421 protein-coding genes, 2 tRNA genes, 2 other RNA genes, 3 pseudogenes and 2 riboswitches (1 of these 430 only partly in view) are annotated in these 454,810 nt (G+C 63.3%); of the genes and pseudogenes, 259 read left to right on the plus strand and 169 right to left on the minus strand.

Annotation, left to right across the window (positions count from 1 at the left end):
- Nucleotides 1-120: 120 nt before the first annotated feature.
- From NLY42_RS16230 to NLY42_RS16245, 4 genes are all read left to right on the plus strand, one after another.
- The gene (locus NLY42_RS16230) at nt 121-531 is read left to right on the plus strand and encodes a DUF427 domain-containing protein (RefSeq protein WP_023725490.1); all 411 of its coding nucleotides are present in this window, start codon (nt 121-123) and stop codon (nt 529-531) included.
- 40 nt (nt 532-571) lie between these two features.
- Entirely contained in the window at nt 572-991 is a 420-nt protein-coding gene (locus NLY42_RS16235) for an HD domain-containing protein (RefSeq protein ID WP_023681173.1), read from the plus strand.
- Between the two features lie 330 nt (nt 992-1,321).
- Nucleotides 1,322-1,828, plus strand: coding sequence for a YciE/YciF ferroxidase family protein (locus tag NLY42_RS16240; protein WP_023668075.1), 507 nt, complete (start codon nt 1,322-1,324; stop codon nt 1,826-1,828).
- A 128-nt stretch (nt 1,829-1,956) separates the two neighbouring features.
- Complete coding sequence (locus tag NLY42_RS16245; RefSeq protein WP_050591101.1) at nt 1,957-3,000, plus strand: ATP-dependent DNA ligase; 1,044 nt, start codon at nt 1,957-1,959, stop codon at nt 2,998-3,000.
- A gap of 655 nt (nt 3,001-3,655) precedes the next feature.
- Here the strand turns inward: NLY42_RS16245 and ku are convergent.
- A complete protein-coding gene (ku, locus tag NLY42_RS31815) occupies nt 3,656-4,948 on the minus strand; it encodes a non-homologous end joining protein Ku (RefSeq protein WP_306413758.1) in 1,293 nt (430 codons plus the stop codon).
- Between the two features lie 167 nt (nt 4,949-5,115).
- On the opposite strand from ku, the gene NLY42_RS16255 reads away from it, so the two are divergent.
- The 6 genes from NLY42_RS16255 (at nt 5,116) to NLY42_RS16280 (ending at nt 15,538) form a co-directional block, all read left to right on the plus strand.
- Nucleotides 5,116-5,724 (plus strand): LysE family translocator, encoded by a 609-nt coding sequence (locus NLY42_RS16255; RefSeq protein WP_245260607.1) that lies wholly within the window; start codon nt 5,116-5,118, stop codon nt 5,722-5,724.
- 99 nt (nt 5,725-5,823) lie between these two features.
- On the plus strand, nt 5,824-6,309 hold the full coding sequence (locus NLY42_RS16260; protein WP_156933725.1) for a DUF6894 family protein: 486 nt from the start codon (nt 5,824-5,826) through the stop codon (nt 6,307-6,309).
- 23 nt (nt 6,310-6,332) lie between these two features.
- A complete protein-coding gene (locus NLY42_RS16265; protein WP_023754443.1) occupies nt 6,333-6,953 on the plus strand; it encodes a cysteine hydrolase family protein in 621 nt (206 codons plus the stop codon).
- Nucleotides 6,954-7,249: 296 nt separating this feature from the next.
- Nucleotides 7,250-7,576 carry a hypothetical protein gene (locus NLY42_RS16270; protein WP_023754442.1) on the plus strand — a complete coding sequence of 109 codons (327 nt, stop codon included), beginning with the start codon at nt 7,250-7,252 and terminating at the stop codon, nt 7,574-7,576.
- A 164-nt stretch (nt 7,577-7,740) separates the two neighbouring features.
- Complete coding sequence (locus tag NLY42_RS16275) at nt 7,741-13,452, plus strand: HAMP domain-containing protein (protein WP_027048647.1); 5,712 nt, start codon at nt 7,741-7,743, stop codon at nt 13,450-13,452.
- A 49-nt stretch (nt 13,453-13,501) separates the two neighbouring features.
- Nucleotides 13,502-15,538, plus strand: coding sequence for a PAS domain-containing hybrid sensor histidine kinase/response regulator (locus NLY42_RS16280; RefSeq protein WP_245263530.1), 2,037 nt, complete (start codon nt 13,502-13,504; stop codon nt 15,536-15,538).
- A 118-nt stretch (nt 15,539-15,656) separates the two neighbouring features.
- Here the strand turns inward: NLY42_RS16280 and NLY42_RS16285 are convergent, their stop codons facing one another.
- The 6 genes from NLY42_RS16285 to NLY42_RS16310 form a co-directional block, all read right to left on the minus strand.
- Complete coding sequence (locus NLY42_RS16285; RefSeq protein WP_084779684.1) at nt 15,657-16,085, minus strand: GFA family protein; 429 nt, start codon at nt 16,083-16,085, stop codon at nt 15,657-15,659.
- A gap of 142 nt (nt 16,086-16,227) precedes the next feature.
- Nucleotides 16,228-16,545: a hypothetical protein gene (locus tag NLY42_RS16290; protein WP_023687854.1), complete on the minus strand. Its 318-nt coding sequence runs from the start codon at nt 16,543-16,545 to the stop codon at nt 16,228-16,230.
- Between the two features lie 269 nt (nt 16,546-16,814).
- Nucleotides 16,815-17,786 carry an SDR family oxidoreductase gene (locus NLY42_RS16295; RefSeq protein WP_023754440.1) on the minus strand — a complete coding sequence of 324 codons (972 nt, stop codon included), beginning with the start codon at nt 17,784-17,786 and terminating at the stop codon, nt 16,815-16,817.
- Nucleotides 17,787-17,969: 183 nt separating this feature from the next.
- Nucleotides 17,970-18,611: a hypothetical protein gene (locus NLY42_RS16300; protein WP_023702102.1), complete on the minus strand. Its 642-nt coding sequence runs from the start codon at nt 18,609-18,611 to the stop codon at nt 17,970-17,972.
- Nucleotides 18,612-19,064: 453 nt separating this feature from the next.
- Complete coding sequence (gene ftsZ / locus NLY42_RS16305; protein ID WP_023702103.1) at nt 19,065-20,045, minus strand: cell division protein FtsZ; 981 nt, start codon at nt 20,043-20,045, stop codon at nt 19,065-19,067.
- A gap of 322 nt (nt 20,046-20,367) precedes the next feature.
- Entirely contained in the window at nt 20,368-21,237 is an 870-nt protein-coding gene (locus NLY42_RS16310; protein ID WP_023668092.1) for a LysR family transcriptional regulator, read from the minus strand.
- 235 nt (nt 21,238-21,472) lie between these two features.
- Here NLY42_RS16310 and NLY42_RS31820 point away from each other — a divergent pair, with 235 nt between their 5' ends.
- Together NLY42_RS31820 and NLY42_RS16315 are read left to right on the plus strand one after the other, a co-directional pair.
- Complete coding sequence (locus tag NLY42_RS31820; protein ID WP_023754439.1) at nt 21,473-21,628, plus strand: YjiS-like domain-containing protein; 156 nt, start codon at nt 21,473-21,475, stop codon at nt 21,626-21,628.
- Nucleotides 21,629-21,769: 141 nt separating this feature from the next.
- Nucleotides 21,770-22,867: a DUF930 domain-containing protein gene (locus NLY42_RS16315; RefSeq protein ID WP_023754438.1), complete on the plus strand. Its 1,098-nt coding sequence runs from the start codon at nt 21,770-21,772 to the stop codon at nt 22,865-22,867.
- Nucleotides 22,868-22,940: 73 nt separating this feature from the next.
- Here NLY42_RS16315 and NLY42_RS16320 read toward each other — a convergent pair whose 3' ends face one another.
- The 6 genes from NLY42_RS16320 to NLY42_RS16345 form a co-directional block, all read right to left on the minus strand.
- Complete coding sequence (locus NLY42_RS16320) at nt 22,941-23,684, minus strand: ribonuclease activity regulator RraA (protein ID WP_023696299.1); 744 nt, start codon at nt 23,682-23,684, stop codon at nt 22,941-22,943.
- 23 nt (nt 23,685-23,707) lie between these two features.
- A complete protein-coding gene (locus tag NLY42_RS16325; RefSeq protein ID WP_023754437.1) occupies nt 23,708-24,871 on the minus strand; it encodes a mandelate racemase/muconate lactonizing enzyme family protein in 1,164 nt (387 codons plus the stop codon).
- Between the two features lie 32 nt (nt 24,872-24,903).
- Nucleotides 24,904-26,001, minus strand: a complete 1,098-nt coding sequence (locus NLY42_RS16330; RefSeq protein ID WP_023681188.1) for an ABC transporter ATP-binding protein — start codon at nt 25,999-26,001, stop codon at nt 24,904-24,906.
- Nucleotides 26,002-26,125: 124 nt separating this feature from the next.
- On the minus strand, nt 26,126-27,016 hold the full coding sequence (locus tag NLY42_RS16335) for a carbohydrate ABC transporter permease (RefSeq protein ID WP_023714612.1): 891 nt from the start codon (nt 27,014-27,016) through the stop codon (nt 26,126-26,128).
- Complete coding sequence (locus tag NLY42_RS16340; RefSeq protein WP_023733177.1) at nt 27,013-27,972, minus strand: carbohydrate ABC transporter permease; 960 nt, start codon at nt 27,970-27,972, stop codon at nt 27,013-27,015. Before NLY42_RS16340 ends, NLY42_RS16335 begins: the two co-directional genes overlap by 4 nt.
- Before the next feature lie 81 nt (nt 27,973-28,053).
- Nucleotides 28,054-29,532: an ABC transporter substrate-binding protein gene (locus NLY42_RS16345; protein ID WP_023696294.1), complete on the minus strand. Its 1,479-nt coding sequence runs from the start codon at nt 29,530-29,532 to the stop codon at nt 28,054-28,056.
- Nucleotides 29,533-29,737: 205 nt separating this feature from the next.
- Here NLY42_RS16345 and NLY42_RS16350 point away from each other — a divergent pair, with 205 nt between their 5' ends.
- From NLY42_RS16350 to NLY42_RS16370, 5 genes are read left to right on the plus strand one after another with little or no spacing between them, the layout of a single operon-like run.
- Entirely contained in the window at nt 29,738-30,448 is a 711-nt protein-coding gene (locus NLY42_RS16350) for a GntR family transcriptional regulator (RefSeq protein WP_023681193.1), read from the plus strand.
- A gap of 54 nt (nt 30,449-30,502) precedes the next feature.
- A complete protein-coding gene (locus tag NLY42_RS16355; RefSeq protein WP_023681194.1) occupies nt 30,503-31,669 on the plus strand; it encodes a mandelate racemase/muconate lactonizing enzyme family protein in 1,167 nt (388 codons plus the stop codon).
- A gap of 56 nt (nt 31,670-31,725) precedes the next feature.
- On the plus strand, nt 31,726-33,084 hold the full coding sequence (locus tag NLY42_RS16360; RefSeq protein WP_023754435.1) for a mandelate racemase/muconate lactonizing enzyme family protein: 1,359 nt from the start codon (nt 31,726-31,728) through the stop codon (nt 33,082-33,084).
- A 47-nt stretch (nt 33,085-33,131) separates the two neighbouring features.
- Nucleotides 33,132-33,458, plus strand: a complete 327-nt coding sequence (locus NLY42_RS16365) for an NIPSNAP family protein (RefSeq protein WP_023704650.1) — start codon at nt 33,132-33,134, stop codon at nt 33,456-33,458.
- Between the two features lie 8 nt (nt 33,459-33,466).
- Nucleotides 33,467-34,669, plus strand: a complete 1,203-nt coding sequence (locus tag NLY42_RS16370) for a mandelate racemase/muconate lactonizing enzyme family protein (protein ID WP_023754434.1) — start codon at nt 33,467-33,469, stop codon at nt 34,667-34,669.
- Nucleotides 34,670-34,743: 74 nt separating this feature from the next.
- Here the strand turns inward: NLY42_RS16370 and NLY42_RS16375 are convergent, their stop codons facing one another.
- Nucleotides 34,744-35,382: a MarR family winged helix-turn-helix transcriptional regulator gene (locus NLY42_RS16375; protein ID WP_023754433.1), complete on the minus strand. Its 639-nt coding sequence runs from the start codon at nt 35,380-35,382 to the stop codon at nt 34,744-34,746.
- A gap of 116 nt (nt 35,383-35,498) precedes the next feature.
- Between NLY42_RS16375 and NLY42_RS16380 the strand changes: the two genes are divergently transcribed.
- Together NLY42_RS16380 and NLY42_RS16385 are read left to right on the plus strand one after the other, a co-directional pair.
- Nucleotides 35,499-37,028 (plus strand): MDR family MFS transporter, encoded by a 1,530-nt coding sequence (locus NLY42_RS16380; protein ID WP_023829169.1) that lies wholly within the window; start codon nt 35,499-35,501, stop codon nt 37,026-37,028.
- Nucleotides 37,029-37,095: 67 nt separating this feature from the next.
- The gene (locus NLY42_RS16385; protein ID WP_023754431.1) at nt 37,096-37,932 is read left to right on the plus strand and encodes an amidohydrolase family protein; all 837 of its coding nucleotides are present in this window, start codon (nt 37,096-37,098) and stop codon (nt 37,930-37,932) included.
- A gap of 49 nt (nt 37,933-37,981) precedes the next feature.
- Here the strand turns inward: NLY42_RS16385 and NLY42_RS16390 are convergent, their stop codons facing one another.
- On the minus strand, nt 37,982-38,767 hold the full coding sequence (locus NLY42_RS16390) for an SDR family NAD(P)-dependent oxidoreductase (protein ID WP_023691366.1): 786 nt from the start codon (nt 38,765-38,767) through the stop codon (nt 37,982-37,984).
- 82 nt (nt 38,768-38,849) lie between these two features.
- Between NLY42_RS16390 and uxuA the strand changes: the two genes are divergently transcribed.
- From uxuA to NLY42_RS16415, 5 genes are all read left to right on the plus strand, one after another.
- Entirely contained in the window at nt 38,850-40,034 is a 1,185-nt protein-coding gene (gene uxuA, locus NLY42_RS16395; protein ID WP_023687892.1) for a mannonate dehydratase, read from the plus strand.
- An 880-nt stretch (nt 40,035-40,914) separates the two neighbouring features.
- Nucleotides 40,915-42,204 (plus strand): D-arabinono-1,4-lactone oxidase, encoded by a 1,290-nt coding sequence (locus NLY42_RS16400; RefSeq protein WP_023754429.1) that lies wholly within the window; start codon nt 40,915-40,917, stop codon nt 42,202-42,204.
- Entirely contained in the window at nt 42,201-43,373 is a 1,173-nt protein-coding gene (locus NLY42_RS16405; RefSeq protein WP_031244399.1) for an alanine racemase, read from the plus strand. Before NLY42_RS16400 ends, NLY42_RS16405 begins: the two co-directional genes overlap by 4 nt.
- A gap of 79 nt (nt 43,374-43,452) precedes the next feature.
- Nucleotides 43,453-45,165: an aldehyde dehydrogenase family protein gene (locus NLY42_RS16410; protein ID WP_286489222.1), complete on the plus strand. Its 1,713-nt coding sequence runs from the start codon at nt 43,453-43,455 to the stop codon at nt 45,163-45,165.
- A gap of 49 nt (nt 45,166-45,214) precedes the next feature.
- Entirely contained in the window at nt 45,215-46,867 is a 1,653-nt protein-coding gene (locus NLY42_RS16415; RefSeq protein WP_023754426.1) for an FAD-binding dehydrogenase, read from the plus strand.
- 239 nt (nt 46,868-47,106) lie between these two features.
- Here the strand turns inward: NLY42_RS16415 and dgoD are convergent, their stop codons facing one another.
- Together dgoD and NLY42_RS16425 are read right to left on the minus strand one after the other, a co-directional pair.
- The gene (gene dgoD / locus NLY42_RS16420) at nt 47,107-48,255 is read right to left on the minus strand and encodes a galactonate dehydratase (protein WP_023754425.1); all 1,149 of its coding nucleotides are present in this window, start codon (nt 48,253-48,255) and stop codon (nt 47,107-47,109) included.
- 8 nt (nt 48,256-48,263) lie between these two features.
- A complete protein-coding gene (locus tag NLY42_RS16425) occupies nt 48,264-49,004 on the minus strand; it encodes a FadR/GntR family transcriptional regulator (RefSeq protein WP_023687899.1) in 741 nt (246 codons plus the stop codon).
- Nucleotides 49,005-49,198: 194 nt separating this feature from the next.
- Between NLY42_RS16425 and NLY42_RS16430 the strand changes: the two genes are divergently transcribed.
- From NLY42_RS16430 to NLY42_RS16445, 4 genes are all read left to right on the plus strand, one after another.
- The gene (locus tag NLY42_RS16430; protein ID WP_023668118.1) at nt 49,199-50,188 is read left to right on the plus strand and encodes an arabinose ABC transporter substrate-binding protein; all 990 of its coding nucleotides are present in this window, start codon (nt 49,199-49,201) and stop codon (nt 50,186-50,188) included.
- A gap of 70 nt (nt 50,189-50,258) precedes the next feature.
- Nucleotides 50,259-51,770 carry an L-arabinose ABC transporter ATP-binding protein AraG gene (gene araG, locus NLY42_RS16435; RefSeq protein ID WP_023754424.1) on the plus strand — a complete coding sequence of 504 codons (1,512 nt, stop codon included), beginning with the start codon at nt 50,259-50,261 and terminating at the stop codon, nt 51,768-51,770.
- 11 nt (nt 51,771-51,781) lie between these two features.
- Nucleotides 51,782-52,732 (plus strand): L-arabinose ABC transporter permease AraH, encoded by a 951-nt coding sequence (gene araH, locus NLY42_RS16440; protein WP_023754423.1) that lies wholly within the window; start codon nt 51,782-51,784, stop codon nt 52,730-52,732.
- A gap of 24 nt (nt 52,733-52,756) precedes the next feature.
- Entirely contained in the window at nt 52,757-53,536 is a 780-nt protein-coding gene (locus NLY42_RS16445; RefSeq protein ID WP_023704660.1) for an SDR family oxidoreductase, read from the plus strand.
- A 62-nt stretch (nt 53,537-53,598) separates the two neighbouring features.
- Here the strand turns inward: NLY42_RS16445 and NLY42_RS16450 are convergent, their stop codons facing one another.
- A complete protein-coding gene (locus NLY42_RS16450; RefSeq protein ID WP_023685300.1) occupies nt 53,599-54,546 on the minus strand; it encodes a GlxA family transcriptional regulator in 948 nt (315 codons plus the stop codon).
- Between the two features lie 86 nt (nt 54,547-54,632).
- On the opposite strand from NLY42_RS16450, the gene NLY42_RS16455 reads away from it, so the two are divergent.
- The 7 genes from NLY42_RS16455 (at nt 54,633) to NLY42_RS16485 (ending at nt 61,767) form a co-directional block, all read left to right on the plus strand.
- Nucleotides 54,633-55,340: a DJ-1/PfpI family protein gene (locus tag NLY42_RS16455; RefSeq protein ID WP_023754422.1), complete on the plus strand. Its 708-nt coding sequence runs from the start codon at nt 54,633-54,635 to the stop codon at nt 55,338-55,340.
- A 121-nt stretch (nt 55,341-55,461) separates the two neighbouring features.
- Nucleotides 55,462-56,196 carry a FadR/GntR family transcriptional regulator gene (locus tag NLY42_RS16460; protein ID WP_023668124.1) on the plus strand — a complete coding sequence of 245 codons (735 nt, stop codon included), beginning with the start codon at nt 55,462-55,464 and terminating at the stop codon, nt 56,194-56,196.
- The gene (locus NLY42_RS16465) at nt 56,193-57,389 is read left to right on the plus strand and encodes a PLP-dependent transferase (RefSeq protein ID WP_023712132.1); all 1,197 of its coding nucleotides are present in this window, start codon (nt 56,193-56,195) and stop codon (nt 57,387-57,389) included. The genes NLY42_RS16460 and NLY42_RS16465 overlap by 4 nt, the downstream gene beginning before the upstream one ends.
- Before the next feature lie 26 nt (nt 57,390-57,415).
- Nucleotides 57,416-58,693, plus strand: coding sequence for an ABC transporter substrate-binding protein (locus tag NLY42_RS16470; RefSeq protein ID WP_023685297.1), 1,278 nt, complete (start codon nt 57,416-57,418; stop codon nt 58,691-58,693).
- A gap of 231 nt (nt 58,694-58,924) precedes the next feature.
- Nucleotides 58,925-59,848: a carbohydrate ABC transporter permease gene (locus tag NLY42_RS16475; protein ID WP_023685296.1), complete on the plus strand. Its 924-nt coding sequence runs from the start codon at nt 58,925-58,927 to the stop codon at nt 59,846-59,848.
- Nucleotides 59,848-60,696 (plus strand): carbohydrate ABC transporter permease, encoded by an 849-nt coding sequence (locus tag NLY42_RS16480; protein ID WP_023754421.1) that lies wholly within the window; start codon nt 59,848-59,850, stop codon nt 60,694-60,696. The genes NLY42_RS16475 and NLY42_RS16480 overlap by 1 nt, the downstream gene beginning before the upstream one ends.
- A 3-nt stretch (nt 60,697-60,699) precedes the next feature.
- A complete protein-coding gene (locus NLY42_RS16485) occupies nt 60,700-61,767 on the plus strand; it encodes an ABC transporter ATP-binding protein (protein ID WP_023736032.1) in 1,068 nt (355 codons plus the stop codon).
- Between the two features lie 2 nt (nt 61,768-61,769).
- On the opposite strand, the gene NLY42_RS16490 is transcribed toward NLY42_RS16485, so the two are convergent.
- Nucleotides 61,770-62,612 (minus strand): AraC family ligand binding domain-containing protein, encoded by an 843-nt coding sequence (locus tag NLY42_RS16490; RefSeq protein WP_081725414.1) that lies wholly within the window; start codon nt 62,610-62,612, stop codon nt 61,770-61,772.
- Nucleotides 62,613-62,859: 247 nt separating this feature from the next.
- On the opposite strand from NLY42_RS16490, the gene NLY42_RS16495 reads away from it, so the two are divergent.
- From NLY42_RS16495 to NLY42_RS16520, 6 genes are all read left to right on the plus strand, one after another.
- The gene (locus NLY42_RS16495; protein ID WP_023754420.1) at nt 62,860-64,326 is read left to right on the plus strand and encodes an alpha-glucosidase/alpha-galactosidase; all 1,467 of its coding nucleotides are present in this window, start codon (nt 62,860-62,862) and stop codon (nt 64,324-64,326) included.
- Nucleotides 64,327-64,423: 97 nt separating this feature from the next.
- Entirely contained in the window at nt 64,424-66,559 is a 2,136-nt protein-coding gene (locus tag NLY42_RS16500; RefSeq protein ID WP_050591100.1) for an ABC transporter substrate-binding protein, read from the plus strand.
- Between the two features lie 97 nt (nt 66,560-66,656).
- Nucleotides 66,657-67,664, plus strand: a complete 1,008-nt coding sequence (locus NLY42_RS16505) for an ABC transporter permease (protein WP_023696253.1) — start codon at nt 66,657-66,659, stop codon at nt 67,662-67,664.
- Nucleotides 67,665-68,801 (plus strand): ABC transporter permease, encoded by a 1,137-nt coding sequence (locus NLY42_RS16510; RefSeq protein ID WP_023754418.1) that lies wholly within the window; start codon nt 67,665-67,667, stop codon nt 68,799-68,801.
- A 10-nt stretch (nt 68,802-68,811) separates the two neighbouring features.
- Nucleotides 68,812-70,479: an ABC transporter ATP-binding protein gene (locus NLY42_RS16515; protein ID WP_023754417.1), complete on the plus strand. Its 1,668-nt coding sequence runs from the start codon at nt 68,812-68,814 to the stop codon at nt 70,477-70,479.
- A gap of 21 nt (nt 70,480-70,500) precedes the next feature.
- Entirely contained in the window at nt 70,501-71,871 is a 1,371-nt protein-coding gene (locus NLY42_RS16520) for an alpha-glucosidase/alpha-galactosidase (protein WP_023756329.1), read from the plus strand.
- A gap of 29 nt (nt 71,872-71,900) precedes the next feature.
- On the opposite strand, the gene NLY42_RS16525 is transcribed toward NLY42_RS16520, so the two are convergent.
- Nucleotides 71,901-73,547, minus strand: a complete 1,647-nt coding sequence (locus NLY42_RS16525) for an acetolactate synthase large subunit (protein ID WP_023714588.1) — start codon at nt 73,545-73,547, stop codon at nt 71,901-71,903.
- Between the two features lie 107 nt (nt 73,548-73,654).
- Nucleotides 73,655-74,542, minus strand: a complete 888-nt coding sequence (locus NLY42_RS16530) for an AraC family transcriptional regulator (RefSeq protein ID WP_023739495.1) — start codon at nt 74,540-74,542, stop codon at nt 73,655-73,657.
- Nucleotides 74,543-74,689: 147 nt separating this feature from the next.
- Between NLY42_RS16530 and NLY42_RS16535 the strand changes: the two genes are divergently transcribed.
- Both NLY42_RS16535 and msuE read left to right on the plus strand, forming a co-directional pair.
- Nucleotides 74,690-75,346 (plus strand): glutathione S-transferase family protein, encoded by a 657-nt coding sequence (locus NLY42_RS16535; protein WP_023739494.1) that lies wholly within the window; start codon nt 74,690-74,692, stop codon nt 75,344-75,346.
- 125 nt (nt 75,347-75,471) lie between these two features.
- On the plus strand, nt 75,472-76,032 hold the full coding sequence (gene msuE / locus NLY42_RS16540) for an FMN reductase (RefSeq protein ID WP_023739493.1): 561 nt from the start codon (nt 75,472-75,474) through the stop codon (nt 76,030-76,032).
- A 164-nt stretch (nt 76,033-76,196) separates the two neighbouring features.
- Here the strand turns inward: msuE and NLY42_RS16545 are convergent, their stop codons facing one another.
- From NLY42_RS16545 to pcaQ, 9 genes are all read right to left on the minus strand, one after another.
- Nucleotides 76,197-77,228: a hydroxyacid dehydrogenase gene (locus tag NLY42_RS16545; RefSeq protein ID WP_023754416.1), complete on the minus strand. Its 1,032-nt coding sequence runs from the start codon at nt 77,226-77,228 to the stop codon at nt 76,197-76,199.
- A gap of 253 nt (nt 77,229-77,481) precedes the next feature.
- On the minus strand, nt 77,482-78,927 hold the full coding sequence (locus tag NLY42_RS16550) for an aldehyde dehydrogenase (protein ID WP_023754415.1): 1,446 nt from the start codon (nt 78,925-78,927) through the stop codon (nt 77,482-77,484).
- Nucleotides 78,928-79,021: 94 nt separating this feature from the next.
- Nucleotides 79,022-79,807 carry a coniferyl-alcohol dehydrogenase gene (locus tag NLY42_RS16555; RefSeq protein WP_023754414.1) on the minus strand — a complete coding sequence of 262 codons (786 nt, stop codon included), beginning with the start codon at nt 79,805-79,807 and terminating at the stop codon, nt 79,022-79,024.
- Nucleotides 79,808-79,809: 2 nt separating this feature from the next.
- Nucleotides 79,810-80,874, minus strand: a complete 1,065-nt coding sequence (locus NLY42_RS16560) for a branched-chain amino acid ABC transporter permease (protein ID WP_023739489.1) — start codon at nt 80,872-80,874, stop codon at nt 79,810-79,812.
- Nucleotides 80,871-81,767 carry a branched-chain amino acid ABC transporter permease gene (locus tag NLY42_RS16565; protein WP_023696245.1) on the minus strand — a complete coding sequence of 299 codons (897 nt, stop codon included), beginning with the start codon at nt 81,765-81,767 and terminating at the stop codon, nt 80,871-80,873. The genes NLY42_RS16560 and NLY42_RS16565 overlap by 4 nt, the downstream gene beginning before the upstream one ends.
- Nucleotides 81,764-82,492, minus strand: coding sequence for an ABC transporter ATP-binding protein (locus NLY42_RS16570; protein ID WP_023736026.1), 729 nt, complete (start codon nt 82,490-82,492; stop codon nt 81,764-81,766). Before NLY42_RS16570 ends, NLY42_RS16565 begins: the two co-directional genes overlap by 4 nt.
- Nucleotides 82,489-83,136, minus strand: coding sequence for an ABC transporter ATP-binding protein (locus NLY42_RS16575; protein ID WP_245263553.1), 648 nt, complete (start codon nt 83,134-83,136; stop codon nt 82,489-82,491). The genes NLY42_RS16570 and NLY42_RS16575 overlap by 4 nt, the downstream gene beginning before the upstream one ends.
- Nucleotides 83,137-83,252: 116 nt before the next feature.
- On the minus strand, nt 83,253-84,551 hold the full coding sequence (locus NLY42_RS16580; protein WP_023704674.1) for an ABC transporter substrate-binding protein: 1,299 nt from the start codon (nt 84,549-84,551) through the stop codon (nt 83,253-83,255).
- 276 nt (nt 84,552-84,827) lie between these two features.
- Nucleotides 84,828-85,745, minus strand: a complete 918-nt coding sequence (pcaQ, locus tag NLY42_RS16585; protein ID WP_023685275.1) for a pca operon transcription factor PcaQ — start codon at nt 85,743-85,745, stop codon at nt 84,828-84,830.
- A gap of 92 nt (nt 85,746-85,837) precedes the next feature.
- Here pcaQ and pcaD point away from each other — a divergent pair, with 92 nt between their 5' ends.
- Genes pcaD through pobA form a run of 6 tightly spaced genes read left to right on the plus strand, consistent with a single transcriptional unit; the run spans nt 85,838 to nt 90,653 of the window.
- Nucleotides 85,838-86,647, plus strand: coding sequence for a 3-oxoadipate enol-lactonase (gene pcaD / locus NLY42_RS16590; protein WP_023754412.1), 810 nt, complete (start codon nt 85,838-85,840; stop codon nt 86,645-86,647).
- Nucleotides 86,640-87,053 carry a 4-carboxymuconolactone decarboxylase gene (gene pcaC, locus NLY42_RS16595; protein WP_023685273.1) on the plus strand — a complete coding sequence of 138 codons (414 nt, stop codon included), beginning with the start codon at nt 86,640-86,642 and terminating at the stop codon, nt 87,051-87,053. Before pcaD ends, pcaC begins: the two co-directional genes overlap by 8 nt.
- Nucleotides 87,043-87,798, plus strand: a complete 756-nt coding sequence (gene pcaH / locus NLY42_RS16600) for a protocatechuate 3,4-dioxygenase subunit beta (protein WP_023754411.1) — start codon at nt 87,043-87,045, stop codon at nt 87,796-87,798. The genes pcaC and pcaH overlap by 11 nt, the downstream gene beginning before the upstream one ends.
- Nucleotides 87,798-88,412, plus strand: coding sequence for a protocatechuate 3,4-dioxygenase subunit alpha (pcaG, locus tag NLY42_RS16605; RefSeq protein ID WP_023668155.1), 615 nt, complete (start codon nt 87,798-87,800; stop codon nt 88,410-88,412). Before pcaH ends, pcaG begins: the two co-directional genes overlap by 1 nt.
- A gap of 16 nt (nt 88,413-88,428) precedes the next feature.
- Nucleotides 88,429-89,481 carry a 3-carboxy-cis,cis-muconate cycloisomerase gene (locus NLY42_RS16610; protein ID WP_023754410.1) on the plus strand — a complete coding sequence of 351 codons (1,053 nt, stop codon included), beginning with the start codon at nt 88,429-88,431 and terminating at the stop codon, nt 89,479-89,481.
- Complete coding sequence (gene pobA, locus NLY42_RS16615; protein ID WP_023712110.1) at nt 89,481-90,653, plus strand: 4-hydroxybenzoate 3-monooxygenase; 1,173 nt, start codon at nt 89,481-89,483, stop codon at nt 90,651-90,653. Before NLY42_RS16610 ends, pobA begins: the two co-directional genes overlap by 1 nt.
- A 13-nt stretch (nt 90,654-90,666) precedes the next feature.
- Here the strand turns inward: pobA and pcaF are convergent, their stop codons facing one another.
- Genes pcaF through NLY42_RS16630 form a run of 3 tightly spaced genes read right to left on the minus strand, consistent with a single transcriptional unit; the run spans nt 90,667 to nt 93,516 of the window.
- Nucleotides 90,667-91,872 (minus strand): 3-oxoadipyl-CoA thiolase, encoded by a 1,206-nt coding sequence (gene pcaF / locus NLY42_RS16620; RefSeq protein ID WP_023754409.1) that lies wholly within the window; start codon nt 91,870-91,872, stop codon nt 90,667-90,669.
- A gap of 1 nt (nt 91,873) precedes the next feature.
- Nucleotides 91,874-92,662 (minus strand): CoA-transferase subunit beta, encoded by a 789-nt coding sequence (locus tag NLY42_RS16625; RefSeq protein WP_023754408.1) that lies wholly within the window; start codon nt 92,660-92,662, stop codon nt 91,874-91,876.
- Entirely contained in the window at nt 92,659-93,516 is an 858-nt protein-coding gene (locus NLY42_RS16630; RefSeq protein WP_023754407.1) for a CoA transferase subunit A, read from the minus strand. The genes NLY42_RS16625 and NLY42_RS16630 overlap by 4 nt, the downstream gene beginning before the upstream one ends.
- A 116-nt stretch (nt 93,517-93,632) precedes the next feature.
- Here NLY42_RS16630 and NLY42_RS16635 point away from each other — a divergent pair, with 116 nt between their 5' ends.
- The 12 genes from NLY42_RS16635 to NLY42_RS16690 all read left to right on the plus strand — a co-directional run bounded on the left by NLY42_RS16635 (nt 93,633) and on the right by NLY42_RS16690 (nt 105,382).
- Nucleotides 93,633-94,403 carry an IclR family transcriptional regulator domain-containing protein gene (locus NLY42_RS16635; protein ID WP_023754406.1) on the plus strand — a complete coding sequence of 257 codons (771 nt, stop codon included), beginning with the start codon at nt 93,633-93,635 and terminating at the stop codon, nt 94,401-94,403.
- A 206-nt stretch (nt 94,404-94,609) separates the two neighbouring features.
- Nucleotides 94,610-95,335 carry a GntR family transcriptional regulator gene (locus NLY42_RS16640; RefSeq protein ID WP_023687928.1) on the plus strand — a complete coding sequence of 242 codons (726 nt, stop codon included), beginning with the start codon at nt 94,610-94,612 and terminating at the stop codon, nt 95,333-95,335.
- 3 nt (nt 95,336-95,338) lie between these two features.
- Nucleotides 95,339-96,367 carry an ADP-ribosylglycohydrolase family protein gene (locus NLY42_RS16645; RefSeq protein ID WP_023754405.1) on the plus strand — a complete coding sequence of 343 codons (1,029 nt, stop codon included), beginning with the start codon at nt 95,339-95,341 and terminating at the stop codon, nt 96,365-96,367.
- The gene (locus NLY42_RS16650) at nt 96,364-97,338 is read left to right on the plus strand and encodes a PfkB family carbohydrate kinase (RefSeq protein WP_023754404.1); all 975 of its coding nucleotides are present in this window, start codon (nt 96,364-96,366) and stop codon (nt 97,336-97,338) included. The genes NLY42_RS16645 and NLY42_RS16650 overlap by 4 nt, the downstream gene beginning before the upstream one ends.
- 33 nt (nt 97,339-97,371) lie before the next feature.
- Nucleotides 97,372-98,433, plus strand: coding sequence for an ABC transporter substrate-binding protein (locus NLY42_RS16655; protein ID WP_023754403.1), 1,062 nt, complete (start codon nt 97,372-97,374; stop codon nt 98,431-98,433).
- A gap of 66 nt (nt 98,434-98,499) precedes the next feature.
- Entirely contained in the window at nt 98,500-99,369 is an 870-nt protein-coding gene (locus NLY42_RS16660; protein ID WP_023754402.1) for an ABC transporter permease, read from the plus strand.
- Complete coding sequence (locus NLY42_RS16665; protein WP_031194901.1) at nt 99,369-100,157, plus strand: ABC transporter permease; 789 nt, start codon at nt 99,369-99,371, stop codon at nt 100,155-100,157. The genes NLY42_RS16660 and NLY42_RS16665 overlap by 1 nt, the downstream gene beginning before the upstream one ends.
- On the plus strand, nt 100,157-101,221 hold the full coding sequence (locus NLY42_RS16670) for an ABC transporter ATP-binding protein (protein ID WP_023707705.1): 1,065 nt from the start codon (nt 100,157-100,159) through the stop codon (nt 101,219-101,221). The genes NLY42_RS16665 and NLY42_RS16670 overlap by 1 nt, the downstream gene beginning before the upstream one ends.
- Before the next feature lie 103 nt (nt 101,222-101,324).
- The gene (locus tag NLY42_RS16675; RefSeq protein ID WP_286489226.1) at nt 101,325-102,413 is read left to right on the plus strand and encodes a Gfo/Idh/MocA family protein; all 1,089 of its coding nucleotides are present in this window, start codon (nt 101,325-101,327) and stop codon (nt 102,411-102,413) included.
- A 54-nt stretch (nt 102,414-102,467) separates the two neighbouring features.
- Entirely contained in the window at nt 102,468-103,382 is a 915-nt protein-coding gene (locus NLY42_RS16680; protein WP_023705643.1) for a sugar phosphate isomerase/epimerase family protein, read from the plus strand.
- 16 nt (nt 103,383-103,398) lie between these two features.
- On the plus strand, nt 103,399-104,493 hold the full coding sequence (locus NLY42_RS16685) for a fatty acid desaturase family protein (RefSeq protein WP_023753589.1): 1,095 nt from the start codon (nt 103,399-103,401) through the stop codon (nt 104,491-104,493).
- Nucleotides 104,494-104,578: 85 nt separating this feature from the next.
- Nucleotides 104,579-105,382, plus strand: a complete 804-nt coding sequence (locus tag NLY42_RS16690; RefSeq protein WP_023682254.1) for a 3-methyl-2-oxobutanoate hydroxymethyltransferase — start codon at nt 104,579-104,581, stop codon at nt 105,380-105,382.
- Here the strand turns inward: NLY42_RS16690 and NLY42_RS16695 are convergent, their stop codons facing one another.
- Nucleotides 105,383-106,891: an HAL/PAL/TAL family ammonia-lyase gene (locus NLY42_RS16695; RefSeq protein ID WP_023753588.1), complete on the minus strand. Its 1,509-nt coding sequence runs from the start codon at nt 106,889-106,891 to the stop codon at nt 105,383-105,385.
- Nucleotides 106,888-107,889 carry an ornithine cyclodeaminase family protein gene (locus NLY42_RS16700; RefSeq protein ID WP_023753587.1) on the minus strand — a complete coding sequence of 334 codons (1,002 nt, stop codon included), beginning with the start codon at nt 107,887-107,889 and terminating at the stop codon, nt 106,888-106,890. Before NLY42_RS16700 ends, NLY42_RS16695 begins: the two co-directional genes overlap by 4 nt.
- Nucleotides 107,890-107,998: 109 nt before the next feature.
- Between NLY42_RS16700 and NLY42_RS16705 the strand changes: the two genes are divergently transcribed.
- The 7 genes from NLY42_RS16705 to NLY42_RS16735 all read left to right on the plus strand — a co-directional run bounded on the left by NLY42_RS16705 (nt 107,999) and on the right by NLY42_RS16735 (nt 117,178).
- Nucleotides 107,999-109,432, plus strand: coding sequence for a DHA2 family efflux MFS transporter permease subunit (locus NLY42_RS16705; protein WP_023753586.1), 1,434 nt, complete (start codon nt 107,999-108,001; stop codon nt 109,430-109,432).
- Nucleotides 109,433-109,704: 272 nt separating this feature from the next.
- A complete protein-coding gene (locus tag NLY42_RS16710) occupies nt 109,705-110,691 on the plus strand; it encodes an ABC transporter permease (protein WP_023753585.1) in 987 nt (328 codons plus the stop codon).
- A gap of 60 nt (nt 110,692-110,751) precedes the next feature.
- On the plus strand, nt 110,752-111,777 hold the full coding sequence (locus NLY42_RS16715; RefSeq protein ID WP_023753584.1) for a sugar ABC transporter substrate-binding protein: 1,026 nt from the start codon (nt 110,752-110,754) through the stop codon (nt 111,775-111,777).
- A 79-nt stretch (nt 111,778-111,856) separates the two neighbouring features.
- The gene (locus NLY42_RS16720; RefSeq protein ID WP_023753583.1) at nt 111,857-113,980 is read left to right on the plus strand and encodes an ABC transporter permease; all 2,124 of its coding nucleotides are present in this window, start codon (nt 111,857-111,859) and stop codon (nt 113,978-113,980) included.
- Nucleotides 113,977-115,026: an NHL repeat-containing protein gene (locus NLY42_RS16725; RefSeq protein WP_023753582.1), complete on the plus strand. Its 1,050-nt coding sequence runs from the start codon at nt 113,977-113,979 to the stop codon at nt 115,024-115,026. Before NLY42_RS16720 ends, NLY42_RS16725 begins: the two co-directional genes overlap by 4 nt.
- The gene (locus tag NLY42_RS16730; RefSeq protein WP_023687942.1) at nt 115,026-116,522 is read left to right on the plus strand and encodes a sugar ABC transporter ATP-binding protein; all 1,497 of its coding nucleotides are present in this window, start codon (nt 115,026-115,028) and stop codon (nt 116,520-116,522) included. Before NLY42_RS16725 ends, NLY42_RS16730 begins: the two co-directional genes overlap by 1 nt.
- Nucleotides 116,523-116,770: 248 nt before the next feature.
- Nucleotides 116,771-117,178 carry a carboxymuconolactone decarboxylase family protein gene (locus NLY42_RS16735; RefSeq protein WP_023729419.1) on the plus strand — a complete coding sequence of 136 codons (408 nt, stop codon included), beginning with the start codon at nt 116,771-116,773 and terminating at the stop codon, nt 117,176-117,178.
- Nucleotides 117,179-117,223: 45 nt separating this feature from the next.
- Here NLY42_RS16735 and NLY42_RS16740 read toward each other — a convergent pair whose 3' ends face one another.
- The 12 genes from NLY42_RS16740 to NLY42_RS16795 all read right to left on the minus strand — a co-directional run bounded on the left by NLY42_RS16740 (nt 117,224) and on the right by NLY42_RS16795 (nt 128,230).
- Complete coding sequence (locus NLY42_RS16740) at nt 117,224-118,111, minus strand: amidohydrolase family protein (protein WP_023753581.1); 888 nt, start codon at nt 118,109-118,111, stop codon at nt 117,224-117,226.
- Nucleotides 118,111-119,247: a vWA domain-containing protein gene (locus tag NLY42_RS16745; protein WP_023753580.1), complete on the minus strand. Its 1,137-nt coding sequence runs from the start codon at nt 119,245-119,247 to the stop codon at nt 118,111-118,113. The genes NLY42_RS16740 and NLY42_RS16745 overlap by 1 nt, the downstream gene beginning before the upstream one ends.
- Before the next feature lie 235 nt (nt 119,248-119,482).
- On the minus strand, nt 119,483-120,367 hold the full coding sequence (locus NLY42_RS16750; protein WP_023729417.1) for an AAA family ATPase: 885 nt from the start codon (nt 120,365-120,367) through the stop codon (nt 119,483-119,485).
- On the minus strand, nt 120,367-121,371 hold the full coding sequence (locus NLY42_RS16755) for a xanthine dehydrogenase family protein molybdopterin-binding subunit (RefSeq protein ID WP_023696212.1): 1,005 nt from the start codon (nt 121,369-121,371) through the stop codon (nt 120,367-120,369). The genes NLY42_RS16750 and NLY42_RS16755 overlap by 1 nt, the downstream gene beginning before the upstream one ends.
- Nucleotide 121,372: 1 nt before the next feature.
- Nucleotides 121,373-122,740 (minus strand): xanthine dehydrogenase family protein molybdopterin-binding subunit, encoded by a 1,368-nt coding sequence (locus NLY42_RS16760; RefSeq protein WP_023753579.1) that lies wholly within the window; start codon nt 122,738-122,740, stop codon nt 121,373-121,375.
- 11 nt (nt 122,741-122,751) lie between these two features.
- The gene (locus NLY42_RS16765) at nt 122,752-123,234 is read right to left on the minus strand and encodes a (2Fe-2S)-binding protein (protein WP_023746979.1); all 483 of its coding nucleotides are present in this window, start codon (nt 123,232-123,234) and stop codon (nt 122,752-122,754) included.
- A gap of 60 nt (nt 123,235-123,294) precedes the next feature.
- Complete coding sequence (locus NLY42_RS16770) at nt 123,295-124,089, minus strand: FAD binding domain-containing protein (protein WP_023753578.1); 795 nt, start codon at nt 124,087-124,089, stop codon at nt 123,295-123,297.
- Nucleotides 124,090-124,105: 16 nt separating this feature from the next.
- Nucleotides 124,106-124,549, minus strand: a complete 444-nt coding sequence (locus tag NLY42_RS16775) for an SRPBCC family protein (RefSeq protein WP_023753577.1) — start codon at nt 124,547-124,549, stop codon at nt 124,106-124,108.
- 113 nt (nt 124,550-124,662) lie between these two features.
- Nucleotides 124,663-125,490, minus strand: a complete 828-nt coding sequence (locus tag NLY42_RS16780) for an AraC family transcriptional regulator (protein WP_023696208.1) — start codon at nt 125,488-125,490, stop codon at nt 124,663-124,665.
- A gap of 149 nt (nt 125,491-125,639) precedes the next feature.
- On the minus strand, nt 125,640-126,410 hold the full coding sequence (locus NLY42_RS16785) for an SDR family oxidoreductase (protein WP_031252847.1): 771 nt from the start codon (nt 126,408-126,410) through the stop codon (nt 125,640-125,642).
- Between the two features lie 39 nt (nt 126,411-126,449).
- Complete coding sequence (locus tag NLY42_RS16790) at nt 126,450-127,448, minus strand: ABC transporter permease (protein ID WP_023673048.1); 999 nt, start codon at nt 127,446-127,448, stop codon at nt 126,450-126,452.
- A 41-nt stretch (nt 127,449-127,489) separates the two neighbouring features.
- Entirely contained in the window at nt 127,490-128,230 is a 741-nt protein-coding gene (locus NLY42_RS16795; RefSeq protein ID WP_023673049.1) for an ATP-binding cassette domain-containing protein, read from the minus strand.
- Between the two features lie 466 nt (nt 128,231-128,696).
- Between NLY42_RS16795 and NLY42_RS16800 the strand changes: the two genes are divergently transcribed.
- Together NLY42_RS16800 and NLY42_RS16805 are read left to right on the plus strand one after the other, a co-directional pair.
- Complete coding sequence (locus NLY42_RS16800) at nt 128,697-129,686, plus strand: sugar-binding protein (protein ID WP_023673050.1); 990 nt, start codon at nt 128,697-128,699, stop codon at nt 129,684-129,686.
- Nucleotides 129,687-129,865: 179 nt separating this feature from the next.
- Nucleotides 129,866-130,648, plus strand: coding sequence for a FadR/GntR family transcriptional regulator (locus NLY42_RS16805; RefSeq protein ID WP_023673051.1), 783 nt, complete (start codon nt 129,866-129,868; stop codon nt 130,646-130,648).
- 19 nt (nt 130,649-130,667) lie between these two features.
- Here NLY42_RS16805 and NLY42_RS16810 read toward each other — a convergent pair whose 3' ends face one another.
- On the minus strand, nt 130,668-131,606 hold the full coding sequence (locus NLY42_RS16810) for an NAD(P)-dependent oxidoreductase (protein ID WP_023756378.1): 939 nt from the start codon (nt 131,604-131,606) through the stop codon (nt 130,668-130,670).
- Between the two features lie 117 nt (nt 131,607-131,723).
- On the opposite strand from NLY42_RS16810, the gene NLY42_RS16815 reads away from it, so the two are divergent.
- Both NLY42_RS16815 and NLY42_RS16820 read left to right on the plus strand, forming a co-directional pair.
- Entirely contained in the window at nt 131,724-132,614 is an 891-nt protein-coding gene (locus tag NLY42_RS16815; RefSeq protein ID WP_023699664.1) for an NAD-dependent epimerase/dehydratase family protein, read from the plus strand.
- 107 nt (nt 132,615-132,721) lie between these two features.
- Nucleotides 132,722-133,498, plus strand: a complete 777-nt coding sequence (locus tag NLY42_RS16820; RefSeq protein ID WP_023687956.1) for a FadR/GntR family transcriptional regulator — start codon at nt 132,722-132,724, stop codon at nt 133,496-133,498.
- Between the two features lie 148 nt (nt 133,499-133,646).
- Here the strand turns inward: NLY42_RS16820 and NLY42_RS16825 are convergent, their stop codons facing one another.
- The 6 genes from NLY42_RS16825 to NLY42_RS16850 all read right to left on the minus strand — a co-directional run bounded on the left by NLY42_RS16825 (nt 133,647) and on the right by NLY42_RS16850 (nt 139,096).
- Nucleotides 133,647-134,753, minus strand: coding sequence for a Gfo/Idh/MocA family protein (locus NLY42_RS16825; RefSeq protein WP_023687957.1), 1,107 nt, complete (start codon nt 134,751-134,753; stop codon nt 133,647-133,649).
- A gap of 32 nt (nt 134,754-134,785) precedes the next feature.
- On the minus strand, nt 134,786-135,622 hold the full coding sequence (locus NLY42_RS16830; protein WP_023712088.1) for an ATP-binding cassette domain-containing protein: 837 nt from the start codon (nt 135,620-135,622) through the stop codon (nt 134,786-134,788).
- On the minus strand, nt 135,619-136,734 hold the full coding sequence (locus NLY42_RS16835) for an ABC transporter permease (RefSeq protein ID WP_023687958.1): 1,116 nt from the start codon (nt 136,732-136,734) through the stop codon (nt 135,619-135,621). The genes NLY42_RS16830 and NLY42_RS16835 overlap by 4 nt, the downstream gene beginning before the upstream one ends.
- A gap of 157 nt (nt 136,735-136,891) precedes the next feature.
- Complete coding sequence (locus tag NLY42_RS16840) at nt 136,892-137,860, minus strand: rhizopine catabolism ABC transporter substrate-binding protein (protein WP_023687959.1); 969 nt, start codon at nt 137,858-137,860, stop codon at nt 136,892-136,894.
- A 62-nt stretch (nt 137,861-137,922) separates the two neighbouring features.
- A complete protein-coding gene (locus NLY42_RS16845; protein WP_023753573.1) occupies nt 137,923-138,834 on the minus strand; it encodes a polysaccharide deacetylase family protein in 912 nt (303 codons plus the stop codon).
- Nucleotides 138,809-139,096, minus strand: coding sequence for a hypothetical protein (locus NLY42_RS16850; RefSeq protein WP_031252846.1), 288 nt, complete (start codon nt 139,094-139,096; stop codon nt 138,809-138,811). Before NLY42_RS16850 ends, NLY42_RS16845 begins: the two co-directional genes overlap by 26 nt.
- A 112-nt stretch (nt 139,097-139,208) precedes the next feature.
- Between NLY42_RS16850 and NLY42_RS16855 the strand changes: the two genes are divergently transcribed.
- Nucleotides 139,209-140,453, plus strand: a complete 1,245-nt coding sequence (locus NLY42_RS16855; protein WP_023753572.1) for a DegT/DnrJ/EryC1/StrS family aminotransferase — start codon at nt 139,209-139,211, stop codon at nt 140,451-140,453.
- 19 nt (nt 140,454-140,472) lie between these two features.
- On the opposite strand, the gene mocR is transcribed toward NLY42_RS16855, so the two are convergent.
- The 4 genes from mocR to NLY42_RS16875 form a co-directional block, all read right to left on the minus strand.
- Nucleotides 140,473-141,939: a rhizopine catabolism transcriptional regulator MocR gene (gene mocR / locus NLY42_RS16860; RefSeq protein ID WP_023673062.1), complete on the minus strand. Its 1,467-nt coding sequence runs from the start codon at nt 141,937-141,939 to the stop codon at nt 140,473-140,475.
- A 1-nt stretch (nt 141,940) separates the two neighbouring features.
- A complete protein-coding gene (locus NLY42_RS16865) occupies nt 141,941-142,147 on the minus strand; it encodes a LacI family DNA-binding transcriptional regulator (protein ID WP_023673063.1) in 207 nt (68 codons plus the stop codon).
- Between the two features lie 214 nt (nt 142,148-142,361).
- The gene (gene iolE, locus NLY42_RS16870; RefSeq protein WP_023753571.1) at nt 142,362-143,273 is read right to left on the minus strand and encodes a myo-inosose-2 dehydratase; all 912 of its coding nucleotides are present in this window, start codon (nt 143,271-143,273) and stop codon (nt 142,362-142,364) included.
- 208 nt (nt 143,274-143,481) lie between these two features.
- A complete protein-coding gene (locus NLY42_RS16875) occupies nt 143,482-143,769 on the minus strand; it encodes a DUF3175 domain-containing protein (RefSeq protein WP_023673065.1) in 288 nt (95 codons plus the stop codon).
- A 231-nt stretch (nt 143,770-144,000) separates the two neighbouring features.
- On the opposite strand from NLY42_RS16875, the gene NLY42_RS16880 reads away from it, so the two are divergent.
- The 7 genes from NLY42_RS16880 (at nt 144,001) to NLY42_RS16910 (ending at nt 151,983) form a co-directional block, all read left to right on the plus strand.
- Nucleotides 144,001-145,173: an MFS transporter gene (locus NLY42_RS16880; RefSeq protein WP_050587434.1), complete on the plus strand. Its 1,173-nt coding sequence runs from the start codon at nt 144,001-144,003 to the stop codon at nt 145,171-145,173.
- A gap of 159 nt (nt 145,174-145,332) precedes the next feature.
- A complete protein-coding gene (gntR, locus tag NLY42_RS16885; RefSeq protein ID WP_023712085.1) occupies nt 145,333-146,361 on the plus strand; it encodes an HTH-type transcriptional regulator GntR in 1,029 nt (342 codons plus the stop codon).
- 321 nt (nt 146,362-146,682) lie between these two features.
- Nucleotides 146,683-147,807, plus strand: coding sequence for a sugar ABC transporter substrate-binding protein (locus tag NLY42_RS16890; RefSeq protein WP_023682221.1), 1,125 nt, complete (start codon nt 146,683-146,685; stop codon nt 147,805-147,807).
- 93 nt (nt 147,808-147,900) lie between these two features.
- Nucleotides 147,901-149,466, plus strand: a complete 1,566-nt coding sequence (locus NLY42_RS16895) for a sugar ABC transporter ATP-binding protein (protein WP_023753570.1) — start codon at nt 147,901-147,903, stop codon at nt 149,464-149,466.
- Nucleotides 149,463-150,443 carry an ABC transporter permease gene (locus NLY42_RS16900; protein WP_023712083.1) on the plus strand — a complete coding sequence of 327 codons (981 nt, stop codon included), beginning with the start codon at nt 149,463-149,465 and terminating at the stop codon, nt 150,441-150,443. The genes NLY42_RS16895 and NLY42_RS16900 overlap by 4 nt, the downstream gene beginning before the upstream one ends.
- On the plus strand, nt 150,440-151,426 hold the full coding sequence (locus NLY42_RS16905; protein WP_023673071.1) for an ABC transporter permease: 987 nt from the start codon (nt 150,440-150,442) through the stop codon (nt 151,424-151,426). The genes NLY42_RS16900 and NLY42_RS16905 overlap by 4 nt, the downstream gene beginning before the upstream one ends.
- A 2-nt stretch (nt 151,427-151,428) precedes the next feature.
- On the plus strand, nt 151,429-151,983 hold the full coding sequence (locus NLY42_RS16910; protein ID WP_023673072.1) for a gluconokinase: 555 nt from the start codon (nt 151,429-151,431) through the stop codon (nt 151,981-151,983).
- Here NLY42_RS16910 and NLY42_RS16915 read toward each other — a convergent pair.
- Nucleotides 151,978-153,126, minus strand: coding sequence for a hypothetical protein (locus tag NLY42_RS16915; protein WP_023753569.1), 1,149 nt, complete (start codon nt 153,124-153,126; stop codon nt 151,978-151,980). The two genes, NLY42_RS16910 and NLY42_RS16915, sit on opposite strands and share 6 nt — an antisense overlap.
- A 113-nt stretch (nt 153,127-153,239) precedes the next feature.
- Between NLY42_RS16915 and NLY42_RS16920 the strand changes: the two genes are divergently transcribed.
- Complete coding sequence (locus tag NLY42_RS16920; protein WP_050485897.1) at nt 153,240-154,781, plus strand: acyl--CoA ligase; 1,542 nt, start codon at nt 153,240-153,242, stop codon at nt 154,779-154,781.
- Nucleotides 154,782-154,846: 65 nt separating this feature from the next.
- Here the strand turns inward: NLY42_RS16920 and NLY42_RS16925 are convergent, their stop codons facing one another.
- Nucleotides 154,847-155,296 carry an RrF2 family transcriptional regulator gene (locus NLY42_RS16925; protein WP_023673075.1) on the minus strand — a complete coding sequence of 150 codons (450 nt, stop codon included), beginning with the start codon at nt 155,294-155,296 and terminating at the stop codon, nt 154,847-154,849.
- Nucleotides 155,297-155,556: 260 nt separating this feature from the next.
- Entirely contained in the window at nt 155,557-156,543 is a 987-nt protein-coding gene (locus tag NLY42_RS16930) for a sulfate ABC transporter substrate-binding protein (protein WP_023744562.1), read from the minus strand.
- Between the two features lie 240 nt (nt 156,544-156,783).
- Here NLY42_RS16930 and NLY42_RS16935 point away from each other — a divergent pair, with 240 nt between their 5' ends.
- Nucleotides 156,784-157,056 carry an AbrB/MazE/SpoVT family DNA-binding domain-containing protein gene (locus NLY42_RS16935; RefSeq protein WP_023687970.1) on the plus strand — a complete coding sequence of 91 codons (273 nt, stop codon included), beginning with the start codon at nt 156,784-156,786 and terminating at the stop codon, nt 157,054-157,056.
- A complete protein-coding gene (locus NLY42_RS16940; protein ID WP_023753568.1) occupies nt 157,056-157,454 on the plus strand; it encodes a type II toxin-antitoxin system VapC family toxin in 399 nt (132 codons plus the stop codon). The genes NLY42_RS16935 and NLY42_RS16940 overlap by 1 nt, the downstream gene beginning before the upstream one ends.
- A gap of 14 nt (nt 157,455-157,468) precedes the next feature.
- Here NLY42_RS16940 and NLY42_RS16945 read toward each other — a convergent pair whose 3' ends face one another.
- The 7 genes from NLY42_RS16945 to NLY42_RS16975 form a co-directional block, all read right to left on the minus strand.
- Nucleotides 157,469-158,509: a sulfate/molybdate ABC transporter ATP-binding protein gene (locus NLY42_RS16945; RefSeq protein ID WP_023673079.1), complete on the minus strand. Its 1,041-nt coding sequence runs from the start codon at nt 158,507-158,509 to the stop codon at nt 157,469-157,471.
- A gap of 73 nt (nt 158,510-158,582) precedes the next feature.
- Nucleotides 158,583-159,467, minus strand: a complete 885-nt coding sequence (gene cysW, locus NLY42_RS16950) for a sulfate ABC transporter permease subunit CysW (protein ID WP_023673080.1) — start codon at nt 159,465-159,467, stop codon at nt 158,583-158,585.
- Nucleotides 159,460-160,311 (minus strand): sulfate ABC transporter permease subunit CysT, encoded by an 852-nt coding sequence (gene cysT / locus NLY42_RS16955; RefSeq protein WP_023687973.1) that lies wholly within the window; start codon nt 160,309-160,311, stop codon nt 159,460-159,462. The genes cysW and cysT overlap by 8 nt, the downstream gene beginning before the upstream one ends.
- Before the next feature lie 18 nt (nt 160,312-160,329).
- Nucleotides 160,330-161,358: a sulfate ABC transporter substrate-binding protein gene (locus tag NLY42_RS16960; RefSeq protein WP_023673082.1), complete on the minus strand. Its 1,029-nt coding sequence runs from the start codon at nt 161,356-161,358 to the stop codon at nt 160,330-160,332.
- Between the two features lie 230 nt (nt 161,359-161,588).
- On the minus strand, nt 161,589-162,272 hold the full coding sequence (locus NLY42_RS16965; protein ID WP_023753567.1) for a M15 family metallopeptidase: 684 nt from the start codon (nt 162,270-162,272) through the stop codon (nt 161,589-161,591).
- 145 nt (nt 162,273-162,417) lie between these two features.
- Nucleotides 162,418-164,523: a penicillin-binding protein 1C gene (pbpC, locus tag NLY42_RS16970; protein WP_286489236.1), complete on the minus strand. Its 2,106-nt coding sequence runs from the start codon at nt 164,521-164,523 to the stop codon at nt 162,418-162,420.
- Between the two features lie 83 nt (nt 164,524-164,606).
- Nucleotides 164,607-170,093, minus strand: coding sequence for an alpha-2-macroglobulin family protein (locus NLY42_RS16975; protein WP_286489237.1), 5,487 nt, complete (start codon nt 170,091-170,093; stop codon nt 164,607-164,609).
- Nucleotides 170,094-170,370: 277 nt separating this feature from the next.
- Here NLY42_RS16975 and NLY42_RS16980 point away from each other — a divergent pair, with 277 nt between their 5' ends.
- The 8 genes from NLY42_RS16980 to NLY42_RS17015 all read left to right on the plus strand — a co-directional run bounded on the left by NLY42_RS16980 (nt 170,371) and on the right by NLY42_RS17015 (nt 185,743).
- Entirely contained in the window at nt 170,371-172,299 is a 1,929-nt protein-coding gene (locus tag NLY42_RS16980; protein WP_023753565.1) for an autotransporter assembly complex protein TamA, read from the plus strand.
- A 2-nt stretch (nt 172,300-172,301) separates the two neighbouring features.
- Entirely contained in the window at nt 172,302-178,349 is a 6,048-nt protein-coding gene (locus tag NLY42_RS16985) for a translocation/assembly module TamB domain-containing protein (protein WP_023753564.1), read from the plus strand.
- Nucleotides 178,350-178,603: 254 nt separating this feature from the next.
- Nucleotides 178,604-180,256, plus strand: a complete 1,653-nt coding sequence (locus NLY42_RS16990; RefSeq protein WP_023668187.1) for an ABC transporter substrate-binding protein — start codon at nt 178,604-178,606, stop codon at nt 180,254-180,256.
- Between the two features lie 223 nt (nt 180,257-180,479).
- A complete protein-coding gene (locus NLY42_RS16995; RefSeq protein WP_023668188.1) occupies nt 180,480-181,514 on the plus strand; it encodes an ABC transporter permease in 1,035 nt (344 codons plus the stop codon).
- 13 nt (nt 181,515-181,527) lie between these two features.
- Nucleotides 181,528-182,685, plus strand: coding sequence for an ABC transporter permease (locus NLY42_RS17000; RefSeq protein WP_023668189.1), 1,158 nt, complete (start codon nt 181,528-181,530; stop codon nt 182,683-182,685).
- 47 nt (nt 182,686-182,732) lie between these two features.
- Nucleotides 182,733-184,937 carry a dipeptide ABC transporter ATP-binding protein gene (locus NLY42_RS17005; RefSeq protein WP_023753563.1) on the plus strand — a complete coding sequence of 735 codons (2,205 nt, stop codon included), beginning with the start codon at nt 182,733-182,735 and terminating at the stop codon, nt 184,935-184,937.
- A gap of 144 nt (nt 184,938-185,081) precedes the next feature.
- Complete coding sequence (locus tag NLY42_RS17010; protein WP_023668191.1) at nt 185,082-185,309, plus strand: hypothetical protein; 228 nt, start codon at nt 185,082-185,084, stop codon at nt 185,307-185,309.
- A complete protein-coding gene (locus tag NLY42_RS17015; RefSeq protein ID WP_023682204.1) occupies nt 185,306-185,743 on the plus strand; it encodes a TA system VapC family ribonuclease toxin in 438 nt (145 codons plus the stop codon). The genes NLY42_RS17010 and NLY42_RS17015 overlap by 4 nt, the downstream gene beginning before the upstream one ends.
- A gap of 56 nt (nt 185,744-185,799) precedes the next feature.
- On the opposite strand, the gene NLY42_RS17020 is transcribed toward NLY42_RS17015, so the two are convergent.
- Nucleotides 185,800-186,390, minus strand: a complete 591-nt coding sequence (locus NLY42_RS17020; RefSeq protein WP_023707714.1) for a transglycosylase SLT domain-containing protein — start codon at nt 186,388-186,390, stop codon at nt 185,800-185,802.
- Between the two features lie 217 nt (nt 186,391-186,607).
- Between NLY42_RS17020 and NLY42_RS17025 the strand changes: the two genes are divergently transcribed.
- Together NLY42_RS17025 and NLY42_RS17030 are read left to right on the plus strand one after the other, a co-directional pair.
- The gene (locus NLY42_RS17025; RefSeq protein WP_023707716.1) at nt 186,608-188,146 is read left to right on the plus strand and encodes a trimethylamine methyltransferase family protein; all 1,539 of its coding nucleotides are present in this window, start codon (nt 186,608-186,610) and stop codon (nt 188,144-188,146) included.
- A 78-nt stretch (nt 188,147-188,224) separates the two neighbouring features.
- Nucleotides 188,225-190,666: a GcvT family protein gene (locus NLY42_RS17030; protein WP_023753562.1), complete on the plus strand. Its 2,442-nt coding sequence runs from the start codon at nt 188,225-188,227 to the stop codon at nt 190,664-190,666.
- A gap of 92 nt (nt 190,667-190,758) precedes the next feature.
- On the opposite strand, the gene NLY42_RS17035 is transcribed toward NLY42_RS17030, so the two are convergent.
- Nucleotides 190,759-191,151, minus strand: a complete 393-nt coding sequence (locus tag NLY42_RS17035) for a DoxX family protein (RefSeq protein WP_023753561.1) — start codon at nt 191,149-191,151, stop codon at nt 190,759-190,761.
- 21 nt (nt 191,152-191,172) lie between these two features.
- Here NLY42_RS17035 and NLY42_RS17040 point away from each other — a divergent pair, with 21 nt between their 5' ends.
- A complete protein-coding gene (locus NLY42_RS17040) occupies nt 191,173-191,847 on the plus strand; it encodes a hypothetical protein (RefSeq protein ID WP_348528068.1) in 675 nt (224 codons plus the stop codon).
- Nucleotides 191,848-191,922: 75 nt separating this feature from the next.
- On the opposite strand, the gene NLY42_RS17045 is transcribed toward NLY42_RS17040, so the two are convergent.
- The gene (locus NLY42_RS17045) at nt 191,923-192,699 is read right to left on the minus strand and encodes a VOC family protein (RefSeq protein ID WP_023735989.1); all 777 of its coding nucleotides are present in this window, start codon (nt 192,697-192,699) and stop codon (nt 191,923-191,925) included.
- Between the two features lie 326 nt (nt 192,700-193,025).
- Here NLY42_RS17045 and NLY42_RS17050 point away from each other — a divergent pair, with 326 nt between their 5' ends.
- On the plus strand, nt 193,026-193,883 hold the full coding sequence (locus NLY42_RS17050; RefSeq protein ID WP_084779723.1) for a DUF3800 domain-containing protein: 858 nt from the start codon (nt 193,026-193,028) through the stop codon (nt 193,881-193,883).
- A 281-nt stretch (nt 193,884-194,164) separates the two neighbouring features.
- Entirely contained in the window at nt 194,165-194,884 is a 720-nt protein-coding gene (locus NLY42_RS17055) for a gamma-glutamylcyclotransferase (RefSeq protein WP_023687984.1), read from the plus strand.
- A gap of 68 nt (nt 194,885-194,952) precedes the next feature.
- On the opposite strand, the gene NLY42_RS17060 is transcribed toward NLY42_RS17055, so the two are convergent.
- Nucleotides 194,953-195,396, minus strand: a complete 444-nt coding sequence (locus NLY42_RS17060) for a hypothetical protein (protein WP_156933742.1) — start codon at nt 195,394-195,396, stop codon at nt 194,953-194,955.
- A gap of 212 nt (nt 195,397-195,608) precedes the next feature.
- On the opposite strand from NLY42_RS17060, the gene NLY42_RS17065 reads away from it, so the two are divergent.
- The 7 genes from NLY42_RS17065 to NLY42_RS17090 all read left to right on the plus strand — a co-directional run bounded on the left by NLY42_RS17065 (nt 195,609) and on the right by NLY42_RS17090 (nt 200,699).
- Nucleotides 195,609-196,976, plus strand: coding sequence for an NAD(P)-dependent oxidoreductase (locus NLY42_RS17065; RefSeq protein ID WP_023753558.1), 1,368 nt, complete (start codon nt 195,609-195,611; stop codon nt 196,974-196,976).
- Between the two features lie 127 nt (nt 196,977-197,103).
- Nucleotides 197,104-197,292 (plus strand): hypothetical protein, encoded by a 189-nt coding sequence (locus NLY42_RS32015; RefSeq protein ID WP_502882209.1) that lies wholly within the window; start codon nt 197,104-197,106, stop codon nt 197,290-197,292.
- 109 nt (nt 197,293-197,401) lie between these two features.
- Entirely contained in the window at nt 197,402-197,755 is a 354-nt protein-coding gene (locus tag NLY42_RS17070) for a hypothetical protein (RefSeq protein WP_023753556.1), read from the plus strand.
- A gap of 57 nt (nt 197,756-197,812) precedes the next feature.
- Nucleotides 197,813-199,126, plus strand: a complete 1,314-nt coding sequence (gene preA, locus NLY42_RS17075; protein WP_023699020.1) for an NAD-dependent dihydropyrimidine dehydrogenase subunit PreA — start codon at nt 197,813-197,815, stop codon at nt 199,124-199,126.
- Nucleotides 199,127-199,235: 109 nt separating this feature from the next.
- Nucleotides 199,236-199,754, plus strand: coding sequence for an RrF2 family transcriptional regulator (locus NLY42_RS17080; RefSeq protein WP_023697058.1), 519 nt, complete (start codon nt 199,236-199,238; stop codon nt 199,752-199,754).
- 32 nt (nt 199,755-199,786) lie between these two features.
- Nucleotides 199,787-200,245 carry a carboxymuconolactone decarboxylase family protein gene (locus NLY42_RS17085; protein WP_023668206.1) on the plus strand — a complete coding sequence of 153 codons (459 nt, stop codon included), beginning with the start codon at nt 199,787-199,789 and terminating at the stop codon, nt 200,243-200,245.
- A 76-nt stretch (nt 200,246-200,321) separates the two neighbouring features.
- A complete protein-coding gene (locus NLY42_RS17090) occupies nt 200,322-200,699 on the plus strand; it encodes a DoxX family protein (RefSeq protein WP_023753555.1) in 378 nt (125 codons plus the stop codon).
- 1 nt (nt 200,700) lies between these two features.
- On the opposite strand, the gene NLY42_RS17095 is transcribed toward NLY42_RS17090, so the two are convergent.
- Nucleotides 200,701-201,423 (minus strand): SDR family oxidoreductase, encoded by a 723-nt coding sequence (locus tag NLY42_RS17095; protein WP_023753554.1) that lies wholly within the window; start codon nt 201,421-201,423, stop codon nt 200,701-200,703.
- The gene (locus NLY42_RS17100) at nt 201,420-202,259 is read right to left on the minus strand and encodes an SDR family oxidoreductase (protein ID WP_023753553.1); all 840 of its coding nucleotides are present in this window, start codon (nt 202,257-202,259) and stop codon (nt 201,420-201,422) included. The genes NLY42_RS17095 and NLY42_RS17100 overlap by 4 nt, the downstream gene beginning before the upstream one ends.
- A 99-nt stretch (nt 202,260-202,358) precedes the next feature.
- On the opposite strand from NLY42_RS17100, the gene NLY42_RS17105 reads away from it, so the two are divergent.
- Nucleotides 202,359-203,231 (plus strand): helix-turn-helix transcriptional regulator, encoded by an 873-nt coding sequence (locus NLY42_RS17105; protein WP_023697054.1) that lies wholly within the window; start codon nt 202,359-202,361, stop codon nt 203,229-203,231.
- 9 nt (nt 203,232-203,240) lie between these two features.
- Here NLY42_RS17105 and NLY42_RS17110 read toward each other — a convergent pair whose 3' ends face one another.
- Nucleotides 203,241-203,870 carry a TetR family transcriptional regulator C-terminal domain-containing protein gene (locus NLY42_RS17110; RefSeq protein ID WP_023668211.1) on the minus strand — a complete coding sequence of 210 codons (630 nt, stop codon included), beginning with the start codon at nt 203,868-203,870 and terminating at the stop codon, nt 203,241-203,243.
- A 255-nt stretch (nt 203,871-204,125) separates the two neighbouring features.
- Between NLY42_RS17110 and aptA the strand changes: the two genes are divergently transcribed.
- From aptA to NLY42_RS17140, 6 genes are all read left to right on the plus strand, one after another.
- Entirely contained in the window at nt 204,126-205,454 is a 1,329-nt protein-coding gene (gene aptA / locus NLY42_RS17115; RefSeq protein ID WP_023668212.1) for an omega-aminotransferase AptA, read from the plus strand.
- A 139-nt stretch (nt 205,455-205,593) separates the two neighbouring features.
- Nucleotides 205,594-206,013 carry an endonuclease domain-containing protein gene (locus tag NLY42_RS17120; protein WP_245260016.1) on the plus strand — a complete coding sequence of 140 codons (420 nt, stop codon included), beginning with the start codon at nt 205,594-205,596 and terminating at the stop codon, nt 206,011-206,013.
- 3 nt (nt 206,014-206,016) lie between these two features.
- On the plus strand, nt 206,017-207,267 hold the full coding sequence (locus NLY42_RS17125) for a Zn-dependent hydrolase (protein ID WP_023756377.1): 1,251 nt from the start codon (nt 206,017-206,019) through the stop codon (nt 207,265-207,267).
- A gap of 62 nt (nt 207,268-207,329) precedes the next feature.
- Entirely contained in the window at nt 207,330-208,781 is a 1,452-nt protein-coding gene (gene hydA / locus NLY42_RS17130) for a dihydropyrimidinase (protein WP_023668215.1), read from the plus strand.
- Complete coding sequence (locus tag NLY42_RS17135; RefSeq protein ID WP_023668216.1) at nt 208,778-209,155, plus strand: hypothetical protein; 378 nt, start codon at nt 208,778-208,780, stop codon at nt 209,153-209,155. Before hydA ends, NLY42_RS17135 begins: the two co-directional genes overlap by 4 nt.
- A 16-nt stretch (nt 209,156-209,171) precedes the next feature.
- Nucleotides 209,172-209,555: a hypothetical protein gene (locus NLY42_RS17140; protein ID WP_023729378.1), complete on the plus strand. Its 384-nt coding sequence runs from the start codon at nt 209,172-209,174 to the stop codon at nt 209,553-209,555.
- 17 nt (nt 209,556-209,572) lie between these two features.
- Here NLY42_RS17140 and NLY42_RS17145 read toward each other — a convergent pair whose 3' ends face one another.
- A complete protein-coding gene (locus tag NLY42_RS17145) occupies nt 209,573-209,977 on the minus strand; it encodes a cupin domain-containing protein (RefSeq protein ID WP_031193071.1) in 405 nt (134 codons plus the stop codon).
- Between the two features lie 110 nt (nt 209,978-210,087).
- Between NLY42_RS17145 and NLY42_RS17150 the strand changes: the two genes are divergently transcribed.
- The 4 genes from NLY42_RS17150 (at nt 210,088) to NLY42_RS17165 (ending at nt 214,259) form a co-directional block, all read left to right on the plus strand.
- Entirely contained in the window at nt 210,088-210,879 is a 792-nt protein-coding gene (locus NLY42_RS17150; protein ID WP_023668219.1) for an ABC transporter ATP-binding protein, read from the plus strand.
- Nucleotides 210,880-211,219: 340 nt separating this feature from the next.
- Nucleotides 211,220-212,098 carry an ABC transporter permease gene (locus NLY42_RS17155; RefSeq protein WP_023668221.1) on the plus strand — a complete coding sequence of 293 codons (879 nt, stop codon included), beginning with the start codon at nt 211,220-211,222 and terminating at the stop codon, nt 212,096-212,098.
- Nucleotides 212,095-213,249, plus strand: a complete 1,155-nt coding sequence (locus NLY42_RS17160) for an ABC transporter permease (protein ID WP_023753550.1) — start codon at nt 212,095-212,097, stop codon at nt 213,247-213,249. Before NLY42_RS17155 ends, NLY42_RS17160 begins: the two co-directional genes overlap by 4 nt.
- A 38-nt stretch (nt 213,250-213,287) precedes the next feature.
- A complete protein-coding gene (locus NLY42_RS17165; protein ID WP_023682178.1) occupies nt 213,288-214,259 on the plus strand; it encodes an ABC transporter substrate-binding protein in 972 nt (323 codons plus the stop codon).
- Between the two features lie 48 nt (nt 214,260-214,307).
- On the opposite strand, the gene NLY42_RS17170 is transcribed toward NLY42_RS17165, so the two are convergent.
- Entirely contained in the window at nt 214,308-214,766 is a 459-nt protein-coding gene (locus tag NLY42_RS17170) for an Lrp/AsnC family transcriptional regulator (protein WP_023682177.1), read from the minus strand.
- Between the two features lie 123 nt (nt 214,767-214,889).
- Between NLY42_RS17170 and NLY42_RS17175 the strand changes: the two genes are divergently transcribed.
- On the plus strand, nt 214,890-216,173 hold the full coding sequence (locus NLY42_RS17175; RefSeq protein ID WP_023668225.1) for a cystathionine gamma-synthase family protein: 1,284 nt from the start codon (nt 214,890-214,892) through the stop codon (nt 216,171-216,173).
- Between the two features lie 245 nt (nt 216,174-216,418).
- Here the strand turns inward: NLY42_RS17175 and NLY42_RS17180 are convergent, their stop codons facing one another.
- The 3 genes from NLY42_RS17180 to NLY42_RS17190 all read right to left on the minus strand — a co-directional run bounded on the left by NLY42_RS17180 (nt 216,419) and on the right by NLY42_RS17190 (nt 220,255).
- Nucleotides 216,419-218,068: a thiamine pyrophosphate-binding protein gene (locus tag NLY42_RS17180; protein WP_023735984.1), complete on the minus strand. Its 1,650-nt coding sequence runs from the start codon at nt 218,066-218,068 to the stop codon at nt 216,419-216,421.
- Entirely contained in the window at nt 218,065-219,240 is a 1,176-nt protein-coding gene (locus NLY42_RS17185; RefSeq protein WP_023668227.1) for a CaiB/BaiF CoA transferase family protein, read from the minus strand. The genes NLY42_RS17180 and NLY42_RS17185 overlap by 4 nt, the downstream gene beginning before the upstream one ends.
- Nucleotides 219,241-219,322: 82 nt before the next feature.
- A complete protein-coding gene (locus NLY42_RS17190) occupies nt 219,323-220,255 on the minus strand; it encodes an alpha/beta fold hydrolase (RefSeq protein WP_023753549.1) in 933 nt (310 codons plus the stop codon).
- Between the two features lie 133 nt (nt 220,256-220,388).
- Here NLY42_RS17190 and NLY42_RS17195 point away from each other — a divergent pair, with 133 nt between their 5' ends.
- The 4 genes from NLY42_RS17195 (at nt 220,389) to NLY42_RS17210 (ending at nt 223,507) form a co-directional block, all read left to right on the plus strand.
- Entirely contained in the window at nt 220,389-221,270 is an 882-nt protein-coding gene (locus NLY42_RS17195; protein ID WP_023753548.1) for an alpha/beta fold hydrolase, read from the plus strand.
- Entirely contained in the window at nt 221,267-221,716 is a 450-nt protein-coding gene (locus NLY42_RS17200) for a MarR family winged helix-turn-helix transcriptional regulator (RefSeq protein WP_023741716.1), read from the plus strand. Before NLY42_RS17195 ends, NLY42_RS17200 begins: the two co-directional genes overlap by 4 nt.
- Before the next feature lie 98 nt (nt 221,717-221,814).
- Nucleotides 221,815-222,822: a ribonuclease T2 family protein gene (locus NLY42_RS17205; protein WP_023741715.1), complete on the plus strand. Its 1,008-nt coding sequence runs from the start codon at nt 221,815-221,817 to the stop codon at nt 222,820-222,822.
- A 70-nt stretch (nt 222,823-222,892) separates the two neighbouring features.
- A complete protein-coding gene (locus NLY42_RS17210; RefSeq protein ID WP_156933741.1) occupies nt 222,893-223,507 on the plus strand; it encodes a hypothetical protein in 615 nt (204 codons plus the stop codon).
- 5 nt (nt 223,508-223,512) lie between these two features.
- On the opposite strand, the gene NLY42_RS17215 is transcribed toward NLY42_RS17210, so the two are convergent.
- Complete coding sequence (locus NLY42_RS17215; protein WP_023753546.1) at nt 223,513-224,799, minus strand: GGDEF domain-containing protein; 1,287 nt, start codon at nt 224,797-224,799, stop codon at nt 223,513-223,515.
- 235 nt (nt 224,800-225,034) lie between these two features.
- Between NLY42_RS17215 and ettA the strand changes: the two genes are divergently transcribed.
- From ettA to NLY42_RS17230, 3 genes are all read left to right on the plus strand, one after another.
- Nucleotides 225,035-226,684, plus strand: a complete 1,650-nt coding sequence (gene ettA, locus NLY42_RS17220; protein ID WP_023688009.1) for an energy-dependent translational throttle protein EttA — start codon at nt 225,035-225,037, stop codon at nt 226,682-226,684.
- A 49-nt stretch (nt 226,685-226,733) separates the two neighbouring features.
- Entirely contained in the window at nt 226,734-227,504 is a 771-nt protein-coding gene (gene tam, locus NLY42_RS17225) for a trans-aconitate 2-methyltransferase (protein WP_023753545.1), read from the plus strand.
- Between the two features lie 131 nt (nt 227,505-227,635).
- Nucleotides 227,636-228,757, plus strand: coding sequence for a beta-ketoacyl-ACP synthase III (locus NLY42_RS17230; protein ID WP_023753544.1), 1,122 nt, complete (start codon nt 227,636-227,638; stop codon nt 228,755-228,757).
- Here the strand turns inward: NLY42_RS17230 and NLY42_RS17235 are convergent, their stop codons facing one another.
- Nucleotides 228,758-229,324 carry a methyltransferase family protein gene (locus tag NLY42_RS17235; RefSeq protein WP_023668240.1) on the minus strand — a complete coding sequence of 189 codons (567 nt, stop codon included), beginning with the start codon at nt 229,322-229,324 and terminating at the stop codon, nt 228,758-228,760.
- Nucleotides 229,325-229,520: 196 nt separating this feature from the next.
- Here NLY42_RS17235 and NLY42_RS17240 point away from each other — a divergent pair, with 196 nt between their 5' ends.
- Nucleotides 229,521-230,132 carry an MOSC domain-containing protein gene (locus tag NLY42_RS17240; protein WP_023753543.1) on the plus strand — a complete coding sequence of 204 codons (612 nt, stop codon included), beginning with the start codon at nt 229,521-229,523 and terminating at the stop codon, nt 230,130-230,132.
- Between the two features lie 59 nt (nt 230,133-230,191).
- Here NLY42_RS17240 and NLY42_RS17245 read toward each other — a convergent pair whose 3' ends face one another.
- Together NLY42_RS17245 and NLY42_RS17250 are read right to left on the minus strand one after the other, a co-directional pair.
- On the minus strand, nt 230,192-231,034 hold the full coding sequence (locus tag NLY42_RS17245; protein ID WP_023729364.1) for an SDR family oxidoreductase: 843 nt from the start codon (nt 231,032-231,034) through the stop codon (nt 230,192-230,194).
- 145 nt (nt 231,035-231,179) lie between these two features.
- Complete coding sequence (locus tag NLY42_RS17250; protein WP_023668243.1) at nt 231,180-232,142, minus strand: D-amino acid aminotransferase; 963 nt, start codon at nt 232,140-232,142, stop codon at nt 231,180-231,182.
- A gap of 152 nt (nt 232,143-232,294) precedes the next feature.
- Between NLY42_RS17250 and NLY42_RS17255 the strand changes: the two genes are divergently transcribed.
- The gene (locus tag NLY42_RS17255) at nt 232,295-232,801 is read left to right on the plus strand and encodes a hypothetical protein (protein WP_023735978.1); all 507 of its coding nucleotides are present in this window, start codon (nt 232,295-232,297) and stop codon (nt 232,799-232,801) included.
- Nucleotides 232,802-232,807: 6 nt separating this feature from the next.
- Here the strand turns inward: NLY42_RS17255 and NLY42_RS17260 are convergent, their stop codons facing one another.
- Together NLY42_RS17260 and tsaA are read right to left on the minus strand one after the other, a co-directional pair.
- A complete protein-coding gene (locus tag NLY42_RS17260; RefSeq protein WP_023668245.1) occupies nt 232,808-233,122 on the minus strand; it encodes a DUF2293 domain-containing protein in 315 nt (104 codons plus the stop codon).
- On the minus strand, nt 233,119-233,625 hold the full coding sequence (gene tsaA / locus NLY42_RS17265) for a tRNA (N6-threonylcarbamoyladenosine(37)-N6)-methyltransferase TrmO (protein WP_023712421.1): 507 nt from the start codon (nt 233,623-233,625) through the stop codon (nt 233,119-233,121). The genes NLY42_RS17260 and tsaA overlap by 4 nt, the downstream gene beginning before the upstream one ends.
- A gap of 166 nt (nt 233,626-233,791) precedes the next feature.
- Here tsaA and NLY42_RS17270 point away from each other — a divergent pair, with 166 nt between their 5' ends.
- Both NLY42_RS17270 and metF read left to right on the plus strand, forming a co-directional pair.
- Nucleotides 233,792-234,814: an ArsR/SmtB family transcription factor gene (locus NLY42_RS17270; protein WP_023688015.1), complete on the plus strand. Its 1,023-nt coding sequence runs from the start codon at nt 233,792-233,794 to the stop codon at nt 234,812-234,814.
- The gene (metF, locus tag NLY42_RS17275) at nt 234,814-235,731 is read left to right on the plus strand and encodes a methylenetetrahydrofolate reductase [NAD(P)H] (RefSeq protein WP_023688016.1); all 918 of its coding nucleotides are present in this window, start codon (nt 234,814-234,816) and stop codon (nt 235,729-235,731) included. Before NLY42_RS17270 ends, metF begins: the two co-directional genes overlap by 1 nt.
- Before the next feature lie 449 nt (nt 235,732-236,180).
- Here metF and NLY42_RS17280 read toward each other — a convergent pair whose 3' ends face one another.
- Nucleotides 236,181-237,098, minus strand: a complete 918-nt coding sequence (locus NLY42_RS17280) for a DMT family transporter (protein ID WP_023682155.1) — start codon at nt 237,096-237,098, stop codon at nt 236,181-236,183.
- A 211-nt stretch (nt 237,099-237,309) separates the two neighbouring features.
- On the opposite strand from NLY42_RS17280, the gene NLY42_RS17285 reads away from it, so the two are divergent.
- Complete coding sequence (locus tag NLY42_RS17285; protein ID WP_023668250.1) at nt 237,310-238,530, plus strand: alanine racemase; 1,221 nt, start codon at nt 237,310-237,312, stop codon at nt 238,528-238,530.
- Here NLY42_RS17285 and NLY42_RS17290 read toward each other — a convergent pair.
- A complete protein-coding gene (locus NLY42_RS17290; RefSeq protein WP_023690857.1) occupies nt 238,527-239,258 on the minus strand; it encodes an SDR family oxidoreductase in 732 nt (243 codons plus the stop codon). The two genes, NLY42_RS17285 and NLY42_RS17290, sit on opposite strands and share 4 nt — an antisense overlap.
- A 129-nt stretch (nt 239,259-239,387) precedes the next feature.
- Here NLY42_RS17290 and NLY42_RS17295 point away from each other — a divergent pair, with 129 nt between their 5' ends.
- Nucleotides 239,388-240,287: a LysR family transcriptional regulator gene (locus NLY42_RS17295; protein WP_023753542.1), complete on the plus strand. Its 900-nt coding sequence runs from the start codon at nt 239,388-239,390 to the stop codon at nt 240,285-240,287.
- Nucleotides 240,288-240,312: 25 nt separating this feature from the next.
- On the opposite strand, the gene NLY42_RS17300 is transcribed toward NLY42_RS17295, so the two are convergent.
- Nucleotides 240,313-241,542 (minus strand): lytic murein transglycosylase, encoded by a 1,230-nt coding sequence (locus tag NLY42_RS17300; protein ID WP_023753541.1) that lies wholly within the window; start codon nt 241,540-241,542, stop codon nt 240,313-240,315.
- A gap of 32 nt (nt 241,543-241,574) precedes the next feature.
- The gene (locus tag NLY42_RS17305) at nt 241,575-242,372 is read right to left on the minus strand and encodes a glycoside hydrolase family 25 protein (protein WP_023753540.1); all 798 of its coding nucleotides are present in this window, start codon (nt 242,370-242,372) and stop codon (nt 241,575-241,577) included.
- A gap of 283 nt (nt 242,373-242,655) precedes the next feature.
- Between NLY42_RS17305 and NLY42_RS17310 the strand changes: the two genes are divergently transcribed.
- Nucleotides 242,656-244,035: a serine hydrolase domain-containing protein gene (locus tag NLY42_RS17310; protein ID WP_023753539.1), complete on the plus strand. Its 1,380-nt coding sequence runs from the start codon at nt 242,656-242,658 to the stop codon at nt 244,033-244,035.
- A 123-nt stretch (nt 244,036-244,158) separates the two neighbouring features.
- On the opposite strand, the pseudogene NLY42_RS17315 reads toward NLY42_RS17310, so the two are convergent.
- From NLY42_RS17315 to NLY42_RS17325, 3 genes and pseudogenes are all read right to left on the minus strand, one after another.
- Nucleotides 244,159-244,815: pseudogene (locus NLY42_RS17315) on the minus strand (class I SAM-dependent methyltransferase); the annotation flags it as partial.
- On the minus strand, nt 244,812-246,110 hold the full coding sequence (locus NLY42_RS17320) for a BtaA family protein (RefSeq protein ID WP_031244534.1): 1,299 nt from the start codon (nt 246,108-246,110) through the stop codon (nt 244,812-244,814). The pseudogene NLY42_RS17315 and the gene NLY42_RS17320, both read right to left, overlap by 4 nt.
- 31 nt (nt 246,111-246,141) lie before the next feature.
- On the minus strand, nt 246,142-250,092 hold the full coding sequence (locus tag NLY42_RS17325; RefSeq protein ID WP_023753536.1) for a hydantoinase B/oxoprolinase family protein: 3,951 nt from the start codon (nt 250,090-250,092) through the stop codon (nt 246,142-246,144).
- 177 nt (nt 250,093-250,269) lie between these two features.
- On the opposite strand from NLY42_RS17325, the gene NLY42_RS17330 reads away from it, so the two are divergent.
- The 7 genes from NLY42_RS17330 to NLY42_RS17360 all read left to right on the plus strand — a co-directional run bounded on the left by NLY42_RS17330 (nt 250,270) and on the right by NLY42_RS17360 (nt 254,252).
- Nucleotides 250,270-250,467 (plus strand): hypothetical protein, encoded by a 198-nt coding sequence (locus NLY42_RS17330; protein WP_023668260.1) that lies wholly within the window; start codon nt 250,270-250,272, stop codon nt 250,465-250,467.
- A 209-nt stretch (nt 250,468-250,676) separates the two neighbouring features.
- The gene (locus NLY42_RS17335) at nt 250,677-251,396 is read left to right on the plus strand and encodes a J domain-containing protein (RefSeq protein WP_023699613.1); all 720 of its coding nucleotides are present in this window, start codon (nt 250,677-250,679) and stop codon (nt 251,394-251,396) included.
- Nucleotides 251,393-252,160 carry an N-acetylmuramoyl-L-alanine amidase gene (locus NLY42_RS17340; RefSeq protein ID WP_023753535.1) on the plus strand — a complete coding sequence of 256 codons (768 nt, stop codon included), beginning with the start codon at nt 251,393-251,395 and terminating at the stop codon, nt 252,158-252,160. The genes NLY42_RS17335 and NLY42_RS17340 overlap by 4 nt, the downstream gene beginning before the upstream one ends.
- Nucleotides 252,161-252,344: 184 nt before the next feature.
- Nucleotides 252,345-253,049 carry a lytic transglycosylase domain-containing protein gene (locus NLY42_RS17345; RefSeq protein WP_023744596.1) on the plus strand — a complete coding sequence of 235 codons (705 nt, stop codon included), beginning with the start codon at nt 252,345-252,347 and terminating at the stop codon, nt 253,047-253,049.
- Between the two features lie 51 nt (nt 253,050-253,100).
- An RNA gene (gene rnpB / locus NLY42_RS17350) (RNase P RNA component class A) lies at nt 253,101-253,498 on the plus strand.
- 179 nt (nt 253,499-253,677) lie between these two features.
- Entirely contained in the window at nt 253,678-253,962 is a 285-nt protein-coding gene (locus NLY42_RS17355) for a type II toxin-antitoxin system ParD family antitoxin (protein WP_023668264.1), read from the plus strand.
- A gap of 125 nt (nt 253,963-254,087) precedes the next feature.
- Nucleotides 254,088-254,252 (plus strand): type II toxin-antitoxin system RelE/ParE family toxin, encoded by a 165-nt coding sequence (locus tag NLY42_RS17360; protein WP_245259999.1) that lies wholly within the window; start codon nt 254,088-254,090, stop codon nt 254,250-254,252.
- Nucleotides 254,253-254,261: 9 nt separating this feature from the next.
- Here NLY42_RS17360 and NLY42_RS17365 read toward each other — a convergent pair whose 3' ends face one another.
- Nucleotides 254,262-255,377: a cystathionine gamma-lyase gene (locus tag NLY42_RS17365; RefSeq protein WP_023753534.1), complete on the minus strand. Its 1,116-nt coding sequence runs from the start codon at nt 255,375-255,377 to the stop codon at nt 254,262-254,264.
- Between the two features lie 402 nt (nt 255,378-255,779).
- On the opposite strand from NLY42_RS17365, the gene mraZ reads away from it, so the two are divergent.
- From mraZ to NLY42_RS17470, 21 genes are all read left to right on the plus strand, one after another.
- Nucleotides 255,780-256,253, plus strand: a complete 474-nt coding sequence (mraZ, locus tag NLY42_RS17370) for a division/cell wall cluster transcriptional repressor MraZ (protein ID WP_023682144.1) — start codon at nt 255,780-255,782, stop codon at nt 256,251-256,253.
- Nucleotides 256,250-257,266: a 16S rRNA (cytosine(1402)-N(4))-methyltransferase RsmH gene (gene rsmH / locus NLY42_RS17375; RefSeq protein ID WP_023697024.1), complete on the plus strand. Its 1,017-nt coding sequence runs from the start codon at nt 256,250-256,252 to the stop codon at nt 257,264-257,266. Before mraZ ends, rsmH begins: the two co-directional genes overlap by 4 nt.
- Nucleotides 257,267-257,270: 4 nt before the next feature.
- The gene (gene ftsL / locus NLY42_RS17380; protein ID WP_023682142.1) at nt 257,271-257,663 is read left to right on the plus strand and encodes a cell division protein FtsL; all 393 of its coding nucleotides are present in this window, start codon (nt 257,271-257,273) and stop codon (nt 257,661-257,663) included.
- Nucleotides 257,664-257,677: 14 nt separating this feature from the next.
- Nucleotides 257,678-259,402 (plus strand): peptidoglycan D,D-transpeptidase FtsI family protein, encoded by a 1,725-nt coding sequence (locus NLY42_RS17385; protein WP_023682141.1) that lies wholly within the window; start codon nt 257,678-257,680, stop codon nt 259,400-259,402.
- Nucleotides 259,403-259,456: 54 nt separating this feature from the next.
- On the plus strand, nt 259,457-260,911 hold the full coding sequence (locus NLY42_RS17390) for a UDP-N-acetylmuramoyl-L-alanyl-D-glutamate--2,6-diaminopimelate ligase (protein WP_023753533.1): 1,455 nt from the start codon (nt 259,457-259,459) through the stop codon (nt 260,909-260,911).
- Nucleotides 260,908-262,341, plus strand: coding sequence for a UDP-N-acetylmuramoylalanyl-D-glutamyl-2,6-diaminopimelate--D-alanyl-D-alanine ligase (locus NLY42_RS17395; RefSeq protein WP_023741697.1), 1,434 nt, complete (start codon nt 260,908-260,910; stop codon nt 262,339-262,341). The genes NLY42_RS17390 and NLY42_RS17395 overlap by 4 nt, the downstream gene beginning before the upstream one ends.
- A gap of 18 nt (nt 262,342-262,359) precedes the next feature.
- Nucleotides 262,360-263,442 (plus strand): phospho-N-acetylmuramoyl-pentapeptide-transferase, encoded by a 1,083-nt coding sequence (gene mraY / locus NLY42_RS17400; protein WP_023668273.1) that lies wholly within the window; start codon nt 262,360-262,362, stop codon nt 263,440-263,442.
- A gap of 8 nt (nt 263,443-263,450) precedes the next feature.
- A complete protein-coding gene (murD, locus tag NLY42_RS17405; protein ID WP_023753532.1) occupies nt 263,451-264,851 on the plus strand; it encodes a UDP-N-acetylmuramoyl-L-alanine--D-glutamate ligase in 1,401 nt (466 codons plus the stop codon).
- Nucleotides 264,851-266,002: a putative lipid II flippase FtsW gene (gene ftsW, locus NLY42_RS17410; RefSeq protein ID WP_023668275.1), complete on the plus strand. Its 1,152-nt coding sequence runs from the start codon at nt 264,851-264,853 to the stop codon at nt 266,000-266,002. The genes murD and ftsW overlap by 1 nt, the downstream gene beginning before the upstream one ends.
- Before the next feature lies 1 nt (nt 266,003).
- Nucleotides 266,004-267,128 (plus strand): undecaprenyldiphospho-muramoylpentapeptide beta-N-acetylglucosaminyltransferase, encoded by a 1,125-nt coding sequence (gene murG, locus NLY42_RS17415; protein ID WP_023668276.1) that lies wholly within the window; start codon nt 266,004-266,006, stop codon nt 267,126-267,128.
- Entirely contained in the window at nt 267,128-268,534 is a 1,407-nt protein-coding gene (gene murC, locus NLY42_RS17420; RefSeq protein ID WP_023668277.1) for a UDP-N-acetylmuramate--L-alanine ligase, read from the plus strand. The genes murG and murC overlap by 1 nt, the downstream gene beginning before the upstream one ends.
- Nucleotides 268,531-269,496, plus strand: coding sequence for a UDP-N-acetylmuramate dehydrogenase (gene murB, locus NLY42_RS17425; RefSeq protein ID WP_027050618.1), 966 nt, complete (start codon nt 268,531-268,533; stop codon nt 269,494-269,496). Before murC ends, murB begins: the two co-directional genes overlap by 4 nt.
- A gap of 302 nt (nt 269,497-269,798) precedes the next feature.
- Complete coding sequence (locus NLY42_RS17430; RefSeq protein ID WP_023668279.1) at nt 269,799-270,725, plus strand: D-alanine--D-alanine ligase; 927 nt, start codon at nt 269,799-269,801, stop codon at nt 270,723-270,725.
- Complete coding sequence (locus NLY42_RS17435; protein ID WP_023688033.1) at nt 270,713-271,654, plus strand: cell division protein FtsQ/DivIB; 942 nt, start codon at nt 270,713-270,715, stop codon at nt 271,652-271,654. Before NLY42_RS17430 ends, NLY42_RS17435 begins: the two co-directional genes overlap by 13 nt.
- Complete coding sequence (gene ftsA, locus NLY42_RS17440; RefSeq protein ID WP_023688034.1) at nt 271,651-272,958, plus strand: cell division protein FtsA; 1,308 nt, start codon at nt 271,651-271,653, stop codon at nt 272,956-272,958. Before NLY42_RS17435 ends, ftsA begins: the two co-directional genes overlap by 4 nt.
- A 66-nt stretch (nt 272,959-273,024) precedes the next feature.
- Complete coding sequence (gene ftsZ, locus NLY42_RS17445) at nt 273,025-274,683, plus strand: cell division protein FtsZ (RefSeq protein ID WP_023756376.1); 1,659 nt, start codon at nt 273,025-273,027, stop codon at nt 274,681-274,683.
- Between the two features lie 271 nt (nt 274,684-274,954).
- Entirely contained in the window at nt 274,955-275,902 is a 948-nt protein-coding gene (gene lpxC, locus NLY42_RS17450; protein WP_023668283.1) for a UDP-3-O-acyl-N-acetylglucosamine deacetylase, read from the plus strand.
- Nucleotides 275,903-276,165: 263 nt separating this feature from the next.
- A complete protein-coding gene (locus NLY42_RS17455; protein ID WP_023668284.1) occupies nt 276,166-277,035 on the plus strand; it encodes an outer membrane protein assembly factor BamD in 870 nt (289 codons plus the stop codon).
- A 217-nt stretch (nt 277,036-277,252) separates the two neighbouring features.
- Entirely contained in the window at nt 277,253-278,926 is a 1,674-nt protein-coding gene (gene recN, locus NLY42_RS17460) for a DNA repair protein RecN (protein WP_023753531.1), read from the plus strand.
- A gap of 111 nt (nt 278,927-279,037) precedes the next feature.
- Nucleotides 279,038-281,242, plus strand: coding sequence for an NAD-dependent DNA ligase LigA (gene ligA, locus NLY42_RS17465; protein ID WP_023753530.1), 2,205 nt, complete (start codon nt 279,038-279,040; stop codon nt 281,240-281,242).
- Nucleotides 281,242-281,934 (plus strand): DUF2461 domain-containing protein, encoded by a 693-nt coding sequence (locus NLY42_RS17470; protein WP_023753529.1) that lies wholly within the window; start codon nt 281,242-281,244, stop codon nt 281,932-281,934. The genes ligA and NLY42_RS17470 overlap by 1 nt, the downstream gene beginning before the upstream one ends.
- 22 nt (nt 281,935-281,956) lie before the next feature.
- Here NLY42_RS17470 and NLY42_RS17475 read toward each other — a convergent pair whose 3' ends face one another.
- Nucleotides 281,957-282,715 carry an SDR family NAD(P)-dependent oxidoreductase gene (locus NLY42_RS17475; RefSeq protein ID WP_023753528.1) on the minus strand — a complete coding sequence of 253 codons (759 nt, stop codon included), beginning with the start codon at nt 282,713-282,715 and terminating at the stop codon, nt 281,957-281,959.
- Nucleotides 282,716-282,832: 117 nt separating this feature from the next.
- On the opposite strand from NLY42_RS17475, the gene NLY42_RS17480 reads away from it, so the two are divergent.
- Nucleotides 282,833-283,561, plus strand: a complete 729-nt coding sequence (locus NLY42_RS17480) for an AzlC family ABC transporter permease (protein WP_023668289.1) — start codon at nt 282,833-282,835, stop codon at nt 283,559-283,561.
- Nucleotides 283,558-283,854 carry an AzlD family protein gene (locus tag NLY42_RS17485; RefSeq protein WP_023741691.1) on the plus strand — a complete coding sequence of 99 codons (297 nt, stop codon included), beginning with the start codon at nt 283,558-283,560 and terminating at the stop codon, nt 283,852-283,854. Before NLY42_RS17480 ends, NLY42_RS17485 begins: the two co-directional genes overlap by 4 nt.
- Before the next feature lie 155 nt (nt 283,855-284,009).
- On the opposite strand, the gene NLY42_RS17490 is transcribed toward NLY42_RS17485, so the two are convergent.
- The 3 genes from NLY42_RS17490 to NLY42_RS17500 form a co-directional block, all read right to left on the minus strand.
- Nucleotides 284,010-285,854: an aminopeptidase P family protein gene (locus NLY42_RS17490; protein ID WP_023753103.1), complete on the minus strand. Its 1,845-nt coding sequence runs from the start codon at nt 285,852-285,854 to the stop codon at nt 284,010-284,012.
- A 105-nt stretch (nt 285,855-285,959) separates the two neighbouring features.
- Nucleotides 285,960-286,832, minus strand: a complete 873-nt coding sequence (locus NLY42_RS17495) for a 50S ribosomal protein L11 methyltransferase (RefSeq protein ID WP_023733063.1) — start codon at nt 286,830-286,832, stop codon at nt 285,960-285,962.
- A gap of 82 nt (nt 286,833-286,914) precedes the next feature.
- Complete coding sequence (locus tag NLY42_RS17500; protein WP_023697009.1) at nt 286,915-287,490, minus strand: SCO family protein; 576 nt, start codon at nt 287,488-287,490, stop codon at nt 286,915-286,917.
- 182 nt (nt 287,491-287,672) lie between these two features.
- Between NLY42_RS17500 and NLY42_RS17505 the strand changes: the two genes are divergently transcribed.
- The 3 genes from NLY42_RS17505 to NLY42_RS17515 all read left to right on the plus strand — a co-directional run bounded on the left by NLY42_RS17505 (nt 287,673) and on the right by NLY42_RS17515 (nt 289,708).
- Nucleotides 287,673-288,191, plus strand: a complete 519-nt coding sequence (locus tag NLY42_RS17505; protein ID WP_023753104.1) for a CreA family protein — start codon at nt 287,673-287,675, stop codon at nt 288,189-288,191.
- Between the two features lie 60 nt (nt 288,192-288,251).
- Entirely contained in the window at nt 288,252-288,893 is a 642-nt protein-coding gene (locus tag NLY42_RS17510; protein WP_023733062.1) for an LbetaH domain-containing protein, read from the plus strand.
- A 383-nt stretch (nt 288,894-289,276) separates the two neighbouring features.
- Nucleotides 289,277-289,708, plus strand: a complete 432-nt coding sequence (locus NLY42_RS17515; protein ID WP_023750938.1) for a low affinity iron permease family protein — start codon at nt 289,277-289,279, stop codon at nt 289,706-289,708.
- 26 nt (nt 289,709-289,734) lie between these two features.
- On the opposite strand, the gene NLY42_RS17520 is transcribed toward NLY42_RS17515, so the two are convergent.
- Nucleotides 289,735-290,601, minus strand: a complete 867-nt coding sequence (locus tag NLY42_RS17520) for an SDR family NAD(P)-dependent oxidoreductase (RefSeq protein WP_023753527.1) — start codon at nt 290,599-290,601, stop codon at nt 289,735-289,737.
- A gap of 130 nt (nt 290,602-290,731) precedes the next feature.
- Between NLY42_RS17520 and NLY42_RS17525 the strand changes: the two genes are divergently transcribed.
- On the plus strand, nt 290,732-291,013 hold the full coding sequence (locus NLY42_RS17525) for a hypothetical protein (RefSeq protein ID WP_023668298.1): 282 nt from the start codon (nt 290,732-290,734) through the stop codon (nt 291,011-291,013).
- 12 nt (nt 291,014-291,025) lie between these two features.
- Here NLY42_RS17525 and NLY42_RS17530 read toward each other — a convergent pair whose 3' ends face one another.
- On the minus strand, nt 291,026-291,601 hold the full coding sequence (locus tag NLY42_RS17530; protein ID WP_023682120.1) for a TMEM175 family protein: 576 nt from the start codon (nt 291,599-291,601) through the stop codon (nt 291,026-291,028).
- A gap of 71 nt (nt 291,602-291,672) precedes the next feature.
- Here NLY42_RS17530 and NLY42_RS17535 point away from each other — a divergent pair, with 71 nt between their 5' ends.
- Nucleotides 291,673-292,962, plus strand: a complete 1,290-nt coding sequence (locus NLY42_RS17535; RefSeq protein ID WP_245263477.1) for an MFS transporter — start codon at nt 291,673-291,675, stop codon at nt 292,960-292,962.
- A 3-nt stretch (nt 292,963-292,965) separates the two neighbouring features.
- Here the strand turns inward: NLY42_RS17535 and NLY42_RS17540 are convergent, their stop codons facing one another.
- Nucleotides 292,966-294,438: an MATE family efflux transporter gene (locus NLY42_RS17540; RefSeq protein ID WP_023712449.1), complete on the minus strand. Its 1,473-nt coding sequence runs from the start codon at nt 294,436-294,438 to the stop codon at nt 292,966-292,968.
- Between the two features lie 176 nt (nt 294,439-294,614).
- Between NLY42_RS17540 and NLY42_RS17545 the strand changes: the two genes are divergently transcribed.
- Nucleotides 294,615-295,409, plus strand: coding sequence for a L,D-transpeptidase (locus NLY42_RS17545; protein ID WP_023705536.1), 795 nt, complete (start codon nt 294,615-294,617; stop codon nt 295,407-295,409).
- A 78-nt stretch (nt 295,410-295,487) separates the two neighbouring features.
- Here NLY42_RS17545 and NLY42_RS17550 read toward each other — a convergent pair whose 3' ends face one another.
- Nucleotides 295,488-296,963 (minus strand): esterase-like activity of phytase family protein, encoded by a 1,476-nt coding sequence (locus NLY42_RS17550; RefSeq protein ID WP_023753526.1) that lies wholly within the window; start codon nt 296,961-296,963, stop codon nt 295,488-295,490.
- 161 nt (nt 296,964-297,124) lie between these two features.
- Nucleotides 297,125-298,150, minus strand: coding sequence for a LacI family DNA-binding transcriptional regulator (locus tag NLY42_RS17555; protein WP_023697001.1), 1,026 nt, complete (start codon nt 298,148-298,150; stop codon nt 297,125-297,127).
- Between the two features lie 194 nt (nt 298,151-298,344).
- Between NLY42_RS17555 and NLY42_RS17560 the strand changes: the two genes are divergently transcribed.
- The 5 genes from NLY42_RS17560 to NLY42_RS17580 all read left to right on the plus strand — a co-directional run bounded on the left by NLY42_RS17560 (nt 298,345) and on the right by NLY42_RS17580 (nt 303,331).
- Nucleotides 298,345-299,376: a Gfo/Idh/MocA family protein gene (locus NLY42_RS17560; protein ID WP_023697000.1), complete on the plus strand. Its 1,032-nt coding sequence runs from the start codon at nt 298,345-298,347 to the stop codon at nt 299,374-299,376.
- A complete protein-coding gene (locus NLY42_RS17565) occupies nt 299,373-300,281 on the plus strand; it encodes a sugar phosphate isomerase/epimerase family protein (protein WP_032895460.1) in 909 nt (302 codons plus the stop codon). The genes NLY42_RS17560 and NLY42_RS17565 overlap by 4 nt, the downstream gene beginning before the upstream one ends.
- Nucleotides 300,282-300,396: 115 nt before the next feature.
- Nucleotides 300,397-301,410 carry a substrate-binding domain-containing protein gene (locus NLY42_RS17570; protein ID WP_023682113.1) on the plus strand — a complete coding sequence of 338 codons (1,014 nt, stop codon included), beginning with the start codon at nt 300,397-300,399 and terminating at the stop codon, nt 301,408-301,410.
- A gap of 86 nt (nt 301,411-301,496) precedes the next feature.
- On the plus strand, nt 301,497-302,294 hold the full coding sequence (locus NLY42_RS17575; RefSeq protein WP_023668308.1) for an ATP-binding cassette domain-containing protein: 798 nt from the start codon (nt 301,497-301,499) through the stop codon (nt 302,292-302,294).
- Nucleotides 302,291-303,331 carry an ABC transporter permease gene (locus tag NLY42_RS17580; protein ID WP_023753524.1) on the plus strand — a complete coding sequence of 347 codons (1,041 nt, stop codon included), beginning with the start codon at nt 302,291-302,293 and terminating at the stop codon, nt 303,329-303,331. Before NLY42_RS17575 ends, NLY42_RS17580 begins: the two co-directional genes overlap by 4 nt.
- Before the next feature lie 318 nt (nt 303,332-303,649).
- Here the strand turns inward: NLY42_RS17580 and NLY42_RS17585 are convergent, their stop codons facing one another.
- Together NLY42_RS17585 and NLY42_RS17590 are read right to left on the minus strand one after the other, a co-directional pair.
- On the minus strand, nt 303,650-306,382 hold the full coding sequence (locus tag NLY42_RS17585) for an ATP-dependent helicase (protein ID WP_023756374.1): 2,733 nt from the start codon (nt 306,380-306,382) through the stop codon (nt 303,650-303,652).
- Between the two features lie 80 nt (nt 306,383-306,462).
- Nucleotides 306,463-307,296, minus strand: coding sequence for a DUF2059 domain-containing protein (locus NLY42_RS17590; protein ID WP_023712457.1), 834 nt, complete (start codon nt 307,294-307,296; stop codon nt 306,463-306,465).
- A 243-nt stretch (nt 307,297-307,539) separates the two neighbouring features.
- Between NLY42_RS17590 and NLY42_RS17595 the strand changes: the two genes are divergently transcribed.
- Nucleotides 307,540-309,879 carry a glucose/quinate/shikimate family membrane-bound PQQ-dependent dehydrogenase gene (locus NLY42_RS17595; RefSeq protein WP_196814830.1) on the plus strand — a complete coding sequence of 780 codons (2,340 nt, stop codon included), beginning with the start codon at nt 307,540-307,542 and terminating at the stop codon, nt 309,877-309,879.
- A gap of 12 nt (nt 309,880-309,891) precedes the next feature.
- Here the strand turns inward: NLY42_RS17595 and NLY42_RS17600 are convergent, their stop codons facing one another.
- Nucleotides 309,892-310,392, minus strand: coding sequence for a hypothetical protein (locus NLY42_RS17600; protein WP_155923825.1), 501 nt, complete (start codon nt 310,390-310,392; stop codon nt 309,892-309,894).
- Nucleotides 310,393-310,527: 135 nt separating this feature from the next.
- Between NLY42_RS17600 and NLY42_RS17605 the strand changes: the two genes are divergently transcribed.
- Nucleotides 310,528-311,433 (plus strand): dienelactone hydrolase family protein, encoded by a 906-nt coding sequence (locus NLY42_RS17605; RefSeq protein WP_023682108.1) that lies wholly within the window; start codon nt 310,528-310,530, stop codon nt 311,431-311,433.
- Between the two features lie 3 nt (nt 311,434-311,436).
- Here NLY42_RS17605 and NLY42_RS17610 read toward each other — a convergent pair whose 3' ends face one another.
- The 5 genes from NLY42_RS17610 to NLY42_RS17630 all read right to left on the minus strand — a co-directional run bounded on the left by NLY42_RS17610 (nt 311,437) and on the right by NLY42_RS17630 (nt 314,121).
- On the minus strand, nt 311,437-311,886 hold the full coding sequence (locus NLY42_RS17610; protein ID WP_023753523.1) for a response regulator: 450 nt from the start codon (nt 311,884-311,886) through the stop codon (nt 311,437-311,439).
- Nucleotides 311,883-313,031 carry a histidine kinase dimerization/phosphoacceptor domain -containing protein gene (locus tag NLY42_RS17615; RefSeq protein WP_023753522.1) on the minus strand — a complete coding sequence of 383 codons (1,149 nt, stop codon included), beginning with the start codon at nt 313,029-313,031 and terminating at the stop codon, nt 311,883-311,885. Before NLY42_RS17615 ends, NLY42_RS17610 begins: the two co-directional genes overlap by 4 nt.
- A gap of 55 nt (nt 313,032-313,086) precedes the next feature.
- Nucleotides 313,087-313,305, minus strand: a complete 219-nt coding sequence (locus tag NLY42_RS17620) for a hypothetical protein (RefSeq protein ID WP_155929625.1) — start codon at nt 313,303-313,305, stop codon at nt 313,087-313,089.
- On the minus strand, nt 313,292-313,489 hold the full coding sequence (locus NLY42_RS17625; protein WP_013531006.1) for a hypothetical protein: 198 nt from the start codon (nt 313,487-313,489) through the stop codon (nt 313,292-313,294). Before NLY42_RS17625 ends, NLY42_RS17620 begins: the two co-directional genes overlap by 14 nt.
- A gap of 146 nt (nt 313,490-313,635) precedes the next feature.
- Nucleotides 313,636-314,121 (minus strand): thioesterase family protein, encoded by a 486-nt coding sequence (locus NLY42_RS17630; protein ID WP_023699589.1) that lies wholly within the window; start codon nt 314,119-314,121, stop codon nt 313,636-313,638.
- 102 nt (nt 314,122-314,223) lie between these two features.
- Between NLY42_RS17630 and NLY42_RS17635 the strand changes: the two genes are divergently transcribed.
- The 3 genes from NLY42_RS17635 (at nt 314,224) to NLY42_RS17645 (ending at nt 320,225) form a co-directional block, all read left to right on the plus strand.
- On the plus strand, nt 314,224-315,633 hold the full coding sequence (locus NLY42_RS17635; protein WP_023753521.1) for an FAD-binding oxidoreductase: 1,410 nt from the start codon (nt 314,224-314,226) through the stop codon (nt 315,631-315,633).
- Nucleotides 315,634-315,698: 65 nt separating this feature from the next.
- Nucleotides 315,699-316,133, plus strand: coding sequence for a hypothetical protein (locus NLY42_RS17640; protein WP_156933740.1), 435 nt, complete (start codon nt 315,699-315,701; stop codon nt 316,131-316,133).
- 156 nt (nt 316,134-316,289) lie between these two features.
- A complete protein-coding gene (locus tag NLY42_RS17645) occupies nt 316,290-320,225 on the plus strand; it encodes an AsmA family protein (protein ID WP_023753519.1) in 3,936 nt (1,311 codons plus the stop codon).
- Between the two features lie 7 nt (nt 320,226-320,232).
- On the opposite strand, the gene NLY42_RS17650 is transcribed toward NLY42_RS17645, so the two are convergent.
- The 4 genes from NLY42_RS17650 to NLY42_RS17665 form a co-directional block, all read right to left on the minus strand.
- Nucleotides 320,233-320,454 (minus strand): ribbon-helix-helix domain-containing protein, encoded by a 222-nt coding sequence (locus NLY42_RS17650; RefSeq protein ID WP_023668319.1) that lies wholly within the window; start codon nt 320,452-320,454, stop codon nt 320,233-320,235.
- 13 nt (nt 320,455-320,467) lie between these two features.
- On the minus strand, nt 320,468-320,662 hold the full coding sequence (locus NLY42_RS17655; protein ID WP_023667420.1) for a DUF4169 family protein: 195 nt from the start codon (nt 320,660-320,662) through the stop codon (nt 320,468-320,470).
- A gap of 18 nt (nt 320,663-320,680) precedes the next feature.
- Complete coding sequence (locus NLY42_RS17660) at nt 320,681-321,226, minus strand: SspB family protein (protein ID WP_023667419.1); 546 nt, start codon at nt 321,224-321,226, stop codon at nt 320,681-320,683.
- A 130-nt stretch (nt 321,227-321,356) separates the two neighbouring features.
- Nucleotides 321,357-322,040: a TetR/AcrR family transcriptional regulator gene (locus NLY42_RS17665; protein ID WP_023753518.1), complete on the minus strand. Its 684-nt coding sequence runs from the start codon at nt 322,038-322,040 to the stop codon at nt 321,357-321,359.
- 188 nt (nt 322,041-322,228) lie between these two features.
- Here NLY42_RS17665 and NLY42_RS17670 point away from each other — a divergent pair, with 188 nt between their 5' ends.
- Nucleotides 322,229-323,434 (plus strand): multidrug effflux MFS transporter, encoded by a 1,206-nt coding sequence (locus NLY42_RS17670; protein ID WP_023682099.1) that lies wholly within the window; start codon nt 322,229-322,231, stop codon nt 323,432-323,434.
- A 206-nt stretch (nt 323,435-323,640) separates the two neighbouring features.
- On the opposite strand, the gene ssrA is transcribed toward NLY42_RS17670, so the two are convergent.
- Nucleotides 323,641-323,999: a transfer-messenger RNA gene (gene ssrA / locus NLY42_RS17675) on the minus strand.
- Between the two features lie 168 nt (nt 324,000-324,167).
- Between ssrA and NLY42_RS17680 the strand changes: the two genes are divergently transcribed.
- Nucleotides 324,168-324,479, plus strand: coding sequence for a DUF2853 family protein (locus tag NLY42_RS17680; protein WP_023668323.1), 312 nt, complete (start codon nt 324,168-324,170; stop codon nt 324,477-324,479).
- Between the two features lie 363 nt (nt 324,480-324,842).
- A complete protein-coding gene (locus NLY42_RS17685; RefSeq protein ID WP_023688064.1) occupies nt 324,843-325,637 on the plus strand; it encodes a thymidylate synthase in 795 nt (264 codons plus the stop codon).
- A 28-nt stretch (nt 325,638-325,665) separates the two neighbouring features.
- Here the strand turns inward: NLY42_RS17685 and NLY42_RS17690 are convergent.
- Nucleotides 325,666-325,863, minus strand: a pseudogene (locus NLY42_RS17690) (TOBE domain-containing protein).
- Nucleotides 325,864-326,022: 159 nt separating this feature from the next.
- Here NLY42_RS17690 and modA point away from each other — a divergent pair.
- From modA to NLY42_RS17710, 4 genes are all read left to right on the plus strand, one after another.
- The gene (gene modA, locus NLY42_RS17695) at nt 326,023-326,817 is read left to right on the plus strand and encodes a molybdate ABC transporter substrate-binding protein (RefSeq protein ID WP_155929650.1); all 795 of its coding nucleotides are present in this window, start codon (nt 326,023-326,025) and stop codon (nt 326,815-326,817) included.
- A 15-nt stretch (nt 326,818-326,832) separates the two neighbouring features.
- Complete coding sequence (gene modB / locus NLY42_RS17700) at nt 326,833-327,537, plus strand: molybdate ABC transporter permease subunit (protein WP_023753516.1); 705 nt, start codon at nt 326,833-326,835, stop codon at nt 327,535-327,537.
- Complete coding sequence (gene modC, locus NLY42_RS17705) at nt 327,534-328,646, plus strand: molybdenum ABC transporter ATP-binding protein (RefSeq protein WP_023753515.1); 1,113 nt, start codon at nt 327,534-327,536, stop codon at nt 328,644-328,646. Before modB ends, modC begins: the two co-directional genes overlap by 4 nt.
- 69 nt (nt 328,647-328,715) lie before the next feature.
- Entirely contained in the window at nt 328,716-329,057 is a 342-nt protein-coding gene (locus NLY42_RS17710; RefSeq protein WP_023667411.1) for a winged helix-turn-helix domain-containing protein, read from the plus strand.
- Nucleotides 329,058-329,259: 202 nt separating this feature from the next.
- Here NLY42_RS17710 and cobF read toward each other — a convergent pair whose 3' ends face one another.
- Nucleotides 329,260-330,033, minus strand: coding sequence for a precorrin-6A synthase (deacetylating) (cobF, locus tag NLY42_RS17715; RefSeq protein ID WP_023753514.1), 774 nt, complete (start codon nt 330,031-330,033; stop codon nt 329,260-329,262).
- Nucleotides 330,034-330,180: 147 nt separating this feature from the next.
- Here cobF and NLY42_RS17720 point away from each other — a divergent pair, with 147 nt between their 5' ends.
- From NLY42_RS17720 to NLY42_RS17745, 6 genes are all read left to right on the plus strand, one after another.
- Complete coding sequence (locus NLY42_RS17720) at nt 330,181-331,197, plus strand: DUF4424 domain-containing protein (protein WP_023753513.1); 1,017 nt, start codon at nt 330,181-330,183, stop codon at nt 331,195-331,197.
- On the plus strand, nt 331,197-331,715 hold the full coding sequence (locus NLY42_RS17725; RefSeq protein WP_023753512.1) for a dihydrofolate reductase: 519 nt from the start codon (nt 331,197-331,199) through the stop codon (nt 331,713-331,715). Before NLY42_RS17720 ends, NLY42_RS17725 begins: the two co-directional genes overlap by 1 nt.
- A gap of 145 nt (nt 331,716-331,860) precedes the next feature.
- Nucleotides 331,861-332,970, plus strand: a complete 1,110-nt coding sequence (hflK, locus tag NLY42_RS17730) for an FtsH protease activity modulator HflK (RefSeq protein ID WP_023682090.1) — start codon at nt 331,861-331,863, stop codon at nt 332,968-332,970.
- Nucleotides 332,970-333,947, plus strand: coding sequence for a protease modulator HflC (hflC, locus tag NLY42_RS17735; RefSeq protein WP_023682089.1), 978 nt, complete (start codon nt 332,970-332,972; stop codon nt 333,945-333,947). The genes hflK and hflC overlap by 1 nt, the downstream gene beginning before the upstream one ends.
- Before the next feature lie 4 nt (nt 333,948-333,951).
- Nucleotides 333,952-334,137, plus strand: a complete 186-nt coding sequence (locus NLY42_RS17740; RefSeq protein ID WP_023668333.1) for a DUF2065 domain-containing protein — start codon at nt 333,952-333,954, stop codon at nt 334,135-334,137.
- Between the two features lie 239 nt (nt 334,138-334,376).
- The gene (locus NLY42_RS17745) at nt 334,377-335,894 is read left to right on the plus strand and encodes a DegQ family serine endoprotease (protein ID WP_023753511.1); all 1,518 of its coding nucleotides are present in this window, start codon (nt 334,377-334,379) and stop codon (nt 335,892-335,894) included.
- Between the two features lie 43 nt (nt 335,895-335,937).
- Here the strand turns inward: NLY42_RS17745 and NLY42_RS17750 are convergent, their stop codons facing one another.
- Entirely contained in the window at nt 335,938-336,510 is a 573-nt protein-coding gene (locus NLY42_RS17750) for a GNAT family N-acetyltransferase (protein WP_286489243.1), read from the minus strand.
- The gene (gene serB / locus NLY42_RS17755) at nt 336,507-337,394 is read right to left on the minus strand and encodes a phosphoserine phosphatase SerB (RefSeq protein WP_023753510.1); all 888 of its coding nucleotides are present in this window, start codon (nt 337,392-337,394) and stop codon (nt 336,507-336,509) included. The genes NLY42_RS17750 and serB overlap by 4 nt, the downstream gene beginning before the upstream one ends.
- On the opposite strand from serB, the gene miaA reads away from it, so the two are divergent.
- Together miaA and NLY42_RS17765 are read left to right on the plus strand one after the other, a co-directional pair.
- Nucleotides 337,384-338,367 carry a tRNA (adenosine(37)-N6)-dimethylallyltransferase MiaA gene (miaA, locus tag NLY42_RS17760; RefSeq protein ID WP_023753509.1) on the plus strand — a complete coding sequence of 328 codons (984 nt, stop codon included), beginning with the start codon at nt 337,384-337,386 and terminating at the stop codon, nt 338,365-338,367. The genes serB and miaA overlap by 11 nt on opposite strands.
- A 131-nt stretch (nt 338,368-338,498) precedes the next feature.
- Entirely contained in the window at nt 338,499-339,290 is a 792-nt protein-coding gene (locus NLY42_RS17765; RefSeq protein ID WP_023668337.1) for a GGDEF domain-containing protein, read from the plus strand.
- A gap of 222 nt (nt 339,291-339,512) precedes the next feature.
- On the opposite strand, the gene NLY42_RS17770 is transcribed toward NLY42_RS17765, so the two are convergent.
- Entirely contained in the window at nt 339,513-341,345 is a 1,833-nt protein-coding gene (locus tag NLY42_RS17770) for an ATP-binding protein (protein ID WP_023753508.1), read from the minus strand.
- A gap of 152 nt (nt 341,346-341,497) precedes the next feature.
- On the opposite strand from NLY42_RS17770, the gene NLY42_RS17775 reads away from it, so the two are divergent.
- Genes NLY42_RS17775 through NLY42_RS17785 form a run of 3 tightly spaced genes read left to right on the plus strand, consistent with a single transcriptional unit; the run spans nt 341,498 to nt 342,914 of the window.
- Nucleotides 341,498-342,064 (plus strand): helix-turn-helix domain-containing protein, encoded by a 567-nt coding sequence (locus NLY42_RS17775; RefSeq protein WP_023668339.1) that lies wholly within the window; start codon nt 341,498-341,500, stop codon nt 342,062-342,064.
- 4 nt (nt 342,065-342,068) lie between these two features.
- Nucleotides 342,069-342,377, plus strand: coding sequence for a hypothetical protein (locus NLY42_RS17780; protein ID WP_023682084.1), 309 nt, complete (start codon nt 342,069-342,071; stop codon nt 342,375-342,377).
- A 15-nt stretch (nt 342,378-342,392) separates the two neighbouring features.
- Nucleotides 342,393-342,914 (plus strand): GNAT family N-acetyltransferase, encoded by a 522-nt coding sequence (locus NLY42_RS17785; RefSeq protein WP_023712474.1) that lies wholly within the window; start codon nt 342,393-342,395, stop codon nt 342,912-342,914.
- On the opposite strand, the gene NLY42_RS17790 is transcribed toward NLY42_RS17785, so the two are convergent.
- Nucleotides 342,911-344,713 carry an NAD(P)/FAD-dependent oxidoreductase gene (locus NLY42_RS17790; RefSeq protein ID WP_023753507.1) on the minus strand — a complete coding sequence of 601 codons (1,803 nt, stop codon included), beginning with the start codon at nt 344,711-344,713 and terminating at the stop codon, nt 342,911-342,913. The genes NLY42_RS17785 and NLY42_RS17790 overlap by 4 nt on opposite strands.
- Before the next feature lie 138 nt (nt 344,714-344,851).
- A complete protein-coding gene (locus NLY42_RS17795; protein WP_023682083.1) occupies nt 344,852-345,742 on the minus strand; it encodes a LysR family transcriptional regulator in 891 nt (296 codons plus the stop codon).
- 121 nt (nt 345,743-345,863) lie between these two features.
- On the opposite strand from NLY42_RS17795, the gene tmpA reads away from it, so the two are divergent.
- The 3 genes from tmpA (at nt 345,864) to NLY42_RS17810 (ending at nt 348,417) form a co-directional block, all read left to right on the plus strand.
- Nucleotides 345,864-347,015, plus strand: coding sequence for a 2-trimethylaminoethylphosphonate dioxygenase (gene tmpA, locus NLY42_RS17800; protein ID WP_023753506.1), 1,152 nt, complete (start codon nt 345,864-345,866; stop codon nt 347,013-347,015).
- Nucleotides 347,012-347,596 carry a (R)-1-hydroxy-2-trimethylaminoethylphosphonate oxygenase gene (gene tmpB, locus NLY42_RS17805; protein ID WP_023753505.1) on the plus strand — a complete coding sequence of 195 codons (585 nt, stop codon included), beginning with the start codon at nt 347,012-347,014 and terminating at the stop codon, nt 347,594-347,596. The genes tmpA and tmpB overlap by 4 nt, the downstream gene beginning before the upstream one ends.
- Before the next feature lie 392 nt (nt 347,597-347,988).
- Nucleotides 347,989-348,417, plus strand: a complete 429-nt coding sequence (locus NLY42_RS17810) for a hypothetical protein (protein WP_023699032.1) — start codon at nt 347,989-347,991, stop codon at nt 348,415-348,417.
- A 48-nt stretch (nt 348,418-348,465) separates the two neighbouring features.
- Here the strand turns inward: NLY42_RS17810 and NLY42_RS17815 are convergent, their stop codons facing one another.
- The 3 genes from NLY42_RS17815 to NLY42_RS17825 all read right to left on the minus strand — a co-directional run bounded on the left by NLY42_RS17815 (nt 348,466) and on the right by NLY42_RS17825 (nt 350,967).
- Entirely contained in the window at nt 348,466-349,113 is a 648-nt protein-coding gene (locus tag NLY42_RS17815) for a LuxR C-terminal-related transcriptional regulator (protein WP_023668347.1), read from the minus strand.
- Nucleotides 349,110-350,501 carry a sensor histidine kinase gene (locus NLY42_RS17820; RefSeq protein WP_023690914.1) on the minus strand — a complete coding sequence of 464 codons (1,392 nt, stop codon included), beginning with the start codon at nt 350,499-350,501 and terminating at the stop codon, nt 349,110-349,112. Before NLY42_RS17820 ends, NLY42_RS17815 begins: the two co-directional genes overlap by 4 nt.
- A 163-nt stretch (nt 350,502-350,664) precedes the next feature.
- The gene (locus tag NLY42_RS17825) at nt 350,665-350,967 is read right to left on the minus strand and encodes a DUF1236 domain-containing protein (protein ID WP_023731684.1); all 303 of its coding nucleotides are present in this window, start codon (nt 350,965-350,967) and stop codon (nt 350,665-350,667) included.
- 579 nt (nt 350,968-351,546) lie between these two features.
- Between NLY42_RS17825 and NLY42_RS17830 the strand changes: the two genes are divergently transcribed.
- From NLY42_RS17830 to ilvN, 3 genes are all read left to right on the plus strand, one after another.
- Entirely contained in the window at nt 351,547-352,509 is a 963-nt protein-coding gene (locus NLY42_RS17830) for a DUF1236 domain-containing protein (RefSeq protein ID WP_023753504.1), read from the plus strand.
- A gap of 330 nt (nt 352,510-352,839) precedes the next feature.
- A complete protein-coding gene (locus tag NLY42_RS17835) occupies nt 352,840-354,636 on the plus strand; it encodes an acetolactate synthase 3 large subunit (RefSeq protein ID WP_023751653.1) in 1,797 nt (598 codons plus the stop codon).
- 80 nt (nt 354,637-354,716) lie between these two features.
- Nucleotides 354,717-355,289, plus strand: coding sequence for an acetolactate synthase small subunit (gene ilvN, locus NLY42_RS17840; protein WP_023668352.1), 573 nt, complete (start codon nt 354,717-354,719; stop codon nt 355,287-355,289).
- Between the two features lie 11 nt (nt 355,290-355,300).
- Here ilvN and NLY42_RS17845 read toward each other — a convergent pair whose 3' ends face one another.
- Nucleotides 355,301-355,681 (minus strand): metalloregulator ArsR/SmtB family transcription factor, encoded by a 381-nt coding sequence (locus NLY42_RS17845; protein ID WP_023702997.1) that lies wholly within the window; start codon nt 355,679-355,681, stop codon nt 355,301-355,303.
- A gap of 154 nt (nt 355,682-355,835) precedes the next feature.
- Between NLY42_RS17845 and NLY42_RS17850 the strand changes: the two genes are divergently transcribed.
- The 7 genes from NLY42_RS17850 (at nt 355,836) to NLY42_RS17880 (ending at nt 363,873) form a co-directional block, all read left to right on the plus strand.
- Nucleotides 355,836-356,792 (plus strand): acyl-CoA desaturase, encoded by a 957-nt coding sequence (locus NLY42_RS17850; protein ID WP_023682077.1) that lies wholly within the window; start codon nt 355,836-355,838, stop codon nt 356,790-356,792.
- A gap of 123 nt (nt 356,793-356,915) precedes the next feature.
- Nucleotides 356,916-357,512 (plus strand): LysE family translocator, encoded by a 597-nt coding sequence (locus NLY42_RS17855; RefSeq protein ID WP_023688075.1) that lies wholly within the window; start codon nt 356,916-356,918, stop codon nt 357,510-357,512.
- A gap of 225 nt (nt 357,513-357,737) precedes the next feature.
- Entirely contained in the window at nt 357,738-359,027 is a 1,290-nt protein-coding gene (locus NLY42_RS17860) for an efflux RND transporter periplasmic adaptor subunit (RefSeq protein WP_023702995.1), read from the plus strand.
- Nucleotides 359,024-362,185 carry an efflux RND transporter permease subunit gene (locus NLY42_RS17865; protein WP_023753503.1) on the plus strand — a complete coding sequence of 1,054 codons (3,162 nt, stop codon included), beginning with the start codon at nt 359,024-359,026 and terminating at the stop codon, nt 362,183-362,185. The genes NLY42_RS17860 and NLY42_RS17865 overlap by 4 nt, the downstream gene beginning before the upstream one ends.
- Nucleotides 362,186-362,250: 65 nt before the next feature.
- Nucleotides 362,251-362,856 carry a nitrile hydratase subunit alpha gene (gene nthA, locus NLY42_RS17870; RefSeq protein ID WP_023753502.1) on the plus strand — a complete coding sequence of 202 codons (606 nt, stop codon included), beginning with the start codon at nt 362,251-362,253 and terminating at the stop codon, nt 362,854-362,856.
- Entirely contained in the window at nt 362,853-363,512 is a 660-nt protein-coding gene (gene nthB / locus NLY42_RS17875; protein WP_023751648.1) for a nitrile hydratase subunit beta, read from the plus strand. Before nthA ends, nthB begins: the two co-directional genes overlap by 4 nt.
- Complete coding sequence (locus NLY42_RS17880) at nt 363,499-363,873, plus strand: nitrile hydratase accessory protein (RefSeq protein WP_023725319.1); 375 nt, start codon at nt 363,499-363,501, stop codon at nt 363,871-363,873. Before nthB ends, NLY42_RS17880 begins: the two co-directional genes overlap by 14 nt.
- A 41-nt stretch (nt 363,874-363,914) precedes the next feature.
- Here the strand turns inward: NLY42_RS17880 and NLY42_RS17885 are convergent, their stop codons facing one another.
- Nucleotides 363,915-364,217 carry a hypothetical protein gene (locus tag NLY42_RS17885; RefSeq protein ID WP_023753501.1) on the minus strand — a complete coding sequence of 101 codons (303 nt, stop codon included), beginning with the start codon at nt 364,215-364,217 and terminating at the stop codon, nt 363,915-363,917.
- Between the two features lie 241 nt (nt 364,218-364,458).
- Here NLY42_RS17885 and NLY42_RS17890 point away from each other — a divergent pair, with 241 nt between their 5' ends.
- Nucleotides 364,459-365,586: an ATP-dependent DNA helicase gene (locus NLY42_RS17890; RefSeq protein WP_023682070.1), complete on the plus strand. Its 1,128-nt coding sequence runs from the start codon at nt 364,459-364,461 to the stop codon at nt 365,584-365,586.
- 34 nt (nt 365,587-365,620) lie between these two features.
- Here the strand turns inward: NLY42_RS17890 and NLY42_RS17895 are convergent, their stop codons facing one another.
- Nucleotides 365,621-366,040, minus strand: coding sequence for a SpoIIAA family protein (locus tag NLY42_RS17895; RefSeq protein ID WP_023753500.1), 420 nt, complete (start codon nt 366,038-366,040; stop codon nt 365,621-365,623).
- 112 nt (nt 366,041-366,152) lie between these two features.
- Between NLY42_RS17895 and NLY42_RS17900 the strand changes: the two genes are divergently transcribed.
- The 4 genes from NLY42_RS17900 to NLY42_RS17915 all read left to right on the plus strand — a co-directional run bounded on the left by NLY42_RS17900 (nt 366,153) and on the right by NLY42_RS17915 (nt 372,022).
- Entirely contained in the window at nt 366,153-366,893 is a 741-nt protein-coding gene (locus NLY42_RS17900) for a pyridoxine 5'-phosphate synthase (protein ID WP_023753499.1), read from the plus strand.
- A 77-nt stretch (nt 366,894-366,970) separates the two neighbouring features.
- Nucleotides 366,971-368,884: a potassium transporter Kup gene (locus NLY42_RS17905; RefSeq protein ID WP_023823130.1), complete on the plus strand. Its 1,914-nt coding sequence runs from the start codon at nt 366,971-366,973 to the stop codon at nt 368,882-368,884.
- Nucleotides 368,885-369,025: 141 nt separating this feature from the next.
- Entirely contained in the window at nt 369,026-370,945 is a 1,920-nt protein-coding gene (locus NLY42_RS17910) for a potassium transporter Kup (protein WP_286459217.1), read from the plus strand.
- A 36-nt stretch (nt 370,946-370,981) separates the two neighbouring features.
- Nucleotides 370,982-372,022: an SDR family oxidoreductase gene (locus NLY42_RS17915; protein ID WP_023753498.1), complete on the plus strand. Its 1,041-nt coding sequence runs from the start codon at nt 370,982-370,984 to the stop codon at nt 372,020-372,022.
- Nucleotides 372,023-372,072: 50 nt separating this feature from the next.
- Here the strand turns inward: NLY42_RS17915 and NLY42_RS17920 are convergent, their stop codons facing one another.
- Nucleotides 372,073-372,963 carry an SDR family oxidoreductase gene (locus tag NLY42_RS17920; protein ID WP_023741658.1) on the minus strand — a complete coding sequence of 297 codons (891 nt, stop codon included), beginning with the start codon at nt 372,961-372,963 and terminating at the stop codon, nt 372,073-372,075.
- 138 nt (nt 372,964-373,101) lie between these two features.
- On the opposite strand from NLY42_RS17920, the gene NLY42_RS17925 reads away from it, so the two are divergent.
- Together NLY42_RS17925 and NLY42_RS17930 are read left to right on the plus strand one after the other, a co-directional pair.
- Complete coding sequence (locus NLY42_RS17925) at nt 373,102-373,509, plus strand: winged helix-turn-helix transcriptional regulator (protein ID WP_023690335.1); 408 nt, start codon at nt 373,102-373,104, stop codon at nt 373,507-373,509.
- Between the two features lie 75 nt (nt 373,510-373,584).
- Nucleotides 373,585-374,820: pseudogene (locus tag NLY42_RS17930) on the plus strand (FAD-dependent oxidoreductase); the annotation flags it as partial.
- On the opposite strand, the gene NLY42_RS17935 reads toward NLY42_RS17930, so the two are convergent.
- A complete protein-coding gene (locus NLY42_RS17935; protein WP_023756373.1) occupies nt 374,783-375,541 on the minus strand; it encodes a glutathione S-transferase family protein in 759 nt (252 codons plus the stop codon). The pseudogene NLY42_RS17930 and the gene NLY42_RS17935 overlap by 38 nt on opposite strands.
- A gap of 1 nt (nt 375,542) precedes the next feature.
- On the minus strand, nt 375,543-375,848 hold the full coding sequence (locus NLY42_RS17940; RefSeq protein ID WP_023690332.1) for a Rieske (2Fe-2S) protein: 306 nt from the start codon (nt 375,846-375,848) through the stop codon (nt 375,543-375,545).
- 95 nt (nt 375,849-375,943) lie between these two features.
- On the opposite strand from NLY42_RS17940, the gene NLY42_RS17945 reads away from it, so the two are divergent.
- The 3 genes from NLY42_RS17945 (at nt 375,944) to ilvC (ending at nt 378,254) form a co-directional block, all read left to right on the plus strand.
- Nucleotides 375,944-376,402, plus strand: a complete 459-nt coding sequence (locus NLY42_RS17945; protein ID WP_023753495.1) for a MarR family winged helix-turn-helix transcriptional regulator — start codon at nt 375,944-375,946, stop codon at nt 376,400-376,402.
- A 143-nt stretch (nt 376,403-376,545) separates the two neighbouring features.
- Nucleotides 376,546-377,211, plus strand: a complete 666-nt coding sequence (locus tag NLY42_RS17950) for a TetR/AcrR family transcriptional regulator (protein ID WP_245263475.1) — start codon at nt 376,546-376,548, stop codon at nt 377,209-377,211.
- Between the two features lie 23 nt (nt 377,212-377,234).
- A complete protein-coding gene (gene ilvC, locus NLY42_RS17955; protein ID WP_013531065.1) occupies nt 377,235-378,254 on the plus strand; it encodes a ketol-acid reductoisomerase in 1,020 nt (339 codons plus the stop codon).
- 63 nt (nt 378,255-378,317) lie between these two features.
- Here the strand turns inward: ilvC and NLY42_RS17960 are convergent, their stop codons facing one another.
- Together NLY42_RS17960 and NLY42_RS17965 are read right to left on the minus strand one after the other, a co-directional pair.
- Nucleotides 378,318-378,602 carry a PilZ domain-containing protein gene (locus NLY42_RS17960; protein ID WP_023685169.1) on the minus strand — a complete coding sequence of 95 codons (285 nt, stop codon included), beginning with the start codon at nt 378,600-378,602 and terminating at the stop codon, nt 378,318-378,320.
- 170 nt (nt 378,603-378,772) lie between these two features.
- Complete coding sequence (locus NLY42_RS17965; RefSeq protein WP_023739158.1) at nt 378,773-379,366, minus strand: BA14K family protein; 594 nt, start codon at nt 379,364-379,366, stop codon at nt 378,773-378,775.
- A gap of 157 nt (nt 379,367-379,523) precedes the next feature.
- Here NLY42_RS17965 and NLY42_RS17970 point away from each other — a divergent pair, with 157 nt between their 5' ends.
- Both NLY42_RS17970 and NLY42_RS17975 read left to right on the plus strand, forming a co-directional pair.
- Nucleotides 379,524-380,636, plus strand: a complete 1,113-nt coding sequence (locus NLY42_RS17970) for an endonuclease/exonuclease/phosphatase family protein (RefSeq protein ID WP_023753493.1) — start codon at nt 379,524-379,526, stop codon at nt 380,634-380,636.
- A 5-nt stretch (nt 380,637-380,641) separates the two neighbouring features.
- The gene (locus NLY42_RS17975; protein WP_023753492.1) at nt 380,642-381,361 is read left to right on the plus strand and encodes an NUDIX hydrolase; all 720 of its coding nucleotides are present in this window, start codon (nt 380,642-380,644) and stop codon (nt 381,359-381,361) included.
- On the opposite strand, the gene NLY42_RS17980 is transcribed toward NLY42_RS17975, so the two are convergent.
- From NLY42_RS17980 to NLY42_RS17995, 4 genes are all read right to left on the minus strand, one after another.
- On the minus strand, nt 381,358-381,600 hold the full coding sequence (locus tag NLY42_RS17980; protein WP_023753491.1) for a hypothetical protein: 243 nt from the start codon (nt 381,598-381,600) through the stop codon (nt 381,358-381,360). The genes NLY42_RS17975 and NLY42_RS17980 overlap by 4 nt on opposite strands.
- Before the next feature lie 129 nt (nt 381,601-381,729).
- On the minus strand, nt 381,730-382,947 hold the full coding sequence (locus tag NLY42_RS17985; protein WP_023685173.1) for an ABC transporter permease: 1,218 nt from the start codon (nt 382,945-382,947) through the stop codon (nt 381,730-381,732).
- The gene (locus tag NLY42_RS17990) at nt 382,944-383,648 is read right to left on the minus strand and encodes an ABC transporter ATP-binding protein (RefSeq protein ID WP_023685174.1); all 705 of its coding nucleotides are present in this window, start codon (nt 383,646-383,648) and stop codon (nt 382,944-382,946) included. The genes NLY42_RS17985 and NLY42_RS17990 overlap by 4 nt, the downstream gene beginning before the upstream one ends.
- A 4-nt stretch (nt 383,649-383,652) precedes the next feature.
- The gene (locus tag NLY42_RS17995; RefSeq protein WP_023753490.1) at nt 383,653-384,939 is read right to left on the minus strand and encodes an efflux RND transporter periplasmic adaptor subunit; all 1,287 of its coding nucleotides are present in this window, start codon (nt 384,937-384,939) and stop codon (nt 383,653-383,655) included.
- 113 nt (nt 384,940-385,052) lie between these two features.
- Here NLY42_RS17995 and NLY42_RS18000 point away from each other — a divergent pair, with 113 nt between their 5' ends.
- A complete protein-coding gene (locus NLY42_RS18000) occupies nt 385,053-385,961 on the plus strand; it encodes a PhzF family phenazine biosynthesis protein (RefSeq protein ID WP_023753489.1) in 909 nt (302 codons plus the stop codon).
- 346 nt (nt 385,962-386,307) lie between these two features.
- Nucleotides 386,308-386,383: transfer RNA gene (locus tag NLY42_RS18005), tRNA-Lys, on the plus strand.
- Between the two features lie 177 nt (nt 386,384-386,560).
- Here the strand turns inward: NLY42_RS18005 and NLY42_RS18010 are convergent.
- The 8 genes from NLY42_RS18010 to NLY42_RS18045 all read right to left on the minus strand — a co-directional run bounded on the left by NLY42_RS18010 (nt 386,561) and on the right by NLY42_RS18045 (nt 393,365).
- Entirely contained in the window at nt 386,561-386,833 is a 273-nt protein-coding gene (locus NLY42_RS18010; RefSeq protein WP_155922523.1) for a hypothetical protein, read from the minus strand.
- 250 nt (nt 386,834-387,083) lie between these two features.
- Nucleotides 387,084-388,094: a nicotinate-nucleotide--dimethylbenzimidazole phosphoribosyltransferase gene (gene cobT / locus NLY42_RS18015; RefSeq protein WP_023753487.1), complete on the minus strand. Its 1,011-nt coding sequence runs from the start codon at nt 388,092-388,094 to the stop codon at nt 387,084-387,086.
- Nucleotides 388,095-388,118: 24 nt separating this feature from the next.
- On the minus strand, nt 388,119-388,886 hold the full coding sequence (gene cobS / locus NLY42_RS18020; RefSeq protein WP_031197669.1) for an adenosylcobinamide-GDP ribazoletransferase: 768 nt from the start codon (nt 388,884-388,886) through the stop codon (nt 388,119-388,121).
- Nucleotides 388,883-390,196 (minus strand): cobyrinic acid a,c-diamide synthase CobB, encoded by a 1,314-nt coding sequence (locus NLY42_RS18025; protein ID WP_023670839.1) that lies wholly within the window; start codon nt 390,194-390,196, stop codon nt 388,883-388,885. The genes cobS and NLY42_RS18025 overlap by 4 nt, the downstream gene beginning before the upstream one ends.
- Complete coding sequence (gene cobA / locus NLY42_RS18030; RefSeq protein WP_023746870.1) at nt 390,193-390,999, minus strand: uroporphyrinogen-III C-methyltransferase; 807 nt, start codon at nt 390,997-390,999, stop codon at nt 390,193-390,195. Before cobA ends, NLY42_RS18025 begins: the two co-directional genes overlap by 4 nt.
- Nucleotides 390,989-391,759 (minus strand): precorrin-4 C(11)-methyltransferase, encoded by a 771-nt coding sequence (cobM, locus tag NLY42_RS18035; RefSeq protein WP_023753486.1) that lies wholly within the window; start codon nt 391,757-391,759, stop codon nt 390,989-390,991. The genes cobA and cobM overlap by 11 nt, the downstream gene beginning before the upstream one ends.
- Entirely contained in the window at nt 391,756-392,142 is a 387-nt protein-coding gene (locus NLY42_RS18040; RefSeq protein ID WP_023753485.1) for a cobalamin biosynthesis protein, read from the minus strand. Before NLY42_RS18040 ends, cobM begins: the two co-directional genes overlap by 4 nt.
- On the minus strand, nt 392,139-393,365 hold the full coding sequence (locus NLY42_RS18045) for a bifunctional cobalt-precorrin-7 (C(5))-methyltransferase/cobalt-precorrin-6B (C(15))-methyltransferase (RefSeq protein ID WP_023753484.1): 1,227 nt from the start codon (nt 393,363-393,365) through the stop codon (nt 392,139-392,141). Before NLY42_RS18045 ends, NLY42_RS18040 begins: the two co-directional genes overlap by 4 nt.
- Nucleotides 393,366-393,573: 208 nt before the next feature.
- Between NLY42_RS18045 and NLY42_RS18050 the strand changes: the two genes are divergently transcribed.
- Nucleotides 393,574-394,332 carry a cobalt-precorrin-6A reductase gene (locus NLY42_RS18050; RefSeq protein WP_032895512.1) on the plus strand — a complete coding sequence of 253 codons (759 nt, stop codon included), beginning with the start codon at nt 393,574-393,576 and terminating at the stop codon, nt 394,330-394,332.
- Here the strand turns inward: NLY42_RS18050 and NLY42_RS18055 are convergent.
- The 9 genes from NLY42_RS18055 to NLY42_RS18095 all read right to left on the minus strand — a co-directional run bounded on the left by NLY42_RS18055 (nt 394,296) and on the right by NLY42_RS18095 (nt 405,440).
- Nucleotides 394,296-395,060, minus strand: a complete 765-nt coding sequence (locus tag NLY42_RS18055; RefSeq protein ID WP_023753482.1) for a precorrin-3B C(17)-methyltransferase — start codon at nt 395,058-395,060, stop codon at nt 394,296-394,298. The two genes, NLY42_RS18050 and NLY42_RS18055, sit on opposite strands and share 37 nt — an antisense overlap.
- A complete protein-coding gene (locus tag NLY42_RS18060) occupies nt 395,057-395,830 on the minus strand; it encodes a precorrin-2 C(20)-methyltransferase (RefSeq protein ID WP_031197672.1) in 774 nt (257 codons plus the stop codon). The genes NLY42_RS18055 and NLY42_RS18060 overlap by 4 nt, the downstream gene beginning before the upstream one ends.
- Nucleotides 395,827-396,459, minus strand: a complete 633-nt coding sequence (locus tag NLY42_RS18065; RefSeq protein WP_023698340.1) for a precorrin-8X methylmutase — start codon at nt 396,457-396,459, stop codon at nt 395,827-395,829. Before NLY42_RS18065 ends, NLY42_RS18060 begins: the two co-directional genes overlap by 4 nt.
- Nucleotides 396,460-396,461: 2 nt before the next feature.
- Nucleotides 396,462-397,922 (minus strand): precorrin-3B synthase, encoded by a 1,461-nt coding sequence (gene cobG, locus NLY42_RS18070; protein WP_023753481.1) that lies wholly within the window; start codon nt 397,920-397,922, stop codon nt 396,462-396,464.
- Entirely contained in the window at nt 397,919-401,599 is a 3,681-nt protein-coding gene (cobN, locus tag NLY42_RS18075; RefSeq protein ID WP_286489248.1) for a cobaltochelatase subunit CobN, read from the minus strand. The genes cobG and cobN overlap by 4 nt, the downstream gene beginning before the upstream one ends.
- Before the next feature lie 122 nt (nt 401,600-401,721).
- A complete protein-coding gene (gene cobW, locus NLY42_RS18080; RefSeq protein ID WP_023753479.1) occupies nt 401,722-402,759 on the minus strand; it encodes a cobalamin biosynthesis protein CobW in 1,038 nt (345 codons plus the stop codon).
- A 2-nt stretch (nt 402,760-402,761) separates the two neighbouring features.
- Nucleotides 402,762-403,190, minus strand: a complete 429-nt coding sequence (locus tag NLY42_RS18085; RefSeq protein WP_023753478.1) for a DUF1636 family protein — start codon at nt 403,188-403,190, stop codon at nt 402,762-402,764.
- 39 nt (nt 403,191-403,229) lie between these two features.
- A riboswitch (cobalamin riboswitch) is annotated at nt 403,230-403,436 on the minus strand.
- 58 nt (nt 403,437-403,494) lie between these two features.
- Nucleotides 403,495-404,187, minus strand: a complete 693-nt coding sequence (locus NLY42_RS18090; RefSeq protein ID WP_023690307.1) for a DUF6348 family protein — start codon at nt 404,185-404,187, stop codon at nt 403,495-403,497.
- A gap of 29 nt (nt 404,188-404,216) precedes the next feature.
- Nucleotides 404,217-405,440: a winged helix-turn-helix domain-containing protein gene (locus NLY42_RS18095; protein ID WP_286489249.1), complete on the minus strand. Its 1,224-nt coding sequence runs from the start codon at nt 405,438-405,440 to the stop codon at nt 404,217-404,219.
- Between the two features lie 327 nt (nt 405,441-405,767).
- On the opposite strand from NLY42_RS18095, the gene NLY42_RS18100 reads away from it, so the two are divergent.
- From NLY42_RS18100 to NLY42_RS18220, 25 genes are all read left to right on the plus strand, one after another.
- Nucleotides 405,768-406,133 carry an NADH-quinone oxidoreductase subunit A gene (locus NLY42_RS18100; RefSeq protein WP_023670825.1) on the plus strand — a complete coding sequence of 122 codons (366 nt, stop codon included), beginning with the start codon at nt 405,768-405,770 and terminating at the stop codon, nt 406,131-406,133.
- Nucleotides 406,124-406,705 (plus strand): NuoB/complex I 20 kDa subunit family protein, encoded by a 582-nt coding sequence (locus NLY42_RS18105; protein WP_023670824.1) that lies wholly within the window; start codon nt 406,124-406,126, stop codon nt 406,703-406,705. Before NLY42_RS18100 ends, NLY42_RS18105 begins: the two co-directional genes overlap by 10 nt.
- 4 nt (nt 406,706-406,709) lie before the next feature.
- The gene (locus NLY42_RS18110) at nt 406,710-407,315 is read left to right on the plus strand and encodes an NADH-quinone oxidoreductase subunit C (RefSeq protein ID WP_023731236.1); all 606 of its coding nucleotides are present in this window, start codon (nt 406,710-406,712) and stop codon (nt 407,313-407,315) included.
- 9 nt (nt 407,316-407,324) lie between these two features.
- The gene (locus tag NLY42_RS18115) at nt 407,325-408,515 is read left to right on the plus strand and encodes an NADH-quinone oxidoreductase subunit D (protein WP_023670822.1); all 1,191 of its coding nucleotides are present in this window, start codon (nt 407,325-407,327) and stop codon (nt 408,513-408,515) included.
- On the plus strand, nt 408,516-409,847 hold the full coding sequence (locus NLY42_RS18120) for an NADH-quinone oxidoreductase subunit E (RefSeq protein WP_023753477.1): 1,332 nt from the start codon (nt 408,516-408,518) through the stop codon (nt 409,845-409,847).
- Nucleotides 409,847-410,050, plus strand: coding sequence for a hypothetical protein (locus NLY42_RS18125; protein ID WP_023753476.1), 204 nt, complete (start codon nt 409,847-409,849; stop codon nt 410,048-410,050). The genes NLY42_RS18120 and NLY42_RS18125 overlap by 1 nt, the downstream gene beginning before the upstream one ends.
- A 3-nt stretch (nt 410,051-410,053) precedes the next feature.
- Nucleotides 410,054-411,358 carry an NADH-quinone oxidoreductase subunit NuoF gene (gene nuoF, locus NLY42_RS18130; RefSeq protein WP_023670819.1) on the plus strand — a complete coding sequence of 435 codons (1,305 nt, stop codon included), beginning with the start codon at nt 410,054-410,056 and terminating at the stop codon, nt 411,356-411,358.
- Nucleotides 411,359-411,432: 74 nt separating this feature from the next.
- A complete protein-coding gene (locus NLY42_RS18135) occupies nt 411,433-412,125 on the plus strand; it encodes a helix-hairpin-helix domain-containing protein (protein WP_023753475.1) in 693 nt (230 codons plus the stop codon).
- Nucleotides 412,126-412,136: 11 nt separating this feature from the next.
- A complete protein-coding gene (locus NLY42_RS18140) occupies nt 412,137-412,418 on the plus strand; it encodes a pentapeptide repeat-containing protein (RefSeq protein WP_023685200.1) in 282 nt (93 codons plus the stop codon).
- Nucleotides 412,418-414,499: an NADH-quinone oxidoreductase subunit NuoG gene (gene nuoG / locus NLY42_RS18145; RefSeq protein WP_023753474.1), complete on the plus strand. Its 2,082-nt coding sequence runs from the start codon at nt 412,418-412,420 to the stop codon at nt 414,497-414,499. The genes NLY42_RS18140 and nuoG overlap by 1 nt, the downstream gene beginning before the upstream one ends.
- 2 nt (nt 414,500-414,501) lie before the next feature.
- Nucleotides 414,502-415,545: an NADH-quinone oxidoreductase subunit NuoH gene (gene nuoH / locus NLY42_RS18150; RefSeq protein WP_023685202.1), complete on the plus strand. Its 1,044-nt coding sequence runs from the start codon at nt 414,502-414,504 to the stop codon at nt 415,543-415,545.
- On the plus strand, nt 415,545-416,036 hold the full coding sequence (gene nuoI, locus NLY42_RS18155; protein ID WP_023685203.1) for an NADH-quinone oxidoreductase subunit NuoI: 492 nt from the start codon (nt 415,545-415,547) through the stop codon (nt 416,034-416,036). The genes nuoH and nuoI overlap by 1 nt, the downstream gene beginning before the upstream one ends.
- A gap of 123 nt (nt 416,037-416,159) precedes the next feature.
- A complete protein-coding gene (locus NLY42_RS18160; protein WP_023690957.1) occupies nt 416,160-416,780 on the plus strand; it encodes an NADH-quinone oxidoreductase subunit J in 621 nt (206 codons plus the stop codon).
- A 1-nt stretch (nt 416,781) separates the two neighbouring features.
- Entirely contained in the window at nt 416,782-417,090 is a 309-nt protein-coding gene (gene nuoK / locus NLY42_RS18165; protein ID WP_023670810.1) for an NADH-quinone oxidoreductase subunit NuoK, read from the plus strand.
- A 10-nt stretch (nt 417,091-417,100) separates the two neighbouring features.
- Complete coding sequence (nuoL, locus tag NLY42_RS18170; RefSeq protein WP_023753473.1) at nt 417,101-419,074, plus strand: NADH-quinone oxidoreductase subunit L; 1,974 nt, start codon at nt 417,101-417,103, stop codon at nt 419,072-419,074.
- Nucleotides 419,074-420,579 (plus strand): NADH-quinone oxidoreductase subunit M, encoded by a 1,506-nt coding sequence (locus NLY42_RS18175; protein WP_023670808.1) that lies wholly within the window; start codon nt 419,074-419,076, stop codon nt 420,577-420,579. The genes nuoL and NLY42_RS18175 overlap by 1 nt, the downstream gene beginning before the upstream one ends.
- An 18-nt stretch (nt 420,580-420,597) precedes the next feature.
- Nucleotides 420,598-422,034 (plus strand): NADH-quinone oxidoreductase subunit NuoN, encoded by a 1,437-nt coding sequence (nuoN, locus tag NLY42_RS18180; protein ID WP_023753472.1) that lies wholly within the window; start codon nt 420,598-420,600, stop codon nt 422,032-422,034.
- A gap of 4 nt (nt 422,035-422,038) precedes the next feature.
- Complete coding sequence (locus tag NLY42_RS18185) at nt 422,039-422,860, plus strand: biotin--[acetyl-CoA-carboxylase] ligase (RefSeq protein ID WP_023670806.1); 822 nt, start codon at nt 422,039-422,041, stop codon at nt 422,858-422,860.
- 32 nt (nt 422,861-422,892) lie between these two features.
- Nucleotides 422,893-424,566: a ribonuclease J gene (locus NLY42_RS18190; RefSeq protein WP_023753471.1), complete on the plus strand. Its 1,674-nt coding sequence runs from the start codon at nt 422,893-422,895 to the stop codon at nt 424,564-424,566.
- A gap of 97 nt (nt 424,567-424,663) precedes the next feature.
- Nucleotides 424,664-425,068 carry a methylmalonyl-CoA epimerase gene (gene mce / locus NLY42_RS18195; RefSeq protein ID WP_023690961.1) on the plus strand — a complete coding sequence of 135 codons (405 nt, stop codon included), beginning with the start codon at nt 424,664-424,666 and terminating at the stop codon, nt 425,066-425,068.
- Nucleotides 425,065-425,349, plus strand: a complete 285-nt coding sequence (locus NLY42_RS18200) for a DUF1467 family protein (RefSeq protein WP_023670803.1) — start codon at nt 425,065-425,067, stop codon at nt 425,347-425,349. Before mce ends, NLY42_RS18200 begins: the two co-directional genes overlap by 4 nt.
- Nucleotides 425,350-426,081: 732 nt before the next feature.
- Nucleotides 426,082-427,410 (plus strand): proline--tRNA ligase, encoded by a 1,329-nt coding sequence (gene proS, locus NLY42_RS18205; protein WP_023735912.1) that lies wholly within the window; start codon nt 426,082-426,084, stop codon nt 427,408-427,410.
- Nucleotides 427,411-427,514: 104 nt separating this feature from the next.
- Entirely contained in the window at nt 427,515-428,753 is a 1,239-nt protein-coding gene (locus tag NLY42_RS18210; protein WP_027050260.1) for a lipoprotein-releasing ABC transporter permease subunit, read from the plus strand.
- Nucleotides 428,750-429,454: an ABC transporter ATP-binding protein gene (locus NLY42_RS18215; RefSeq protein ID WP_023753470.1), complete on the plus strand. Its 705-nt coding sequence runs from the start codon at nt 428,750-428,752 to the stop codon at nt 429,452-429,454. The genes NLY42_RS18210 and NLY42_RS18215 overlap by 4 nt, the downstream gene beginning before the upstream one ends.
- A gap of 441 nt (nt 429,455-429,895) precedes the next feature.
- Complete coding sequence (locus NLY42_RS18220; RefSeq protein WP_023753469.1) at nt 429,896-431,146, plus strand: peptidase M50; 1,251 nt, start codon at nt 429,896-429,898, stop codon at nt 431,144-431,146.
- Between the two features lie 19 nt (nt 431,147-431,165).
- Here the strand turns inward: NLY42_RS18220 and lipB are convergent, their stop codons facing one another.
- Nucleotides 431,166-431,909 (minus strand): lipoyl(octanoyl) transferase LipB, encoded by a 744-nt coding sequence (gene lipB, locus NLY42_RS18225; RefSeq protein ID WP_023753468.1) that lies wholly within the window; start codon nt 431,907-431,909, stop codon nt 431,166-431,168.
- Nucleotides 431,910-432,247: 338 nt separating this feature from the next.
- On the opposite strand from lipB, the gene NLY42_RS18230 reads away from it, so the two are divergent.
- A tRNA-Leu gene (locus NLY42_RS18230) sits at nt 432,248-432,332 on the plus strand.
- 200 nt (nt 432,333-432,532) lie between these two features.
- On the opposite strand, the gene NLY42_RS31825 is transcribed toward NLY42_RS18230, so the two are convergent.
- Nucleotides 432,533-432,766 carry a GcrA family cell cycle regulator gene (locus NLY42_RS31825; RefSeq protein WP_081726058.1) on the minus strand — a complete coding sequence of 78 codons (234 nt, stop codon included), beginning with the start codon at nt 432,764-432,766 and terminating at the stop codon, nt 432,533-432,535.
- A 235-nt stretch (nt 432,767-433,001) separates the two neighbouring features.
- Nucleotides 433,002-434,081 carry a sensor histidine kinase gene (locus NLY42_RS18235; RefSeq protein ID WP_023753467.1) on the minus strand — a complete coding sequence of 360 codons (1,080 nt, stop codon included), beginning with the start codon at nt 434,079-434,081 and terminating at the stop codon, nt 433,002-433,004.
- A 399-nt stretch (nt 434,082-434,480) separates the two neighbouring features.
- Here NLY42_RS18235 and NLY42_RS18240 point away from each other — a divergent pair, with 399 nt between their 5' ends.
- On the plus strand, nt 434,481-435,413 hold the full coding sequence (locus NLY42_RS18240; RefSeq protein ID WP_023685215.1) for a TauD/TfdA dioxygenase family protein: 933 nt from the start codon (nt 434,481-434,483) through the stop codon (nt 435,411-435,413).
- A 27-nt stretch (nt 435,414-435,440) separates the two neighbouring features.
- Here the strand turns inward: NLY42_RS18240 and sucD are convergent, their stop codons facing one another.
- The 5 genes from sucD to NLY42_RS18265 all read right to left on the minus strand — a co-directional run bounded on the left by sucD (nt 435,441) and on the right by NLY42_RS18265 (nt 440,503).
- Nucleotides 435,441-436,340 carry a succinate--CoA ligase subunit alpha gene (sucD, locus tag NLY42_RS18245; RefSeq protein ID WP_023753466.1) on the minus strand — a complete coding sequence of 300 codons (900 nt, stop codon included), beginning with the start codon at nt 436,338-436,340 and terminating at the stop codon, nt 435,441-435,443.
- 16 nt (nt 436,341-436,356) lie between these two features.
- Nucleotides 436,357-437,541 carry a malate--CoA ligase subunit beta gene (locus tag NLY42_RS18250; RefSeq protein WP_023753465.1) on the minus strand — a complete coding sequence of 395 codons (1,185 nt, stop codon included), beginning with the start codon at nt 437,539-437,541 and terminating at the stop codon, nt 436,357-436,359.
- Between the two features lie 18 nt (nt 437,542-437,559).
- The gene (locus NLY42_RS18255) at nt 437,560-438,534 is read right to left on the minus strand and encodes an HpcH/HpaI aldolase/citrate lyase family protein (RefSeq protein ID WP_023753464.1); all 975 of its coding nucleotides are present in this window, start codon (nt 438,532-438,534) and stop codon (nt 437,560-437,562) included.
- Nucleotides 438,535-438,546: 12 nt separating this feature from the next.
- A complete protein-coding gene (locus NLY42_RS18260) occupies nt 438,547-439,737 on the minus strand; it encodes an aminotransferase class V-fold PLP-dependent enzyme (protein WP_023753463.1) in 1,191 nt (396 codons plus the stop codon).
- Between the two features lie 145 nt (nt 439,738-439,882).
- Nucleotides 439,883-440,503, minus strand: a complete 621-nt coding sequence (locus tag NLY42_RS18265; protein ID WP_032895510.1) for a response regulator transcription factor — start codon at nt 440,501-440,503, stop codon at nt 439,883-439,885.
- Nucleotides 440,504-440,814: 311 nt separating this feature from the next.
- On the opposite strand from NLY42_RS18265, the gene mgtE reads away from it, so the two are divergent.
- Together mgtE and NLY42_RS18275 are read left to right on the plus strand one after the other, a co-directional pair.
- Nucleotides 440,815-442,233, plus strand: coding sequence for a magnesium transporter (gene mgtE, locus NLY42_RS18270; RefSeq protein WP_023753461.1), 1,419 nt, complete (start codon nt 440,815-440,817; stop codon nt 442,231-442,233).
- A 157-nt stretch (nt 442,234-442,390) separates the two neighbouring features.
- Entirely contained in the window at nt 442,391-442,777 is a 387-nt protein-coding gene (locus NLY42_RS18275) for a MerR family transcriptional regulator (RefSeq protein WP_006203215.1), read from the plus strand.
- Nucleotides 442,778-443,077: 300 nt separating this feature from the next.
- Here the strand turns inward: NLY42_RS18275 and NLY42_RS18280 are convergent, their stop codons facing one another.
- Together NLY42_RS18280 and NLY42_RS18285 are read right to left on the minus strand one after the other, a co-directional pair.
- On the minus strand, nt 443,078-443,584 hold the full coding sequence (locus NLY42_RS18280) for a methyltransferase family protein (protein WP_031199065.1): 507 nt from the start codon (nt 443,582-443,584) through the stop codon (nt 443,078-443,080).
- Nucleotides 443,581-444,591, minus strand: coding sequence for a heparan-alpha-glucosaminide N-acetyltransferase (locus tag NLY42_RS18285; protein WP_023753459.1), 1,011 nt, complete (start codon nt 444,589-444,591; stop codon nt 443,581-443,583). Before NLY42_RS18285 ends, NLY42_RS18280 begins: the two co-directional genes overlap by 4 nt.
- A gap of 232 nt (nt 444,592-444,823) precedes the next feature.
- Between NLY42_RS18285 and NLY42_RS18290 the strand changes: the two genes are divergently transcribed.
- On the plus strand, nt 444,824-446,023 hold the full coding sequence (locus tag NLY42_RS18290) for an MFS transporter (RefSeq protein ID WP_023733795.1): 1,200 nt from the start codon (nt 444,824-444,826) through the stop codon (nt 446,021-446,023).
- Between the two features lie 7 nt (nt 446,024-446,030).
- Here the strand turns inward: NLY42_RS18290 and NLY42_RS18295 are convergent, their stop codons facing one another.
- Nucleotides 446,031-447,206 carry an aromatic ring-hydroxylating oxygenase subunit alpha gene (locus tag NLY42_RS18295; RefSeq protein WP_023753458.1) on the minus strand — a complete coding sequence of 392 codons (1,176 nt, stop codon included), beginning with the start codon at nt 447,204-447,206 and terminating at the stop codon, nt 446,031-446,033.
- A 136-nt stretch (nt 447,207-447,342) separates the two neighbouring features.
- Here NLY42_RS18295 and NLY42_RS18300 point away from each other — a divergent pair, with 136 nt between their 5' ends.
- The 5 genes from NLY42_RS18300 (at nt 447,343) to cobO (ending at nt 450,452) form a co-directional block, all read left to right on the plus strand.
- Nucleotides 447,343-448,035, plus strand: a complete 693-nt coding sequence (locus NLY42_RS18300) for a gamma-glutamylcyclotransferase (protein ID WP_031203234.1) — start codon at nt 447,343-447,345, stop codon at nt 448,033-448,035.
- Nucleotides 448,036-448,102: 67 nt separating this feature from the next.
- A riboswitch (cobalamin riboswitch) is annotated at nt 448,103-448,298 on the plus strand.
- A 36-nt stretch (nt 448,299-448,334) separates the two neighbouring features.
- Nucleotides 448,335-448,514, plus strand: a complete 180-nt coding sequence (locus NLY42_RS18305) for a CbtB domain-containing protein (RefSeq protein WP_023670784.1) — start codon at nt 448,335-448,337, stop codon at nt 448,512-448,514.
- 15 nt (nt 448,515-448,529) lie between these two features.
- Nucleotides 448,530-449,333, plus strand: a complete 804-nt coding sequence (locus tag NLY42_RS18310) for a CbtA family protein (protein WP_023753457.1) — start codon at nt 448,530-448,532, stop codon at nt 449,331-449,333.
- A complete protein-coding gene (gene cobU, locus NLY42_RS18315; protein ID WP_023690284.1) occupies nt 449,326-449,838 on the plus strand; it encodes a bifunctional adenosylcobinamide kinase/adenosylcobinamide-phosphate guanylyltransferase in 513 nt (170 codons plus the stop codon). The genes NLY42_RS18310 and cobU overlap by 8 nt, the downstream gene beginning before the upstream one ends.
- On the plus strand, nt 449,838-450,452 hold the full coding sequence (gene cobO, locus NLY42_RS18320) for a cob(I)yrinic acid a,c-diamide adenosyltransferase (RefSeq protein WP_023685228.1): 615 nt from the start codon (nt 449,838-449,840) through the stop codon (nt 450,450-450,452). The genes cobU and cobO overlap by 1 nt, the downstream gene beginning before the upstream one ends.
- 149 nt (nt 450,453-450,601) lie before the next feature.
- Here the strand turns inward: cobO and cbiB are convergent, their stop codons facing one another.
- Nucleotides 450,602-451,579: an adenosylcobinamide-phosphate synthase CbiB gene (gene cbiB, locus NLY42_RS18325; RefSeq protein WP_023753456.1), complete on the minus strand. Its 978-nt coding sequence runs from the start codon at nt 451,577-451,579 to the stop codon at nt 450,602-450,604.
- Between cbiB and cobD the strand changes: the two genes are divergently transcribed.
- The gene (gene cobD, locus NLY42_RS18330) at nt 451,578-452,633 is read left to right on the plus strand and encodes a threonine-phosphate decarboxylase CobD (protein WP_023753455.1); all 1,056 of its coding nucleotides are present in this window, start codon (nt 451,578-451,580) and stop codon (nt 452,631-452,633) included. The genes cbiB and cobD overlap by 2 nt on opposite strands.
- Nucleotides 452,630-453,139: a tyrosine phosphatase family protein gene (locus tag NLY42_RS18335; protein ID WP_023753454.1), complete on the plus strand. Its 510-nt coding sequence runs from the start codon at nt 452,630-452,632 to the stop codon at nt 453,137-453,139. Before cobD ends, NLY42_RS18335 begins: the two co-directional genes overlap by 4 nt.
- 9 nt (nt 453,140-453,148) lie before the next feature.
- Here NLY42_RS18335 and NLY42_RS18340 read toward each other — a convergent pair whose 3' ends face one another.
- Both NLY42_RS18340 and NLY42_RS18345 read right to left on the minus strand, forming a co-directional pair.
- A complete protein-coding gene (locus NLY42_RS18340; protein WP_023670776.1) occupies nt 453,149-453,952 on the minus strand; it encodes a creatininase family protein in 804 nt (267 codons plus the stop codon).
- 53 nt (nt 453,953-454,005) lie between these two features.
- Nucleotides 454,006-454,389 (minus strand): RidA family protein, encoded by a 384-nt coding sequence (locus NLY42_RS18345; protein ID WP_023670775.1) that lies wholly within the window; start codon nt 454,387-454,389, stop codon nt 454,006-454,008.
- Nucleotides 454,390-454,644: 255 nt separating this feature from the next.
- Here NLY42_RS18345 and NLY42_RS18350 point away from each other — a divergent pair, with 255 nt between their 5' ends.
- Nucleotides 454,645-454,810, plus strand: partial view of an ABC transporter substrate-binding protein gene (locus NLY42_RS18350; protein WP_023670774.1) — the beginning only. 839 nt of this gene lie beyond the right edge of the window; 166 of the gene's 1,005 nt are visible here — the first part of the coding sequence; it begins with the start codon at nt 454,645-454,647; its stop codon lies beyond the right edge, outside the window.

Here is a 454,810-nt window from a genome sequence, read left to right on the forward strand (position 1 = left end):
AAGCGGTAGGCGCTTTAAGTCCGGCCCGCCATTCAGCTTCATCGGACATGCCGGAACCTGAAGCGCCGCCGCGCATTTCGTCTCCAGGCATCTTGCGGTAATCGCCAGGGAGAAATTCAGATGCAAACTTCAGGCGCAACTTCACAACACCACCTTGGCCGATTGGCCATAGAACCGTTTTCCGGCACGGTGACGGTGCGGTTTTCCGACGCCATCGTCGCAGCTACGGAGCGGGCGAAGGTCCTGCGTGAAGACGGGCACGAGCCCGTTTTCTATATCCCCTTCGAGGACATCTATTTCGATCTTTTCGAAAAGACCGACACCACCACCCGGTGCCCGCTTAAAGGCACCGCAAGCTACTGGCGTGTCCACGCCGTCGGCAGTTCTTCCGACGATTTCATGTGGGCCTACGAAACGCCCGATGCGGCTGCTCTGGCTATTGCAGGTCACGGCGCTTTCGATCCGGAAAAGGCCCGTATCGATGTCGACCCTGCCGAGGACAAGCGACACACGCCACATATCGTCGAATAGGTTTCATCAGGCAGAGACAATCACGGTAACGACAGGCGCGATGAGCATTTTCTACCAGGCGGCAAAGATTGCGGAGGAGGTTCACGCGTCGCAGCGCGATAAGACCGGGCGGCCCTACATCGAGCATTGCCGCCGTGTCGTCGACGCCGTCGAGACAATCGATCAGAAGACTGTTGCCTACCTTCATGACGTTCTTGAGAAAGGCGAAGGCTGGACCCGCGCCAAGCTCGAAGAAGCAGGCTTCGGACCTACAATTACCGCGGCGGTCGATGCCATGTCGCGCAGGCCGGATGAGGAGTATTTCGCCTTTGTCCGGCGGGCTGCGTCGAACCCAGTGGCGCTCCCCGTAAAACGCGCCGATCTGGAGGACAACATCTGGCAGTCGAGGCAGGTCGGAGCGTCGGCGGCCAAATATGAAGAGGGCCTTCGCATACTTGACCAAGAGTTCTCCCGACAATAGTGCGCGCCCGACGCTGGCATTGCATCTGCCGAAGCAGCCATCGCCTGCGAGAGCTTGCGGCGCACAGCACGTTTCGGCTCTCCTGGCCGTCAGTTTTTCCGCGCCGGCGTGCGCCTGAGGGTCCTCGCTGGACCATCGAACGTGTGATCGGGTCAAAGCTCCTCCGGAGATGGACCGCAGCGTCTCGAAAAGGAGTAACGGCCGGCTCGGAATCAGGAACTCCTCCAGCACCGGTGCGTTGACCAGCAAGCCGGGACGAGTTCCCGGCCTCCGCGGGTGGCGGGCAAGCCGCCGCCGAACCCGAACTTCTGCACAATGAAAGGTAAGGCCATGGGCTTCTTTTCGAAGGACATCAAGACACTCGACGATCTCTTCGTGCACACGCTGCGCGACATCTATTACGCCGAAAAGCAGATCGAGAAAGCGCTGCCGAAGATGATCGGCAAGGCAACCGATCCGCAATTGAAGGCCGGATTCGAAAAACACCTCGAGCAGACCAAAGGCCATATCGAGCGCGTCGAACAGGTGTTCGAATTGCATGGCGTCAAGGCCAAGGAGGTCAACTGCCCGGCGATAGACGGCATTCTGGAGGAAGCCGACGATGTGAGCGGCGACGTCGACGACAAGGAGGTTCTAGACGCGGCGCTGATAGCGTCGGCGCAGGCGGTCGAACACTATGAGATGACCAGATATGGCACGCTCATCGCCTGGGCCAAGCAGCTTGGCCGCAGTGACTGCGCCAACGTATTGGCCAAGAATCTGAAAGAAGAGCAGGCGACCGATCGCAAGCTCACCGAAATGGCGGAAAGCAAGATCAACATGCAGGCTGCCGAGTAGACCGTCCCAGGTCATGATGAGATTGGTTGAAATCTCATCATGACCTAACCCTGTTGGAGCATGATTTTTTCCAAAGCCGGCACCAGTGCTGCGTTGAGTCGATCTCCATCGTTGTCCACGGAACTTTCATGACGGGCGAATCTGCCATCTCTCGCGATCTGCCGACGAGTGTAAAATCGTCTTTCGGCGTGGCGTTGAGCACGGCGCCGATGGAAGCAAAGGCTGCCGACACGTTGCCGGCCGATGCTGGCCGATGGCAATACGAACCCAAATGGGACGGGTTTCGCTGCCTGGCCTTTAAAGCCGGCGCGGCCGTGGAGTTGCGTGCAAAATCCGGCAAGCCGTTAGGGCGGTATTTCCCGGAAGTCGTCGCGATGTTGCATGAACTGAAAACAAAAGAGTTCGTGGTCGATGGTGAGATCGTCATCGAAATTGCAGGCTCTCTTTCTTTCGACGCCTTGCAGATGCGGCTGCATCCGGCGGAAAGCAGGATCCGGAAACTGTCGGTCGCGACGCCGGCAAAGCTGATCCTCTTTGACATGTTGGCGACCTCCGAGGGCGCCTTGATGCAGCAGCCGCTCTCGGTTCGGCGCGCTGCACTCGAACTGTTCGTAAAGTCGGCCGCGCGAAAGGATCTCGAACTGTCTCGGGCGACGCGTGATTTGGCGGCGGCAGGCAGATGGCTTGGCCAATCCGGACAAGGTTCGACCGACGGGGTCGTTGCCAAGCTTCTCGATGACGAATATCGACCCGGCGAGCGCGCCATGGTCAAAGTCAAGCGCCTGCGCACGGCCGATTGTGTCGTCGGAGGGTTCCGCTACCTGGCGAATTCGCGTGAAGTCGGCTCCCTGTTGCTTGGCCTGTACGACCAGGGGCAACTCGACCATGTCGGGTTCACTTCGACGATCGCCCGGGAGGACAGGGCCAAGCTTACGCGACAACTTGAAGCTTTGCGATCGGCTCCTGGCTTCACGGGAAAAGCGCCGGGCGGTCCCAGTCGGTGGAGCACGGAAAGAAGCGGACAATGGGAGCCATTGCGGCCCGAACTGGTGGCGGAGGTGCGGTTCGATCATGTCACCGGCGATCGTTTCCGTCATGGCACCAAATTTCTGCGATGGCGTCCTGACAAAAGCCCGAAGCAATGCACGTTCGAACAGATACTTGGAAAATGAGGATTGGCGAGGCGTCGACAGGTCCACACCATCGAGACCAAATCCGTCAAGCATTCGGCGCAGCCAAATCCAGTCGCATTTCACTGGCGATCTTGAACCCGGCGGCGAGATAAACGCCTTTGCAGGAGGATGCCGGACCAAACTCGTTGTTCAGTCTGTCACCACGCCTCGCTTTGGCGGATCACGGTTCTCGTCCGGATTAGGAACTGGCACTTCGTCGGGAAGAAGATCCGGCTCAGGCTCGCGTATGTCCGGCGTCCAAGTCGGCGCATCCACTGGCGGCTCTTCGGTTGGCTCTGGTTTGGGGGGCACATCTATTCTCCGGGTTTCGCTTGGGCGTGGGGTTCGGCCCGCCACCGGTCGCGCGTCGCCGCGTCTGGAGGCGAAAGGGTCTTTTCACACCCCATGTATTTTTACCGATGGCCAGCGGTCCTGGGGCTTGTCGGCGCCCGATCAGAGTCCTGCGTTCCGGCTCCTTTGAGCGCAATGTTGGCATCGGCTGCCTCTGGCTCTTTGAGGACTGCCCTGTCGACGTTCTTGATCTCGGCCATAAAGGCATCGTCCTTGGTGGCCAACGGGCAACCGCGAGAATTGTTCCGAGCGATTAAGGGCGGCTGGAGCTGCTGTGCGGACCTTCTGGCTGGGCAGTTATCAACTATGCTGTCTTGCGTTTCGGTGAGGCTCTCTTTGTGGATCTCGCCAGCCCTTCCTGTTTGAGGCTCTTCTTCAGCACCTCAGCGAGGTTGATGACATTCTCCTGTGGCCTTGGTGCGGGCTTCGGCAGCTTCTTGCCTTTGCGCTTTGCATCGATCATGGCGATCAGCGCGTCTTCATAGGTGTCTTCAAATTTCGAGGGATCGAAGGTCGTCACTTTTTTGTCAATAAGCATGCCGGCGATTTCGAGCAGATCGGGGTCGTATTTCTGCTTGGCCAATCCATCGAACACAGTGCTTTCCGAAACCATTTCATTGTGGTTGCGAAGCTCGGTCATCACCATCCCCTTGCCATAGGGCTGAATCAGCACTTCGCGGCCGCGCTGGTAGAGCACCACGCAGGATCGAGCGGCCACGCCCTTGTTCTTCATGGCATCGCGGATCACTCCGTATGCTTCGATTGCGGCGCCGTCGGCCGGGATCAGATAGTAGGGCTTCTCGAGATAGCGCGTATCGATATCGTCAATCGATACGAATTCGCCGACTTCGAGCGTGTGCTTCGACGTCAGCTTCAACGCCTTTATGTCGTCAGGTTCGATCTGGAGAAATTCGTCCTTTTCGATCTCGAAACCCTTCACCTGATCCGCTGCATCCACCAGCTTTCCGGTCTCCTCGTCGGCGTAGACGCTCCTGACCGGCAGACCGTCCTTGCGGTTCAAAATCTTGAAATGGATCTTGGATGCTTCGCTGGTTGCGCCGACAATCTTCACGCCGCAGGTAACCGAACCAACCTTCAAGAAGCCCTTCCAGGCAGCACGTGGCGCGGCCATTTTGCGCTTATCCCGTTTCCAGCTAGGGCAACGCGTTTCCGTTCGAATTGTTCCTGCGGCGGGGGCTCGGTGCACCGTGAATGTCCGGTGGGGGGAAATCCTGTCGGTCTCGACAGCGATTTTCATCGGCACGGTGCATCTTTTGGCAACCTGTCGGCGTTGGAAGTGAGCCCATTTGCCGAGGTGAGTTCCATGAAAGTGTCGACGAGGGACGATTTGAAAACCGAGGCGCAGCTCTCGGAAGACGCTGACCTCATCGTAAATCGTACAGTCCATTTCGTCGGAGTATGGATTGAGGAGCATGTGATCGAAAAGCCTGCTCTCATGCGGAAGGGCGTCGATGCCGCAGAGGAACTCGCAAGCCAATGCATCGCGGATGCAGACGAGGAAGGCATCGCCCCCGAGGACATTCAGGACGAAGTCGGGGACCTCAAGGAGTACATTGCCGAGATGATCGTGGAGCAAGGCGGTCGCGGCTCTGCAGTTAATTCTGAACCAGACATGAGCTACTTCTGCGCAACGGCCTCGGCGCCGCAGCTTCGCGTTGACCGGCTATATCGCCGCTCCAAGTCCAACAAGAGCATCATTGTTGAGAGGAACAAGTCATCGATCCCGCCCACTGGATAGCATTCGTGGGAACGGTCGTCCTGCTGCAGATGCCGCCCGGGCCGGATAGCATGCTGGTGACGGCGCGCGGCATAGGGCAGGGACGCAGGGTTGCGCTGTTCACGGTATTGGGGATGACGGCCGGCGCCGGCATGGTTCAGCTTCCTCTCATAGCGTTCGGTGTTTCGTCTCTCGTGCGAACCTCCCCACTAGCTTTTGGAGCACTGCAATGGCTTGGGGCGGCGTATCTCGTATGGCTCGGGCTAGGGCTGGTCTTCACGAAGCCGGAAACACAGGCCCGGCCGGATACGGCCCCGATCAAGGCCGTCGCCGCGGCACGGGAAGGCATGATTGCCAATCTGTTCAATCCGTGGCCCATCACGTTTATGGTAGCGTTCCTGCCTCAGTTCGTTGATCCGCATGGGAGTTCCGTGACGCTTCAACTGTTGCTGCTGGGAGCAACTCAGAAAATGACGGGCGTGTTGGTGTTGGGGACCTATGCCGTGGCCTCCGGCAGCATAGGCGCCTGGATCCTGAAGCGCCCTCGTGTGCGGCTTTGGCAGCAGCGGATCGCCGGCCTCTTCATTGTTGGCCTTGGGTTCGGAATGGCCTTTGGCGGCGGCGCAAGCCGTTAAGTTGCCGGGCCGGCGCCTGCATCCGCAGGAACCGAAAGCGCACCATGAACATTGTCAGACAGGCAGGAGAGTGTCATGCAAGTCGTTCGGACCGAAGTGGTGAATGCCAGGGCGCCAGACGGGCAGTCGGTTCGCCGGGTGATATTTTGCGGCGAGGGCGGCGACTGCGTTACGGTGGACATGGCAAACGTCGGGATACAAGCTGAAGATGACGTGCTTGCCCGCGCAAAGGCAATCCTGGTCCAGACAGCGACCTTTGATCTCGCAGCCAATGAATATGACGCGAGCAGCAACGGCAATTTCGACCAGGTCGAGATAACCTCTGCAAGCGACGGCGCCGGCGACGTATATGTCTTTGAGTATCGCGATGGCGAAACCAGCCGACGCATACCGCCGTCGAGGATGGCGAGCCTTGAGGCGGCCCGGTCCGAAGCTATCCGCTGCGCAATCGATCTTCTCGCCGACCTGCAGCCTGGCACGGACGCTCTGTCCGGCTGGCTTGTGAGGGTATCCAACGAAAACGGTGAATTGCTTTATACTGTTGATGTGGCTGAGGCCGATGCAGCGCGGCAGGCAGGCCAGTAACCCAAACCCGACGGAATCCACCAGTGGCCGCCCAAGGATTGATTCACGGACCAATAGGCGACGATGGCCTGCATCTGTGCGTCGACATGCAGCGCCTGTTTGCGCCGGGTGGACCTTGGCCCGTGCGGTGGGCTGAAAAGGTGGTCCCGGCGATCGAAGAACTGGTCGCCAGACATGCCAGCCGTACCCTGTTCACGCGCTTCATTCCTGCCGCCCGCCCGGGCGAGGCGCCGGGAATGTGGGCAAACTACTATCGTCGGTGGGCGGAGGTAACCCTTTCCAACATCGATCCGCGCCTGATCGAGCTGATGCCTCAACTTGCACGATTTGTACCGCCGGCGACGGTGGTCGACAAACACGTCTATTCGCCCTGGACCGAGGGGCGGCTCGACGCGCTGCTGAGTGGCTCCGGCGTGCGTGCGCTCGTGATCACCGGTGGCGAAACCGACGTTTGCGTTCTCGCGACCGTGCTTGGCGCCATCGATCGTGGCTTCCGCGTCATTCTCGTCACCGATGCCATCTGCAGCTCTGCCGACCAGACCCATGACGCACTGATGGAAGTCTACCATTCCCGCTTCAGTGAGCAGATTGAGGCGGCCAGCATGGCGGAGGTGTTGGAGTGTTGGCCACAACTCACTCGCTGACCTGGGGGGCTTAAAGTGAATGGGCCGACAATCGTCATTCTGGTCGGGTGGACTGTTTCAGTTGGCGGACGGCACTACAGTGAACCGGAAAACGTATATGAACGGCACGATTGCCTGATCTGGTCGCTCGCGTGAATCAGTGTCTGGAAGCGTACAAAGCCTTGCAGAGCTATCGACAGCGCGGCCAACCGTCATAGAATGAACAGGATACAGCGCCGAAGACTCGATGCCGGCATCTAGCAATCTTTGCGAGACATCCGGCGCCTCTGCCGTCGGCCTTCCGCAGGGAGGATGATGTGCTGAAAACAGAAGTCATTGACCTTGAAACCTATAGCGCAGTCTACGCGGTGATCTCTGGCTATCGCGCTGACGACATTATCTCGACGGCGTTTGCGGTCGATGAAATCCGCGCAAGGTTTCCTGAGTGTCGCTGCGACGACGAGGAATTGGTCGGGCTTATGGTCCATGCCATGTCCGGCAAGAAAATTGCCGTGAGCTTCGACCACCGGGTGGCTGCCTCGCCTTCCGAGTTGCGCAACGCAATTCCGCCTCTCTGGCAATGGCAAACGGCTATGACGTGTCGTGGTCGGCTGAAGCACGATAAATCCACAACCGCATCATGAAAATCCGGCGTTCAAACCAAGGCGCAACCGTCGGCCTGGAATTCACGGCACGATGGAACAAAATTGAAGATGCCGCGTTTGGGGTCTTGCGGCGCGATCCACCATTGGCCGCGGGGGCAACTTTATCCGTATAAATCCATAGGGCTGGGAGTGGCGCTGTGACCGTGCAGGCATCCAAGAAGCAATTGGACCGTCGAAGCATCCTGAATTCTCTGAAAGCCTTCCGGCGCGGCGATTTCTCCGTCCGCATCGACAATGTTTATGAAGGCCTCGATTCCGAGATAGCTGAGACTTTCAATGAGATCGCTGACCTCAACGACCAAGTGACGCGCGAGTTCGAGCGCTTGAGCCGGGTCGTCGGCAAGGAAGGGCGGATAGGCGAGCGCGGCCGGGTTCGCAATGCCACCGGCAGTTGGGAATCCAGTGTCCGTTCAGTCAATGATCTCATCGAAGACATGGTTCAGCCAACGGCTGAGGTTGCGCGCGTTATCGGCGCCGTCGCCAAGGGTGACCTGTCGCAGACCATGATGGTCGAAATTGACGGCCGACCGCTGCGCGGCGAATTCCTGCGCATCGGCAAGATCGTCAACACCATGGTCGGCCAGTTGGCCTCTTTCGCCTCCGAGGTGACGCGCGTGGCGCGCGAGGTCGGTACGGAAGGCAAGCTCGGCGGCCAGGCCCGGGTCAAGGGCGTCGCCGGCACGTGGAAAGATCTGACCGACAACGTCAACGCGATGGCCACGAACCTGACCGGGCAAGTGCGCAACATCGCGGAGGTTACGACCGCAGTCGCGTCGGGCGACCTGTCGAAGAAGATCACAGTCGATGTCAAGGGCGAAATCCTAGAACTGAAGAACACCATCAACACGATGGTGGACCAGCTTAATTCCTTCGCTTCGGAAGTGACGCGCGTGGCGCGCGAGGTCGGCACTGAAGGCAAGCTTGGCGGCCAGGCGCGCGTTGAGGGTGTTGGTGGTACGTGGAAGGATCTGACCGACAATGTGAATTCCATGGCCGAGAACCTGACTGGCCAGGTGCGCAACATCGCCGAAGTGACGACCGCGGTGGCTTTGGGCGACCTGTCGAAGAAGATTACGGTGGACGTGAAGGGCGAGATTCTCGAGCTGAAATCCACGATAAACACGATGGTGGACCAGCTGAATTCATTCGCAGGCGAGGTCACGCGCGTGGCACGCGAGGTTGGCACCGAAGGCAAGCTTGGCGGCCAGGCGCAGGTGCGCGGCGTCGCCGGCACCTGGAAGGACCTCACCGACAACGTCAACTCGATGGCCGAGAACCTGACCGGTCAGGTGCGCAATATCGCCGAGGTGACCACGGCGGTCGCGTCGGGCGATCTGTCCAAGAAGATCACGGTCGCCGTGCAAGGCGAAATCCTGGAACTCAAGGACACCATCAACACGATGGTCGACCAACTGAACTCCTTTGCCTCGGAAGTGACGCGCGTGGCACGCGAGGTCGGCACCGAAGGCAAGCTGGGCGGCCAGGCAGAGGTGAGGGGCGTCGGCGGCACATGGAAGGATTTGACCGACAACGTCAATCTCATGGCCGCCAACCTGACTGGCCAGGTTCGAAACATCGCAGAAGTCACCACCGCCGTGGCGCGCGGCGACCTGTCGAAGAAGATCACCGTCGACGTCAAAGGCGAGATCCTGGAGCTCAAGGACACCGTCAACACGATGGTCGACCAACTGAACTCCTTCGCCTCTGAGGTCACGCGTGTGGCCCGCGAAGTGGGATCGGAAGGCAAGCTTGGTGGCCAGGCGCATGTCGAAGGCGTCGGTGGCACCTGGAAGGATCTGACCGACAACGTCAACGCCATGGCCGGCAATTTGACGGTGCAGTTGCGTGACGTGTCGAAGGTGGCAACGGCCATTGCGACCGGCGACTTGACCCAGAAGATCACCGTCGACGCGCTGGGCGAGATCTTGCAGATCAAGGACGTCATCAACACGATGGTCGACCAGCTCAATTCCTTCGCTTCGGAAGTGACACGTGTGGCGCGCGAGGTCGGCTCCGATGGCAAGCTCGGCGGCCAGGCCCAGGTGCGCGGCATCGGCGGCACGTGGAAGGATCTCACAGAAAACGTCAACGCCATGGCGGCCAACCTGACCGGCCAGGTGCGCAACATCGCCGAGGTAACCACCGCCGTGGCGCTCGGGGACCTTTCGAAGAAGATCACCGTCGATGTCCGCGGCGAGATCCTGGAGCTGAAGGACACCATCAACACAATGGTGGACCAGCTTAATTCCTTCGCTTCGGAAGTCACGCGCGTGGCACGCGAGGTCGGCACGGAAGGCAAGTTGGGAGGCCAGGCGCAGGTGCGCGGCGTTGCCGGCACGTGGAAGGATCTCACAGACAATGTGAACTCGATGGCCGAGAATCTGACCGGCCAGGTGCGCAACATCGCCGAAGTCACGACCGCCGTGGCGCGCGGCGACCTGTCGAAGAAGATCACCGTCGATGTGAAGGGCGAAATCCTGGAGCTCAAGTCGACCATCAACACCATGGTGGACCAGTTGAACTCCTTCGCCGGCGAGGTCACCCGAGTCGCGCGTGAGGTTGGCACCGAGGGCAAGCTTGGTGGCCAGGCGCGCGTCGAAGGTGTTGCCGGTACCTGGAAGGACCTGACCGACAACGTCAACCTGATGGCGACGAACTTGACCAATCAGGTGCGCGGCATCGCCGATGTCGTGACGGCGGTCGCGCAAGGCAATCTCAGGCGCAAACTGACGGTCGACGCGAAGGGAGAGATCGCCCTGCTGGCCGACACCATCAACGGCATGATCGAGACGCTTGCCACCTTTGCCGACCAGGTGACCAACGTCGCCCGTGAGGTGGGCATCGAGGGTAAGCTCGGTGGTCAGGCGCGTGTGCCAGGTGCCGCCGGCCTCTGGCGCGACCTGACCGACAATGTCAATCAACTCGCTGCCAATCTGACCACCCAGGTGCGTGCCATCGCCGAGGTTTCGACGGCGGTGACCAAGGGCGATCTTACCCGTTCGATCAGCGTCGAAGCCTCCGGCGAGGTCGCCGCGCTGAAAGACAACATCAACGAAATGATCCGCAATCTGAAGGATCAGACGCTGAAGAATGCCGAGCAGGACTGGTTGAAGACCAATCTCGCCCGGTTTTCGCGCATGCTGCAAGGCGAGCGCGACCTTGCCACCGTCTCGCGGCTCATCATGTCCGAACTCGCTCCTCTGGTGAACGCCCAGTATGGGGTGTTCTACGTCACCAATCGCGACGAGGAGGAATCCTATCTTGAGCTGGCGGCTTCCTATGGCGCCGAGAGCAAGGCTGCCATCAAGCAGCGGCTTGATCTGCGAGAGGGCCTGGTTGGGCAAAGTGCCGCCGACAAGCGCGCCATCATGCTGGACAATGTGCCGCCAGAATTCCTTCGGGTCACATCTGGTCTTGGCAGCGCCTCGCCAGCCAATGTCATCATCCTGCCTGCCCTGTTCGAGGATGAAGTCAAAGCCGTCATCGAGCTCGCCTCGTTCGGCGAGTTTCGTGACACACACCAGTCGTTCCTCAACCAGCTCATGGAATCCGTCGGCATCGTTCTCAACACCATCGCTGCGACGATGCGCACGGAGGGCCTGCTCAAGCAGTCGCAACTGCTGACGTCGGAATTGCAAGCGCGTCAAACCGAGCTGACAAAAAAGCAGGAAGAGCTGCATGCGACAAACGAGGAGCTGCAGGAAAAGGCGCAGCTGCTCGAGAACGAAAAGAAGCAGGTCGAAAACAAGAATCTCGAAATCGAGATGGCGCGACGCGCGCTGGAGGAAAAAGCCGAGCAACTGGCGCTCACGTCGAAATACAAATCCGAATTCCTGGCCAATATGAGCCACGAACTGCGCACGCCGCTCAATTCGCTGCTCATTTTGTCAAACCTGCTGGCGACCAACCAGCACGGCAACCTCAACGAAAAACAGGTAGAGTTCGCCCGCACCATCAATTCGGCAGGAACCGATCTTCTCAGCCTCATCAACGATATCCTCGATCTGTCGAAGATCGAGTCGGGCACTGTTTCCATCGACATCAACGATATGCCGGTGACGCATCTTCGCCAGCATATGGAACGAACTTTTCGTCAGCTGGCAGCCGACAAGGGACTTGGCTTCACCATCAAGGTCGATCCGGCGCTTCCCGACACGGTCCGCACAGATGAGAAACGCTTGCAGCAGATTGTCCTCAACCTGCTTTCCAACGCATTCAAATTCACCTCGGAAGGCGAGGTCAGCCTGAACTTCCGGGTTGAAAAGGCCGGCCGCCGCAATGGCGCGACGCAGCCGGTGAAGGCTCTCGCGATCGCCGTCACCGACACCGGCATTGGCATTCCAGAAGACAAACAGAAGCTGATTTTCGAGGCCTTCCAGCAGGCCGACGGCACCACCAGCCGCAAGTATGGCGGCACCGGCCTTGGGCTCTCGATCAGCCGCGAGATCGCTCGCTTGCTTGGCGGCGAATTGCGGGTCGAAAGCACGCCGGGCAAGGGGTCGACATTTACCCTCATCATCCCGTTCGACGGCCCCCGCGTGACGACAGTACAGTCGACCTTGGCTCCGGCGGCGGAGGCGGTTGCTGCGACAGCTCTGCTCAGCAGTCCGCCCTCGGCAGAGCTGATCGACGACCGCGATTCAATCCTACCCACCGATCGGATCGTGTTGATCGTCGAAGACGATCCGACCTTTGGCGGGTTGCTGCTTGGCCTCGCCCGGTCGGCCGGGCTGAAAGGCGTTCTGTCGACTGCAGGTTCCGGCACGCTGGCATTGGCCCGCAAGCTCGTTCCCGACGCAATCACACTTGATCTCGGACTTTCGGATATCGATGGCTGGGTGCTTTTCGATCTGCTGCGGCATGACCAGAAGACGAGGGGAATTCCTATCCATGTCATCTCGGGTGCCGAAGACATCGACAGTCTCGCACGCAAGGGGGCGTCCAGCATTTCCACCAAGCCCGTTTCCTCGGACGAGCTGATGAAGGTGTTTCAGGATATCCACTCGAAGAAGCTCCGCGTTCAGCGCCGCGTTCTGGTCGTGGACCCTGACCCGGAGCGGCGTCTGGCTCTGGTCGAGGCAATCCGCGACGGCGTAACGTCGGTCACCGCGATCGGTCGTGTTGCGGCAAATGCAGAAGACGTTGGCCTCGCCTTCTATGATGCCGTCGTGCTCGGCTTTGGACGCTCCGCCAAGGACAACGCAAAGGCGCTGGACGAGATCACCGGCCAATTCGGCGAAGCCTTGCCGCAGCTGCTGTTCTTTACACCTCACCCGGACGCGCTTGAACAGGTACTGGCATTGAACCCGGCCTTGGCAGAAGCACCGCGGGCGGAGAACTTCGCTCAATTGGCGCTGCATATTTCGGCAACGCTGCCGGGAGAAGGTCGCCAAGAGGCCTGGGCAGGAACTGAACACAACGGCAAGTCCGATCTCGCCGGGGCGAAAGTTCTCATCGTCGACGACGACATTCGTAACATCTATTCGCTCACGAGTGTTCTGGAGACCTATGACATACAGGTTCTGCATGCCGAGCGGGGCCGTGATGGCATCGCGCTTCTTGAACAGACGCCCGATGTCGACGTGGCATTGATCGATATCATGATGCCGGAGATGGACGGCTACGAGACGATGCGGCGGATTCGCGGCACACCGGCGATTGCTCATATCCCGCTGATTTCCGTCACCGCAAAGGCGATGAAGGGGGATCGGCAAAAATGTCTGGATGCCGGGGCTTCCGACTACATCGCCAAACCCGTCGACCTGGATCTCCTGCTGGCGCTGCTTCGTGTCTGGATCGGGCGTGCCCGATCCCGTGTCGAGAGCCCGGAAAAAATTCTCCTGGCAGCGAACTGACGGCCGTTCGATGCAAAAGCTGGCAAGAAACAGGGTAAGGAAACTTGAGGTGGCAGCTCTTGCCGAAGGGCCGGCAAGAGCCCGCATCCTGGCGGTGGACGACGATGAGCGCAATCTGCTGGCGATCAGCGAAGTGCTCGCGACTATCGGAGAGGTCATCTGCGCCCAATCGGGCGAAGAGGCTCTGCGCTTTCTGCTGAAAGAGGAGTTCGCCGTCATTCTCCTGGATGTCCTCATGCCAGGGTTGGACGGGTATGAAACGGCCGCACTTATCCGCCAGCGCGAGCAATCCAAGCGCACCCCAATCATCTTCTTGACCGCCATCAACAAGGAGGATGCGCATATGCTGCGCGGCTACGACGCCGGCGCAGTCGACTATGTGTTCAAGCCATTCGATCCGATCATGCTGCGTTCGAAAGTCGCGGTTTTCGTCGAACTCCACGAGAAGACGCTCGAGATCCAGCGCAAGGCGGAGGTCGAGCAGGGACTATTGGCGCAGGCGTTGCAGGCGCACAAGGACAAGCTTCAGGCCGAACGCGCGCTGCGCAGCGCCGAGCAACGGCAGGACGCCATCCTGAATTCGTTGCCGGTCTGCTTTCATGCTCGGGCAGCCGAGCCGCCCTTTGCGGCGCGCTTTGTTACGGAGGGCGTCGAGCGCTTGACCGGCTTTGCGCCTGAATACCTGACATCGGATCCAGAGTTCGGTCTCAGCCGCGTTCATCCGGACGACCTGCCGCGATTGAGGGAAGCGCTGCTGGCGGCAAAAACCACCGGCTCCTATACGTGCGAGTTCCGCTGGCAATGCGCCAATGGCGAGTATCGCATTTTTCTCGACCAGGGGGTGATGTCGGACGGCTTAGATGGCCGTGAACCGGAAATCATCGGCACATTGCTTGACATCACCGAGCGGCGCGGTCTTGAGGATCAGCTGCTTCAATCCCAGCGCATCGACGCTATCGGCAAGCTAACCGGCGGCCTGGCGCATGATTTCAACAACCTGCTCGCCGCAATTCTCAGTGGGTTAGGGCTGCTTGAACGCCGGGCTACGTTGGATGATCAGGCGCAACAGGTACTCGACCTGACGCGGCGTTCTGCAAGACAAGGCGCTGACCTTGTCGCGCGAATGCTGGCATTCTCGCGGCGCCAGACCCTGAAGCCGGAAGCGGTGCGCCTTGCTGCGCTGGGCGACACGATGAACGGATTGGTGGCGCCCGTGCTGGGGGGGTTGATCCGTTTCGACTGGCAGATCGATGACACGATCTGGCCGGTGCATGTCGATGCAGGCCAACTTGAATTGGCCTTGATGAATCTGGTTTTCAACGCGCGTGACGCCATGCCCTCTGGCGGGCCAATAACCGTGCATGCGCAGAATCGATCGATCGGGACGCCAACAGAGGATATTCCGCCGGGCGACTATGTCATGATCGCCGTCAAGGACACCGGATCCGGCATACCACCCGATCTTGTCGCCAAGGTCGTCGAACCGTTCTTCACCACCAAGCCGGTCGGTAAGGGAACGGGCCTCGGTCTCAGCACGGTCTACGGCTTCATGAAGCAGTCAGGTGGGACACTTCGCATAGAAAGCGTCGTCAACCGCGGAACTACCATGCAACTCTGGCTGCCACGTTCGACCGAACAGCCGGTGGATCCTGCGGTGGAACCCGACATTGAACGAGCGTTCGCCGATGCCGGAATGGAGCACCCATCAATCCTCCTGATCGACGACAGCCATGTTTTGCGGCAATTGACCGCCGAGTCCCTTCGCCAGCGCGGTTTCGAGGTGACCTGCGCGGGAGGAGGGGCGGAGGCGCTGGCCATGATGGAGCGCACTCCCGACAAGTTCGACGTCATTATCACCGACTTCGCCATGCCACTCGTATCCGGCGTCGACGTAATCCGCTTCGCGCGCAATTTGCGCTCGGACTGGCCAGCGGTCATGATCACGGGCTATGCCGATGCCCGGGAGATTGCCGATCGGCCAGCCGACGTGCCCTTGCTCGGCAAGCCCTTCCGCGACGAGGATCTGTTCGAAGCGATTTTCTTCGCGATAGAGAATGCGGCCCCCCAAAGGATCAAAACCGGCTAGCGCTTAGGGATTGTCGACGGTCTGGCGACGTCGGCAGGCCGGGCAGATCGAGACCGCACTTTCGGGGCACGGCGACAAGGGCCGCATTCCTGATCGGCAATCTGGGTCGTTCGCGGCGCTACCAGCGCTCCTCGGTGTCGCGGTCCGGTAGGTCTATTCCGCAGCACACCCAACCAAGGCGCTGCGCTGAACCGTAGTTGTACCGAGGCACCAGGTGAGCCGGATCATCGAAGGTACCGACGTTCAGCGCGATCTCGGTTGGCGACGCGTCGTAGCAAAGGCTGAGCGGCGACCCGCATTCTGGGCAGAAGCCTCTTTGCGCGATCGGCGAAGACCTTCGATATGTTGGCGTTCCGGAATTCCAGCTCAGGCTTTGGCAGGGCATCCAGGCAAGAACTGCAAACGCGCTGCCGGTCGCTCGTCTGCACATATCGCAGTGGCAGTAGTGAACCCTCGGTTCGATCCCGGCGCTGAATCGGATCCTGCCACAGAGACATCCGCCCTTGATGGCCAAGGAGCCGGGTAGGCGCTTGCCAACCTCACGCATCAAGATCGATCAAGGCGGCGCCGAACGCTCCGATCGCAGTCAAAGAGGCACTGCCGATGTTCTTGTCGGCGATGCTCTTGTCGGTTGCGAAGGCGGTCAGCGAGCTTGGGTTTCATGGCGTTCCGAACCTGTTGCGGGGCAGTTAATGGGCATGGTGCTCGGCATTCCGCTTGCGTGTTGCCGCTGCCTTCTTTGCCGATTCCGATCGGCTTGCGGCTGACCGTGAAGCCGATGCCTTGCCGCCGCTTTTCCCACCCTTGTGGGCCGCGGGGTGTCCGGTGTGTTTACCACGACCCGAGCCGCCTTCTTTCTTGCCGCCGCCATCGTCCTTGTTGACGGTCGCCCATGCCCGGCGCTCGGATTCCTTCTCGGAAACACCGCGCTTCTCATAGCCTGCGGCAATGTGGTCGGCTTTGCGTTCCTGTTTGTCACTGTATTTCGATTTGTCGCCTCGTGGCATGGTCGTTCTCCTGGCTCAATGATGTTTGAACGGGATGCCGGCGGGAGAGTTCCAAGCGGAAATTCAGAAAACTGAAAACGCGGGCGAGGATTTCGACCAACGCGGAGCGCTATTGCTCCGGAGCCGTGGCGGGTGCCGTGCAGCGGCGGCCCACGGCACCGATCACGCGTTTCTTGAAGCGACCGAGCACGGCAAGCGTCTCCCTGGAGACGACGTCGTCGCGTGCCGTCTACTCGGTAGCCCAATGCAATGAAATACGTTCCGCGACCTCAGTAGCCACCGACCACCGGCAGGATCTCTCCCGTGATGTAACTCGAGCAATGCGACGAGGCGAGGAACACGTAAGCCGGGGCAAGTTCTTCCGGTTGCGCTGGCCGTTTCATCGGCGTATCCGCGCCGAATTTCGAGACGTCGTCGGCTTCCTTGTCCGAAGGGTTGAGCGGCGTCCACACCGGACCTGGCGCGACCGCGTTTACCCGGATGCCCTTGCCGATCAGATTGCCCGAAAGCGCTCGCGTGAAGGCATGAATGCCGCCCTTGGTCATCGAATAGTCAACCAGTTGCTTGGAACCGTCGATGCCGGTCACCGAACCGGTATTGATGATCGCGGAGCCCGGCTCCATGTGCGGCACGCTCTCCTGCGCCATATGAAAATAGCCGTAAAGATTGGTCTTCAGCGTCGTGTCGAAATGTTCCTCGGTCAGGTCGTTGAAGTCACTGGAATGGATTTGGAAAGCGGCGTTGTTGACCAGCACGTCGATCCTGCCGAATTTTTCGACCGTCAGCGCCACGGCGTTGCGGCAATGCTCGCATTCACTGACATCGGCTTTTATCAGTATGCAACGCCGGCCTTCCTTTTCGACGGCGTTTTTGGTCGCTTCGGCGTCCCTGTCTTCACTCAAGTATACGATCGCAATGTCGGCGCCCTCGCGGGCGAACAAGACTGCCACCGAACGGCCGATGCCGGAATCACCACCCGTGATAAGCGCTACCTTGTCATCGAGTTTTTTCGATCCGAGGTAGTAAGGCGCATCGTAGAGCGGAGCGGGCTCGATCGCCCATTCATGCCCCGGTTTGGGTTGATGCTGCTCGGGAAAAGGTGGCTCGGGATATTTGCGAGCGCCGGCTTGCATCGCGTGTTGCATTTTGCCATTGCTCTTCGTCTCGTCTTTGGCGTCGATACCACGCTGGATATGGCGTTGCTTGGCGGCTTCGGCTGAAGTCTGCGACTTAGTCTGCATGGCTTTCTCCTGTGCTCGGAGAACGAACAACGCATGCCGGGCAAAAAAGTTTGCGCAAATATCTCGATCCCGAAAGGGCTCGCCATTGCGAACAGCCTGCGAGGGGCGTGGAGCATTGGTCGTCAATGAGATCGGAATTGCCATGCCGGCGGCGTTCAGACAAACACCACATTCATTACCCGCTCAAAGCACGCTTTTTTCAGAACCATAGGGTTTGGCAATGCGGACCATGCCTTTCGTCCGAAGGCGCTGGTATAAATAGAAAATCGTCATCAAGCCGATTGCTGTTCCAGCACCAAGACACAGCGCGAGCAATAGTTCTGCACCGACACGAAACGCAAGCAGAGTAACGCCCGCCGCAGCGACGATGGCATTTATGAATGCGATCATAGTCGCTGCGGTGGTCAGGTACGCCAGGAGAGGCCCAGTACGAAGAGAAGGTTCGGCGTCATTTTCGGGCCAGCGACCGAATTCCTTGGAAAACTGGAAGGCAGCCTCGTCGCCCAAAGTTCGATAGTAGGCTCTGATCCGGGCAATGCCGATATGGGCCTGCATGTTCTCAGCGGCGATGTCGACCAACCTCAAGACGGTAAAGGCACCCAGTAAAAAGACCGATGGCAGCACAACCGCGACAAACGGCAGGAAGAACTCGGAGGACTGCGTAACAAAGCCCGTTGCCACCAGAGCGCTCGACAGAGACATAATGTAGATGGTCGTTCGCGACGCCATTTCACTTATGGACGTGCTGATCGCTGTCTGCTGCACGAAATGCTCTGTCGTCAGGGCCGCGAGAAACGAAGCATCGGGTGTCGGCGTGTCAGCCATGGAGTATGCTCCTGTCGGGTCGACCTGAGTTTTTCTTCGATATAGTGCTTGCGAGGCTGGCCGCCACTGGATGCTCCCGACGCCTGACCCATGCCGGTTTTATTGTGCCATATCCAGCGAGCCCGCATCAGCGATCAGAAAGGGCCGATCATGTGGTCAGCAGATACTGGCCATATCGCAGGCGAAATGTCTGCCGTGGTCAATCCGTATGGCCTCCTGTTGGGGATCCGGGTCGAAGCGCATTCGCGGCGGTTGCAGTTGGGGGCGGTTCCGCGGCGGCGCTGATGCGAGTTCGCGCATTCGTGGCAGCGGCCTCGAAACGAATTCGGTCCCTAGGCCGGCAACGCAAATTCACCGGCAAGTTCAATGGTGCGGGCTTGCGGGCCGACTTTTCGGTGGCGAAGCCCATGACCACGGTCCACCAGACTCATAAATCAGCAGCCCGGATCCTGCCTACTGCGGTATCTCCAGGCCCTGCCGCAATCCTGTCGCGACGACTGAGACCCTGAATTTTCCGGCGAGTGCCCGGTCGAATATGGCGCCGACGATGATGTCGGCGTCGGCGTCGACCTCCTCGCGGATGCGGGTGGCGGCCTCATCGACTTCGAACAGCGTCATGTCCATGCCGCCCGAGATCGAGACCAGGACGCCCTTGGCGCCGATCATCGAGGCTTCGTCGAGAAGTGGGTTTGCTATCGCCGCTTCGGCGGCCTTCCTGGCGCGGTCCTCGCCCGTGGCTTCCCCGGTACCCATCATTGCGCGGCCCATGTCGCGCATCACCGACTTCACGTCGGCGAAGTCGAGATTGATCAGCCCCTCCTTGACGATGAGATCGGTTATGCAGCCGACGCCGGAATAAAGGACGCGATCAGCCATGGCGAAGGCGTCCGCGAAAGTCGTCTTTGCGTCGGCGATCCTGAAGAGGTTCTGGTTCGGAATAACGATCACGGTATCGGCGCATTCGCGAAGCTGCTCGATGCCCTCTTCGGCGGCTTGCATGCGGCGCTTCCCTTCGAAGGTGAACGGCTTGGTGACGACCGCCACCGTCAGGATGCCGGCTGCCCGTGCAGCGTTCGCTATGACGGGCGCGGCACCGGTTCCAGTTCCGCCTCCCATGCCGGCGGTCACGAAGCACATATGGGTTCCCGCTAGGTGGTCCCTGATCTCGTCGATCGATTCCTCGGCTGCCGCGCGGCCGACCGCCGGCAGCGACCCGGCGCCCAGGCCTTCCGTGACATGGGCACCCAGCTGGATCAGCCGCGATGCTTTCGACATGGTCAGTGCCTGGGCATCGGTGTTGGCGACGATGAACTCCGCACCCTGCAGATTTTCGGCAATCATGTTGTTGACCGCGTTGCCGCCGCCACCGCCGACACCAATAACGGTTATCTTCGGCCGCATTTCCGAGATGACGGGCCTTGCCGCGGTGCTCATCGTCTTGTCTCCTTGGAATTGATCGACAAAAAAGTTCCCGGAACGCGCCGCTTGAACACGCCAGGTGCAAGAATCACGTTCTATCGCCTTGGCACAGGGAATCAGAGGGTGAACTTTGCGGCAAGACAAGATGTGGGACTTGTACCATATGCGCCTGAATGAGCCGACCTTTTGAACGGGTCTCCAGTTCAATCTTCCGGAATCGGCTCGGATTCTGGCCAGCGAAAATCCACAATCTCCGGGATCCAACCCCTCCAAGCTTCACGCGCCCGCCTCACGCGCCAGAACCTTGAGAATCTGGCGGCCGATCGACGCCTGACGCTTAGCGGATCGGCATCTTGCCGCGAAACAGCGGCTGATGGGCCCGCATCAGAGCGGCAATCCGGTCGGCAATCTTTCGTACCGGCGGGGAGTGGCGTTCCTCATGGTGGGTGACGATCCACTGGTCGGTTTCGAGTTCTGGGATAGGATGAGCGACGCGAACCAGCCGCGGATCGCTGTCACCGACGAAGCACGGAAAGATCGAAAGGCCGGCGCCTGCGGCCACCAATTCGCGCACTGAATGGGTGTTGTTGCCGCGCACGGCGATGCGATCGCCGTGATGGGCTTGCAGCCAGCGCGCCGAGGCAATGTTTGCCCCTTCGCCGGTGACGCCGACGAACAACCCGGCGGCGATGCCGTTGATCAGGTGGCGTCCGGAATAGATGGCATACGCGACCTTGCCGCTCTGACGGCCGGCCAGCCACTGTTCGGTCGGGCGCTCGCTGCGGATGCCGATATCGGCGGCGCGGCGACCGATGTCGACCCGGTCGGTGGTGGTGACGAGTTCCACCCTGATGCCGTCATCGACGGTCCAGATTTCGCCGATATGGGTGGAAACGAAGGCCGAGGTCCATGGCCCGGCCGAGACGCGGACAATGCGGTCGGGCAGGTTTCCCTCGCGCCAGCGGGTTAGCGACTGCATTGCTGCTTCGACGTCTTCGGCGCGCCGCAGCAGTTCTTCACCGACCGGGGTTAGCCGGTAGCCGGTCTGCTGACGTACGAACAGCGCTTCGCCGATCTGCTTTTCGAGCGCGGTGACGCGTCGTCCGAGTGTGGCTGCGCTGAGGCGCGTGGTTGCCGTCGCCGCGCTCAGGCCACCCAGCCGCGCAACGTCGAGAAACAACCTCAGATCGTCCCAGCCAATATCCATTTTGCAGAAATGAAAAACTCCTTGCGACCGTGGCTGTAGCGCGAAGCGGCCATCACGCGCAAGTATGCAGCCGTTGGAGGCGCTGGAAATTCCTGCCCTGGTGGGACAATGACAGGCACCTCGGTTGGCCAGGCAGTCAGCGCAATCCGTTCGATCGTGCATACGCTTTGCACGATTGCTTTGCGTTTTCGACCAATCCAAGAACGTGGGTATCCCGCTCGCCAAGGAGACGATCATGTTGCATGAACTTCGACACCGTTTCGCCCGCTGGCTTGCCTATCGCCAGACGCTTGCGAGCTTGAGGCGGCTTCCAGACAGCATATTGGCGGATGCGGGCCTTTGTCGCGAAGAGCTCCGCGAGCGTGCCCGCGACGCCAGCCTGCGACGCTGAGATTGGAGGCGGGCATGCAGAGAATGGAGCCGGCGGCGAGAAGCAATCAGGCGTCGTTTCCTCACTGTTGAGCTGCGGCTGAATGCGCCAATACGGTTGCCACGCTTGATGCCGCCGCAGTTTCGCTCCACATCGTGAGGGATGAAGACCGAGAAATCCGAGCGGCGTCGGACTTTGCTGTGGGCCTTGCCCGCATCGCTGGTCCTGCATGCGCTCATCACCGCATTCCTGGTCTATGGCCTGCCCGTTCCTGCCCAGCAGCCGCAGGAGGAGCAAGCGGTGAACGTCGCGCTCGTGCCGCCGCCCGAACAGCCAAAACCGAAACCCGCTCCCGCGCCGCCGCCACCGCCACCCGGAAATCCTTCGGAGCAGAAGGTTGAAAAGCAGGCACCGGAAAAGCTGCCGCCAATCGAGGTCCTGAGGCCTGTTTTTCAGTTCGGCGACAAAGACACTGGCCCCAAAAAGTCCTTGGATGGAGGCAGCGCTCAAGACAATGCGCCATCGCCGCCCAAGGATAACGAGCCACAGTCGGCTGTCGCGCCAAAGAATGCGGAGAGTAAACCCGCCTCAGCGCCAGACGCCGGAGAGCCGGCAGAGTCAGCCAAGATTAATGAGAAGCCGGAAGCGGACAAACAGGAGGCTGCGACCCCACCCGCTGTCAAAGAGGCATCCGCGGCCGCAATGCCTTTGGCTGCCCATGGGGACGACGGTGAGATCGAGCTTCCCGCGTCGGCTCAGGCGCCTCGGACCAGACCCGAAAACGTGCCGAAACGCCGCCCCGCAAAGGCTACGAAGTCAGGACGCGGAATCACCGAAGAGCCAAACTCCATCGACGTGGCCTCGGCTACACCGCGGCCATATTCGGGCCTTCCGGGCGTTCGCAAACTCTTTTCGCAAGGCGCTACCGGTGATGTGTTCGCAACGAACTCGATGGCCGACGTGCCTCGCGATCAACGGGCCGCCAGACTTTGCGCCAGCGTTCTTGAGCAAGAGTTGAACGACGCCTCTTATTCTCCCCAACTGATCCCAAGCATTCCGCTCAAGGCCGGCAATGTTCTTGACGCCCCAGACACCGCTTTCCGCACGGCAACGACATGGTACCATCTGAGCTTTCGGTGCGGTATCGACATCAATGCGACGCGGGTCACGTCGTTCGCCTTCCGTGTCGGAGCCGCCGCCTCGCCAGACGAAAGCGCCTTTCTTGATCGGGACGTTCGTCGGCGGCGCGGTCCCGGCTGAGACGGCTCCCCAGTAGTCTGCCGGGGGGCACATCGAATTTCACCGCACATATGGATCGTCTTGAATGCCTGCGTCAATCCGCCGGACGACTGGCTTTGCGCCACTCCTCATATTCGCCGCGGGCATCGTCATGCAGCGGATAGTAGCGCTGCAGCGGTGCGCCCTGCATGAGCTTCTCTCGCGAGAACTCTTCCCAATCGTGATGCTTCTGGGATTCCTCGATCACCTTTGCGGCCATTGCGACGGGAAGCACAACCGCCCCGTCGTCGTCCGCCACTATGATGTCGCCCGGGATCACCGTGACACCGCCGCAGGCGATCGGAACGTTGACGGCGTTCGGATAGATGCTGGTTTGCACATGGTAGTTGGGCGTCCAGCCGCGCAGCCATAGGGGCAGATCGAGCTTCTCGACATTGGGCCGGTCGCGCATGCAGCCGTCGATGACGATGCCCGCGCCGCCTCTGCCCTTGAAATAGGTCGACATCATATCGCCGAAGACGCCCGAGCTCATGTCACCGCGCGCGTCGACGACGACCACATCGCCTTCCTGCGCGTGATAGAGCACGTGCCGGTGCAGTTGCGTTTCCGGGTCGGCGTATTCTCCCTCGCTGAAGAGGTCCGGCCGCTGCGGCAGGAACTGCAGCGTCAGCGCCGGCCCGACGATCGACTTCCCATGGTTCTGCGCCACCGGACCGACCATGTGAGGATTGCGGAAACCCATATGGCCAAGCGTGCCGGCGACCGTCGCGGCGCCGATTTCCCTCAGGGCGTCAATGAGGTCTTTGGGCGGTCGCGTGATGTCAGGGATATGCGTCATCGTGGACTCCGGTTGAGATGGAACTACCAGTTCGTAACAGACCCGTCCCGGCGCCTGAGGTGAGGCGCTTCCCAGAAACGAAAAGCCTCCGCCTGGACCGCCGCTTCGTTGACCTCGACGCCGAGGCCCGGCAGGTCGCTGACCGGATAGTCGGGACCGTCGAGCCGTGGCTGCACGGGGAAGAAGTCGGAATTGTCGAAGCCCAGCTTCGTCTCGGGTTCCCTGGTCTCGAGCCACGCGAAGTTGGGTACCGCGGCGGCGAGATGTAGGGTCGCGGCCGTGCACACCGGACCAAGCGGATTGTGCGGCATCAGGTCGACATAGTGCGCCTCGCTCCAGCCGGCGACTTTCATCGCCTCGGTGAGCCCGCCGACATTGCAGACATCGAGACGGTTGAACTGATGGATGCCGCGCTCGATGTAGGGCAGGAACTGCCACTTGCTGGCAAATTCCTCGCCGATGGCAAAGGGAATGTCGGTCATCCTGCGCAGGGATTCGTAGGCTTCAGGTGTCTCGTCGCGGATCGGCTCCTCGAGAAAATCAAGCACGCCGCGGCCGAGCTTGTTGCAGAAGCTCGCCGCCTCTGCCACCGACAGCCGATGATGATAGTCGATGCCGAGAACGACGTCGTCGCCAAGCGCCTCGCGCGCCTTGTTCAGCATGCTCGCGGTAGCGCCGATCGACTCGCGGGGTTCGAAGATGTCCCTGCTGCTTTGCCCTGCGGGGAAGAAGCGGATCGCCTGCCACCCCCGTGCGCGCAGCTCCCGGGCTCGTTCGATGGCGAGGTCGCCCTCGGCCTCGTCTCCGGTCGAGGCGAAGGTGGGGATGCGGTCGCGCTGCTTGCCGCCCAGCAGTTCGTAGACAGGCACCCCCAGCGCCTTGCCCTTGATGTCGTGAAGGGCGATGTCGATGGCGGAGATAGCCGCCTGCAGAACGCGCCCGCCTTCGAAGTACTGGCTGCGATAGGCCTCCTGCCAGATTCGCCCGATCTGCATCGGGTCACGGCCGATGAGAAACTCGCGAAAATGCTCGACCGCGCCGGCAACGGCCTTTTCGCGCCCGCTCAAGCCGCTCTCGCCCCAGCCGAAGACGCCCTGGTCGGTCTCGATCTTGACGAGCATCTGATTACGCGTTCCAACCCATACAGGATAGGGTTTGATCGCGGTGATCTTAAGCTTTTCAGTCATCCCCAACGTTCCCAATGAACCCCCGTCTTGTCTCAGCCGGCCTTGAGGGCCAGTTCAGTTTCGCCATCGAACAGATGCAGCCGCTCCTGGTCGAACTCGAGCCAGATCTGCTCGTCAGGTGCGACGGCGATGTTGGGGGACACGCTGATGTTGACGATGGCGCCTGACAGCAACGCCTGCACGAAGGTGACGTCTCCGGTCGGCTCCACTGTATAGGCCCTGGCCGGGACGCTGCCTGGCACCGCGCTCTTGTGGAGCCTGATGGTCGAGTGACGTGCGCCGAGCACGACTTTCCTCGACGTTGCCCCCGCAACCTTCCGGGCGTTGAGCGGCGAGAGCTCAAGGCTCCAGCCCTCCGCGCCGGTCAACGCAGTGTTGCCGTTTGCTGTCGATGCCTCCAGTGGAACAAGGCTCATCGCCGGGCTGCCGATGAAGCTGGCGACGAACATGTTCACCGGATGGGCAAAGACCTGCGCCGGAGAATCGTATTGCAACAGGTAGCCGCCGTTCATCACCGCCATCTTGTCGGCCATGGTCACGGCTTCGAGCTGGTCGTGCGTGACATAGATGATGGTCGCCTTGAGATCCTGGTGGAAGCGCTTGATCTCCGAGCGCATCTGGACGCGCAGTTTGGCGTCGAGGTTGGAGAGCGGCTCGTCCATAAGGAAAACGGCAGGGTCGCGGACGAGGGCGCGCCCCAAGGCGACACGTTGCTGCTGCCCGCCTGAAAGTTCGCGCGGCTTGCGCTCGAGCAGGTGCGTCATGTCGAGCACGCGCGCCGCTTCCTTGACCTTCCTGTCGATCTCGTCCCTGGGCAGCTTGCGCATCTGCAGCGGGAACGCCAGGTTCTTGTAGACCGATTTCTGCGGGTAGAGCGCGTAGTTCTGGAACACCATCGCGATGTCCCGGTCCTTGGGGTCGAGGTCGTTGACCACGCGGTCGCCGATGACGATGTCGCCCGATGTGACCGGGATCAATCCCGCGACAAGATTGAGCGTGGTTGTCTTGCCGCAGCCCGAAGGGCCGACGAGCGCAACGAACTCGCCGTCATTGACCGTCAGCGAAACGTCGTTGACAGCTTTGAAGCCGCCATAGGTCTTGACGAGATCTCTCAGGTCCACGTGGGCCATCGGCAACTCCCTACGGCATGATGCCGAAAAGTGTGAAGCGGTTTTCGGACGACATCATGCTCTATCTCTTTGATTTAGAGGCGGATTCAGATTTGAGGTCGAACAGACCTGAAATCATCCGGCTCTAGTGTTTGACCGCGCCTTCTGTAAGGGCGCGTACGAAGTATCGTTGCAGGAGGAGGAACAGCACCACGACGGGCACGCTCATCATGAAGCTGGCCGCCATCAGGCCCGGAAAGTCCGTCGTATTCTCCGAGAAGAAACGCTGTATGCCGACCGGCAGGGTCAACTGCTCGTTCTTGGAAAGGAAGGTGTAGGCATAGATGTACTCGTTCCAGGCGCCAATGAAGGAATAGATAGCTGTGGCGATGATTCCGGGCGTCGAGAGAGGCATCACGATCAGGATGAAGGCCTGGAACCGGGTCGCCCCATCGATCCGCGCCGCCTGCTCGAGCTGCACCGGAATGTTGTCGTAAAAGCCCTTGAGCAGCCAGATCGCCAGCGGCAGGCCGAAGGTGAGATAGGTGAGAATGAGCGAGCCATGCGTGTTCACCAGCCCGATCGCGCGCATCAGGATGAAGAGCGGCACGAGAAAGATCACCGCCGGGAACATGTTGCGCAAAAGCACGGTGAAGAACAGGAAGTTTCGACCGGGGAAACGAAAGCGCGAAAAGGCGTAGGCCGCAGGAACGGCCACGATCACCGAAAGGATTGTGGTGACGGTCGACACGTAGAGGCTGTTCCAGAAAAAACGCAGGAAGTCCTGGCCGACGCTGTTTTGCGGATCGAGCAGCTTTTGGTAGCTGGCCAGGGTAGGCTCTTCCGGCCACCATTGCGGTGGGAACTGCATCGCCGCGAAGCCGGACTTGATCGAGGTGATCAGCATCCAGATCATCGGCAACGCGGTGTAAAGCAGCATGAACACGAGGAAGATGCGCCCGGCCCAACGCCATCCGTCGATGCGCATGCGGCGCCGGGCCGGACGTCGAGGGACTGTCTCGACGATCGTGCTCATGCGCTCCCCTCGTTGCGCTCGTTGCCGGCCAGCGCACGGACGTAGAAGTAGCCCAGCACCATCAGCATGAGGAACAGGAGTACCGAATAGGCCGATGCGACGCCCCATCGCTGCCGGCCGAAGGCGAGCTCATAAATGTGGGTGATCCAGATGTGCGAAGCGTTCGACGGCCCGCCACCGGTCATGATCCACGGGATGATGAAGGAATTGAAATTGGCCACTGCGAGCAGCAGGATCGTCACCGTCGAGACGTTGCGCAGATGCGGGAAGGTGACGTGCCAGAAACGCTGCCATGCATTGGCCCCGTCGACTTCCGCGGCGCGCAACAACTGGTCGGGGACCGTCTGCAAACCGGCCATCATCATGATCATGGCAAACGGAAACTCGCGCCAGATATTGACGACAATCAAGGAGGGCAGCACCGTGCTGACGTTGTCGATGAAGTTCGGCGGCCGGTCAGCCAATCCGAGGCCGACCAGCACCGCGCCGATGATGCCGAAGTCCGAATGGTAAATCCACTTCCAGATATAGGAGGCGGCAACCGCGCTGATGACCCAGGGAATGATCAGGATAGCGCGCAGGACACCCCGGCCGATAAACTCGCGGTGGAGGGCCAGCGCGGCGGCAAATCCCAAGGCAAAGGCAACGAAGGTAGATGCGATCGTCCAGATCAGGGTGTTCAAGGTGACTTTCCAGAACACCTGACTGGTGAGGATGGCCGTGTAGTTGTCCAATCCGATGAAGGTCTTGTCGCGGAGCTGCAGGCCAGGCGGCGTCTTAAAGAACGACAGCTCGACCGTGTAGTAGATCGGATAGGCGATGACGATGAGCATCACGGCGATCGCTGGAAGCACGTATGCGTAGTCGGCGCGATGCTCCCAGATATTCCGCAGCATGCCGGAGCTACCGGGTTGCAATCTTCGGCGAGCCTCGGCCTTGCCGGTCACGATCGTCACGATGGCGTGCCCTTGTTGTTAGGAGCAAACCGGCTGCACGCACTGTCGGCACAGCCGGTCGGATCGCAGGTCAGGCCCGGACTAGAGTCCGTCCATCAGGTTCTTCACCTTCTCGGCCGCGTCGTCCGCTGCCTGGTCGACGGTCATCGCTCCGGTCAGGGCGTTCTGCAGCATGTCCGGGACGATGATATTCATGATCTCGGGGGATTGCGGCAGCGCCGGGAACGGAATGCCGTATGGCAACATCGAGGTCGTGACATCGAGGAACTTGATGTTGTCCAGACGTTCCTTCATCCATTTGGTCTTGAAGCCGTTGAGGTTGCCCGGGTTCGAGCCGGCATACGCCATCTTCAACGACCATTCAGGGCTCGTCCACATACAGATGATGGCCTTTGCAGCCGGCTCGTCCACCTTGCCGCCCTCGACATATTCGGGCTTCAGGATGTGAATGTTCGAGCCGCCAAACACGACGGCGCGCTTGCCGTCGGGGCCGGTCGGAATCAGGCCATAGCGCATGTTGTCGATGACGGTCTGCGCCTTGTCCTTGTCGGCGCCCGTTGCCTTCTTCTGCAGGTCGAGCATGACGTTATAGTCGGACGGGTGCGAGACCATCATGCCGAGTTGGCCGGCGACGAACAGGGGCTGGTTATCGGCCTGCTGGTTGGTGAGGGCCGAGACCGGAACCGACTTGTCGCGAACATACATGTCGTAGGAGGCTTGCAACGCCGCCTTGCTCTGCGGGCTATTGAGCTCGACCTCCTTATAGGTCGGGTTCGCGGAGGCTTCGTCGAAGACACCGCCGCCATAGGCCCATAGTTGCGGCATGAAGCGGTACGGCGTGTTGCCGGCGTTCTTGCGCGCCACGAGGCCGTAGCCGGCTATGCCGAGCTTGTCATGGATCTGCTTGGAATATTTGACGACGTCGTCCCAGGTCGCCGGAGCCTTGTCCGGATCGAGGCCCGCACGCTTGAAGATGTCGGCGTTCCAGATGAACGCCATCGTCTCATTGTTGGTGGGAATGCCGTAGGTCACGCCATCCCAGGTTACCGCCTTCATGGCGCCGGGCCAGAAATCCTCTGTGGGATAGCCCACATCTTCCGGCTTGAGCGGCTGCAGATAACCCTTCGAGGCGAACTCGGTTCCGCCCAGGATTTGCAGGCGGACCGCCATCGGCGCGGCATTGCCCAGCAGCGCCGTGCGGAACTTGTCGAGAAGGTCGTTGTAGGTGAGGGCCTGATCCTCGAGCTGGATGTTCGGATAGGTCTTGCGGAAGGTCTCGAAGAAATCCTTGTAGTACTGACGCAGCAGGTCGGGGTCGCCCTCGAACACGCCCTGATACCAGAACGTCAGTCGCCCTTTGTAGTCGAGCGGGGTGACCTTGCCGCAATCGGCGGCCGTGTCGAAATCCTGTGTGCCGGCGATGGAGCGCACATACTCCGGCGACCACTTGCTCAAATCGACCGGCGGCGCACCCAGCGCCGATCCCGACATGAGCGACGCCATCAAAGCAGTGGCGACAGTGCCGCGCAGGACGGCACCGCCGAGTGTAATCCTCGTCATAGTATCCTCCCAGATTCTCCCATGCCGCTGTGCGCCAAGGGGCTCGTCCGACCGTGCGGGATGCGTCCTTCTGCTCAATGTATCCCTTCGATCATCTGGTACGTTTTCAGATCGTGGATTGCCTGTCAACGCACCCGATCGTACATTGTTTGCAAAACGCGTGTATGATATCGAGCATGCGATGTACTAATCGGGGGAGCCGGCTTTGGCCGAAACAAGTGATTTCAAAGCAGAGCCACCCGTGGGGATTGATCCCATCGGGGCGTCCAGCGAGGGCGCCTCGCTTTATGAGCTGATCCGGGAAGACATCATCGAGGGACGGCTCGCCGCCAACGAACGGCTTGTGGTCACCGATCTCGCCCGGCGTCACGGCACCTCGACCAACCCCGTACGCGAGGCGCTGCAGCTGTTGCGAGGGGAGGGCTTCGTCACCTTTGTCGCCAACCGTGGCGCGCGCGTCCGGCCCATAGACCAGGATTTTGTCCGGGATATCTACGAGATCGGAGTCCTGATCGAGCCGGCCCTGACGCGATGGTTCGTGAACATGGCGACCGGCGAGGACATCGCCGAACTCGAACGCATCCAGGCTCTGATCGAAGAGAACAACTTCACCGACACATTGCGGCACAGTGAACTGGATACCGCCTTCCACACCGTAATGTACCAGCGCCACTACAACCGCCATGCCGCCGAGCTTTGGTGGAAGCATCGCGAAGTGCTGCGAGCCGTGAGCCGGCGTTTCAATTTCACGCTCGCGCGGCGGGCCGCCATCATGCGTGAACACCGCGAGCTCATCGCGCATATCAAAGCCGGAAATGCCGACGAGGCGGCCGAGCTCATTGCCCGCCATGTCGAGGGTTCCGGCCGGCACGTTCTCGAACAGATGCGTGCGCGCAACGCCGCTCGGGCCGGATAGAATTTCCAGCCCAGAAAATCATTGGTCCGGCCATCAGACAGAGGTAGTTGAGAGATGAAAATCACGAGCGTTCGGCCGTGGCTGATCAAGTCCGATGCTTCCTATTGGGGAGAGTTCCTGTTCGTCGAGGTGACGACCGACGAAGGGGTGAGCGGCTGGGGGGAAATCACCACCACCACAAGGCTCGCCAACCGCGCGCTGTGCACGATCCTGCGGCAGATCGGTGTTGCCGTCACAGGCGAGGATCCGGCGCGCATCGAGCATCTCTGGCACAAGATTTTCCGCAGCTTCACCTATATGGGCAGCCGCGGCGCCGCAGTCGAATGCGTGAGCGCTATCGACATAGCGCTCTGGGACATTCGCGGCAAAGTTCTAGGCAAGCCGATCTACGAGCTGCTGGGCGGTCCGGTACGCGATGAAATCGCGCTCTATACCCACCCCAACCAGGCCAAGTTTACCAGCAAGGAGGCGGTGGTCCGCGAAATTCGAGACATCGTCGAATCCGGACACACCGGGCTGAAGTTCGATCCTTTCCCCCACCAGGGCCGCATCGCCGATGGCTTGGCGCGCGAACAGCGGGACGGCTACCTCGATGGCAGCATGACCCGCAAGGACGAGCGCGAGGCTGCCGAACTAACGGCTTTGATCCGTGAAACGGCGGGGCCCGATGTCGACATTCTCATCGACGCGCATGGCCGCTTCGACGTCCCCACCGCCATTCGCCTCTGCCGAAGCCTCGAGGAAGCCGGCCAGATCGACTGGTTCGAGGAGCCATGCCCGCCAGAAAGCCTCAATGCTCTCAAGCAAGTGCGTGAGAAGGTCAGTGCCGCCATCTCGTGGGGCGAGCGCGGCCACACCAAATGGGATTTCGTGCCGGTGCTCGAGAACAGGCTTGCGGACTACATCATGCCGGACGTTACCTGGACCGGAGGCATTACCGAACTGAAGAAGATTTCCGCCCTGTGCGAAGCCTACTACATCCCGGTCTCGCCCCATGACGCCGCGGGACCGATCAATGTGGTTGCGGGAGCGCAGGTGATGATGACGGTTCCCAACTTCTACAAGCTCGAAACGTCGGAGTGGAATCTCGATAAATACAACCACCTCATCGACGAGCCACTCGATGTTTCGAACGGCAGCCTCAAGCTGGCGTCGAAGCCGGGTCTCGGTGTCGAGATGAACCGAGACTACCTGCAGGCCCACGAGATAGAGCTTGGCTAGCAACGCTTATGCAGGCCGGGGGTGCGGGGCGCCACCAATCAGAACGAGGATAAGCCATGGCAAAGACGGGTAGCGCCGGCGAGGCGCTCAATCGGGTAAATACGAACTCCAGGCCGAGCGACCTGCGCATCACCGACCTGCGCGTTGCCGAGATCGTCGGCGCGCCGTTCACCTCCGCGCTGGTCAAGATCTACACCAACCAGGGCATTGTCGGCCTGGGCGAAGTGCGCGACGGCGCCAGCGCGACCTATGCGCTGATGCTGAAGAGCCGGTTGCTGGGCGAGAACCCTTGCGACGTCGACCGGCTGTTCCGCCGCATCAAGCAATTTGGCGGCCATGGGCGGCAAGGTGGCGGTGTCTCGGCAATCGAGATCGCGCTTTGGGACCTCGCCGGCAAGGCGTATGGCGTGCCGATCTACCAGATGCTGGGAGGACGGTTTCGCGACAAGGTGCGTGTCTATTGCGACACCGACGCGGACAAGCCCAGCGGCACCGAGACCGGAAAGCGGCTCAAGGCGCGGATGGATCTCGGTTTCACCTTCCTCAAGATGGATCTCGGTCTGGCGCAGATTTCGCACATATCGGGCGCAGTGGTGGCGCCGGCCGGCGTGCTCGACGGTTTCCGCAGCCATGCCGCGCGCGGTCCGGCACGCACGCTGGACGAGCGCCGGGCGCGTAATGCCGCCTATGATGCGCAGAACGTGCCGCATCCCTTCACCAGCCTCCATTTCACCGAAAAGGGCCTCGACCTGCTCGATCAATATATTCACGAGGTCCGCGAGGTGATCGGCTACGAGGTCCCGCTCGCCATCGACCATGTCGGCCACATCTCGCTGCAGGACGGCATCCGTCTGGCCCGGCGGATCGAGAAGTATGCACCGGCCTGGCTCGAGGACGTGATCCCCTGGCAGTACACCGAGCAGTATCGGCAGTTGCAGCAGGCGACCTCGGTGCCGATCTGCACGGGTGAGGACATCTACCTCAAGGAAGGCTTCGAGCCGCTGCTCAACGCCGGCATCTCGGTCATCCATCCGGATCTGCTGACCACCGGCGGCATTCTCGAGACCAAGAAGATCGGCGACGCGGCGCAGGAGCATGGCGTCGCCATGGCCATTCACATGGCGGAAAGCCCGATCGCGGCAATGGCCGCCGCGCATGTCGCGGTGGCGACGGAAAACTTCATGGCGCTCGAATATCACAGCGTCGAAGTCGACTGGTGGGACGATATCGTCACCGGCCTGCCCAAGCCGCTGGTCAAGGACGGCTTCATCACCGTGCCCGACAAGCCTGGTCTGGGCATCGACGACATCGTCGACGAAGTGATCAGCCAGCACCTGCAGCCCGGCGTCACCGGCATCTGGCAACCGACCGATCACTGGGACGACGAATACTCCTGGGACCGCACCTGGAGCTGACTCTACACTTCTCTCCTCGGAGGGAGAGGTGAACAGAAGGATGGACCATGATCTACGAACTTCGCATTTACGACTGCGTGCCGGGCCGGCTGCCGGCGCTGCTCAAGCGTTTCAACGACCATACCTTGGCGCTGTGGGATAGACACGGCATCCGCCAGGCCGGGTTCTTCACCACGGTGGTCGGCGAAAACAGCAATCGACTGATCTATTTCGTCGCCTGGGAATCCCTTGCCGAGCGCGAAGTGAGATGGAAGGCCTTCACCACCGATCCGGCATGGCTCAAGGCCCGCGACGAGTCCGAGCGCGATGGCCCGATCCTAGCCAATATTTCCAGCCAGTTTCTCGCGCCAACCGCCTTCTCGTCGGTGAAATAGAGGACATCATGAAGATCACCGATCTCAGGTGCGCCGTCATCGGCAGGCACCCCATCGTGCGCATCGTCACCGACGAAGGCCTCCATGGCCTCGGCGAGGTCGAGTACACCAAGCCTTATCTGAAACCCTGGGTGCTGCATTTCCGCGACGCGCTGATCGGCGAGGACCCGACCGATGTCGAACGCGTGATGTTGAAAATCCGCCAGCGCGGCTCGTTCAAGCCCTACGGCGCCGCCGTCAGCGCTATCGAGCATGCTCTGTGGGACATCGCCGGCAAGGCGGCAGGCGTTCCGGTCTACAAGCTGCTCGGCGGCAAGGTGCGCGACAAGGTGCGGGTCTATAACGGTTCCATCCGCAAGAAGCGCACCGGCGACAGGCCGGAGGATTACGCGGCCGACGTCAAATGGATGATGGAGCGGCCGGAAGGTTTCTTCATGGTCAAGCAAGGCATCAGCTTTCATTCCAACATGAAGACCAGCGTCCCCGACTTCCACTACGGCGTGCGTCAGCCGCCGACCTATCACGGCGCGATGGACCAGGGGCAGATCAGCGAGCGCGGCATGGCGCATATGATCGAATGCGTCATCGCCATGAAGGATGTGCTCGGCGACACGGTCTCGCTGGCGTTGGATTGCGGCCCCGGGTGGTTCCTGCCGGACGCCATCCGCTTCGCTCAGGCGGTGGAAAAATACAATCTGATGTGGCTGGAGGACATGCTGACCGGCGACTACGTGCCATGGGTCAATCCGCAGGCCTACCGCGAACTCACGACATCGACGTCCACCCCCATCCACACCGGCGAGCAGATCTACCTGCGCCATAACTTCAAGGAACTGATCGAGACGCAGGCGGTTCGCGTCATCGGTCCGGATCCCGCCGACATCGGCGGCATCGCCGAGCTCAAATGGGTGGCCGAGCACGCATACATGCACTCGATCATGATGGCGCCGCACGGCACGGCGAACGGTCTGCTGGGCCTCGGTGCGCTGATCAATGTCTGCGCCACGCTGCCGGCCAACTACATCGCCTTCGAATATCCCAGCGCCTCCGACCCGTGGTGGGAGGACATCGTCATCGGCCTGCCCAAGGGGCAGATCGTCAGGGAAAGTATGGTGGACCTGCTCGAAGCTCCGGGACTCGGCCTCGACATCGACGCCAAGGCAGCGAAGAAATACCTGGCGGAAGAGGACGCCGGTTTCTTCGACCGATAACGATCCGACGCGACCTGAGCGTCAAGGGCTATCGAACGGCTCGCACACATGGGTGAGCGTCCACGCCGTGCCGCCTATTTCGTTTCGGGCAGCATCTCGTCCATCAACTGCTTGACGGCCTTGGCGGATCTTTTCATCCCGGCTTCGTCCATGGCCCAACCGGCGAAGCGTTCCAGCAAGGTGGCGAACCTTACTAGGTCCTGCTCATCCCACTGTGCCAGCGATCCGGCGAAAATCCGCCATTTGGTCTGGCGCACCGCCGCCACGAGGCGCTCACCCTTGGCGGTGAGTTTGAGGCAGATGCGGCGGGCATCGCGTTGCGATGCGACACGGCAGGCATAGCCGCGTTCGACGAGGTCGGCCGCGATGCGGCTGGCGCGCGACGGATCGATCTCGAGGCGCTCGGCGATGACGCCAACCGTCACCTCATCCTGCTGGGTAGCGCTGAAAAACGGATTGTTCGCGATGGCGCTGATCGCATCGAGATGGCTCACTTCCAGCGAAGGGTCTACGCGCGCCAGGATCATGCGGCCGACGTCGCGGCGCTTGATCGAGCGGCGCACCTTGCTCATTACCGCATCGATGGCGGCCACGGCCTCGGCCGCCGGTTCGGACAGGCCGCTGCCGCGCGCCAGATCGGCGAGATCCCGGTCGCCGCTTGTCTGGAACAGGGCTGGAAATCGGTCCGGACTGCCGGATGCGTTGCTGCTCATCCATAGCGCGTTAGCAAGAATATATGCTGATGTCAATTATATGCTACGCGCACATATCTGATTGACACCTCTTGGTTGTGGGGACATAAATCGCGCCCCAAGCTACGGAGACACCGATGACTGTCGAGCAGACGCTGCCGGACACAGCGCCCGTGGAGGCCCAAGTCAGGCCCGACCTTACGACCTTGATCGTCTATTTCGGCGCGCTGATCGCCATGTTCATGGCAACCATCGACATGCAGATCGTCGTCACCGCCTTGCCCACCATTGCCGGCGAACTCGGCAATCTGCATTTGTTCGGCTGGGTCGGTGCCGCCTACCTGCTCTCGACCGCCGCGGTCTCGCCATTCTACGGCAAGCTTGGCGACATGTATGGCCGCAAGAATGTCGTGCTGACGGCGATCGGCCTGTTCCTGCTGGGCTCGCTGGTCTGCGGCATGGCATGGTCGATGGAGAGCTTGATCGCCGCGCGCGTGCTGCAGGGTATCGGCGGGGGTGGGTTGATGGTTTCGGCCTTCGCCATGATCGGCGAACTGTTTTCGCCGCGCGACCGCGCCAAATATCAGGGCTACAGTTCGGCGGTGTTCGCGCTGTCGTCGGTGCTCGGCCCGCTGGCCGGCGGCTACATCACCAGCGTGTTCGGCTGGCGTTGGGTGTTCCTGGTCAATTTGCCGATAGGGATCATCGTGCTGGCGGTGCTGGCCTTCGCCATGCGCAGCCGGTTCAACGAAAAGCGGCACCGCATCGACTATCTCGGCGGCGTGCTGCTCGCCACCGGCACGACGGCGATCGTTTATTGGGGCTACCACGTGCTCGACCCCAGCGGACCGGACCTCATCACCTTCGCGCTGCCGCTGCTGGCACTAGTCGCCATCACCTTGTTCGTCATGGTCGAGCGCCGGGCCGAAGAGCCGATCGTACCTCTGCGGCTGTTCGGCAATTCGACGGTCAGCATCGTCTCGGGCGTGTCGCTGGTCGCCGGAACGGTGACGCTGGGCATGTTCTTCTATTTCGCCCTCTACATGCAGACGCTGACGGGTCTCAGCCCGGCCGAAGTCGGCTTCCTGTTCCTGCCGGCGTCACTGACATCGATGGTCATCTCGATCGTCGCCGGGCGGGTAATTGCCGCAACCGGACGCTACAAATGGATGCCGGTTGTGGCGATGGGCATTGGCGGGCTCCTGATGCTGGGCTTCGTCCTCACCAGCCAGCACACGCCGATCTGGGTGCTGGCGACGATGATGGCTGTGTTCGGGATCAGCATGGGTCTTCAGTTCCAGGTGCTGATTGTGGCGATCCAGGCGGCGGCACCCCTGCAGGATATCGGCGCGGTGACATCGCTGATCACCCAGGCGCGGACGCTCGGAGCATCGCTCGGACTGGCGCTGAACGGCGCGGTGATGATCTGGGCGCTGAACCGGCAGACAGCCGAGCTTCCCACTGAGGCCGCCGTATTGTTGCCACAGGGCCTGAATGGATTGACCCCGCACCTCGCATCGAGCCTGCCGGACGCGATCCGTGAGGTGGTGCTCGACCACTACTCCAGTGGCTTCAACGTGATGTTCATCTGGGTGGCGGCGCTCTATTTCGTCGCCATGGGGCTGACGCTGCTGCTCGAGGACAAAGAGATCCCGAAGCGGGCCTGAGCCAGAGTATGTCATGCGCTGGGTTTAGGCATTTGGCGATGATCTGAAATCACCGAGGAGGACAGCCATGATCATCGACACTCATCTGCACCTGATCGACCTGTCGGCGCTGCGCTATCCCTGGCTCAGCCGCGAGCCGGCGCTCAACCGCGATTTCCCGCACGCAGAATATGCGATCCAGGCCCGCCGGGCCGGCATCGAGGCCGCGCTGCATATGGAGGTCGACGTCGATGAAGCCGACATCCAGGCCGAGACCAGCCATGTGAAGGCGCAGTCGCTGGAGAAGGGCAGTCTGTTGCGCGGGGCGATCGCCTCCTGCCGCCCGGAGGAGGCCGGTTTCGCCGCCTATCTCGAGCGCCAGCAGGCCGATCCCTTCGTCAAGGGGTTCCGTCGCGTGCTGCATGTCATGCCGGACGAGCTTTCGGACAGCGCGCTGTTTCGCGAAAACATCAAGCGGCTTGCCGGCACCGGCCTGACCTTCGACCTCGTCGTCCTGCCGCATCAGATTCCAAGGGCGGTTGCGCTCGCCGATCTGGCGCCGGATGTGCAGTTCGTGCTCGACCATTGCGGCGTGCCCGACATCAAGGCCAGTGCGGAACATCCGTGGCGCGAGCATATGACCGAGATCGCGCGGCGTCCCAATGTTATCGGCAAGATCTCCGGTGTCGTCGCCTATGCCGATGCCGGCTCATGGACCGTCGAGACCTTGCGCCCCTATGTCGAGCACACGATCGGCATTTTCGGCTGGGACCGCGTCGTGTGGGGCAGCGACTGGCCGGTGTGCACGCTTGGCGGTGGCCTTGCGACCTGGGTGGCGGCGACGCATGCGTTGATTGCGGGAGCCAGCCCTGAGGAGAGGACGAAATTGCTGTCGGGCAATGCCAAGCGGATGTGGAAGCTGTAGCGCGGTCGGACACCGATTGCCTGCAAGCGCGCAGAACGCCATCATAGCGCTACTTCACGCCAATACCTGCCGTCAGGCCGCCATCGATCCTGTAGTCCGCGCCGGTGCAGAAGCCGGCCTTCGACGAGCAAAGGAAGGCGATGAGTTCCGCCACTTCCTCCGGTTCGCCGATGCGGCCGAGCGGATGCGCCGCGCCGAAGCGCTTGTAGGCCTCTTCGACATCGGCATCGCTGCCGCCGTCACCGCGCGCAGCCTTCTCCAGGATCGGCGTGCGGATCGAGCCCGGGCTGACCGAATTGACGCGGATGCCTGATGCCGCGTAGTCGAGCGCCAGCGAGCGCGTCAGCGTGTGGATGGCGCCCTTGGTCGTGGCATAGGCGGCGACGTTCTGCTGGCAGGCAAAGCCCTGCACCGAGGCGACGTTGACGATGGCGCCGCCTCCGCGCTTGATCATTTCCGGAATGCCGAAATGCGCGGTCAGGTAGATCGAGCCGACATTGACCGTCATCGTTCGGTTCCAGGTTTCCCAGTCGGTGGTCGTCGCCGTGCCATAGGGATGGACGGCGGCCGAGTTGACGATGACATCCAGGCCGCCGAACTTCGCGACGCCAGCCGCGACCGCGTCGCGCACCTGATCGGAGACGGACACATCGGTGTCGATGACCAGCACCGCGGCACCAGCACTTTCCAGTTGCGCTTTCATCGCCGCGTTGGCGGCGCGGTCGATGCCGCAGGCGATGATTGCGGCGCCACCGGCCGCAAGGCGTGTGGCGGTTGCCAGGCCGATTCCGGTCGTCCCGGTCACCAGGGCGACCTTGCCGTCGAAATCCGTCATTTCTAAAAACTCCTCCATTTTCTATCGACTCCCATCGGGGTCCAACAATAAGTTGCCAACCTGTCGCAGAAGGAAAGCCGAAATGGAACAATGCTGGCGCTGGTATGGGCCCGATGATCCGGTGACGCTCGATCATGTCAAGCAGGCGGGCGCCACCGGCGTGGTCTCGGCGCTCCACCATATCTATGACGGCCGGGCGTGGCCTGAGGCCGAAGTGCTGGAGCGCAAGCGCATTATCCAGGAAGCAGGACTGACCTGGTCGGTCGTCGAGAGCATTCCGGTCCACAATTCCTTCAAGATCGGCGCGCAGGAACGCGAGCGCTATGCCGGCTATTACCGCGATTCGATCCGCGCGCTGGCCAGGGCCGGCATCGCCACGATCTGCTACAATTTCATGCCGGTGGTGGACTGGACCCGCACCGATCTAGCCTACCGTCTGCCGACGACAGGCTACGCCCTGCGTTTTGATGCCGTTGATTTCGCCGCCTACGATCTGTTCGTGCTGAAGCGCAAGAACGGTGCTGACAGCTATACGCCGGCGCGTATTGCGCAAGCGGAAGCGCGGCTGAAGGAATTGTCGCCAGAGAAGATGGACCAGATCGAGCGCAATCTGATCGCCGGCCTGCCGGCTACAGAGCGCAAGTATGACCGCGACAGTTTTCGCGAGGCGCTTGCGGACTATGACGGAATCGGGCCGAAGGAGTTGCGCGGCAACCTCGCGTGGTTCCTGCGCGAGATCATTCCGGTGGCGGAAGAGGAGGGGGTGCGCATGTGTATCCACCCCGACGATCCGCCGTTTTCGCTCTACGGCCTGCCGCGCGTCGTTTCGACCGCCGAGGATGCGCGTTTCATTCTCAATGCCGTCGACAGCCAGGCCAATGGGCTGACGTTCTGCACCGGGTCCTACGGCACGCGCGCCGACAACGACATCGTCGCCATGGTCAAGGAATTCGGCGACCGCATCCACTTCGCCCATCTGCGCAACATCACCATCGAGGATGACGGCTCGTTCTACGAGGCCGAGCATCTCGAAGGCGGCACCGACATGGCGCATGTCATCCTGGCGCTGATGCAGGAGGAGGCGCGCCGCCGCAAGGAGGGCCGCGCCGACTGGCAAATCCCGATGCGGCCGGACCATGGCCACCTGCTCGCCGACGATATCGGCAAGACAAGGATCAATCCCGGCTACTCGCTGATCGGCCGCCTGAAGGGTTTGGCCGAATTGCGCGGCATCATGCGGGCCGTGGAAACGTTTGGGCTGGCTTGAAGGGGCAACGAACTGCGTTCAATGCCGACGCCGGCTCAGCGTGCGTCGCTGTAGATAATGCGGCCGGCGCGGAATGTCGTCCGATGACAATCAGATACCACGCTCGATCACGATCGCCCGGTCGCGGTGAGGCTCGTGATACAGCCGGTTGCCCTCATGGATTTGCACGGCCCTTAGTACGGCGCGCGGCTCGCTGACGGACGAGGAACCTAGCCGTTCGCCCCACGACCTGGCGGCGTGCTATTGTGTAGTGAAGTTCCGTTGCCCCGAGGTGAGCTAGAGGGGTACTCGGAAATCAAGTATGAATCATGAATAATGCAGTATTGATTTACGTTCGTGCAAGCAAAGGAACTGTAGTGATGGATGGGCACGACGGTCGTCGGAATGCGTTAAAGAAACTATACGTTTTCTCGATGCTTTTCGTTTTATTCACTTCAACATTGGTTATTTACGGAATTGGCGGATGGGTGGTTGCGTTTGGCAGCAGTGACTTCCGAGAAAGCCATGGTAGGAGGGTATTTTTTTGGTTTTTTGTTAGCATGCTGCATGTTTTATGGATATATAAAGTATGACGAACATGAAACAAAAATCAGAATAAAACGGGATGAGCGCAAAGCTCTTGTGGTGAGATTTAAGCAGATTGTTTTAATTATATTTGTGTCCTTGTTTGTCCTTTTAATTGCCTAGAGATAATCTCACTATCGGAATGCGAACAATCACGGCGAAAGCCATGCACTTGAACACGGGACCACACAAGACACCTCCGATTGCCAGGTTGACAGAAAGCTGACAATGTATCATATCCGAAAAGCTGAGTATGTATCATATTATTCAGCGCTAGGAGAAAGACCGGCAAAGCCGGCGTCCCAGGGAGGCAATTTTGGGAGAGGCTATCAGCCAGTGGAGCAATTGGTCGGGCTATGTCACGGCCACGCCGCAGGCTTTTGCCGAACCGCAGAGTCTCGATGAGCTGAGTGGTGCCATTCGCAACGCGCCGGGACCAGTTCGATTCGCTGGCACGGGCCATTCCTTCACGCCGCTGGTCAAGAATGACGGCACCATCCTGTCGCTCGACCGCTTCGAGGGCCTGAGGTCGCACGATCCCGAAAAACTGACGGCGCGGGTCGGCGCCGGCACCAAGATCGGCGCGCTGGCAAAGCTGTTGCACGGCGTCGGCCAGGCGCTGCCGAACATGGGCGACATCGACAAGCAGGCGTTCGGCGGGGCGCTGGGCACCGCCACCCACGGCTCGGGCATCACGCTCGGCGCTTACCATACCCAGCTCGAGGCGATGCAGATCGTCGACGGGCGTGGCGCCGTGAAAGAGTTCGACCGTGCCAAGAGCCCCGACATGATCGAAGCCATGGGCGCTTCGCTCGGCGCTTTCGGCGCCGTCACCGAAGTGACGATCCGCAACGTGGCGAGTTACCGGATGCGGCACCGCCGCTGGACGGCGCCGATTGCCGATGTGCTTGCGCAATTCGAAAGCACCATGACGGCGCATCGTTCGGCCGAGTTCTACTATGTGCCGTTTTCCGGCCAGGCGCTGCTAATTGCCAGCGACATCACCGAGGCGCCGGCGACGGTGCGTCCGCCGACGGAAGACGACGATGCGGTGACGACGCTGAGAAAACTGCGCGACTATCTCAGCTGGCTCCCTTGGCTGCGCCGCCGTCTCATCGGCTCGGCCTTCGCCAAGGTGCCGGCCGAGGATTATGTCGAGGAGTGGCTGAAGGTCTTCACCTCCGAGCGCAACGTCAAGTTCAACGAGATGGAATACCACCTGCCGTTCGAGGAAGGGGCGCCCGCACTCAGCGAAATCATTGCGCTGCTCGAGACGCGGTTTCCAGAGGTCTATTTTCCGATGGAGGTGCGCGTCGTCGCGCCCGACAATGTCTGGCTCAGCCCCTTCTACAAGCGCCCAACCTGTTCCATCGCCATCCATCACGGCGTCGAGCGCGATCCGATGGCGTTCTTCAACGCCGCCGAGCCGATCTTCAGGAAGCGCGGCGGCCGCCCGCATTGGGGCAAGATGCACAGCCTGACATCAAGGGAATTGAGCGCGCTCTATCCGCGCTGGAACGATGCGATGGCGGTCCGCCGCGAGATGGACCCGGACAACCGCTTCGTGTCGCCCTATATTGCCAAGCTGCTCGGCGTCGCGGCATGAGCCTGACCGACACCTATTTCGCGGAAATGTCGGGCGCGCTCAGGGCAGCCGGGATCTTTCAGCCTTGCCTGGTGCTCGATCTCGACCGGCTCGATCACAACATCGCTGCGATCAAGGCGAAGTTCGCCACGGGCCTCGATCTGCGCCTCGTCGACAAGTCGCTGCCATGCCTGCCGCTGATCGACTATATCCGCGCGGCGTTTGCGACCGACAGGCTGATGACCTTTCATCTGCCGATCAGCGCCGAGATGCTGAAAGTGTTTCCCCAAGTCGATCTCCTGTTGGGCAAGCCGATGCCGGTTGCCGGCGCCAGGCACGCGCTGACGAAGGGCGATCTCGCCGGGCTCGGCGAAGCTACGTCGCGCATCGTCTGGCTGATCGATACCGAGGAGCGGCTGGCCGCCTATGGCTCGCTTGCCGCCGAGCTCGACCGCGAGCTGCGCGTCTGCTTCGAGGTCGATGTCGGCCTTCATCGCGGCGGTATCAGCGATCCCGACTCACTGGCCCGGGCAGTTTCCGCGTTGGCGAATTACCCGCGGCTGAAATGCGAAGGCGTCATGGCCTACGAGGCGCATATCGGCCATATCCCCAAACTGCTGGGAGGACCGGCCAAGGCGCGCGTCAAGGCGATCAGCCTGTTTCGCCAGTATGTCGCTTGCCTTGCCGCCGACCAGCGCAAGATCCTCAATCTTGGCGGCAGCAGCACCGCATTGCTCTATGACAGCTGGGTCGGCGCCAATGAATTGTCCATCGGATCGGCTTTTATGCTGCCGACCGATTTCGATGTGCCGAGCCTCAGCCAATTGCGGCCTGCCGCATTCATCGCGACGCCGATCCTGAAAGTGGTCGATGTCCAGGCGCCGGGCCTCGACCAGCGCTCCTGGCTGCTGCAGAAGCTCGGGCTGTTGCCGCGGCGCGGCTGTTTTCTCTATGGCGGAAAATGGATGGCGAAGCCCGTCCATCCCGTGGGGATGAAGACCGACAAGACGTTCGGCTTTTCGACCAATCAGCAATTCATGGCGCTGCCCGACAACGTCAATGTCGGGCCTGACGACTACGCCTTCCTGCGTCCGACGCAGAGCGAATTCGTGCTACAGCAGTTCGGTTCGATCCAGGTCAATTCCGGCGGGAAATTCGTCGAGCAATGGGCCGCACTGCCGTTTTCGTAGAGCAATTCCAGGAAAAGTGTGAAGCGGTTTTCCCACAGGAATTGCGTCAAACAAAGAGATCGAAGTGGAGGAGGATAGGATGGTTGCCAAGGCAGTCAAAACCCAGCCCGTGCAGCCTGAATGGGCAGCCGAACTCGACCTCGCGCTCACCGATCTCGACGCCAGGAAGGACGACTGGGCGCAGACCTCGAATGGCGAGCGGATCGCCTTGCTGCGGCAGGTCAAGGATCACATCCGCGAGGTCGCCGAGGCGTGGGTCAAAACCGCGACGCGCAAGAAGGGCATCCCGACCGGCTCGCCGCTGGAAGGTGAGGAATGGCTGGCTGGCCCGGCGGCGCTGATGGATGGCTGCAACCAGTTCATCCACACGCTCAGCCTGATGGAGGGCAAGAAGTTCCTCGACAGACTGCCGGTCCGCACCTTGCCTAGCGGACAGGTGGCGGTGACGGTGGTTCCGAATTCGCTTTGGGACAAGGTGCTGTTCACCGGGCTGAAGGCAGAGATCTGGATGCAGCCCGGCGTGACCAAGGCGAACCTCGCCGCAAACACCGCATCGGCCTATGACGCGCCGCGCACCAGCCGCAAGGGCAAGATCGGGCTCGTGCTCGGCGCCGGCAACGTCGCCTCGATCGCGCCGCTCGACTGCCTGCACAAGCTGCTCGTCGAACATCAGGTCGTCCTGCTCAAGATGAACCCGGTCAATGATTACCTCGTTGATTTCCTGCGGCCGGCGCTGCGGCCGCTGATCGAATTCGGTGCGCTGCGCATCGTGCGCGGCAGCGCCGATGTCGGTGCGTATCTGTGCAACCACGATCTCGTCGACGACATCCACATCACCGGTGCCGCGGCCTCGCATGACGCGATCGTCTGGGGGCCTGGCGAGGAGGGCCGCAAGAACAAGGCGGCGGGCAAGCCGCGCAACAGCCGGCGTATCACCTCTGAGCTTGGCGGCGTGGCGCCGACCATCGTGGTGCCCGGCCCATGGTCGAATGCCGACATCGCCTACCATGCCGAACTGATCGCCACACAGAAGCTCAACAATTCCGGTTTCAACTGTATCGCCTGCCAAATGCTCGTGTTGCCCGAAGGCTGGGACAAATCCGACGCGCTTCTGGCGGCCCTCGAAAAGGTGATGCAGAAAGCCCCGTCGCGCCCGGCCTATTATCCCGGCGCGACCGAGCGCCTCGCCGCCTTCGAGGCGCATGCCGACAGCGTACAGAAATTCGAGCGGCCCGGCGGGCCGGCCTGCGTGGTGGTGCCGTTCCGGCCGGGCACGGATACCTATCTCGAAAATGCCGAGGTGTTCGCGCCGGCGCTCAGCGTCATGCGGCTGCCGGCGGGCAATGCGGAATCCTATCTGCGCGCCGCTGTCGCCTACGCCAATGAAAAGCTGCACGGCACGCTTGCCGCCAACATCCTCATCCATCCCAGGACGATCGCCGAGATCGGCCGGCAGCGCTTCGAGGAAATCATTGCCGAACTGCGCTATGGCGGCATCGGCATCAATTCCTGGAGCGGCGTTCTGTTCGCGCTGCTGCGCCCGACCTGGGGTGCTTTCCCTGGCCACACGCTCGACGACGTGCAGAGCGGCATCGGCGTCGTCCACAACACCTATTTGTTCGACAGACCGGAACGCAGCGTGCTCGAAGCGCCGTTCCGCATCATGCCGAAGCCGGCCTGGTTCCTGACCCACAAAAGGGCACACATGGTCGGCCGCCTGATCACCGAGTTCAACTACCAGCCGAGCCTCCTGAAGCTGCCGCGCATCATCTGGAACGCGCTGCGCGGCTAGCAACGAGCATCCGATCTCGAAAACAAAAGCCGGCACAGGAGCTACGACAATGGCTGACGCGGACGCAATCATCGTTGGCGGCGGGCTGGCCGGCCTGGCCGCAGCCGCGGAACTCGGCGATGCCGGCAAGCGCGTGATCATCGTCGAGCAAGAGGGTGGCGGTTTTCTCGGCGGCCAGGCATTCTGGTCGCTCGGCGGCCTGTTTTTGGTCAACACGCCCGAGCAGCGCCGCCTGCGCATCAAGGATAGCCGCGACCTCGCCTGGCAGGATTGGCTGGGTTCTGCCCAGTTCGACCGGCCCGAGGACCATTGGCCAAGGAAAGTGGCGGAAGCCTATGTCGATTTCGCCGCCGGCGAGATGCGGCCGTGGCTCTACGCCATGGGCATGCGCTGGTGGCCGGTGGTCGGCTGGGCCGAGCGCGGCGGCGCGCTGGCCAATGGCCACGGCAATTCAGTGCCGCGCTTCCACCTGACATGGGGCACTGGGCCGGGCGTGGTCGCGCCGTTCGAAAGGCGCGTGCGCGAGCACGTCGCCAAAGGGCTGATCACTTTGAAATTCCGTCATCAGGTCAGCCGGCTGATCAAGACCAACGGCGCGGTCACCGGCGTCGCGGGCGAAATCCTGGAGGCATCCGATGTCGAGCGCGGCAAGCAGTCGAGCCGCACGGCCGTCGGCGATTTCGACCTTTCGGCCGGTGTCGTGATCGTCACCTCCGGCGGCATCGGCGGCAATCATGAGTTGGTTCGCAAGGTCTGGCCGGTCGGGCGGCTGGGGCCAGCGCCGAAGCGTATGGTTGCCGGCGTGCCGCACCATGTGGACGGCCGCATGGTGGCGATCACCCAGGACGCCGGCGGGGGCGTCATCAACGCCGACCGCATGTGGCACTATGTCGAGGGGATCAAGAACTGGAATCCGATCTGGCCGAACCACGGCATCCGCATCCTGTCGGCGCCGTCGCCGCTATGGTTCGATGCTCTGGGACAACGCATGGAGGCGCCGTTCTTCCCGAGCTTCGATTCGCTCGGCACCTTGAAGCGTATCCTGTCGACGGGACACGATTATTCCTGGTTCGTGCTGAGCAAGACGATCGCTTCGAAGGAGTTCGTGCTGTCGGGTTCGGAGCAAAACCTAGACTTTACGGCCAAGGATTGGCGGGCCGTGCTGAAGAACCGGCGCGGCGGCAAGGCGCCACCATCGGTGGCAGCGTTCCTGGAAAAGGGCGAGGACTTCGTCGTCCGCGACAACCTGGCCGACCTGGTCACCGGCATGAACGCGCTGTCAGGCGACAATCTGCTCGACTACGACCGGCTCAAGGCGCAGATCGTGGCGCGAGATCGCGAGGTCGAGCATGCCTATACCAAGGATGCGCAGGTCACAGCCGTCCGCGGCGCCCGCAACTACATTGGCGACAAGATCTTCCGGGTGACCAAGCCGCACAAGATACTCGATCCCAGGCACGGGCCGCTGATCGCGGTGCGCCTCAACATCCTGACTCGCAAAACGCTTGGCGGCCTGCACACCAATCTCAATTCGCAGGTTCTCGACGGCAATGGCGAACCCATTGCCGGGCTCTATGCGGCAGGCGAGGTGGCCGGCGGCGGTGGCGGCGGCTATCACGGCTACAATGCGCTGGAAGGGACATTTCTCGGCAGCTGCATCTTCTCCGGCAGGAACGCAGGCCGGCACGCCGCGGGCAGGTGACGCGGCTGGCGGGCCAAGAAAAGGTCGATGAGAACAGGACATCCGCCATGTTCCATGGATAGCGACTGCTTTCGATCGCTTGCGGCAACCCAGGCGGTCAGCGAGTTGCGGCTTGCCGGCGCCGACGGCTCCCATGCGCTGGTGCTCGGCGCTGCGGCCCATCAGAGGCCTGCGTTACGCTGGCGCCACCGCGAAATTGAGCTTGAGGTCCTGAAGGCCTGGCCGCAAGGTCGGCCGGGCTACCACTCGGCGAAGGAGCCGTCCTTGTGACGCCAGACCGGGTTGCGCCAGCGGTGGCCTTCCTTGGCCCTTTCCTTGACGTAGTCCTCGTCGATTTCGACGCCGAGGCCGGGACCACCGGGGATTGCGACATAGCCATCCTCGTAGCGAAAGACGTCCTTGTTGGCGGCATAATCGAGCAAATCGTTTGCGGCGTTGTAGTGGATGCCGAGGCTCTGTTCCTGGATGAAGCAGTTGTAGCTGACGGCATCGAGCTGCAGGCAGGCGGCGAGCGCGATCGGGCCGAGCGGGCAGTGCGGCGCGACCGCAATATCATAAGCCTCGGCCATCGCCGCGATCTTGCGGCATTCGGTGATGCCCCCGGCATGCGACAGGTCCGGCTGGATGATGTCGACGGCGCATTGTTCGAACACCGACTTGAAATCCCAGCGGCTGTAAAGCCGCTCGCCGAGCGCGATCGGCGTCGAGCCCAGCGCTGCGATCTCCTTCAGCGCCTCGCGATTTTCGCTGAGCACCGGCTCCTCGATGAACATCAGCCGGTAGGGTTCGAGCTCCTTGACCAGCATGCGCGCCATCGGCCGATGCACGCGGCCGTGGAAATCGACGGCGATGCCAATGTTGGACCCAACGGCCTCGCGCACCATGGCGACGCGTTCGACAGCTGCATCTATTCTGTCATGGCTGTCGACGATCTGCAGTTCCTCGGTGCCATTCATCTTCAGCGCTTGAAAACCGCGCGCCACCACTTCCCTGGCGCCATCAGCCACTTCCGCCGGCCGGTCGCCGCCGATCCAGGAATAGACCTTGATGCTGTCGCGCAGCTTGCCGCCGAGCAGTTCGTGGACAGGCACGCCGAGCGCCTTGCCTTTGATGTCCCACAGCGCCTGGTCGATGCCGGCAATGGCGCTCATCAGGATCGGCCCGCCGCGGTAGAAGCCGCCGCGATGCATCACCGTCCAATGGTCCTCGATCAGGCGCGGGTCCTTGCCGATCAGATAATCGCCAAGTTCCTTGACCGCTGCCTCGACCGTCAGCGCACGGCCTTCGACCACAGGCTCGCCCCAGCCGGTAACGCCGGCATCAGTCTCGATCTTCAGGAACAGCCAGCGCGGCGGGACAATGTAAGTGGTGAGCGAGATGATTTTCATGCGAGGTCTCAGTTGTTCTTGAGTTTCTTGGCGCTGACCAGGTCGCGCGCTGCAAGGTCGAGGATCCGGCCTGCCGCCGCACGCGCCGCCGCGGCATCGCGCATGCGCAGTGCCTCCACCACCTCACGGTGCGCCGCCACTGCTTCCATGCGCCGGGCGAGCGAAATGGTCGCCGTTGCTTCAAGCGAGAATTTCAGCCCGGTGTCGATCAGATTGCCGATCTGGCGGAAGATCGGGTTGTGGCTCGCGGCATAGACGATCTGGTGGAAGGTGATGTCCGAGCGCGAGAAGGCGGCGAGATCCTCGCCGGCATTGGCCATGCCGCGCCAGGCAGCTTCGAGATCGGCGATCTCCTGCAGCGTCGCACGAGTCGCCGCCAGTTCAGCTACCAGAGGTTCGATGGCGCGCCGCGTTTCGAGGATGGCGTCGAACAATTTGTCGTCCAGCGCATGCGGCGCGTGCCAGGCCAGCACCTGCGGGTCGATGATGTTCCAGTTGTCCTGTTCACATACAACCGTGCCGATGCGCGGTCGCGACAGCACCAGCCCCTTGGCGGCCAGCACCTTCAGCGCCTCGCGGATGACGGTGCGGCTGACGCCATATTCGACGCCGAGTTCGTTTTCGGTCGGCAGAGACGAGCCGGCGGGATAGCGTCCGGAAAAGATGTCTGAGGCAAGCGCCTTGGTCACATCGGGCATGACGCGCGGGCGGCGGGTGTCGCCTGATGCCTTCTTCGAAGTGTCGGTCACCTCAGCCCTCCTCCAAGGCGGCGAAACCACTGATCTCGCGTCTCCGGCCTTACCGGATGCGGAGGATTTACGCCAGCGATCCCTGGTCAGAGCATGTAGCTCAATTATCATACCAGATCAATTGACGAGTATGATAAAAAGAATTAGAGACTCTGCATCCGGGCTGAGCGCCCGGCCATCGCTGGGAGGTAATCATGCGACTTCTGAAGACCGCGCTCGTCGCGGGCGCCCTTGCCGTGCTGTCCGTCACGACCATCGCTGCATATGCTCAGGACACCAAGATAGGTTTTATCGTCAAACAGCCCGAGGAGCCGTGGTTCCAGGACGAATGGAAGTTCGCCGACCAGGCCGCCAAGGAGAAGGGTTTTACCCTGGTCAAGATCGGCGCCGAGGACGGTGAGAAGCTGATGTCGGCGATCGACAATCTCGGCGCGCAGGGCGCGCAAGGCTTCATCGTCTGCACGCCTGATGTGAAGCTCGGCCCCGGCATCGTCGCCAAGGCCGCCGCCAACAATCTCAAGCTGATGACGGTTGATGACCGTCTGGTCGGCGCAGACGGCAAGGCGCTGGAAGACGTGCCGCATATGGGCATTTCGGCGACCAAGATCGGCGAGGCCGTCGGCCAGGCGATCGTCGACGAAATGAAGGCGCGCGGCTGGAAGGCCGACGAGGTCGGCGCCATCCGCGTCTCCTATGATCAGTTGCCGACCGCCGTCGACCGGGTCGAAGGCGCCATTTCGGTGCTGAAGGCCAACGGCTTCAAGGCCGAAAACATCTTTGACGCGCCGCAGGCCAAGACCGATACCGAGGCTGCGCTCAATGCGGCGACGGTGGTACTCAACGCCCATGCCGACATCAAGAAGTGGGTCTCCTTCGGCCTCAACGACGAAGCCGTTCTCGGCGCCGTGCGCGCTTCCGAAAGCGTCGGCATCCCGGCCGAAAACGTGATCGGCGTCGGCATTGGCGGCGCGGATTCGGCGATCAACGAGTTCAAGAAGCCGACCGCCACCGGCTTCGTCGGCACGGTGATCATCTCGCCGAAGCGTCACGGCTACGAGACTGCGCTCAACATGTATGACTGGGTCGCCAACAACAAGGAACCCGAGAAGCTCATCCTGACCGCCGGTGCGCTGGCCAAGCGCGACGACTACCAGACGGTCCGCAAGGGTCTCGGCATCGAATAATCCTCCCTGTACAAACAGGCGGCGGCTCACAGTCGCCGCCTGTTTGGCATGGCAAAAGGATAGGCGCCCCATGTCCTTTCTCGACTTCTCGGAAATCACCAAGACCTATCCGGGCGTCAAGGCGCTGTCGGACGTCTCGTTCGGCGTCGACAAGGGCGCCGTGCACGGCCTGATGGGCGAGAACGGCGCCGGCAAATCCACGCTGATCAAGATCCTGTCCGGCGACCAGCATGCCGATGACGGCGAGATCCTCATCGACGGCAAGATGCAAGCCTATGCAACGACGCGAGATGCCTTCGACAATGGCGTCATCGTCATCCACCAGGAACTGCAGCTGGTTCCCGAGCTCACTGTTGCCGAAAACCTCAGCCTCGGCCGCTTCCCCGCCAACGCCGGCATCATCGCCCGTGCCAGGATGCTGGACGATGTTGGCGCCAAGCTGAAATCAGCCGGCATCGACATCGATATCAGCCGCAAGGTCAAGACGCTGTCGATCGGCGAGCGCCAGATGGTCGAGATCGCCAAGGCGATCATGCTCGACGCGCGCGTCATCGCTCTGGACGAGCCGACCTCGTCATTGTCGTCGCGCGAAAGCGAAATCCTGTTTGCCCTGATCGACCGTCTGCGCGGCGAGGGCAAGGTCATCATCTATGTCTCGCACCGGCTGGACGAAGTGTTCCGCCTCTGCGACAGCCTGACCGTGCTGCGCGACGGCAAGCTCGTGGCGCACCATGCGTCGCTGAAAAACGTCACACGCGACCAGGTCGTCGCCGAAATGGTCGGCCGCGAAATCTCCGATATCTGGGGGTTTCGCCCACGCCCGGCCGGCGATGTCCGGCTGAAGGTCGACGCTGTTTGCGGAGTAAAACTGACGACGCCCGCCAGCTTCGAGGCGAGGGCGGGCGAGATCGTCGGCTTCTTCGGCCTGATCGGCGCGGGGCGCTCGGAACTGATGCGGCTGGTGTTCGGCGCCGACCCGCGCTCAGGTGGCACCATTACCGTTGATGGCAAGGTCGTGCATGCCACCGATCCGCATGACGCGATCCGCGCCGGGATCGTTTTGTGCTCGGAAGACCGCAAGCATGACGGCATCATCCAGGGCCGCTCGATCGAGGAGAACATCAACATCTCGTCGCGGCGTCATCACACACGCTTCGGAATCCTGAACCGCGCTAGCGAGATCGCCACCGCCGAGACCTTCATTAAGAAGCTCAAGGTGCGCACGCCGTCGCGCAAGCAGGACATCATCAACCTCTCCGGTGGCAACCAGCAGAAGGTCATTCTCGGCCGCTGGCTGTCGGAGCAGGGCGTGCGCGTGCTTATCGTCGACGAGCCGACACGCGGTATCGATGTCGGCGCCAAAGCGGAAATCTACGAACTGCTCTACCAGCTTGCCGAAGACGGCATGGCGATCGTCGTCGTCTCGTCCGAACTGCCGGAAGTGATGGGCATTTGCGACCGCATCCTGGTGATGTGCGGCGGGCGCATCAGCGCCGAACTCGCGCGCGACCAGTTCGCCGAAAAAGCGATCCTGGCCGCCGCTCTTCCCGATCAGAAAACCCCCGACGCGATCGCATCCTGAGGATCTTTGCCATGACCGATCAGTTGAAGAAGATCCTGCTCGGCGAACAGGGCCTCGTCGTCATCTTCATCGTCGCCTTCGTGCTGGTGTCGCTGCTGGTGCCGAACTTCCTCACCGACCGCAACATGCTCGGCCTGCTGCAGTCGGTGGTCACCGTCGGCATTGTCGCCTGTACGATGATGTTCTGCCTTGCCGCGCGTGACTTCGACCTCTCGGTCGGCTCCATCGTCGCCTTTGCCGGCATGGTCGCGGTAATGGCGTCGAACTATACCGGTTCGATCCTGCTCGGGCTTCTCGCGGCAATCGCCTGCGGCGCCTTCGTCGGCTTCATCAATGGCGTCGTCATCGCCAAATTCCGCATCAACGCGCTGATCACGACGCTTGCCACCATGCAGATCGTGCGCGGCCTTGCGCTGATCGCATCCGATGGCCGCGCCGTCGGCATCAACAGCCCGGATTTCTACCAGCTGGCGCTATCCAAGCTGTTCGGCATTCCGACGCCGATCTGGGTCCTGGCCGTGCTGTTCTGCATCTTCGGTTTTGTCCTCAATCGTACCGTCTTCGGCAAGAACACGCTGGCCATCGGCGGCAACCCGGAGGCCTCGCGCCTGGCCGGCGTCAATGTCGACTGGACGCGCATCTGGATCTTTGCTCTGCAAGGCGTGGTCTGTGGCATCGCCGGCATCCTTTTGGCCTCGCGCATCACGTCGGGCCAGCCCAATGCGGCGGTCGGGCTTGAACTCTCGGTCATCTCGGCCTGCGTGCTCGGCGGCGTCTCGCTTGCCGGCGGCCGCGCCACCATGTCGGGCGTCATCGTCGGCGTGCTGATCATGGGCATTGCCGAAAACGCCATGAACCTGCTCAACATCCCAGCCTTCTACCAGTACATTGTGCGCGGCGTGATCCTGCTGCTTGCCGTTTTGCTCGACAATCTGCGTTCGTCGGCACTGGGCCGGCGCTGACCATCTTGCAGTGGAGTGACAGCCATGGCTGAGCGCCTGTCCGGCAAACGCATCTTCCTCACCGGCGCCGCGCAAGGCATCGGGCTTGCCATCGCCGGGGCCTGCCTGGCCGAAGGGGCAAAACTGTTCCTGGTCGATCGCGACGGCGCGCTGCTGGACAAAACGGTCGCCGGCCTTGCCGCACCGCAGGGCCATGTCGGACATACCGCAGCCGACATCAGCGACGGGGCCGCGATTGCCGCTGCCGTCAGCCGGGCGACCGACGCGATCGGGCCGATCAACGCGCTGATCAACAATGCGGGGATGAATGTGTTCTCGACGCCGCTCGAGGCGACCGAGGAGGAGTGGAACCGCAATTTCGACGTCAACGTCAAGGGCGCCTGGAATTGCAGCAAGGCGGTGCTGCCAGGAATGATCGCAAATGGTGGTGGCGCGATCCTCAACATCGCCTCGACGCACAGCTTCACCATCATCCCTCATACCTTCCCTTATCCCGTGGCCAAGCACGCGCTGCTTGGGCTGACCAAATCGCTGGCGCTGGAATATGCCGGGCAGGGCGTGCGCGTGAACGCGCTGGCGCCCGGTTATGTCGAGACGCAGAAGGCGACCGACTATTGGAACAGTTTTGCCGATCCGGTTGCGGCGCGCGCCAGGACGCTGGCGCTGCATCCCGGCGGCCGCATCGCCTCGGCGCGTGAGATCGCGCTGGCCGCTGTGTTCATGATTTCTGAGGAGTGCCCGTTCATGAACGCGGCGACCCTCGTCGTCGATGGCGGGCTCAGCCAGCTACAGCATCCCGCCTGAACGCTAGAGAGGCTCTATTTCTACCGCATCGACCGCCGGCCTAATGGAGCAAGCAGTCGCGATCAGAAACGCTCGCGATAGGCGCGCGGATTGGTGCCCAGCACGCGCAGAAAGCCGCGCCGCATGGTTTCTTCCGAGCCGAAACCGCAGCGGCGGGCCGTCTGGTTGACGGGCTGGCCCCGCTCCAGCATCCGCCGCGCCGCCTCGATCCGGATCTCCTCGATCGCGCGGGCAGGTGTCCGGCCGGTGGCCTCGCGATAGCGCCGCGAGAAGCTGCGCGGGCTCATATTGGCGTGGTCGGCCAACTGCGTGAGCGACAGGTCACCGGCCAGATTTTCGAGGATCCAGCCATGCAGCCGGTCGAAGCGCCCGTCGCCTTGCTGCAGCTTGAGGGTCTGGCTGAATTGCGCCTGGCCACCGGGACGTTTCAGGAAGACCACCAACTCGCGCGCCACGCCGAGCGCCGTGTGCCGGCCAAGGTCGGCCTCGACGAGGGAGAGGGCGAGATCGATCCCCGCCGTTACGCCGGCGGATGTCCAGACATTGCCGTCGCGGATGAAGATCGGATCGGGTTCGAGCCGGACCGCGGGAAAGCGCCGGGCGAACTCCGCGCAGCGTCCCCAATGGGTCACCGCGCGGCGGCCGTCGAGCAGGCCAGCCGTCGCCAGCAGCATGGCGCCGCTGCAGACGGAAGCGGTTCGGGTGGCATCGCGCGAGCGACCGGCGATCCACTGGACCAGCACGGGATCGTCGCAGGCCGCGTTGACGCCCCATCCTCCGGGGACAAGCAGCGTGTCGATCTTACCTCCGTGGGTTGGCAGCACTGCTGCCTCCAGCACGAGACCGGCCGATGTCCGGATGCGCGGTGAGGCGGCGACGACCACGACCTCGTAAGGAGCCGGTTCGCCGGCCTGCCTTTTGAAATCATTGGCGCTGGCAAAGACCTGCAGCGGTCCGCTGACGTCGAGGAGCTGGATGTCGGGATAGGCAAGTACTTCGATACGGCGCATTGGTTTGGCCCGAAGCGAGGGATGAATGGCAATCGTGCCAAACCATGATGCCGTAGATTGCCGGAAGTCAACCCACGGAGATTTCCATGCCCCTTCGTTTCGGCATCCTCGTATTCCCCGACGTCCAACAACTCGACCTCACCGGCCCATACGAAGTCCTGGCATCGGCCAAGGATGCCGAGGTGGAACTGATCTGGAAGGATCGCAACCCGGTGACGTCATCGACGCGCCTCTCGCTGACGCCAACCGCGACCTTTGACCATTGCCGGCCCCTCGACGTGCTGTGCATTCCTGGCGGGGGCGGGGTCAACGCGCTGCTGGAGGACCAGACAGTCCTCGATTTCGTGTGGGAGCGCGCGGGGCAGGTGCGCTACATCACCTCCGTTTGCAGCGGTGCCCTGGTGCTTGGGGCGGCCGGACTGCTGAGGGGCAAGCGCGCGACCACGCACTGGTATGCGCATGATTTCCTTGAGGAGTTCGGAGCGATCCCGGTCGACGAGCGTATCGTCGAAGACGGCAAGCTCATCACCGCCGGCGGCGTCACTTCGGGGATCGACTTCGGCCTGGCGCTGGTTGCGAGGCTGCTTGGACAGGAGGAGGCCGAGATCGTGCAGCTCTCGCTCGAATACGCCCCGGCTCCTCCCTTTCGGTCCGGCACGCCCGCCGAGGCGTCGCCTGCGGTGCTGGCGCAGGCAAAAAAGCGCCTCTCTGGTTCGAGGCGGGTTCGCGAGGCAATCTTCGCTCGCTGGCGCGAGGCTCGCGCCGCCGCTGCGCCGGCGCGCATCCACGGCTGAAGCAGCAAGGCCGAAGGTGCATCCCTTGGCCCTTCGGCCTCGCTGCGTTTCCACTGTTGACAGGTCCCTTCGTCTGTGCAGAAATTGGTTGGACCATTGAACCACTTCGGTAATAGCCCCGGTGACCGAATTCAGCCTTCCGCCGATCCAGACGACGGCCCGCGACGACGCGGTGCTGAAGGCGTTGGCCGGCTTCGTCATGCGCGAGAAGCTGGAACCCGGTGAGAGGCTGCCGACCGAACGCATCCTCGCTGAGCGTCTGAAGGTCAGCCGCAACACGGTGCGCGAGGCGCTGACGCGCTGGGAAGGGCTTGGCCTGGTCGAGCGCCGGCAGGGCTCGGGCACCTATCTCAAGGCCGCCGTCTCGCTCGACATGCTGCACATGCCGCTGACGCTCGCCGGCGGCAATGATTTCACCGGCCTGATGCGCACGCTGGAAATCCGCCGCGCGCTGGAAGCGGAAGCCGCCGCCCTTTGCGCCATTCGTGCCGACAAGGACGACCTCGCCGAGATCGAGCGCAAGCTCGACATCATGGAGGAAGAGTTTCTCAGCCGCGCCGGCATGTCGTCGGAAGAGGACTGGGAATTCCATCAGGCGATCTACCGCGCCTGCGGCAATCCGCTGTTCGAGCAGATTATCGCCGCCATGCACGAACTGTTCCACCGCTTCTGGGAACATCCGCTCGGCGTGCGCGATTTCGGCCACGCAAGCTTTCCCTACCACCGCACCATGTTCGACTGCATCGCCGCGCACGATCCGGAAGGCGCCCGGGCCGAAGCGCTGAAGCTGATCGCCACGGTCGAGGACGATTTGAAGCGCGGCGCCGCCAACCTCAAACTTTCGGTCCGCACATGAACGAGCACAGCTTCGACCCCGGCATTTCCGGCAGCGACTATCTCGCCGAGGCGGCGACGCTTCTGGCGCATGACGACCCGTTCCCCGGCAATGCGGTGGTGCCGCCGATCTACCAGACCTCGCTGTTCACCTTCGCCAGCTATGCCGACATGGCCGACACCTTTGCCGGGCGCAGGAAACAGCCGATCTATTCGCGCGGCGACAATCCGACGGTGATGGAATTCGAGTCGCGCGTCGCAGCGCTTGAAGGTGCTGAAGCCGCGCGTGGTTTTTCGAGCGGCATGGCTGCGATCAGCGCGACGTTGCTGGCTTTCGTCGGCGCAGGCGAACGCATCCTTGCGGTGCGCAATTGCTATGGCGACGCCTACCGACTGTTCGAGCGGCTGTTTCCGCGCCTGCATATCAAGGTCGACTATGTCGACGGCTCCGATCCGGATGCGGTGGCCGCGGCACTTCCCGGTGCGAAACTGCTCTACCTGGAAAGCCCGACCTCGATGATGTTCGAGCTGCAGGATCTCGAACATCTGACGCGGCTGGCGAAAGAGCAGGGCATCGTCACCACAATCGACAATTCCTGGGCGACGCCGGTGTTCCAGAAGCCGATTCTGCACGGCGTCGATCTGGTGCTGCACTCGGCCTCGAAATATCTCGGCGGCCACAGCGATACCGTCGCCGGTGTGGTGGCGGGCTCGGCCGCCCATATCAAGCACATCAACGACCAGACCTACTCGCAGCTTGGCGCAAAGCTGTCGCCCTTCGAGGGCTGGCTGCTGTTGCGCGGCCTGCGCACGCTGCCGCTGAGACTGCCGCATCACATGAAGAGCGGGCTCATCATCGCCGAGCGCTTGAAGGCGCATGACAAGGTCGAGCGGGTCAATCATCCCGCCTATTCCAACCATCCCGGCAAGAAGACGCTTGCCGGCTATGCCGGGCTGTTCTCCTTCGAGGTGACGGAGGATGTCGACATTCCCGCTTTCGTCGATGCGCTGAAATTTTTCCGCATCGGCGTCAGCTGGGGCGGTCATGAAAGCCTCGTCGTGCCGGCAAAGGCCTCGCTCGAGCAGACACCGGGTCTCAATTCGATGGCGCGCTTCGGCGTCAGCCCCCGAACCATCCGCTTCAATGTCGGATTGGAAAGCGTCGAAGACCTCTGGGCCGACATCGGCCAGGCCTTCGACAAAGCAAAAAAATGACTGGGTTCAAAATGGGAGTTCTGAACATGAAACGACTGAGCATCATGCTTGCCACCGCTGCCGGCCTGGCGATGTCCGCCAGCGGCGCATTGGCCGACACCACCCTCAAGCTGGTCGAGGTCATCACCAGCCCGCAGCGCACCGAATTCCTGAAGAAGCAGATCGCCGAGTTCGAGGCCGCCAATGCCGGCGTCAAGGTCGAGGTGGTCTCGCTGCCCTGGGGGCAGGCCTTCGAGAAATTCCTCACCATGGTGCAGGCCGGCGATACGCCCGACATCGTCGAGATGCCGGAGCGCTGGATGGGCCTGTACGCCACCAACGGCCAGCTCGAGGATCTCGGCCCTTACATGGCCAAATGGGACGACGCCAAGACGCTGGGCGACCGCGCCAAGCAATTCGGCTCGACCGTCAACAACACCCAGTTCATGATCCCGTACGGCTACTATGTGAATGCGCTGTTCTGGAACAAGAAGCTGTTCAAGGAGGCCGGTCTCGACGGCCCGCCGGCGACGCTCGACGACTTCATCGCCGATTCCAAGAAGATCTCCGCCATTCCGGGCAAGTACGGCTACTGCCTGCGCGGTGGCCCGGGCGCCTTCAACGGCATGCACATGTTCATGAACATCGCCGCTGGCAAGGGCGGCTACTTCAACGAGGACGGCACCTCGACCATCAACGAGGAGGGCTCGGTCAAGGGCCTGCAGATGCTGGCCGACATGTACAAGGACGGGCTGGCGCCCAAGGATGCGGTGAGCTGGGGCTTTAACGAGACCGTCACCGGCTTCTATTCCGGCACCTGCGCCATGCTCAACCAGGATCCGGATGCGCTGATCGGCATTGCCGACAAGATGAGTGCCGACGATTTTGCCGTGGCGCCGCTGCCTGTGGGGCCAAGCGGCAAATCCTATCCGACGCTGGGCTATGCCGGCTGGGCGATGTTCGCCAATTCGCAGCACAAGGACGATGCCTGGAAGCTGATGGCGACGCTGTTGTCGCCCAAGGACAATCTCGAATGGGCCAAGGAAGTCGGCGTCGTGCCGATCCACAATGGCGCCGACCAGGATGCCCACTTCAAGACCGAGCAGTTCAAAGGCTGGTTCACCGAACTCAGCGACACTTCCAAATATGAAATGGTGACGCCGCCGACACATCTGGAGAACCTCGGCAATTTCGTCGACCAGGTGGCGATCAAGAATTTCCAGGAAGTGCTGCTCGGCCAGAAGTCGGCCAAGGACGTTGCCGATCAATGGGCCGCGTTCCTGACCAAGGAACAGCAGGACTGGCTGGCCAAGAACAAGAAGTAGTTCTTCCACCTTCTCCCCGTTTACGGGGAGAAGGTGGCCCGAATGCATGTCGCCCAAAAGTGCGTAGCGGTTTTGGGACAACGACATGCACAGACAGGCCCGGATGAGGGGCAGCGCGAGCACCCCAAGGCTGGCGCCGCCCCTCATCTGCCTGCCGGCATCTTCTCCCCGTGAACGGGGAGAAGGGTGCTGTTGCCGCTGTCGGCCCCCACCCATGATTGTTGAGCGCTAATGACTTATGCCGTGTCCGAAATACGATCCGCCGGCCGGCCGCGAAAGAAGCGGCTGACGCATGCAGCAATCGAGCCCTGGCTTTATCTCAGCCCGGCGATCGTTCTGCTGGTCGTGGTGCTGCTGGTGCCGCTGATCATCGGCATCAGCTATTCGTTCCGGAAGTTCTCCGCCTTCAAATCCGAATATGTCGGTCTAGGCCAGTATCAGGCGATGCTGACCGACCAGGTGCTGGGGCAGGCGCTGGTCAACACGCTGTGGTGGACCGTCGCCAGCCTGTTCTTCCAGTTCTTCCTCGGCCTGGGTCTGGCGTTGCTGCTCGACAAACCGTTTGTCGGGCGCAAGTTCGTGCAGGCGGTGGTGTTCCTGCCCTGGGCGGTGCCATCTTTCCTGTCGGGCCTGACCTGGGCTTGGCTGTTCAATCCTATCATCGGACCACTGCCGCATTGGCTCTTCACGCTCGGGCTGAAGGCCGAGCCGACCAATGTGCTGTCCGATCCGGCGACCGCCATGTGGGGGCCGATCATCGCCAACATCTGGTTCGGCATTCCGTTCTTCGCCATCACGCTGCTGGCGGCGCTGAAGTCGATCCCGTCGGAACTGCATGAGGCGGCCGCAATCGACGGCGCTTCGCCTTGGCAGCGCTTCACCAAGGTGACGCTGCCGTTCCTGGCGCCGACCATCGTCATCACCGTCATGCTGCGTACGATCTGGATCGCCACCTTCGCCGATCTGATCTTTGTCATGACCGAGGGCGGGCCGGCGGGCTCGACCAGCACGGTGCCGGTCTACATCTATGTCAGCGCCTTCAAGTCGCTGGACAAGGGCTATGCATCGGCGGTGGCGGTGCTGCTCTTGGTCTTGCTCATCGCCTATGCGATCGCGCTGATCGCCATCCGCCGGTTGCTGGTGAGGCACGTCTGATGATTGCCGGACGCTCTACCTCCTCGCGCATCTTCAGCGGCATCGGCCTCTACACGGCGATTGCCGCCTATATGATCTTTGCGCTGTTTCCGATCTTCTGGACGCTGAAGATCTCGGTGACGCCGGAGCGGCTGCTCTATTCCGAGGGCATCACGCTGTGGCCGTCGCAGACCACCTTCCGCAACTTCATCACTGTCCTGGAAGCCTCTGACTTCCCCCGCTATTTCCTCAACAGCGTTATCGTCTCGGTGTCGACTGCGGCGCTCGTCACGGTCATCGCCACGCTCGCCGGTTACGCCATGTCGCGCTTCACCTTTCGCGGCAAGGCGACACTGGCGATCATGCTTCTGCTGACGCAAACCTTTCCGCTGGTCATGGTCATTCCGCCGATCTACCGCGTCATGGGCGAGCTTGGCCTGACCAACAGCCTTGTCGGGCTGATCATCATCTACACCGCCTTCAACACCGCCTTCGCCACGTTCCTGATGCAGTCCTTCTTCGACGGCATTCCGAAGGACCTCGAAGAAGCGGCGATGATCGACGGCTGCACGCGGGCGCAGGCGATGCGCAAGGTGATCGTGCCGCTGACCTTGCCCGGCATGGGCGCCACGCTTGGCTTCGTCTTCACCGCCGCCTGGAGCGAATTGCTGTTCGCGCTGATGCTCATTTCCAGCGACGACCAGAAGACGTTTGCCGTCGGCCTGCTCACCTATATCGGCAAGTTCGCCGTCGACTGGGGGCAGATGATGGCGGCGTCGATCCTGGCGCTGATCCCGATCTGTATCTTCTTCGCCTTCCTGCAACGCTATCTCGTCACCGGCCTCACCGCCGGCGCGGTCAAAGGATAATCGATGGCTTCCGTCACGCTGCAAAACGTCGAGAAGGACTACGGTTCGCTGCGCATCCTGCACGGCGTCGACCTCGAGATCGCCGATGGCGAGTTCGTCGTGCTGGTCGGCCCGTCCGGCTGTGGCAAGTCGACCCTTTTGCGCATGATTGCCGGGCTGGAGGAGGTGTCGGGCGGCGAGATCCATATCGGCGATCGGCTGGTCAACGATGTCGCGCCGAAGGACCGCGATATTGCCATGGTGTTCCAGTCCTACGCGCTCTATCCGCACATGGACGTGTCGTCGAATATGGGCTTCAGCCTGCTTTTGAAGAAGGCGGAGAAGACGACGATCGACGGCAGGGTAGGGGCGGCGGCCAAGCGCCTCGGCCTCGACAGTTTCCTCGGACGTCTGCCCAGGCAACTGTCCGGCGGCCAACGCCAGCGCGTGGCCATGGGCCGCGCCATCGTGCGCGACCCCAAAGTGTTCCTGTTCGACGAACCGCTCAGCAATCTCGACGCCAAATTGCGCGTGCATATGCGCGCCGAGATCAAGGCCCTGCACCAGCAGCTCAAGACCACATCGGTCTATGTCACCCACGACCAGATCGAAGCCATGACTATGGCCGACCGCATCGTCGTCATGCATGACGGCTATGTGCAGCAGGTCGGGCATCCCCTGGAACTCTACGATCGGCCGCTCAATACTTTCGTGGCCGGCTTCATCGGCTCGCCCGGCATGAATTTCTTTCCGGCGACAGTCGCCAAGGGCGGCAAGGTGGATGCGGTGCTGGCCGACAGCCAGAAGCTGAGATTGCCGGATGGATTGCCGCTCACGGATGGTGACAAGCTCACCGTCGGGTTACGGCCGGAGCACATCCAGCTCGCCGACGACGGAGGGCTCATGGCAGAGGTCGAGGTGGTCGAGCCGCTCGGCCTGTCGACGCAGTTCTATGTCCGGCTCGCCAATCAGCTGGTTTGTGTCTTCGTCATGGGACGCAGCACTATCCGGCCGGGCGACACGGTAAGACTGTCTGCCGATCCGGCGGCCCTGCATCTGTTCGATCCCGCAAGCGGCAACCGCATCGGGTAATCCTATCGAAGGCTGCCCAGGCTGGCATACATGCCGGTGGTGCGGAACTGCGTCGGGTTGATGCCGTAGAGCCGGCGGAAGACTTTCGAGAAATAGTTGGCGTCCTCGAAGCCGCACAGGATGGCGACCTCCTTGACTGGCAGGAAATCGGCTTTGGTTAGCAGCTTCGCCGCCCGCTGCAGCCGCTGCTGCAGCACGAACTCGGCCGGCGGAACGCCTTCGCTCTCGGCGAAGCAGCGCGAGAAATGGGCGCGGCTGAGGCCGCTGATCTGGACGAGCTCGGCCACGGGCAAGGGCTTGTCGAGATTGGCGTTGATATGATCGATGACCGGCTGCATGACGCTCTGTTTCTCAGTGAAGGCGTGCGAGCCGAAGACATCGTCGTAAAGCGCCATCGCCGCCTCATAGGCGATTGCCGAAGCAGCGCCAGGCGAAGCGCCGCCCTTGATCAGGCGCAGGCTGCAATCGGCGAGATGATCGATCGTCTCCGGCTGCAGCCGAAACACCGGGCCGGAGACGCTGAGTATGGATTTGTGGACGCGCAGCGCCTCCTCGCCATTCATCGAGATCCAGAAATATTCCCAGCGGTCGCCCTTCTCCAGCCAGTAGCGATGGTTGTGTGGCACCAGCACCAGCAGCGTGTCGTTGGCCTGCAGGCGGTAGTTGCGGTTCTCGTAGCGCAGCTGGCCGGTGCCGCTGATCGTGTGCTGCAGCACGGTGAACGGTGTCTGGCCGCGCTTGCGCCCATCCCAGTCATAGGTCACGCCCTCGCGTACTTCATAGCCGGTGCTGGTTGGCATGGCATGCAGGCGCTGGCGGCCGCGCGGCAGCGAGATGGTGCGCATCAACTGTCCGTTGGCGATCAGATCATGCAGCACAAAATTACCCTCGAAAGCATAATCGTTCTCTGGCCGCGCCCTGGAATAACGGCATAATCCAAATCCTGAGAACGCGAAAGACCCGCGGTCGAGGAGCGGGCGGGGAGGAGAACGAGCCGGAATTCCGGCTCGAATGGCATGCGCGCCGAGGCGAGCCGCCATTCCCTTTCCTGTTGCTCCTTACCCGGCATTTCGAATGCATCGAGGTGAGGTGATGAGTTTCAAAATCGCTATTATCGGCGCCGGCAGCGTCGGCTTCACCAAGAAGCTGTTCACCGATATTTTGTGCGTCCCGGAATTCAGCGACATCGAATTCGCGCTGACCGATCTCAGCGAACACAATCTGCAAATGATCAAGGCGATCCTCGACCGCATCGTCGAGGCCAACAAGCTGCCGACCAGGGTGACGGCGACGACCGACCGCCGCAAGGCGCTGGAAGGCGCGCGCTACGTCATCAGCTGCGTCCGGGTGGGCGGGCTCGAAGCCTATGCCGACGATATCCGCATTCCCTTGAAATACGGCATCGACCAGTGCGTCGGTGACACGATTTGCGCCGGGGGCATCCTCTACGGCCAGCGCAACATCCCGGTCATCCTCGACTTCTGCAAGGATATATTGGAGGTCGCCGAGCCAGGCGCCAAATTCCTCAACTATGCCAACCCGATGGCGATGAACACCTGGGCGGCGATCGAATATGGCAAGGTCGATACGGTCGGCCTCTGCCACGGTGTCCAGCACGGCGCCGAACAGATCGCCGAAGTGCTCGGCGCCAAGTCGCACAGCGAACTCGATTATGTCTGCTCCGGTATCAACCACCAGACCTGGTTCATCGATTTGCGGCTCAACGGCCGCAAGATCGGCAAGGACGAACTGGTGGCTGCCTTCGAGGCGCATCCGGTCTATTCGCAGCAGGAAAAGCTGCGCATCGACGTGCTGAAGCGCTTCGGCGTCTACTCCACCGAAAGCAACGGTCATCTCTCCGAATATCTGCCCTGGTATCGCAAGCGGCCGGACGAAATCACCCGCTGGATCGACATGTCCGATTGGATCCATGGCGAGACCGGCGGCTATCTTCGCTACTCCACGGAAACCCGCAACTGGTTCGAGACGGAATATCCGCAATTCCTCGAAGCGGCGTCGAAGCCGCTCGACGTATCGAAGCGCTCGAACGAGCATGCCAGCCATATTCTCGAAGCGCTGGAGACGAACCGCGTCTATCGCGGCCACTTCAACGTCAAGAACGCCGGCATCATCACCAATCTGCCGCAGGACGCGATCATCGAATCGCCCGGTTTCGTCGATCGCTTCGGCATCAACATGGCGTCAGGCATCACGCTGCCGGAAGCCTGCGCGGCCACCTGCATGGCTTCGATCAACGTTCAGCGCATGTCGGTGCATGCGGCTGTTACGGGCGACATTGACCTGCTCAAGCTCGCGGTGCTGCACGATCCGCTGGTGGGTGCGGTGTCGACGCCGGAAGAGGTCTGGCAGATGGTCGACGAGATGGTCGTCGCCCAGGCGCGTTGGCTGCCGCAATACGCCGATGCCGTGCCGGCCGCCAAGGAGCGGCTTTCGAAATCGATGGTGAAAACCCGCGACTGGGCGGGTGCGGCGCGGCGCAAAGTGCGCTCGATCGAGGAACTGCGCGCCGAAAAAACGGCCCTGAAACAGGCCGGCTGAGAATGCTGGCAGGCGGACAGCGGGAGGCCGGTTCGCCAATCAGCCGTCATGAATAGATGCGGCAGCAGCAGACGTCGAAACATCTGGGAGGAACACAATGAGGAACTTTCGTGGAATTGGCATTCTCGCCGGTCGAAGAATTGGCATTCTCGCCGGGCGAAGAATTGGCATTCTCGCCGGGCTGGCGCTGAGCGTCTCGGCATTGGCGCTTGGCAGTGCATACGCGTCCGAGCCGACCACGCCGCCGGCGCCGGCGGCGTTTCCCGCCGAGGGCAAGATCAAATACGTCGCCCGCGATTCCATCCTGGAGTTCAAGGCGCTGCCCGAATATCACGAGCCCGAGTGGGTCACCGAGAAATACGTCAAGACTGGCAAGCTGCCGCCGGTCAAGGATCGCCTGCCGAAGGAGCCGCTGGTGTTCAAGACCGGCAACATGCCGGACGGCATCGGCGTTTATGGCGACACCATGCGCCACGTCATTGGCGGCCGGCCGGAAGGCTGGAATTATGGCGCCGGCCAGACCCAAGGATGGGGCGGCATCGACATCGGCCTTTCGGAATGCCTGACGCGCACCGCGCCTTTGTTCCAGGTCGAGGCCAAGGACACCGAGCCGCTGCCCAACCTCGCCAGGAGCTGGGACTGGTCGAAGGATGGCCACACGCTGACCATGCACCTGGTCGAAGGCGCCAAATGGTCTGACGGCGTTGCCTTCAATGCCGACGATGTCATGTTCTACTGGGACGATGAGGTCGTCGACCCCAATGTCTCGCCGTTGAACGGCGCCACAGCGGAAACCTTCGGTGTCGGCACGACGCTGAAGAAGGTCGACGATTACACCGTCGAGTGGACCTTCAAGGACGCTTTCCCCAAACAGTATCTCTATGCCATGGCCTACGGCACCTTCTGCCCCGGCCCAGCGCATATCCTGAAGCCGCAGCATCCGAAGTACTCGAAGAATACCTACGAGCAGTTCAAGAACGCGTTCCCGCCGGAATATATGAACATTCCGGTGATGGGCGCCTGGGTGCCGGTGGAGTATAGGCCCGACGACATCATCGTCTTGCGCCGCAATCCCTACTACTGGAAGGTCGACGAGAAGGGCAACCAGCTGCCCTATCTCAACGAACTGCACTACAAGCTGTCGACCTGGGCCGACCGTGACGTGCAGGCGGTGGCAGGGGCCGCCGACTTCTCCAACCTCGAGCAGCCGGAGAATTTCGTCGCTTCGCTGAAGCGAGCGGCGGAGAAGGACGCGCCGGCCCGGCTCGCCTTTGGCCCGCGCCTGATCGGCTACAATCTGCGCATGAACTTTTCCGCCAATGGCTGGGGCAATCCCGACGAACGCGGCCAGGCGATCCGCGAGCTCAACCGCAATGAGGACTTCCGCAAGGGCATCACCATGGCGCTCGACCGCAAGGCGCTCGGCGACTCGCTGGTCAAGGGGCCGTTCACCGCTATCTACCCCGGTGGCTTTTCCTCGGGCACCAGCTTCTATGACCGCAACTCGACCGTCTACTATCCCTTCGACATCGAGGGCGCCAAGGCGGAACTGGCCAAGGCTGGTCTCAAGGATACGGATGGCGACGGCTTCGTGAACTTCCCGGTCGGGACCGCCGGCGGCAAGAATGTCGAGATCGTGATGCTGGTCAACAATGACTACGGCACTGACAAGAGCCTCGCCGAAGGCGTCGTCGGCCAGATGGAAAAGCTTGGCATCAGGGTCGTGCTCAACGGCCTCAACGGCACCCAGCGTGATGCCTCGCAATATTCCGGCCGCTTCGACTGGCTGATCAGGCGCAACGAGCAGGAGCTGACTTCCGTCGTGCAGAACACCGTGCAACTCGCGCCCGTCGGACCCAAGACCAGCTGGGATCACCGCGCGCCCGAAAGCGGCGTGGTCGACCTGATGCCGTTCGAAAAGGAGCTTGTCGACATCGTCAACAAGTTCGTCTCCTCGTCAGACAATGACGAGCGCGCCAGCCTGATGAAGACGTTCCAGAAGATCTCGACGGAGCATGTCTACAATATCGGACTGACCGAATATCCCGGCGCCCTGATCATCAACAAGCGCTTCTCCAACATCCCGCAGGGAACGCCGATCTTCATGTTCAACTGGGCCGAGGATTCGATCGTGCGCGAACGCGTCTTCGTCGCCGCCGACAAGCAGCAGAAATACGAACTCTTTCCCGACCAGCTTCCCGGCAAGCCCGGCGACAAGGGTCCGACGAACTGAGTTTCCTCCCCTGGCTGACGCCCGGCCGCGCTGCGCGCGGCCGGGACGGAGTAAGGTCAGCGGCAACAGATTAGATCAAAGGAGGAGAAACGGTCCGATGCTGCGATTCCTGGCCATGCGCATAGCATCGGCGGTCCCGGTCATGGTCATCCTGAGCCTGGTCACCTTTGCCATCATCCAGGCGCCGCCGGGCGACTATGCCGACTATATCCGCTCGCAGCTTATCAACCAGGGCGGGGCGTCTTTTGCCGAAGCCGACGCGCAGGCGCAGGCCTATAGGGTCGAGCACGGCCTCGATAAACCGCTGCCCGTCCAGTACCTGAACTGGGTCGCCGGCATCATCACCCGCGGCGATTTCGGCTACAGCCTCTATTACAACAAGCCGGTCGCCGCCGTGGTCGGCGAGCGGCTGCCGCGCACGCTGCTGCTGGCACTGGTCTGCCATCTGCTGGCGTCGGTGCTCGGCATCACCTTCGGCATCTGGGCGGCGACCAGGCAATACACATGGATCGACTCGGCGCTGTCGGCCATCTCCTTCCTCGGCATGACCGTGCCGCGCTTCCTGATGGCGCTGATCATCGTCTATCTCCTGGTCTTCCAGTTCAACGTGTCGGAGATCGGCAGCTTCTTCTCGCCGCAATATGGCGGCGCGCCGTGGTCGTGGGCGAAATTCGCCGATCTCGTCAAGCATGTCTGGCCGGTGGTGGCGATCGCCACCTTCGGCGGGCTCGCCTACAATATGCGCGTCATGCGCGGCAATCTGCTCGATACGCTGAACGCGCAATATGTCGAGACGGCCAAGGCCAAGGGCCTGACCGGCAGCGCCGTCGTCATGCGCCATGCCGTGCCCAACGCACTGCACCCGCTCATCATGTATCAGGGCGTGGTGCTGCCCTACATGCTGACCGGCGAGATCGAGACGGCGATCATCTTTGCGCTGCCCACGGTCGGTCCCGCCATCGTCGGCTCGATGGCGGTCGGCGACGTTTATGTCACGGCGACCTTCATGATGGTGCTGTCGGCAACGCTGATCGTCGGCAACATCATCGCCGACATGCTGCTCGCGCTGCTCGATCCGCGCGTACGCCAGTTCAGGGAGAGCTAGATGCTGGCGCGTGACCCATCCCCGCCGCCGCCCCCGGCTGAAGCAACCGCGATTGCGACCCCACGCGGCAATGAGAGCTATATGGCGCTGGTCTGGCGCCGGCTGAGGCGCTCCTGGACCGGCATGGCCGGGCTGATCCTGGTCGTGCTTCTGGTGCTGATGGCGCTGTTTTCCGATTTCTTCGCGCCGATGGACCCCAAGGCGACCGATGTCGCTTTCGCCCCGCCGCAAGTGATGAGTTTTCACGACAGAGACGGGAATTTCGTGCTCCAGCCGCGGGTCTATGCGCTGGCGGATTCTGCAGACCTCGACCCGGTCACCTTCCAGCCGGTCGTCGGGCCGGATTACGAGCATCCGCGCCTGCTCGGCTTCTTCGTCAAGGGCGCCGACTACCGGCTGCTTGGCCTGATCCCCGCCAACCGGCATTTCTTCGCTTCGGCCGACGGCCAGCCGGTGCATTTTCTCGGCACCGACAAATTCGGCCGCGATGTGCTGTCGCGCGCCGTCCAGGGCTCGCGCGTCTCGCTGATGATTGCGCTGACGGTGGTGTTCATCATCACCGTCATCGGCACCACGGTCGGCATGGTCTCGGGCTATTTCGGCGGCCGCTTCGACGTCTGGATGCAGCGCTTCGTCGAGTTGGTGCTCGCCTTCCCGCAATTGCCGCTTTATCTTGCGCTGACGACGCTGATCCCGGTGACCGCGCCGACCAACGTCTTCCTCGCCTTCGTCATCATCGTCATGTCGGCGCTGGGCTGGGCGCAGATGTCGCGCGAGGTGCGCGGCAAGACGCTGGCGCTGGCGCGGATCGACTATGTGCGCGCCGCCATGGCGGTCGGCGCCACCGACATGCGTATCATCATGCAGCACATTTTTCCCAATGTGATGAGCCACGTCATCGTCGCCGTGACGATCGCCATCCCGACGGTGGTGCTGCTCGAAGCCTTTCTCGGCTTCCTCGGCTTCGCGGTGAAGCCGCCGCTGATCTCGTGGGGGCTGATGCTGCAGGACACGGCTACCTATTCGGTCATCGGCACCTATCCGTGGATCCTGTCGCCGGTCGGCTTCGTGCTGATCACCGTCTTTGCCTTCAACGCGCTGGGCGACGGCCTGCGCGATGCCGTCGATCCTTATTGAGGTGGCCGGGATGACTGTAGCGCTCGCAGCCACCTTCGCACCAGCCGTCCGGTTCGACCATGCCGGCCGCCACGACCAACCCATCATCGATGCCCGCAACGTCGAGGTCGCCTTCAAGGTCGAGCACGGCGTCGTCGACGCGGTGAAGGATGTCTCGTTCCAGCTCTATCGCGGGGAGACGATCGCCATCGTCGGCGAGTCCGGTTCCGGCAAGTCGGTGACGGCGCGCGCTGTCATGGGGCTCTTGTCGAAGCGGGCCACCGTGTCGCCGAAATCCACCATCGACTATTGCGGGCAGGACATACTGAAATTCCCCGAGAGCGCCCGGCGCAAGTTGCGCGGCAATCGCATCTCGATGATCTTCCAGGAGCCGATGAGCTCGCTCAACCCGATCTATACGGTCGGCAGTCAGATCGTCGAGGCGATCAGGGTGCATCGAAAGGTCAGCCGCAAGCAAGCCTGGGCGCGGGCGCTCGAGCTTTTGCGGCATGTCCAGATCCCCGAGCCGGAAGCGCGCATCAAACAGTATCCGCACCAGATGTCGGGCGGGCAGCGCCAGCGCGTGATGATCGCCATGGCGCTCGCCAACGACCCTGATGTGCTGATCGCCGACGAGCCAACGACAGCGCTCGACGTCACGGTGCAAGCACAGATCCTCAATTTGATCCGCAATCTGCAAAAAGAACTCAGGATGGCGGTCATCCTGATCACCCACGACCTCACCGTGGTGCGAAAATTCTCCGACTATGTCTATGTCATGCAGCATGGCGAGATGTGCGAGCACAACGTCACCGAGCGGCTGTTCGCCGACCCGCAGCATGCCTATACCAAGCGGCTGCTCGCTTCAGAGCCGCACGGCAAGCCGCAGCCGCTGCCGGAAAACAGCGGCACCATCCTCGAGGCCCGCGATATGCGCGTCTGCTTCATGCTACGCCATGGCAGCTTCCTGAAGCCGGACTGGCGCGAGCTGGTCGCCGTCGACGATCTCGGCCTGAAGCTTTGCCGCCACGAGACACTGGGGCTGGTCGGCGAATCCGGCTCCGGCAAGACCACCTTCGGTCTCGCCTTGCTCAGGCTCACCGAGGCCAAGCGCGGCGAGGTCAGCTTCGACGGCCAGCCGATCCACGGCCTGTCGCGCGCCGGGATGCGGCCGCTGCGCTCGCGCATGCAGGTCGTCTTCCAGGATCCGTTCTCCTCGCTCAACCCGCGCATGACGATCGGCCAGATCATCGAGGAAGGGCTGGTCGTCAACAGGATCGGCGCGACACGGCGCGAGCGGGTCGATCGGGTTCGCGACGCCCTGGTCAGCGCCGGCATGCCCGGCGATATCCTGTCGCGGTTCCCGCACGAATTTTCCGGCGGCCAGCGGCAGCGCATCGCCATTGCCCGAGCCATCGCGCTGGAGCCCGAATTCATCCTGCTCGACGAACCGACATCGGCGCTCGACCTTTCGGTGCAGGCGCAGATCATCGACTTGTTGCGCAAGCTGCAGGACGAACGCGGCCTTAGTTATCTCTTCATTTCGCACGACCTCAAGGTGGTGCGCGCGCTCTGCCATCGCGTCATCGTCATGCAGAACGGCAAGATCGTCGAACAGGGGCCCGTCGACGAGGTCCTCACCCATCCCAAGACCGCCTACACCGAACGGCTCGTCAGGGCCGCCTTCGACGTGGCGTAGCAAAGTGCCGGAGGTTTAATAGTGGCAAGACATCCCAGGATCACCTTCATTGGCGCGGGTTCGACCGTGTTCATGAAGAACATTGTCGGCGACGTGCTGCAGCGCCCATCGCTGTCAGGCGCGACGATCGCGCTGATGGACATCAATCCGCAGCGGCTGGAAGAGAGCGCCATCGTCGTCAACAAGCTGATCGCGACGCTGGGCGTGAAGGCGAAGGCCGAGACCTATTCCGACCAGCGCAAGGCGCTCGCCGGTGCCGACTTCGTGGTCGTCGCCTTCCAGATCGGCGGCTTTGAGCCCTGCACCGTCACCGATTTCGAGGTGCCGAAGAAATACGGCCTGCGCCAGACCATTGCCGACACGCTCGGCGTCGGCGGCATCATGCGCGGCCTCCGGACCGTGCCGCATCTGTGGAAGATCTGCGAGGACATGCTGGCCGTCTGCCCCGACGCGATCATGCTGCAATACGTCAACCCGATGGCGATCAACACCTGGGCGATCTCAGAGAAATACCCTGAGATCAAACAGGTAGGCCTCTGCCACTCGGTGCAGGGCACGGCGATGGAACTGGCGCACGATCTCGACATTCCCTACGACGAGATACGCTACCGCTCGGCCGGCATCAACCACATGGCCTTCTACCTGAAGTTCGAGCACCGGCAGCCGGATGGCTCTTACCGCAACCTCTATCCGGACCTGGTCCGCGCCTATCGCGAAGGCAGGGCGCCGAAGCCGGGCTGGAACCCGCGCTGCCCCAACAAGGTGCGCTACGAGATGCTCACGCGGCTCGGCTATTTCGTCACCGAAAGCTCCGAGCATTTCGCCGAATACACGCCCTATTTCATCAAGGAAGGCCGCCCCGACCTGATCGACAAGTTCGGCATTCCGCTCGACGAATATCCCAAGCGCTGCATCGAACAGATCGAGCGCTGGAAGGGCCAGGCCGAGGCCTATCGCTCGGCCGACCGCATCGAGGTCGAGCAATCGAAGGAATACGCGTCCTCGATCATGAACTCGGTGTGGACCGGGGAGCCTTCGGTGATCTACGGCAATGTCCGCAACAATGGCTGCATCACCTCGCTGCCGGACAATTGCGCCGCCGAGGTGCCGTGCCTGGTCGACGGCTCCGGCATCCAGCCGACCTATATTGGCGAGCTGCCGCCGCAACTCACCGCGTTGATACGCACCAACATCAATGTGCAGGAACTGACGGTGCAGGCGCTGATGACCGAAAACCGCGAGCACATCTACCACGCGGCGATGATGGATCCGCATACGGCCGCCGAACTCGATCTCGACCAGATCTGGGCGCTGGTCGATGAGTTGCTGGCGACACATGGCGACTGGCTGCCGACCTGGGCGCGTGTGAGCGCCAAGGTCCGGGCCGCCTGAGCGCTGCTGCGGCGGTATCTACTCCACCGTCAGGCCTCCGGTGGCGCCGGCAACCGGTGGCGCAGTTCCTCGACCAGCACGCGCTCGTTCTCCGAATAGTCGATCGGAACGACGACGAGATGGACGCCACCGCCGGCAAAAGCCTGTTCAAGCGTCGATTGTATTTCTGAGACGGCGCCGACCCTGGTTCCCTTGGCGCCATAGGCCTCGGCATATCTGACGAAATCGGGATTGCCGAAGGTCATGCCGAAATCGGGGAACTGGTCGACCGCCTGCTTCCAGCGGATCATGCCGAAAGCATTGTCCTCGATGATCAGCACGACCAATTTGAGCTTCAGCCTGACGGCGGTTTCCAGTTCCTGGCTGTTCATCATGAAGCCGCCATCGCCGCAGATCGCCATGACGCGGCGGCCGGGATAGAGCATCGCGGCCGTCATCGCCGAGGGCAGGCCGGCGCCCATCGTGGCCAGGGCGTTGTCGAGCAGCAGCGTGTTGGCGACGCGCGTGCGGTAGTTGCGCGCGAACCAGATCTTGTACATGCCGTTGTCGAGCGCCAGGATGCCATCGGCCGGCATCACCGCGCGCACGTCATGCACCAGACGCTGCGGCGTGAAACGGTCTTCGGTGGCGCGGGCGGCAATGCGGCTCAAAATCCCTTCGCGCAGCGGCAGTAGCGCCTGCGCGTTGGGGATCTTGCCCTCGAGGCGGTCGGCAAGCAGCCTGAGCGAAGCGCCGATGTCGCCGACCACTTCGGTCTGCGGGAAATAGACCTGCTCGACATTGGCCGGCTGGTAACCGACATGGATCACCTTCGGTCCCTTGTCGCCCATAATGAAGGGCGGCTTCTCGATCGTGTCGTGGCCGATAGTGATGATGAGGTCGGCCTGTTCGATGGCCTCATGCACATAGTCGCGCTCGGAGAGCGCGGCGGTGCCCATGTAGAGTTCGGTGCCGCCGGGCACCGTGCCCTTGCCCATCTGCGTGGTGAAATAGGGAATGCCGGTCCTGATCACGAACTGGGCGAGGTCGGACGTCGAGCGCGGCCGCGATGCGGCGGCGCCCAGCATCGCCAGAGGACGCTGCGCCTTGATGATCATCTCGGCGGCGCGGTCGAGCGCAAGCGGGCTGGCCAGCGGAAGCTCGACCGGATGCGGCGGGATCAGCGCGACATCGTCGCACTCCTCGGCCGCGATGTCTTCGGGCAGTTCCAGATGCACCGGTCCCGGACGCTCCTCTTCGGCAATCCGAAACGCTTCGCGCACCACGGCGGGAATGGTCTTCGCCGAGATGATCTGGCGTGACAGCTTGGTCAGCGGCTTCATCGCGGCGACGATGTCGACGATCTGGAAGCGGGCCTGGCGCGACGACCGGATGCCCTTCTGCCCGGTGATCATGATCATCGGCATGGCGCCGAGCAGCGCATAGGCGGCACCCGTCGTCAGGTTCAGGGCGCCGGGTCCCAGCGTGGTGATGCACACACCTGGCTTGCCGGTGAGCCTGCCATGGGTGGCGGCCATGAACGCCGCCGCCTGCTCATGACGGGTGAGGATGAGCTGGATCGAGGATTTGCGGATGGATTCGACGACGTCCAGGTTTTCTTCGCCGGGAATGCCGAAGATGCGATCGACGCCCTCATTCTCGAGGGCGGCAACAAGCAGGTCAGAACCTTTGGGCACGAAGCATCTCCTGGGCAAAGCGGCGGCGAACCGCGTCGGGATATGATCAGACATAGTGCTGGCAAAGCCCTAGCGCGAGGCGCGGCCGCCGCCAATATCGCTCTGCCTTACAGATCCTTCCGTTTCCTGAATTGGCCGGGCGAGACGCCGGCGTGGCGGCTGAAGGCGGTGGAGAAGGCGGCTTCCGAGCTGTAGCCGACCGCCTCGGCGACTTGGCCCAGGCTCTTGCCCTCGTGCAGCAGCCGGCTGGCCTGCCGCATGCGGCAGCCGAAGAGATAGGCCATGGGCGCTTCGCCGACGAGATCGCGAAAGCGGGCGGCAAAGGTTGCCCTGGAGAGCCCGACCGCGCGTGCCAGGGTCTCGATCGTCCAGTCGTGGTCATAGGCTTCATGCAGGGTCGCGAGCGCTCTGGCGATCGCGGGGTCCTGCAATCCCCTCAGCCAACCTGGATTGTCCATGCTTTCCAGACCGGAGCGCAAGGCGCGCGTGACGATGGCCCCAGACAGGCGAGCCATGACTACGTCGCTGCCGGGACCTTCGTCGGTCGCTTCCACCAGCAAGGCCTCGACATAGCCACGCAGCCATTTGGGCAGACGGCCATTCGATCCCCGGATGTGAACGATGCGCGGCAGGCCGGCAAGTGCCGGATGGTCGGCGTCGCGAAAGGCGAAGGCGCCGCACAGGATGACGGTCTTTTCGCCTTCGCCGCCGCTGCGAATACGCCCGGCTGCGGTTTGGGTCGCCAGTTCGGCGGCGGGGACGTTCGCGCTTTTGAGCGCGCCGGGCGACCGCAGCACATGCGGATCGGCGCGCGGTGCAATGATCAGGTCGCCGGCATCGAGAGGCTCGACATCTTCCTCACCGAACACCGCCTCGCATCGCCCCTTGATGACGACGTGAATGCCGCGAAGCCCAGCCTGGCTGAACGAGATCGCCCAGGGCGCGGCCAGTTCGAGGCGCCGGTACCCGGCGGCTGCGAAGTGCAATTCGCGCATGAGGGTAGCCAGGAGGTCCACGCTTCGCTCCAGAAACAGACGATCGATATATCAATCCAGACGCTGTCGAATAGCGCGCCGGCCTTACTGGACCTAGCTATGCCCGACAGGCCGCTTGTCGGCGATAACGAAACTCAGGAGTTATTCATGCCGCCAATCGAGCTTTTTGTCGCGCAGCTTTGTCCCTATGCGCACCGTGTCAGGCTCGCCCTTGCCGAGAAAGGCCTGCAGGCGACGGAAATCGAAATCGATCTGCGCAACAAGCCGGCGTGGTTCCTGAAACTCACGCCGACGGGAAAGGTGCCGCTGCTGCGCCATCAGGGGCAATATGTCAGGGAGTCGTCGATCATCTGCGAATATCTCGATGATGCATTCCCCGAACGGCCGATTTTCCCCAGGGATGCTCAGGCCCGCGCTGAGGCGCGCATCTGGATCAGCTTCGCCGACACGCAGCTTTACGCCCGGACGGCAACCATGATGCACACTTCCGACGCTATGGTTCATAAGCGGATCAAGGCCCAGCTTGCCGACGATCTGCGCTTTGTGGAACAGCATGCCTTCGCCCTGCGAGGGGCGGACGAACGGTTTTTGCTGGGCTCGGAATTCAGCGCCGCCGACATCGCCTTCTATCCCTGGTTCGAACAGCTGTGCGTGCTTGAGAAATATCTGGGCTTCGTCATGCCGACCGAATGCGAGCGCCTGCTGCGGTGGCAGGAAACGGTTGCCGCCAGGGAGGCGGTGCGGACCTGCGCCAGGTCGCCCGGCTTCTACCTGGAATCCTATGGCCCGCTTCTCGCGGCCTGAGACGAGCGGGCAAACGGAAAAAAATTCCTCACTATGGTGCTGCAAGGTCAGTCATTTGCTTCTTGCGGCAGGCGCAAGCCTGTAAATATGCGGTATGAAACCCCGCCGCGAGAGGTGAGAGAAACATGCCCAATCCAACCGTCGTCGGGTTTTCCGGCAATTTCACCAGGCCGTCCAAGACGCGTGGTTTTGTCGACCAGGTTGTCAGGGATATTGCGCGCCAGCATGGCCTGTCGGCGAGCACCTATGACATCGAAGACCTCGGCCCGTCGCTCGGCGCTGCCAAATGGGCGCGCGATCTCGACGGCCAGTCCCGGGCAGTCTTCGACAGCGTCGTCAATGCCGATGTGCTGGTGGTGGGGTCACCGACCTACAAGGGCAGCTACACCGGCCTGTTCAAGCACTTCTTCGACCTCTTCGATCCCGCTTCCTTGCGCGGCAAGCCGGTGGTGCTGCTTGCCACCGGCGGCAACGATCGCCACGCGTTGATCGTCGAGCACCAGTTGCGGCCGTTGTTCGGCTTCTTCGAGGCGCTGACGCTGCCGACAGGGGTCTATGCCACGGACAAGGACTTTTCCGACGGCGTGCTGCGGGCCGAACCCATCCTGAAGCGCGTCGATCAGGTTGTCGGCGAGGTCGGGCTGGTGCTGGCCAATCGCTCGGCAGCCGGCGTTGCTGCCGGATAGAGCGAGGCGAGCGGGCCGCCTCCGGCTTTGCTCGGAGTGAATAAAATGGGAGCGATCCGGCTGAAAAACGCCAATGCCGGAAGGTTCCCGGTCATCCTGAGCGGCGATGACAAAGGGGTTTTGGCCAACTGCGAAATCCATCTCAGGCGGATTTCTCGCGACAACTAGTTCCTGTCCGCCGGCTTCGAACGCATCCTTGACACCGTCTCGCGCTCGGCGCGCTTGGAGCGCAGAGGCGGCAGGCCGCGGTCGATCAGGTCCATGTCCTCCAGCACCATGTCGCCCATGCGCTTGAAGGCGATGTCGAGCGCACCGGCGCGGTGGGGGGAGCGCAGGAAGCCGGGGATCGTGCGGACCGGATGGTCCTGCGCTAGCGGTTCTTCTGGGAAGACATCGCTGGCGGCGACGATGTGGCCGCTTTTCACCGCCGCCATCAGGGCAGGGAAGTCGACGACGCCGGCGCGGCTGAGCAGGATGAAGGCGGCGCCCTTGCGCATACTTGCAAAGGCCTCAGCGCCGAGGAAACCCTGGTTCTCCGAGGTCACCGAAGCGACGACGAAGACGAAATCGCTTGATGTCAGCACCTCGTCCAGCGAGGCCGGCTCGACGCCATTGTCGATCAGGATCGACGGCGGCAGCCAAGGGTCGAAGACCTTGGTGCGGGTGCGAAAACCCGACAGCAGTCGGTTGAGCGCACGGCCGAGATCGCCGAAGCCGATGATGCCGACATCGGCGCCGGACAGAAGCCGCGCCGTCAAATTGCCGTCACCGCCCCACAGCTCCTCGCCTTTGCGGAAGGCGAGGTCGGCATCGACGATGTTGCGGGCGAGGTTGAGTGCCATGGCGAGGCCAAGCTCGGCCACCGGCTCGGCGAAGACGAGGCCGGTGGTGACGACATGGATGCCGCGCGCAAACAGCGTTTCATAGGGCATGTTGTTGATGAGGTTGGTCTCGACATTGAAGACGCAACGCAGCGCCTGCATCTGGTCCAAGGTCTCGGGCGAGATCGGCGGTTGGCCGATAATATAGCGGGCTTGGGCCAGCACGTCGGCGGGCAAGTTCGCCACGCCCTCGGCCGTCGTCTCGACGACGCGGCAATGCGCCTTGAGGCGCGCCAGCTGCGGTGGGGTGAAGATCAGGTCGAGCGTGCGTGGTTCCGGCGCGCTGATGACCAGCGGCAAGGCCTTGTTTGGCATGACGATTCCTCCCCGGCGCGATCCGCATCGCGTATTTTGCTTTGCACTTGTGGTAGTCCCAAAACCACTTGCCGCTTTCCGGCGGCATGTGCTTGAGGGGTAAAATACCCACGATTAAACGATTTACAACTCCGGGAGGGGCCGCCGATCGCGCGACTCGAGCCTTGCCGGGTTTTGATGCGGGAATCGGTTGGCTCGCCAGGCAACGGCCCTGAGGGCTCCTTCCCTTCTCCCCCTGTGGGAGAAGGTGCAGTCAAAACGGATAGTGCTGCCCCGGATCCTCGATGGTTAGCCAGCGCAGGTCGGTGAACTCGGCGATCGAGGCCTTGCCGCCGAAGCGGCCGTAGCCTGAACCCTTGACGCCGCCGAACGGCATTTGCGCCTCGTCGCCGACGGTCGGGCCGTTGATGTGGCAGATACCGGCTTCGATGCGCGCGGCAACCGCCATGGCACGGCGGATGTCGCGGCTGAACACGGCCGAGGACAGGCCGTATTCGGTATCGTTGGCGACACATACCGCTTCGTCCTCGCCCTTGACGCGGATCACCGGCTTGACCGGGCCGAAGGATTCTTCCGAATAGACGCGCATCGCCGGCGTCACGTGGTCGAGCAATGTCGCCTCGACCACGGTTCCGGTGCGCTTGCCGCCGGCCACAAGCCTGGCGCCCTTGGCGACGGCGTCGGCAACCAGTTCTTCCATCTTGTCGGAGGCCTGGCTGCTGATCAGCGAACCGAGCACGACATGGCCGCGCGGGTCACCGGCAGGCAGCTGCGCCGCGCGGGCGGCGAGCTTGGCGACGAACTCGTCGGCGACCTTTTCATCGACGACCAGACGCTCGGTCGACATGCAGATCTGGCCCTGATGCATGTAGGCGCCGAAGGTCGCCGCATTGACCGCCGCATCGATGTCGGCATCGTCGAGCACGACCAGCGGCGCCTTGCCGCCGAGTTCGAGCAGCGCCGGCTTCAAGTGACGGCCGGCGAGTTCGGCAATGATTCTGCCGACCTTGGTCGAGCCGGTGAAGTTGACACGCCTGACTGCAGGGTGCGCGACCAGTGCCTCGACGATTGCCGCTGCGTCCTTGGGGTCATTGGTGACGACATTGATGACGCCCTTGGGCAGGCCGGCCTCGACCAGCACCTGGCCGATCAGCCGGTGTGTGCCTGGGCACATTTCCGAAGCTTTCAGCACAACCGTGTTGCCGCAGGCGATCGGCATGGCGATGGCACGGGTTCCGAGGATGACCGGTGCATTCCACGGCGCGATGCCGAGGCAGACGCCGGCCGGCTGGCGGATCGCCATGGCCAGCGTGCCGGGCTTGTCGGAGGGAATGACCTCGCCCGAAATCTGCGTCGTCATGGCGGCTGCCTCGCGCAGCATTTTGGCGGCGAGCATGACGTTGAAGCCGGCCCAGGGGCCGGTGGCGCCGGTTTCTTCCATCATCAATCTGGTGAATTCGCCGACCTTGGAGTCCATGACATCGGCCGCCTTGGACAGAAAAGCGCGGCGCTCGCCCGGTCCGGTCTTCGACCAGCTCTTGAAGGCGAGGGCCGCGGCTTCCACCGCGGCATTGGCGTCGGCGATGCTGGCTGCGGCAGCGCGGGTGGCCAGCTTGCCGGTGAACGGGTCCATGCGCTCGTAAGAGGCGGAGCCTGACGCATCCCTTTTGTCGCCGTCGATCAGAAGTCCGATGTCCATTGTTCTCTCCCTCGCTCGCCGTCGAGCGTCTTTTCTATCTATTATCGACCACGATCTGATCCGAACACCGGCTCCCACTTTTCGGGATCATGGTCTAGAAGCCGAGCACCTCGGCATTGATCGATGCTTCAAGCCCACCGTCAACCGGCACATTGGCGCCGTTGACCCAGCGTGCGCCGTCCGAGCACAGGAACAGCACGACAGGCGCGATGTCGCCCGAGGTTCCGGCGCGCCCGACCCTGGCGATGTCGCTGTCGACGCGGGCGTCACCCAGCACATTGCGGAACTGTTTGAGGATCGGCGTCTCGACCGGGCCGGGGCTCACTGCATTGACGCGGATGCCGCGGCTCCTGAACAGGTCCTGATGTGCGGCGCGCTGCGTCCACAACAGCAGCAGTTCCTTGGAAACGGAATAGCCTTCCTCGTTCTTCACCTGATGGTCGGCGACCACCTCCGCCACATCGGGAAAGCCTTCGATGCCGATCATCGATGCCGCGCGGTTGAGATTGGCGCGCCAGCCATAGCCGGCGATCGAGGCGACGTTGACCACGGCGCCGCCTTCACGAAGTCTTGGTGCGAGGCCTTCCGAGAGCGCGCGCAGGCCGTAGAAGTTGACGGTCAGTGTCGACACCGCACCGGTGTTGCCGGGGAGGCCGGCGACATTGCAGAGCGCATCGATGCGCTCCGGCAGGCGCCCGATGAGATCGACGACGCCGGCCTTGAACGAGATGTCGGCCTTGACGAAGAAGCCGACCGGTGCGGCAGGTTCACGCATATCGACGCCGATCACGTCAGCGCCCAGTTGGCCGGCAAGTTCCGCGGTGCGGGCGCCGATACCGGACGCGACACCGGTGATGAGGATGGTCTTGCCGAACAGCATGGTCACGCCTTTTCACTATGTGTTGCGGTCTGTTGCGGCGAAGGCGTGGCGTCGCCATCTGCGGCGTTTGGCGGGAGCCTGACACGGTAGCCGACCGGCAGCAGGCGCAGGCCAAAGCGCTCCTCCAGCGTTCCCCACAGGCCGCGCGGCAGGAAGAGCGAGAACAGCACCGCCGTGGCGCCAAGGCCGATCAGATACCAGACGCCGGTGCCGCCGAACCAGGTCTCGATGAGGAAGAACAGCAGCGCACCCAGAATGGCGCCCTCGAAGGTGCCGATGCCGCCGACCAGCACCATGAAGATCATGTAGGCGGTCCACTGGACGTTGAAGTAGGTTTTCGGCTGGAAGGTGATCGACGTGGCCAACCACAGCGCGCCGGCCATGCCGATGCCGAAGGCGGCGAGCACGAAGAGCAGCCGCTTGGTTCCGGTGACGCGCACGCCGACCGATGCCGCGGCCTCCTCATTGTCCCTGATGGCGCGGATGGCCGCACCTGTGCTGCCACGCAGCAGGCTAAACAGGGTGGCGAGCAGCGCCGTCATCGCGGCCAACGCCAGCCAGTAGATCGTCGCCCGCCTGACGCCGGCGTCATAGACGTTGAGCGAGATCAGCGACGTCCCGGTCTCGCCTTGCACCAGCCGGTCGAGATTGACCAGGAGATGGGTGAGCGCCGCGATCACCCACATGCCGATGGCGAACTCGCCGTTCCTGAGCCGCAGCATGAACAGCGACATCGGCCAGGAGATCGCGCCGACAATGATCGCGGAGACGAACAGCGAAGCGAACGGGTTGAGGCCGGCATCGGCCAGGCGGATGGTGAAATAGGCGCCGAGGCCGAAGAACACTTGCTGTCCCACCGAAACCAGCCCGCCGAAGCCGGCCAGCGCGTTCCACATCGCCGCCAGGATCACATAGATGAACAAGGCGGTCACGCGGTCGACGGCGCCGGCCGAAAGGAAATGCGGCGCGACGCCAAGTAGCGCGATGATGACGACGACCGCAATCGCCGAGATGCGCGAGGCGGAGGTGCCGCGCTCGATAACGGGGGCGTTTAAAACCGCGCTCATGATGCTTTCCTCGCGGGCAGGCGCAGCAGGCCGCGCAGGCCGAGGCCGGAGGTGGAGAGCCGGATGAACAGCACGATCAGGAAGGCGACATGGCCGCCGATCAGAAAACCTTGCGGATGGATCTGCGCGCCGAGCGTCTGGGCGAGCGCCAGAACGATGCCGCCGACCAGCGTGCCCCATTGCGAACCGGCGCCGCCGATCACCGCCGCCTCGAAAGCGAACAGCAATTGAGGTGCGCCGGTATAGGGATCGAAGGTGGCGCGCATGCCGAGGAAGGCACCGGCAAGACCGACCGTGACCATGGCGATGGCGGCGGCGAGGGCGTTGGCGCGGCGCGCATCGACGCCGACGAGACCGGCCGTGTCGGGATCTTCCGACGTGGCGCGGATCGAGCGGCCAAGCCTGGTGTTGGTAAGGAACAGCTGCAGTCCGCCAAGCAATATGACGGCGGCGGCGAACATGATCACGGCAAGCTTGCCGACATAGATGCTGCCCGGCCATTCCCAGGAATCGTAGGAGAGGCTGCCGATATAGGGCGCCAGCGAACGTGTGTCGGCGCCGAACTGCTCGAACAGCGCATTGTCGATGACGATGGCGAGGCCGAACGTGGTCAGGATCGGCAGCAGCGCGCCTCCGCGGGCGCTGCGCTCGAGCAGGAAGCGCTGCAGCGCCCAGCCGATGGCCGCCATCAGCGGCAGCACGATGAGCAGGCCGACGAAGGGCGAGATATGGAATTGCGAGGCGAGCCACCACAGCGCGTAGGCGGAAAACACGGCCAGGCTGCCATGCGCGAGGTTGATGATGCGCATCACCGAAAACATGAAGGAGAGGCCGCAGGCGATCAGCGCGTAGTAGCCGCCGAGCAGGATGCCCTGGACGATCTGGTTGCTCATGCCGGCACACTCCCGGCGCTTTTTCTGTGCAGGCCGAAATAGGCTTTCGTCACTTCATCGCGGGACATGCCCTTGCTCGGGCCTTCCAGCGCGACGCGTCCTTCGAGCATGCAGATGACCTTGTCCGAGACCGAGAGCGCGCGATTGAGGTCCTGTTCGACCAGGATGATCGTCGTGCCGGAGCTGATCAGGCCTTGCAGCGAAGCGTATACGCGATCGACCACCAGCGGCGACAGGCCGAGCGAGACCTCGTCGAGCAGCAGCAGTTCGGGATTGCTCATCAAAGCGCGGCCGATGGCGGTGGCCTGCTGCTCGCCACCGGAGAGATGCCCGGTCTTGGCATGGCGGCGCGGCTTCAGATTGGGGAACGTGTCGAGCACTCGTTCCACGCTCCAGTCGCCGGGACGGCCGGCGGTCTTGCCAAGCAGGAGGTTCTCCTCGACCGTCATCTGCACGAACAGTTTTCGCCCTTCCGGCACCAGCGCGACGCCCATGCCGACGCGCTTGTGCGAGGGAACGCCGGTGATATCGGCACGATTCAGCAGCACGCGGCCGGCCGTCGGCTGGTGCGCGCCGGCGATCGCCCGCAGCAGGGTCGTCTTGCCGGCGCCGTTGGCGCCGACCAGCGCCAGCGTTTCGCCGCGCTCGATCGAGAAGTTCACGCCGCGCACCGCCTGCAACAGGCCGTGGCGGACGACCAGATTCTCGATTGCGAGCAGGCTCATTTCGGGCCTCCGCCGAGATAGGCCCGCACGACTTCGGGGTCGGCCATCACCGCTTGCGGCTCGCCGTCGGCGATGATCTTGCCGGCGTCCATGCAGATCAGCCGCTCGGCCACCTGCAGCAGGATGTGGACGATGTGCTCGATCCAGACGATGCCGATCTTGCGGCGGCGCAATTCCTTGATGGTATCGACAAGTTCGCTCGCCTCGCCATCGGTCAGTCCGCCGCCGATCTCGTCGAGCAGAAGCAGCGTAGGCCTTGCCGCGAGCGCGCGGGCAAGTTCCAGCCGCTTGCGGTCGAGCAGGCCGAGCGTTTCGGCGCGCCGGTTGGCCACGCCCATCATGCCGCACAGTTTCAGCGACTCCAGCGCCTCTTCATAGGCCTCGTCGCGGGCGAGACCGGCGCCATGCGACGCGGCAACAAAAACGTTCTCGAACGTGGTCATGCCGCTGAACGGCTTGGGCACCTGGTGCGTGCGCACCAGGCCGAGACGACAGCGCGCTGTAGCCGGCATCGCGGTCACATCGCCACCCTTGAAGGCGACCATGCCGGCGCTCGGCGGGAAGGCGCCTGATAAGATGCTGAGCAGCGTCGTCTTGCCGGCGCCGTTCGGACCGACGATGCCGACGGCCTCATCGGCATTCATGGCGAAGTCGACATCGTCGAGCACCACCAGCGCGCCGAAGCGTTTCTGGATGCCGGCAGCGCGGAGGATCGCGGCGTTTGCTGAACCGTTCACGATGCGATCCCCGTAACCGACCGTCAGCTGTTATACGGCTGGAGCTTGGCCTCGACCGGAACCTTCGGGTCGGTGGCGTTCTCGGTCACGACGTAGTCGAGCGGGAATTTGCCGCCTTCCTTGGCCGCCACCCATTGGGTGCCGATGATCGGGCCGGGAGAGACATTGGCGACCGGGCCGCTGGTGAAGTCGACCTTGCCGATCATGGTCTCGGTGTTGAGCGTGCTCAGCGCCTTGGCGACGGCCGCCTTGTCCTTGGCGTCGGTGCTTGCCTTCAGCGCCTCGAAGCCGGCGTCGAGCAGCGACATCGAGGCGCCGAGCTGCTGCGTCCACTGCTTGCCGCTGGCGGCCTCATAACCGTCGGCCAGTTCGGTCCCCGAAACGCCGGTCAGCGGCGACTTGTAGGGAAAGGCCTTGTGCCAGTAAGCGGCGCTCGAAATCTTGTTGCCGAGATCGCCCAGCGCCTCGATGTCGGACGGGAACAATCCGGTCTTGGCGACCTGGCAGATCTTGATCTGCTTGATCAGGCCTTGCTGTGCAGCCTGGCGCCAGAAGGCGGCGAAGTCCGGCGGGATCGGGAAGGAGTTGAAGATCTCGACGCCTTCCTGCTTGAACAGCGCGATCTGCGAGGAATAGTCGGTGGTGCCGGTCTCGTAGGCGCCGGGATCGACGATGGTGAAACCCTGCTTTGCCAGCAACGGCGCCAGATGGGTGCGGATGGCATTGCCGTCTGCGTCGTTGGGATACATGACGCCGACCTTCTTGTTGGTCTCGATCAGGCTCCATTGCGAGATGTAGGTCCGGAAGAACTCGTCGACGCCGAAGCCGAAATGATAGGTCCATTTGAACGGCGAGGGTTCGCCGGGCTTGGCGCCGCGGCCGAAATACCAGGCCTCCCACGGCATGACGGTGGAGAGGCAAGGCACGCCGGCGGCTTCGCAGGCGTCGGCGACCGGGTTGATCACCTCCGGCGTCGACACCGCCAGCATCAGGTCGACGGCTTGGTTGTTGATGAGGTCCTTGGCGAGCTGGCCGGCGCGCGACGGGTCGGATTGCGTGTCCTGGTCGATGATCTCGACACTGTATTTCTTGCCGCCGATGTCGAGGCCGTTGGCGAGCGCCTTGCGGGCGAGATCGAGCACATAGCCGTCGGTCTGGCCGAAGCCGGCGAGCGGCCCTGTGCGCGGGCTGACAAAGCCGACCTTCAGCGTGTCGGCGGCCTGCGCGAATGCCTGGCCGCGGCTGAGCGCAAGTGCCGCGCCGCCGGCGAGCGATGTGGCGATGAACTGGCGCCGCGAGACGCCGGATTTGCTTGAGGTCATGCTGGTATTCCTCCCTTTCCTGACGGCACCTGGAGGTCACCGCCGGCCTGCTCAAAATCGATGCCGCCCGTTCTTAAGATCGGAGATCGCCCCGGCAGGCCTTGAGGCGGCAGCGGAACGCCGCCAATGCCGATAACGGCACGATTTCGATCCTCCCATCGTCACAGTGCCCTAGGTGTTTGGTTTGGTAAAATGATATTTTGCGGTGTTTCGTTAACCAACAGGTTATGGAAATACGGCTGAAGGCCCGCTCTGCGCCAGATTGGCGAAAGGTGCTCAGGCGTTCTGGCTGGCCGCCTCGCGAATGGTCTGCAGCAGGATGGTGAAGGCCGGCGAAGGCGCAGTGTCGGTCCGCATCGTCAGGCCGACCGGCCCTTTGGTTTCCTCGGTGTTGACGGGCAAGGCGACGAAGGCGCCGCTGGAGAGTTCGTTGGCGACGACGCCTGTCGATATGATCCAGACCGCGTTGCTTTGGCGCAGGAAGGCACGGCCGAAGGAATCCGAGACGGTCTCGATCTCGGTCGCAGGCGCCGTCATGCCGTTGGTGATGAACAGGCGGTCGACGAACGGGCGGATGACCGATTCCCGCGTCGGCATCAGCACCGGAAATTCATCGAGCCGGGCGAAGATGTCCTGGCCCGGCTGCAGCAGCGGATGGCCGGCCCTCACCACGAACAGCACCGGTTCGGAATAGAGATGCTCGAAGAAGAAGCCGGTCATGTTTTCCGGCGCCGCAAGCCGGCCGACGACGAGATCGAGCGCACCGACGCGCAACTGTTCCAGCAGGACCGCGTTCTCGCCGGTGACGATCTTGATCGCAGCACCGGTATTTTCACTCAGGAACAGGCTTATGGCGCGTGGCATCACCTTGGCCGACACTGTCGGGAGCGCGCCGATGCGGATCGGATGCCGGTTGATGGCGCCGTCCTGGCGGACGGAATCGACGCCGCGCTTCAGTGCCGTGATCGCCGTGCCGGCATGGCCGAGAAAGATTTCGCCAAGCCGTGTCACCCTGATGCCGCGGCCGTCGCGTTCGACGACAGCGATGCCAAGCGCCTCCTCCAATTCGCGCAACGTCTTGGTCACGGCCGGTGGGCTGACATGGAGAAAGTCGGCCGCCCTCGCCACGCTGCCTTGCCGCGCTACCTCAAGGAATGCCTGCAGGTGACGGAACCTTATGCGGCTTTCGGACATGTTCTCATAACCTAGCAGTTAATGAAACGGCGTAAAATATCATTTTACCAAACCAAATGCCTTGTGCAATGTGAACACGGAGGATCGAAATCGTGCCATTCGTCAACATTGGCGGCATCACGCTGCACCATCGCCATATCAAGGCGAAGGGAAATGCGCGGCCGATCGTGTTCATCAATTCGCTGGGCACCGACTTCCGCGTCTGGGACGAGGTGTTGTCCGAACTGGGTGGCGAAATGCCTGTGTTGGTCTACGACAAGCGCGGCCATGGCCTGTCCGACATTGGTGGCGTCAGCTCGATCGACGAGCATGTCGATGATCTGTCGGGCCTGATCGATCATTTCGAACTGAACAATGCGGTGCTGTGCGGCCTGTCGGTGGGCGGCCTGATTGCGCAAGGGTTTTATGCCCGGCGCCCCGAAATCGTCGACGGCCTCATCCTGTGCGACACCGCCCACAAGATCGGCACGGCCGACAGCTGGAACACCCGCATCGAAACGGTCGAAAGCAAAGGTATCCAGGCCATCGCCGATGCCGTGCTCAAAATGTGGTTTACGCCTGCCTTCCACGCGGACCGTGTCGCCGAGCTCGACGGCTACTGGAACATGATGACCCGGCAAGCCGTCGCCGGCTATGTCGGCACCTGCGCCGCGGTGCGCGATGCCGATTTCACCGAGGCCGCGCAGGCGATCGCGGTGCCCACGCTTTGCGTCGTTGGCGACCAGGACGGCTCGACGCCGCCGGATCTCGTCCGCTGGCTGGCCGATCTGATCCCAGGCGCACATTTCGAAATCATTCGTGACGCCGCGCACATCCCTTGCGTCGAACAGCCCAAGGCGCTGACCACCCTGATCCGCGATTTCGTCGCGGCGCTTCCCCTGAGAAAGCAGACCCATGGATGAACTGCCCAAAAACGAAACCAGATATCAGACCGGGCTGACCGTCAGGCGCTCGGTGCTCGGCGACCCGCATGTTGATCGCAGCGAGGATGCCGTCACCGATTTCGACCGGCCGTTCCAGGAGCTGATCACCGAGGCAGCCTGGGGCACTGTGTGGGCGCGTCCGGGCTTCAGCAGGCGCGAACGCTCGATCGTGACGCTGGCACTGCTGGCCGCCCTTGGCCATGATGAAGAGGTCGCCATGCATGTGCGCGCCACCGCCAACACCGGTGCGTCGCGCGACGATATCTGCGAAGCGTTCCTGCATGTCGCGATCTATGCCGGCGTGCCGGCCGCCAACCGCGCCTTCAGGATCGCCAAGGAGGTGTTTTCGGAAATGGACGGAAGCAGGGCTGGCCATGCCAGCTGATGCCGGCTCGAACCGCAGGCCCGAGAGCGGAGCCTTCTTCCAGCGCGACCGTGGCTGGCATCCGCCGGCGCTGACGCCCGACTACAAGACGTCGGTGTTGCGCTCGCCGCAAAAGGCGCTGCTGGCCTTCGACAACACGGCGTCCGAAATCACCGGTCCGGTGTTCGGCCACGCCATGCTGGGCGAACTCGACAATGACCTGATCCACAATTTCGCAAAGCCCGGCGAGAGCGCCATCGGCGAGCGTATCATCGTCTATGGCCGCGTGCTCGACGAGCGCGGCCAGGGCGTCTCAGGCGCGCTGCTCGAATTCTGGCAGGCCAATTCAGGCGGCCGCTACCGCCACAAGAAGGACGGCTATCTCGCGCCGCTCGATCCGAATTTCGGCGGCTGCGGCCGCACCATCACCGATGCCGATGGCGGTTATGCCTTTCGCACGGTGAAGCCAGGTCCCTATCCCTGGCCGAACGGGCCCAATGACTGGCGGCCGTCGCACATCCATTTCTCGGTGTTCGGCCACGGCTTCGCACAGCGGCTGATCACCCAGATGTATTTCGAGGGCGACCCGCTGATCTGGCGGTGCCCGATCGTGCGCGGTTTCCGCGACAGGGCGGCGATCGAGACGCTGGTAGCGGCGCTCGACATGCAGGCGACGATCCCGTTCGACGCGCGCGCCTACAAGTTCGACATCGTGTTGCGCGGACGCCGCGCCTCGCTGTTCGAAAACCGTCCGGAGGGCAATTGATGGCGCAATCGCTGACCCGGCTGAAGGAGAGCCCGTCGCAGACCGCCGGGCCCTACGTGCATATCGGGCTGACGCCGAATTTCGGCGGTATCGGCGGCGTCTACCCGACAGACCTGGGCGCCACGATGCTCAACGACAACGCCAAGGGCGACCGCATCGGTTTGCGCATTCGCGTGCTCGACGGCACCGGCACGCCGCTCAGGGATGCGTTGATCGAGATCTGGCAAGCGGATGCCAATGGCTTCTACAATTCGCCGGCCGAATTGCGCGGCGATGCCGATCCGGATTTTCAGGGCTGGGGCCGTCAGCCGACCGACATGGAAACCGGCCTGTGCAGTTTTCAGACGATCAAGCCGGGACGCGTGCCGTATGGCGACGGCCGGCTGATGGCGCCGCATATCAGCCTGTGGATCGTCGCCCGCGGCATCAATATCGGCCTCCACACGCGGCTCTATTTCTCCGACGAGGCCAAGGCCAATGCCGAGGATCCGATCCTGGCCCGCATCGAGCACAAGGTGCGCGTGCCGACGCTGATCGCCGAGCGGCAAGGCGACGACTATATTTTCGACGTCCATCTCCAGGGGGAGAAGGAAACGGTCTTCTTCGACAGCTGACGGAGGAAACCAGCACATGACCGTATCGCCCTTCGACCATCCGCTGCTTTCCGGCCTGCTCGGCGACGAGGAGGCGGCTCGGCATTTTTCGGTGGATGGGGAAATCGCCGCCATGCTCGATTTCGAGCGCGCGCTGGCGCAAGCGGAAGCCGAAAGCGGGATTATCGGCACGGATGCCGCCGCGGCGATTATACCTGTCCTGTTGTCATACAAGCCGGACACCGCGCGGCTGCGGGCCGGTGTGGCGAAGGATGGCGTGATCGTGCCCGAACTGGTGCGCCAGTTGAAGGCAGCGGTCGGGGCGCCGCACGACGCCGGCGTGCATTTCGGCGCAACCAGCCAGGACGTCATCGACACTGGCCTGGTGCTTCGGCTGCGCCGGCTCATTGAACATCTCGACCTGCTGCTGACTGAAAACATTCTGCGGCTGGTGGGGCTGGAAGAACGTTTTGGCAGCCGTGCATTGACAGCGATGACGCGCATGCAGCCGGCGATCCCAATTCAGGCGTCGGACCGCGTGGCGGTGTGGCGCACGCCGCTGCAACGGCATCAGCAGAGACTGTCGGAGCAATCCAAGCGTCTGATCGTGGTGCAGTTTGGCGGCGCCGCCGGCACGCTGGAGAAGCTGGGCGACAAAGGACCTGCCGTGCGCGCGGCCCTTGCCGCAAAGCTCGGCCTTGGCGACGCGCCGCAATGGCACAGCCAGCGGGATGCGCTGGCCGAATTCGCCGGGCTGCTATCGCTCATCACCGGCAGTCTCGGCAAGTTCGGCCAGGACGTTGCGCTGATGGCGCAAGGTGGAACCGACATCAAGCTGTCCGGCGGCGGCGGCTCGTCGGCCATGCCGCACAAGCAGAACCCGGTGAAGGCGGAAGTGCTGGTGACGCTGGCGCGCTTCAACGCCACCCAGCTTTCCGGCATGCACCAGGCGCTGGTGCATGAGCAGGAGCGCTCCGGTGCTGCCTGGACGCTGGAATGGCTGCTCTTGCCGCAAATGGCGATAGCGACCGCGGCTGCGCTACGGCTCGCCGCCGAACTCGCCGGACAGATCGAAAGCCTGGGACACTGATGCGCACAAAGATCGTCATTGTCGGCTCCGGACCGTCCGGGCTGCTGCTTGGCCAGCTTCTCGGCACCATTGGCGTCGAGACGGTGATCCTCGAACGTTCGAGCCGGCAGCATGTGCTTGGCCGGGTGCGGGCAGGGGTGCTCGAACAAGGCACCGTCGAGTTGCTCGAAGAGGCGGGCGCAGCTGTAAGGCTGCATGCCGAGGGCCTGCTGCATGCCGGCATCTCGCTTGCGTTCGGCGGCGGCCTGCACCGGCTCGACCTCACGGCACTGACCGGCGGCAAGCATGTCACCGTCTATGGTCAGACCGAAGTGACGCACGATCTGATGGACAAGCGCGAGGCGGCCGGGCTGACCACCGTCTATGAGGCGGCCAACGTCGCGCTGCATGGTTTCGATGGCGAAGCGCCCTACGTCACCTACGACAAGGACGGCGTCAGCCATTGCATCGACTGCGACTTCATCGCCGGCTGCGACGGCTATCACGGCGTTAGCCGCAAATCGGCGCCTGGGCGGGCGCTGAAAACCTTCGAGCGGACCTATCCCTTCGGCTGGCTCGGCGTGCTGGCCGAAGTGCCGCCGGCCGATCACGAACTGGTCTACGCCAACCATGAGCGGGGCTTTGCGCTGTGCTCGATGCGGTCGACGCATCGCAGCCGCTACTATGTGCAGGTCCCGGCTGACGAACAGGTCGACGCCTGGAGCGACGGTCGCTTCTGGGACGAATTGCGCAGTCGCCTGCCGGAACAGACCGCAGCCGCGGTCGTTACCGGCCCGTCCTTCGAAAAATCAATCGCGCCGCTGCGCTCCTTCGTCGCCGAGCCGATGCGCTTCGGCCGGCTGTTCCTGGTCGGCGACGCCGCCCATATCGTGCCGCCGACGGGCGCCAAGGGGCTCAACCTCGCCGCCAGCGATGTGCGCTATCTCTTTGCTGGGCTTCGCGAATTCTATCTGGACAAATCACCAAGCGGGCTCGACGCTTATTCAGCCAAGGCGCTGGCCAGAGTGTGGAAGGCGGTGCGCTTCTCCTGGTGGATGACGACGATGCTGCACCGCTTTCCCGATACGGGCGAGTTCGGCCAGCGCATCCAGGAAGCCGAGCTCGACTATCTCGTGCATTCGCAAGCGGCGTCGACCGCGCTGGCTGAAAACTATGTCGGTTTGCCCTATTAAGGGCGGTGCAAACTCAAACCCGTTCGAGCGCCACCGCGATGCCCTGGCCGACGCCGATGCACATGGTGGCCAGCGCATAGCGGGCGCTGCGCTCGCGCAGTTCCAGTGCCGCGGTGCCAGTGATACGCGCGCCCGACATGCCCAAGGGATGACCAAGCGCGATGGCGCCGCCATTCGGATTGACGTGCTCCGCATTCTCGGAGATGCCGAGTTGACGGAGCACGGCGATCCCTTGGGAGGCGAAGGCTTCGTTGAGTTCGATGACATCGAATTGGTGCGGTGTCAGGCCGAGGCGGGCGCAGAGCTTTTGTGTCGCCGGGGCAGGGCCGATGCCCATGATGCGTGGCGCCACGCCGGCAGCAGCGCCGCCGAGGACGCGGGCGATCGGCGTCAGGCCGTATTTTTTCACAGCCGCCTCGGAGGCGATGATCAGCGCTGCCGCGCCGTCATTGACGCCGGACGCGTTGCCGGCGGTGACGGTGCCGCCCTGGCGGAACGGCGTCGGCAATTTGGCCAGCGACTCGACCGTGGTGCCGGCGCGCGGATGCTCATCCTTCGATACCATAATCGCATCGCCCTTTTTCTGCGGGACCGTCACCGGGGTGATCTCCTTCGCCAGCCGGCCATTGGCCTGTGCCGCGACGGCCTTGTCCTGGCTGCGCACGGCAAAGGCGTCCTGGTCGGCGCGCGACACTGAAAAATCCTCGGCGACGTTCTCGCCGGTCTCCGGCATGGAATCGACGCCATAGTGTTTCTTCATCAGCGGGTTGATGAAGCGCCAGCCAATCGTGGTGTCGTGGATCTCGGCGTGGCGCGAAAAGGCTGTCTCGGCCTTGGGCATGACGAAGGGCGCGCGGCTCATCGATTCGACGCCGCCGGCGATCATCAACTCGGCTTCGCCCGCCTTGATGGCGCGGGCGGCAATGGTGAGCGCATCCATGCCGGAACCGCAGAGGCGATTGACGGTCGAGCCTGAAATTTCCTTCGGCAGTCCGGCCAGGAGCAGCGACATGCGGGCTACATTGCGGTTGTCCTCGCCGGCCTGATTGGCGCAGCCATAGACGACGTCGTCGACAGCCTGCCAGTCGATGCCGGCATTGCGCTCGACCAGCGCCTTCAGCGGGATGGCGCCAAGATCGTCGGCCCGCACCGACGACAGCGAGCCGCCGAAACGGCCGATCGGGGTGCGGATGTAATCGCAGATGAATGCCTCGGTCATGTCATGCGGCCTTTTCTTTACCGCTTCCCTCATGCGCCGCCTTGGTGCGGGCCTGCAGGTCACGCAATGTCGTCAGCTCGAGTTCCGTCGGCGCCGGCGTTTCGTCAAGCGCCTCGGCGAACTTTACGATCCAGCCACAGCTGTCCTGCACCTCAAGCCGCGTCGAGCCGGGATGCAACGACACCACGGTGAATTCCTTGCTCACCGGATCTGGCTTCCAGATGGCAAGGTCGGTGATCAGCAGCGTCGGCCCTGATGTCTCGATGCCGAGGCGCTGGCGATGGTCGCCGCCATCGCCATGGCCGAAGGAGGTGAAGAAGTCGATCTTCTCGACCATGCCGCGCTTGGACTGCGCCATGGTGATGTAGATCTCCTTCGACGAGGTGGCGATCTCGGGCGCGCCGCCGCCGCCGGGCAGGCGGGTCTTGGGATGCGCATAGTCGCCGATGATAGTGGTGTTGATGTTGCCGAACTTGTCGAGCTGGGCGGCACCGAGGAAACCGATCGAAATGCGGCCGCCCTGCAGCCAGTAACGAAACATCTCCGGCACCGAGACGGTCGTGACGGCGGTGTCGCAAAGTTCGCCGTCACCGATCGACAGCGGCAAAACATCGGGCGCGGTGCCGATGGTGCCGCTTTCATAGATCAGCGTGATGTCGGGCGCATGCGTCAGCCGCGCGACGTTGCAGGCGGCGGACGGCGCACCGATGCCGACGAAGCAGACATCGTCGTTCTTCAGCGCGCGGCTGGCGGCAATCGTCATCATCTCGTTGGGGGTGAAGCCGCTCATGCCGCGCTCCTCAGATGTTCGACGCGGGCCGCGAAATCGTCGGCCGAGCGTTCGATGACATTGGCCTGCATCCAGGCCTGGAATTTTTCACGGTCGGCGGCGATCTCGTCCCATTCGAGATAGGCGGCGTTGTCCCTGGCATAGTAGCCGTGCGTGTAGGAGGGATGCGAACCGCCTGATACCACCGAGATCGCAGCGATGATCCAGCGCGGCAGCACGGTGAGGTTGGGATGCAGGTCGTCGAAATTGTCGACGACTTCCTCTACCGTCACCACGGCGCGCTTGGCCGCGAGCACCGCTTCCTTCTGGATGCCGATAATGCCTTCGACCAGCACATTGCCTTTTTTGTCGGCCTTCTGAGCGTGGATGAAGGTCACGTCCGGTCGGATGGAAGGAACGGCGGCAAGCACCTCGCCGGTGAACGGGCAGGTGACCGAGCGGATGTTGGGATTGACTGCCGCCAGCCCGGCGCCGCGATAGCCGCGGAACACCGCGCAAGGCAGGCCGGCAGCTCCCGCCTCGTAGGCGTTGGCCATGCCGGCATGGCTGTGCTCCTCGATCTCGATCGACCGGGGGAAGCCGTTCTCGATGGCGTCGCGGGCGCGGCGCAACAGGCCGACGCCGGGATTGCCGACATAGGAGAAGATGATCTTCTTCGCCATGCCCATGCCGATCATCTGGTCGTAGATCAGGTCAGGAGTCATGCGGATCAATGTCAGGTCGCGAAATCCCTGGCGGATGGCTTCGTGCGCCGCCGCCGTCGGGATCAGATGGGTGAAGCCCTCGAAGGCGACCGTATCGCCATCATGCAGGTTCTCGGCCACGGCCTGTTTGAGCGGCAGGAATTTGACCATCGCCAAGAACTCCGGAGTCCAAAAAGTTCGTATTGCGAACACTTGTTTTGTATGAGATATTTTTACATCGCGCCGCCGAGACGAGTCAAGGCGGCGCATTGTCTTGCGGAGGCCGCATGGAGGACAAGGCAAAGACGCGCGACCATGTCGGCTCGCTGGAGCGCGGCCTTGCGGTCATGGAGATACTGGCACGCCATCCGGCCGGCATGACATTGACCGAAATGGCGGAGGAGGCGGGGCTGACCCGCGCCGGCGCGCGGCGCTTCCTGCTGACGCTGACCGCCACCGGCTATGCCACGCAATCCGGCCGGCTGTTTTCGCTGTCGCCGCGCCTGCTCGCCATCGTGCGCTCTTGGCTCGGCGGCGCCTCGCTGTGGACATTCGCGGCATCCATCATGCGCGACGTCGCGGGCCAATTCGACGAGGCCTGTAACGCGGCGGTGCTGTCGGGCGAGGAAGTCGTCTATGTCGCGCGCATTCCTGGCCGCCGCATCCTCAGCGTTTCGCTCGATGTCGGCACCAGGCTGCCGGCGCATTGCACCTCGATGGGGCGCGTCCTGCTTGCGGGGCTGGGCGCGGATGAGCTGAAGGCCTTGCTTGCAGAGGCGAGGATCGAACGGCGCACGCCGAAGACGATCACCAGCCGCGCCGCGCTGGCCAAGGCCATCGACGCGGCGAGGGCGGATGGCTTTGCCGTCGTCAATGAAGAGCTGGAACTTGGCCTGCGCTCGATAGCGGTGCCGATCTATGACCGCGCCGGCAAGACCGTGGCGGCGATCAACGTCTCGACGCAGTCGGCGCGGTTCTCCGTCGAGGCGATGGAGCGGGATATCCTGCCAGCGCTGCGGACGGCCAAGCAACGGATTGAGGAATTTTTCTTCGTGTGAGCGCAAGGCTAATCGCCTGAGGGAAGCGCTGCCCCCGCTCTGTCTCGGAGACGCGACGCCCTGCGCGGTTAGCGTCGCCATGCGAACAAACGATGCCCGGGGCACCTGAGCACAACGCATATGCGTGAATCCAAATATATCGTTGACGTCGCCCTTCAACTCCAATATCGAACAGGACTATACAGGTTTACTGAACAGGTACCCATATGAAGCGGCGCGCGGTTCAACTTTCTCCCGGCACGGGCAAGCCCGAGCAGATCGCCACCGTTCTCGAACATGAGATCCGCTCCGGCGTGCTTGGCTTCGGCGACCGCCTGCAAAGCGAGAACGAACTCGTCCAGCGCTTTTCCGTCAGCCGCAACACGGTCCGCAAGGGCCTCGAGGAGTTGTCTAGCCGTGGGCTGATCACGACCAAGGTCGGCATCGGCTCCTTCGTCACTTTCGACGGCAAGCCGGTCGATGACAGCATTGGCTGGTCGCGGGCGCTGGCCAATGCCGGCGCCAATGCCGAGACGCGGACGCTGCGGCTTGAAGTGATCGAGGATGCCGATCTTGCCGCGCTGCTTGGCATCGAAAGCCCGTTCTTCATCGCCGTCGACCGGGTGCGCACCAATGCCAGCGACGGCCATGCGATCTCCATCGAACGCAGCCGCCTGCCGCTGTCGCCCGAACTGGAGGACGTGCCGCTGCGCGGCCTGCGCGAAGGCTCGCTGCACCAGACGCTGCGTGGCGCCGGGCTCATTCCCGACCATGGCGAGGAATGGGTCGGCATCGAGATGCTCAACGCCGAAGACGCCGCCATTCTCGGTTGCCCGCAAGGCACGCCCTTTTTGCGCGGCCGCCGGCTGACGCGTGCGGCCGATGACCGGCCGATCGAATATGTAACCAGCCTGCTCAACCCGGCGCATTTCGCGCTGCACATGAGGTTTTGAGCGATGCCGGAAAGCGCCATTCTCGATCGCGCGCTGGGCGCGCTTGTCGGCGGGGCGCTGGGCGATGCGCTGGGCATGCCGACGCAGCTTCTGTCGCCGGCGCGGATCGCCGAGCTATACGGCCATGTCGAGGATTTCGTGGCGCCGTTTGCCGACCATCCGGTGTCGAAGGGGCTCGTGGCCGGCACCATCACCGACGACACCGAACAGGCGCTGCTGCTTGGTCGTATCCTGGTCGAGTCCGGTGACCGCTTCGATCATGCGCGCTGGGTGAACGCACTGCTCGACTGGGAGCGCGAGGTCAAGGCGCGCGGCAGCTATGACCTGCTGGGACCATCGACCAAGCGCGCCATCGACGCCATCAATGACGGCGTGCCGGCGGAAGAGGCGGGAAGCCGGGGCGACACCAATGGCGCGGCCATGCGCATCGCGCCGGTCGGCATCATCATGCCGCTGGAACCGCTCGACGCTTTCGTCGCCAAGGTGGCCGAAACTTGCCGTGCCACGCACAACACCTCGATCGCCATCGCTTCGGCCGCAGCAGTTGCCGCCGCCGCCAGCCACGGCGTCGCCGGTGGCGACTGGCGTGCCGCTTCCGACAGCGCGGTAGCAGCCGCGCGGCGAGGCGCCCGGCTCGGACATTGGGTGACTGGTGGCGATATCGCCGCGCGTATCGCCTGGGCGCAGGAGCTCGTGCGCGGCAAGACCATGCGGGATGCGATCGGGCTCATCACCGATCTCGTCGGCACCGGTGTGGCCAGCCAGGAGTCCGTGCCGGCAGCTTTCGCCGTGCTTGAAGTCGCGCAGGGCGATCCCTGGCAAGCGGCAATCATCAGCGCCAATCTCGGCGGCGACACCGACACGATCGGCGCGATTGCCTCAGGCATGGCCGGCGCCTGCGTCGGCTTTTCGCAACTGCCGCAACAACACATTGCCGGGCTCGTCGGCATAGATATGGGGGAGGTGCGCTCGCTTGCCGAAGACCTCGTCGCGGCGCGCACGGCAAAGGCCAGCAAGGGTGCCGCGGCATGAGTGGGCGTCTGGTCCATATCGGCAGCGCCGTCGTCGACTATGTCTACCGCATCGACGCCTTGCCGGCGCCGGGCTGCGAGAAGACTGCGTCGAGCTTTGCGCAGGTCGCCGGCGGCGGCTTCAACATGATGGTCGCGGCCAGCCGCACCGGCATGACGGTGGTGTTCGGCGGCCAGCTCGGCAGCGGAACGAATGGCGATTTTTTGCGCGCCGCGTTTGCGGCCGAAGGCATCACAACGCTGACGTCGCCGTCGCCGGTCATGGACAGTGGCAATTGCGTGGCCATGATCTCCGGGGATGCCGAGCGCACCTTCGTGTCGTGGCCGGGTGCGGAGAGCGTGCTCAGCCTGGATATGATGACGCCCGTGGCGGTCGCGCCTGATGATTGGGTGTTCACGTCAGGCTATACGCTGAGCTATCCCGGAAGCCGCGACGCGCTGACCGACTGGATCGAGGCGCTGCCGGCGGATGTTCCCTTCGTCTTCGATCCGACGCCTGTCATTGCAGACATTGCGCGCACGATCCTGTCGCGGGTGCTTGCCCGCACGACATGGCTGAGCTGCAACATGACGGAAGCGGTCGAGATCGCTGGGCAAGGCGATGTCGAGGCACTCGCCGCCCTGCTGCTCGCCGACCACTGCCCAAAGGCCGAAGGCGTCGTTATCCGCGCCGGCGCCAAGGGCTGTTTCGTGAGGTTGGTCAATGGCGAGACGCAGACCATTGCCGGCTTCAAGGTCGATGCCATCGACACCAATGGCGCCGGCGACACCCATATCGGCGGTTTCGTCAGTGCACTCTCGCGCGGCGTGCATCCCTTCGAGGCGGCGCGCTATGCCAATGCGGCGGCAGCACTTTGCGTCACCCGCCATGGCGGCTCATCGGCGCCGACCGACAGCGAGATCCAGACTTTCCTGAGCCAGGCCGCCACGGGCGAGCCGGGCCAGAACCAGAAGGCCCATCAGACAGCCTGACCCGCCAAGCGGGCAAACAAGAGAGGAACGAACATGCGCATGCCAAGACTGACTGCCCTGCTGACGGCGACCGCCGTCATCACCTCCGCGCTCACGCTGGCCGCCAGTGCCGCCGAAGTGCATGTGCTCAACTGGAAGGGCTACGGCGCCGACGAGCCGTGGGCGATCGAAGCCTTCGAAAAGGCGACCGGCAACAAGGTCGTCAACGACTTCTTCAATTCCGAACAGGAAATGCTGACCAAGATCCGCACCAATCCGGGACTCTATGACGTGGTCATGATCAACGCCGCCTTCAACGATCAGGCGATGGCGGAAAAGCTGATCCAGCCGATCGATGTCTCGAAGCTGCCGAACTATGCCGACATCAGCAAGGACAAGGCGCAATCGCCGATGCTCGACCATGACGGCAAGGTCTATGGCGTGCCGTGGGTGTGGGGCTTGACGGCGCTGGCAATCAACGAAAAGTCCTTCGACAAGCCGCCGACCTCGATCGCCGAAATGTGGGGCCCAGCGCATAAGGGCCGGGTCGTCATTCGCGACGACGCTGTCGAAGCGGTGCAGTTCGGCGCCATCGCCACCGGCCAGAACATCAACGACATCAAGGATATGGACGCGGTCAAGACCAAGCTGACCTCGCTGATGCCGCAGATCAAGACCTTCTGGAGCTCGGAGAACGACTGGAACCAGATGGTCGCCTCCAACCAGATCGACATCGGCACCTATTGGAGCGGCTCGGCCGATCGCGCCAAGACCCACTTCAAGCTGCCGGTCTCGCTGGTCGTTCCGCAGGAAGGCGCCGTCGCCTGGCTCGACGCGTTCTCGATCCCGGTGGGCTCGAAGAATGTCGAAGGTGCGCAGGCCTTCATCAACTGGATGATCGATCCGAAATTCTATGTCGAATGGGTCACCAAGGTCGGCGCTCCGGTGTCGGCCAACACCAAGGCGGTGGAAGCGCTGCCTGAAGACTCCTTCAACCGCAAGGTGATGGGCGATCCCGAGGTGGCCAAGCGCATCCAGTTCCAGGCGCCGATCACCGACGCGCAGCGCGAGGCCTATCTGGCGCTGTGGCAGCAGCTCAAGGTCGACGTGAAGTAACGCTCACGTCCGGACCAGCCGGCGGTTGGCGCCGGCTGGCCCTTCAATCCTGGGGAGGAGGGTATCATGGCAGTACAGGGTGCGGTCGCGTCGCGCAGCGGGCTGAGATCGGCCCTGCCGCTGCTGGCGCCGGCCTATCTCTGGCTGACGGTGGCGATCTTCCTGCCGCTCTCGGCCATGGTATTCTTCTCCTTCATGACCGACCTGCCGCTGTCGGGAAAGCCGTGGGCGGTCACCCTTGGCAATTACGCCGCCTTCTTCTCGCAGAGCCTGTACCTGACGCTGCTGCTCGCTTCGCTGCGGCTCGGCCTCGAAGTGACTTTGTGGTGCGTCGTCATCGGCTACCCCGCCGCCTATGTGCTGGCCAAGGTGCTGAAGGGGCGCAGCCGCGAGGCGATCTTCCTGCTGGTCATCCTGCCGTTCTGGTCGAACGGGCTGGTGCGCATCTTCTCCTGGGCGATGGTGCTGCGCGAGGGCGGCATCCTCGACACGGCGCTCAACGCCGTGCTGCCGTTCAAGATCAACATCGACCTGATGTATTCCTATCCCGCAATCATCATCGGCCTGGTGCACTCCTACGTGCCCTATATGGTGCTGACCTGCTATCTCACGCTGCAGGCAATCGACGACTCGCTGATCGAGGCCGGGCGCTCGCTCGGCGCCTCGCGGCTGCAGGTGCTGAAGCGGGTGATCATCCCGCTGTCTATGCCCGGCCTGGTGGCAGGTGCGGCACTGATCTTCGTGCCGGTCGTCGGCTCGTTCATGGAGCCGCGCATTCTCGGCGGTCGCACCGGCACCTTCTACGGCACGGTGATCGAAGACCAGTTCGTCGCCGTGTTCAACTGGCCGCTTGGTGCGGCATTGTCGTTCATCCTGCTCGCCGTCGTGCTGGTCATCCTCGCAGTTGCCTCGCCGGTGCTGCGGAGGGCTGCTTGATGATGACGACCCGCATCCTCGAAGGACTAGGCCGCTTCTACATCGGACTGCTGCTCGTCTTCCTCTATCTGCCGATCATCATCATGGCGCTGATGTCGTTCAACGTCTCGCCCTTCTACCAATTGCCGTTCGAATGGACGACGGAATGGTATGCCTCGCTCTGGCAGAACGACCAGCTGATCGCGGCGACCTGGAACAGCCTCGAGATCGCGGTCATCACCACGCTCATCTCAGTGGTGCTTGGCTCGGCCGCTTCGCTGGCGCTCTTCCGCTACGACTTCCGCGGCAAGAAAGTGCTGCAGGCGTTGCTGTTCCCGCCAATCGCCATACCATGGCTGATCACCGGCACGGCGATGCTGATCTTCTTCTTCGGCGTCGGCATCGGCCGCGGCCTGTCCGCCATCCTGCTCGGCCATGTCGCGCTGGCGCTGCCCTATGTCATCGTCGTCGTCTCGGCCCGGCTGCAGACTTTTGCACCGGAGCTGGAAGAGGCGGCGCGCTCGCTCGGCGCCAACCAGTGGCAAGTGACGAGGCGTGTGACGCTGCCGTGGATCATGCCCGGCGTCATTGCCGGCGGCTTGTTCGCATTTGCCGTGTCGTTCGACCAGTTTGTCGTCTCCTACTTCCTGGCGACGCCGGGGCAGACGACGCTGCCGGTGGAAATCTACGCCGCGATCCGCAAGGGGTTCACGCCCGAGATCAACGCGGTCTCGACCATCATCATCGTCGTGTCGATGGCGCTGATGCTGCTCACGGCGCGCTTCTTCAAATTCGGCGGAGAGAAATAATGGCCGGCGTGCAGGTATCGAACGTCTCGCGCAGTTTTGGCGCGCACAAGGCGCTGGACGACGTCTCCATCGATTTTGCCGATGGCGGCTTTTATGGGCTGCTTGGCCCCTCGGGCAGCGGCAAGACCACGCTGCTGCGCCAGATCGCCGGCTTCGACTTTCCCGACTCCGGGCGCATCGCCATTGGCGGCGAGAGCGTCGAACGGGTGCCGGTCGAAAAGCGGCGCATCGGCATGGTGTTCCAGAACTATGCGCTGTTTCCCAATATGAGCGTTGCCGACAATGTCGCCTTCGGCCTGTCGGTGCGCGGCGAAACGAAAGCGACGATCGCCACCGAAGTGCAGCGCGCGCTCGATCTCGTCCAACTCGGGAAGCTCGGCGAGCGCCGGCCGCACCAGCTCTCCGGCGGTCAACGCCAGCGTGTGGCGCTGGCGCGCGCCATCGTCACCAAGCCGCGCGTGCTGCTGCTCGACGAGCCGCTCGGCGCGCTCGACAAGGCGCTGCGTGTCGACATGCAGATCGAGCTGAAGCGCATCCAGCGCGAGATCGGCATCACCACCATCTTCGTCACCCACGACCAGGAAGAGGCGCTGACGATGAGCGACCGCATCGGAATCTTGCGGGACGGCAGGCTCGTGCAGGAAGGGCCGCCGGAGGAGATCTACGACCGGCCGAAGAGCGAGTTCGCCGCCACCTTCCTCGGTGACGCCAACATTTTTCGCGGCGATGCGACCGGCAACGGCATCCGCCTGCCGGACGGCACGGCGATTGCCGCCGGGGTGGGTGATCGGCTTGCCGCCGGTACGAAGGCCAGCTGCGCGGTGCGTCCCGAACGCATTCGCATCGCCACCGATGCCGGGGCATCGAGCGGCAATGCCAACACGCTGAAGGGGCAAGTCTCCAAGCGCATCTTCGCCGGCAACAACAGCACCTATTTCGTCGAGCGCGCCGGCCAGACGTTGAAAGTCATCGTCCAGAATACCGGCAGTGACCGGCTGGCCGAGGGCCAGAATGTAATGCTCAGCTGGTCGCCGGAAAGCACTGTGCTGATTGCCGCAAACTAGTTCGCACCGTCACCCCGGCATGGTTCTGATGGGAATTGATGGAGCGGACCTTGGCTGATGGGCCGGCCATGGCGTTATATCCTGTCGTCCAAGGGAGGAATGGATGGCAGGCCAGGGTTTCGAGCCGGATGTAAGGGTTCGCGCCAGCGAATACCGGATCGGCTGCATCGGCGCCGGCATGATCATGGCCGAATGCCATCTTGCCGCCTATGGGCAGGCCGGTTTCCCAGTCGTTGCCATCGCTTCGCGCACCAAGGCCAGCGCCGAGAAGGTAGCTGCACGCTGGAGCATTCCGACCGTCCACGACACGCCGGAACAACTGATCGAGAATCCCGAGATCGAGATCGTCGACCTTGCCTTTCCACCCGACCAGCAGCCGGCATTGATCCGCCATGCGCTGAAGCAGCCTCACATCAAGGCGATCCTGGCGCAGAAGCCGCTGGCGCTGTCGGTCGATGAAGCCGTGAAACTGCGCGACGAAGCCGCAAAGTTCGGCAAGATCCTCTCGGTCAACCAGAACATGCGCTACGACCAGTCGATGCGCGTCCTGAAGCAGATCATCGACAGCGGCGCACTGGGCGACATCGTCTTTGCGCAGATCGACATGCATGCGATCCCGCACTGGCAGACTTTCCTTCAGGACTACGACCGGCTGACGCTCGCCAATATGAGCGTGCATCATCTCGACGTGCTGCGCTTCCTGTTCGGCGATCCCTCGGAAATCGCCACGCTGACACGCAAGGACCCGCGCACTACATTCGAGCATAGCGACGGCATCACCGTCTCGACGCTGCGCTTTCCCTCCGGCGTGCTCGCCGTGTCGCTGGAGGATGTCTGGTCCGGACCGCGCCAGGAGGGCTATGAGGACGACCAGCACATCAACTGGCGCGTCGACGGCACCAAGGGTGTCGCCAAAGGCACGATCGGCTGGCCGAAAGGCGTGGCCTCGACGCTGACCTATGCGTCGACCAAGACGACCGGCGGCGAATGGGTCAGCCCGAGCTGGGACACGATGTGGTTCCCGCATGCCTTCATCGGCGTGATGGAGCAATTGCAGCATGCGGTGAAGACAGGCGCGCCGCCGGCGCTCTCCGTCGCCGATAACGTCAAGACAATGGCACTGGTCGAGGCGGGCTACCGCTCGATGGCGCAAGGCCGCACCGTCAAACTGTCCGAGATATCGATCGACTGAACATGCCGCCGAATAGTGTGGCGGCTGAATCGCTTACCGGGAGGAGTTCACATCATGATGCAGGCAGGTATCTTCACCGGCTATTTCCCCTATGAGCTCGCGGAGGCCGCCCGCCGCATCCGTGCACTCGGCTTCAACACAGTGCAGCTCGACATGCATTTCAGGGATGTCGATCTCACGGCCGGGCAGATCACCGGGGACAAGGCGAGAACAGTGCGCGACACGTTTCGCGACCACAATCTGCCGGTCTGCTGCATCTCGGGCTACACCAACATCATCCATCCCGACAAATCCGAGCGCGAGAAGCGCGTCGGCTATCTCAAGGAAATCATCCGCAATGCGCGCGACTTCGGCTCGCCCTACGTGATCTCGGAGACCGGCACCTACAACACCGAATCCGACTGGGTGCATCATCCCAAAAACAAGACCGAGGAAGGCTTCGAGGAATGCCGCAAGGTGATCTCGGATCTTGCCCAGACGGCTTACGACCATGGCGCGGTGTTCCTGCTCGAAACCTATGTCAACAATGTCGTCGGTTCGGTCGAGGAGACGGTCAAAATGTTCGCGCAGGTCGACCATCCGGGCCTCGGCCTGCTGATGGATCCGACCAATTATTTCGAGGCGCACAATATCGACCGCATGGACCAGGTGCTGAACCAGGTGTTCGACACGCTGGCCGACAAGATCCGCATCGCGCACGCCAAGGACGTCAAGCGCTCAGGCAGCGACAAGACCGAGAAGCATGCCGATATCGGCGACGCGGACGCGCATGAGGGGCTGACCTTCCGCGGCGTCGGCGAGATCGAGCTGCCGGCGCCCGGGCTGGGATCGCTGAATTACGATCTCTATCTGCAGCGGCTCAGTGAGAAGCACCCGAACATCCCTGTTATCATCGAGCATCTGACCGAGGACGACGTGCCGCGGGCGAAAACATTTCTCGACGGGAAGTTCCGCGCCAACGGGCTTTGAGGTAGGCGAGACGGTGATGGCGACGGCGGCCAAGACAAAGCGCGATTACGGCCTGGTCGGCGAAAGCACCCGCCGGGCGATCGAGACCGGGATGGCCTCGGCCGAGTGGTATCACACCGACGTGCCGCGCAAGGCAATGAAGGAAATGATGCAGCGCTCCGACGGGCCGGCGATCCGCGATACAGTGATCTGGATCGCAGCCATCCTGGGCTCGGCCGCCGGCATCGTGTGGTTCTGGGGCACGTGGTGGGTGGTGCCGTTCCTGCTCGTCTATGGCGTGCTCTATGGATCGTCGAGCGATTCGCGCTGGCACGAATGCGGCCATGGCACCGCCTTCCGCACACGCTGGATGAACGATGCGATCTACGAAATCGCCAGCTTCATGGTGGTGCGCAATCCGGTGCAATGGCGCTGGAGCCATGCGCGGCATCACACCGACACGATCATCGTCGGCCGTGACGCCGAGATCGCGGTAATGCGGCCGCCAAATCTGGTCAAGGCGGCGCTTGCCTTCACCGGCATTCTCGATTTCCGTTATTCGCTGCCGATCCTGGCGCGCCAGGCGTTGGGCAAGCTGTCGGACGACGAAAAGAGCTACATTCCTGAGACCGAACAGGGCAAGGCCATCACGGCGGCGCGCTGGCATGTCGCCGTGTACGTTGCGACGATCGCCCTCGCGATCGCGCTGGGTTCATGGCTGCCGCTGGTGCTGATCGGCCTGCCGCGTTTTTATGGCAGCTGGCACATGGTTCTGACCGGCCTGCTGCAGCATATCGGGTTGGCCGACAATGTCGTCGACCACCGGCTGAACACGCGCACCGTCTACATGAACCCGGTCAGCCGCTTCATCTACTGGAACATGAATTACCACGTCGAGCATCACATGTTTCCGATGGTGCCCTACCATGCGCTGCCGAGGCTGCACGAGCTGGTCAAGCACGACCTGCCGGCGGCGAACCCGTCCATGTGGCATGCCTATCGCGAGGTCTGGCCGGTGCTGCTGAAGCAGCTGCGGTACGAGGATTATTTCCTCAAGCGCGAATTGCCGCCGACGGCGCGGCCCTATCGCGGTGAATTTCACGAGCTCGATATGTCGGCGGCGGCCGAGTAGCGAATAAACCACCCGCCTTCTATCCGGCCTGTTACGGGGCCGGTAAGGTGACCGGGAAAAGCAACCAGCCAACAGGGACATCCCGATGAGCCGAAAGAGACCGACCGTCGCCGATCTGCGCGCCATGAAGGGCAAGCGCCAGCTGACCATGCTGCGCGTCCTGACCATGGATGAGGCCGAGGCTGCCGAGCGGGCAGGGGTCGATATCGTCTCGGTGCCGCCCGAGCTGGTGCTCAACCCTGAGTATCGCGATGCGGCGCCCAGCCTGTTCACCATGCCGGGCGAGAATTTTTATGAGATCGGCACGGCGGACGATTTCCTGCGCTGGGCGTTCCGGCTCTACAAGGCCGGCGCCGACGCCGTTTATTGCAGCGCCGGTTTCGCCACCGTGAAGCGGCTCGCCGACGACGCGATCCCCGTCATCGGCCATGTCGGCCTCATTCCGTCCCGCGCCACCTGGACCGGCGGCTTCAAGGCCGTCGGCAAGACCGCCGACACCGCCATGCAGATTTTTGAGGCGGTCAAGCAGTATGAGGCCGTTGGAGCTCTCGGCGCCGAGATCGAAGTGGTGCCGATCGAGGTGGCGAAGGCGATCTCGGAACGGACCTCGCTGATCATGCTGTCGATGGGTGCGGGCACCGGCTGCGACGCGCAATATCTGTTTGCCGACGATATTCTTGGCCAGAACCGGGGCCACATGCCGCGCCATTCCAAGGTCTACCGCAACTTCGCCGCCGAGTACGATCGTCTGCAGGCGGAACGCGTCGCGGCGTTTTCCGAGTACGTTGCCGACGTCGATAGCGGCGCCTATCCGGAAGACAGGCATGTCGTGCGCATGGATCCGGCCGAGCTCAGCCTGTTCATGAAACGGGTGGACGCAAAGGGCTAACTACTCGGCCTCCTTGCCGATCATCGCTGCACCTTGCCATGTTCCGTCGGCGAGCATGGCATGGAGCACCTCGGCATCCGTTCCCAGCGGCCGGTCCTCCCTGAGCATCGCTACATGCGCGCGCACCGCGGTATGGACCGCTGCTGTGCCGGGCGCCAGCTTAAGGCCATCGCGCAGATCGACTGCCTGGGCGGCGGCCATCAATTCGAAGGCGATCAGCCGTCGCCACAACGCGATCATTTCGGCGCATTTCGACACCGCCAGAGGGGTCTGCGTCGCATGGTCCTCGACGCCTTCGGATACGGCCAAGAAATCCAGCATCACCGGATTGGCCTTGTGGCGGATGCCGGCCAGGATTGCCGTTGCGGTCTTTTGCAGCGGCACGAAACCGGCCGAGGCGCCGCCGACCGGTGACAAATATTTTGGCAGGCCGTTGCGGCAGGAGCCGGCGAGCTGGATGAAGCGGGCAGCACTTGCGGCGGCGCATTGTGCGATCGCCAGGCCGAGCGTCTCGAAGGCCAGCGCCAGCGATGCGGTGTGGAAATTGCCGGTCGACAGAACCAGCCCGTCATCGCCCAGCACCAGCGGATTGTCGGCGGCGGCATTGAGTTCGATCTCCAGCGCCAGCCGCGCCTGATCGATCGCCTGGATCAATGCACCATGGATCGACGGCATGCAGCGGATCGACAACGGGTCCTGCAAGGTGGTCGGCGCCGGCTCTTCGTCACGGGCAAGCAGGTCGCGCAGGCCCTTGGCCGCGAGTTGCTGGCAGGCTGCCGGCCGCGCCAGATGCAGGCGCAGATCGAGGATGGTGCGGTTGGCGCCAAACCCTTCCATGGTCAGCGCGCTGGCCTGCTGCTGTTGCGCAAAGGCCGACAGCGCGTCGGCCAGTACCAACGCGCCAGTGCCGGCTGATACCGCCGAGGCGTTGATCAGCGACAGGCCGTCTTTCGGCGCCAGGCTGATCGGAGCCAACCGCGCCATCATCAACGCCTTGGCCGCCGGCATGCGCCGACCCTGATAGTCAGCTTCGCCGTCGCCGGTCAGCAGACGGGCGAGCGCCGCCATCAGCACGAGATCGCCGGCGCCGATCGAGCCCAACTGCGGCATTACCGGATGCACGCCGGCATTGAGCGCATCGACAAGGGCGGTGAAAGCCGCCGGCGAAATGCCGGAGCCGCCGACTGCCAGCATCGCTGCGCGCGCAAGCATGGTCGCCCGCACCGCCTCTTGGGGCAACGGTTCGCCGACAGCGCCGCTGCGCCCTTCCAGCAACTGGCGCTGGAAGGCACTGGCATCGCCTTCGACCGACGTGCCGAGATTGGCACCGAGCCCGGTGTTGAGGCCGTAAATCTGCTGACCGGACGCGGCCACCTGGTCGAGCACTTTGCGCGCTTTGTCGAGCCTCTCGATGACAGCAGGCTCAACCTCCACCTTGCGGCCGGCGCGGGCGACCGCCGCGACATCCTCGACGCTGACGCCGGCGCCGGTGAGGACGAGCGCGCTCATGCGAAGCGCAGCCTCTGGCCGATGCCTTTATCAGCAGCCTTGGCCAGCATCGCCTTGCCCAGCGCAATGTCGGACAGCGACAGGCCGCGATGCCAGAACAGGATCGTCTCGTCGTCGCTCTGGCGTCCCGGCTTGAGACCGGCAGCGATCTGGCCGAGCTCGGCGTGCAGCGTCGCTTCGCTCAGCCGCCCGGTCTCGACATGGGCGCGCAGCGAGCCGAACTTGCCGCCTTTGCACTGGCCCCAGTCGTCGACGACCATTTTCTGCATGATGTCGGTCAATGACAGCTCCACCGCGCTCATCGTACCATAGGGCACGACCAGCGCACCGGGCTTGATCCATTCGGTCTTGAGCAGCGGCTGCGGCTCCGGCAGCCGCGAGGCCTCGACGACGATGTCGGCGCCCTTGACGCAGCTCTCCCAGTCGGCGACCGCCGTGACGGTCTTGCCGAGATCGGCGGAGAGTTTGGCCGCGAAGCCGTCGCGGCTTTTCGGGCGGCGCGAATGAACGCGGATCTCGTCGAAGTCGAAGAGATGGTCGAGCAGGCGGACATTCCAATAGGCGGCGCCACGTGCGCCGATATGGGCCAGCACCTTGGAGTTCTTGCGCGCCAGATGTTTGGCGCCGATAGCGGTGACGGCGCCGGTGCGCATGTCGGTGATGACGGTGGCGTCGAGAATGGCGCGCGGCGTGCCGGTGCGCGGATCGAACAGGTTTAGAATGCCAAATTCTGAAGGGAGCCCGTGCAGATAATTGTCGACATAGTCGCCGACGATTTTCACGCCCGCCGTATCGAGCGGCGCAACGTAGCCGCGCAGAACGTTGAAATGGCCATGGAAGGAAGGGTCGGGTTCAAGATGGACGCGCGGCTCGATCACCGTCTGGCCATTGCCTTGCGCGATAAGCCCGGCTTCGACAGCGGCAATGATTTCGCCGTCGGTCATCTCCAGGGCTTCGATATCTAGGCCATTGAGGTAGTCGATATAGATAGGCTTCATGCAATGTCCTTGGCCGCCCGCCCATCCATAACAGGCTGCGAGCCGACACGGAAGTTTGTTGGATAAGCTCTGGACGGGGCCAGCCATATGCTGTTCAACGCGGTTCGCTATGACTGCCGTTCCCGACACCGAGGCCTCCGCCGCAACCGCCAGCAATGCGCGGCGCGTGGCGTTGATCGTTGCCATCGCGTTTTTCATGCAGCTGCTGGATTCGACGATCATCTCGACCTCGCTGCCGCAGATGGGACAATCCTTCGGCGTGACGGCGGTGGCGATGAGCATCGGCATCACCGCCTACATGCTGACCATGGCGGTGTTCGTGCCGCTGTCGGGCTGGCTTGCCGACCGGTTCGGCGCGCGCAACATCTTCCTGCTGGCGATTGTGCTGTTCACGCTGGCCTCGCTGGCCTGCGGCTTCTCGCAGAGCCTTACCCAGTTCGTCGCGGCCCGTGTCGTGCAAGGCCTTGGCAGCGCGCTGATGACGCCGGTCGGGCGCATTCTGGTGCTGCGCAATGCGTCGAAATCGGAGCTGCTCAACGCCACGGCGCTGATCACCTGGCCGGCGTTGTTTGCGCCCCTGGTCGGGCCGGTGCTTGGCGGCTTCATCACAACCTATCTCTCCTGGCACTGGAATTTCTTCATCAACATCCCGCTTGGGCTCGTCGGGCTGGCGCTGGTCGCGCGCTTCATTCCGGGCGACCGCGCGGCCGATCCCAAGCCGCTGGATTGGCCGGGGTTTTTCCTCACGTCGCTGGGGCTCGCGCTGCTGCTCTACGGCCTTGAGCGCATCGCACATCCGGAAGACGGCGCTTTGCCCGCCGTGCTGCTGGTTGCCGCCGGCATCGTCATCGGCTGGCTGGCGGTGCGGCATCTCCGGCGCGCGTCGCATCCGCTGCTCGATCTCAGCGCGTTCAGGGTGCAGACCTTCGCCATCTCGACGCTTGCCGCCGGCACCATCTTCCGCGTCGCGATCAATGCCACGCCGTTCCTGCTGCCGCTTTTGTTCCAGGTCGGTTTCGGACTTTCGCCGGTCAATGCCGGCTTGATGATCCTGGCCTACTTCCTTGGCAACCTCGGCATGAAGACGGTGACGACGCCGACGCTGCGACGCTTTGGTTTTCGCACGGTCATGGTCGTCAACGGCCTGATCGCCTCGGCCTCGATCATGGCGTGCGCGGCGATCTCGCCGGAGACGCCGCAGGCGCTGGTGGTAGCGCTGATGCTGATCGCCGGCCTGACGCGCTCGATGCAGTTCACGGCGCTGAATACTCTGGCCTTCGCCGACATCGATGCCGCGCAGCGCAACTCGGCGGCGACTTTGTCCTCCATGCTGCAGCAGATATCGATGCTGTTCGGCGTGGCGGTGGCGGCTGCCATCCTCAACCTGTCGCAGATCGTCAGGGACCGGCCGGCGCTCGACCTCGTCGATTTTCGCATCGCCTTCCTGGTCATCGGCGCCATCGGGCTGGTGGCGGCGTTGCGGTTCCTCGTGCTGCCGCCCGGTGCAGGCGCCGAAGTTTCAGGCCACATGACCAGGACCTGAATTCGCGATTTTCGCCGCTCAGGCGGCAATTAATTCCGCCTTGTGCTTTCGCCTCAGAACGGCACCTTCGCGCATACGCGCAATGACGCAACGGAATGCCAAAAGCGCAGCCTTTTCCTAGGATTGCGCCAGTTCTAGCAATCGGTGCGTCCACTGGAAGATTATCACTGCCAACGGGCGTTCCGAGCGCGGATTCATTTGACGAAGCGGCGCCGAGCCGATTAGCTTTCTTCGGAAGGGGTGGCAGAGCTGCCATCGGGGCGAATGCAGACATGAACACGATTGGCTGGCCACATTTCAGGAGCCTGAACCAGGAAGGCATTGTCTTTGCCATCGCCGTGGTGCTGTTCGTCGCCGCTGCCATTGGGCTGCCTGGTTTCATCGCTGCCAACAATCTCGTTGCCATCGTCCGCTCGGTGTCGGTGCTAGGCATTTTGGCGCTCGGCATGGCGGTCGTCATAATCGGCAGGGGCATCGACCTGTCGGCGGTGGCGATCATGGCGATGTCGGTCGCCTGGTATCTGCAATTGCTCAACGCCGGAACGCCTGATGGTCTCGCCTTCGCCTATGTGCTGGCAGGCGTGCTCGCCATCGGCCTGCTCAACGGTTTTCTCGTCGCTTATGCCGACGTGCCGGCGATCTTCGTGACGCTGGCGACCGGCTCCTTCGTCTTCGGCTATGTCCGCTCGCAACTGATCACGCAGGATGCGGTGCCGGTGCCTCAGGGCCATTGGGTGGAGCTGCTCGGCGGCCTGCGTTTCCTCGACATTCCGATCGAAGTGTTCGTCTTCGCCGGGCTCGCCTTCCTGTTCTTCCTGTTCCTGCGCTACACCAAATGGGGCCGCTACATCTATTTCGCCGGCGACAATCCGGTCGCCGCGCGCAACATCGGCATTCCGGTGCGGCCAATGCTGGTGCTGCGTTATGTGGTTTCGGCCTTTGTCGCGCTGATCGCCGGCCTGCTCACGGCGTCGAGCCTGCATTCGATCAACACCCGCGTCGTCAACTCGACGCTGCTCTATGACATCGTGCTGGTGGCGGTGATCGGCGGCATCGGCCTTTCCGGCGGGCGGGGCGGGGTGCGCAATGTGCTGGTGGGCGCTGCACTGATCGGCATCCTGTCGAACGCGATGACCATCATCGACATTCCGCTGCTCTATCAAAACCTGATCAAGGCGGCGATCCTGCTCGGAGCCATCATCGTCGACGGCATCATCAATCCGCGTGACGAACAGACCGCGCAGCAGGGCGACATCTAAGGGGTACCCGACCGGGTCATGCCGACCGGCCGGCAATAAGTGAAAAACAGAGGATGTGACATGAAACTGATCAGAACACTGATGGCGGCCGCCACGGCGCTTGCCGCTACCGCCTTCGTCGCGCCGACCTTCGCCGCCGACGATCCGGGCCCGGCCGCATACGCGCAGGCGCTCAAGGGCAAGCGCGTCATGCTGGTGCCGCTGGCGATGGGCTTCGACCTTGCGCAGGGCTGGTCGCACTATCTGAAGACGGAAGTCGAGGCCTGGGGCGGCACCTTCGAAACACGCGATCCGAACTGGGTCGTCGATGCCGGTGCACAGGCGATCACCGACGCGATCTCGTCCGACACAAGGCCGGACGTGTTGATCATCCATGCGCCGGACCTCAACTCCTATTCCAAGCTGATGAAGAAGGCGCAGGCCGCCGGCACCTACGTCATACTGGTCGACAATCCCGCCAACTTCCCGGCCGACGCCTTTGTCGGCAGCGACTGGGACCGGCTCGGCCAACTCGAGGCCGAAGCGGCGATCAAGGGCTGCGGCGAGAATTCGTCGAAGAAGATCGGCCTTGTGCAGGGTGATCAGGCCAACTCGTCCAGTCTCTACCAGTATGCCGGCATCATGAAGGTGCTGGAGAAGCACCCCGACTTCAAAGTCGTGGCCAAGCCCGACTCCAACTGGGATCCGACGACGTCGCGCAACGTGACGACGACAATGCTGCAGCAGAACCCCGACATCTGCTCGATCATCGACTTCTGGGATGGTGACGCCACCGGCGCATCCGCCGCCATCCGCGACGCCAAGCTCGACGGCAAGGTCTTTTTGGTCACCACCGGCGGCGGCGAGAAGGCGGCCGATTGCGACAAATTGCAGGACGGAACTTACGGCGCCGTGGTGATGACCGATCTGGCTCGCCAGTCCGGCGACATGAACGCTATCATCAAGTTCCTGCTGCAGAGCGGCCAGCCGGCCGGCACGTCGCACACCTACATCTACACACTGGAGAAGGCTACGACCAAGGCCGACCTCAAGCCCGACAGCTGCTGGGACCTGAAGGCGCTGCAGGGCGAAGCGGCGGCGAAGTAAGCCGCGCTTTTTCGACTGAAATAAACGAGGTGGCTGGACAATCCGGTCACCTCGTTCCCTCATGGAATAGCAGCCGCCGATGTCCTTTCGCGAACGCCTCCAGTCCTGGCGCTACAATCTCGTGCCCGACCATCTGGTCGGCGAAATCCTGACAAAACGCTGGACCGACAACGCCATTCCGTTCCTGGCGCTGGTGGCGACGCTCAGCGTGTTCGGCTCGATCATTCCCGGCTTCTTCAAGCTGACCTCGCTACAGGAATCGACCCGCCAGCTCGGCGAGTTCTCGATGGTGGTCACCGGCATGACGGTGGTGATGCTGGGCGGCGGCATCGACCTGTCCGTCGGTTCGATCTTCGCGCTGTCCTGCTTCTCCGCCGTCTATGTCTTCTTCATCCTCGAACAGTCTATCTGGCTGGCGCTGGCGGCATCGCTTGCCACCGGCCTGATCTTCGGCGCCGTCAACGGCTACCTCGTCGGCTATCTCAGGCTGCGCGCCTTCCTCACCACCCTGGTGACGTTCATCTTCGGCCGGGCGCTGTTCGATATTCTCGTCACCACCTATGCCGCCGACGTGCAGCTTTCCCAGGCGACATCGGATGTGCTCGACTTCATCGGCGACAGCACCTTCTGGGGGCTTTCGGTCTCGGTGTGGCTGGCGATCATTCTTGCCATCGTCACCCATATCGCGCTGACGCGCTCACGGCCGGGCTGGCATGTGCTGGCGGTCGGCGGATCCAGGCGCTCGGCGCACAATGCCGGCATTCGCGTGCGCCGCACCGTGTTCATGACCTATGTCTTTTCCGGCTTCTGCGCCTCGATCGGCGGCTTCCTGATCGCTTGCCGCCTGAGTGGGGCAGGGCCGGGCACCGGCCTCAACCTTGAGATCATGGCGCTGACGGCGGCGGTGGTCGGCGGCGTCAGCTTGGGTGGTGGCCGCGGCTCGGTCATCAAGGGGCTGATGGGCGCCATCATCGTGCTGACCATGACCAACGGGCTGATCCGGCTGGGCTATGGCACCGGCACCAACCAGATGGTGCTGGGCATCATGCTGGCGGTGGCGGTGACGATCGACATTCGCTGGCTGAAGAACCGCCATAAGGTGCTCAACGAAGTCTATGTCGCGCCGGTCTATCTCAAGATGGGCGAGACACAGTCTGCGGTGCCGGGCTCAGGCACGCCCTACGCGCTCGACAACCGGCTGTCGGCGGCCGACCATATCGGGCTCGGCGAGTTGGAAGGGCCGGAAGACGTCATCCTCGACCGCGACGATCACCTCTATTGCGGCACGCGCCATGGCGAGATCGTCCGCTTCTTCGCGCCGGATTACGTTAAGTCGGAGGTGTTTGCCCACATCGGCGGCTTTCCGCTGGGCCTGGCCTTCGACAAATCGGGCAATCTGATCAGCTGCGTCGGCGCCATGGGGCTCTATTCCGTCTCGCCGGATCGGGAAGTGAAGCGCCTGTCGGCCGAGACGTCGCGCTCCTGGACCTCGATCGTCGACGATGCGCGGCTGCGCGACCCCAATGATTGCGACATCGCGCCGGACGGGCGCATCTATTTCACTGACTCCACCAAGCGCTATGACGCGCACGATTGGGCGCTGGACTCGATCGAGAACCGCGCCACCGGCCGGCTGCTGGTCTATGACCCGAAGGACGGTTCGACGAAGACACTGCTCGACGGCTACCGCTACACCAATGGCGTGTGCATGGCGCATGACGGGAAGTCGCTGTTCTTCGCTGAGAGCTGGGCCTGCCGTGTGCATCGATACTGGCTGGAAGGGCCGAAAGCAGGCGCCGCCGAATGCGTCATCCGCGACATGCCGGGCTATCCCGACAACATCAACCGGGCGTCGGACGGCAATTACTGGATGGCGTGGCTCGGCATGCGCACGCCCAGCTTCGACCTGTCGCTGCGCCATCCCGATATGCGCAAGCGCATGACGCGCCGGCTGCCGCAGGACGAGTGGCTGTTCCCCAACATCAACACCGGCGGCGTGGTGAAATTCAACGACAAGGGTGGCATTGTCGAGGCGATGGGCGACCTCACCGGCGGCGCGCATCCGATGGTCACCTCGATGCGCGAGCACAAGGGTTTCCTGTTCGTCGGCGGCATCCTCAACAACCGCATCGGCCGCTACAAGATTGCGGGCGCGGACCCGACCTGGACCAGTTCCGCTTCTTATTGGGGAGCGAAGCCATGATCCTCGATCCTGTGCTCGACCTGTTTCGTGGCAAGGCGGTGACCATCCCACCGCTCGACGGTGCCTTCCGTCCCAACACGCGGCTGGACGAGGCGCCAGTGTTCGCCGATTTGACGGAGCCCGACAATCTTCTGGTTGCCGATGGCCGGCTGCTCGCTTCCAGCGGCAACGCCATCTATTCGCTTGCCGCAGGAGTGGAGCCGAAGGTTGTCGAGACCTTTCCTTCCCCCATCACGGTGCTGGCTCTATCACTGTCGGGAGAACTGACGGTGGGGTTGGAAAGCGGCAAGCTGCTGGTTGCCGGCAAGGAGGTTTCGCTGCCGGCCGGCGTCAGCTGCATCACCGCGCTTGCCTATGCAGACGACGGCACGTTGTGGCTGGCCAATGGCTCGGCTGAGCACACGCCGTCGCAATGGGCCGCCGACCTGATGAAGAAGGGCGCGTCCGGTTCGCTTTGGAGGCGGGACGCGGCCGCCGCCGAGTTCCGCAAAGTGGCCGGCGATATCGCCTTTCCCTATGGGCTGCATCCCATTGGGCGGGATGTGCTGGTCAGCGAAAGCTGGCGCCATCAGCTCGTTCGCTTCGATGGTGCGACCGGTAGCCGCTCGACCGTGCTGACGCATCTGCCCGGCTATCCCGCGCGCCTCGCGCCGGCCGGCGATGGCGGCGCGTGGCTGGCTCTGTTCGCGCCACGCAACCGGCTGATCGAATTCGTTCTCCAGGAAACCCACTATCGGCGCGACATGCTAGACCAGGTGGCGCCGGCCTACTGGATCGCGCCGGCTTTGGCCTCCAATCGCAGCTTCCTCGAACCGCTGCAATGCGGCGGCATCCGCACCATGGGCATCCACAAGCCCTGGTCGCCGAGCCGCTCCTATGGGCTGGTGGTCAGGCTCGATCAGAACATGCAGCCGCAATTCAGCCTGCACAGCCGCGCCGACGGCACGCGCCATGGCATCTGCAGCGTGGCGGAAACGGACGGCCGCCTGTTCATCGCCTCCAGGGGCGGCGATTGCGTGCTGGCCATCGACGCAGGAGGTCTCTGATGGAACCGATCGTGCGCCTGGAAAATGTCACCAAGAACTATCGCGGCGTGCCCGCGGTCAGACAAGTCAGCTTCGAACTGCGCAAGGGCGAAATCCACGCGCTGCTCGGCGAGAACGGCGCCGGCAAATCCACGCTGACCAAGATCATCGCCGGCGTCGTCGACGCCACTTCCGGCAAGATGTTCCACAAAGGCCGCGAGATCGCCTACGCCTCGCCGCATGCGGCGCTCGAGGCCGGCATCGCCATGGTGTTCCAGGAGACCAGCCTGGTGCCGTCGATGACAGTGGCGCAGAACCTCTATCTCGGCACCGAAAAGTTTCTCAACCGGCTGCGCGGCACCTACATTTCGGCGCAACAGTTTTTGCAATCGCTGAACTTCCCGGTCGACCCGAACGCCATGGTGGCAACGCTCGGCGCGGCCAAGCGTCAGATGGTCGAGATCGCGCGCGCCGTTCACCACAATGCCGAGATCATCATCTTCGACGAGCCGACGGCGACGCTGACGCCGGAGGAGAAGCGGCACTTTTTCGCACTGATCCGGCGGCTGAAGGCGAACGGCGTCTCGATCGTCTTCATCAGCCATGCATTGGAAGAGGCGCTGATGATCGCCGACCGCATCACAATCCTGCGCGATGGCGAACTGGTGATCACCGACGACACATCGGCCTTCGACCGCGACAAGATCGTCGCCGCCATGGTCGGGCGTACGCTGTCGGGACAGATCTACCGCCAGCGCGACGAGGCCAGGCTGCGCAAGGCCGGCAAGAAGGTGCTGTCGGTGCAGGACATTTCGATGAGCAATGTCGTGCGCAACACCTCCTTCTCGATCTTTCAGGCACAGATCACCGGTGTGTTCGGGCTGATCGGCTCCGGCCGCACCGAGACCTTCAAGATCGTCTCCGGCATCTACAAGCGCGATTTCCTGCGCGGCGGCGCCATCGAGCTGGACGACCGGCCGGTGCGCTATATCGTGCCGAGCGAAGCGGTCGCCGACGGCATCGTCTATGTTACCGAGGACCGCAAGAGCGAGGGCATTTTCGAGACGATGGGCGTTGCCGAGAACCTGTTCGGCGGGCTCCTGGCGGCGGGCCGCGAAAAGGCCTGGGTGATCAACCAGCAGGAGATGCGCACGCTTTCCGCTGAATGGACGAAGACGCTGAACATCAAGGCGATCAACGACAATGCCCGCGTGGTCGAGCTTTCCGGCGGCAACCAGCAGAAGGTGGTGATCGGCAAGGGGCTGGTGCAGCAGCCGCGTATCGTGATCTTCGACGAGCCGACGCGCGGCGTCGATGTCGGCGCCATCGCCGAGATCCACCAGATCATCAACCGGCTGGCCGACGAGGGGTTGGCTGTGGTGGTGATCTCGTCCTACCTGCCGGAAATCATGAACCTGTCGGATCGGATTCTGGTGTGCCGACAGGGGCGCATCGTGGAGGAGTTCTCGCCGGCGGAGGCGACGGAGGAGAAGATCATGTATGCGGCAGTGCACTAGGTTGCCGGTCGGTGTTTGACGGTGCGCATACGTCACCAATTGGCCAAGGCCTCAGCGCCTTCGTCATGCTCGGGTCTCCGCGACGGCGCTTCGCGCCTGCTTCGCCCCTGAATGACGAAGCTGAGATGCTTCGGCCAATCGCCATGGTTCTGTCAGCATCAAAAACTGAATCGGAATAGCCGGTTAGCCGCCCTTGCTCGAGACCTGATTCAACCACCTGATCCACCGATTCAACGAAAGGAAACGCCATGGCCGCCACAAAACTCCTCAGCGATGCCGAGGTCGAAAAAATCCCGGTTGCGAAGGCTGTGTTCGACGACATCCGCGCGACGCGCAAGTCGGACTTCGTCAACAATTTCTGGCGCGGGCTGGCCAACGATCCGGCCTTGCTGAAACGGACATGGGACCAGGTGAAAGTGGTGATGGCTACGGAAAGCGCCATCGACCCGCTGACCAAGGAGATGATCTACATCGCTGTGTCGACCGCCAATGGCTGCTCCTATTGCGTCCATTCGCATACGGCTGCGGCGCGGGCCAAAGGCTTGACCGATGCGCAGCATGGCGATCTGGTGTCGATCATCGGGCTGGCCGGGCAGACCAACCATCTGGTGACTGCGATGCAGATTCCGGTCGATCCTGAGTTCGAAGTGAAGTGAGGGGCGGCTTTCCCTTCTCCCCTGTGGGAGAAGGGAAAGCGTGCGCTATGCCGGTCTGTAAACCTTCTCTGCTGTATTCCAAAAGATATCCGCTTCCGCCACCGGACCGTGCTTCGCCACGGCTGCACGATGCGCCTTGATCAGTTCGGCGTGGCTGGTCCAGAGCTTCTCTATCGGGAAGTTGGAGCCGAACATCAGGTGGTCAGCGCCCAGAATGTCGATGGCATTGTCGACGATGTAGGCAATCAACGCCGGATCGTTGCGGTGGGCGAAGGTGCCGAGGCCCGACAGCTTGGCGTAGAAGTTCGGCGCTGTTGATAGAGTACTCAGGCCGGCTTTCCAGGCCTCGGTGGTTTCCGCCTCCATGCCGGTCAGCATGCCGGCATGGGTGAGGATGAAATTGGTGTCGGGGTTCTCGCCGACGAGCGTCAGCCCGTCCTTCATCTGGGCGGGGAAAAGCTGCAGGTCGAAGGACAGGCCATAGTCTTTAAGCCGCGCGACATTGGCCCGCACCCTGGGGTCGATGACCTGATCGGCCGAGGCAGCGAAGCGGAAGGCCGGCGTCTCGTGCCAATGCAGCTGCATGCGCACGCCGCGCAGCAGCGGGTACTTTTTCAATCGATCGATCTGGGGCCGGACATCGTCGACAGTCATATCGGTATAGCCGACGATAGCGTGCGGCCAGCCGGTCTGGTCGGCAGTCTTCTGCAGGAAGGCGACTTCTTTTTCGAAATCCTCCTTGGCCCAGTTGGTCTGGACATAGACGGCCTTCTCGACACCTGCGCCTTGCTGATCGGCGAGAAATTCCTCGATCGGATAGTCGCGGCGGATCGGTTCGTAGGGGCCGAAAATGCGCGGCACCATCGGCCCGACCAGCCATGGCTGGTCCTGCTGGCGCCAGATGTGGAAATGCGCGTCGATGGCTTTCTGCATCACGATACCCTTTTCCAGATTGCCGACGCCGCCGGGGCAGGGCGGGCGAGCGACAGGATGAAATCGGTGAGACTCCCGAGCGAAGAGCCGTCGATGAGATCGTCGAGATCGGGCAAGATGGCGCGCAACGCCGCCGTTGCCGGCTGGAAGCGCGGATCGCCGGCCAAAGGTGTGGCCAGCGACAGGCGAAAGGCGCGGGCGCTCAGGCGGCGTATCGCGGTCTCTAGATCGGCATGGTCGCCGCGCTCCAGCGCGTCCGACAGGATGATCACAGCGGCACCGCGCGCGAAGGCCGATAACCGCGGCACCGAGAGGAAGGCGAGCAGGGTCGGTCCCATGCGCGTGCCGCCGTCCCAGTCGTCGACGAGTGCCGCCGCTCGGGCGAGAGCCTGGTCGCGATCGCGGATACGCAGTGCGGATGTGATGCGGGTGAGCCGAGTGCCGAAGGTGAAGATTTCGGCACGGTCAGCGCCTTGTACGGCGGCGTGCGCCAGTTTGAGATAATCCGATGTATGCAGCTTCATCGAGCCGGAAACATCGATCAGGATCAGCAGCTTGCGCGGCACCGTCTGGCGGCGGCGGAGCTGCGGCGAGGGGATATCGCCATCGGCGGTGACGATTTCCCTGAGCGAGCGGCGCAGATCGAGCTTGCCGCGCGAATGGGTGCGCACGGTGCGGAATGAGCGGCGCGCGGGGAGGGCTGAAGCGAGCTTGCGGCGGAAGGGCCCAAGGCCATCGTCGTCGCGGAGGAAGTCGCGGCTGCTGAGCTGTTCGATTGCCGACGACAGCTCGCCGCCTTTCTCCTGGCGCGTGGTCTGTTTCTCCTCCTGGCGCGTGCTGTGATCGTCCTTGATGCGGGTTTCCTCGTCTTCCTCGCCTTCGATCGAGGGTTGGCCATCGCCATGGAAGTGATTGCGAAAATGCGCCTCGAATTCGCCGCGGCGATCGGGCGGGGGGGCAAGCGTTGCGAGCGCCGCCTCGCGGATGTCGGCCATCGAGCGGGGACCGAGCAGGGTGACCGCCTGCATGAAGCTGGAGACCTGCTCGGGGGCGACGGCAAAGGCGTGGCGGCGCAGCAGCCGGGCGAAGTGGAGGAAGGGCGCGGAGGCGAGAGGAAGGGTTCCCTGACGCATCATTCCTTCGCGCCCCCCTCTGTCCTGCCGGACATCTCCCCCTCAAGGGGGGAGATTGGCGGCTTCGGCGCTTCGGTTCTTTCTGCGCCGCTGGAGATTGGCGAAAGCCAGGATGACGGCTGATCTCCCCCCTTGTGGGGGAGATGTCCGGCAGGACAGAGGGGGGCGCTGTCCCGCCAGCGTTGCAGAGTGCCCAGGTGAGGCCACCTCGCTGTGAACGAGCTGTTGACCTCACACGTCACCCCAGCGCCTCCTCGACAATCCGGCCAAGCTCCGGCGCGATCGCGGACAAATCCTCCTCGTCCTTGATCAGCACGCCGATGGCGCGGCGGAAGGCTTCCGGCCACGGGCTGCCGCCCTTCTCCAGGATGGTGGCGGCGTTGGCCCATTCTACGGCCTCGGAGATGCCGGGCGGCTTGGCCAGCGGGCGGACGCGGATCTGCTGCACGGCATTCGCCACGGCGCGCGCGGTGGTCTCGGCGACATTGCCGGCGCGCAGCATGATGATGGCGGCTTCGCGCTCGGCGTCGGGATAGCCGATCCAGTGATAGACGCAGCGGCGCCGGAGCGCTTCGGCGAGTTCGCGGGTGCGGTTCGACGTCAGGATGACGATCGGCTGCGCTTCGGCGCGGATGGTGCCGCGTTCGGGAATGCTGATCTGGAAGTCGGAGAGGAATTCCAGAAGTAGCGCTTCGAATTCGTGGTCGGAGCGGTCGATCTCGTCGACCAGCAGCACGCGCTGCTCCGGCGCCCGCAGCACCTGCAGCAATGGCCGCGCGATCAGAAAGCGGTCGTCATAGATGTCGATCTCGTGCTCGCCGGCATGGCGGATGGCGAGCAACTGGCGCTGGTAGTTCCATTCATAGAGCGCGTGTGCTGCGTCGATTCCTTCATAGCATTGCAGCCGCACCAGATCGCGGCCCAGCAGCTGCGCGATCGCCTTGGCCGCTTCGGTCTTGCCGACGCCGGGCGCGCCTTCGAGCAGCAACGGCTTGCCCAGCCGTATGGCCAGGAAGATCGCCGTCGCCAGGCTGTCGTCGGCGAGATAGCGCGATCCAGCGAGGTGGCGTGCCACCGCCTCCGGTGAGGTCGCGACAGTCTCTGCGTTCACCTCTGGCGTCATCAATTGGCCGCTTGCGCCTTCAGCGCGCGCAATATGCGCTCCGGTGTGATCGGCAGCGTGTCGATGCGCACGCCGACGGCGTCGAAGACGGCATTGGCAACCGCGGGGATCTGCGGGTTCGCGCACATTTCGCCTGGCCCTTTGGCACCGTAAGGACCATCCGCCGACGGCCGCTCCAGCACGATGATCTCGGTTTGGGCGAGATCGCCCGGTCCCGGCATCAGATACTGGTTGAAGTCGGTGCCGCCATGGTCGCGGTTGGGATAATAGGGCTCGGTCGTTTCGTAGAGCGCGTGGCTGATGCCCATCCAGGAACCGCCGACCAGTTGCTGCTCGACCATTTTCGGGTTCAGCGCGCGGCCGATCTCAAAGACGTTCTTGACGGTCAGCACCGTAACCTCGCCCGTCTCGTCATCGACCTCGACCTCGGCCACCGTGCAGGCATGGGCGTAGCAGGTCGACGGCTTCATCGCGCCGGTCTCTTTCTCCGGATAGGAGCGCGGGATCAGGAACATGCCGCGGCCTGAGATCGAGCGGCCACGCTTGAAATGAGCCGACAGCGCGACATCGAAGATCGAGATCGACTTTTGCGGCGCGCCCTTGACCAGAATGTTGCCCTCGCCATCAGTTTCGAGATCGGAGGCGTTCACCTCCAGCTCTTCCGCCGCCACTTCCAGCATCACCTGGCGCGCTTCCTTGGCCGCCTGGATGACGGCGTTGCCGGCGCGGTGGGTGCCGCGCGAGGCGAAGGTGCCCATGCAGTGCGGACCGGTGTCGGTGTCGGCGGTGTCGATGGTAACCCGGTCCGTCGGCACGCCGATGGTCTCGGCGCAGATCTGCGCCATGATCTGCTTCAAGCCCTGACCGAGATCGACGCTGGAAAGCGTCACCATGAAATTGCCGGTCGGCGTCGAATGCACCAGCGCCTGCGTCGGGTCGCCGCCAAGGTTCATGCCCGTCGGATAGTTGATCGCGGCGACGCCGCGTCCGCGCCTTAGCGCCATCTCAAGCTCCCTTCTTGTAGGAGGACATCGCCATATACTTCTCCGCCACAGGCCAGTTGGCGGCGCGCGACGCCTCCTGCATGCACTCGATCAGCGCCGCTCCTTCGGTCGGCTGGCGATGCGCCTTCATGTCGCCATCGCGATAGGCGTTGATGAAGCGGAATTCGAGCGGGTCCATGCCGATCAGCCGCGCCAGCTTGTCCATCTGCACCTCAAGCGCGAAGTCGCCGATGGTGACGCCGAAGCCGCGCATCGCGGAGGAGGGGGTGCGGTTGGTGTAGACGCAGTAGGTGTCGATCCAGACATTGGGAATGGTGTAGGGGCCGGGATAGTGCGCCGCTCCCTTCTGCGCGCCATAAGGCGAGTGGCGCGAATAGGCGCCGGCATCGGTGTAGCCGGTCACCTTGCGAGCCACGATGCGGCCATCGTTCATCACGCCGTCCTTGATGATTATCTTTTCAGCGGCGCGCGGCGAGGAGATCTGCATCTCCTCTTCGCGGCTGTAGATGAAAGAGACGGGACGTCCTGTCAGCTTGGCGCCAAGAATGGCGATCGGCTCGACGATGACGTCGACCTTGCCGCCAAAGCCGCCGCCGACAGTGCCGCCGACGAAATGCAGTTTTGAGCCGGGCATCTGCAGGATGATCGAGGCGTTGTCGAGGGTGAAGAACATCGCCTGGGTGTTGGTGTAGCAGGTGAAGCGATCATTGCCTTCGGGCACCACGACGCAACCGGTGGTCTCGGTCGGCGCATGCTCGATCGGCGAGGATTGATAACTCTGTTCCAGGATGTGGTCGGCGCCGGCGAAGCCCGCCTCGACATCGCCGAAGCGCACCTTGCGGCATTCGCCGCTGTCATAGAGATAATAGTTCTGGCCGTGATATTCATTGACCAAAGGCGCGCCGGGCTTCAGCGCTTCTTCCATGTCGAAGACGGCCGGCAGCACCTCATAACCGACCTTGACCTTGGCTGCCGCTTCCTGAGCCGCGCGCTCGGTCTCGGCCAGCACCGCCACCACCGCCTCGCCCTTCCAGCGTACCTTGCCGTCGGCCAGCACCGGCTCGTCTTCCGGTCCGACCTGGATCAGGATCAGGATGGTGTAGACATTGTGCGGCACATCCTTGGCGGTGAGGATTTTCACCACGCCGGGATGCTTCTCCGCTTCGGAAGTGTCGATCGAACGGATGCGGGCATGGTGGTGCGGACTGCGCACCATTTTCAGGTGAAGCATATTCGGGACGTTGCGGTCGGCGAAATAGGCGGTCTTGCCCGTCACATGTCCCGGCGAATCCAGCCGCGGCCGCCCATGGCCGATCTCGTGCAGGCCGTCCTTGCGCTGATCGGCGAAATAGTTTTTGCGCAGTTCCATTCTTTTGGTCCTTAAGCCGCGTTCTGCGAATTGGCTCGGGCCGCCGTCAGCACCGCCTGGATGATCGGCTCGTAGCCGGTGCAGCGGCAGATGTTGCCGGACAGCGCCTCGATCACGTCCTCGCGGCTCGGATTGGGCGTGTGGTCGAGCAGCACCTTGGCGGCCATGATCATGCCCGGCGTGCAGAAGCCGCATTGCGTGGCGAAGGCATCGAGGAAGGCACGCTGCAGCGGGTGCAGCACGCCGGCCTCAGCGAGGCCCGATGTGGTGCGGATGTCGGCGCCGCTGCAGGTCTCGGCCAGGGTCAGGCAAGAGAGCCGGAGTTCGCCGTCGATGATGACCGAACAGGCGCCGCAGGTGCCCTGGTGGCAGCCGCCCTTGGGCGAGGTGTCGCCGATCTTGTCGCGCAGCGCGTGCAGCAGCGTCGTGCCGCTGTCGACAAATTCGGCCTTCTCCGAGCCGTTGAGCGTGAACTGAACCGGAACCTTTGCCATGTTTTCCTCCCAGCGCGCCTGCCCGATTGATCGGACAGACGCGCGCCCCCCAAGCGGTGGTTAAGTAAGCAGCAGCCGGCCGAGATGGACCGGCAGAACCTCGGCGCGATACCAGGCGCTGGCGATCGGGTCGGTGATTGGCGAAGCGCCTTCACCGGCTGCAGCCAGCGCCGCTGCGACGCCCTCCTGCTCGAGCCTGCTGCCGATCAGTGCCTTTTCCGCAGCACGGGCGCGCATCGGCCGGTCTGCCATGCAGCCGAGCGCGATCCGCGCCGAGGAGACAGTGCCGTCGCCGGCCTGTTCGAGAACGGCGGCGATGCTGAGTACCGAGACGCCCTTCGGCTTGACCCGCGACACTTTCAGGAAGCGGAAATTCTCGGTCTTCGGCAACGCGAAGGCGACTGACGTGACGATGGCGCGGCTGTCGTCCCGCCTGGCCAGAAAATCCTCGATAGGCAATTCCCCATCATCGGTGCCGACCGTCGCATCCAACGCCAGCAGGGCGACAGCGAAATCACCGTAGGGCGCGGGTGCGAACAGATTGCCGCCGACAGTCGCCATATTGCGGATCGCCGGGCCGCCGACGGCGCGCGCAGCCTTGGACAGCGCCGCAAGCTCGGGATGGCGGGCGATAGCCGCCATCGTCACCGAAGCGCCTATGCGGACCTTGCCGCCGGCAACGGTGATCCCGGAAAGGGTCGGATCGGTCGAGCGGACAAGGCCGGAGACGGAGATATCGCCTTCATTGGCGGCGCGCACGACCAGTGTGCCGCCGCCGAGATAGCGGGTGCCGGGCGCCTTCAGCGCCGCGTTGGCATCCCTGACGGCCGAAAAGGTCTGGAGGGCAAGCGCCATGGCAGTCTCCCCTGACTCAGCTCTGGCCAGAAAAATGGCTCTTCAACGCATTGAAGCCACCCTGGAAGACATTGGCGGCCATGCCGGCGGCGATCTTGTCGGCCTCGTCGGGTGCCGCGTCGAAGCTCGCGGTCCATTCGGCATAGGTGCGGTCGCCGTCTGTCACGCGGCGCAATTGCAGCGTCGCCTTGTGATTGGTCAGCGGTTGCGGCGTTTCGAGGATCGAATAGCTGACGCGGAAATCCGCATCGGAGAAGTCGAGCAGTTTTTCGCGGATACGCGCGCCGCTGGCGAGCTCGAAATTACGCACGCAGCCGATGGTTTCGGCGCTCTTGCCGTCTTCGATATGGCTCTTGACCATGCGCGGATGCCAGCCCGGCAGGCCGTTGAAGTCGCGGATGCGCACCCAGACCTTTTCGACCGGCGCGTCGATGACGCTGGAGACGGTGACTTCAGCCATATGATCATTCCCCTACGAATTCGATACGCTGCAGGGTAGGGCGGCGGCCGGCGCTGCGCTTATCAATGGGTCTTGCGGCCCTATCAAGGAGTCTGAAAAACGAGCGGCTTGGCTCAGGCCATGGCCCGCGCCGCCTCGCGGTAAAGCGTCGGCGGCACCCCGACATGGTCGCGGAAGAAGCGCGAGAAATTGCCCTGGGTGGTGAAGCCGAGATTGCAGGCGACCGAGATCAGCGGCTCCTGCGACCACTGCAGCTGCCGCACGGCTTCCTCCATGCGCAGCGTGTTCCAGTAGACATTGGGCGTCAGATTGGTCTGTTCCTTGAATAAAGCAAAGAAGTGCGGCCGCGACAGGCCGACGCTGCGGGCGACGTCGTCGAACGAGATGCGTTCGCAGACATTGGCCTTCATCAGCTGGATTGCCTTGCGGACGCGAAAGTCCTGCATGGTGTTGATGCGGATGCGTACCTCCGGCGGCGCCGAGGCGTCGGCGGCGTCGAGCACGCTATCGATGAAGCGCTCGATCTCGTAATTGGCGACGTCGTCGATGCTTTCATTTTCGCTCAAATGGTCGAGCAGATTGGCGGCGGCCTGGTGCAGCCATGGTTCGAGCGTGATTGCGGCCTGTGCAAACAACGGCGCCGACGAAGGCAGGTCGCGGCGCCGGCGCGCCCAATCCGGATCGATGTAGAAGGCGAGGAACAGGCCGGGCCTGCCGTTCTGCGACAGAATGTGGCTGTGCGGCTGGTAGGAATTGATGCCGGCGGCGGTGCCGGGACCCAGCGGCACCGTCTCGCGGCCGACGGTCATCTCGCCGGCCGTGCCCTCCAGCCAGATGATGATGTGGGCCTCGACATGCGCATGGGTGACGAAGTCGCTGGCGACATTCAGGACAGAAACATGTCCGAACCGGCCCCAATAGAGCCTGATCGCGTCCGTCATGGGTATACCTCCCGCAGACGACTGGCCTCCCTTCGCCTGCAACGGGATTGTGCGGCTGAGTTCGGGCTCGCGTCAAGGCGCGGGGCGAAAGCCGCTGTGTGCTGCCGGCCGTAGTGGTGGATTTTCAGACTGAGCGATAGGGTTTCCCGTCAAACCGAAGCCGTCATGCCGCCGTCGACATAAAGCGTATGGCCGTTGACGAAGGATGAGGCGTCGGAGGCGAGGAACACGGCGGCGCCGATCAGTTCGCCGACATACCCCCAGCGGCCAGCCGGCGTGCGCTTTTCCAGCCAGGCGGAGAATTCCTGGTTGTCGACCAGCGCCTGGTTCATCTCGGTGCGGAAATAGCCGGGGGCGATGGCATTGACCTGCAAGCCGTATTTCGCCCAGTCGGTGCACATGCCACGTGTCAAATTGCGGATTGCGCCCTTGGTGGCCGTATAGGGCGCGATGTTGGGCCGGGCGAGTTCGCTCTGCACCGAGCCGATGTTGATGATCTTGCCCTTGCCGCGCGCGATCATATTGCGGGCGACCGCCTTGCCGGCATGGAAGGCGCCGGAGACATTGGTCTTGAACAGCCGCTCCCACTGCTCCTCGGGAAAGTCCTCGAGCGGAGCGCGGAACTGCACGCCGGCATTGTTGATCAGGATGTCGATGGCGCCGATCTCGGCCTCGATGCGGGCGACATCGGCATCGACCGCGCGAAAATCCGTCACGTCGAAGGTCGAGGGGTGCGCTTTGAAGCCAGCGTCGCGCAAGCCGGCGACAGCACCGGCAACCTTGCCGGCATCGCGGCCGTTGAGCACGACACTTGCGCCATGCTCGGCAAGGCCGCGCGCCAGCGCCAGGCCGATGCCCTGGCCGGAGCCGGTGATCAGCGCCAGCCGGCCGTTGAGCTCGAACAGGGATTTCGATGTCAAGGCAACGGTTTCCAGCCGAAAGGTTCAGTCCAAAAACATTCAGTCATTGCGCCTGAAGTTGCGGATCCGGTCGAACAGCACCGCGAGCAGGATGGCGCCGCCGATGAACACGCCTTGCCAGAAAGCATTGATGCCGAGCAGACCAAGGCTGTTGCGGATCACTTCGATGAGCGCGGCACCGACAATAGCGCCGAAGGCGGTGCCGACGCCGCCGGCGAGATTGGCGCCGCCAATGACCGTGGCGGCGATGACCTGCAATTCCATGCCGGTTCCGAGATTGGTGGTGACGGCGCCCAGCCATCCGGTCTGGATGATGCCGGCAATGCCCGCCGCCAGCGCCGAGATCATATAGACGGCGACCTTGATCTGCTTGACGGGAACGCCGGTCAGCGTCGCCGCGTGCTCATTGCCGCCAATGGCGAAGATGTGGCGGCCAAACTTGGTCCAGCGCAGCGTGAAGCCGGTGATCAGCGCCAAAAGGATCATGTAGAGCACCGGATTGGCGATGCCGAACACCCAGGCACCGCCGCCCAGCGCCAGAAGCTTGTCGTGATCCGGGCCGAACTGGAAGACGACGGTGTTGTTGGAGGCGACCATGGCGAGGCTGCGGGCAATCGACAGCATACCGAGCGTCACCACGAAGGGTGGAAAGCCGAGATAGGCGATCATGATGCCGTTGAAGGCGCCTATGGCGAGCGCGGTGGCGATCGAGGCGAGGATGCCGACCTCGATGGAGTAGCCGGCATGCATGGTGACGGCCAGCACCATCGACGACAGGCAGAGCACCGAACCGACCGACAGGTCGATGCCACCTGTGATGATGACGAAGGTCATGCCGAGCGCGATGATGGCGACGAAGGTGATGTTGCGGGTGATGTTGTAAAGGTTCTTCGACGTGGCGAAGGCGTCGGTGGCAAAAGACAGGAACAGGCAGGCCAGGATGACCGCGATCACCACCCAGAAGGTCTGGCTGGCAAACAGTCTTGCCGGCAAGGATTGCTGCTTTTGTTCGATCGGCTGGTCAATTGTCAGTGCCATCGTCGACCTTCATGTGCTGTGCGTGGTGAAATTCGCTGAGATCAAACCTGTTCGATGGCGCCGGTGATCAGCCCGGTGACTTCCTCGGGCGAACTTGACGCAATCGTCTTGTCGGCGACCTTGCGGCCGCGCCGCATGACGATGACGCGGTCGGCGACGGTGAACACGTCAGGCATGCGGTGGCTGATCAGCACCACTGCGATGCCCTGGTCGCGCAAATGGCGGATCAGGTTCAGCACTTCGGCGACCTGGCGCACCGAGATCGCGGCCGTCGGTTCGTCCATCAACACGATCTTCGCCTGCGACAGCATGGTGCGCGCGATCGCTACTGCCTGGCGCTGGCCGCCCGACATCTGCTTGACGAGGTCGCGCGGACGGGTCTCGGACTTCAACTCGGCGAAGAGCTGGCCGGCGCGCTTGTACATGGCGGCATAGTCGAGGATGCGTAAAGGGCCGAAGCCGCGGCGCAATTCACGGCCGAGATAGACATTGGCGGCAGCGGTCAGATTGTTGCACAGCGCCAGGTCCTGGTGGACGATCTCGATGCCGTGCTGGCGAGCTTCCGCCGGCTTGTGCAGGATCAACTCCTTGCCGTCCATGCGCATGACGCCATGGCTGGGGCGGAAATTGCCGGCGATCATCTTGACCAGCGTCGACTTGCCGGCGCCGTTGTCGCCCATCAGGCCGACCACCTGTCCGGGCTCGATCGACAGCGATACGTCGTTGACCGCCTGGATGGCGCCGAAATGCCTCGAGATATTGGTGAGTTCGAGAACCGCCACCAGTCTTTGCCTCCCCGTGTTTTGCGACCCGCTGCTGTTCCCGGCGTGAATGCCGGCGCTGCTTTGGCCCCGCTCTCCCCATCTCCTCCCGGAAACAGCGTCAGCGTTCTTTTACGCAAAAGCCGGCGCTCGTCAATCAATTGTCGGACGAATTGAAGCCTTGGTTATCCAAAAATCCGTTTTGTAGGACAAATAGCATTGACGTTGGCCGCAAGCCGATATTAGCTAAGCGTCGGAGGAGATTATGCCGATGCCGCTGGCGGTTAGCCGGGCGGAATCGGCGGAGGTTTATCGGTCGAGGTTGCGGCGCCACCCTTGTGTTGAGCCGGGCCAATGCCGCATCTGGAAATGCTTATCGATCTGTCTTGGCGACACGAGTGCTCGTGAAACGAACCTCGGTCATTAAGCATCCGGTCGATCTGTGTGGCGGGCACGCCGTGTCCGTCTGTTTCAAGGGAGGACTGACATGAGGAAAACACTTTTGCTCGCCGCCGTCGCCGCCATGGCGCTGGGCGCCGGGCCGGCTTTGGCCAAGAAACAGCTCGTCATCGTGGTGAAGGGTCTCGACAATCCATTCTTCGAAGCCATCCACCAGGGCTGCGAGAAATGGAACAAGGAAAATGCCAGCTCGGAATATGAATGCTTCTACACCGGCCCGGCATCGACCTCCGACGAGGCCGGCGAAGCGCAGATCGTTCAGGACATGCTGAGCAAGGCCGACACGGTGGCAATGGCGATTTCGCCATCCAACGCGCCGCTGATCGCTCAGACGATCAAGACCGCCAATCCGACGATCCCGATCATGACGCTCGACGCCGATCTCAGCAAGGAAGATGCCGCGCTGCGCAAGACCTATCTCGGCACCGACAACTATTTGATGGGTCACAAGATCGGCGAGTACATCAAGAAGGGCAAGCCGAACGGCGGCACGATCTGTACCATCGAAGGCAATCCCGCGGCCGACAACATCCTGCGCCGCGCGCAGGGCATGCGTGACGCGCTGTCGGGCAAGGAAGGCCTGGCGGCACTTGCCGGCGAAGGCGGCTGGACCGAAGTCGCCGGTTGCCCGGTGTTCACCAATGACGACGGCGCCAAGGGCGTGCAGGCGATGACCGACATCCTCGCCGCCAATCCCAAGCTCGACGCCTTCGGCATCATGGGCGGCTGGCCGCTGTTTGGCGCACCGCAGCCCTATCGCGACCTGTTCGGGCCGCTCAAGGACCGCATCGCCAGCAACGACTTCGTCATCGGCGCCGCCGATACGATCGGCGATGAAGTGGCGATCGCCCGTGACGGCCTTGTAACCGCTCTGGTTGGTCAGCGGCCGTTCGAAATGGGCTACAAGGCACCGTCGGTGATGATCGATCTGGTCGAAGGCAAGGCCGTCGCCGATCCGGTGTTCACCGGCCTCGACGAATGCACAAAGGACACGGTCGACACCTGCATCCAGAAGTAGGTTCTCGATTTCGGGGCGCCCTTTGACGGGCGCCCCGTCTCTTCCCGGACGGACGCAACGGTTGGGGCAGCAGGCTCCGGCTTTGACGCGTCTGTAGTTTGGATTTTCGGCAACGAGATCGGCGCGCCGTGCAGGTTCGGACCAGTCCGGACGCAGACGGCCGACGCATTGGAACGTGAATGCCGGACGAGAAATCAAAGAAGCGAACCGAGCGGGCCAAGGCACAAGCCAGCCGCGGTCCGGCTGTCATGCGCAGGGCCGGTGCCGCCCATTTTCCGGGAGCGAGCGTCCATGTCTCGCTGGCCGGCGAGATCGGCCTCAGAATCGTGCGCGGCGATTATCCGCCCGGCACCATTCTGCCCAACGAGGCCAAATGGGCCGAGATCTTCGATGTCAGTCGTTCGGCGGTGCGCGAAGCCATCAAGATGCTGATGGCCAAAAGCCTGCTGGCTTCACGGCCCAAGATCGGCAGTTGGGTCGAGCCTAGGGAACGCTGGAACCTGCTCGACCGCGATGTGCTGGCCTGGTACGCGACCGGGCCGGACCGGGAAGCCTTCCTGCGCACGGTGCAGGAGTTCCGTCACATCATCGAGCCGGAAGCGTCGGCCTTTGCCGCCACGCGGCGCAACGACGAGCAGATGGACGAGATCAGCCAGGCCTGTCGTGAGATGGGCGAGGCTCTGAACCTGCAGGAGCGTATCCGCGCCGATACGCGTTTTCACCTCGCCATACTGCGCGCCTCGGGCAACGATCTGCTGGTGCCGCTTGGCGTTCTGATCGAGTCGGCGCTCGATCATCTCTTTGTCTTCGTCACACGCGAGACCAGCGATCAGCGGCGGGCGCAGGCGCTGCATGAGGCGATCGAGAAGAACATCCGCCTGCAGCGTCCTGCGGCCGCGCGCAATGCGGTGCACAAACTGCTCGCCAACACCGACGATGTTATCGGCCGGTCGAGGCGCTGACACAGGCTTTTCGCCGCCTTCAAATCGTCTGCTTCTTGCCGTCCTTGCTGGGCATCAGGTCGACGCCGTTGACCTTGCCGATATATGTCGCCAGCATCGGCACGAATTGCTCGGCCGGGCCAGTGGCATAGGCACCGGCGAAGGAGTTCTTGGTGGCGTTGCCGAGCGGGTTGGCGATGCCGGCCGCACCCGCCATCGATTCCAGATAGGTCAGGTCCTTGAAGGCGTTGGCGATGGTGAATTTATGCGCGTCGCGGTCGCCCTCCAGCGTCCAGCGCATGAAGGTCTGGTAGAAGCCGCAATCCATGCGGCCGTTGCGGATGACGCTGTCGAAACGCGGTGGCGAGATGCCGACCTTTTCGGCCAGCGCCAGCGCCTCGGAATAGATCGCGGCATAGCCCAGCGAGATGAAGTTGTTGAGCAGCTTCATGCGGTGGCCGTCACCGGTATCGCCAATATGGACGATGCGGCCGGCCCAGGTTTCGATGACCGGCTTCACACGGGCAAACAGCGCGTCGGGCGCGCCGACCATGGCGTCGAGCGTGCCTTCCCAGGCTTCCTTCGGGGTGCGGCTGAGCGGTGCATCGACGAAGTCGACGCCGATCTCCTTCAGTTCCGCCGCCAGCGCCACCGTCGAGACCGGATCGGCGGTCGAGCAGTCGACGACGACCGAACCCTTCTTCAAGCCCTCCTTGAGGCCGCCGGGGCCGCGGATGATGGCTTCCACTTCGCGCGAGCCGGTGACGCAGATGAAGACGATGTCGGACGCCGCCGCCACGTCGCGCGAAGTCGCCGCCTCCTTGGCGCCCCGGCCAATCAGGTCCTCCGCCGGCTTGCGGTTCTTGCGGCCGAGGAAGGTCAGGCCATAGCCCTTGTCGACGATGTTCTTGGCAATGCCGTGCCCCATCAGGCCAAGGCCGATAAAGCCGATCTTTTCGCTCGCGGCGGTCGTGGTCATGTCTTGAAGTCCTGTTGCGATGATTGATAGTGGGCGCCGCCGTGTGGCGGGCGAGGGTGGTTGCGGAATGCCATATTGTCTGACAATACACGGAAATCCTAGGCATTGGAGACGAAAATGACGAAGCGGATCATGTTCACCGGCGGCAGCGGCAAGGCCGGTCGCCATGTCGTGCAATATCTGGTCGAACAGGGCTGCCAGGTGCTCAACATCGACACCAGGCCGCTCGACAATCCCAAGGTGCGCACGCTGATCACCGACATCACCGACAGCGGCCAGGTGTTCAACGCGCTGTCGAGCTATATGGGCCTGCATGAATTCGATCCGTCGCTGCGCCCGCAGCCGGTCGATGCCGTGGTGCATTTCGCCGCCATACCGCGCATCATGATCACGACCGACAATGAGGCGTTCCGCATCAATGCGATGGGCACCTACAACGTCATCGAGGCGGCGGTGAAGCTCGGCATCCCGAAGGTGGTGATCGCGTCCAGCGAGACCACCTACGGCGTGGTGTTCGCCAACGAGCCGCGCGATCCCAAATATTTCCCACTCGACGAAGAATACGACGTCGATCCGATGGACAGCTATGCTCTGTCCAAGGTCGTCAACGAGCACACGGCGCGCGCCTTTGCGCAGCGCAACGGCACCGATATCTATGCCTTGCGCATCGGCAACGTCATCGAACCGCACGAATATTCGCTGTTTCCGAAGTGGTTTGCCGATCCGGGCTTTCGCAAGCGCATCGCCTGGAGCTATGTCGACGCGCGCGATCTCGGCCAGATCACGCTGCGCGCCGTTGAAACGGACGGGCTCGGCTTCCAGGTGTTCAACGCCGCCAATGACGACACCTCGTCCGACCTGCCGACGGCCGAACTTTTGAAGCGGTTTTACCCCGACGTGCCGGTCAAGGCGGATCTCGGCGAATATGAAACGCTGCTCTCGAACCGCAAGGCCAGGGACATGCTCGGCTTCCGTCCCGAGCACAGCTGGCGCAAATACGTCAAATAGGACGGCCGGGGGCAAGGTTGCGACCTGATCTGTGCACAGCCGCAGGCTTTGCCGTCAACGTCCCGTCCTTTGCTTGACAGCTTTCGAAATCCGGACTTTGTGGACGCATGAGGGACGGAAAGCCGAATAAGGGAAAGAAGCCTGAAAAGGCGGCATCCGGCGAGCGCCCGGCGACCCTTCGCCGGGCTGACGCCACCCGGATGCCCGGCACCAGCGTGCATGCCTCGCTGGCCAGCGAAATCGGGCTTCGGATCGTGCGCGGCGACTATCCGCCAGGCACCATCCTGCCCAATGAAGCCAAATGGTCCGAAACCTTCAACGTCAGTCGCTCTGCGGTGCGCGAAGCGATCAAGATGCTGATGGCCAAAAGCCTTTTGGCGTCGCGCCCCAAGATCGGCAGTTGGGTGGAGCCCAGGGAGCGCTGGAACCTGCTCGATCGCGATGTGCTCGCCTGGTACGCGACCGCGCCCGACCGTGAGGTGTTCCTGAAGACGGTGCAGGAATTCCGCCACATCATCGAGCCGGAAGCGACTGCCTTCGCAGCCATGCGACGCACCGAGGAGCAGATGGCCGAGATCAGCCAGGCCTGCCGCGAGATGGGCGAGGCGTCGAGCCTGCAGGAGCGCACGCGCGCCGACACACGTTTCCATCTGGCCATCCTGCGTGCCTCCGGCAATGACCTGCTGGTGCCGCTCGGCGTGCTGATCGAATCCGCCTTCGATCATCTGTTCACCTATACGACGCGCGAACTCGACGATCTGCAGCATGCACAGCAACTGCACGAGGCGATCGAGAAGGCCATCCGCCTGCAGCGGCCGGAGGCGGCCCGCAACGCGGTGCGCAAGCTGCTCGCCAATACAGACGGCGTCATCAACACCCGGTAGGATGTGCTGAAATGCAGGTGAGGCGGGCCTGCAAACGCCGGCTTTCTGCGCTTCCGGTGCTCACGTACTTAAGTACGCTCCGCTCCGGTTCTCGAACCCAATGTTTTCGGCGCGGCCTGACCTGAATCTCAACACATCCTGCGAGCGCTCAGCCGGCCTGCGAAGTGGCCAAATGCTGCCTGGTCAGCGCGATCAGCAGCGCCTGGTCGCGCGCGGCGTGCTCAGGGCGGTTGACCACCTCGTCGCCATTGACGATCGCACCCCAGAAGCCGCGCAGTTCCTCGACGAAGGCTTCGCCGTAGCCGGCGCGCAGATCCTTCGTCGACAGTGTGTGGCCGTCCGAGGTCTTCACAGTCAGCCGGGTCGGGTGATGGTTGAGCCAGGGCGAGGGGAATTCGAGCTCGAGGCTGGCAGCGTCGAAGAACAGCGTGATGCGTTCCTTGTAGTCGGCGAGCTTCGGCACGGTGAGATGCGTCATCGTCCACAGCGCCTGGCCGTCGAGCAGTTTTACTGCGCCCTGGCCGCCATCGCCATTGGCGAAGATCTGCGCGCCGACGACCTCGCCATCCGGCACGCTGAGCGCGTCGAGCAGGCCGTGTACGGCATTCACATCGTGAATCAAGGCGGAGCTGTAAGCGGCGGTAAATCCACGGAAAGCCAGATCGTTCAAAGGCTGGCCGATAGCGCGTTCGACCTGTTGTTTCTGCCTGGCTTGCGCGGCGGCAATCAGCTCCTCGGGAATGTCGTTGCCGCGCTTGTAGCGCTGGTGGGCGATGAACGGCCAGGCATCGGGATCGTTAACCTCGACCGAGACGGACCGCAACGTCTTTGCCGTGCCGGGCAGCGAGGCCAGCGCCAGCCGGTAGCTCGGATCGAAGCGCTTCATATAGCCGACCTGCATGACCTTGCCGGCCTTATCGCGCGCGGCGATGATCTCGGCGATTTCCGCCGGGGAATAGCAGAGCGGCTTTTCGCAGAAGACATGCAGGCCGCGCCCCAGTGCGGCCAGCACCTGCTCTTGATGCAGCGGGTCGGGCGAGCCGATCACGACGGCGTCGAGCTTATGGTCGAACAGTTGCTCCGGCGTTTCGAAATTGGCGATGCCGTGAACTTCGCTGACATATTCCCGCGAAATCCTTGACGGGTCGGCGACGCCGACCAGTTCGAACAGGTCGCCGAGCCGCAACAGATTCGGAATATGCTCGACCTGCGAGATCATGCCGGCGCCGATAACGCCAACCCGTATCCTGCTCATGCTGCTAAAACTCTCTGCAAAGTGTTCCAGGCTCAGGGTGCGGCGGCCGGCCGATTGCCGATCTGCGCCAACAGCCCGGCAATCTCAGCTTCCACCGCCTTCAGATCCTCGCCGCCCGACATGATGGAAATCACCTCGTCGCGCGAGATCTCGGACTTTGCGTATGTGCCGCGATTGCGGCCGCGGTTGAGCAGCGTGAAAGTGTCACCGACAGGGTAGGCGTGGTGGATGTTGTGGCTGATGAAGATCACCGCCAGCCCGCGCATGCGCGCCTCGATGATGAATTTCAGCACCATGGCCGCCTGATGCACGCCGAGCGCCGAGGTCGGCTCGTCAAGGATCAGCACCTTTGCGCCGAAGTGGACTGCGCGCGCGATTGCCACCGATTGGCGCTCGCCGCCCGACAGCGTGCCGACGGCCTGCGTCGGGTCGCGCACGTCGATGCCGATATCGGCCATCGCCTGGCGGGCAATTGTGTTGGCGCGCTCCTTGTCGAAGCGCGAGAAGGGCAGGCGGCTTCTGGTCGGCTCGCGGCCGAGGAAGAAATTGCGCGTGATCGACATCAGCGAGATCATGCCGAGGTCCTGGAAGACCGTCGCGACGCCGAGGTCCTGCGCGTCGCGCGGGCTGCGGAACGTGACGGGCTTGCCGTCGACGAAAATCTCGCCCTTGGTCGGCCGGTGCACGCCCGACAGAACCTTGATCAGCGTCGACTTGCCGGCGCCGTTGTCGCCCAGCAAGCAGTGCACCTCGCCGGGATAGACCTTGATGTCGATATCCTGCAGCGCGCGCACCGAGCCGAAATTGACCGACACACCACGCAATTCCATGGCTGGCTGGATGGCCGGGGACGGGTTTGGGTAGGTCATTTGCCGCCTCCGCGTCCGAGCGCCTTGAGGCGGATGTAGTTGTTGACCAGCACGGCCATCAAAATGACGATGCCGAGGAAGACCTTGAACCAGTCGGTGTCGATGCCGGTGTAGAAGATGCCCATCTGCACCAGGCCGAAGATCAGCGCGCCGAACAGCACGCCATAGACGGTGCCGTAGCCGCCGGTGAGCAGCACGCCGCCGATGACCGCGGCGATGATCGCCTCGAATTCCTTGAGCAGGCCGCGCGTGGTGTCGGCGGAGCCGGCCTCCATCACCTGGATGGTGGCAAGCAAGGTCGCGGCACAGGCGGTGTAGATGAACAGCGCGATCTTAACCCGGTCGACCGGCACGCCGACATTGCGGGCGGCATTGAGGTCGCCGCCGGTGGCGAAGATCCAGTTGCCGTATTTGGTCTGGGTCAAGACATAGCCGGCAAGCGCTGTCAGTCCGAGCCACCAGACGATCGACATCGGAATGCCGACGACGAAGGGAATGCCGTCGGTGCGGGTGGCGATCCAACCTTGCGTGCCCATCCATTGGAAGAAGCCGGTCAGGAGATGGCCGTTGAACAGGCCCGCGGTTGCCGGGTCCGGCGCGCCGTCGAGGATGTAGGGGATCTGCGTGCGGCCGGTGACGGCGCGGGTGATGCCGATCGACAGGCCGCGCAGGATGTAGAGCGACGCCAGCGTCACGATGAAGGAGGGCAGGCGGGTCTTCACCACGATCAGGCCGTTGACGTAGCCGGTGAGGATGGCGACAGCGAAGGCGCAGGCGATGCCGCCCCACAGCGGCAAGCCCCAGTATTTGACGGTCAGGCCGATGACGACGCCGGCGAAGCCGACCATCGAGCCGACGGAGAGATCGAACTCGCCGGCGATGATGAGAAGGGCTGCGGCCGTGGCGATGATGCCGAGTTCGGCTGCCAGCGTCAGGAAGGTCATCGACCCCTGTAGCGAATAGAGGTTCGACGCACCCGGCAGCAGGGCGAAGATGATGACGGTGGCGATGAGGCCGCCGGCGGCACCGGCTTCGGGCCGGCGCAGCCATTGCGTCAGCCGGCCGGTGCTGGCCAGCCGCTCGTCAGTGCCGGCAGCCCGTTTCGACGTCATGCCGAAACGGTCCTTGCCCAGTACCCCGGGGGCCGGCGCTTCTGGAGGTATCGCCTTGTCTTCCACAACAGCCATTAGGCTCCCCAATCGCTCACTTCGCAATCTCGACCAGAGACGGGGAGCGCATGGCGGCTCCCCGATCCGTTTTGGTCTTGCCTTAGCGGATGCCGTCCTTGGCGAGCGCCAGGATCGCCTTGGCCTTGTCGGGCGAGTCGATGAACAGCGGCCCGGTGTAGGCGTTGTTCTGCGGCCAGAAGCCATGTGTGGCATGCTCGACCAGATAGATCACCGGCAGGTATCCCATCAGATATTGCTGGGCGTCCATGCCGAAGCCCATTTCGCCGGCGACGACGGAATCCAGGACTTCGGGGCTGATGTCGAAGGTGTAGAGCTTGATCTTGCCGAACAGTTCCTTCTGCCGGAAGAACGGGATCAGCGGATTGGCGGCGGTGGCGCCGAGCGCAAACACCGCCTGGGTGTCGGGATGCGCCGACAGATAGGCCTCGGTGCGGCGCTGGATGTCGGCCGGATCGGGCGACACGGTAAGCACCTCGGTGCCGCCGCCTGACGGCTTCAGCCCGTCATTCAACCCCTGGCAGCGCTGGTCGAGGCTGACATTGCCGACCTCGTGGTTGATGCAGACGACCTTGAGCGTGCCTTCCTTGGCCAGCCGCTCGCCCGCCTTCTTGCCGGAATCATATTCGGAGACTGTGCCGACGTAGAGAGAGGTGCCGAGTTCGGCGCCTTCCTTCTCGCCGGAATCCAGGACGACCATCGGAATGTTGGCGGCAAGTCCGGCCTTGACCGATTTACCAAGTGCATTGGCGTCGGCAATGGAGACGGCGATGCCGTCTGGATTGGTGGCGATGGCCGCGTCGAGCAGGCGGGCCTGCTCGACCACGTCGAACACTTGCGGCGCATAATATTCGACCTTGGCGCCGGTGAGCGCCGCCGCATCGTCGACGCCGCGCTTGACCACCGACCAGTAGGGATCGGAGGCCGAGCCATGCACCACGAAGGTGATGCGGACATCCTTGGGATCCTTCAGGCCGGCCGCTTGCACGACGCCCGCCAGCATACTCATCGAGACAAGCGCGCCGAGCGCCAGTTTCAGAACAGTCTTCATGTCATTCTCCCATTGTCGTTGCAGTTCCAATTCCCTCTTTGCGCCTCGGCCGACGGATCGGCTTACGGCGCTGACCGGGTGGCCGCTTTGCGGGCCTTTGCCGGTGTCGATGCCCCGAGCCGTGCACGCAGTTCCTCGCGCAACGGCTTCATGCCGATGATGTCGATGTCCTGCGCGCCGAGCCAGTCGCGAAAAGCCTGGTCGCGGAAGAGTTCATATTCCTCGGTGCGGATATAGGCGGAGCGCGGCTCGATCAGTTCGAGCTCGCCCGGCGCGTTGAAGTGCAGGCAAAAGAAGGTCAGGCCTTCACGGACCCCTCCGACCAATGCCTTGTAGGCTGGCTCTATCGGCTTGGAGCGTGGACGGCCCCAGGTCGTCTGAATGGCGGCGTCGAAGATGACAAAGCCTTTGGCGCGGGCTCCAGTGACGCCGCGCTGGAACGCCGCTTCGGTGACGCCGACCAGATTGTCGTTGGGCGAATAGGCCGACAGCATTTTGGTCAACAGCACCGGCAGCCGATATTCCAGGCCGAGCTTGATGTAGACGTCGCAAAACTCCGGCGACAGCGCTGCCCCCATATGGGCGTCAAGATGAGTGACGTCGATGCCGGCGCGGTAGGCGGTGTCGATCTGCGCGCGAAGCTCGGTTTCCACCGCTTGCGGTGCTGCCTTGCGGCGGGTGGTCGCTACATCGGGCCAGAAATAGCCGAACTCGTCCGTCAGGCCGGCCGCGCGCGACGGCGACGTCAGCGGCCGCCATTTGTAGTGCTGCTTTTCGCTGTTCAGCGTCAGGTGGACGCCGAGATCGAGCCGGGGATCGGCGGCTGCCGCTTCGGCCATCTCAGGGAACCATGGGCACGGCACCATCACGGCGCCGGAGCTGCAGGCGCCGTGTGCGGTCAGTTCGAGGAAGGCGCTGTTGGCGCCATGGCACATGCCGACATCGTCTTCATGCAGGACGAGCTGTCGCGTCATGGACGGCCACCGTTTTGCCGGCCACCATCTTGCCGGCCACCATCTTGCGGGCCACCATCTTGCCGGCACGCCGGTTTCGAGGGTCTTCCAAAGTGTGTCCCGTGCTGCATGGAACCGACCGTTTGCCCAACTGGACGCGATGGAACGCCCAATGCCGGCTTTCCGACAGGGCCACTTCGACGAATTCGGATGGGTACGATTTTTCCGCGGGCCTGCATTCTGGAATGTCGATTTCATTCGATATGCCCACATTCGGCGTCAAACCCGGCCATCAAGCAACCGGGATGGCTTGGTCAGATCGCAGCGGAGTGGTTCTTTCAAACAGCGGCCGCAGGCGTACTGCTTTCATACCATCAGCGATGTGGAGACTTGCCATGTACACTGCCGGCGAAGAAGAGATCGAAGCCATTGCCAGGGTGATCCGCTCGGGTGCGCTGTTTCGCTATAGCGAGAACAGCGAGTGCAACCGCTTCGAGGCCCGCTATGCCAGGCATCTCGGCGTCGAGCATTTTGCGCTGGCCGCCAGCGGCACCTATGGGCTCGCCGCCGGCCTGATCGGCCTCGGCATCGGCCCGGGCGATGAGGTGCTGGTGCCGGCGCACACCTATATGGCGACCGCAACGGCAGTGCTGTCGGTCGGCGCCATTCCGGTCATTGTCGACATCGACGAGAGCCTGACCATTGACCCGGCCGCTCTGCGCGACGCCATCGGCCCGCGCACCAAGGCGGTCATCCCGGTGCATATGTGGGGTGCGGCCTGCAACATGAACGCGATCATGGATATCGCTAAAAAACGCGGTCTGCTCGTGCTGGAAGATGTCTGCCAGGGCATTGGCGGCGGCTATGAGGGCAAGAAGCTCGGCTCCATCGGCCATGCCGGCGCCTACTCCTTCAACTACTTCAAGAACATCACGTCGGGCGAGGGCGGCGGCATCGCCACCAGCGATCCGAAAGTGGCCGAGCGCGCGCGCTGCGCCATCGACCCTTGCCATTTCTACTGGCAGGGCCGCAGCGACAGCATCAAGCCGTTCGCCGGCATCGGGGCGCGCGCCTCGGAACTGATGGGTGCAATGCTCAATGTCCAGCTCGACCGTCTGGACGGCATCATCGAGGCGATGCGGGCGGAGAAGAAGAAGGTGCTGGCCGGCACGCGCCATCTCGGCAATCTCGGCCTGACGCCGTCGCCGATGAACAGCCCCGACGACGATTGCGCGGCACAGGTAATGTATCTGCTGCCCAGCGAACAGGCGGCGCAGACTTTTTCGAAGATCATTCCGAGCGTCATTGCCGGCAAGACCGGCCGCCACAATTTCACCCAGTGGGACCAGGTGCTGATGCATGAGGGCGCGCATCATCCGGCGCTCAATCCGTACACGCTGCCGGAAAACAAGGGCCTGCGGCTGACCTATGCCGACGACCTCGGCAAGGGTTCTCTCGACATCCTCAACCGCACGGTGATGATCGCGATGAATCCGGCGCATGGCGACGCCGACATCGACGACATGATCCATAACATCGATGCGGCGGCCCGTGTGGCGCTGGAGAATGCCTCGCTGGACGATGTCGAGGTGCGCAAGGCAGCACCGGTGGACCTGCAGAAATTCGACAGCGTGAATTGAAGAGCCGCGTTGGACCGGCTTATTGCCGGTCCAGTCGCATAAAGGCGGCGCGCAGCGCCAGCACTGCGCGCAGGATCTGGCGTTCGTCCATCGCGGCATAGCCGAGCAGCAGGCCGTGTTCCGGCTCGCTCGAATGGTAGTTGATCGAGATGCCCTGCACGTCGAGGCCCTCCTTGACGGCAGCGGCGACGACGTCGCTGTCCTTGTAGGGTCGGATAAAACTGGCCAGCAGCTGCATGCCGGAATCGTTCTCGGTCACAGTCAGCCATTCGGCCAGATGCTCCTGGCACAGTTTTACGAAATTGGCCTGCCGGCGCGCATAAAGGCGGCGCATGCGTTTCAGATGCGTGGCGAAATAGCCTTGCGTGATGAAGTCGTTGACCGTCGCCTGCAGGATCAGCGGCGCGAACTGGCCGGTGATCGAGACGGCGCGGTCGAAGGGGACCGACAGTTCGCGCGGCACGATGAGATAGCCGATGCGGAGCGCCGGGATCAGCGTCTTGCCGAAGGAGCCGATATAGACGACCCGGTCGGCGTGATCGAGGCCGCGCAGCGCCGGTACCGGCCGGCCACGGTACCGGTACTCGCCGTCATAATCATCCTCGACGATCCAGGCGCCGTGGCGCTCGGCGATGTCGAGCAGCTGCAGCCGTTCCTCGATGCGCATGATGGTGCCGAACGGCCACTGGCAGGATGGCGTCACATAGATCAGGCGCGGCGGCGGCAGCTCTGGGTCTGCGAGATGCCATCCAAGGCGATCGACCTTCAAGGGCGCAAGCTGCGCGCCGCTGGCGAGAAAGGCGCTCTTGGCGCCGAGATAGCCGGGCTCCTCCATCCAGACATGGTCGCCTTCGTCCATCAGCACGCGCGAAGCGAGGTCGAGTGCTGCCTGCGCGCCGGTGACGATGATGACCTGGTCGGCGGTGCAATTGATGCCGCGCGACAGGCTTATGGTCGAGGCGATGGCCTGGCGCAGGCCGGGATGGCCGGCAAAGGAGATATAGCCGAGCAAATTCTCATCGCGGCTGCGCGCATTGCGCACCAGAAGGCTCGACCAGATGGTGAAGGGAAAGGATGCCGATTCCGGCACGCCCGGATGGAAGTTGATGACGCCGGCATTGCGTGGCGGCTGCGGGCCGTTGACGATGGTCTGACCGCGCCGCGAGAGTTTTTGCGGGGCGGCGAGGCCGGCGCGCAGCGCGGCCGGCGGGCGTTTCTGCTGGATCGGCGCCACCCAGGTGCCGGACCCGGCGCGCGCCTCTATAAACCCTTCGGCGAGCAGCTGGTCGTAGGCGGCGATCACCGTGTTGCGGCCGACCTTGAGATCCTCGGCCAGCGAGCGTGTCGAAGGAAGCAGCGTGTTCTGCTGGATCTGGCCGTCGAGGATGAAGCGCCGCAAGGCGCCGTAGATCTGCCGGTGCATCGGTTCGTCCGAGCCGCGGTCGACCGACATGATGTCGAGGGAAAGGCGCATATGGTCGGCCAAGCTAGTCTCCGACCAACCTGGCGGCGCGGGCGATCTTCTCTTCGTTAAGCAGGCAGACAGTCTCCAGCACCAGCCGTCTGGTTTCGGGACGGACCTCGCGGCTGTTCTTCAGCGCGCGGTGAACGGTTGCCGCGCCGAGTTCCGCCTTCTCGGCGATCTCACGGATGGTGCAAAGCCGTTCCATGCCGAGTGCCGCCTCGAATGCCATGTCGCTCCTCCATCTGCATCAAGGCATGCCTCGTCCCCAGCCTCAAGCTGGAAACGCCGGGCCGGCAACTCGGGGGCAAAAATTTCGATGCCAAGAACTGTGCGATCCGCGCCGCCAAGGGAGGGCGGCGGCGCGGATCGCCGGGCGCTTTCGCGTCGCTACCCCTACCGAGGCGCGCGCCCAACCGGCCCAACCACCAGCCCCCCGGCGGTGGTTAGGCCATGTCTCGTATTGCCACGTCGAACCCGGCCGCGCAGGCCGTTTTGAGAAGCGAAGCGTAACCTTTCGTGGCATAGGTCAAGGGGTGTGCCTTGGCCGGATCCTGCTCGGCCTCGACGACGATCCAGCCTTCGAAGCCATGGCTGGCCAGAGGCTGCAGCAGCGACAGGAAATCGACGGAGCCATCGCCGGGCACGGTGAAGATTCCTTCCATCACTGCCGCCATGAAACTCATGTCCTCGCGCCGTGCCTTCTCCAGCACGGCCGCGCGGACGTCCTTGCAATGGAAATGCACGATGCGGTCGAGATGCCGGTTCAGGAGGGAGGCCGGGTCGCCGCCTGAGAACAGACAATGGCCGGTATCGAACAGCAGGCCGACGCTCTTGCCGGTTGCGGCCATCAGCCTGTCGACCTCGTCATCGCTCTCGACGATCGTGCCCATATGGTGATGGAAAGCCATGCCGACGCCGAAGGCAGCCATGCGGTCGGCGAGTTCGGTCAGCTTCTCGCCATAGGCGGTCCATTCGCCGTCAGCGAGGCGCGGACGCTGTGAGATCGGCGCGAAAATGCCGTCATGACGGCCGCGCGAGGTGTCGGCATAGACGACGACCTTGGCGCCGAGGTCGCGCAGCAGGATCAGATGCGAGGTGAGGGCGGCGAATTCCTCGTCGACCGTGCGGTCCAGAATGCGGCCGTCATACCAGCCGGAGACGAGTTCCAGTCCGTAAGAAGACAGGATCGGTCCAAGCTCGTCGCTTCGCCTGGGGAATTTGCCGCCGAGTTCGGTGCCGCGATAGCCGGCCTGCCTGGTTTCCGACAGGCATGTCGCGAGCGGCGTATCGCCGCCGAGTGCGGGAACATCGTCATTGCTCCAGGTGATGGGATTGATGCCGATCTTGACCGTCATGCCGCTACTTCAAAGGGCTCGGGGAAACACAAAGCCGAGGCCGGCAAACTGAGGGGAAAGAGGACCTGTCACTAGGTCCAGTTGAGGTGAATTTGGCAGAGCCAATCGGGAGCGCTAAAGCGCGTCCCGTTTGAACGGACTAAGTCGACGCGCTTAGGTCTTTGCATGTCGTTGTCTCAAAACCGGCGCCACTTTTGAGCGACATGCATTAATCCTGCTGCGGCCTTCCGAAGGCCGCGCGCAGTTCGTCCTTGGCGTCCTCGAGCACTTTCCGGCGCGCCTGCGGCAGGTTCTTGCCGGCGCGGTTGATGTAGAAATTCAGCATCGACATGGCCGACTGAAACGGCTCGGCCTTGCGGCGGTCGCTGTGCTCGGCCGAGCGCTTGAGCGAGGCCGCGATCTTCCTGGCGTCGTCGGCTTCGAAGATGTGGTCCTCGAGGTCCATCGCATCGCTGTGCTCGGTCACCTCGGCCGACCATTTCTTTTTCGCGGTCATGACAAACTCCTTCCTGTCGCAAAAACTCGAGCAGGCCGCCGCCGGTTCCCGAGAAAGCCGCCGGGCCGCTGGAGCCACGGATCATGGCCCTGTGGCGCTGCCCGTCGCGGTGAATGCGCCGATAGTGGCGACACAACGGTCGACTTCCCAGGACCGTAGACAGGAAACGCCTTGACCCCGATCGTCGCCAATCAGGCGGATAGCCCCGGCATCGACAGCAGCTACGCCTGGATGCGGCTTGCCATCTCCATGCTGCTGGCGACGATCGGTGCGGTCGGCATGTGGGCCGTCGTCGTCGTGCTGCCGGCCGTGCAGGCCGAGTTCGGCGTTGACCGCGCCGCGGCATCGATGCCCTACACCGCAACCATGGTCGGCTTCGCCGCCGGCAATGTGCTGGTTGGCCGCGCGGTCGATCGCATGGGGTATTGGATCCCGGCACTGCTATCCTCGGTGGCTCTCGCCGCCGGCCTGCTGCTCGCCGCGCTGTCGACCTCTATCCTGCAATTCACCCTTGCCCAGGGCGTGCTGATTGGTGTCGGCACATCGGTGATCTTCGGGCCGCTGATCGCCGACATCTCGCACTGGTTCAACCGTCGGCGCGGCGTCGCCGTCACAGCTGCGGCGGCTGGCAACTATCTCGCCGGAGCGCTCTGGCCAACCATCATGCCGACACTGATCAAGGCGGAAGGCTGGCGCTTCACCTATGCCGGCATCGGTGTCTTCTGCCTGGTCACCATGGTGCCACTGGTGCTGTTGTTGCGGCGCGCTGCTCCGGCGGCGGCTGCCGCCGGTTCGCCCGGAAGCCGGCCAGTGCAGTCGATTTCGCTGTCGCCGGCGGCGTTACAGGTGCTGCTGATCGTTGCCGGTCTCGGCTGCTGCGTGGCGATGTCGATGCCGCAGGTGCACATCGTCGCCTATTGCATGGATCTTGGCTACGGCATTGCGCATGGCGCCGACATGCTGTCGATCATGATGGCGGCGGGCGTCGTCAGCCGGCTCGCCTCCGGCTTTGTCGCCGACCGCATCGGCGGCGTGAAAACCCTGCTTATCGGTTCCGTGCTGCAATGCCTGTCGCTTTTGTTTTACATCCCGTTCGACGGGCTTGCCTCGCTCTATGTCGTGTCGCTGGTGTTCGGCCTGTCGCAAGGCGGCATCGTGCCTTGCTATGCCATCATCGTGCGCGAATACCTGCCCGCCAGGGAGGCCGGCCAGCGTATCGGCATCGTCATGATGGCGACCATCTTCGGCATGGCGATCGGTGGCTGGATGTCGGGCTGGATCTACGACCTGACCGGCTCTTACGCCGCCGCGTTCCTCAACGGGATCGCGTGGAACTTGCTGAACATAGTGGCCATCGGGCTGCTGCTGTGGAAAGCAAAACGCAGTGCTGCCCTGATGGCTTAGGAAGGCAGGATTGCCCTGTTGCTTGACAAGGGCGATTGGCTGCGCGACGCCAGCAGGCGAGTGGGTGCGGCAGCAGCCGGTTGGCATGGTGGCAGTGGAAAAGCTGAACATGGTTTCGCAAGGGCGCAGCGGCCGGGGCCCGGCACGTGGAGGATGTCCATGACCAAGCCGCGCTCGCGTCGCGGGGGCGGCCGCCCGACCCTATCAGATGTGGCGCGCAAGGCCGGCGTCGGCGCCATTACCGTGTCGCGGGCGCTGCGCGAACCGGAACGCGTCAGCCAGGATCTGCGGCGCCAGATCCAGGCCGCCGTCGACGAACTCGGTTATGTCCCGGATCCCAATGCACGGGCACTGGCCTCGGCGCGCGCCGATGTGTTCGGCGTGCTGGTGCCGTCGCTGACCAACAACGTCTTCGCAGAAGTGGTGCGCGGCATCTATGACAGCCTGTCGGACGGCCCGTTCCGCGTCCAGCTCGGCAACACCCATTATTCCGGCCTCGAGGAGGAGCGCCTGCTGCAGGTGTTCGCACCGCAGCGCCCGGCGGCGCTGATCGTGGCCGGCATCGACCAGACGCCGACCTCGCGAAAGCTGCTGGAGAGCGCGGGCTGCCCGGTGGTGCAGGTGATGGAGACCGGGCCCGATCCGGTCGACATGCTGGTCGGCTTCTCGCATTTCGACGGCGGCCGCACCGCGACCGAGCATCTGATCGAGGCGGGCTGCCGGCGGATCGGCTTCATCGGCGCACGCATGGACCCGCGCTCGCAGCGGCGGCTTGCCGGCTATCGCGCGGCAATGGAGAAGGCCGGCCTGTTCGACCCGCGGCTCGTCACCACCACTCCGCTACTGTCCAGCGTGACGCTCGGCCGCGAGCTGCTTCGCGATGCGCTGGCCAAGATGCCGGCGCTCGACGGCGTCTTCTGCAACAATGACGACATCGCGCTCGGCGTTTTGTTCGAATGCCATAGCGCCGCGCTCAACGTGCCGAAAACAATCGGCATTGTCGGCTTCAACGACCTCGAAATGATGCAGGCGGCGTTCCCGCCGCTCACCAGTATCCGCACCCCTCGCTATGAAATCGGCCGTCGGTCTGTCGCCATGGCGCTGGCGGCGATCGCAGGACGAAGGCCTGAGCAGCGGGTCGTCGATCTCGGTTTCGAACTCAAGCCCCGCGAGAGCACCGCACGCTGAACACGCTTTGGCTGCCTCAGCAAATGGTGCTTTACACAACGTCATGGTAGCGCTACCATTTTCGTCGGGCAGACGTTTTGATGAAAGGCCGCCCCTGTTTATTATACATAAGCAACAGCTCATGCTTGTTTATTATGTATAATATGCTAGTTTCGTTTCTCGCCTGTGAAGCGGCGAGGGGGAGGGGATCGGGCCGGCTTCGGGCCCTTGAGACGTGGCGCCGGCCAGGCTGGAGGGCCTTCGGCGTGGAAAACACACCACGACAAACAGCATCAAATAAACAAGCAGCCGCAAATAAAACTACAACTGGGAGGAATATCTATGATCAAGTCACTTGTTGGTGGCATCGTTGCCGCCACTGCATTCGTCATGCTGAGTTCGTCGGCCATGGCCGACCCGGAAGTTGTCAAGGGACCGTCGGCTGAGCCGGATTGCTTTGCGCCCTGGGCGGCTGATACGCAGTTCTTCAAGTTCCCCAAGAAAGACGGCCCATACCGCATCGCGCTCGCCAATGGCTATATCGCCAACACTTGGCGCATCCAGATGGTGCAGACCGCCAAGGCCTATGCGGCCCAGCCGGAGGTCGCCGCGAAACTGAAGGAATTCAAGGTCGTCTCGACCGGCGAGGACGTGCCGGCTCAGATTTCGGCGATCAACAACTTCATCGATTCCGGCTATGACGCGATCGTCGTCAACGCCCAGAACCCGACCGCTTTCGGGCCGGTCATCAAGCGCGCCAAGGAAGCTGGCGTCATCCTCGTCGCCTTCGACAATATTCTCGATACCAAGGACGCCATCAACGTCAATGTCGATCAGAAGGGCCTTGGCGAATTGTGGGGCAAATGGCTGGTCGGCCATGTGCCGAATGGCGGCAAGGTGCTCGAAGTGCGCGGCGTTGCCGGAACTTCCGTGGACACCGACCGTCACAACGGCATCCATGAAGCGCTCGATGCCTCCGGCAAGAAATGGGACGTCACCGAGGTGGTCGGCAAATGGGACGACGGCGTGGCACAGAAGGCCACGGCCGACGCCATTGCCACCAACGGTCCGTTCGACGGTATCACCGGGCAAGGCGGCGACACCGGCATCGTGCAGGCGATGATCGATGCCAAGCATGCTTTCGTGCCGTTCGGCGGCGAGACCGAGAACGGTTTCCGCAAGTTCTGCGCGGCACATGCCGGCGACGGGCTGAAATGCTCATCGGCCGGCACCGGTCCGGCGCAGGTCGCGGTCGCCATCAAGACGGCGATTGCCGCGCTCGAAGGCAACGTCGTGCCGCAAGCGGTGAAGCTGCCGCTGGCGATCGTCGAGGATCCGAACTTCAAGGCCGGTCAGGATTTCTTCCCCGACCAGTCCGACAATTTCTTCGTCGGCAATTCCTTCCCGACCTGCGGCATCAATTTCACCGCGCAGGAAATTATGGGTCAGACCAAAGCTGACCAATAGGGCTGACCAATAGGCGGCATATCCGGCGCCGCGGGATCTCCGCGGCGCCGGCCACTCGATATCCCTTGAAGTCAAACTGCCTCGGGAGGGCCGATGGACGGTGCGGTTCCGCTCTTCCGGATGGAAGGCATATCCAAGCGCTATGGTGGTGTGCGGGCGCTGGAAAAGGCCGAGCTTTCGGTCTCGTCCGGTAGCATCCACGCCATTCTCGGCGAAAACGGCGCCGGCAAATCGACGCTGATCAAGGTCATGGCGGGCGTCGTCGCGCCCGACGAAGGCCGCATGATGCTGAACGGCAGCGAGGTGACGTTCGCTTCGCCTGCTGCTGCAAACAAGTCCGGCATCGTCTGCATCTTCCAGGAGCTGTCGCTGGTTCCCGAACTCAGCGTTGCCGACAACATCGTCATCTCCGATCCGCCGAAGCGTTTCGGCATGATCGACCGCAAGGCGCAGCGCCGCATTGCCGAGGATGCGCTGGCACGCGCAGGTGCGGCCGACATCCATCCATTGGCGCTGGTCAAGGATCTTCCGCTTTCAAGAAGACAGATGGTCGAGATTGCCAAGGCATTGGCCAGGAAGCCGCGCATCCTGATCCTCGACGAGGCGACCTCGGCGCTGACCGCGACGGACGTCGCCAGGATATTCAGCGTGCTCAAGCGGTTGCGCTCGGAAGGGCTGGCGCTGCTTTACATTTCGCACCGCATGAACGAGATCGCCGAGCTTGCCGACCACTGCACGGTGTTTCGCAACGGCCGCAATGTCGCCAGCTACAAGGCAGGCACAAAGAGCGACAACGAAGTCGTCGAACTGATGATCGGGCGCGAATACAGCCATATTTTCCCGCCGAAACCCGCGCGCACCGCAGCCGCCGCCGTTCCCGTGCTGGAGGCGCGCAAGCTGTCCTGGACGGACCGGCTGGACAATGTCTCGCTGACGGTCGGGGCAGGCGAGGTCGTCGGCCTTGGCGGCCTGGACGGCCAGGGCCAGCGCGAATTGCTGCTTGCCTTTTTCGGTGTGCTGCGCGGCCTCGGCGGCCAGATCCTTATCGACGGCAAGCCTGTTTCGATCGCCAGCCCCCAAGCGGCGCGCGACGACCGCATCGGCATGGCGCTGATCCCGGAGGACCGCAAGACCGAAGGCCTGATGCTGCCGATGACGGTGCGGGAGAACCTGTCCTTTGCCGCCCTAGACCGGCTGTCCAAGGCCGGCATCATCGACCGCGCCGCCGAACAGCGGCTGATCGACGACATGGTCGGGCTGCTGGCGATCAAGACGGCCGGCCTCGACATTCCGGTCGGTGCGCTGTCGGGGGGCAACCAGCAGAAGGTGGTCATCGCCAAATGGCTGATGCGCCAGCCGCGTATCATCCTGCTCAACGATCCGACGCGCGGCATCGACGTCGGCACCAAGCAGGAACTCTATCAACTGATGCGCAAGCTGGCGGATGCGGGGGCGGCGATCCTGTTCTATTCGACCGACTATGACGAACTGATCGGCTGCTGCGACCGCGTGCTGGTGCTCTATGACGGCGCGGTCAAGCGCGAGCTGGTCGGGGCCGAGATCACCGAGCGGGCGCTCATTGCAAGCGCGCTCAACATTCACGGCGATGACGGCGGCGCGAGAGACGATGCCGGCGCAAGACAGGGAGCGGACGCGTGAAAGAGTGGCGCTACTGGCTGGCCGAGCAGCGCGGAACACTGATGGCACTCGGCATATTCATTGTCATGTTCGTCATCTACACCTCGAACCATCCGGCGGGCTTCACCGCCAATGTCGTGCAGACGGCGTCCAACAAGGGCGTGCTGCTCGCCTTCGTCGCCATGGCGCAGACACTGGTCGTGATCACCGCCGGCATCGACCTCTCCGTCGGCATGATCTTCACGCTGACCAATTGCCTCGCCTCCTGGGTGGTCATCGGCACCGGCCTCGAGACCGCTTTCGGCGTCATCGCCGTGCTCGGCACCGGGCTCCTTTGCGGGGCGATCAACGGCGCCATCGTCATCTACGGCCGCCTGCAGCCGATCGTCGCCACGATCGCCACGGGTGCGGTCTATTTCGGCATCGCGCTGCTGCTCAGGCCGTTTCCCGGTGGTTCGGTCAACGAAGGTCTCGCCGACGCGCTGACCGGACGCCTGTTCGGCGTGGTGCCGGCGAGCCTGGTCGTGCTGCTCGCCGTCGTGCTCGTGGTCTGGGTGCCGTTCAGCCGCTCGGTGCTCGGGCGCGCGGCCTATGCGGCCGGGTCCTCGGAGACGGCGGCCTACATGTCCGGTGTGCCGATAAGGCGCGGCAAGTTCGCTGCCTACGCGCTCGCAGGCCTGTTGGCCGCGATCGGCGGACTGTTCCTGACCTTCTTCACCTATACCGGCGATGCAGCCTATGCCAGCGGCAACGCCTATACGCTGTTTTCGATTGCCGCGGTGGTGCTGGGCGGCGTCTCGCTGTTCGGCGGCAAAGGCAGCGCCATCGGCGCCATCTTCGGCGCCTTGGCCTTCCGCACCATCGGCGACCTGTTGTTCGTGTTCGATTTCGACCCGCTATGGCAGCCACTGTTCCAGGGCGTTATCCTGCTGGTTGCGGTCAGCCTCGGCGCCTTCGCACTGTTTCGGGTCCGCAACCGGCTGGAGTGGTTCCTGTGAGCGAAACGACGTTGGGCGGCATAGCCGGCCGCATGCCGAAATTCATCCGCCGCGCCGATCCGGCGGTGCTGACGGCCTTCGCCTGCATCGTGCTGTTGCTGTTCCTAGGCAGCCTCTATTCCAGGAGCTTTCTGTCGCCTGAATATCTCTTGCAGCAGCTCAAGGTGGCCTCGTTCCTCGGCGTCATCGCCACAGGCATGATGCTGGTCATCCTGCTAGGCCAGATCGACCTGTCGGTGCCGTGGGCGGTGGCGGCGGGCGCGATGATGGCGTGTGCGGCTGCGGCCTATGGCCCGATCGGTGTGGCGCTGGCCATCCCGTTCGGCATCTTCTGCGGGGTGCTGATCGGCATCGTCAACGGCTTTGGCGTCGCCTATCTGCGCATACCCTCGATGATCATCACGCTCGCCACCAACGCTGTCGCGCAAGGGCTCATGGTCGTTTATACCGGCGGCTACTCGCCACAGGATTCGGCCACCGGCGCCATGCGCTATCTTGCGACAGGTTTTACCATTCCTGGCGTGCCTAACGCCGTCATCATCTGGGCGCTGATTGGCGCTGCGATGGTGTTCGTGCTGTCCCGCACCAGCTTCGGCCGCACCGTCTACGGCATCGGCAACCGCGAGCGTGCCGCCTATCTCTCCGGCATCGATACAAGGCGCGTGGTGATGATCGCCTTCGCTATCTCAGGCGGGCTGTCCGCCTTTGGCGGGGTGCTTCTCGCCGGCTATGCCTCCAAGGCGGCGCAATCGATGGGCGATGCCTATCTCTTGCCGTCGATCGCCGCCGTGGTTCTGGGCGGCACCTCGATCCTGGGTGGCCGCGGCTCCTATCTCGGCACCGTCGCCGGTGTCATCCTGATCACGCTCCTGCAGTCCATCCTTTCGGTCATGCAGATGCCGGAGGCGGGGCGGCAGATCGTCTATGGCCTGGTCATCGTTGCCATGCTCCTGCTCTACGGCCGCGCGCCGGCAAGCCGCTGACCGTGGACGAAAAGACCGCAAAGGCGCCAATGGGCGCTACCGGCTCAGTGCCTCGGGCCATTGTGGTGATGGGCGTCGCCGGCTGCGGAAAATCGGCTGTCGGCAAGGCATTGGCAGCAGAGGAAGGGGCCGTCTTTGTCGAAGGCGACAGGCTGCACCCGCCCGAAAACGTCGCCCGCATGGCGAGCGGCGAGCCGCTCACAGATCAACTGCGTGAGGGCTGGCTCGATGCCATCGGCGAGCGGATCGCCGACCTGACCGGCAGCGGCCAAAGCGTGGTTGCCGCCTGCTCGGCGCTGAAGCGCAGCTACCGCGATCGTCTGCGTGGCTTCCGCCGGGATATCGATTTCATCTATCTGAAGATCGATCCCGCAACCGCCAAGCAGCGTGTCGCCAACCGCAAGGGCCATTTCATGCCGGCAAGCCTGGTCGAAAGCCAGTTCGCCATCCTTGAGCCGCCTGGCGCCGACGAGCGGGCGCTGACGGCCGACGCCACACTTCCAGTGGCTGAGATCGTCACCGCCGTTGCCAGCCTGCTGGCCGGCGCAAAATCATGAACCACCCTCGTCGGGCAAGGCGGTTTCCGGCCGTTCGGTGAACCGGTCGGCGCCGGACCAGACCATCATTTGCTCGGGATAGAGTTTCAACGCCTCCAGCAAGCGGTCGCGCTTGAGCAATATGTACTCGGCCTGAAGCGCCGTGTTCTTGGCGCCGCCGGCTCTGGTCGCGGGCTCGCCGGCCTCTGCCGGGGCCGGCACCAGTTCGGGACTTAGGACGGCGCGGTATTGGCGGAACGGATCGGTCTCGAAGGTCGACATGGAAAACAGCGCCGCCTTGCCTCTGGCAGCGAAATTCGTCGGCGCCGAGGCGAGGTGGGTCCAGCCGCTCTCGCCAAGGCCGACTTCGGTGAATGTCGAGCCGGCATGCACCGTGTTGGTCACCAACACCACGCCGTTGCTGCCAAGGATCTTCTGGATCCGGCCGGTGACCTGGTAGGCGTCGCTGCGGTCGAACACGATCCGGCTTTTCAGGAAACGGTTCTCGACCCGAACCATCGGCGGGTTCAGGAAGCGCAAGCCGAAGGTCGAATCGGATATGCCGTGAGCCCTGACACTGAGCTGGTGTGTCTCGATTCCGGCTTCATGGAGAGCGCGTTTGCCGATTATGGTCTGGGCCGTGAACTGATCGCACCAGATGATAGCGCCGTGGCCGCGCTTCAGCGCCGCTTCCAGACCTTCCAGGCCTTCCAGCCGGATATCAGGCGACCACCGGCGGCCGATGAGATGCGCGGCAAGCAGCAGACGCCGACGGTGGTTGGCGCAGAGCAAGGCCCTGAACTGCCTTTGCGCATCGATGCCATTGCCGAGCACGGCGCGCGTCGCGGCGGCGTAGCGCACGAAATCCTTGCGGATGTGGCGCTTGAGGCGCAGTCCCGATACGCGGCTGCAGATCGCGGCCCACCAATTGACCGGCAGCAATGCCGCGACCCCGAGATAGAAGGCGGCCAGCAGCAGCTCGCGGAAATCCCTGTTGTTGAAGGTGCGCAACTTGCCGGCGCGGACCAGCTTGCGGCTGAAGAAGCGAACATTCTCGGCGCGTTCGGGCACCAGGATGTCGGCGATGATTTCCGTATGATAAATGACGGCGGACGATGGTGTCCGGTCGGCTTTCCGGGATTTTCCCAGCCACGGCAGCCTCATCCGATCGGTGTCCACCTGTTCTTGCGTGCGTCCGGAAATCGCTTTACTGCGTCTGCCACGGGCGCGCAATCGGCGCCGGCAAGGCCATGGTGAACGCCATTCAGGGTTCGAACTTGAAACAGGCCCTATCGGTAGCACTTCCTCAACTGGAGCCCTGGCAGCCGGCTGCTGTGGCGCTGATGGCGCCGGACCGGCCATCCCTGAGCTTTGCCGGCCTCGCCAATCTTGTCGACAAGCTCTGCGGCGATCTCGCCAGGCGTGGCGTTGCCCGCGGCACGGCCGTCGGCATCGTCTTGCCCAACGGCCCGGAAATGGCGGCCTGTTTCCTGGCGGTCTCGGCGTTGGCGACGGCTGCGCCGCTCAATCCGGCTTACGGCGAAGACGAATTCCGCTTCTATCTCGGCGATCTCGATGTGAAGCTGCTGCTGTGCGGACAAGGCATGGGCGATGCCGCGCGCAACACCGCAAAGGGGCTCGGCATTGCGGTGCTCGACGTCGTCGTGACTGACGGCGCCAAGGCCGGCGAGTTTCTCCTCTTGGGCGACGCCGAACTTGCGGCTGCCGGCGAGGCACGCCGCGACAAGGTGCAGCTCAACGGGCCCGACGATTTCGCGCTTGTCCTGCACACATCGGGAACCACGGCGCGGCCGAAGATCGTCGGCTTGCGGCAGCGCAATCTGCAGGCATCGATGGCCAACATCGCCAGCACCCTGGCGCTGTCGGCAAACGATATGTGTCTCAACGTGATGCCGCTGTTCCACATTCACGGGCTGATGGCGGCGCTCAGCGCACAGCTGGCAGTCGGCGGCGCTGTTGTCTGCACGCCGGGCTTCAACCCGCTCAAATTCTACGGCTGGCTGGGCGATTTCCGGCCGAGCTGGTACAGCGCGGTGCCGACCATGCATCAGGCGATCCTGGCGCGCGCCGCCCGCAATGGCGAAACCATCGCGGCTGCGCGGCTGCGCTTCATCCGCTCGTCTTCGGCAGCGCTTCCCGACACCGTGTTCCGCGACCTCGAGCGCGTCTTCGGCTGTCCGGTGGTCGAGGCCTATGGCATGACCGAGGCGGCGCACCAGATGACATCCAACGGCCTGCCGCCGGCACGCCGCAAGCCAGGCTCGGTCGGCCTGCCTGCGGGTCCGCAGGTGACGATCCTGGACGACAAGGGGACGATCCTGCCGGCGGGTGAAAAGGGCGAGATCGCGGTGCGCGGCGCCAACATCCATGATGGCTATCTCGACAATCCGGTGGCCAATGAAGCTGCCTTCAGCGATGGCTGGTTCCGCACCGGCGACCAGGGTCTCATCGACGAGGATGGCGATCTGAAGATCACCGGGCGGCTGAAGGAGATCATCAACCGCGGCGGCGAAAAGATCTCGCCGCTCGAGGTCGACAATGTGCTGCTCGATCATCCGCTGGTGGCGCAGGCGGTGACCTTCGCCGTGCCGCATGCCATGCTCGGCGAGGAGGTGGGTGCGGCTATCGTGCTGGCCGAGGGCGCCATCGCCGACGCCGATGAGATACGCGATTTCGCGCGCAGCCGCATTGTCGAGTTCAAGGTGCCGCGCCACATCTTGTTTCTTCAGGAGATACCCAAGGGTCCCACAGGCAAGATCCAGCGCGTCGGCTTGGCCGGCAAGCTCGGCCTGGTCTGAGGACTCTCATTTGAGCATGATCTTGTCCGAAAACCGGTTCCCACTTTTCGGGACCATGCTCTAATTTAGATCTGCGATGTCAGCTCGACCGGAAAATCATCATTGTCGGCGTCGCGCATGGCGGCGAGGCTGCGATTGTCCAGCACTTCGGCGATCGCCTGGCGCACTTCCAGCATCATGTGCCGGACCTGGCAGGTCGCCTCGTCGCAATCCTCGCAGCGCTGGTATTGCGTGCGGCTGGCGCAGGGTATGGGAGCGAGCGGGCCGTCCAGCACGCGCACGACGTGGCCGATCTTGATTTCGGAAGCCGGCCGGGCGAGGCGATAACCGCCTTCCTTGCCCTTGCGACTGAGGACGAAACCGGCATTGCGCAGCTCGCCCAGAATGGCATCCAGAAATTTCTTCGGGATGTTGTTGGCGATCGCGATGTCGTTGACGAATGCAAGCTGGCCGACCGGCAGGCCGGAAAGATGCACGAGGGCCTTGAGGCCGTATTTGCCTTTTTTGGTAAGCATGCCCGCTTCAGTTCATGAAAACCCCAACCACCCGCATCTGGCGGTTGTTTGTGTGCAAATCATGACGTTTCGCCTGAACAACCCGGTTTCGCGTAGAACAAGCCGCCCGGTTGAGATGTTAGGCACAAAGGCGTTGATTCTTTGTAACGTTTTCGCCGATCGCGACAGATTCCGCCTGAAAGCCGTTTGTCGGCGCGCGAAATCAAAAAAGCCGGCAAAGCGCCGGCTTTCTTGTGAGGTGAGGTCGAACGCTGCTGATATCAGCGGCTGCCATAGGTCTGGTCGAGCAGACCGCCGGCGGCGAAGTGCTCCTTCTGTACCTTGTCCCAGCCGCCAAAGACGTCTTCCACCGTCAGCAGGCGGACATCGGGGAAGTCGGCCTTGTATTTTGCCGCGACTTCAGCGTTGCGGGCGCGCAGGCCATTTTCAGCCGCGATGGTCTGGCCCTCGGGCGTGTAGAGGAAGTCGAGATAGGTCTTGGCGAGGTCACGGCTGCCGTGCTCGTCGGCGACCTTGTCGACGATCGCCACCGGGAATTCGGCGAGCAGGCTGACCGTTGGCGTGACCTGTTCGAACTTGTCGTTGCCATACTCCTTGCGGATGCCGCGCGTTTCCGACTCGAAGGTGATCAGCACGTCGCCGATCTCGCGCTGCACGAAGGTGGTGGTGGCGGCGCGCCCGCCGGTGTCGAAGATCGGCACGTTGTTGAACAGCTTGGTGACGAACTCCTTCACCTTGGCGTCGTCGCCCTTGAAGGCTTCCTTGGCGTAGGCGGTTGCGGCCAGATAGGTGTAGCGCGCATTGCCCGACGTCTTGGGGTTGGGGAAGATCACCTGCACGTCGTCGCGCACGAGGTCGTTCCAGTCCTTGATGTGCTTGGGGTTGCCCGCGCGGACGAGAAAGGATGGGAGCGAATAGAAGGGCGAGGCGTTGTCGGGGAAATCCTTCTGCCAGTCGGCGGAGACGAGGCCTTTCTTGACCAGAAAGTCGATGTCGGTGACCTGGTTGAAGGTGACGACATCGGCGCCGAGGCCTTCGGCAATGGCGCGCGCTTGCGCTGAGGTGCCGGCGTGCGACTGGTCGACGGTGAAGCCCGGATGGCCGGCGACGAAAGCCTTGTTCACCTGGGCGAACAATTCGCGGCCGACATCATAGGAAGCGTTGAGCAATTTGTCGGCCGACCAGGCCTGCGAACAGGCGAGGATCAGGCCGGCGACAGTGGCGACGCTGAGGAAAAATCGCTTCATGAAAACAGGCTCCGATGTGCAATGCGTTGCCAGAACATAGCTGGGCCGGAGGGTGTACTGCGAGGCACACGGGGCAGACGTATGGCGTTGCAGCGAAAAAGAAATCGCTGAAGCAGGTTATCGGCGAAATTTCATTCCAGCCGAAATGCCGATGCGTTGGGGTTTTCTGTGGTTTGCAATTCGAGGCCGAGTGGCATATACAAATGGCATATACAAGTGGAACAGACAGGGGAGGCTGCCATGCCGCAGCACCGTCACTCGATACCACCGCCCAGGGAGGCGAAGTTGTTTCGCAACAACCGCAGTCAGGCGGTTCGCATCCCTGTCGAATTCGAGCTGCCTGGGGAGAAGGTCCTGATCAGCCGCGATGGCGACCGGCTGATCATCGAGCCGGTCCGTAAACCGGGACTTGTCGCGCTGCTTGCCCAATGGGCGAAAGAGCCGCCGCTTGGTCCTGAAGACGACTTTCCCGAGATCCATGATGCGCCCGTGGGGCCCGAGGACATCTTCTGATGCGGTTCATGCTGGACACGAACATCATCAGCGACATGATCCGAAATCCGGCCGGCAAAGCCGCCAGTACGGCGGTTCGCGCGGGAGACGGTGCCCTGTGCACCAGCATCGTTGTCGCCTCGGAGCTGCGTTATGGCTGCGCCCGCAAGGGATCGGCCAAGCTGCTCGCCAAGGTCGAGCAATTGCTCGCCGAGTTACCTGTGCTGCCGCTCGATGTGCCGATGGATAACGAATACGGAGCACTTCGTGCCGAGCTGGAGGCCAGAGGCCAGCCAATCGGCCACAATGATCTTTTCATTGCTGCCCATGCCTGTGTGTTGGGGACGACACTGGTGACGGCCAACACCGCTGAGTTCCGTCGGATCAAGGGCCTGACGGTCGAGAACTGGCTGGAGTAGCGCCGGATCGATGTCTATGCCGCCGGGAAAAGCTTCCAGCGCCTTGGCCTGAACGCCACCCGGCTCTTCTGCGCCGCAGGATGGTCCACAGGCAGTTCGATCTCGACGCGCTGGCGCTCGCCGCCGATTTCCAGTTCGACGCGTCTTGTGCCGGCGACGCGGCGGCTGGCGGCGACCGTGCCGGCGATGCAGCCGCTGCAGCCGTCGAGCAGTTCGATATCGTGCGGGCGGAAATACAGCGTTGCATCGCCCTCGGGTGCGTGCGGCGCCGACACGCCGATCGGACGGTCGGCGAGCCAGATCTCGCCATTCTCAACCTTGACCGGCAGCATGCTCGATTCACCGATGAAGGAGTAGACGAACGGCGAGTTCGGCGTGTCGTAGATCTCGTCGGCGGAGCCGACCTGCTCGATGCGGCCCTGGCTCATCACCACGACGCGGTCGGCAAGCTCGAGCGCCTCTTCCTGGTCGTGGGTGACGAAGACGGTGGTGTGGCCGGTACGGTCATGGATCTCGCGCAGCCAGCGGCGCAGTTCCCGGCGCACCTGCGCATCGAGCGCGCCGAACGGCTCGTCGAGCAACAGCACCTTGGGCTCGATGGCCATGGCGCGCGCCAGCGCCACGCGCTGGCGCTGGCCACCGGAAAGTTGCGCCGGATAGCGCTTTTCCAGGCCGGAAAGCTGAACGAGATCGAGCAGTTCGGAGGCGCGTCGGCGGATTTCGGCCGCCGGTGGTCGCGACGGTCCATGCCGCACCTTGAGGCCGAAGCCGATATTGTCGGCGACCGTCATGTGCCGGAAGAGCGCATAGTGCTGGAAGACGAAGCCGACATTGCGCTCCTGGATCGAGCGGTGCGAGGCGTCCTCGTCGCCGAAGAAGATCTTTCCGCGCGTCGGCCGCTCCAGGCCGGCGATAAGCCTCAGCAGCGTCGTCTTGCCGGAGCCGGATGGCCCAAGCAGCGCGATCAGCTCACCCGACTTGATGTCAAGCGATACGTCATGGAGGGCCGGAAACCGGTCAAACTCCTTGCGTACGTTGGCAACGCGAACTTCCATGTAGATCCCTCAGTAATTTGGTGCATGTCGTTGTCCCAAAACCGGTTCCCAGTCTTGGGCGACATGCATTTAGTCAGTGCCCGCGCGTCGCGGCGATCTCGGCGCCGTAGCGCATCTCGAGAAGTGTTTTCAAGACCAGCGTGACCAGCGCCAGGCCGGCAAGCAGCGAAGCGACGGCAAAAGCGCCGACGGCGTTGTACTCGTTGTAGAGGATTTCGACATGCAACGGCATGGTGTTGGTCAGCCCGCGTATGTGGCCCGACACGACCGAGACCGCGCCGAATTCGCCCATCGAGCGGGCGTTGCACAGAAGCACGCCGTAGAGCAATCCCCATTTGACGTTGGGCAGCGTCACGTACCAGAAGGTCTGCCAGCCATTGGCGCCGAGAGAGAGCGCGGCTTCCTCGTCGCCGTTGCCCTGTTCCTGCATCAGCGGGATCAGTTCGCGGGCAACGAAGGGGAAGGTGACGAAGATGGTCGCGAGCACGATGCCGGGCACGGCGAACAAGATCTGGATGCCGTGCGCCTTCAGCCATTCACCGAACAGTCCCTGAGCGCCAAACAAAAGCACATAGACCAGGCCGGAAATGACCGGCGAGACCGAGAAGGGCAGGTCGATCAGCGTGGTCAGAAAAGCCTTGCCCTTGAACTCGAACTTGGCGATCGCCCAGGCAGCCGAAATGCCGAAGACGACGTTAAGCGGCACGGCGATCACCGCCACCAGCAGCGTCAGCCGGATCGCCGAGCGCGTATCGGGATTGGAGAGCGATTCCGTGTAGGCGCCAATGCCTTTCGCCAGCGCCTCGTGGAAGACGATGATCAGCGGCAGCAGCAGGAAGATGGCGAGGAAGGCGAAGCCCACCGCCATCAGCAGCAGCCGCACCGGCCGGCTTTCGGTCACCGCCGCCGACCGGCTCTCGTGATGCGGTTCGTAGGATTTGATCTCGGGGTCAGCCATAGCGCTTGCGACTCCATGACTGCGCCAGGTTGATGACCAGCAGCATCACGAACGACAGCAAAAGCATGATCGCCGCGATCGCGGTGGCCGCCGGATAATTGTACTCCTCGAGCCGGATGACGATCAGAAGCGGTGCGATCTCCGACTTGTAGGGAAGGTTGCCGGCGATGAAGATGACCGAGCCGTATTCGCCGACGCCGCGCGCGAAGGCGAGTGAGAAGCCGGTGATGATGGCCGGCGCCAGGCCGGGAAACAGGATGCGGGTGATGATCTGGAAGCGGTTGGCGCCGAGCGTCGCGGCGGCTTCCTCCACTTCCTTGTCGATCTCCTCCATGATCGGCTGCACCGTGCGCACGACAAACGGCAGGCCGATGAAGACAAGCGCCACGACAATGCCGAGCGGCGTGTAGGCGACCTTGATGCCGAGCGGCGCCAGGAGATGGCCGATCCAGCCATTGGGCGCATAAAGAGTGGTCAGCGCAATGCCCGCGACCGCGGTCGGCAGCGCGAAGGGCAGGTCGACCATGGCGTCGACGACGCGGCGGCCGGGGAAGCGGTAGCGCACCAGCACCCAGGCGACGAGCGTGCCGAAGACGACGTTGACGGCGGCTGCGATGAAGGCTGTGCCGAAGCTGATTTCGAGTGCGTTGATGGTCCGGCGGTCGGTGGCGATCGCCCAGAAATCGGTCCAGCCGAGGGCTGCCGAGCGCCAGATCAGGCCCGACAGGGGGATGAGGATGATGAGCGTGAGGTAGGCAAGCGAGAAGCCGAGCGTCAATCCGAAACCCGGAATGACACTCGGCTGTCTGAATCGCCACCCCGCCTTGGCGGGTGCTATGGTCATGTGGTCCTGATCTAAATCCTACTGGGCCGGCTTGTAGATCTGGTCGAATATACCACCGTCGCCGAAATGATAAGGCTGTGCCTTCTTCCAGCCGCCAAAAAGCGGATCGTCGATGGAGATCAGCTTGATTTCGGGCGTCTTCGGAATGTCAGCCGCATCCACCAGCTCGGGCTTGGCCGGACGATAGTGGTTCTTGGCGATGATCGTCTGGGCTTCCTTGGAATAGAGCCAGCCGAGATAGGCTTCGGCGACCTTGCGGGTGCCCTTGGCATCGACATTGGCGTCGACGATCGCCACCGGCGGCTCGGCCAGGATCGAGGTCGGGGGATAGACGATCTCGAAATTGTCGGCGCCGAATTCATTGAGCGCCAGATAGGCGTCGTTTTCCCAGCCGATCAGTACGTCGCCGATGCCTTTTTGCGCGAAGGTGACCGTCGAGCCGCGCGCACCGGTGTCGAGCACCGGAGCATTGGCGTAGAGCTTGCCGACGAATTCCTTGTTCTTGGCTTCGTCGCCGCCATCATTGGCGTTGGCATAGGCCCAGGCGGCAAGGTAGTTCCAGCGGGCGCCACCCGACGTCTTCGGGTTCGGCGTGATCACCTGGACACCGTCCTTGACCAGATCGCTCCAGTCGTGGATGCCCTTCGGGTTGCCCTTGCGGACCAGGAAGATGATGGTCGAGGTGTAAGGCGCCGAATTGTTCTCGAACTTCTTGCGCCAGTCCGGGTTGATCTTCTTCGACTTCGTGACGATGGCGTTGATGTCGCCTTCGAGCGCCAGCGTGACCACATCGGCATCGAGGCCGTCGATCACGGCGCGGGCCTGGGCGCCCGATCCGCCATGCGATTGCTGGATGGTAACCGTCTCGCCGGTCTCGGCCTTCCAGTGTGCGACGAAGGCTTCGTCATAGGCCTTGTAGAGTTCGCGTGTCGGGTCGTAGGACACGTTCAGAATGGTCGTATCGGCAAACGCGAAACCGAGCGTGCCGAACTGGATCGATGTGGCGACCAGTGCGCCGAGCAGTTTCTTGAAATGAGGTTTGGTCATTTCCGCCTCCGTTGATGACGGCTGAACTCTATCGAATTGATAGAAATTAGATGCATTCAACGTTGCATTTTTTGTCCGCTCGAAGGAAATTTTCGCCGATATTGGGTTTCGGAAGGAAATATTTTCCTCATATTGGTCTAACCCGAATCCGGCCGGTTTGACGCTATCTAGGAGCTGACAGCGCAGAAGCAAGGCCGAGCGAGGGAAGGCTCGCTGTAGCACCGGGCACTTCAGCCCGCAGTGATGGGAAAATCGAAGCGCAGTTTTGGAAACGGCTCATCCCGAAGCGTGTAGTGCCACCACTCGCGCGCATAATTCTTGAAGCCGCCGGCGCGCATGGCGTCGAGCAGCTTTTTGCGGTTTGCCGCCGCTTCGGCCGCCAATGGGCGATGTGCGGTTTCGCTTGCCGGGTCGAAACAGTCGAAGCTGGTGCCGAAATCGAGCGTGCCGGCGCCGGCCGCGCCGCAAGCGGCGGATGACTTGTTCTTGCCGTCGCTGCGGGCGATGGCGACATCGACGGTCGAGCCGCGCGAATGGGTGGACAATTCGCCGATATAGCCCTTGGCGATGAGGTCGCCGCGCTTCACCTGAGGGTACCATTGCGGATCGGGCGGGCCGCCCTCTCTGGTCCATTTGCCCATGTCGGCAACGGCGCGGGCCGGGCGGTAGCAGTCGAAGACGACCAGCGTCAGGCCATCGGCGGCGAGCGCTTTCTGCACACCGGACAGCGCATGCGCAGCTTGCTTCGTGAGGATGCAGATTGGGGCGTCGTAGCCATCGGCCTTGCGATGCAGGAAATTTTCCAGGCCGGCATAGCGGATGTCCTGGCGGATCGAGGGATCGACATCGGCCAAGCGGACGAAGCCGGCGGGCAGGGGATCGGCGTCGGCGGGGGAGCAAGTCGAAACGAACATGGATAGGGCTAAGGCCAATCCTCGATGCAAGCGCTTCGGCACACCCCCCTCTGGCCTGCCGGCCATTGGCCGGCAGGCCAGAGGGGGGTGCCTCGCGCCGGGTCTCGGGCGAAGAAGCCCAATCCCCTGAATCGCTTGGCGCCATCTATTCAACGAACACCTTCACGCTTGCCGCGCGTCCCACGGCGTCGATGACGGTGAGCGTCGAATAGCCGGCGCCGTCGGGCAGCCAGGTCGCGGTGCGGCGGCGGTCGATGCCGACGAGCGGCTTGCCGTTGGCCAGCCAGCGGAACGGCGCGCGGCCGCCTTGCAGTTTCAGCACCAGCGGCGAGGCCTCGGCGGAATTGGTGGCGAGATCGACGCGGGCGCCGTTGGGCGGGAAAATGATCGTTGGCGCCGGTTCCGTCGGGCCTGCCTGCACCAGTCCGTCGGCGCCGGCGCCGAAGCGCGCCAATGTCACCGGCAGGTCTTCGCGCCTGGCCTTGACGACGCCGGCCGGCTGGCTGGGCAACGGGACGGCGGTGAGGCCTGAACGGACGAAGCCCTCGAACAGGATGGGGGCGGCCGAGACATAGCCGGACAGGCCGGGCACGGCGCCGGCATCGGCGCGGCCGACCCAGACGCCCAGCACGTAGCGGCCGTCGAAGCCGACCGACCAGGCGTCGCGGTAGCCGTAGGACGTGCCGGTCTTGTAGGCGATGCCGCGCTGCAAGGCGCCCTCGGGCGGCTTCACGCCCGACAATATGTCGGTGATCTGCCAGTTCGCCTGGGCGTCGAGGATGGTGGCGGTGGTGCGCTCGGAATTGGCCGGCTCGGTGCCGTCATGGAGCGTGTTTGCCTTGCCGCCATTGGCGAGGCCGGTATAGAGCTGGACGAGATCGCGCAGCGTTACGCCGACGCCTCCGAGGCCGATGGCGAGGCCCGGCGCCTCGTTGACCGGTAGCACCGGGCTGACGCCGGCCTGGCGGAAGCGCGCCATCAGCCGTGCCGGGCCGACAGAGTCGAGCACGCGGATTGCCGGCACGTTGAGCGACAGCTGCAGCGCCTGGCGGATCGAGACATCCCCCTGATAGCCCATGTCGAAATTCTTTGGCCGGTAGCCGCCGAAATCGACCGGACTGTCCTCGATCAGCATTTCCTGGGCCACCAGCCCCTGCTCGAAGGCGAGGCCATAGATGAACGGCTTCAGCGTCGAACCGGGCGAACGCACGATCTTGGTCATGTCGATCCAGCCGGAGCGGCTGGCGTCGAAGAAATCGGCCGAACCGACTTCGCCGAGGATGTCCCCGGTGCGGGCATCGGCCATCACCATGGCGACGGAGAGGCGCGGCCCAAGCTTGATGGCGGCATCGCGCGCCACCTGCTCCAGTCCTTGCTGGACGCTTTTGCGGATAGTCAGCTGCAGCGGCTTGCCGGGTATGGCCTTGGGCAACATGGCGTAGGCGGCGTGTGGCGCCAGCGCCGGCAATTTGCGGCGCAGGCCCGAGACATCGTCTAGTGCGGCGCGCGCGGCTTCGCGCTCGCCGAGCAGGCCAGCTGATACCATGCGGGTCAGCACGCGGTCGCGGGCGGCATGAGCGATGGTGAGATTGCGGTCGGGCCGGCGCTTTTCCGGCAATTGCGGCAAGGCGACGAGCAGGGCTGCTTCCGAGACGGTCAGCCGCTTCGGCTCTTTGCCGAAATAGGCGAGCGAGGCGGCACGCACGCCTTCGAGATTGCCGCCATAGGGCGCCAAGGTCAGGTAGCGTTCGAGGATCTCCTGCTTGGACAGGCGCCGCTCGATCTGGATGGCGCGCAGCATCTGCTTGATCTTCGAGCCGAGGCTGCGGTTTTCGCGTGGCTCGATCAGCCGGGCAAGCTGCATCGACAGGGTCGAGCCGCCGGAGACGATATGGCCGCTGGTGGCGAACTGGCCGGCGGCGCGCGCCAGCGCCAGCACATCGACGCCATCATGGTCCCAGAAGCGCTTGTCTTCATAGGTGACCAGCATGTCGACGAACTGCTTGTCGACCTGGTCGAGATGAGTGTCGAGCCGCCAGTAACCGTCCGGCGTGGCGAAGGCGCGCAACAGCTGGCCGTCGCGGTCCTGGACCTCGGTGGAGACGGTGAGCCTTCCGGGCAGCGGCGGCGGAAAAGCGCGGTCGAGTTCCCAGAGAGAAGCGGCAGCGATCGCCGCAAAGCCGACGAGGGAGGCGGCGGCGATGCCTGTTCGACGGAGAAATTTTCTGGAGAGCATGGTGGTGCCCTTCATCCGCCTGCCGGCTCCTTCTCTCCGCATAGCGGGGAGAAGGAGATGGTCGCGGACATCGGCGTGTTCATCTTCGTCAAGGCGCCTTACGGCGCCTTGATCTCCATCATGCCGGTGGCGGTGCGGGCCGAATATTGCGGCCGGTACATGTCCTCCACCGTGGCCGCCGGATGGGCATAGGTGCCCGGCGTTACCGCACGCACGACGTAGGCCAGCATGATGTTGCGGTCGCCATCGCCGTCATTGGGATTGAATGCCGCGACGAAACGGTCGTCGCGGAATTCGAGATGGGCTGCGTCCGTTTGCGCCAGCCAGGTGAAGTTCGACAATTGGGCGCTGGAGACAAGGCCCGGATTGTCGATCTCGAAGCCGGCCGGCAACAGGTCGGTGATCAGCAGGCGCGAAGGCCAGCGGTTCTGCTCGTAAACCTTGAGCACGACCACGTAGCGTTCGTTCTGCGTCGCCTCGGTGACGTTGGCTTCGGTGCCATCGAGCTTGTAGTAGGTGCGGTCGATGGTGAAGCCGTCGCCGCCGGCCGGCAAGGGCTCTACCGGCGAGGCGACCGTGGTGACGACCGCCTGCAGCGGCGTGGCGCCGGTGTTGGCGATGGTCAGCGGGCTGTCGGCAATGTCGGTGCCGCTGAGGTGGTTGGAATATCCACCTGCATGCGGCGCGCCGTTGACCGAGAGCGTGATCGAGTCGTTGCCCGACTTCAGCGCGCGGGCCGCCAGAAGCATCCAGGACTCGTCCTGCGTGCTGGTCCAGCGGGCATCGGCGCGTTCCCTTGCCACCAGCCGGATCAGCTCCGGCACGATGGTCGGCACCGGCTTCGATTCGGCGGCGAGCGCCAGGATCGCGGCGCCATCACGCAGCCGCGAGCCATAGTCGGACCGGTAGTAGTCGTATTCGGTGGTCGACTTGGCCAGCTGCAGCGCCGTCTGGAAGGTTGCTTCCGAACGCTGCGCGTCGCCGTAGAGCGCCAGGCTCGCCGCCAACTGGGCGACGGCCATCGGGCTCGAGAAGGCTTCGAGCTTGGTGTCGGCGTAGTAGCGCAGATCGCCGACCGAGGCCTTCTTGTTGCGGGCCAGAACATAGAGCGCGTAGGCGATTTCGCTGCCGCGATCCTGGACGTCCTGGTCGTAACCGACCGAGTTTTGCAGATTGCTCAGCGCCTGGCTCATCGCCAGGGCCGGCACGTCGTAGTTCTGCTCGCGCGCCCGGGTCAGGAAGTCGGTGACGTAAGAGTCGAGCCACAGATCGCCGGAGCCCGGACCCCACAGGCCGAAGCTGCCGGCCGAAGCCTGGTAGCTCAGCACCTTGTAGATGGCGGCCTGCACGCGGCCGTGCAGTTCGGGATCGCTTTGCATGCCAACGCCGGACGCCAGATCGTTGACGTAGAGAAGCGGCATGGCGCGGCTGGTGGTCTGCTCGGCGCAACCATAGGGGTAGCGGTCGAGCGTCATCAGCAGTGACGGCACGTCGAAGGCCGCAGCCTGCGAAACGCCGACGCTGATCGAGGCGCCGTCGAGCAGGCTTGCCGCGAGCAGCTCCTTGTCGACGCGCAGCGAGCCGCCATTGCCCTTGAGGTCGACGACCAGACGGGTGGTGACCGGCAATTGCGCCGGACGCACCGGAACATACAGCGTCTGCTCGACGGCGGTGCCGTCGCCATGGGCGAGCTTGATGGTGATCGAGGCATTGCCCGCCGTCTGTGCAATCAGCGGCACGGTCAGCGTCTGGCGCTTGCCCTTGGCCAGCGTCAGCTTTTCGGGCAACGGCTTGTCGCCGGTCGAGAGGTCGCCGGTCGTGGCGATCGACAGGGCATAGTCGCCCTCCGGACCGTCGGTGTCGGCGACGTCGAGCCGCATGATCGCTGCATCTCCAGGCGCCAGGAAGCGGGGCAGGCCGGCGGTGATCACCACCGGATCGCGCACGATGACATCGGTCGTGGCATGGCCAACGGCCTCCTTGGTCCAGGCGACGGCCATGACGCGCACGGTGCCGTTGAACTGCGGGATGTCGAAGTCGATCCTTGCCTTGCCGTCGGCGTCGAGCTGGACCGGGCCGGAGAAGAAGGCGACCAGCTTTTCGGTCGGCGGACTGCCTTGCGGCTGCATGGAGGCGCCGTCGCCGCCGGTCCTGAGCTTGCCGGTGGTGCCGAGCGAGCCGTCGATGAGACGGCCATAGATGTCGCGGACTTCAAGCCCGAGCATGCGCTGGCCGAAATACCAGCCCTCCGGATCCGGCGCCTTGTAGTTGGTGAGGTTCAAAATGCCGACATCGACGGCAGCGACCGTGACATAGGCATTGCTGCCCGGTGCTACGCCGGCGACCGAAACCGGGATCGACAGCTGCTGGCGCGGCATCGTCTTGTCCGGCGGCGTCAGGGTGACGGCGAGCTTTTTCGAACCTGGGTCGACCGTCAGCCATTTTACGCCGATGGCGCGCGCCGGCATGCGGGTTTCCTGCGCATCGCCGGGCCGGAACAGGGTTGCGGTGATGTAGGCGCCGGCGCCCCAGTTGTCACCGACCGGGATGTCGACCGTGCTGCCGCCGGCCGGCACGGTTGCCGTGACGGTCTTGAGCAGCTTGTCGGCGCCGATGGTAACCAGCAGTTCGCCGGCAAAATGCGGCGACACTTTCAGCTTGGCCACGTCGCCGGCGGCATAGCTGTCCTTGTCGAGAGCGATCTCGAGCCCATCAGGCGTTTCGGTGGAGGTCGAGGAGACATACCAGCCGGCGTCGAACTCATAGCTGGTCGCCGGGCCCTCGGGATCGGCAGTCTCGATCTCGAGCCGGTACTGGCCCCAGTCGACCGGCATCGTCACGGTCGCCTCGGCATCGGCGCTGAGATCGACCTGGCCGTTGGCGATCGACTTGGTGAAGGTGACCGGTTCGTAGTTCCACGAGTTGTTGTTGCGATACCACTGGTAATTGCGTTCGACCTTGACCAGCGACCACTGCGCGCCCTTCAGCGTCTCGCGCTTGCCGTCGGGATCGACCGCGATGAGGCTGAATTTGGCGGTGCCGCCCTGCGGCACCTCATTGTCGGCGAAATCCGGACGAATGCCGATCATGTGGCCTTGCGGGCGGATGCCGATGTTGATCGAGCGCTCGATGGCGCGGCCGCCGGTTTCGCGCATGCGAACCGTGACCTTGGCGTCGACCAGCTTGGTGGTCGCGGGCAATTGGTCGACCGTGACCGGGAAGGTCGCCTTGCCGTCGTCGCCGACCACCGGCAGACCGGTGAACGGGGTGACCGAAGGCTCGGCCGACTGCTCGTCGGCAAGGCCGAACGAATAGTCGGCGAAACGGTCCCAGTCGCGCGCCGTCGACAGCGTCAGCTCGCCTTCGAGCGCGAGGCCGGCGGCCGGCGCGCCATAGAGGAAGCGGCCGTCAATGTCGATGTTGGCGGTTTCGCCCTGGGCGATCTCCTGCTTGTCGGACTTCATATCGAACTCGATGCGATCCGGCACGAAGTCTTCGACCAGGAACATCTGGCTGGAAACGGCCGCCTGCTTGGGATCGGTATAGATCGACACCGTCCAGGTGCCGCGCATGGCGTTGGCTTCCAGCGGCAGGTCGACGGCATAGCCGCCGGCCGAGACGCCATCGGCAACGATGCGGCGGTTCTCGACGCCGTCGGGACGGGTGAAGATGAAGGTCAGCGGCAGGTTTTCCACCGCTTTGGAGGCGCCGTCGCGGGCAAGGGCTGCGACATGCACATCCTCGCCGGCGCGGTAGATGCCGCGTTCGGTCCAGGCATAGACATCGAGCGCGCCCGGTGCGGCGCGTCCGGCGACGCCGCGATCGGACAGATCGAAGCCAGCGCGGCCCATGTCGAGGAAGACGAAATCGTTGTCGCCCTGCTTGGCCATCAGAACGGCCGGCACCATGCCGCCGTCGCCGCGCGTCAGGCCGGGGTTGAAGACAGCATGGCCTTCGGCGTCCGACGTGGCTGTGCCGAGGATTTCATTGTTCCTGGCCAGCAGCGTCAGTTCGGCGCCGGCGATCGGCTTGGCGGTTCCGAGCGAGCGGGCAAAGACATTGAGGCCATCCTGGCCGGTATAGGTCGACAGGCCGATGTCCGAGACGACGAACCACTGCGTGGCAAGCGAATTGTAATTGTCCTCGTCATTTTCATTTACCGCTTGCGCGGTCAGCACGTAGACGCCGGGCTTGCGCTGCGGCAAGGCTTCGTCGACCGGGAACGAAGTCGTGACGTCGTTGTTGAGGTCGTTGGCGATATCGAGCTGCCCCTGCCAGACCGGCTCACCCATCTGGTCGGAAATGCTGGAGATATCATAGCCGTCGAGCTGCTTCAGGAACTGATAGCCGGACAGAAGCTGCGCGAGCGAACGATCGCCGATGCGGTAGAGCTTCATCTGCGCGGCGTTCATGTTGACGGTGACGACCGGGATGCCGCGGCGGGCGCCGGCGGGCAGCACGAAGCTGTCGCCGGTGAAACGGGCGGACGGCGCGCGGTCCTGCACATAGATCGACAGCACGACCGGAGCGGCGGTGACCTCGCCAATTGCGGCCGGCAGGCCGGCGCGGAAGGTCACTTCGTAATGCTGGCCGTGTTCCAGGCCTTCGACGCAGATCTGCTTGTCCTTGGCCTCGACGCCCTTGGGCGGCTGGTTGTCGACGGTGACGAACTGGGCGTAGTCGACGCCGGTCTTCACCAGCTCCTCGGAAAACTGCGCGCAAATGCGCGGCGCGCTGGTGTCGGCGTCGATCGAGTGATCGATGACGCGGAAGCCCTTGCGGGCCTTGAGATCCTCATATTCGGCCTTGACCGCCGGCGAACTGACCAGCGCGAGGCTGGCTTCATAGGCCTGCAGGGCTGGACGGTAGAGATCGCGGCGGTCGAGGCCGTTGCCGAGCAGCGCCAGCACTTCGGCGCGGGTCTTGGTGGTGCGCAGCAACTTGTAGGCGTTGATGGCGGCGGAGGTGCCTTTGACCGGCAGATTGTAGGATTCGGAGGTGCCGCTGGCCGGCTGTATGGCAAGCGTTTCACGCGCCAGACCGAGCCAAAGCTGGCCGTCGTCAGGCAGGACCGAGACCGCGGCCTCGTATTTGTTCATGGCTTGGCCATGGTCGCCGGTCAGTGCAGCCTGTTCGGCGGCGGCGCGGAGTGATTCCAGCCCGTCGGTCGGCTTGTCATAGGCCGGATCGGTCAGCTTGTTGCGGTATTGCTGGGCCTGGTCGGCCATCCAGTTGGGGAAGAAGGCGAGTTCCGGCGGGGCGCCGATATCGGGGTCGCCATCGACATTGACGACCTTGCCCGCGACCGCGCCGCTGAAGGGTTTCAACTGGTTATAGTCGGATTTTAGGAAGCACCATTTGGCCTTGTTGTTGTAAGTAAAGGCGCGGCAGGCGGGGTCGCCGAGGCATGTCGTCTTGCACTGATCGAGGCTGACATTCTGGTCCGATCTGAGATCGAACCCGAAATAGTCGGAATTATTTGAGGTCACCACCCGGCGGGCTTCGGCCGCTTGCGCTACAGACCCCCAGGCGAAAATGAGAAGAATCAAGATCGACAGACCACGAGCCGCCGCGCGCATCGCCATAACACCCTCCAGACACTGCTACGTCCGCGGCATGTTCAAGCTTCAGTCAAGCTTGTCAACACGAGGACGGGCAGGTTTCCGCCCGCCAACGGTTCCCAAACCGGCCAATGACCGGTATGCCGATAGTTCATCCACGGGAAAGGGATCACGCATTCTTGCGAAAACGCAGAAGGTGTGAATTCCAAGCCCTGCCTATTTCAGACAATTGGATTGTGGCCCCTTTACGAGCGCTTCAAAACTTCATTCCAATTTTAGTTTTGTAACCTAGGTTGTCCTGATGCCGGCGTATGAAGCGCAGATGTCGAAGGTAAGTGCGCCACGGCGCACGCTTTCGCGCGCGCTGATTGTGGCGTTGGCGTGCTCGAGCGTGCTCGTTGCCGAATCGGGGTCGGCGGCCGCCTTCGAGCTCTTCGGCATCAAATTGTGGGGCTCTTCGAATGACGAGGACGCCGATATCGTCGACCCGCTGCGCTATGCGGTGACCATCGAAGCGCCCGATGCCGACAAGGACTTGGTCAAGAAGCTCGAAAACGCCTCGTCGCTGAAATCCGACGAGGACCGCCCGGTTTCCGGCTCGCTCGGCCTTTTGGCAAAGGCGCGTAGCGACCGCGAACAGCTGGTCGCCGCGCTTTATGCCGACGCCCGTTATGAAGGCGTCGTCACCATCACCATCCAGGGCAAGGTGCTCGACGATTTGCCGCCCGATGCCGAATTTACAGCTCCGCAGCCGGTGCCGGTGGTGATCAGCATTTCGAGCGGGCCCAAATTCACACTTGGCAATATCAGGCTGGAGGGCGATGCCGCCGGGCTGGCGAGCGCCGATTTCGGGCTGATAGCCGGCGGCGATGCCGGCTCGGGCGCCGTGCTCAAGGCCGAGGCGCTGATCGTGCGGGCGCTGAAGCAGGAGGGCCGGCCGCTGGCCCGGATCACCGACAGGCAGGTCGTGGCCGAGCACACCACCTCGACGCTCGACGTGACGCTGACGGTGGCCGCCGGGCCGGTTGCCGGTTACGGCGACACCACCGTCCATGGCACCGAGAAGGTCGATCGCGAGTTCACCGAATATATGACCGGGCTGAAACGCGGCCGGCAATATTCGCCTGACGAGATCGACGATGCCCGCGACCGGCTGCTGAGGCTCGAAGTGTTCAACAGCGTGACGCTGAAGGAAGCCGACAGTCTTGACCCCGACGGCAACATTCCGATCGGCGTTCAGGTCAGCGAGCGCAAACCACGCTATTTCGGCGTCGGCGGCACTTTCTCCAACACCGAAGGGCTAGGCCTGGAAGGCTATTGGGGCCACCGAAATCTGTTCGGCCGGGCCGAAAAGCTGCGCATCGAGGGCAAGATCAGCGGCATCGGCAGCAACGATCTCAGCGAGCTCAACTACAATGCCGGCATCATGTTCGAGAAGCCGGGGGTGGTCGGGCCGGCCTCGAAATTCATCGCCAGCGTCAAGACCGTACTCGAACATCCCGACGCCTACGACCATTTTTCGGTCAAGGGCAGCACCGGCCTGTCCTATGAGATCGACAAGAAGCAGACGGTTTCGGCTGAAATCGCGCTCGACTACTCCAGGATCACCGACGCTTTCGGCAAGCACAAATACCTGATCGCCAGCATTCCGCTGCAATATGTCTACGACAACAGGGACAACCGGCTCAACCCGACCAGCGGCTTCAGGGTTCTGGCCTATGCCGAACCGAGTTACGACATTCTGAGCGGCGCCGCCTTCCTCAAGCTCAGGGGCGAGGGGTCGGCCTATCAGTCGCTCGACACGGCCTCGAAATTCGTGCTTGCCGAACGCGTCGCGCTGGGTTCGATCGTCGGCACCGGCCTTCAGAACGTTCCAGCCGACAGGCGCTTCTATTCCGGCGGTGGCGGCTCGGTGCGGGGCTATGCCTATCAGGGCATCGGACCGAAGGACATCGACAATCAGCCGATCGGCGGGCTTTCCTTCTTCGAAACATCGGTCGAAATGCGCATTGCTCTGACCGACACGATCGGCATCGTGCCGTTCGTCGACGCCGGCACTGTCTCGACCACAGCGACGCCGGACTTTTCAGACGTGAAGGTCGGCGCGGGCGTTGGCCTGCGCTACATCACGCCGTTCGGGCCGCTGCGCATCGACGCCGCCGTGCCGCTCAACCGCGACCGTGGCGACCCGCGTTTCGGCATCTATGCCGGGATCGGACAGGCGTTCTGACGATGAAGATTTTGAAACGCATCCTTCGCCTGTTTTTCTACACGCTGCTGATCGTGGCGGCGGCGGGCATCGGCGCGTTGGTCGTGCTGACCAAGACCGAGCGCGGCCGCGAAAATCTCGCCGGCATCATCTCTGACATGGCCTCGTCAGGGGACAGCAAAGTCACGGTCAGCGGCATTAACGGTATCTGGTCCGGCGCGCTGACGGTCGACCATGTCGTGCTGGAAGACCGCGAGGGCGCCTGGCTGGTGGCCCGCAAGGTGGCCGTCGACTGGTCGCCGCTGGCGCTGTTGTCGAAGAATTTCAGCGCCGACCGCATAGCGGCCGAACGGATAGAACTGGCACGGCTGCCTATGGCGAGCACCGAGCCGAGCAAGAGCGGGTCGACCGGCCTGCCGGTTTCGCTTGATATCAGAGCGATCGATTTGCCGGAGATCGCGCTCGGCCAGCAACTTGCCGGCAGCGGCATTGCCGAACTTGCGGCCAAGGGATCGGCCAAGGTCGATGCGTCGCCGCTGGCGATCCAGACGGTGCTCAACGTTACCCGCCATGACGGCAAGCAAGGCAATGTCGACGCCAACATCCACTTCGCGCCGGATGAAAACAAGCTCGACCTCGATCTCAAGGCTTCCGAGCCGGCCGGCGGCATCATCGCCAACCTGCTCAAGCTACCCGGCGCGCCGCCGGTCAACATCGTCGTCTCGGGCACCGGGCCGCTGGCCAACTGGAGCGGCATCGGCACCTTCATGGTCGACGGTCAGATCGTTACCCAGCTCACCGGCCGGCACCAGCTCACCGACAAGGGCAACCGGATCGAGGCCAAGGGCGACGGTTCGTTCGAAGGCTTCCTGCCGGAACGGTTCAAGTCGCTGTTTGCCGGCAAGACCAGCTTCGACCTAGCCGGCACCGCGACCGCGACCGGCGGCGTCGACATCGAGCGCGCTGCGATCGAGAGCGACGCAGTTCATGGTACCGCTGCCGGCATGGTCGACCCCAAGGGCGCCAGCGACCTTTCGGTCGAACTCGTGGCCAAAGCCAAGCCGGTCACGGTCAATGTCGGTACCCAGGCGCAGCCGATCATGGTGGCCATCAACAATGTGACCGCGCGCGCCTTCGGTGACGGCAAGGCGCCGATGATTGACGCCAGCGCTTCACTGGTGTCGGTGGTGGCGGGCGGCTCTCAGGTGAACAATCTGGATGCGAAGATCCATTCCGACGGTTTCGACATCGAGAGCCGCAGCGGCCCGGTCAGTGTAAGTCTGGCGGCCGCCGGGCTGAAGACCGACGTGGCGACGCTGGCGCCGCTGATCACCGGCAAGCTGACGGCCTCTCTTGCCGGTTCGATCAGCAGGGACGAGATTTCCCTCGACGAAGGCACGCTGCGCAGCGATGCTCTCAATGCCGGGCTGACGGCCAAGGTGACGCTGGCCGATCTCGCCATGACGCTGAAGATGAATGCCGATGCTGTGTCGACGGCGCTGCCGCCGCAGATCAGTTCGCTGCTTGGCGAACGGGTCAAATTCTCGGCGACCGCAACGCGCGATCCGCAGGGCTCTTTCGCCGCCAACTCGATCGAACTCACTTCCGGTTCGCTGAGCGCCAGCGGCACCGCCAGCGCGCAAGGCAGCGATATCCAGGCCGACATCAAGGGCAAGCTCGGCGACGTCTCGGTGCTGTCTTCGCTGGTCGGCGTGCCGGTCGCCGGCGGGGTCGATTTCGCGCTGACGGCAAGCGGCGCGCGCAACGCACCGGATTTCTCGGTTTCGGCCGACAGTGCCAGCCTGACGGCCTCCGGCCGCACGGTCAAGGACATCAAGCTGACCGCATCGGGCAAGGCCGACATTGTGAGCCCGGCCGCAGATATCTCGCTGACCGGCGCGGTCGACGAACAGCCGCTCGCCGTCAAGGCGGCGCTGGTGACGAGCGACGGCAAGCGCTCCATCAAGGGGCTCAGCGTAGCGCTGGGCGACAACAAGGTGTCGGGCGACCTCGCGCTCGATGAAAAATTCCTGCCGCTGGGGACGCTGACGATCTCCGCCCCCGACATCGCGTCGCTGGCGTCGCTGGCCGGGCAGACGGTGGCCGGCGATATCGGCGGCACCGTGGTGTTCTCCAAAGACGGCGAGGCGCCCACCGTCGCCATCAATGCAGCCAGCGTGTCGATCGCGCGCGGTGATGTGGCAGCCAAGGCAGTCACCGTCAGCGCACTGATCGCCAACTATCTCAACAGCCCTGCGATCTCCGGCACGATCAAGGCCGAGAGCGTGACCTCGGGAACGACCGTCGTCAGTGGCATCGGCGTCGACCTCAAGCGTGACGGCGACTGGACGAATTTCACCGGCGGCGCAACCATATCAGGCATTCCGGCGACAGCTGCCGGGCGGGCGAAGATTGCCGGGGGCGCGACCAGCGTCGAGATCGCGTCCGGCGAGGCGACGGTGCGCGGCATCAAGGTGGCGATCGCCGAGCCGTCGAGCCTGACCATTGCCGATGGCATAACCAACATTCAAAGGCTGGTAGTCGATCTCGGCGGCGGCTCGGTGACGCTGTCGGGCACGGCGGGCCAGACGCTCGATCTGGCGGCGACCTTCTCGGCGCTGCCGGCTGCGCTTGCCAATGGCTTTTCGCCCCGCCTCGATGCCGCGGGCACGCTCGACGGCACGGCGCAAATCACCGGGCCATCAGCAAATCCCGACATTCGCTTTAATGCAAAACTGGCCGGCGCCGAGACCAGCCAGACCCGTCAGGCCGGGCTCGGACCGCTCGATGTCGATGCGGCCGGCAGCTATTCGACGGCCGGCGGCGTCGTGCTGGATAAGGCGACGCTGTCGGGCCAAAAAATCTCCGGCAAGGCCGCCGGCACCGTCAACCCGAACGGCGCCAGCGATTTCGCGCTCGATCTGACATCGTCCGGTCCGAGCCTGCCGTTGACGCTGGGCAGCGCGGAAAGCCCGATCAAGCTCGAATTGCAGGCGCTGTCGGTGAAGGCGGCCGGGCAGGCTGCGCAAGCCAAGCTCGACATCTCGGCGGTACTGCCTTCGGTGGCGAAGGATGACGCCAAGGTCGAGGGCATTGCGCTTGCGCTGCATTCCGATGCATTTGATATGAAAAGCCGAACCGGTCCGATCTCGGGCACGGTGACGGCGGACAAGATCGGTCTAGACAATCCGACCATCGCGCCGCTGATCGTCGGCAAAATCACCGCCAAGGTCGCGGGCAGCCTGGCGGCCGATGCGATTACCATCGACAGCGGCTCGGTGCAGGGCGATGCGCTGGGCAGTGCCTTCAATGGCCGTGTCGGCATTGCCGATGGAGCAATCGACCTCAACCTCAACGCCGACGTGCTGTCGGCGGCATTGCCGGCTGCGGCGCGCAGCGTGCTGGCAGAGCGCACGCAGCTCAGCGCCACGCTGAAGCGGGATGCCAATGGCAATGTCAGCGCCAATCCGGTCACGCTGGCGTCGGGCGCACTGACCGCGGACGGTCAGGCCAGCCTCGCCGACAACAAGCTTAGCGCACATATCAAGGGTGCACTGGCCGACATCTCGCTGTTGTCGAAAGATGCCAAAGGCGCGATCAGCTTTGCACTCAACGCGCAGGGGCCCAGCCTGGCGCCGGACCTGTCCCTGACGGTCAACAGCGACCGCCTGCTGGTGGCGGAACGCGAAATCACCGGACTTAAGCTGATTGCGACCGGCAAGGCCGATGCCGCGAACCCGGCAGCCAATGTGCAACTGACCGGCAATGTCGCGGGGCAGGCGCTTCAAGGCAGCGCGGTGCTGGCCACGGCCGACGGCAAGAGCGCCATCAACGGCCTGCTGTTGTCACTCGGCAAGAACAGGATTTCCGGCGACCTCGCCCTCGACGAGGCTTTCGTGCCGGTCGGCACCATCGCGCTCGACCTGCCGGATATCGGGCCGCTGGCGGCGCTGGCGCTGGAAAAGGCCGAAGGCGACGTGCGCGGCACTATTGCATTCTCCAAGACCGCGGATGGCCCGAACGTCGCCGTCAAGGCTGCGACCGCTTCGATCACGCGCGGCGACCTGCAGGCGAAGACGGTGTCGATCGATGCGCTGGTCGCCAACTATCTCGCCGCGCCGGTCATCTCGGGCAAAATTCGCGCCGACAGCGTCATTTCCGGCGGCACCGCCATCAGCGGCATCGATGTCGATTTGAAGCGCGACGGCGACTGGACCGGGTTTTCCGGCGGCGCCACCGTCAAGGGCATTCCGGCGAAGGCTGCGGGCAGGGTAAAGGTGGCTGGCGGCACCACCACCATCGAACTCGCTTCCGGCCAGGCCACGGTGCAGGGCATCAAGGCGGCCATCGCCCAGGCCTCGACCGTCAGCATCGCCAACGGCACCACGACGCTGGACAAGCTGGTGCTCAATCTCGGTGGCGGCACGGCGACGGTGACCGGCAAGGTCGGGCAGGCACTCGACATCAGCGCCGCGCTGTCGAAGGTGCCGGCCTCACTCGCCAACAGTTTTTCGCCGGGCCTCCAGGCCGCCGGTTCGATTTCGGGAACAGTCAAGGTAACCGGCGCGCCGGGCAATCCGACCGTCGCTTTCGATATCGATGCTGGTGGGGTGCAGACCTCGCAGACGCGCAGCGCCGGTCTTGGCGGCATGAATATCTCTTCGTCGGGAACATTCGCCGGCAAGAAGCTCACCTTCAACGCCGACATCAGCGACGGCGCCGGGCTTGGCCTCAAGGGCGGCGGTACGGTGACGACGGCCGGCACACCAGCGCTGGTGCTCGACTTCAACGGCAAGGTGCCATTTTCCTTCCTGGCCGCCAAGCTTGCGGCGCAAGGGCTGTCGCTCAGCGGCACCGCCAACGTCAATATCCAGATGCGCGGCCCGGCGGCGTCGCCGGTGATCGGCGGCACGGTCAGCACGTCGGGCGCCCGCCTGGTCGACGCGCGCTCCGGCCTTGCCGTCAACGACATTGCCGCCGACATTTCGATCGGCAACGGCGTTGCCCGGATCAACCGGCTGACCGGCACGCTGTCGACACGCGGCAGCCTGTCGGCCTCCGGCACACTCGGCATCAATCCGGCGCAAGGTTTCCCAGCCGATTTGTCTATCAAGCTGGTCGACGGCCGCTATACCGACGGCAGGGTGGTGACAGCCAATCTCGGCGGCGACCTGACCATCAAGGGGCCGCTCACCTCGGCGCCGGTGATTTCGGGCACCGTCAATCTGGCCAAGACCGTCATCACCGTTCCGGATAAGCTGCCGGGCTCGCTGGCAGCGCTCGGTGTCAAGCACAAGAACGCGCCCGCCTCCGTGCGGGCGCAGGACAAGGCCTTGCGACCGGCGGCGGCCAGCGGGGGTGGCGGCAGTGGGCTTGTCCTCGACGTCACGGTCAATGCGCCGAACCAGATCTTCATCCAGGGCAGGGGCGTCGATGCCGAGTTCGGTGGTTCGCTGAGGCTGACCGGCCCGGCGGCTTCGCCGCAGGCGGTCGGCACCTTCACCTTGCAGCGTGGGCGGCTGTCGATCCTCGGCAAGCGGCTGACCTTTACCGAAGGCACGGTCGGCTTTTCGGGCTCGCTGGTGCCCTACCTCAACTTGACCGCGACATCGACCACGACCAGCGCCACCGTCACCATCGTCGTCTCGGGCGAAGCGACCAATCCGAAATTCGACTTCTCCTCGGTGCCGGCGCTGCCCGAGGACGAGGTGCTGGCGCAGCTGATTTTCGGCCGCTCTATGTCGAACCTGTCGCCGCTTCAGATCGCGCAGCTGGCCGAGGCCGCCGGCCAACTGGCCGGCGTCGGCGGCTCGACCTCGCTGCTCGAAAACCTGCGCAGTGCAATCGGCGTCGACGACCTGGATGTGACCACCGATGACCAGGGCGGCACCGCCGTGTCGGCGGGCAAGTACCTCAATGACCGCACCTATGTGACGATCCAGAAAGGCGACAGGCCAGGATCGGGCAAGGCGACGATCGACCTCAATGTGGGACGCGGCGTCAAGCTGCGCGGCGAGGCCAACGATGGCGGCGAGGCCAAGGGCGGCATCTTCTACGAAAAGGAATATTGAGTTCCTGGCCCTTACCGCCGCCGGAACTGGCGCTGTCTCAACCCGCCCAAAATGTATCAATTTACTCGCCTAAGCAGATTCCGGCGGAATCTGGGCGCGCTAGCACTTTTGCGCCAAGTCTGTCGTTATCACGCGAACCGCTCCCTTTTCAAAGTTGCACATTCCCTAACAGGTTCCGTAGCCATGCCGTCTTTGACATCACGGCAGGGATGCGGAATGTTAAAAGGCGGAAAGCCAACAATGGGAGTTAAGGTATGACAAATTACAAGAGTAATGGCGATCGCGTTCCCGATCACATCCTGGCCATGGCCGAAGAAGCCAAGGCAGGCAAAGTCGATCGCCGCGAGTTCCTCGCCATGGCGAGCGTGTTCGGCGCGTCGACCGCGATGGCCTACGGCATGCTCGGCGTAGCCGTGCCGACCCAAGCCAGGGCCGAAGAGGTGCAGGGCAAGAAGGGCGGCATCCTTAAAGTCGCGCAATGGGTCAAGGATCCCAAGGATCCGCGCAAGGCCGACTGGTCGGAAATCGCCAATGCCGAGCGTCAGGCGCTTGAGCCGCTGGTCAAGTACACCAGCGAATACACGTTCCGCCCGTACCTTCTGGAGAGCTGGGAGGTCAACGACGACGCCACCGAGTACACGCTGCATGTGCGCAAGGGTGTGACCTGGTCGAATGGCGATGCCTTCACCGCCGATGACGTCATCTTCAACCTCAAGCGCTGGGCCGACAAGAAGGCCGAGGGCAATTCCATGCCTGGCCGTCTCGGCACGCTGGTCAAGGACGACAAGCTCGACGAAAGCGCCGTGACCAAGGTTGACGACCACACCGTCAAGCTGAAGCTCGGCAAGGCTGACATCGCGCTCATTCCGAACATGTGCGACTATCCCGGCCTCATCGTGCACAAGAGCTTCGACGAGAAGGGCGGCGACTTCAAAGCCTGCCCGATCGGTACCGGCCCGTTCGAGCTCGTCTCCTACGATGTCGGCCAGAAGGTGGTCTACAAGCGCCGCGAGGACAACAAGTGGTGGGACGGCGAGGTGTTCCTCGACGGCATCGAATTCGTCGACTACGGCACCGATCCGGCAGCCATGGTCAGTGCCTTCGAGGCCGGCGAAGTCCATACCAATTTCGAGACCTCGGCCGACTATGTGTCAATCCTCGACGGACTGGACCTGGTCAAGTCCGAAATCGTCACCGCGTCGACCATCGTGTGCCGCACCAACATCAACAACAAGCCTTACGGCGACCAGAAGGTACGCAACGCGCTGCAACTCGCGGTCGACAACAATGTCGTCCTGCAGCTTGGCTACGGAAATGCCGGCACGGTGGCTGAAAACCACCATGTCTGCCAAATCCACCCGGAATATTACGAGCTGCCCAAAGTCGCTCGCGATCCGGCCAAGGCCAAGGCGCTGATGGCGGAAGCCGGCCAGGCCGACTTCGAGCATGAGCTGATCACGGTCGACGAAGACTGGCACAAGAATACCGGCGACGCCATCGCCGCGCAGATGCGCGACGCCGGCCTCAAGGTAAAGCGCACGGTGCTGCCGGGCTCGACGTTCTGGAACGACTGGACCAAGTATCCGCTGTCGATGACCAACTGGAACATGCGCCCGCTCGGCGTTCAGGTTCTGGCGATCGGCTACCGCACCGGCGAGGCGTGGAACGAGTCGGCCTATTCCAACCCCGAATGGGATGCCAAGCTCAATGCAGCATTGGCCGTTGCCGATGCGGCCAAGCGCAAGGAGATGATGAAGGACATCGAGCAGATCCTGCAGGATTCCGGCATCATGATCCAGCCATACTGGCGCAAGCTCTACAGCCACTCGGTCAAGGCGGTGCAGAATTACAAGATGCATCCGACCTTCGAGCGCGACTACGGCAAGGTCTGGCTCGACCAGGCGTGATCGGAACGTCAGGGAAGGGGCGCTTCGCTCCTTCCCGTCACGCCTCGCTTGGTCCAGAACCGGAAGCCGCCGCAGCAAAAAGTTGCGGACTCTCCTGAAAGACCGTTCAATAAAACTGGGTTGATTGCATCCGAGTGCCGATTTGACGGCCAACTCTGCCGGCAACGGCAAAGCTGGTTTTTCGAACTGGCTCCAACCCCAACCAGACCGGCAGGGGACCGCCATGCTTTCTTTCGTAATCCGGCGTCTCGGCACCATGGCATTGACGATGCTGTGCCTGACGATGATCGTCTTCTTCCTGATCAACCTCGAGCCGAATTTGAAGAAGCTGGCGATCAGCCAGACCGAAATGCACACATCGGCCGAACAGCTCGAAAGCTGGCTGGTCAACCATGGCTACCGGCAGAACTTCTTCGTGCGCTACGGGCAATGGCTGGGCGTCGTCCCGAAGCAACCGGTGACCGATCCGGCGACCGGCAAGCCGACGCAGCGTTTCTCCTTCTGCAACGATCCGCTGGAGCCGAAATTCTCCGGCATCCTGGAAGGTGATTTCGGCTGCTCGACGAAGTTCAAAACCTCCGTTGCGTCAAAGCTCTTCCCCGCACTCGCCGCCACCGGCATTCTGATGCTCTGCGTGCTGTTGGTGATGGTACCGATTTCGCTGCTGATCGGCATCCTGGCCGGCATGCGCGAGGGCTCGCGAACGGACCGAACGCTGTCCGTCGCCTCGATCGCGTCGACGGCGACGCCCGAATATGTGTCCGGCGTCATCTTCACCGTCATCTTCGCCTCCTGGCTCGGTTGGCTGAACGGTTCGGCCGCCTCGGCAAGCCAGGGCATCACCTTCTACAATTTCACCCTGCCGGTGATGACGCTGGCGATCTACGGCATCGGCTACATCGCCCGCATGACGCGCGCCTCGATGGTCGAGGTGATGACGCAGCAATATATCCGCACCGCCCGGCTGAAGGGGCTTTCCTTCGGCAGCGTCGTCGTCAAGCACGCGCTGCGTAATGCGCTGATCGCGCCGTTCACCGTCATCATGCTGCAATTTCCCTGGCTGCTTACCGGCGTCGTCATCGTCGAGGTGATGTTCCGCTACCAGGGCTTTGGCTACACGCTGGTCGAAGCCGCCGGCAACAACGACATCGATCTGCTGCTTGGCTGTTCACTGGTCTCGGTGTTCATCGTGCTGATCACGCAGCTCATCTCGGATGTCGGCTACGCGTTCCTCAATCCGCGTATCAGAGTTCAATAGGGGGCTGGGGCAGATGCAGGTCGAATATATCGGTGCCTTCAATGTCGTGCTCGGCGTGATTGGGCGTTTCTGGCCGGTCTGGTTAGGGCTTGCCCTGGTGATGGGAGCGAGCTTCGCCTACAAGAAAAGGCTCGGCCTCTACGGCCAGCTGTTCGATAGCGGCGTCGGCATAGTGGGTGTCGGCATCTGCCTGTTCTGGCTGTTCACGGCAATCTTCGCGTCGACCGTCGCGCCCTTCGATCCGCTCGCCCAGGTGCCGATCATGAAGGATGCGCTGCCGGGCGCGCTCGAGCCGGTATCGAAACTCATCTACTATTTCGGCGGCGACAAGCTCGCCCGCGATGTCTTTTCGCGCATGGTCTATGGCAGCCAGATCGTGCTGATCATCGCGCCGGCGGCGACCGGTTTCGCGCTGATGGTCGGCATCACGCTCGGTCTGCCCGCCGGTTACTATGGCGGCCGGATCGACACCGTGCTGTCGTTCCTAGCCAATCTGGTGCTGGCCTTCCCGGTGATCCTGCTGTTTTACCTGCTGGTGACGCCGGGCATCATGGATACGCCGATCCCCTACGCCATGGCCGGGCTGTTCTTCCTGTTCCCGATCATCTTCTTTTCGGTGCTGTTCTGGACCCGCTACAAGAACCGGCCGGACCGCCTCTATATATTGCTCGGGCTGACGCTGATCATCGGCGGCTGGGTCTATGCCGGCCTGGTGTTCGACGCCGATCCGTTCAAGATCATCCACATCGATCCCAACCAGCTCAACATCTTCGTGGCGGTGGTGTTCGCCTCCAGCCCCGGCGTATTCCGCATCGTGCGCGGCCTGGTGATGGACATCAAGACGCGCGACTATGTGGCGGCGGCGCAGACGCGCGGTGAATCGCCCTGGTACATCATGCTGTGGGAGATCCTGCCCAATGCGCGCGGACCGCTGATCGTCGATGCCTGCCTGCGCATCGGCTACACCACGATCCTGCTCGGCACGCTCGGCTATTTCGGCCTCGGCCTGGCGCCGGAGAGCCCGGATTGGGGCACCGCGATCAAGGACGCCAGCCGCCTGCTGCGCTCCTTCATCCACCCGGCGCTGCCGCCGACGATCGCGCTGATGTCGTTCGTGCTGGGCTTGAACCTGCTTGCCGACTCGCTGCGCGAACAATCGATGAAAGACTGATCTGCGGGTTTCGGCCCGCGAGCATGAAAATAGGATTGGAGCGACCCATGAATGAGGCAGTTCGAAATCCCCCAAAGTCGACCAATGGGCCGATCATCGAGATCGAGAACCTGTCGATCTCCTTCTTCACCCGCAAGGGCGAGATCCCTGCCGTCATGGACTTTTCCTGCACGGTGATGCCGGGGGAAGCCATGGGCATCGTCGGCGAGTCCGGCTGCGGCAAGTCGACCGTGTCGCTCGGTATCATGCGCGACCTCTCCAACATCGGAAAGATCGTCGGCGGCAAGATCAAGTTCCAGGGCAAGGACATGGGCGAGCTGTCCGACGAGGAGTTGCGCTCCATCCGCGGCAACAAGATCGCCATGATCTACCAGGAGCCGATGGCGAGCCTCAATCCGGCGATGAAGGTCGGCCAGCAATTGATGGAAGTGCCGCTGATCCACGACAAGGTGTCGAAGGAAGAGGCTTACAAAAGGGCGCTCGAAATGGTGCGCTCGGTGAGATTGCCCGATCCCGAACGGATGATGCGTTCCTATCCGCACCAGCTGTCCGGTGGCCAGCAGCAGCGCATCGTCATTGCCATGGCGCTGCTGTCGAAACCGGCGCTGCTTCTGCTCGACGAGCCGACGACGGCGCTCGACGTGACGGTGGAGGCCGGCATCGTCGAACTGGTCAAGGGGCTGGGCGAGAAGTTCGGCACGTCGATGATCTTCGTGTCGCACAATCTCGGCCTCATCCTCGAGACCTGCGACCGCATCACGGTGATGTATTCGGGCGAAGCGGTCGAGACCGGCAAGATCAAGGACGTCTTCGACCGGATGCGCCATCCCTATACGCAAGGGCTGTTCCGTTCGATCCCGCTGCCGGGGGCCGACAAGAATTCGCGGCCGCTGATCTCTATCCCCGGCCAGTTGCCGCTGCCGCATGAGCGGCCCAAGGGCTGCAATTTCGGGCCGCGCTGCCACCATTTCGTCGAGGGCGTCTGCAATGCCGCCGAAATCCCGATGATCGAGGTCGCCGGTCACGAAGGGCATTTCTCGCGCTGCGTGCGCTTCAACGAGATCGACTGGGAAGCGCTGCCGCCCGGCGCCAAGAAGGTCAATGAGAAGGTCGTGCCCGGCGCCCCGGTGCTCAAGATCGAGGATTTGAGAAAATACTACAAGGTCGGCGGCAGCGAAGTGTTCGGCTCCAGCGAAGGCCGCGTGGTCAAGGCCAATGAGACGATCTCGTTCATGGCGCGCGAATCCGAGACCGTCGCCATCGTCGGCGAGTCCGGCTGCGGAAAGTCGACACTGGCCAAGGTCCTGCTGGGGCTGGAGACGGCAAGTGCCGGCACAGTGACGCTGGGCAACAAGGAGATCCAGTCGACCGGCATCGAGAAGCGCAGCGTCGAAACGGTGTCGTCGATCCAGATGGTGTTCCAGAACCCGTTCGATACACTCAATCCCAGCCACTCCGTCGGTTCGCAGATCATCCGCACGCTGGAAAAATTCAAAGTCGGCAACAATGTCGCCGAGCGGCGCAAGCGCATGCTGGAGCTGCTCGACCTGGTGAAGCTGCCGCGGGCCTTCGAGACGCGCAAGCCGCGTCAGCTCTCAGGCGGCCAGAAGCAGCGCATCGGCGTGGCGCGTGCCTTTGCCGGCGATGCCAAGGTGGTGGTGGCCGACGAGCCGGTGTCGGCACTCGACGTCTCGGTGCAGGCGGCGGTGACCGAGCTGCTGATGGACATCCAGCGCAAGAACAAGACGACGATGCTGTTCATCAGCCACGATCTGTCCGTCGTGCGCTACATCGCCGACCGGGTCGTCGTCATGTATCTCGGCTACATCGTCGAGCAGGGCACGACCGACCAGATCTTCGCGCCACCCTATCACCCCTACACAGAGGCGCTGCTGTCGGCTATCCCGATCGCCGACACCAGCGTGGTCAAACGGCACATCGTGCTCGAAGGCGATATCCCGTCGGCGATGAACCCGCCGAGCGGCTGCCCGTTCCAGACGCGCTGCGGCTACAAGAGGCTGGTGCCGGACAATCTGTGCGAGACCAAGGTGCCGCCGGTGAAGCATCTCGGCGATGGCCATATGAGCCTGTGCTGGCTGTCGGACGATGTGCTGGCGACGATGGAGCCGGTGATCAAGTTCGACAGGGAACACGCAGCGCATGAGGGCGTGCCGGAAGACGCACCGGATGGGATCGGCCCCGGTTTCGCCGGCGAACCGCCGAAGCGCCCGCATGGCAAGAAGCCGAGCTGACCAGCCATAGAGGCAATGCCGCTCGTTGGCGCATTGCCGCAGCGTCGCCATAGCTCAAAGAACGACAGGCTACGTTCGCTTGAATATTGCTGTCCATTGCTTTTATGTGATGCGTGATGTTTGATGCGCGATAGGGAGCATATTGTGAGAACCACACTTGCAATCGATGACGATGTCCTACTTGCGGCCAAGGCCATGGCGCGACAGCAGGATCGCAGCGTTGGCGATGTCATTTCCGATTTGGCTCGCCGCTCACTGCGCCGGCCACCGACCGGCGGTGAACGCAACGGCATCCCCTTGCTTGCATCGCGGCCCGACGGCCCGATGGTCGATCTCGAAATGGTCAATGCGCTTCGCGACGAATTGCCGTGACCTTCCTGCTCGACGTCAATGTCTTGATTGCGTTGATCGATCCGGCTCACGTCGCGCATGAAGATGCCCATCGGTGGTTTCAATCCACCGGGCATTTATCATGGGCAACATGTCCCATTACCGAGAATGGCGTCATCAGGATTGTAAGCAACCCGAAATACCCCAATTCTCCGGGTTCGCCGGCCGTGGTGGCGCAGATTGTCGGCAAGCTGCATGCCCTTTCAGGACATCAGTTCTGGCCTGACGAGATCAGCCTTGTCGGTTCCAACGACATCGATGCAGCCAGGATCCTCACCCCGGCACAGGTAACGGATAGTTATCTGTTGGGACTCGCCAAGGCGCGTGACGGCCAATTGGCGACGTTTGACCGAAAGCTGTCGACGGCAGCGGTAAAGGGAGGGAGGTCGATCCTCCACCTGATCCCAAGCGAATGAATGGCTGAGTTCTGCTTCGATCGCAAACTGCGTGGCTGCAAGACCGCTTGGCAACGTCAGCTGCCGCATTGCTGCAGCTGTTCGGCATAGTCGCGGGCCATCTTTTCGGTCGCCCTGGCATAGCCCTGCACGCCGGCATCGCCACGGTTGCCGCGGCCGTAGGCGGTCCAGCCGAGATAGTAGGCGAGATAGAGATTGTAGGTGTCGTTGCGGGCGACGCCGAACGTGTCTGATGTCTTGGAATGATACCAGCCGACGAAATCGACGGCATCGGCAAACTTGGTCCGCCGCGCCGCCCAGCTGCCGGTTTCGCTCTGATATTGCGACCAGGTGCCGTCGAGCGCCTGCGAGAAACCGGTGGCCGACGAGACATGTTTCCACGGAATGAAGCCGAGCAGTTTGGTACGCGGCGGCCTGGCATTGCTCTTGAAACCGGATTCCTTGCGCACCGTCGCCATCAGCACGGGGACAGGGACGCCGTATTTCTGCGAGGCGCGCTCGGCGGCCGACTGCCAGTTGTCGAACCAGCCGTCGTTCTGGTCGAAGACGGCGCAGACATTGTTGATATGGTTGGGCGGCGTCGCGCAGGCCGGCAAAGCCAGCAGCACGCCAACCGCTACAATTTTACTCAAACTCGAACTACGCATTGGAAAACGAATAGGCCGAAATCATAAAGGGAATCTTGCGGCGTTTCTTAACGGCTTGCCGGCCTGGCTGCGCTCAGTGGGCCTGTACCATTATTCCGACCTTTCGCGTCGCCTTTATCTCCGTCAGAATTCAAAAATGCCGCCTTGGCTAAAATCACGTCCGCGAAGGGCGGATTTCTGACAGCGATGTCCGGATGCCGGCGCTCTGATGCCAGGCATGAATGAACCAAGACGCAAGCGCGGCGCGGAGCGAACCAGCAACCGGGGGCCTGCCGCCATCCCGCAACTTCCACTGCGGCGGGTGACCAATCCCTATCCGCCGATGGCGATGCTCTCAGTCGACCAGGTCGAAGCGATCCACCAGGCGTCGATGCACATTCTGGAAAATTTCGGCATCGAGGTGATGTCTCAGCGGGCGCTGGCGCTGTTCGAGAAGGCGGGCGCAAAGGTCGACCATGCGACCGCGAATGTCCGCATCGACCGGGGCCTTGTCGCCGAGGCGCTGAAGACCACGCAGTCCAGCTATCGGCTGACGCCGCGCAACCCCGCCAACACCATTCATCTCGGCGGCAACACGATCAATTTCACCCTCGTCGCCGGGCCGCCCAATGTGCACGACATGGAGCGCGGCCGGCGCGCTGGAAACTTGCACGACTATGCCGATCTGACCCGGCTGGCGCAGCATTTCAACTGCATCCACATGCTCGGCAACCAGGTCTGCGCGCCGGTGGAACTGCCGGCCAACACCAGGCACATGGATACCTATTTCACCAATCTGACGCTGACCGACAAATCGTTCCATGTCTCGGCGATCGGACGAGGCCGGGCGCTGGACGGCATCGAGATGATGGCAATCGCGCGCGGGCTGACGCTGGACGAGATGCGCGATGATCCCGGCATTGCCACCATCATCTCGGTCAACTCGCCGCGGCGTTTCGACGAGATGATGGCCGAAGGGCTGATGACCATGGCCGAGTTCGGCCAGTCGGTGGCGGTGACGCCGTTCACGCTGATGGGCGCGATGAGCCCGGTGACGCTCGCCGGCGCCCTGGCGCAGCAGAATGCCGAGGCGCTGTTCGGCGTGGTGCTGACGCAACTGGTGCGCCCCGGCGCGCCAGTGATGTACGGCGCCTTCACCTCCAACGTCGACATGAAGTCGGGGGCGCCGGCCTTCGGCACGCCGGAAAACACCAAGGCCAACATCGCCTCGGGGCAATTGGCGCGGCGCTACAATCTGCCCTACCGCACGACACCGGGGTCGGCATCGAATGCGGCGGACGCGCAAGGCGCCTACGAGACGCTGATGGCGCTGTGGGGCGCTGTGCTCGGCCACGGCAACCTCGTCTATCATGCCGCCGGCTGGCAGGAGGGCGGGCTGACGGCATCGTTCGAAAAGCTCATCATCGATGTCGAGATGATCCAGCACATGATGGAGTTCCTGCGCCCGATCGTCGTCGACGAGGCGGAGCTTGCGGTCGAGGCGCTGGGCGCGGTGCCGACCGGCGGCCATTTCTTCGGCGAACCGCACACGCTGGAACGCTATGCCACCGCCTTCTACCAGCCGATACTGTCCAACTGGCAGAATTACGAGGCATGGCAGGAGGCCGGCGGCCTCGACACGACGGCGCGCGCGACCCGGCTGTGGAAAAAGGCGCTGGAAGACTATGTCGAGCCGGTGATGGATATCGCCGTGCGCGAGGCGCTGGAGGCGTATGTGGCCAGGCGCAAGGAAGCGATCGGGCAGGGCGAGCCGTGACTTTTTCAGCGTCGGCGCGCGGCGCTGCCTTTCTGATTCACCTTATCTCCTCAACTCATTGATAACAGAGCAAAACTCATGAAATCGCATGCAAAGGTTGTGGTCATTGGCGGTGGCGTCGTCGGGTGCTCCGTGCTGTTCCATCTGGCCCGCCATGGCTGGACCGATGTCGTGCTTTTGGAGCGCGACGAGCTGACTTCCGGCTCGACCTGGCATGCGGCCGGTGGCATGCACACCATCAATGGCGACCCCAACGTCGCCAAGCTGCAGAAATACACGATCTCGCTCTACAAGGAGATCGAGGAGCTGTCGGGACAGGCGACCGGCGTGCATCTGACCGGCGGCGTGCTTCTGGCGGCGACCGAGGCGCGGCTCGACTGGCTGCGCGGCGTCGTCGCCAAGGGGCGTTACCTCGGCATCGACCTTGAGGAAATATCGGCCAGCGAAGCGGCCGAACTGATGCCGCTGCTCGACCCGAAACAATTCGTCGGCGCCGTTCGCAACAAGGAGGACGGCCATCTCGATCCCTCCGGCGTGACGCATGCCTATGCCAAGGCCGCGCGCAAGCTCGGCGCCGAGGTCGAGCGTTTCACCAAGGTCGAGGACATCGTGCGCCGGCCCGATGGCATGTGGCGCGTCATCACCAACAAGGGCGAAGTGGTGGCCGAGCATGTTGTCAATGCCGGCGGGTTATGGGCGCGCGAGGTCGGCCGCATGGTCGGGCTGGAGCTGCCGGTGCTGGCAATGGAGCACATGTACCTGATCACCGAGGATATGCCCGAGGTGGCGGCGTGGAACGCCAAGACCGGGACGGAAATCATCCATGCCGTCGATTTCGACGGTGAGCTGTACCTGCGCCAGGAGCGCGGCGGCATGCTGATGGGCACGTATGAGAAGGCCAACAAGGTCTGGTCCGAATTCCAGACACCGTGGAATTTCGGCCATGAACTGCTGGAGCCGGATATCGACCGCATCGCGCCGTCGCTCGAAGTCGGCCTCCGGCATTTCCCGGCCTTCGAGAGGACCGGCATCAAGCAGATCATCAACGGCCCCTTCACCTTCGCGCCGGACGGCAATCCGCTGGTCGGGCCGGTGCGTGGCCTTCCGGGCTTCTGGGTCGCCTGCGGGGTCATGGCGGGCTTTTCACAAGGCGGCGGCGTCGGTCTGGCGCTGTCCAACTGGATGATCGAGGGCGATCCCGGCGCCGACATCTGGGCCATGGATGTGGCGCGCTATGGCGACTGGGCGACGATGGCCTACACCAACGCCAAGGTGCGCGAGAATTATTCGCGCCGCTTCTCGATTCGCTTTCCCAATGAGGAGCTGCCCGCCGGGCGGCAGCTGAAGACGACGCCGATCTACGATTTGCTGTCGGCCAAGGGTGCGCAATGGGGTGTGTCCTATGGGCTGGAAGTGCCGCTGTGGTATGCGCCCGAGGGTGTCAGGGACGAGTTCTCGTGGCGGCGGTCCAGCGATTTCACCCATGTCGCCAATGAGGTCGCGACTGTTCGTGAGAGCGTCGGCCTGGCGGAGATTTCGAACTTCGCCAAATACAAGGTGACGGGAGGAGGGGCGGCCGCTTGGCTCGACCGGGTCTTTGCCTGCAAGTTGCCCAAGCCAGGCCGCATGACGCTGGCGCCGATGCTGAAGGATGACGGCAAGCTCATCGGCGATTTCACGCTGGCCAATATCGGTGCCCCCAATTCCAACGGGACCGAGTGGTTCATCGCCGGCTCCGGTATCGCCGAGCAGTATCATATGCGCTGGTTCGAGGCACATTTACCTGCGGATAGCTCAGTGCGCATAGAGGCGCTGGGGCAGAAACTGACCGGTCTGGCGATCGCCGGCCCGAAAGCGCGAGAGGTCTTGGCGAAAGCCAGCCGCGCGGATGTCGCCAACACCGCATTCCCCTTCATGGCGGTCGCGAAAATGGAAATCGGCACGGCGCCGTGCCTGGTCGGCCGCATCAGCTACACCGGCGATCTCGGCTACGAGATCTGGGTGGCGCCGGAATATCAGCGCGCTGCCTTCCAGGCGTTGATGGCGGCAGGCGCGGAATTCGGCCTCGGCCTGTTCGGCTCGCGCGCGCTCAATGCGTTGCGGCTGGAGAAAAACTACGGCTCATGGGCGCGTGAATACCGGCCGATCTACGGGCCGCTGGAGGCCGGACTCGACCGTTTCGTCGCCTATGGCAAGGATGCCGATTTCATCGGCAAGGCCGGCGCTCTTGCCGAGCGCAAGCAGGGCGGCAAGCTCAGGCTGCGCACGTTCATCCTCGATGCCGACGATGCCGATGTCATCGGCGACGAGCCGATCTGGTACGATGGCGCGGTGCGCGGCTGGGTGACGTCGGGCGGCTATGCGCATCACTCGAAAAAATCCGTCGCCATCGGCTATGTGCCGAAGGAGATCGCCGATGAGAGCGACGGCTTCGAGATCGAACTTTTGGGCAAGCGCCACGCGGCGCGCGTTCAGGCAGCGCCGCTCTTTGACGCGAACTTCGAGCGAATGCGCGCCTGAAGCGCTTCGGCTTCGCCGAGGCGCTTCAGATTCCTTTGTGCATGTCGTTATCCCAAAACCGCTGCGCACCTTTGGGCGACATGCATTGCGCGTCAGACGTTGCGGCGGTTGTCGAGCGCGAAGGCGCCGGCGCCGGCAAACACCAGATAGAGGAAGATGAAGCAGAAGGAGATTGCCGCGTCGCCGCTGTTGTTGACCGGGAAGAAGTCGCGCGGGTAGTGCGCCATGAAATAGGCGATGGCCATCTCGCCGGCCAGAAGGAACGCGACCGGGCGGGTCAACAGACCGAGCGCCAGCAGGATGCCACCGGCGAATTCCAGGATGCCTGCCGTCGCCGTCAGGCCGCTAAGAGCGTGAGGCTCGGCGCTGACCGGAAAATTGAACAGTTTCTGCGAGCCATGCTCGAGGAACTGCAGGGCTGTGATGATGCGCAGGACGCCGAGTGCCTGCGGCTGAAATCTGGCGAGACCGTCAAAAGGCTTCATCTAAACTCCATTTTTCCAACCATGTGGCCCGGCCATAAATCATCACCCGGCGCTGGACCATTCACTTCCCATGGCCTGTCATCAACAATCGGTGATTGCAATTATTTCCAGTCTGACTTCGAAATTTGCTCTCGTTATGGTTGCATACATCTCGTTAAGGTTGTATATCTGCGAGTAGACACTCCAAACCAGACGGGTTCCTTCGCCATGAAAAAAGTCGCCATCAGCCTGTTCGCAATCCTCGCAAGCACCAGTTTCGCCGTGGCCGCTGATGCTGGCTGCGATGCCTTCAAATGGCCGGTAACACGCGAGCAGGAACTGTTTCCGGCAGCGCCCGCCGCGCAGTCCGGTGCCTCTCTTGCTTTCGGCGAAGCCGCGGATATGGCGCTGGAGCCGGTCGATGCGGTCAGCTTCATGGTCTCACCGCAACGCGCGCCGGCAGCCGGCACGTTCGGCGCGACGGCAAACGTGGCCGTGCCAACGGAAGGAGAGCTCCAGATCAGCCTGTCCGATGAGGCCTGGGTCGACGTCATTCAGGATGGCCAGGCCGTGAAATCAGCCGGTTTCAGCGGCGTGAAGACCTGCCTCGGCGTCCGCAAGAGCCTGCGCTTCAAGCTGACGCCTGGCGCAGCCACGATCCAGCTCAGCGGCGCCAGGAAAGAGAACCTCAAAGTTGCGGTGCTGGCGCCGGAGTGACCGCGCCCGGACGCGCCTCTCATCGCACCAGCGGCGCGATGAGAGCAGTTCCGTGCAGGCGAGTACCGGAGGGGATCAGCGGCCGGGCGCGATCAGCGCGAAATAAGCGCCTTGCGGATCGGTGAACTGGGCAATCCATTGGCCGGTCGGCACCGGCATCGGACCCATGACAATCTTGCCGCCATTGTCGGTGACGCGTTTGGCGGCTGCGTCGATGGCGTCGACATTGAAGTAGAACAGCCAGACCGGCACCGGCAGCTGTTGCGGCTTGTTCATGATGCCGCCGCCGGATTCAGGGCCGGCCGAGAAGGTCTGATAGATGCCCATCTCGCCGACGTCCATGCTACCGGCATCAGTCCAGCCGAACTGGCTTGAGTAGAAATCGAAGGCCTTCTGGCGGTCGGACGCATAAAGCTCGTGCCAGCCGACATGGCCCGGCGTCGTTGCCGGAAGGACGGGCTGGTCGGGACCATTGGGCTGCAGGAACATGAAGGCGGCGCCTTGCGGGTCGGCGACGACGGAGAAGCGGCCGACGCCGGGAATGTCGTCGGGTTCGCGGTGAACAGCCCCGCCGGCGGCTTTCAGTGCCTCGGTCGAGGCATCGGTATCGCTGGTGTGGATATAGCCGAACCAGGCCGGCTTCAGACCCGTCCTGGCTGCTTCCTCGGGCAGGGTCATCAGCCCGCCGACGCCACGCTCGGCGGAGTTCACCACGATATAGCGCGGCATGCCGGGCGCCTTGTCGAAGGGCTCGGCCCGCCAGCCGACCACGGTGGTGTAGAACGCTTGCGCCGCATCGAGGTCGCTGGTCATCAACTCGTACCAGAAGAAGGGCATTGGGGATTTCGGCATTTTTAGTCTCCTCACCTTCATGCATCGATCGTTGTCCGATCCATCAAAGGACGATCTCGGCAGCGCGAATCCGACAGCGGGCTTGAGAAAATCCAACGGCCGCGTTGATACATCGTTCCGCACTTCGCCGCGGCTCTTTACAGATTTTTGGAAGTAATTGTTGTGCGTTGTACGGATAGCGCGGGCGCGCGCCGTATTAGTGTTACGGGCTCAGAGTTTGGGCTAAGGTGGAATACCGTACTTTGAGCATCCATTGGCAGGTGGTAGGATGATAGACGCTTATTCGAAAGTATTTGAAAATCAGCTGTTCCTAGGATTTTGCATTCGTGCGTCTAGAGGCTTACATAGACGAGTCGGGGGATGATGGAGGGTTTCCGATCCAGATTGTCGGCGGGTATGTTGTTAGACCCGAAGATGCGCGTTTCGTAGAGACGGCATGGGCAGCCGTCTTAAGAAAGTATGGCGATCTTCCCTACTTCCATATGGTGGAATGCGCTCCTGAGCCTCCAAGCGGCGTCTTCAAAGGAATGCCAAAAGAGCGCAGAATACAGCTTCAAACCGAACTGATGGACCTAATTAATCGACACGTCGCCTTTTCGATTATCTGTTCCACCCCATTGGGCAGATATGATGGGTATAACAAAGATGGAAAATATATTGACCCATATACCTATCTTGTAGGGAACGTATCTGATACAATATATGATATTGCAAATATATATTTTAGAGATTGCGAAGTATCTCTTTTTTATGAAAGTGGACACAAGAACGGGAACACTGCTTGCGAGTATTTCAATGATAGGAAGATCCACCGTCCGCGGACTTCATTTTCATTTATGGACAAGCGAGCGTCTGGCATGATCCAGGCAGCTGACATCATCGTCTGGCAATATGCAAAATTCATAAAGGATATGGTTCAATCTGAGAGAGGCCCCAGAAAAGATTTTCGATCGCTCATGACGGTGCCCGCTAGAATCATGCACGTTGTGCCGACTAAGGATCGAAAACTCACTCTGATTCCGCTTACTGACGGCGATGTTGACAACGGGGAGGCGAGACAACTGCTGCGCGATATCTATGGACCAAACGAGCCGCCCGAGGGCGGTTTGTTTCGAAAGGTGTTGGATCACAAGGGAAAGGGTTTCAAGAGATGGGGGAACGGGAAGGGATGGGAGTGGGACTAGACGACAAGATTGATTAGGTCGGGTGAGCGTTTTCGACCAATGTCATCAGTTCGTACCAGAAGAAGGGCATCGGGGATTTTGGCATTTCTCGGTCTCCTCACCTTCATGCATAGATCGTCGTCCGATCCATCAAAGGACGTTTTCAGCGACGCGAATCCGACAGCGAAGCGGAGAAAGTTCAACGGCTGCGTTGACACATCGTTCCGCACTTCGTCCCGCTCGACGCCTTGCACATGCGGCGGTTTTCGACTTTCCTTGGGCAAACGAGGGGTTGTCGTTTCATGCGCCTTATGTCGCTCACGCCTGAGCTTGTTTCACTGTGCCATCGCGAAGAGGTCGATCCTGGACCCGACGGCAGCTGGACGCAGCTGAACGACGAGGATTTCCGTGCTCTTGCCGCGCGGCTCTCCAACGAAGCGGATGCGGGGCCGCTATGGGTGTTCGCCTATGGCTCGTTGATCTGGAAGCCGGCTTTCGAGTCCGTCGAACGGCAGCGCGCCACTGCGTTTGGCTGGCATCGCTCCTTCTGCCTCGACATGGTGCGCTGGCGCGGCAGCGTCGCGCAGCCGGGGCTGATGATGGCGCTCGAACGCGGCGGCCGATGCGACGGCGTCATCTACCGTCTGCCCGACGGCGACAAGCCGCAGCAGATCGAAAGACTGCTGCGGCGCGAGATCGACGATCATGAGAGTGTCAGCTCGGTCCGGTGGGTTCCCGTGCGCACCCAGCAGGGCCGGATACGGGCGCTCGGCTTCTGGGTCGGGGTGACGGGCAGGGGAACCTCGCTCGGGCAGCCGCTGGACACGGTGGCGGGGGTGCTTGCCAGAGCCTGCGGCCATGTCGGCTCGGGCGCGGAATATCTCTACAACACCGTCAGCCACCTCGAGGAATTCGGCATCCGCGACCGCAATCTGTGGCGGCTGCAGCAACTGGTTGCCGACGAGATCAGGTCGATCCATGGCGGCCGCTCAGATGCCAGCCTACAGCTGGCACCTTCGTAGCGAACAGCCACCAATCTTGGCCTGTGCCGGAGCGTATGCGGTTTCAAGGCGTTTCGCTCCCCGGGTGATCAGATCCAAGAAGGAGTGGCTTCACGAGCAATGACCTCAACCGTGGATTCGAGACTGAGCAGCAGAAAATGCGTACAGTCTTCTGTCGGGCCAAGTGTCGATCGCAACCAGTGCGAGTTCTCCACTCGCAGGATCGGCCACCTGTAGGAGGCTTGCCTGCCAGATCCAATCAATGGGATCGAGGTGTCCGCACGGATTTTGGTCAGTCCCAGCATGTCATCATGGGCAGCCAGGGCTACTACCCCTTGAAAATCGATTTTGAGAGTTCGTTCCGATGTCCCGAAGTCGCCTTCGACGGTCAGCTCAAAGTTATTGTCGGATTTTAGACGCCACACCTGACAGGCAGCCAGAGGTAAATCTCCCACGGGCTCCCACCGGTGAGCCGTCTCCCTATCATCGGTCATCGCCTTCTCCGTTGAATGAAAGCCGCGCATCGTGCTCAAGCGCCCTATCATTTCGCGCTGGCCTGGAACAGCTTGCCGCGACTTGGAGCTTGTCGCGCTCCCCTCTTTGAGGACGCAACCGTCACTCATAACATGAGGAACTAAATCATATTATCAGCTAGTCTTTTCAGCGGCTTGGGTCGAAAATTGACCAATTGATAAAAAAATAAAACGTGCTAGCCTTCCCCAAAACGAAAACAGGGGAACTGACGATGCCAGAAGGCCAGTTCAAGGACGGCATTGCCGGCGGCCGGCTTGCCGCCGACCAGTACGCCGAGAATTTTTCCGACCTGCATCCGCCGCTCGATCACCACGAGGCGCTGGTCGAATCCGACCGCTGCTATTTCTGTTACGATGCGCCGTGCATGAATGCGTGCCCGACCTCGATCGACATTCCCCTGTTCATCCGCCAGATATCGACCGGCAACCCGATCGGTTCGGCCAAGACGATTTTCGACCAGAACATACTGGGTGGCATGTGCGCCCGCGTCTGCCCGACCGAGACGCTTTGCGAAGAGGTCTGCGTGCGCGAGGTGGCGGAAGGCAAGCCGGTGCAGATCGGCCGCCTGCAACGCTACGCCACCGATGTCGCCATGGCCGAGCACAAGCAGTTTTATCCGCGCGCTGAATCGACCGGCAAGTCGGTCGCCGTCGTGGGCGCCGGACCGGCCGGTCTTGCCGCGGCCCACCGGCTCGCCCGCCAGGGCCACGAGGTGACCATACTGGAAGCCCGCCCGAAGGCCGGCGGCCTCAACGAATATGGCATCGCCGCCTACAAGAGCATCGACAATTTCGCCCAGGCCGAGGTCGACTATGTCACGGGGATCGGCGGCATCGATATCCAGAACGGCAGGGCGCTCGGCCGCGACTACCAGCTGTCGGATCTGATCCGGAATTACGATGCGGTGTTTCTTGGCATGGGACTTGGCGGCGTCAACGCGCTGCGCGCAGATGGCGAGGAGGCCGATGGCGTCGTGAATGCGGTCGAGTTCATCGCCGAGCTACGCCAGGCCAGCGATCTCGCGAGCCTGCCGGTCGGCCGGCGCGTCGTCGTCATCGGCGGCGGCATGACGGCGATCGACGCCGCGGTGCAGTCGAAGCTGCTCGGCGCCGAGGAGGTGACGATCTGCTACCGGCGCGGCCAGGAACACATGAACGCTTCCGAGTTCGAGCAGGATCTGGCAGCCGCCAACGGCGTCACCATCCGCCACTGGCTGCAGCCGAAGCGGGTCATCGCCGAGGCTGGCAAAGTGTCGGGCATCGAGCTCGAATACACCGCCATGAACGGGGACAGGCTTGCCGGCACGGGCGAGACGCTGACGCTTACCGCCGACCAGGTGTTCAAGGCGATCGGCCAGAGCTTTGTGCCGGCGGCACTTAACGGCAGCGGTGCTGCGATCGAACTCGAAGCCGGCCGCATCAAGGTCGACGCGGAAGGCCGCACCTCGCTCGCCAATGTCTGGGCCGGCGGCGACTGCATTTTCGGCGGCGACGATTTGACGGTCTCGGCCGTCGCGCAAGGCCGCGACGCGGCGGAGAGCATCAACCGGGCACTGGCTGGAGGAAGCTGGAATGCCTAACGTCGTCAAGTTCGTTGGAGCTTTAAGCACGAGCCTGTTGCTGTTTTCTGCCAACGCCTCGGCGGCTCATCGTGTGACCAGATATTTTGATCAACCGGACGTTCGCGCAGGGGAGGCGTTCTCTCCTATGCTTGGGTGCGGGAACGAGGAGCTCATCTCTGGAGGTTACGCGCTTGATATCCCGCCGGCCAACCCTACTGCGTTGGTTGTATCGGCAAGTTATCCGTTTAGCGACCATGTGTGGCAGGTCGTCGTCCGAAACGTTTCGAGTGAGCCTGTAGCAGTTCAGATGACTCTTGTTGTGATCTGTAGCTAGCGGAGAGAGTTATGACCGACATCCGCAACAATTTCGTCGGCATCAAATCGCCCAATCCGTTCTGGTTGGCCTCGGTAAAGCCGACCCGCTTGTTCAACCGGGCACTGCGATGATCGCGCCGATCCTCGCTGCCGTCATCGGCACCGCGGCAATGCCGGCGGCTTCACCGGACTATTGGCTCTATACGCAATGGTGTGACGCGAAGGGTGAAGAGCGGATGTCCGTCGAGGCATCCGGTGTCGGCTTCAGCGAGCACACGATCTGCCAATGGACATCCGGGCCGCCAAGCGGCGATCATGTTGAGACAAAGATTTCATGCGCCAGCGTCTATCTCAACGGGGACGAGACCGTGCGCATGGACGAAAGAATGGTCGGGTTGGAGGCGCGCAAGGGCGATCCGGACCAGATCACGGTAACGGTCGAAGGCGAACCGCCATCGGTTTTTCTTCGATGCGAGGAATGATCGCAGGCAACGCTTTGAGGTGGCGGTAAGCCCGCCACGGCCAGAGGAGAAAGACCCATGGCAGACATTCGAAACAATTTCGTCGGCATCAAATCGCCCAATCCGTTCTGGCTGGCTTCGGCGCCGCCGACCGACAAGGCCTACAACGTCATCCGCGCCTTCAAGGCGGGCTGGGGCGGCGTCGTGTGGAAGACGCTGGGCGAAGAAGGTCCGCCGGTGGTCAACGTCAACGGCCCGCGTTATGGCGCGATCTGGGGGGCGGACCGGCGCCTGCTCGGCCTCAACAATATCGAGCTGATCACCGACCGCGATTTGCAGGTCAATCTGCGCGAGATAAAGCAGGTCAAGAAGGACTGGCCCGACCGCGCCATCGTCGTCTCACTGATGGTGCCATGCGTCGAGGAAAGCTGGAAGGCGATCCTGCCGGTGGTCGAGGAGACCGAAGCCGACGGCATCGAGCTCAATTTCGGCTGCCCGCACGGCATGTCGGAACGCGGCATGGGCGCGGCTGTCGGCCAGGTGCCTGAATACATCGAAATGGTAGTGCGCTGGTGCAAGGCCAACACCCGCATGCCTGTCATCACCAAGCTGACGCCGAATATCACCGATGTGCGCAAGCCGGCGCGCGCCGCACTCTCCGGCGGAACCGACGCGGTGTCGCTGATCAACACCATCAACTCGATCACCGGCGTCGACCTCGACAGTTTCGCGCCGCAGCCGACCATCGACGGCAAGGGCTCGCATGGCGGCTATTGCGGCCCGGCGGTGAAGCCGATCGCCATGAACATGGTGGCCGAGATCGCCCGCGATCCGGAAACGCGCGGCCTGCCGATCTCCGGCATTGGCGGCATCACCACCTGGCGCGATGCGGCTGAATTCATGGCGCTCGGCGCCGGCAATGTGCAGGTGTGCACGGCGGCGATGACTTACGGCTTCAAGATCGTGCAGGAGATGATCGCCGGTCTCGAAAACTGGATGGACGAGAAAGGCCACGCCTCGCTCAACGACATTGTCGGCCGCGCCACGCCCAACGTCACCGACTGGCAGTATCTCAACCTCAATTACATCGCCAAGGCGCATATCGACCAGGACGCCTGCATCAAATGCGGCCGCTGCCACATCGCCTGCGAGGACACTTCGCACCAGGCAATCACCAACATGGTCGACGGCGTCAGGCATTTCGAGGTGATCGAGGCCGAGTGCGTCGGCTGCAATCTGTGCGTCAATGTCTGCCCGGTCGAGAACTGCATCACCATGGAGCCGCTGGCCGCCGGCGTCATGGACCAGCGCACCGGCAAGCCGGTGTCGCCGGTCTATGCCAACTGGACGACGCACCCGAACAACCCGATGGCCAAGGTGGCCGCAGAGTAGGGAACGGGTCGAAGAAAAAAGCGGCGCTTTCGAGCGCCGTTTTTCATTTTACTATTGCAGATAAAATCTATCTAGGATAAAATATATCCATGAATAGGAGCGCAACATCGTGAAACTGGGCGAGGGTGTAGAAGCGGCCATCCATTGCGCGGCCACACTGGCCAGCGTGGAGGGCAACAGCACGATGCCGGGTGCTGCCTTGGCAGAGTCCTTCGGCCTGTCGCCGAGCTATCTGCTGAAACATCTGAACCAGCTGACGGCTGCGCGCATCCTGGAATCGGTGCCGGGACCGGCGGGCGGCTACCGGCTGGCGCGTCCGGCCGAGCGCATCACGCTGCTCGATATCGTGCTTGCGGTCGAGGGTCGCGAGCCGGCCTTCCGCTGCGGCGAGATCCGCCAGCGCGGCCCGGTCAAGATCGATGCTTCGGCCTATGTGAAGCCGTGCGGCATCAATGCCGCGATGCTGAAAGCCGAGCGTGCCTATCGTGCCGCTCTCGCGGAAACCCGGTTGTCCGACATCGTGGCTGACTACAAGGCCGAAGGCGATCCGCGATCGTTTGCCGCCAGCTGTGCCTTTGTGGCGCGCCATCAGCGGCCGCAGAAACCCGCTTCGACCAAACAGATTTAATCCCCCGCCAAACAGATGTGAAAGGAAAGACGATGAAACAGAGACTGCAATTCTTCGCCAAGGCGCCTGAGATCATGAAAGCCGTGTCGGCGCTTAACAAGGCGGTCGACGAATGCGGGCTTGAAGTGAGCCTGCTGCATTTGATCAAGCTCCGCGCCTCGCAGATCAATGGCTGCTCCTACTGCGTCGAGATGCATAGCCGCGAGGCGAGGCGCGATGGCGAAACCGAGACACGGCTCTATCTGGTTTCGGCCTGGAAGGAATCGCCGCTGTTTTCCGAGCGCGAACGCGCGGCGCTTGCTTGGACCGAGGCAACGACCCTGATCGCCAACAATGGCGTTTCCGACGAACTCTATGCCCGCACGCTAGAGCACTTCTCGGAAGAGGAACTGGTCAAGCTGTCGGTCGCGATCGGCATGATCAACACCTGGAACCGGCTCTGCATCCCGTTCCACGCCATTCACCCGATGCCGGCTGCCAAAGCAGCCTGACCGTCCGGTTAGTCATGGAGCGCCGTGGAAAGGGCGGCGCTCCACCTGTTTCATGCTTAAGTACGGGGAAGATTTCATGCCTGTCGATTTGCCTTCGACCCTGTTGTTTCTCGGCCGCCTGTTGCTTGGCGGCGCCTTCGTTGTCGCGGGACTGCGCAATGTTCAAAACGAGGCGTTCCTGACCGGGCTGATGGCCGCGCGCGACGTGCCGCAGGCGAGATTGGCGTTGTGGGCCGGCATCGTCCTGCAGACCATTGCCGGCGCGCTGGTGATGGCCGGCCTGTGGACCGCGATCGCCAGTGCTGTGCTGGTGCTGTTTCTCATTGTCGCGACGCCGATGTTCCACAATTTCTGGGACCATCAGGGCCCGGACCGGGCCTCGCGCATCAACGGCTTCGTCGGCAACGTCGCCCTGGCCGGAGGCTTTCTCACGCTGATCGCACAGTCGCTGTAGGTCACGCCGCGAAGCGCAAACCGCCATCGCAGGTCAGCACCTGGCCGGTCATGAAGCCGTTGGAGACGAGAAAGGCGATTGCGCCGGCGACGTCTTCGGCGCGGCCGATCCTGCCCACCGGGGTTTTGCCGGCATATTCGCTGAACACCGCCTGCCGCTGGTCTTCGGCCAGAAAATCCCACCATGGCGTGTCGATGACGCCGGGCGCCACGACGTTGACGCGCAGAGGCTTCAGTTCGACCGCCAGGATCGGCACCACCGTCAGCAGCATGCCGTTGACGGCGGCAATGCCAGCCACGCCGGGCGCCGACAATTGTGCCGACACCGCCGAGATGAAAGTGACCGATCCCGATCTGTTGAGCGTCGGTAAGGCTGCCTGCAAACAGGACAGCTGCGGCCTGACTTTCTCGTCGACGCCGCCGGCGATGTCTGCGAGGTCGAGGGTTTCGAACCGCCCAAGTCCCTTGCCGCCGCTGGCAGCCAGCACGAGGTGATCGAACGGTCCGAGTTCCCCAAAGAACTGGCGGACTTCGTCCGGCTTCGAAGCATCGAAGCCAGCTTTTTCGGCGGCGCCGCCGAGGCTCTTCCAGGCGCTGGTGAGCTTGTCCTGGTTTCGTCCGGTGATGGTCACCTTCATGCCTGGGCCCAGCAGTTTTCGCGCCGTTGCCAGGCCGATGCCGGATGAGCCGCCGACGACGACCGTGTGTTCGATCTTGCCGGTCATGAATGCTGTTCCTTCGATTGTGGGGAAGCCTGGCCGACGAAGTCGAGGCTCAGGGTTCGCAATTGCTGTCTGGCCTTGGCGTCATAGGCTTGTGCTTCGGCGCGGGATTCCTTTTGGCCATCGAAATAGAGGCCACTGCGGCCCTCCAGGGCGGGCGATGTCGCGAGGTTGAGAATGGCGTCGGCGCCGGTCTCGACCGAGCTCCATGGCGTCACGCCGGCTTGGCGGACCATGGTGGTGTTCATGTAGCTCGCTGGATGCAGAGCGTTGACGGTGACGCCGCTGCCTTTCAACTCTCCGGCCAGGTCGATGGTGAACAGGATCTGCGCCAGCTTGCTCTGGCAATAGGCGCGCACGCCGTCATAGGAACGTGTCAGCATGACATCGCCGAAATCGATCGCCTGCTGGCCGGCCGAAGCGACGTTGATGATGCGCGCCGGCGAACTCGCCTTGAGCAGCGGCAGCAGTTCCGAGGTCAGCAGGAAACCGGCGAGATAGTTGACCGCAAAGCGCAGTTCGAAGCCGTCGGCGCTGAGCTGTCGCTTGGCGCCGGCCGTGCCGATGCCGGCATTGTTGATGAGGATGTCGAGCCGGTCGGTTTTTGCGCGTACGGCCTCGGCAAGGCGGCGGACCTCGGCTAGCGAGGCGAGGTTGGCGGCGAGGAACTCGGCCTTGCCGCCGGCGGATTCGATTTCTGCGACGGTTGCCTTGCCGCGAGCCGCGTCACGGCCATGCACCAGCACGCGCGCGCCGCCGGCGCCCAGCCTTTGCGCGACGACACGGCCGACGCCGTCGGTCGAACCGGTGATGAGGATTGTCTTGTCTTTCAGATCCATATTCAGAGCCTCCATCTCTCTGGATGGAAGATGGGGCGCCTGACCCAGCCCAAACAGTTCAAACTTTATCCTGGTATCAATACTGCTATAATAGCTCTCATGGATGCCCCCACGCACTCCGCTGAAGACAGCCGCCGGCGCGAGCTTGGCGCCTTCCTGCGCTCGCGCCGCGAAAGATTGACGCCGTCCGCCACCGGCATCGCGACCGGCCTGCGGAGACGCACGCCAGGCTTGCGTCGCGAGGAAGTGGCGATGATCGCCGGCGTCGGCACCACCTGGTACACATGGCTAGAGCAGGGGCGCGAGGTCAGACCCTCGGTGGAGGTGCTAGCGGCGCTCAGCGAAGCGCTGCGCCTCGACGCCGTTGAAAGGCGGCATCTGTTCATCCTGGCAGGCCGCCAGCAACCGGAGAACCGCGTGGCTGCGCCGGAAAAGGTCGATGGCCCGCTAATGCATATGCTGGAGAGCCTGGTGCTGCAGCCGGCCTATGTCGTCGGGCGGCGCTGGGATGTGCTGGCCTGGAATCCGGCTGCGGTAGCGGTGTTCGGTGATTATGGCCTGCTAGAGGGCGACGCCCGCAACATCGTCCACATGGTGTTCACCAATCCGCATCACCGGCGCCTGCTGGTTGACTGGGAGCAATTGGCGCGCACCGTGCTGGCCTCGTTCCGGGCGGAAAGCGCCCGCTATGTGGGCGATGCGGATTTCGAGCGGCTGATCGTGCTTATGACGCGCTCAAGTCCGGAGTTTCGCGACTGGTGGCCGCAACGCGACGTGGCACGCCGATTGTCGGGGGTGAAACATGTCCGACATCCGAGCGCCGGCGCCATGACGTTCGAGCATATGAGCCTGTCGATCGACGACGGCTCGGACATGAAGCTGATCGTCTACACGCCGCTGGCCGAACAGAATTCGATCGAGAAGCTGCAGAATTTGCTTGAGGCGATGCCGGCGGAGCGCCGCAGCGCCTGACGCCCAAGGTCAGCCCTTCGGCTTCAGCCCATCAATGAACAACTGCTCCAGAAACCGCGCCGCATCCTCGAAGCGGCCGTCGCCGCCGCGATCGGGCCCAAGCACCGCGCGGACCTGGACATCGAAATCGGCATAGTGCTGCGTCGTCGCCCAGATCGAAAAGATCAGGTGCCAGGGATCGGTGCGGGCGATTTTTCCTGCGCGCATCCAGCCCTTGATGACGTTGGCCTTCTCGTCGACCAGCGTTTTCAGCTCACCCGCCAGCAGCGGCATGATGCGCGGCGCGCCTTGCAGGATCTCGTTGGCGAACAGCCGGCTTTCCCTGGGAAAATCACGCGCCATTTCGAGCTTGCGCCGGATGTAGCTCCTGAGCTCGGTCAGGGGGTCGCCGATGTCGTCGAGTTCACGTAGCGGCGCCAGCCACGTCGCCAGCAGCCGCTCCATCAGCGTTTCGTGGATGTCTTCCTTGCGGCGGAAATAGTAGAGCAGGTTCGGCTTCGACATCCCGGCGGCCTCGGCGATCTGGTCGATGGTCGAACCGCGAAAGCCGTTGGCGGAGAAGACTTCGAGGGCTGCCTCCAGGATCAGTTCGCGCTTTTCCTGCTGGATGCGGGTGCGGCGAGGGGCTGAGCCTTCCATGGCGCCGCTCACCCCTGCAAGCCTTGGCCGCAGGGTTCATCTGGACCAATTCTCTGGACCAGTTTTTCTCTTACCCGTGGAGCGCACTTCGCAGGCCGCATTTCCGCTAGTAATCCCTTGACCGCCGACAGGGCGGTGCTAACGTTTGTCCAATCGGTCAAAAATTTGCGTAGCATGAAAACGCAGCAAAGACCAAGCTTTGGAAAGACCAAGCGTTAGCCGCACCGAAACAGGTTACAAGGGGAAGTCTTGGTCATGTCCAACCGGCTGAAAGTCACGCCGAACGATCTCAGCGCATTCTGGATGCCGTTCACGGCAAACCGGCAGTTCAAACAGGCGCCGCGCATGTTCGTGTCCGCCAAGGACATGCACTACACCACCAGCGACGGCCGCAAGGTGCTCGACGGCACCGCCGGCCTCTGGTGCGTCAATGCCGGCCATTGCCGTCCCAAGATCACCGAGGCGATCCAGCACCAGGCGGCCGAACTCGACTATGCGCCGGCCTTCCAGATGGGCCACCCCATCGTGTTCGAGCTGGCCAACCGCCTGGTCGATCTCGCGCCCAAGGGCATGGACCATGTCTTCTTTACCAATTCCGGTTCGGAATCGGTCGAAACGGCGCTGAAGATGGCGATCGCCTATCACCGTGTGAAGGGCGAGGGCGCGCGCACCCGCCTGATCGGCCGCGAACGCGGCTATCACGGCGTCAATTTCGGCGGTATCTCGGTCGGCGGCATCGTCACCAACCGCAAGATGTTCGGCACGCTGCTCGGCGGCGTCGACCACATGCCGCACACGCATCTGCCGGAAAAGAACGCCTTCTCCAAGGGCGTGCCGGAATATGGCGCGGAACTCGCCAACGAGCTGGAGCGCATCGTTGCCCTGCATGACGCCTCGACCATCGCCGCCGTCATCGTCGAACCGGTCGCCGGCTCCACCGGCGTCATCCTGCCGCCGAAGGGCTATCTGCAGAAACTGCGCGAAATCTGCACCAAGCACGGCATCCTCTTGATCTTCGACGAGGTCATCACCGGTTTCGGCCGTCTCGGCGCGCCGTTCGCAGCGGATTATTTCGGCGTCACGCCCGACATCATGACCACCGCCAAGGGCGTCTCCAACGGCGTCATCCCGATGGGCGCGGTGTTCGTGAAGAAGGAAATCCACGACGCCTTCATGACCGGCCCCGAGCACATGATCGAGTTCTTCCACGGCTACACCTATTCGGGCAATCCGATTGCGTGCGCCGCGGCACTCGGCACGCTCGACACCTACAAGGAAGAGGGCCTGCTGACCCGCGGCGAGGAACTGGCGCCCTACTGGGAAGATGCGCTGCATTCGCTGAAGGACGAGCCGCATGTCATCGACATCAGGAATATCGGCCTGATCGGCGCGATCGAACTGGCGCCGATCGCCGGCAGCCCGACCAAGCGGGCCTTCTCGGCCTTCGTCAAGGCGTTCGAGCGCGGCGCGCTGATCCGCACCACCGGCGACATCATCGCGCTGTCGCCGCCACTGATCATCAGCAAGGGCCAGATCAACGAATTGATCGACCATGTCAGAGAAGTGCTGAGGGCGATCGATTGACAAACCGGGCGCGGATAGCCCTCCCCCTCGAGGGGAGGGTGGCCGCGAAGCGGTCGGGTGGGGTCGGTGCGACCGGACGCCGACCTGCTCTTTTGTTCCAAGGCCGCTCCTGATGCCCCGTACCCGCGTGAGCTTCGAAATGCGCCAGAAGGCGCGAGCGCTTCGAGTTCACGCGACCAAGGGAGAATCGCTGCTGTGGTATGAACTGCGGGACCTGAAATCAGCCGGCATCAAGTTTCGCCGTCAGTGCCCGATTGGGCCGTACATCGTGGATTTTGCCTGCTTGGCGGTGAAGCTGATCGTTGAGGTCGATGGCGACATGCACGAACACGACAGGGGTAGGCGGCACGATGCCGTTCGCGATGCTTATCTGCGATCGCTCGGATTTGAAGTCTTCCGTGTTGACGAGCCCGATGTCATAAACAGCGCTTGGCACGTCGCGCAGGTGGTCAAAGAGAAGGTCGCGCGCGTCGCGGGCGACCCCACCCGACCGCTTCGCGGCCACCCTCCCCTCGAGGGGGAGGGGGACGCCGCCGCCCCGCAACCGATGAGGTTTTAGAGCATGGCCGCCCCAGGCGAGAATCTGCGAATCAATTCAGACCGTTTGTGGGATTCCATCATGGAGATGGCGAAGATCGGCCCCGGTATTGCCGGCGGCAACAATCGCCAGACCGTGACCGACGAGGACGGCGAGGGACGGCATCTGTTCAAGCGCTGGTGCGAGGCGGCCGGGCTCGAAATGGGGCTCGACGAAATGGGCACCATGTTTGCCCGCCGGGAAGGCGCTGATCCCAGCCTGCCGCCGGTTTATGTCGGCAGCCACCTCGACACGCAGCCGACCGGCGGCAAATATGACGGCGTGCTCGGCGTGCTCGGCGGGCTGGAGATCATCCGCTCGCTTAACGATCTCGGCATCCAGACCAGGCATCCGATCGTCGTTACCAACTGGACCAATGAGGAAGGCTCGCGCTTTGCCCCGGCGATGATGGCGTCCGGCGTGTTCGCCGGTGTGCTCGATCAGGCGGACGTGTATCAGCACACTGATAAACAGGGCAGGAAATTTGGCGAGGAGCTGGAGCGCATCGGCTGGAAAGGCACCGAGAAGGTCGGCGGTCGCAAGATCCACGCCTTCTTCGAACTGCATATTGAGCAGGGGCCGATCCTCGAGGACGAAGGCATCGACATTGGCGTCGTCACCCACGGCCAGGGCCTGAAATGGCTGCAGGTAACGCTGACCGGCAAGGAGGCGCATACCGGCTCGACCCCGATGCCCAAGCGCCGTAATGCCGGTCTAGGCATGGCGCGCGTGGTCGAACTGGTGCACGAGATCGCCATGGACTACCAGCCCGACGCCGTCGGCGCGGTCGGCCACATGGAGGTGTTTCCGAACTCGCGCAACATCATCGCCGGGCGCACCGTCTTCACCATCGACATCCGTTCGCCCGAGAAGGAAGTGCTGGACGCGATGGATGGGCGCATACGCGAAGGCATCGACACGATCTGTGAGGCGCTCGACATCCAGTACAAGGTCGAGCAGGTCGGCGCTTTCGATCCGGTCACCTTCGATGCCGGCTGCGTCAAGGCGATCCGCGACGCCGCCGATCGGCTCGGCTATTCCCACCGCAACATCGTCTCCGGCGCCGGCCACGACGCCTGCTGGATCAACCGAGTTGCGCCGACCGCCATGGTGATGTGCCCCTGCGTTGACGGGTTGTCACACAACGAGGCTGAGGAAATCACCAAGGAATGGGCCGGCGCCGGCGCCAACGTGCTGTTCCATGCGGTGGTAGAGACAGCGGGGATCGTGGCGTGAACTAAGATCTGTATTCAAAACGACGCTCACAAGAAGCGCGAAGAGAACAAGGGAACACGACAATGACCAAAGTTATCCGAAACGGCACCATCGTCACCGCCGACCGAACCTGGAAGGCGGATGTGCTGATGCAGCACGGCAAGATCGTCGCCATCGGCTCGAACCTGCATGGCGACCATGAGTTCGACGCCAGCGGCTGTTACGTCATGCCGGGCGGCATCGATCCGCACACCCATCTCGAAATGCCGTTCATGGGCACCTATTCGGCCGACGATTTCGAGTCCGGGACGCGTGCGGCCCTTTCCGGTGGCACCACGATGGTGGTCGATTTCTGCCTGCCGGCGCCGCAGCAATCGCTGCTGGAAGCGTTGCAGATGTGGGACAACAAGACCTCGAAGGCTGCCTGCGACTACTCCTTCCACATGGCGATCACCTGGTGGGGCAAGCAGGTGTTCGACGAGATGGCCACCGTCGTCGACAGAGGCATTACCTCGTTCAAGCATTTCATGGCCTACAAGGGCGCGCTGATGGTGGACGACGACGAGATGTACGCGTCGTTCCAGCGCTGCGCCGATCTCGGCGCGCTGCCGCTTGTTCATGCCGAGAATGGCGACGTGGTTGCGGCGCTGTCGCAAAAGCTGCTCGCCGCCGGCAATAATGGCCCCGAGGGACACGCCTATTCGCGGCCGCCGGAAGTGGAGGGCGAGGCGACCAACCGCGCCATCATGATCGCCGACATGGCCGGCGTGCCGCTCTATGTCGTGCATGTGTCCTGCGAGCAGAGCCACGAAGCCATCCGCCGCGCCCGCCAGAAGGGCATTCGGGTTTTCGGCGAGCCGCTGATCCAGCATCTGACGCTGGATGAAAGCGAGTATTTCGACAAGGATTGGGACCATGCGGCGCGCCGCGTCATGAGTCCGCCCTTCCGCAACAAGCTGCACCAGGATTCGCTGTGGGCCGGCCTGCAGGCGGGATCGCTGCAGGTGGTGGCGACCGACCACTGCGCCTTCACCACCAAGCAGAAGCGCAACGGCCTCGGCGATTTCACCAAGATCCCGAACGGCACTGGCGGGCTTGAAGACCGCTTGCCCGTGCTGTGGACGACGGGCGTCAACACCGGGCGGCTGACGATGAACGAGTTCGTCGCGGTGACTTCGACCAACATCGCCAAGATCCTCAACATGTATCCTAGGAAGGGCGCCATCGTCGAAGGCGCGGACGCCGACATCGTGGTGTGGGACCCCAGCGCCAAGAAGACCATCACCTCGAAGAAGCAGCAATCGGTGATCGACTACAACGTCTTCGAAGGTTTTGAGGTGACCGGCCTGCCGCGCTTCGTCTTTTCGCGCGGCGAATTGTCGGTCGAGGAAGCGGAGGTCAAGGCCAAGCCCGGCCATGGCGAATTCGTCGCCCGCGAGCCGAACGCGGCGGTCAACCGGGCTCTGTCGACCTGGAAGGACATTACCGCGCCGCGCAAGGTGGAACGCACCGGCATTCCGGCGACAGGCGTTTGACGTTGCGGAGCCCGGGGGCGCTCATTTCACTGGTCGTGGCGATGGTGGTCGCTGGTCCGGCAACAGGGGCCGAGAGGCTGGCCGGCTCCTGGGGCAACGATGCCGGCTGTGTCTTTGCAAAGGCCGGTTTTCAGGGCCGGGACGATTATATCGTGCTGACCGCCGAAGGCATCGAGACCTATGGCAGCGGCTGCCGGTTCGCGCAGCAATTGACGTGGGCGCCGGGCACGCAATCGCTTGATGCGACCTGTTCCGCCGAAGGCGAGGCGGGGACGACGGCTGAAACCGTTGTGGTCACCAACAAGGGCGAGGGTGGGTTCTTCGTGACCATTCCCGGTCTTGAAGAAATGGGGCCGTTGCAACCGTGTTCGTGACGTTGGAGCTGGGGGAATGAGCGCGCGCGGTTTGGGGCCGTCTGTTGCGATGATAGTCGTTCTGGCTGCGGGTCAGGCCCTTGCGGCAGGCATCGACCTGACGAAACCCTATGGGGACAAATATGGCTGCATCAACCGCAATGGCCAGGAAGTCGCCGCCGATCGGATGCTGCTTTTGACCGACGAGGCATTGGTCACCGCCGCCAGCGCCTGCACCTTCACGGACAAGCAGGCGCAGGCTGATGGGTCGCTGGTGGTGACGGCAACATGCGAGGCGGAAGGCGAAGAAGGACAGGAGCCGACCAAATTCACCATCAAGCGCAGCGCCAAGAACGCCAAGAAGCTGACGGTGGCCGACGACGACGGCAATGTCATGGGCGAAGTGGCGCGGTGCAAATGACGGCAGTCCCGTCAGCGTCAGGCCACCAGCGCATCCAGTTCCGGCAACAGGACGACGCTTTCCTGTTCATTGGGATCGGTGCGGGCGATGACGGCCGAGGACGGGGCGTTGCTCAGATTGGCCGGCAGATGCGGTACGCCGGCCGGGATGTAGAAGAGGTCGCCGGCCTTGACGACGATGTGGTTCTCGAGCCTGTCGCCATACCATGTGTGGACCTCGCCCGAGAGCACATAGATCGCCGTCTCATGGCTTTCATGCAGATGCGCCTTGGCGCGGGCGCCAGGCGGCAGGGTGAGCAGATGCATGCAGATGCCGGACGAGCCGACCGTCTCGGCTGCAATGCCGGCAAAATAGGTCAATCCCTGCTTGCCTTCATAAGTGCTTTCAGGACGGATAAGGTGACAAGTGGGTTTGGGCGACATCGGCAAGGCTCCGGGCGTCGATTGGGTGGGATTGGACGAGTGGAAAGCAACATCAACGCGAATGCAACGGCATTTCATCCTGGGCGGCTGCGAGAAGCAGGCAGCAAGCGATGACGGGACGATCGCCAGCCGTCGTCTCGGCAAGCAAACTTGGCCTTACCTTTCAGACCAATGACGGTCCGGTAGAGGCGCTCTCCAAAGTCGACCTGACAATCGGCAAGGGCGAGTTCGTCTCCTTCATCGGCCCATCTGGCTGCGGCAAGACCACCTTGCTGCGCGTCATCGCCGATCTGGAAAAACCGACATCGGGCACGATCTCGGTCAACGGCATGACGCCGGAACAGGCGCGCGAGAAACGCGCTTATGGCTACGTCTTCCAGGCGGCAGCCCTTTTCCCGTGGCGCACGATCGAGCGTAACGTGGCGCTGCCGCTGGAGATCATCGGCCTTTCGAGAGCGGAGCAGGCCGAGCGCATCAAGCGCACGATGGAGCTCGTCAACCTCTCCGGCTTCGAGAAGAAATACCCTTGGCAGCTTTCCGGCGGCATGCAGCAGCGCGCTTCGATCGCCCGCGCGCTCGCCTTCGACGCCGACCTGTTGCTGATGGACGAGCCCTTCGGCGCGCTGGACGAGATCGTGCGCGACCATCTCAATGAACAGCTTCTGGAATTGTGGGCGCGCACCAACAAGACGATCTGCTTCGTCACCCATTCCATCCCCGAGGCGGTGTATCTGTCGACGCGCATCGTCGTCATGTCGCCGCGCCCAGGTCGGGTTACCGACATCATCGAATCGACGCTGCCAAAGGAGCGGCCACTGGATATCCGCGAGACGCCGGAATTTTTGGCGATCGCGGCCAGGGTACGCGATGGCTTGCGGGCAGGGCACAGCTATGATGATTGAGGGGGTAGCGAATGAGTGCGGACGTCGCCGCCACGCCTTCGTCATCCTAGGGCGAAGCAAGGAGCGAAGCGACGCGGCGCAGACCCTAGGATCCATGCCGTTACCTATACGGTTCGCAACGGTGCAAAACGGTGCACACGCCGCTGCGCCCGCGAAGGCGAACATTCTCAACCGCTTATACCCCTCGGCCAACGTCACGGAATGGATCCTAGGGTCTGCACGACGCTTCGCGTCGCTCCGCCCTAGGATGACGAACGCGGAGGTGGTCGGCCTCCGCTTCGCTCCGGCCACCCTCTCCCCGTTGGGGAGAGGAGGGCGCCCCGCTGGCGAGGCGCGATAGATGGACACCTTCCGCGAAAAACTCATCCCCGTGACCTCCATCCTCCTGGGCGTGGTGGTGCTCTGGTATGTCTTCGCCGTCATCCTAAACGCGCCCTTCCAGCGCGACCTCGACCGGCGCGCCGGGGAAACCCACGACACCGTCGAATTCATCGGCAAGACGCTGTCGCAGCCCAAGCCGACGCTGCCGGCGCCGCATCAGGTGGCGGTGAACTTCTTCGAGAACACCTTCCTGCGGCCCATCACATCGAGCCGAAGCCTCGTCTACAATGCTTGGGTGACCCTGTCGTCGACGTTGCTCGGCTTTGCCTTCGGCACGGCGCTCGGCATCGTCATCGCGGTTGGCATCGTGCATGTGGCGACGCTCGACCGCAGCCTGATGCCGTGGATCATCGCCTCCCAGACGATTCCCATTCTGGCGGTGGCGCCGATGATCATCGTCGTGCTGGGGGCGATCGGCATCAGCGGTCTGATCCCAAAGGCGATGATCTCGACCTACCTGTCGTTCTTCCCGGTGACGGTGGGCATGGTGAAGGGCCTGCGCTCGCCCGAACTCATGCATCTCGACCTGATGCACACCTACAATGCCAGTGTCTCGCAGACCTTCTGGAAGCTGCGGGTGCCGGCCTCGGTGCCGTTCCTGTTCACCTCGATGAAGGTGGCGGTGGCGGCGAGCCTGGTCGGCGCCATTGTCGGCGAACTGCCGACCGGTGCTGTCGCCGGCATCGGCGCCAAGCTTTTGGCAGGCGCCTATTACAGCCAGTCCATCGACATCTGGTCCGCCCTTGTGGCGGGCTCGGTGGTGGCGGCCCTTCTGGTCATGGTGGTCGGCATAGCCGGGCGCCTCGTTGACCGCGCGATGGGCGGGAGGCCGGCATGAACTGGCTGAAGCCCTCCTGGCAAGCGGTGCTGGCCATTACGCTGTGTCTTGTAGCCCTGTCGCTCGGCGCGATGTCGAAGCCGGAAGCGGCCACCCTTGCAGACCCGACGGCAAGTTTCGACTACCCCTATTTCGGTATAAAGACCCCGATGATCGGCCTGGCCGTGCTGGCGGGGCTGATCTCGATGCTCAGGATTTCGGCGGTGGCCGAGGCTGCGGTGCTGTTTATCGGCGCTCACCTTGTCGCCTGGATGCTGATCTCGGGCATTACAGGGTTCGAAGGCATGGCATTGGCGCCGTATTTCCTGCTGCTCGCCGCTGCCTGGCTGCTGGCATGGCGCTGCGTCGCCGTGCTGTCGGGGCTTCGCCCGATGGCAAAAGGGGCGCGGATGGCGCTGCGCCTCATCATACCGGCGATCTTCGGCGCCTGGATCCTGATCATATGGGAAGCGATGACGCGTGGCGCCGGCATTCCCTTCATCCTTTTGCCGCCGCCGAGCGCCATCGGTGTGCGCATCGCCAGTTCCCTGCCGGTGCTCGGCGCCGATATCAGGCAGACCATCTTCAAGGCGGTGATCTTCGGTTATGTCATCGGCAGCGGCGCCGGCTTCCTGGTGGCGATTGCGGCCGACCGCGTGCCGTTCCTGCGCCGCGGTCTGCTGCCGATCGGCAATATGGTCTCGGCGCTGCCGATCATCGGTGTGGCGCCAATCATGGTGATGTGGTTCGGCTTCGACTGGCCGTCCAAGGCCGCGGTCGTCATCATCATGACCTTCTTCCCAATGCTGGTGAACACGGTTGCCGGTCTTGCCGCCTCCGGCCATATGGAGCGCGACCTGATGCGCACCTATGCGTCGGGCTACTGGCCAACACTCTTGAAGCTCCGGCTGCCGGCGGCAGCGCCCTTCATCTTCAACGCGCTGAAGATCAACTCGACGCTGGCGCTGATCGGCGCCATCGTCGCCGAGTTCTTCGGCACGCCTGTGGTCGGCATGGGCTTTCGCATCTCGACCGAGGTCGGGCGGATGAACATCGACATGGTCTGGGCCGAAATCGCAGTTGCAGCACTGGCGGGTTCGGTCTTTTATGGCGTGGTCGCTCTCGTCGAGAGAGCCGTCACGTTTTGGCATCCCTCTGTCCGTGGTGGATAGGGCGGTGGGTTCGGGTGTTAACTTCAGAGGGTAAAAACATGAAAAGACTGATCATTCCGATGCTGGCCGGCGCGATGTCGCTGGCCGCGTTCCAGGCAATGGCCGCCGACAAGGTGACCTTGCAGCTGAAATGGGTCACGCAGGCGCAGTTTGCCGGCTACTATGTCGCCAAGGCCAAGGGTTTTTATGAAGCAGAAGGCCTCGACGTCGACATCAAGCCGGGCGGTCCCGATATCGCACCCGAGCAGGTGATCGCCGGCGGTGGCGCCGACGTCATCGTCGACTGGATGGGCGGGGCGCTCGCCGCGCGCGAAAAGGGCGTGCCGCTGGTCAACATCGCCCAGCCGTTCAAGAAGGCCGGTATGGAGCTGGTCTGCCCGAAGGACGGCCCGATCAAGACCGAAGCCGATTTCAAGGGTCACACGCTGGGCGTCTGGTTCTTCGGTAACGAATATCCATTCTACGCCTGGATGAACAAGCTCGGCCTGAAGACCGAAGGCGGCCCGGACGGCGTCACGGTTTTGAAGCAGAGCTTCGACGTGCAGCCGCTGATCCAGAAGCAGGCGGATTGCATTTCGGTCATGACCTACAACGAGTACTGGCAGCTGATCGATGCCGGCTACAAGCCGGACCAGCTCACCGTGTTCAACTACTCGGCGATGGGCAACGACCTGCTTGAGGACGGGCTCTATGCCTCGGAAGACAAGCTCAAGGATCCGGCTTTCGAAGACAAGATGGTGCGTTTCGTGCGCGCCTCGATGAAGGGCTGGAAATATGCCATCGACAACAATGACGAGGCCGCGGGCATTGTCATGGACGGCGGTGGCCAGGACGAAAACCACCAGAAGCGGATGATGAGCGAAGTCGCCAAGCTGATCGACAATGCCGACGGCAAGCTCGACCCGGCGACCTACGAGCGCACCGCCAAGGCGCTGCTCGACCAGAAGATCATCACCAAGGCGCCGACCGGCGCCTACACCACAGCCATCACCGACAAGGCGATCAAATAAGCCTGGCCAGGCAATTTCGACCTCGAGAGCGGCGCCTTTGACCAAATGTCAGAGGCGCCGTTCCTTTATGGTGTTCATGACGAAGCTGGTCTCGATCGACGCGACGCATTTCAGCCGCGCGATCTTTTCCTTGATGAAGCGCTCGTACTGTTCGAGGCTGCCGGTCACCACTTTCAACACATAATCGCGTGACCCGGTGACGAGGTGGCATTCCAGTACCTCTTCCCAACCGCGGATGGCGTCTTCGAACATGACGATCTCGTCCTCGTTCTGGCGGCTGAGCCGGACGGTGGCGATGGCGACCATGTTCCAGCCGAAGGCGGCCGGGTCGACCAGCGTGGTATAGCCCCGGATAATGCCGGCCTCCTCCAGCCGGCGTACCCTCCTCAAACATGGCGACGGCGACAGGCCGATGCGCTCCGCAAGCTCATTGTTGGTGATGCGGGCGTCGGCCTGCAGCTCGCGCAGGATCTTGCGGTCGAAATCGTCGGCTATCTTCTGTTGCACTTTTGCTCTCGCTCGGCAATTTGTTGCCGGGATGCAGCCATGCGAGGCCGAAAATAGCAAGGACTGGTGGACCGGGATCGCATAAATTGCTGGACGAGACTCCTCCAGAACGCAGGAAAAGCCATGACCGCGCCGCGCCCGTCGAAAACCCACATCGGCAACCACAAGCTCCATCCGGAAACGTTGATGTTGAGCTATGGCTTCGATCCGCAACTGTCGGAAGGCGCCGTCAAGCCGCCGGTGTTCCTGACCTCGACCTTCGTGTTCAAATCGGCGGAGGAGGGACGCGACTTCTTCGACTACACATCCGGCCGCAAGGAGCCGCCGAGCGGCACGGCGTCCGGCCTGGTCTATTCGCGCTTCAATCATCCCAACTCGGAGATCGTCGAGGACCGGCTGGCGGTCTATGAGGGAACGGACGCCTGCATCCTGTTCTCGTCGGGCATGTCGGCGATCGCCACGACGCTGCTCGCCTATGCCCGGCCGGGCGATGTCATCCTGCATTCGCAGCCGCTTTACGGCGGCACCGAGACGCTTTTGACGCGCACGCTGTCCGGCTTCGGCATCGGCGCTGTCGGCTTCGCCGACGGCGTCGACGACAAGGCGGTGCGGGCCGCTGCTGATGCAGCGGTGGCGAAGGGGCGTGTCTCGGTCATTCTCATCGAAACGCCGTCGAATCCGACCAACAGCCTGGTCGACATCGCACTGATCCGGAAGTTTGCCGACGAGATCGGCGCAAGCCAAGGATCAACGCCGATCATCGTCTGCGACAACACGCTGCTCGGCCCGGTGTTCCAGCGACCGATCGAACATGGCGCGGATGTCTCCGTCTATTCGCTGACCAAATATGTCGGCGGCCATTCCGACCTGATCGCCGGTGCGGCGATGGGCAGCAAGGCGGTGACCAAGCCGATCAAGGCGCTGCGCGGCGCCATCGGCACGCAACTCGACCCGCATTCCTGCTGGATGCTCGGCCGCTCGCTGGAGACGCTGTCCATCCGCATGGAGCGCGCCAACGACAATGCGCGGCTCGTGGCCGAATTCCTGCGCGATCACGCCAAGGTCGAGAAGGTGCATTACCTGCCGTTCCTGGGCGAGGATACGGCAGCGGGACGGGCCTACAAGGCGCAATGCAGCGGCGCCGGGTCGACATTTTCTTTCGATATCAAAGGCGGAGAGAAGGCGGCCTTCGCATTTCTCAACGGGCTGCAAATATTCAAGCTGGCGGTGAGCCTCGGCGGCACGGAGTCACTCGCCAGCCACCCGGCGGCGATGACGCACTCCGGCATTCCCTTCGACGTGCGCCAGCGCATTGGCGTGCTGGAGACCACGGTCAGGCTGTCGATCGGCGTCGAGCATCCGGACGATCTTATCGCCGACCTGACGCAGGCGCTGGCAGCGGTCTGATAGCTCGCTTGTAGATATCAGGAAAGGGGCGATCGTCTTGGCAGCGTCGGCGGGACAGCACCCCCCTCTGTCCTGCCGGACATCTCCCCCTCAAGGGGGGAGATCAGCAGCTCTGACCATAGCGCCCTGTCTGCAACGCTGCAGATTGGCGAAGGGCGACATGACATCCAATCTCCCCCTTGAGGGGGAGATGTCCGGCAGGACAGAGGGGGGTGTGACGGAACTCGGCTTTCCCTGCTAACTTCTCAGCTCTTGTCGCGGATCTGCGTCATCGTCCGCGTCGGCGTGATCGCCTCGGGGTCGAGCCTGATTTCGACGATCGCCGGCTTGCCGCTGGCGCGGGCACGCTCGAAGGCAGGGGCAAAATCTGCCGTGTTCTCGACCGTCTCGCCGTGGCCGCCATAGGCGCGGGCAAGAGCGGCAAAGTCAGGGTTCTTCAGATCGGTGGCGACGACACGGCCGGGATAGTCGCGCTCCTGGTGCATGCGGATGGTGCCGTAGATGCCGTTGTTCACGACGATAACGATGATCGGCAGGTCGTATTGCACGGCGGTAGCGAATTCCTGTCCGTTCATCAGGAAGCAGCCGTCGCCGGCAAAGGCGATCACGGTGCGGTCGGGATGGAGCGCCTTGGCGGCAACCGCGGCCGGCGTGCCATAACCCATCGAACCGGAGGTCGGCGCGCCCTGCGTGGCGAAGCGGCGAAAGCGGTGGAAGCGGTGCAGCCAGGTGGCGTAATTGCCGGCGCCGTTGGTGAAAATGGCGTCGTCGGGCAGAACCTTTTCCAGGTAATTCATGATCGGTCCCATCTGGACCGTGCCGGGGCCGGTCTCAGGAGGCGTCGACCAGTCGAGGTAGGCAGCGTGTGCTTTCGCTGTCTCATCCGCCCAGGCTGGCGCGGAGGCTGGCTTGCGCTTGGCGAAGGCTTCGACGAAGGCTGACGGCGCAGCGTTGATCGCCAGGGTCGGCCGGTAGACACGGCCGAGTTCGCCGGCATCGGCATGGACATGGACCAGCGTCTGGTCGGGATAGGGGCTTTTCAGCAACGTGTAGTCGGAGGACGGCATCTCGCCCATGCGGCCGCCGATCAGCAGCACCAGGTCGGCCTGCTTGATGGCGGTGGCCAGCGTCGGGTTGATGCCGATGCCGACATCGCCGGCATAGTTCGGGTGCAGATGGTCGAACAGCATCTGGCGGCGGAAGGAGCAGCCGACCGGCAGCGACCAGGCCTCGGCAATGGTGCGCATACGTGCCACCGCTTCCTCGTCCCAGCGTGTGCCGCCGAGGATGACGAAGGGACGCTTGGCTTTGGCCAGAAGCTTTTCCAAAGCATCGAGTTCGGCTTCGCCGGGCCGGGTTTCGACCGGCGTGTGCGGCAAGGCCGCGGGCGCGTCGACAAGACTGGTCAGCATGTCCTCCGGCAGCGAGACGACGACGGGGCCGGGGCGGCCCGATGTCGCGACAGCAAAGGCGCGGGTGACGAGTTCGGGGATGCGCGCGGCATCGTCGATCTCCACCACCCATTTGGCGATGTCGCCGAAGAAGCGCTTGTAGTTGACCTCCTGGAAAGCCTCGCGCTCCTTGGCGTGGCTGGCGACCTGGCCGATGAACAGGATGACGGGTATCGAATCCTGCATGGCAATGTGAATGCCGGCCGACGCATTGGTGGCGCCGGGGCCGCGGGTGACGAAGCAGATGCCGGGCTGGCCGGTCAGCCGCCCCTGGCAGTCGGCCATCATGGCGGCGCCGCCTTCCTGTCGGCAGACAATGGTGCGGATGGGCGAGTCATGCAATGCGTCGAGCACCGCGAGATAGGATTCGCCGGGCACGCAGAAGATGCGGTCGGTGCCGTTCGCCTCGAGTGCGTCGACAATCAGTTGTCCACCGGTCTTCATCGTCCAGACTTCTCCAGTTCGGCAAGAATTTCTTCGGTATGTTCGCCAAGGCGTGGCGAAGGGCGTTCATAGACCAGCGGTGTGCCGGACATCACCATCGGCGCGCGCACCGAGGGCAGACGATTGCCATGGCCATCGTCGAGGTCGAGGCGCATGCCGCGTGCGATCGTCTGCGGGTCGGCAAACATCTGGCCGATATTGTTGATCGGGCTCGCCGGCACGCTTGCCGCTTCGAGCTTGGCCAGCAACGGGTCTCGGTCCCAGTTCTTCAGCGTCTCGATCATGTGCTCGCGCAATTTCACCCGGTTGGCGACGCGGGCCGGATTGGTGGCGAAATCGGGATTCGCTGAGAGATGGTCGAGTCCGACGGCGGCGCAGAATTTGGCGAACTGGCCGTCATTGCCGACCGCCAGGATGATATGGCCGTCCCTGACCGGGACAACCTCATAGGGCGCAATGTTCATATGCGCATTGCCCATCTGCACCGGCGCCTTGCCGGAGACGAGATAGTTGAGGTTCTGGTTGCCGAGTGCGGAAATCTGCGTGTCGAACAGCGCCATGTCGATATGCTGTCCCTGGCCGGTCTTTTCGGCATGGCGAAGCGCTGCCTGGATGGCGATCACCGAATAGAGGCCGGTGAAGATGTCCGATATGGCGACGCCGGCTTTTTGCGGCTCGCGCCCGACCTCGCCGGTGATCGACATCATGCCGGCCATGGCCTGGATGATGAAATCATAGCCGGCGCGGGGTGCGTAAGGCCCATCCTGGCCGAAGCCGGTGATCGAGCAGTAGACGAGCTTTGGATTGATCGCCTTCAGGCTCTCGTAATCGAGCCCGTATTTCTTGAGGCCGCCGAGCTTGAAGTTCTCGATCAGAATGTCGGCCGTGGCAACCAGCCGGCGCACCGTCTCGGCCCCTTCGGGCGTCGAGAAATCGACGGCGATGGAGCGCTTGCCGCGATTGCAGGAATGGTAATAGGCGGCCGACAGGTTCTCGCCATCATGGCTCATGACGAAGGGCGGACCCCATTTGCGGGTATCGTCGCCGCCGTCGGGGCTCTCGACCTTGATGACATCGGCGCCGAGATCGGCCAGCAATTGTCCTGCCCAGGGGCCGGCCAGGATGCGGGCGAGTTCGACGACGCGGACGCCTTTCAGCGGAGGTTCAGCCATAAATCACCAAAAACGGGTCGGAACCGCAGCCTCTATCAACCCGGGATGCCGCTGTCACGGGCCTTGCGGTAGGCCAGCGATGTCACTCTTTGAGCACGCTATCGGCCCAGGCAGCGAAATCGTCCATAACGGTGTCGCGGTTCACCTCGTTCAGGCTTTCGTGGCGGGTGTCGGCGTAAACCTTTGAAACCAGATTCGAAAAGCCCATCGCGCGCATCCGCTTGGTGAGATGATCGATGCCTTTGCCATAGTCGGAGGCCGGATCCTTCTCGCCGCCGACGATGCTGACGGGCAGGTCGCGCCTGATGCCGGCAAAGCCCGCATCCTTGCCGCCTTTCTGCGCCATCTCCACGACATCGCGCCACATCGAGATCGAGGCATCCCAGCCGCACAGCGGGTCGGCAATGTACTTGGCCACTTCAGCCTCGTCGCGCGACAGCCAGTCGAACGGCGTCTTGTGGTTGGGCACCGCCTTGCCCCAGGCCTGGAAGGTCAGTTTGGGCAAGACGCGTGAGGGAACATCGGAGCCGAGCCTGAAGCGCTCATAAGCGAGGATGGCGAGTGCAAGCTGACCAAGCAGGCCTTGTGAGAAATTGCCGTTCCAGATCGCCGCGGCGTGGACGCGCGGCGAGTGCGCCAGCAGGTAGTTGAGCGCCACCGACGCACCCATCGAATGGCCGAACAGGATGACCGGCAGGCCGGGCTGCTCCTTCGCAATCAAATCGTGGACTGCGTCGACATCGGAGATCACCTTGGCCGGGCCGCTTGTGCCGGCGAATCTGCCGAGCGGGGCATCGGGCGCCTTGGTCGCGCCATGGCCGCGATGGTCGTGGACGTAGACATGAAAGCCGCGGGTGCTGAGGTAATCGGCGAAGCGGGCATAGCGCGCGGCGCGTTCGGCCAGGCCGTGATTGACCTGGACTACCGCGCGTGGAGAGCCCCCCGCGTGCTTCACATAGAGATTGAGCGTGGCCCCGGTCGGTGAGGCCAGCGTCGTCTGCTTGTCAAATGCCATGTCTCGCTCCCTTGGCGACTGTTGGGCGACGGCGTGACCGACGTCAAGGGGAGGTCGAAATCAGCCGGCGTCACTATTGACAGTGTGCTGTCAATTTGGCTATATGACAGCATGCTGTCAATTGGATCGGAGCATGACCATGAAAACCGTTTCGCGCCGCGCGTTTCTGCTGGCGAGCCTTTCATCCGCAATGCTCCTGCCCGGCATTGCTTCCAGCCAAACCAGGGAGATGACCATGAAGACCATTGCCGGCCCGCAGGGCCAGCTTGCCGGCTACGACATCAAATCCGGCGGCGGCCTGCCGATCCTGTTCGCGCATGGCGATTGCAGCCGCGCCACACAGTGGAACCGGGTGATGCAGCTCACCGCAGGTGGCCGTGAGGCGGTCGCCTTCGATTTTCGCGGCCATGGCGCATCGGCGCCTGCAGCTGATGCCGACTACGGCTATGACGGCCGTGCCGACGATATTGGTGCGGTGGCCGATGCGTTCGGCCTGAAGCGGTTTGTCCTCGTTGCACATAGCGGCGGCAGTGGGGCCGCGCTCGCCTATGCCGCCGGCCATCCCGACCGTGTTGCCGGCATCCTGCTGGTCGATCCGGCGACCGATCCGCGCGCCCTGCCCAAAGAGATTCGCGACGGGTTCGTGCACGATCTGGCGGGGCCAAACGGCGGCGACGTCCTGAGCGCTTATTACATCTCGATCGCCGGCTCCAACCCAGATGTCCGCAAACAGGTCATCGCCGATGCGGCGGTGGTCGATCCGGCGGCTCGGGCAGGCGTCGGCAAGGCGCTGGCGGAATGGAATCCCGAGCCGACGCTCGACGCCTATCGTGGGCCGATCTTCGTGCTGGCCACGGAGGCCAATGACAATGCGGCGGCTCTGTTTCGGCTGCGCAGCCGAATTGGCCACAGAACCGTCGCCGGTTCCGGCCATTGGGTGATGCTTGACAAGCCGGAGGCGGTGGCTGAAGCCGTCAACACTTTCGTTTCCACCATCGAGGCCGGCCAGAAATGACAAGCAGGACCGAAGCCGGAGATGTGCTCACCGAACTGGTGCTTGCCGTGTTCCGGCTGAATGGCGGGTTTCTCGACGCGGCCGACCGGCTGGCGGAGCCTGCCGGGTTGACGGCGGCGCGCTGGCAGGTTCTGGGCGCGGTGCTGAAGGAGCCGAAATCGGTGGCCGACATTGCCCGCGACATGGGGCTTGCGCGCCAGAGCGTGCAGCGCCTGGCCGATATTCTGGCCGCCGAAGGGCTTGCCGCCTATGCGGACAACCCGGCGCACCGCCGCGCCAAGCTCCTGGCGATGACCGATGCCGGCCGGGCCGCGATCAGGGATATCGGCACGCGCCAGCATGTCTGGGCCAACCGCATCAGCGAGGGCATCGGGCCTCGCGTGCTTGAGACCGCGCTTGATCTGCTGCGTATGTTGACGAAGCGGGTCGAGGAGGGCGGGGTCTGATCGACCGAGCGATTGTTTTTTGCGGCGGACGAAAGAAATCGTAATTCTGACATGTCACACGTTTCTAGCTTGCGCTATGAAACGCTAGGAGTGCTGGAATGCGGATATCGGCGATATGGGGTGCGGTGTTGGTGGCGCTGGCCGGTGTCGGCCTAGCGCGCGCCGATGTGAAGATGAGCGGCTCCTTCGTGGCCGATGCTGCCTGTCCAGCAACGCAGGCAATCAAGAGCGGCAAGAACCCCGGCAATATCGCGACAACGGCTGGACAGAGCTACGACCTCCTGGCCGGCAACAAGGATGCGCCGACGCATTACCTCATCCGCGTGCCGGGCGCCGATCCTGAGCGTCGCTGGGTCAAGATCAGCTGCGGTCATGTCACCGGCGGCAGCGCAGCCGCCCTGCCGGCCGCGCCCGCCGATCAGGGCAAGCCTGCGGCTTCGGGAAAACCCGAATATGTTTTCGCGCTGAGCTGGCAGCCGGCCTTCTGTGAAACCAAGTCGAGCAAGCCCGAATGCCAGGCGCAGACGGCGGGCGGCTTCGACGCGTCGCATTTCACGTTGCATGGGCTCTGGCCGCAGCCGAATGGCAATTTCTATTGCCAGGTGCCGGCGAGCGACAAGGCCAATGACAATCCGGCCCATTGGGCAGACCTGCCGCCGGTCAACCTCGATGCCAATACGCGCGCCGAACTCGACCAGGTGATGCCGGGCACCGCCTCCAAGCTCGAACGGCATGAATGGATCAAGCACGGCACCTGCTACGGCAAGAGCCAGCAGGAGTATTTTGCCGAGGCGCTGAACCTGATGCGGGCGGTGAATGCCTCGCCTGTGCGCGAGCTCTTCACCAGGAACGTCGGCAAGCAACTGACTTCGGACCAGATCCGCAGCACCTTCGACAGCGCCTTCGGCGCCGGGGCGGGCGCGCGGGTGCGTGTCTCCTGCCTGGTCGATCCGTCGAGCGGCAGGCGGCTGATCGGCGAGCTGACGCTGGGCCTGACCGGCCCGATCGGCCCCGACAGTTCGCTGGGCACTCTCATGCTCGCCTCGGCGCCGACGACCAAGGCGGGCTGTCCGAAGGGTTCGGTCGATGCGGCCGGGTTCCAGTAGGATATCCGTCTGTCGCTTAGCAGTGACGCGGTGATACGGTCTGGATGTGTTTCATTCGGCGGGGGTGGCGATGAGTGGCATGACATCAGGCGGGCTGGCGCGGCTGGCTTTCTGGGCCAGGGGAATGACAGCCATAAAAGACGGCCGCATGGAATGGCCGGGCTTTTCCTATACCGATGCCGAGTGGGCGCGCATGCGCGTGCTTGCCGCGCCGATCGGGGCAGGCCGCTACCAGCTGTTCACTTGGGTCAATGCCGCGATCTTCATCGCCATTGCCGCGCTCGGCATCGTCTGTGTCTTCCTGCCGCTGGCGACACTTTTGTTTCCGGTGCCGGCCGAGACCAGCGCGCTCAAATTCTCGGCTCTGCTGGCGGCGTGTGCCTTCCTCATAATCGGGCTCGGCTTGCCGATCTCCATGCGCCTGTCGAGCGCGTTGGCCATCTCCCGGGAGATGCGCGCCGGTCTTGTCGGCGAAGCCGGTGACGAAGCGCTGGCGGCAAAAGTGTCTTGGCAGATCAACCGCATCATGCTGGTCATGTGCGGCCTGCTGGTGCCCGGCATTCTGTTGTTCATCGCTTATGACATCGATGCCAGTCCGATCATCACCGTGCTGAAATGGCTGGCCATCGCGCTGATAGCCGTTTCAGTTGCGGTCGGCGCGTTGCAGCAGCGCAAGCGGAGCTGACAGCCTTATCTGCTGACGCCACGCGTGGGCAATGTCCACGCAGTTAGGTCTTCGGCATCGTCATGCGCTTCGCCGACGACGCGGTCACGCCCGGTGGACTTGGCCCTGTAGAGACGCTCGTCGGCAAGGGCGAAGAGATCGGCAAGCGAGCCTACGGTCTCATCGACAGTGGCGATGCCGGCGCTGACGCTGATGTCGAAGCGGTTTCCGCACGCCTTGACGGCCTGGCGGAGGTTTTCTCCGAGCAACCTGGCGACCGCATGCGGTTGCGAGCAAAGGATGGCGAACTCCTCGCCGCCGATCCTGAAAACCTGATCGTGCGCGCCGGCCGCCTGGGTCAGCACCTGGGCGATCGATCTCAGCACCCTGTCGCCCTCGGCATGGCCGAAGCGATCGTTGATCGACTTGAAATGGTCGACGTCGACGATCAGCAGGCTGAGCGGCTGGGCCGTGCGCAGGCTGACAGCAACCAGACGTTCGCCGTCGCTGTCAAAGCGTCCCCTGTGCAACAGGCCGGTGAGGCCGTCGCGGCCGACATGTTCGACCAGGGCTTCGTAGCGCTCGCGGTAGGTCAAGGTATCGAAGACGTCGGACAATCCGCGCGGTGCGGTAACCCGCCGCGTTTCGAACCATCTGAGGTAGGCGACAAGCATGGCGCTGTAAGCAAAAGCGGCACCCATCTTGGCGAACCAGCCGCCGAAGAAGACGGCGATCGGTGCGCCTGCGACGAAATGCAGGGCGGTGAAAAATCCGGCCTGGTCGAAGGTGAGCACGCAGGCGACGCAAATCAGGATGCGGGAGAACGGCGCCTTGCGCAGATAACGCCCGAGCTTTTCGTAAAGCAGGATGATCAGGATGGCGTCGATGAAGAGCAGCGTCGTGCCCCACACCATCAGCCAGCCCAACTGGTCGATGAAACCGATATCGGGAAGCTTGCCGTCGGAAAGGGCTGAAATATCGTGCAGGCGCAGGATCAGGACCAGCCCGATCATCAAGGCGTTGCCGAGCAAAAGGCCATAGATCGGCTGGCGCACCGTGGCCGCATCTTCCTTCATGTAGAGCAGAAGCAGCATCACCAGCTTGCCGGAAAACAGCACCGCCGAGCCTGGTGAGACCATGCCGAAGGGCAGGGCGACATAGAAGACGCTGGCGAGATAGGTTTCGAGGAAATGCATGGCGCCCAGCGCGCAGACGAAGACGCCGAGGCCGATGCGATCCCTGAAGCGGAACAGCGTGACCATGACGCTGAAGTAGACGACCGCTTCGGCAAGGAGCAGGAAACTGTTCAGCACTACCTTCGGTCCGATCTCTACTTTCGATCGCGACAGGCCAGCGATCGATCCTGTTTTGACGCTGAAGGGTTAACCGGGGATTTCAACGCTCCCAACAACCGGCGGAAAACTTAACGTGCGGTGTACACCCGGCTTGAAATGGCAAAAGCGATTGCCGTTCGGCCCGGCATCGCCTACATAGCGGCCAACCTCCATTCAATCCGACATTTTCGGTCAATCATCAAGGAAAGCGCGCGTGGCACGCCAGTTCATCTATCACATGGCCGGCCTCAACAAGGCCTATGGCACCAAGAAGGTGCTTGAGAATGTCCATCTCTCCTTCTATCCCGACGCCAAGATCGGCATCCTCGGCCCCAACGGCTCGGGCAAGTCGACGATCCTCAAGATCATGGCCGGGCTCGACAAGGAGTGGAACGGCGAAGCGTGGCTCGCCGAAGGCGCCACCGTCGGCTATCTCGCGCAGGAGCCGGCGCTCGATGCCAACAAGACGGTGTTCGAGAACATCATGGAAGGTGTCGCCGCCAAGACCGCCATCATCGAGCGCTACAACGAATTGATGATGAACTACTCCGACGAGACGGCCGATGAGTCCGCCAAGCTCCAGGACGAGATGGACCGGCTCAATTTGTGGGATCTCGAACAGCAGGTCGAGATGGCGATGGAAGCGCTGGGCTGCCCGCCCAAGGATTCCGAGGTCACCAAGCTTTCGGGCGGTGAGCGCCGCCGCGTCGCGCTCTGCCAGCTGCTGCTGCGTCAGCCCGACCTCTTGCTGCTCGACGAACCGACCAACCATCTCGACGCCGAAACCACGGCGTGGCTCGAAAAGCATCTGCGCGCCTATCCGGGCGCCGTGATGATCATCACCCACGATCGCTACTTCCTCGACAATGTCACGGGATGGATCCTCGAGCTCGATCGCGGCCGCGGCATTCCCTATGAGGGCAACTACACCAAATACCTCGAAGCCAAGGCCAAGCGCCTCAAGCAGGAAGGTCGCGAGGACGACGCCCGCCAGCGCGCTATCGGCCGCGAGCGCGAGTGGATCCAGTCCAGCCCGAAAGCCCGCCAGACCAAGTCCAAGGCGCGTATCCAGGCGTTCCAGGACCTGCTGGATGCAGCCGACAAGCGGCGTCCGAGCGATACGCAGATCGTCATTCCGCATGGCGAGCGGCTCGGCAATGTGGTGATCGAGGCGGAAGGCTTGTCGAAGGGCTTTGGCGACACGCTGTTGATCGAAGGCCTGGAATTCAAGCTGCCGCCGGGCGGCATCGTCGGTGTCATCGGCCCGAACGGCGCTGGCAAGACGACGCTGTTCCGCATGATCACCGGCCAGGAAACGCCGGATGCCGGCTCTGTCCGCATCGGCGAAACGGTGAAGCTCGGCTATGTCGACCAGAGCCGCGATGCGCTCGATCCGTCAAAGACGGTGTGGGAGGAGATTTCCGGCGGCGCAGAAGTGGTCAAGCTCGGCAAGTTCGAGGCCAACACGCGCGCCTATTGCGCGTCGTTCAACTTCCGTGGCGGCGACCAGCAGCAGAAGGTCGGCAACCTCTCCGGCGGCCAGCGCAACCGCGTCCATTTGGCCAAGATGCTGAAGACCGGCGGCAATGTGCTGCTGCTCGACGAACCGACCAACGACCTCGACACGGAAACGCTGGCGGCGCTCGAAGACGCGCTGGAAAATTTCGGTGGCTGCGCCGTCATCATCTCGCACGATCGTATGTTCCTCGACCGCCTGGCCACCCACATCCTCGCCTTCGAGGGCGACAGCCATGTCGAATGGTTCGAGGGCAATTTCGAGGATTACGAGCAGGACAAGATCCGCCGGCTCGGCCCCGAGGCCGTCAACCCGCACAGGATGACGTACAAGAGGTTGACGCGGTAAGGGAGCAACCGGGGCGGCGAATTTCTCAACTGATACGAGGAAAGCTTGAATGACCGACTGGTCAGCCGCCCAATATCTGAAATTCGAGGATGAGCGCACGCGGCCCGCGCGCGATCTTGTTGCGCAGGTGCCGGTGGATTTCCCGCGCCGGGTGGTCGACATCGGCTGCGGCCCGGGTAATTCGACCGAGCTGCTGGTCGAGCGCTGGCCGGATGCTGATATCAGCGGCTTCGACACCTCTCCCGACATGATCGAGAAGGCGAAGGCGCGCCTGCCCAGCGTCAATTTCGACCTCGCCGATGCCTCGACATGGCGACCGGCCGAGCCGGTCAACGTCATCTTCGCCAACGCGGTATTCCAGTGGCTGCCCACCCACCCGGTAGTGTTCCAGCGGCTGATGGGCTTTCTCGCCCCCGGTGGCGCGCTCGCCGTCCAGATGCCCGACAATCTGCTTGAGCCGTCGCATCAGGTGATGCACGAGACGGCCGCCGAAATGCCGTTCGCCGCCAAGATGGCAGGTGCTGCGCGCGGACCGCTGCCGGCGGTGTCGTTCTATTATGATCTCTTGTCGCCGCTCTCCGCCCGGGTGGATATCTGGCATACGGCCTACAATCATCCGCTGACCGACGCCGAGGCGATCGTCGAATGGGTGAAGTCGACGGGGCTGAAGCCTTTCCTCGATCCGCTGGACGCCGACGAGCGCAAGATCTTCCTCGACAGCTACACGGCCAAAATTGCCAAGGCCTATCCGAAGACCGCAAACGGCAAGGTGCTGCTGCGCTTTCCGCGTATCTTCATCGTCGCCAAGCGGGCCGGCTAGCACTCCCGATGACATCCGGCCACAGCCTATGCTTTAAGCCGGCGTAAACCGGTGGGGTGAGAAAAGTGTTGTGTCGCGCCCCTTCGTCGTTCACATGAGAACGACAACGCCTGCGCATGGACGGACTGGATATGCATCGCGTCATCATCAGCGGCATTGGCGTTGAAATCCCTGAAGCCAAGATCACCAATGAAGAACTGGTCGCCAGCTTCAATGCCTGGGTCGACACCGAGAATGCGCGCCGGCAAGGCACGGATGAGACGCTGCTGCAGAAATCCGACAGCGCCTTCATCGTCCATGCCTCGGGCGTCCAGACCCGCCATGTGATCGAGCGCGAAGGCATTCTCGATCCGACCCGCATGGCGCCGCGCATTCCGGCGCGGCCCGATGACGCGCTGTCGCTGCAGGCCGAGTTTGGAGTGGCCGCGGCCCGGAAGGCGCTCGACCATGCCGGCCTGAAGCCGTCCGACATCGACCTGGTGATCTGCTCGGCCTCGCACCAGCAACGGCCCTATCCGGCGATCGCTATCGAAATGCAGGAGGCGCTGGGCACCAAGGGCGCCGGCTTCGACATGGGGCTTGGTTGTTCATCGGCCGCGGCCGCCTTGCACATTGCGGCCAATCTCGTGCGGGCGGGTGCGCACAAGCGCGTGCTGGTGGTCACGCCGGAGATCATCACCGGCCATCTCAATTTCCGCGATCGGCAGACGCATTTCATCTTCGGCGATGCATCGGTGGCGATGGTGGTCGAGGGGCTGGGCGAGGGCGAGAGGCGGCCGGGGCGTTTCGAGGTGCTGGACACGCGCACCTGGACGCAGATGTCGAACAATATCCGCACCAATCTGGGCTATCACACCCGCACCGCGCAGGACGATCCTTACATGATCAACCTCGAAGGCAATCTGATCAAACAGGTCGGCAACAAGGTGTTCAAGGAAGTCACCGTCGCCGGCCACAAATTCATTGTCGAATTCCTCGCCGAGCACGGGCTGACGCCGCAAGCCATCAGGCGATTCTGGCTGCATCAGGCCAATGCGCGAATGAACGCCATGATCCTGAAACTGGCCTTCGGCCACGAGGTCGACCATGACCGCGCGCCGATGGTGCTGGAGCGGCTCGGCAACACCGCCGGCGCTGGCGCCATCATCGCGCTGTCGGAAAACCACGCCGACATGAAGCCCGGCGATTTCGGCGTGCTGTGCGCCTTCGGCGCCGGCTATTCGATCGGCGGCGCGCTTTTGCAGATGCTGTAATCAGGCCGGCATGAACGGCACCAGCATCGGTACGCTGCGGGCATAATCGTCATAGGCGTTGCCGAGTTCTCCGCGCAGAAAGCGTTCCTCCAGCCTTGCCTTCATGACGATGCCGATGGTGAGAAGAATCGCGCCGGCGATTCCCCAGACCGTGCCTTTGGCCGCCATTGTGGCAAGCATCGCCAGAAGCAGTCCGGTATAGATCGGGTGGCGGACCATTCTGTAGGGACCGGTGTCGACGACACGGTGCTCGGCCTTGGCCGTCACCGAAGCCGACCAGAGACGGCCGAGATGCAACCGCGCCCACCAGGCGAACAACAGGCCAACGGCAACAAGCCCTGCGCAGATCCACGCTTCGGCAAGGGTCGGAAACCAGAATCGCAGCCGGCCGGCATAGCCATGCGCGGGAATGAACAGCAGCACCGCGCCGATCAACCACAAAGCGCGATAGCGAAGCTCCTCCTGGATGCCGGCACGCTTTTTCGCCGGGTCGGCCCAGAAGGCGGCTAGAAACCAGGACACGACCCAGATCAGCCAAAGCAGCGCGATTGCAGTCCCGGGACGCATGGAAACCTCCGCAGACTTGTCTCACCATGAGGCCGGTGCAGCACGGCGGCAATGCGGCGCAGTACGATAGGATATGCGATCCGCGGTAAGAAGATCGTGATCGGCTGCCATCAGCCCGCTTGATCGGATCATCATTGCTTTGGACTGGACCGGGCTCATGGCTATCGCTAATGCGACCTTGCACAAGGAGTAAGCCATGCTGGATCTTTTCCCTGAGGCTCCGATCGAGATCATTTCAGCGCGAAAACTCGTAGCCAGGGTGACGGCGCTCTACGCCGCACCGTCGAATCACTTCCAGACGCGCCCAGTGGAAGGATTGCAACTCGGTTTCGAAGGCATCGACGGCGACTTCCACGCCGGCGCCACCCGTCGTTCCGGCGGTCGCGAACCCTGGTATCCGCGCGGCACCGAAATCCGCAACGAGCGGCAGATATCAATCGTAGCAGCGGATGAACTCGCCGTCGTTGCCGAGCGGATGGGGCTGGCCGAGATCAAGCCGGAATGGATCGGCGCCAATCTGCTGATCGAAGGCGTGCCGCATCTCTCGATGCTGCCGTCAGGCACGCTGCTGTTCTTTAGAGGTGGCGTGACGATCAAGGTCGATGCGCAGAACGGGCCTTGCCGGCTTGCTGGACGTTCGATCGCCGAAAACGCCGGGATGGCCGATCGGGAGGCCGGCGCGCTGGCCTTCCCGAAGGCGGCGAAACGGCTGCGCGGTCTCGTTGCCTGGGTCGAGAAACCGGGTCGTATGACAACAGGGGAAGAGATCTCGGTGCGCGTGCCCGAGCAGTGGATTTATCGATCCTAGTACCGGGCTAGGGCACGGGCTGCGCCGCCGGGGCGACGCAGCCGGATTTCAAGACGCGCTCAGGCCGCCTTGCGGTTCTTCTTGGCGCCCTGCGCCTCGACGGAAACGTGGTCCCACTTTTCCCACAGCGCGATGCGGTTGGCGTATTCCTGCTTGATCATCGGCAGGCCGCCATCGCCGAAGAAGACGCGCAGCGGCGGCTCGGCCGCGTCGACGATTTCAAGCATCGCCGGTCCGGTGGCCTCGGGGTCGCCGGCGACCGAGTTGGCGCGGCGTTCCGCCATCTTGGCGCGGGCCGGCGCGTAAGCCTCGATCGCTTTGGAGACCTTGGCCGAGGCGCCGGACCAATCGGTGGAGAAGCCGCCCGGTTCGACAAGCGTCACATGGATGCCGAATTCGGCGACCTCGATGCTGAGCGACTGGCTGAAGGCTTCGAGCGCCCATTTCGAGGCATGGTAAAGGCCGAGCGACGCAAAGGCGTTGACGCCGCCGATCGACGAGATCTGGATGATGTGGCCGGAGCCCTGCGCCCGCATGATCGGCAAAGCCGCCTGGGTGACCCAGAGCGCGCCGAACACATTGGTTTCGATCTGGTCGCGGGCTTCCTGTTCGCTGACTTCCTCGATGGCGCCGAAATGGCCATAGCCGGCATTGTTGATGACGACGTCGAGCCGGCCAAAGCGCTTGTGCGCCTCGGCGATGGCCGCTTCGACAGCCTTCTTGTCGGTGACGTCGAGCTTGATCGCGGCGACATTATCGCCGTATTTCGCGACGAGATCGGCGAGCGTGCCGGCATCGCGCGCGGTTGCGGCGACACGGTCGCCGCGAGCGAGTGCGGCCTCGGCCCAGACTCGGCCAAAGCCTTTCGATGATCCGGTGATGAACCAAACCTTGCTTGTCATGACGTGGAATCCTTGCCCATGCGGGCCGTGAACTGGGAAGCGGAGGCTTCTCCGCTTCCGCGATATACGGTGCGTCGAGCGATTTTCCAGAGGCGAGGGGGAATCTTTTTGGTCACGTCATCGTGTGGAGCAGGACCTTCGCCGGTCAGGGATAGCGCACCGGGCTCGACCAGGCCGGGTCGTCATGCTTTTGCCAGTAGAGCGCCATCAAGCGCTTTGTGATCCCGCCTATCTTGCCGTCGGCGACAGCAGCGCCGTCGATCACTGTCACCGGCATGATGCCGCCGGCGGTGGAAGTGATGAAGACTTCGTCGGCAGCCTTCAGCGCGGCAACGCTGACGTCGACGGCCGTGGTGGGAAGCGCTGCCTCGGCGCAGAGGTCGAAGACGGTGCGCCTGGTGATGCCGGGCAGCACGCCGGCGGCTGGCGTCGACAGCCTGCCGTCCTTGACGCAGAACACGTTGAAGCCGGGGCCTTCGGCGACATTGCCGTTGAAGTCGAGAATCAATGCGGTTTCGGCCCCACGGTCATAAGCGTCGTAGAGGCCGCGCACGAGGTCGAGCCAGTGGTAGTTCTTGATCGCCGGATCGATCGAGACCGGCGGAATGCGCACCTTGTCGCTAATGGCGACATGCAGGCCGCGCCGCAACTGCTCGGCATTGGCGACCGAGCCGAAGGGAACTGCGAAGGCCATGAAGCGGTTGACCGCCTGGCGCGGATCGCGGCTGAAGGTCGGCGAGGCGCCGCGTGTGCACAGCATTTCGACATAGGCGGCGCGATGGCCCGACAGCGCCACGCAATTGTGCAGAATCTCGGCCACACCATCGCGGTCGGACGGGATCGTCATGCGCAGTTTTTGCAAGCCGGCGAAGAAGCGGTCGAGATGCAGGTCGAGTCGGAAGAAGCTCCCGTCCCAGACATGCACGGTGTCGTAGGTGGCGTCGGAATGCAGAAAGCCCCAATCCAGCACCGAGATCTTGGCTTGCGACATCGGCAGATACTGACCATCGAGAAAGGCGATGCCGTCGGGATAGGAATGCGGATCGATATGGCGATCCGACAAAGCCGGCAATGGCACAATGCTACCGGCTGCTGCGCTTCGGTTCATGGCGATTGGTCCCTTCGGCTTGATGCGGCAGATTCAAGCTAGTGGTCCCCTGCAGGCGGCATAGGGCCACCCAACCATCGCTGTTTGTCCTAGGTAGCACATTCGATATGCCCTATGGTCCGGCTTGAAAATATCCGGCCGGGAGGGGCAAAATGGGCAGATCTTTTCGGACCATCAGCTTTGCAATTTTCCTCGTCTTCGTCACTGGCCATGCCTTCGCGCAATGCGCTCGCGAGGGCGAGGCGCTGTGCCAGAACGGCCAGACCTATCGTTGCGAGAAGATGGGCAGCGAGCTGACGCCGATCTTTCAGAACGTGCCTTGCGTGGTCAACGCGGCGGGGCTCAACGGCGTCTGGACCGGCAGCGGTCATCAAAGTCCGGCCGGGGCTGCCGGCGCCGATTGGGCGATCGCAATGACAATCGGCGATGGCGCCGCGTCGATCGACTATCCGTCGCTCGGCTGCGGCGGATCGTTGACCCAGATTTCTCGCGACGACAGTTCGGCGGAATACCGGGAAAACATCAGCTACGGCCAGGACAAGTGCATCGACGGTGGCGGCATCACCGTCCGATTTTTCAAAGGGAACCTGTCCTGGACCTGGGTTGGCCAGGCCGACGGCCAGCCCTACAATGCGGTTGCCGTATTGAAGCGACGGTAGCTGAAGTTATTCCTCTTCGTCCTCTGCATCGAGCAGGCGCGTGGCGCGCCAACGGGTCAGCACCATGTTTGTTTGCTCGATGACGAAGAACCGCGCCGAGTCGCGGTCATAGCCCTCGGCCAGCAGCTTTTCATAGTCGGTATGGCCGTGCCTGATATGGGCGATCGTCGCCAGCCAGACCGCGATGCCCGGCGGCAGCGTCTTCATGTGCACGGCGCCGGCCTCGGTGCGGATTTTCTCCATATCGGCATAGGGCGCCAGGGGCAGCAGTGCGGTCAGCGCCTTGGCGATGGCGCGGCGGCGGCCGGTGGGCGCGCTCATTTTTCGTCACGCCCGGCAATGGTCGCCTCGGGAAAGGCGTCGGTCGAGGCGAAATAGGGCTTGATGTCGATCACCGGGGTGCCGTCGAGCACATCGATGGCGTCGATGGCGATGCGGCCGTGGTCGATGTCGACGGCGATCAGCCTGGCGATATGCAGCCCGACTGGGTTCGGCCGGGCAGGGGAGCGCAGCGAGAAAACGCCTTTCGGCTCAGCCGCATGGCGGGGTCTCTGGACAATCAGTGCCCGCGGCGCGTGATGCAGCCAGGACAGGATGACGATGTGGCTGGCCCGCTCCAGCGCAAGCAGGCCGTCGCGATAGGCAGGGTCGATGAGAACCGTGGCCGCCTGTCCGGCCTCGCGCGCCGCGCGCATGTTCTTTGGGCAGGTTTGCCTGGATGTCCATGGCGAGGCGATGCGGCCGATGAACACGATATGGCCATCCGCCGGCATGTCAGCCGGGTCAGTCTGCAGGAGCTTTTCGCCGTCGCGCGTCTCGAACATGGCTTTCGCCCTAGCACAAGTTTGCAGCCGATCGTCAGGGAAAAGCGGTTCTCTCGGGCGGGGACCATGTGTGCGGCATTTTCTTGTCAGGAAGCGACATAGGCCTTGCTATGCCGCCAAAGCTGACATAAACATATGTTTATATCTTTTCAACGAGAATACGCCAATGCATGTTTCGCTCGATACGATGGTTGATACGTTGAAGGCTGCGGCCGAATCGAGCCGGCTCCGCATCCTGGCGCTGCTGTCGCGCGGCGATCTCACCGTGTCCGACCTCACCGAGATCCTCAGCCAGTCGCAACCGCGGGTGTCGCGGCATTTGAAGCTGCTGCTGGAGGCCGGGTTGATCGGCCGCTACCAGGAGGGCTCGTGGGCCTTCTTCCGGCTGTCGGATACGGATTCCGCGCGCGACTTCGTCATGGGGCTGGTCTCTGGCATTCGCGGCGCCGATCCACAGGTCGAGCGCGATCTCGAGCGGTTGGCATCGGTCAAGCGCAAGCGCCAGGACCGTGCCGCCGAGTATTTCTCCGAGAACGCCGCCAGCTGGGATCACATCCGCTCGCTGCATGTGCCGGACCGCGCGGTGGAAGCCGCACTCCTCAAGCTGGTCGGCAAGCGGCCGTTCCAGTCGATGCTAGACCTCGGCACCGGTACCGGGCGGCTGCTGGAGATATTTTCGCCGCTCTACCGGCGCGGCGTCGGCATCGACATGTCGCGCGAAATGCTGACGGTGGCGCGGGCCAATCTCGACAAGGCAGGCATCGCCAATGCGCAGGTCCGCCAAGGCGACATTTTCGCGCCGCCGGTCGAGCGCGACGCCTTCGACCTCGTCACCATCCATCAGGTGCTGCACTATCTCGATGACCCGGCACGCGCCATTCGCGAGGCGGCGCGGCTGCTGCGTCCGGCGGGCCGGCTGGTGATCGTCGACTTCGCGCCGCATGCGCTGGAGTTCCTGCGCGACCAGCACGCGCATGTCAGGCTGGGCTTTTCCGACCGGCAGATCTCAGAATGGTTTGCCGAGGCCGGGCTCGATCTCGAGGATGCCCAGGAGTTCGAGCCGCGCGGCGGCAACGAAGCCAGGCTCACCGTCAAGCTGTGGCTCGGCCGCGACCGCCGCATGCTGATGGCCGAGCCTTCCAATGACACCCAACCCACCAAAGCGTACCCTATGGGGGAAATCGCCTGATGAACCAGTTCCGCTTTTCCCGCCGTCCCGACATTGGCGACAAGGTCCGCGTCTCCTTCGAGTTCTTCCCGCCGAAGACCGACGAGATGGAAGCCAGGCTCTGGGACACCGTCACCAGGTTGGAGCCGCTGAAGCCGAGATTCGTCTCGGTGACCTATGGCGCCGGCGGCTCGACGCGGGAGCGCACGGCGCGTACGGTCAAGCGCATCCTGAACGAGACGACGCTGACGCCGGCGGCTCACATGACCTGCGTCGACGCCGCCCGCCATGAGGTCGACGCCGTCGTCCGCGAATTCGCCGATATGGGCGTGAAGCGCTTCGTCGCCTTGCGTGGCGATCCGGCGGCCGGCGTCGGCACCGCCTACCGGCCGCATCCCGATGGCTATGCCAATGGCGCCGAACTTGTCGGAGCGCTGAAGGACGCCGGCGATTTCGACATCTCGGTCTCGGCCTATCCCGAAAAGCATCCGGAAAGTCCGGACTTTGCCACCGATTTCGATATGCTGAAGCGCAAGGCCGACAATGGCGCGACGCGGGCGATCACCCAGTTCTTCTTCGACAACGATCTCTACGAGCGTTATGTCGAGAAGGCGCGCCGTGCCGGCATCTACATCCCGATCGTGCCTGGCATCCTGCCGGTGCACAATTTCACCCAGGTCGCCAATTTCTCGGCGCGCTGCGGCGCGCTGGTGCCGGCATGGCTGGCCGAGCGTTTCGAAGGGCTGCACAACGATCCGCAGACGCATGCGCTCGTGGCGTCTGCCGTGGCGGCCGAGCAGGTGCTCGATCTCGTCGAGCGCGGCGTCAGCGACTTCCATTTCTACACCATGAACCGGGCCGACCTGGTGTTTGCCATCTGCCATATGATCGGCATCCGCTCCCACGAAACAGAGGCAGCTGGATCCGCCGCCGCCTGAGCTTCATCGTGGTATGAAATCTGAAATGCAAAAGGCCGGGCGAAACACCCGGCCTTTCGAATTTGTGGGCTATTGCTGCTGTTCTTCCGCTCCGGCGGTTACGGAAGAACACCTATGATAAGGGCGCCAATGAAGGCAAATGCAGCACAGATCATCAATGCGTTGATTGGCCTCGTAAGTCCCATGTCATAGTCTCCTCTTCAAGAGCTATGGGTGGAGTCTAGGGGCATTTGTGCCACAGGCAAGCGGAAAATATGCTGCAATGCGACGCGATTGTGGAATTTGCGACCTGCCACCTGGCGTTAGGCATTGAAACTCTTCGGCAAAACCCGCTGGTAGCCTGTGAATAAATTGTGACGTGGCTGTGACGAAAGCGAGGCATGGCAGCGCTACCAGACCTAAAGCGCGTCGTTGTTCCAAAACCGCTGCGCACTTTTGGTCGACGGGCATTAGCGCCGACCAAACAACCGCCCGTCGATCGTCACCAGGCCAAGCGCGATCAGTGCCATGCCGCAGAACTCGAACAGAGCGAGCCGCTCGCCGAGGAACAGGAGGCCGAGCAGGATGGCGCTGGCCGGGACGATGAGCGTGACCAGCGAGGCGTTGGTGGCGCCGGCCGAGGCGACGAGGTTGAAATAGAGGATGTAGGCGAAGGCGGTGGAGAGCAGCGCCAGCGCCAGCACCGCCGTCCAGACCGGCGGCGAGGCCGAGAACAGGCCGGCCGGGCCATAGGTGAGCAGCACCACCGGGATCATGATGATGGTCGACGCCGTCAATTGTCCGGTGGCGATGACCGGCGAGGGCACGCCCTTGAAGCGGCGGGCAATCATCAGCGCGACGGCGTAAGACAGCGAGGCGCCGATCAGCGCGAATTTCGCCCAGACCGGGCCGCCGAGCCCGGCCAGCAGGCCGGGGCCGATCATGACAGCGGTGCCGGCGATGCCGAGCCCGATGCCGGCAAGCTTGTTCCAGGAGAGCTTTTCGTCCGCTGTCAGCGCGTTGGCGAGGATCAGCGTCCAGAACGGCGTCGTCGCGTTGAGCACCGAGGCGACGCCGGCGCCAAGCGCGGTCTGGCCGGCAAAGATCAGCGAGAACGGGACGACATTGTTGGCGAGCGCCAAAAGGAAAAACAGGCCGGCATGCGGGAAGGCGAGGCGGAAGGACGGACCGCGAATGCCGAGATAGAGCTGCAGTGCAATGGCCGCAATGGCAACGCGAAACAGCACCAGCACCAGCGGGTGCATTTCGGCAACGGCGATGCGGGCAAAGAAGAACGAGCCGCCCCAGATGGCGCCGAGCAGCAGAAGCTGTCCCCAGTCCCTCAGCGTCATCGGTCCGCGCTGCACGGCTGTCGTGGCTATTGCCATCGTGAACGTCCTTCCCCGCGGCATCAATGCCAGCCACTCAGGCAGAAGGCATATCGGGTCCGGCGACAAGAGCCACCCGAAACCTGATTGCTGACAACAGTGCTGCCAGGAGGATGCGCCGCTGGGTCAGTGCCCGCCAGACACAGAATTGTTTTCTTTGGCCGCTAGCTTGGATTAATTGTGCGCAGCCGAGAAGTCAGGGGATTCGTCCATGCAGCGATTCGAGAATGCCCGCGAGGCGGCGCTGGCGCTTCGGCCGGACGATCCGGTCTACTGCTTTCGCCCGCAGGTGCTGAAGGCGGATGCCAAACAGTTCATGGGCATGTTTCCCGGCAAGACCGCCTACGCAGTCAAGACCAATGGCGAGCAGATCGTGCTGAAGGCGCTGGTCGAAGCCGGCGTCACCGCCTTCGATGTGGCCTCGCCCGGCGAGTTCGCCGCAGTGCGCGCCGTCTCACCCGACGCCGAGATGCTCTACATGCATCCGGTCAAGGCGCAGTCGGACATCAAGCTTGCGCTGGAAAAATACGCCATCCGGGTCATTTCGCTCGACCATGAGGACGAGATCACCAAGCTGACGCGGGTGGTGCGGGCGCTTGACATCGATCCGGGCTCCATCAGCGTGTTCGTGCGCATCCAGACCAAGGGTTCGGCGGCCTATGAACTGTCGAAGAAATTCGGCGCCGGGCCGGCCTATGCTGTGGAACTCGCCGAGCGACTCAACCGCACCGGCTACAAGGTCGGCCTGTGCTTTCATGTCGGCAGCCAGATCGAGGATCCCGACACCTATGAACGGGCGCTGGCCTCCGCCGATTGGGTGCGCAACCGGCTGACCTTCGACATTGCGGGCCTCGATGTCGGCGGCGGCTTTCCCGCCGAGTACGGCCATGACCCCAATCGCAAGCAGATCGAGATGCCGTCGCTCGGCCAGATCATGTCGCGGCTGTCGGGCGACCTGAGGGAATACCAGTTCGACCAGATCCCGTTGGTGGCCGAGCCCGGCCGGGTGATCGTGGCGCGCTGCCTGTCGCTGATCGTGCGGGTGCTGCTGCGCAAGGGCAAGCGGCTCTACATCAATGACGGCATCTGGGCGTCGCTGTCGGATTCTTGGACCGGCAAGATCACACTGCCGGCCCGCTTCATCCCCGATCCGGCGATCCGCTCGCGCAATGGCGAGGAGAAGAACATCGTGCCGTTCAAGGTCTGCGGCGCGACCTGCGATTCCGTCGACATCCTGTCGCGGCCGTTCTGGCTGCCGGAAACCGTCGACACCGGCGACTGGATCGAGATCGGCCATATCGGCGCCTATTCGCTGTCGCTAAGAACCCGCTTCAACGGCTTTTATCCCGATACCTTCGTCGAGGTGACGACGCCGTTTGACGAAGGCGATGCGCCGCAGGGATTCGCCAGCCTGGAGACGATGGCGGACTAAGCGACCCCGCCACCGGCCTGGATATTCTCGCCGGTCAGCCAGCGGGCCTCGTCGCTGGCCAGGAAGACCGCGACATCGGCAACGTCGCGGGGCGCGCCGATCCTGCCAAATGGAGACATGCCGGCCGCCACGGCGCGATCGCGCTCGGGAAGCAGGTCCGTGTCGGTGAAGCCAGGCGACAGCGCATTCACGGTGATGCCGCGCGGTCCGAGTTCACGCGAGAGCACACGGACGAATTGTTCGACGGCGCCCTTGCTGCCGAGATAGAGCGCCGTTTGCGTGAAGAACATCTTGGTGCCGCCGGTGGAGACCGCGATGATGCGGCCGCCGTTTCGCACACGGCGCGCTGCTTCCTGAAGCACGAAGAACGTGCCCTTGGCATTGGTGCCGAAGACATGGTCGAAATCGGCTTCGGTTGCCTCGGTCAGAGGCTTGATGACGGCGACGCCGACATTGGCAACCACGATGTCGATCGCGCCGAACTCACTCTCAGCCTCGTCAAACAGGCGATGAATATCCGAGACGCTTGATATGTCGGCCTGGACGGCGATCGCCTTTCCTCCCTTGCCGGCGATGGCGGCCACGACCTCGTCAGCGGCTTCGTGGTTGCCGACATAGTTGACGACGACGGCAGCGCCCTTGGAGGCGAGGCCTTCGGCGATGGCTCGCCCAATGCCGCGCGAACTGCCGGTGACGAGTGCGGTTTTGCCTTGCAAGGACTTGGGCATGATACGTCCTTCAATCATTCAGGCCCGTGCCGGATTCATCCGACGGGTCCGCTAGTCGAGAAATAGGGCCATGCAACTGATCAGATAATGGCCTATTATCTGACTAGCTTGTTAATCTAGGGATACACAATGCGCGGTTCTGAATTCGCCGAGCTCAAGGCATTTGCCGCAATCGTGGAAGAGCGTAGTTTCGTCCGCGCCGCCGCCCGGCTGCGTGTTTCCCCGCCGGCGCTCAGCCAGTCGATCCGGCAACTGGAGGCTCGCATCGGCGTCAGGTTGCTGAATCGCACGACGCGTAGTGTTTCACCCACTGGTGCCGGCGAGACGCTGTTTGCGCGCCTTGCCGTTGCGTTCGAAGAGCTAGAGGGCGCCGTAGCGGACATTCATGCCGCGCGTGATCGGCCGGCGGGTTCGCTACGAATAAACGTGCCGCGTGTTGCCGCGGTGCGGTTCATCGGCCCGATCCTTGGCGACTTCCAACGCGCCTATCCTGATATAGCGCTGACCGTCATCGTCGACGATACGCTGACCGACATTGTTCGAGGACGGTTCGATGCCGGAATCAGGCTTGGCGAGCGGCTGGAGAAGGACATGGTGGCAGTGAAACTGAGCGGGGATTTGCAGATGGCGGCGGTGGCCGCTCCCGTCTATCTCGAAAATCGGGCCATACCGCGCCATCCGCAGGAGTTGCATCAGCACCAATGCATAAAATTCCAGTGGCCTGGTGGCGGCAACCTCTATCGATGGGAGTTCGCGCGCGGCAAACGGTCTCTGGAAATCGCCGTCGAGGGCAGCCTGACTGTCAACGACACCGAGCTGATGCTGAACGCGGCGCTGGGTGGAGCAGGCGTTGCCTACATGATCGACTATCAGGTCCAGTCCTGGATCGATGCGGGCAGGCTGATGAGATTTCTAGAGCCCTGGTCGCCCAGCTTTCCAGGCTTCTTCCTGTATCACCCGAGTCCGAGGCACGTCCCCCCGGCTTTGCGGGCATTTATCGACTTCGTCCGGGCAAGGAGTAGGGAATAAGGAACCCAGCTTGGGCAGATTCTACTCACAGTTTCCCCAAAAGCTCCGGCGTCGGCCAGCCGTCTACCGGCATGCCGAGCCGCATCTGTTCCTTGCGGATGGCTTCGCGGGTGTTGGTGCCCAGAATGCCGTCGACGGTGCCGACGTCATAGCCCCTGGCTTCGAGCTTGGTCTGCAATTCCTTCATCTGGTCGCCATTGAGCCCGGTTTCGGGATTGCGCGGGTCGAACTGCTTTGCCCCGGCCAGCCGGCTGGCGAAGTTGGCGGCGGTCAGCGCGTAGGTGAAGGACTGGTTCCATTCGAGATAGACGTCGAAATTGTCGTAGGCGAGGAAGGCCGGACCTTTGCGGCCCATCGGCAGCGCCAGGCCGGCCTTCAGGCCATTGTCGATCAGCGGCGTGCCATCGGGATTGGTGACGCCCCAGGCGGCCCATTGCGACAGCGGCAACTTGTTGGTGCGGCCGGTCTGCTCCCAGGGCATGTCCTCGGGCACGCGCACTTCCTCGATCCAGGGCTGGTCGCGTTTCCAGCCGCGCGACAGCACCTTGTTGGCCGTGGTCATGATCACGTCGGGTACGCTGCGCCTGAGGTCGACGATGCCGTCGCCGTCGCCGTCGACTCCGCGCGCGAGATAATCGGAAGGCAGGATCTGCGTCTGGCCGATCTCGCCGGCCCAGGCGCCGGTGACGTCGGCCGGAACGACGCCGCGATCGATCAGCGTCAACAGCGGCACCAGTTGCGGCCGAAACAGCTGCGGCCGGCGGCAGTCATGCGACAGCGTCACCAAGGCGCTCAGCGTGTGGAAATCGCCCTGTACGGCGCCGAAATCGGTCTCCAGCCCCCAGAAGGCGGTGATGATCGGCGCCTGGACACCGAACTGCTGGTCGGCGCGCGCAAAGATTTCGGCGTATTTCTTCAGGTTGGCCGCGCCCTGCTTCAGCCGGTAGGCCGAGATCATGCGGTTGGAGAACTGGATGAAGGTCTGGGCGAAGACGCCCTGGGCGCGGTCACGCGCCAGCACCTTGTCGTCGATGGTGGCGGCTTCCAGCGCGTCAAGGCCGACAGCGCCGACACCGGCTGCCTTGGCTTCCGCCGCCACGCCTTGCTTCCAGGTTTCGAAGTCGCCGCCGCATTCCTGCGCCGCCGCCGGCACGACCGCGGCGCCGAGCAGCAGGGCCGCGAGCAGCCCGGAGCGCAGGCGGCTCTTCGACTGTTTCCGGCGTGGATATCCCAGTGGTTGCAGGTAGGTGCGCATGGGACGTCGAAAAGCAGGCGGCAGAGCCGGTGTCAACGGGTGTTCTGCCGCAGCCACTTTTTCCAGGCTGCCTCAGTGCCGTTGAAGACGTTGATATCGGACTTGCCGGTCATGCCGGGAACGATACCGGTTCCGGTGTATTGCCAGAAGGTGAAAGGGTGGCTGCCGTACTTCTGGCGGGGGTGGCCGGCCACCGAGCGCAGCCAGTAGGGATAGCCGCGGAAGGTCGAAAGGTCGTTATCGTCGAAGAAGTCGACCGAGGTGTAGATGATCGGCTTCTTGCCATAGTGCCGCTCGATCATCTCGAGAAAGGTGGTCATTTCGGCCCGCACCGTCGCCGAATCCGGGCGCAGCCGGCAGGTCGGCGATTGCGGGTTCCACTCCATGTCGAGCACCGGCGGCATGGCCGAGCGGTCGACGGGCACGTTCTGGATGAACCAGCGCGCCTGGGTGGCGGCCGGCGTGCAGAAATAGAAGAAATGGTAGGCCGCGCGCGGAATGCCATTGGCCTTGGTGCGCGACCAATGCTCGTTGAAATACTCGTCGAAACGGTCGCCGCCCTCGGTCGCCTTGATGAAGGCGAAGGAGATGCCGCTGGCCTTGGCCGTCGGCCAGTCGACCGAGGTCTGGTATTTGGAGACGTCGGTGCCGTGAACGGCATAGTTCCAGGGCGCGCCGCTATCCCATTCATGCGGCTTGGAGTCTTCGAAACGCGGTGCGCGCACGGCAACCGTCGGGCTGCTGGATGGCGACATCGAGGGCACGAGATCGCTGGCGGTCGAGCAGGCGGCCAGCAGCGTCAACGTGATGAGGGCCGCAAAACGGCGCATCGCATTTCCCGAGCCGGAATCAGCCGGTCGCTGTTGGGTTGTCGTTGCAAGTGCCCCTCAGGCGATCGCCCCACAGCATCGCCTGATACGCTATTTTCGTGCATGTCGTTGTCCCAAAACCGCTGCGCACTTTTGGGCGACATGCATCAGTGATCGCCGATCATGGTTGATAACAGGTTGACGGCGCTCGACAAGAACACCGATTGTGCGGAAGCAATGGCGGCAAATCGATGACATAAATCGGGCCGCAAGCCACGGCCAGCGGAAAAGCAGGGACGGAAAGATGCGGATCGCCGTGAAGATCATCAAATGGCTGCTCGGCCTGGTCGTGTTGGCCATAGCCGCCCTGTTTACCTGGCTCTACATCGCGCCGCCCGACCTGATCCGGGTCGGTTCCGGTTATTCCGCCAAGATTGTCTGCTCCAATGTTTTTATCGCCGGCCGTGATCCCAATGAGGTGCTTGCCATCGACGTGCAGGCGCCTGGCCATCCGCTTCTCAGGCTGATGAAGGTGTCGGTCGACAAGAACAGGGGGACCGTCTCGGCCGGGCTGCTTGGCTTCCTCGGCAAGAGCGTTGCCGTTGCGCGCGCCGGCCTGGGTTGCGCGTCGGTTCCCGATGGCGACGTCGGCAAGGCACGGCGCACGTCAATCCCTGCCGAGGCGTCGGCGGCCACCAAGGGCGATCTGTGGCCCGAGGGAGATCGAGTCGACGCCTCGCAAAATCCCGAAATAAACAAGATCCTGGACGGTGCGGCAATGACCGGCATCGGCATGCGCGCCGTGGTGGTGGTCAAAAACGGCCGCATTGTTGCCGAGCGTTATGGCGACGGCTTTTCGGCGAAAACGCCGCTGCTGGGCTGGTCGATGACCAAGACGGTCAACGCCGCGCTCGTCGGCACGCTGGTCAAGGACGGCAAGATGGCGGTGACCAATCAGGGTCTGTTCGGCTCATGGAAGGCGGACGGCCGCGCCGCCATCAGCCTTGCCGATATGATGGCGATGTCGAGCGGGCTCGAGTTCAACGAGGATTATGGCGACGTCGCCGATGTGACGCGCATGCTCTACCTCGAACCCGATATGGCGGGCTTCGCCGAGGCCAAGCCGCTGACCGGCGACGTCGGCAAGGTCTTTTCCTATTCGAGCGGCACGGCGGTGATGCTGTCGCGGCTGTGGCAGGATGCTATCGGCGACAAGGACAAGGCGCTGATGTGGCCAAGGACAGCGCTGTTCGGGCCGCTCGGCATGCAAAGCGCGGTGCTCGAAACCGACGAGGAGGGTACCTTTGTCGGCTCATCCTACCTCTATGCCACGGGGCATGACTGGGCGCGGTTCGGCCAATTCCTGCTGCAGGGCGGCGTCTGGAACGGCAACCAGATCCTGCCGGCCGGTTTCGTCGACTGGATGCGCGAACCGGCACCGGCCTCGAAAGTCTACGGCAAGGGGCAACTTTGGATCGAAGCCCCGGGGGACGAAGGAAATCCCGGCGCCGGCGTCGCCGCCGGCCTGCCCAACGATACCTACTGGATGGAGGGCCATGACGGCCAGACGGTCGCCATCATCCCGTCGGAGCAATTGGTGGTGGTGCGGCTGGGGTTGACGCCGGCCAAGCTCGGCTACCGGCCGCAGGTGATGGTCGGCGCGCTGATGAAGGCACTGCGCTAGCTCCCTTTACCCTCCCCTTGATGGGGAGGGTCGGCGCGTAGCGCCGGGGCGGGGTGCCTGGCACTTCACCCCCACCCGCGCCTTCGGCGCGACCTCCCCCATCGAGGGGAGGTAAGAGTGCGCGATCTTGACAACCGCCAGCCAGGCATAGCCGCGATAAAGCGCGCCGAAACAGAAGCTTGCGCCGGTTCGCCGAGATTCCGATTCCAAGACTTCGCGCAATGATTCACGTGGCGTGACATGGAATTTCTTGAGCCAGCCGCGCAGGAATCTCCGGAACCAGTTGGGCAAGCCTTCCTGCTGGCCGAAATCGACGACATGCAGCGAGCCGCCGGGCGCGAGTGCCGCAAGGGCTGCCGAAACCGTCTTTTCCCAACCGGGGATCATCGACAGCGAATAGGACACGAAGATGCGGTCGAAGCGCTCGATGCCGAACAGCGTCTTGGCGTCGAAATCGGTGGCGTCGCCGCGCGCCAGCACGACGCGGCCGGACAGGCCGTCGCGGCCGATCGCCTTGCTCGCCGTCTCAAGCATCTCGGCCGAGATGTCGAGGCCGTAGAGGCGGGCGTCGGGATAGCGGCGGGCGGCAAGCGCGATGTTGCGGCCGGTGCCGCAGCCAAGTTCGAGCACTCTGCCATTTGCCGGCACATCCAGCCCGAATATCATCTGGTCGCGGCCGAGCAGGTAATATTTGCGGGTCAGGTCGTAGATATGGCGTTGCCAGCGATAGACGCCGTCCATCAGTTCGGCATGGTCGGCCGGCAGCTCGCTCGCGCTCATGCCGCGCGCTTCACATAAAGGTGGAAGCCGCCATAGATGGCCGAGCGGTCGCGGGCCGAACAGTCGCGCGAGGCCTCGTCCTCGTAGGTCCACTGGTCGAGCAGCGAGATCGAGACGCGGCCCGGCAGCAGGCTGGGCTCGGCGGCGGTACGGAAGATGACTCGGGCGCCGACCGAGGCGGTGCGGGTGATCTCCGACCAAAGGGCATTGAGCTGGTCGTCCGTCATCCAGTCCTGCGCGTCGAGCAGGACGAAACGGTCGACGGTGCCTGCGTCCTTGCCGGCCAGAAACTCGATCAGATTGGCGTGGTGGATGCCGACGCGATCGACATTGTTGCGGATCGCCTTGTAGTTGGCCTCTTCTAGATAGGCGGGCAGGGCGGCCTCGCCCGGATTGGGATAGCGGCGGGCGAAAGCCTGCCAGGCGAAGTAGTTGTTCTTCAGCGGAAAATCGCAAGCGAGCTTTTCCAGCCGGGCCTTCAGCACGCTGGCCATCGAACCATCGCCCGAGGTGATCAGCGAATCGTACTGCGCCGGCGGAATGCCGAGGCCGAACAGCGAAGCCTTGCGCGAGGTAGCCCAGCGCAACAGCTTCTTGTCGAAGACCGGCGCCAGCTCTTCGTTGAAGAAGCGGCGCTGGTCGGCGAGGCTCTTCGACGCCATGATACCGGCGGGATCGACGCCGAAGAATTTGGCGATGCGGTGGCCCATGGCGATGAACAGGCCGAGCAGGCCGGTCTGGTAGAAATTGCGGTCGAAGACGGTTATGCGCCGGCGGCCGCGCCAGTTGCGACGCTCCCAATAGTGGCGGCTGACCGGGTCGAGATGCGGCGCGATGAAGCGGTCATAGGCTTGCGAATTGTGGTTGGTGTCGGCGGCGCCGAAGAAACGGAACAGATCGCCCTGCGAGGGCAGATGCCGCACCGCCTCCAGCTTCATCCGGTTCAAGGCGATGTGGGCGGCGTTGAGGTCGACCGCATCGACGCGTTCAGGCGAGCGGGTGAGGTAGGCGAGGATGTTGCAGCCGCCCGACGCTATGGTGACGACGCGGTGGCCCTGGCCAAGCTGCATGGCCTCCATGTCGACTTCAGGGTCTTCCCAGATCTGCGGATAGACAAGGCCGGAAAACAGCAGCGCGAACAGCCGCTCCGAGATGCCGGCCTTCGACAGCGGGCGGTTCTGGTAGACGGCTTTTCCAACTTCCTTGCCGCGGCGAAAAACGAGATCCGAGGAGACGTCCGTCATGGCAAAGTGATTCCCCATTTGCTTTGCCGCAAGCGGGTAACTCAGGGGCATGACAGGCGGGTGACAGGCTGTTGACGCGAGTTCAGGCCTTGCCAAATCCCCCCGGTGTCGGCGTTGTCAGGATGACGGCGTCGCCGGCGTCGAGCACGGTCTGGTCGCAGGCCTTCAGCGTCTCGACGCTGCCGTCCTGGCGGCGGACCTTGGTCGAGCCGACCTCGCCGTCACCGCCGCCGTCGAGGCCTTGCGGCGGGCGGTTGCGGTGCGAGGACAGGATGGCGCATTCCATCTTTTCGAGGAAACGGATCGTCCGCCTGGTGCCGTCGCCGGCGCTCCATTCGCCTTTGCCGCCGGAGCCTTCGCGAATGTGAAAATCCTCGAGCAGCACGGGAAAGCGCAATTCCAGCACCTCCGGGTCGGTCAGGCGCGAATTGGTCATGTGGGTGTGGACGCCGGATGTCCCGGCAAAGCCGCGGCCGGAGTTCATCCGGCCTGCCGGCGAACCGGAGCAGATGGTCTCGTAATACTGGTACTGCTTGTTGCCGAAGGTCAGGTTGTTCATCGTGCCTTGCGCATTGGCCATGGCACCCATGGCGCCGAACAGGGCGTTGGTGACATGCTGCGAGGTCTCGACATTGCCGGCGACGACGGCGGCGGGGTAGGCGGGCTTCAGCATCGAGCCGTCGGGGATGATGATGTTGATCGGCCGCAGGCAGCCGGCATTCATCGGGATCATGTCCTCGACCATGACACGGAAGGCATAGAGCACGGATGCGCGGGCGACGGGCTCGGGCGCATTGAAATTGTTCTTCTCGACCTTCGACGTTCCGGTGAAGTCCACGGTCGCCTCGCGCTTTTGCCGATCGACGGTAATCTTCACCTTGATCACCTGGCCAGTGTCGGTCGGGTATTCGTACTCGGAACTATCTGGCAGCCGCTCCAGCACGCGGCGCACGCTTTCGGCGGCGTTGTCCTGGACATGGCCCATATAGGCTTCGACGACGTCAAGGCCGAAATGGGCGACCATCTTGCGCAATTCCGCCACGCCCTTTTCATTCGCGGCGATCTGCGCCTTGAGGTCGGCGATGTTCTGGTGTGGGTTGCGGGCAGGATAGGGGTGGTCGGTGAGCAGCGTTTGCAACTCCGCCTCGCGGAATTTTCCACGATCGACAACGCGGAAATTGTCGAACAGCACACCTTCCTCGTCGACCGTGGTGGCAAGCGGCGTCATCGAGCCGGGAGCCGTGCCGCCAATGTCGGCATGGTGGCCGCGCGAGGCTACGTAGAAGATTACTTCCTCCCCCCTTGAGGGGGAGGTGGCGGCGGAGCCGCGTGAGGGGGTGGTTGCGGCAGTGCTCGACGCTCTTGTGGTGCCTTCTGAGAGGACCCCACCCGGCCGCTGCGCGGCCACCCTCCCCTCAAGGGGGAGGGAAAACACCGGCGTCACCACGGTGATATCAGGCAAATGCGTGCCGCCATTATAGGGGGCGTTCAGCGCAAAGACGTCGCCGGGATGGATGTCGCCGGAGTTCAGCCGGATGATGGTTTCGACCGAGCGGTCCATGGAGCCGAGATGCACCGGCATGTGCGGCGCGTTGGCGACCAGCGCGCCATGACGGTCGAAGACGGCGCAGGAAAAGTCCAGCCTTTCCTTGATGTTGACGGAATAGGCGGTATTCTGCAGCGTGACGCCCATCTGCTCGGCGATCGACATGAAGAGGTTGTTGAAGACCTCCAGCATCACCGGATCGGCTTCGGTACCGAGGGCAGCCGTGCGCACTTTCCGTTCCGTGCGGCGGATGACGACGTGATTGAGGTTGGTGATTTCGGCCCGCCAGCCCGGCTCGACGACGATGGTCTGGTTCGGCTCGATGATCAAAGCGGGGCCTGGGACCAGATTGGATGGGCGCAGGTTTTCGCGGCGATGGATGCCGGCCTCATGCCAGCGGCCCTCGGTGTAGATGCGCCGCGTTCCGGACGCACCGGCTTCAACCATTGCCGGTCCGGCGGGCGCAACGGCTTCGGCCGTGGTCTCGACGATCTCGGCGCCTTCCACGCCAACGGTCTCGACGATCATCGGCTTGTCGTCATAGACGAACCCGAACTGCGCCTTATGGGCCACTTCGAAATCGCGCCTGGCCTGGAAGATCGAGTCCTGTTCGAAATTCACCGGCAGCGTGGTGTCGGTGCCGTCATAGCGGATGTGCAGCACCGGCTTTGCCGCAATCTTGTCCTCGGCGATGCCTTGCGCTGCCAATTCGGCGATGACGGCTTTTTTCAACGTGCCGATGAGGCTGCCGATCTGGGTCCTGGATTCTTCGGCAAGCGGCTTCAGGAGCGCCTGCTGGCGCGACGCGAAAACCGACGACAGGCCGATACCATAGGCTGAGAGCAGACCGGAAAAGGGGTGGATCAGTACCGCCTCCATGCCGAGCGCGTCGGCAACCAGGCAGGCATGCTGGCCGCCGGCGCCGCCAAAACAGTTCAAGAGATATTCAGTGACGTCATAGCCGCGCTGCACGGAGATCTTCTTGATGGCATTGGCCATGTTTTCCACCGCGATGGTGACGAAGCCTTCGGCGACGGCTTCCGGCGTGCGGCCATCGCCGATTTCGACGGCCAGCGCAGCGAATTTTTTGCGCACGGCGGCCACATCGAGCGGCTGGTCCTGGCCTGGGCCGAAAATTGCCGGGAAGAAATCGGGCTGCAGCTTGCCCAGCATGACATTGGCGTCGGTGACGGCCAGCGGGCCGCCGCGCCGGTAGGCGGCGGGGCCAGGATTGGCGCCGGCGGAATCCGGGCCGGCGCGGAAACGGCCGGCTTCGTAGTGCAGGATCGAGCCGCCGCCGGCAGCGACGGTATGGATGCGCATCATCGGCGCACGGATGCGCACGCCGGCGACCTCGGTGTCGAAGGCGCGCTCATACTCGCCGTCATAATGGGCGACGTCGGTCGAGGTGCCGCCCATGTCGAAACCGATGACTTTCTCGAATCCGGCGAGTTTCGCCGTCTCGACCATGCCGACGACACCGCCGGCCGGGCCGGACAGCAGCGCGTCCTTGCCCTGAAACATGTCGGCGGCGGTAAGCCCGCCCGACGACATCATGAACATCAGGCGAGGAGATTGGCCAATCTCCCCCCTCGTGGGGGAGATGCCCGGCAGGGCAGAGGGGGGCGTGACGGAATGAGGCGCTGGCGGGACAGCGCCCCCCCCTGTCGGCTTTGCGGACTGCCCTTCGCTATGGCTCCGGGCGTTCGTCGCTGAAAAAGCCAAATCGTTGGCTTTTTCTCGGCCTTTGGCCGACCGCTCCTCACCCCCCACAAGTGGGGAGATTGGCGTCGCGCCCAGTTCTCCCGCCACCCTTTGCACATAGCGCGACAGGATCGGCGACAGATAGGCATCGACCACGGTGGTGTCGCCGCGGCCGACCAGTTTGATCAGCGGCGAGACTTCATGGCTGACCGAGACTTGGCTGAACCCGATCTTGCGGCAGACTTTCGCCACCGCCTTCTCGTGGTCGGGATATTTCCAGGCATGCATGAAGACGATGGCCACCGCATCGATGCCGTCGGCCTTCGCCTGTTCGATGGCGGGCCGGCAGGCGGCGATGTCGAGCAAGCGCTCGACCTCGCCATTGGCGCGCACACGCTCGTCGATCTCGATGACTCGCTCGTAGAGCTGTTCGGGAAGGATGATCTCCTTGGCGAAGATGTCCGGCCGCGCCTGATAGGCGATCTTCAGCGCGTCGCGAAAGCCCTTGGTGATGAGCAAAAGCACACGGTCGCCCTTGCGCTCCAGCAGCGCATTCGTGGCAACGGTGGTACCCATCTTGACGTCACCGACCAGGCCCGGAGGAATAGCGGTGCCGGATTTCAGCCCCAGAAGCTCGCGGATGCCGGCTATGGCCGCGTCGGGATAGGCTTCGGGATTTTCCGACAGGAATTTCCTGGGATGCAAACCGCCTTGCGGATCACGTCCGATCACGTCGGTAAAGGTGCCGCCGCGGTCGATCCAAAAATCCCATTTCTTGTCCACGCAGAACTCCGGCATTGCATTTGGGTCCAGACTGTTAGTTCGGCATCGCCCGGCCCGCAATCGGTAGTGCGCGGATGTTACATCAGGAAACGCAACGTTACGAAACTCATGGCCGTTTGACGCATTTTGCCTTCGACCGTTCACCGCAACGTGAGCGTGTGTTGAAGGAGAGATGTCATGAAAAAGCTCATTCTTGCTTCCGTTTCCGCCCTGGCCCTGTTCGGCGTTGCCGCCTGCAGCGACAGCGGTACGGATAACACCACCACCCAGAGCACCAATCCGCCAGCCGCCGAGCCCATGAAGCCGGCGACGCCGGATGCACCGAAGCCTGCAGAACCGGCTCCGGCAACACCTGCTCCTGCCCCCGCGCAGTAGCAGCAGTCTCGGTCACTTTGACGTGACGAGAGAGGAGGCCGGCTTCGCGCCGGCCTTCCTGCGTTTAGGTCGATTCGGGGCTCAAGGGCCTTGAACCGGCTCTTTCCTACGGTTTGGGATCTGGCGCGTCGGTTGCTTGCGTAAATTCGGTCCACTCTGCGGCGCTGTCTTGGCTTGATAGCAATGGCCGGCGGCCCTAATAAGCGCTCATGTCGATTTGGGATCGCCTCGGCGACTTCATCACCCGCGTTTCATCTTCAGCCACGTCCGGCGTAGCCGATGTGGTTGAGGCCGTGCGCACGGTTTTCTCCGGTGACGCCGATCTGCGCCGGCGTGTTGCCTTCTCTGTGGCGATGATTGCGCTGTCAGCCAAGATGGCCAAGGCCGATGGCATCGTCACCCAGGACGAGGTTCGCGCGTTCCAGGAAATATTCGAGGTGCCGCGAGAACAGACCCGCAATGTGGCGCGGCTTTACGATCTGGCCAAGCGCGACGTCGCCGGGTTCGAGACCTATGCCGAGAGTATGGCGCAGATGTGCGGCTCGGGCCATTCGAACTGCGTCATGCTGGAAGACATACTCGACGGTCTGTTCCATATCGCCAAGGCGGATGGGCTGGTGCATGAGCGCGAAGGGATTTTCCTGCACCGTATTGCCGAGATTTTCCGCATCGACGAGGTGCACTACGAGGCCATCCTGGCCAGGCACGTCAATCTCGGCGCCGGCGATCCCTATATCGTGCTCGGCATTGAGCGCGGGAAACCGTTCGAGGAGGTCAGGAAGCGATACCGCAAGCTGGTCTCCGACAATCATCCGGACCGGCTGATCGCGCGCGGCCTGCCGCAGGAATTCATCAAGATTGCAACGACCAGGGTCGCGGCGATCAACGCGGCCTATGAAATGATCGAGCGGGGCCTCAGGCACGCATGAGCGGCTTCCCGCCCGACGAGCCAAGCGCGGAGGTCAGGGTATCGCCGAATTTCGGCCCGCGGCGCGAAACCCTCAGGCCCGACATGATCGTGCTGCACTATACCGGCATGGCGACTGGTGCTGCCGCGGAAGCCTGGTTGTGCGACCCCGCAAGCGAAGTCTCGTCGCACTACCTCGTCCATGAGGACGGTCGCATTATCCAGATGGTGCGCGAAAGCGACCGCGCCTGGCATGCCGGTGCAAGTTCCTGGTTCGGGCGTACCGACATCAACTCCTGTTCGGTCGGCATCGAAATCGTCAATCCCGGCCATTCGCTCGGCTATTCGGCCTTTCCCAAGCGGCAGGTGGAAGCGGTGATCGGGCTTTGCCTTGGTATCATCGAACGCCATTGCATTTCGGCGCAAAGGGTGCTTGCCCATTCCGACATAGCGCCGGGGCGCAAGATCGACCCGGGCGAGAAATTCCCCTGGAAGGCGCTGTTTGCGGCCGGGGTCGGCCATCTCGTGCCTGCGGCGCCGGTCCGGCGCGGCGCGGTGCTGAAAGCCGGCGATACCGGCGCCGAGGTCGAGACACTGCAGTCGATGCTGGCGCTCTATGGCTATGGCGTCGAGATATCAGGTGTCTTCGACCGCCAGACCGAAATCGTCGTCGAAGCTTTTCAACGGCATTTCCGACCGCGCCTGGTGGATGGTGTCGCCGACGGCTCTACGTCTAGCACGCTGCAAAGCCTGCTGACTTCCCTTAGGTCAGTTGCGTCTAAATAATCGTTTCCTGATATTCAAGTTACAACCTGTCACTGAAAGTGAATTGCCTCGCCTTGTTCGACACAAATTCCGCCCTCAAAGGCAGTTCGTGCAAGTTATCGGACCTCCAGCCCCCCGGATGCTCCGATATTGATTAGGCGTTGCTGCGTGAAGATCTTCGCGCGGCCAAACAGAACGGGACCACATGCAGAAATTGACCGTTGTAACGGCAGCTATTGCTGCCGGCGTAATGACTTTTACCTTCAGCACGGCCGATGCCGCACCACTGAGCCAGAGGGCAGACCAGGGCTTCATCGCCGCACCCGCCAAAGCCACCATGACGAAGGCAAACCCGAAAGCAAAAAGGGCAACCACCGCGAATGTGCGCAAAGCAGCCGTGGTGAAGGCCAGAAAAGCCACGGCCAAGAGGCATTTTAAGCGCAACAGGAAGAGCGTCGACCTGACGACGACCGCATCGATCCGCCCAAGCACCGCTGCGGAGTCGACTGCGGCAGCCGCGCTTGGCGGCCAGTATTCGGCAATCATTGCCCGCTATGCCGCGGCCGAAGGCGTGCCGGTGTCGCTGGCCCAGGCGGTCATCAAGATCGAGAGCAACTACCGGCCGAACATCGTCGGCAGCGCGGGTGAAATCGGCCTGATGCAGATCAAGCCGGCAACGGCGCGGATGATGGGGTATAGCGGCTCCGCCAAGGGTCTGTTCGATCCCGACACCAACATCAAATACGGCATGAAGTACCTTGCCATGGCGCGCAATCTCGGCGGCGGCACCACCTGCGGCACGATCCTGAAATACAATGCCGGCCATGCCGCGACGCGGATGAACCCGGTGTCGGCGGCCTATTGCGGCAAGGTCAAGGTGCAGTTGGCGGCATTGGGATCGCCGGCATAAAGTCTGCTTTTTCATTTGCGTTTTGGAACGTGAACCCCTTTATACGCTGTGCCAGCTGGCCGGGCGGCCGCACCCGCAAAGCCGAAAGGCTGCGGGTGAGGAAAGTCCGGGCTCCATGGAGACACGGTGCCGGTTAATGGCCGGCGGGGGCGACCCCAGGGAAAGTGCCACAGAAAGCAAACCGCCCCGATTTATCGGGGCAAGGGTGAAAGGGTGGGGTAAGAGCCCACCGCGCGACTGGCAACAGGAGCGGCACGGTAAACCCCACCGGGAGCAAGACCGAATAGGGACGGTGCGAGGGGAAACCTTCGAGGGCTGTTTCCGGCTCACCGTCCGGGTAGGTTGCGTGAGGCGCATGGCAACATGCGCCCAAGATGAATGGCCGCCACGTTCTCGCCCCGAAAGGGGCGAGGGCCATACAAAACCCGGCTTACAGGCCAGCTGGCAATTTCTCCCCATATCGCGATTAATCCTTTGGGATCAGCAGTCTGCGCCTTCGGGCGCAGCTGACGATTCAGGTGCTTGAGCGATTGAATCAACTGCACCGGGTGGGTCGAGACAAACGCATTCTTGAAGCTGGTACGATTTAATCGTACCATGATCGTCGTGGTTTGATCAGGAGCACGCCATGGGTCATGTCGACAAACGCAGCATCACGCTTTCGCCGGAACTGGCGGCGGCGGTCGACGATGTCGTGGCCGCCGGCGAATATGCCTCGGCCAGCGAAGTCATCCGTGATGCGCTGCGGCAATGGAAAGACCGCCGCGATCTGCTCGGCTATACGGTCGAGGAACTGCGCAGGCTGGTTCAGGAGGGGATCGACAGCGGACCGGCGGTGGACGGCCAGCCCTTCATGGACCGGCTGCGAGCCAAATATCACAGGATGTCGGAAGCTGCAGGCTCGGAAGAGTGAAATATCGGCTGCTTCCTCAGGCGATATCAGATGTCGAAGGCATCGGTGACTACATTGCGGAACATAGCCCAAAGGGAGCCATGCGCCTTGTGGACGCTTTGGAGAGGCGCTAGACACTGCTCACCTTGCACCCGTTCTCAGGTGCGCCGCGCGATGATATCGCGCCCGGCATTCGTCATCTGATCGTCGGCGAATATGTCACTCTGTATCGCATGGGCGAAGACGCGATCGAGATCGTCCGCGTTTTGCACGGCAGGCGCGATATTGGCGCCGACGACTTGGTGACCTAATCCACCAGTTCAGACGCCGATCTTGTCCAGCGATGCCTCGATCGCCTGCCAGAGTTCTTCCACCGGCTCGCAGCCCACCGACAGGCGCACGAAGCCGGGCGGAACCGAATCTCCTCGCTTGGCCCGCCGCTCGGCGGAGGTGTGGACACCCCCGAACGACGTTGCCGCCTGCATCAGCGTGCAGTTGTTGATGAAATCCTCGGCCTTGTCTTCGGAAGCGAGTTCGAAGGACACGAGGAAGCCGAAGCGCTCCATCTGCGCCCGGGCGAGGTTGTGCGACGGGTCGCCCTCCAGCCCGGGGTAGCGCAAGCCGCTAACGGCGCGATGGTCTTTCAGGCGCTTCGCGATCACCTCGGCAGAAGAACACATGCGGTCGAAGCGTACGTCCAGCGTCTCCAGGCCGCGATGCACCAGCCAAGCCTCGAACGGGCCGGGAATGCCGCCCGCGGTCTCGCGCCAGCCGGTGACGTCCGCGATGATGTCTGGATTGCGGCTGGCGACATGGCCGAACAGCACGTCGGAATGCCCATTGGCCGCCTTGGTGTCGGCAGCAACGACAATGTCGGCGCCGAGATCGAGCGGACGCTGGCCGAACGGCGTCATCGTGGTGTTGTCGACGACGACGATCGCGCCCGCTTGGTGCGCGGCCTCGGTGACGGCTGTGATGTCGCAAATGTCCAATCGCGGATTTGACGGGGTTTCAACGTAGACAAGGCGGTAGCCGTCGAAGCCGCCGTCGAGGAATGTAGCTGTCGGCCGCAGATCATAGGCGACGCCGAAGGGCTTGAGGAAACGTTCGGCCAGCGCGCGTGTGGCATGGTAGCCGTCCGAAGGCAAAAGCACGCGGTCGCCGGATTTCAACAGGCCGAAAAACACCGCCGAGATTGCCGCCATTCCTGAGGGGAAGCCGACGCATGGCGCGTCTTCGAGATGCGCCAGCATGTGCTCGACTGCATCCCAGGTGGCGTTGCTGTAACGGCCGTACTGACGGTAGCCGGCGCCGTCGCCCGGGTTGTGGAAAATAGCGGCCATGGTCAGCGGCAATGGGATGGGGTCGCCTTTGGCAAGTCCGTCGCGACGCAGATGGGCAAGGGAGGCCGCGCGGGACCTGGCTGTTTCGGACATGGATTTCTGACCTTGTTGCTCAGCGAAAAGACTGACGACGCTATTCGCGGCAGTGATGCGCGGCAAGCCGCTTCCGCTTGGGCCAGCCCGCTCTAAACGGTTCGTTAGGCTTAATGGGAGATAAAGACGGGAGTGTTGTCAGAGCTGCTCTCACCGGTTGTGGCGCGCGCGTTTGTGAAGCCTGTTCCCGTTGACGCCCATAGTGCCCCATGATATCCCATTTCGATACCAAAGCCTTCGTTCCGCGTCAGGGTAAAGCGTACGCCAATCGGGCAGCCGCGGCGGCTGTGCGTTTGCGGGGTTTTGCCGCTGGGATCGAAGCGGATTTTCGGCAGGGGACGCGCTTCGGCGCGGACGAAAACATGGAGAGGGGTGCGGCGGCGGAAGCGGCTGCAGCGTGTCATGGACCGGTTTCTGTCAAGCGCGGTGAACAGGATCGATGCGAAGGGGCGGGTCTCCGTTCCGGCGCATTTCCGCGCGGTCGTGCAGAAACGCGGCTATTCGGAACTCTATGCGCTGCGCGGCCTGGACGTGCCTGCGATGGATGTCGGCGGGCTCGATCTGCTCGACCGCTACGAGCAGCGCATCGCGCTGGAAGACCCTTTTTTGCAGACGGCGGACGATATGTCGTTCTTCTGCCATGGCGACGGGACGTTCCTGAAGCTCGATCAGGATGGCCGCATCACGATGAGCGATTTCATCCGCGAGCATACGGGCATCACGAGCGAAGTGGCCTTTGTCGGCCGTGGCAATTTCTTTCAAGTTTGGGAGCCGGGACGGCTGGCCGCCTATGGGGCGCAGGCGCGCGCTCGGCTTTTGCAGCTTCGGCAGGGGACGAAGGCTCACGAGGCCAAGGCTGGGGAGCGGCCGGAATGATGGCGGATCACGGCGATGATCTCAGCGCCGTTGGCGGACCGGTCCGCCACATTCCGGTCCTCCTCGCCGAAGTGCTGGAGGCGCTCTCACCCAAAGCCGGCGATGTGATCGTCGACGGCACGTTTGGCGCCGGCGGCTACACCAAGGCGATCCTGGCGAGCGGCGCCTCGGTGGTGGCGATCGATCGCGATCCCGATGCGATTGCCGCCGGGCGCGGCCTGGAACAGCAATCCGGCGGCAGGCTAAGGCTGGTGCAGGCGCCATTTTCGACGCTGGACGAGCAGGTCGAAAGCGCCGACGGCGTTGTCCTCGACATCGGCATTTCCTCCATGCAGGTCGACCAGCCCGAGCGCGGCTTTTCGTTCCGCACCGACGGGCCGCTCGACATGCGCATGGCGCAGGCGGGCTTGAGTGCTGCCGACGTCGTCAATTCGTTCAAGATAGGCGACCTTGCCCGCATCTTCGGCTTCCTCGGCGAAGAGCGGAATGCCGGCCGCATTGCCCGCATGATCGAGTCACGCCGCGAAAAACGTCCGTTCGAGCGCACGCTCGATCTCGCCGACGCCATCGAAACGCATATCGGCCGCGCGCCGAAGGACAAGATTCATCCGGCCACCCGCGTCTTCCAGGCGCTGCGCATTTTCGTCAATGACGAGCTGGGCGAATTGGCCAAAGCCCTAATGGCATCCGAGCGGGTATTGAAGCCCGGCGGGCGGCTTGCGGTGGTGACGTTCCATTCGCTGGAAGACCGCATCGTCAAGCGCTTCATCGCCGACCGCGCCGACGTCGCCACCGGCTCACGTCATTTGCCCGAAGCGCACGCGCGTACCGCGACCTTCCGCAAGGCCGGTGGCGGCGTGACGGCAGGCGATGCCGAAGTCGCTGCCAATCCGCGGGCGCGCTCGGCCAGGCTGCGTGCCGCCATCCGCACCGAGGCGCCGGCGCGCGCCGGTGATCTCACCGTTTTCGGACTTCCAAAACTTCCCGGCATCCAGGCGCCGCGAGAGAGGTGAATACGTGTTTCGAACCAGCGACATAGTCCTGATCGCCGTCATGGTCTCGGCCGCGGCCCTGACCTACAAGGCCAAGCGCGAGGCCGAGGAACAACTGGCTTCGGTGCAGAAGATCGAGGCGCAGATCCGCTATGAGGAGGACACGATCGACCTGCTCAAGGCCGACTGGAGCCTGCTGACCCAGCCGTCGCGCCTGCAGAAGCTGGCTGAAATCTACAAATCGCAGCTCGCACTCGAGCCGGTCAATGCGCGGCAGATCGTCGGGCTCGACGACCTGCCGGCAAAACCGCTCAACATCGAGGACCTGTCGTCGCAACGGCTTGGCGGCATGGCCGACAATTCCGGCAAAGGACCAGCCGACAAGGATCCCGTGGTCACCGGAGCCATCGTCCAATGATCGCTGGATTTCCAATGCGCGCCAAACTTCCGTCGGTCGGCAAATTGCTGAAGCGCCGCGCACGGACCGGCGAGGACGGCTCCATCGTGGTCGAAGGCGCGCGCAAGGCGACCGGCGGCAAGGCCAAGACCCGAATCGTGATGACGATGGCGGTGTTCTTCGGCATCTATTCGACCATCGCCGGGCGGCTGGTCTATCTCGGTTTCCAGTCCCCCGACATGTCGAATGGGCCGCAAAGCCGGGTGACGGCGTCGCGTCCCGACATCGTCGACCGCAACGGCGAGGTGCTGGCGACCGACATCAAGACGGCATCGCTGTTTGCCGAGCCGCGCCGCATCGTCGATGCCGACGAGGCGATCGAAAAGCTGTCGACCATTCTGCCAGATATCGACCCCGAGCAGACCTATCACAAGCTGAAGAGCGGCGCCGGCTTCGTCTGGCTGCAGCGGCAGCTGACGCCCAAGCAGCAGGCCGACATCATGCAGCTCGGCATTCCCGGAATCGGCTTTCGCACCGAAAAGCGCCGCTTCTATCCGGCCGGCGTGACCTCGTCCTACATTGTCGGCCTCACCAACATCGACAATCAGGGCATCTCCGGCATGGAGAAATACATTGACGAGCAGGGCTTAAGCGACCTGCAGGCCTCAGGACTTGCGATCGCCAAGGATCTGAAGCCGGTTCAGCTGTCGATCGACCTGCGCGTCCAGCATGTGGTGCGCGACGAGATTGCCGCCGGCCTCGAGCGCTATCGCGCCATGGGCGCCGGCGCCGTCGTGCTCAACATCAAGACCGGCGAAGTGGTGGCGATGGCCTCGGTGCCGGATTTCGATCCGAACAATCCCTTCAATGCGCAGGACAAGGATCGGCTGAACCGCATGTCGGCCGGCCTCTACGAGATGGGCTCGACCTTCAAGAGCTTCACCTCGGCCATGGCACTCGATTCCGGCAAGGCGAATATGAACAGCCGTTTCGACGCCTCGCACCCAATCCGCGTCGGCCATCAGGCGATCCACGATTTCCATGGCAAGAACCGCGTGCTGTCATTGCCGGAGGTGTTCCTTTACTCCTCCAATATCGGATCGGCCCGTGAGGCCGAAATGGTCGGCATCGAGGGGCACCGCGAATTCCTGCATCGCCTTGGCCTTCTGGACAGGATGCAGACCGAACTGCCTGAGGTCGCGCGCCCGACCGAACCGAAGGTCTGGAAACAGGTCAACTCCTTCACCATCGCCTTCGGCCATGGTGTGTCGACGACGCCGCTGCAGGCCGCCGTCGGCTGCGCGGCGCTGATGCAGGGCTATTTGATCCCGCCGACTTTCCTGGTCCGCAGCGAGCAGGATGCCATGGCGGTGGCCAAGAGAGTGGTCAGCGAAAAGACTGTGGAGGGCATGCGCTACCTCTACACGCTCAATGCCGAGAAAGGCTCGGCCAGAAACGCCAGGGCCCCCGGCTACCGCGTTGGCGGCAAGACCGGAACCGCCGAGAAGGTGATCAATGGCCGCTACTCGAAGGAACTGAATTTCAACACCTTCGTCGCCGCCTTCCCGATGGACGATCCGCAATATCTGGTGTTTACGATCGCCGACGCTCCGCACCCGGAAAAGCCCGGGATGACCGACGTCGCCGCCAACAATGCGGGTGTCATGGCCGGAAACATCATCAGGCGGGCAGCCGCCATGCTTGGCGTGAAGCCAGATTTCAGCCATGAAAATGGCGCAACGCTGGTTTCCTATCAGTGATTCTTAGGGCGCGCCGGCAACTGCGCGCTATTTTGTTGAGATAAACGGGGTTCGATGCACCTGAGAGATTTAGCCGGTATCCTGCCTGTCGAGGGAACATCTTCCCGCGATGTGGAGGTAACCGGGATTTCGTCGGATTCCCGCACGGTCAAGACCGGCGTGGTCTTTTTCGCGCTCGCCGGCAGCAAGGCGGATGGTTCGGCCTATGCCGCCGATGCGGCAAAGCGCGGCGCAGCGGCGGTTGTCGTGGGCAAGGCCGGCGCCGTTTCCGGCCTGTCCGTCCCGGTGCTCAGCGTCGACGACCCACGCCTGGCGCTGGCGCTGAGCGCGGCACGTTTCTTCGGCAGCCAGCCGGAGACGATGGTCGCGGTTACCGGCACCGCAGGCAAGACCTCGGTCGCCGCCTTCATCCGGCAGATCTGGGAGCAGGCCGGCTTTGCCGCCGCGTCCATTGGCACCACCGGCGTGGTGGCGCCGGGCCGCAACGATTACGGTTCGCTGACCACGCCCGATCCGGTGGCTTTGCACCAGTTGCTCAAGGAATTGGCGGAGGCCGGCGTCACCCACGCCTCGATGGAGGCTTCCAGCCATGGTCTCGACCAGCGCCGCCTCGATGGCGTCAAGCTCGCCGCGGGCGGCTTCACCAATCTCGGCCGCGACCATATGGACTATCATCCGACGGTCGAGGATTACCATCGCGCGAAATTGCGCCTGTTCGACACGCTGCTGCCGAAAGGCGCGCCAGCGGTCATCTTTGCCGACGATCCGTGGTCGGCGCCGACCATCCAGGCTGCGCAGGCCGCCGGGCTCAAGGTGCTGACTGTCGGCCGCCATGGCGATTTCCTGCGCCTGAAGCGGGTCGAGCACGAGCGCCACCGCCAGCGCGCCGAGGTCGAAGCCGACGGCGTGCTCTACGAGATCGACCTGCCGCTCGCCGGCGACTTCCAGATCGCCAATGCCCTGGTTTCGGCAGGGCTGGCCATTTCCACCGGAACGCCGGTCGCCAAAGCTTTGATGACATTGGAGAAACTTCAGGGGGCACCGGGACGGCTCGACCTTGTCGGCGCCACCGCCAATGGCGCGCCCGTCTATGTCGACTATGCCCACAAGCCGGATGCGCTGGAAAATGTGCTGGCCGCCGTGCGCCCGTTCACCACCGGGCGCGTCATCGTCGTGTTCGGCTGCGGCGGCGACCGCGACCGGGGCAAGCGGCCGATCATGGGCGCAATCGCCACGCGGCTGGCCGATGTCGTCATCGTCACCGACGACAATCCGCGCTCGGAAGTGCCGGAAACGATTCGTGCCGCGATCCTGGCAGCCGCACCCGGCGCCATCGAAATCGGCGACCGCCGCAAGGCGATCCACGAAGCGGTCGCCATGCTCAAAGCGGGCGATACGCTGATCGTTGCCGGCAAGGGCCATGAAGAGGGCCAGACCATCGGCGCCGAGACTTTTCCGTTCTCCGACCACGAAGAAGTCCGCTCGGCGCTGCGGGAGTGGGCCGCATGAGCGTGCTCTGGACTTCCGAGGCGCTGGTCGACGCCATGGGCGGTCGGCCGCTCGGGCCGATGCCGGAGGGAATTTCGGGGATCTCGATCGACAGCCGCAGCCTGCAGCCGGGCGACGCCTTCTTCGCCATCAAGGGCGAGGCGATGGACGGCCATGACTTCGCGACCGCGGCGATCAAGGCCGGCGCCGGCGTTCTGGTCGTCGCCGAGGGCAAATTGCCGTCGCTTGGGCGGCTGACGGCGCCGATGATCGTCGTGCAGGATGTGCTGGCAGCACTGGAGAAACTCGGTGTTGCCGCCCGCGCCCGTTCCAGCGCAAAAATCATCGCGGTGACCGGATCGGCCGGCAAGACCACCACCAAGGAGGCGCTGCGTCATGTGCTGTCGGCCGTCGGCACGGTGCATGCTTCGGCGCAGTCCTTCAACAATCATTGGGGCGTGCCGCTGACGCTGGCGCGCATGCCCGGCGATTGCGACTATGCGGTGTTCGAGATCGGCATGAACCATCCGGGCGAGATCCGGCCGCTGGTCAAGATGGTCCGGCCACATGTGGCCATCGTCACGATGATCGCCGCGGCGCATCTCGGCTTCTTTAGAAATCTCGACGAGATCGCCAAGGCCAAGGCCGAGATTTTTGAAGGCATCGAGCCCGGCGGTGCGGCCTTGCTCAACCGCGACGATGCGCGATGGAAGCTGCTCGACAAGATGGCGCGAGCCGCCGGCGTCGAACATGTCTTTGGCTTCGGCGAGAATGCACGGTCGACCTACAAGCTGACCAAATGCGAGCTGCATGCCGATCATTCCGACATCACCGCCAGGATCGGCGGGCAGGATGTGACGGCGCGCATCGGCGCGCCCGGCCGCCACATGGTACAGAACGTCCTGGCGGTGCTCGGCGCCGCGCATTTGGTTGAAGCCGACATCGGCAAGGTGGCCTTGGCACTGGCCGATCTTTCGGCCGAGCGTGGCCGTGGGAAGCGCCATATGCTTCGCCACCCCAAGGGACCGATCACACTGATCGACGAGAGCTACAACGCCAATCCGGCCTCGATGGCTGCTGCCATGGCGCTGCTCAACGCGACGCCTGTCACGGGCGAGGGCCGGCGCATCGCCGTGCTCGGCGACATGCTCGAGCTCGGCGACCATTCGGCCAAGCTCCATGCAGCCCTTGCCGAACTGATCGTCGGCACCGGCACAAACACGGTCTTTCTCGGCGGTCCGGAAATGCGGGCGCTGGCAGACATCCTGCCCGACGAGATCAAAACGGAATACCGCGCCGGCGCCGAGGAATTGAAGCCGCTGCTGTTGTCGACGCTGAAGGCCGGCGACGTGGTGATGATCAAATCGTCGAAAGGCATCGGCTTTTCAAAGCTGGTCGAGGCCTTGCTCGGCAAATATCCGGCGGAAGCCGCAGGCACGAAACAGAACTAGTCCGGGGAACGGAATCGTATGTTTACATTGCTCGTCGATTTTGCGGACAAGGTCTCGGTCTTCAATGTCTTCCGCTACATAACTTTCCGCACCGGCGGTGCGCTGATCACCTCGGCGCTGATCGTCTTCATCTTCGGGCCGACCATCATCAATTCGCTTAGGCTGCGGCAAGGCAAGGGCCAGCCGATCCGCGCCGATGGCCCGCAGACGCATTTCAAGAAGGCCGGCACGCCGACGATGGGCGGGCTGATGATCCTGTGCGGCATCGTCGGCTCGTCGCTTCTATGGGCGAACCTCTCCTCGATCTATGTCTGGGTGGTGCTCTTGGTGACGCTGGGCTTCGGTTCGATCGGCTTTTACGACGACTATCTCAAGGTAACCAAGCAGTCGCATCTCGGCTTTTCCGGCAAGGCGCGGCTGGCGTTGGAATTCGTCATCGCCGGCATCGCCGCCTGGGCGATCATGCATAATGGCCAGGCGCCGTTCTCGTCGTCGCTGACCTTCCCCTTCGCCAAGGAATTCATCATCAATCTCGGCTGGTTCTTCGTGCCGTTCTCCTGCTTCGTCATTGTCGGCGCCGGCAATGCGGTGAATTTGACCGATGGCCTCGACGGGCTGGCGATCGTGCCGATCATGATCGCGGCGGCATCCTTCGGCGTTATTGCCTACCTCTCCGGCAATGCGGTGTTCGCCGAATATCTGCAGATTCATTTCGTGCCCGGCACCGGCGAGCTGGCTGTCGTGCTTGGCGCCGTCATCGGCGCCGGCCTCGGCTTCCTCTGGTTCAACGCGCCACCGGCAGCGATCTTCATGGGCGACACCGGTTCGCTGGCCATGGGTGGCCTGATCGGTACGGTCGCGGTCGCCACCAAGCACGAAATCGTGCTGGTCATCGTCGGCGGATTGTTCGTCGTGGAAATCCTGTCGGTCATCATCCAGGTCGGCTACTTCAAGATGACCGGCAAGCGCGTCTTCCTGATGGCGCCTATCCATCATCATTTCGAAAAGCTCGGCTGGACCGAAAGCCAGGTGGTGATCCGCTTCTGGATCATCGCCGTCATCCTGGCGCTGGTCGGCCTGTCGACCCTCAAGCTGAGATAGGAACCCGCTTGATCCCCGCCGCATCCTTTTCGGGCAAACGCGTTTCGCTCTTCGGGCTCGGTGGCTCGGGGATCGCCACGGCGCGCGCGCTGATCGAGGGCGGCGCCGACGTGCTCGCCTGGGACGACAATCCCGATAGCGTCGCCAAGGCTGCTGACCAAGGCATTGCGACCGCCGATCTGCGCGGCGCCGACTGGTCGAAATTCTCGGCCTTCGTGCTCTCACCCGGCGTACCGCTGACGCATCCCAAGCCGCACTGGACGGTGGAGTTGGCGCGTGGCTCCGGCGTCGAAGTGATCGGCGATATCGAATTGTTCTGCCGCGAGCGGATTGCGCGCGCGCCTGATGCGCCGTTCATCGCCATCACCGGCACCAACGGCAAGTCGACGACCACGGCGCTGACCGCGCATATCCTCAAATCGGCAGGGCGCGGCACACAGATGGGCGGCAATATCGGCCGCGCCATCATGACGCTTGATCCACCGCGGGCTGACCGGCACTATGTCGTCGAGTGTTCGTCCTACCAGATCGATCTCGCGCCCTCGATCAATCCGACGGCCGGCATCCTGCTCAACCTGACGCCCGACCATCTCGACCGCCACGGCACCATGCAGCACTACGCTTCGATCAAGGAGCGGCTGGTCGCCGGCAGCGAGACAGCCATTGTCGGCGTCGACGATAGCTGGTGCGCGCAGATCGCCGACCGGCTGGAGAGGGCGGGCCGACAGGTGATCCGCATCTCCAAGCGGCTGCCGCTGACCGACGGTTATTTCGCCGACGGCTCCGATCTGATGGAAGCCGTGCATGGCCGCTACCGCCGCGTCGCCTTCCTCGAAGGCATCGGTTCGTTGCGCGGCCAGCACAATGCGCAGAACGCGCTTGCCGCGGTCGCCGCCTGCCTCAAGGTCGGCTTGAGCCTCGGCGAGATCCAGGCAGGACTTGAGAGCTTCCCGGGCCTGGCGCATCGCATGGAGCAGGTCGGGCGGAAGGACCACGTGCTGTTCGTCAACGATTCCAAGGCGACCAATGCCGATGCGGCGGCACCGGCGCTGTCGAGTTTTTCGCGCATTTACTGGATCGCCGGCGGACTGCCCAAGGAAGGCGGGATCGAGCCGCTGCGCGGTTTCTTCCCGCGCATCGCCAAGGCCTATCTGATCGGCGAGGCGGCACCCGCGTTCTCGGCGACGCTCGGCGAAGCCGTGCCCTATGAAATCTCGGGCACGCTGGCCGCCGCGGTCGACCATGCCGCGAAAGACGCGGCCAAGGATGACAGCGGCGAGGCGGTGGTGCTGCTGTCGCCGGCCTGCGCCAGTTTCGACCAGTTCAAGAATTTCGAAGTTCGCGGCGAAGCCTTCAGGCAAGCTGCGAATGCTATCGAGGGCGTGAAACCCATCGGAGGGGCACGATAATGCAAAGCCGTCTCGACAAAAGCCCGGTTGCAACCTGGTGGTGGACGATCGATCGCTGGTTCCTGGCGGCGTTCCTGTCGCTGATGGGGCTTGGCATCGTCTTGTCCTTTGCGGCAAGCCCGGCGGTGGCCGAACGCATCGGCCTCGACAGTTTCCACTTTGCCACCAGGCAGATCATCTTCACCGTGCCGGCACTCGGCGTGATGCTGGCGGTGTCCTTCCTGGAATCGCGGCAGATCCGGCGCATGGCGCTGATCATCCTGGGCATCATGCTGGTGCTGATGGTGGCCGTGCTCTACATCGGCGTCGAGGTGAAGGGCGCACGGCGCTGGGTGTCGTTTGTCGGCATGTCGATCCAGCCGTCGGAATTCCTGAAACCCGCCTTCGTCATCGTCTGCGCCTGGCTGTTCGCAGAACACAAGCGCCAGCCCGACATTCCGGGCAATTTGTTTGCCATGCTGCTGCTGATCCTGGTCATCTCGCTTCTGGTGGCGCAGCCCGATCTCGGCCAGACCATGCTGGTGACCGGCACCTGGGGCGTCATGTTCTTCATGGCCGGCCTGCCCTGGCTATGGATCATCGCGCTTGGCGCCACCGGCGCCGGCGGCCTGTTTGCCGCCTATACGGTGTTCCCGCACGTCGCCGCGCGCATCGACAAATTCCTAACCGGCGAAGGCGACACGTTCCAGGTCGACATGGGCCGCGAGGCGCTGATCAACGGCCACTGGTTCGGCGTCGGGCCGGGCGAGGGCACGGTCAAGCGGGTCATTCCCGACGCGCATGCCGACTTCGTGTTTTCGGTCGCTGGCGAAGAGTTCGGGCTGATCATGTGCTTCTTCATCATGTCGATCTTCGCCTTCATCGTGCTGCGCGGCTTGAGCACGGCATTGAAGGAACATGATGATTTCACCCGCTACGCCGTCGGCGGTCTCGTCACCGTGTTCGGCCTGCAGTCGGTCATCAACATGTGCGTCAACCTGCAACTGATGCCGGCCAAGGGCATGACGCTGCCTTTCATCTCCTATGGCGGCTCCTCGCAGATCGCCATTGCCATCTCGATGGGCATGGTGCTGGCGCTGACGCGCAAGCGACCGGAAAAGCGCAAGCAGATGGGCTTTGCCCTGTCGCAGCGCGCCCTGCCGGCGGAGTGATATGGCGCGGGGTGTCATCCTTCTCGCTGCTGGCGGAACAGGCGGACATCTGTTTCCGGCCGAGGCGCTGGCGCATGAGCTGATCGAGCGCGGCTGGGGCGTGCATCTGGCGACGGACGACCGCGCCGAGCGCTTTGCCGGCCATTTCCCGGCCGCCGCCATCCATCCGATCCAGTCGGCGACGATGGGCTCGAAAAACCCTGTCGCGCTGCTTGGCGCGTTCTGGAAGATCTGGCGCGGCGTGCGCCAGGCCTCCGCCGTCATCGCCAGGATCAAGCCTGATGCGGTCGTCGGCTTTGGCGGTTATCCGACCTTGCCACCGCTCTATGCCGCGACGCGGCGCAAGCTGCCGACGCTGATCCATGAGCAGAACGCAGTGATGGGCCGCGCCAACCGGGCGCTGTCCGGGCGCGTCGATGCCATCGCCGGCGGATTCCTGCCGCAAGATGAAAGTGCCACAGGCGCCAAGACGGTGACGACAGGCAATCCGGTCAGGCCGCCAATCCTGGAGGCGGCCAAGACGCCCTACACCGCATCCAAAGGGGCGGATCCGTTCAGGCTCCTGGTGTTCGGCGGCAGCCAGGGCGCGCAGTTCTTTTCCGACGCCATGCCGACGGCGATCGCACTTCTGCCGGAGGCGCAGCGCAAGCGGCTGGTGATCACCCAGCAGGCCCGCGCCGACGACGTGGCGCGGGTGAAGGCCGGCTATGCGGCACTCGGCGTCCATGTCGAGGTCTCGCCCTTCTTCACCGACATGGCACAGCGCATGGGCGCGGCGCATCTGGTGATCTCGCGCTCCGGCGCCTCGACGGTTTCGGAGATCGCCGTCATCGGCCGGCCGGCGCTGCTGGTGCCTTATCCCTATGCGCTGGATCACGATCAGGCGGCGAACGCAGCCGCCCTTGCCGCGGCGGGCGGCGGCGAGGTGCATCCGCAATCGTCACTGTCGCCGGAGCGCATCGCGGCTCTCATTGGCGGGCTGATGGACACTCCCGAGCGGCTGACGGCCATGGCTGCCGGAGCGAAGTCGGCTGGCCGGCCGAACGCGGCACGGTTGCTCGCTGATCTCACAGAGGCTATTGCGTCCAGAAAAACCGTTTCGGATTTCAGGAAAGGGACGCATTGATGAAGATGCCGCAGACCATCGGCCTTGTGCATTTCATCGGCATTGGCGGCATCGGCATGAGCGGCATCGCCGAGGTTCTGCACAATCTCGGCTACAAGGTGCAGGGTTCGGACCAGGCCGACAGCGCCAATGTCCAGCGGCTGCGCGACAAGGGCATCGAATGCTTTGTCGGCCACAAGGCCGAGAATATCGGCGCGGCCGAAGTGGTGGTCGTCTCCACCGCGATCAAGAAATCCAATCCCGAGCTGAAGGCCGCGCGCGAAAAACTGCTGCCGATCGTGCGCCGGGCCGAGATGCTGGCCGAACTGATGCGCTTCCGCCAGGCGGTCGCGATCGGTGGCACGCATGGCAAGACCACAACCACGTCGATGGTGGCGACGCTGCTCGATGCCGGCGGGCTCGACCCGACGGTGATCAATGGCGGCATCATCAATGCCTATGGCACCAATGCCCGTATGGGCGATGGCGAGTGGATGGTGGTCGAAGCCGACGAAAGCGACGGCACCTTCCTCAAGCTGCCGGCCGAGATCGCCGTCGTCACAAACATCGATCCCGAGCATCTGGACCATTATGGCAGTTTCGACAAGGTGCGCGAGGCGTTCCGGCAATTCGTCGAGAACGTGCCGTTCTACGGTTTTGGCGTGATGTGCACCGACCATCCGGAAGTACAGGCGCTGGTCAGCCGCATCGAGGACCGCCGCGTCATCACCTATGGCGAGAACGCGCAGGCCGATGTGCGTTTCACCAACCACCGGATGGCCGGTGCCGTCTCGGCATTCGACGTGGTGATCCGCGACCGCAAGACCGGCGGCCAGACGACGATATCGGATCTGCGGCTGCCGATGCCCGGCCGCCACAACGTCTCCAACGCCACCGCCGCAATTGCGGTCGCGCATGAACTCGGCCTATCGGCCGAAGCGATCAAGAAAGGGCTGTCGTCCTTTGCCGGCGTCAAGCGGCGCTTCACCCACACCGGCTCGTGGAACGGCGTCGACATCTTCGACGATTACGGCCACCACCCGGTCGAGATCACGGCGGTGTTGAAAGCGGCGCGCAGCGCCACCAAGGGCCGCGTCATCGCCATTGCGCAGCCGCACCGCTTCACCCGGCTGCACGATCTGTTCGACGAATTTTCGGTCTGTTTCAACGATGCCGACACGGTGATGGTGGCGCCGGTCTATGCGGCGGGCGAGGAGCCGATCGACGGCGTGACCTCGGAGGCGCTGGTGTCGCGCATCCGCTCCGGGGGCCATCGCGATGCGCGCTACGTCGAAACCCCTGCCGCGATTTCGCCCGTCATCCGCGCGTTGGCGAAACCGGGCGACTTCGTCATCTTCCTGGGCGCCGGCAACATCACCCAATGGGCCTATGCGCTGCCTGGGGAACTCGGCGGTACCGTCTCATGATGCGCGGCCAGGACCTGCTCGACAAACTTGGCGACCGGCTTGCCGGCCTGCGCGGCCGCATCACGCCCAATGCCGAGATGGACAAGATCACCTGGTTCCGCGCCGGCGGTCTGGCGGACGCCCTGTTCCAGCCGGCCGACGAGGAGGATCTGGCTGCCTTCCTGCGCGCCGTGCCGGAGGACATCCCGCTCACCATCGTCGGTGTCGGCTCCAACCTCCTGGTGCGCGACGGCGGCATTCCAGGGTTCGTCATCCGGCTTTCGGCCAAGGGCTTTGGCGAGGCCGAGGTGGTTTCGCCGACCGTCATCAAGGCCGGTGCTGCGACGCCCGACAAGCGCGTCGCGGCCGTCGCTTATGAGGCCGGTATTGGCGGCTTTCATTTCTATCACGGCATTCCCGGCGCCATCGGCGGGGCGCTGAGGATGAATGCCGGCGCCAATGGCGTCGAGACGCGGGAACGTGTCGTCGAGGTTCGGGCGCTCGACCGCAAGGGCAATCTCCACACCCTCAGCAATGAAGACATGGGCTATGCCTATCGTCACTCGGCCGCACCTGCCGGGCTGATCTTCACCTCCGCGGTTTTCGAAGGTGTTCTGGAAGACCAGGAGGCGATCAAGGCGGCCATGGACGCCGTCCAGACGCATCGCGAGACGGTGCAGCCGATCCGCGAGAAGACCGGCGGCTCGACCTTCAAGAATCCGGAAGGCACCTCGGCCTGGAAGGAAATCGACAAGGCCGGCTGCCGCGGGCTCATGATCGGCGGCGCGCAGATGTCGCCGATGCACTGCAACTTCATGATCAACACCGGAACAGCGACCGGATACGACCTCGAATATCTCGGCGAGACGGTGCGCGCCCGCGTGCTTGAAAATTCAGGCATCCGCCTGCAGTGGGAAATCAAGCGGCTCGGCAATTTCCGCCCCGGCCATGCCGTGCAGGAATTCCTCGGACAGCTTCTTTAGCGCAAGCTGAAGTTCATGTGATGCTTGAACTTCAAACGGTCTGAAACAACAGCGCCACCGTTGCTCCAAAGACTCACAACACGCTTTTTCCGGCCGTTTTCGCGGAAAGTGAATCTGTCGGAATCATAAGCACTTGCCAGCGAATCAACTCTCTGATTCTCTGCCTTAAAGCGTTTCCTGATTTGAGTCGTTCGACGCGTCGACCGCGTTTTCCGTCTGGGGGGCAACCTGCCGGGAGACTCGGACTCAATCTGGTCGCTGAATGCGTGGTTGCGGGCCCGCCGTGAGAGGGATGACGGGATATGAAGAACAAGCATGTGGCTGTCCTCCTGGGCGGATTCTCGTCCGAGCGGCCCGTGTCTCTGTCTTCGGGAAAGGCGTGTGCGGATGCGCTTGAGAATGAAGGCTACCAGGTTACCCGCGTCGATGTTGCGCGCGATGTCGGCGCCGTGCTCACCGAACTCAAGCCCGATGTCGTCTTCAACGCACTGCACGGCCCGTTCGGTGAAGACGGCACCATCCAGGGCATCCTCGAATATCTGGCCATTCCCTACACCCATTCGGGCGTGCTCGCCTCGGCGCTCGCCATGAACAAGGAGCAAGCCAAGAAGGTCGCCAAGGCTGCCGGCATCGCGGTGGCGGAATCGAAGGTTGCCAGCCGCTTTGCCATCCAGAACAAGCATCCGATGAAGCCGCCCTACGTGGTCAAGCCGGTCAATGAAGGCTCAAGCTTCGGCGTCGTCATCGTGCATGAAGGGCAGTCGCATCCGCCGCAGGTCATCGGCTCGTCCGAATGGAAATATGGCGAGACCGTCATGGTCGAGCGCTACATCCATGGGCGCGAGCTGACCTGCGCCGTCATGGGCGACGTGGCGCTCGGCGTCTGCGAGATCATTCCGACCGGCCATTCCTTCTACGACTATGATTCAAAATACGTCGCCGGCGGATCAAAACACGAAATCCCTGCTAAAATTTCATCAAATATTTACCAAAAAATACAGACACTGGCGCTCAAGGCACATCTGGCTATCGGCTGCCGGGGCGTTTCCCGATCGGACTTCCGCTATGACGACCGTCACTCCGAAAACGGCGAGATTGTCTGGCTCGAGATCAACACTCAGCCGGGCATGACGCCGACGTCTTTGGTGCCTGAAATCGCCGCCCAGGCCGGGCACTCGTTTGGCGAATTGTTGAGTTGGATGGTGGAGGACGCTTCGTGTCTGCGTTGAAATGGGGACAGGACAAGGGCAGGGGCGGCGCCGGGCCGGCGCTGTTCGGCATGCCGTTGTCGTTCGACCATTTCGTGCTGCCGCGCGTGCTGCGCCGGCCGGTGCGCGTGCTGGCGCGCCTGGGCGGCGGCGACTTCGTCGCGCCGCGCTTTTCCGCGGCCATCCTGTCGGCTTCGCTCATTGCATCAAGCAGCCTCTATGGCGCCATTCTCGGCGGTCATGCCGACGACATCGTCCAGAGCATCACCGCCCGGACCGGCTTTGCCGTCGACCAGATCAAGGTGGTCGGCAACCGCCAGACTTCGGAGATCGACATACTGGACCGGCTCGAGCTCGACGGCTGGACGTCACTGATCGGCTTCGATGCCGAGGCCGCGCGTGAACGTATTGATACCTTGCCCTGGGTCGAAGTGGCGGCGGTGCGCAAGGTCTATCCACATACGCTGGAAGTGCGTGTCGAGGAGCGCGAGCCCTTCGCGCTCTGGCAGCAGGGCGCGGAGCTTTCGGTCATCGAACGCTCCGGCGCGGTGATCGCGCCGTTCTCCGGCGGCAAGCAGGCGCTGCTGCCGCTGATCATCGGCACCGGCGCACCGGCCAAGGCGCCCGACTTCGTGGCCAAGATCAACAAATTTCCCGAGCTCGCGGCTCGGGTCAAAGGCTATATCCGCATCGGCGAACGGCGCTGGGATCTTAAGCTGGAAAACGGCATCACGATCAAGCTGCCCGAGGATGGCGAGGATCAGGCGATCGCCGATCTGGTTCGGATGGACCACGACAACGGGCTTCTGACGCGGGACATCGCAGCCGTCGACATGCGCATCTCCGATCGCCTGGTGGTGCAGCTGACGCCGGAAGCGGCGACGCAGCGCCAGGCCGCGCTCAATGAAAAGCCGCAAAATCTGAAGCGCAAGTCGGGGACGAAGATATGAGCTGGCTTGGCGGCAACAGCGATGCCTCTTCGCGGCGTTCCGGCACGCTCACCGTGCTGGATGTCGGCTCGAGCAAGGTTTGCTGCGTGGTGGCGAAACTGAAGCCGCGCGAGGACGGCAAGCTGTTGCGCGGCCGCTCGCACCGCATCCAGGTGATCGGCATCGGCCACCAGAAATCGCAAGGCGTGAAGTCGGGCGTGGTCGTCGATCTCGACCGCGCGGAGCACGCCATTCGCCTGTCCGTCGACGCAGCCGAACGCATGGCGGGACTGACCGTGGATTCGCTGATCGTCAACATGACGGCGGGCCGGCTGAAGAGCGAAACCTATTCGGCCACCATCAATCTCGGTGGCCATCAGGCCGACGAAGCCGACATCAAGCGCGTGCTTGCCGCCGGCGCCAAGCAGGCGCTCAAGGCCGAACGCGACGTGATCCATTCGCTGCCCGTCGGCTTTTCGCTGGACGCCGAGCGCGGCGTGCGCGATCCGCGCGGCATGGTCGGCGACCAACTCGGCGTCGATATGCATGTGCTGACGGGCGATGCCGCGCCGCTGCGCAATCTGGAGCTCTGCATCAACCGCTCGCATCTTTCGGTCGAGCGCATGGTGGCGACGCCCTATGCCAGCGGGCTTGCGGCCCTGGTCGACGACGAACTGGAAATGGGTGCGGCCTGCATCGACATGGGCGGCGGCACGACGACCATCTCGGTGTTTTCGGAAGGCAAATTCGTCCACGCCGATGCCATTGCCATCGGCGGCAATCATGTGACGCTCGATATGGCCAAGGGCCTGTCGACCTCGCTCGACGCCGCGGAGCGGCTGAAGGTGATGCATGGTTCGGCGCTGCCCGGCAGTGCCGACGATCGCGACCTGGTCTCGATCCAGCCGATCGGCGAAGACGGCGAGATGCCGCTGCAGATCCCGCGCTCGGTGATGACGCGCGTCATCCGCGCCCGCATCGACGAGACGCTGGAACTGTTGCGCGACCGGCTGAACAAGTCGGGCTACGGCAATGCCGTGGGAAAACGCGTCGTGCTGACCGGCGGCGCCAGCCAGCTTGCGGGTCTCCCCGAGGCGGCGCGCCGCATTCTGGGACGCAATGTGCGCATCGGACGCCCGCTCGGCGTGGCGGGCCTGCCGGAAGCTGCCAAGGGGCCGGCTTTCTCGACGGCGGTCGGGCTGCTGATCTATCCGCAGATGGCGAGCTTCGAGAGCCATCCGGCGAAAGGAATTTCCGGTCTCAGGATGACCGGAACGGGCGGAAAACTGCATCGCATGAGTCAGTGGTTGAGAGACAGTTTCTAATTGACGGGGACAGCCCCATAGGCGGCCGCGGCGGCGAAGCGGCGGGAAAGGCAAAGGACGGAGACAATGACGATCAATCTGCAAAAGCCGGACATCACCGAGCTCAAGCCGCGGATCACCGTATTCGGTGTCGGCGGCGGCGGCGGCAATGCCGTCAACAACATGATCACCGCGGGCTTGCGCGGTGTCGAGTTCGTCGTGGCCAACACCGATGCACAGGCGCTGACCATGTCGAAGGCCGAGCGGCTGATCCAGCTCGGCGCGCATGTCACCGAGGGGCTCGGCGCCGGCTCGCAGCCTGAAGTGGGCCGTGCGGCGGCGGAAGAGTGCATCGATGAGATCATCGATCATCTCTCCAACACCCATATGTGCTTCGTCACCGCCGGTATGGGTGGCGGCACCGGAACCGGTGCGGCTCCCGTGGTTGCCCGCGCGGCGCGCGAACGGGGTATCCTCACCGTCGGCGTCGTCACCAAGCCGTTCCATTTCGAAGGCCAGCGCCGCATGAAGACGGCGGATCTCGGCATCGAGGAGCTGCAGAAATGTGTCGATACCCTGATCGTCATCCCCAACCAGAACCTGTTCCGGCTGGCGAATGACAAAACCACCTTTGCCGACGCCTTCGCCATGGCCGACCAGGTGCTCTACTCCGGTGTTGCCTGCATCACCGACCTGATGGTCAAGGAAGGCCTGATCAATCTCGACTTCGCCGACGTGCGTTCGGTGATGCGCGAAATGGGCAAGGCGATGATGGGCACCGGCGAAGCTTCGGGCGAGGGCCGCGCGATGGCCGCCGCCGAGGCGGCGATCGCCAATCCGTTGCTCGACGAGACCTCGATGAGGGGCGCCAAGGGCCTGCTGATCTCGATCACCGGCGGCCGCGACCTGACCCTGTTCGAAGTCGACGAGGCCGCGACCCGCATCCGCGAGGAAGTCGACCAGGACGCCAACATCATCCTCGGCGCCACCTTCGACGAGGAACTCGAAGGCGTCATCCGCGTCTCGGTGGTCGCCACCGGCATCGACAAATCGGCAGCTGAAATCGCCGCGGCGCCGATCTCGATCCGGGCCGTGCCGCCGCAGCAGAAGCCGGTCAGCCGCCCAGCGGCTCCGGGGGCGGAAGGCCGTCCGGCACCGGTCCAGCAGCAGACCTATGAGCAGCGCGCGGCCGATCCGGTGGCCGAGGCGATCCAGCTTGCCGAGGCCAATGCGGCGGCAATGGCTCGTCCGGCGCCGATGGCCCAGGCGGAAGATTTCCGCCCGCAGAGCAAGATCTTCCAGGCCCCGCCTGCCCAGCCGCAGCCTGTCGTGCAGCAGGTGATGCAACCGGCGCCGATGCGGGAAATGCCGCAGCCGGTGGCTGCCGTACCGCAGCGCATGCCGCGGGTGGAGGATTTTCCGCCGGTGGTGCGGGCCGAGGTGGAAGCCAAGGGCCGTCCGGCCGACCATGAAAACAGCGGGCCGATGGGGCTGCTCAAGCGGCTGACCAACGGGCTGACGCGCCGCGAAGAAGAGCCGGCCCGGTTGCAGCCGGCACAGCCGCGCGAACCGAAACTGCGCCAGGCGGCGCCGGAAATGCGCCGCCTTGCCAGCCAGGATCCGCAGCTTTACGCGCCGCGCCGCGGCCAGCTCGACGATCAGGGCCGGTTGACGCCGCAGACCAGGTCGACCCAGGAAGACGACCAGCTGGAGATACCGGCTTTCCTGCGCCGCCAGGCCAACTGAGCCGTTAACGGTATGTAACACTTGTTAACAGGCAGACGAGAGATTGTCTGCCTGTTAACGTTTAAAGTGGTTTAGTAACAAGGCGTTACGATGTGACGCTCAAGGTCTGTCGCGGTTACACAGAGTAAGAAACCGTGATTTGGAGTCTCCCTGACAGACCATTATCTTTGCCGCAGCACTTTCGGTGTGCTGGGATTCGGGGAAGTGGCCCTGCCTGCCGATAAAAAAGAGCCGCGCCTTTTGGGTTAAAGCGGACTTAGGCGTTTGGGCTATGGGGTTTGTCTTGCAAGACTATCAGACGACACTGAAATCGCGTGCAACGCTGACCGGTACCGGCGTTCACAGCGGCAAACCGGTCACCGTCAATTTCCTCCCTGCGGACGCCGACACCGGCGTGCTCTTCCACCTTTCGAACGGAAGCGAGAGCCGCGAGTTCCGCGCGCTGGTTGCCGAAGTCGGCGCGACCGATCTCTGCACCATGCTCGGCGATCCGGCAGGCGAGCATATCGCCACCGTCGAACATCTGATGGCGACGCTTTTCGGGCTCGGCATCGACAACATCGTCATCGAGATCGACGGTCATGAGGTTCCGATCCTCGATGGCAGTGCGGTGGCGTTCGTGGAAGCCATCGACCAAGCCGGCATCGAGACGCTGGCGGTCAAGCGCCGCTACATCAGGGTGGTCAAGCCCGTCCGCATCGAGAATGGCGCGTCCTGGGCCGAGTTCAGGCCCTATAGCGGCACGCGCTTCGAGGTCGAGATCGATTTCGAAAGCCCGGCGATCGGCCGCCAGCTATTCGCCTCCGACATCAACCCCGACATCTTTCGCCAGGATATCGCGCGCGCCCGCACCTTCGGCTTCATGAAGGATGTCGAGCGGCTGTGGGCGGCCGGCTATGCGCTGGGCTCCTCGCTGGAGAACTCGCTGGTGATCGGCGACGACAACCGGGTGATCAACATGGGCGGCCTGCGCTATCCCAATGAGTTCGCTCGCCACAAGACGATGGACGCGATGGGCGATCTGGCGCTGGCCGGCGCCCGTTTCATCGGTTGTTTCCGCTCCTATCGCGGCGGTCACCGGATGAATGCGGCTGCTTTGCGGCGGCTTCTGTCCGACCGTTCGGCCTTCGAGGTCGTCGAGACCACGCGCCGCGAGCGCGGCCGCACCGCCGAGATGAGCGCCGTCACCGGCCCTGTCTTTGCACCTTGGGTGATCTGATTCTTAACGATTTTCTGGCTTTCTGAGCGCGGGCTGGTGTTGCATGAATGCATCACCGGCGGGTGAAAGCGCATAGCGTTCGAGCCAACACCAAGTCGCCACAAAAATGTGCGATTGGCTAGACATAGCGTTGCTGGGCAAGGCAGTTATGGTTTATGGCTGCTGCCGTGTGTTAGGCGCATGTCGCTCAAAAGTGGGGATCAGTTTTGAGGGAACGCCATGCGAAAGGCATTGAACTAACGCCGAAAGGGCGCAATCCAATCATGTTCTTCAAGCGAGTTGGTCAATCGAAAGCGCCGTATCGGGCTGTTTTCCTGGCGCTTTCGGTGGTTGTGCCATCGCTGTTCCTCTCGGCCTGCATGTCGTCCGAGAAAGACGTCGACCTGTCGACCTATGTCGACCAGACCGAACCGGCCGACGTCCTTTACAATCAAGGCCTTGCCAATCTCAATGCCGGCCGCCTGGATGAGGCGAGCAAGAAGTTCGACGCCGTCGACCGCCAGCACCCCTATTCGGAATTCGCCCGCAAATCGATGGTGATGGGCGCCTTCGCCGACTATCGCGCCGGCCGTTATGACGAAGCAATCGGCTCGGCCAAGCGCTATCTGACGCTTTATCCGTCGACCGACGACGCGGCTTACGCCCAGTATATTATCGGGCTGAGCTACTACAAGCAGATCAAGGACGTCACCCAGGATCAGAAGGAAGCACGCCAGACCGTGCAGACGATGCAGGATCTGGTGACGCGCTGGCCGACGTCGGAATATGTCGACGACGCCAAGGAAAAGATCCGTTTCGCCAACGACCAGCTGGCCGGCAAAGAGATGCAGATCGGCCGCTATTATCTCGAGCGGCGCGAATACATTGCTGCCGTCAAGCGCTTCCGCAACGTGGTCGAGAACTATTCCAACACCCGCCATGTCGAAGAGGCGCTGGCGCGTCTGGCCGAAAGCTACTACGCGATGGGCTTGACCTCGGAAGCGCAAACCGCCGCTGCGGTGCTCGGCACCAATTATCCCGACAGCCAATGGTACAAGGATACCTACAAGCTGTTGCAGAGCAACGGGCTTGAGCCGCGCGAGAATGCCGGATCGTGGATATCCAAGGCCGGCAAGCTGATCACCGGCGCCTGACGCCCGAGCATCGACTGAGGCGGACGCGCTTTTCGGATTGATCCGACGCTCAAACAAAAAGATAGTGCGGCGCTGCGACTCCATCGGTCGCATGCCGCTTCACAGCGGTTCAGTGGTTTGATTGAGGCGCTGAACCGTCCTAACTTTTTGTTCTACGCAATTCCGGACGGAAAACCGCTACGCACTTTTCCTGGAATTGCTTGAGGTCCGGGTTCTGATGCTTTCCAGACTGTCGATCCGCGATATCGTCCTGATCGAGAAGCTGGATATCGACTTCCAGCCCGGCCTTTCCGTGCTGACCGGTGAAACCGGCGCCGGCAAATCCATCCTTCTCGACGCGCTGTCGCTGGCGCTTGGCGCCCGCGGCGACGCCTCGCTGGTGCGGCACGGTGCTGCCCAGGGCCAGGTCATTGCCGTCTTCGATGTGCCGCGCAACCACCCGGTGCGCGCGCTGCTGGCCGAGAACGCCATCGAGGATGACGGCGACATCATCCTGCGCCGGCTGCAGACGGCGGATGGCCGTACCCGTGTCTTCGTCAACGACCAGCCGTCCAGCGTCACGCTGATGCGCGACATCGGCCACGCGCTGGTCGAGATCCACGGCCAGCATGACGAGCGCGCCCTGGTCGATCCAGGCGCGCATCGCGAATTGCTGGACAGTTTTGGCGGCCATCTCGGCGCCGCCCGCGCGACCGGCGAGGCGTGGCGCTACTGGCGTGGCGCCGAGCAGGAGTTCGTCAGGCACCGCGCCAAGGTCGAGGCGGCGGCGCGCGAGGCCGATTACGTCAGGGCCTCGGTGGCGGAACTGGCAAAGCTCGATCCGCAGCCCGGCGAAGAGACACAGCTGGCGGAATTGCGTGCAACGATGATGCGGGCGGAAAAGATCGCCTCGGAAATACACGATGCACAGGATGTGCTGTCAGGCCCGTCCTCGCCATTGCCGCAACTGGCCAGCCTGCTGAGGCGCCTGCAGCGCAAGGCCAGCGAAGCGCCGGGACTGCTCGAGGATGTGGTGAAGTCGCTGGACGAGGCGATGCTGTCGCTGGATGCGGCGCAATCGGGCGTCGAGGCGGCACTGCGCGCCACCGAATACGACCCGCAGCGGCTGGAGAAGGCGGAGGAGCGGCTGTTTTCGCTGCGTGCGGCCTCACGTAAGCACAGTGTGGCCGTCGACGATCTGGCGCAACTGCGCGACACCATGTCCGCCGATCTCGCCGATCTTGATGCCGGCGAGGGGCGCCTGCATCTCTTGGAGAAGCAGGCCGCCGCCGCGCGGGAAGCCTACGATATTTCCGCAGCCCAGCTGTCCTCGCTTCGCCACGCCGCCGCGGTCGGGCTGACCAAGGCTGTCATGGCCGAGCTGCCAGCGCTGAAGCTGGAACGGGCCGAGTTCATCGTCGGGCTGACCAGCGATGGCGAAAACCGCACGGAAGAGGGCATCGACCAGGTCGAGTTCTGGGTGCGCACCAATCCCGGTACCAGGCCCGGCCCGATGATGAAGGTCGCCTCCGGCGGCGAGCTGTCGCGCTTCCTGCTGGCGCTCAAGGTGGCGCTGGCCGACCGTGGCTCGGCGCCGACATTGGTCTTCGACGAGATCGACACCGGCGTCGGCGGCGCAGTGGCCGATGCGATCGGCCAAAGGCTGGCTAGGCTGTCGAAGCGCGTGCAGGTGCTGTCGGTCACGCATGCTCCGCAAGTGGCGGCACGTGCTGCGACGCATTTCCTGATCTCCAAATCCGGCGGCTCGGACAAGGTTGCCACTGGCATTGCCGAGATGGACCGGGCGGCGCGCCAGGAAGAGATCGCACGCATGCTGGCCGGCGCCACCATCACCGAAGAGGCGCGCGCAGCCGCGGAACGGCTGCTGCGCGAGAATATTGCTGCAGCGTAGTCGTCGCAAGGCTTTCGGACTGAGTCAGGATATGGCTCCATCCCGCTGTTCAGGAATGCTTTTTCCGAAATCCTGATTTATGGTGCCTCGCCACTGTCCAGGGACCGCTGCATGTCTGAAAAACCAGTCGAATCGTTGAGCGAAAGCGAAGCCGCGGATGAGCTCCAGCGGCTGGCCGAGGAGATCGCCGGTCATGACCGGCGCTATCATGCCGAGGACGCGCCGACGATTACGGACGCAGAATATGACGCGCTGCGGCGGCGCAATCTTGCCATCGAGGAGCGCTTTCCCGGTCTGGTGCGCGAGGATTCGCCCTCGCTGCGGGTCGGCGCCGCGCCGGCGGAAGGCTTTGCCAAGGTGCGCCATGCGGTGCCGATGCTCAGCCTCGCCAAGGCCTACACAGACGAGGACGTCACCGATTTCATCGAGCGTGGCCGGCGCTTCTTCGACCGCGACAAGGACCTCGACATCGCGTTTACGGCCGAGCCGAAGATCGACGGCCTGTCGGCGTCGCTGCGCTATGAACGCGGTGTGTTCGTGCAGGGTGCTACGCGCGGCGACGGCACTGTAGGCGAGGACATCACCGCCAATCTCAGGACCATCGCCGACATCCCCGCCAAGCTGAAAGGATCGGGCTGGCCCGAGACCATCGAGATCCGCGGCGAGGTCTACATGACCTATGCGGAATTCGAGGCACTGAAGGCCCGCTCGGCGGCGGTGGGCGGCCAGGACTATGTCAATCCGCGCAATACGGCAGCGGGCTCCTTGCGACAGAAGGATGCGTCCGTCACCGCCAGCCGCAATCTTAAATTTTTTGCCTATGCCTGGGGCTATACGACAGCGGATCCGGCGCCGACCCAATATGATTCGGTGCAGAAATTCGCCGAATGGGGGTTCAAGGTCAGCCCATTGATGGTGCGGGCGAAGTCTGTCGAGGAGCTGATCGCGCACTACCACAAGATCGAGGAGCTGCGTTCGTCGCTCGGCTACGACATCGACGGTGTCGTCTACAAGGTCGACCAGCTGGAATTGCAGCGTCGCTGGGGCTTTGTCACCGGCGAGCCGCGCTGGGCGGTTGCGCATAAATTCCCGGCCGAACAGGCGATGACGACGGTGCAGAAGATCGACATCCAGGTCGGCCGTACCGGTACGCTGGCGCCGGTGGCGCGGCTAGCGCCGGTCACGGTCGGCGGCGTGGTGGTCGAAAACGTCACGCTGCACAACGAGGACTACATCAAGGGTTTTGACAGCAACGGCTTGCCGATTCGCGACGGCATCGATGTCCGCATCGGTGACACGGTTGTCATACAACGGGCGGGCGATGTCATTCCGCAGATCGTCAGCGTCGTCGTCGACAAGCGGCCGGCTGATGCGGTGCCTTACGAATTCCCGCACATTTGTCCGGTCTGCGGCTCGCCGGCGACGCGCGAAATCAACGAGAAGACCGGCAAGGAGGATTCGCGCCGGCGCTGCACCGGCGAGCTGATCTGCGCCGCGCAGGCCGTGGAGCGGCTGCGTCATTTCGTGTCGCGCGGCGCGCTCGACATCGAGGGGCTGGGCGCCGAGAATATCGACCTGTTCTTCAATTCGGGACTGGTCAAGACCGCCGCCGATATCTTCACCCTCAGGGATCGCCGCCCGGCCGTCACCAGGGCGCTGGCCGAGCGGCGCGAGGAGCAGGCCAGGCAGCGCGAGGCGGCATCGGGCAAGGCGCGCAAGAATGTGCGCGGTGTCGAGGACCGCAATTATGAAGGCCTCGACAAGCTGTTCGCGGCCATCGATTCGCGCCGCGAGCCGGAGCTCGACCGCTTCATCTTCGCACTCGGCATCCGCCATATCGGCGAAACGACGGCGGCCGTGCTTGCCCGGACGTTTTCGACCATCGAGGAGCTGATCCGCGTCGGCAAGGAAACGGCGGCGGCTGAGGATCCGCACAGCGTCTTCCCCTCCATCAACGGCATTGGCGACACGGTGATCGATGCGTTGCGCGATTTCTTCGGCAATGAACGCAATGACGACGTGCTCGACAGACTGCTCGAACAGGTCAAGCCGAAGCCGTATGTCGTCACCGTGTCGGCCGACAGCGAGGTTGCCGGCAAGACCATCGTCTTCACCGGCACGCTGGAAAAGATGACACGCTCCGAAGCCAAGGCGATGGCCGAACGGCTCGGCGCCAAGGTGGCGGGTTCGGTGTCGGCGAAGACCGATCTGCTGGTGGCCGGGCCGGGCGCAGGCTCCAAACTGAAGCAGGCCAGCGAACTCGGCGTCGAAGTCATCGACGAGGACACCTGGCTGCAACGGGTCGGCAAGGCGTGATGGCCGGTTCGTTCAAAGGTTTCGGGCAAAAAGTCATCCCGTTCCTCAAGGCGCTCGACTTCCACCAGAGCCGCGAATGGTTCCAGGAAAACCGCGCGCTTTACGACAGCGAGTTGCATGAGCCGTTCTGCGATCTGGTCGAGACGCTGACCGAGCGCTTCGCGGCGGCGGGTCTGGGCTTGCGCGGGGACCGCAAGAAGTCGCTGTTTCGCATCAACCGCGACGTGCGCTTCGCCAAGGACAAGCGGCCCTACAACCAGCATTTGTCGGCCATGCTGTCGCCGGACGGCACCAAGATGGAGCAGGGCGTGTTCTTCGTCTATGTCGGGATCGACCGCTGCTTTGCCGATGTCGCCTGGTGGAATCCGGAGCCGTCCCTGCTGCTGGCGATGCGCAAGGCGATCATCGCCCGGCCGGCCGAGTTCCGAAAACTGCTTTCAACCCTTAGGAAAAACGGCTTCGAACTCGAAACCGAGGGCCGCATGAAGCGCACGCCGCGCGGCTTCGAGCAGGTCAACGAACCCGATCTTGTCGACGCCATCCGCAACCGGCACTTCTATGTCCAGCACATGATCGATCCGGCCGGCATCCACGCGCCAGCGCTGGTCGACGAGCTTGTCGATTTCACATTGCGCGCCAAGCCGTTGCTCGACTGGGGCAGGGTGATCCAGGGCACGGCACCGCGGAGCTAAATCAGCCCGGCGCACTGCACGGCTACATCCGCATCAAAAGACCGCCGTCGACTGCCAGTTCGATGCCGGTGATGTAGCTTGCCGCATCGGAAAGCAGGAATAGCGCGGCATTGGCCATGTCCTGCGGCGTGCCGATGCGGCCGAGCGGCGCATAATTGGCAACGGCCGCGCGTTTCTCTTCGGTGTCCCAGCGCGCCTGCAGCGGCGTCAACGCCATTCCCGGGCAGATCGAATTGGAGCGGATGCCATCGCCCGCCAACTGCATGGCGAGCGACTTCGACAGCGCACAGACGCCGGCCTTCGATGCCTGGTAGGCATCCTGCGGGGTCGGATCGCCGCGATACCACTGGATGGTGGAGAAGTGCACCATGGCGCCGCCGCGTCCGCCGGCCCGCATATGCGGAACCACCGCCCGCGCGGTGTGGACGAAGGATTTCAGATTGATGTTGAAGACCTGGTCCCAGACATCGAGGTCCATCTCGAGGGCCGATTTGTCGCGACCGAACCAGAGCACGCCTGCGACATTGGCGAGATAATCGATGCCGCCGCGCTCGCGGCCCGCGGCATTGATGGTCTGCTCGACGAAGGCGACGTCGGTGAGGTCGCCCTGGGCAAAGGTGAGCCGGTCGTCATAGGCGGCAAGCGACGCCGGACGCGGCTTGACGTCGATGGCGGTGACCGAGGCGCCGGCATCGAGCAGCGCCAGCGAGATCGCCTCGCCCATACCGCCACCGGCGCCGGTGACGACCGCGTGCCTGCCGGTGAAGTCATAAGCGATCATCCGAACCCCCTCATTTGTTTTTTACAACATCAGTTTCGCTGATTTGTTGGCTCAAGCGAATTCGTCTGACTTTTCAAACGCCGGCTCCTACATAGCAGCGCGAGATGGGAATGTGACATGTCGGCAGAGACCTTAAGCGAAAATTCCGTGGCCAGCGACTTCTGGGACGGCGTGCGGCTGTCGATGCCGGTGGTTGTCGCCGCGGCGCCATTTGGGCTGCTGTTCGGCGCCATCGCCGTCGACAACGGCTTTTCCGTTCTCGAAGCTTTCTTGATGAGCGCGCTGATCTTCGGCGGCGCCAGCCAGATGGTCGGCATCGAATTGTTCGGCCAGCATGTCGCGCCATGGCTGATCGTGCTGTCGATCTTCGCCGTAAACTTCCGTCACGTGCTTTACTCCGCCAGCATCGGCCGGCGAATCGCGCACTGGCCGGTTATCAGCCAAGCGCTGGGCTATTTCGTGCTCACCGATCCGCAATTCGCGGTGGCCGAGCGTAAGGCCGAAGCCGGCGAGACCGTTGGCTTTGCCTGGTACATGGGGCTTGGCCTGCCGGTCTATGTGTTCTGGGGGATCGAGAGCGCGCTGGGCGCGGTGTTCGGCAAGCTGATCCCGGACACGCATGCGCTCGGCATCGACTTCCTGCTGCCGATCTATTTCCTCGGGCTGGTCATGGGCTTTCGCAACCGGCCACTGTGGCTGCCGGTGGTGATCGCCAGCGCCGCGGCGTCGATCATTGCCTACAAAACTGTGGGATCGCCATGGCACGTCTCCATCGGCGCCGTTGCAGGCGTGCTTCTGGCCGTCATCCTGCCGCCGCACCATAGCGGTGTGGAGGCAAAACGATGAGCGCGACCTTGTGGATCATCATTGCCGGCGCGATCGCCACCTATCTCACCCGCGTCGGCGGCCATCTGGTGATCTCGCGCTTCGACCACATCCATCCACGCGTCGAGGCGGGTTTGAATGCCGTGCCGGCCGCAGTGTTGACGACGCTGGTGGCGCCCGCCGCACTTAGCGCCGGACCGGCGGAATGGGCGGCGCTGGTCGTCGCCGCTGTGGTCTCGCTGCGCGGCGGCCTGATGGCGATGTTTCTGGCCGGGGCGGTGGTGCTGGTCCTCGCGCGGCAGTTTGTGGCATAGGGCGCCTGCGCGCGGAACAGTTTCGAACTGTCGGCGCCGCCGCTCATTGCCCTGCCGGGCGTTCGTCACTCGAAAAGCCAAGCAATTGGCTTTTCGTCCGCTTCGCGGACCGCTCCTCACCTCCCCGTATAGTGACGGGGAGAAAGAAGCTCATTTCAGATCTTGGCGTCGTGCGGCAGCGGCGCTGTCGCTTTCTCCAGCCAAGCCAGCGTCTCGCCGTCGAGCATCGGGCCGATCTCGGCCAGCACCCAGGCATGGTAAGTATCCAGCCAGTGCAACTCCTCGCGCGTCAGCAGGTCGGTGCGGATCAGCCTGATATCGATCGGCGCCAGCGTCAGCGTCTCGAAACCGTGCATGGCGATGTCGCCGCCCTCCACCTGTTCAGCCGGCGTCACCAGGATCAGGTTCTCGATGCGGATGCCGTAGGAGCCTTCCTTGTAATAGCCGGGCTCGTTGGACAGCATCATGCCGGCCAGCAGCTTTTCGGTGCCGGTGCGGGCGATACGCTGCGGCCCTTCGTGCACCGCCAGATAGGAGCCGACGCCATGGCCGGTGCCGTGGGCAAAGTCGCAGCCATGCTTCCACAGCGCCATGCGCGCCACCGCGTCGATTTCCGAGCCGCGCGTGCCCGCGGGAAAGCGCAGCGTCGAAATGCCGATCATGCCCTTCAACACCAGCGTGAAGCGCTCGCGCATCTCCTCGGTCGGCTGGCCGATCGGCACGGTGCGGGTGATGTCGGTGGTGCCATCCTGATACTGGGCACCGGAATCGAGCAGGAACAGCTCGCCCTTTGCCAGCTCGCGGTTGGTGGCGCGCGACACGCGGTAGTGCATGATGGCGCCGTTCGGACCGCTGCCGGAAATGGTGTCGAAGGAGACATCGCGCAGCGGCATCTGCGTTTCCTCGCCGGTCTGCCGGCGCACCTCCTCCAACTTGGTGACAACGGTTATTTCGTCGAGCGTGCCCGGCTTTTGCCGTTCCAGCCAGCACAGCAGTTTCGCCACGGCCGCCCCGTCTCGGCGGTGCGCGGCGCGGCTGCCGGCGATTTCCGCCTGGTTCTTGGTGGCGCGCGGAATGCGGGCGGGATCGGCCGCTGAAACAAATGCGCCGCCATTGTCCTCGACCAGCATTCTCAGCTTCTCCGCCGCCAGCACCGGGTCGAGCGCGATCTTGGCGCCGCCCTTGGCAAGGGTAACGACCGCCGCCTCGAATTCGCCGGGCTCGTGCAGATCGGCGAGTTGGGTGAGATAGGCGGCGACCGTGCGCGAAAACTTGCGCTGGTCCATGAACAGCTGGTGCTTGCCGTCGGCGGCAGGGATCGCGAAGCCGAGCGCCAGCGGCGTGTGCGGCACGTCACCGCCACGGATGTTGAAGGCCCAGGCGATCGAGGAGGGGTCGGTGAGCACGGCGTGCGTCGCGCCCTCCTTGCCGATTGCCGCCACCAGCCGCGCCAGCTTGTCCTTGGCGAGTTCCCCGGCAAAGCCGATCGGGTGGATTTCGACCGGCGCCACGGGCGGCGCCGGCTGATCCTTCCAGATGATGTCGATCGGGTTCCTGTCGAGCGGCACCAGCGTCGCGCCGGATTGCTCGGCCGAGGTTTTCAGCGCCTTGACCTCAGCGATCGTGTGCAGCCACGGGTCGAAGCCAAGCCTGGCGCCCTTGCCGAGATTGTCCTTGATCCAGGAGGCCGGCGGGTTGTCGACGAGACTCTCGATCGCAAAAATGTCGAGATCGACCTCGTGGCGCACTTGCAAGGTATAGCGGCCATCGACGAACATGAAGGCGCGGTCACGCTGCACAAGTGCTACGCCCGCCGAGCCGCTGAAGCCGGTCAACCATTTCAGCCGCGCCGAGCGATCGGCGACATACTCGCCCTGGTGCTCGTCGGCGCGCGGCACCAGGAAACCGTCGAGGCCATTATCCGCCAGCCATCGCCGCAGCAACGTCACGCGCGGCTTGCCGACGCTGGGGTCGCCTGCGGAATCGAAGGTCTGGAACATGGTATGCCTCCTGTATCGGGCGCGACCGTAGCGCATGACCCGGAAAACCGGAATCGATTTTCGCCAATCGCAACAGGCTCGGATTGGTCCAAAGCGCGTTGCGTCTCAGTGCTTCAGGTGGATCGTCACCCAGCCTTCGCGATGCAAGGTCCTGACATGCCGGAAATTCTGGCCGACATAGGCCGAGATCACCGCATTGCATTGGCGCTCGAGGATGCCGGACAACACGATCGAGCCGCCGAGGCTGATGTGCCTGGCCATCTCAGGCGCCAGCCGCATCAGCGGCCGCGCCAATATGTTGGCGACGATGAGGTCGAAAGGCGCGCGCTTGCCGAAGATCGGGTGGTGGAAGCCGGGCGCCGTCACCGTTTCAACCAGCGCCTTGACGTGGTTGAGGCGGGCATTGGCGGCGGCGACCCTGACGGCGATCGGATCGATGTCGGTCGCCAGCACCGGAATATGCGCCAGTTTGGCGACGGCGATTGCCAGCACCGCGCTGCCGGTGCCGAGGTCGAGGGCATTCCTGGGACGTTCGCGGCGCACGACCCGTTCCAGCATTTCGAGGCAGCCGGCCGTGGTGCCGTGATGGCCGGTGCCGAAGGCAAGGCCGGCCTCGATCTCGATGGCGAGTTCGCCGCTGTGGCGCTTCCGGCGGTCATGCGCGCCATGGACGAAGAAACGTCCGGCGCGCACCGGCTTCAGTCCCTCCAGCGAGCGCGCCACCCAGTCGATGTCGGGCAAAACCTCGCGCTCGATCGGCTTCGACAGGGACAGTCCCACAAGGCTGTCTTTTAGCCGCGCCTCAACCGCGTCGACATTGCCGTCGGTGTAGAGCGAAACCTCATAGATGTCGCGGTCTTCATCGACTTCGAGCACGGCGATCGGCAGGCCTTCATCCTCGAAAGCCGGCTCGAGCGCGGCAAAGATGCGGTCGGCCTCGATCTTCCCAGCGATGAAGTGGAGCCTGGTCTGACCCATCAGTTGGTCTCTTGCTTGAGCATGATCTCTGGACAACACTTTTCTGTCCGAGAAAACCGGATTCCACATTTAGGGATCATGCCTAGCCTGCTGCCAGCCGCTTCAGCTTGGCAATCGCGGTATCGGCGCTTTCGCCATAGGCGATGGTGCCCGAAAACTCGCCCTTGGCATTGAGCAGCAGCGCCGAGGCGGTGTGGTCCATCGTATAATCGCCGTCGCCGGTGTCGACCTTCTTCCAGTAGATGTTGAAGGACTTCGCCATGGCGTGCACCTTGTCGGGATCGCCCGATATGCCGACGATGCGGTCGGAGAAATTGCTGACGTAAGTGTTCATCACAGGCGGCGTGTCGCGCTCTGGATCGACGGTAACGAAGTAGGCGTTGAGGTTCTTGCCGTCGTCGCCCAGCGTCTTCAGCCAGCCGGCCATTTCGAACAAAGTGGTCGGGCAGACTTCCGGGCAATGGGTGAAGCCGAAGAAGACGATGCTGGGTTTTCCCCGGAAGGCGGCTTCGGTGATTGGCGCGCCTTTCTGGTCGACCAGCGTGAATGGCGCGCCATACGGTTCGCCACCATAGTGGCCGCGATAGAAGTCAAAGGTGAGCCAGCCGATGCCCGCCGCCATCAGAACGAGAATGCCGACCAGAATTGAACGCATCATCAGGAATTGTCCGTAGCAGAAATCATCGAGCGCCGGATCGGCGCCTCTCTGCCGGCAGTCTTAGCCGGTCGCAGGGGGCAAGGCAAAGATGCCGCGTTGCCGCAACCGGGCTGGGCGCTACCTTGCAAACAGCTGGCCCTTATCCCACCTGAGACCGGCAAACTGAACCTGAGGAGGCTCCCTTGCAAAGACGGACTGGGCAGAGACGGATTGGGCAGAAACTGATCGGCGGCGCGCTGGCCGCATGCATTGCCCTTGGCGCCGGTGCCGCAGCGGCAGAGGAAGTCGGCAAGGTCGGCGTCGATTGGGTCGGCAACGACATCATCGTCGAGGCGATCAAGGATCCCAAAATCGACGGCGTGACCTGCCATGTCTCCTATTTCGACCGCAGCGTCATCGACCGGCTGCACAAGGGCAACTGGTTCGAGGATCCGTCTGATTCCTCGATCTCCTGCCGCCAGACCGGGCCGATCACCATCGGCGACATCGACATGAGCGAGGGCGGCGAAGAGGTGTTCAAGCAAGGCATCAGCCTGATCTGGAAGAAGCAGGTGGTGAACCGCATCTACGACAAGAAGAACGAGACGCTGATCTATCTCTCGCATTCGCGCCAAGTGCAGGACGGCTCGGCGAAAATGTCGGTGACGACCGTGCCGCTGTTCGGCCAGAACGTGGTGTGGACCGGCGGCAAGCCGAAATAACGATCCTCCGGGCGCAACGCGACAATTGCTTCCGCAATTGCGCGGGGGTAAATCCGCCAGATGGACCGTACCGAAAACCTCGTCCTGAAAGATCCCGAGCCGCGCATCCATTCGACCGCGGAGCTGAAAGCGTGCAAGCTTGGCCGCTATGCCTCGATCGGCGAACGGGTGGTGCTGCGCGAGGTCAATGTCGGCGATTTCTCCTATTTCGAGCGCCACGCCGAGGCGATCTACACGACGATCGGAAAATTCTGCTCGATCGCCGCCAACAGCCGCATCAATGCCTTGGAGCATCCGATCGAGCGGATCACGCAGCACAAGCTCAGCTACCGGCCGAACGAGTATTTCCGCTGGCTGGGCGTCGACGCGGCGTTCCGCGCGCGGCGGCAGGCCAAGGCGGTCGGCATCGGCAATGATGTCTGGATCGGCCATGGCGCCGTCATCATGCCCGAGATCAGCATCGGCAATGGCGCCATCATCGGCGCCAATTCGGTGGTGACGCGGGATGTGCCGGCCTACACAATCGTCGCCGGCGTACCGGCGAAGCCGTTGCGCATGCGCTTTCCCTCCGAGATCGCGGCGCGGATCGAAAGCCTTGCCTGGTGGGACTGGCCGCCGGAGAAACTCGCCAAAGCGGTTCCCGACATGCAGGCCTTGCCGATTGAGGATTTCCTCGATCGTTGGGAGCAAGAGCATTCCTGAGAGCTCGCCGCGCGTGCGCGGTTTCATCGACTGGCTGGCCGAAATCCTGGCGCCAAAATTCTGAACGGCACGTGTCGGGAAGAGTTCCGCCGGTCTGCGGCAACGCAACGGACCCCTTCCGCCATGCGGGGGTGGCGCAGCGGAAGGGGCTTTGGAGACAAATCCGCCGTGAAGCGGAACGAACAGGTTTTGGCCTGCATGGTGACTAATGGCAACAAACCGATAAGGCGGCTTTTCACGGCGCTGCGCCTTTGGCGTGCATACAATTGCACCAGCGATGCCCTCTGCGACAGGGAACCGGAAGCGGCTGCCGGTTGTTTATTGTTGGAGCGATGAATGCGGCCTTGGTCAGCTCGTCGCGCTTTGAACGGTTGAGGATGTGAATGATCGAAAAGCTGTTTACCAGAATCGCCAACACCGTTTCGCACTTGGCGGGCCTGCCGCCGACTTTCATCGCCTGTTGCGCCATCGTTATCGTCTGGGCGGTAAGCGGGCCATTCTTCGGCTTCTCCGATACGTGGCAGCTCGTCATCAACACGGGAACGACGATCATCACCTTTTTGATGGTGTTCCTGATTCAGAACACCCAGAACCGCGACGGCGCCGCGGTTCAGGCCAAGCTCGACGAACTGATCCGCGTCAGCGAGGGCCACAATCATTTCATCGGCATCGAGCACCTGACCGAATCCGAGGTCGAGGAGATCAGAGACAAATGCGAGCGGGCGGCAAAACGCCATGACCACGAGCTCGCCGAACTGGCGGGCAAGAAGGCCGTCGCGCAAAAGCGCACCGCGAAAAAACGCGCGCCCGCCTGAGTCTCGGCTTTGGCTGAGTTCGACGATCAGTTTCCCATAAAGGCCGCGAAAGCGTCCTTATGGTCGGGGTGCCAGCGCGAGAGAGCAGGCCGGTTCTCGATGATGTCGCCGATCGCCCAGGCCATGCGCTTTTCATCGGTCGGCCGCATCACCTCATTGTCGGGGCACAGGATGTAGAAGTCCCCGCGCGCCAGCGAAGCCAGCATGAAGTCGACCACCTGCTCGCCGGTCCAGGCGCCAGCGGGTTTTTCGACCGCTCCTTCGGTGAGGCCGGTGAAGGTGAAGCCGGGAATGAGAAGATGCGCCGCGACCTTCGCGCCCGGCTCGTTGCGCAATGCGTGCGCCAGGCCTTCGGTGAACGTCTTCAATGCCGATTTGGATACGTTGTAGGCGAGATTGCCGGGTGGCGTGGTGATGCCTTGCTTGGAGCCGGTGTTGATGATCAGGCCCGGCTCTCCGGAGGCCAGCATGGCCGGCGCAAAGGCCTCGACGCCATGTACGACGCCCCAGAAATTGATGTCGATCAGCCGCTTCCAGGCGTCGCCGTTCTCCCACGGTTTTCCCGGATTGTTGCCGACGCCGGCATTGTTCATCAGCAGCGATACGGCGCCGAAAGCGGCATGCGTCTTTTCCGCCAGCCGGCCGAGTTCGTCGGCCTTCGAGACGTCTGTGGCGACCGTAAGCACGGCATTCTCGCCGGCGATCGCGGCGACTGCCTGGCGGGCCGCATCGAGGCGCGCGCCGCCAATGTCGGCCAGCACCAGTCTCATGCCCATAGCCGCCAGCCTTTTGGCGGCGGCAAGCCCGATGCCGCTGGCGCCCCCGGTGATGACGGCGACGTTGCCTCGGCTGAGGGCGGGCAAAGCGGATTGGATTTCGGCGTCGGAGGTCATGATCTTTTCCTAGGGTTCGGGTGGCGCCGAACTTAGCGCGGGACGCGCATCGTGCAAGGCCGTCCCGCGTGTTCGGGTTGACCGCATCAACGGCGGCTGTGCATGCTGCGGCTGAACAGGAGACTGCCGATTGACCGACTGGGTTGCGATCCTGAAGGAGCAGACCGCCACCGGCGACCAGATGGGCCGCGAGGTGCCACAGATGCTTGCCAATCCGGACATAAGCGAAGCGCAGGTGAAGACCTTGTTTTCGGCACTCGAAAAACAGGCCGAGTTCGTCGAGAAATTGCGCATGGCGCTGGAAAAATTCGGCCATGATTTTTCGATCATCAAGGCGGCCGAGCGGCTGGAGGAGCGCTATGCCGACCTAGCCGCGTCGGTTGCCGAAAAGCTGAAGGCGATGCGCAAGTAGAGGCGTCCTACGCTACTTTTCCAGCACCCGCGAAAAACGCGTGTCCGGAACGAACCAGACGGCGGCCACCAGCACGAAGATCGCAACGCCGATCCATTGGTTGACGAAGGCAAGCGGGACGGCGGCGGCGTAGAGGGCCACCGAGATCTTGCCCTTGCGGTCATTGCCCAGCGCCTTGGCGAAGGCGGTGTCGTTGCCGTGCAAATGGTGCAGCTTGGTGGCGAGAAAGGTGTAGGCGACCGCGCACAGCACCAGGTCGATGCCATAGACGGCGACGGGGACCGGCGCGAAATGGTTCTCGCCCATGAAGGCCGTCGTCGCCGGCATCAGCGACAACCAGAACAGAAGGTTGAGGTTGGCCCACAGCACGCGGCCGTCGACCCTTTGGACGGTGTGGAACATGTTGTGCAGATTGTTCCAGTAGATACCGACATTGATGAACGACAAGACATAGCTGAAAAAGATCGGCCACAGCGGCAGAAGCGCTGAAAAATCCTCCCCATGGGGCACTTTCAGCTCCAGCACCATGATGGTGATGATGATGGCGACCACCCCATCGGTGAATGCCTCGACTCTGCCTTTTCCCATGGATTCTCCTTCTCGATGGAAAGACGTTAAGCGAGGATTTCGGGCAAGACCATCCTGACAAGGTTGTCAGGATGAAGTTCGGCGCGTGGAACGGCCATCCTTACATGGACGTTGGGGCGCAATTGGGCGTTGGGCGATTGGCCGGAGGTTGCCATGACCAGCTATGCCGAGACCATAACGCGCGACAACGGACTCGATGGCCGGCCCGCGATGGCCGCGGTTGCCGCCATGATCGCCGCTCTGTTCGCCGGCAGCACGGTGCTGACGCCGCTTACGTCATCTACAAGCAGGCCTTCGGTTTCTCGCAGATCACGCTGACGCTGGTCTACGCCGTCTATGTCGTCGGCAATCTCGGCGCATTGCTGATGTTCGGGCGCTTGTCCGACGGCATTGGCCGCCGTCCTGCGGCGCTGGCGTCGATGGCCATAGCGGTGGTCAGCGCGCTGGTGTTCCTGTTGGCCGAGAACGTCGCATGGCTCGATGTCGCCCGCATATTGAGCGGCCTTGGCATCGGCGTCGGCGCGGGAACCGGCACGGCCTGGCTTGCCGAATTGATCGAGGGTAAGGACAAATCGCGCGCGGCAATCATCGCCACCAGCACCAACTTCGTTGGCCTTGGCCTCGGCGCGCTGGCATCGGGCCTGCTCGCCGAATATGCGCCCTGGCCGTTGAGACTAACGTTTGCGGTCTATCTTGCCTTGCTCGTGGTGGTGACGCTGTTGATCTGGCGCACCAGGGAAACCGTTTCGCGGCCGGGAAGGCTGGTCGACGTTTCGCTGCGGCCGCGGCTGTCGGTGCCCGCTGATATCCGCGCCGCTTTCGTGGCGCCGGCCGTCACCGGCTTCGGCGCCATGGCGCTGGTCGGCTTCTATGCAGCCCTGGCGCCGAGCATCCTGGCGCAGCAGCTGCATGTGGCCAACCATGCCGAGGCCGGCGGGCTGTTCTTTGAACTGTCGATCGTTGCGGCCGCGACCATTCTGGCCACGACCCGACTGTCCAGTCGCGCCGGCATGCTGGCCGCGCTGGCGCTGATGATCCCGGCCGTAGGGCTGATGGTTGCTGCTCAGTTTTTCGCGTCGATGTCCCTGATGGTTGCCGCCACCGCTGTGTGCGGCGTGGCGGCGGCGCTCGGCTATCGCGGCGGCCTGCAGGTGGTGAGCCAGATCGCACCTGCCGAGCGTCGCGCCGAATTGGTGTCGGCGTTCTTCATCTGCTGCTTCTGCGGCAATGCGCTGCCGGTGATCGGCATTGGGCTGCTGTCGAGTTGGGCCACTCCGACGACGGCAAGCCTGGCCTTCGCCGGCATGATCACGCTGTTCTCTGTCGTAGCGCTGGGGTTCGGCGTCAAATACGCGCGCTGAGCCTCACCCGTTTGGCGTCTCGGGCGCCATGTTTGCCCGTCCGCGCGGGATGCCGAGGCCGGTGTCGGGCGGCTCGCCGGCGGCCGGCCGGTCCTCGATCATGTGCATGGTGCGCCAGCGGCCGAAGCGATAATAGGCGGCGGCCAGCACCAGCGAGGTGATCGATCCCGCCGGAAAACTCCACCACAGCGCTTCCTCGCCGATGTAGCTCCTGAAGAAGTAGGCAAAGCCGGTACGCACGACCAGCACGGAAATCACCAGAATGATCAGCGGCGGCATCACGGCACCGGTGGCGCGCACGGTGGCGAACAGCACGATGGTGACGCCGAACAGGATGAACGACCAGGACGCCACCTTGTTGATGTGGGCTGCAATGTCGATTGCGGTGCTGTCGCGGCTAAGGAACAGGCCGAGCACCGGCCTGTCGAAGAGGAACAGCAGCGCCACCAGGGCGCCGGTGAGCACCAGGTTGAAGCCGACGCCGGACGCCGCGATGCGACCGATGCGGTCCCAGCGCCCGGCGCCGACATTCTGGGCCGCCATCGACGAGACTGCGGCTCCGATCGCCAGTGCAGGCATCTGGATATAGGTCCACAGCTGCGCCGCGATGCCGTAGGCGGCGGCGACCTGCGAGCCGTAGGAGTTGACGATGCCCATCACGGTCAGCGCCGCCGCCGAAATGACGATCATCTGCAGGCCCATCGGCACGCCCTTGAAGACGACGATCCTGAGCAGCGCCGGATCCGGCCGCAGCAGAGCGAGGTTCGCGCCGGCGAGCCGCAACGGATGCTTTTTGGCATAAAGCACGACGAGGATGGCGATCACGCTCACCGTCTGGCCGATCAGCGTCGAGGTGGCGGAGCCGGCGATGCCGAGTTCGGGGAAGGGGCCGATGCCGCGAATGAGCAGCGGATTGAGGATGATGTCGAGCACGACCGCGAGCGCCATGAAGAAGAATGGCGTGCGCGAATCACCCGCACCGCGCAGCACCGTCATGACGAAGGACAGAAGGTTCATCATCGGCACGGCGACGAAGATGATACGCAGATAGGAGCGCGCCAGCGGCAGCGCATCGGGCGGGGTGCCCAGTGTGTTGAGGATGGCGTCGACCCAGATCCAGCCGCAGACGGCGAAGATAGCCGAGACGAGGAAGAAGAAGCTGGCGCTGGTGCCGACGATGCGCCGCGCCTCGGGCAGGTCGCGGGCGCCGACCGATTGCGCCACCAGGATGGTGGCAGCCATGCCGATGCCGAATACGGTGCCAAGAATCAGGAACAGAACCAGATTGGCGTTGGAGGTGGCGGTCAGCGCCGATTCACCGAGGAAGCGGCCGACCCAGACAGCGTTGATCGAACCGTTGAGCGACTGCAGCACATTGGAACCGAGCACCGGAAGCGCGAACAAAAGCAGCGTGCGAGGGATTGGGCCGCTGGTGAGATCGCCGGTGCGCCGGCGCGGTGGTATTTTTTCGTCCATGGGCTGTTCGGCGAAGGTTCATCTCAAAGTCCGCCCGGCAATGATCGCCGATTTAACGGACAAGGTCGATGCGGCATCGGAACATCACGCTTAACGCGGCTGAGGCGATCAGGTTCTCAAAGCTTGCGTAATGGGCTATGGGTCATCGCCGCGAGGGGCCGCAAACCGGGGGGATCATGTCCGACAATCCATTATTTTCCGAGCGCCTGAATAGGCGCGCGTTTCTGGGAGCATCCGCTTTGGGTGCCGCTGCCATGGCACTTTCGGCCTGCACAACCACTGATGTGGCAGTACCGCCGACGCCGGCGCCGGCACCCGCACCCGAGCCCGCTTTCGGCGATGCCGCCACCATGTATTCGGCGCGCGTCGATGAGGGCTTTTCATTGCCGGCAATCCCCGTGGCCAAGCTCGATCCGAAGTTCGTGCGCCAGATCGTGGACGATCCGACCGGCGAAAAACCCGGCACGATCGTTGTCGATACATCCGAGCATTTTCTCTATCTGGTGCGCGACGGCGGCAAGGCAATGCGCTATGGCGTCAGCCTCGGCAAGGCCGGGTTTGGCTGGACCGGCAGCGCCGTGATCCAGGCGCGCAAGAAATGGCCGGTGTGGACGCCGCCCCCCGAAATGATCCAGCGCCGGCCGGAACTGGCGAAATATAAGGACGGCATGCCGCCGGGACCGCAGAGCCCGCTCGGCGCGCGTGCGCTCTATCTGTTCCGCGACGGCAAGGACACGATGTACCGGCTGCACGGCACGCCGGAATGGGATTCCATCGGCAAGAACGCGTCGTCGGGCTGCGTGCGCTTCATGAACCAGGACATCATCGACCTCTACAGCCGGGTCAACGGCGTAGCCCAGGTCTATGTGCGCCCGAACCTGTCGGCCGCGGGCAAGATCATGGCTGTGTCGAGCCGGACCGCCGAGCCGATCGATGCCGGCGTGCCAAGGGACGCGGAGATTTTGAAATAGGTGCCTTCACGGCATCGCTGATCGCCGACAAAGGGTTAGAGGCGGACGCGCCGGGCGCGTCCGCCTTTCCGTATACGGCTACTTCTTGGCGAGGCCCGGAAGCGTGACCTGATAGACCAGGAACATGGTGTCGACATCGGCGCCGTCGTCGGCCTTGTAGGGCGCGCCGACCTGAAAACCGTCTTGGGTGAGAAAGTCGTTATCGTTGCCGACGAACAGGAAATAGTCGTCGGGCAGCGCCGGATCGAGCAGGCTGACCACAGACATTGCTTCCCACTTCTCCGAGAGATTGTTCTTGTCGTTCGGCTTGCCGCCATGCAGGCCGAAACGGCCGAGTTCCTTGTTGTCGTTGATGTCGATGAACGGCGTCAGCTTGGCCGGCGTCACTGAGGGGTCGAGCACGCCCTTGGGCGCCAGCGGCTTGTCGGCGGCATCGAAGGCGCCGCCGGCAATGTCGGTGGCGCCAGAGACGTCGACGACGAAAATCTGGCGCAGCAGCGAAGTATCGCCCTTCACCCCCTGGCCGTTTCCGCTGTCGCGCGCCAGCATCAGGAAGGTCTTGTCGGACAGCGCCACGATCTCGCTCTGCGCGGCGACCTTGGTCTTGTCCTTGGCGTCCTTGAACACCGGCAGCGGCACGGCATATTCATGCACCAGCTTGAGATGGGCCGGGTCGGAGGCGTCATAGACCAGCGCGCGGGTGTTTTGGCGCGTCGCGGGCGAATCGCCGCCATCCTGGCGGGGCGCCGATTGCAGCACGGCGATCAGCGACTTGCCGTCCGGCGTCAGCGCCATGCCTTCGAGACCCTGGTTGTTCTGGCGGCCGGTTTCGGGATCCTTCGGATCGGGTTCGGCTGCACCGGGGCCTGGATTGTCGGAGGCGAAGTTCGGCGCGCCCTTGCGCATCGGCACCAAAGCGGCCGGCGGCTGCGTTGCCGACAACAGATGGCCGTCGGCCGAGAAGCGGTAGATGTTGGGGCCGTATTCGTCAGAGATGAACATGGTGCCGTCGGGCAGCCGCGCGATCGCCTCATTGTCGAGCGCCAGCTTGCCATTGGCCTCGGGCAGGATCGGCAGGTCGCCATTGGCCGCGCGCACGCCGTTGAGCGGATCGAGGCCGGTGGCGTCAGCGCCCTTGTCGTCGGTGAGGAGCAGGGAATCGGCAAGCGTCGCCTTGACGCCTGTCTGTTCCTGGCCGGAGGTGGGCGTGGCGCCTAGTGCTACCGGCGTGAACTCGATGCGAATAGTGTTGAGGCGCGGCCGGTAATCGGTGGTGCCGACGACATTGTAGCCACGGTCCGGCAGCAACCAGAGCGAGCCCTTGTAGCCGTCCGCGCCACGGGTCCAGCTTGCGGCGTCGATCGACATGCCGGAGCCGGAGCCGAAGGTCTCGCCGAACTTGTCCTTCTGATCGGACGGGATGCGGCCGACGCCGACCAGGCCCTTGTTGACGAAGCCACCAACGGTGGCTGTGCTGTCGGCAAGGGCAGGGGTCAGGGCGGTAAACAGCGCCAGCGCGGCGCCGAGCGACACGGTTCGGTGCGAGATTTTCATGGAGATCCTCTTTGTGACAAGCCTTGAGCGGCGCAAAGGGGCCACCGCATCGCATCGACGATGTCGCCCTCTCGCAAAGCGGTCTAGGACGCGAACATGATACTTGCGTGACAGAGCGGGCCTCTTCCTTCTCCCTTGTGGGAGAAGGGAGAGACGCACTATCAATCGCTGTCGCGGGCGATCAGCTCCAGCGGCCAGACTTCGCGGATGATGCGCGGACCTTCCGGGCCGGCAAAGGCGGGAAGCGAGGCCAGCAACATTTCGGCCAGCCGCCGGCCCATCGGCTCCAGCGACGGACGGAAGGCGGTCAGCGCCGGCGAGAAATAACGGCAGAGCGGCGTGTCGACGATGACGATCACCGCGATGTCGTGGCCGGGCCTGATGCCCATCTCGGCCAGTGCCTTGCAGCCGCCGAGCGCCATTGCGTCATTGTTGAAGATGATGGCTGTGGGCCGGTCCTTGGAGAGCATCACGCGCGGCGTCACCTGGTAGCCTCCGGCCTCGTTGATGAAGCCGTCGGCGATCAGGCCGGGGTCGACTTCGATGCCATGCCGCCCCAGCGCCTTGCGGTAGCCGTCGAGGAACAGGTAGCCGAAGTTGAGATCCAGCGAAGGGCGGATGGCGGCAATGCGGCGGTGGCCGCGCGCGACCAGCCGGTCGACGGCTTCATCACCCGCCCTCTCGAAATCGATATCGAGCGAAGGATAGGTGTCGTCGCCGGATTGACTTCGGCCAAGCGTGGCGAAGGGAAAGCCAGCCTTGCTGAGATAGTCGATCCGATCGTCTTCCCGCCGTGTATTGGCCAACACGACCGCGTCGGCTCGGCGCGTCTCAACCACGCGGCGCAGCCTCTCCTGCTGATATTGGCCGGGCTCGCCCATGACGACCATCAGATCCAGGTCATCCTCGGCCAGTCGGCCCTGCAGACCGATCAGGAACGGGATGAAGAACGGTTCGCCATATTGCTGGTCGCCCGGATGCGGCTGCAGCATGAAGGCGATCGAATGGGTGGTGCCTTGCCGCAGACTGCGGCCGGACTGGTTGGGCGAATAGTTCAATTGCTTGGCGGCGGCGAGCACGCGCTGGCGGGTGTCGGCATTGACGTCGGCGCGGCCGTTCAGCGCCCGCGACACGGTGCCGATCGAAATGTTCAGGTGACGCGCAAGGTCATGGATGCTGGACGCCAAGGACAGTTCTCCCCCTGTCTTGGCTAGCACCGGCTGCCGCCCAGGCCAAGGCTTCGGGATGATTTTCGCTGGCAGCCGGTTGACATTCTACGCCATCGGGTGTGTTCTCGTAAACGTTTACGGAGAAACGTTTACGGTGATGCCGGAAATGCCGTGACATTCGGTCTGGAGGGACCGGACGGGAGGAATGCTGGATGATGAATGCCGTCCTCGTCGGCTGTGGTGCGATGAGCAAGGCCTGGCTCGATGCCGCGAGGCAGATCGACGGGCTCGCCATTGTCGGCCTTGTCGATCTCGACGCCGAACGGGCGCGGGCGAGGGCACGCGAATACGGGCTCGATAGCGTCGTCATCGGCACCAGCTTGGATGCGGTTCTCGACCAGACCAAACCGCAAGCGGTGTTCGATGTCGTGGTTCCCGCCGCCCGCCGCGACGTCGCCTTTGCCGCCTTTGCCCATCATTGCCATCTGCTGACGGAAAAGCCGCTGGCCGATACTCCAGAAAATGCGCGCGCCATCGTCGATGCGGCACGTAACGCGGGGCGTATCCATGCGGTCGTGCAGAACCGCCGCTACGTCGCCAATGTCCGGCGCATCAGGCGCTTTCTCGACTCCGGCGCCATCGGCAAGCCAACCAGCATCCATGCCGATTTCTTCGTCGCGCCGCATTTCGGCGGCTTCCGCGAGGAGATGGCGCATGTGCTCTTGCTCGACATGGCGATCCATACTTTCGACGCCGCCCGCTACATGGTCGGCGGCGATCCCGCCGGCGTCTTTTGCCAGGAATGGGAGCCGGCGAATTCCTGGTACCGGCAGGGATCGTCGGCCAGCGCTATCTTCGATCTCGGCGGCGGCAAGGTGTTCACCTATGCAGGCTCTTGGTGCGCGGCGGGCTTCCGCACCAGCTGGGAGAGCACGTGGCGCATCGTCGCCGAGCACGGCAGCCTGGTCTGGGACGGCGAGGACGGGCTGAAGGCCGAAGTTGTGTTGTCGGTCCGCGACGGCCTGTTCGACCTGACCCAACCCATCACAGTGCCGCCGCTCGATCCCGCCGACCGCATCGGCGGTCATCTCGGCATCATCAAGGATTTCATCCACGCCATCGAGACCGGCAGCGAGCCGGAAACCCGTGGCAGCGACAACATCAAAAGCCTGGCCATGGTTTTCGGCGCCATCGAAAGCGCCGAGACGGGGCGGCGCGTCGCAATCACACAGGAAGCATCATGATGCCGAACCCGCTTCTCGACATCCGGATCGGCACCATGGTGCGGGCCAATCTCGAAGACCCCGCCGCCTACATCAAAGAGATTCTGCCTCTCGGCTTCGAGAGCATCCAGCCCTTCTTCTGGCAGACGCTGGGCGGCAAGGATTTGCCGCGGCTCGCCGGTGAGATTCGCGAGGCGATCGGCGATGCCGATGTCGCCGTGTCGTCGATCGGCGTGTTCGGCAATCCGCTGGAGGACGGCGAGCTCGATCGCGGCGTGCTCGCGGCCTGGGAAACCGTCATCGACAATGCGCATCTGTTCGGCGCCTCGACGGTCAGCGGCTTCACCGGCCGCCTGCGTGGCAAGAAGCTGACAGACAGCCTGCCGCGCTTCCGTGAGGTCTGGGGTCCGCTGGCCAGGCGCGCCGCAGACAAGGGCGTGCGCATCGGCTTCGAGAATTGCGCGATGGATGGCAACTGGGCGGCCGGCGACTGGAACATCGCCCACAATCCCGATGCCTGGGAGTTGATGTTCAACGAATTGCCCGACGACAATCTCGGCCTCGAATGGGAGCCCTGCCATCAGCTGGTCTATCTCATCGACCCGATGCCGCAGATCCGCAAATGGGCGCCGCGCATCTTCCATGTCCACGGCAAGGACGCGACGGTGCGCTGGGATGTGATCCGCGAGCACGGCGTGTTCGGCAAGCTGCCCTTCGTGCAGATGCGCACGCCCGGGTTTGGCGACAGCGACTGGACGCGGGTGATCAGCGAATTGCGGCTGGCCGGTTACAAGGGCGCCATCGACATCGAGGGCTGGCACGACCCGGTCTATCGCGGCGACCTCGAAATCACAGGCCAGGTGCGCGGGCTGGAATACCTCAAGCAATGCCGGGGAGGAGCGACCTACCTGCCGAACCCGGCGTGACCGAGGGCCGGTGGGAGGAGCCGGCCTGACAGATTGCCAAGCACTGCCGACAAGCACTGCCGACAGGCGAACGACGAACCCCTCGGCTCACCGAGGACAAAAGGGAGGAACGTGCATGAGCATCGCAATGAGAACGACACTTCTGCGCTCGACCGTCGTGGCCGCCGCCACGGCGCTGTGCGCTGCCATCTCCACTCTGCCGGCGCAGGCGCTCGACGCCCAGTGGTGCAAGGATGTCCACATCCGCTTTTTCGTCGGCGGCGCCGAGGGCGACGCTTTCGGCACCATCGTCTACAATGGCGCCAAGCAGGCGGCGTCCGATCTCGGGCCGAAGGTCGACTACATCTTCTCGCAGTGGGACGTCGAGAAGATGGTGCAGCAATTGCGTGAGGCCGTCGCCGTGAAGCCCAACGGCATTGCCATGATGGGCCATCCGGGCGACGCCGCGATCATGCCGCTGGCCGAACAGGCGCACAAGGACGGCATCAAGATGATGTACCAGAACGTGCCGGTGCCGACGGTGGTGGCTGCGTTCGGCGGCGGCTATGTCGGCGCCCAGCAGGAGCAGCAGGGCCGCGCGCTCGGCGTCGAAGCGTTCAAGCTCGGCAATCTCAAGTCCGGCGACAAGGCGATCATGATCGGTCCGTTCGAGAACGAGGCCCGCGGCGCGCGCGAGCGCGGCACGGTGGCAGCACTCAAGGAAGCCGGCGTCGAGGTCATCCAGCTGTCGTCGCCGCCGAGCGGCGAATGGGCGTCCGACCCCAATCTGGCGATACCGGTGATCACCGCGGCCCTGCTCAACAATCCCGACGTCAAGGCGGTCGGCTATCCCGGCGGCCAGATGCTGGGCAACGTCGCCACCTACATGCAGGCGGCAGGGCGCAAGCCGGGCGACATCTTCAATTTCGGCTTCGATACCAGCCCGCAGATCGTCGAGGCGTTCAAGGGCGGCTGGGTGCAGCTGACGGCTGATCAGCAGCCGTTTCTGCAAGGCTATCTGCCGATCCTCAGCCTTTGCCAGCAGGTGGTGCTGGGCCTGGCGCCGATGAATGTCGACACCGGGGCGGGCTTCGTCACGCCGCAGAATTACGAGATCGTCGCCGAGCTCGCCAAGCAGGCGCTTCGCTGACCTCCCAAACTGCCGGCTGGGCGCAAGCCCGGCCGGCAGGACCGCCGGCACCAGGCCGGGATGATACCACAGGAGCGAGGATCGCCATGGCCGAACGCATCATCGAACTGCGCGACATCAGCAAATCCTATGGCCAGGTCTATGCGCTGGGCGGGGTCAATCTCTCGGTCGACCGCGGCGAGGTGGTTGGCCTGATCGGCGACAATGGCGCCGGCAAATCGACGCTGATCAAGATCCTGTCCGGCGTCGTCAAGCCGACCAGCGGCGAGATCCTGGTGCGCGGCAAGCCGGTGACCGGCTGGAGTGCGGCACGCTCGCGCGACGCCGGCATCGAGACGGTCTTCCAGGACCGGGCGCTGGCCGTGCAGCAGACCATCGTGCGCAACATCTTCATGGGCCGCGAACTCACCGGCTTCATGGGCTTTCTGAAGGTCAATAAAGAGATAGAGGAGGCGAGCCGGCTGATGCGCGAGATCGGCTTTACCTCGAAAGTGTTCACGCCGCATTCGATCGTCGGCCAGCTCTCGGGCGGCGAACGCCAGGGCGTGGCGATCGCGCGCGCCATCTACAAGCAGGCGGAGCTGATCATCCTCGACGAGCCGACGACGGCGCTGTCGCTGACCGAGACCGCCAAGGTCTTCCATTTCGTGCGCCAGGTGCGGGCGAGCGGCCGTTCGATCCTATTCATCGGCCACAACATCCACCATGTCTTCGACATCGCCGACCGCTTCGTGGTGATTGACCGCGGCAAGGTGGCGCTGACCGCCGATCGCACCGAGGTCAAGTCGGCCGAAGAGCTGATCAATTTCATGGAAGACGTTGCGCATCCCGGCGGATTGCCGGGGCTGCACGAGGCCGGCGACGCGGAGAGGGCAGCACGATGAGCAAGACCATGGAACCCGATCTGCAGAGCCCGCTCGGCGGCAAGGCAGCCCGGCCTGAGTGGAAGCACCCGTCCGACCATTGGCTGCGCGGTTTCGTCATCGACAACCGCGCAGCGCTCGGCACGCTCGCCGTGTTCAACATCATGATGGCGGCGTTCCTGATCGCCAACCCGACCGTGTTCACCACCTGGTATCTCTACAGATCCGTGCTGACCACGCTGCCGGTTGCCCTGTTCGTGGTGGTGCCGCTGGTCTTCGTCGTCACCTGCGGCGAGATCGACCTGTCGTTTCCCGCAACCATGGGCTTTGCCTCCTGGGTGTTCGCGCTGGTGGTGCAGGCCGGCTACGATCCGTTTCTCGGCATTGCTGCCGCACTCATCACCGGCACGCTGCTCGGCTTTCTCGTCGGATCCCTGGTCGTTTATGGCGGGCTGTCGTCGCTGATCGCCACCCTCGGCATGAATTTCCTGCTGCGGGGACTGATCCAGATCATCAACGAGGGCAGATCGACGGCATTGACCGGTCTCAGCGACAGCTGGGCGTACACCATCTTCTCCGGTCAGGTGTGGGGTTTTCCGGTACAGGTCTTCTGGGCACTCGCCTTCGTCATTTTTTCGGCAATGCTCTACAACCGGCACCGCTTCGGCGCGCAGGTGAGGGTCGTCGGCGACAACCCCGACAGCGCCCAGCAAATGGGCATCGACGTCAAGCGTGTGCGGGTGAAAGTGTTCATCTTCACCGGCATCGGGGCCGCGATCGCCGGCACGTTTTCGGTGATGATCAACTTCACCTGGTGGCCGACCGCGGGCGACGGCTATCTCTTGCCGGTGCTGGCTTCGGTGTTCGTCGGCGGCACGCCGACCTGGGGCGGCATCGGTACGGTTGCCGGTGGAGCGATCGGCGCGGTCACCGTGTCGTTCATCCAGACCGGCGTCGTGGCGGCGGGCCTGAGCGGCTTCTACGTCCAGTTCTTCAACGGGCTGATCATCATCCTGTCGCTGCTGGGGCACAAGTGGAACCAGGCGCGGTACAGGTGAGGGGCGGGCTAAATTGACGGGGACGCTCATGTTGCGGACCGCATGCCCCGACGACTGGGCAGACGCCCGTCGCTTCGTCATTCTAAGGCGGAGCAGGAGCGAAGCTCCGTCGCGTAGACCCTGGAATCCATTCCGCGACCTTGGCGTGCAGCTGCGCAGGATTCCGCACCGTGGCAACGCGTTGAAGACGCGGGATGGATCCTCGGGTCTACGCTGCGTCGCTACGCTCCTTGCTCCGCCCGTGGATGACGAGGCGGGGAGGGCTCCGCCAGACTACAACAATGTGGTCGCTTGTAGGACAACAGGACAAGCGGGCGCTCACACCGCCGCCACAAACCCGTCCAGCACGCGTTTCTGGCCGGCCTTGTCGAAGTCGATGGTCAGCTTGTTGCCTTCGATGTTGGAGATGTTGCCGTTGCCGAATTTCTGGTGGAAGACGCGGTCGCCGACACTAAAGGCTGACGGCGTGTCGGCGACGGATTTGGCGACCAGTTCGCCGTCAATGGTGCGGCCTTTGACGCTGGTTCGGCCGGCGCCGTAGCCGGAGTCGGTCTCGCCATAGCCGATGCGCTCGACCTGGTGGCCGGAGCGCGAGCCCCAGTTGCGGTCGGTCGCCTCGGTGCGGTTGGCCTGCGCGCGCTGCCAGCCGGGCGTCGCATAGGTGTTGGAGAAGGCGCCGGATTTTTCCGCGCCGACATTGTCGAAGCGCGAGGCGCCGTAGGGGTTCTGCCGCCCTGCGCCCTGGCCGCCACGGCCCGACGCGAACGAACCGCCGCCATAGGAATTGCCGTAGCCGCCATAGGAGTTGCCGCTTTCGGCGACCTCGACATGGGCTTCCGGCAGTTCGTCCAGAAAGCGCGACGGGATGGTCGACTGCCACAGGCCGTGGATGCGGCGGTTGGAGACGAACCACAGATGCAGGTTCTTCTTGGCCCGGGTCAGGCCGACATAGGCGAGACGGCGCTCTTCCTCCAGGCCGGAGCGGCCGCCTTCGTCCAGCGCGCGTTGGTGCGGGAACAGGCCTTCCTCCCAGCCGGGGAGGAACACGGTCTCGAATTCGAGGCCCTTGGCCGAATGCAGCGTCATGATGTTGACGGCGTCAAGCTCGGCGTTCTGCTCGGCGTCCATGACCAGCGCGACATGCTCGAGGAAGGAGCGCAGCGATTCGTACTCCTCCATCGAGCGGATAAGCTCTTTCAGGTTTTCCAGCCGGCCCGGCGCCTCGACCGAGCGGTCGTTCTTCCACATGTCGGTGTAGCCGCTCTCCTCCAGAATGGTCTCGGCGAGTTCGGTGTGCGGCGTGGTTTCCAGCGCCTTCTGCCAGCGCTCGAAATTGGCCGCCACTTCGCGCAAGGCCGCGCGGGGCTTGGGCTTCAGCTCGTCGCTTTCTGCGAGCTTGGCGGCTGCCTCCAGCATCGGGATGCGCAAGCTCCGCGCCGTGTCGTGGATCTGGCGGATGGTGGCTTCACCCAGGCCGCGCTTGGGGACATTGACGATGCGCTCGAAGGCGAGGTCGTCGGCGCCCTGCGCGACGACGCGGAAGAAGGCCAGTGCATCGCGGATTTCCATGCGCTCATAGAAGCGCGGGCCGCCGATGACGCGGTAGTTGAGGCCGAGCGTGACGAAGCGATCCTCGAATTCGCGCATCTGGAAGGAGGCGCGGACCAGGATGGCCATATCATTGAGCTTGTGCTTGGCACGCTGGTAGGTCTCGATGGTCTCGCCGACGGCGCGCGCCTCCTCCTCGGAATCCCACGCGGCGTGGACATGCACCTTCTCGTCGTCCTCGGCGACCTTCTCGGTGAACAGCGTCTTGCCGAAGCGGCCCTCATTGTGGGCGATGAGGTGCGAGGCAGTGCCGAGGATGTGCGCGGTCGAGCGATAATTGCGCTCCAGACGGATGATGGTGGCGCCGGGAAAATCCTTGTCGAAGCGCAGGATGTTGTCGACCTCGGCGCCACGCCAGCCATAGATCGATTGGTCGTCGTCGCCGACGCAGCAAATATTCACGCTCACGGGCTGTTCCGCGCCTGCCGGCGCGGGCCCTCGCAACGGCTCGGACGCCCGGTCGGGCATGCGGCCTTTGGCCGAGCGCGCTTTACCCTCCCCTGGATGGGGAGGGTCGCCGCGAAGCGGCGGGGAGGGGTGACTGGCGCCGGCGCTGCCACCCCCACTCGCGCCGCTACGCGGCGCGACCTCCCCCATCGAGGGGGAGGTAGGTCTTTGCGCCAGCAGCCGCAGCCACATGTATTGCGCGGTGTTGGTGTCCTGGTACTCGTCGACGAGGATGTATTTGAAGCGCTTGTGGTAGTCCTTCAGCACGTCCGGATTGGCGCGGAAGATGCGGATCGGGTGGCAGAGCAGATCGCCGAAGTCGCAGGCGTTCAGCGTCTTCAGCCGCTCCTGATAGGCCTTGTAGAGTTCCCGGCCCTTGCCGTTGGCGAAGCTGCGCGCGTCGCCCTCGGCAATGTCGGCGGGGCCTTGGCCCTTGTTCTTCCAGCCGTCGATCATCTGCGCGAACTGCTTGGCCGGCCAGCGCTTGTCGTCGAGGCCTTCGGCCTGGATCAGCTGCTTGATCAGCCGTACGACATCGTCGGTGTCGAGGATGGTGAAATCGGATTTGAGCCCGGCCAGCTCAGCGTGGCGGCGCAAGAGCTTGACGCCGATGGAGTGGAAGGTGCCGAGCCACGGCATGCCCTCGACGGCTTCGCCGACGAGATGGCCGATGCGCTGCTTCATCTCGCGCGCGGCCTTGTTGGTGAAGGTCACCGCCAGGATCTGCGAGGGGAAAGCCCTGCCGGTGGCCAGGATATGGGCGATGCGGGTGGTCAGCACGCGGGTCTTGCCGGTGCCGGCGCCGGCCAGCACCAGGACCGGGCCTTCGGTGGTTTCCACCGCCAGCCGCTGCTCGGGGTTGAGGCCGTTGAGATAATCGGGTGCGCTGTTGGGTCCGCTGCGGGCCGCCATGGCGCGCGCGGCTATGCCCGACGGGGCCGCGGGCCGCGCATTGGGTTCGTCGAAAAAGGGCATTTCTTCCGCAAAGCCGGACATCTCCCCCGAATGTAGTGATTCGGGAGCGAAAGACCAGAAGTGTCTACGTTTTGTTCTGCTAAAGTGCCCGATACTGCGGCTCAGGCCTTTCGGTAACCGAGCGCGACGAACAATCGATGTCCGAACGAGCGCGCTTCCTCTGTCATCACCATGCCAAAGGCCGTCAGCATCTGGTCGTAATAGCGGCTGCCCGCGGGTGACGCCAGGAATGTCGAGTACAGTCTGAGATCGCCGAGCGGGAGATCCCGGTACGTATAAGCGCTACCCTGCATGGCATTCTGTTCGATGTTCTGGCGAATTTTCACGGATTGCTGACGCACCAGCGCCATGATCTGTTCGTCCGACAGAGGCTTTCCGGCTGCGCCCAGCATCCCCGTAACCATCGCGTAGCTCATGTTCAGCGCTATCGCCTCGCCGGTGTCGACAGCGCTGATATCGTCGATGATCTTGCGGTACAATTCGAGCCGGGCTGGATCCTTGGTCGGAAGCTCGGCGAGGATTTGCTTGCCCTCTGTCTTCTTGCTTTGCCTGCCTTCCGGGCCAGACGACTGAATTTCCAAAGCGGTGACGTGCTTGCCCAACGGGGAAGCGTAAAACGCTGCGAGGTCGGACAGATCGGTGGCCGACAGCCTGTCCGCCATCCGCGATTCGATGGCAGTCTCCATTTTGACTGCGTCGAAGGCGCCTTCCAGCGCGACCGACAAGGCGTCCTGGAAATTTGCCGGTAACGGTTCGGGTATGGATTTCGTGGCTGCGGCGATGCCGGGACCGATGCCCATCAGCATCTCGTGAAAGCCGTTTGCCTTGTTGATCTCGCTCAGCGTCTGTGCCGGCGCGGCCACTGTGCCGGCCGTGAGCGCGACGAAGCTACAGAGGACAAGGACTACTCGCGTCAGAGGCGAGGCGAATGACATCACTCTGGTTGCTCCTGATGGTTGGTCGAAAGCAGACTGCTGGAAAACCCGGATGCCGGCAAGGCGGGATTGCCACCTGGGCGTGTGGCCTCGAAAAAAACGCCCTGTGCGCGGAGCCTGCGGCATGGCCGTTTGGTTTCGCCATGGATCGCTCCCCGGCGGCTTGACAGGCACGGCGGGCGGGAGAAGGTTGTACCGCCGGGGGCAGGATTGGCATACCTTTGCCCATGGCCGCGCCGCGGAATGCGCATCAGTCGAAGGAGTATCGTCTTGGCTGTCGTCATCACCTCCCTCATCCTGTTCCTCATCGGCCTCGCACTTGGCGGCGGCGGCGTCTGGCTCGCGATGCTGGGCGGCAGCTGGTACTATGTCGTCACCGGTCTCGCCTTCCTCATCGCCGCATGGCTGCTCTTCCGGCGCAAATCGACGGCGCTCTGGCTCTACGCGGCGATCGTGCTCGGCACGCTGGCCTGGGCGGTGTGGGAAATCGGCTTCGACTGGTGGGAACTCGGACCGCGCGGCGGCATCATCGTGCTTCTGGCGCTGTGGCTGCTGACGCCTTGGGCAAGGCGGGGCCTGATCGGCCCCGACGCGCGCGCGCCGCTCATTCTGGCCGTGCTCGCATCGCTCGCCGTCGCCGGTTATTCGATGACGGCCGATCCCAAGGACATCGCCGGCGACCTCAGCGCCGACAAGGTGACGCCGACTGCCGATCTCGGCGGCAATGTGCCTCCGGGCGAATGGCATTTCTACGGCCGTACGCAATTTGGCCAGCGCTATTCGCCGCTCGACCAGATCACGCCCGACAATGTCGCCAAATTGCAGCCGGCCTGGATCTACCAGACCGGCGACGTGAAAGGGCCGGACGATGTCGGCGAAACCACCTACCAGGTGACGCCGCTGAAGGTGGGCGATGCGCTCTATATCTGCACGCCGCACAATTTCGCCATCGCCATCGATGCCGCCACCGGCAAGGAGAAATGGCGTTTCGATCCCAAGATCAAGCTCGACAAGGACCGCCAGCACCAGACCTGCCGCGGCGTGTCCTATTATGCCGATGCCAAGATCGCCGCCGGCCAGCCTTGCGCGACGCGCGTCTATCTGCCGACCTCGGATGCGCGGCTGATCGCGCTCGACGCCGCCAACGGCCAGGTCTGCCCGTCCTTCGCCGAAGCCGGCACGCTCAATTTGTTGACCAACATGCCGTATCCGAAGTCGGGCTATTATTACTCGACCTCGGCGCCGCTGATTGCGGGCGGCAAGATCATCATCGGCGGCGCGGTCAACGACAATTATTCGACGCAAGAGCCGTCCGGCGTCATCCGGGCCTTCGACGTCGACACCGGCGCCCTGGTGTGGAACTGGGATTCCGGCAATCCGGATCAGACAACGCCGCTGGCGGCAGGCCAGACCTACACCCACAACTCGCCCAACATGTGGTCGACGGCAAGCGCCGACGAGAAGCTCGGCCTGCTCTATGTGCCGCTCGGCAACCAGACGCCGGACCAGCTCGGGATGGGCCGCAGCGCCAATGTCGAGAAGTTTTCCTCCTCGATCACCGCGCTCGATCTGGCCACCGGACAAGTGCGCTGGGTGCGGCAGACCGTGCATCACGACCTCTGGGACATGGATGTGCCGGCACAGCCGACCCTGGTCGACATCACCACCGCTGCCGGCGTCGTTCCGGGCCTGGTTGGACCGACCAAGCAGGGCGACCTCTACGTGCTCGACCGGCGCAGCGGCGAGCCGATCATCCCGATCAAGGAAGTGCCGGCGCCGGGCGGCGCTGTCGAGGGCGATCACACGTCGCCGACGCAGCCGGTCTCGGATCTCTCCTTCAATCCGAGGCCGCTGACCGGCGCCGACATGTGGGGCATCACCATGTTCGACCAGCTGGCCTGCCGGATCGAATTCCAGGGCCTGCGCTACGAGGGCCGCTACACCCCGCCATCGGTGCAGGGGTCGCTGGTCTATCCCGGTAATTTCGGCACATTCAACTGGGGCGGCGTCGCCGTCGATCCGGTGCGGCAGGTGATGTTCGGCATGCCGACCTATCTGGCGTTCAAATCGCAGCTCATTCCGCGCGACCAGGTGCCGCCGCCGGATGAGGGGCGCGGCAGCGAGCAGGGGCTGAACCGCAATGAGGGCGCACCCTATGCGGTGGTGATGGGGCCGTTCCTGTCGCCGCTCGGCGTGCCCTGCCAGGCGCCGCCATGGGGCTATGTGGCGGGAGCGGACCTCAGAACCGGCAAGATCGCCTACAAGCACCGCAACGGCACCGTCTACGACATGACGCCGTTGCCCTTGCCGCTGAAGGTCGGTGTTCCCGGCATTGGCGGGCCGATGATCACCGCCGGCGGCGTCGTCTTCCTGGGCGCGGCGGTCGACGACTATCTGCGCGCCTATGACCTGACATCGGGCAAGCAGCTTTGGCAGGCCAGGCTGCCGGCCGGTGGGCAGTCGACGCCGATGACCTACACCGTCGCCGACGGCCGCCAGTTCGTGGTCATCGTCGCCGGCGGCCATGGCTCGGTCGGCACCAAGCCCGGCGACTATGTGATGGCCTATACGCTGCCGAAGTAGCAGCGATGTGACTTAGGTAAGTGATCGGCCCGGCAGATATTCTGTCGCGCCGCCCCTCATCTGCCTGCCGGCATCTATACGGGGAGAAGTGCCCGGCAGGGCGATGAGGGCAGCAGCAGCCTTGGTCAGCTTGCGTAAGAGATGGCCTTTGAGGCTGGGCACGGAGCCCAGTACTTCATTGGTTAGCTGCGGCCCTGTTTCGGCCTGCTGGATCAGCGTGGTGCCGGCCGACGCCGGTCGACGCGGACCTTCACCATCCGAGCGGCGGCTGCGGCAGCAGCGGAGCGCATTGCCAGCAAGGCAGCAACAGCAAGCACGAGCGCGCTTGCAAGGATCGGAGTAGACAAGGTCATGGCGTTGTTCCTTCTCGTCGGGCTCGCCGCTACGAGCGAGACCATCATCAGCTTCCTTCCATATTGTGGCGGCACCATCGACATTCTCTGAAATGACCAAAATGTGATGGGCGCGTTCGGCGGGGCGGCCGCATCGTTCGATGGCGCAAGCGTCACCCATCCGAGACTGGACCGTGCGAGCTTGCACCCTATCTTGATCCGCGAGTCATCCCGGAGTGACCGCGAGGTCATCCCGGAGTGACCATGAGGTCATCCCGGAGTGACCGTGAGATCATCTCCTAACGAGGAGCACGCCATGACGAAACCCACCGCCGAAGCCGTCAAACCTGCCAAACCTGCCATCACCCAGGCGATGATCGATGCCTATGACGAATACACGCATCTGACGCTCGACCGCCGCCGCTTCATGGAACAGCTGACCAGGCTTGCCGGATCGGGCGCGGCGGCGGCCGCGATCGCGCCGCTGCTTGCGGCGAATTCGGCGCAGGCGGCAATCGTCGCCGACAACGATCCGCGCGTGAAGGCTGAAGATATCACCTATTCCGGCAGCAGCGGTGAGATGAAGGGCTATCTGGTCAGGCCGGCGGACCAGTCCGGCAAGCTCGGCACCGTCATCGTGGTGCATGAGAACAGGGGGCTCAACCCGCATATCAAGGATGTTGCGCGGCGCGTTGCGCTGGAAGGGTTCGTGGCGCTGGCGCCGGATTTCCTGTCGCCGCTCGGCGGCACGCCCGCTGACGAAGACAAGGCGCGCGACATGTTCACCAAGCTCGACGCCAGCCAGGTCACCGCCGATGGCCTGGCGACCATCGCCTATCTCAAGGGCGAGAAGGACGGCAACGGCAAGGTCGGTGCTGTCGGCTTCTGCTGGGGCGGCGGCACGGTCAACAATCTGGCGGTCAACGCGCCCGATCTCGCCGTCGGCGTCGCCTATTACGGCATGCAGCCGAAGGCCGAGGATGTGGCGAAGATCAAGGCGGCGCTGTTGCTGCACTATGCCGGGCTCGACGAGCGCATCGACGCCGGCATCGATGCCTACAAGAAAGCGCTCGACGCCGCCCATGTCGAATACACGCTCTATGTCTATGACGGCGTCAACCATGCCTTCAACAACGACACCTCGGCCGCGCGCTACGACAAGAAGGCAGCCGATCTCGCCTGGGGACGGACGATCGCTTTCCTCAAGGAGAAGCTGGCGTAGGCTTCAGGCCGCCGACGACGCCCATACGCTTTCATAGGCCGGCGACAGCGTAAAACCGGCCGGCAGCACCGAGACCGGGGGCGGGCGCCGCACGCCCTCCTGCAGATAGCGCAACGCCGACACCAGTCCGTTCATCGTGTAGGGCTTGGCGATGACGCCGATCGCGCCGGCGAAATGGTCGGGGATGCGTTTTGGATTGGCGGTCATGAACACCACCATGGAACGGTTACCCTCGCGGATATGCTCGGCAACCTCGACCCCGGTTGGTCCGTCGGCGAGGTGGATATCGACAAAGGCAATATCGGCATCGGCGGTATCAATCATATCTCTTGCTTCGGCCAACGATGTCGCCCAACCCACAACGCTGTGGCCGGCTTCCTCGACGAGGCTTTCCAGTTCCATCGCCAGCAACGCCTCATCCTCGACGATCAGGACCTTGAGCGGTTCGTTCATGACAGCTTCCCTTTCTGCTGCGGTTCGTTCGGCATCGAGATGACGACCTTTGTGCCCGGGCCGGCGTCGCGCCATTCGATGTCCGCATGCAACTGACGGGCAAGCGACTTGATCAGCCGCATGCCGAAAGAAGCATCGCCACTGGCCTCGGCCATGCCGACGCCGTCATCGGAAACCTCGATGTTGAAGTGGCCGTCGGGCTGGCTCATCTTGATGCCGATGCGCCCCGCGGTGGTGCCGTCCGGCTTTTCCTTGAAGGCATGCTTCAGCGCGTTGGTGACAAGCTCATTGACCATCAAGGCAACAGGCGTGGCTTTTTCGGCCGGAATGACGATGGGTTCGAGGTCCAGCGTCGGCTTGATCTCGGCGCGTCCGGATGCGGTCAGCAGGTCGGTGACCAGATCCCTGGCGAAATCCGAGACATCGAAGCGGCTGACATCCTTTGACTGGTAGAGACGGCGATGCACCGTGCTCAGCGCCTCGATGCGCTCCAGCATGGTGGCCAGCGATCGCTTTGTCGCTTCATCCTTGATTGCCCGGCTTTGCATGATGATCAGCGAGGAGATCATCTGCAGGTTGTTTTTCACCCGATGGTCGACCTCGTGCAGCAGCGTGGTCTGCGCCTCAAGGGCGGCCTCAAGCTCGCGCGTGCGTTCCTTGACAGCCTTTTCAAAGCGGTTCTTGTCGGCGGTGATGCGATCCTCCGAGCGCTTGCGATCGGAGACATCGAGCTGTGAGGCAAAGAAGAACAGGAGTTCGCCTTTGTCGTTGGAAACCGGGCTGATGTAGAGCGCATTCCAGAATGTCGAGCCGTCCTTGCGGTAGTTCAACAGATCGATGGCGATATCGGTTCCCGCTGCTATCGCGTCGCGCACGCTAGCCACAGCTGCCTTGTCTGTCTCTGGCCCCTGCAGGAAGCGGCAGTTCTTGCCCATGACCTCGTCGCGCTCGTAGCCGGTCAGGCGCAGGAACGCGTCATTGGCAAAGACGATCGGATTGTCCGCCTGACGGGGATCGGTGATGACCATCGACATGCGGGTGGCGCGGATGGCGGCCGCGAACGGATCGCCCTTGCCGTGCTCGGCATGCAGATTGTCCGTCATGTGCCATGCGTCGGCCGGTTCCCTGGTCCTTTTCCAGTCCATGCTTTCACTCCAAGCCGTTTTTCAGGGGTCACAACGGCTTAGACGTGGAATTGGTTCAATCTTGATCTTCTTGTCGCAGGCAGCCGTTTGCGAAACCGAATCGCCGGTTGCGCAAACTGTCGAAATGAACGGTTTTTGAAGGTTGTCGGATGCAGCCGATTCGCTGAAAGCGGGGCTGGCGCAGACCTTTGGAAATGATCAGGTCGCAATGGTCCGTGGCGGCGCTCGCCGGTGGCGGCTTTCTCAGAACAGCGGAAACATCAGGCGTGGCCACGCTTCATGCGCGCCTGCTTCAGGATGGCGCGCCAGCGGATCATGTCGAAGGGGATAGGCTCGTTGTTGTTGGCGATGTGGAAGATCTCGTTGTTGACGTTCTTCAACGAGCGCCAGAAATCATAGTCGGTGATGCGCGGATCGGCAGCCAGCCTGTCCACCTCGACCTTGATGTCGGTTTTCATGCACGTTCCTCGAACCGCCTGTTGCCCGCCGCCCGCGTCACAACTCGCATGGCACCGTTCTCAAACGGTCAGCTGAGTCGTTCAATGGCCCAAATGGCTTGTTCACGTTAAAACCTTGGTAAGGTTAACGCGGGCGCGGCAGCGCTTCAAGCGGTCCTGCGGCGAATACCGATCGAACGGCCGGCGCGCTCGGGCATCGGCAGTGCAGAATGGGCGGCGCGCATGGCTTCCACCTTGGCCTGCACATCGGCGGGGAAGGGCGCGACTTTCGGCCCGGACATGTCGACATGCAGCGACAGGGTTTCGGAGGTGGCGGCAAGCCAGCCATCGACATGGCGGATTTCCTGGTAGGCCCTCAGCCGCTTGTCGTCGTGATCGATCAGCTGGAAGGATACGACGACCTTGTGTTCGAGGTGCAGTTCCTGGACATAGCAAACATGGACTTCGGCCGTGTAGATGGTCAGGCGCCGCTCTTCGACATAGTCCAGCCCCATGCCCATCGCCTCGAACGCCTCATCCGAGCAGCGGTCGAACAACACGTTGTAATAGGCCATGTTGAGATGGCCGTTGTAGTCGATCCAGTCCTTCTCGATGTCCATCGGTTTGGAAACTAAGGGGGCGGGAACAGGCATGGAAAGTTCCTTGTTCTGGTGCTGGACAGAGCGCGGCAGTCGAGACTACGCATCCATAATCGCATAACAAGCGTGGACGCTGGTCCATTCGCGGAGGAATTCATGGCTCTGAGCGACCTCAATCCGGTCGAACGCAACGAGGAAGGCATCGCCGCCGTGCTCGGCATTCTCAAGCAGCAGCTCGGCGAACGCTTCCAGACAGGCGCGGCGATCCGCTCGCAGCATGCGCATACCACCACCTATATTCCGACGCAGGCGCCTGACGGTGTCGCGTTCCCGGAGACGACAGAAGAGGTGCAGGAGATCGTACGTGCCTGCGCCGCGCACCGCGTGCCGGTCATCGCCTTCGGCGTCGGCTCGTCGCTCGAAGGCCATACCAATGCGCCGGGTGGCGGCATCTCGGTCGACACCTCGCGCATGAACCGCATCCTGTCGGTCAACCCCGAGGATCTCGACTGCACGGTCGAGCCTGGCGTAACGCGCGAGGATTTGAATCGGCACCTGCGCGATACCGGCCTGTTCTTCCCCATCGATCCCGGCGCCAATGCTTCGCTCGGCGGCATGGCGGCAACGCGGGCCTCCGGCACCAATGCGGTGCGCTACGGCACGATGCGTGAAAACGTGCTGTCGCTGAAAGCCGTCATGGCCGATGGCGAGACGGTGACGACCGGCAAGCGGGCGAAAAAGAGTTCGGCCGGCTACGATCTGACGCGGCTTCTGGTCGGCTCGGAAGGCACGCTCGGCATCATCACCTCGCTGACCTTGAAGCTGCAAGGCATTCCGCAGGCGATCTCCGGCGGCGTCTGCCCGTTTCCAAACCTCGAGGCGGCCTGCAACGCGGTCATCGCGACCATCCAGATGGGCATTCCGGTGGCGCGCATCGAACTGGTCAATGGACTGCAGATGCGGGCGATGAAGAATTACTCGAAGCTCGATTATCCCGAGAGCCCGTGCCTGTTCGTCGAGTTCCACGGCAGCGATGCCGGCGTCGCCGAACAGGCCGAGACCTTCGGTGCCATTGCTGAAGACAATGGCGGCGGGCCATTCCTTTGGACCAGCGTCGCCGAGGAGCGCACGAAACTCTGGAAAGCCAGGCACGATGCTTATTGGGCGTCGCTGACGCTACGGCCGGGCGCCAAGGGTCTTTCGACCGATGTCTGCGTGCCGATCTCGCGGCTGGCCGAATGCGTTGCCGAAACCGAGGCCGACATTGCCGAGATGGGCCTGGTTGCGCCGATCGTCGGCCATGCCGGCGACGGCAATTTCCATGTGCTGGTGCTGATGGATGTCAACGACCCCAAAGAGATCGCGCTGGCGGAGAAATTCGTGGCGCGGCTGAACATGCGGGCGATCGCCATGGACGGCACCTGCACCGGCGAACACGGCATCGGCCAGGGCAAGATCGGCTTCCTGCGCCATGAGCTCGGCCATGGTGTCGACATCATGCGCTCCATAAAAAAAGCGCTCGACCCGCAAGACATCATGAACCCAGGCAAGATATTACCTGCATAGCCGAAATGTGAGGAGCGGCAATGGATACCCTGATTATAAGGGCATCGCTTGGCAAGACACTGTTATTGCTGTCGACCAGCCTCTTTTTTGTCCTGGCCTGCGCTTTCCTGATTTATGTCTCCGAGGACGGCGACACCGCCGGCCTTTGGTGGTGCGTGGCCTTTTTCGGGCTGGTCGCGTTGGTGTTTGCCTGGCAGCTTGTGCGGCCGCAGATTCTGGTGCTGAACGGACAAGGTTTCAGTCTCGGCGGAGGCCTTGTTCGATCGCCCAAGCTGGTCCCCTGGAAGGATATCGAAAGCTTCTTCGTCGTCCATCGCCGGCGCAGAATCGGCGATATGATCGGGTACAATTTCGCACCGGGGGTCAAGAAAAGCTCCGTCATGGGCAGCGTGACCAAAAGCCTCGGCGCCGAAGCCGCATTACCGCAGGGCTGGACATTGTCGCCCGAGGAGATGATAGTGCTGCTGAACGAATATCGCCGACGGGCCATGGCAGGATAGTCTCTTACGCACAGGCCGGACCGCGGTCAAAGGCTCCAAAAATCTCTGCTCTTCCAGATACATCAGAGATCAAGCAACTCTGGATGAATTGCCTCTTTATCGACACGCTGATGCGGGTAGAGTGCGGCTGACTTTCAATCAACCCGTTCGGAGCTGATGCTCGCACGCCTGTTCGTGATCTTCGGTGGCTTGTTTGTGCTGGTGCTGGTTGCGGCGCTGGTGGTGCCGTATTTTGTCGATTGGACCGGGTACCGCGCCCAATTCGAGCGCGAGGCGAGCGCCATTCTCGGCCGCAAGGTGACGGTGCAAGGCGACGCCACGGCGCGGCTGTTGCCGTTCCCCTCGGTGACCTTCTCAAACGTCACGGTCGCCGGCGGCCCCGGCGGCCAGCCGGCAATGACCGTCGAGACCTTTTCGATGGACGCGGAACTGGCGCCGTTCCTGCGCGGCGAAGTGCTGATTTTCGACATGCGGCTGGTGCATCCGAGGGCGACGATCGACATCGCCGATAACGGCACGGTCGACTGGGCGATACGGCCGTCCTCGCCCTTCGATCTCAACCAGATCTCGATCGAGAAGCTCACGGTGACGGAGGGAGAAATTGCGCTCCGCCATGCCGCAGGCGGGCGCAGCCATCTGATTTCCGAGATCAATTCGACCATCTCTGCCAAGTCGCTGGCCGGGCCGTGGCGCATGGACGGAACGTTGCTGCTCGACGGACTGCGTTCGACGGTTGCGGCTTCGACCGGCAAGGCCGAAGGCAGCGGCCAGATGCGGCTGAGGCTCAAGGTCGATCCCGATGCCTATCCACTGGTCATCGAAACCGACGGCAATGCCGGCATCGTCAATGGGGCTGCCGTCTATTCCGGCCAGTTCAAGATTTCCGGCAACGACAAAAACAGCGCCGAACTGCGCGGCGGCGATGGCGAGAGCGTCAAAATCAGAGCCGGCAAACCCGATCCGGGGTTCAGGCTGAACGGCAAGTTCTCGCTCGACCACCAGAAGCTTGGCGTCGACGAATTCCGCTTCGAGACCGGGCCGCTCGACAATCCCTACACAGCCGACGGCAAGGCTTCGGTCGATCTCGGCCTTAGGCCGAACTTCGCCATCGAGGCCAATGGCGCGCAGGTGCAACTGGACGAGGCGGTGGGCGCTGAGAAGGGCGCCGGCCTGACGCTGGACCAGCGCATTGCCGGGATCGAGCAGGCGCTGCTCGAACTGCCGAAGCCGAGCATCCCCGGCACTGTCGAGGTCAAGCTGCCGGCGGTGGTGGCTGGCGACACCACGGTGCGCGACGTGCATCTCTCGGCCGAGCCGGTCGAGGGCGGCTGGTCGGTGAAATCGCTGGCCGCGACCTTGCCCGGGCGCACGACGCTGGAAGCCAGCGGCATGCTCAGCGTCGAAGATCATTTCGGTTTCAGCGGCTCCATGCTGCTGGCTGTGGCGCAGCCTTCCGGCTTTGCTGCCTGGTTGTCCAAAGATGTCGACGAGGCGATCCGCCGGCTGCCGGCCGCCGGCTTCAAGGCCAAGGTGGACCTGTCGGAGAAGCGCCAGGCGTTCAGCGATCTCGAACTGATCCTCGGCAAGTCGAAGTTCACCGGCCGCATCGATTCCAGCCAGCCCGACGACGCCAAGTCCTCGGTGCTGATGCGGCTCGAGGGCGGCGAACTCGATGTCGACGGGCTGACGGCCTTCGCCTCGATCTTCGTCAGCGACAAGGGCGCCAACCGTTTTTCCGACCGTGACCTCGATTTTCAGATCAAGGCAGGGCCGGTCAATGCCGGCGGGCTCACCGCCGACACGGTCGATACCGCGCTCCGGCTCCGCGACGGGCTGCTCGAAATCGACCGGCTGTCGATTGGCGGCCTTGCCGGCGCCTCGATCAGCGCCACCGGCCGGATCAAGGATTTTCCGGCAAGCCCGACCGGCAAGCTCGATGCCTCGGTGGTCGCCGTCGATCTGAAGCCGCTGATCGACATTGCCGCGCAACATTATCCCGACAATCAGGTGCTGAAGGGGCTGGCTGGCCGCACGGCCGCCTATCCTGAACTGTTCCAGGACGCGCGCGTCGATCTGGTGGCGAGCGCCGCCGACAATGGCGACGGCACGACCGGGCTGGCGGTGAGCGGACAAGGCAAGGCCGGCGGTTCGGCCTTTTCGGCGTCGCTGTCGGGCAAGGGTGCCGTCGGCCAGTTGCTCGACGCGCCGGTGACGCTGACCTTCAACGCCAAAAATCCCGACGCCACCGTGCTGCTGGCGCTCTACGGCCTGCCGGCGCTGCCGCTCGGCATGCTCGGCCAGGCAAGCACCGATATTTCGGCCAAAGGCACGTTTGGCGGCGGCCTGGCGACGAGCTTCAATTTCGCCGCCGACGACTTCAGGGCGACGTTCGACGGCACCGTTGCTCAGACACCGCAAGGCGCCACCGCCAAGGGCAAGATCGGCCTCGACGCCTCCGACATCGAGCCCTGGCTGATGACGACCGGCGCCGGCCTGCCGGGCATGGGAACGGGCACCTCGACCTCGCTCAGCGCGGATGCCGATTTCGGCAATGGCCTGCTGGTGTTGAGCGGTCTCAGCGGATCCATCAACGAGTCGGAGATTTCGGGCGACGTCAACATCGATGCGAAGCAGGGGCTGCCGCATTTTGCCGGTGCGCTGGCGCTCGACGAACTGGACCTCGACCCGATTGCGGTTGCGCTGTTCGGTGACCAGTCGTTCCTCAGCAGCAACGCGAACTGGCCGACGGCGCCATTCAGCCAGAAATCCAGCCTGCCGTTCAGCGCCGATCTCGATCTGACGACGGCGACTCTTGCCGCCGGACCGCTGGCGACAGCCTATGATGCGTCGCTGTCGTTGAAACTCGACCAGGAAGGCATCCGCGTTTCGGACCTGAAGGCAAAACTGCTCGGCGGCGCGCTCACCGGATTGTTCGAGTTGAAGAACACGGACGGCACGGGGCTGTTCTCCGGCCAGATGAGGCTTGCCGGCGCTGACCTGGCGACCGTGCTGCCGGCTGCCGGCTTGAGTGGCAGCGGCGACTTCTCGACAGGGCTGTCGACCAGCGGCAAATCGGTCGACGCGATGATTGCCGCACTCTCCGGCTCGGGCACGGCGGCGCTGAAAGGCCTCACCATTGCCGGCGTCAATCCCGATGCCTTCGGCGCGTTGATTGCCAAGGCCGATGCGATCGGGCGCGACATCGACGTGGCCAAGACCGCGGGCTTTGCACCTGAGATCGCTGGCGACGGCAGCTTTGCTGCCGGCGATGCCGACATCGCCTTCACGGTCGCCGGCGGCACGTTGCGGGCACCACCGATGAAACTCGAAAACCAGGCGGCGACGCTGTCTGCCGACATCACGGCCGACCTCAACACCGGCACCGTCGCCACCAAGGGCGCTGTCACCTACAAGCCTGGCGACGAGGCGCTGATCGGCTCCGATCCGACGGTCAATTTCAGCGTCGATGGGCCGTTCGGGGCGCTGAAGAAGCAGTTCGACAGCGAGCCGCTGGCGCAATTTTTGACCCAGCGCGCGCTGGAAAAGGAGCAGCAGCGGGTCGAGGCGATGCAGGCCGCACTGCTCGAGAAGCAGCGGCTGCGGCGCGAGGTGCGCTACTACGCCGCCCTGCAGACCGAGCGCGACAACGCCGCCGAGGAATTGCGCAAGCAGGAGGAAGCGGCACGGCTCAAAGCCGAGGCCGACGCCAAGGCGAAAGCACAGGCCGACGCAAAGGCACAGGCCGAAGCGGATGCCAAGGCCAAGGCGGATGCCAAAGCAAAGGCCGATGCGAAAGCGCAGGCAGAGGCTGACGCAAAGGCCAAGGCAGATGCGGACGCGAAAGCGCAGGCCGAAGAGCAGGCTGCCGAAGACGCCGCAAAGGCCGAGGACGAACGGAAGAAGGCTGAGCAGGCGATGCGGATCGCTTCGCAGGAAAAAGCCAGGCTGGAGGCCGAGCGCAAGGCTCAGGAGCAGGCGCCGAAGGTCGACCGCTCACTTCCCGGTGTCAGTGACGGTTCGGCCCCGGCGCCGCCGAAGCCCAGGACAAATCCGTTCTCCGTCGACAATCTGCTGAAGTCGCTGGGCAATTAAGAACCATTCAGACCGCGCCGCGCTTGGCCCAGTCCAGCACATGAAGCCTGAGCGCCGAGGACAGGTTCGCATCGCGCGGTCTTGTCTCATCGATCTCCGCGACCAGGGCAGCAAGCGTCAGCTTGCGCGCGGCGGCGATGGCGACGAGATCGTCATAAAAGGGTTTTTCGAGGGAATAGCTGGTGCGATGGCCGCGGATGGTCACGGAGCGTTTTTCGACCGGGCTCACCGCAGGCGGTCCATCAATCGCCCTGGTCTTCCGGGCGTTCGCGGCGGTGGCCGGCGACGAATTTTTCGGCCTTGTCCGATGTCAGACGGTCACGAGTTCTTTCGGCTTTGGAACGGCCGTGCAGAGCGCGGTTCTCGCCGGCGAGCTTTTCCTTTTCGGTGCGCGCCTTCTGCTTGCGGACCTGGCGAAGGTTGACGATTTCGCCCATGTCGCGCCGACCGTCCCGCTACTTCTTGCGGAAGGCGTCGAGCGACACGACGTCGGCGCCCTTGCCGGCGGCGGCATCGGCCACGGCGGGCTTTTTCTCCGCCTCAGTGGCAGCTGCCTTCTTCTCGGCCTTCGGCTTTTTCTCGGAGACGATAGCCAAAGGCTCGGCAGCCGGCTGGGCGGCTGCATCGTCTTCCGCCGGGACGTCGGTCTTAACGTCGAACTCGAGTTCGAAATTGACCGATGGGTCGTAGAAGCCGCGTACGGCCGAGAACGGGATTTCCAGCTTCTCCGGCACGTCGGAGAAGGACAGCCCGACCTCGAAGCCGGTATCGGTCACCTTGAGGTCCCAATACTGGAACTGGATGACGATGGTCATCTGTTCGGGATAGCGCTCGCGCAGCCTGGAGGACACCCGCACGCCCGGCGCGCCGGTCAGGAATGTGATGAAGAAATGATGATTGCCGGGAAGGCCGGTGCGCGCGACTTCGGCCAGGACCTTGCGCATGACGCCGCGCAATGCCTCCTGGGCCAGGATGTCGTAGCGGATGTGGTCGTCGGCCATGTGCTGGTCGGGTTCCGTTGAATCGTCCGCATAGCTGTAATCAAGCTTGAGCGCGGCGTAAACCGGATATAGATCGCTGATGCGCCGAAGCGAAGCCCGTAACGGACGATTTGATCGCCTGCTTTGGCGTTCAGGCGCTGGCCAGCTGTTTTTCCACCGCTGCCGCTGATCTGCGCTTGCCGAAGGCGCGCAGGAATGTGCCCACGCCGTGGGTGGCGGATTGCAACACTTCATCTTCCGACGGCATCCCGCCTAGCATGAAGGTGGTCTGCAGTTCGGCGTTGGCTAGCGCCAGGAACTGGCGTGCGGCGACATCGGGATCGTCGACCGCGAGATGGCCGGCATGGGCGAGGCGGGCAAAACGGGCGGCAAGTGCGGGCCAGGTCCGGCCCGGCCCTTGGTCGCGCCATTCTGCGAAGAGCTCGGGATAGCGCTCGCCTTCGGTCTGGATCAGCTTGCGCAGGAAGCGTCCGTCGCGGTTGCAGATGCAGTTCTGATTCATGCGCACGGCAAAGCCGATCAGGTCGGCTTCCAGATCCTTCGGCTGGTCTGGGAAAGAGGCGAAGGTGGCGAAGATGCCGGCATTGCAGCGCTCCGTCAGATCGCGCACCACAGCCATGAAGAGCTTTTCCTTGTCGCGGTGGTGATTATAGATGGTCTGGCGCGACACGCCGGCCTCCACCGCGATCAGGTCGATATTCGCGCCGGCAAAGCCTTCCCGGCAAAAGACCGAAGCCGCCGCATCGATAATCGACATACGCTTGGCCTCGTGGCCGCGTGGCGGGAAAATGTCAGGAGAAACGGCAAGCTTCATAGAAATCTATATAGAGGTGATTGACGAATTAGACAAGGCTGTCTAAATTTGTGGACACAATAAATGGGGAATTCGCTCCGTAGAGACGAATAATCTCGCTCTGAGCCGTCGGATTTCAACGGGATGGAACGTCCTAGGGTTAGTCGTCGCGTTGGCGGCGCCAACCAGACTTGAAAGAAGCCTTTATCATGAGTCCCAAATTCCTCCGCATCGCGGTCGTGCTCGGCCTGTTGTCCGCTATCGGCCCCTTCGCCATCGACATGTATCTGCCGGCGTTGCCTTCGATCGGCGAAGATCTGCATGCCGGCACCGCCGCCGTTCAGATGAGCCTTTTGATCTTCTTCCTGTCGATGGGCTTCGGCCAGATCGTCGTCGGACCGATCTCCGACATGGTCGGCCGCAAGCTGCCGCTTTACGGCGGCCTTGCGCTGTTCATGGTCGGCGGTATCGGTTCGGCCATGAGCCCGACCATCGAATGGCTGATCGCCTTCCGCTTCCTGCAGGGACTGGGCGCCAGCGCCGGCATGGCGGTGCCGCGCGCCATCGTGCGCGACCTGCACACCGGCACCGAAGCCGCCAAGCTGATGTCGCTGCTGATGCTGGTGTTTTCGGTGTCGCCGATCCTGGCGCCGCTGACCGGCAGCCAGATCATCGAGAATTTCGGCTGGCGCGCCGTGTTCTGGACGGTGACGGGCGCGGCCCTGCTGGCCACCATTCTGCTGGCGACCTCGCTGAAGGAGACGCGGCCGGCGGAAGAACGCGTCGGTTCCTCCTTCGGAACCGCACTCGCCGGCTATCGCTTCCTCATGGGTGACCGCAATTTCCTCGGCCTGGTGGCGATCGCCGGCTTCGGCATCGCCAGCTTCTTCGTCTACCTCTCGAGTTCGTCCTTCATCCTGATCGACCATTACGGGCTGTCGCCTTCCGTCTACAGCGTGTTCTTCTCGATCAATGCGGTGGCCTTCATCGGCATGTCGCAACTGACGGGGATGCTGTCGGAGCGCTTCGGGCTGAAGCGCGTCGTCTGGGTGGCGGTAACCGGCTATGCCACGACGATGGTTGTGCTGTTCGCAGTCATGGCGACCGGCGTCGACCGGCTCGATGTTATGGCGGCACTGCTGTTCGTCGGCTACGGCTTCCTTGGCCTGGTCATCCCGACGACGTCGGTGCTGGCCATGGAAGAGCATGGCGAGATCGCCGGCACGGCCTCGGCGCTGATGGGCACGCTGCACTTCGCCATCGGTGCGCTGGCGATGGGCGTCGCCGGCATCTTCTTCGACGGCACCCCGCTGCCCATGGTGGCCGGCATCACGCTCTGCGCGGTGATCTCGTTCACGCTGGCCAAACTGACGCTTGGCCGCTCGCGCGAAGCCGTTGAAGCGCCGGCCGAGTAAGCTGACCGCAATCGACCGGAAAGGCCGGGTCATCCCGGCCTTTTTCACGTCTGGGGTAATCCGGCCCCGGCCACGGCCTTCGACCGACGCCAGCGGCAAATTGCACCAGCTCATGGCTCAATTTGGTGTAGGCTTCGCGGCCCATCGTCATGCGAAATCCGGCCAGCGGCAGCCGGCATTGAGCGTACGATATCGAGGAGGGGAGAAGTGGAGGTTTCTGTTGCCAGGTACCTCCGAACCCCGCCTAGAAGTGCGAACCTCTAGGGCTTGATTTGAAGCTATCGCACCGCTTAAGCGGCGAGACGTGCTTCCGCATAGTTGTCATTTGCAACTACAGGTTTAGCCCGATGACGGTGGTACCATGCCGGGCAAAAGTACGATCTTTACACCTTCGTCGATCCTATTTCGCCCCCAGCAACAGCCGCTCTGATCACAGAGCGGTTCTTGGTGGAGGCGCCGGGTACCGCCCCCGGGTCCGAACGGCTTATTACATCGCCCATTTATCGCCATAGTCGGTCAAGCCGACAAAACGAATATAGGGGGCGGGCGCACAAAATGAAAGGCCGCAATGACACTTCTTGGCCGCACCAAACTGCGGCGCCGAGGGTTGACTCGCGCGCGGTCTCAACCGAAGCTTTGCGATGGTGAGGAGTATCGACCGAGCGCACAAGTTGCGGCAGCGCGCCACAGCCCTCATCGATCGGATCCCGTGGCGCCGACATGGGGAAATTTGATGGCCGATTATCTCGCAGACGTGAAGAAATACGACGCCGCCGCAAATGCCGATGTGGTTGCCAAGATTGTGAAACATCTGGGCATCGCGCTGCGCAACCGCGATTCCTCGCTGGTATCCTGCACCGACCCCAAGGAATTGGAGCGCGTCAAGACCAACTGGGTTGCCAAGAAACTCGGCGTGACCGACGGGGCGAAAGCCGACTCAGCGATCGAGAAGACCTGCAAGGCGTTGGCCGCCGACAGCTCCAAGAGCCGCGTGACTTTCTACTATCTGGTCGCCAAGGATCTGGGCAAGCTCGGCTCTTTGTAGAGATTATTGCCGATAGGTAGAGCGCGCGTTTGATTTTGCTCCTCACCGGAGGTCAGCACCGCCCCTCATTGCCCTGCCGGGCATTTCTCCCCGTATAGTGACGGGGAGAAAGGGCTGACCGCAGCCTTGGCTCTCTCTCTCTCTCTCTCTCTCTCTCTCTCTCGAACGCTTGTGATTGGCGAAACCGCTGATCACAGCGCCCCTCTCCCCGTCCCTATACGGGGAGAGGATGCCGGCAGGCAGGTGAGGGGCAGCGCTAACCCTTGAAGAGTGATGGGGCAAGCCGCGTTCTGGTCCTTTTGCTGTGTTCGGCCGGCGGCCAGTCGGTTATGATGGCGGTAACCCCGAATCGAGGCGAAGCCGATGCGCCAGTATCTCGACCTTTTGCAGCATGTGCTGGACAATGGCGCCGACCGTGGCGACCGCACGGGCACCGGCACGCGTGGGGTGTTCGGGTACCAGATGCGCTTCGACCTGTCGCGCGGCTTTCCCGTCACCACCACCAAGAAGCTGCATCTGAAGTCGATCATCCATGAACTCCTGTGGTTCCTGGCCGGCGACACCAACATCAAATACCTTAGAGATCATGGCGTTTCGATCTGGGACGAATGGGCCGACGAGAATGGCGATCTCGGCCCGGTCTATGGCAAGCAGTGGCGCTCTTGGCCGGATGGCCATGGCGGGTCGATCGACCAGATTGCCAATGTTCTGAAGGAGATACGCAGGAATCCGAATTCACGCCGGCTGATCGTTTCGGCGTGGAACCCGGCCGAAGTGGAGGCGATGGCGCTGCCGCCCTGCCACTGCCTGTTCCAGTTCTACGTCTCGGACGGCAAGCTGTCCTGCCAGCTCTACCAGCGCTCGGCCGACATTTTTCTCGGCGTACCCTTCAACATCGCTTCCTACGCGCTGCTGACCCTGATGGTGGCGCAGGTGACCGGGCTGAAGCCCGGCGAGTTCGTCCATACGCTGGGCGATGCGCATCTCTATTCCAACCATTTCGAGCAGGCGCGCGAGCAATTGCGGCGCACACCCAAGGCGCTGCCGACGCTGTGGATCAATCCGGAGGTGAAGGACCTGTTCGCCTTCCGCTTCGAGGATTTCCGGCTGGAAAACTATTTTGCCGACGCGTCGATCAAGGCGCCGATCGCGGTCTGATCCGTCCACCGTCAATCAATTCCGACCCTCAATCGATGTCGACCATGACGTCGGTTGCCTTGATCATGGCATAGGCTGCTTGCCTTTTTCGAGCTTGAGATCGGCAACGGCCTCGTTGGTGATCGAAGCGTGACGACGGAGCCGGCGACATCACCGCGGACAGGCGAGGTGCTTTGACGATCTCGACGATCGTTCCCTTGAGGATGTTGCGGGCGCTGATCTTCATCGGAGTTCCTTTCCGGGTTTCGGTGCACGTCCAAACCAGAACAATCGATGCCGAACATACGCTTTCGCAGGAGGCGGCCTTCCCTTGTTATATTCATCCAGATATATCGGTCGGCAGGAGTCGAGCCAGCAGATTTCAAGCCCAGGGAGAGTTTTCATGTTGGGGCACAAAGGTTTTGGTATGATGGCAATCGCGATTGGCGGCTTTGCCGTAGCTCTGATGGCCGCGATGCCGGCGGCTCACGCGGGAGACAAGGTGATCGTGTTTGCCGCAGCCAGCCTCAAGGACGGGCTCGACGCCGTCACCAAGGCCTGCGAAGCCGATGTCGGTGAAGCGGCGACGGTCTCCTACGCCGCGAGCTCGGCGCTGGCCAAGCAGATCGAAAGCGGGGCGCCCGCCGATGTGTTCATCTCGGCCGACCTCGACTGGATGAAATATCTCTCCGACAAGAAACTGACCAAGCCGGACACCGAGGTGAAACTGCTCGGCAACCAGATCGTGCTGGTGGCGCCGAAGGATTCCAAGGTCGAAACCAGGATCGAGAAAGGCTTCGACCTCGCCAAGCTGATCAGCGACGGCAAGCTCGCCATGGGCGACGTCAAGGCGGTGCCGGCCGGCAAGTATGGCAAGGCGGCACTTGAATCGCTCGGCGTCTGGTCGTCGGTCGAAGGCAAGGTGGCGCAGGCCGAGAATGTGCGCGCCGCGCTGAAGCTGGTTTCAACGGGCGAGGCCGCGCTCGGCATCGTCTATGCCACCGACGCGCATGCCGACAAGGGCGTCAAGGTGGTCGGCACCTTCCCGGAGGATTCGCACCCGCCGATCATCTATCCGGTTGCCCAGACCACCGATTCGAAGGACAAGGATACCCCGGCTTTCCTGAAGTGCCTGCAGTCCGCCAAGGCGGTGGAGCTGTTTAGGGATCAGGGTTTCACCGTGCTCACGCCGAGCAATTAAGGTAGCGGCTGACGCATGAACTGGCTGCTGGACCTCACTCCCGACGAATGGAATGCGGTCCGGCTGTCGATCAAGGTGGCGACGGTGGCGATGCTGTTCAGCCTGCCGCCGGGCATCTTGATGGCGCTTTTGCTGGCCCGCGGAAAATTCTGGGGCAAGACGCTGCTCAACGGTGTGGTTCACCTGCCGTTGATCCTGCCGCCGGTGGTGACAGGTTATCTCTTGCTGCTTACCTTCGGCCGGCGCGGGCCGGCGGGAGCGTTCCTGGCCGAGCATTTCGGCCTCGTCTTCTCGTTTCGCTGGACCGGCGCCGCACTGGCCTGCGGCATCATGGGCTTTCCCCTGATGGTGCGGGCGATCCGGCTGTCGATCGAGGCGGTCGACCGCAAAATGGAGGCAGCGGCGGGAACGCTCGGCGCCAACCCGATTTGGGTCTTCGCCACCATCACGCTGCCGCTGATCCTGCCCGGGCTGATCGCCGGCTCGATCCTGTCCTTCGCCAAGGCGATGGGCGAGTTCGGCGCCACCATAACCTTCGTCTCCAACATTCCCAACGAGACGCAAACGCTCCCGTCGGCGATCTACACCTTCACGCAGGTGCCTGGCGGCGATGACGGGGCGCTCAGGCTGATGCTGATCTCCATCGTCATCTCGATGGCCGCATTGGTCGCCTCGGAAGTGCTGGCGCGGCGCGTCGGCCGGCGGATGGACATCGAATGAGCGTGCTGGTGGACATCAGCCATCGACTCGGCGGTTTCGCCGTCGACGCGCGTTTCGAAAGCGCCGGGCGGCTGACGGCGCTGTTCGGGCCCTCGGGCTCCGGCAAGACGACGCTGATCAACGTGATCGCCGGCCTGATCCGGCCGACCAAGGGCCGTATCGCGGTCGACGGCCGTGTGCTGGTCGACACCGGTGCCGGCATTTTCGTGCCGAAGCACAAGCGCCGGATCGGCATGGTGTTCCAGGACGCGCGGCTGTTTCCGCATATGAGCGTGGCCGGCAATCTGCGCTACGGCCGCTGGTTCACGCCGCCGGCGGAGCGCTATGCGGATATCGACGCGGTCGTCGAACTGCTCGGCATCGGTCCACTGCTCGACCGGCGACCGGCAAAGCTGTCGGGCGGCGAGAAGCAGCGCGTGGCGATCGGCCGGGCGCTGCTTGCCAGCCCGAAACTGCTGTTGATGGACGAGCCGCTGGCCTCGCTCGACGATGCGCGCAAAGCCGAGATCCTGCCCTATATCGAGCGGCTGCGCGACGAGACGAAGATCCCGATCGTCTATGTCAGCCATTCCGTCGCCGAAGTGGCGCAGCTGGCCAGCGACGTGGTGGTGATGGCGCAAGGCAAGGTCGCAGCCTCCGGTCCGACCGGCGCGATCATGCAACGGCTCGAATTGCTGCCGGCGGAGGAACGCGGCGAGGGCGGCGCGGTGCTCGACACCAAGGTGCTGCGCCATGATGAGATCTTCGGGATGACCGTGCTCGGCTCGGCGGCGGGCGAAATCCGGGTGCCGCTTCTGGCGGTCTCGGTCGGCGCGCCTGTGCGCATCCGCATCCGCGCCCGCGATGTGATGATCGCCACCGAACAGCCGAAAGGTCTCAGTGCGCTCAACATCCTGCCGGGCGCCATCGTCGCAATCGGCCCGGGCGAGGGGCCGACGGTCGAAATCGGCATCGACTGCAATGGCGCAACCGTGCTTGCGCGCATTACCGAACAATCCAGGCAGGTACTGAACCTTCAACTCGGCGGCAAGGTGTTCGCGGTGATCAAGACTGTCAGTTTCGACCGCGCCAACACCGGCGCCGGGCTGCCGGCCGAAGCGGATGGCTGATAGCCGCTATATCGTTTTGGAATAGCGCTATGGGTCGAGAGGGGCTAGTGTGACCGTGGAGGACAAGAGATGCCGTCGCTGAGCCTGCGGATAAATCTCGATCCGGACGGGCGCATAGGTCCGGGCAAGATCGAATTGCTGGAGCAGATCGCCACTTTCGGCTCGATCTCGGCTGCGGCACGCGGCATGGAGATGTCCTACAAGCACGCCTGGGATCTGGTGGAAGATATGAACCGTGTGTTCGGCAAGCCACTGGTCGCGGCGCAGACCGGCGGCAAAAAGGGCGGCGGCGCACAGCTGACCTCAGTTGGCCTTGCAGTCGTCAGCCGTTTTCGCGCTATCGAGCGCGCTGCGGCGGCAGCGGCGGCCACGCATATGGACGCCTTGCAGGCGGAGATTGATGCTGGGTGAGGGTTGAAGCTTGCGATCCGTCACACCCCCCTCTGTCCTGCCGGACATCTCCCCCGCAAGGGGGGAGATCAGCTAGCCCGTATACGGGCGCTAATCTGTTAGGCGATTGGCGAAATCCTCCGTGACGGCCAATCTCCCCACTAGAGGGGGAGATGTCCGGCAGGACAGAGGGGGGCGCGAAGGAACTCGACCTTTGAGCGCGCTATTCCTCGGGCTCTCCTGCTTTACGCAGCAGATAGGTGTCCATGATCCAGCCCTTTCTTTTCCGGGCTTCTTCTCTCGTCCTCTCAATCTCCTCGCCGACATCACCCAGGCGACCGGAAACGATGACCTCGTCCGGTGTGCCGAGATAGGCGCCCCAATGGATGATCAGATCCTTGTCTGCCAGCGTGTTGAAGGCGCATTTGCCGTCGAGCATGACCACGGCGCTGCCGGCATTGTGCGGCATGCCTTGTTCGGCGAGGCGGCGGCCGGTGGTGATCAGCACGGGGTCGCCGATGCGGTTCAGCGCCATCTTGTGGCCGGCGGCTAGCGCCTGGACGGCGGTGATGCCGGGAATGACCTCCAGTTCGAATGCGACATTGCCCCTCAGTCGTACGCGCGCGAGGATGCGCAGCGCGCTGTCATAGAGCGAGGGGTCGCCCCAGATCAGGAAGGCGCCGCAGCCGTCCTCGGCAAGTTCGTCGCGGACCAGGCTCTCATAGATCTGGGCGATGGCCTCGTGCCAGTCATCGACGGTCGAGCGATAGGAAGGCGCCGGCTCGGCGCGCACCGGCACGTCGAACTCGACGCGGCGCGATTTCGGATTGCTGACGAAACGGTCGCAGATATGGCGGCGCAATTCGGCAAGGTCGTTCTTCTTCGCCCCCTTGTCGGGGATAAACAGGACGTCCGCCCGGTTTAGGCCTGATATGGCCTGCACGGTCATATGGTCGGGATTGCCGGCGCCGATGCCGATGACGAGAAGCTTGCGCATGACGCGAACTCCTGCCCGATCGAAACCTGTTAGTCCAGACCGCCGATTGGCGTGTCCAGACACTGTGGCGTCCTGCTGGGAGACGGAAGGCTTTGAAACTCCACATTGAAACGGCTAGGGTCGCGGCATTCTTGGCGAGGGGCTTCGATGTTGCAATATGTTCTGTCCGTAGCGCTGGCGCTTTTAGCCGTGCCCGCGCTGGCCAATGATACGACCGCCGAACTCGGCACAGGTGGCCTGATCCTGTCGCGTAGCGACGCGGTGTCGATGCAAAGCGAGGACCTCTATATCTCGCCGGAAAAGATCACGGTCGACTACGTCTTCCACAACAACACCGACAAGGATGTAAATGCCATCGTCGCTTTTCCGCTGCCGGACATCGAAGGCAATCCGGAGGAAATGCCGGCCATCCCGGAAAACCAGAGCGACAATTTCCTTGGCTTCGAGGTGACGATCGACGGAGCGCCGGCAAAGCCGCAGCTCGAGCAGAAAGTGTTCGCTGTCGGCATCGATATCGGCGCCGATCTGAAGGCGCAGAACGTGCCGTTCAATCCGTTCGGCGATGCGGCCAAGGCGGCCCTGGCGAATCTGCCGAAAACGGTCTCCGAGGATTGGGAAAACCGCGGCATCATCATCGAGGATACGGGCAGCGACGGTACCGAGGCGAACAAGGTCTATACGCCGTGGTGGCAGTTGCGCTCGACCTATTGGTGGCGCGCGACATTTCCGGCCAACAAGGATGTCCACGTCTCGCACCGCTACAAACCGAGCGTCGGCGGCACGTCCTCGGTGAGTTTCTTCTATGACGGCAAGTTCACCGAGGGCAGCCAGTACACGACCTACAAGACCCGCTACTGCATGGACGACAGCTTCGAGAATGCAGTGCGCCAGGCCGCGAAGGCCGACGGTTATCCGCATTTTTACGAAAACCGCATTGCCTATATCCTGACCACCGGCGGCAACTGGGCCAATGGCGGCATCGGCAAGTTCAAGCTGACCGTCGACAAGGGCAATCCGAAAGCGCTGATCTCGTTTTGCGGCGACAATGTCAAGAAGGTCGGGCCGACGACCTTCGAGACGACGGCGCAGGATTTCTATCCCGAGCACAACATCGACATATTGCTTTTGGAGCCGTCGGATAAGGGCGCCGGGGAAGCCAACTGATGGACGTCGCAATCTATGTCGCCATTGCGCAGAACGGCGTCATCGGGCGCGACGGCGGCTTGCCGTGGCGGCTGTCCACCGATCTCAAGCGCTTCAAGGCCGATACGATGGGCAAGCCCGTCATCATGGGCCGCAAGACTTATGAAGGCATCGGCCGGCCGCTGCCGGGCCGATTGAACATCGTGGTGACCCGCGACAAGGCCTGGCGCGCCGAGGGCATAGAGGTAGCGCACTCCCTGGAGGCCGCGATCCAGCTGGCCACGGTGCGCGGGCGTTGCATGAACGGCGTCGACGAAATCTGCGTCATCGGTGGCGGCGAGATCTATGCGCAGGCGCTGCCGCTGGCAGACCGGCTGCACGTCACCCATGTGCTGGCGACGGTCGATGGCGACGCGCATTTTCCCGACATCGATCCGGATTTGTGGCGCCTTGTCAACGCTCAGGACGTTCCGGCCGGTGAAAAGGACAGCCATGCGACGCGCTATTCGGTTTACGAGCGACGCCGCGGCGTGCATTGAGACGATAAAAGGGTCGCGAACGTCCAAAACGGACATGCTCGGCAGCGGATCGCGTTGAAAGCGCATCGCTGCGTCCCTATAGAAGAACAACTGGATTTTGCGCCGCAACGTCGGCGCTGAGGGAATCCCAAGCGAAAGGACATTCATGCCCTGGAACGACAAGAGCGGCGGCGGCGGCCCATGGGGCGGCGGCGGCAACAATCAGGGACCCTGGGGGCAGGGACCGAAGGGGCCTAGCGGCCCGCCGGGGTCACCTCCCGATCTCGAAGACATCATCCGCCGCGGCCAGGACCGGCTGCGGCGCGCGCTGCCCGGTGGCGGCGGCGCCAGCCCGGCCGTCTTTGCGCTGATCGCAGCGGCTCTGATCGTGCTGTGGGCGTTCAAGGCGGTCTACACCGTGCAGCCGGACGAGGTTGCGGTCGAGCTGCGCTTCGGCAAGCCGAAGGCGGAGCTGTCGCAGCCGGGTCTGCATTTCCATTGGTGGCCGGTCGAAACCGTCGAGACGGCCAACATCGCCGAACAACTCGTCGATATCGGTGGTGGCGGCGCGACGAGCGGCAACTCGTCGGGGCTGATGCTTACCGGCGACCAGAACATCGTCAACGTGCAGTTTTCGGTGGCCTATCAGGTCTCCGATCCCCGGGCCTATCTGTTCGACGTCTCCGATCCCGAAGGCATGCTGCAGCAGGTCGCAGAGAGCGCCATGCGCGAAGCGGTTGGCCGGCGACCGGCGCAGGACATCTTCCGCGACGACCGTCAGGGCATCGCCGCGTCGGTGCGTGAAATCATCCAGACGACGCTGGACGGCTACAAGGCCGGCCTGAATGTCAACGCGGTTTCGATCGAGGACGCGGCGCCGCCGCGTGAAGTGGCCGACGCGTTCGACGAAGTGCAGCGCGCCGAGCAGGACGAAGACAAGTTCGTCGAGCAGGCCAACCAGTATTCCAACCAGAAGCTTGGCCAGGCGCGTGGCGCCGCGGCGCAGATCCGCGAGGACGCGGCAGCCTACAAGAACCGTGTCGTCCAGGAAGCCGAAGGTGAGGCGCAGCGCTTCATCTCGGTCTATGACGAATACGCCAAGGCGCCCGATGTTACGCGCCGGCGGCTTTATCTGGAAACGATGGAGAAGGTGCTGAAGGATTCCAACAAGGTGATCGTCGAACAGGGCAATGGGCAAGGGGTCGTTCCCTATCTGCCGCTGCCGGCACTGCAACCGAAGGCGCCGCCGCCTGCGACCACGGGAGGAGCCCAGTGATGGCCAATCGTCTTCCCATCATCGCGGTCATCGCGGCCGTGCTTCTGTTCCTGCTCTACTCCTCGGTCTTCGTGGTCAACGCGCGCCAGCAGGCGCTCGTGCTGCGGTTCGGCGAGATCGTCGACGTGAAGAATGAACCCGGCATCTATTTCAAGGCGCCTTTCGCCTTCTTCGACGCCGACAGCGTGCAGTTGATCGAAAACAGGGTGCTGCGCTTCGATCTCGATAACATCCGCGTCCAGGTTTCGGGCGGCAAGTTCTACGAGGTCGACGCTTTCATCGCGTACCGCATCTCGGATCCGCGGGTGTTCCGCTCAGCCGTGTCCGGTCAGATCACACTGGCCGAAGCACGACTGAGGACGCGTCTCGATGCGGCGCTGCGCCGTGTCTACGGTCTGCGCGACTTCGAGGCGGCGCTCTCGGAAGAGCGGGCCGTGATGATGCGTGAAGTGCGCGATCAGCTGCGGCCCGACGCTACCTCGCTCGGCCTGCAGATCGAGGATGTGCGCATCCGCCGAACCGATCTGACGGCTGAGGTTTCGCAGCAGACCTTCGACCGCATGAAGGCCGAACGTTTGGCCGAGGCCGAACGGCTGAGAGCACGCGGCAAGGAGGCCGCGCAGCGCATCACCGCCCGCGCCGACCGCGAAGTGGTGGAAATCGTCGCCGAAGCGCGCAAGGAATCGGAAATCCTGCGTGGTGAAGGTGAAGCCCAGCGCAGCGCGACCTTTGCCGACGCCTACAAACGCGATCCGGCGTTCTTCGACTTCTACCGGTCGATGAATGCCTATGGCACGGCGCTGGACAACTCCGGGACGACGATGGTGCTGTCGCCGAACTCGGAGTTCTTCCGCTTCTTCCGCAATCCGGACGGGACGGACGCGAAGCCGGCGGCGCCTGCGGCTCCGGCGACGGCACCTGCCGCGCCGGCGACGGCACCTGCCGCGCCGGCTGCACAACCTGCACCCGCCCAGTAGGGCGGTGCAGGATTTCCTTGCGGCCATAGGCCTGGTCCTCGTCGTAGAGGGTCTGGTCTATGGCGGCTTTCCCGGCCTTGCCAAACGTCTTGCCGGCGAAGTGCTGTCGACGCCGGAAATTGCGCTGCGCATCGTCGGGCTGGTGGCGATCGCCATCGGCGTCGGCATCGTCTGGTTGGTGCGTGGCTGAGGACCGCTGATCTGCAATTCCAGGAAAGTGTGAGCGGTTTTCCGTCCGGAATTGCGTAAAAGCAAAGGGATCGAACGGTTCGCCGTTTCCGCGAAACGGCGAACCATTCTAAGGTGTAACGGAGGATTTATCCTCCTGATGTGGCCATAGCCGCAAACGTGCCGTATTTCTTGCCAACATGACGCGACGCGGCGTTTTGCCGAAGCGCTTTTTCTTTTCAGCAATCCGGGAGGCTTTCGATGACATCCAACACCCTTCTGCGCGCGGCGAGGCGGACGTTCATCGCAGGTGCTGCGGCACTTATGGTCGGCGCGCTTGCCGTTCCCGCTTTGGTGACGCCGACGGTGGCCGCGGACGGACCGGCTTCGGTCGCCGACCTCGCCGAAGGCCTGCTCGGTGCGGTGGTCAACATCTCGACCTCGCAGACCGTGAAGGGCACGGAAGGTCCGGGCGCGGTGCCGATGCCGCAGCTGCCGGAGGGTTCGCCGTTCCAGGATTTCTTCGACGACTTCTTCAAGAACCGTGGCGGCGACAAGGATGGCGGCGCGCAAAAGGTGCAGTCGCTGGGCTCCGGCTTCGTGGTCGACGCCGAGCAAGGCATTGTCGTCACCAACAACCACGTCATCGCCGATGCAGACGATATCGAGGTGAATTTCTCCGACGGCGTGACGCTCAAGGCGACGCTGGTCGGCACCGACACCAAGACCGACGTGGCGGTGCTCAAGGTCGACCCGAAGGGCCACAAGCTGACGGCGGTGAAGTTCGGCGATTCCAACAAGATGCGCGTCGGCGACTGGGTGATGGCGATCGGCAATCCGTTCGGCCTTGGCGGCACGGTGACGGTCGGCATCGTCTCGGCCCGCAACCGCGACATCAATTCCGGCCCCTATGACGACTTCATCCAGACCGACGCCGCCATCAACCGCGGCAATTCCGGCGGGCCGCTGTTCAACAGCCTGGGCGAGGTCATCGGTATCAACACGGCGATCATCTCGCCGTCGGGCGGCTCGATCGGCATCGGTTTCTCTATCCCCTCGCAGCTTGCCTCGGGCGTCGTCGACCAGCTGCGCCAGTTCGGCGAGACCCGTCGCGGCTGGCTCGGCGTGCGCATCCAGCCGGTGACCGACGACATCGCCGAGAGCCTCGGCATGGCGACCGCCAAGGGCGCGCTGGTGGCCGGCGTCATCAAGGGCGGACCGGTCGACAACGGCACAATTCTCGCCGGCGACGTCATCATCAAGTTCGACGGCAAGGACATCCATGAAATGCGCGACCTGCCGCGCGTCGTGGCGGAAAGCCCGGTCGGCAAGGCGGTCGACGTGATTATCGTGCGCAAGGGCGTCGAGCAGACGGTAAAGGTGACGCTCGGCCGGCTTGAGGACGGCGAGAAGGTCGCCGCCGGTGAGGACGGCACTACCGATGAGGACAAGGGCGGCGACAAGGCGCCCGCGGTCTCCACGGCCTCGGTGCTCGGCATGACCGTCGGCGAGCTCAATGACGACACACGGAAAAAATTCGGCATCGCGGCCGACGTCTCCGGCGTCGTCATCACCGACGTCACCAAGGATTCGGCCGCCGCCGAGCGCGGCATCCAGGCCGGCGAGGTGATCACCGAAATCGCCCAGGAATCGGTCGCGACCCCGAAGGACGTCATGGACCGGATCGGCGCGCTGAAGGAGCAGGGCCGCAAGAATGCGCTCTTGATGCTGGCGTCCAAGACAGGCGAGTTGCGCTTCGTGACGATCCGGATGGATTGAGTCCGGAAAGCCCCATAACCGATTGTCTTCAGGGAAAGGGCGGCTAGCGAGCCGCCCTTTTTCGTGCCTGCCAGTCCGTGCGCGACAGTTTGTAGAGGACATGCCGCTTGAGGTGCGGGTGGCTGTCAGGGATGGATGGGTGGTCGAAATCGCGAGCCGGGTCAGGGCTCATGCCAAGACGCTCCATGACGGCCGTCGAGCGGCGGTTGGCCGCGACGGCGAAGGAGACGATCTCGTCGCGGTCAAGCGTTTCGAAGCCAAAAGCGAGCCAGGCTTCGGAGGCCTCCGTGACATAGCCCTTGCGCCAGAATTCCGGCGCCAACCGCCAGCCGATCTCGATCGTATCGGAAGGCAGGGACGGCACGTGATCGGTCGTTAAGAGACCGACGAAGCCGATGCATTCCCCAGTCGCGGCGATCTCGGCGGCGGCAAAACCAAAGCCGTCCTCGGCGATCCAGCCCCGAAACTCGTCCATCTTGGCATCCGTCTCGGCGCGGTCGCGGCGGAACGGAAAGAATTCCATCACCCGCTCGTCCGAATTGATGCGGTGGAAGAGTTCGCGATCGCGGTCTTCCCAGTTGCGCAGGATGAGGCGCTCGGTGCGCATCGGTTTCATTGGGCGAACTCTTCCTGGCGGTAGCCCTGGAGATAGAGCAGCGCGGTGAGATCGCCATGGTCGATGCGGACCTTGGCTTCGGCAGCAACGGCCGGCTTGGCGTGGAGCGCGACACCGGTGCCGGCCAGGCGGATCATGTCGAGGTCGTTGGCGCCGTCGCCGACCGCAATCGCATCGAATGGCGTCAGGCCGAGGCGGGCCGAGATATCGTTCAGCGCATCGGCCTTGGCGGCGCGGCCGAGGATCGGCTCGGCGACCAGGCCGGCAAAGCGCCCGTTCTCCTCGATCAGGCGGTTGGCACGGTTTTCCTCGAAGCCGAGCATGGCGGCGACACGGCTGGTGAAGACGTCGAAGCCGCCGGAGACAAGCGCCGTCCAGGCGCCATTGGCGCGCATCGTCTGCACCAGGGCGTGGCCGCCCGACGCCAGCGTCAGGCGGTTCGCGATGATGCGGTCGACAACGGCCGTATCGAGGCCTTTCAGCAACGCTACGCGTTCCCGTAAGGCGGGCTCGAAGGCGATCTCGCCGTTCATCGAGCGTGCGGTGATGGCGGCGACGCGGTCCTTGACGCCGATCTCGTCGGCGAGTTCGTCGATGCATTCCTGGTCGATCATGGTTGAATCCATATCGGCAAGCAGGATTGTCTTGCGGCGGCTTTCGGCCTGCTGAACGATCACGTCGACCGGCTCGGAGCCAAGTGCCAAGCGCAAGGCGGCACTTGCCTCAGCGGCTTCCGCACCCTCGGGTAGCACCAGATCGCAGGCGACGCCTTCGCCCAGCCAGCGAACAGCGCTTGCGCCGACCGACCGTGAGGCCATATTCGCAAGCGAGGCCGACATCGCGCGGCGGACGGGGTGAGACACAAGCGTGGCAATGAGCGGCATCGAGGCTTCCAAGCAGCTAGGCGAGGGCGGGCAGGCGGGCGAGGGCCGCGTGAAGGACGCGATCCTGATAGCCGGGCCGACCGCCAGCGGCAAGTCGGCGCTGGCGCTCGATCTCGCCGAGCGCAAGGGCGGTGTCATCGTCAACACCGATTCCATGCAGGGCTATTCGGTGCTTGATGTGCTGACTGCGCGACCGAATGCCGCCGAACTCGGCCGCGCGCCGCACTATCTCTATGGCCACGTGCATCCCTCCACCGCCTATTCCACCGGCGCCTGGCTGCGCGACGTGATGAAGCTGATCGATGACGGCACGCTCGCCCGACAGCCCGATGACGCCGGCTTTGAACGTCCGGTGATTTTCGTCGGCGGCACCGGGCTCTATTTTCGCGCACTTGCCGAGGGCATTTCGGAAATGCCCGACATTCCGCAGCAGGTACGCGACCGCTGGCGCTACGAGTTAAAGGAGCAAGGCGCAGCCAAGCTGCACCGCATCCTGATGCATGAAGATTCGGCGGTCGCCATGCAGCTGAAGCCGACCGACGGCCAGCGCATCGTGCGGGCGCTGGAGGTGCTCGACGCATCCGGCCGCTCCATCCTAGAATGGCAGGCAGCGCGCGGCCGGCCGCTGATCGACCGCGACAGCGCTCGGTTCTTCGTTATCGAGCCGGACCGCGCCCCCCTTGTCGAGCGGATCGAAACAAGGTTCGACCGCATGCTCGATCTCGGCGCGCTCGATGAGGTCAAACGGCTTGCGGCGCTTGGCCTCGATCCCGACCTGCCGGCGATGAAGGCGATCGGCGTTCGCGAACTTTCGGCTGCCATGGCGGGTGACATCAGCTTTCCTCAGGCCATCGAGCGCTGCAAGGCAGCGACGCGGCAATATGCCAAACGGCAAACGACGTGGTTTCGCCATCAGCTGGGACCGGAATGGCTGAGATTGCAGCCCGGCGACCGCCTGCAAACCGTGATTTGATTTTCGTGCTGCCAATACAATTAAAGAAACAGAAGTAGGAATGAATATTCCCGCTCCGGTTGTCTGGATTAACCGTCCGTAAGGCGCCAGCATGCCACAGATCCGGCGGATACTTTTCCAACGGGGAGCAGATGCGTTTCCACAAGGCGGAATCCGCATTTTTCGTCTTTATTTTCGTGATCCTGGCCGCAGGCCTGGTGACGCTTTATGCCTATGGTCAATTGCAGTTCATCGCGGTCGGTCACGATACGACTTCCCGGGTCGAGAGGATCGCCTATCTCAACACGCTGCTGTTTGTCACCGGGGTGCTGCTGGCGACAGCGCTGTTCTTCGGCGTGTTCTTCATCTACCCGCTGATCCGTAGGCAGGCCACGGAAGAGGGCAAGCTGCGCGCCATGACGGTTTCGCTCAGCGCCCGCTCGGAAACGCTGCAGCATGCGGCATTGACCGACGGCCTTACCGGCATGCAGAACCGGCGCTACTTCGATGATGCGCTGAAGGAATATCTCGAGGAATTCCGCCGCATCGAAAAGCCCGTCGGGCTGATGATCCTCGACCTCGATCATTTCAAGCAGGTCAACGACACGCATGGCCACGATGTCGGCGACGAGGTGCTTAGGGCAGTCGCCAATTGCCTCAAAGGCATGACGCGCTACCACGATGTGGTGGCGCGGCTTGGGGGCGAGGAGTTCGCCGTCGTCACGCCCAACATGGATGCGGAGTTGTTGGGGAAGTTCGCCGAACGCATCCGCAAGGCGATTGCCAACATGTCGGTGCTGTCGGGCAATGTCCGCCTCAAGATCACCACCAGCGTCGGACTCGCCGTCTGGGATCGGAAAGAAACCGCCGAGGAATTCTACCGCCGCGCCGACCGCCAGCTCTACGAGGCGAAGAGGCAAGGCCGCAACCGCGTCTGCGCCTAAAATCCCGAAGAAGAATTCATGAGGCCGGTTGCCTGACGTGGCTTTCTCGACTTCCGGTGCTCACGGACTCAATGTCCGCTCCGCTCCGGTTCTCGAAGTCGACACCAACCGACTCAGCCTGACGAATTTTCTGGCGTGATTTACCCAAGCGGCCAACGAAGCCGAGCCCTGGCGCTCCGGCGGCTTCTCAATTGGCCGGCAAAAAAGACGCTACGCTGAAGGTCAATCGTTCTGCGGGCGCATGCCGAAGGTTGTGGGCTTGAGGCCGTAGCGCAGGTCGAAATCGTCGTCGGGCTGGACGCGCTGGGCGGTGGCCGGCTTGCGGTAATCGGGATCGCCGGCCTGGCGGCCGGAGTCCACGACCTCGGCGAAGGCCATCTGCTGCTGCGGTTTCGGGACGTTGCGCAGCCGCTCGACGATGGCGGCGAGATCGACGTCGTTGCCGTCCTGCGAGAACTCGTCCTGCTCTCGCTTGGCGGTGCCGGGGATCAGGTTCTCCGCGAGTTTCTCGAACTTCAGCCGCATGGTCGTCGCCACGCCTTCACCGAAGGCGATCGCTTCGCGCTGGCCCATGGAGGACAGGAAGGCCAGCGTCGAGGCGGAGGAATCGGCGATCGCCGAGCGGATGATCGCCTGGTCCTGCTCATTGGCCAGCCGCATGGCGAAGAAGGTCGAGCATTGCGACAGGATGGTCGGATCGAGTTCACCCGGGCGCTGGGTGACGACGCCGAGATAGCAGCCATATTTGCGGCCTTCCTTGGCGATGCGCGACAGTGCATGCCTTGTCGGGGCGAAGCCTAGGCGCGGATCGGCCGGCATATAGCGGTGCGCTTCCTCGCACAGCAGCAAAAGCTTCAGCCGGCCCTCGCTCCACAGCGCAAGGTCGAAGGCGAGCCGAGCCAGCACCGAACAGACGGAATTGACCACTTCGGACGGCATGCCGGCCATCTCGAAGCAGGTCACCGGGCGGCCATGATGCGGCACACGGAAAATATTGCCGATCGTCTCGTGGATCGTGTCCTCGATCAGCCGCGAATTGAACATGAAGCGATAGCGCGGGTCGGACGCGGCGGATTCGATGCGCGTCTTCAGCGATTTCAGCGTCGGGCGGTCGTTCTTGCTTTCCAGGAGGCCCATGCGCTCGTCGATCTGCTTGAGGAGATCGACCATTCGGTAGGGCACCGGCGTGTCGGCGGTCAGCGCATCGCTGCCGCGGCGCACGTAAGAGCCTGAATTGGGATTGCGATAGAGGTTCTTGGCGGCGGGGATCAGGTCGCGCAGGACATCGACTTCTTCCGGCACGACCTCTCGGCCGCGAAACAGCACTTCGGCGAATTCTTCGAGCCTGAACATCCAGAACGGCAGGTCAAGCGTCTTGGAATCGACCCGGACGCAGAACTCAGGCAGCGACGCCGCGAATTCATTGTGCGGATCGAGGATGAGGATTCGCAGATCGGGCCGGGCCGCGATCGATTTGCGCAGCAGCAGCGAGATGGCGGTGGATTTGCCGACGCCGGTTGTGCCGACAACGGCAAAATGGCGCGCCAGCGTGTCGTCGATAGCGATGTTGGCGTCGATCGACTCATCCTGCGACAGCGTACCGATGGTGATCGAATGACGCCCGGCGAGATCGTAGACCGCCTGCAGATCACGGGTACGGATGCGGTGCGCTATGGCGCCGATATGAGGATAGGTGGTGATGCCGCGGTCGAACACCGGTTTGGCCCCCGGTTCGGCGCCGTCGCGCACTTCGCCGATCAGCTCGACGCTGACCTCGATGGGGTTTTGTCCCTCATTGCTCCAGGCGCGATCCGACTTGCCGATTTCGTAGACCAGCCCAACGGTGCGCGATGTCCCGAGATTGATGGAGATCATCTTGCCGACGGTCCACAGGCCGGTGACCGCTCCTTCGATGTCGTCGGCATAGGCGCTGATGGTGGCGCGCGCACCGTCGCACTGCACGACGTTGCCGAGAATGCGCTTGTCGCTCTGCTCTGCGCGGCGGCGCTCCTGCGAGGTCGGTTCGCCGACGGAGGCTTCGCGCTCGACAAACATACGATCCGATCCCCATTCCCGTGGAGCCTCGATCCTACACAGACGGGGTTAAGGTGGCGTGATGCGGGATGGTGTAGCAGGGGTTAACCGGTCAGCGAAAATTCAACCTGCCGGCCTCTTTTCCGAATCTAAATATTCGATATATTGGACGAATGACTGATATAGCGAATGACATGTCGGCCACGATAGGCAGACGAATCCACGCCGAAAGAGCCTTGCGGGACTGGTCGTTGGCCGACCTGGCGAACCGCTCCGGCGTCTCCAAAGCCATGCTCAGCACTATCGAGCGCGGCATGACCAGCCCGACGGCCGCGCTGCTGGTGCGCATCGCCGCTGCTTTCGGCATGACGCTGTCGACGCTGATAGCACGCGCCGAGCAGCAAGGTGGCGGCCTGCTGCGCGAGAGTGAGCAGCCGGTATGGCGCGACCCCGGTACGGGCTATGTCCGTCGGCATCTGTCGCCGGTTTCCGACACGCCGCTCGAATTGATCCGGGTGCAACTGCCGGCTGGCGCCAGTGTGAGTTTCCCGGCGGCGTCCTATGCCTTCATCAAGCAGCAGATGTGGCTGATCTCCGGGCGACTTGAGTTCACCGAGGGTGATATGGTGCATAGTCTCGAGCCCGGCGACTGCCTGGCGCTCGGCGCGCCGTCGGACTGCACGTTCCATGCCGTCGGACCGCAGCCGGCCGACTATCTGGTTGCGCTGGTCAGGGGCTGAAATCGTGGCAAGACGTCCCAAGCGCTCCGACAATGGCGGACCGCCGCTCGATGATTACAAGGGCCCGCCATGGGGCAAGGGCGATCCCTACATCTTCCTGGCCTGGCAGGCAGCGCATGCCAAGGCGTGGAAGGCGCCAAGCCGTGACGTGATGCTGATGCGCATGGAAAAGGCCGAGCGGCTTGGCCTGACCTATGAGGAATACACGCTCGAAATCCTCGAACGCGGGCTGCATCTGCAGCCGAAAGACACCGATCGCATCGCCGCGATCAAGGCGAGACGAAAGCGGCGCCGCGTCGCGCGTCTGGATTAGCAAGGGAAAGTGCAGGTGAGTCCCATCGAAATCAGGTCGCTGACTGCGGGAACACGCGACATGCTGGCCGACCTCCTGATCGAGACGGTCGCGGACGGCGGCTCCGTCAGCTTCATGCATCCCTTATCCAGGCAAGCGGCGGAAACTTTCTGGAGCAACTCGTTGGTGGCAGCAGAGAGAGGTGAAAGAGCGGTGCTGGGTGCATGGAAGGGCGAGGTTCTGGTCGGCACCGTGACCGTGCTGCTCGACTTTCCTGATAATCAGCCGCACCGGGCCGAGATCGCCAAGCTGATGACCCGCGTCGAACACCGCGGCAAAGGCATAGCGAGCCGGCTGATGCGGGCGGCAGAAACGCTCGCCGTCGAGAAAGGCCGCACGCTTCTGGTGCTGGACACCGCAACCGAGGAGGGCGCTTCCGGCCTTTACGAAAAACTCGGCTTCACGCTCACTGGCGAAATACCGGACTTTGCCTTGAAGCCCCATGGCGGGCTGACCGGCACGCTCATCTACTGGAAGCGCATCGGCGGCGCTGCCTAACCCTTGTGGTGAACCTCTTGCAGCGCGTAGACCGGCGTGGCGATGCCTTCCATGCGCGCCTTCAGCTGCAGCGCCAGGAACTGGGAGTAATGGCGCGACTGGTGCAAATTGCCGCCATGGAACCACAGCGCCTCCTGCTGCGTCGGCTTCCACATGTTGCGCAGCTCGCCTTCCCAGGGGCCTGGGTCCTTGGTGGTGTTGGAGCCGAGGCCCCAGCATTTGCCGACCTTGTCGGCGACCTCCCGTGAGATCAAATCGGCCGCCCAGCCATTCATCGAACCGTAGCCGGTGGCGTAGACGATGAGATCGGCCGGCAGTTCCGATCCATCGCTGAGCAGGACCGAATGCTCCTTGATCTCCTTCACGTCGACACCGCTTTTCAGCTTGATCGACCCGTCGATGATCAGGTCGGAGGCGCCGACATCGATGTAATAGCCCGAGCCGCGTCGCAGATATTTCATGAAAAGGCCGGAGCCGTCGTCGCCCCAGTCGAGCATGAAGCCGGCCTTCTCCAGGCCTTTGTAGAAGTTGGCGTCGCGCTTCTTCATCTCGGCATAGGCCGGAATCTGGAATTCGTGCAGGATCTTGTAGGGCAGGGAGGCGAAGACGAGGTCGGCCTTGGCTGTGGTCATGCCGCTCGCAACCGCCTTTTCCGAATAGAGCGAGCCCAGGCCGATCTCCATCAGCGTGTCCGACTTGACGATGTGCGTGGTCGAGCGCTGCACCATGGTGACGTCGGCGCCGGCCTCCCAAAGGGCTGCTGCAATGTCGTGGGCGGAGTTGTTCGAGCCGATGACGACAGCTTGTCTGCCGACATAGGCATCGGGTCCCGGATGCTTCGAGGAGTGATGCTGGTCGCCCTTGAATGTGTCCATGCCCTTGAAGTTCGGCATGTTGGCCTTGCCGGATTGCCCCGTGGCCAGCACCAATTGTTTCGGCTTCAGCGTGATGTCCTTGCCGTCGCGGCGCACCACCACCGTCCATTCCTTCTTGCTGTCGTCATAGACAGCGCTCATGGCCTCGGTCGACGACCAGTAGTTCAGCTCCATTACCTTGGCGTACATTTCCAGCCAGTCGCCGATCTTGTCCTTGGGCGCGAAGACCGGCCAGTTCCTGGGAAAGTCGATATAGGGCAGATGGTCGTACCAGACCGGATCGTGCAGGCAGAGCGATTTGTAGCGCTTGCGCCAGCTGTCGCCGGCCCGTTCGTTCTTCTCGACGATGATGGTCGGCACGCCGAGCTGCCGCAGCCGCGCGCCGAGCGCGATGCCGCCCTGGCCGCCGCCAATGATGAGCGTATAGGGCTGCGTCTTGAAGCCGAGCTCGGCGGCCTCCTTCTCGCGCTCCTCCTTCCAGGTCGGGCGGTTCTTGCCATGGCCGTGCTTGGCGCCGAGCGGGCGGTCGAAACCGGCCGGCTCCTCATGGCCCTTCAGCTCGACCATGGTGGTGAGCAACGTCCAGATCTTGCCGTCCTTCAGCCGGATGTGGCCGAAGCCGCGCGCCACAGACGTTTCGAAACTGATCCAGCCGTCGAGCAGGCCATCGTTTTCAGTGGCGTCCTCGCCCCTGGCGATCGCCCAGTTCGATGGGTTGGTTTTGGCCAGCTGGCTCACCAGCATGTCGCGCACCTGGTCACGGCCTTCCATGGTCTTGATGTTCCAGGTGAAGCTGACGAGATCGCGCCAAAAACAATCCTCCTGAAAGCAGGCGACCGCCTTGTCGATGTCACCGGCGGCGAGTGCCGCGCCGAAGCGATCGAGCAGGTCGGAAAGCTTCTTGTTGGGGGCCTTGTCGAGCATTGAATTTCCTCCGCGATTTTTCTTGGCCGCCTGTAGCGAGCGGAACCCTGCCGAAGCTTGACGTCCGGCCTGGCGCAGTATCGCGACAAATTATGCGCCGCGTCACGTCGTCCAATAGTTTGCCGCGTATTCAGGGGCTTATCGGGAAATCGGGACGCCGAAGACCGTTGCGAACCAGCGGCGGACCGCTTCTTCGGCCGGGCTCAGATGCGCGCCCGAAGGTGCGGTCAGATAGTGGCCGGCACCGCTCGACAGCGTAAAGCCGGACAGGGTAACGAGAGATCCTTCGCGCAGTGCCGCGTCGGCCAACGGTCGCGATCCCAGCACCATGCCGGCGCCGTGCTTCGCCGCCTCCAACGCGGTAACGAAACTGTCGAATTTGTGCGTGGGCCCGAGCGCCGGCTTCATCCGGGCGACGGCGAACCACTCGCCCCACATTTCCCGCGCGCCGACCACTGTAAGTCTCGGCAATCCTGTCCAATCCTTGGCCTTGGCGACATTTGGCGACGCCATCGGCGTTAAGGTTTCGCGGGTGAGGCGGTCGGCCTGCCGTCCGGCAAAGGAGCCGGAGCCAATGCCGAATCGGATGTCGAGACCCACAAAGCGCTCGCCGTAATCGGCCGGTGTGTGGATGGTCTCGATCTGCAGCTGGACGAAGGGCAGGTCCTTGGCCATTTGCGGCAGCTTCGGCGCGATCATCAGCACGGCAAACGAGATCGGCGAGCGTATCGTCACGCTCTGGACGGTCTTGGGTTCGAACAACTCGCGCGTGCTGTTGGCGATCACGGCAAAGGCCGATTGCAGATGCGGCAGGTAGGCGGCACCCTCCGGCGTCAATTCGACGCCGCGCGCCAGGCGGATGAACAGCGGCTGCTTCAACCGCTCTTCGAGAGAACGGATGTGCTGGCTGACCGCAGCCTGGGTCAGGCCAAGCTCGGCCGCGGCGGCGGTGAAATTCGACAGCCGCGCGGCGGCCTCGAAACTCCGCAGCCAGTCGAGCGGCGGCAAGGGCAGGGTTGTTTGAGGCATAAACCGTTTATGGCCTTTGGCCGCAAAATGATAATTTGAGTTATGCCTTCGACATCATCACGATGCAACCGGAAACCCTGCGGAGTTGGCTGCGGGGCGCAGCGGACAGGAACGGATCTCCATGCTTACCCAGGCGCTGATCGGCGACGAAGGAAGAACGATCGACCTCGGTTGGAAGGACGGCGCGCGCACTCGCTTTCACGCCATGTGGTTGCGCGACAATGCGCTCGACGACAAGACGCGCAGCGCCGGCAACGGCCAGCGGCTGATCACCATTCTCGACATTCCGGCGCAAACGCGGATCGGCGCAGCCGCGATCAAGGGCGATGCGCTTGAAGTCAGTTTCGAACCGGAGGGAAAGACGGTGCGCTTTCCTGCGGCATGGCTGAGCGCCAATGCCTATGACCGCGATGCCGCCCGACAGCCCGGCTGGACAGGCGAGGGCACCGTGCGATGGACCAGGGCCTCTATGCAGAATTCGGTGCCGCGCGCCGGCTATGTCGCTGCCAGCCGCGACCGCGCCGTCTTGCGGCAATGGCTGTCGGCGGTGAAGACCTACGGCTTCGCGGTGATGGACGATTTGCCGCCCGAATCCGGGGCGCTGTGCAAAGTGTCCGATCTGTTCGGCTATATTAGGGAGACCAATTACGGCCGCTGGTTCGAGGTGCGCGCCGAGGTCAATCCAACCAATCTGGCCTACACCAATCTTGGCCTGCAGGCGCATACCGACAATCCCTATCGCGATCCGGTGCCGACCTTGCAGATCCTGTCCTGCATCGAAAACACAGTGGAGGGCGGCGAATCCAGCGTCGTCGATGGTTTTACCGTGGCGGCCGCGCTGCAGGCCGAAAACCCCGAAGGCTTCCGGCTGTTGAGTTCATACCCGGCGCGTTTCGAATATGCGGGGTCGTCGGGCGTGCGATTGCAGGCCAAGCGGCCGATGATCGAGCTCGGGCCGGATGGCGAACTCATCGCCATCCGCTTCAACAACCGCTCGCTGGCGCCGACGGTCGATGTGCCGTTCGCGGAGATGGAGGCCTACTACGCCGCCTATCGCCGGTTTGCCGAACTGATCGAGGATCCGTCCTTCGAAGTGACCTTCAAGCTCGAGGCAGGCCAGGCCTTCATCGTCGATAACACCCGCGTCATGCATGCCCGCAAGCAATTCTCCGGCGCCGGCAAGCGCTGGCTGCAGGGCTGCTACGCCGACAAGGATGGCCTTTTGTCGACGCTGTCGGCGATCGAACACGAGTTCAAGGAAGCCGCGGAATGAGCAGCCAGGATTTGAACGCGGACACCATCGTCGAATTCATCGCCGATATTTTCGAACGCCGAGGGGCGGAATCCTATCTCGGCGAACCCGTCACCATGTCGGAGCACATGTTGCAGGGCGCCTGGTTCGCCGAAAAGGACGGCGCGCCCGATGTGCTGGTGGCGGCAGCACTGCTGCACGATATCGGCCACTACACCAGCGAGTTCGGCACCTATTCGCCCGACGATATCGAGGACAAGCATCATGACGAAGCCGGCGGCGAGGTGCTGGCGCCGTTCTTTCCACCGGTGATCGTCGAATGCGTCAGGCTGCATGTCGCGGCCAAGCGCTACCTCTGCGCTACCGACCCGACCTATTTCGGCAGGCTGTCGCAGGCCTCGGTCCACACGCTGTCGCTGCAAGGCGGGCCGATGAACGCCGAAGAGGTGGCCGAGTTCCGCAAGAACCCGTTCCACGAGGAAGCGGTTCGGGTCCGCATCTGGGACGAGGCCGGCAAGATCGCCAACATGAAGACCCGGGCATTTCGCGACTACATGCCGCTGCTGCAACGGGTTGTCCGCGACTTCGCCAATCGCGCCTGATCATAATCCGGGAAAGGAACGGCATGTGCTACCGCTTCGACGGCGAGCATGCGCTAACCGTATGCCGGAGACCTGCCGCAAGCGTCTGCGTGCCGCGGGCGCTCGCGCCTCGCTGCCGATCCCTACCGGTGACGAGCCTTGTCACCGCGGATTTTATTGCGACATCCGTCGGCGCGGCCAAGATCAGTAGGTCAGACTTCGGTGTATATTTGACTCAGACGAAGGTCTGAGAATCGAGCTGAAAGCACGAAAAGAGAGTTTCCTCAGCGTTTTTAAGCCGCAATTTTGGGCTGTTCATTCTTGAATACCGTGACACATCATGATGTGATGGTGGCATGAATGGAGAAAGGCAGCCCCTGTTTTCATCCGTGCGTCGCTGGGCGTACTTTAGCTTGCGCGTATTCGCGGCGGTTGCGGTGACGATGCCGGTGCTTGGTCTGCGGTTGAGCCATGTCGACGGCTACAAGATCGAATTCGCCGCTGCCAGCGCCAAGAGCGGAAACAATGGCAATGGTAACGGTGGTGGCAACGGTAGTGGTAATGGTAATGGCTCAGGCGGCAACGCCGGGAATGGTAATGCCAACGGAAAGGGAAAAAATGGTGCCGGCGACAACGCCCCCGGTAGCCAAGCTCCCAGTAGCCAAGTCAATGCCGCTGGCGACACGGTGACGGTACAGGGCGCCAAAATCCAGGTCGTGCATCGCGATGGATTCAGCGAAAGCATCGAGGCCGGCCGCTTCACTATGAAGGATCCGCTTGGAAGGACAATTGTCGAACGCGCCGTAAGGGCCTCCGACATTGCTCGTCTGAAAGGGCTGTAACTGTTGGTCGCCAACCAGCATCCGACCTTCAGACAAGCCCCGATCTCCCTATACAAGACCCGTTTTGGGCGCGTGCATAAGAATGGCTGCTTCGGTGCGGTTTCGCACCTTTAGCTTTTGAAATATCCGAGTCATGTGGTGTTTTACCGTTTTCTCCTGCAGGTTGAGACGTTTGGCGACTTCTTTATTGCTCAGTCCTTCGCCTACCAAGGAGATTATCCCAAGCTCGCGTCCCGAGAGATTCGCAACGAGATCGGTTGTGCGCTTTTCCGGCCGGATCAGTTCATTCAAAAGCTGCGCTGACAGGGTCGGCGAAACATATTTTTTTCCTGCGGCTATATAAGTCAGCACCTCGGCCAGCGATGCCGCCCCAATCCCTTTCAGCACATATCCGCGTACGCCCAGCCTGAGCGCCGTTGCCAGATCGGCGTTCGCCTCCGAGACGGTGAGCATGACGATCTTGCAGTCAGGCTGAGTTGCAAGAATATTTTCCGCTGCGGCCAGACCCCCTCCCGGCAAACTGATGTCGAGCAGCAATATGTCGGGATTTGCCAAGGCCGCAAGCTGTTCGGCATCCGTCGCGGTTTCGCCCGCACCAACGACTTCGAAGCCGCCGATTTCGGCGAGGCTGCGAGCCACACCCTCGCGAAACAGCGGATGATCATCAACAATGGCAATCCTTATGGGAGCGGTCATTTCTGGTCCTCGATGTTGAGCGTTATGGTCAGCCGGGTCCCCCTGGGGCTCGAAAAGGTCTCGAAGTGACCTCCGATACTTTCGATACGTTCCCTCATACCGGCGAGTCCAAGTCCTTCACACGATCCCGACTGGAATCCAGGGCCGTGATCAAGCACTTGAATGAGGAGCTTGCCCTGCGTCACTCTCGCCTTGACAGCCTGCCCCTTGCCCAGACCGTGTCGCCAGGCATTGTTCAGCCCCTCCTGCGCGAAGCGAAAGATGCTTATTTTCTCGGAGGTCCCCAGGTCGGGCAGGCGAGATGGCAGTGAAAGCGATACGGAAGAGGCTGTACGGCGTTCATGTTCGGCAACCGCAAGCCGCAATATCTCCGCGACTGTCGAAGCTTCGATCTGTGGCAGCACGAGGCCGGTGCAGATGGCGCGGATCTCCCGCATCGCCTCATCCAACGTATGATGGATATCGGCGATCTCGGTCTTGCGGTGGCTTGGGGATGCGGCGGGATCGAGCAGCAGAGGGCTGTCCATGCGCAGCGCAGCCAGTGCGACGAGCTGAGCTGGACCGTCATGCAAATCAGACCCGATGCGACGCAAGTAACGTTCGTTGATTGCCGTTGCGCGGCGCGACGCCTGCTGGACGCGCTCCCGCAAAGCGGAATTCTGCTCCAAAAGCAACTGAAGTTCCGCCACTTGTGTCTCAAGCGCTGAACGCTGCGTTTCGATAGTGCTGCTGCCGCGAAGCACGATTCCCGAGAGCATCGCCAAGGCGACCGCCGTCGCGCCAGCCACGAGCAGCCAGCTCGACCATAGTGCCGAGTTTAAAGTGCCCTGAAGATCGTCGGCTATCTCGTAGAACTCGGAAACGGCCACAACATCGCCCGACCACGGCTCTCGAACCGGATTGTAGATCTCGAGCAGCGAGGCGGTGGGGCTCTTCCGTTCCTTCCTTTCATTTTCGTCCAGATCATTGAATTGCGCCACCACGTTTCCGCCGAACGCATGCAGCAAGTTCGCATTTGGCTCGAAGGTCTGGCCAATAAGAGCCGCGTCTTTGGCGTACAGCACCTTGCCATCACGCCGCCAAAGCACGAACGACGCCAGTTTTTTTCCGAGAGCACCCTGGTCCAGGGTTTCATCGAGTGCCCGTTTAACGGTGTCGCTGAGCTGCTGGCTTTTGCGCATATCCGGCAGGATTGGCGCGATGACACTGTCGACGTAAAGCGCGGTCGTGCTTGCAGAGTTGCGGATCACTCCATCTCGTATTTGCGAGGTGACCCATAGGCCGACGACCAGCATCAGCGACAGCAGCCCAATGCTTCCGACTATGATGAACTGCCAAGCCAACGATAGCCTGTTCCAGTTTTGATAGAGACTATCAATGTAGCGCACGTCTCAACCGACCCCGCGAGCTTTGGCCGTGCCAAAATCCTAAGCCATCCTACAACTAGAACGGTCGATGGTGCGAGCAAGCGCTAGGTTGAATTGCCGGGGAAACCGCAATTTCAGGGCATGATCCCACCGCCACCCGCGGGGAACGGCGGTGGGATCAGCGTTACTGTATGATCTTGACGATCTTCCGCGTGCCGGGGTCGACCAGCACGGTTCGCCCGTCGACCACAACGTAGCGATACTTGACGCTCGGCACTTCATGCAGTTCCACCGTGTCGGGAATGGCGGTCCCCACGTTCAATTCGACACCTGGAATCTTCACCGACGCAAGGGGCTGCTTTTTCACGTATTCGCGCACAACCGTTTCCTGCTCCGGCGCGATGATGACGTCTTGAGCAGCAACTACGCCCGCGCTCGCGAGCAGCAAGAATCCGGCAATTGCGGTCGACTGGTACATGGTCGTCATGATTCTCTCCTTCATGCGAGCAACGCTCATGCATCTTGCGCGAGCTCGATTCCGATACGTGGTGTTGGTGAGGTTGATGCACACCGCAAGCCGAACGGGCTTTTCGCGGCTGCGTTCCCGCGTGGGGCTTCGGTCCGGGCGTCATCGGGCCAATGGACGATAGGGGAGGGACCAAAGTCTGGTGCCAGGCTGTAGAGGTCCTAGAGCCTCCTCAGGGCGGAACACAGGCTTCTCGGCATCGTTGAGATCAGCACTTGTGGGAGGCGTTAATGGACAACAGCGTCCATCAGGCACGATGGTTGCTCTTGCCTGTTTTCGGGGTAGCCATCCTGGTCATGACGACGGGAGTACTTCTAAGCTTGTGATGCTGGTGTCATCGCTATGGGATCGCAAGCTCAGGAGAAAATAAAATGTTGCGTTGCATTAATTGTTTGATGCAATTTGTAGGTGATTGTTGCAAAATTACTGCCAACATTCATTGGTCTTCTTAGAAGCCCGATTTTATTCACAAAATGTGGAACAAAGTATTTTTGGCAGAGTTGGCTAGGCTGAGGGACCGACTCTTTAAGGAGAAAGCAGATGAAACATGTGTTGATCACGAGCATGATTGCGCTTGGCGTCGGGTGCGGCGCCGCGATCGCCCAGACCCAGGCCGTGCAGCCGAGCGGTGGCGACAACTGCGCCGCCGGCGCGGCCGATTGCCAGAAGGGCGGCAAGGGCGGAGAACAGGCGCAAGGCAAGATGAAGTCACAGACCGATCAGAATGCACAGGGCCAGGCTGGCGCCACGACCGATCAGCAGGCTCAGGGCAAAGCCAAGCTCAAGACGGATGAACAGGCACAGGGCAAGGCCGGGACCAGTACCGAGCAGAATGCTCAGGGTCAGGCCGGCGCCACGACCGATCAGCAGGCTCAGGGCAAGGCCAAGCTCAAGACGGATGAACAGGCCCAGGGCAAGGCCGGGACCAGCACCGAGCAGAATGCTCAGGGCCAGACCGGCACCAGCACCGAGAAGCAGGCTCAGGGCAAGGCCAAGCTCAAGACGGATGAACAGGCCCAAGGCAAGGCCGGGACCAGCACCGAGCAGAACGCTCAGGGCCAGACCGGCACCAGCACCGAGAAGCAGGCTCAGGGCAAAGCCGGGACCAGCACCGAGCAGAACGCTCAGGGCCAGACCGGCACCAGCACGGACCAGCAGGCCCAGGGCAAGGCCGGGACCACCACCGAGCAGAACGCTCAGGGCAACACAAACGTTCAGACCGACCAGGGCAATACGGCCTCGATCAACAACGTGACCGTCGAGCAGAAGACGCAGGTCACGCAGATCATCCACGAGACCAGGGTTGAGCCGGTGAAGAACGTCGACTTCGACATTTCGGTCGGCATCGAGGTGCCGCGGCACAAAGTGCGCCTGCACCGTCTGCCGGCGCGCATTGTCAAGATCGTCCCGGCCTACGAATCCTATGAGTACTTCGTGCTGGCCGACGGGCGCATCGTCATCGTCGACCCGGATACGTACAAGATCGTGCTGATCCTGACGTGACACGGCAGCGACTCTTGTTCCCGGCGCGGTGCGATTAGGGGTATCGTATGCGCCGCGGTGGCCCGCCGACCAGAGGCGGCGGGCCACTTGCTTTGTCTTTCGCATCGCGCGTTTTTCCCGTTGACACCTTGCCTTTCACCCTCGTAGTGTCCGCCACGATGAAAAAGGCACTCATTCTCGTAGGAAAGCGCGTGGGCAAGGCGGTGTAACCGCCGGGCGAAAACCTCCCATGCGCAACACACAGGCTCCCATCGGGGGCCTTTTTTATTGCCCGAAACACGACTAAACGACCAGCAATCGCCTCATGGCTAGAAGTACGGGACCAGACCGATGAGCAACGGACAGAACGAACGGCGCGAAATACCAAACAGGGAAATGACTGGCGCCGAAATGGTGGTGCAGGCGCTGAAGGACAATGGCGTCAAGCATGTCTTCGGTTATCCCGGCGGCGCGGTGCTTCCGATCTATGACGAAATCTTCCAGCAGGACGAGGTCGAGCACATCCTCGTCCGCCACGAGCAAGGCGCAGGGCATGCGGCCGAAGGCTATGCCCGCTCGACCGGCAAGGCCGGCGTCATGCTGGTGACCTCCGGCCCGGGCGCCACCAATGCGGTGACGCCGCTGCAGGATGCGCTGATGGATTCGATCCCGCTGGTCTGCCTGACCGGGCAGGTGCCGACTTCGCTGATCGGCTCCGACGCGTTCCAGGAGTGCGACACGGTCGGCATCACGCGCCCCTGCACCAAGCACAACTGGCTGGTGAAGGACGTCAACGAATTGGCCGCCACCATCCATGAGGCCTTCCATGTCGCGACGACCGGCCGCCCCGGCCCGGTGGTGGTCGACATTCCGAAGGATGTGCAGTTCGCCAAAGGCATCTATGTGCCGCCGCAGGCGGCGCCGCGCACCAGCTACCAGCCGAAGGTCCAGGGCGACCTGGAAAAGATCAAGGCCGCCGTCGAACTGATGGCCGGCGCCAAGAAGCCGATCATCTATTCGGGCGGCGGCGTCATCAACTCCGGTCCGGAGGCCAGCCATCTGCTGCGCGAACTGGTCGACCTCACCGGCTTCCCGATCACCTCGACGCTGATGGGCCTCGGCGCGTATCCGGCATCGGGCAAGAACTGGATGGGCATGCTGGGCATGCACGGCACTTATGAAGCCAATATGGCGATGCATGATTGCGACGTGATGATCTGCATCGGCGCGCGCTTCGACGACCGCATCACCGGACGGCTGACCGCCTTCTCGCCCAACTCGAAGAAGATCCACATCGACATCGATCCATCGTCGATCAACAAGAACGTGCACACGGAAGTGCCCATCATCGGCGATGTCGGCCGGGTGCTGGAGGACATGGTGCGGCTGTGGCGGGCGAGCGCCAAGGCCGACAAGAAGGCGCTCCATCCCTGGTGGGAGCAGATCGCCAAATGGCGCGCGCGTGACTCGCTCGCGTTCAAGATGAACCACGATGTGATCATGCCGCAATATGCCATCCAGCGGCTCTACGAGCTGACCAAGGACATGGACACCTACATCACCACCGAGGTCGGCCAGCACCAGATGTGGGCGGCGCAGCACTATCATTTCGAGAAGCCGAACCGCTGGATGACGTCGGGCGGGTTGGGCACGATGGGCTACGGTCTGCCGGCTGCGCTCGGCGTGCAGATCGCGCACCCGGACGCGCTGGTCATCGACATCGCAGGCGACGCCTCGGTGCAGATGACGATGCAGGAGATGAGCGCGGCGGTGCAGCACAATGCGCCGATCAAGATCTTCATCCTCAACAACCAGTATATGGGCATGGTGCGTCAGTGGCAGCAGCTGCTGCACGGCAACCGCCTGTCGCATTCCTATACCGAAGCGATGCCCGACTTCGTCAAGCTGGCTGACGCCTATGGCGGCCACGGCATTCGTTGCGAGAAGCCGGACGAGTTGGACGATGCGATCAAGGAGATGATCGCGGTGAAGAAGCCGGTGCTGTTCGATTGCCGGGTGGCGACGCTCGCCAACTGCTTCCCGATGATCCCGTCGGGCAAGGCGCATAATGAAATGCTCCTGCCCGACGAGGCGACCGACGAAGCCGTGGCCAACGCCATCGACGCCAAGGGCAGGGAACTGGTCTAGGTCCAAGCCGGGGCAGGGCTGTCGCGAGAAGCCGTGCGCAACAGAGAATTAGCTCAAAGTCTGAAATCGAGATTCATGTCATGAACGCACAGCTTCAACCGACCGGCTCCGCCTATTTCATCGCCAAGGAAACGGAAAAGCCGGAGAACCACACGCTCTCCGTTCTGGTCGACAATGAGCCCGGCGTGCTTGCCCGGGTCATCGGCCTGTTTTCCGGCCGCGGTTATAACATCGAGAGCCTCACCGTCTCCGAGACCGAACACGAGAAGCACCTGTCACGCATCACCATCGTGACGCGCGGCACGCCGCATGTGCTGGAGCAGATCAAGCACCAGCTCGAACGCATCGTACCGGTGCATCGCGTCGTCGATCTCACCGTGCGCTCGCACGAGTTCGGCCAGGAGCGGCCGCTGGAACGCGAGTTGGCGCTGGTCAAGGTCGCCGGCACCGGCGAAGCCCGCGTCGAGGCGCTGCGTCTGGCGGACGCTTTTCGCGCTTCGGTCATCGACGCCAACACCGAGCACTTCATCTTCGAGATTACCGGCAAGGGTTCGAAGCTCGACCAGTTCATCGCCATCATGAAGCCGCTCGGCCTGGTCGAGATCTGCCGCACCGGCGTGGCGGCGATGAACCGCGGCCCGCAAGGGATGTAGTCTCAGTCCAACTATTTTACCGGCTTGGGATCGACCTTGCCGCTCGCCAGATTCTTACTCTCCCTTTTGATCGGGCGCGATACCGGACAGACGTCCTGGACGAAGCCGTTCAGCGTGTTAACCAGATTGTTCTGGACCAGCGAGTAGCGGATGAATTGTCCCTGCCGCTCCCTGGCGATGAGGCCGGCCGTCTCCAGGATGCTCAGATGCTGCGAGATCGACGGCTTCGACATGTCGAAGCGCGCCGCGATCTCGCCCGCGGTCAGCGAGGAGTGGGCGAGATAGGCGAGGATCTTGCGCCTCGGCTGCGATGACAGCGCCTCGAACACGCGCTGTATGGCGCTGCTTGCCCCGATAGCCGTGTCGCCATCCGCTGCATTGTCTTCGATCACCGCCTGCCTCTGTCGTTTCGCTTCCGGTATTTAGTCTATTGCCTAAATACCTAAATCGGAAGTAGATAGTTAGCTTATTGCCTAAATAAGCGCCGGCGCGCCGGAAGGCAAGGCTCTTTGGTCCGGAAATGTTTCCTGCAGAGGAGGGGTACCGATGAAGACCATATCCACAGGCAGAATGATCTCGCAGCCCTTGAGCGATGCCGAAGATGGCGAGGTCGTCTGGATGCCGGCCAAGTCGATCTGGGTCGGTGCGATGACGCTGATTGCGTTGGTGTTCGGGCCGCTGACCTTCAGCTGGAGCGCTTTCGCCCTGTTCGTAGCGACGACGGCGGTGACGATCTGCGCCGGACACTCGGTCGGCATGCATCGCCTGCTCATCCATCGCTCGTTCAAGGTTCACATCTGGCTCGAACACGCGCTGGTCTATCTCGGCACGCTCGTCGGCATGGCCGGTCCGTTCGGCATGATCTATGCGCATGACATACGAGACTGGGCGCAGCGCCAGACGGCTTGTCACGACCTGCACGCCCACCGCCGGCCTTTCTTCACCGACGCTTTCTGGCAAATGCATTGCGCCGTGGCGTTGCGCAATCCGCCTGACTTCGTCATCGAGCCGTCGATCAGAAACGACCGCTTCTACAAATTCGTCGAGCGGACCTGGATGCTGCAGCAACTGCCGTGGGCGATCCTTTTCTTGCTGCTCGGCGGGTGGAGCTGGGTGGTCTGGGGCATTGCGGTGCGTATCTCCGTGTCGCTGACCGGGCATTGGCTGGTCGGGCATTTCGCACATCGCAGCGGGCAGCAGGGCTGGCGTGTCGATGGCGTTGCCGTGCAGGGCTACAACCTGCCGCGTTTCGGCCTGGTGACCTTTGGCGAGAGTTTCCACGGTAATCACCATGCGTTTCCCGAATCCGCAAAGCTCGGCCTGGAACGCGGGCAGATCGATCTCGGCTGGCTCTTCATCCGCATCCTGGCTGCCCTCGGCCTCGCGCATGGCGTGAAGCTTCCCGGGAACACGCCGAGGCGCAAAGGCCTGCGGCGTGTGGCTGGCCGTCAGGAGGCCGCCGCCGCTCCCAGCCTGTTGTCGGCGCGGGCCCACGGCAGGTAGACTGTGCCGGCCTGGCTGGCTCGGGATAGGCGGATCACGGCGGAGCGCTTTGGACCAATGGAATGAGGTTGCGTCCAGCGCTCTGTCGATTTAAGTCAGCATTGCTGACCTTTGTGAGCCGTCATGACCCTCGACGCTTTCCTTGCCCTTTTGGTCTACGCCTTCGTGACCTCGATCACGCCGGGGCCGAACAACCTCATGCTCTTGGCGTCGGGCGTGAATTTCGGCCTGGTCAGAACCATTCCGCATATGCTGGGCATCAGCATGGGTTTCCTGGTGCTGTTGCTTGCTGTCGGCTTTGGCCTGGGCGCGGTGCTTACGGCGTTTCCGGCCTTGCACACCGGATTGAAGATCGCCGGCGCTGCCTATCTGCTCTATCTCGCCTGGAAGATCGCCATGTCGCGCTCGCTGTCCAGCAAGGGTGAGACGGAGGCACGGCCGATGCGGTTCATCGAGGCAGCCGCATTCCAGTGGGTCAATGCGAAAGCCTGGGTGATGGCGATCACCGCCATGGCCGTCTACTCCAATCCGGACCACCCGTTCCTGTCGGTGGCGCTGATCGCGATCGCCTTCACCGTCGTCAACCTGCCGAGCGTCTCGATGTGGGCCGGTTTCGGCACAGCGCTGCGCGGGTTCCTGTCGGATCCGGTGCGGCTGAAATGGTTCAACATCGCCATGGGCGTGCTCTTGGCGGCGACGCTCTGGCCGATGCTGAAATAGACGTATCCCGCCTGAGATCTCAACCGCATCCTGGCTGGTTTTCCGACTGCTGAGCCGGCTGCATAGTCATTGTGCAGTGCACATTAAATCTTCGTAATGCCGTGTTTTGGCCCTTTTCCGACAAATGTGCGTCCTATCTACTTCGGCGAGATCGCGGCAAGGCGCCGTGATTGCGTAGAATGAGACCACCGGGTTCGGCGTGTCGGATCATAGGGCTTTTAGTCGATGCGCGGTAAAGTCGTTCTGGCGGTGGTGGTGGCAGCGGCCTGTGTCGCCGCGGCATGGGTCTATTTTTCGCCGGCGGCGATGAGCAGTCTGCAGCAGATGCTGCCGGGCGCCAGGCAGACGGCAGCGGCGGACAAGCCGGCTGGATCGGACAAGGCTTCGGCCGACAAGGCAGGGGGCAAATCCGGCGCCGGCGGCAATGCCGCCCGTTCGGCCTCGATCGTCTCGGCCACCGCGACAACGGCCGATTTTCCGATCCGCCGTTACGCCATCGGCTTCGTGTCTTCGCCGGCCGTGGTCAACATCAACGCCCGCGTGTCCAGCCAGATCGTATCGATCGACGTCAGGGACGGCCAGATGGTGAAGGCCGGCGACCTGCTGTTCTCGCTTGACGACAGGGCGCTCAAGGCGCAGCTTGCCAAGGATCAGGCGACGCTCGCCAAGGACCAGGCGCTGCTAACCAGTTCGGGCTCCGACCTTCAGCGCGCCAAGGATCTCGTCGCCAAGCAGGCCGGCACGCAGCAGACTTACGATCAGGCGGTGGCGGCGCAAAAGGCTGCCGCGGCGACGGTCGATGCCGACAAGGCGACGATCGACGCCGACAATGTCCAGCTCGGCTTTGCCAGCATCAAGGCGCCGATTGCCGGCCGGCTGGGCGCGGTCAACGTTTCGGTCGGTGACCTCGTCACCTTGAGCAACGGCAACTCGAGCACGGCCACGCCGCTGGTGACGATCACCGAGATGGATCCGCTGCAAGTCAACTTCAACCTGCCGGAGAGCAACCTGGCGCTGCTGCACAAGGCGCTGGCCAACCCGCAGCAAGGCGCGGTGACGCTGACCAAGGATGGCGATCCGACGCCGATCGGCAACGGCACGCTCGACTTCGTCGATTCCAGCGTCGACACCGCGTCCGGCACCATCGCGACACGGGCGAGCATTCCCAACGCCGATCTTTCACTGTGGCCCGGGCAATATGTGAATGTCGTGCTCGACGCTGGCATCATGCCGCAGATGACATCCATCCCGACCGTTGCCGTGCAGCCCAGCCAAAAGGGACCGTTCGTCTATGTCGTCAAGCCCGACAACACGGTCGAGATGCGACCGGTGCAGGTGGCGCTGACCGAAGGCGAAAACAGCGCCATCAGCGAGGGCGTCAAATCAGGCGAGAAGGTGGTGGTCGAGGGCCAGACCAGGCTGAAGGACGGCGCCGCCATTCACGAAGGCAAGGCGGCCAGCGGTGATCAAGCTGCTCCCAAGGTCGCCGAGGCCGGCAAGGCGGCTGCCCAATGATTTCCGAATTCTGCATACGCAGGCCTGTCGCCACGCTGCTGATGTCGTTCGCCCTCGTGCTGGGCGGGCTGTTTGCCTACAAGTTCCTGCCGGTGGCGGCGCTGCCGAGCGCCGAATTCCCGGTCGTCAACGTCTCGGCCACCCTGGCCGGCGCTTCGCCCGAAACCATGGCCACTTCGGTGGCGACGCCGCTGATCAAGCAGTTCGCCACCATCGCCGGCATCGATTCGATCTCGACCAGCAATTCGCTGGGACGCACGTCCATTGCCATCCAGTTCGTGCTCAACCGGGATATCGACGCGGCGGCCGCCGACGTGCAGGCGGCGATCGCGCGCACGCAGCGGCAGTTGCCGCCGGAGATGACGTCGCCGCCGAGCTATCGCAAGGTCAATCCGGCCGACGCGCCGATCCTTCTGATGTCGCTGGTCAGCGACACGGTTCCGCTCACCGACCTCGACGCCTTCGCCGAAAACGTCATCTCGCCCTCGCTGTCGACCATCGACGGCGTGGCGCAGGTGTCGATCTTCGGCCAGCAGAAATATGCGGTGCGCGTGCAGATCGACCCGACGGCGCTGGCGGCGCGCGGCATTTCGATCGACCAGCTGCAGACGGCGATCGCCTCGGCCAATTCCAACACGCCGCTCGGGGTCTTGCAGAACGACAAGCAGCAGCTGACCATCACGGCCAACACGCAGCTCACCGATGCCGCCGGGTTCTCCAACCTCATCATCGCCACCAAGAACGGCCATCCGGTGCGGCTGGGCGAGGTGACGCGCGTCATCGACTCGGTCGAGACCACGACGACCGCAAGCTGGTACGACGGCACGCGCGCCATCATCCTGGCGGTGCAGCGCCAGCCCGACGCCAACACGGTCGACGTCGTCGACAAGGTCAAGGCGATGCTGCCGTCGTTCAAGGACCAAATGCCGGCCGCCGCCGACATCAAGCTGCTCAACGACCGTTCGACCTCGATCCGCCAGGCCGTCGACGACGTCCAGTTCACGCTGCTTCTGACGATCGCTTTGGTGGTGACGGTGATCTTCGTCTTCCTGCGCCGGGTGACCGCAACCATCATTCCGGCCGTGGCGGTGCCGATCTCGCTGATCGCGACGCTCGGCGCCATGTTCCTGTTCGGCTTTTCCATCGACAACATCTCGCTGATGGGCCTGACGCTCGCAGTCGGCCTCGTCGTCGACGACGCCATCGTCATGCTGGAAAACATCTTTCGCCACATGGAGGAGGACGGTCTCTCGGCCTTCGATGCCTCGCTGAAAGGCGCGCGCGAGATCGGCTTCACCATCATCTCGATCTCGATCTCGCTGGTGGCGGTGTTCATCCCCGTGCTTTTGATGGGCGGCGTCATAGGCCGCATCTTCAACGAATTCGCCGTCGTGGTGACGGTCGCCATCCTGGCTTCGATGTTCGTGTCGCTGACACTGACGCCGATGCTGTGTTCGCGCTTGCTGTCGGTGACCAAGGCCGATCGCGACAAGCATGCCCCCGGCCACAAGCACGATATCGTCACCCGCGGCTATGACCGGCTTTTGACCTTCTGCCTGCGCCACACTTTTCTGGTGTTCCTCGTCTTCGTCGGCACGGCGGCAGGGTCGGTCTGGCTGATCGAGGTCTCGCCGAAAGGCTTTTTCCCGCAAGAGGATATCGGCCAGATCTCGGTGACGACGATCGCCAGGCAGGACATCTCCTACGACGCCATGGTCAAGCTGCAGAACCAGGCGGCAAGTGTCTTCTCGCGTTCGCCCTATGTCTCGCATGTGGCCTGGTCAGCCGGCGGCGGCAACAATGCGCTGAACCAGGGCCAGCTCTATGTGCAGCTGAAGGACAAGAGCCAGCGCCCCGACATCGATAAGGTGCTGTCGGATCTGCGGCGGCAGCTGGCCGTCGTGCCGGGGATCGATGCCTATATGCAGCCGGTGCAGAACCTGCGACTTGGCGCGCGTTCTTCCGCCAGCGCCTACCAGCTCGTCGTTCAGGGCCTCGATACCGGCCTGACCGACACATGGGCGCAAAAGCTCAACGATGCGATGGCGGCCGATCATGCGAATTTCACCGACGTCACCAGCGATCTGCAGAACAATTCATTGCAGGCGACGCTGGTGGTCGATCGCGACAAGGCGGCGTCGCTCGGCATCGACACCGACACGCTGCGCTCCAGTCTCTATGGCGGCTTCGGCACGGAGCAGGTCTCGACGATCTTCGGCTCGGCCGACAGCTACGAAGTCATCATGGAGCTCGATCCCAACATCGAATGGTCGCCCGAGCGCATGCTGGCCATCCAGGTCAGGACGGCAAGCGGCAGCCTGGTGCCGCTCGGCGCCTTTGCCCGCGTCGACCGCACCGCCGGCGCGCTGACGGTCAACCAGCTCGGCCAGCTGCCGGCGGTGACCATCTCCTACAACCTGCCGCAAGGCGTGGCGCTGGGCGACAGCACGGCCCGCATCGCCGCGCTGAAGGAGCAGATCGGCATGCCGCCGGCGATTTCGACCAGCTTTGCCGGCACCGCCAAGACCTTCCAGGATTCGCTGGCCAATCAGGGCCTGCTGATCGGCGGCGCCGTTCTGACCATCTATATCGTACTCGGCATCCTCTATGAGAGCTTTATCCATCCGCTGACCATTCTGACCGGCCTGCCTTCGGCGGTGCTGGGCGCGGTGGTCGCGCTGCGCTTTGCCGGCATGGACCTGTCGGTGATCGCGGTGATCGGCATCCTGATGCTGATCGGCATCGTCAAGAAGAACGGCATCATGATGGTCGACGTCGCGCTGGAGCTGCGACGAGAAGGCATGTCGGCCAAGGAATCCATACACAAGGCGTGCCTGATGCGTTTCAGGCCGATCATGATGACGACGTTGGCGGCGCTGATGGGCACGTTCCCGATCGCGCTCGGCACCGGCGCCAGTGCTGAGCTGCGCCAGCCGCTCGGTGTCGCGGTGGTTGGCGGTCTCCTGGCGTCGCAGGCGCTGACGCTGTTCGTCACCCCTGTCATCTATGTCTATTTCGAGAATTTCTCCGGCTGGCTGGTGAGCTTCTTCTCTTGGAAAAAGAACAGGCCGGAGCTGCATGCGGTCGAGAGCGGCGAGCAGGCCTCGCTGTTCGCTCCCGAGGATCGGCTCGAGCCGCAAAGGGCCGCCGCCGAATAGGCGATAGCCCGTGGCCCAAGCTGTCATGCTTGCGGCCGCGTGCCGCCGATCCTAATCTGAGGGTCATGTCCCATGATCATGACCACGACAATGAGCTCGACCCATTTGCGGCGCGCGTGCGCGCGCTGGAGACCATCCTCACCGAAAAAGGCCTGATCGATCCGGCGGCGATCGACGTCATCGTCGACACCTACGAGACCAAGATCGGGCCGCGCAACGGCGCCAGGGCGGTGGCGAAAGCCTGGAGCGATCCGGCCTTTGCCGAGTGGCTGAAGCGCGACGCGACTGCGGCGATCACCTCGCTGGGCTACACCGGCCGCCAGGGCGAGCACATGCAGGCGGTGTTCAACACGGACGAGACGCACAACCTCGTCGTCTGCACGCTGTGCTCCTGCTATCCGTGGTCGGTGCTCGGCCTGCCGCCGGTCTGGTACAAGGCGCCGCCCTATCGCTCGCGCGCCGTGATCGATCCGCGCGGCGTGCTGGAGGAGTTCGGGCTGACCTTGCCGGCGGAGAAAAACATCCGCGTCTGGGATTCGACTGCCGAACTGCGCTATCTCGTGGTGCCGATGCGGCCTGGCGGTACCGAAGGCTGGAGTGAGGACCAGCTCGCCGAACTGGTGAGCCGCGATGCGATGATCGGCACGGCGGTGGCGAGAGAACCGGCATGAACGGGCCGCAGGATCTCGGTGGGCAGATGGGTTTCGGGCCGGTCGCGCCCGAAAGGAACGAGCCTTACTTCCATGCCGACTGGGAGCGGCGGGCGCTGGGCGTGACGCTGACCGCCGGCGCCATGGGCGCCTGGAACATCGACGAGAGCCGGCACGCCAGGGAATCGGTGCATCCGGCCGTCTATTATTCCTCGAGCTACTACCAGATCTGGATCAAAGCGCTCGAGGTGCTGCTGAAGCGCCATGGCTTCGTCAGCGAGCGCGATCTGACGGAGGGTCGGGCGGTCGATCCGGCGGCGACGCCCAAAAGGGTGTTGAAGGCCGAAAACGTGCCGGCGGTACTGGCCAAGGGAGGACCTTGCGACCGGCCGGTCGAGACGGCGCCGCGCTTCAAGGCCGGCGACCCGGTGCGGACAAGGAATTTCAATCCCACCGGCCACACAAGGCTACCGCGTTATGCGCGCGGCAAGCACGGAGTGATCGAGGCCGTGCGTGACGGTTTTGTGTTCCCCGACAGCAACGCGCATGGCAACGGTGAAAACCCGCAATGGGTCTATACCGTGGTCTTCGATGGCTCGGAAATCTGGGGCGAGGGCGCCGACCCGACGCTGACCGTCTCGATCGATGCCTGGGAGAGCTATCTTGAGCCGGCCTGAAGGTGCATTGCCGGCGGGTCTGGACGAACCGGTATTCGCCGAACCCTGGCAGGCCGAAGCCTTCGCCATGACGGTGGCGCTGCATGACAAGGGCCTGTTTTCGTGGAGCGAATGGGCCGATGCGCTGTCGGCGCAAGTGAAGAAGCCGGGCGCCGCAAGCGACGGCCACGACTACTACGAGCATTGGCTGGCTGCGCTGGAGACGCTGCTGGCGGCCAAGGGCGTCGCGGGAAAAAGTGACGTCGACACGCTCGCCGCCGCCTGGGAACGCGCCGCGCATGCAACCCCGCACGGCAAGCCGATTTTGTTGGAGAACGATCCCGGGCCGACCAGAGGTAGCGGCGGCGGCGCGAACATATAGTCCGCCTGTGGTTGGTGTTTGAAATCTGGCGGCCGATACAACTAATTTTCGACGACCATGCCTTCGTCGTCCCCATAGACAAACGCCTCAACGACGGCGAAGCGGCCACGGTTTTTGGAAATGACGACGAAGTCGTTGTCAGCCAAGTGGAGGATCACTTGCTCGTCGCTGATGGTAACACGTTCTATGGTTCTGGCATTTTCGTCACTCAGACAGGCCGTGACCTCGGTATATATCGCGAACCCTGCGTCATCCGACAAGGAGACAACGATGCCATAACCAGGTTCGCCGATTTCGATCTTCTTTATCGACTTTCCGATCAGCCTGTCTGCGAACGACCTCATCAATATCCTCGCTTATAGGTGTCTGCGCCGATCTGCATCTCGATCAAGTCCGTGATAGTGGCATTGCCCGATCTAGGTTCAAATGCCTGAATTCAAATCGTTCGTTATCCGCCTGCATGTTCACTTTACGTTCGCATTTGCGCCTGATGTTTGTCCCGTTGAAGGTGAGGCAATCCCATCGTTTTAAGCGGTGGTTGGCACCAAGCTTGTCTTTCTCTCGCGAATCCGGTCTGTCGAACCGATGGAATTCTCCCCCCAACAGGATGAGGCTCTGAAAGCGGTCGCGCGCTGGCTGAAAGAGGGCCGGCCGCAGGTCTTCCGGCTGTTCGGCTATGCCGGCACCGGCAAGACCACGCTGGCGCGCTATTTTGCCGAGCATGTCGACGGGCAGGTGCAGTTCGCCGCCTTCACCGGCAAGGCGGCGCAGGTGCTGCGTTCCAAGGGCGCGGTCAATGCCCGCACCATCCATTCGTTGATCTACCGGCCGAAGGGCGAGGAATCGGTGTCGGACGAGGTGACCGGCAAGACCTCGATGTCGCCGACCTTCTCGCTTAATCGGCAAAGCCCTATTTCACGGGCGAAGCTGGTGGTCATCGACGAATGCTCGATGGTCGACGAGCAGCTTGGTCGCGACCTTCTGAGTTTTGGCACGCCGATCCTGGTGCTTGGCGATCCGGCGCAGCTGCCGCCGATCTCGGGCGGCGGCTTTTTCACCGAGCATGAGCCGGATGTGCTCTTGACCGAAATCCATCGCCAGGCGCGCGACAATCCGATCATCCAGCTGGCGCTCGACGTGCGCGAGGGCCGCGAGTTCATGCGCGGCGACTACGGCAGCGCGCAGGTCATCGGCAAGGAGGACGTCACCCAGGAGCTGGTGCTGAAGGCGGACCAGGTGTTGGTCGGCACCAACCGCACACGCCGCCGCTACAATCAGCGCCTGCGCGAGCTGAAGGGTTTCAATGCCGATTATCCGCAGGCCGGCGACAAGCTGGTCTGCCTGCGCAACGACCCCGCCAAGGGCCTGCTCAACGGTTCGCTGTGGAAGGTGATGACCTCGTCGCGCGAGACGGTGAAGCCGGGCATCAACCTTCTGGTCTCGCCCGAGGAGGACGATCCCGACCGCGGCGTCGCCAAGATCAAGCTGCTCAAGTCGGCTTTCGAGGATCCGGACGCCGATATCCCCTGGCAGCAGAAGAAGCGCTTTGACGATTTCGACTATGGCTACGCGCTGACCGTGCACAAGGCGCAGGGTTCGCAGTGGAACGACGTCGTGCTGTTCGACGAGAGCTGGGCGTTCAAGGAAACCCGCCAGCGCTGGCTTTATACCGCCATCACGCGGGCGGCAGAGCGGCTGACGATTGTTAGATAACTGGCGTTGGATAGCTGGCGTTAGATAGCCGGCGTCAGGTAGCAGCCGGCGCAGCAGGGCTGAGTGGCGTCGCACCCAGCCATTGCCAGGCATCCGCTTCGTCCTCGGCCGCGAAGTGCCTGAACTCGATGGGTGGCGAAGCCGGAAGGAAGTTCCGCGCATCCGCTATCCAGTCGGGCTCACCGATCGTCGCGCACCGGGCGATATGCTCTAGCGCATGAACCGTACCTTGTTTCAGCGTCTCGTCGTCCATATAGATCCAGTCGACGCCCTCATGGTCGACCAGCCGCACCAAGACGTCGATCCTCGGGTGCAGCGCGTAGGCAGCCTCCAGCAATCCGAACAGATTTTCGCCGTCGGCGGCCGATACATGGCCGACGACGTCGATGGCGAAAAGGTCCTCACGGTCGGTTTCGAGGCGGCGGATCGCGGGCACGGATTGGAGAAAATTCATTGGCTGGGTTCCCCCTTGCGAGCAGATGTCATCACTGGAACACCCGAAAGCCCCTGTCTGTTCCCATCAAAGGCAGTATAGATGCGCTGCACAAACAGCCGGACCTCACGCCATGCCCGCGAAACTCTCGGTCAATCTCAACGCCATCGCCATGCTGCGCAACCGCCGCGACCTGCCGTGGCCGAGCGTCACCGGGCTCGGCCGCCTGGCGCTGGCGGCCGGCGCGCACGGGCTGACGGTTCATCCGCGGCCCGACGAGCGCCACACCAGGCATTCCGACCTGCCGGAGATCCGGGCGCTGATCGACGACGAGTTTCCCAAGGCGGAATTCAACATCGAGGGCTACCCGACCGAGGATTTTCTGGCGCTTGTGGAAAGGCACCAGCCGGAGCAGGTGACGCTGGTGCCCGACGATCCGGCGCAGGCGACATCGGACCATGGCTGGAACTTTGCCGCCGAGGCGGCGTTCCTTATCCCGATCGTCAAGCGTCTGAAAAAAGGGGGCTTCCGCGTGTCGCTGTTTTCCGATCCGGATCCCACCGGCGTCAATGCCGCGCGCGACACCGGCGCCGACCGCATCGAGCTCTATACCGGGCCCTACGGCAGCTACCATTCCGATTCCGCCAAGGCGCGGAAGGAGCTGGAAAGATTGGGAAAAACCGCGGATGCCGCACTCGCCGCAGGGCTCCAGGTCAATGCCGGGCACGATCTGGTGGTGAACAACCTTCCGGCATTGGCAAAGCGCATTCCGGCATTGGCCGAAGTGTCTATCGGACACGGGTTGACAGCCGATGCGTTGGAGTATGGCATGGCCGCCACGGTGGGGCGGTTTCTGAAGGCTTGCGGTTGGTAGCGGTGGAAGGCTCGTGTCGAAGGTGATATCGCATGACAGCAAGCAAGGCGCACCGCGCGGTGATCGGGGAGTAGTCGATGGCTCTTTCCAGCATCGGTAGCGAGGCTGAACCCGTCGAACAACCGAACCACTCCCACACTGAACAGCACAGCACCAAAGTTCTGATGCTGGGCGCGCTTGGCGTCGTCTATGGCGATATCGGCACCAGCCCGATCTATGCCTTCCGCGAGGCGCTTCACGCTTCGCCTGGTACCGACACGCGCATAGATGTCCTGGGCGTGCTGTCGCTGATCGTCTGGGCGCTGACGATTATCGTCACCATAAAATACGTCGCTTTCGTGCTTCGCGCCGACAACAAGGGCGAGGGCGGCACGCTGTCCCTGATGGCGCTGGCGCGCAGCGCCTATCCAAAAGGCGCCAAGCTTATCCTCGGCATCGGACTTTGCGGGGCGTCGCTTTTTTTCGGAGACGCTATCATAACTCCGGCCATTTCCGTGCTGTCGGCAGTTGAGGGCCTGGAAGTGGTGACACCGACGCTGGAGGCCTATGTCGTTCCGATCACCTTGGTCATCCTGGCATTTCTGTTCTCCGTGCAGCGCTTCGGCACGGGGAAGGTGGCGGCAGTATTCGGGCCGGTGACGGCGCTATGGTTCCTGGCCATCGGCGTTTCCGGGCTCTACCACCTGATGGATGATCCTTCGGTGCTGTTGGCTATCAACCCGTATTATGCAATCGCCTACCTAGCCGGCACGCCGACCGCCGCTTTCGTGACCGTTGGTGCAGTGTTCCTGGCGGTAACGGGGGCCGAGGCGCTTTATGTCGACCTTGGACATTTCGGGCGCAAGCCGATCGTGCTCGCGTGGTTTTCCGTGGTGTTTCCTTGCCTGCTGCTCAACTACTTCGGCCAGGGCGCCTTTGTATTGGCGAATGGCGGCAGGCCGACCAATCCATTCTTCGAGATGTTGCCGGATTGGGCGCTGATGCCAATGGTCGGCTTGGCAACGGCCGCCACCGTGATCGCCAGTCAGGCGGTGATCTCGGGTGCTTTTTCGCTGGCACGTCAGGCAGTGCAACTCAACCTGCTGCCCCGCATCGAGGTGCAGCACACGTCCGAAATGCAGAGCGGCCAGATTTATATGCCGCGCGTCAACCTGCTCATCGCCCTGGGAGTGATGCTGCTGGTTGTCGGCTTCGGCAGCTCGAGTTCGCTGGCTTCCGCTTACGGAATTTCGGTGACCGGCGAGATGCTGATGACAACCATTCTGCTGTTCGTTGTCATGCGCAATTTGTGGAAATGGCAGCTTGGGCTCGCCCTGGCATTGGCGCTGCTGTTCGGCACCATCGACATGGGTTTCTTCCTGGCGAATGTCGTCAAGATCGTGGAAGGCGGATGGGTGTCAATATCCGTTGCCTGCCTCATGGGGCTGATCATGACCACCTGGATACGCGGCAGCCGCTATCTGTTCGACAAGACCCGGCGCAACGAAATCCCGCTCGATTTCCTCGCCGGCAATCTGCTGAAGAAGAAGCCGCAGCTGGTGTCCGGCACCGCCGTGTTCCTGACCAGCGATCCGCAAAGCGCGCCGACAGCGCTGATGCACAGCCTCAAGCACTACAAGGTGCTGCACGAGCAGAACGTCATTCTGTCGGTGGTCACCGCACCGCAGCCGCTGGTGCCCGACAGCGAGCGGGTCAAGATGGAGACAGTCAACGAGTTGTTCATGCGGGTGACGCTGACCTTCGGCTATATGGAGCAGCCCAACATTCCGCGCGCGCTGGCGATCTGCCGCAAGCAGGGCTGGAAGTTCGACATCATGACGACGTCGTTCTTCCTGTCGCGGCGCTCGCTCAAGGCATCGCCCAATTCCGGCATGCCGGTGTGGCAGGACAAGCTGTTCATCGGGCTCGCCCGCTCGGCGGCCGATGCGACGGAGTATTTCCAGATCCCGACCGGACGTGTGGTCGAGATCGGCACGCAGGTGGCGATCTGAGGTTTCCGGCAGCCTTTGACGCCACGCACCGGTCATTGCGGGGCAAGCCCTGCGCTGGGAACATGGTAGCCCTACCGTCACGGCACTTGATATTGCATCGCAGCAAGCGTAGAGCACCGCGCGCTTATCGGAGTGTCGTCCATGGCCCTTACCAATGCTGGTATTGAGGCAGAACCCGTCGAACAATCGAGCCATCCCGAAATCGAACAGCACAGCACCAAAGTTCTGATGCTGGGCGCGCTCGGTGTGGTCTATGGCGACATCGGCACCAGCCCGATCTACGCCTTCCGGGAAGCGCTTGTTGCGTCCTCCGGCGGCGAAATCGCCGAGCGCGGCGATATTCTGGGCGTGCTGTCGCTGATCATCTGGTCGTTGACGATTATCGTCACCATCAAATACATCATGTTCGTGCTCAGAGCCGACAACCGAGGCGAGGGCGGCGTGCTGTCGCTGATGGCGCTGGCGCGCGGCAGTTTCCCGACCCGCTCGGCGATCATCCTGGCCATCGGTATTGTCGGCGCGTCATTGTTCTTCGGTGACGCCGTCATCACGCCGGCAATCTCGGTGCTTTCGGCGGTTGAAGGCATGAATGTCGTTACCCCGACCTTCCAGCCCTATGTCGTGCCGCTGACGCTGGTCATCCTGGCGATCCTGTTTTCGGTGCAGCGCTTCGGCACCGGCGGTGTGGCGCTGATCTTCGGGCCGATCACGGCGGTCTGGTTCCTGGCCATCGGTCTTTCGGGCTTGAACCACATCATCGCCGATCCCGAAATCCTGTGGGCGGTCAGCCCGCACTACATCGTCGCCTTCCTGATCAATTCGCCCGATGTCGCCTTCGTCACCATCGGCGCCATCTTCCTCGCCGTCACCGGTGCCGAAGCGCTTTATGCCGATCTCGGCCATTTCGGCCGCAAGCCCATCGTGCTCGCCTGGCTGGCCATCGTGTTTCCCTGCCTGCTGCTAAACTATGCCGGGCAGGGCGCTTTCGTGCTGGCGAAGAACGGTCACGTCGGCCATCCATTCTTCGAGATGAACGAAGGCTGGACGCTGATCCCGATGGTGGTATTGGCAACCGCGGCGACGGTCATCGCCAGCCAGGCGGTCATATCGGGCGCCTTCTCGCTGACCAGGCAGGCGGTGCAGCTCAATATGCTGCCGCGCCTCGAAATCCTGCACACGTCGGAACGGCAGTCGGGCCAGATCTACATGCCGCGCGTCAATGTTTTGCTGGCGTTGGCGGTGATGTTGCTGGTCGTCGGTTTCGGCGAATCGAGCAAGCTCGCCTCTGCCTATGGCATCTCGGTGACCGGCAACATGTTGGTGACGACGGTGCTGCTGTTCGTCGTCATGACCCGCATCTGGAAATGGCGGCTGTGGGTGGCCGTCGCCATGACGGCGCTGTTCGGCTTCATCGACATCGGCTTCTTCGCCTCCAACATCGTGAAGGTGTTCGAGGGCGGCTGGGCGTCGCTTGCGGTGGCCTTCACCATCGTTCTGGCGATGTGGACCTGGGTGCGCGGCAGCCGCTATCTGTTCGACAAGACCCGGCGCAACGAAATCCCGCTCGATTTCCTCGCCGGCAATCTGCTGAAGAAGAAGCCGCAGCTGGTGTCCGGCACCGCCGTGTTCCTGACCAGCGATCCGCAAAGCGCGCCGACAGCGCTGATGCACAGCCTGAAGCACTACAAGGTGCTGCACGAGCAGAACGTCATTCTGTCGGTGGTCACCGCACCGCAGCCGCTGGTGCCCGACAGCGAGCGGGTCAAGATGGAGACAGTCAACGAGTTGTTCATGCGGGTGACGCTGACCTTCGGCTATATGGAGCAGCCCAACATTCCGCGCGCGCTGGCGATCTGCCGCAAGCAGGGCTGGAAGTTCGACATCATGACGACGTCGTTCTTCCTGTCGCGGCGCTCGCTCAAGGCATCGCCCAATTCCGGCATGCCGGTGTGGCAGGACAAGCTGTTCATCGGGCTCGCCCGCTCGGCGGCCGATGCGACGGAGTATTTCCAGATCCCGACCGGACGTGTGGTCGAGATCGGCACGCAGGTGGCGATCTGAGGGGTCTCGAAGGGATAAATCGTCGAGGAGGCTAATATGAGCGGCGAATTGGTGCTGGTCACCGGCGGGTCCGGCTTCCTCGGCGCTCACTGCATCCTCGAACTGTTGAAGGCCGGCTACCGCGTCCGCACCTCCGTGCGATCGGCCAGGCGCGAAGCCGATGTGCTCGCCATGCTCAAGGCAGGTGGCACGGAGCCTGGTGACGCCCTTTCATTCGCCCATGCCGATCTGATGGCCGACGCAGGCTGGCCGGCGGCGGTGGCCGGCTGCGATTACGTGCTGCATGTCGCATCGCCTTTTCCGCCCGGCGTGCCCACGCATGAGGATGACCTGATCCTTCCGGCACGCGAGGGCGCGTTGCGCGTGCTGCGGGCGGCGCGGGATACCGGGGTCAGGCGCGTCGTGCTCACCTCATCCTTCGCGGCCGTCGGCTATGGCAAGATGCGCGCGGATGGGCAGCCTTTCAACGAGGAAAACTGGACCGATCCGGCAGGCAAGGTCAGCGCCTATGTGAAGTCCAAGACGCTCGCCGAGCGCGCGGCCTGGGATTTCATCGCCGAGCAGGGCGGCGCGCTGGAACTTGCGGTCGTCAATCCCGTTGGCATCTTTGGACCGGTGCTCGGCGCGGACCTTTCGACCTCGACCGAATTTGTCCAGCGCATGCTGAACGGCGCCGTGCCTGGGCTGCCGCGCCTGTCCTTCGGCGTCGTCGACGCGCGCGACGTGGCGGATCTGCATGTTCGCGCCATGACCCACCCCGCCGCCAAGGGCGAACGGTTCCTCGCTGTCGCCGGCGATTTCATGACGGTGCGCAAGATCGCGCAGACCCTGAAGACGCGGCTCGGGCCGGCGGCGTCGCGCGTCTCGACGCGGGAGTTTCCCGATTGGCTGGTGCGCATCATCGGGCTGTTCAATCCGGAAGCGGCACAGCTCGCAACGGAACTGGGCAAGATCAAGAACGCCACCAACGCCAAGGCGGTGCGCGTGCTCGGCTGGGCGCCACGCTCGCGCGAAGATGCTTTGATTGCCACGGGCGAAAGCCTGATCCGGCTGGGACTGGTCAAGCGACGTAAGTAATTGTGCGGGAGGCCGAATCGTAAGGGCTCGGCGTCCCGCAACGGCAGCTTTCAGCCGGCCAGTGCAGCCTTGTTCGTCTCCAGAAACTGCTTCAGCGGCACCGACTTTCGGCCGGAGAGTTTTTCGACCGCGTCGGTCACCATGCCGAGGTCACCTGCGCGGGCGGCGGCGTCGAACGACACCAGCACCTTTGCGAAGGGTTCAGGCAGGCCGGCCGACTTCATTCCCTCGGTCAGGGCTTCGTCGGAAAGCTGGATGACCTGGATCGGCTTGCTGGTGACTTCGGTGACCAACGCCGCCACTTCGGCAGCCGTATACGCACTGGGGCCGGTCAGCGTGTAAGTCGCGCTTTCGCTGCTGTCCGAGGCGAGCCCCGCTGCGATCGCCGCCGCGAAATCGTCGCGCGTGCCGTAGGAAATGGCGCCGTCGCCGGCGGAGGTGTACCACTGACCCGATGCCAGAACCTGCGGCAACGCCATGAACAGGTTCTCGTTATACCAGCCATTGCGGAAGATCGTGTAGGGGATGCCGCTCGCCTTGATCGCCTGTTCGGTGTCGTAGTGGTCGGGCGCGAAAACAACCGGCGAACCAGGCTCGGGGTTGGGCATCGAGGTGTACAGCAGGTGGCCGACGCCAGCCTGTTTGGCCGCCGTCACCGCCGCAAGCTGCTGCTCGCGCCGCTTCCCCTGTACCTCAAGTTCGTTGGTCGAGATGACGAGTGCCCGGTCGGCTCCCGCGAAGGCCTCGGCAAGCGATTGCGGGTCGTTGAAGTCAGCGGCTCTGACGACGACGCCGCGCGCCGCCAGATCGGCAAGGTTGGCGGGTGTACGGGTGGTGGCGATGATGCGGTTTGCGGGGACCTTTAATGTGTCCAGCAGGTGGTTGATGACGCCGCGGCCAAGCTGGCCGGAAGCGCCGGTGACGAGAAGGGTTGCGGTCATGGGGGATCCTGAAATTGCGCCGGGTGGCGGGTGCTTCTGACAGTCTCAAAAAGAGACCAGCACTAAAATAAGAATTGACCGGCCACCGTAAAGAAGGCAGTTTTTAGGGAGGTAGGCACCGCCAGGGAACCAGCAGCCATGGACGGCAAGGTCGTCAATCTGAGAACCAAGCTCAATATATTCAAAGCCACCAGCGATGGCGCAAACATTGCCGATTGCCCGGTTCGCGACGTGATGCAGGGTGTGAACGGCAAATGGAGTTCGCTGCTGATGGCGGCGCTCGCCGAGCAGCCCTATCGTTTCGGCGAGTTGCGGCGCCTGGTGCCCGACATCTCGCAGCGCATGTTGACCCAGACGCTCCACGATCTGCAGCGCGACGGCTTTGTTCATCGCGAAGTGTTCCCGACCAAGCCGCCAAGCGTCGAATACAGCCTGACCGATCTCGGCCGTTCGATGTTCGGCGCCTTGCATCAACTGATCCTGTGGGCCGAACTCAACCATGGTGCGGTGCGCAAGGCGCGCGCTGCCTTCGACGCCGGTGGCTGATATTTTGGTCCATGCAGCAATGGCTTGATTTGACAATGGCGCTGAAGGATTGTCCGGCCAGTGGTTGGGCGGGCAATGGAAAAATCTCTCGACATCGCGATTGCGGGCGCCGGCCCGGCGGGGCTCGCTACCGCGCTCTATCTCAAGCGCGCGGGCCACAACGTCACCATCTTCGAACGTTTCGAGGAACCCAAGCCCGTCGGTTCCGGACTGATCCTGCAGCCGACCGGGCTGAGCGTGCTCGCCGATCTCGGCCTGCTCGACGACATTCTGGCGCTGGGGAGCCGCATCGAGCGTCTGCATGGCGCCGATGCCTCGAGCGGCCGCACCGTGCTCGCCGTGCGCTACGATGCGCAGCCTGGCGACCGTTTCGGGCTGGCGGTGCACCGGGCGGCGTTGTTCAACATGTTGTTTCGCGCCGCGCAGCGCCAAGGCATCCCCATCGAAACCGGTGTCGAGATCGAGACGCTGGACGTCGGTGAGCGGGCGATCCTGATCTTCGACAAGAGCCGAACGGTGGGGGGCCGCAGGGCAGGGCCGTTCGACCTCGTGGTCGACGCCAGCGGCTCGCGTTCGAAGCTGCGCCGGTGCCTCAACGATCCGGCCCAGCCGCGGCAGCTCACTTACGGCGCGTTCTGGGCCTCGCTCGGCTGGCGCCAAGGCTTCGACGAAAATGCGCTGCTGCAGCGCTACGACAAGGCCAGCGTGATGATCGGCGTCCTGCCGATCGGCCGACCGGAACCGGGCGGGGAAAAGATGGCGGCGTTCTTCTGGAGCCTGAAGCCGGCGGATGCCGAAAACGTGCGCGCGGCAGGGCTCGACGCATGGAAGGCGAGACTGGTCTCGCTGTGGCCACAGTGCGAGGCGTTCACCAGCCAGATCGACAGCTTCGACCAGCTGTCGCTGGCGCGCTACGGCCACCACACGATGAACCTGCCGGCCGGCCGCAGGCTGGCCGTGATCGGCGATGCCGCGCATTCGACCAGCCCGCAGCTCGGGCAAGGCGCCAACATGGCGTTGCTCGACGCGGCAGCACTCAGCCATGCCTTGGCACAAACGGGCAACGTCGAGGCAGCGCTGGAAAGCTACGCCCGGGCGCGGCGATGGCATGTCCGAATCTTCCAGCTGCTGTCGCTGGCGCTGACGCCGTTCTACCAGTCGGACGGCACGATGCTGCCCTTCTTCCGCGACAGGCTGGTGGCAACCATCGCCAAAATCCCGCCAGTGCCAAGCGTGCTTGCCTCGATGGTGGCCGGCACGCTGATCGATCCGTTCAGGCGGATCGGGCTAGAGGAGGTGCACTGGCCAGATCATCCGGCGGGATCAGGGTCGAGAGAAGCGAATTTCTCGCACGCAGGAATAGACGCAGCCGCTGCGGATAGTCCGGCGCCACGGCACCCTTGATCGAGGCGCGTTCGCTCAACGCCTTGCGCCAGGCCTGGACCAATGGCTTGCCGTCCAGAATGCCGAAATTGCCGATCCGGTCGAAGGCGTCGAGATAGCGGAAGACCGGGCCGTAGACGGCATCGACGAGGCAAAAGCACTCGCCATTGAACCACGGTCCGGCCTGGTCGGCCAGTTCGTCCTCCAGACGATCGAACATGGCCGAAAGTGCCGTGGACTCTGCCAGGAAGGCGGCCTCCGTCGAAGCCGTGTAGAACCGGCCGATGGTGTTCAATGTCGCCGAGCCGAACTCGATCCAGGCGCGATGCCGGGCACGGGCGTAGGCGTCGGCCGGATGCAGAGGATTGGCTTGCGTCTCCTCGAGGAATTCGAGAATAACGGCAGATTCGAAGATCACCGTCTCCTCGCCATTTGCGTGGACGATCAGCAGCGGCACCTTGCCCAGCGGCGAAATCGCCTTGAACCAGTCCGGCTTGTTGGCGAGGTCGATGGTGACACGCTCAAACGGCACGCCTTTCTCGGCCAGCGAGATCGCCGCGCGCTGCACATAGGGGCATAGATGATGGCTGACGAGAATGAGCTTGCCAGTCATTTCATTCTTCTCAGGCATTTCATTCTTCTCAGGCATGTCACTCTCCCCAGACATAGTTCAACGCGCCGTCCTCGACGCGCGTCGACAGGAACATCAGTCGCGACGCTTTTGGCGCCGGACCTTCGATCCGGTCGCCTGATGTCATGTCGAAGGCGGCGCCGTGCCATTGGCAGACCAGCTTGCCGTCCTTGCAGTCGAGCGGCCCGCCGAAATGCAGGCAGACATTGGCGGCGGCGCGGATGCGCTCACCGCTGCGCCAAATATGGACCTCGCGGCCGAAGAATGGCGCGATCAGGCTGCCCGTCTGTGGGACGTCGGCGACTTTGCAAATTTCGTGTTTCATGGATCTTTCCCGGATCGATGCAGTTGCATGCATATAGATGCAAGTGCATTGACCGTCAAGCTTGATGCAACTGCATCTATCGCCTAGGATGGGTCATGGCCAAAACAACCACGCCTTCGCCCGAAGCCGTCAAGGCCTGGGCCCGCCTGATGCGGGTTTCGCGCCAGCTCATCGAAAGGGCGGAAGAGGCTTTGAAGACTAGCGGCTTGCCGCCGCTCGACTGGTATGACGTGCTGCATGAACTCGCCGAGGCGGGTGAGGGCGGGCTGCGGCCATTTCAGCTGACCGAGCGCACTCTGTTTGCGCAGTATAATATCTCGCGGCTTCTGGCGCGGCTCGAGGCCGAAGGACTGGTCGAGAAACTCAGGGTTGCCGACGACGGCCGCGGCCAAACCATCCGCATCTCGGCCAAGGGCCGTGAGACCAGGCGACGGATGTGGGCTGTCTATGGACGGTCGATTGCGGAATCGGTCGGCGCAAAACTCTCCGCGGAGGAGCTGAAGATACTGGCGAGGCTGCTTGGAGAGCTGCGCCATCCGCCCGCCGATGATTGATCCGTCAGAATCTCGTGGTTTGCTCGGCGGCTCTCACGTCGACGATTTTTCTACCTGACCCCTTGCGTCGAGCATAGGATTGCGCAATATGCCGAACCGTAACGTACGGTACGCCGTTTGAGGCGACCCGGCGACCTCATCGAATGGGCAGGAAATTGTTGCAGGCAAGGGCCGAGATCGATACCAGCGAAGTGCTGACAGAGCGGCAAAAGGCCGTCCTGGACGCGGCTTTGCGGCTGCTGGTCGAGGAGGGCGACAATCTGACCATGACGGCGGTGGCGCGCCGCGCCAGCTGCTCGAAGGAAACGCTCTACAAATGGTTCGGCGACCGCGACGGACTGCTGACGGCGACCGTGCAGTGGCAGGCATCGAAAGTGCGCGTGGTGCCGGTCGACGGTGAGCGGCTCGATCTTGCCTCGCTGACGGCAAGCCTGGAAGGCTTCGCCTCGGACTGGCTGAAGGTGATTTCGAGCGATACCTCGATCGCGCTGAACCGCGTCGCGGTCGGCCATACCGGATCCGGAAAGGACGATCTCGGCGCGATCGTGCTGGAGAATGGCCGTTTCGCGCTGGCCAGACGGTTGAAGCCGGTGCTGCTTGCCGGCAAGCAGGCCGGGCTGCTCGACTTTACGGACGCCGAAATGGCGTTCCGGACCTTTTTCGGGCTGGTCGCCCGCGACGTGCAGATCCGTCTCCTGCTCGGCGACCGGCTGGAATTGACTGAAGCGGCGATCGGCGGCGATGCCGCCCGGGCGACGCAGCAGTTTCTCGCTCTTTATGGAGCAAAAACCGGGCCGCAAGGCCTCTAATCTCTGTGGGAAGGAAGCAAAAGATGCGTGTCTATTACGATCGCGACGCCGATCTCAATCTGATCAAGGGCAAGAAGGTCGCCATTATCGGCTATGGCAGCCAAGGCCGGGCGCACGCGCTCAACCTCAAGGATTCCGGCGCCAAGGAAATCGCCATCGGCCTCAAGGCTGGATCGGCGACCGCCAAGAAGGTCGAGGCCGACGGGCTCAAGGTGATGAGCGTGGCGGACGCTGCCAAATGGGCCGATTTGATGATGATGGCGACGCCTGACGAATTGCAGGCCGACATCTACAAAAACGAAATCGCGCCAAACATTCGTGACGGCGCCGCGATTGCCTTCGCGCACGGCCTCAACGTGCATTTCGGCCTCATCGAGCCGAAGTCGACCGTCGATGTCGTCATGATCGCGCCGAAAGGCCCCGGCCACACGGTGCGCGGCGAATACCAGAAGGGCGGGGGCGTGCCGTGCCTGGTCGCCGTCAACCAGGATGCTTCCGGCAACGCGCTCGATCTCGCTCTGTCCTACGCCTGCGGCGTCGGCGGCGGCCGTTCGGGCATCATCGAGACCAATTTCCGCGAGGAATGCGAGACCGATCTGTTCGGCGAGCAGGTCGTGCTCTGCGGCGGCCTGGTCGAGCTGATCCGCGCCGGCTTCGAGACGCTGGTTGAGGCCGGCTACGCACCCGAAATGGCCTATTTCGAGTGCCTGCACGAGGTCAAGCTGATCGTCGACCTGATCTATGAAGGGGGCATCGCCAACATGAACTACTCGATCTCGAACACGGCCGAATGGGGCGAATATGTCTCTGGCCCGCGCATTATCACCGCCGAGACCAAGGCCGAGATGAAGCGCGTGCTGAAGGACATCCAGACCGGAAAATTCACCTCGGAGTGGATGCAGGAATACCGCGCCGGCATGTCGCGCTTCAAGGGCATCCGCCGCAACAATGACAGCCACCAGATCGAGGAAGTCGGCGCCAAGCTGCGCGCCATGATGCCCTGGATTTCCAAGAACAAGCTGGTCGACAAGGCCAAGAACTAACCCGAGCAAAGAGCCGGCGGAGCGATCCGCCGGCTTTTGATGCCGGTTTATCGATCAGGATACTCAGCCATAGTGCCAATGCGGCTTCGGCTCGGTGCCGGTGAACTCGACGCCGATGCGGTCGTCGCGGCGCCAGCGCACGATGGCCTTGTAGCCGATGCCGTCGACCGGCACATAGAGCAGGAACTCGTCCGGCACGCGCGCGTCTATAGACACTTTCAGCTCGGCGCCGCCGGCATGCATGTTGCGCACCGTGCACTTGACCTCGGAATTGGTGAGGCCAGTCAGAATCGTCGCGCCTTTCAGCACGCGCTGCCGGTGTTTGTTTCGCAATTCGTTGTCGGCCATGACGGCACGTCCTTCGCGACCGGATCGGCGCGATCGTCCGATGGGGCACGATATCACGGATAGGCTGAGCCGATAAACATATGGTTAGCGGTGACCGAGACCAGCCGTCTTTCCCAAATGAAAACGGCGCCGCGATGGGGCGGCGCCGTCGTGTATTTGTCATTTATAGTTCAGCTGTAGGGCGACCAGCATTGCTGGCGCGGGCCACCATAGGGCTGGAACGTGTTGTCCCAGGCCCGGTAGGACCGATAGCGGTCGTAGCACCACTGTACATGGGCGCTGGACAGACGCTGCGTGCGGTAATAGCGGCGGGGCGCCGGCTGCACGTAATAGCCGTCATTGTAATAGCCGTTGTTGTAGTAGCCGTTGTTGTAGATGCTGCCGAGGCCGAGACCCAGGCCGAGGCCGAGAACTGCTGCGGCGCCGCTGTCAAAATCACGGCCGCGATGGTGACGGTGATGGCGCCAGCGCCAGTTGTCGCCGCCGTTCCAGTTGCCGCCATTCCAGTTGCCGTTGTTCCAGTTGCCTGACCGGGCAAAGCGACGGCCGTCGTGGCGGCGCCACTGCCAATCGTTGAAGGAGCGGCGGTCATTGCCGCCCGCCCAGCTGTCGCGAACCGGTGTGATGTCAGACAATGCGGTGCTTGTCGGCACCGCCAGGTTTGGCTGCAGGATCGGGCCGGCGGCGGATGGCGCCGTGAGACCCGAGAAAAGACCGAGCGCTAACAGCCCGGATTTGACTGTGGACGAAAAGAGCGAGCTCATTGCACTCTCCAAGTGATACAGGCCCCACGCCCGGATACCCCAGGGAAGTGGCCTATTGATGGACCTTGGCGTCTGAACGGAGGATGAACAGAAAGGTTCCATCAGCCATGACAAGCAGCCCTTGTTTTCATGGGCGCTTGCAGGCAAAGGTCAGTCCATGTCGCTGCGCCTCGCCACTTTCAATGTCGAAAACCTGATGAACAGGTTCGATTTCTCGGGCTTCCGCAACCAGCTCAACGAAGACCGCACGCTGGCGCTTTTCGACATCCAGAGCGAAGCCGAATACCGGATGCTGGAGCAGGCGCGCGCCATCGCGCAATCCGACGATACGCGCCAGTTGACCGCGCTCGCCATTGCCGCCACCCGTGCGGACATCATCTGCATGCAGGAGGTCGACAACATCGAGGCGCTGAAGGCCTTCGAGTACGGCTATCTCTTCAAGATGGTGGGCGAGGGTTACCGGCAGAAATACACCACCGCCGGCAATGATTCGCGCGGCATCGACGTTGCCGTGATGATGCGCAACGAGACCGCGCAAGGTCAGCCGATCGAGTTCGTGCGCATGACCAGCCATGCCTATGTCACCTTCGAGCAGTTCGGATTGCACACGCCTGAACTCGAGGCGCTCGGCAACCTGGCCAATGAACGCATCTTCCGGCGCGACTGCCTGGAGGTCGACATCAAGGTCGGCGGCGTGCCGCTGACGCTTTATCTCGTCCATCTCAAATCGATGGGCTCGCCGCGCAACGGGCTCGACGGACGCGAGGCGACGATGCCGGTGCGCATCGCCGAGGCGCAAGCCGTGCGCCGCATCATCGACGAGCGCTTCGGCAAAGAGCACGCAGCCGACAAAAACTGGGCGATCTGCGGCGACATGAACGACTACCGCCAGCGGGTGAAGATCGGGGGCGACGCTATCGACGGCTACCGCTTCCAGGTGATCGACGAGAGCCAGTCCTGTATCGATGTGCTCACCGCCGGCGGCTTTTGCGAGAATGTCGTCGAACGCCGGCCGGAGATGGACCGCTGGAGTTTCTACCACACGCGCGGGCCGAAGGAGCGGCATCTGTGCCAGCTCGACTACATCCTGCTGTCGAAAGGGCTGGCGGCGAAGAATGCGACGGCGGTTCCCGACATCATCCGCAACGGCCAGCCCTGGCGCACCATCTTTCCGGCGGGACAGGCGGTGGAGCGCTTTCCGCGCGCCGGCTGGGACCGGCCGAAGGCGTCGGACCATTGTCCCGTCGCAATTACCCTGGACATGGCTTGAGCACGGTGAGCTTCGACCTGCCGCGCAACGTCATCCTGCCCGTCGACGAAATCGACGTCCGGCTCGACCCCGGCCCGCATCCGTTCGAGCGCGACAACGCGCAGGCGATCACTGACAACTGGCGGCGTGAGGTTACGGCCAATCCGGAGCTGTTCGACGGCACGGTGGTGCTGCTCTCGGCGCTCGCCTGGCGCGACAACCGGATCGTCGGGCGTTGTCACGCTGTGAAGTACTCGACCTTCCTGCTGTGGCGAAAGAACCGGCAGGGGACGGGCGCCGAGCATGCCTATGGCCACGCCATGCTGGTCGCCGGCGACAACGCCCTGGTGGCGATCCGCATGGGCGCGCACACGGTCCCGGCCGGCAGTGTCTACTTCGCTGCCGGCTCGTTCGAGCCGATCGATTTTCGCGATGGCCGCGTCGATGTCGATTTCAACATGATCCGCGAAGTGCGCGAGGAGACCGGGCTTGACCTGACAGGCGCCGCGCGCGGCAAGCGCTACCATGCGCTGTCGACTTCGACCGGCACGGTCCTCTTCCGCCGCTACCACGTCGATGCGCCGGCCGACGAGATTGCGCGGCGCATCGGCGCCTTCGTCGCGACCGAGACCGAGCCGGAGATCGAGGGGCCGGTGATCATCCGCCACGCCGCCGACCTGCCGGAAGGGCTGGCACCGCATATGAAGCCGCTGGTCGAGTGGCATTTTGGCGGTGGCGGGGGCTAACGGCGCGGATTGTTCTGCGCCGCCTTGCGGTCGTTGCGGGCGGCGACGAGGAACAGGATGACGCCGATGCCCAGCAATCCACCCATGACCATGCCCATCGTCTGGCCGACGACTGCCTGAAAATCGGCGGTGACACGATCGGGATTGGCCATGCCGTAGCGGGCGAGATACCACCAAAGTCCCGCAAGGCCGCCTTCGATGATCACCATCGTCAGAATCAGCCGCGCCTTCTTGCTCATTGCCACTCCTTGACCAGATGCTTTGCTCTAAAATTAGCATCGCAGACCGGACGACAACAAGTATTGCCGATGTCGACAAGCACCCATCCTTGTGGATAGCGGTTGGTTGCGGTGGAGCTGATCTGGCGCTTATTCGTGGCGCAGCGCGTCGATCGGGTCGAGCCTGGCGCCGCGCAGCGCCGGGAAGAAGCCGAACACCATGCCGATCAGCGCCGAAAAACCGACGGCGAGCAGGATGACCGCCGGGCTCGGCGCAAACGGTATGGCCAGCGTTGCCGAGGCGAGGCCGGCCAGCGCCAGGCCGATCAGGATGCCGATAATGCCGCCGAGCAGCGACAGCACCGTCGCCTCGACCAGGAACTGGATGAGGATGTGCTTTTCATGCGCGCCGATGGCGAGCCTGATGCCGATCTCGCGGGTGCGCTCAGTGACCGAGACCAGCATGATGTTCATGATCCCGATGCCGCCGACCAGCAGGCTGACGCCCGCGACGGCGCCCAGCATGCCGGTCATGGTGGTGGTGGCGCTGGCCATGGCGTCGGCGATCTGGGTCATGTCGCGGATCGAGAAATCGTCTTCGCGGTCCGGCGTGATGCGGCGGGTGTCGCGCAAAATGTCTTCGACTCGCGGCTGCAATTCGGTGGTCGGGGTGCGGTCGTCGGCGGCGACGTAGATGTTGTCGATGTCGCGGTTGCCGGCGATGCGGCGCTGATAGGCGGCAAGCGGCATCAAGACGACATTGTCCTGGTCCTGGCCGAAGCCGGTATAGCCCTTGGGTTCGAGCAGGCCGATGATCTTGCACGAGGTGCGGTTGACGCGGATGATCTCGCCCTCGGGTTCGCCGGCGCCGAAGAATTGCTGGCGCACCGTTTCGCCGATCAGGCAGACGCCGGTGCCGGAGCGTGTTTCCGAATCCGAGAATGGGCGGCCCGACACCAGCTTCCAGTCGCGGGCGTCGAGATAGGCGCTGTCGGTGCCGGTGACGCCCGAGGTCAAGCTCTCGGTGCCGAAAATGACGCGGACTTGTTTCTGCGACGCCGGCGCAATGGCGCGCGCTCCGGTCAGGTGGGCTACGAGGGCGGCTACATCCTTGTCGGCCAGAGGCCGTACCGCCTGGTCGAGCCCGCCTGGTCCGCCGGTGCCTGCCGGGCGGCCGGAACGGACGACGAGCAGGTTCGAGCCGAGCTTGGCGATGTCCGACTTGACCTTGGCCGTGGTGCCCGAACCGATGGTCAGCATGGCGATGACGGCGGCGACACCGATGACGATGCCGAGCAGCGTCAGGAACGAGCGCAGCACATTGCGGCGGATGGAGCGCAGAGAGAGGCGGACGGTTTCCCAGATCATGACGCCAACTCCGACTTGGCCGTGTCGGACGCGACGTGGCCGTCGAGGAAGCGGATGGTGCGCTCGGCATAATCGGCGACATCGGCCTCGTGGGTGACCATGGCGATGGTCAAGCCGAGCTCCCGGTTCAGCCGCGTCAACAACTCCATGATCTCATGCGTGCGGGCGGTGTCGAGATTGCCGGTCGGCTCGTCGGCGACGAGCAGCGTAGGCCTGGTGACGATGGCGCGCGCGATCGCCACGCGCTGCTGCTGGCCGCCGGAGAGTTCGGCCGGCGTGTGATGTTCGCGCCCGACCAGGCCGACCTCCGCCAGCGCCTGCATGGCAAGATCGCGGCGCTCGCGGGCCGGCGCGCCGCGATAGATCAGCGGCAGCTCGACATTTTCCGCCGCCGTGGTGCGCGGCAACAGATTGTAACCCTGGAAGACGAAGCCGATATAGAGATTGCGCAGAAGCGCCCGGCGGTTGCGGTCGAGCCGCCCGGCGTCGATGCCCATGAAGGAGTAGGTTCCGGCCGTCGGCGTGTCGAGGCAACCGATGATGTTCATCGCGGTCGATTTGCCCGAACCGGACGGGCCCATGATGGCGACGAATTCGCCACGCTGGATGGCGAGGTCGACGCCGGCCAGCGCATGGACCTTGGCTTCGCCCTGGCCATAGCTCTTCCAGACCGTGTCGAAACCGATGAGGCCCGCGGCCATGGCGTCAGCTCCGCAGCTGCGAGGCCGTGATAACCTCTGCACCTTCGTCCAGCCCGGAGGTGATCTCGGTCAGTTCGCCGTCGGTAGAGCCGATCTTGACGTTGACCGGATGCGGCCGGCCGTTCTCCAGCACATAGAGCGTGCGTGAGCCGTCGGTGGGCGCCTTCACCGGCTGGCGGCGGTTGCCGCCACGGCCCATGCGGCCGGTGAACAGATCGCTGAGGCTCCACGCGCGCGCGGCCTGCTGCGCCGGGCGGTAGCGGAAAGCGGTGGACGGCACCGTGAGCACGCTCTTGGCCTGCCTGGTGACGACCGAAACCGTGGCGGTCATGCCGGGCCGCAGCAAAAGCTCGTTATTGTTGACTTCCAACCGTGCATTGTAGGTGACGACGCCGTCGGTGGTGACCGAGGCGTAGGAGATGTCGCGGATCTCGGCGTCGAACGGCCGCTCCGGAAAGGCATCGACGGTGAAGCGTGCATGCTGGCCTGGTTTGACCGCGCCGATATCGGCCTCGTCGACCGCCGCCATCAATTCCATGTTCCTCAAATCGGCGGCGATGATGAACAGAACCGGCGCCTGCAGCGAGGAGGCGACCGTCTGGCCGGGGTCGACGGAACGCGTCAAAACGATGCCGTCGATCGGCGCATAGATGGTGCTCTTGGCAAGGTCGGTCTGCTGCGCCTTGAGATCGGCCTGGGCGATGGCGAGATTGGCCTGCGCACTATCAAGCGCCGCCTTGGAGCGGTCGCGCGTGGCAGTCGCCGCCTCGAGCGACTGATCGGTCGCCATGCCACGCCTGGTCAGTTCGGCCGCGCGGGTGAGGGCGCTTTCGTTCTCCTTCAGGGTTACCGTGGCGTCCTCGACATTGGCGGCAGCGGCCTTGGCCGAGGCTTCGGCGCGTTCGATCTGGACCTCAAGTTTCACCGTGTCTAGCGTCGCCAGCACATCGCCCTTCTTGACCTGCTGGTTCTCTTCGGCCGACACCGAGCGGATGATGCCGGACAGTTCGCTTGAAATGTCGACCTGGGTAAGGGGCTGCAGCGTGCCGGTCGCCGATACCGCGACGGTGAGGTCGGCAATGGTGGCCGGCGTTGTGGTGTAGTCGATCTTGGCCGGGGAGCCGGCATACCATTGGTAGCCGGCGAGGCCGCCGGCAAGTGCGATCAGCGCCAGCAGCGCGTAAAGCCAGCCACGACGGCGCGTCTTGCGCACACCACTCTGGTCAAGCCCAAGCGCCGCCTCGATGGCGGAATCCGATTCCGTCTTTGGCAGATTGACAAGCTGGTCCACGCCGGACCCCTATGAAAGCGTAATGTCCCTAGTTGTGCACAGATCAGGCTTGGTGGTTCGAATATCAAATTAAATTTCGGCCATGTTCGGATTGAGGCGGAAGGTTTTTCAAGATGCAGACCCGCAATTACTTGCTCTACGATGTGTTTACGACGGAGCGGCTGGCCGGCAATCCGCTGGCTGTCGTGCTCGACAGCCAAGGGCTGGATACAGCCGCCATGCAGGCCATTGCGCGCGAGTTCAACCTGTCCGAATCGGTCTTCGTACTGCCGCCGGACAATCCAAAACATCGCAACCGCATCCGCATTTTCACGCCCGACTATGAGATGCCGTTCGCCGGACATCCGACAGTTGGCGCCGCGATCGCGCTGGCCGAACTGACAGGCGAGGGCGAAGCCGGCATCTTCGTGCTGGAGGAGAATATCGGCCCGGTGCGCTGCGCCGTCAGCCGGCACGATGGCGCCACCTTTGCCGAGTTCGACCTGGCGAAGCTGCCGGAGCCGCTGAAGCTCGATGCCGACCCGGAGGCGATCGGCGCCGCCCTCGGGCTGGCGCCGCACGAGATCGGCTTCGAGAATCACCTGGTGTCGTTCTGGTCGGCAGGCGTGCCTTACGTCACCATTCCGGTTGCCAATCTGGAGGCTGCCGGCCGGATCAAGCTCGACAACCAGGCCTGGTCCGAACTGGCGCCGCGCAAGAGCGAATGGGCTTTCGCCAGCCCGTATGTCTATTGCCGCCAGACGGTGAAGCATGACAGCGCCTTCCATGTCCGTATGATCGTGCCGGGCACGCCGTCCTATGAAGACCCGGCGACCGGGTCGGCGGCGGCGGCCTTTGCCGGCGCCATCATGCAGTTCGATGGCCCGACCGACGGCATTTCGCAGCTGTGGATCGAGCAGGGGCTGGAGATGGGCCGGCCATCGCGTATCCGGCTCGAACTCACTGTCGAGGGCGGAAAACTGGCCTCGGCGCGCATCGGCGGCCATGCGGTAAAGGTGGCGGAAGGCAAGCTGTTCGTTTGAGTGGCCCGTGGCTGAGATCGTCGCTGTCGGCGATCCTTCACGCCCCCCTCTGTCCTGCCGGACATCTCCCCCACGAGGGGGGAGATCGGATGTCGCATTGGCTTTCGCCAATCTCCAACGCCGAAAGACAGGCGAAACGGCAAGGCTGCCAATCTCCCCCCAAGTGGGGGAGATGCCCGGCAGGGCAGAGGGGGGCGCTGTCCCGCCGACGACTCTGGTTTTTGCTTCGCTGCAACACTCGAAACCGAAGCCCGGAGCGATTTGTCGGGAAATGATTCCGGCAGGGCTGGACAGGACCGGTATCGGCGGCTATATGCCCGCCAACGCCGGTTTTTGCCGGCCGAGTGGGTGCGTAGCTCAGTTGGTAGAGCAGCTGACTCTTAATCAGCGGGTCCACAGTTCAATCCTGTGCGCACCCACCAAATTTCTAGAAGAGTTGGTGGAAGACCTTGGAATGCCGGACGCGTTGACGCGCCTCGACATGCCTCAATCATGGGGCAGGTTTGCCTTAAACTCGGCGGCCGGTAAGCCGGTGCGCTATTTGGCGAAGGAGTGAAGGCCGCGCTGGATTAAGAAAAGCCCGGAAGCCGAAGCCGCCATCAATTAAAGCCAGTTTGAAACCACGGACTGGTGTCATACCCTAAGCGCGGATTATAATGATCCAGGAAGTTTTCGGCCCTATTTGACGGTCGCGCAACCACGGTGCCTGTCGATTTGCAATCCGGTTTCGCGGTCGGCTTGCTGCCAGCCTTCTTATGAGCTGTAGAACACGAGGTTGTAGCCTGAGCGGTGGCCACCTTTTTCTTCTCTTTCGCAACAGCTGCTCCGGTAGCGGCCAATACTATTGCTACGCCAAAGACAACGAGTTTCATTGAAAACGCCCTCACCCTGCACAATCCGTAATGATTGCGCCTGGTCACCGTTACGTCAATCACATTTTGTCGGCAACGGCGGCGAATAGTGCCAGTAAAAAGAGCCCACCACAGAAGCAGCGGGCCAACCCCCAGGTGGGGAATCTTTCAGCGGCCGTGCTGTTCGAGCCACCAGCCTGGAATGCCAGTGACCGGCCCGACGATGGTCAGTGAAGGTTCGGGCCGGCGCCCTCCCGTCAAATCGCTCTAGCTACTTCTCTGACACGCCAGCCTCGGCAAAACTCGCCATCCTCGCATGGCATTCCAGTGCCGAGCGGACGATGTTGACGGCGAGGCAGGCGCCGGAGCCTTCGCCGAGCCGCATGCCGAGGTCGAGCAGCGGCGGCAGGCCGAGCGCTTCGAGCAGGCGGCGGTGGCCGGATTCGGCTGAGACATGGGCGGCGATGGTGTGGGCAAGGCCGTTGGGGTGCAGCCGCGCCAGGGGTGCTGCGGCGGCCGTGCAGACGAAGCCGTCGAGCAGCACCGGGACGTTCTTGCGGCGGGCGGCGAGCGTGGCGCCGAAGATGGCGGCGAGTTCGCGGCCGCCAAGGGCGGCGGCGATCTTCAGCGGGTCGGACAGCGCGTCGGCATGGCGCTTGAGGCCGGATTCAATGGCGGTGACCTTGCGCTTCAGCCCGGCATCGTCGACGCCCGTGCCGCGCCCGGTCCATTTTTCAGCGCCGCCGCCGAACAGGGCGGTCGAGATGGCGGCCGCCGGCGTGGTGTTGCCGATGCCCATCTCGCCGAAACAGACGAGGTCGAGGTCGTTCGTCACCGCGTCGTAGCCTGCCGAGACGGCGGCGAGGAAGGTTTTTTCGTCCATTGCCGGCACGTCAGTGAAGTCGCCGGCCGGATGATCGAGATCGAGCGGGATGACGTCGAGTTCCGCGCCGGCGATGCGGGCCAGCTGGTTGATGGCGGCGCCGCCGCCGGCGAAATTCGCCACCATCTGCACCGTCACTTCCGACGGGAAGGCCGACACGCCTTGCGCCGTCACACCGTGGTTGCCGGCGAACACGAAGACTTTGACGCGGTCGAGTTTCGGCATGTCGCGACCCTGCCAGCGCGCCAGCCAGGCGGCGAGAGTTTCCAGCCGGCCCAGGCTGCCTTGCGGCTTGGTCAGCGTGTCTTGGCGGCGGGCGACGGCGTTGGCGGCGGTATCGCTGCCGGCAGGCAGATCGAGACAGGCGGCGCGCAGTTCGTCGAATGATTTGAATGGCATGGGGAAGGAATCTCCGGGGAAGAATCAGGACAGGGAAACGGAAGCGACGAGCAGGACAGTGATCTCGCCCAGCTGCTGCAGGGCGCCGATCGTGTCACCGGTGTGGCCGCCGATCTGGTTGAGGGACAGCGCGCGCAAGGCGCTGAACACGAGAGCGAGCAGGATCAGTGCGGCACAGGCGCCGCCGAGCCCCAGCGTCAGAAGGGGGATGGCGCCGAGCACGGCGCCGAGAACAGCTGTCTGGGCCGAGACGGTCCCGGCGCCGGCAGACAGGCCGTCACTGCGCGCCGCCGGCGCCAGATGCATGAACGCGCCGAGCAGGCCGCGCGATGCGGCGTGTGCGGCGATCAGCGCGAAGAGCACGCTTGTCGGATTGGCCAGTTGCGACAGCGCGCTCCAGCGGATGAGCATCGACAGGCCAAGAGCTGCTGCGCCATAGGCGCCGATGCGGCTGTCGCGCATGATCTCCAGTTTTTTATCGCGCGTCTTGCCGCCGCCAAAACCGTCGGCGACATCCGACAGCCCGTCCTCATGCAGGCAGCCCGTGGCGAGCAGGGTTGCTGCAAGCGCAAGGGCTGCTGCCGGGCCGGGGGCAAGGCCGAGCTGTACGCCCGCTGCGTAGACGACAGCACCAACCACAGCGATGGCGAGGCCGGCGACAGGCGCCGCCCAGATCGCATCGGCCAGGCTGCGGCCACGAAAGTCGAAGACCGGCAGCGGCAGCCGGGTGAAGAAGACGAGGCAAAGCGCGACGTCCTCGAGCGCTTGCCGGGGCGAGGGCACGGCGGTCATGCACTCCTCGCAATGGCATGAAAGAAGGTGCCGCTGACATGGCCGCGCCGGTAGCCGGAGGCGCCGAGTGGATTGCCCTGGCCATCGGCTAGGTCGGCCAGCGGCTCGTCATTGCCGGTCGCAATCATCTGCGCATAGTGGAATTCATGGCCACGGATCAGCGCGCCTTGCGGCCCCAGCGGACAGGCGACGCGCAGGCGTGCCTCGCGGTAGCCGAGGTTCATCTTGCGCTTGGCAAAGCTGGTGGAATGGCCGAGCAGGCCAAGCATGGCGTGCGTCTCGCCGGCCGCGTCCTCCAGCGCTTCGCCCAGCACCATGAAGCCGCCGCACTCGCCATGGATCGGCTTGGTCTCGGCAAACCTGGCCATGCCAGCTCGGAAATTGGTCGCCGCCGCGAGGCTGCCGGAGTGGAGCTCGGGATAGCCGCCGGGCAGCCAGCAGACATCGCAATTCTGCACCGGTGCTTCGTCGGCTAGCGGCGAGAACGGCACGATCTCGGCGCCGGCCTGACGCCAGTGGGCGGCGACGTGCGGATAGAGGAAGGTGAAGGCGGCGTCTTCGGCGAGCGCGATTCGTTGGCCGGGCGGCTGCAAGGCATGTTCGAAACTGCCTGATGCCGGCGAAAACGGCGCGGCCAGCGCCATGATGGCGTCAAGGTCGAGGGATTTCTCGACCATGTCGGCGAGGCGGTCGAGATGCGTCATCAGGTCGGCATATTCGCCGGCCTGGACGAGGCCGAGATGGCGCTCCGGCAAATTGAGCGTGGGATCGCGCAGGATGGCGCCGACGACCGGCAGGCCGAGCGTTTCGATCGCCTCGCTGCACAGCTTGCGGTGGCGCTCGCTGCCGAGACGGTTGAGCACGATTCCGGCCATGCGCACATCCGGGTCGTAGGTGGCAAAACCCTTCGCGACGGCGGCCGCCGTCGTCGACTGTCCCGAGACGTCGAGCACCAAAAGCACCGGCAGGTGGTAGAGCCGCGCCAGATCGGCGGCCGAGCCGGTGCGGCCTTGTCCGGCCGGGATGCCGTCGAACAGGCCCATGGCGCTTTCGAGGAAGATAAAATCGGCGTCCTCGGTGGCATTGCCGGCCAACGCGTTGAGCAGGTCAGGCGACATCGCCCAGCTGTCCAGGTTGACGCCGGACAGGCCAGTGGCGGCGGTATGAAAACCCGGATCGATATAGTCGGGGCCGGACTTGGCGCCGCGCACCTTGATGCCGCGCCGGGCGAGCGCGCGCAAAATGCCGATGGTGACGCTGGTCTTGCCGGAGCCGGAACGCGGCGCGCCGATGATGATGGCGCGGGTCATGCGTTACCCGCCAGTGCTGCGCGCATGGCGACGATGCCGCCGACGACAATGAGGGCCGGCGAGGCCAATTCCGCCGCGGCGGCCGCTTCGGAAATGGTGGCGAGTGTCGCGACGACGGTCCGCTCCTGCGGTGTCGTCGCCGAAACGATGACAGCCGCCGGCGTCGACGGCGCCAGCCCGCCTTCGAGCAGCGACGCGGCGATAACAGGCAGATTGGCCATGCCCATATAGATGACCACCGGCTGGCCGGTGCGGGCGATCGCGCCCCAGTCGAGATCGTCATCTGTGCCGGCGGCATGACCTGTCGCCAGGATGATCGCCTTGTTGATGCCGCGCATGGTTGCGGGAATGCCGGTGGCGGCCAGCGCGCTCAGCCCCGATGTCAGGCCGGGCAGGACGCGGAACGGGATTTTTTCGCGCGCCAGCGCCAGCGCCTCTTCGCCGCCACGGCCGAAAATATAGGGATCGCCACCCTTCAGCCTGATGACGCGGCGGCCATCGCGCGCCAGCCGCACCAGCAAAGCGGTGATGTCGTCCTGCTTCATCGACGGCTTGCCGCCGCGCTTTCCCGCAAAGAACAGCTGGGCATTGTCCGCAACGGCGACAACGTCAGAGGAGACCAGCGCGTCATAGACCACAGCGTCGGCCTCGGCCAATGCCGCCAGCACTTCCAGCGTCAGGCAGCCGGGATCGCCGGGGCCGGCGCCGGCCAGCCAGACATGGCCCGGCTCAAGCCGGCGCGGCTTGAAGTTCAGCCGGGCAAGGGCCTGTTCGAGCGTGGTGTTTTCGCTTTTACCGCTCACAATCCGTCCGTCCCCGGAAACGCCGCTGATAGTGGGCGTCGTACAATGAACTCTCGCCAAAACCTTCCGCTGCCAGCGAGCGGCCGACGAAGATGATCGCCGTGCGCTCCATCGGGTCGGCGGCGAGCAGTGCCTCGATCGTGGCGAGCGTGCCGGTCAGCACGCGCTCGTCCGGCCATGAAGCGCGAAAGACGATCGCCACCGGGCAATCGCCGCCATAATGCGGCGACAATTCGGCGACGACTCGGTCGATGGCGTGGATGGCGAGATGAATGGCCATCGTCGCGCCGGTGCGGCCGAAGCCGGCCAGCGTTTCGCCCGGCGGCATTTTCGAGGCGCGGCCGGAGACGCGGGTCAGCACCAGGCTTTGCGCCACCTCGGGAATGGTCAGTTCGCGGCGAAGGGCTGCGGCTGCGGCGGCGAAAGAGGGAACGCCCGGTGTCAGCGTGTAGGGGATGCCGTGCTTTTCCAGCCGGCGGATCTGCTCGGCAACCGCACTCCACACCGAGAGATCGCCGGAATGCAGTCGGGCGATGTCATGGCCGGCCTGATGGGCTTCCAGATACGCGGCCTCGATCTCGTCGAGCGACATGGGCGCGGTGTCGATCAGTTTTGTGCCAGGCGCGCAGTGCTGCAGCAATTCCGGCGCGACGATCGAGCCGGCATGCAGACAGACCGGGCAGCTTGCCAGCAGCTTGGCGCCGCGCAGTGTGATGAGGTCGGCGGCACCGGGACCGGCGCCGATGAAATGCACGGTCATGGCGCGTCTCCGCTGATGGCGATGGCGCAGGTGACCGGGCCGAGCACGGTGCGTGGACCAAGCAGCTTCGCACCGGGGCCGGCAACGGCAAGGGCGGAGGCTTCTGAGACGGAGGGTGTGCCGGCGAGATCCTGCGAGAGATCGGATTTGCTGAGTGCCTCCGACGAGACGGCCTGAAGTGCTGCGTCATCAACGATGATGACGGGAAGGTTGAGCGTGCGGCCAGCGGCAGAGATCGCTTCTTCGTCTTTCTTGAGCGAGGCAGTCGCCAGTGCCGACAGCGCCGTCGTCGCCAGCCCGTGCGCTTCGAGCGCCGTTTCTATCGCCGCGAGCACGTCTTCGACGCTCACGCCCTTCCGGCTGCCGATGCCCGCCACCATCATGGCTTCACCCAGCTCCACTGGGTGACCGGCATGGCCGGGCGCCAGGCCTGCATCGAACCGACAGGAGAAGCGCGGGAAATGGTGATGCGGGTAAGGTCGCCGCCGCGCTTGATGTGCTCCGCGAGAAGCAGCGCCTCCATCTCCAGCGTCACCGCATTGGCAACGAGACGGCCACGGGATGGCAGCGCCTTGATGGCGGCGTTCAGTACGCCGGCGTCGCTGCCACCTCCGCCGATGAAGATCGCATCCGGCGTGTCCAGCCCGGCCAGTGCCTTGGGCGCCGACCCTTCCACCACGACAAGACCGGGCACGCCGCAATGCGCGGCGTTGCGGACGATGCGGGCGGCGCGGTCGCTGTTGGCCTCGATGGCGATGGCGCGCGTCGAGGGGTGAGCGAGCATCCATTCGATGCCGATGGAGCCGGAACCGGCGCCGATGTCCCACAGCAATTCGCCACGCCTCGGCGCCAGCGCCGCAAGCGTGATGGCGCGGATGTCGTGCTTGGTGATCTGGCCGTCGTGCTCGAACAGATGGTCGGCGCGGCCAACGGTCAGCGGCAGGATGCGGGCCTCTTGTGTCGATTCAAGCTCAAGCGCCAGCACGTTGAGCGGATTGATGTCTCTGAGATCGAAAGCGTCGGCACGTGCCGAGCGAAGCTTCTCGTTCGGTCCGCCCAGCGCTTCCAGAACGGTCAGCCGCGAACCGCCGAAGTCGAGCTCTACGAGCAGGCGCGCTATTGTCGCTGGTGCGTCGCCGTCCGATGTCAGCGCCAGGATGCGCGCCCTGGGATGCAGCAGCGGCCGGATCAGATCGAGTGGGCGGCCATGCAGCGAGATCGTCTCGATGTCCTGCAACGCCCAGCCGAGCCGGGCGGCAGCCAGCGAAATCGCCGATGGCGCGGGGATGACATGCATTTGCCCAGGCTTCACCTTGCGGGCAAGCGTAGCGCCGACACCATGGAAGAACGGATCGCCGGAGGCGAGCACGCAGACCTGCCGGCCGGCCAGCGCCAGCACGTCTGCCATGCCGGCATCGAAAGGAACCGGCCAGGCGCGCGCCTCGCCCTTGGCCAGGGAGGCCACCAGCGCCAGATGCCGCTTGCCGCCGAAGACGAATTCGGCCTCGGCGATCAACCGCTTGGCCTTGTCGCCGAGACCCGCTAAACCGTCCTCGCCGATGCCGATGATTGTAAGCCATTTTGGCGTGGGCTGTTTTTTTGACATGTCGCGCCGCCCCTCATCCGCCTGAGGCGTTCGTCGTTCGAAAAGTCAAGCAATTGACTTTTCGTCTGCCAGCCAGACCACTCCTCACCTCCCCGTGTAGTGACGGGGAGAAGGGAGACGCTCCGGCGCTGACGCCTCCCTCTCCCCGTTCTTCACGGGGAGAGGGTAGGGGTGAGGGGCAGCGCCGACGCTGTTCAACATGGTGCTCATGAAGAAGATTCTGATCCTTGGCGGCACGACAGAAGCGCGCCAATTGGCCGAAAAACTGGTGGAAGATTTCCGTGTCACCCTGTCGCTGGCCGGCCGCACCGAAAGCCCGGTCGCGCAAGGCGTGCCGGTGCGCAGCGGCGGATTTGGCGGCGCCGACGGGCTGGCCGCCTATCTCAGGGAGGCGGGCATCGACCTGCTGATCGACGCCACACATCCCTATGCGGCGCAGATATCCGCCAATGCGGCGCAAGCCTCGCGCCTGACCGGTGTGCCGATCCTGGCGCTGCGCCGTCCCGGCTGGAAGCCTGTCGACGGCGACCGCTGGACGCAGGTCGATAGGACAGGCGATGCGGTGCACGCGCTTGGATCGACGCCGCGCCGCGCCTTCCTGGCGCTCGGCCGGCAAGAGGTCGCGGCTTTCGAGGCGGCGCCGCAGCATCACTACCTCATCCGCAGCGTCGATCCGGTCGAGCCGAAACTGGCGGTGCCGGATGCGACCTACCTTCTGGCGCGCGGGCCGTTTCGCGAGGCGGATGAACGCGCACTGCTCGAGGAGCACCGCATCGATGGTGTCGTGTCCAAGAACAGCGGCGGTGAGGCGACCTACGGCAAGATCGCGGCGGCGCGGGCGCTCGGTATCGAGGTGGTGATGGTGCGCAGGCCCATCCTGCCGGAGGTGCCGTCGGCCGAAACTGTCGAAGCATTGGCCGCGATGATCAATCATGGTCTCGACCCCGTCGCGGAGCGCGGCGTGTAGACCAGCGCCGGTTTGTCGCCGCGCTTGATGATCCGTGTTTCCGGCGAACCGATGATGATGCAGGTCGCCATGTCGGCTTTTTGCGCGTCGACATCGGCCAGCAAAAAGACCTCGATGCGCTCGTCCGGGCGGCCGGCGGCGCGGCCGAAGATGACCGGCGTGGTGCCGGGCAGGATGGCGCGCAGGCATTCGAAGGCGCGGCCGAGCTGCCAAGGGCGCGCCTTGCTGATCGGGTTATAGAGCGCGATGACGAAGCCGGCGCCGGCCGCCGCCAAAAGGCGCAGCTCGATCAGATCCCACGGTTTGAGATTGTCGGACAGCGAGATGGCGCAGAAATCATGGCCGAGTGGCGCGCCGATGCGGGCGGCAACCGCCAGCATGGCGGTGACGCCGGGCACGACAGTGACATCGACGGTTCGCCATTCGGCCGGGCCGGCCTCGATCGCCTCACAGACCGCGGCGGCCATGGCAAAGACGCCGGGATCGCCGCCGGAAACGACGGCGACGTCATGGCCCTCGGCAGCCCTGACCAGCGCGTCCTTGGAGCGGGCGAGTTCCTCGCGATTATCCGAGGCGACGCGGGTCTGGTCCGGGCGCAGCTCCAGCCGGTCGAGATAAGGCTTGTAGCCATAGAAGAACTTTGCCTCGGCGACGGCGCGGCTGGCTTGCGGCGTCACTTGATCGGCATTGCCGGGCCCAAGGCCGATGACGGTGAGGCGGCCGCTCATGGCTTGGCTCCCATGACGCCAGGCCGGCCGGACCAGCCGGCAACCAGCACGATGGCGAAATAGGGGGCCTTGTCGTCCGGCTTGTCGGCAAGCTTCATCGAGATGCTGCCGGCCATGGTGCCGCGCTCGACATAAACGGCGCGGGCGAGCTTGCCGGTGGCGTCCAGTGCCCGCCTGATCTTGGAAAGATTGCGGCCGACCTTCATGATGACGGCGGCATCCGTGTCGGCGAGACGGCGTGTCAGCTCGAACTCGCTCATCGTGCCGGGCAAAACCGTCAGCACATCGTCGCCCTGGACGATAGGCACGCCGGTCTGCGACCAGCAGCCGGACATGGCGGTGACGCCGGGGATGACCTCGGTCGGGAAGCGATGGGCGAGGCGGACATGCAGGTGCATGTAGGAGCCGTAGAACAGCGGGTCGCCTTCGGAGAGCACGGCGACCATGCGGCCGGCTTCGAGGTGTTCGGCGACCTTCTCGGCCGACTCCTCGTAGAAATCGGTGATCTGCGAACGGTAGTCGTCGTGATCCTTGTCGATCTCGGTGGTGACGGGGTAGAGCAGCGGCAGTTCCAGCATATCCGGCCGGAAACGCGCCTCGACGATGGCGCGCGCATTGCTGTTGTTGCCGCGCTTGGCGAAGTAGGCGACGACATCGGCCTCGGCCAGAACGCGCGCGGCCTTCAGCGTCAGCAGCTCGGGGTCGCCAGGCCCCGTGCCGACGCCGACAAGACGGCCTTTTGCCAGATCTTCTTTGACGGCTGCGTTCACAGGCCGGGCCTCGCCAGCGAATTGAGCGCGGCTGCGGTCATGGCGCTGCCGCCAAGCCTGCCGCGCACGATGGCGTAGGGCACTCCATAGGAGTTTTCGGCCAGCGCATCCTTGGATTCGGCGGCACCGACGAAGCCGACCGGCATGCCGATGATCGCGGCCGGCTTGGGCGCGCCATCGCGCAGCTTTTCCAGGAGATAGAAGAGCGCTGTCGGCGCATTGCCGATGGCCACGACCGAACCGGCCATGCATTCGCCCCAGAGGTCGATCGCGGCGGCCGAGCGGGTGTTGCCGATCTGCTTGGCGATGTCGTGCGTGCGCGGGTCGCGCAAGGTGCAGATCACCTCATTGCCGGCCGGCAGCCTGGCGCGGGTGACGCCATGCGAGACCATTTCGGCATCGCAGAAGATCGGCGCGCCGGCCGCCAAGGCGCTGCGGGCGGCGGCGACGAAATCGCTGGAGAAAACAAAATGACTTGATGCTTCGACCTGGCCGCAGGCATGGATCATGCGGATGGCAACGTCGGCCTCGGCCTCGGAAAAGCGGGACAAATCGGCCTCGGCGCGGATGATGGCAAAAGAGCGCTCATAGATGGCGTTGCCGTCATGGATGTAGTCGTAGGCGGCCATGCTTATTCCTGTCGGTAGCTTTCGGCGATTGCCGCCGGCCCGAGCCTTGTCAGGCAAGCGGCGGCGGTTTCGCCCTGAAATCGTGCGCTGCGGACCATCGCCGCGACGCGACTGACGCCGCGTGCGGCGTCATAGCCCGGCCTGTAGCCCGCAGGAAGGGCCTTTGCCGTCGCGTTCACGACAAGTCCGGCTCCGTTTTCGCCGCCGACCAATGTTAGCGCGGCTGGGCCGGGGTGAGCGCAGCCCTTGGGGCAACCGGAAATGTGCAAGGTGAAGTCGAGAATGTCGGCGTTTTGCGCGGCGATTGTTTCGGCGATGGCGCGGGTGGCGATGTAGCCGGAGGTGCAGGCCGGGGTGCCGGGGCACGCGGCGATACGGGTGCGCGGATCGGTGGGGGCGATGACGAAGCCGAGGATGGTGGCGGTAGTTTGGAGGGGGTCGTTGGCGGTCGGCGGCTGGGCGAGGAAGAGGAGAGCGCGGCCTGGGGCGAGGCGGATTTCGGTGGTGCCGAGGTTCGACGCCTGGCTGGCAAGGTCGATAAGGTTTTGCGCTGGCATGCTGCCGAAGGGCAGGCCGATGCCGAGGGCGTGGCCGCTCGATAAGGAGAAAAGACCGATAGGTCGACGATCCTTCGCGCCCCCCTCTGTCCTGCCGGACATCTCCCCCTCAAGGGGGGAGATTGGCAGTTTGGGCGCTGGCGCTCCACTTGGAACGTTGGCGACTGGCGAAAGCCGAGATGAGAGTTCAATCTCCCCCCTTGAGGGGGAGATGGCCGGCAGGCCAGAGGGGGGCGCGACGGAATGCCAGCCTGCGAGCGATGTCAGCTGCCTTTCCGTCAAATCCCTCGCATGGGCCTCGCGCCCTTTCTCAGCAACCATCCTGAGCACCGCAACAGCAATGTCGCGCGCTGCATCGTCCTCGACCGTCGCGAGCGGCCTCGCACTTTGACCGTCACCTCCAACAGATACAGCCCACAAGACGCCATCCCCGGCCCGCATCGCCTTTAGCCGCACATCAGCCGTCACCGCATCCATCGTCAGTTGCCCGCCGCCGTCGACAACCACCGAAACCTTCGGCCCCAACCGCTGCGTTAGCCCAGCCTCCTCGACCGCCGCCCTGATCCGCTCAGCCAGAGTCCGCGGATCGGCAAGCTCCTGCGGATCGATGCCGGCCAGCGGCCCGGTTTCGACCGGCACGCCGGTGCGCACGACGATACCCAGCGCATCCACCCCAGCCGCGAGAAGTGCCGCACTTTCCGCCGTCAGCCCGCGTATCTGCAAACTGCCACGCGCGGTCACTTCCATGATGCCGTTGCCGTGGCGCAAGGCGGATTCGCAGAGTCCGATCAACAGCTTCGGCGACAATCCTCCAGCAACCGGGTTCAACCTCACCAGCAGGCCGTCGCCGGTCTGCATCGGCGCCGACAGGGCCGGGCAGGCGCCACGGCGTGAGAAGGCGTTCATGCGGCGACACCGAGCGCCTCGGCCTCGACGATCAGGGCCTCGAGATCGTCGTCGACGGAATTGCGCAAGGGATGCCAGAGGCCGCGCCGACGTGCCGACTGGAAGCGCTCCGCGATAACTTTGGCGGCGGCCGGGTTTTCGCGCAGGATGAAGGCGCGAACCAGGGGATCGCCGACATAGGCATCATGAACGGCCTCGATCAGCGCGCCCGATATGGCATGCGTGGTTTCGGCGAAGCCGATGAGACGGTCGACCGTTTCTGCGAATTCGGAGGCGCCGCGGGGGCCGTGACGCATCTGGCCGGTTATGAAGCGGGCATTGACCGCACGTGCCCGCACCACTCGCGACACAGCCTCGCCGACCGAGCGCGGCTTCGGTTTTTGCGGGTCCGTGGTGTCGAGCACGATGACATCGGCATTCCTGCCCAGCGCCGCCAGCGCCGCCGAAAAGCCGCCGATGAAGGCAACGTCGGCGGAGCCCTCGAGAATGTCGCGGCCTGGGTCGTCGCCGGTATGGACCAGCAGATCTGCTTCGGCGATGCGGGTCTCGAAGGCGCCGGGGGAGGCGACGCCTTCGCCCCCAGCGCCGCCGTAGGCATGCGATGTGGCGTCGAGATAGGCGCGGCCGATCTCTTCGCGCGCGGCCCAGTCGCCGCTCGACAAAAGGTCCTCGACGCCGGCGCCATAAGTGCCGGGTGAGGTGCCGAAGATGCGCGGGCTGATCTTGCCGCCGGCGCGGGTTTTGGCGGCGAGCGGGTTTTCCGAATCCTCTTCGTCGCGGGCGGCAACGGCGTTGGCTGCGGCGTCGATCAGCGCGATCTGGGTCGGGAACATGTCGCGGAACAGGCCGGATATGCGCCAGGTCACATCGATGCGCGGACGGCCGAGGATGGCCGGCGGCAGCACCTCGATGCCGGTGATGCGGCCGGTGGCAGCATCCCATTGCGGCCGGCATCCCATCAGCACCAGGCCTTGCGCGATCTCCTCGCCGCCGGTGCGCAGCGAGGCCGAGCCCCAGAGGTCGATGACCAGCGAGCGCGGCCAGTCGCCATGCGACTGCATATAGCCGCGCACGACCTCTTCCGCAGCCGCTCGGCCCAGATCATAGGCGGTCGGCGTCGGCATGGTGCGCGGGTCCGACGTGAACAAATTGCGCCCGGTCGGCAAGACATCAGAGCGGCCGCGGGCGGGCGCGCCGGCCGGGCCGGCCTTGACGTGACGGCCGTCGAGCGCCGCCAGCAGCGCGGCTTTCTCGGCGTCTGCACTTTGCCGGCGCGTGGCATCGGGCTCATCGTCGGGTGCGCGGCCATAGATGTGCAGCCCGTCCTTGATGGCGAAGTCCTTGAGGTCGCAGAGCCAGGCGTCGATGCGGCGCAGCGCCTCGTCGGGCGCATCTGTCCTGGCGACGCCGGCTTCGGAGGCGAGGCCGGTCTTTCGCGCGGTGTCGACGATCAGTTTTGCGAGGCGGTCGCGGCGGCGGCGGTCGAGGCCGTCGGCCTGGGCGTATTCGTCGACCAGCCGTTCGAGTCTGTGCTGCTCCTCGTCAAGGCCAGCGCCGGTCAGCGGCGGCGGCAGATGGCCAAGCGTGACAGCGGCAATGCGCCGCTTTGCTTGCGCCGCTTCGCCCGGATTGGAGACGATGAAGGGGTAGATGACCGGTAGCGGGCCGGTGACGATCTCGGGGAAGCAATTTTGCGAAAGCGCGACGGTCTTGCCGGGCAGCCATTCCAGGGTGCCGTGGGCGCCGACATGGATGAGGGCGTGGACGTTCAGTGATTTGCGTAGCCAAAGGCCGAAGGCGAGCAGCTCGTGGCGCGGGGGGAGCGTCGGGTCGTGGTAGTCGGCGCGACGGTCGGCCGAGCGGCCACGGTCGGGGGCCAGCGCCACGGTGACGTTGCCGAAGGTGGCGGCGCGGAAGGGGAAGCCGATCTTACCCTCCCCCTTGTGGGGAGGGTGGCCCGCAGGGCCGGGTGGGGGTGATGCACCGCTACCCCCACCCCGTTTCGCGCCATCCGCTTCGCGAATGTCGCGAACCGACCCTCCCCACAAGGGGGAGGGTGAAGGAGCGCCCCATGCCGCCTCTACCGCAGCCAGTGCTTCTTTGGGCAGGCCCTTTGACAAGTCCCGATATTCGCCCAACACCAGCCCGTCACCGCTCCGCTCCAACGCATCCAGCAGCGCACGTGGCGATTGCGGAATCCCTTCAACGCCATAGCCCTGCTCCTTCAGGTCATGCAGCATGGCCAGCACGCTGGAGGGCACATCCAAGCCCACGGCATAGCCGGTGCGGCCTGGCGCACTCGGATAATCGGGGATCAGGATCGCCAGCTTGCGCTTGGCGCGAGCCGTCTCCTGCAGGCGAATGAAGGCCGCCACGCGCTCCGCCACCTGCGCCATGCGATCCGGTTCCGGCCGGTTGGCGAAGGCGCGGTGGCCGAGGGCCGGATCGGTCTCGCTTTCGCCCTTGAAGGAAATCGCGCCGGCGAGGATGCGGCCGTCGAGTTCGGGCAGCACGACATGCATGGCGAGGTCGGCGGGCGCCAGGCCGCGCTGGTTGTTGTTCCAGACGTCGCGGCGGGTGGTGGCGACGATGACCTGGAAGACCGGCACGCCGGCGCGGTCGAACAAGGTTTCGACGCCGGGTTCGGCGCCGGATGCGAAAGCGGTCGCGGTGATGAGGGCGGCGGGGTTTAGGGAGGCGAGTGCTGTTTCGACGAAGTCTAGGGAGGCTGGGTCTTTCAGGCTTGAGACGAAGATGGGGGCCGGGCGCATGCCGCGTTGGCGGAGTGCTTCAAAAAGGGCGTCGATGGGCGCGACATCGGCGGCCAGCAGCATCGAGCGGTAGAACAGGATGGGGATGACTGGAGCGTTGATGTGGTCGGCGTCGCGTTCCCGCCCACCCCCCTCTGTCCTGCCGGACATCTCCCCCGCAAGGGGGGAGATTGAGCTGTCATCGACGCTTTCGCCAATCGTCGATGTTGAAGAGGGCTCGGTTTCTGACAAAGCTGAAAACGAGCCGGCCGTGGTGAAGGCTGATCTCCCCCCTTGCGGGGGAGATGTCCGGCAGGACAGAGGGGGGTGTGAAGGAACGCCGACATCGGCAAAATCCAACTTGCCCACCACGCCGCGACCTGGCTCGTAGTAGCCCGCTTTCGGCACACTGATCGGCTCAGCCGCGGTTACATCTGACCCAGCCAGTCGCGCCAGCCGCTGCATCAGCGCCGTCATATTCTCTGGCCCGCCCTCGCGGAAATAGCCGAGCAGGCCATCCAATTCCGCGCGCGGCAGCGTCGAGGCTTCGATCAGCCTGAGATCCTCGTCGTGGCTTTCACCCGGCAGCAGCGCCAGCTTGATGCCGTGCGCGCGGGCGGTTGCGGCGAACTGGTCGCAGCCGTAGCGCCACCAGTCGTAGCCGCCGAGGATGCGCACCAAAATCACCTTGGCGTGGCGGGCAACGCTATCGACCCAGAGGTCGACGGACATCGGGTGCCGCAGGTCGCGCAGTGCCGCCAGCCGCATCGAGGGCAGGCGGGCGGAATCGGCCTTCCAGGCGGCCGCCAGGCCGGCGAGATCGCTGTCGGTGAAGGACAGCGCCACGATATCCGCCGGCGTCTGCCGCAGATCGACCGGCTCGGCGAGATCGTCGAGCGAGGCGGAGGTCGTGGTGAGTATATGCATTGCGGTCTAGCGCTGTTCACCGTTTCACGGAAACGGTGAACCCGCTCTATCTCCTTGTTTTTACACAATTCCGGACGGAAAACCGTGAAACACTTTTCCTGGAATTGCTACGCCGGTTTGCGTCAGCCGGCGAGTATACGCTCGATCGCCGGGCGGTTCAGCCCCTTGAGGCCAATGACGACGAGGCGCGAGCGGCGGTCGTCCTCGGCCGTCCAGGCGCGGTCATAGTAATGATTGACGCGCGGGCCGACGGCCTGCAGCAAAAGCCGCATCGGCTTGCCGCCGACCTCGACGAAGCCCTTCACGCGCAAGACATTTTCCTGTTCGGCGGCGATGGCGACGCGCTTGGCCAGTTCGTCCGGATTGGCGATCGAGGGGATGTCGACGATGAAGGTGTCGAAGTCGTCATGCTCGTGATCGAAGGCGCCGTCATGGTGCGACTTGCGGTTCTCGATGTCGTCCTCGACGGCGAGGCCGAGGCCAAGCAGCACGGACGGATCGACCTTGCCATGCGAGGTCGGCACGATCTTCACGGCGCGGGCGGAATGCTCGCCGATGATGGCGTTGGCGCGGGCCGAACCGGCTGAATCCATCAAATCGCTCTTCGACAGGATGATCAGGTCGGCGCAGGCGATCTGGTCCTCGAACACTTCCTCGACCGGATCGTCGTGGTCGAGCGTCTCGTCCTTGGCGCGCTGCGCCTGCAAGGCGTCCATGTCGTTGGCGACGCGGCCTTCGGCCAGCGCCGGGCCGTCGACCACGGCGATGACGCCGTCGACCGTCACGCGGCTTTTCACGCTCGGCCACTGGAAAGCCTGGACCAGCGGCTTGGGCAGCGCCAGGCCGGAGGTCTCGATCAGGATATGATCGACCTTGGGGGTCAGCGCCAGGATCTTGTCGAGGGCGGGCACGAAATCGTCGGCGACGGTGCAGCAGATGCAGCCATTGGCCAGTTCGACGATGTTTTCCTCGGGGCAGGTGTCGATGCCGCAGCCTTTCAGGATCTCGCCGTCGATGCCGATATCGCCGAACTCGTTGACGATGATGGCGATGCGCTTGCCGCCGGCGTTTTCCAGGAGATGGCGGACCAGCGTCGTCTTGCCGGCACCGAGGAAGCCGGTGACGACGGTGCAAGGCACACGGGAAACGGAAGCGCTCATGATCAGTCCTTCAGCATGTCGAGGGGCGGGATGCGGGCAACGAGGCCGCGCTTGAGGGAATCGGGCCGGCCGCGCCAGGGGATGAGGCCGTCGGTCGAGGTGGCGAAGAGTTTTGCGCCGGTGACGAGGTCGGCGCCGCTGGTCGCGGTCAGGTCGCCGAAGACATAGCTCCAGCAGCCGTCGCGCAGGATCGCGGCGCTGAGGCGGCGCTTGCAATTGCCGAGGCATTCGACCGTGCGGACGCGGATGTTGTCATTCGCAGCGGCGCGGCGCGTGTCGTCGGCCAGAAGTTCGCCGGCGCGGGGATGGGCGTCGGAGCCGGTCTCGTCGCGGCAGGAGGCGCAGACGATGACGGTCACGCCGGCCAAGGCGTCGCTATCGGCGGACGAAACATCCGCTGTGCCAGCCGAAAAACTGCTGTTCTGGTCCAAAAACCGGGCTCCTTGCCCGGAAACCCGCCGGGCGATCGGATTCTATAGTCGCAGACGGCAGGTCTCCTGGCTCGCGAGTCGTCGCCTTGGTTAGCCGCCTTCCCGGTGTTACCCAGTGGCTTTCGGCCTTGGCTCTTCGCTTACAGTTGCGGGGACAGCCGCGGATTTGGGATTTTTTCGTCCCGCACCGCATTCCCTCTTGGCCCTTGCCGTTGCGGGCAGGGGACCGTCTGGAGCGGATTTAGGCTTTTGCGGGCGGCGGTGTCAACGCACGGCTACGACATGGCGATGTCGGCAGGGGCTGTCATGTCCCGGCTTCCGGCAGTGCCAGGATGACCTGTCGGATAGCTTGATAGCCATCGCTATAGTCCCAGTCATGACCGACAGCCAGATTCTGTCCCTCATGCCAAACCGCGTTGTCCAGAAGGACTTCGGCACTAATCAGCGTGCCCTTCAAGCCTGCCAGAAAGGTCCGGACAAAATGGCTTCCGGGGGGTACCGAAGCTGTGAACAGCTTTTCCAGCTTGGCATAGAATGCTGGATAGCCTGGTGTCAGCGAGCATAGCTCGGTTGTGGCCTGGGAAATGACCGGGCCGCTATAGATTTTCCAGCGGGCATCTTTTCGCCAGATCTTCCAACTGGCGCTGCTTCGCTGCCAAAGCTCTATTTCGGCCTGCATGTTCTCGCAGACGTGATCGGCCAGTCCCTCAATGGCCACATGGAAAACACCACGGAGAAACTTTTCAAACGCCTGGTTCAGTTCCTGTTCGCGCGTGTCGCCGAAGCCAGCAAAGGATTCAATGACCGGCTGAACATCAAGCAGCGGAGAAAAAATGTAGATTTCCAGGACCAGCCGGTCAGAACTCGTCTCGAACACCTCAGCCTCAAACCGAAGCTGCTTCGATTGGAGCATGACGTCCCTATCTCTGCGGACTGCATCTATTCCATGCGCAATGAGGGCGCCATGGATCATGTCGAGCACTTTGTCCGATGCCATTGCACAACCTACGAGGCTTATTGAGGCGTCTATGACAGACGCTGCAAGGGTTGGCCATCTCTCTCGCTAGCCAATGCCGGCCCCAGATTGCCGGCCGGCGTCACTTCGATGCGCTCAAGGCCAAGCCAGCCCTGCATCTCCTTTAGTTCCTCGAAAAGCTGTGCGGTGGTCTCAGGCGGTGCGCCTGCTTCGGCATAGGCGGCGTGGACGCGTAAGACACTCGCAGGCCGGTCGGCCTTGAGATCGACGCGGGCGACGATCCGGTCGCCGAGCAGGAAGGGCAGCACGTAGTAGCCATATTGGCGCTTTTCGGCCGGGGTGTAGATCTCGATGCGGTAGTGGAAATCGAAGAGACGCTCGGTGCGCGCGCGCTCGAAGACCACCGGATCGAAGGGGGCCAGTAGCGCGCGGGCCTCGATCTTTCGCGGCAGGCGGGCGTCCTTATAGAGGTAAGCCGGCTTGTCCCAGCCTTCGACGCGTACCGGCAGCAGTTCCCCCAGTTCGACCAGTTCCTCCAACCGGCCCTTCATGTCGGCTGGCGACAAGCGGAAATAATCGCGCAGGTCACCCGACGTCGCGATGCCGTGGGCGCGGGCGGAAATGCGCAGCAATTCGCGGTGCGCGTCCTCGGCCGCCGGCACCGGCAGATCAAGGATCGCCTGCGGCAGCACGCGCTCGGGCAGGTCGTAGAAACGCTCGAAGCCGCGGCGGTGCGCCGTGGTGATGCGTCCGGCCCAGAACAGCCATTCGAAGGCGTGCTTGGCGTGGCTCCAGCCCCACCAGCCGCCCGAACCTTTCTGGCCCTCCAGTGCCGAAGCGGCAATCGGGCCGCGCTCGGCGACCGCGCGGTAGATCTCTTCGATATAGGCGGCGTGCTCGCGGCCCCATTTGGCGAGGCCCAGATACATTTCGTCGCCGCTTTCAGCGCGCTGCATGCGCCAGCGCATCAGTGGGTAGGTCTCGACCGGCAGGAACGAGGCCTCATGCGCCCAGTATTCGAACACCGTGCGCTTGCGGGTGATTGCGGCATTGTCGAGCAGGGTGAGCGGGTAGGGGCCAAGGCGCGAATAGAGCGGCATATAGTGGGCGCGCACCACGGCGCTGACGGAATCGATCTGCAGCAGGCCGGTGCGCGACAGCACGCGGGCGAGGTGGCGGCGATCGGGCGTGCCGACCGGGCGGGGATCGAGAAATCCTTGCGCGGCGAGCGCGATGCGCCTGGCCGCGGGGAGTGAGATTTTGTCCTTCGTCAAAGTGTCTTGCCTCGAACCATTTTCCCGACTTTAGCCGGCGATTCCGGTCATGCTAGCAGGCAAATGGCGGGAAATGTGTCAGGAGACAAAAGTGGAGTGAAAGATGAAGGAAATCAAACAGGAGGAGATCGGACCAGTTTTTCCCGGCCTGCCGTCCAGCACTGTCTTTTGAACAAGGTTTGACTTGCTTCGCTGAAAGCCCTGCGCTAACCCTCGCCGCGTTGCAGCAAAGGCACCTAAAACGGTTCAGCGGTTAAACTGTCGCGCTTCCGCATTAGGGTTGGTTGCTGTAATCAAAGTGGATTGGCCGCCAACGGAAAGCCGAGCATGAACGTACTCCTCAGTTCATACCTGCCCATCGTCCTCTTCATCGCCGTGGCCGCAGTTGTAGGCCTGGCGCTTATCATCGCGCCGTTCCTGGTGGCTTATCGCAATCCCGATCCGGAGAAGCTTTCCGCCTACGAGTGCGGGTTCAACTCGTTCGACGATGCCCGGATGAAATTCGACATCCGCTTCTACCTGGTGTCGATCCTGTTCATCATCTTCGATCTGGAAGTGGCCTTCCTGTTTCCGTGGGCGGTGTCGTTCTCGAAGATCGGCATGCTCGGTTTCTGGTCGATGATGGTGTTTTTGGCGGTGCTGACCATCGGCTTTGCCTATGAATGGAAAAAAGGAGCGCTGGAATGGGATTGAACGACAGTTCCGGAACGCTCGTCGCGCCGAAGCCCAAAGGCCTGATCGACCCCAATACCGGACGTCCGGTCGGTTCCGACGATCCGTTCTTCCTCGAGATCAACAATGAACTGGCCGACAAGGGTTTTCTGGTCACCTCGACCGAGGCGCTGATCACCTGGGCACGCAGCGGCTCGCTGATGTTCATGACCTTCGGTCTCGCCTGCTGTGCCGTCGAGATGATCCACACCTCGATGCCGCGCTATGATTCTGAAAGGTTTGGCGTGGCTCCTCGCGCGTCGCCGCGCCAGTCCGACATCATGATCGTGGCGGGAACGCTGACCAACAAGATGGCCCCGGCTTTGCGCAAGGTCTACGACCAGATGCCGGAGCCGCGCTACGTCATCTCGATGGGCTCCTGCGCCAATGGCGGCGGCTATTATCACTATTCCTATTCGGTGGTGCGCGGCTGCGACCGCATCGTGCCGGTCGACATCTATGTGCCCGGCTGCCCGCCAAGCGCCGAAGCGCTGCTCTACGGCATTCTTCTCCTGCAGAAGAAGATCCGCCGCACCGGCACGATCGAACGGTAGACCCATGGCCGCATCCCTGAGCGAACTGTCGACCTATCTCGGCGAAAAGCTGCCGGGCCGCGTCACCGATGCAGTGCTTGCCTATGGCGAACTGACGATCTCGGTTGCTACAGACAATCTGATCGAGGTGACAAGCTTCCTGCGTGACGATTCGGGCTGCCAGTTCATTTCGATCATCGATATCTGCGGCGCCGACTACCCGTCGCGCGTCAAGCGTTTCGATGTCGTCTATCATCTGCTGTCGCCGAAGCAGAATTTGCGCATCCGCATCAAGGTGCAGGCCGACGAAGAGACGCTGGTGCCGTCGCTCACCGCTGTCTATCCCGGCGCCGACTGGTATGAGCGCGAAGCCTACGATCTCTATGGCGTGCTGTTCTCCGGCCATCCGGACCTGCGCCGCATCCTCACGGATTACGGCTTCGAGGGCCATCCCCTGCGCAAGGACTTCCCGCTGACAGGTTTCGTCGAGGTGCGCTACGACGACGAAGCCAAGCGCGTGATCTACGAGCCGGTGGAATTGAAGCAGGAATTCCGCAATTTCGATTTTCTTTCGCCATGGGAAGGGACGGATTACGTCCTGCCTGGGGACGAAAAAGCCAAGACGAATTGAGGCGCCAGAATGGCTGAAACCTCCGTCCGCAACTTCAACATCAACTTCGGACCGCAGCACCCTGCGGCGCACGGTGTTTTGCGTCTTGTGCTGGAGCTCGACGGCGAAGTGGTCGATCGCGTCGATCCGCATATCGGCCTGCTCCATCGCGGCACCGAAAAGCTGATCGAGCACAAGACCTACCTGCAGGCCGTGCCCTATCTCGACCGGCTCGATTATTGCGCGCCGATGAACCAGGAGCATGCCTTCGCGCTCGCCACCGAGCGGTTGCTCGGCATCGAGGTGCCGAAGCGCGGCCAGCTGATCCGCGTGCTCTATTCCGAGCTCAGCCGCATCATGTCGCACATCCTCAATGTGACGACGCAGGCGCTGGATATCGGCGCGCTGACGCCGCCGCTGTGGGGTTTCGTCGAACGCGAAAAGCTGATGGTGTTCTATGAACGAGCCTCGGGTTCGCGCATGCACGCGGCCTATTTCCGTCCGGGCGGTGTGCACCAGGATCTGCCGGCGAAGCTGGTCGAGGACATCGGCAAGTGGATCGACCCGTTCCTGAAGTCGCTCGACGACCTCGACAAGCTGCTTACCGGCAACCGCATCTTCAAGCAGCGCAATGTCGATATCGGTATCGTGTCGCTGGCCGACGCCTGGGCCTGGGGCTTTTCCGGCGTCATGGTGCGCGGCTCGGGTGCGGCCTGGGATTTGCGCAAGTCGCAGCCTTATGAATGCTATTCCGAGATGGATTTCGACATCCCGATCGGCAAGAACGGCGACTGCTACGACCGCTACCTCGTGCGCATGGAAGAAATGCGCCAGTCGGCCAAGATCATGCGTCAGTGCGTCGACCTTCTGCTAGGCAAGGAGAGCACCGGGCCGGTGTCGAACCTCGACGGCAAGGTGGTGCCGCCCAAGCGCCAGGCGATGAAGCGCTCGATGGAAGCGCTGATCCATCATTTCAAGCTCTATACTGAGGGTTACCGCGTGCCGGCCGGCGAGGTCTATGCCGCAGTCGAGGCGCCGAAGGGCGAGTTCGGCGTCTATCTCGTCTCCGACGGCACCAACAAGCCCTACCGCTGCAAGCTGCGCGCGCCCGGCTTCGCGCATCTGCAAGCCATGGATTTCCTCTGCCGTGGCCACATGCTGGCCGACGTCACTGCCGTCCTGGGTTCCCTCGACATCGTGTTTGGTGAGGTCGATCGCTAAATGTCAGTCCGCCGTCTCGCAGAAGCAAGCGTCCAGCCAGCCACCTTCGCCTTCAACCGGGCGAATGCGGCGGTTGCGAAGCAATGGATCAAGAAATATCCGAAGGGCCGCGAGCAGTCGGCGATCATTCCCTTGCTGATGATTGCGCAGGAGCAGGAAGGCTGGGTCACCAAGGCGGCGATCGAGACGATTTCGGACATGCTCGGCATGCCGCGCATTCGCGGGCTCGAAGTCGCGACCTTCTACACGCAGTACCAGCTCAATCCGGTCGGCACGCGCGCGCATATCCAGGTCTGCGGCACCACGCCCTGCATGCTGCGCGGCTCGGAAGCGCTGATGGATGTGTGCCGCTCGAAAATCCATCACGACCAGTTCCACACCAACGACAAGGGCACGCTGTCGTGGGAGGAGGTCGAATGCCTCGGCGCCTGCGTCAACGCGCCGATGGTGATGGTCTTCAAGGATACGTTCGAGGATCTGACGCCCGAGCGGCTGGCCGAAATCATCGATCTTTACGATGCGGGCAAGGGCGCCTCGGTTCCCACGGGACCGCAAAACGGCAGAACCGGCTCGGAGCCGGCGCCTGGCCTGACGACGCTGAAGAGCGAAAAGGCGATCCTCAAAGCAACGCGCGACAAGGAAGCCAGGGCCGCGAGCAAGGCTGCCCACGCGGCGCCCGACGCAATCATTGCGGCGCCTGTTCCGGCTCCTGCCGCTCCTGCAGCGGCCGCCCCGGTCGCGCCATCCAACGCCGGCAAACCGAAAACCGATGCGCCGGAAACCAGCTCGGCGTTGAAGTCGCCCTCCAGGGCCAAGGTTGCACCGGCGGCGGAAAAAGCGGCGAGCGTCCCGGCGCCCCTGCATTCGGCCGCCAACGCCAACACCGCGGCGCCTGAAGTCGAGAAGGTCGCCAAGCAGCGTAATGGCCCGAAGACCACCTCCACGCCGGCAGCTGCCTTCACCGCGCCGGAATTCAAGGCGCCAGCGGCCAAGGCCACGGTGGCCCCGGCCGTCAAGGCGCCGGCAGCCAGGCCCGCAAAGCCGTCGCTCGAGGACAAGAACCGTCCGGCCGGAATCGACAGGCCGGCCGCGGTCGACGATCTCAAGCTGATCTCGGGCATCGGCCCGAAGATCGAGGGCATCCTTCATTCGCTTGGCATCTTCACCTTCACACAGGTCGCATCCTGGAATAAGGCCGAGCGCGACTGGGTGGATGGATATCTCGCTTTCCAGGGCCGCATCGAGCGCGACGACTGGGGCAAGCAGGCCAAGGCGCTCGCCAAGGGCGGCGTCGCCGAATACATCCGCGTCTTCGGCAAGGAGCCACGTTGATGGCTGAAGCGCAAAGCACCGGATCTTTGCTGTCGCTGCGCAGCATTGTCATCGGCGTTGTCTGCATCGCTGCTGCCAACATCCTTCTGGAGGGGCTTCGGCGCCTCGTCGAATTGCCGTTTTCGGATACCCTGGAATCGATGGCCGCGACCGGCATGGGCGTGCTGGTGTGGGTCTCGATCGTCTTGCGGGGAAAGAGGTAAGTCATGCTGGCCGACAAAGACCGCATCTTCAACAACATCTATGGCCTCTTCGACAAGTCGCTGGCCGGCGCGATGGCGCGCGGCGCCTGGGACAACACGCCCGGCATCATCGCCAAGGGGCGAGAGTGGATCGTCAACGAGATGAAGGCGTCAGGCCTGCGCGGCCGTGGCGGCGCCGGTTTCCCGACCGGGCTGAAATGGTCGTTCATGCCCAAGCAGAGCGACGGAAGGCCGAGCTATCTCGTTGTCAACGCCGACGAATCCGAGCCCGGCACGTGCAAGGATCGCGACATCCTGCGCAACGATCCGCACACGCTGGTCGAGGGCTCGTTCATCGCCGGCTTCGCCATGGGCGCGGTCGCCGCCTACATCTATGTGCGCGGCGAGTTCATCCGCGAGCGCGAGGCACTGCAGCGCGCCATCGACGAGGCCTACGAGGCCAGGCTGATCGGCAAGAACAACACGTCCGGCTACGATTTCGACATCTACATGCATCACGGCGCCGGCGCCTATATATGTGGCGAGGAAACAGCACTTCTCGAAAGCCTCGAAGGCAAGAAGGGCCAGCCCCGGCTGAAGCCGCCATTCCCAGCCAATGTCGGCTTGTACGGTTGTCCGACTACCGTGAACAATGTCGAGTCCATCGCGGTCGCGCCGACCATTTTGCGCCGTGGCGCCGCCTGGTTCTCGTCCTTTGGCCGGCCCAACAATGTCGGCACCAAGCTGTTTTGCATCTCGGGTCACGTCAACAATCCGTGCACCGTCGAAGAGGCGATGTCGATCCCGTTCCGCGAGCTGATCGAGACGCATTGCGGTGGCATTCGCGGCGGCTGGGACAATCTCCTCGCGGTCATTCCGGGCGGCGCTTCGGTGCCGCTGGTGCCGGCCGAGCAGATCATCGATGCGCCGATGGATTTCGATGCTTTGCGCGACCTGAAATCCGGCCTCGGCACGGCGGCTGTCATCGTCATGGACAAGTCGACCGATATCGTGAAGGCGATCGCCAGGCTGTCCTATTTTTACAAGCATGAGAGCTGCGGCCAGTGCACGCCATGCCGCGAAGGCACCGGCTGGATGTGGCGGGTGATGGAGCGGCTGGTGCGCGGCGAGGCGCAGAAGCGCGAGATCGACATGCTGCTCGACGTCACCAAGCAGGTGGAGGGCCATACGATCTGTGCGCTGGGCGATGCGGCGGCATGGCCGATCCAGGGCTTGATGCGGCATTTCCGCGGCGAGGTGGAGCGGCGCATCGACGAGTTTTCGCGCAACGCGCACCGGGCCGAACCGGTGATGGTGGCGGCTGAGTAGATTTGAAATACGGGCGCAAGCCCGGGACTGACACAGCGGGGCGGGGCTGACGAAGAAACGACCAGGAGATGTCTATGGCGCCCTATTCGAACCCTTTGATGCCCAATTTGGACCAGCTTGAGAAGATGAACCAGGATTTGACAAGGATGATGCCGAAGGAGATGGCCAGCGCCGTCAACCTTCTCGCGCATCCTGTCGCGGGTGCCGCCGCCATGTCGGCGCTGGGCTTCGGCCTTGCCAACCATGCCTTTGGCGTGTGGCTAGGCGCCTTGTCGGGTGCTGCCGAGGCATCGCAGCGGATTTTCCACCCGATCATCGACGATTTCGAGCAGCGCACCCAAGGGTTCTCCGAGACCGCGCCGGCCACCAAGGCGCGCGCGGCGACCAGAACCCTGATCGCCGAGGCGCAGACTTTTGCCCAGGATGTGACCGATATTGCCGCTCGCACCGTCGATGCCGAGCCGGAGAAGACCGATGCCGTCGCCGAAGGCGCGACGATCGGATTGATGCCGGAGGATTTCAGACAGCCCAAGGCCGTGGCTCGTCCGGCCAAGCCGTCGGATCTCAAGGCGATCACCGGCGTTGGGCCGAAGCTGGAAAAGGTGCTGAACGGCCTCGGCATCTGGACCTTTGCCCAGATCGCCGCCTGGGCGCCGGAAGAGATCGCCTGGGTCGAGGACTACCTGTCGCTCACCGGCCGTATCGGCCGCGACGAGTGGACCCGCCAGGCCGCGGCGCTGACGCTGGCTGCCAAGGCGAAGAAGTAGGGGTGGCAGGCATGGAGATCCACGACAGGAGCGATGTTCTCGATGTGCGCAATGCCATCGTCAGCAACTCCAGATTTGACGATGTGAACTTGTCGAACACGCAGTTTCACAACGTCGACCTGTCGGCGGCCGTGGTGGACGACGCGAACCTCTCGAACGCGTTTTTCAGCAATGTGAATATGAGCAATTTGAAGATAGAAAACGCTGAAGTCGCCGGCATGATGATCAATGGCATCAGGCTGAGCGATCTGTTTCAGGCATATGAGACGGCGCAGACCGCCGGGGGCAATTGATGGCAAAGCTCAAGGTCGACGGGAAAGAGATCACTGTACCCGACCACTACACGCTGCTGCAGGCGGCCGAGGACGCCGGCGCGGAAGTGCCGCGCTTCTGCTTCCATGAGCGGCTGTCGATCGCCGGCAATTGCCGCATGTGCCTGATCGAGGTGAAGGGCGGGCCGCCCAAGCCGCAGGCCTCCTGCGCCATGAATGTGCGCGACCTCCGTCCGGGACCCAATGGCGAGGCGCCTGAAATCTTCACCAACACGCCGATGGTCAAGAAGGCCCGCGAAGGCGTGATGGAATTCCTTTTGATCAACCATCCGCTGGATTGCCCGATCTGCGACCAGGGCGGCGAATGCGACCTGCAGGACCAGGCGATGGCCTTCGGCGTCGATTCCTCGCGCTATCACGAGAACAAGCGCGCGGTCGAAGACAAGTATATCGGCCCATTGGTCAAGACGGTTATGAACCGCTGCATCCACTGCACGCGCTGCGTTCGCTTCACCACGGAAGTTGCGGGCATTTCCGAGCTTGGCCTGATCGGCCGCGGCGAGGATGCCGAGATCACCACCTATCTCGAAAGCGCCATGACCTCGGAGCTGCAGGGCAATGTCATCGACCTCTGCCCGGTCGGCGCGCTGACCTCCAAGCCTTTCGCCTTTCAGGCACGGCCGTGGGAGCTGACCAAGACAGAATCCATCGACGTCATGGACGCCGTCGGCTCGGCAATCCGCGTCGACAGCCGCGGCCGCGAGGTGATGCGCATCCTGCCGCGCGTCAATGAAGCGGTGAACGAGGAGTGGATTTCCGACAAGACCCGCTTCATCTGGGACGGATTGCGCACGCAGCGCCTCGACCGCCCCTATGTTCGCAAGGACGGAAAGTTGGCGCCGGCCAGCTGGGCCGAAGCGTTCGTTGCGATCAGGGATGCGGTGTCGAATGCGGCGCCCGAGAAAATCGGCGCGATTGCGGGCGATCTTGCCGCCGTCGAGGAAATCTACGCGCTGAAGCAGCTTATGGCTGCGTTGGGCTCGAAGAACACCGATTGCCGCCAGGACGGCGCCGCACTCGATCCCGCGCTCGGCCGCGCCAGCTACATCTTCAACCCCACCATCGAGGGCATCGAGCAGGCCGACGCGGTGCTGATCATCGGCGCCAATCCGCGCTTCGAGGCCTCGGTGCTCAATGCCCGCATCCGCAAGCGCTGGCGGATCGGCAATCTGCCGGTCGGCGTCATCGGCGAGGTCGGCGACACGCGTTACGACTACGAACAGCTCGGCGCCGGTCCGGAGTCGCTGAAAGACCTGGCCGACGGCAATGGCAAGTTCTTCCAGGTACTGAAGAAGGCGACGCATCCGCTGATCATCGTCGGCCAGGGCGCGCTGTCGCGTGCCGACGGCGCGGCGGTGCTCGGCCAGGCGGCGAAACTCGCCACCGCCGTCAACGCTGCCCGCGCCGACTGGAACGGCTTTGCCGTGCTGCACACTGCAGCCGCGCGCGTCGGCGGTCTCGATGTCGGCTTCGTGCCTGGCAAGGGCGGCAAGAACGTTGCCGGCATGCTGGGTGAGAGCGAGGTTCTGTTCCTGCTCGGCGCCGACGAGATCGACATGTCCAAGACCGGCGGCGCCTTCGTCGTCTATGTCGGAACGCATGGCGACGCCGGTGCGCACCGCGCCAATGTCATCCTGCCGGGAGCCGCTTACACCGAAAAGTCCGGCACCTATGTCAACACCGAGGGACGCGTGCAGCAGACCAACCGCGCGGGCTTCGCGCCGGGCGACGCGCGCGAAGACTGGGCGATCCTGAGGGCATTGTCCGATGTGCTGGGCAAGAAACTACCCTTCGATTCGCTGCAGCAGTTGCGCGCCAAACTCTATGGCGAATACCCGCATCTCGCCCGCATCGATCATGTCGAAGCCGGCAATGCCGATGACGTCGCTAGGGTGGCGAAGCTCGGCGGGCGGCTGAACAAGGGCACTTTCACCTCGCCGGTCACGGATTTCTATCTGACCAACCCGATTGCGCGGGCCTCCGCCGTCATGGCGGAATGCTCGGCGCTGGCGAAAAACGGCTTCAGGCAGGCGGCAGAGTAGACATGGACACCTTCTTCTCCTTCTACGTGCTGCCGACGCTGATCATCCTTTTAAAGTCGGTCGTGCTGATCGTCGTTTTGCTGATCGGGGTTGCCTACCTGCTTTACGCCGACCGCAAGATCTGGGCGGCGGTGCAATTGCGCCGCGGCCCGAACGTCGTCGGCCCGTGGGGCACGCTGCAGGCTTTCGCCGATCTGCTAAAATTCGTCTTCAAGGAACCGGTCATTCCGTCCGGCGCCAACAAGGGCGTGTTCCTGCTGGCGCCGCTGGTGTCGGCCGTGCTGGCAATCTCGGCCTGGGCGGTCATTCCCGTCAATGCCGGCTGGGGGATCGCCAACGTCAATGTCGGCATCCTCTACGTCTTCGCCATCTCCTCGCTCGAGGTCTATGGCGTGATCATGGGCGGCTGGGCGTCCAATTCGAAATACCCGTTCCTCGGCGCGCTGCGCTCGGCGGCGCAGATGGTGTCCTACGAAGTCTCGATCGGCTTCGTCATCGTCACCGTGCTGCTCTGCGTCGGCTCGCTCAACCTGTCGGACATCGTGCTGTCGCAGCAGGATGGGCTGGGCACCAAGCTTGGCCTGCCCAACAGCTTCCTCGACTGGCACTGGCTGGCGCTGTTCCCGATGTTCGTCATTTTCTTCATCTCGGCGCTGGCCGAGACCAACCGCCCGCCCTTCGACCTGGTGGAAGCCGAGTCCGAATTGGTCGCCGGCCATATGGTCGAATATTCGTCGACGCCGTTCCTGTTGTTCTTCCTCGGCGAATATGTCGCCGTGGTGATGATGTGCGCGCTGGCCACCATCCTGTTCCTCGGCGGCTGGCTGCCGCCCTTCGACTTCGCCCCCTTCACCTGGGTGCCCGGCGTGATCTGGTTCGTGCTCAAGATCTGCCTGATGTTCTTCATGTTCTCGATGGTGAAGGCCTTCGTGCCGCGCTACCGCTACGACCAGCTGATGCGGCTGGGCTGGAAAGTGTTCCTGCCGATCTCCCTGTTCATGGTCGTTGCCACCGCGGCCTTCCTCAAAATCACGGGGTTTGCGTGATGTCCGCTTTTGGCCAGGCCGCAAAATCGCTGCTGCTGCAGGATTTCGTCAGCGCCTTCTTCCTGTCGATGCGCCAGTTCTTCGCGCCGAAGGAAACGATCAACTATCCGCACGAGAAAGGGCCGACCAGCCCGCGCTTCCGTGGCGAGCACGCGCTGCGCCGCTATCCCAATGGCGAGGAACGCTGCATCGCCTGCAAATTGTGCGAAGCGATCTGTCCGGCGCAGGCGATCACCATCGAGGCCGGCCCGCGCCGCAATGACGGCACGCGCCGCACCGTGCGCTACGACATCGACATGGTGAAGTGCATCTATTGCGGCTTCTGCCAGGAAGCCTGCCCGGTCGACGCCATCGTCGAGGGGCCGAATTTCGAGTTCGCGACGGAGACGCGCGAAGAGCTTTACTACGACAAGGACAGGCTGCTGGCGAATGGCGACCGCTGGGAGCGCGAACTGGCGCGCAACATCTCGCTGGACTCGCCTTACCGCTGACATTTGACGCATGGACGGGGCGAGGGCCCTCGTCTAAGGACAACGCAACTTGCCGGCCGGAGGCGGTCGCAGAAATCAAACAGGACGGATGTCCTGTTTGGACAGGAACCCGGGGGATCCCCAATGCTGAGTGGACTAGAGGCGGCCTTTTTCTACCTCTTCGCCTTTGTCGCGGTGGCGTCGGCCTTCATGGTCATTTCGTCGCGCAACCCCGTGCATTCCGTGCTGTTCCTGATCCTGACCTTCTTTAACGCCGCCGGCCTGTTCATGCTGACCGGCGCCGAGTTCCTGGCGATGATCCTGCTCGTCGTCTATGTCGGCGCGGTCATGGTGCTGTTCCTGTTCGTCGTCATGATGCTCGATGTCGACTTCGCCGAGATGAAGGAAGGCGCCCTGCAATATGCGCCGATCGGCGCGCTGGTCGGGCTGATCCTGGCGGCCGAGCTGATCGTGGTGCTCGGCGGCTACACCTTCGCGCCGCAACTGGCCTCGACGGTCTCCAAACCCATCCCGGATCTTGCCGCGCGGACAAACACCGCAGCACTCGGCGACATCCTCTATACGGACTACCTCTACTACTTCCAGATTTCGGGCCTCATCCTGCTGGTCGCCATGATTGGCGCCATCGTGCTGACGCTGCGCCACAAGGAAGGGGTCAAGCGGCAGTCGATCGCCGCCCAGGTCGGCCGCACGCCGGCGACAGGCATGGAAATCCGCAAGGTCAAGTCGGGCGAGGGGCTCTGAGATGGTCGTCGGCATCGCACATTACCTGACCGTATCGGCGATCCTGTTCACGCTCGGCGTGTTCGGCATCTTCCTGAACCGCAGGAACATCATCGTCATCCTGATGTCGATCGAGCTGATCCTTTTGGCGGTCAACATCAATTTCGTCGCCTTCTCGGCGGCATTGGGCGATCTCGTCGGCCAGGTGTTTGCCCTGTTCGTGCTGACGGTCGCGGCCGCCGAAGCGGCCATCGGTCTTGCCATTCTCGTCGTCTTCTTCCGCAACCGCGGCTCGATCGCGGTCGAAGACGTGAACCAGATGAAGGGTTGACGGGGCTAACATGTATCAAGCGATCGTCTTCCTTCCGCTGCTCGGCTTCCTGATTGTCGGCCTGTTCGGCAATGCGCTCGGCGCCAAGGCATCGGAATATATCACCTCAGGCTTCCTGGTGATCTCGGCCGTGCTGTCCTGGGTCGCCTTCTTCTCCGTCGGCTTCGGCGAAGGCGAGGTGTTCACCGTGCCGGTACTGCGCTGGATCCAATCCGGCGGCTTGGACGCGTCCTGGGCGCTCAGGATCGATACGCTGACGGTGGTCATGCTGGTGGTGGTCAACACGGTGTCGGCGCTGGTCCACATCTATTCGATCGGCTACATGCACCACGATCCGAACCGGCCGCGCTTCTTCGCCTATCTGTCGTTGTTCACCTTCGCCATGCTGATGCTGGTGACGGCGGACAACCTCGTGCAGATGTTCTTCGGCTGGGAAGGGGTGGGTCTCGCCTCCTATTTGCTGATCGGCTTCTGGTACAAGAGGCCGTCGGCCAATGCTGCTGCCATCAAGGCCTTCGTCGTCAACCGCGTCGGCGATTTTGGCTTCGCGCTCGGCATTTTCGGCGTCTTCGTTTTGTTCGGCTCGGTCAATCTCGGCACCATCTTCGCCAATGCCGCGACGTTCATTCCGGCTGAAGGCGCCCCACAAGGCGCGGCCGTGCTGACCTTCCTCGGCTACGCGCTGGACAAGCAGGCAGCCATGACCATCGTCTGCCTGCTGCTGTTCATGGGCGCCATGGGCAAGTCGGCGCAGGTGCCGCTGCACACCTGGCTGCCGGACGCGATGGAGGGCCCGACCCCGGTTTCCGCGCTGATCCATGCCGCCACCATGGTCACGGCCGGCGTGTTCATGCTGGCGCGGCTGTCGCCGCTGTTCGAACTGTCGCATTCGGCGCTGACCGTGGTGACCTTCATCGGCGCCTTCACCGCCTTCTTCGCGGCGACCGTCGGCCTGGTCCAGAACGACATCAAGCGCGTCATCGCCTATTCGACCTGTTCGCAGCTCGGCTACATGTTCGTCGCGCTCGGCGTCGGCGCCTATGGCGCGGCGATCTTCCATCTGTTCGCGCACGCCTTCTTCAAGGCGCTGCTGTTCCTGGGCTCCGGCTCGGTCATCCATGCCGTCTCCGACGAGCAGGACATGCGCAAGATGGGCGGCCTGCGGAAGCTCATTCCGAAGACCTACTGGATGATGGTGATCGGCACGCTGGCGCTGACCGGCGTCGGCATTCCGGTGACCGTCATCGGCACCGCCGGCTTCTTCTCCAAGGATGCCATCATCGAGGCTGCCTTTGCCGGCCACAATTCGGTCGCTGGCCTCGCTTTTGTCCTGCTGGTCATCGCCGCCTGCTTCACCTCCTTCTACTCCTGGCGGCTGATCTTCATGACCTTCCATGGCGAGCCGCGGGCGAGCCACGACGTCATGCACCATGTCCATGAATCGCCGCCGGTGATGCTGGTGCCGCTGTTCATCCTGGCCGCGGGCGCGCTGTTTGCCGGCGTTATCTTCCATGGTGCCTTCATCGGCGAAGGCTATACCGAATTCTGGAAGGCCTCGCTGTTCACGCTGCCGGACAACCACATCCTGCACGATATCCACGAATTGCCGCTGTGGGTCGAGCTGGCACCGTTCGTCGCCATGATCATCGGCTTTGCCGTCGCCTGGAAGTTCTACATCCGCTCGCCGGAACTGCCCCGGAGCGTCGCCGCCAACCATCGGCTGCTGTATGCCTTCCTGCTCAACAAATGGTACTTTGACGAGCTCTACGACGTCCTGTTCGTGCGGCCGGCAAAGGCGCTGGGCAGGTTCTTGTGGAAGACCGGCGACGGCACCATCATCGACGGGCTCGGCCCTGACGGCATTTCGGCGCGTGTCGTCGACGTCACCGACCGCGTCGTCAAGCTACAGACCGGCTATCTCTATCACTATGCCTTCGCCATGCTGATCGGCGTGGCCGCACTCGTCACCTGGATGATGCTCTGATGACCGCCTGGCCAATCCTCTCGCTGGTCACCTTCCTGCCGCTTGTAGGTGTGCTGCTGATCCTGTTCATCAGGGATGACAGCCCGAATGCGCGTCGCAACATCCGCGCCATCGCGTTCACGACGACAGCGGCCACCTTCATCATCTCGCTGTTCATCTGGACCGGCTTCGACAATTCGCAAGCCGGCTTCCAGTTCGTCGAGAAGTTTGCCTGGTTGGATTCCGGCATCTCCTACCATATGGGCGTCGACGGCATTTCGATGCTGTTCGTCATCCTGACGACGTTCCTCATGCCGCTCTGCATCCTGGCGTCGTGGGAAGCGATCGACAAGCGCGTCAAGGCCTACATGATTGCCTTCCTGCTCTTGGAAACGCTGATGATCGGCGTGTTCTGCGCGCTCGACATCGTGCTGTTCTACGTCTTCTTCGAGGCCGGCCTGATCCCGATGTTCATCATCATCGGCGTCTGGGGCGGCAAGCGCCGCGTCTATGCCTCGTTCAAGTTCTTCCTCTACACGTTGGCCGGCTCGGTGCTGATGCTGCTCGCCATCATGGCGATGTTCTTCCAGGCGGGCACCACCGACATCCCGACGCTGCTGACCCACAACTTCCCGGCCCACATGCAGACATGGCTATTTCTGGCCTTCTTCGCCTCCTTCGCGGTGAAGATGCCGATGTGGCCGGTGCACACCTGGCTGCCCGACGCCCACGTCGAAGCGCCGACGGCGGGCTCGGTGATCCTGGCCGGCATCCTGCTGAAAATGGGCGGGTACGGCTTCCTGCGCTTTTCCCTGCCGATGTTCCCGCTGGCCTCGGAAATGTTCGCGCCGCTGGTGTTTACGCTGTCGGTCGTCGCCATCATCTACACCTCGCTGGTGGCGCTGATGCAGGAGGACATGAAGAAGCTGATCGCCTATTCCTCCGTCGCCCATATGGGCTTCGTCACCATGGGCATCTTCGCCATGAACCAGGAAGGCGTGCAGGGCGCGATCTTCCAGATGCTGAGCCACGGCCTCGTCTCGGGCGCGCTGTTCCTGTGCGTCGGCGTCATTTACGACCGCATGCACACGCGCGAGATCGACGCCTATGGCGGCTTGGTCAACAACATGCCGAAATACGCCACGGTGTTCCTGATCTTCACCATGGCCAATGTCGGCTTGCCGGGCACGTCAGGTTTCGTTGGCGAGTTCCTGACCATGCTCGGCGTGTTCCGGGTCAACACCTGGGTGGCGTTCTTCGCCGCCACCGGCGTCATCCTGTCGGCCGCCTACGCACTCTGGCTCTACCGCCGGGTGATCTTCGGCGCGCTGACCAAGGAAAGCCTGAAGGGCCTGCTCGATCTGTCGACGCGCGAGAAGGCGATCATCTACCCCCTGGTCGTGCTGGTCATCTTCTTCGGCGTTTATCCCGCTCCCGTCTTCGATGCCACGGCCCAATCGGTCAAGGCGCTCGTCACCAATGTCACCGCATCCATCGGCGCCGCGCAAACCGCGGCGGCGAACTGACCAGAGGTTTTGCGAACCATGACGCCGGACCTTTACTCCAGCCTTTCGCTCTCGACGCCGGAGCTGATCCTCGCCATCGGCGCGCTGGCGCTGTTGATGGTCGGCGCCTATTCGCGCGCCAACACTGCCATTCTGGTGACCGGCCTTGCCGTCGCCGTGCTGGTGATCGCAGGCCTATGGCTGATCTTTCCCACGGGGCAGGGCGCAGCCTACGGCAACGCCTTCATCCAGGATCCGTTCTCCCGCTTCATGAAGGTGCTGTCGCTGATCGGTTCGGCGGTGACGCTGGTGATGTCGATGCGCTTCGCCAGGCAGGAGCATTTCGACAAGTTCGAATACCCGGTGCTGATCCTGCTCTGCACGCTCGGCATGATGCTGATGATCTCGGCCAACGGCATGATCGGGCTCTATCTCGGCCTCGAGCTGCAGTCGCTGGCGATTTACGTGCTGGCGGCGATCAATCGCGACAATCTGCGTTCGACGGAGGCCGGTTTGAAGTATTTTGTGCTCGGCGCGCTATCGTCGGGCATGCTGCTTTACGGAATCAGCCTCATTTACGGCTACACCGGCAATGTAGGCTTCCAGGAAATTTCCTCCGCGCTTGGCAGCGGCGAGCGCCAGTTGGGTCTCGTCGTCGGCCTGGTCTTCGTTTTGGCCGGCCTTGCCTTCAAGATTTCGGCGGTGCCGTTCCACATGTGGACGCCCGATGTCTACGAGGGCGCACCGACGCCGGTCACCGCTTTCCTGGCGGCTGCTCCCAAAATGGCGGCAATGGCGCTGATCGTGCGCGTCACCATGGGCGCCTTCAAGCCGATCGCTTCCGACTGGCAGCAGATCATCGTCTTCATCTCGATCGCCTCGATGGCGCTCGGCTCCTTTGCCGCGATCGGCCAGACCAACATCAAGCGGCTGATGGCGTACTCCTCGATCGGCCATATGGGGTATGCGCTGGTCGGCCTTGCCGCCAACAGCCAGGCCGGCGTGCGCGGCGTCGCCATCTACATGCTGATCTATCTCGTCATGACGCTCGGCACCTTCGCCTTCATCCTCGCCATGCGGCGCAAGGAAGGCAATGTCGAGCAGATCAGCGATCTCGCCGGTCTGTCGTCGACCAATCCGATCATGGCGACGATCCTGACCATCCTGATGTTCTCGCTGGCCGGCATCCCGCCGCTCGCCGGCTTCTGGGGGAAATGGTACGTGTTCCTCGCCGCCATCAACGCCAACCTCTATGCGCTGGCGATCATCGGCGTGCTGGCCTCCGTCGTGGGCGCTTTCTACTATCTGCGCATCATCAAGATCATGTGGTTCGACGAACCGGCCGGCGGCTTCGTGCCGATGGCGGTTGAGCTGCGCCTCGTGCTTGGTGTCTCCGGCGCTTTCGTGCTGTTCTATGTGCTGATCGGCGGTCCGATCGCGACCTACGCCGAAGCCGCCGCCAAGACATTTTTCTGACCGGATGGCATTTCGGCTGGCTCCGACCTCTGAGACGGAAGGGTTCCGGCTCGAGGCGCATGACAGTGTGGGTTCCACCAACACGCTGGCGCTGGACCATGCAAGGGCAGGCGATCCCGGCAAATTGTGGGTCGTTTCCAAGAAGCAGGAAAGCGGTCGTGGCCGCCGCGGCAGGGCCTGGGTATCGCCCGAGGGCAATCTGGCGGCGACATTGCTGGTCATCACCGGCGGTGAGTTGCGTCTGGCGGCGACGCTGGGCTTCGTCGCCGGCCTGTCGCTGGCCGATGCGCTCGACGCCGTGGTGCCGAAGGGCAGGATCGCTATCGGCCTCGACGGCGCCAGCCAGGGGCAGAACCGCTTCGAGCTGAAATGGCCGAACGATGTGCTGGCCTCCGGCGCCAAGCTGGCCGGCATCCTGCTGGAATCGGCCATTCTCGATGGCGGCCGTTTCGCGGTGGCGGTGGGCATCGGCGTCAATGTGGTGGCGCATCCGCCGGATTTGCCGTATCCGGCGACATCGCTTCAGGCACTGGGCGCGACATGCGACGCCGAAACGCTGTTCTTGGCGCTGTCCGATGCCTGGACCGACAATGCCCGGCTGTGGGACGACGGACGCGGGCTCGACGCCATCCGGCGTCGCTGGCTGGCGCGCGCGGCGGGGCTTGGCGGCGAGGTTGCTGTCAGGATTGACGGGAATGTGGTGCGCGGTACCTTCGAGACCATTGACGCGGACTGCCGTTTCGTGATCCGCGATGATGAGGGGTCGGTCGTGACGGTAGCCGCCGGCGACGTGCATTTCGGCGCCGTCGCGTCGGCAAAGATTTAGGGCTGGTCGCAAGGGCCGGGAAGGGAAATTTGATGGCGAAAGCGCAAAACGCCGAACTCGTCTTCGTGCCGCTCGGCGGCGTCGGCGAGATCGGCATGAACTTCGCCCTTTACGGCTATGGGCCGCCTAGCGCGCGCGAGTGGATCGTCGTCGATGTCGGCGTGACCTTTCCCGATGCGGCGCACCCGGGCGTCGACCTGATCCTGCCCGATACGCGCTTCATCGAGGAGAACCTCGCCGGCCTGCGCGGCATCATCATCACCCATGCGCATGAAGACCATTACGGGGCGCTGCTCGACATCTGGCCAAAGCTGAAGGCGCCGGTGTGGATGACACCGTTCAGCGCCGGCCTGCTGGACGCCAAGCGCCAAGGCGAGCAGGGCGCGCCGAAGAAAATTCCGGTGACGATCTACCGGGCAGGCGAGACATTCACCGTCGGCCCGTTCTCGATCGAGGCCATTCCGGTGGCGCACTCCATCCCCGAGCCGATGTCGCTGGCGATCACCTCGCCGGCTGGTACCGTCATCCATACCGGCGACTGGAAGATCGATCCGGAACCGACGATCGGTCCGAAAACCGACGAGGCGCGGTTTCGCGCCTATGGCGACAAGGGCGTGCTGGCGCTGGTCTGCGATTCCACCAATGCGCTGCGCGAAGGCGAATCGCCGTCGGAAGTGGCGGTGGGCGAAGGCCTCAGGGGCGTCATCCAGAGCGCTGTCGGCCGTGTCGCCGTCACTACCTTCTCTTCCAATGTCGGGCGCATCGTCTCGATCGCCAAGGCGGCGCGCGATGCCGGCCGCCAGTGCCTGGTGCTCGGCCGCTCGCTGAAGCGGGTCATCGATGTCGCCGGCGAGCTCGGCTACATGGACGGGCTGCCGGAGTTCATCGCCGAGGAGGATTTCGGCTTCATCCCGCGCGAGAACCTGGTCATCATCTGCACCGGCAGCCAGGGCGAGTCGCTGGCGGCGCTGGCAAAACTTTCGCGCGACGAGATGAAGTCGGTGTCGCTTACGGCCGGCGACACGGTGGTGTTTTCCTCGCGCACCATTCCCGGCAACGAGAAGGCGATCCTCGAGATCAAGAACCGCCTCATCGACCTCGGCATCAAGATCATCGAGGATGGCGACGCGCTTGTGCATGTCTCCGGCCATCCCCGCCGCAGCGAATTGCGCAGGATGTATGAGTGGGTGCGGCCGCAGATCGGCGTTCCCGTGCATGGCGAAGCCGCGCATCTGGTGGCGCAGGGGTCGCTGATGTCGACCTCCGGCATCGGCCAGGTGGCGCAGGTGCGCGACGGCGACATGCTGCGGCTGGCGCCGGGTCCGGCCACGATCATCGACCAGGTGCCGTTCGGCCGCATCTACAAGGACGGCAGGCTGATCGGCACCGACCAGGCGATGGGCATACGCGACCGGCGCAAGCTATCCTTCGCCGGCCATGTCGCGGTCAATGTCGTGCTCGACGATAAATATGAGCTCGCCGGCGATCCCGATCTGGTCGCCATCGGCGTCGCCGAGGCCGATGCCCGTGGCGAAAACATGGAAGATCTGATGCTCGACGCGGCCGTCGGCGCGGTCGACTCGATCCCTCGCCAGCGCCGCAAGGACCTCGATCTGGTGCAGGAAGCGGTGCGCCGCGCCGTGCGCGGCGCCGCCAACGAGGCCTGGGGCAAGAAGCCGCTGGTGACGGTGTTTGTGACGAGGTGAGGGAATAGGCAGTAGGCGGTAGGCAGTGGAGAAAAATGCAGATGTATCACTACTGCCTACTGCCCATTCCCTACTCCCTTAACTTGTGGAGCACTTCATGCTGGGACGCCTGAACCATGTAGCACTTGCCGTACCGGACCTGGCCGCGGCGATTGCGGCCTATCGCGATACACTTGGCGCGCGGGTGACTGCGCCGCAGGCTTTGCCCGAGCATGGCGTGACGGTGGTGTTCGTCGATGTCGGCAACACCAAGATCGAACTCCTGGAGCCGCTGGGCGAACGGTCGCCGATCGCGGCCTTTCTGGCGAAGAACCCCTCGGGTGGCATGCATCATGTCTGCTACGAAGTCGACGACATCCTTGCCGCGCGCGATCACCTCAAAGCAAGCGGCGCCCGCGTGCTGGGCGACGGCAATCCCAAAACCGGCGCCCACGGCAAGCCGGTGCTGTTCCTGCATCCCAAGGATTTCTTCGGCACGCTGGTCGAACTGGAGCAGGCATGAGCTGGATTTCGTTTGCCGCGCTGTTCTTCATCACGTGGTGGCTGATGCTGTTCATCGTGCTACCGTTCAGCGTCAAGACGCAGGATGACGACCAGGACGTGACGCTGGGCACGGTTGCGAGCGCGCCGCGCGGACCGCATATGCTGCGCGCCGTGATCCGCACCACCATCGTCACTGCTGTCGTCATGGGGGTTTTCTACAGCCTGACGCACGGGCTGGGCTACAGCCTCGACGAAGTCCCGCACATCATCCCCGAAGCCAGCCAGGCACCTGCTAACTAACCACTTTCCCGCCGACAGATCGGGTGGGGTGTTCGTGCCTGTTTTCGGAGCGCCAAACTCAGGTTTTGTCTCGCCAGCCTGCGATGCACAATCGGCGGCCAGGCATGGCCCACCCGCATTAGAATCACGACTGGGCATCAGGCTGACGCAAGCTCATGTGATTTGGGGAACAGGTTGATCTAACCAGATGATCGGGCAAAAAAAATGCAAGGCACAAGGCCTTGCAATTTAAACGCGTTCCGATCTGTTTTCCGGTTTCCGGCGGCAGCGGGTAACCGCGCCTAGATCGCATCCTCCCAAGACTTTGACCGCGTAGGAGAGCAGATTTTTCTCCACCCTCTCGGTTATCGGGGCACACTAGCCTAACCCTGATGAAATTGTCACGCAGAATTTTGCCCGCAATCGGGCAATCTGTGCTGCAGTGCACAATAGTGCGGCAGGCTTTGCTTGCGAAACGAACAACACCGGGGCTGCCGCCTTAATCTGGTCAGGTGTGCCGCGTCGCCCGGACGCGCAAAGCGTGTGTGAGCACTTCGGAGTCAGGGTCATCATTTTGCATCAAAAGCATTATCGTTTTCGGTGCGAAGGTCTTTGGAAGAAGAATCGATTTTTGCGATTTCGGACCGATGCGGCCGGTCGGGTTTCCATTCCGTCACGAAATAGCTATGAAGCCGGGGCAAGCAAGCCAGCCGCGCCGATTCCGGCGCAGCCTCCTCTCTCACGGACCTGTCCATGCGTTTGTCGCAGTTTTTCCTGCCCATCCTGAAAGAAAATCCGCGCGAGGCCGAGATCGTCTCGCACCGGCTGATGCTGCGTGCCGGCATGATCCGCCAGCAGGGGCAGGGCAGCTTTTCCTGGCTGCCGCTGGGCAAGCTGGTGCTGGACAAGGTCTGCCGCATCATCCGCGAGGAGCAGAACCGCGCCGGCGCTCTGGAAATCCTGATGCCGACCATCCAGTCGGCCGATCTGTGGCGCGAAAGCGGCCGCTATGACGACTATGGCAAGGAGATGCTGCGCATCAAGGACCGGCAGGACCGCGACATGCTCTACGGTCCGACCAATGAGGAAGTGGTCACCGAGATCGTGCGCGCCTACGTCAAGTCGTACAAGGATTTGCCGCTCAACCTCTACCACATCCAGTGGAAGTTCCGCGACGAGGTGCGTCCGCGCTTTGGCGTCATGCGTTCACGCGAATTCCTGATGAAGGACGCCTATTCCTTCGACCTCGATTTCGAGGGCGCGAAGGCCGCCTATAACCGCATGTTCGTATCCTATCTCCGAACGTTCACGCGCATGGGGCTGCAGGCCATTCCGATGCGGGCCGACACCGGGCCGATCGGCGGCGATCTCAGCCATGAATTCATCATCCTGGCCGACACCGGCGAGAGCCAGGTCTATTGCGACCGCGAATATCTGTCGCTCCAGGTGCCCGGCGAGAAAACCGACTTCGGCAATGACGGCGAGATCGCCGACATCGTCAAGACGTGGACGACGCCTTACGCCGCCACCGACGAGATGCATGACGAGGCGGCCTGGGACAAGCTTGGCGAGGCCGACCGGGTCTCGGCACGCGGCATCGAGGTCGGCCACATCTTCCATTTCGGCGACAAATATTCCAAGCCCATGGGCGCCAAGGTGACCGGGCCCGACGGCAAGGATCATTTCGTTTCCGGCGGCTCCTACGGTATCGGTCCGTCGCGGCTGGTGGCGGCGATCATCGAGGCCAGCCATGACGACAACGGCATCATCTGGCCGGAAGCGGTGACGCCGTTCGACATCGGCCTGATCAACATGAAGGCCGGCGACGCCGAGTGCGACCGCGTCTGCGGCGAGCTCTACGCCGCCTTCACCGGCGCCGGCAAGGATGTGCTTTACGACGACACCGACCAGCGGCCGGGCGGCAAGTTCGCCACCGCCGACCTGATCGGCCTGCCCTGGCAGGTGATCGTCGGGCCGCGCGGCGTGGCCGCCGGCGAGATCGAGATCAAGAACCGCCGGACCGGCGAGCGCGAGACGCTGCCGGTCGCGGAGGCCAGGAAACGCTTCGGTGCAACCGCATGAGCGAAGCCGCGGCAGCGAAGTCTTCGGTAGCCCAGTCTCCGGTTGGCAAGTCTCCGGTCGCCAAGTCTCCGGTCACCAAGTCTCCGGTCGCCGGCCCGTTCTCCATGTTCGAACGCATGGTCGCCTGGCGTTATTTGCGGTCGCGCCGCAAGGAGACGGTGATCTCGGTCATCGCCTCGATCTCCTTCCTCGGCATCATGCTGGGCGTCGCCACGCTGATCGTCGTCATGGCTGTCATGAACGGGTTTCGAGCCGAACTTCTGACCCGCATCCTCGGCGTCAACGGCCATCTGATCGTGCAGCCGCTGGATTCGCCGCTTGAGGACTATGCGCAGGTCGCCGCCCGCATCAACGGCGTGGCCGGCGTCAAATACGCCATTCCGCTGATCGACGGCCAGGTGCTGGCGCAAGGCAATGTCGGCGGCGGCATGGGCGCGCTGGTGCGCGGTATCAGGGCCGAAGACCTCGGCAAGATCGCCATCGTCGCCCAAAACGTCAAGCAAGGCACGCTTGACGGCTTCGACTCCGGCGATGGCGTCGCCATCGGCAAGCGCATGGCGGAGAATCTCGGCCTTGTGCTCGGCGACACCATCACGCTGATCTCGCCGGACGGCGATGTGACGCCGATGGGCACGACGCCGCGGCTGAAGGGCTACAAGGTGGCGGCGATCTTCGAGGTCGGCATGTCGGAGTATGACAGCTCCATCGTCTACATGCCGTTTTCCGAAGCGCAGCTCTATTTCAACATGGACGGCAGGGCGCAGACGATCGAGATCTATGTCGACAATCCCGATAATGTCGACGCGCTGAAACCGCTGGTCGATGCGGCGGCGCAACGGCCGATCGACATGGTCGACTGGCGCCAGCGCAACGAGACCTTCTTTTCGGCACTGCAGGTCGAGCGCAACGTCATGTTCATGATCCTGACGCTGATCGTGCTGGTGGCGGCGCTCAACATCATCTCCGGCCTGATCATGCTGGTGAAGGACAAGGGCCACGACATCGCCATCCTGCGCACGATGGGCGCCTCGCGCGGCGCCATCCTGCGCATCTTCCTGATGACGGGTGCTGCGATCGGCGTCACCGGCACGCTCGCCGGCGTGCTGCTCGGGGTTCTCATCTGCACGAACATCGAATCCATCCGCCAGTTCTTCTCCTGGATGACCGGCAAGGTGCTGTTCAATCCGGAACTCTATTTCCTCAGCCAACTGCCGGCAAAGATGGACCCACGCGAGACCACCTACGTCATCCTGATGGCGCTCGGCCTGTCCTTCCTGGCAACCGTGTTTCCGGCATGGCGCGCCGCACGGCTCGATCCGGTCGAGGCCTTGAGATACGAATGAAGTCCGAGATCATTATCGAGCTGAAGAGCGTCGAGCGGCACTATGTCCAGGGGCCGCGCAAGCTCACCATTTTGAACGGCGCCGACTTTTCGCTGAAGCGCGGCGAGATGGTGGCGCTGGTGGCCCCGTCGGGCACCGGCAAGTCGACGCTGCTGCACACGGCGGGCCTGCTCGAGCGCCCCGATGCCGGTGACGTCATTCTGGCCGGCCGCGCCTGCGGACGGCTCTCCGACGACGAACGCACGGCGATCCGCCGCAACGATGTCGGCTTCGTCTATCAGTTCCATCATCTGCTGCCGGAGTTTTCGGCGCTCGAAAACATCATGATGCCGCAGCTGATCAAAGGGCTTTCGCGCAAGGAGGCGTCGGAGCGCGCAGCACAGCTGCTCGACTATATGCAGATCGGCAAGCGCGCTTCGCACCGGCCGTCGGAGCTGTCCGGCGGCGAACAGCAGCGCGTCGCCATCGCCCGTGCCGTCGCCAATGCGCCCTTGCTGCTTTTGGCCGACGAGCCGACCGGCAATCTCGACCCGGTCACCGCGTCCTATGTGTTCGAGGCGCTCGGCGCGCTGGTCAAGCAGTCCGGCCTTGCCGCGCTGATCGCCACCCACAATCACGAGCTCGCCTCGCGCATGGATCGCCGGGTGACGCTGGCGGACGGCAAGGTCGTTCCGTTGTGGGCCCCAACTTCGTCATCCTAGCGTCTGCGCCGCGTCGCTGCGCTCCTTGCTCCGCCCTAGGATGACGAAGTGATTGGTGCGTCTCGGCCGATCGCAAAGGCATGCGATGCGCCCTGCGTCAGCACTGCCGTCACCCCGTCAACCTTTCCTTAACCCTGCCCAAACCGGCTGTCAGGATTCGTCGGCATGCCGCTTTCCGCTCATTGACTTTCGAACAAAGTTAGAACAAAATACGAACATATCAACAACAGGAGAGAGTTATGAGCGATCTTGTTCAGGACGTCGTTTCGTTGGTGTGCATGAGTGCGTTTCTGGTTTCCATGGCTGTCTGGATCGGCGCCATGTGATGCAACTGCGGTTCGCCGCACTGTTTTAGGCGGGCAGGAAGGCGCTGTGCCGTTAAGCCTTTCTTGCCGCCATGACGCTAGGCTGCCCCGCCAAGACAGGGAGCAAAAACCTCAGGTGTCGCCGATCGTGACGGCCCTTCTCGTGGCCGGTAATCTCGGATTGATTTTCCTTCTGATGACCGCGCCGCTCGGTTTGCGCACGGTGCGGCTGAGCCGCGTGGTTGCCGTGGACCGGCAGCGCCTCTGGCAGGCGCTGTGGCCGCTCGGCAGTGATGCCGGCTGGTCCGGCGAGATACTGAAGGCCCAGCCGCTGGACGGGCAGGGCACGACCCGCATCCTGCTGTCCTGGGAAGGCCGCGACGGCCAGCCGATCGAGCGCGGGTCGCGCTTCGAGGACGTCGTCGAAGGCAGTCGTTTTTCGATGCGGGTCATCGAGGATACCGCGCTCGACGCGTCGTTCTGGAAGGATTTTTATGAGACCACTGAACTCACCTCGGAAGGTGCCGGCACGCGGGTGACGCTCAGCCAGACCGATCGCTATCGCGGCGTCGCCTTCCTGGTGTTCCGCTACTTCGCCATGCGCCGCGAGCTCGGCAAGCTGGAGGTCTGGGCGAGGACCGGACAATATCGCAAGGGCGGCTGGTTCGAGCATCCGCTGAGCCAGGTCGGTTTCGCCGTTCTTTCGGCTTTCATCCTGTGGCCGTTCTTCGGGCTCAATCTCGGCGGCCTGGCGCTGGCCGCGATCCTGACCTCGGTGGTCGCCCTGCATGAGTTCGGCCACATGGCGGCCTTTCGGCTGACCGGTCATCGCAAGGCGCGGATGATTTTTATTCCGCTGCTCGGCGGCCTCGCCATTGGTGGCCGGCCTTATGACAGCCGCTTCGAGGTCGCCTTCGTGGCGCTGATGGGCGCTGGTTTTTCCGCGTTCCTGGTACCGCTGCTGATCGTCGCCAGCGGGCTCGCATCCGGCGAGGGACATCGGCTCGCCGCCGCCCTTCTGGCGACGCTTGCCGGCTTTGCCGCGCTGTTCAACATCGCCAATCTGGTGCCGGTGTGGAAATTCGACGGCGGTCAGGTGCTGCGCCAGATCTGCCCGGGGCCGGTCGCGCTTGCGCTGGCGTCTTTCTCTTTGCTGTCGGCCTTGCTGGCGGTGGGTTGGCTCGCTGGTTTTTCCCAAGGCTTTCTGCTTGTGGCAGGCGCCGTCTTTGCCATCCTCAGCCTGATGACAGTGGGTAGCGGGGTAAAACCGCGCCACGAATTGAAGCCGATCCGCATCTTCGACCGTTTCGCCATGGCCGGCGCGCTGCTGGCCGTCTTCGCCATTCACGGTTTCGGGCTGTTGTGGGCCTCGGCGCGGTTGCTTTGAGCGTTGGTCGAGGCGAGACTCAGCCGGCCTTGCGGACCGGCTCTGCAGAAGTTGACTTCGCTGCCCCGAAAACATCCTCGAAGGCGGATTTCAGCGCCAGGTCGAAATCGGCCATGGTCACGGGCAAGCCGAGGTCGACCAGGCTGGTGACGCCGTGGTCCGGCACGCCGCATGGCACGATGCCGCTGAAATGGCTGAGATCCGGCTCGACATTGACGGCGATGCCATGAAAGCTCACCCAGCGCCGCAGCCGGATGCCGATGGCCGCGATCTTGTCTTCGGCCGGCGAGCCGTCGGGCAGGGACGGGCGCTCGGGCCGCACCACCCAGACGCCGACGCGGTCCTCGCGGCGTTCGCCGCGTACATTGAAGGCGGCAAGCGTGCCGATGATCCACTGCTCGAGCGCGGCGACGAAGGCGCGCACATCCTCACGCCGGCGCTTCAGGTCAAGCATGACATAGGCAACCCGCTGCCCCGGCCCGTGATAGGTGTATTCGCCGCCGCGTCCGGCGGCAAAGACCGGGAAACGGTCGGGGTCGATTAGGTCCTCGATGCGGGCGCTGGTGCCGGCGGTGTAAAGCGGCGGATGCTCGACCAGCCAGACCATCTCGGCGGCTGCACCCGCGCGGATCGCCTCGGCGCGCGCTTCCATCAGGGCCAGCGCATCGGTGTAGCCGGTCAGGCCGGGCTCGATGCGCCATTCGACCGGCGCCGAACCCGGCAAGGGCAGGAACGACGTGGCGATCTGGCTGCGTTCGGTCATGGCTTTTTCGTTTTTCGCGTGATGCACGCCGGCTTGGCGAAACCGCCTTGCGCTCTGGGGCCAAATGCATTTGCCCTTCATATGGCGGTATCCGGCTGAAACGTCCAGTTCGCCACGCATTTCGGCCTTCGCGCACGACCCCGAAGATAGGAACGATCTTCGGAAAGGATCATGCGCCAAATCAAAGTGCTGCAGCGTCCTTTGCGCGTCCCACAGGACGCGCGGCGCTGTAGAGGCCGATATGCCAATTCGCGGCGATTATTGCGCGCCGCGCCCTTGTTTCGCAGGAAACGATTTGCTACACGCCGCGAGCCGGTTCGTTCCGGCTCCTACCACGGGCGGTCGTGGCGGAATTGGTAGACGCGCAGCGTTGAGGTCGCTGTGGGGCAACCCGTGGAAGTTCGAGTCTTCTCGACCGCACCATAATTTTTCGGCCATTGAAATCATTGCGGCTTCTCAGGCCGTCGACGCCAAATCATCGCCTTTGGCGCTTGAACCGGCCGCAGCAGAGTTGCAACATGAGGTCGCAGAGCCGCACGCGAACGCCGCTTGGCTCGCACCGGCCAGCCTCCTGCACCTGAGTCCCCGGCTTTGCCGGTGGCGGGGCAGGGGATGTGGTTGACCTAAGCGGCGCGTCGTTGCGGGAAATGGAGACCCGGACGGGCTCGACGAGGGTCAACGGCCGTCACGACGGTGTGGTGGTGATCGCAGTAGACGCGATCCGGCGACGTCGGCCCGGCACAAAACCGGTAACCACCGGGTACCGACCGGTCTTCGCTCACCGGGAAGCGGCACTGGTGCAGGCCTAGCTGAATGAGGGGGACGTCTCTCGACGCTGGTCTGATATTTTCACGCATGATGGTTTTCAGTTTCCTGGTTCATAGCCATTGCCGGCTGACGGCCGCGATGCGACCGGTCGGAGCGAGCTTCTCTCGTTTTGGAGGGCTGTGGACCACATATGGTGCTGATCGCACCGTCAAAGAAGCCCGGCGCCCCGCTTCTGCAGCCAAATCGTTTGCGACTTAAGGCCACACCCGCGAGCGCCCGAAGCACCTGTCCGACCGGGATTTGCCGGCGCGCCGTTGCATAGCCTCAGTCCGTCGCCGCCGATCGCTTGAAGACGATGGTGACCCTGGTTCCCTCGCCGGCACTCGACTTGACGTCGAATTGCGCCTTGGCATTTTCGGTCAGCGACCGCGCGATCAAGGAGCCGAGCTTGCCGGGCCTGGGCCAGGTCTCACCCGTCGGCAGACCGATCCCATCATCGGCGACAGTCACCCGGCAACCATCGCCGCTGACGACGCTGTGCAGCGTGATCGTGCCGCCATCGCGCCCGACGAATGCATGTTTGAGAGCGTTGGTCAGCAACTCATTGACGACCAGGCCTGTCGGCATGGCAACGTTGATGGATACCGGATAGGTATCCACCTTAAGGTCGAGGCGGATACCTTCGACTGCGTGCGACGCCATGACGGCGGACGCGATCTGGCTAAGGTACACGCCAAGATCCACCTCATCCTTCTGCTCGTCAGCCGACAATGTCTGGTAGAGGATTGCCAATGCGTCTACCCGGCCGGCAAGCCTTTCGAAACGCTTCTGGTCCGGTTCGGTGGCGTTGCGGGTTTCCATCCGGATCAAAGCGGTGATCATCTGCAGATTGTTTTTCACCCGATGCTGCAGTTCGCGCAACAGGGTGTCCTTCTCCCGGATGAGCTCCTCCGCGGGTCGCGCGTCCTCGGTCTCACCGTGTGCCGTGACGTCGACAAGCGCCACCAGCCGGAAGCAGAGCTTGCCGTTGTCGTCCTCGATAACGTTGGAATAAACGTCGACGATTGCCGGCTTGTCCTCGCCGCGCTCGAGGCGAAACGTGCCGACGAAATCGGTGTCTTCAACGACAGCCTCGGCGAGCGGCCTGTCCTTCTGCCGATGAAGCCCCCTGCCGGAAAGGGCCGCCCAGTTTTCCCGCGCAAGCTTCGGCGCCTTGAGGTCCGAGAGCTTCTCGAATTCGGGATTGGCGTAGACGACACGTTCCTTCGCGATCAATTCCGAGACGGCGATCGCGATCGGCATCTGGTCGAGAAATTTCTTGAACTGGTCGCTTTCCAGCGCGGTGGCGAGGTCAGGCGTATCGAGCAATTGCTCGACAGCGTCAGCCTTATCGGAGTCTGTCATCTCGGCGCCTGCGTGATGCGTGGAAGCCATCAATATCAGGCATGCAATTCACCCGCCATCTCCAATATCGAAGGGGATACGACAGCGTCACTACTGGTGCGGGCCGCGTCGCGCAGCGCTCCACCGCCTGCCGCTCACGAACGAATTGGACAGAAGGCATTTTTCTCAGGGCCGCCGAACTTTGAAAAGAAATGTCTATGGAATTTGTAGAATTACGCTTTGAATGGGATCTCGGTACTGCTCGCAAGCCTTGGCGGCCTTCGCCTCCTGAGTTGAGATCAGTGCTCTCGTTGCCAAGCAAGTCGGCTCCCGATGAGGGAGTTGCTCCGCCGATCGCTATGCGGCCGGCAGACGGCGGAGCATTGCCACCAGCCCGCGGCTTTAGAGGAAGAGGTTCCCATGACCAGACTTACCCCCGTAGAGCAGATCATCCCGGATGCCGATATTGTCCCGCTTACCGGACGCGTCGGCGCAGAGATCAGGAACATTCGGCTCTCCGGCGACCTGCCGCAGCAGACGGTCGCGGCGATCAACCAGATCCTGTTGCGGCACAAGGTGGTGTTCTTCCGCGACCAGGCGCATCTCGACGATGCCGAGCAGGAGCGCTTTGCCCAGCGTCTCGGCGACCTCGTCCCGCATCCGACCCAAGGTCCCGTCAAGGGAACGGCGTCCATTCTCGAACTCGATTCCAGCCGTGGCGGCGGTCGCGCCGACCAATGGCATACCGATGTCACCTTCGTCGACGCCTATCCGAAATTCTCCGTTCTTCGCGGCGTCGTCATACCGCCGGCCGGCGGCGACACCATCTGGTCGAACACCGCGGCCGCCTATCAGGACCTGCCCGAGCCGTTGAAGCTGCTGGCCGACAATCTCTGGGCGGTGCACAGCAACGCTTACGATTACGCCGCGGTGCGGCCGCGTGCGAGTGCTGCGGAAAAGAAGCACTTCGAGGAAATCTTCACCTCGACGATCTACGAGACCGAGCATCCCGTTGTCCGCGTCCATCCCGAAACAGGCGAGCGCTCGCTGCTGCTCGGCAATTTCGTGCAACGGCTGATCGGTCTTTCCAAAAGCGATTCGGCGAAGCTCTACGAGGTGTTCCAGTCCTATGTCACGGCGCCGGAGAACACCGTGCGCTGGCGCTGGAAGGCCGGCGATGTGGCGATCTGGGATAACCGCGCGACGCAGCACTACGCCGTCAACGATTACGGCGACCAGCACCGGGTGGTGCGTCGCGCCACGGTCGACGGCGACATTCCGGTCAGCGTCGACGGCCGCCGCAGCGCCACCCGCACCAAGGTCGCGAAGCCGGCAGCCGACAAGGCGGCATGAGGCGCGGTCGAACGCGAAGGCCGCTGTTCAGGCGGCCTTCTTCATACGTGATAGTGTCTCTGCAACCACCTCGCCAAACGACGACGGCGTCGGCACGATGATCACCCCGGCGTCCTTTAGAATCTCGACCTTCTCCTGCGCCGACTCGCCGAAGGCCGAGATGATGGCGCCGGCGTGGCCCATGCGGCGGCCTTTGGGGGCGGAGAGGCCGGCGATGTAGGCGATCAGGGGCTTGCGCATACTATCGCGCGCCCAGATGGCCGCTTCGGCTTCCTGCGGTCCGCCGATCTCGCCGATCATCACCACCGCGTCGGTGTCGTCATCCTGTTCGAACAGTTTCAGCATGTCCTTGAAGGACGAGCCGTTGATCGGGTCGCCGCCAATGCCGACGCTGGTCGAGACGCCGATGCCGAGCGACTTCATCTGCGACGCCGCCTCGTAGCCGAGCGTTCCGGAGCGGCCGACAATGCCGACGCGGCCAGGCAGATAGATGCTGCCGGGCATGATGCCCATCAGCGCCTGTCCGGGCGTGATGACGCCGGCGCAGTTCGGGCCGATCAGCCGCATGCGGTCCTCGTAGCGGTAGCGCAGCATGTAGCGCTTGACCTGCATCATGTCCTGCGACGGGATGCCGTCGGTGATGCAGACGCAGAGTTTAATGCCGGCGTCCGCCGCTTCCATGATCGAATCGGCGGCAAAGGGCGGCGGCACGAAGACGATGCTGGCCTCGGCGCGGGTCTCGCGCACCGCGCCCTTGACCGTGTTGAAGACGGGCAGGCCGAGATGCTTCTGGCCGCCCTTGCCGGGCGTGACGCCGCCGACCAGCTTGGTGCCGTAGCGCTTCATGTCTTCGGCATGGAAGCTGCCGATCTTGCCGGTGAACCCCTGGACGATGACGCGGGTGCTGCGGTTGAGCAGGATTGCCATTTTCTCGACCTCCCCCTCAGGCTGCTTTTTTCTTGGTGGCCGCGCGCCAGGCGGCGACGGCTTTTTCGGCGGCTTCGGCCAGCGTGTCGGCAACGATCACCGCCTCGCCGGAATCAGCCAGGATGCGGCGGCCTTCCTCGGCCCTGGTGCCGGAGAGACGGACCACCAGCGGCACGTTGACGCCGACCTCGCGTATCGCCTTGATGACGCCTTCGGCGACCCAGTCGCAGCGGTTGATGCCGGCAAAGATGTTGACCAGTATGGTCTCGACATTCTTGTCGCCGAGCACGGCGCGGAAGGATTTGGCCACCCGCTCGGGCGAGGCGCCGCCACCGATGTCGAGGAAGTTGGCCGGTTCGCCGCCGGCGATTTTGATCATGTCCATGGTCGCCATGGCGAGGCCGGCGCCGTTGATGATGCAGCCGATGTTGCCGTCAAGGCCGACATAGGAGAGGCCGCGGTCGCTGGCGAAGGTCTCGCGCGGGTCTTCCTGGCTCTTGTCGCGCAGCTCGGAGATTTCCGGCCGTCGGAACAACGCGTTCTCGTCGAACGACATCTTGGCGTCGAGCGCGATCAAATTGCCGTCGCGGGTCACCACCAGCGGATTGATCTCCAGCATCGAGGCGTCGTAGTCGCGGAACACCTGATAGCAGGCGAAAATGGTTTCGGTCGCCTTGCCGATCAGATTGTGGTCGAGGCCGAGCCCGAAGGCGATCTCGCGCGCCTGGAAACGCTGCATGCCGACGCCGGGATCGACCGATGTGCGCAGGATGGAGTTCGGCGCCTTTTCGACGATGTCCTCGATCTCCATGCCGCCGGCAGCCGATGCCACGATCATGACGCGCTCTTCCTTGCGGTCGAGGACGAAGCCGACATAGAGCTCCTGCGCTATGTCGACGGCTTCCTCGAGATAGAGGCGCGAAATCAGCTTGCCGCGCGGGCCGGTCTGCTGTGTCACCAGCTTGCGGCCGAGCATGGCTTCGGCAGCGTTGGAGATCTCCTCGTCATTGGCGCAGAGCTTGATGCCGCCGGCCTTGCCGCGGGCGCCGGAATGCACCTGCGCCTTCAAGACCCATTTGGCGCCGCCGATCTCGCGCGCCCTGTAGGTCGCCTGCTCGGGGCTGTAGGCCAGCCCGCCGCGCGGCACATGCACGCCGTGGCGTGCCAGCAGTTCCTTGGCCTGATATTCGTGGATGTCCATTTTGTCCTCCCTGAACGGTCAATGCGCGGCGACACGCGGCTCGCTAGAGAATTGGCTGGCCCGTTCGATTGCCTCGTTGACCACCAAAACATTGCGCGCCATGCGTTCCGACGCTGCGTCGATCATCTTGCCGTCGAGTGCGGCTGCTCCCTTGCCCTGCGCCTCCGCCTCCTTCAGCACTTCGAGGATGCGCCTGGCGCGCGTCACCTCTTTTTCCGGTGGCGAGAAGACGTCGTTGGCTAGCGCGATCTGCGAGGGATGGATTGCCCATTTGCCTTCGATGCCAAGGGCGGCGGCGCGCCTGGCGCCGGCGATGTAGCCCTCCGGATCGGAGAAGTCGCCGAACGGCCCGTCAATCGCGCGCAAGCCATAGGCGCGGCAGGCGACGGTCATCCGCGACAGAGCGAAATGCCACTGATCGCCGGGATAGTCGGGGTTGAGGCCGCCGATGTTGACCGTGCGCGCCTTGCAGCTTGCCGCATAATCGGCGACGCCAAAATGCATGGCTTCCAGCCGGCCGGGTGTCGCGGCAATCGCCTCGACATTGGCCATGCCGAGCGCGGTCTCGATCAGCGCTTCGAGGCCGACGCGGGTCCTGAAACCCTTTGCCATCTCAATCTGGTTGACCATGGCCTCGACCATGTAGAGGTCAGCCGGCACGCCGACCTTCGGCACCAAAATGGTGTCCAGCCGGTCGCCGGCCTGTTCCATCACGTCGACCACGTCGCGGTACATGTAGTGCGTGTCGAGGCCGTTGATGCGCACCGAGACGGTCTTGCCCTTGGCGCGCCAGTCGATGTCGTTGAGCGCCTGGATGATGTTCTTGCGGGCGCGCTCCTTGTCGGGTGGGGCAACGGCGTCCTCGATGTCGAGGAAGATGAAGTCGGCGGCGCTGTTGGCGGCCTTGTCGATCATCTCCGGGCTGGAGCCCGGAACGGCCAGCTCGCTGCGCTGCAGCCGCAGTTTTTTCAGATGGTTGATGGTGTGGCTCATCGTCGGCTCCCCTCAAGCGGCTTCGGCGACCGGCACGGCGGCCGAGGCGCGGAAGTGCTGGATGGCGGCGCCGACGCCGGAGCCGGGCGCCAGCCGTACGCCGCAGTCGAGCAGCGCCATTTCGGCGGCCGAGAGCGAGGCCAGCACCATCACCTCGTTCAGCCAGCCGAGATGGCCGATGCGGAAGACCTTGCCGATCACCTTGTTGAGGCCGCCGCCGAGCGCGGTCTGGTATTTCTGGTAGGCGCGCTTGACCACATCGCCGCTGTCGACGCCGTCCGGCACCAGGATGGCGCTGACCGTATCGGAGTGCCATTTCGGCGCCTTGGCGCAGAGCTTCAGGCCCCAGGCGTCGACTGCCTTGCGCACGCCTTCGGCGAGACGATGGTGGCGGGCGAAGATGTTTTCCAGCCCTTCCTCGGCGATCAGGTCGAGCGAGGCGCCCAGACCGCGCAGCAGCTGTGTAGCCGGCGTATAAGGGAAGTAGCCGGCATCGTTGGCGCGGATCATGTCCTCGAAGGAGAAGAAGCAGCGGCGGTGCGTGGCGCTCCGCGAGGCCACCAGCGCCTTCTTGCTGACGGAGAGGAAACCGAGGCCGGCGGGCAGCATGAAACCCTTCTGCGAGCCGCTGACGGCGCAATCGACGCCCCATTCCTCCTGGCGGAAGTCGATCGAGCCGATCGACGAGACGCCGTCGACGAAGAGCAAAGCAGGGTGGTTGGCGTCGTCGAGCGCGGCGCGGCAGCCGGCGACGTCGCTGGTCACGCCGGTCGCCGTCTCGTTCTGCGTGCAGAAGATTGCCTTGATGCGATGCGCCTTGTCGTCGCTGAGCCGCTCGGCATAGAGCTCGAGCGGCACGCCGGTCCCCCAGTCGCAATCGATGACATCGACCTCGAAGCCGAGGCGCTCGGCCATGTCGACCCACAGATGCGAGAACTGGCCGAAGCGCGACATCAGCACGCGGTCACCGGGGCTGAGCACATTGGTCATCGCCGCTTCCCAGGCGCCGGTGCCGGAGGAGGGATAGATGAAGACGCGGCCGGTCTCGTTCTTGAACACCGTCTTGATGTCTTCGAACAGCGGTAGCGTGAGATCGGGGAAGGATGCTGCACGCATGTCTTCCATCGGCAGGTTCATCGCCTGCCGGACCCGTTCGGGGATGTTGGTCGGTCCGGGAATGAAAAGATGGGTGAAACCGGCCATGTCGCGAACTCCTCCTGATCCAGCAAAGCGGTGAGGGGAGTTTCGTCTCGACGGCTAAAGGCAACAACACCTCAAGGGGTAACATCTTGCCGCGCGCGGGTGGGGGTTGCCTACCCGGGTGACCTACCCGCGGCCAGTCGCTCGCCTACCCCAACGGCTGCTTCTGGGTACGCCTCTCCCGCGCGTAGAGCGCGACTGCCATCGCCCGGTTGCGGACGTCGAGCTTGTCGTAGAGATTCTTGAGGTGGTATTTCACCGTGTTCTCCGAAATCCCGGTGCGCGTCGCGATCTGCAGATTGGTCCAGCCGTCGGACAGCACCGCCAGCAGCTCGCGCTCGCGCACGGTGAGCAGCGACAAGGGTGTGTCGTTGACCTTGTTGATGTCGATGTAGGGGATGCAGATGCGGCCATGCGCGACGGCCAGGATGGTCTCGAAGATGATCGCCGGATCGTCGAACTGGAAGCAGTAGCCCTGGGCGCCGAGCCGCACGCACTGCTTCAGGATGCCGATGTCGTGGTCGTTGGAAAACACCGCGATGCGCACGCCCAGCTTGCGGCTGTGAACCTCGGCCAGCACATCGGCGCCGTCCATGTCGGCAAGCTTCCACCCGATGATTGCGACGTCGAATTCGCCTTCCGCTGCCAACTCAAGAAAATGCCTGCCGCTTTGCACGCAGGCCAGGAGCTCGAAGCGCCCGTCGCAGTCCAGCATGTCGCGCAGCGCCGATATGACGAGCGGATTGCGTTCGGCGACGACCACGCGCACGCGCCGTTCCTCGATTGCCTTCTGCGTCTGTGACCTGATCTTCAAGGGCTTCCGGCTGTTCTGGTTCCTGGCCTGGGCGGGTCCGGCAGATGGCAGGACCTGCACCATGACAATTCTGCCCCAACCGTGCTCGGGTGCTCTTTCCCCAGCGACATGTGCTGTCGCGCCGCCTGAATCCTGGGCGGCGTCATATCCTGATGAAATCACTCTCGCCCATATGCAGGGCGGGGCGCATTTCGTTTGATATTCCCGTGCGTTGCGCGCTAGACCTGACAGGCACCTTTCCGAAATTCCCATGGCGGGAGCCGCTGGTGGAACGCCAGGACGACCAGAAGACCGGCGCCAAAGCCGCTGACGATGCCCACGCCGACATCTATGGCGAGGACGGCGCCGTTCTGTCATCATTCCTCGCCCAGATCGGCGCGGCGATCGCCGATCGCGATACGCTGACGCTGAAGCGCGAAGTCGACGACCTGCACCAGTCGGAACTTGGCGATCTGCTGGAGGCCCTGCACCCCGAACAGCGTCGCGCCCTTGTCGAACTGCTCGGCGCCGACTTCGACTTCTCGTCGCTGACCGAGGTCGACGAGGCGATCCGCCGCGATATCGTCGACAATATGCCCAATGAGCAAATTGCCCAGGGCATGCAGGACCTCGATTCTGACGACGCGGTCTACATTCTCGAAGACCTTGAAAAGGAAGACCAGGACGAGATCCTGTCGCAGCTGCCGTTCACCGAGCGGATCAGGCTGCGCCGCTCGCTCGACTACCCGGAAGAGACCGCCGGTCGCCGCATGCAGACCGAGTTCGTCGCCGTGCCGCCGTTCTGGACCATAGGCCAGACCATCGACTACATGCGCGAAGACAAGAACCTGCCCGAGCGGTTCAGCCAGATCTTCGTCATCGATCCAAGCTTCAAGTTGCTCGGCGCCATCGACCTCGACCAGATCCTGCGCACCAAGCGCACGACCAAGGTCGGAGACGTGATGCACGAGACGAGGCACGCCATTCCGGCCACCATGGACCAGGAAGAGGCGGCGCGGGACTTCGAGCAATACGATCTTCTGTCCGCCGCCGTCGTCGACGAGAACGAGCGGCTGGTCGGCGTGCTCACCATCGACGACGTCGTCGACGTCATCCAGCAGGAGGCCGAGGAAGATCTGCTGCGCATGGGCGGCGTCGGCGACGAAGAGTTGTCCGACAGCATTCTTTCGACCTCGCGCTCGCGCGTTCCCTGGCTGCTGGTCAACCTGTTGACGGCGTTCCTGGCGGCTTCGGTGATCGGCCTGTTCGACCGCACCATCGAGCACATCGTGGCACTGGCCGTGCTGATGCCGATCGTGGCCGGCATGGGCGGCAATGCCGGTTCGCAGACCATGACCGTCACGGTGCGCGCGCTGGCGACCAGGGATCTCGACATCTACAATGCCGGCCGCATCATCCGCCGCGAAATGGGCGTGGGTTCCATCAACGGCATCATCTTCGCCGTGCTGATCGGCATCGTCGCGGCCGTCTGGTTCCGCGATGCCAATCTGGGCGGCATCATAGCGGCGGCGATGATCATCAACATGTTCGTGGCAGCCCTTGCCGGTATCCTGATCCCGCTATTGCTCGACCGGTTCAAGATCGACCCGGCGGTGGCGTCGGCGGTTTTCGTCACTACGGTCACCGACGTCGTTGGCTTCTTTGCCTTCCTCGGGCTGGCCACCTGGTGGTTCGCTATCCCTTGAGAAAGAGGCGTTGCGGGTTCAATTGACTTTTACGTAAATGTGGTGCGAGGCTTGCGCGGGGTTCCATGCCGAGTCCGGCTTGGAACGGGGTTGATCGGAATGCGTGGAAATCCCGGGCGACCGGGCGTTTTCCGATGTTCCGACATTTGGAGCAAAGATGCGGGAATATTATTCGATCACCGAACTGACCCGCGAATTCGACGTGTCGACGCGGACGCTGCGCTTCTACGAGGATGAGGGGCTGGTGCAACCCGTGCGGCGGGGCCGCACAAGGCTGTTTCGTCCGTCGGACCGGCATCTGATCCGCCAGATCATGCGCGGGAAAAGGCTCGGCTTCTCGATCAACGAGATCCGCGAAATCATCCAGATGTACAAGGAACCGCCAGGCGAGGTCGGTCAACTCAAGCTGATGATCAAGCGCATCGAGGAGAAGCGCGAGGATCTCAGGCAGAAGCGCCGCGATCTCGAGGAGACGCTGGCGGAGCTCGACCAGGCTGAGGAGTCTTGCGTCGAGCGGCTGGTGGAGCTGGGGGTTAATACCTGAGCGGACCGTCGAGCGTTTGCGCGCCCGTCGCAAACGTTCGCGATTAGCGGAGGCCTTCCACACTTCGTCATTCTAGGGCGAAGCAGGAGCGAAGCTCCGTCGCGGAGACCCTAGAATCCATTCCGTGACATCGGTCGTGGAGTGCAGCGGTAGCGAATTCTGGACCATAGCAACGCTCTGGAGTCGCGGCATGGATCCTCGGGTCTGTGCTGCGTCGCTACGCTCCTTGCTCCGCCCGTGGATGACGAAGAAACGGATGCGCCAGCTAATCGCCAAGGTATACACCCCTGCCACGCCGCCTCAGATCCAGCGCCTGACCCGCTTCGCATAGTCGCGGTACTTCTTGCCGAATTTGGCGAACAGCACCTTCTCCTCGCTCTCGATGGCGACCTTCTGCGTTGCAAATGCCGCGATCAAAGCCAGCGGCAGGAACCATACGATCCCCGAGACGAAGGCGACGCCGATCAAAAGCAGCGTGTTGGCCAGATACATCGGGTTGCGCGTCACGCCGAACGGGCCGGACGTCACCAGATGATCCGGCACGCCATTGGGGTTCATCGTCGTTTTGGCCCCGATCATGGTGCGGATAGCGGTGAACCAGAGGGCTGCGACGGCAAACAGCACCACAAAGCCGGCGGCAAACAAAAGGTCGCCCAAGAGGTCGCCGATCCAGGGCAGGGGATAGAACAGGCCGAGCGCGATGCTGATGGCAATGGCGGCGATGTAGATCAGCGGCGGCCATGGGATCAGCCGTGGTCTCGGTAGATCGGGTTTTGCCAGCCCGGGTTTTGTGAGCTTGTCGGTCATTGTTGCCCTCCCTGCGTCATCGGACTCTCCTCCGTCCTTGCGGTGCAGATGCCGGCGAGTTCACCGAGATGCGCTTTGAACTCCGGGGTCTGGTCACCATTGTAGAGCCGGTCGAATGCCGCTTCGCTTTGCAGCGTGTCCAGCATGCACACACAATAGCTGGTGCAGAACTCCGTGTCGCGCTGCTGTTCGCAGGATACCTGGCATTCCTTGAGGAAGACCACTTCCCGTGTCTCGACCGGCGCCGGCGCGATCTGCGAGAACAGCCAGACGCAGCCGAACAGCAGCGGCTGGTGGATCAGATAGAAAGCCAGGCTGTGGCGGCCGATGAAGGTGAGCGGCCTGGTCCAGCTTCCCGATGCCAGCGTGGCCAGCCGCGCCAGCAGGCCGGTGGTGGACGCAAACTTTGCCGCGGCGATGCCGAGAAGCACGGCGCCGAACCAGGGAAACAGCGGCACGTAATCGTTGGAGCGCGGGTTGATCGCCGACAGGCCGACCCACCACAGCGCCGGATGATCGAAGGCTTCGGATCGGAAATAGATCGGCCCGGCGATCACCACCGCCGCCACGACAAGCGCCAGCAAGGACGGCAGCCGCAAGAACAAAAGGCCGAGCAGGCTGGCCAGCGCGATCTGATGCAGGATGCCGAAGAAGATGAAGCTGTCCGGCGTGATGAAGTACGTGACCGCCGATATAGCGGCGGCCGCGACGGCGACCATGGCAAAACGTTTCCAGAAGCCGGTCCAGCGGATCTGCCTGCCATGCGCGAGAAACAGGCTGACGCCGACCAGGAACAGGAAGGTCGAGGCGATGCAGCGCGCATAGATCTTCCACCAGCCGACGGCGGTGAGGCCGGGATCGGTGTAGTGGAAATTTTCGAGATCCCAGGTGAAGTGGTAGCTCGCCATGGCGATCAGCGCGATGCCGCGTACGACATCGATGGCGACGATGCGCTTCGGTTGATCTCGCTTCAGTTGATCTCCAGGGGGTGCGGTATGGATGCTCATGGTCTCGCGATCTGATTCAGCCCCAAAGACGACTATCACGGTTGCACCGGACAAAAGAAGGCCGCCCTCTACGCTCCGGGTCGCGCCGTGCGGCTGCATCGCGCGGCGCTTTAGGCCAGAGCCGGAAAGCCTTTGGCCGAATTCGCTTTTTGCCGGGAAGGGGTCGGTTTCCTGTTACCGGCGGAGGAAGCGCCAGCGCAGATTTGGGCTGCGAGTCTGATTTGGGGATCAAATGTCCACCCATGTGCGCCATCCGATCTGGCTGCCAGCCCTGCGTCCGGCGGATGCGCGCACCTTTGCCTCGCTCTATGCGGTCGAATCCTTCGCCCGTGCCACGGTGTCGAGCGTCATCCCGATCCAGGCTTATGAGATTCTGCACAACGAGCAGATCGTCTCGATCCTCTACACCATCGTGGCGCTGCTCGGCCTGTCGGTGACCTTGTTCATGCCGATGCTGATCCGCAGGTTTGACCGGCGCTGGGTCTATACCGCCGGCGCCTGCCTGCTGGCGATGGGCTCGCTGTTCTTCGTCACCCACACGCTTGCCGGGCAACTGGCAGGCATGCTGTGCCGCGTGATGGGGGCGAGCGCCCTGTCGATCACGCTCAACCTCTACATCATGGACCACATCCGCAAGACCGATTTCATGCAGGCCGAATCGCTGCGCATGGCGTGGTCGATGCTGGCCTGGACCGGCGGGCCGACACTCGGCATCTTCCTCTACACACGGTACGGCATCTATGCCGCGCATGGCGCGGTCGCGGTGTTTGCGTTGGCCTTGCTGGCGCTGTTCTGGACCTACAGGCTGGGCGACAACCGGTCGATCCGGCCGGGCAAGACACGGCCGGCCAATCCGCTGGCCAATATCGGCCGCTTCGTAGCACAACCCAGGCTCAGGCTGGCCTGGCTGATCGCCTTCGGCCGCTCCTGCTTCTGGACGACGTTCTTCGTCTACGGGCCGCTGTTCATGGTGATTACCGGCGAGGGCAAGCTTGCCGGCGGCCTGCTGGTTTCGGCCGGCAATGCGCTGTTGTTCATGGCGATCTTCTGGGGCAAAGCGGGAAAACGCTTCGGCGGCCGGCGCACCATGACCTTCGCCTATTTCGCGATGTCGGCGACGCTGCTTGCCGCGGGCGCGGTCGGCACTACCGCGCCGCTGCTTACGGGCTTTTTCCTGCTCTGCGGCGCCTTCTTCACCATCGCGCTCGATGCACTGGGCTCGACCGCCTTCATGCGCTCGGTGCGGTCCTATGAGCGGGCGCAGATGGCCGCGGTCTACCGCACCTATCTCGACTTTTCCGAGCTGACGCCGCCGCTGGTCTATTCGGTGGTGCTGGCGTTTTTCGGCCTCGGCTCGGTGTTCGTGACGCTGGGCATTCTGGCCGCGGTTTGCGGCTTTATCTCCTGGCGCTATCTGCCGAAGTCGCTTTAGTCGCCGATCAGGCGGTTGCCTCAAGCGCTGCATGCCGCTCGCGCACCCAGTTGTGGAAGCGGTGCAGATCGTACTCCTCCGGCATTAGCACGCCGGCCTGGTGGCGCATCGAGCGCAGGCCTTTCTGATTGATCTCGCAGATCGCGGCATCCTCCTCCAGCACCTGGGTGCCGAAGGCGACGACATTGTCGATGTCCGTCTCAGCCAGCGCCTCGGGCGCGAACAGCCACTCGGCGGTGAGTTCGGTCTGTTCGGGACCGAGCGGCATCAGTCGCACCGTCCTGACATAATCGACATGGCCGACGATGAACATCGAGGGCAGGCTGGTGGCATAGGTCTGTCCGGCCGCACGCTCGGCCGGCGTCAGGCCCGGGAAGACCGGGCCATGGGCATGTCCGTCGCGCGACCAGGTCTCGGCGCCGGCGCGCAGGCCACCCGAAAACTGCGGTGCGTCATTGTCGGCATGGCGGACCCAGTCGGGGTCGTCGTGCCGGCTCATCAGGCCGCGGCCGTATATCGGCACCAGCCGAGACAGGTCCTTGTGGACGCCTGGGCAATGCAGGCACTCGTTGAAGTTCTCCCAGAAGATCTTCCAGTTGCAGTTCATCACCTTGCGCAGGACATGGCCTGATACCAGAGTTTCCAGCGGCCAGTTGGCGAGGTCGCCGGATGCGGGATCGAAGGAGGTCCCGGCGGAGCCGGCCGCAGCCTGCTGAAGGTTCACAAAGACAAAGCCGCGCCATACCGACAGCGCCACCCGGTAGAGCGGATGATCTGCCTTGTCGAAACCATCTGGCAGCGATTTCGAGGGAACGCGCACGAGATCGCCGCGCAGCGAGTAGGACCAGGCATGGTAGGGGCAAGTGATGAGCCGCGCTTTCAGCCGGCCCTCGCTTTCCTGGCAAAGCTGCGAGCCGCGATGCCGGCAGGTGTTGTGGAAGGCGCGCAACTCGCCGGTGTCGTCGCGGAGCACGACGATTTCCTGTGTGCCAACGCGGATTGTCCTGAATGCCAAAGGCTGGGCAAGATCGGCCTCGCGGCAGACGAGCAGCCAGCTTTTGTACCAGATGGCGTCGAGATCGCGCTGGTAAGCCTCGCTATCCCAATAGGCCGATGACGGTAGCGTCGGTTCGGCCCGGCTCAGGCCGTTATAGGGGTCGCGCTCGCTCGGGTTGGGATGCATGGCTGGCTTCCTATGAAGCGTCAGCCGACACCCCGGCAGATCGTTTGTCAATCAGAGTGCCGCATTGCCGGTTGCAGGCGCGGCGCATAATCATGTCGTGGACATGGGACATTCGGAAATTGGGGGGATTCGGAAATTGGCCGCACGACAGATGTCGCTTACGCCGGAGCTGGTCGCGCGCTGCTGGCGCGAGATCAGGGACCCCGGGCCGGATCCGGACGCGATGCATCTCGATGACGCCGACTATGACGCGCTGCTGGATGAATTGCAGGTCGAACTCCCGGATAGCGAACCGCTATGGCTGTTCGGCTATGGATCGCTGATCTGGAAACCGGAAATAGATTATGTCGAGGACCGCGTTGCGCTGGCGCGCGGCTGGCATCGGTCCTTTTGCATGAACATGACGCGCTGGCGCGGCACCAAGGACAGCCCCGGCCTGATGATGGCGCTGGACCGTGGCGGACAATGCAAGGGCGTCGCCTTCCGGCTGACCGAAAGTAACCGGCGCGGGCAGTTGGGCCGGCTTTTCCGGCGCGAAGTCACGCTGAAGCCGACAAGCTACCGGCCGCGCATGCTGAAGCTTGCAAGCGAGGCCGGACCGCTCAGGGCATTGGCCTTCGTCATCAACCGCAACGGCCTGACCTATTCAGGGCCGCTCGACGAGGGCAAGGTCGTCGAAAGGCTGGCAACGTCCTGCGGGCACTGGGGGTCGGGCGCCGACTATCTCTACAACACGGTGAAAAACCTTGAAGAGCGCGGCATTCACGATCGCCATCTGTGGCGGCTGCAGCGGCTGGTTGCCGAGCGGATCACCGCGTTGAACCCGTAACGCCGCATGGCGCATTCGCGCTGTTGGCCGGCGGAATTTGGTTTGCCGGATGCGGCCGTTTCAGCCTATAGTCATGCATGTCGTCGGTTCCGTTAGGGACCAAGAGGGAATGCGGTGAGGGCTGACTTGTTGCCCAATGCCGTGGCTGCCCCCGCAACTGTGTGCGGTAGTCCTCTCCAAGCCACTGAGGATTTTTTCCTCGGGAAGGTGGGGAAGGGCGCTGATCCGCGAGCCAGGAGACCTGCCGGCGACAGGGAACTGACTTCGATGCCCTCGGGTGGAGGGCGAAAGGACAAGATATGAATACCGCTTCCGTCTCCCTCGGCGCTTCCGTCTCCTCGCAGTCGCGCTTCATGCAGCTCGTGCTTAGCGCGTTTCTGGGCATTTTCGTCGTCGGCGTTGTCGGTTTCTCGCATATCGATGCGGTCCACAATGCGGCGCACGACTATCGCCATTCGATGGCGTTTCCCTGCCACTGACGAGGATCTGACATCATGAACCTGTTTCGCAACGTCGTGTTCATCGCGGCGATCGCAGGGCTCGTGGCGGGTGTCGCTCTCGCCTGCATGCAGGCCTACGCCACCGTGCCGCTGATCCTCAAGGCCGAGGTCTACGAAAAGGCTGGTGGCGGCCATGAGCATGAGCATGCCGCGGCGCCCGCCGCCAACGCTGCGGACACCAATGCCATGAGCACCGCCGCGCCGGCGGAAAATGCCGTGAGCAGCGCAGCCCCGGCTGAAGCTGCCGCGCCAGCGGAGGACGAAGGCTGGGCGCCGGCCGACGGCTTCGAGCGATTCGCCTTCAGCGTGCTGGCCAATATCGTCACCGGTATCGGTTTCGCGCTGGTCCTGGTGGCCGTTTCCGAATTCGCCGGCGGCATCGGCAACTGGCGCCAGGGGGTGTTCTGGGGTCTGGCCGGCTTTGCCGTATTCACGCTGGCTCCGGGCCTCGGCCTGCCGCCGGAACTGCCGGCAATGCCGGCGGCCGATCTCATGCAGCGCCAGATCTGGTGGGTGGCGACGGTTGTGGCGACTGCCATTGGCCTTGCCTTGATCGCCTTCCGCACCTCGGCGCCGCTGACCGTCCTTGCCGTCGTTCTGATCGTCGCCCCGCATATTGTCGGCGCGCCGCAGCCCGACAGTTTCGAGACGCCGATCCCCGAAGGCCTGCATCACCAGTTCGTGGTGGCGGTGACGGTGACCAATCTGGTGTTCTGGTTGGTGCTCGGCGCCGTCATTGGCGTGGTGCGCGAACGCTTCACCGGCTCGGCGACCAGCCTGCGCGACAGCTTTGCCTGATCGCAGTTTGACCTTTATCATCGGCGGTGCGCGCTCCGGCAAGAGCGCGCATGCCGAAACCCTGGCGACGGCGTTGCCGCCGCCATGGGCCTATATCGCCACCGCCGAAGCCTATGACGATGAGATGCGCGAGCGCATCGCGCTGCATCGCTCGCGGCGCGGCGAAGGCTGGGCGACCATCGACGCGCCGCTCGATCTTGTCGGAGCGCTCGAAGCCTTGCCCGACAACCAGCCGGTGCTCGTCGATTGCCTGACGCTGTGGCTGACCAATCATATGCTTTCCGACCATGATCTCGAGGCGGAATGCCGGCGGCTGGCCGACATGCTGTCGCGGCCGCGCGGGCCCTGGCTCGTTGTCTCGAACGAAGTCGGGCAAGGCATCGTGCCCGACAATGCGCTCGCACGCCGGTTTCGTGATGCCGCCGGCCGTCTCAACCAGCAGGTCGCGGCGGTTGCCGATACGGTGCTACTGATGGTGGCGGGGCTGCCGCTCAAGGTGAAATGATGACCGATATCGACGCAAAAGACGAAGAACGCCACCGCGCCAAGATGGCCAAACGCAAGGCGGTGCAGGACGCCGAGGTCGCGGAAAAGACGGTCGAGAAGGGGCTGCTGATCGTCAACACCGGACCCGGCAAGGGCAAGACCACGGCCGCCTTCGGGCTGGCGCTGCGCATGCTCGGCTATGGCAAGCGCGTCGGCGTCGTCCAGTTCATCAAGGGCAAATGGCACACCGGCGAAAAGGACGCCTTCGCGGCGTTCGGCGACCGTGTCGTCTGGCACACGATGGGCGAGGGTTTCACCTGGGAGACGCAGGATCTGAAGCGCGACATTGCGGCGGCCGAAGCCGCCTGGGCCAAGGCGCTGGAGCTGATCGCCGACCCCTCTGTCAGCCTTGTCGTCCTCGATGAGCTCAACATTGCGCTGCGCTACGACTATCTCGATCTCGACAAGGTGGTCGCGGCGCTGAAGGCGCGGCGCGAAGGCCTGCATGTCGTCGTCACCGGCCGCAATGCCAAGCCGGCGCTGGTCGAGGCGGCGGATCTGGTGACGGAGATGGGCGTGACGAAGCATCATTTTTCGGCCGGCGTGAAGGCGCAGCAGGGGATCGAGTTTTGAGGGGTTTCGTACCCTCCCCCTTGTGGGGAGGGTCGATCCGCGAAGCGGATCGGGGTGGGGGTTCTCGTAGGGTCGCAGTCCCCCACCCCGGCGCTTCGCGCCGACCCTCCCCACAAGGGGGAGGGTAAAGGAAGGGCGACGGTAAGCTCTCAGAACGTCACCGCGATAAGCACCGCCGACAGCAACCCGAACAGCCCAATCAGCAGATAGTCCGCCACCTGGTACAATTTCAGCGCCTGCCTGATGTCCTGGCTTTCCGCCGCGCGCCTACCGCCTTCGCCCATATAGGCGTCCTCGACGATGACGCCGCCATAGCTGCGCGGGCCGGCGAGCGCCAGGCCGAGTGCGCCGGCCATTGCTGCTTCCGGCCAACCGGCATTGGGTGAGCGGTGCTTTTTGGCGTCGCGCCGCACTGCTTGCCAGGCGTTGCGGGGATCGGCGCCGTCAACGAGAAAGGCGGCGGCAACGATCAGCAACGCGGTCAGCCGGGACGCCGGCAGGTTGATCCAGTCGTCGAAGAGTGCCGCCGCGCGGCCGAAGGCCTCGTGGTGCGGGGTGCGGTGGCCGATCATCGAATCGGCGGTGTTGGCGGCCTTGTAGGCGACGCCGCCGGCCAGACCGCAGACACCTGTCCAGAAGGCGGGCGCAACGATGCCGTCGGAGAAATTCTCGGCCAGGCTTTCGATGGCGGCGCGGCTGACGCCGGCATGGTCGAGCTTCTCTGGATCGCGGCCGACGATGCGCGCAACCGCAATGCGGCCGAGCGCCAGCCCGCCGGTATCCAGCGAATCGGCCACCGCCTCGACATGTTCGGTAAGGCTCTTTTGCGACAGCAGCGACGAGGCCAGGATTGCCGTGATGATCATGCCGGCAGGAAAGACCTGCCAGAGCAGGATTTGCACGATGAAGGCGATTGCCGCCGGCACCAGCACGATCACCAGCAGCGCCTGCACGCCGCGGCGGCGACGCAGCGCGTCGGAATCAGTGTCGCGGTTGAGCCTGAGGTCGAGAAAGGCTATCAGCCTGCCGAACCAGGTGACGGGATGGCCGACGGCACGGAACAGCCAGTCCGGGTAACCCAGGATGCGTTCGATGGCCAGCGACAGGAAAGCGATCAGGATCGACATGAAGCTTTCTGATGGAGCGATTACTGTGGTGGATCACGGTGGATCCCTTGGCCGGGCGAAGGCGCTCTTCCCTCACGCGCCACAACCTTTCGTCGATCTCTCGACAGGTATCAATCCGCACTCCTACCCGCTTTTCGAGCTGCCCGCCACCGCCCTGTCACGATTGCCGGAGGCCGCGCGCCTGTGTGAGCTGGCCAGGGTCGCGGCCGGCGCCTATGGCGCGCCTTCGGCCGAGAATGTGGCGGTCGCCCCGGGCACGCAGATCCTGCTGCCGCGCGTCGCCTCGCTGGTCAGCCCCGGCAAGGCGCTGGTGCTCGGGCCGACCTATGCCGAGCATGCCAGGGCCGCCGCGATTGCCGGCCATGCGGTGGCGGAGGTCGACGATTTCGAGGCGCTTGCGGGAGCCGAAATTGCCATCGTCGTCAATCCCAACAATCCCGACGGGCGCGTCGTGTCGCGGGAGAGGCTGCTTCGGCTTGCCGAGACATTGCGCGCCATAGGCGGTCTGCTGGTCGTCGACGAAGCCTTCATGGATGTCGGCCCGCACGCGGAAAGCCTGGCCGGCGATGTCGGGCGGGGCGGCATCGTCGTGCTGCGCTCGTTTGGCAAGTTCTTCGGTCTCGCCGGCCTGCGGCTCGGCTTCGCACTTTCCGATGCGGTGACGGTCGAAAGGCTTGAAACGCAATTCGGCCCTTGGGCGGTCGCCGGCCCAGCGCTCGAATACGGCATCCGCGCGCTTGCCGACAGCGGCTGGCAGGCCGACATGCGGCGGCGGCTGGCGCAGGATGCGGCGCGGCTCGATGCGCTGCTTTCGCGCTTTGGCGTTGCTGTCGCCGGCGGCACGACGCTGTTTCGCTATCTCCGGCTTGCCGATGCACCGGGGCTGTTTTCGACGCTCGGTGAGCGCGGCATATTGCTCAGGCATTTTTCCGAGCGTCCCCAGGTGCTCCGCGCGGGGCTGCCTGGAAGTCAGGAGGAATGGCAGCGGCTCGAATCGGCGCTTGCCGACTGGCACGCACGGCGCGACGATGGGTCGAAGGAGATCGCGCCATGATCCATATCTGTTCGCTGGCAAAGCTTGAGGAGACGGTGGCCAAAAGCGGCGCCGAGCGCGTGCTGTCGCTGCTCGCTGCCGGCACCGAGGTGACGCGGCCGGCCTCAATCGTGAGGGAAAACCACCTGCATCTGGTCATGCACGACATCGCGGTGGCGCAGGACGGCATGACCATGCCCGGCGAAGGCCATGTGCGCAATCTGCTCGATTTCGCCCGGAAATGGGACCGCGCCAAACCCATGGTCGTCCATTGCTATGCCGGCATCAGCCGCTCGACCGCCTCGGCCTATATCATTGCGGCGGCGCTCGCCCCGAAGCGCGACGAAGTCGAACTTGCGCAGACATTGCGGAAGCTTTCGCCCTCGGCGACACCCAATCCACGGTTGATCGCCGTCGCGGATGCTCTTCTCTCACGACAAGGCCGCATGATCGAAGCGATCGAGGCGATCGGACGCGGCGCCGATGCTTTTGAGGGTACGCCTTTCGTGTTGAAGATCGACGGCTAAGGCGGCCCGCTATGCCAGCCAGTCGGCAAGCTTCGCCTTGCGCACATCCTTCAACAGGGTGATGAAGCCGTCGGCCTGATGCTCCGCCGTCAGTCGGCCTTTCTCGGCCGTGGCAATGCTGGCATCGCCGACCACGCCGTTGGGGTTGAGATCCCCAGCGATCCAGGCGAAAGCGTGCGTTCCGGTGTGGCGCAGCAGCGCAAATTCGGTTTCGGCGCGGGCGACCTTGGAGGCGAAATTGTCGGCCTTGGCCATGTCGACTAACTCCGGGCGAAAATGCAGCATCAGCGAGGTCTCGACGTCGCCTCCATGGATGCCATGGCGGTCTTCCAGCTCGGTGTACATGCCGGCGGGGCGGCCGAAGCGCTGCCAGCTGGTCTTCACCGCCAGCATCCTCTCACGCACGCGCAGCTCGCGCGTGACGATGCCCATGATCTCTTCATTGCCGCCATGCGAGTTGACGACGATCAGTTTCCTTACGCCTGCGCGGGCAACGGACAGGCCAAGCTCGGTCCAGGCATCAACCAGGGTGGCCGCCGGCAGGGTGAGCGTGCCCGGCGCCTGCAGATGCTCGTTCGACTTGCCGACCGTTTGGACCGGCAGGATGCGGATGTCGAGATCGCCGGGCAGGCGGGCGATGACCGTCTCCAGCATGCCGTTCATGATCGAGGTATCGGTTGATACAGGCAGATGCGGGCCGTGCTGCTCGATCGCCGCCACCGGCAGCACGGCAATCGTCGCCTCCGGATCGATCGCGGCGTATTCGGTGGTCCGGTAGTCGCCCCACCAAACGCGTCTGTTTGCAACGGTCATGTCATGCCTCTTGACTGTGAGGGAGACCTAGCGCGCCAAACGTCGCCTGTCGATCACCCAGCCGCAATCGCCTCGACCTCGACCTTGAACTCCGGCCGCGCAAAGCCTGACACGATCATCAGCGTCGAGGCGGGCGCGGGGCTGGCAAACAAGCGGTCGCGGACGTCCATATAGGGCCGCAGAAAGGCGCGGTCGGTGACGTAGGCGTTTATGCGCACGATGTCGCCTAGCCCCAGCCCGGCTTCAGCCAGAATCGCCGCTATGTTTTGAAAGCAGAGCTCGGCCTGCGCGCCGGCATCCTCGGGGATCTGGTCGTCCGCCGTGATGGCGACCTGACCGGAGCACAGAACCAGCCGCTTGCCTGGCGGCACCTCGACGCCGTGGCTATAGCGGGCGAAAGGCGGCTTGATCGACTTCGGCGCGAGGTATCTGAACATGGCAATCTCCTGTCTGCGAGACCAGCCTAAGACGTGACCGATAGTACGTTCAAGATGTGGTGCATGGCACAAGGGCGATTGTGGACAGGCGTCCAAAAAATAGGCACGATGCCTCCCGCACAGCATGACCCGTCCGGTGTTGGCAGTGACTGCCGCGCAAGCAGGCGGCCCGGGCGGTGGCATGTGTCTTGCTTCTTGGATCAATGGTGTCGAGCCCGGCGCGTGACGCTCCGGAGCCAACAAAGGGTGGTGTCGATGTACGGAAAACAGAAGATTTCAGCGCTTGCGGTCGCGCTGCTTGGAGCCGGCACGTTCGGCGCGGCAGCAAACGAGAAGGTCACCTTCGGCACCAACTGGCTGGCCGAGCCCGAGCATGGCGGCTACTACCAGGCCGTCGCCGACGGCACCTACGCTGCATGTG

This window comes from Mesorhizobium sp. C372A, from assembly GCF_030323245.1.
In the GTDB taxonomy this organism is placed as follows: domain Bacteria; phylum Pseudomonadota; class Alphaproteobacteria; order Rhizobiales; family Rhizobiaceae; genus Mesorhizobium.

What these genes read in the sequence shown, in the direction of transcription:
- pcaG (WP_023668155.1), top strand. Translation starts at nt 87,798, where the DNA reads ATGGCGCAATCGCTGACCCGGCTGAAGGAGAGCCCGTCGCAGACCGCC.
- serB (WP_023753510.1), bottom strand. Translation starts at nt 337,394, where the DNA reads ATGCCGCTCATTGCCACGCTTGTGTCTCACCCCGTCCGCCGCGCGATG.
- cysT (WP_023687973.1), bottom strand. Translation starts at nt 160,311, where the DNA reads ATGACCATAGCACCCGCCAAGGCGGGGTGGCGATTCAGACAGCCGAGT.
- NLY42_RS17045 (WP_023735989.1), bottom strand. Translation starts at nt 192,699, where the DNA reads ATGCCGAAATCCCCAATGCCCTTCTTCTGGTACGAGTTGATGACCAGC.
- NLY42_RS16750 (WP_023729417.1), bottom strand. Translation starts at nt 120,367, where the DNA reads ATGACGCCAGAGGTGAACGCAGAGACTGTCGCGACCTCACCGGAGGCG.
- NLY42_RS17270 (WP_023688015.1), top strand. Translation starts at nt 233,792, where the DNA reads ATGCATGTTTCGCTCGATACGATGGTTGATACGTTGAAGGCTGCGGCC.
- NLY42_RS17970 (WP_023753493.1), top strand. Translation starts at nt 379,524, where the DNA reads ATGTCGCTGCGCCTCGCCACTTTCAATGTCGAAAACCTGATGAACAGG.
- NLY42_RS17155 (WP_023668221.1), top strand. Translation starts at nt 211,220, where the DNA reads ATGGACACCTTCCGCGAAAAACTCATCCCCGTGACCTCCATCCTCCTG.
- NLY42_RS16565 (WP_023696245.1), bottom strand. Translation starts at nt 81,767, where the DNA reads ATGAGCAACCAGATCGTCCAGGGCATCCTGCTCGGCGGCTACTACGCG.
- NLY42_RS18250 (WP_023753465.1), bottom strand. Translation starts at nt 437,541, where the DNA reads ATGGACATCCACGAATATCAGGCCAAGGAACTGCTGGCACGCCACGGC.
- NLY42_RS18160 (WP_023690957.1), top strand. Translation starts at nt 416,160, where the DNA reads ATGCTGAGTGGACTAGAGGCGGCCTTTTTCTACCTCTTCGCCTTTGTC.
- NLY42_RS17365 (WP_023753534.1), bottom strand. Translation starts at nt 255,377, where the DNA reads ATGTCCGAAACAGCCAGGTCCCGCGCGGCCTCCCTTGCCCATCTGCGT.
- NLY42_RS17280 (WP_023682155.1), bottom strand. Translation starts at nt 237,098, where the DNA reads ATGGCAATAGCCACGACAGCCGTGCAGCGCGGACCGATGACGCTGAGG.
- NLY42_RS17180 (WP_023735984.1), bottom strand. Translation starts at nt 218,068, where the DNA reads ATGAAGACCGGTGGACAACTGATTGTCGACGCACTCGAGGCGAACGGC.
- NLY42_RS18240 (WP_023685215.1), top strand. Translation starts at nt 434,481, where the DNA reads ATGACCAGACTTACCCCCGTAGAGCAGATCATCCCGGATGCCGATATT.
- NLY42_RS17335 (WP_023699613.1), top strand. Translation starts at nt 250,677, where the DNA reads ATGTCGATTTGGGATCGCCTCGGCGACTTCATCACCCGCGTTTCATCT.
- NLY42_RS18210 (WP_027050260.1), top strand. Translation starts at nt 427,515, where the DNA reads ATGTTCGAACGCATGGTCGCCTGGCGTTATTTGCGGTCGCGCCGCAAG.
- NLY42_RS17140 (WP_023729378.1), top strand. Translation starts at nt 209,172, where the DNA reads ATGAGCGCGCGCGGTTTGGGGCCGTCTGTTGCGATGATAGTCGTTCTG.
- NLY42_RS17300 (WP_023753541.1), bottom strand. Translation starts at nt 241,542, where the DNA reads ATGCGCACCTACCTGCAACCACTGGGATATCCACGCCGGAAACAGTCG.
- NLY42_RS17855 (WP_023688075.1), top strand. Translation starts at nt 356,916, where the DNA reads ATGACCCTCGACGCTTTCCTTGCCCTTTTGGTCTACGCCTTCGTGACC.
- NLY42_RS18110 (WP_023731236.1), top strand. Translation starts at nt 406,710, where the DNA reads ATGGCCGCATCCCTGAGCGAACTGTCGACCTATCTCGGCGAAAAGCTG.
- NLY42_RS17790 (WP_023753507.1), bottom strand. Translation starts at nt 344,713, where the DNA reads ATGCTCGACAAGGCCCCCAACAAGAAGCTTTCCGACCTGCTCGATCGC.
- NLY42_RS17750 (WP_286489243.1), bottom strand. Translation starts at nt 336,510, where the DNA reads ATGAAACCGATGCGCACCGAGCGCCTCATCCTGCGCAACTGGGAAGAC.
- NLY42_RS17385 (WP_023682141.1), top strand. Translation starts at nt 257,678, where the DNA reads ATGCGCGCCAAACTTCCGTCGGTCGGCAAATTGCTGAAGCGCCGCGCA.
- murB (WP_027050618.1), top strand. Translation starts at nt 268,531, where the DNA reads ATGATGCGCGGCCAGGACCTGCTCGACAAACTTGGCGACCGGCTTGCC.
- NLY42_RS17340 (WP_023753535.1), top strand. Translation starts at nt 251,393, where the DNA reads ATGAGCGGCTTCCCGCCCGACGAGCCAAGCGCGGAGGTCAGGGTATCG.
- NLY42_RS17625 (WP_013531006.1), bottom strand. Translation starts at nt 313,489, where the DNA reads ATGAAAACCGACATCAAGGTCGAGGTGGACAGGCTGGCTGCCGATCCG.
- NLY42_RS17565 (WP_032895460.1), top strand. Translation starts at nt 299,373, where the DNA reads ATGATGCCGAACCCGCTTCTCGACATCCGGATCGGCACCATGGTGCGG.
- tsaA (WP_023712421.1), bottom strand. Translation starts at nt 233,625, where the DNA reads ATGTTCGAGACGCGCGACGGCGAAAAGCTCCTGCAGACTGACCCGGCT.
- NLY42_RS16405 (WP_031244399.1), top strand. Translation starts at nt 42,201, where the DNA reads ATGAGCCTGACCGACACCTATTTCGCGGAAATGTCGGGCGCGCTCAGG.
- NLY42_RS16320 (WP_023696299.1), bottom strand. Translation starts at nt 23,684, where the DNA reads ATGACGCATATCCCTGACATCACGCGACCGCCCAAAGACCTCATTGAC.
- nuoG (WP_023753474.1), top strand. Translation starts at nt 412,418, where the DNA reads ATGGCAAAGCTCAAGGTCGACGGGAAAGAGATCACTGTACCCGACCAC.
- murC (WP_023668277.1), top strand. Translation starts at nt 267,128, where the DNA reads ATGAAGATGCCGCAGACCATCGGCCTTGTGCATTTCATCGGCATTGGC.
- NLY42_RS17770 (WP_023753508.1), bottom strand. Translation starts at nt 341,345, where the DNA reads ATGTTTGTCGAGCGCGAAGCCTCCGTCGGCGAACCGACCTCGCAGGAG.
- NLY42_RS17145 (WP_031193071.1), bottom strand. Translation starts at nt 209,977, where the DNA reads ATGTCGCCCAAACCCACTTGTCACCTTATCCGTCCTGAAAGCACTTAT.
- nuoK (WP_023670810.1), top strand. Translation starts at nt 416,782, where the DNA reads ATGGTCGTCGGCATCGCACATTACCTGACCGTATCGGCGATCCTGTTC.
- NLY42_RS17920 (WP_023741658.1), bottom strand. Translation starts at nt 372,963, where the DNA reads ATGACCGCAACCCTTCTCGTCACCGGCGCTTCCGGCCAGCTTGGCCGC.
- NLY42_RS17630 (WP_023699589.1), bottom strand. Translation starts at nt 314,121, where the DNA reads ATGCCTGTTCCCGCCCCCTTAGTTTCCAAACCGATGGACATCGAGAAG.
- NLY42_RS17680 (WP_023668323.1), top strand. Translation starts at nt 324,168, where the DNA reads ATGGCCGATTATCTCGCAGACGTGAAGAAATACGACGCCGCCGCAAAT.
- NLY42_RS17765 (WP_023668337.1), top strand. Translation starts at nt 338,499, where the DNA reads ATGCGTTTCCACAAGGCGGAATCCGCATTTTTCGTCTTTATTTTCGTG.
- NLY42_RS16445 (WP_023704660.1), top strand. Translation starts at nt 52,757, where the DNA reads ATGGCTGAGCGCCTGTCCGGCAAACGCATCTTCCTCACCGGCGCCGCG.
- lpxC (WP_023668283.1), top strand. Translation starts at nt 274,955, where the DNA reads ATGGGGTTTGTCTTGCAAGACTATCAGACGACACTGAAATCGCGTGCA.
- modC (WP_023753515.1), top strand. Translation starts at nt 327,534, where the DNA reads ATGAGCGTGCTGGTGGACATCAGCCATCGACTCGGCGGTTTCGCCGTC.
- NLY42_RS17070 (WP_023753556.1), top strand. Translation starts at nt 197,402, where the DNA reads ATGATCGCGCCGATCCTCGCTGCCGTCATCGGCACCGCGGCAATGCCG.
- NLY42_RS32015 (WP_502882209.1), top strand. Translation starts at nt 197,104, where the DNA reads ATGCTTGGGTGCGGGAACGAGGAGCTCATCTCTGGAGGTTACGCGCTT.
- NLY42_RS16245 (WP_050591101.1), top strand. Translation starts at nt 1,957, where the DNA reads ATGACGGGCGAATCTGCCATCTCTCGCGATCTGCCGACGAGTGTAAAA.
- NLY42_RS16535 (WP_023739494.1), top strand. Translation starts at nt 74,690, where the DNA reads ATGCCGCCAATCGAGCTTTTTGTCGCGCAGCTTTGTCCCTATGCGCAC.
- ftsW (WP_023668275.1), top strand. Translation starts at nt 264,851, where the DNA reads ATGCAAAGCCGTCTCGACAAAAGCCCGGTTGCAACCTGGTGGTGGACG.
- aptA (WP_023668212.1), top strand. Translation starts at nt 204,126, where the DNA reads ATGTCCAACCGGCTGAAAGTCACGCCGAACGATCTCAGCGCATTCTGG.
- cobF (WP_023753514.1), bottom strand. Translation starts at nt 330,033, where the DNA reads ATGCGCAAGCTTCTCGTCATCGGCATCGGCGCCGGCAATCCCGACCAT.
- NLY42_RS17160 (WP_023753550.1), top strand. Translation starts at nt 212,095, where the DNA reads ATGAACTGGCTGAAGCCCTCCTGGCAAGCGGTGCTGGCCATTACGCTG.
- NLY42_RS17150 (WP_023668219.1), top strand. Translation starts at nt 210,088, where the DNA reads ATGACGGGACGATCGCCAGCCGTCGTCTCGGCAAGCAAACTTGGCCTT.
- NLY42_RS16230 (WP_023725490.1), top strand. Translation starts at nt 121, where the DNA reads ATGCAAACTTCAGGCGCAACTTCACAACACCACCTTGGCCGATTGGCC.
- recN (WP_023753531.1), top strand. Translation starts at nt 277,253, where the DNA reads ATGCTTTCCAGACTGTCGATCCGCGATATCGTCCTGATCGAGAAGCTG.
- NLY42_RS17980 (WP_023753491.1), bottom strand. Translation starts at nt 381,600, where the DNA reads ATGAGCAAGAAGGCGCGGCTGATTCTGACGATGGTGATCATCGAAGGC.
- NLY42_RS17945 (WP_023753495.1), top strand. Translation starts at nt 375,944, where the DNA reads ATGGCCAAAACAACCACGCCTTCGCCCGAAGCCGTCAAGGCCTGGGCC.
- NLY42_RS17900 (WP_023753499.1), top strand. Translation starts at nt 366,153, where the DNA reads ATGCCCGCGAAACTCTCGGTCAATCTCAACGCCATCGCCATGCTGCGC.
- cobM (WP_023753486.1), bottom strand. Translation starts at nt 391,759, where the DNA reads ATGACCGTGCATTTCATCGGCGCCGGTCCCGGTGCCGCCGACCTCATC.
- NLY42_RS16675 (WP_286489226.1), top strand. Translation starts at nt 101,325, where the DNA reads ATGGCAGGCCAGGGTTTCGAGCCGGATGTAAGGGTTCGCGCCAGCGAA.
- NLY42_RS17020 (WP_023707714.1), bottom strand. Translation starts at nt 186,390, where the DNA reads ATGCGTAGTTCGAGTTTGAGTAAAATTGTAGCGGTTGGCGTGCTGCTG.
- NLY42_RS17590 (WP_023712457.1), bottom strand. Translation starts at nt 307,296, where the DNA reads ATGTCATTCGCCTCGCCTCTGACGCGAGTAGTCCTTGTCCTCTGTAGC.
- NLY42_RS16890 (WP_023682221.1), top strand. Translation starts at nt 146,683, where the DNA reads ATGATCAAGTCACTTGTTGGTGGCATCGTTGCCGCCACTGCATTCGTC.
- NLY42_RS18185 (WP_023670806.1), top strand. Translation starts at nt 422,039, where the DNA reads ATGGCATTTCGGCTGGCTCCGACCTCTGAGACGGAAGGGTTCCGGCTC.
- NLY42_RS16840 (WP_023687959.1), bottom strand. Translation starts at nt 137,860, where the DNA reads ATGAAGACTGTTCTGAAACTGGCGCTCGGCGCGCTTGTCTCGATGAGT.
- NLY42_RS17105 (WP_023697054.1), top strand. Translation starts at nt 202,359, where the DNA reads ATGGATGCCCCCACGCACTCCGCTGAAGACAGCCGCCGGCGCGAGCTT.
- NLY42_RS17545 (WP_023705536.1), top strand. Translation starts at nt 294,615, where the DNA reads ATGTCCGACAATCCATTATTTTCCGAGCGCCTGAATAGGCGCGCGTTT.
- NLY42_RS17510 (WP_023733062.1), top strand. Translation starts at nt 288,252, where the DNA reads ATGGACCGTACCGAAAACCTCGTCCTGAAAGATCCCGAGCCGCGCATC.
- NLY42_RS18200 (WP_023670803.1), top strand. Translation starts at nt 425,065, where the DNA reads ATGAGCTGGATTTCGTTTGCCGCGCTGTTCTTCATCACGTGGTGGCTG.
- NLY42_RS17490 (WP_023753103.1), bottom strand. Translation starts at nt 285,854, where the DNA reads ATGTTCCAGACCTTCGATTCCGCAGGCGACCCCAGCGTCGGCAAGCCG.
- NLY42_RS17795 (WP_023682083.1), bottom strand. Translation starts at nt 345,742, where the DNA reads ATGCCTCAAACAACCCTGCCCTTGCCGCCGCTCGACTGGCTGCGGAGT.
- NLY42_RS17175 (WP_023668225.1), top strand. Translation starts at nt 214,890, where the DNA reads ATGACCGCGCCGCGCCCGTCGAAAACCCACATCGGCAACCACAAGCTC.
- NLY42_RS17230 (WP_023753544.1), top strand. Translation starts at nt 227,636, where the DNA reads ATGCATCGCGTCATCATCAGCGGCATTGGCGTTGAAATCCCTGAAGCC.
- nuoL (WP_023753473.1), top strand. Translation starts at nt 417,101, where the DNA reads ATGTATCAAGCGATCGTCTTCCTTCCGCTGCTCGGCTTCCTGATTGTC.
- ftsA (WP_023688034.1), top strand. Translation starts at nt 271,651, where the DNA reads ATGAGCTGGCTTGGCGGCAACAGCGATGCCTCTTCGCGGCGTTCCGGC.
- NLY42_RS17290 (WP_023690857.1), bottom strand. Translation starts at nt 239,258, where the DNA reads ATGCCCAAGTCCTTGCAAGGCAAAACCGCACTCGTCACCGGCAGTTCG.
- NLY42_RS16775 (WP_023753577.1), bottom strand. Translation starts at nt 124,549, where the DNA reads ATGGCTGAAGTCACCGTCTCCAGCGTCATCGACGCGCCGGTCGAAAAG.
- NLY42_RS17710 (WP_023667411.1), top strand. Translation starts at nt 328,716, where the DNA reads ATGCCGTCGCTGAGCCTGCGGATAAATCTCGATCCGGACGGGCGCATA.
- NLY42_RS17935 (WP_023756373.1), bottom strand. Translation starts at nt 375,541, where the DNA reads ATGCCTGAGAAGAATGAAATGCCTGAGAAGAATGAAATGACTGGCAAG.
- NLY42_RS16380 (WP_023829169.1), top strand. Translation starts at nt 35,499, where the DNA reads ATGACTGTCGAGCAGACGCTGCCGGACACAGCGCCCGTGGAGGCCCAA.
- NLY42_RS16570 (WP_023736026.1), bottom strand. Translation starts at nt 82,492, where the DNA reads ATGAGCCTGCTCGCAATCGAGAATCTGGTCGTCCGCCACGGCCTGTTG.
- NLY42_RS16665 (WP_031194901.1), top strand. Translation starts at nt 99,369, where the DNA reads ATGATGACGACCCGCATCCTCGAAGGACTAGGCCGCTTCTACATCGGA.
- NLY42_RS17310 (WP_023753539.1), top strand. Translation starts at nt 242,656, where the DNA reads ATGCGGATCGCCGTGAAGATCATCAAATGGCTGCTCGGCCTGGTCGTG.
- NLY42_RS17005 (WP_023753563.1), top strand. Translation starts at nt 182,733, where the DNA reads ATGAATGAGGCAGTTCGAAATCCCCCAAAGTCGACCAATGGGCCGATC.
- NLY42_RS17240 (WP_023753543.1), top strand. Translation starts at nt 229,521, where the DNA reads ATGCTGGATCTTTTCCCTGAGGCTCCGATCGAGATCATTTCAGCGCGA.
- NLY42_RS17745 (WP_023753511.1), top strand. Translation starts at nt 334,377, where the DNA reads ATGACATCCAACACCCTTCTGCGCGCGGCGAGGCGGACGTTCATCGCA.
- NLY42_RS17960 (WP_023685169.1), bottom strand. Translation starts at nt 378,602, where the DNA reads ATGGCCGACAACGAATTGCGAAACAAACACCGGCAGCGCGTGCTGAAA.
- sucD (WP_023753466.1), bottom strand. Translation starts at nt 436,340, where the DNA reads ATGGCAATCCTGCTCAACCGCAGCACCCGCGTCATCGTCCAGGGGTTC.
- NLY42_RS18100 (WP_023670825.1), top strand. Translation starts at nt 405,768, where the DNA reads ATGAACGTACTCCTCAGTTCATACCTGCCCATCGTCCTCTTCATCGCC.
- NLY42_RS18285 (WP_023753459.1), bottom strand. Translation starts at nt 444,591, where the DNA reads ATGAGCATCCATACCGCACCCCCTGGAGATCAACTGAAGCGAGATCAA.
- ligA (WP_023753530.1), top strand. Translation starts at nt 279,038, where the DNA reads ATGTCTGAAAAACCAGTCGAATCGTTGAGCGAAAGCGAAGCCGCGGAT.
- NLY42_RS17090 (WP_023753555.1), top strand. Translation starts at nt 200,322, where the DNA reads ATGCCTGTCGATTTGCCTTCGACCCTGTTGTTTCTCGGCCGCCTGTTG.
- NLY42_RS17575 (WP_023668308.1), top strand. Translation starts at nt 301,497, where the DNA reads ATGGCCGAACGCATCATCGAACTGCGCGACATCAGCAAATCCTATGGC.
- nuoN (WP_023753472.1), top strand. Translation starts at nt 420,598, where the DNA reads ATGACGCCGGACCTTTACTCCAGCCTTTCGCTCTCGACGCCGGAGCTG.
- NLY42_RS17395 (WP_023741697.1), top strand. Translation starts at nt 260,908, where the DNA reads ATGAGCGTGCTCTGGACTTCCGAGGCGCTGGTCGACGCCATGGGCGGT.
- NLY42_RS17255 (WP_023735978.1), top strand. Translation starts at nt 232,295, where the DNA reads ATGGGCAGATCTTTTCGGACCATCAGCTTTGCAATTTTCCTCGTCTTC.
- NLY42_RS16695 (WP_023753588.1), bottom strand. Translation starts at nt 106,891, where the DNA reads ATGAGCGCGCTCGTCCTCACCGGCGCCGGCGTCAGCGTCGAGGATGTC.
- NLY42_RS17550 (WP_023753526.1), bottom strand. Translation starts at nt 296,963, where the DNA reads ATGAAAATCTCGCACCGAACCGTGTCGCTCGGCGCCGCGCTGGCGCTG.
- NLY42_RS16865 (WP_023673063.1), bottom strand. Translation starts at nt 142,147, where the DNA reads ATGGCATTCGAGGCGGCACTCGGCATGGAACGGCTTTGCACCATCCGT.
- preA (WP_023699020.1), top strand. Translation starts at nt 197,813, where the DNA reads ATGGCAGACATTCGAAACAATTTCGTCGGCATCAAATCGCCCAATCCG.
- NLY42_RS16650 (WP_023754404.1), top strand. Translation starts at nt 96,364, where the DNA reads ATGAGTGGGCGTCTGGTCCATATCGGCAGCGCCGTCGTCGACTATGTC.
- NLY42_RS17430 (WP_023668279.1), top strand. Translation starts at nt 269,799, where the DNA reads ATGAAGAACAAGCATGTGGCTGTCCTCCTGGGCGGATTCTCGTCCGAG.
- NLY42_RS17660 (WP_023667419.1), bottom strand. Translation starts at nt 321,226, where the DNA reads ATGGCCGACGACCACATCCGCTACGACATCCTGGCCCAGGAGGCATTG.
- NLY42_RS18255 (WP_023753464.1), bottom strand. Translation starts at nt 438,534, where the DNA reads ATGAGCCACACCATCAACCATCTGAAAAAACTGCGGCTGCAGCGCAGC.
- NLY42_RS18290 (WP_023733795.1), top strand. Translation starts at nt 444,824, where the DNA reads ATGTCCACCCATGTGCGCCATCCGATCTGGCTGCCAGCCCTGCGTCCG.
- NLY42_RS17030 (WP_023753562.1), top strand. Translation starts at nt 188,225, where the DNA reads ATGAAATCGCATGCAAAGGTTGTGGTCATTGGCGGTGGCGTCGTCGGG.
- NLY42_RS16680 (WP_023705643.1), top strand. Translation starts at nt 102,468, where the DNA reads ATGATGCAGGCAGGTATCTTCACCGGCTATTTCCCCTATGAGCTCGCG.
- NLY42_RS16935 (WP_023687970.1), top strand. Translation starts at nt 156,784, where the DNA reads ATGCCGCAGCACCGTCACTCGATACCACCGCCCAGGGAGGCGAAGTTG.
- NLY42_RS16735 (WP_023729419.1), top strand. Translation starts at nt 116,771, where the DNA reads ATGGCCGCCACAAAACTCCTCAGCGATGCCGAGGTCGAAAAAATCCCG.
- NLY42_RS17295 (WP_023753542.1), top strand. Translation starts at nt 239,388, where the DNA reads ATGCGCGGTTCTGAATTCGCCGAGCTCAAGGCATTTGCCGCAATCGTG.
- NLY42_RS16625 (WP_023754408.1), bottom strand. Translation starts at nt 92,662, where the DNA reads ATGAGCGGCTTCACCCCCAACGAGATGATGACGATTGCCGCCAGCCGC.
- NLY42_RS16410 (WP_286489222.1), top strand. Translation starts at nt 43,453, where the DNA reads ATGGTTGCCAAGGCAGTCAAAACCCAGCCCGTGCAGCCTGAATGGGCA.
- NLY42_RS17910 (WP_286459217.1), top strand. Translation starts at nt 369,026, where the DNA reads ATGGCCCTTACCAATGCTGGTATTGAGGCAGAACCCGTCGAACAATCG.
- NLY42_RS18010 (WP_155922523.1), bottom strand. Translation starts at nt 386,833, where the DNA reads ATGAAACTCGTTGTCTTTGGCGTAGCAATAGTATTGGCCGCTACCGGA.
- lipB (WP_023753468.1), bottom strand. Translation starts at nt 431,909, where the DNA reads ATGACCGAACGCAGCCAGATCGCCACGTCGTTCCTGCCCTTGCCGGGT.
- NLY42_RS16430 (WP_023668118.1), top strand. Translation starts at nt 49,199, where the DNA reads ATGCGACTTCTGAAGACCGCGCTCGTCGCGGGCGCCCTTGCCGTGCTG.
- NLY42_RS17670 (WP_023682099.1), top strand. Translation starts at nt 322,229, where the DNA reads ATGAGTCCCAAATTCCTCCGCATCGCGGTCGTGCTCGGCCTGTTGTCC.
- NLY42_RS16685 (WP_023753589.1), top strand. Translation starts at nt 103,399, where the DNA reads ATGGCGACGGCGGCCAAGACAAAGCGCGATTACGGCCTGGTCGGCGAA.
- NLY42_RS16705 (WP_023753586.1), top strand. Translation starts at nt 107,999, where the DNA reads ATGACTGCCGTTCCCGACACCGAGGCCTCCGCCGCAACCGCCAGCAAT.
- NLY42_RS16550 (WP_023754415.1), bottom strand. Translation starts at nt 78,927, where the DNA reads ATGGACATCGGACTTCTGATCGACGGCGACAAAAGGGATGCGTCAGGC.
- NLY42_RS17610 (WP_023753523.1), bottom strand. Translation starts at nt 311,886, where the DNA reads ATGAACGAACCGCTCAAGGTCCTGATCGTCGAGGATGAGGCGTTGCTG.
- modB (WP_023753516.1), top strand. Translation starts at nt 326,833, where the DNA reads ATGAACTGGCTGCTGGACCTCACTCCCGACGAATGGAATGCGGTCCGG.
- NLY42_RS17595 (WP_196814830.1), top strand. Translation starts at nt 307,540, where the DNA reads ATGCGCATCAGTCGAAGGAGTATCGTCTTGGCTGTCGTCATCACCTCC.
- NLY42_RS16800 (WP_023673050.1), top strand. Translation starts at nt 128,697, where the DNA reads ATGAGGAAAACACTTTTGCTCGCCGCCGTCGCCGCCATGGCGCTGGGC.
- NLY42_RS18135 (WP_023753475.1), top strand. Translation starts at nt 411,433, where the DNA reads ATGGCGCCCTATTCGAACCCTTTGATGCCCAATTTGGACCAGCTTGAG.
- ftsZ (WP_023756376.1), top strand. Translation starts at nt 273,025, where the DNA reads ATGACGATCAATCTGCAAAAGCCGGACATCACCGAGCTCAAGCCGCGG.
- NLY42_RS16760 (WP_023753579.1), bottom strand. Translation starts at nt 122,740, where the DNA reads ATGGAACTGCGCAAAAACTATTTCGCCGATCAGCGCAAGGACGGCCTG.
- NLY42_RS16580 (WP_023704674.1), bottom strand. Translation starts at nt 84,551, where the DNA reads ATGACCTCAAGCAAATCCGGCGTCTCGCGGCGCCAGTTCATCGCCACA.
- NLY42_RS16700 (WP_023753587.1), bottom strand. Translation starts at nt 107,889, where the DNA reads ATGAAGCCTATCTATATCGACTACCTCAATGGCCTAGATATCGAAGCC.
- araG (WP_023754424.1), top strand. Translation starts at nt 50,259, where the DNA reads ATGTCCTTTCTCGACTTCTCGGAAATCACCAAGACCTATCCGGGCGTC.
- NLY42_RS16670 (WP_023707705.1), top strand. Translation starts at nt 100,157, where the DNA reads ATGGCCGGCGTGCAGGTATCGAACGTCTCGCGCAGTTTTGGCGCGCAC.
- pbpC (WP_286489236.1), bottom strand. Translation starts at nt 164,523, where the DNA reads ATGAAGGGCACCACCATGCTCTCCAGAAAATTTCTCCGTCGAACAGGC.
- NLY42_RS17865 (WP_023753503.1), top strand. Translation starts at nt 359,024, where the DNA reads ATGATTTCCGAATTCTGCATACGCAGGCCTGTCGCCACGCTGCTGATG.
- mraZ (WP_023682144.1), top strand. Translation starts at nt 255,780, where the DNA reads ATGGACCGGTTTCTGTCAAGCGCGGTGAACAGGATCGATGCGAAGGGG.
- NLY42_RS16415 (WP_023754426.1), top strand. Translation starts at nt 45,215, where the DNA reads ATGGCTGACGCGGACGCAATCATCGTTGGCGGCGGGCTGGCCGGCCTG.
- hflC (WP_023682089.1), top strand. Translation starts at nt 332,970, where the DNA reads ATGGCCAATCGTCTTCCCATCATCGCGGTCATCGCGGCCGTGCTTCTG.
- NLY42_RS17480 (WP_023668289.1), top strand. Translation starts at nt 282,833, where the DNA reads ATGTCGGCAGAGACCTTAAGCGAAAATTCCGTGGCCAGCGACTTCTGG.
- NLY42_RS17110 (WP_023668211.1), bottom strand. Translation starts at nt 203,870, where the DNA reads ATGGAAGGCTCAGCCCCTCGCCGCACCCGCATCCAGCAGGAAAAGCGC.
- NLY42_RS18310 (WP_023753457.1), top strand. Translation starts at nt 448,530, where the DNA reads ATGAACCTGTTTCGCAACGTCGTGTTCATCGCGGCGATCGCAGGGCTC.
- NLY42_RS17890 (WP_023682070.1), top strand. Translation starts at nt 364,459, where the DNA reads ATGGAATTCTCCCCCCAACAGGATGAGGCTCTGAAAGCGGTCGCGCGC.
- NLY42_RS17535 (WP_245263477.1), top strand. Translation starts at nt 291,673, where the DNA reads ATGAAGTTCGGCGCGTGGAACGGCCATCCTTACATGGACGTTGGGGCG.
- NLY42_RS17585 (WP_023756374.1), bottom strand. Translation starts at nt 306,382, where the DNA reads ATGTCCGGCTTTGCGGAAGAAATGCCCTTTTTCGACGAACCCAATGCG.
- NLY42_RS17605 (WP_023682108.1), top strand. Translation starts at nt 310,528, where the DNA reads ATGACGAAACCCACCGCCGAAGCCGTCAAACCTGCCAAACCTGCCATC.
- iolE (WP_023753571.1), bottom strand. Translation starts at nt 143,273, where the DNA reads ATGACGGTCAAGATCGGCATCAATCCCATCACCTGGAGCAATGACGAT.
- NLY42_RS17860 (WP_023702995.1), top strand. Translation starts at nt 357,738, where the DNA reads ATGCGCGGTAAAGTCGTTCTGGCGGTGGTGGTGGCAGCGGCCTGTGTC.
- NLY42_RS17190 (WP_023753549.1), bottom strand. Translation starts at nt 220,255, where the DNA reads ATGGCATTTGACAAGCAGACGACGCTGGCCTCACCGACCGGGGCCACG.
- NLY42_RS18025 (WP_023670839.1), bottom strand. Translation starts at nt 390,196, where the DNA reads ATGACCCGCGCCATCATCATCGGCGCGCCGCGTTCCGGCTCCGGCAAG.
- NLY42_RS16985 (WP_023753564.1), top strand. Translation starts at nt 172,302, where the DNA reads ATGAAGATTTTGAAACGCATCCTTCGCCTGTTTTTCTACACGCTGCTG.
- NLY42_RS18065 (WP_023698340.1), bottom strand. Translation starts at nt 396,459, where the DNA reads ATGGCCGCCTACGACTACATCCATGACGGCAACGCCATCTATGAGCGC.
- NLY42_RS16770 (WP_023753578.1), bottom strand. Translation starts at nt 124,089, where the DNA reads ATGGCGCTTGCCCTCCAGACCTTTTCGGCCGTCAGGGATGCCAACGCG.
- pobA (WP_023712110.1), top strand. Translation starts at nt 89,481, where the DNA reads ATGCGCACAAAGATCGTCATTGTCGGCTCCGGACCGTCCGGGCTGCTG.
- pcaC (WP_023685273.1), top strand. Translation starts at nt 86,640, where the DNA reads ATGGATGAACTGCCCAAAAACGAAACCAGATATCAGACCGGGCTGACC.
- NLY42_RS17455 (WP_023668284.1), top strand. Translation starts at nt 276,166, where the DNA reads ATGTTCTTCAAGCGAGTTGGTCAATCGAAAGCGCCGTATCGGGCTGTT.
- NLY42_RS16365 (WP_023704650.1), top strand. Translation starts at nt 33,132, where the DNA reads ATGATCTACGAACTTCGCATTTACGACTGCGTGCCGGGCCGGCTGCCG.
- NLY42_RS18000 (WP_023753489.1), top strand. Translation starts at nt 385,053, where the DNA reads ATGCAGACCCGCAATTACTTGCTCTACGATGTGTTTACGACGGAGCGG.
- NLY42_RS18260 (WP_023753463.1), bottom strand. Translation starts at nt 439,737, where the DNA reads ATGGCCGGTTTCACCCATCTTTTCATTCCCGGACCGACCAACATCCCC.
- NLY42_RS18280 (WP_031199065.1), bottom strand. Translation starts at nt 443,584, where the DNA reads ATGACCGACAAGCTCACAAAACCCGGGCTGGCAAAACCCGATCTACCG.
- NLY42_RS18090 (WP_023690307.1), bottom strand. Translation starts at nt 404,187, where the DNA reads ATGGCATCGGACAAAGTGCTCGACATGATCCATGGCGCCCTCATTGCG.
- NLY42_RS16345 (WP_023696294.1), bottom strand. Translation starts at nt 29,532, where the DNA reads ATGACGAGGATTACACTCGGCGGTGCCGTCCTGCGCGGCACTGTCGCC.
- NLY42_RS16815 (WP_023699664.1), top strand. Translation starts at nt 131,724, where the DNA reads ATGACGAAGCGGATCATGTTCACCGGCGGCAGCGGCAAGGCCGGTCGC.
- NLY42_RS16390 (WP_023691366.1), bottom strand. Translation starts at nt 38,767, where the DNA reads ATGACGGATTTCGACGGCAAGGTCGCCCTGGTGACCGGGACGACCGGA.
- cobN (WP_286489248.1), bottom strand. Translation starts at nt 401,599, where the DNA reads ATGCATATACTCACCACGACCTCCGCCTCGCTCGACGATCTCGCCGAG.
- NLY42_RS17985 (WP_023685173.1), bottom strand. Translation starts at nt 382,947, where the DNA reads ATGATCTGGGAAACCGTCCGCCTCTCTCTGCGCTCCATCCGCCGCAAT.
- NLY42_RS16515 (WP_023754417.1), top strand. Translation starts at nt 68,812, where the DNA reads ATGACTGTAGCGCTCGCAGCCACCTTCGCACCAGCCGTCCGGTTCGAC.
- NLY42_RS16645 (WP_023754405.1), top strand. Translation starts at nt 95,339, where the DNA reads ATGCCGGAAAGCGCCATTCTCGATCGCGCGCTGGGCGCGCTTGTCGGC.
- NLY42_RS17775 (WP_023668339.1), top strand. Translation starts at nt 341,498, where the DNA reads ATGACTGATATAGCGAATGACATGTCGGCCACGATAGGCAGACGAATC.
- NLY42_RS16495 (WP_023754420.1), top strand. Translation starts at nt 62,860, where the DNA reads ATGAGTTTCAAAATCGCTATTATCGGCGCCGGCAGCGTCGGCTTCACC.
- NLY42_RS16545 (WP_023754416.1), bottom strand. Translation starts at nt 77,228, where the DNA reads ATGCCAAACAAGGCCTTGCCGCTGGTCATCAGCGCGCCGGAACCACGC.
- ilvC (WP_013531065.1), top strand. Translation starts at nt 377,235, where the DNA reads ATGCGTGTCTATTACGATCGCGACGCCGATCTCAATCTGATCAAGGGC.
- NLY42_RS17320 (WP_031244534.1), bottom strand. Translation starts at nt 246,110, where the DNA reads ATGCCCCTGAGTTACCCGCTTGCGGCAAAGCAAATGGGGAATCACTTT.
- NLY42_RS16715 (WP_023753584.1), top strand. Translation starts at nt 110,752, where the DNA reads ATGAAACTGATCAGAACACTGATGGCGGCCGCCACGGCGCTTGCCGCT.
- NLY42_RS17600 (WP_155923825.1), bottom strand. Translation starts at nt 310,392, where the DNA reads ATGGGTGACGCTTGCGCCATCGAACGATGCGGCCGCCCCGCCGAACGC.
- NLY42_RS17815 (WP_023668347.1), bottom strand. Translation starts at nt 349,113, where the DNA reads ATGACCGCTCCCATAAGGATTGCCATTGTTGATGATCATCCGCTGTTT.
- araH (WP_023754423.1), top strand. Translation starts at nt 51,782, where the DNA reads ATGACCGATCAGTTGAAGAAGATCCTGCTCGGCGAACAGGGCCTCGTC.
- NLY42_RS16560 (WP_023739489.1), bottom strand. Translation starts at nt 80,874, where the DNA reads ATGAGCGCGGTTTTAAACGCCCCCGTTATCGAGCGCGGCACCTCCGCC.
- NLY42_RS16835 (WP_023687958.1), bottom strand. Translation starts at nt 136,734, where the DNA reads ATGACGTCGAAACGGGCTGCCGGCACTGACGAGCGGCTGGCCAGCACC.
- mraY (WP_023668273.1), top strand. Translation starts at nt 262,360, where the DNA reads ATGTTTACATTGCTCGTCGATTTTGCGGACAAGGTCTCGGTCTTCAAT.
- NLY42_RS17615 (WP_023753522.1), bottom strand. Translation starts at nt 313,031, where the DNA reads ATGGACTGGAAAAGGACCAGGGAACCGGCCGACGCATGGCACATGACG.
- cobG (WP_023753481.1), bottom strand. Translation starts at nt 397,922, where the DNA reads ATGAACGCCTTCTCACGCCGTGGCGCCTGCCCGGCCCTGTCGGCGCCG.
- NLY42_RS16945 (WP_023673079.1), bottom strand. Translation starts at nt 158,509, where the DNA reads ATGGAAGTTCGCGTTGCCAACGTACGCAAGGAGTTTGACCGGTTTCCG.
- NLY42_RS17330 (WP_023668260.1), top strand. Translation starts at nt 250,270, where the DNA reads ATGAAAAAGCTCATTCTTGCTTCCGTTTCCGCCCTGGCCCTGTTCGGC.
- NLY42_RS16995 (WP_023668188.1), top strand. Translation starts at nt 180,480, where the DNA reads ATGCTTTCTTTCGTAATCCGGCGTCTCGGCACCATGGCATTGACGATG.
- NLY42_RS17355 (WP_023668264.1), top strand. Translation starts at nt 253,678, where the DNA reads ATGGGTCATGTCGACAAACGCAGCATCACGCTTTCGCCGGAACTGGCG.
- NLY42_RS16505 (WP_023696253.1), top strand. Translation starts at nt 66,657, where the DNA reads ATGCTGCGATTCCTGGCCATGCGCATAGCATCGGCGGTCCCGGTCATG.
- NLY42_RS17000 (WP_023668189.1), top strand. Translation starts at nt 181,528, where the DNA reads ATGCAGGTCGAATATATCGGTGCCTTCAATGTCGTGCTCGGCGTGATT.
- NLY42_RS18045 (WP_023753484.1), bottom strand. Translation starts at nt 393,365, where the DNA reads ATGTCAAAAAAACAGCCCACGCCAAAATGGCTTACAATCATCGGCATC.
- NLY42_RS18275 (WP_006203215.1), top strand. Translation starts at nt 442,391, where the DNA reads ATGCGGGAATATTATTCGATCACCGAACTGACCCGCGAATTCGACGTG.
- NLY42_RS17990 (WP_023685174.1), bottom strand. Translation starts at nt 383,648, where the DNA reads ATGGCCGCGGGCCTCATCGGTTTCGACACGGTCTGGAAGAGCTATGGC.
- NLY42_RS18055 (WP_023753482.1), bottom strand. Translation starts at nt 395,060, where the DNA reads ATGAGCGGCCGCCTCACCGTCATCGGCCTTGGGCCCGGCAATGCCGAT.
- NLY42_RS17065 (WP_023753558.1), top strand. Translation starts at nt 195,609, where the DNA reads ATGCCAGAAGGCCAGTTCAAGGACGGCATTGCCGGCGGCCGGCTTGCC.
- NLY42_RS16330 (WP_023681188.1), bottom strand. Translation starts at nt 26,001, where the DNA reads ATGGCCCACGTGGACCTGAGAGATCTCGTCAAGACCTATGGCGGCTTC.
- NLY42_RS16730 (WP_023687942.1), top strand. Translation starts at nt 115,026, where the DNA reads ATGGAACCGATCGTGCGCCTGGAAAATGTCACCAAGAACTATCGCGGC.
- NLY42_RS16240 (WP_023668075.1), top strand. Translation starts at nt 1,322, where the DNA reads ATGGGCTTCTTTTCGAAGGACATCAAGACACTCGACGATCTCTTCGTG.
- NLY42_RS16940 (WP_023753568.1), top strand. Translation starts at nt 157,056, where the DNA reads ATGCGGTTCATGCTGGACACGAACATCATCAGCGACATGATCCGAAAT.
- NLY42_RS18040 (WP_023753485.1), bottom strand. Translation starts at nt 392,142, where the DNA reads ATGATGGTGGCGGGCATCGGCAGCCGGAAGGGCGTGAGCGTCGAAGAC.
- NLY42_RS16575 (WP_245263553.1), bottom strand. Translation starts at nt 83,136, where the DNA reads ATGAATGCCGATGAGGCCGTCGGCATCGTCGGTCCGAACGGCGCCGGC.
- NLY42_RS16285 (WP_084779684.1), bottom strand. Translation starts at nt 16,085, where the DNA reads ATGCGTGAGGTTGGCAAGCGCCTACCCGGCTCCTTGGCCATCAAGGGC.
- NLY42_RS17905 (WP_023823130.1), top strand. Translation starts at nt 366,971, where the DNA reads ATGGCTCTTTCCAGCATCGGTAGCGAGGCTGAACCCGTCGAACAACCG.
- NLY42_RS16655 (WP_023754403.1), top strand. Translation starts at nt 97,372, where the DNA reads ATGCGCATGCCAAGACTGACTGCCCTGCTGACGGCGACCGCCGTCATC.
- NLY42_RS17210 (WP_156933741.1), top strand. Translation starts at nt 222,893, where the DNA reads ATGAGTGGCATGACATCAGGCGGGCTGGCGCGGCTGGCTTTCTGGGCC.
- NLY42_RS16355 (WP_023681194.1), top strand. Translation starts at nt 30,503, where the DNA reads ATGAAAATCACGAGCGTTCGGCCGTGGCTGATCAAGTCCGATGCTTCC.
- NLY42_RS16635 (WP_023754406.1), top strand. Translation starts at nt 93,633, where the DNA reads ATGGAGGACAAGGCAAAGACGCGCGACCATGTCGGCTCGCTGGAGCGC.
- NLY42_RS17250 (WP_023668243.1), bottom strand. Translation starts at nt 232,142, where the DNA reads ATGAACCGAAGCGCAGCAGCCGGTAGCATTGTGCCATTGCCGGCTTTG.
- NLY42_RS17205 (WP_023741715.1), top strand. Translation starts at nt 221,815, where the DNA reads ATGCGGATATCGGCGATATGGGGTGCGGTGTTGGTGGCGCTGGCCGGT.
- NLY42_RS17085 (WP_023668206.1), top strand. Translation starts at nt 199,787, where the DNA reads ATGAAACAGAGACTGCAATTCTTCGCCAAGGCGCCTGAGATCATGAAA.
- NLY42_RS17235 (WP_023668240.1), bottom strand. Translation starts at nt 229,324, where the DNA reads ATGCGTCCCGGGACTGCAATCGCGCTGCTTTGGCTGATCTGGGTCGTG.
- cobO (WP_023685228.1), top strand. Translation starts at nt 449,838, where the DNA reads ATGACCGATATCGACGCAAAAGACGAAGAACGCCACCGCGCCAAGATG.
- NLY42_RS18175 (WP_023670808.1), top strand. Translation starts at nt 419,074, where the DNA reads ATGACCGCCTGGCCAATCCTCTCGCTGGTCACCTTCCTGCCGCTTGTA.
- NLY42_RS17025 (WP_023707716.1), top strand. Translation starts at nt 186,608, where the DNA reads ATGAATGAACCAAGACGCAAGCGCGGCGCGGAGCGAACCAGCAACCGG.
- NLY42_RS18125 (WP_023753476.1), top strand. Translation starts at nt 409,847, where the DNA reads ATGGCTGAAGCGCAAAGCACCGGATCTTTGCTGTCGCTGCGCAGCATT.
- NLY42_RS17720 (WP_023753513.1), top strand. Translation starts at nt 330,181, where the DNA reads ATGTTGCAATATGTTCTGTCCGTAGCGCTGGCGCTTTTAGCCGTGCCC.
- nthB (WP_023751648.1), top strand. Translation starts at nt 362,853, where the DNA reads ATGAACGGGCCGCAGGATCTCGGTGGGCAGATGGGTTTCGGGCCGGTC.
- NLY42_RS16555 (WP_023754414.1), bottom strand. Translation starts at nt 79,807, where the DNA reads ATGCTGTTCGGCAAGACCATCCTCATCACCGGTGTCGCGTCCGGTATC.
- tmpB (WP_023753505.1), top strand. Translation starts at nt 347,012, where the DNA reads ATGAGCAGCCAGGATTTGAACGCGGACACCATCGTCGAATTCATCGCC.
- NLY42_RS16755 (WP_023696212.1), bottom strand. Translation starts at nt 121,371, where the DNA reads ATGGCGCTAAGGCGCGGACGCGGCGTCGCCGCGATCAACTATCCGACG.
- nthA (WP_023753502.1), top strand. Translation starts at nt 362,251, where the DNA reads ATGTCCCATGATCATGACCACGACAATGAGCTCGACCCATTTGCGGCG.
- NLY42_RS16295 (WP_023754440.1), bottom strand. Translation starts at nt 17,786, where the DNA reads ATGCAGACTAAGTCGCAGACTTCAGCCGAAGCCGCCAAGCAACGCCAT.
- NLY42_RS18345 (WP_023670775.1), bottom strand. Translation starts at nt 454,389, where the DNA reads ATGTTCAGATACCTCGCGCCGAAGTCGATCAAGCCGCCTTTCGCCCGC.
- NLY42_RS16485 (WP_023736032.1), top strand. Translation starts at nt 60,700, where the DNA reads ATGGCTTCCGTCACGCTGCAAAACGTCGAGAAGGACTACGGTTCGCTG.
- NLY42_RS17245 (WP_023729364.1), bottom strand. Translation starts at nt 231,034, where the DNA reads ATGACAAGCAAGGTTTGGTTCATCACCGGATCATCGAAAGGCTTTGGC.
- NLY42_RS16720 (WP_023753583.1), top strand. Translation starts at nt 111,857, where the DNA reads ATGTCCTTTCGCGAACGCCTCCAGTCCTGGCGCTACAATCTCGTGCCC.
- NLY42_RS16990 (WP_023668187.1), top strand. Translation starts at nt 178,604, where the DNA reads ATGACAAATTACAAGAGTAATGGCGATCGCGTTCCCGATCACATCCTG.
- NLY42_RS17185 (WP_023668227.1), bottom strand. Translation starts at nt 219,240, where the DNA reads ATGGCTGAACCTCCGCTGAAAGGCGTCCGCGTCGTCGAACTCGCCCGC.
- nuoI (WP_023685203.1), top strand. Translation starts at nt 415,545, where the DNA reads ATGTCCGCTTTTGGCCAGGCCGCAAAATCGCTGCTGCTGCAGGATTTC.
- NLY42_RS17950 (WP_245263475.1), top strand. Translation starts at nt 376,546, where the DNA reads ATGGGCAGGAAATTGTTGCAGGCAAGGGCCGAGATCGATACCAGCGAA.
- tmpA (WP_023753506.1), top strand. Translation starts at nt 345,864, where the DNA reads ATGCTTACCCAGGCGCTGATCGGCGACGAAGGAAGAACGATCGACCTC.
- NLY42_RS17390 (WP_023753533.1), top strand. Translation starts at nt 259,457, where the DNA reads ATGCACCTGAGAGATTTAGCCGGTATCCTGCCTGTCGAGGGAACATCT.
- NLY42_RS16895 (WP_023753570.1), top strand. Translation starts at nt 147,901, where the DNA reads ATGGACGGTGCGGTTCCGCTCTTCCGGATGGAAGGCATATCCAAGCGC.
- NLY42_RS18335 (WP_023753454.1), top strand. Translation starts at nt 452,630, where the DNA reads ATGATCCATATCTGTTCGCTGGCAAAGCTTGAGGAGACGGTGGCCAAA.
- NLY42_RS17570 (WP_023682113.1), top strand. Translation starts at nt 300,397, where the DNA reads ATGAGCATCGCAATGAGAACGACACTTCTGCGCTCGACCGTCGTGGCC.
- NLY42_RS18115 (WP_023670822.1), top strand. Translation starts at nt 407,325, where the DNA reads ATGGCTGAAACCTCCGTCCGCAACTTCAACATCAACTTCGGACCGCAG.
- NLY42_RS16300 (WP_023702102.1), bottom strand. Translation starts at nt 18,611, where the DNA reads ATGGCTGACACGCCGACACCCGATGCTTCGTTTCTCGCGGCCCTGACG.
- NLY42_RS17035 (WP_023753561.1), bottom strand. Translation starts at nt 191,151, where the DNA reads ATGAAGCCTTTTGACGGTCTCGCCAGATTTCAGCCGCAGGCACTCGGC.
- NLY42_RS16930 (WP_023744562.1), bottom strand. Translation starts at nt 156,543, where the DNA reads ATGAAGCGATTTTTCCTCAGCGTCGCCACTGTCGCCGGCCTGATCCTC.
- NLY42_RS17725 (WP_023753512.1), top strand. Translation starts at nt 331,197, where the DNA reads ATGGACGTCGCAATCTATGTCGCCATTGCGCAGAACGGCGTCATCGGG.
- murG (WP_023668276.1), top strand. Translation starts at nt 266,004, where the DNA reads ATGGCGCGGGGTGTCATCCTTCTCGCTGCTGGCGGAACAGGCGGACAT.
- NLY42_RS17125 (WP_023756377.1), top strand. Translation starts at nt 206,017, where the DNA reads ATGGCCGCCCCAGGCGAGAATCTGCGAATCAATTCAGACCGTTTGTGG.
- NLY42_RS16975 (WP_286489237.1), bottom strand. Translation starts at nt 170,093, where the DNA reads ATGGCGATGCGCGCGGCGGCTCGTGGTCTGTCGATCTTGATTCTTCTC.
- hflK (WP_023682090.1), top strand. Translation starts at nt 331,861, where the DNA reads ATGCCCTGGAACGACAAGAGCGGCGGCGGCGGCCCATGGGGCGGCGGC.
- rsmH (WP_023697024.1), top strand. Translation starts at nt 256,250, where the DNA reads ATGATGGCGGATCACGGCGATGATCTCAGCGCCGTTGGCGGACCGGTC.
- msuE (WP_023739493.1), top strand. Translation starts at nt 75,472, where the DNA reads ATGCCCAATCCAACCGTCGTCGGGTTTTCCGGCAATTTCACCAGGCCG.
- NLY42_RS16510 (WP_023754418.1), top strand. Translation starts at nt 67,665, where the DNA reads ATGCTGGCGCGTGACCCATCCCCGCCGCCGCCCCCGGCTGAAGCAACC.
- NLY42_RS18105 (WP_023670824.1), top strand. Translation starts at nt 406,124, where the DNA reads ATGGGATTGAACGACAGTTCCGGAACGCTCGTCGCGCCGAAGCCCAAA.
- NLY42_RS16825 (WP_023687957.1), bottom strand. Translation starts at nt 134,753, where the DNA reads ATGAGCAGGATACGGGTTGGCGTTATCGGCGCCGGCATGATCTCGCAG.
- NLY42_RS18140 (WP_023685200.1), top strand. Translation starts at nt 412,137, where the DNA reads ATGGAGATCCACGACAGGAGCGATGTTCTCGATGTGCGCAATGCCATC.
- NLY42_RS17040 (WP_348528068.1), top strand. Translation starts at nt 191,173, where the DNA reads ATGTGGCCCGGCCATAAATCATCACCCGGCGCTGGACCATTCACTTCC.
- pcaH (WP_023754411.1), top strand. Translation starts at nt 87,043, where the DNA reads ATGCCAGCTGATGCCGGCTCGAACCGCAGGCCCGAGAGCGGAGCCTTC.
- NLY42_RS16965 (WP_023753567.1), bottom strand. Translation starts at nt 162,272, where the DNA reads ATGTTCGTTTCGACTTGCTCCCCCGCCGACGCCGATCCCCTGCCCGCC.
- NLY42_RS16915 (WP_023753569.1), bottom strand. Translation starts at nt 153,126, where the DNA reads ATGAGGCTGCCGTGGCTGGGAAAATCCCGGAAAGCCGACCGGACACCA.
- NLY42_RS16845 (WP_023753573.1), bottom strand. Translation starts at nt 138,834, where the DNA reads ATGACGCGACAGCTCGTCCTGCATGAAGACGATGTCGGCATGTGCCAT.
- NLY42_RS16765 (WP_023746979.1), bottom strand. Translation starts at nt 123,234, where the DNA reads ATGGCAAAGGTTCCGGTTCAGTTCACGCTCAACGGCTCGGAGAAGGCC.
- hydA (WP_023668215.1), top strand. Translation starts at nt 207,330, where the DNA reads ATGACCAAAGTTATCCGAAACGGCACCATCGTCACCGCCGACCGAACC.
- NLY42_RS16610 (WP_023754410.1), top strand. Translation starts at nt 88,429, where the DNA reads ATGACCGTATCGCCCTTCGACCATCCGCTGCTTTCCGGCCTGCTCGGC.
- mce (WP_023690961.1), top strand. Translation starts at nt 424,664, where the DNA reads ATGCTGGGACGCCTGAACCATGTAGCACTTGCCGTACCGGACCTGGCC.
- gntR (WP_023712085.1), top strand. Translation starts at nt 145,333, where the DNA reads ATGACCAAGCCGCGCTCGCGTCGCGGGGGCGGCCGCCCGACCCTATCA.
- NLY42_RS18120 (WP_023753477.1), top strand. Translation starts at nt 408,516, where the DNA reads ATGTCAGTCCGCCGTCTCGCAGAAGCAAGCGTCCAGCCAGCCACCTTC.
- NLY42_RS16450 (WP_023685300.1), bottom strand. Translation starts at nt 54,546, where the DNA reads ATGCGCCGTATCGAAGTACTTGCCTATCCCGACATCCAGCTCCTCGAC.
- NLY42_RS31825 (WP_081726058.1), bottom strand. Translation starts at nt 432,766, where the DNA reads ATGCGTGAAAATATCAGACCAGCGTCGAGAGACGTCCCCCTCATTCAG.
- nuoF (WP_023670819.1), top strand. Translation starts at nt 410,054, where the DNA reads ATGCTGGCCGACAAAGACCGCATCTTCAACAACATCTATGGCCTCTTC.
- NLY42_RS16470 (WP_023685297.1), top strand. Translation starts at nt 57,416, where the DNA reads ATGAAACGACTGAGCATCATGCTTGCCACCGCTGCCGGCCTGGCGATG.
- NLY42_RS16455 (WP_023754422.1), top strand. Translation starts at nt 54,633, where the DNA reads ATGCCCCTTCGTTTCGGCATCCTCGTATTCCCCGACGTCCAACAACTC.
- NLY42_RS18190 (WP_023753471.1), top strand. Translation starts at nt 422,893, where the DNA reads ATGGCGAAAGCGCAAAACGCCGAACTCGTCTTCGTGCCGCTCGGCGGC.
- NLY42_RS17520 (WP_023753527.1), bottom strand. Translation starts at nt 290,601, where the DNA reads ATGACCTCCGACGCCGAAATCCAATCCGCTTTGCCCGCCCTCAGCCGA.
- NLY42_RS18235 (WP_023753467.1), bottom strand. Translation starts at nt 434,081, where the DNA reads ATGACAGACTCCGATAAGGCTGACGCTGTCGAGCAATTGCTCGATACG.
- NLY42_RS16310 (WP_023668092.1), bottom strand. Translation starts at nt 21,237, where the DNA reads ATGGATATTGGCTGGGACGATCTGAGGTTGTTTCTCGACGTTGCGCGG.
- nuoH (WP_023685202.1), top strand. Translation starts at nt 414,502, where the DNA reads ATGGACACCTTCTTCTCCTTCTACGTGCTGCCGACGCTGATCATCCTT.
- NLY42_RS17470 (WP_023753529.1), top strand. Translation starts at nt 281,242, where the DNA reads ATGGCCGGTTCGTTCAAAGGTTTCGGGCAAAAAGTCATCCCGTTCCTC.
- NLY42_RS16475 (WP_023685296.1), top strand. Translation starts at nt 58,925, where the DNA reads ATGACTTATGCCGTGTCCGAAATACGATCCGCCGGCCGGCCGCGAAAG.
- cobT (WP_023753487.1), bottom strand. Translation starts at nt 388,094, where the DNA reads ATGCCATTCAAATCATTCGACGAACTGCGCGCCGCCTGTCTCGATCTG.
- proS (WP_023735912.1), top strand. Translation starts at nt 426,082, where the DNA reads ATGCGTTTGTCGCAGTTTTTCCTGCCCATCCTGAAAGAAAATCCGCGC.
- NLY42_RS16960 (WP_023673082.1), bottom strand. Translation starts at nt 161,358, where the DNA reads ATGACCAAACCTCATTTCAAGAAACTGCTCGGCGCACTGGTCGCCACA.
- NLY42_RS16375 (WP_023754433.1), bottom strand. Translation starts at nt 35,382, where the DNA reads ATGAGCAGCAACGCATCCGGCAGTCCGGACCGATTTCCAGCCCTGTTC.
- NLY42_RS16710 (WP_023753585.1), top strand. Translation starts at nt 109,705, where the DNA reads ATGAACACGATTGGCTGGCCACATTTCAGGAGCCTGAACCAGGAAGGC.
- NLY42_RS17830 (WP_023753504.1), top strand. Translation starts at nt 351,547, where the DNA reads ATGAAACATGTGTTGATCACGAGCATGATTGCGCTTGGCGTCGGGTGC.
- uxuA (WP_023687892.1), top strand. Translation starts at nt 38,850, where the DNA reads ATGGAACAATGCTGGCGCTGGTATGGGCCCGATGATCCGGTGACGCTC.
- NLY42_RS16370 (WP_023754434.1), top strand. Translation starts at nt 33,467, where the DNA reads ATGAAGATCACCGATCTCAGGTGCGCCGTCATCGGCAGGCACCCCATC.
- NLY42_RS17915 (WP_023753498.1), top strand. Translation starts at nt 370,982, where the DNA reads ATGAGCGGCGAATTGGTGCTGGTCACCGGCGGGTCCGGCTTCCTCGGC.
- NLY42_RS16690 (WP_023682254.1), top strand. Translation starts at nt 104,579, where the DNA reads ATGAGCCGAAAGAGACCGACCGTCGCCGATCTGCGCGCCATGAAGGGC.
- NLY42_RS18305 (WP_023670784.1), top strand. Translation starts at nt 448,335, where the DNA reads ATGAATACCGCTTCCGTCTCCCTCGGCGCTTCCGTCTCCTCGCAGTCG.
- NLY42_RS16790 (WP_023673048.1), bottom strand. Translation starts at nt 127,448, where the DNA reads ATGGCACTGACAATTGACCAGCCGATCGAACAAAAGCAGCAATCCTTG.
- miaA (WP_023753509.1), top strand. Translation starts at nt 337,384, where the DNA reads ATGAGCGGCATCGAGGCTTCCAAGCAGCTAGGCGAGGGCGGGCAGGCG.
- NLY42_RS17515 (WP_023750938.1), top strand. Translation starts at nt 289,277, where the DNA reads ATGATCGAAAAGCTGTTTACCAGAATCGCCAACACCGTTTCGCACTTG.
- NLY42_RS16530 (WP_023739495.1), bottom strand. Translation starts at nt 74,542, where the DNA reads ATGCGCGAATTGCACTTCGCAGCCGCCGGGTACCGGCGCCTCGAACTG.
- NLY42_RS16980 (WP_023753565.1), top strand. Translation starts at nt 170,371, where the DNA reads ATGCCGGCGTATGAAGCGCAGATGTCGAAGGTAAGTGCGCCACGGCGC.
- NLY42_RS17665 (WP_023753518.1), bottom strand. Translation starts at nt 322,040, where the DNA reads ATGAAGCTTGCCGTTTCTCCTGACATTTTCCCGCCACGCGGCCACGAG.
- NLY42_RS16880 (WP_050587434.1), top strand. Translation starts at nt 144,001, where the DNA reads ATGCGGCTTGCCATCTCCATGCTGCTGGCGACGATCGGTGCGGTCGGC.
- cobD (WP_023753455.1), top strand. Translation starts at nt 451,578, where the DNA reads ATGAAGCTTTCTGATGGAGCGATTACTGTGGTGGATCACGGTGGATCC.
- NLY42_RS16325 (WP_023754437.1), bottom strand. Translation starts at nt 24,871, where the DNA reads ATGACTGAAAAGCTTAAGATCACCGCGATCAAACCCTATCCTGTATGG.
- NLY42_RS17200 (WP_023741716.1), top strand. Translation starts at nt 221,267, where the DNA reads ATGACAAGCAGGACCGAAGCCGGAGATGTGCTCACCGAACTGGTGCTT.
- NLY42_RS17055 (WP_023687984.1), top strand. Translation starts at nt 194,165, where the DNA reads ATGCGCCTTATGTCGCTCACGCCTGAGCTTGTTTCACTGTGCCATCGC.
- NLY42_RS31820 (WP_023754439.1), top strand. Translation starts at nt 21,473, where the DNA reads ATGTTGCATGAACTTCGACACCGTTTCGCCCGCTGGCTTGCCTATCGC.
- NLY42_RS18295 (WP_023753458.1), bottom strand. Translation starts at nt 447,206, where the DNA reads ATGCATCCCAACCCGAGCGAGCGCGACCCCTATAACGGCCTGAGCCGG.
- NLY42_RS17635 (WP_023753521.1), top strand. Translation starts at nt 314,224, where the DNA reads ATGGCTCTGAGCGACCTCAATCCGGTCGAACGCAACGAGGAAGGCATC.
- NLY42_RS17530 (WP_023682120.1), bottom strand. Translation starts at nt 291,601, where the DNA reads ATGGGAAAAGGCAGAGTCGAGGCATTCACCGATGGGGTGGTCGCCATC.
- NLY42_RS17645 (WP_023753519.1), top strand. Translation starts at nt 316,290, where the DNA reads ATGCTCGCACGCCTGTTCGTGATCTTCGGTGGCTTGTTTGTGCTGGTG.
- NLY42_RS17475 (WP_023753528.1), bottom strand. Translation starts at nt 282,715, where the DNA reads ATGATCGCTTATGACTTCACCGGCAGGCACGCGGTCGTCACCGGCGCC.
- NLY42_RS16465 (WP_023712132.1), top strand. Translation starts at nt 56,193, where the DNA reads ATGAACGAGCACAGCTTCGACCCCGGCATTTCCGGCAGCGACTATCTC.
- NLY42_RS17895 (WP_023753500.1), bottom strand. Translation starts at nt 366,040, where the DNA reads ATGAATTTTCTCCAATCCGTGCCCGCGATCCGCCGCCTCGAAACCGAC.
- NLY42_RS16820 (WP_023687956.1), top strand. Translation starts at nt 132,722, where the DNA reads ATGAGGGACGGAAAGCCGAATAAGGGAAAGAAGCCTGAAAAGGCGGCA.
- cysW (WP_023673080.1), bottom strand. Translation starts at nt 159,467, where the DNA reads ATGGCTGACCCCGAGATCAAATCCTACGAACCGCATCACGAGAGCCGG.
- NLY42_RS17925 (WP_023690335.1), top strand. Translation starts at nt 373,102, where the DNA reads ATGGACGGCAAGGTCGTCAATCTGAGAACCAAGCTCAATATATTCAAA.
- NLY42_RS18340 (WP_023670776.1), bottom strand. Translation starts at nt 453,952, where the DNA reads ATGACCGTTGCAAACAGACGCGTTTGGTGGGGCGACTACCGGACCACC.
- NLY42_RS16335 (WP_023714612.1), bottom strand. Translation starts at nt 27,016, where the DNA reads ATGAGCACGATCGTCGAGACAGTCCCTCGACGTCCGGCCCGGCGCCGC.
- NLY42_RS17260 (WP_023668245.1), bottom strand. Translation starts at nt 233,122, where the DNA reads ATGAGCGCGCCCACCGGCCGCCGCCGCGCCATCGCCAAGGCGCTGACC.
- NLY42_RS17165 (WP_023682178.1), top strand. Translation starts at nt 213,288, where the DNA reads ATGAAAAGACTGATCATTCCGATGCTGGCCGGCGCGATGTCGCTGGCC.
- NLY42_RS16740 (WP_023753581.1), bottom strand. Translation starts at nt 118,111, where the DNA reads ATGCAGAAAGCCATCGACGCGCATTTCCACATCTGGCGCCAGCAGGAC.
- NLY42_RS16290 (WP_023687854.1), bottom strand. Translation starts at nt 16,545, where the DNA reads ATGCCACGAGGCGACAAATCGAAATACAGTGACAAACAGGAACGCAAA.
- NLY42_RS17825 (WP_023731684.1), bottom strand. Translation starts at nt 350,967, where the DNA reads ATGACGACCATGTACCAGTCGACCGCAATTGCCGGATTCTTGCTGCTC.
- NLY42_RS16660 (WP_023754402.1), top strand. Translation starts at nt 98,500, where the DNA reads ATGGCAGTACAGGGTGCGGTCGCGTCGCGCAGCGGGCTGAGATCGGCC.
- cbiB (WP_023753456.1), bottom strand. Translation starts at nt 451,579, where the DNA reads ATGTCGATCCTGATCGCTTTCCTGTCGCTGGCCATCGAACGCATCCTG.
- NLY42_RS17655 (WP_023667420.1), bottom strand. Translation starts at nt 320,662, where the DNA reads ATGGGCGAAATCGTCAACCTTCGCCAGGTCCGCAAGCAGAAGGCGCGC.
- NLY42_RS16805 (WP_023673051.1), top strand. Translation starts at nt 129,866, where the DNA reads ATGCCGGACGAGAAATCAAAGAAGCGAACCGAGCGGGCCAAGGCACAA.
- NLY42_RS17540 (WP_023712449.1), bottom strand. Translation starts at nt 294,438, where the DNA reads ATGGACGAAAAAATACCACCGCGCCGGCGCACCGGCGATCTCACCAGC.
- NLY42_RS16725 (WP_023753582.1), top strand. Translation starts at nt 113,977, where the DNA reads ATGATCCTCGATCCTGTGCTCGACCTGTTTCGTGGCAAGGCGGTGACC.
- NLY42_RS17095 (WP_023753554.1), bottom strand. Translation starts at nt 201,423, where the DNA reads ATGACCGGCAAGATCGAACACACGGTCGTCGTCGGCGGCTCATCCGGC.
- NLY42_RS17285 (WP_023668250.1), top strand. Translation starts at nt 237,310, where the DNA reads ATGCAGCGATTCGAGAATGCCCGCGAGGCGGCGCTGGCGCTTCGGCCG.
- metF (WP_023688016.1), top strand. Translation starts at nt 234,814, where the DNA reads ATGAACCAGTTCCGCTTTTCCCGCCGTCCCGACATTGGCGACAAGGTC.
- NLY42_RS16855 (WP_023753572.1), top strand. Translation starts at nt 139,209, where the DNA reads ATGTACACTGCCGGCGAAGAAGAGATCGAAGCCATTGCCAGGGTGATC.
- NLY42_RS17345 (WP_023744596.1), top strand. Translation starts at nt 252,345, where the DNA reads ATGCAGAAATTGACCGTTGTAACGGCAGCTATTGCTGCCGGCGTAATG.
- NLY42_RS17195 (WP_023753548.1), top strand. Translation starts at nt 220,389, where the DNA reads ATGACCATGAAAACCGTTTCGCGCCGCGCGTTTCTGCTGGCGAGCCTT.
- NLY42_RS16830 (WP_023712088.1), bottom strand. Translation starts at nt 135,622, where the DNA reads ATGACCTACCCAAACCCGTCCCCGGCCATCCAGCCAGCCATGGAATTG.
- NLY42_RS17835 (WP_023751653.1), top strand. Translation starts at nt 352,840, where the DNA reads ATGAGCAACGGACAGAACGAACGGCGCGAAATACCAAACAGGGAAATG.
- NLY42_RS17500 (WP_023697009.1), bottom strand. Translation starts at nt 287,490, where the DNA reads ATGATGCGTTCAATTCTGGTCGGCATTCTCGTTCTGATGGCGGCGGGC.
- cobW (WP_023753479.1), bottom strand. Translation starts at nt 402,759, where the DNA reads ATGAGCGCTTCCGTTTCCCGTGTGCCTTGCACCGTCGTCACCGGCTTC.
- cobS (WP_031197669.1), bottom strand. Translation starts at nt 388,886, where the DNA reads ATGACCGCCGTGCCCTCGCCCCGGCAAGCGCTCGAGGACGTCGCGCTT.
- NLY42_RS17485 (WP_023741691.1), top strand. Translation starts at nt 283,558, where the DNA reads ATGAGCGCGACCTTGTGGATCATCATTGCCGGCGCGATCGCCACCTAT.
- NLY42_RS17120 (WP_245260016.1), top strand. Translation starts at nt 205,594, where the DNA reads ATGCGCCAGAAGGCGCGAGCGCTTCGAGTTCACGCGACCAAGGGAGAA.
- NLY42_RS16360 (WP_023754435.1), top strand. Translation starts at nt 31,726, where the DNA reads ATGGCAAAGACGGGTAGCGCCGGCGAGGCGCTCAATCGGGTAAATACG.
- NLY42_RS16235 (WP_023681173.1), top strand. Translation starts at nt 572, where the DNA reads ATGAGCATTTTCTACCAGGCGGCAAAGATTGCGGAGGAGGTTCACGCG.
- tam (WP_023753545.1), top strand. Translation starts at nt 226,734, where the DNA reads ATGACCGACTGGTCAGCCGCCCAATATCTGAAATTCGAGGATGAGCGC.
- NLY42_RS17965 (WP_023739158.1), bottom strand. Translation starts at nt 379,366, where the DNA reads ATGAGCTCGCTCTTTTCGTCCACAGTCAAATCCGGGCTGTTAGCGCTC.
- NLY42_RS16500 (WP_050591100.1), top strand. Translation starts at nt 64,424, where the DNA reads ATGAGGAACTTTCGTGGAATTGGCATTCTCGCCGGTCGAAGAATTGGC.
- NLY42_RS17885 (WP_023753501.1), bottom strand. Translation starts at nt 364,217, where the DNA reads ATGAGGTCGTTCGCAGACAGGCTGATCGGAAAGTCGATAAAGAAGATC.
- NLY42_RS16925 (WP_023673075.1), bottom strand. Translation starts at nt 155,296, where the DNA reads ATGCTTACCAAAAAAGGCAAATACGGCCTCAAGGCCCTCGTGCATCTT.
- NLY42_RS16385 (WP_023754431.1), top strand. Translation starts at nt 37,096, where the DNA reads ATGATCATCGACACTCATCTGCACCTGATCGACCTGTCGGCGCTGCGC.
- ilvN (WP_023668352.1), top strand. Translation starts at nt 354,717, where the DNA reads ATGAACGCACAGCTTCAACCGACCGGCTCCGCCTATTTCATCGCCAAG.
- pcaQ (WP_023685275.1), bottom strand. Translation starts at nt 85,745, where the DNA reads ATGTCCGAAAGCCGCATAAGGTTCCGTCACCTGCAGGCATTCCTTGAG.
- pcaF (WP_023754409.1), bottom strand. Translation starts at nt 91,872, where the DNA reads ATGACCGAGGCATTCATCTGCGATTACATCCGCACCCCGATCGGCCGT.
- dgoD (WP_023754425.1), bottom strand. Translation starts at nt 48,255, where the DNA reads ATGAAAATCATCTCGCTCACCACTTACATTGTCCCGCCGCGCTGGCTG.
- NLY42_RS17850 (WP_023682077.1), top strand. Translation starts at nt 355,836, where the DNA reads ATGAAGACCATATCCACAGGCAGAATGATCTCGCAGCCCTTGAGCGAT.
- NLY42_RS16875 (WP_023673065.1), bottom strand. Translation starts at nt 143,769, where the DNA reads ATGACCGCGAAAAAGAAATGGTCGGCCGAGGTGACCGAGCACAGCGAT.
- NLY42_RS16810 (WP_023756378.1), bottom strand. Translation starts at nt 131,606, where the DNA reads ATGACCACGACCGCCGCGAGCGAAAAGATCGGCTTTATCGGCCTTGGC.
- NLY42_RS17560 (WP_023697000.1), top strand. Translation starts at nt 298,345, where the DNA reads ATGATGAATGCCGTCCTCGTCGGCTGTGGTGCGATGAGCAAGGCCTGG.
- NLY42_RS16630 (WP_023754407.1), bottom strand. Translation starts at nt 93,516, where the DNA reads ATGGTCAAATTCCTGCCGCTCAAACAGGCCGTGGCCGAGAACCTGCAT.
- NLY42_RS16315 (WP_023754438.1), top strand. Translation starts at nt 21,770, where the DNA reads ATGAAGACCGAGAAATCCGAGCGGCGTCGGACTTTGCTGTGGGCCTTG.
- NLY42_RS17940 (WP_023690332.1), bottom strand. Translation starts at nt 375,848, where the DNA reads ATGAAACACGAAATTTGCAAAGTCGCCGACGTCCCACAGACGGGCAGC.
- NLY42_RS16745 (WP_023753580.1), bottom strand. Translation starts at nt 119,247, where the DNA reads ATGATGCGTCAGGGAACCCTTCCTCTCGCCTCCGCGCCCTTCCTCCAC.
- NLY42_RS16780 (WP_023696208.1), bottom strand. Translation starts at nt 125,490, where the DNA reads ATGACGGACGCGATCAGGCTCTATTGGGGCCGGTTCGGACATGTTTCT.
- NLY42_RS17100 (WP_023753553.1), bottom strand. Translation starts at nt 202,259, where the DNA reads ATGGATCTGAAAGACAAGACAATCCTCATCACCGGTTCGACCGACGGC.
- NLY42_RS16640 (WP_023687928.1), top strand. Translation starts at nt 94,610, where the DNA reads ATGAAGCGGCGCGCGGTTCAACTTTCTCCCGGCACGGGCAAGCCCGAG.
- NLY42_RS17685 (WP_023688064.1), top strand. Translation starts at nt 324,843, where the DNA reads ATGCGCCAGTATCTCGACCTTTTGCAGCATGTGCTGGACAATGGCGCC.
- NLY42_RS17580 (WP_023753524.1), top strand. Translation starts at nt 302,291, where the DNA reads ATGAGCAAGACCATGGAACCCGATCTGCAGAGCCCGCTCGGCGGCAAG.
- NLY42_RS16480 (WP_023754421.1), top strand. Translation starts at nt 59,848, where the DNA reads ATGATTGCCGGACGCTCTACCTCCTCGCGCATCTTCAGCGGCATCGGC.
- NLY42_RS17305 (WP_023753540.1), bottom strand. Translation starts at nt 242,372, where the DNA reads ATGCGCCGTTTTGCGGCCCTCATCACGTTGACGCTGCTGGCCGCCTGC.
- NLY42_RS18050 (WP_032895512.1), top strand. Translation starts at nt 393,574, where the DNA reads ATGAAGAAGATTCTGATCCTTGGCGGCACGACAGAAGCGCGCCAATTG.
- ftsZ (WP_023702103.1), bottom strand. Translation starts at nt 20,045, where the DNA reads ATGAGCACCGCGGCAAGGCCCGTCATCTCGGAAATGCGGCCGAAGATA.
- NLY42_RS17495 (WP_023733063.1), bottom strand. Translation starts at nt 286,832, where the DNA reads ATGGGTCAGACCAGGCTCCACTTCATCGCTGGGAAGATCGAGGCCGAC.
- NLY42_RS16490 (WP_081725414.1), bottom strand. Translation starts at nt 62,612, where the DNA reads ATGCGCACCATCTCGCTGCCGCGCGGCCGCCAGCGCCTGCATGCCATG.
- NLY42_RS18215 (WP_023753470.1), top strand. Translation starts at nt 428,750, where the DNA reads ATGAAGTCCGAGATCATTATCGAGCTGAAGAGCGTCGAGCGGCACTAT.